This window comes from Undibacterium paludis (genome assembly GCF_022568815.1).
Lineage (GTDB): Bacteria > Pseudomonadota > Gammaproteobacteria > Burkholderiales > Burkholderiaceae_D > Undibacterium.
Window position 1 is genome coordinate 692,057 of sequence record NZ_JAKZHX010000001.1, and the last position, 347,056, is coordinate 1,039,112.

Consider the following 347,056-nt stretch of genomic DNA (forward strand, 5'->3'; position numbering starts at 1 on the left):
CTGTAATCACCAGTCAGGTCGTATTGCTCAAGATTGCAATCCCTGCCCTTTTGCAGAGGGCGCGGGTCCATGAAACGCCACCAGCCCTGGCCGGCACGGGCACAGGATTCATGATTGCCGCGCACGACCACCCAGGGGGCGGCTTTCAGCAATGCTGCAGCCGGTGCAAAAAAGTCAGCCTGCCAGGTGTCCCAGCCATAACCCCAGGGGCTGCCTGCGCATTCCTTGTTACCCTCTGGGCAGGCATTTTCCCTGTAGTGATAATCGCCTACGTGCACCACCAGGTCAGGGTTGAAGCTGGCAGCAGTGTTTGCCATGGTACGAAAAGCCCACTTCTCACTGTCGTTGCAAGACTGAAAATAATCATCGTTCGATTTCAGGCGACAACCGGTGTCACCAATGACCACGATTTTCCTGATGACCGGCTTGGGCACAGGCAGGTCATGACCGTCTATTGATGCCCGTTGTGTAGTTGCATGCAAGGTGGCGTCGCAGGTCAGCACAGGGAATACCGAAGCTTTTGACTTGTCTGCCGGACTGGCAGTCTTACGTTGTGGCATGGTTCCGGCAACAGCCCTCTGTTGCATGATGCTTGCCACGCCATCCTGCAACAGTGACGGGCATACGGTGTCCTCTGTGATCACCCTCGCAACAGTTTGCCCCTGTTCTGTTTTAACCAGCCAGGCAGTCTGTAGTTTCTGCTCTTGCAGCAAGGGTGCGGTGCTGCAGGCAGTAAGCATGGCCAGGCAAGGTAAAACCAATTGTCTTGCAATTGATGACAGGATGTTGAGTCGCATCTTTCCCTCGAAATATCAGCGTTAATCTGGGTGCAAGTATTTGCCAAAGTCGCTCAGGCTAGCGAAGATTCATGTCCGCATGATGAAATCATGGGCTTTCCTCCTTCACCTGCAATCACCCGTTCCGGAAATGAACGCATAAAGGTAAAAAATCTTGAATTCGCTCCCGACGCCAAACATTTTCCAGGCTTTCAAGGTATTGTCTGCGCTGAGCAGGTTGGCAATCGAAAATTGCCATGGGGAATTTTCCACATCTATAATAAGTAAAGCCCCTGTCTGCTACTAAGGCCCATGACACTGTGAGCCTGACTGCCCAGTGTGGTGGCACAAACTGGTGTTCGCTATCGTCCCTGGTTGTTGACCATGTCTGTTCATGGTTTTGGAGCACATTGATGAGCAGCATACGGATTGCAATACGGATTTCAGGCTTGACGCTGTGCTGCATGCTGAGCATGAGTCAGGCCATGGCGGATCAGAAAGCAGCAGAAAAATGGCTGGATCAGGAGTTTGCCATTTCCAGTCTGTCGCGCCCCCGGCAACTGGAAGAAATGGCATGGTTCATTGCTGCTGCCGAACAACTCAAGCGCAAGGGCGTCAGGGAAATCCGGGTGGTATCTGAAATCATCGATACGCATGTCTATGAATCAACGGTGCTGAGCAAGGCCTTCGAGGACATCACAGGCATCAAGGTGATCCATGAAACCATGCCAGAAGGCGAGCTCGTCGACCGCCTGCAAAAAGCCATCTACACTGACAACAGCAACTACGATGGGTGGATATCCGATTCTGACCTGATAGGCACACATTACCGCTATGGTGTGATAGAGCCCTTGTCAGATTACATGAAGGGCGCCGGCAAGGAGTACACCAATCCAGGCCTGGATATCAAGGACTTCATCGGCACCAGTTTCACCACCGCGCCGGACGGCAAGCTCTACCAGTTGCCTGACCAGCAGTTTGCCAACCTGTACTGGTTCCGCGCTGACCTGTTTGCCCGCAAGGACTTGCAGGAGCGTTTCAGGCAAAAATATGGCTATGAACTTGGCGTACCGCAAAACTGGTCTGCCTATGAGGACATAGCCGAATTCTTTAGCCTTGATGTCAAGTCCATCGATGGCAAACCCATCTACGGGCATATGGATTACGGCAAGCGCGATCCTTCACTCGGCTGGCGTTTTACTGACGCCTGGCTGTCAATGGCCGGTGCGGCAGACCGTGGCATACCAAATGGCCTGCCAGTGGATGAATGGGGTATACGGGTATCCAGCGACAAATGCACGGCCGTTGGCGCCAGCGTTGCCAGGGGTGGCGCAACCAATTCGCCTGCCGCCGTGTATGCGCTGACCAAATACCTGGAATGGCTGAACAAATACGCACCGCCACAGGCCAGGCAACTGAACTTCAGCGAAGCCGGTCCGGTACCGGCGCAAGGGCAGATTGCCCAGCAGATTTTCTGGTATACGGCATTCACGTCATCGATGATCAAACCAGAACTCAAGGTCATGAACCCCGATGGCACACCGAAGTGGCGCATGGCGCCCTCCCCTCATGGCGCCTACTGGAAAACCGGCATGCAGAATGGTTACCAGGATGTAGGGTCATGGACTTTCTTCAAATCCACACCGCCTGCACGCAAGGCAGCAGCCTGGTTATACGCACAATTTGTCACGGCAAAAACCGTTTCACTGAAAAAATCCATTGTTGGTCTGACCTTCATACGTGAATCAGACATACGACATGAATACTTTACAAAAAATGCGCCGCGCTACGGTGGCCTGATCGAGTTTTACCGCAGCCCGGCCCGCATCGCCTGGACACCAACCGGCAACAATGTACCTGACTATCCCAGACTGGCGAATTTATGGTGGAGCAACATCGCGCCAGCCATACAGGGCGAACTCAGCCCGCAGGCTGCCCTGGACAAGCTGGCTGACCAGATGGATAGCGTGATGGCCGAATTGCAAAGCAAGGGAATGAAAAACTGTGCGCCAAAACTCAATGCGCTGCAAGATCCGTCGAAATACCTGAGTGACAAAGGGGCTCCCTGGAAAAAACTGGCTCAGGAAAAACCGCGCGGCGAAACCATAGACTATGAAAAACTATTGCAGGCCTGGCGCGAAGGCAGGGTGAAATAAAGACAGCCATGGCAGCCGACAAAGATAAAAAGAGCATGTTTTTTCGCAGAAATATGAGTCTGCTGGCAGTCACTTTGCTAATCGTATTGGCGATACTGGCGCAATCCTACTGGAGCGTGCAGCAAGACAAGGCACTGACCCTGCAGGCAGAAAGCAATAATGCCCATGTCGCCGTGCGCCTGCTCGAAGAGCATGTTACCCAGACCATGCAGGACGGTGTACAGAAACTCGATGCCATCGCTGCAGCCGTGGCATCCTTCACCCATGACACTGCGGCTATCCACAGCCTGCTGGCATCGTATGATATCCAGGACAACCGCTATATCAAATCCTTACGCTATGTAGACCTGCAAGGCAATAGCTGGGTCAGCTCACCGGACTTTCCGGCGCACCAGATGCGTGTCGCAGATCGTGAAGACATACGCTTTTTGCTCAAGCACCCGGAACACAGGGAAGTCGTCATCGGCAACCCTTATGAAAGTCGCTACGACAGTCAGTTGGTACTGCCCATTGCCCGCAATATTTTCGACAAGAATGGCAAGCAGCTGGCCATGATCAGTACCGACATACGGATCGCCTATTTTGCTGACCTGTATGCCAACGTGGCGAAAGAAAACAATGCCATGCTGGCCCTGATCGCCAATGCAGGCTTCATCATCGTCCGCTCTCCTTTCGAAGCACGCTATGTGAACCGCGACATCAGCAAGGAAGCAGCTACCCGCAATCTGGAAAAACTCGACAATGAAGGCAGTTTTTCTGACCCGTCCTGGCTCGATGATGAAGTCGAACGACTGTATGTCTATCGCAAGGTGAACGGTTTCCCACTGACCGTGGTATATGGTCGTGACTATGAAAGCATGCTGGAACCATGGCAGCAGCGTCTGCAAACCAGGCTGGTGTTCACCCTGGCAGTCATCATATTTTTATTGTCCGTCATGGGCTTGCTGGCGATACAGGTACACAAGTTACGGGTTTCAGAAGCAACACTGAGAAATGCCGAATACAAGTTCTCTGAAATCTTTGAGCGTTCGCCATTGCCACTGTCTCTGGTGAATTTAAACACCCGCAAGATCGATGCGGTCAATGATGCCTGGATCAAACTGTTCGGTTACCGGCGTGAAGAAATACTGACAGACACTATCAATTATCAAAAAAAATTCTGGGCAGATAAAGAACAGTTAAAGCGATTCACCAACATGCTGCGTTCAGAATCGCAGGTAGATCTTTTCCAGGCCACGCTGATACATGCCGACGGTTCGCACAGAATTTGCCTGTTATCTTCGCGCACTTACCTGGCAGACGGTGAAGAGCGCTATATCATTACGCCGCAGGACGTTACCCGTCAGCTCGCCGCCGAACAGGATTTGCTGTTGCTCAATGCCTCTCTGGAAGAAAGGGTCGCCAGACGTACAGAGAACCTGGAACGCTCCAACGCCGACCTGGCGGCAGCGCTTGACTCCCTGCAAATGATGCAGGGAGAACTGATAAGACAAGAGAAACTGGCTTCGCTGGGTTCGCTGGTGGCAGGTGTCGCGCATGAACTCAATACGCCCATCGGCAACAGCGTCACCGTGGCCAGTACCTTGCAGGATGAAGCCCTGCGCCTGCAGGACGAAACCCGGCAGGGCATGATCAAGCGCAGCTCCTTCAATACCTTCCTCGATAATATCGTCTTCGGTTCGGATGTATTGATGCGCTCCCTGATACGCGCATCAGAATTGATACGCAGTTTCAAGCATGTTGCCGTCGATCAGTCCAGCGACATGCGCAGGGATTTTGACTTGCGCCAGGCCCTGGAAGAGATTTTGCTGACCAATTCTTCCCTGTATACCAAGACACCGTATGAAATGAAGACTGATTTGCAGGAAGGTATCAGCATGAACAGCTTTCCCGGCGCACTGGGTCAGATCATAGGCAACTTCGTGACGAATGCGATCAGGCATGGTTTTGAAGACCGGCAAACAGGTATCATGTGTTTAAGCTGTCACCTGATTGATGCGCAACATGTGGAAATACAATTCAGTGATGATGGCCGTGGCATCGCTGCCGAACATCTGGGTAAAGTGTTTGACCCTTTTTTCACCACCAAATTTGGCCAGGGAGGATCTGGCCTTGGTATGAATATCGCCTACAACCTGGTGACCACGGTACTCGGCGGCAAAATTCATTTATCCAGTGATGGTGGGCAGGGTAGTTGCTTCACCATGGTGCTGCCGCTGACAGCTCCAGAGACAGAAGCGAGCCAGGTCGGCAGCCATCTGGCTACCCACTCCTGACTCACCACTGGTTTATTTTGCAGCGGGCTTGCATTCCGTCTTCTTGCCATCTGTACGGCATTCTTCAATCATCTTGCCGTGCTTGTTCCATGCCTGGAATTTCCAGCCCGGTTGTTCGCGCTCTATGGTCATGAAGCCAACATCATTTGAATTGCTGAAGTGATCCAGCCTGGCCTCGTTGTAAGGTGTGGAATTGGCTGCCAGCGGTACTGGCAAAGGGGCGTCCAGCGAAGAGCCGCCGTTGCCCGAAACAAATTGCACTGGCTGGTCGGTGCTGAAAGTCAGCGCTTCAAACAAGTGCACATGACCGGCCAGGGTGGCCTGCACTTTGGCGGGAAATAACCGCGTACCGTTCAGGCCCTGCATGATGTCCTGCATGGGCAGGCTGCCCTGGTAGATTTTCAGGTCGCCATCCTTCTTGCGTTCCACCGCAAAGCCCAGTACCGGATGATGGCTGATGAAGAGGTTGAAGTCGGCTGCATCTGCCAGTTTGTTGACTGTCTTGAATTGTTCTGTATAAACCTGGTAGGCGGTATCTGTTTTGGCAAATGCCTTGATAGGCATTTTTGCGGAATCAAATATGATCAATTGTGCATGCTCGCCACCGATGCGGCCCAGCGGCACAGCATAGGGATCACTATAATCGCCAGTCATATCATTCTGCTCTTGCGCACAGTCACGCCCTTTTTGCAAAGGCCTGGGGTCCATCAGACGCCACCAGCCCTGACCGGCTCGCACACAGGTTTCATGATTGCCACGCACCACCACCCATGGCGCAGCTTGCAGCAAAGCACTTGCCGGTGAAAAAAAATCGGCTTGCCAGGTATCCCAGCCATAACCCCAGGGACTGCCTGCACATTCCTTGTTACCTGCGGGGCAGGCATTTTCGCGGTAATGATAATCACCGACATGCACAACCAGGTCAGGCTTGAAGCGCGCTGCAGTCTGCACCATTTCACGGAAAGCCCATTTTTCACTGTCATTGCAGGACTGGAAATAATCATCATTCGATTTCAGGCGGCAGCCGGTATCACCGATCACGATGATTTTTTGCGCCACCGGTTTTGGCAAGGGCAAATCGCGCCCGGCTATGCGGGCAGTCTTGACTGTCGCTGGCAGTGGTGCTTCACAGGTCAGTACAGGAAAAGCCGAAGGCTTGCTGTCTTCGGACTTGCTGGCTGTCTTGCGCAAGGCCAGGGTTTCCATCGGTGCACGTGTAGCCATGGTTTGCAGCATGCCATCCTGCACCAGTGTCGGGCAAACGGTATCCGTCGTAACAGCGCGGGCAATCGCCTGCCCCTGCTCACCGAGCACAACCCAGGCGGCCTGCAGCTTGTCGGCTTCTTCATTCTTCACCTGTACACTGGTACAGGCTGTCAATGCCGCCAATACACTGATGCAAGAAGCACCAAGTAGGGTACGCCGTATTTGCGCTGTCTTGAAACTCATGCTGCTCTCCTCATATTCATCACAATTATCTGCTTATCACACTGCGGCGCGATGGCCTACCGCCTCATAGGCCAACCGCTTGAAGTCGAAAGAAAACGGGTGCCAGAAGCTCATCAGCCTTTGCGTCATCAGAACACCGGCAATATGATGGCGCGGTGATATCCACCAGTGGGTACCGGCAATGCCACCCCATTCAAATTCACCAGCCGCCGCCGGCGGGTCGATGGAAGAAGGCTGCAAAGTGACAGCGCCACCCAGTCCAAAACCCTTGCCCGGTACGGCGCCCACACCGGGAAATGCGATACCGGTACCTGACGGCAAATGGTTTTGCATCATCAACCTGATCGTGTCCGGCCTCAACAAGGTGTCGCCATCCGGCATGAGGCTGCGCATCAGAGCCAGCATGTCCTGCATGCTCGACACCAGGCCACCACCACCGGACAGACGGGCGACCGGCGTCACAAAGGCGCCGGGGTACGGTGATTTGTCAAGCTTGCGCAAACCACGCTGCAAGATGTTTTGCGGATCAGCGCCGGAATAATACGATGCGAGCAGTTCACGCTTGTGTTCAGGCACGACAAACCCGGTGTCATGCATGGCCAGAGGATTGAGTATGCGCATTTGCAGGAAACGGTCAAAGCTCATGCCGCTGACCACTTCGACCAGTCTGGCCAGCACATCGGTGGCAATCGAATATTCCCAGGCTGTACCAGGATGAAAACTCAGCGGCAGCCCGGCCAGGACATCCATCATGTCTGCCAGGCTGCTGAAGGCATTCATCACCCGTCTTTCATTATAGGCCTTGTACATCAGCGTACCGTGGTCAAGCAGACCATAACTGAGGCCGGAGCTGTGATTGAGCAATTGCCGTATCGTGATAGGGGAACGGGCTGCTTCGGTATCGTCTATGCTGGCAGCACCTGGCCTGAGCACCCTGCGGTTTGCCAGTTGTGGCAAAAACTCTTCAGCTGGCTGATCCAGTTCCAGCTTGCCATCTTCCATCAGCAGCAGTACTGCCATGGATGTAATCAGCTTGGTATTGGAAAACACGCGAAACAGATGATCATCGCGCATCGGCGTCCGGCTTTCACGGTCTGCCCAACCTGTGCAATGGCTGTGCACCAGTTCGCGCCCGACCAGGACGGCGGTGGACACACCGGACAGGATTTCCCTGTCCACATATTTTTGCATGGCGGCGTTGACGGCGCTGAAATCGTAAGTCATGTCCTGCAGTCTGGAAAAATCAAAACCCACATATTACTACGCAGACAGCACGTCACCACCGCAGTCAGAGCAAGTTCTTGTAACACAAGATGTCGTCAACTCAATACAAATTGCCAGAAAAAAAAGACAACCAGGCCAGTGATAATGGTCAGCAACTGATGCCGGGTCACTGCACAAAGCAAGGCAGCCACGCTGGCCGCCACCAGCTGAGGGTTATGCCAGCTCAGTTCCAGCCCTTTACCATGCGGTGACAGTATCATCGGCACGATGATTGCGGTCAGCACCGTGACCGGTACAAAGTCGAGTGCCTTCTTCACATTGACAGAGAACGCCACGCGGTCACCCAGGATAAAGATCAGGGCCTTCACCAGAAAGGTGATAACAGCCATGCCAAGAATGGTCATTGTTATATCCATGGTCGTATTCATGCCTGCTCCAGCCTGACTTGTTTGTCGCCAAGAAATGGCGAGGCCAGCATGCCGACAGTGACACCACTGGCAATGGCGATCAGCAAACCCAGTTTATAGGGCAGGTCCTGCAACAGGTACGCCGCACCACCCGCCACAATCGCGGCAAACAAATGTGGCCGCTTGAACAACTGCGGCACCACAATGGCGATAAAGGTCGCCACCATCGCAAAGTCCAGGCCCAGCGTCTGCAACTTGGGGAAGATCGCACCAAACAGCAGGCCCACCAGGGTCCAGGCTTGCCAGTTGATATACATGGACAGGCCGGAACCAAGGAAATACCAGTGCCCCTGTGCAGCCTGCGGATGGTCACGGTAATAGCGGTCGACCACGGCAAAGGTCTCGTCAGTCAGTAAAAACCCCAAACCCCAGCGCCAGCGACGTGGTAAATGACGCACATGCGGCATCAGGGCGGCGGCATACAGCATGTGGCGCAGGTTGACGATGAAAGTCGCCAGCCAGATCACCAGCATGCCGGTGTGGCTGGCGATAAGACCGGTGGCAATGAACTGACTGGAGCCGGCAAACACTGCCAGTGACATTAACTGCCCCTGCCAGAGTTGCATTTGTGCCGTGGCAACTAGCGCGCCAAAGATCATGCCAAAGGGTGCAGCACCGACCAGCATGGGGACGGTATCACGGATACCGGCAGTAAAACTTGTCAATCGGGAAGTGGTGGGCATGGCTGTATCCAGGTATCAATATGCTTGAACTGGAATCTTGCACGGCAAAACCGGATTGCGCTTGTACAATCTTGCGCTAATACGGGTATCAACTCGGCAAACACCGCGTTAAATCAACTGCTTGTGGCCCTGAATATTGCCCGAATGTTGCGCTAAATCGAACAATGTCAGGATTTACAGCCGCCAGCGACCCGGGGCAACACCAAAAGCCCGCTTGAAGTGGCGATTGAAATGGCTTTGATCGGCAAAACCTGTCATTGTGGCAATCTCGGTTACCGACAGGTTTTGTCGTAACAGGCTTTGCGCCCGATTCAGTCTCAACTGATTGCGCCAGGCATGCGGCGGCATGCCCGTGGTACGCGAAAACAGGCGTGCCGCATAAAAAGGGGATAAACCTACCTGTTGCGCCAGTTCGGACAGACTCAGGGCCTCGCTCAGGTTTTCACTGAGTCTGGCTTTCATCAGCTCCACTCTGGCGGCATCTGGCAACACCGTCTGTGTCACGGGACGGTTACGGGCATAGCGCGACAATAACAGGGCAAAACCAGCCGTCAGGGCATTTTCTGCCGCCAGCGGGTCATTGCCGACTTCGAGCATGCGGTGCGCCAGTGCCAGTTGCGCGGCGACCTCGGCATCTTCTATCACACCATCAGGTAACCAGGGCACGCCGACAGGTGTCCCAGCCATGTCAGACGCCAGTTGCTGCATCCAGTCAACAGAGGGATAAAAGGCCCGGTAAGCCCAGCCGTGATCTGTCGCACGCTCACCGGTATGCACCTCGCCAGGGTTGATGGCGGCGATGCAACCGACTGAGGCCAGGCAACGTGTTCCGCGATAGCGATAAGTCTGCGCACCGGACTGGATGACGGGAATGGAAAACCCCTCATGCCAGTGCGGCGCAAATTCCTGGGCAAAATACTCTGCCGTCAACAGCTCGGCATCTGGCAGCAGAGGGCTGCGCCAGAAACGGGCATCATCACGAAAATTGGCAGGTCCGGGCATGGTGGCAAGAGTGCTGTCAGGTTCAGTCTATTGTATATGCTGTTCCGGCATGCTGCTGCCCGTACTGCCTGGACTGCCAAGCCTGTTGCCTGGTAACAAGCTGTTGTCTTCACAGAAAACCCTGATGCTGGAAAACAACGTCAATGACTATGCATGAAAAATTTAAATGATTTCGTTTAAATTTTCCCACGCATGGGCAAAACACCTGATTCACAAATGCGGCGGGGATGTTGAATTTGTGCTGTTCAAGCACACTGAGCCACTTATAATGTCAGGCAAATGTCCAACATGTCGCTGGCGTGATGTGCGCATGCTGGCTAACTCCCTACTCTTGAATCTCTTCGTCAGATGGAAAGCTCAACGTGAATTCTGCCGCTTCACCTGTATTGCCCCGCCTGGAATTGAGCAATATCAGCAAACGCTATCCTTCCGTGATAGCCAACGACGGTGTCAATCTGCAAGTGGCCCCTGGTGAAATCCACGCAGTGCTTGGTGAAAATGGCGCCGGCAAATCCACCCTGATGAAAATCATTTTTGGTGCCGTCAAACCTGACTCGGGTACGGTGCGCTGGAATGGCCAGGAAGTCAAAGTGGCCAATCCACAAGATGCGCGCAAGCTCGGCATTGCCATGGTATTCCAGCATTTCTCCCTGTTTGATACCCTGACCGTCACCGAGAACATCGCCCTGGGCCTGGGGCAAGACGTCAACATGCTGGAACTGGCAGAGCAAATCGCCCGCACCGGTGACAACTATGGGCTGGAACTGGAACCGCACCGCCATGTGCACACCCTGTCTGTGGGTGAGCGACAGCGTGTGGAAATCGTCCGTGCCCTGCTGACCAGGCCGCAATTGCTGATCCTTGATGAGCCGACTTCCGTGCTGACGCCGCAGGCTGTACAAAAACTGTTTGTCACCCTGCGCAAGATTGCCGATGAAGGCTGCAGCATACTGTATATCAGCCACAAGCTTGATGAAATCCGCGAACTCTGCCATAGCGCTACCGTGATGCGGGCAGGCAAGGTCACCGGTCATTGCGATCCGGCGCAGGAATCCGCCGCCAGCCTGTCACGCCTGATGATAGGCGAGGACTTGCCGCCTTCAAGCTATACCGAACCCGTCACACTCGGTGAATCACGCCTGCAGATCAGGCAATTAAGCCTGCCAAAAGCGCATGCCTTTGCCACTGCACTGGAAGACATACAACTGGAATTGTTTGGCGGCGAAATCGTCGGCATTGCCGGGGTATCGGGCAATGGCCAGCAAGAACTGCTGGCGGCCCTGTCCGGTGAAGACAGGCGCGCTGCTCCGCAGATGATACAGCTCAAAGGTAAACCTGTCGGCAATCGCGGTCCTGAAACCAGGCGCAGCCTGGGCCAGAGCCTGGTACCGGAAGAACGGCTGGGGCGCGGCGCCGTACCGGAACTAAGCCTGACTGACAACATGCTGCTGTCGCACCAGCACCAGCCCTTTGTGCGCACAGGCATGATCAATTTCCGCCATACCATACAGGCAGCAGCAGACATCATCAGCCGCTTCAAGGTCAAGGCTGGCGGGCCGGCAGCACTGGCGCGCAGCCTGTCAGGCGGCAATCTGCAAAAGTTTATCGTCGGCCGCGAAATCACACGCAGACCTGACGTCTTCATCGTCGCCCAGCCTACCTGGGGCGTGGATGTCGGGGCGGCAGCGCAAATCCATGAAGAAATACGTGCATTGAAACAGGCCGGTTGCGCGGTACTGGTTATTTCAGAAGAACTTGATGAATTATTTGAATTGTGTGATCGCATGCATGTCATTGCCAAGGGCCGTCTGTCACCCTCCATTGCAACGGCCAGCGCCACCAGGGAAAAAATAGGAATGTGGATGAGCGGCCTGTGGGAAGAATGGACAACAGCAGAAACCGTATCGCTGGGCAGGACACCCCGCCGTCGTGAAAGGGGTAACCATGCTTAAGCTGGAATTGCGCGCAGCCAGTTCGCGCAGCATGGCGTATTTTTCACCTGTGCTGGCACTGTTGCTGACCATATTCTTCGGCGCCCTGCTGTTCACGGCGCTGGGTAAAAACCCTTTGACCGGCTTGCAGGTCTTCCTGATCGAACCGGTACGCAGCAAGGCCGCCATTGCAGAACTGTTGCTCAAGACGACACCGCTGGTTTTATGCGCCCTGGGTTTGTCCGTCTGTTACCGCGCCAATGTCTGGAACATAGGCGCCGAGGGGCAGCTGATAGCCGGTGGCCTGGCGGCAGGCAGCACCATCCTGTATTTTGATAATGGCACACCCGGCTTGTCGGGCGGGATGGTGCTGATACTGGCGACTTGCGCCGGTGTCATCGGCGGTGCACTGTGGGCATCGATTACTGCCCTGCTGCGCGATCGCTTCAATGCCAATGAAATCCTGGTGTCGCTGATGCTGACTTATATCGCACAATTGCTGCTGATGTATGCGGTGAATGGCCCGTTGAAAGACCCGAATGGCATGAACTTCCCGCAGTCCAAGGTGTTTTCCAGTGACTACCTGTTGCCGCACCTGTTCCAGGGCAGCCGCATTCATGCCGGTTTTATCGTCATGCTGGTCGCCAGCGCCCTGATGGCGGTGTTTGTGTACCGCAGCTTTGCCGGTTACCGCTTGACAGTAGGCGGGCTGGCGCCGCTGGCGGCGCGCTATGCCGGTTTTTCCAGCCGCCGCGCCTTGTGGACTTCGTTGCTGATCTCCGGCGGCTTTGCCGGTATGGCTGGCGCGTTTGAAGTCGCAGGCCCCATAGGCCAGGTGCTGCCTTCCATTTCACCCGGTTATGGTTTTGCCGCCATCATTGTCGCCTTCATTGGTCGCTTGAATCCCATAGGCACCATCTTTGGCGGTCTGGTGCTGTCGCTGTTTTATCTTGGCGGTGAAATGGCGCAATCACGGCTGGGCCTGCCGTCTGCCATCACCGGCCTGTTCCAGGGCATGCTGCTGTTCTTGCTGCTGGCTTGCGATACCCTGATCAATTACCGCCTTCGTTGGCAGAAATAAGCGACTATGGAAAATTTTGCTGCGCTGATCGCCGCTTCCATCAACTCCGGCACGCCACTGCTGATTGCCGCGTTGGGCCTGTTGATCAATGAACGTGCAGGTGTGCTCAATCTTGGTGCCGAAGGCATGATGCTGGTGGCCGCCATCGTCGGTTTTGCCGTTGCCCATCAAACCCATTCACCGTGGCTGGGTTTTGCCGCCGGCGCCGTTGCCGGCATGCTGATGGCAAGTCTGTTTGCCTGGCTGGCGCTGGTGCTGGCCACCAACCAGGTAGCTACCGGCCTGGCCTTGTCTATCTTTGGCGGTGGTCTTTCCGCCTTCATCGGCCAGTCTTTTGTCGGACAGTCGCTGCCTGCCGGTGGCCATGGCATACCGTTGCTGGAAGATATCCCTTTTCTCGGCAAAGCCTTGTTTGACCAGCACCTGGCTGTGTATTTCAGCCTGCTGCTGTGTGGCGGCATCATCTGGTTTTTGTACCGCAGCCGCGCCGGTCTGGTCCTGCGCGCCATCGGCGAATCGCCGGAATCAGCCCATGCGCTCGGGTATCCGGTACGCAGGATACGTTATCTGTCACTGTTGTTCAGCGGTGCCTGCTGCGGCATCGCCGGTGCTTATCTATCCGTCGTCTATACGCCGATGTGGGTGGAAGGCCTGGTGGCAGGACGTGGCTGGATTGCCCTGGCGCTGACCACCTTTGCCACCTGGCGTCCGGCACGGGTCTTGCTGGGTTCCCTGCTATTTGGCAGCGTGACGATTTTGCAGTTCCATTTCCAGGCGATAGGCATAGCGATACCTTCACAGATACTGTCCATGCTGCCTTACCTGGCAACCATCGTCGTCCTGGTACTGATTTCACGGAACCCGGACTGGATACGCCTGAACATGCCGGCCTCGCTGGGCAAGCCTTTCCGCCCGGGTTCTGCATGAGCCTGCATAAAGATGTCGTTTTTTGCTGTACCTGTTTTTCAAGAAAATAAACTTAATCACCGGAGGGAAGCCCACCATGAAAATGTCTCGCAGAAAAACCCTTGCAGCCGCCTTGTCCCTGGCTGTCGTCGGCCTGGCTGGCTGCGGCCAGAAAGAAGAAAGCAAATCTGCCAGCGCGGCATCTGCGTCTGCACCGGCCCCGGCCAGCAGCGCAGCAGCACCAGCCGCCGCAGAACCGCTGAAGGTCGGCTTCATCTATGTAGGCCCGGTCGGTGATGCAGGCTGGACATTCGCTCATGACGCCGGCCGCAAGGCAGTCGAAGCCAAATTCGGCGACAAGGTCAAGACCAGCTTTGTTGAAAACGTACCCGAAAGCGCTGCCGATGCAGAACGCGTAATCCGCGACCTGGCCACACAGGGCAACAAGGTCATCTTCGGCACCACCTTTGGCTATATGGAAGCCATGCTCAAGGTCGCCAAGGACTTCCCGGACGTCAAGTTCGAGCATGCAACCGGTTACAAAACTGCCGAGAACCTGGCGCAGTACGATGTGCGCACCTATGAAGGCGCCTACCTGGCCGGTGTGGCCGCAGGCAAGATGAGCAAATCCGGCAAGCTGGGCGTAGTGGCGTCCATCCCTATCCCTGAAGTGCTGCGCAATATCAACTCCTTCACCCTGGGCGCACGCTCAATCAACCCCAAGGCCACGACCAAGGTCGTCTGGGTTAACAAATGGTTTGACCCGGGCAAGGAACGTGAAGCTGCTACCACCCTGATAGGCCAGGGCGTGGATGTGCTGATGCAGAATACCGACTCTGCCGCTGTCGTGCAAACTGCGGAAGAAAAAGGCGTCTACGCCTTTGGCTGGGACAGCGACATGAGCAAATTCGGCGCCAAGGCCCACCTGGCTGCATCCGTCATCGACTGGGGTGTGTACTACACCAAGCGCGTCGATGAAGCACTCAACAAAACATGGAAATCCGACACCACCTGGTGGGGCCTGAAAGAAAACATGATAGACCTGAAAGCCTTCAACGCCAGCCTGTCAGATGAAGTCAAGAAACTCATCGCCGACAAACGCCAGGGCGTCATCGACGGCACCGCCCCCATCTGGAAAGGCCCGATCAAGGACAATACCGGCAAGGAAGTGCTCGGCAAGGATGCCGTGGCTGATGACAAGTTCCTGCATGACATCAAGTTTTATGTGGAGGGTGTAGAGGGGAAAGTACCGGGTTAATTCAAGGAAAACCTCCCTCCGTTACGCAGGCGAGCGGCATGCCGCTCGAATTCCCTGCTACACCGCAGAAGAAAGCAGGAGATTTTGTCTCTTCAGAGAATGCGGCCCATTTGAACCGGGTCGTATTTTCGGGTCAGTAGAGGGTGCACATTTTTATGACATCGCCGTTGTTGATTATCCGCCGCGCCCAACCGCAAGAAGCTCGGGCATTAACGCTGATAGCGCGTCAATCCAAAGCCCATTGGAAATATCCTGCTTCCGCGCTGCAGGCATGGGAAGCGCAATTAACTGTCACCTCAGAGCACATTGAGAAAGAATCGGTCTGGCTTGCAGAACATGAGCACGCAATTCTAGGTTTTTATCATCTCAGCTTTGCCGGGACTCAGTGCGACCTGGCTGATCTATTTGTATTACCAGAGGCAATGGGACAAGGAATAGGCCGTAGTCTGTTGCAACACGCTATGGATAGTGCGCGTTACCTGGGTCAGGAAAAAATGACCATAGATGCTGATCCCTACGCAGAAAAATTCTACCTGTCCATGGGAGCTGTCAGAGTGGGCGAACTTACTGCTCCCATAGAAGGTGACCCGATGCGCGTGCGGCCCCAGCTCGTCCTGTTGCTGGACAATTTGACGAATGCCGAATAGGTTCGCCGGTTCTTACACCATCACCTTGGCCGACGCCTCCGCCACTATCCTTCTCAACCACTGTACTTCTGCCGCCGCATGAGCGCGCTCATGCCAGAGCATGAAGAACTTCATCCTGGGTACGGTGATCGGCATGGGCAGGACTTCTATCGGCCAGTCTTTGGCGCATTGCACGGCAAAACTGCGGCTGGTGGTGAAGATCAGGTCAGTGCGCGAGAGGACATAAGGCACCATGCCAAAATAGGGGATGGTCATCTGCACCTTGCGCTTCAGTCCTTGCTCGGCCAGGGCTGAGTCGATGATACTGCGATGTCCCATCATGTAAGGCGTGGGGGCCAGGTGGGCCATTTCCAGATAGTATTTGACCGACAGGCCCTTGCTGACCACCGGGTGCTTGCGGTTGACCATGCAGACGACTTCATCTTCGAATAATTGCGCCAGGTGCAGATGTGGTGGCAGGTCGGGCCAGTTGCCGATGACGCAATCAAGCTCGCCACTCTCCAGGCCCGCTGCATAGTCAAAACCGGCATTCAGGGCATGTACTGTCAGGCCGGCATTGGGCGCCTGTTCGCGCAGCTTTTCTATGATGAGGGGAATCAGCAAGGCGCTCAGGTAATCGGGTGCGCCCAGCTGGAAAACTCTCTGGGTCGAAGCTGGCATGAAGGCCGGCGCCGGGCTGGCGATGCTCTCAAGGACATTCAGTCCCTGACGGGCCAGCAGCAAGAGTTCTTCACCACGCTCGGTTGCCGTCATGCCGTTCTTGCCGCGTACCAGGATGGCGTCCCCGGTAATCTCGCGCAGGCGCTTGAGCATATTGCTGATGGCAGGTTGCGATTGCCCCAGTTTCATCGCGGTGCGGGTGACGCTGCGCTCGGTCAGCAGGGTGTGCAAGACGCGCAATAAATTGGTGTCAAGCTGATCGACCAGGCGCTGGTTCATACCTGCTCCTGCGTCAGATCCAGCACATCGCCATCGGCAAACACCAGCATTTCACCGGCGGCATATTGCGTCCATGTTTCGTTGGCCGTCAGAGGTGCGGTGACAATCACTGCAACCTTGTCATCGGGTGTGGTCACCTGGGAAAAATCAACAGCGACATCTTCATCGGTCAGCGCAGCGGTCGCAAACGGGTGCTTGCGCACGATGTAGTAAAGATTGGTCGAACAATGGGTGAACAAGACTTCGCCATGCGACAGCATCATGTTGAAGGTGCCATAGGCGGCGATCTCGGTCGTGATCTCGCGCATGAAGGCGGCCTGCTCGGTCAGCGAGGGCAAATTGTCACCAAAACGCTTGCGCATCTGCTGCAAAATATAACAGAAGGCCCGTTCGCTATCTGTATTGCCTACCGGCTGGAAGCTGCCATCGAGTACAGGGAAAAACTCTTTCAAGTCACCATTATGGGCAAACACCCAGTAGCGTCCCCAGCATTCACGTATGAAGGGATGACAGTTTTCCAGGCTAACCTGGCCCTGTGTCGCCTTGCGTATGTGCGCAATGACATATTTGGATTTGATGGGATAGCGTTTGATCAGCTCAGCCACCGGCGATTCGACCGCGGACTGGTGGTCCACAAAGGTACGCACCCCTCGTCCTTCAAAAAAAGCAATGCCCCAGCCGTCCTTGTGCTCGTCCGTCAAACCGCCGCGTGTTGCAAACCCGGTAAAACTGAACACGATGTCAGTCGGGGTATTGCAGTTCATTCCTAGTAATTGACACATGATGCAAATAGTGAAAACAGTTTGCCCATACCTTACCATAGGCAAACCCGCTCATTCTTTCCATGTGCACAAGATTTTGAAATTTCTTATGCAATTAGCCACTGAAGCAGGTCATTCCCTTGTCTGGCGTGGGCTTGAGCCCTTGCCCCTTATCAATGTCTTACAATTTGCCACTGGATATTGGGCAATCTGGAGCCGATAATCAAACCATAGTCAAGCCGTAGCCCTAACCCGGACATGTAAAGGACAGATCATCATGCAAAACTTCAGTACAGATATCTTATTGATGGCCGTACCAGAGTTGAAAGAAGTCGCCCCCAAGCACTATGCGACACTGGTGCAACAAGCCGAGCAGGCCACCTTCAAGACCAGCAAACCCTACTGGCGCGAGGTCCTGATTGTCTTGACCGCATTCATGAGTATTTACATTTTCGGCAAGATCGTTGCGCCAGACTCTCTGTGGATAAGTGGTGTGTTCACTGTCATCAGCCTGTTTGCATCGGCACTGCTGGTTGACTTGCTGTATTTCCGCAGGTTGAAAAAAGCCATCATCGCACGCCTGGCCCTGGTACAGGCCTGATCGCAATTCAGGTTTTCAGGGCAAACACTTTTTGAAATTCGCGCCTGCCCCTGGCCGTCAGCGCCAGGGCGCGGCTGTCCAGATCACGTTCCAGCCAGGCGCGGCTTAAAAACAGTTTGAGCAAGGCTGCCCCCAGTGCGCCTCCCAGGTGTGGTGTGCGTTCACTCCAGTCCAGGCAAGAGCAGGCAAAGCGCCGCCTGGCCTTGCGCGTAGCGGCTACATCCAGACCCATGTCCTGCAAGGCTGACTCACCTTTTTCTGTCAGTTCATAGTCGCTGGCATCCGTGCCAACCGGTGCGATCCAGGCTTGCTGCAATAAATAATCATGCATGCCGACTGCCACTTCCCCCGCCATATGGTCATAGCAGGTACGCGCCTTGCGCAGGCGATCCGGGGTATTCGGCACAAACTGCGGACGTGGCAAACCTGCCACCAGCAGCAGGGCTTCAAGCGCATTGGCCACTTCGCCACTGGCCAGCTGGTAATACCTGTGCTTGCCCTGCGCCATCACAATGACCAGATGCTGTTCCAGCAATTTGCTTAAGTGCACACTGGCGGTTGAGGGGCTGACCTCAGCCACGACAGCCAGTTCGGTACTGGTGCGTGCCCGACCATCCATCAGGCAGCACAGCATGCGGGCCCGCGCCGGTTCGGCGATGGCGCCTGCCAGCCTGGCCAGTCCGGTATCGGCGTAGTTGATATGATCTGCATCCATACTTTGATGGTAGACGAATTGTTCAATGCGGGCAAGTCCTATACTGGCCGCATTCTCTCGTTGCCAAGGACATCATGCAAACCGAAATTACCCTTAATGTACTGACCGCAGCCAGTCATGCCAATCCCTACCCTTACTATGCCAAGCTGCGTCAAGGCCCTGCCCTGACCTATGATGCTGAGCACAAATGCTGGCTGGCCAGTCGTGCTGATGTCGTGCAAAAAGTGCTGGAATCTTCTGCCTGTGCGGTCAGGCCTGCGACAGAACCTGTACCTGCAAATATCGCAGGCGGCAGCGCTGGTGAAGTCTTCTCTTACCTGATGCGCATGAATGAAGGTCTGGCTCACATCCAGCCAAAACAGCTCATGCAAACTTCATTACGATCACTGGATATGTCCGCCGTCGCTGAACTGGCTAGCAGGCATGCAGCACAACATGCTACAGGTCTGGCATTGAACCAGGGACAGGTGCTAACCCAATACCTGTTCGACCTGCCTGTTCATGTCATGGGTAGCATCCTTGGCCTGAGGCCAGAAGCATTGCCAGAACTGGCAAACTGGATGGCTGATTTCGTGCGTTGTCTGTCACCGCTGAGTACACCTGCGCAAATCGATGCCGCGCATCGTGCTGCACAATCCCTGCAAACCAGCTTCAGGCAACTACTGAAAGACAGCACATCACCGGCAGACAGTTTTCTGGCACACCTGCAAAAAGAAGCGCAACAAACCCACTGGACCAACACTGACGCACTGCTGGCAAACATCATTGGCCTGTTATCGCAAACCTATGAGGCAACAGCGGGCCTCACCGGCAACAGCATCGCTGCCCTGCATCAGCATTCGGAACTACTGCAAGGTTTGCAAGGAGAGAAAACAGATTTGCAAACGCACATAAAAAACCTGGTCGCAGAAGTAGCACGCTTCGATGCACCGGTGCAAAACACGCGCCGCTTCGTGACCCAGGCTTGCGAGATCAGCGGACTAAGCCTGCAGGCAGGCGATACGATCGTCGTTCTGCTGGCCGCCGCCAATCGCGACCCGGCTGCTAATCCAGACCCTGATCTTTTGCAACTGCAGCGTACAGACAGAAAAGTTTTCACCTTCGGCCATGGGCGCCACGCCTGCCCTGGCCAGGCTATTGCCGAACAGATCGCTGCCAAGGTCATCATGTATTTGCTCGACTCACCCGATTTCAATTGGCAACACCTGACATGGACTTACCGCCCTTCCCTCAATGGCCGCCTGCCACAATTTACACAATCCAGTCAGACCACCAACAAGGAGCAGTCATCATGATCGCCGTCATTTTTGAAGTCATACCACACGCAGAAAACAAGCAGGAATACCTGGGCATCGCCGCACAGTTGGCCCCTCTGCTCAAAGAGATGGATGGTTTCATTTCGATAGAACGCTTCCAGAGCCTGACCGATCCATCGAAGATTCTGTCCCTGTCTTTCTGGCGTGATGAAGCAGCCGTTGCGAACTGGCGCAATACTGAAGAACATCGCGCTGCCCAGTCACAGGGGCGCAAACACATCTTCGCAGACTATCGTTTGCGCATCGCTCACGTGGTACGTGACTACGGTTTGTCCGAGCGTGAGCAGGCTCCGGTTGATAGCCGTAAAATACACGTCTAATTTTTCAAGGAAAATCCAGCATGTCAGAACTTGATCTCTATCTCAAAAAACACTATCTGAACAAGGCGCAATTTGCCGCTGCCTGTCAGAGCAGTGAAGCAGAAATTGACACGCTAATGCAGGCGCAGATGCTGCCTGCACCTTCTTACGTCGTGACAGAAAATGCCAAAATATGCTCGGCTGTATTTGGTGAAATGGAGGCGACAGATACCAGCTCCGGTGATTATTTTCACCCGGCCAATACTGTCTGGTTTGACAGAGCAAAACAGATGATTGCAGCCCATGGCATAGACGCAGCCCCTGCGGCACTCAAACAGGAGTTCATTGTCAACTTCAGTGCCGCGTTATCTGCACTGAACATCTCTTTGTGGAATATCGCCGACAGTTTTGAGCCCGATGGCACGATCAAAACCACGGGTCTGACGGAGCGCGTGGAGTTTTCATGGAAACACTTTTTGCTCGGCACGTTTGGCCTGTGCGTTGCCAATCCGGTGTCGGAAGCGGCCATCGCCAACAAGGAAATCCTGCAGGAAAAACTCAGCGCCCTCAGTGAAAATGGCGCCAAAGCCAGTTTCAGTCAGGCAGAAGCGGCGGAACTCCTACCCCTGGTTGATGCCTTTGCCGCCGCTGCAATGTGGTTCTCACCGGCAGAATATCACCTGTGCAGCCGCAAACGCCTGGTCGATGATTTCCGCCCCAGGTTACAAGCCATCATGACATCTGCTGCAGGGTAGTTTTCTTCAATACACAAATGCCCGTGCAGGGTTTAATGCCGCATTGATCCATCAACTCTGCACAGGCATTATGAATAATCTCTATCTGTCGATGGCAGCCTTCGCACTGGCTGCCTCTGTTTCTCCCGGTCCGGTCAATATCATGGCTTTGCGTTCAGGCACGCAGTTTGGCTTTCGCGCCAGCCTGGCGCATGTCACAGGTGCGACCATAGGCTTTACGGTTTTGCTGCTGTTGACTGGCCTGGGCCTGCATGAATTACTGGCCGTTCTGCCTGGGTTCACGCGCATCATACAATGGGCTGGTGTGGCATTCTTGCTGTTTCTCGCCTACAAGCTGGCGATCGACAATGGTGTCATTGATGCAGCAGAAGGCAGCAAAGGGCCGTCTGCATGGTATGGAGCGATGATGCAATGGCTTAATCCCAAGGCCTGGCTGGCCTCCATCGCGGGCATGGGTGCTTACGCAGCCAATGGCGACACCACCATGATCTGGCATTTCACCGTGATCTATTTTGTGATTTGTTATCTGTCTATCGCCGCATGGGCCTATGCAGGCACCGCCTTGCGCCAGTTGTTCAAGAAACCGGCGCTGATGCGCGGCTTTAATCGCAGCCTGGCATTGCTGCTGTTTGCCAGTGCCATATATCTGCTGCTGGTTTGAAAAAACTCAGGCCTGGTATTGCCCCGGCGTTGCCGACAGCAGGCGCTTGAATACGCGCTGCAAATGCGCCTGGTCGGCAAAGCCAGCTTCGACTGCCGCATCGGCAATGCTGACACCACGCTTCAATTGCTCTTGTGCATACTGCACGCGGCGGTTGACCAGGTAAGCATGCGGCGTCATGCCATACTGCTTTTTAAAGGCACGGAACAGATAAGAGGCTGACAAACCCGCATGGGCAGCGATGTCGTCAAGATTGAGTTCTTGCGTACAATGCGCATGGATAAAATCAGCAGCCAGTTGCAACTTGTTATTTTCTGTCCGTAACTCCACAGGTGCAGGCTGCAAATGCCTGTGCATTTCAGAAAAATAATCGATCACGGCCCCTTGCCTGGCCATCAAATCCTGGTCAGGATCAACCAGCGTTTCGTAAAGCGCAAGCATGCCTTCAAACAAGGCTGGTTCCTCAGAGACCACCGTTGCATAGGCATGGAAACCGGTCTCACCCTGCTGTCCCAGTTCTTGTTGAAGCGCGCCTAACCATGCAGCATCCACATACAGCATGCAATAAGACCAGGGCAACTCATCAACCGGATTACAGGCATGCACCCGCCCGGGATTGATGATGACAACGCTGCCCGCCTGCACACGATGTTCCGCACTGTCGATGACAAAGCTGCTTTCACCGGTGATGATTGCACCTATGCTGAAAGTCTGGTGAGCATGCCTGTCATAACAGGCGCTGCGGCCGTCGGCCAGATAACGCGCCTCAATGAATGGCAACCTGTCGTCACGCCAGAAGCGCGGGACAAAATCTGCCAGTTTCTTGAGTTGCGCCATGTGATCAGTAAAACTTATTTGCCGATACAGAAGCGCGAGAAGATCACACCGAGCAAATCATCCGATGTGAATTCGCCGGTGATGCTGTTCAAGCGGTCCTGCGTCAGGCGCAGTTCTTCGGCAAACAGGTCCAGCGACTGATCATTTTGCGCGGCGTATTCTGCGGCATTCTGCAAATGCTCATGTGCATGCTTGAGGGCGATCAGGTGACGCTCGCGGGCCAGATAGAGTGACTCGCCCGTCTGCTCCCAGCCGGCGATGCGCAGCAACTCCTTGCGCAATAAATCGATGCCGATGTGTTCATGCGCCGACAGATAAATGTGCGTGGCATCCGACATTTCGTCGACGCTGGCATGGTGGCCAGACAGGTCTATCTTGTTCCAGATGCGTATCACCGGCACGCCTTCGGGGAAGCGCGCAACAATGGCTTCATCGGCACGGGTAGGGCCACGGCTGGCGTCCAACAGATGCAGTATAACATCAGCCTTGTCGACTTCTGCCCAGGTGCGCTCTATGCCTATGCGTTCCACCGTATCAATGGTATTGCTCTGGCCGTCTTCGACTTCATCATGCTCGTGACGTATGCCGGCCGTGTCGATGATGTTGAGCGGTATGCCTTCTATGTGTATGGTCTCTGTCACCTTGTCGCGGGTGGTACCGGCAATCGGCGTGACGATGGCGACATCGTCGCCCGCCAGCACATTCAACAACGATGATTTGCCGACATTCGGCTGGCCTGCCAGCACCACATTCAGGCCGGCGCGCAGCAAGGCGCCTTGCGCCGCCTGCTCGAACACTTTTTGCAGGGCTGTCTGTATCGCCTGCAACTGACCACGTGCATTCGATTTTTCCAGGAAGTCGATTTCCTCTTCGGGGAAATCCAGCGTCGCCTCGACCAGCATGCGCAAATGCACGACTTTTTCCACCAGTGCATGGATGACCTTGGAAAAAGCGCCCGACAGTGATTGCGACGCCGACTTGGCCGCTGCCTCGGTCGATGCCTCGATCAGGTCAGAGACGGCTTCTGCCTGTGCCAGATCAAGCTTGTCGTTCAGAAAGGCGCGTTGGGTAAACTCACCGGGCTCGGCCAGGCGCAGTCCGGCATCCTTGCCCGCTTCCAGACAACGGCTCAACAGCATCTGCATGACCACAGGGCCGCCATGGCCTTGCAACTCCAGCACGTCTTCACCGGTATAGGAATGCGGCCCCTTGAAGTAAATGGCGATGCCCTGGTCAATGACCGTGCCATCTGCCTGGGTGAATGGCAGGTAACTGGCATGGCGAGGCTTGAACTGGATATCGCCAAACAGGGAGCTGATAATGGGGGCAAGATTCTTGCCAGAAATGCGCACTACGCCTATGCCACCACGCCCGGGGGCGGTGGCGATGGCTGCAATCGGGATGGGATCGTAAATCATGGGTAAATTCTATCTGTGCTTGCACACTATGGGTGCAAATTAGTCTGTTAGTTTGTGACCGAAATGCGACAGGGAGCATGCCAGGATTATCTGCTCTTGTAAGTTGGGCTACGGGGTATCAGCCCAACACTCAACTTCGAAATAACCTAAACGTTTTTAAAACGTCCAGTGTTGGGCTGGTAAACCGTAGCCCAACCTACATATTGGGACGCAAATACAGCAAGGTTTTGCCCAACAAAATACCCCATAAAAAAAGCCCGCAAGCAAACTTGCGGGCTTTCTCATTTGCTCAATTTTCAAGCTCTACTTCAAGCCTTATGCTCAGGCGGAATCAATTTGTTATTGATCACCCACTGCTGTGCAATCGACAAGATGTTGTTAACTACCCAGTACAGCACCAGACCAGACGGGAAGAAGAAGAACATGACCGAGAACGCCAGCGGCATGAACATCATCATCTTCGCCTGCATAGGGTCAGCCGGAGCCGGGTTCAGCTTGGTAGTGATGTACATGGAAATCGCATACACCACAGGCAGGATATACCATGGATCAGGCGAAGTCAGGTCGGTGATCCAGCCCACCCATGGCGCGCCGCGCATTTCCACGCTGGCTTGCAAAACCCAGTACAGCGCCAAAAAGACCGGCATCTGGATCAGGATAGGGAAGCAGCCGCCGAGGGGGTTGATCTTCTCGGTCTTGTACAACTCCATCATGGCCTGGTTCATTTTTTGCGGATCGTTTTTGTAACGTTCACGCACAGCCTGCATTTTTGGCGTCACGACTTTCATTTTTGCCATGCTGCGATAACCGGCGGCAGACAACGGGAACAAGGCCAGTTTGATGGCGATGGTGAAGACCACGATAGTCCAGCCCCAGTTGCCCAGCATCTTGTGTATCAGTTCCATGACCCAGAACAGCGGCTTGGCGATGATGGTCAACACACCGTAGTCCTTGACCAGTTCAAAGCCTGGCGCAATTGCTTCCAGTTTGGCCGATTCTTGCGGGCCGGAATACAGGCGTGCATTCATGCTCACGGTTGCGCCTGGGGCGACGCTGCCCATAGGCAGGACATTGCCTACTGCATACAGATTGGTATCGACCTTCTTAGTGAAAATTTCACGCTTGGCCTTGTCTTGCGGGATGAAGGAAGACACAAAGAAGTGTTGCAGCATGGCTACCCAGCCATTGTCAGACTCTTTGGCATGGCTGTCCGTGCCTTTGGCGATTTTTTCAAAATCCAGTTTCTGGAATTTGTCTGCTTCTGTATAGACAGCCGGCGCATAGAATTCGCCGCTGCCAGAGAACATGCCGCCACTTTCGGGCTTGGTGCCATCATGCAGGAGTTGCAGGTACAGGGAAGGGGTAATCGCCGCAGTACCGGTATTGGTCACGTCATGGCGTACATCAATCAGGTATTCACCTTTCTTGAAGGTGAAAGTCTTGGTCAGCTTGACGCCACTCTGCTCTGATTCCAGCACCAGTTGCACCTGGTTGCCATCACCCAGGTCGCGCGCGCCTGGCTTGGCGACGAAGCCGGATTTGTGATTGGGGAAAGGGCCACCGAGCAAACCGGTCTGCGCCAGGTAAGTGCGTTTTGCAGAATGGTCAAACAGGACGATGTTTTTTGTGTGGTCGTTGCTGTCTTTATGCTTGAGCAGTTCCAGACGCTTGAGTTCGCCACCGATGGTATCAATATCGGCCTTGATCACGTCGGTAGTGATCGTGATGGTTTCACTCTTGATCACCGGCGCGGCCGCTACATCGGCACCGGGGGCAGCCGCTACAGTGCTTGCAGCGGCGCTGGCCGCGGCAGATGCTGAAGCGGATGCAGACGCACTGGCGCTGGCAACTTTTGGTGGTGGCGCGGCAAAAATAGATGGCTTGCCGTTATATTGTCCCCAACCATTCCAAAGCATGATCAGCGACATTGAGAAAATTACCCACAGGACGGTACGTTTGATATCCATTTGCGTGTATCAGGAAAGGGGTGAAGAATGACCAGTATGCTTGCCATCATGGCAGCACCGGGCAGATGTGGGGGCGATTTGCGATTTTTCACTAGCGGGCGGCACATGATCGACGCCGCCTGGGTGCCAGGGATGACATTTGCACAAGCGTTTGCCTGCCAGCAAGCTCCCCCTGGCAGCACCATGTATCTTGATGGCCTCGGCCGCATAGTTAGAACAACTGGGATAAAAACGACAGTTCTGCCCCAGCATCGGACTGATTGCCAGTTGATAAAACCTGAGCAGCAGGAGCAGCAGTTTTTTCATCTCAGTTTGCCTTTGCTGAACTTGCCGGTCCGGCAAACAGGCGTACGATTTCTGCCCTCAGCTCGCGCTTGAGCTGGGCAGTCCTGGCCGGCCCGTCCTTGCTGTTGACAGGACGGGACAAACGCACAATGCAATCGACATTCAGCAAGGCTGACTGCCGGAAAATCTCGCGGGTGACACGCTTGATGGTATTGCGCGTCACGGCACGGGGCGCAAAGCGCTTGGCCGCCACCACACCCAGGCGGGCATGCGGCAAATCATTGGTCCTGGCATACAGCACAAAGTGCGCAGTCTTTTGCACGGGGCGCAAACGAAAAACGGATGAAAACTCATCCGTTTTAACGATGCGCCTGACGCGTGCAAAATCTGCACCGCCTGCGCCTGCCTGAACTGATTCAGTTATAGGATTGATCATGCGAATTCAGCAAAGCTGCCGCAGACCAAAAACTGATCATTAAGCTGCCAGGCGTTTACGGCCTTTGGCGCGGCGTGCGTTCAGAACAGCGCGGCCACCACGGGTTGCCATGCGTGCGCGGAAACCGTGAGTGCGCTTGCGGCGAACGACGGAAGGTTGGTAAGTACGTTTCATGTTGGTCTCGCTATTTGAGCAATAAAAAAAATCGGAATTACGGATAAAGGCTGTCTTGGGTGCGACTCCGGCTTGCACATTTTCGTCAGGCCTTTCGCCTTTACTGCCCCAAAACCGCTGCTCATGGTGTGAAGCCAGGACCTATCATTAACTGATAATCAGAGCCGCACCAATAAAAGAGGGTAGGGAACCCTGAATTAGACACCATTTTTGCTTTGACTGTCAATCACTTAGCGCAAATTTTAATCAATGCACGCACATTTATTGGTGCAATGCAAAGAATAAATTTAAGGTCAAACCTGTGGATAACTCGGTCAAGCGGGGTTAAAATAGCGGATTAGCGCGGCACCGTTTTATGTCTTTAAGACAACTCACCCAGCGATAGAGGCGCAATCCTCAGGGTAATTAAACAGGGCTTACGTAAAATGTCCCAGCAAGACGTAGCGACGAAGACAGTACTTTAGTACCGAATCTTGCTAAATCTTGCCAAATGCAGGAGCTGCAACGCAGCTGGGGCGGTTTTGCGTAAGTCCTGTAGTAAGTCCTTTATATCCTATATATCGCACCGGTAGAATTTAATTCGGCACCGCGCATTTGCATTTAATAAATAAAGTCATACATGGAAAATTTCTGGCAGGCCTGTTCGTCCCAACTTGAGCAAGAGCTTCCACCGCAACAATATAGCGCCTGGATCAAACCGCTGGTACCGCTCGATTTTGAAGACGGCAAGCTGCGCATTGCTGCGCCTAACCGCTTCAAGCTCGACTGGGTCAAGGCCCAGTTTGCCGGCCGCATCACGGACCTGGCCAAACAGTTCTGGGATGACGAGGTTGAAGTGCAGTTCGTGCTAGACCCGCGCAGTAATAAAAAGCCTGCGCCGGCAGCGGCCGCACCACGCCCGCAAGGCGCTAACGCCGACCTCGATGCCCAGGGCAGCATGCCAGAAATGATGTCTGAACCGGCCGCACCAGAAGTATCGCCACGCCGGGAACAAAGCCGCATCAATTCCGACCTGACCTTTGACAGCTTCGTCACCGGTAAGGCCAACCAGCTGGCACGCGCTGCGGCCATACAGGTCGCCAACAACCCTGGCGTATCGTACAACCCGCTGTTCCTGTATGGCGGCGTTGGCCTCGGCAAGACGCACTTGATCCACGCCATCGGCAACCAGATACTGGTTGATAACCCGAATGCCAAGATACGTTACATCCACGCTGAACAATATGTGCGCGACGTAGTGACCGCTTACCAGCGCAAAGGTTTTGATGAGTTCAAGCGCTATTACCATTCGCTGGACCTGCTGCTGATCGATGATATTCAATTCTTTGGCGGCAAGAGCCGCACACAGGAAGAGTTCTTCTATGCCTTTGAAGCCCTGATCGCCGCCAAAAAGCAGATCATCATCACCAGTGATACTTACCCCAAAGAAATCACCGGCATGGATGACCGCCTGATCTCACGCTTTGACTCTGGCCTGACCGTTGCGATTGAACCGCCAGAACTCGAAATGCGCGTCGCCATTTTGCTGAAAAAAGCGCACTCAGAAGGCGTCAGTATCTCTGATGATGTCGCCTTCTTCGTCGCCAAGCATTTGCGCTCCAACGTCCGTGAGCTCGAAGGCGCGCTGCGCAAGATCCTCGCTTATTCCCGCTTCCACGGCAAAGAAATCACCATTGATGTGGTGAAAGAAGCGCTGAAGGACTTGCTATCGGTGCAGAACCGCCAGATATCGGTAGAAAACATACAGAAGACCGTTGCCGACTTTTTCAACATCAAGGTCGCCGACATGTACTCGAAAAAACGTCCGGCCAATATCGCCAGACCACGCCAGATTGCGATGTACCTGGCCAAGGAACTCACGCAAAAGAGCCTGCCAGAGATCGGCGAACTCTTCGGCGGCCGCGATCACACCACGGTCTTGCATGCAGTACGTAAGATCGCCGCGGACCGCACCAAAAACCCTGAATGCAACCATGAGCTGCACGTATTAGAGCAAACGCTCAAGGGGTGATGGCAGGGATGTTGTAGGATGTGCAATTGGATTTGTAATTAGCAGTTTCGTAGGGTGCGCCATGCGCACCAAGGCAGTAAAGCCAGCAAAAACGGTGCGCACGGCGCACCCTACGGTTGGCAAGAGTTTTGCTCTGGAATCAGCGGTACGCGTAAGCAACAAACGCCGCGGGATTCCAGCCTGCGCTGGAATGACGGTTTTGAGGGTACGGACCGTATTGAGGTATCAGATGTTTAAAGCAACAAGAAAAGTATTAACGTCATCCCAGCGCAGGCTGGGATCCATCTGCGCAAGAGCCGTTTGCGCAGAACGATAAAGAAATTTGGCAATATGCAGTGACTCCCTCCCCTTCAAGGGGAAGGTAGGGAATGAAAAATTTGTGAGGTGCGCAATATGCACCAAAGTAACAAGCATGACAGCAGTAAATATGTGAAGCAGTTTATAAAAAAACAGTAAGAGATAATTTAAGTTCCTTATCACCATCATTTAGTGAGGATATTCAAATGCAATTGGTTAAAACCCACCGGGACACCCTGCTCCGGCCTTTGCAAATTGTGAGTGGTATTGTCGAGCGTCGGCACACATTGCCGATTCTGGCCAATATCCTCATTCGCAAAGACGGTGAACAGGTGTCGTTCCTGTCCACGGACATCGAAGTGCAGATCACGACCAAGGCAGCCATAGGCTCGGGCGGCGACGTCACGGCCACTACCGTGGCTGCCCGCAAATTGCTCGATATCCTGCGCGCCCTGCCGGATGACAATGATGTTGTCCTGAAGCTCGACAACAAAAAAATGAGCGTGCAATCAGGCAAGTCGCGCTTCTCTCTGCAAACCCTGGCGGCGGAAGAATTCCCTACCGTGGCCCAGGCCGAGCATTTCAATGCCAGCGTCAACCTGCCACAAAAAACCCTGAAGCACCTGTTCAACATGGTGCATTTCTCGATGGCGCAGCAAGACATCCGCTATTACCTCAATGGCCTGTTGCTGGTCGTTGATGGCAAGAACGTCATTGCCGTGGCAACCGACGGCCACCGCCTGGCTTTCTGCCAGGTCGAAGTCGAGCAAGAGTTCCCGCGCCATGAAGTCATCATCCCGCGCAAGACCATCCTGGAATTGCAGCGCCTGCTCGAAGACAAAGAAGACCCGGTACAGATCGATATCGCCAACAACCAGGTCAAACTGACTTTTGCCGATATTGAACTGATCTCCAAACTCGTCGAAGGCAAGTTCCCTGACTTTAACCGCGTCATCCCCAAGGGTTACAAAAACAGCTTCACCCTGGGCCGCGAACAATTGCTGCGTTCCTTGCAGCGTGCCGCGATCATGACGTCTGACAAGTTCAAGGGCGTACGTTGCGTGATCACCCCTGGCAGCATGCAGATATTGTCGACCAATGCCGACCAGGAAGAAGCGATGGAAGAAATCGAAATCGACTACGGCGGCGACAGCGTCGACATCGGCTTCAACGTCAGCTACCTGCTCGATGTCTTGAACAACCTCAAGTGCGACCAGGTATCTGTGTCGCTGGGCGACTCCAACTCATCAGCCCTGATCACCATCCCTGACAACACCGACTTCAAATATGTCGTCATGCCGATGCGGATATAAGTTGTAGATATTGACAGATGCCGTGGGCCTGATTGTTCACGGCGATCGTCATACCGTCATTCCCGCGCAGGCGGGAATCCAGTGTCTTTTGTTATGCCGTAGCTCATCAACAGCGTCAACACTGAATCTCACCTGCACAGAAATGACAAAACAGTTTTTGAATGTGTTTCACATTGGGCGATTGACACAATTGTCCAAAACAGTTCGTTTTTTTAGAAGGTAGCCATGTCCGATAACACCCAAGACAACACGCCAGCGCAGCCAAGTCAATACGGCGCATCATCAATCCAGATTCTGGAAGGCCTGGAAGCCGTGCGTAAACGCCCCGGCATGTACATCGGTGACACCTCGGACGGCACCGGCCTGCACCACCTGGTATTTGAAGTGCTGGACAACTCCATTGACGAATCCCTGGCAGGACACTGCACCGAGATCAACGTCACCATCCACAGCGACAACTCCATCTCCATCACCGACAATGGCCGTGGTATCCCCACCGGCATCAAATGGGATGACAAGCACGACCCCAAACGCAGCGCCGCAGAAATCGTCATGACCGAGCTGCACGCAGGTGGCAAGTTTGACCAAAACTCCTACAAGGTATCCGGCGGCTTGCACGGCGTGGGTGTATCCTGCGTGAATGCCCTGTCCAAACTGCTCAAGCTGACCATACGCCGCGACGGCAAGGTCCACGCCATGGAATTTGCCAAGGGCGTGGCGCAAAACCGCGAGCTGGAAACTGTTGATGGCGTCGTCACCTCCCCCATCAAGGTCATTGGTGACACTGACAAGCGCGGCACTGAAGTACATTTCTGGGCAGATGAAGAAATCTTCACGCACGTAGAATTCCATTACGAAATTTTGGCCAAGCGCATACGCGAACTGTCCTTCTTGAATAATGGCGTACGCATCAAGCTCAACGACCACCGCACCGGCAAAGAAGAACTGTTTGCCTTTGAAGGCGGCACACGTGGCTTTGTGGAATACATCAACAAAAACAAGAGCGTCCTGCACCCCACCATTTTCCAGGCGACGGGCGAGCGCCAGTCTGACCAGAACACCACCATCAGCGTTGACGTCTCCATGCAATGGAACGACGCCTACAATGAACAGGTATTGTGCTTCACCAATAACATCCCGCAGCGTGACGGTGGCACCCACCTGACCGGCCTGCGCGCCGCGATGACGCGCGTCATCAACAAGTACATTGAAGAGCACGAATTCGCCAAAAAAGCCAAGGTAGAAGTCAGCGGCGACGACATGCGCGAAGGTCTGACCTGCGTCTTGTCCGTCAAAGTGCCAGAGCCAAAGTTCAGCTCCCAGACCAAGGACAAACTCGTTTCCAGCGAAGTGCGCGGCCCGGTAGAAGAAATCGTCGCCAAGACCCTGACCGACTTCTTGATGGAAAAACCCAACGACGCCAAGATCATCTGCGGCAAGATCGTTGAAGCAGCACGCGCCCGTGAAGCAGCCCGCAAAGCCCGCGAACTGACACGCCGCAAAGGCGTCATGGACGGCCTGGGCCTCTCATCCAAACTGGCAGACTGCCAGGAAAAAGACCCCGCCCTGTGCGAACTGTATATCGTCGAAGGTGACTCTGCGGGCGGTTCTGCCAAGCAGGGCCGCGACCGCAAGTTCCAGGCCATCTTGCCACTGCGCGGTAAAGTCTTGAACGTAGAAAAAGCCCGCTTTGAAAAAATGCTGTCCAGCGAACAGATCACCACCCTGATCGCCACCCTGGGCACCAGCATAGGCCCGGACGAATTCAATGCCGACAAACTGCGCTACCACCGCATCATCATCATGACCGATGCAGACGTTGACGGCGCCCACATCCGCACCCTGCTGCTGACCCTGTTCTATCGCCAGATGCCGCAACTGGTAGAACGCGGCCACATCTACATCGCCCAGCCGCCACTGTACAAGGTCAAGGCTGGCCGCGATGAACGCTACCTCAAGGATGATGCCGAAGAAGCCAGCTACATGATGACCGTGGCCCTGACCGGCGCATCCCTCGTGCCTGGCACAGACCGCGCGCCCATCAATGGCGAAGCCCTGGGCGAACTGGTGCGCCAGTACAACCTGGCCAACGCCGTCATGACCCGCCTGACCCGCGTCATCGACCGCGCCGCCCTCACCGCCATCATGACCGGCGTGACGCTGAAACTGGACACTGCAGAAAACGCAGAAGCATCTGCCACCGCCCTGACTGCCGCCATTGCCGACAATGCCGTCAAGGCAGTGGTACGCAGCGACGAACTCTCAGGCGCATTCAGCCTGCGTATAGAACGCCTGTACCACGGCAACATCAAGGTCAGCAGCATCGACGCAGACTTTGTTGACGGTGCCGATTACAAGGTACTCGAAAACGCCGCAGCCACCTTCAAGGGCCTCTTGACCGAAGGCGCCTTCATCCGCCGCGGCGAAGGCGAAAAAGCCAAGGAAATCGCCGTACAAGACTTCCACAGCGCCATGCTATGGCTGCGCGACGAAGCCGAACGCGGCGTCAGCAAACAACGCTACAAAGGTCTGGGCGAAATGAACCCCGAACAACTCTGGGAAACCACCATGGACCCCACAGTCCGCCGCCTGCTCAAAGTGCAGATCGAAGACGCGATTGCCGCAGATCAGATCTTCACGACACTGATGGGCGACGACGTAGAACCGCGCCGGGCGTTTATTGAAGGGAATGCGTTGCGGGCGGGGAATATTGATGTTTGATGTGCTGCGATAGCGGAGGCATTCAAAGTTAGTGCAATCAAGAGTAGATTTTTGCAATCAAAAAGTCGAAGTTATTGCAATCTGCCCTTCTTTATATAGAAATTCGTCAAACGTGTATTCCCATCGATACAATGCTTGAAAACTTTTTGTAACAGTGATTAGAGGACGTCTGAAGCGACCAATAATAGCGCAAAAAAAGGCCAACCTAAATAAGTTGGCCTTTTTGTTTCTGCAACGAAAAATCAATGAGTCCGGTCTATTTCCGAATTTTCATCTCGTGGTAATAGCATCGAGAAAATCGCCGTCAGACGGTGTGAACTTACACATACATGAAGCACTAACACCGAACCTACGAGCATCAGCGCTGCTACCCAGAACTCGTATAACCTCACTTAGGGAACCAAGAAATTAATAAGACTCTTGCGAAGAGAGCGGAACCGACACTAAAAATATTGAGTACTTTACTATGAGTCTGGACCCGCCCAAATTACACGCGCTATGTCAAACAGTTTTTCTCCTCGTTCAGCTATTGCATCTTCGTTCCACTGCTGACGAGTCATCAGATCGCGATTAAGCTGAAGATTTGAATGCTCAAATAAGGCTTGACGCTTCCGTCCATATGCATGATTTTGCAAAGACCGGTTGACCCCATAGTGCACGAGCGTCAAATTGCCAATTCGTGAAACCGCGCGCTCGCGCTCAATGATGAGTTTAGACCGCACATCTAAGCTGTCGGAGGCATATTGCAGGATACGAGCTTGACTTATATCGGTAGCAGTTGCACTGGTTTGATCTGGCAATGGCCAATACGCATGCCAAGTCTGTGGGAGAATATGATCGATATCCAATGTGTCGAAAGCCAGTGGTACACGCTCCTCACTTTTCTCAGATCGCATCGCAGTCTCCAGCCTATGAAAAATTGCACGCAATTTTGCTGGATCCAAACGTCCTGGATAAACTTCACCTTCCATCCAATGCCGTCGAAACTCTTCGTCGCGCGGCCATCGTGCGGCAGCACCACTTGATTCTGCCAGAGTCGCTCGAAAAGCAGCTGAGGTCAATTTTCCGGCCTGTAGTTTTTTCAGTTGCTGCGCAAATACCTTGTTGTAACTCTTTCGCGTAAGTCCACAAATTGCGCGACGCACAAGGTAAGATTCTATACATCGAAAAATCTCGTTCTGTTCGATGTGCGACAAAGACGATACCGCCACTCTCAAAGCGAGGGCATGTGCTGGAGAAGCGTCCCAAACACTGATACGGCGTCCAAATACACCCACTGGAGTTTCGCCAGTACCTGTAACCAATGCGCGATATTGCTCAGCATAACTATTAAGCATTTCAAGCTGCGCGTCTGCTGTATGCAACTGCGCAGAATGGTCAATGAAGCGGCGATATTCGGCATACAGCCGACCAATATCAATTTCCTCACCAGTTTCTGCTTGAACTGTTGTCTGGACAAACCATTCAAGTCTTGGCCGATTCAAGCGACCGCGTGACTGTGCCTCAGACCACAATGGCGACTCGAACTGCGACCAAAGTGTTGCATAAAGTTCGTCAGCATTACTCCCTGCCCGCATGAATATAAAATTCCGAATCAAATCAGTAGAATGTAACGCTGCCCCGTGTCCGTTGAGCGTCTCAAAAATCACTTGAGCATCATCGTCCTCACCAAGTGATATACAAACAACGGAAATATCGGTTAACACTGCGGTGGCAAGTGCCATCGTGGAAGTAGCAGGTGGAATATCAGACTGCTCCAGCATCCATTCCGTCATTGCTGCACGAAAGTATGCGATCGCCTCCAGCGCTGGCGGGTGTTCAACGCCAATCTTACGAACATTTCCAGTCTGTGTGAAACTAGAGGGGAAGCGATCCCGAAGGACATCCATAGAGTTGGCGGTCATAGCTTGAACATATTGATCGCGATCACGGAAAGTCGGCCAGAGCTTAAATGGCTCTACAGTCTTGTCGTCCATCGTTTCTGGATTCGTATTAACAAGACACGATTCTATAATGGGCAGGAAAGTTACCTGCTCGCATTCCCGCAATGTGTGCATTAGAGCTCTGAGCACGTATTGCAATGTAGTGAGCCGTTGCTGGCCATCAATGATGTGATGGCGCTCAACACCAAGCAGCCCCGCTTTTTTTTGCGGTTCTAATACGACGGCACCCATGAAGTGTGGAACTGCCTTGTCGCCAGTGATGCGGATGTCTGCCTTTTCACGAATATCCTCCCAAAGTCGACCCCATTGATCTTCTTTGTTCCAGACATAGGGACGTTGATAAAATGGTACGCGGTATTGACGACGGTCTTGAAATATTTGCTGAACGTTAAAGGTACGTGAATCCACGGTCTTAGATCCTTATTCGATGAAACAATTTGTCGATTACGAGGGAGACAATTAGGGCACTGTTATCCAAGATAAGCATTCTTGTTAGGTATCTTGACAGAATAGATAAAACTTGTCATGTCGTACCTCATTCTGAATTTCATTCGCGATCGACAATCAAACTCTACCGATCTGAATTGATGCTGTGCTCAATGGAGTTTAAGTAGCGTAGATGCGGTAGTGGTACTGTCGCGGCAACGGGTCAATGTTGAAAGTGCTAAAAGAAATCGGCCACCCATTATTATTAAAGTTAATAACTGTAAAGAACCGAAGATAAGCCAAATCATGATACGAAAAGTCAACTAATGGGGAGTCATATGAACCATATGCTCTCCTCTTTTTCATATTTTTCATATTTTTCAACGTGTTTAGTTGCTAAGTGAGCTCAATCCATCCAATCAAATAAGTCTCATACGCCTGTCCTTGTTTGACAATTCCTTTGTGAACAATATCTCGATGCAGCATGGGCTCGAGAATCAATGTAAGCCTCTCGGAAGCCTGTTTGCGACCTAATTTAGGTACGGACGGTTCCGAATCGAACAAATTATCAACGAACTTCTCCATTGTCGGCGATCGCCTTCCTTTCTCATCCACCGCTAGAGCAACGACTATAGATCGCTGTCGATGTTTTTCGTCTGTAGCGACTACATGCCACAAAGACAGTATACCTTCACGGCCATCCGCACTTTTTACAGACAAACCAAGATTCTCGGCTTCTGTGGACCTTAGAACATCGAGATATCCAGCAATCAATGGGTGATCGAGGCCAAGCAAGGATAGGTTTTCGTCGGCCAACGCTCGATCTCGGTCTGACACGAAATTGGCCTCAACCGTGGTGCCATCAACGCCGATAACTTGCCACACGCCATGACCGGCAGAGGCAAACTTCTTACCCTCAGATTCCACCGCCGCCTTGACAAAGCTTTCCAATGCACCCATCCCCGCCGAAGTGTCAGATAAAGGCTTATAGTCGTCGATGTTGAAGCCGCCGAGGTCTTGGAATAATTCGAAGACCACAGCTTGCGCTTGACTCGCATTGGTCATCGCCGCCTCCAACTCGACGCGCGTGCGTTTTAGCTCAGGGTCTCCCAACGCCTCGGCGTAGAGTTTCTCGTAGCTCAGCCGCTCGGAGAGTTGGCCTAAAATTTGAGAACGCAGGTCTTCTGCGACCTCGCCGTGTTCGTCGACTTTGCCAAGCGTCTTGGCGATCTCAGTGAGCTTCTCGTCGAGCAGCAAGAAAATCTTGCCTTCGATCGTGTCGGACAACACCAGGTTGTAGACCTGGGCCGTGTGCTTCTGGCCATAGCGGTGGATGCGTCCGATCCGCTGCTCCATATCCATCGGATTCCACGGCAGATCGAAGTTGAACAGCACGCGAGCATGCTGCATGTTGAGCCCCTCGCGCCCCGCCGCAGTGCAAATCATCACGCGCGGGCCATCTGCCTGCTTGAACCGCTTCTCTGCAGCGGCCTTGCTGCCATGGTCGCCGCCTTTGAGGACAACCACACCTTGCCCTGGATACTCGCGCTCGATCATCTGGCCTAGCATCTCGACGCTGCCCAGGTAAGTCGCGAAGATCACCACGCGCTCGCCCGCGTCCTGACGCCAGAGGGCTCCCAACGCCATCAGCAGTTTTTGGACTTTGGTCTCGGTCTCCCCGGGGAATCTGCGCAGCAAATCCTTGATGCGCAGGCGCTCCTCAGGCAAGGCGAGAGCAACAGACGCCACCGCCGAATCCTCGGCGGTGGCCAGCGCGACCTCATCGGACACGTTGGAAGCCATGTCCATGGCCTCCTCGTCGAGCTTCTTCAATATCTTGCGCTGGATGTCACCAAGGGCGCGATCGACCTCGATGTCGGCCAGGCGATCATCCCCAAGCCCGAGCTCCGAGCGGATCAGGTCTTTGGCCTCACGCAAGGATTCGTCGCGGCGGTCGATGTCGCGGTTTTCGTCATGCATCAGGGATTCGTGGACCGTCAACGCTATGAGGCGGCGGCGCAGCGTGCGCGCGACCGCAGCGAAGCTGGACGCGGCGATCTTCTGGAAGATCGTCATCACAAAGCCCAGAGCCATCCCCTTGTTTCCCTGACGTTTGGCCAGCGCGAAGCCGTCTTGCAGGTATTCGTTGAGCCCAGAGTAGAACAGCCGCTCTCGGTCATTCATCAAAAACGACTCGGTGTGGACCCAGCGCCTGGCAAACAAAGCGGTTCCATCCGGCTTGCACGCATCTGCCTTAGTTCGGCGCACCACGACCGAGTTGAGCCGGTGGCGCTCCTGCACCATCTCTTCGGGAGAATTGAACAAGGTCGAATCCAGTAACTGGATCAGCATCCAAAAACGGAAATGATCACCCTGGTGGGGAGTCGCGGACAGCAAAAGCAAATCTCGGCTGTGGTCACGAAGAGATTCGGCCAGCTTGTAATTCTCGGTCTTCTTGACCTTACCCCCCGACTTGAAGGCGGTCAGATGGTGAGCCTCGTCGAATACTACCAAGTCCCATTTCGGCGCTTCTTCAAGTTTCCTCACCCGCGCTTTGCGCTTCAGAGTGTCGATGCTGGCGATGAGGCGATCATGCTTGGCGAATGCATTGGATTTCCGGTCCGTCACGTCGCCCTCGGAGCCGAACACCTCGAAGTTGAGGTTAAACACCTCATTGAGCTCGCGGTGCCAGTTGTTGACCAGGCCGGCCGGAACCACCATCAAGGCGCGTTTCAGCTCGCCACGGCTGGCCAGCTCGCGCAGGATCAGCGCGGTCTCGATGGTTTTGCCTAGGCCCACCTCGTCGGCCACCAAGAAGCGGCGCGGCGCCGTGGTCGTCACGCGATGGGTCAAAACGACTTGATGGGGAAGCAGATCGATCTTGGCCGATGTGAGGGAGGCGGCACTCTCCATCAACGGCAGGACATGGGCCTGCCATGCGAGCCACGCCTTGCGAGCCCTTTCGCGGCCTTGGCCGACGTTGACGACCACGCGCTGAGTCCTGCCAAAAGCAGGCAGCAACGCATCAACCGCGACCTGGCGCTCGCCCCCCTGAAAGAACACGCGGACATAGCCATCGGACACCGCCGATACGACGACGCCCTCGCCGAACTGAACGTGCCTTACCCGTTGGCCGGGATGGATGATCTGCGCTGGAGCGCCCTCGACGGCCAACGCCATCAGGAAATCCGTTGAAGGTAATAACCCGATAAACGCGGCGGCATATTGTCCTTCATCCTGATTTCCTGGCTATTGGGCTCGGAGCCATTCCACAGGCAACGTCCAAGCGGAATTTCCTTTGAGCCTTGCGCGCTTCTGCAATGCCAATAGGCTGCCTGCTCGGCCTGTCGATATGTGAACCGGCGCGAATCGGCAAACCAAAAAATCAGAGCCGCCTCGCGACCGCCCGACGCCACCGATTTCTGGAACGACAAGATCACCGGATAGATCGACTGCTCAAGCCAATCTGTGGCTTTGTCGGGGTGCAATGCATCCAAGGCTCCATCGAGACCAGCCACAACCAGCGCCCGATCCCGAATCAACACATCGTCAACGCCGACCCACCCGGCCGCCTTGAATCTCAGGAGCTGTCGAAGGCTGATGGGATTCTTGGGGCCACACAAGGCCGCGAGCTTCGCTGCGTCCCAAAGGATCGAGTGCCCCTGGCGCCACCAAACATCGATTTCTATCGGACTGCTCATTACGCCTCCCCAAACATATCAAATTGCCGCTTGCCGTCTTCCTCTTTGCCCTTGTGATCGGCAAGCCACCTAGAAAACAACTGCTTGGCAAGATGCGACGCCCTGCGCATCTCTGCCAAGCCACCGCGAGATCCAAGCCATTCCAACAAATCCGCCACTGCCGGGTGCGGAATGAAGTTTGGGTTGCTCAGGGTTTCGTCGACGCGGATTCCGCTGTCGGGATAGCACGCGCCAATCAAGAAAAGGGCCTGATCAAGGTCGCCCGACATCCCCTTTCGCGGCTTGCCCCGCCATGCCTGCGCAAACTCCAAGGGGGAGACGAGGTGGAACGATTTCTTCTCCTCGACGCACCATCCAAGCTTTTCAAAAACATCAAGCTCGGTGCCAGTGCCTCGTAGGAACTTCATCATCTGGTCGCGAGGAACGACGGCAATCTGATCGAAGATGCGCAAGAACTGGCGCGTATAGGGCTCCGCCAACACTGGCGGCACGATGCCACCTTCGCTATCGTCGATGAGCTGGCGAATGCCAGACAAAGCCTCAGGCAAAGTAAATTCGCGACCACGCTCGACATAGACTTTGCCGTAGTGCTTGGAAAAATATTCCAACGCCTTGCCGCGCTTGATCACTTCCAAATCAGCCTTCGGCAATCCGTCATGCTGATGCTGTTCGAGCAAATCCTTGAGCTGCTGGATATCGTCGGAAATCTTGCGACGCAGCTTCGCCCAACTAATCATTTCAGGCTCATCAACGCGCTTGCGGCAGACATGGATGATGTCGTATTCTACCTTCATCGAGCCAAACTGCGAATCTCCCTTGGACTCATCCCCACGGATTGGATAGGTGGCCTCCAAGTAGAAACCCGCTGAGAACAGGCTCTCCAGAACCTGAACCCATGGGCCGTCTTCACTATGGTGGAAAGTGAATGCAAGCAGCCCGCCCGGCTTGATGATTCGATGCGCCTCTCGCCAGCACTCGGTCAAGATTCGCTGGTAGAAAGCCTTGGCGTCTTTTCCTTGGCGATATGGATTCTCCACCGCTTCCAAAGTCTTAGGCGTAAACGGATTCCCAAATATTTCCGGGTAGCGAGATCTTAGGACAGGCGCAAGCCAGACATAGAAAAAATCAGACAGCTCTGAATATTGGACCAGCTCGCTGAATGGCGGGTCCGTAATTACCATGTCGATACTTTCCGCACCAATGTGATGAAGGTCAGTTGATGAGCCACATGTGAGCACGACGTTATCCAGCACTGGATCGCCAACCTTGATCTTGATGCTTTTCCCTTGCTTGAGCTCTTTGGCAAGGTCTTTCGATTTGCGTTGAAGCTCCGTTTTAGTCACGCGTTCCCATGGATTAGCGCGCCATTCTAGCGATTCGATAAGGCCTTCGACACACGACTGCCAATTTCCACGTCCGAGCCTGGCGTCAAAATTGTTCTCGACCGGCTTTGATTTCAACGAGTAGTTGTTTCCTGAAAAATGTGGCACGAGCTTGTCGTAACCTTCATCCCAAAAACACAATAAATTCTGATTGCGTATGTATTGCTGGAATGCACCGAGCAGAGCTTCCTTTGCTTCCCATCTACCCACCGGGCTCTCGACTATCGCCTTCAAAAGTTGCGCCAATACGAGCAATTGCCGCGTATTGAACATTTTCCAGTAATGTGTGTAGCCGTGATCTGGAATGCCCCATTTATGGGTTTTCCATCCGACCGACAATTCATCGGTGGGCCAGTAGCCAGCGAGGTCAGCGTCCTTGCGACCAGCCCACTCCAATTCACTCGCGACTATGGCGGACACATCGTTTGCCGGCACAAATGAGCGGCCGGAATATGGTTCGCCAGCGGCATCGCACTGTGGGCAATGCACGTGATATGCAAAGGGCGACATTGGCCCGGTCTTATGGCTTGCACGCACAGCATCAAGGACATCCGATCCCCGGCCACATGTCGGGGCTTGACATGAGAACGAAGATTTGCGCGGTTGCATACCTAACGCCGTCTGTTTCATCTCAGCCGTGCCAACCACAGTCGAGATCGACCTTCCGGTGACAGGGTGAATCACGTTCGCTGGAAGAACCTCGCCACGAATTTCAATGAAACCTATAGTCTTGGCTCGTTCGCGATACCAACGAACATTGGCCTCAGCCGAATCTGTCGCACTCCCGCCCAATGGGGCTCCGCTTGCATCAACTGGCCCAGAACCCTTAAGCCAAAGCGGGTCAACCATGAGGCTCAGCAAAATCTTTTTATTTTCGCTCTTGCCAAGCACTGCGGATTCGCCCGTAAGAACGGCCATTTGATCTACGCATGCGCTTCCGCATTTCGGACACAAATATTGCCCGGTCTCGTCCATGACTGCATATGGCTTCTCACCTCCCGCCACCACATACGGCTCACTTGGAGCCATACGCGCGGGCCGTTGCTCGACATCAAAGATGGTGCCGCACGACCCGCAAGGTCTATCCTTCCACGCCTTAACCGTGAGCGTCTTCTTCGCGAATACGGGATTGCCCATCAACGGCGTTCGATGCCCACAGCCATCGGCCTGGCACGGCCCATGTTTTGCCCAAAAGGTGTAAATCAGCTCCGGCCCCTCATAGCCATACTGCGCCCTATCCGCCAATGGAATGGCGGTCGGATCAAAGCCCTCTGGCTGATCCAGTCCCGTGAGTTTCGAGAACCAGCGACCTTTGTGTCCTTTGGGGCAGGAATGCGCGTAATACGGTCGCAAAGAAGATCCAACCTTGTGGTCGATATCGGCCAGAAGAGCTTGGACCTCCTCCTTGGTTGTCTGCGCAAGCTCGCTCTTGACTACGAACCACGACATCGGATTGAGATCGTTGCCAACCACTTGCATTCCAAGTCTCGCGGCCTCTACCAACGTGGTGCCTCCGCCCATGAAAATGTCCGCCACCTTCAATTTCGAGAAATTAGGATTGCCCTGGTGATTACCATAAAAAGATTTCCATACCGCCGCGCCGACCTGTCGCTCCGATGTCGGAGCCTTTGATGCGGCCGCGATGAGCATCGCCCGGAACACGCTGGAAGATCTGCGCGCCCAATATTTGCTGACCTGGTAGATCGGCTTGTCTGCGTTGCCCTCAATGACCGCAACCTCATTGATCGGCAAAATCGGGAAGTCGACCTCGAGGCACGACTTCGGCCGATTTGGATTGGAGAAGTCGAGCCCCTCCAGCATCTGCAGCTTGCCCGCTTCCAACAACGCCGATACCGCGTCGAGGACTTGCTCTGCCTTGGGCTTGCTTGATTTTTTTTGAGTCGCCATGCGAGTCCTCAATTCTGCTTGACTATCTCAATGAAGGGGGACGCCACTTCAAGCAACGAAATCCCTCCATGAGCCAAATTTTTCCTGCCTCCCGCGACGCTCCATGAACGTCGCCCCAAGACAAAACGATAAGCACCACGCGTCGTCGTCATCGCAATATCCAACGGTGGAGCCCAAGCCGAGCCTACCTGATCCTGCGATGAAGCGAACCGTTCCGCTCCGTATGTCGAGGCCAAATAATCCTTCTGAACCAAGTCATGGACATCACCGAATTGACCCGAAGCGGCATAGCCGTGATCGGAAGTGATCACCAGCGTTCGTCCTGTTGCTAGACGGTCGATGAAAGACCAGAACTCATCGCCGCACAGCACTGCGCCTACTGCCTGGGCCAACGGCGCCAACCCTTTGCCTGGTGCCGCGTAGTCGTGCAGCAACGAATCTGGCCACTCGTGCCAAACGAAAAGAGACGGGCTGTTGGGTAACGTGTTAGCACACTCCTGCCAAGGCTGATCAAAGAGAGCTGTCGCAGCGCCTGCGAGTTTTAAAGAATTCACCGCGCCAGCCGTCAAAGCTGAGCGTTGAGGCAGCCCCAATAACTTTGCAAAACTTGTTGTGTCGCTAGGCAGGGCCGAGGCACAAGCTTTCGCTTGTTTGATCTTGTAGCCACGACTTTCAGCCCCCGCCAATAGCCACGGCACCTCCCGCAGCGATAGCGCATCAAGGACCAACACGGCTTTGCCGCCCTGTACCTGATTCCAAAATTCTTCAATCGCTTTGGCATTGCTTGGAGCAGCAGACTCGAAGTCGCGCCATAGCTCCCACGCAGAGCTGGAAAGGACCAGGTCGAGACCTTCGACCAACTTGTCGCGCCGAACCAATTCGGAAGCTGGATCGCCGACGATGGGGACAGACAATCGTTGCCATAGCTCATCGAATATCAGTCGCCATGCTATTTGCGACGGCTCGATCAAAAGCCGATCAAGCAATGTGGAATCGACACTCATTAGGATTCCTCCTTCTCGGCATCGAGCCCGTATGAAAGGCCATCAGGCAATGTCCTGATGATCTGTTGAAGTTGCGCGCCAGTGAGCTTTTCGATGCGCAGGGACACATTCCTTATGGTCGTGCCTGGTTGGATTCGCCATGAATCCGCGACACGGCTCAGGAGATTCAAGCCCGATGTCGGATCGGCGCTCAACTTTGTGGTCATGATTGCCGGCGCCGGCCACGCTCCACCACCGTCTCCTGGCGCGGGTGGCTGACCGAACGGATTTATTGGCGGTTGCCCCGTTTGGCCTGGCAGGCCTGGAATGCCCGGAAGCGGTTGCGTCCCGCTTGGAGCTTGTTCACCAGCACCAGGCTGCCCAGAACTCTGCGGTGGCGTGCCAGGCAATGTCAACAGCGTGTCCTCCAACTGTTTTCCAGCAACGTCAAAGTCGCGCTTCATGCGCCTCAAGGCGACATCGGCATCTTCGCCGGGCGCTCGTTGCAGCGACCGCAAGCCACGCACATTGATGGCAACCCGCCCATCGGCGCATACCGCGAGAACGGCATCCTTGGCCGCCGCTTCGCCTAGCCACGGTATGCATTCCTTGCCTCCGCGAGGCTCGCGCAATTCCGCCAGCAGTTTCGCAAGCGACAAGCTGCGCTGGGCGAACGAAACTACCATGTCGTCGAACTCCTCCGCGACAAAGAGGTTTTGCCTGATCTTGTCCTGGATCGCGACGGGAATCTTTTCTGCTTTGGAGCCGTGCGGTTCGGCATCAAAGACGCACTTCGGGGCATCCTCGCTATTCCACGTCCGCAAGATTGCAAAACGATCAAAGCGATCCGCAACTTTGGTCTTGATCTGATTGTTGAACTCGGTCGCCAAGGCACGATATGCCGCTTCCGTTTTCGCCCAGTCCTTGGCCAAAAACGCAGCGCGAGCCAGGATCATCAACTCTCGGTCTTGGTAAATGGTGCCTTCCTCGCCTTTTCGTGGAAGAAGGAACCTTGGCGTATTTCGACCCGAGACCAAGAATTTCTTCACCCATTGGCCCAATGTCGCATCTAAAGTGTCAGGGCTAATGGGCAACACGATGATCGGGATCATGCGCGTGTCCCATGATTGCGGCCGATCGCGCTCATCCAATTCTTCCCATGGCGAATTGCTCCATTCGCGTTTGAGCACAATGGTCCGATACATGCCCGACAACTGAGCGTCGCCGCCGATGACATGGCGAATCTCCGTAGCGAGATAGTCCACGTCCTCGCCGTTTTGGAAAAGTTTGTCGTTGCGGGCGTGCGCCAACAAACGGGTGCGAGCATTCTCTTCAAGCTTGAATACCAACCGCGAACCAAGCTTGTGGATGTTGTAGCTGTTGTTCTCGATCGTTCCCAATTCCGCTTGGAAAGCGTTGTCGTCGACCTTTGAGCCGCGAGTGACATCAATTTGCAGAGTTTCCGGCTCGGCTCCAACCCGATGATTGTCAAGCGAGAGCGAGCGCAACCAAAGCGCGCTGACGATTTCGCGAAGGTGGGGAACCTGAGAGAGATCGCCACCCAAGGCCTCCTGCACAGCGGTCAAATTGCGCAGGGCTTTGTCGCGAAGCTGCTTGTGATGCTCAATGCCGACGGTGTCGATGAGCGAGGCGGCGCTGCCACGGTCATCGCCTGACAGCTCGAAATCAGCGGATGTAATGACAGGAACCTTGTCGCCCGATGCCTTGAAAAGTTCGACCAAGATGCGAACCAGGTCCCGAGTGCCCTGCGCCTGCACAGCGAAAATGACCTCATCGTCAAGAAGCTGCAAAAGCTCAGGCGAGTATGGCCATGATTCGGAAAATCTGGCTTTGTGGCGTTCAAGTTCCGACCCTGGCTTGCTGGACAACCTCATGAACTCCGAAACGTGGGCCGCGATCAACGGCTCGATCTGCCCCGCAGGAATGTTGATCCGATTCTCGAAAATACGGTAGAGCAAAAGCTTGCGGCGATCGTGCTGCGCCTGCTCGCCTTTAAAGTCGACTCGAACAGGATTGACGCGGAAAAGCTGCTGGGCCGCATTGGAGTTACCCTCTCGGACGGATACGACCAGCGACAAAAGCTCAGGATTGTTCTCAGCGATTTCAGACAATAGCTGAATGAAATTGAAGGCCCAGACTTGTCGAGGCTCCCCGTTGGCATCGCTCAGGCCATCGAACCAGGTCTGAAACTCATCGAGCAAAAGCGCCGTAGGCTGTTCTTTGAACATCTCCATCAAGATGTCTTTTCCTGGAACCTCCGTTTTTCGTCCCTCCCACTTCCCCCTAGCGAATTCGCCCCTGGGATGACGCGCGAAGAGGATGTCCCAGAGGTAGGCGAATCGATGTTCGTGCAAAGGCTCCGCGATCACATGCAATTTCGATCGCAAGGACATGCCAGCCAATTCAGGTTGACCAACCCTGTCCGACCATGCCTTGAGCCAAGTCTCGCCGGCATCAGGATCGCTAAGCATGTGGCAAACCGCCGCCATCAAGTGGGATTTACCTTGCCCACGGTTGCCGACCATGACCACCGCTTTGTTCGATCCTGGCGCCACCGCTTTGATCGATTTAATCAGGTCGATCGATGGATACGTGATCGCCAAGAAGTCCTTGGCTTCCATGTCCAAGGCCCCCGTCTTCGCATCGTTATTGAAGTCGATGGTTGTTCCACGGAGCCTCGTTCCGCGAAACTCGTCGCGCAATTGCAATCCAAGCATGTTATTCCCTTCGGTATTCTTCTTTGTGTCTATGTTCTGTATTCAGTTCTCGGCCGCAGCCCCAAGCGCCAACACGGCGCTCTCCACCCCGTAGAGGGTGGGAGTGTTCCGAAGCCAAAGGTGATGCGATGCCGGATCAAGGCAGTGGTTTGGGGTCGCGTCGATCGACCAACGCCGCAGGACGTAGCCCGCCAAAGCCGCTCTCGTCTTCATCCGCAGCACGCCATCGCTCATGGCATAGTCCGCCTCCACCGCCTTGGGCCACTTGACGCCGGGATGCGGGACCAGCTCCATATCCACGATCCGCGACCATTGCTCGTCCGCCCCGAGAAGCTCCCGCTCCTCGGCCTCGCCATCGATCTCTTGCGCCTTGACGATTCTGGTCAGGACGAAGTCGCCGAACCGCTGCCGCTCCCGGTCGAACGCCCGAACGTGCCAACGCAAACCGTTGTCGGCCAACGCAACCGGCACGATCTCGCGCCGCTTCTGCCCTGACGACATCGACAGATAGCTGATCTTGACCGGGCGCTTGGCACACATAGCCCTGGTGATGACGCCTAGGGTCGCCATGTCCGGCTGCACCAATTGGCCAGGCCCCTCGCATGGCGTGGCCAGCTTGAGGCCGAGCTCCAACCCATCGCCGAACCCCAGCAACAGCCATGCGAGCACGCGCTCGCAATGGAACTTGAAGATAGGGTCGAATGACGCCGTGGGCCGGTAGCGCCTGCCCGCAAGGTCGTAATCGAGATTTCCCGGCGCCATCTCGCGGTAAATGCGCAAGTCGCGCGACGCTGCCGCCGGTTTAATCCCAAACCGAGTCTCGATGTCGCCGCGACTGAGCTTGCCTGTGAAAAAAGCGCGCAACTCTAGAAAGGCCAACCTCTCCCGTAGCGTTTGCGACAACAATTCTTCCCTAACTTTCAATGCATGCTCCCGGACTCCTGCCCCTCTCGCGTATACGGAACGAACGCGCCAAAAACGCAAAGAATAACATGCGAATCATTTTGATAGGGTATGCTATGTGCTATTAACGATAACGCGCAGCCAAAAATGAGCTCGACGACGCTAAAAATGCCAGAGGGAGGTGGGAGATGAGCGTGCCAATCCTCGATGCCTCCGCCTGGCGCGAATTCAGAGGGCAACCCGGCAATCCGGGCGTCAATTCGACCCACCTCGCGAAGATCGCAGACGAATCAGGCAAGGAGCGGATTTGTTATGTGAAGCTTGCGCCCGACCCGGACATCCCAGCCCTCCTTTGCGAAGCGTTAGGATGGGTGCTCGCCGGGTATGCGGGACTAAGCCGAGCTGAGTTTGTCGCCATCGTCTTGGTGGATGTGGCAACCCTACGTAAAAGCCAGCCCCTTCCACTTGAGTTCAATCACTTTGCCGCTCCGTTCTGCCCGGCTTGGTGTAGCCAGGCCGTGCCTGGGTCGGCAGTGCGCGACCACGCCAAACGAATGGATTTCATAGCCTCTCGCAAAGCTTTCCTGCGCTCGAAAGACTCTCGGAAATTCGCCGCATTCGACCATTGGAGCGACCTCAGGGACCGCAACTTCGGCAATGTCATCCGCTCAGACAAGGGCTACACCACGATCGATCACGAGACCTTGCTTTACGATACGCTATGGGTCGGCAAGACCAAGGGCTTTAACAAGCAGTGTCTCATGGAGCAGGCTCAACGCGCCCTCGACAGCAAGCAGTTCAAGCGCTTCCAGGTAGACATGGCCAAGGCTGCGACTGGGCATGCGGGTGCATTCTTGAACGCGCAATCCGATCTCGACGCCTTGATCGACCTGCTACTTCCAAACCAAACAGCCGCAAAAACAGGCATCGTCGCTACGTTGAATGCGCGATCGCAGCCAGGCTGGCTCGCTAACCAATTGGGAGTCATCGCATGAGCGAATCTAAACCAATCAGTATCAAGATAGACCATGGGAGCCTGAGCCAAGCAGCCAAAGCCACGCCCAAACCAGCCTTTGTGGGCGCATGGGCAACAATCGAACTGCAGCCTGACCTATTTGCCCCGCAACGCTTCACTGTGGGTGTGGCTGTGCAATCCGCTGACGAGCGTCTGCATTTCAAGTTGCTGGACGATTTCAAGAAGTTCGAATGCGTGTACCCGGACGTGTTCCCGCAAAAGTCGGCGCGCGAATTAATGGCATATGCCGCAGAGGCTCTGCAACAAGCCGTCAAAGCCAAGCTGCCTCTTGACGCTGTCCGCTTTGAATCGCATTGCCTGTCAATCTCGCCGCCCTTGTTCACATCGGGAGAAGACAGGGAGGACAAGGTCGAGCGCCTATTTGCCGAAGTCGTCACCATGGCCCCCTCTCCCAAGAAGCGAGGAGGCGACTTCGAAACGATCGACACACCAAACGCTCGGCGTTTGGTAAACCGTTACTTAAAAGAAATCGCAGGCATCGATTTCGAGCGCTTTGTTCAAGAGGCGCAAACAGGAATTCTTATAGACGGCGATGATGGTTCCAGGCATTTCTTGGACTTGAACTTGCTGACGTCGACCTCATGCGGCAGCGTTACCTCAGCTGTGTACAAAACATCGACTACTGTGGAGATAAATCTCCTCAAGGCAAGCCTGGATTTGAAAACCTGCTGCCGTAAGCGCCGCCTTGATTCCATGGGCTTGTTTCTATTGCTGCCTGATCCGCAAGCAATGGAGCAAAAAGAATACAAGCGAATCGAGGAGGTCATAGGCGACCATGAATGGAAACTTCAGCAGGATGGGTTTCGAGTAGTTAGCATGCCAGAGCCAGCGAGACTTGCATCTGAAATTTACGAATGGGTAAGGCCGGCGCTGACTTGAAACATTTAAATTAAATCAAGTAAGCAATCTAACCTGTTTCAAGATATCTGAGTATCCGGCCACGTCAATTTTGAAAGCATTACCACAGTGAGGGCATATGATTTCGTGCATGATTATTAGCTTTCACTTTAGTTAAAATCTTTGTCAACAGCTTCTGGAGCATCTCCGTTGGCAGTGAGTGTTGCTATTTGACAAACAATTGCTTGTTGATTTGCGAGAAAGTCAGATAACCCTCATTCAGAAATTAGCGTTTTGATCCCACTTTGCCATTTATACAAATGAATTTACTCTAACCAAAAGTGAATATTTCATCAACTTACGAAGTTCAATATTGACAATTGTTTTCAAAATTGAATCGTCAGCAACCAATTGCCAACATTAAGACCAACTTGTTGGCATATATTGTCAATTTTTGGATGGCGGGAATTGTTTGTCCTAATTCAGAAACAATCGTTATGATGATGTCATCATGCTTTAATCGACTTGTTTCGTGGTGACGAAGATATTCGTATTCAGGTTATGTATATTACACATCTTGACCGACATGCCTGAATGTGAACGACATCCTTTTTCAGCAACCTTGGGAAGCACATCGCCTAAGGCCATGATCGATTCATGCAGAAAATTGCTTCGCTGTTGCATAGCCTTGAAATAATTTTGCCAATCGGCGAGCCTTTCCGACAGTAGGAAACACCGACGCTCAATTGAATCTTTACGTCAAAATTGGTTCTGCATTCCGCGCAAGGATTCACCAAATACCGTCAATTGAAGGTGCATCTCGCATTAGCTTGGTCACTGGACTATAGCTGTGTGCCAGTGCCTCGGATTGTTCCTGTGGTTTACTATACAAAGTTACACAGGTATTTAAAAGTTGAAAAAAACGACTGGACTGGTTATCGATGAGTGACTCCGCTAAAGTCTCGTTATGACCTACGATGAATTCACCAAGGTGCCGAATCTCGCCAAGGCTGCTTTTGCTGTCATCTAAGTGCTTTTGTAGCATTCGAGGGGAGATAGACCAATCAATACCATCTTTGCGTAATGCAACGCCCATGATTGGAGCCATAAAGTCGATAAGCCAACCATCACATTCCACCCATGCGTGAAATGCCTTTTCATCGCTTACAAAGTAGCCGTTTTCGCTTCGGCCATACACAACAACGTTTGACTGTTGTTCGTCCACCATAAGCGCCATACTGCCAACACTGATCGTCGCAGAAAGATGATAGTGTTCACGTAGTATGCTTGCTCCGGCGACTGCAAAGAAAATGCAGGAGCGGTGCGTAACTGCGATTTTGGACGATTCAAGTGCGCTATAGATAACTTGATAGATTCTTTGGTAGTCAGGTAACGGTAATAACGGCTGTCGGATCATATCTTCGTAGCGCCATCTAGTTTTCGATGGACGTATGACAGGATTCCAAATACGTCGATTGCATCTTGCTCCGGCATTGCCCAGGTGGTTTTTGGTGCATGTGCCACAGGATTCCGTATCGCGCCAAAAATGCCGACAAGCATGTTAGAAATTCCCTTTTGTTCGCTCAGCTCGGTGTCTGTCTTGAGCGAGTTTATGGCTAAAATTGGAGACTTCACCGAAAACACAGAGTTTACGAGATCTGCACCATCTGATCCCAGTCCTGACATGATTCGTAGCCGTTCCGCGACACCCTTCACAGCTTCAAGCACTGCATGAAAGTAGTTCTCTTCGAGTAGCTCTGCTTTGCAATACTTGAGCACTTCGATATGTGTGCCTCGGCTTTCAAGCAGAGAGTGTAAACGGCCAGCGCGAGCACGAGCACCATCAACGGTTGACTCCCGTGTAGCATGTACGACAAGGCCATCATTCCGTACTCGATAACCCGAGAATGCAAGGGCTACGTTGAGACCATCTTGACGCCAGCGAAACAGATCCGGCATCGAAACATATTTGGCCGGGGCCATTGCTTTGTTGATGAACTGAATCAAGAAATTACCTGCTTGGACTTCATTTTGTTTGTGAACCATGGCGTTGTACAGACGTTTCCACTTGGTAAGTGTTGGGTCTGTGTCAGCCACACCTATTTCCAAGAGCAGATATGCGATCTCGGTTCCTGTGAGACCGTTCGTCGAGTCAGCTAACACTTTACAAACAGCTTCAAGCTCAGCTGAAGCAAAACAGGGGAGAGTTGCCATAGTTTATAGTTTTGATCGTACCTATTTAATCAACATCACTATTTTTACAGATTTTAGGCATTTTATGGAAATTCGATAAACTCTCTAGACTCCGCATATCTGTTATCAATCCAAATGTTCTTTGATAGCGGCGAACATCTCAGGATTGACAAGTTCGCTTAGTGATATGCCTAAGGCCTGGGCGAGAATGTCCATATTATCTATCGACACATTCCGTATGCCCCTCTCAACCTCACTCACATAAGTCCGACTCAACTCGGAGCGTAGAGCTAATTCTTCCTGCGAGATGTCTTTTAGTCTGCGCGCACGCCGCAGATTCTGGCCAAATATTTCCCGCATTGAGAGTTGTGTTTTAGATTTCTTCATAGCTGCAAGCATCTAATCCACACACTTTTCAGTCCACCAACTATCAGGAACTTATATGCAACTATGAGTGACAATTAGTCAAAGAAAGGCTATATTTCGTGCTGACGCTTTTTTACCGGCAATTATTTTTCTTTGGTCCAAGTATTAACCCCACTTCAACCGAAAGGGCATAGTAATGAGAATGAGTGCTCATCAAGGGCTAAGGCGTCTGTTCGCCGCTTTTCCTTTGGGTATTTTCGCGCTTACTGGATGTGTTACAGCGCCAACGTCACAGCAAGAGAGCAAAGATGGGCAGCCTGTCCAAGCAACTGGCCAGGCATTTGGCGAGCGACTGAACGCGTCCATTAATACGGTTGGTAATGCCATCATCGCCCCTGTCCAGAGCGGAAATAACAAAACCGGAGCTGCTGCTCAAGATGGCAGTCTGCGTCTCAGCAATTTGCCTGCCAAAGACATTATTGGATCGAGTAGCTCTCCTGACTGGCCCAGGGTTGCTGTCAACATCAATAAGCTGCCCAAGTGGTTTTACGGCATGCCACCAGGTGGCTTGCCTGGCCGCTATTCAGCCAATGACTGTATCAACGTGTCGCTCACGGTATGGAACGATGCAAAGCATTCAGTCAATTACGACAATCTCAATGTGTGCGGTGACGACATCGTGCGGAACACACCATTCAAGGATGTCGGCCTGATGTGGAAGAGCTTTGGTGTTGTCAGTGGGATGCAGCACACCGGCACACAGCGCACGCGTGGCCCATTACCGCCACAGTATCTGTTTCCCAATAAACCTGGTTACGACCTGTTTTTCAATCCCAATGGCAACTACTACATCGGCAGCATCATGATGACAGTGGGATATAACTGGAATGAAGCCCAGGATTCCCGCTTCTGGCTCGTGAATGTGCCAACCCAGGCAGAAGTGGCCAGGCAATAGTCGGTGATCAATCATTATTGCGTTTAAGACTGAATTTCTGGCCTTGGCACTTCCCACACATGTCACTTTTTATGAAACGACCCACTCCTTACGACATATCAACGTCTGCTGCTTCACATACGCTCGCCTCTCTATTTGGTACGGTCTACTTCTTGGTATGCGTTGTGACTGCCTTCGTCCTCCTGGTAGGCGGAATGGAGAAATGGACAGAAAAACTAGTCGCCATTCTGATCATTGGTGGCTTCATCGTCTGGATCAGGTATATCAGCAAACAAGGAAAGACTCGTGCGCTCTCTGTGCTGGCATCGGTCAATCAGGAATACGGCACGAAGTTCGAGTCCGGTAAGTCGATAGGATTTGCACGTGAGGAAGACTACACCCTGTTTGATCCTGATGCCAGGAAGATCCTGTTCATGAAATACAACGGGCATTGTGTATGGGTAGTAGATTTTGCAGAGATCAGCAACTGGGATATATTGTGGAATGAGCAGGTCAAGTTGCAGGGTGATACATTTAAGGTCAAAGACAATAACTATCGGTTCAGATTTTATCTGAATGATCTGGAATCTCCTTCAGTGACCATGAAGATAGGTAGCGGTACAGCGGCCAAGGAGTGGAGTCATCGCATCAATTTACTGCTGGCGGGCAAGAAACTGCCGGAAAAAAATAATACGTAAATCGCTCTACGACATTACCTTACTGATGATCCTCGTGCGCTTCTTGAAAAGCGGCTAAGTTCGCCCTGGCATCATAGAGAGCATGATGCGGAGGCAGGCCATGCTTCTTATAAAACTCATACTTCAGAACTTCATCGATATTGCTGGCAACCAGAAGCGGGCGGCACCAAGCTGGAACTTGATAATCGATAGCATCAATAAATAAGTCCCAATCGGTCTGGTAGTCGTAGCAAATCTCTATATCCGTGTTCTCAGGGCGAACGGCGGATAGCCAGGCAAGAAGCTGCTGGCATAAACTATCTCTTGTCATCGCTGCGCCAGGTATCCTGCCTAGCAGCGGAATGACTGCTTCACGCACAAAGGCGCTGCAGCTTGCATCTGGGTATGGAATCTCTGCGTAGAATTCCTCGTCTGTAGCACTCACCAAGCCTATGCTGATGAGGTGCAGGTCGAGGAAATCAGTGAATTCTGTGTCGATGAATATTTTTTTCATGAGCAGTTAATGACCAGCAGCGAAATTTATTTTCAAACATCCGAGTTCAGCACTTAAAGGTAGATTTATTTCCATCCGTTATACAAAGAGGATTTTATTTATTGAAAGTGATCATGCGTATCTTGCCTTTATCGGACCTTCATCATGAGCTGTGGCGTGAAGCAGCTCCCATCATTGATGCTACCATCAGTCGCCCGGATGTGGTGATCCTGGCGGGCGATATTGATACAGGTGCGAAGGCGGTCGAATGGGCTGCACAGGCATTTGCAGGTATTCCTGTGATCTATGTGCATGGCAATCATGAATCCTATGGAAAACATCTAGAGCATATGCAGGAAGATATTCAGACTGCCTGCGCAGCTTCCGGCAACGTGCATTTCTTGAGCTGTGGTGAATACTTCCTAGGAAACGTGCGGTTTCTCGGTGCAACGATGTGGACAGATTTCCGCCTATTTGGTGATAGTGAAAGGCAATTTGCCATGCGCGAGGCAGAAGCAGTCATGAACGATTACAAGCGCATTCGGCTAGCAAATGCTGGGTACCGCAAATTGCGATCTGCTGACACTGCCAAATTTCATTCACAGCACAAATCATGGCTCAAGCAAAAATTGACCGAGCCCTTCGCAGGACCGACCGTGGTTGTGACCCACATGGCTCCCTCAATGAAATCCATCTCGGAGCGCTACGCCAATGACATGGTATCGGCTGCCTATGCTTCCAATTTGGATGAAATCGCCTCTCTGTCCGATCTCTGGATTCATGGCCACATGCATGAATCGTTTGACTATCAGATCGGTGATTGCCGTGTGGTCTGCAATCCCTGTGGGTATAAGACCAGGGCAGGTGCACCGGAGAATGCTCACTTCGACCCAAACCTGATTATTGAGCTTCCGGGATAGTTTTCCAAGTAAACACAATGACGACAATTAATAGTGAGCATAGGGAGTTTTGCCATGACTAATAAAACGCAGAAACAGCTAATTGATGATTACCTCAAAGGCCCATCCAGCAATTCTTTAGGGGAAATTGATTCTTTCTGGGCCAATGTGGTACCTGTCGGGCGTGAATTTGGCAGCAAGGATTATGAGCGCTTAATGGAGCTCGATAATTTAGTGCGCACAGCCATGGCTTCACCCGATCCAGCTTCTCTGGCTCTGCGTGTGTTTCTGGACGACGAGCGCACCACACCAGAAGGCTGGGTACGCGTGTACTGGCCAGACGAAGCCATTAGTCTGCTGAAAACCAATGCCGTGGCAGAAATCAGCTTGGACCATGACCTAGGCGACGATCAGCGTGGCACAGGCTATGATGTGGTGCTGTGGATAGAGGAAGCTGTCGCACTGCATGGCTTCAAGCCGCCCAAGATGACCGTGCACTCGGCCAATTCTTCTGCCAGGCAAAAGATGGAGGCTGGTATCAAAGCTATAGAGCAAATTCAACTGTATTTAATGCAAGCAGCAACATCTACAGGTATATCTACAACTTAGTTGGATCTTTTTCGTAGCAATGCCACATCTATCTCATCTGGATAAGCAACACTTTTTATCTCTGGAAGTATGATTTCAAATACAACCTTACAGTCATCTACATTTTTTGCAGATATTCGCCCTCGCATTTTTGCTAAGTAACTTCTTGCTATCCATAATCCAACACCGTTCGTTTGTCCATCCACTTTCATTGAGGTCGAAACACCAAAATCAAATATTTTTTCAATGATCTCCATTGGAATTTGCGGGCCAGTATTTTTTATTTCTATTGAAATATCGTTCCCTCTGCGTTTCACTGAAATAATTATTGGAGTTTCTTTTTCTCTATGACGATCTGCATTTTGAATTACTTTGTCAATTACATCTTCAAAGGCCTCTGAATCAATCAGACATGTTGCGCTATCAGCGTCGCTGACAAAAATGACATTCGGTATATTGATAAGCGCCACATTCGCTGCAATTTCTGCCATGTAAACTACCATGTCAATCGCCTCCAAATTCAGTTTACGCGAATTAATGGCATCTTCTGGCGACAGCCCTTGTTGCAGATGAGGTAAAGCAGCAAGTATCCTATCAAGATGTCGGCGACTTTCTGTCGCGGGAGCATGAAGACTAATTAACGCCTGTAATGGCGAGCGAATTTCGTGCCCAATAATATTTAGATTTTCTTCCTTATTCCTTACAGCTATTTCTCTGCGCAAATTTTCATCTGCTTCGCGAGCAGATGCATCTCGAATTTCCCGTTCAACTTGTTCTTTGACTCGAGAAATTAGTTCGTTAAACGCTTTCGCGAGAATACCAATTTCATCTTTTCTGTTGTCGTATGGAAGAAACGTGTTGCGGGCGTTTGAGCGAGCGAGACGGCGAGCAAATCGTGATAAGTTAAAAACTGGTAACAATAACTTTACGCTAAAGTAGGCTACCGTAATAATTGCGCTTATCGCTAAAAATAGTAGCCAATTAAAAACACGCAAGGCGCTTTTTTCCACCACTAATCCTGGATGTCTAACCTCAAGAGATAAATTGGTATCTGGTATTGGCTGCTTGCGGACAAGTGGATTTTTCCGAATCAAGATATCTCCATCAATAAAACTCAAATATGAATCACCACTGTCGATTTGGTTCATTTGAGGAGGAAATATCCGATGTTGCGCCTTCAATATACCGTTTTCAGACGCGATGATGTCTATTGATGCCCGCGCTGAAAAAAAAGGGGTGGCAAGAGATGGGATAGAAAGAACCGTTTCTCCATTTTTTTCGTATTCTATTGTTTTTGATATCTGATTAGAATGTGAATAATCATATCGAGACAGTGAAAATTTCGCGCTCTCCCATCCAGTTGGAGGCCAAATAGCGTCTGCCTGAGCAGATGTTTTTTGATCAAGAAATTCTTTAATATCGAGGCGTGCTAATACATACATTTTCTGATGACCGTCATTTTGGTGCTTGACGTATCCCCAAGCCTCTAGCCTTCGATCACGTTCGACCACTCCATTAATTTTCTTTCGAAAAGCAGTCAGTTCATAACGCCCAAGTTTTTCTTGTCCAATAGATTGGACCAAAAGCCGCCATTTTGCTGACAGCTTATTAAAACTGAACTCGATCTCTAATGAATCGGCTGAAAGTGAAATATCTCCCTGCTTCAATGGTGTAATCGAATCATCGCTTAGTTCAATGTTTAAAAAAACATAATTACCAAGACCTTGATTTTCAACAAAATAAGAACAGAAACGATCTGGGTCCGAAAAATATTTTTCTGATGGTGCTTTTACTTTAAGGTTGACAAAGCAATTTCTGGGAGGTTGGCGCGGCAGTGTGCGAGAATTGCTTGAAGGAAGAGATATATAGTAAAGACGAGGAAGTAACAAGGGGCCCATGGCTCTATCAAGCAATAGGAAATTCGCCAAGTTCCGATCAAGCACAAATCGCTCATCAGTATCAAAGTGATTTACTAAGTCACGCAAATCGCGCTCAAATAATTCACTTTGTACATTTCTTGCTTTTGTAGCTGAATATTTTATGAATACGTATAAGCCCCAGGATGAAAGCCCTACCAGCGCCAGGAGAAAAAACGCTGTTTGTATAGTCAGACGATATGTATGAACCCAAGTATTGCATCGTATTGCCAATGAACGAAGCCTAGTTAGATTATTCATCTTCACGCCAACTGTATCCAATCATCGTAATCGTGCGAATTTTATTAAACGTAGGATCAACTGCCTTAAATGCTTCACGTATTGTCGCAACATGCACCCGTAGATTTTCTTTATTGCGACCAGTTTCGATATCTAAGAAGAAATGCTCGTATTTGACTTGTTGATTAAGATTCTCGATCATTTTTTGTAAAATGCGAATCTGAGTCATTGATAGAGTCACACGCTTTTTTTTCCATTTAACCATCTCTCTAGACGAGAGATCAATCTCTAGATCTGGAACGCCCTGAGTCAGTAGATCCCCGTGCAAAGATTCTTCTTTTTGCTCATTCCTAAAGGCAATAGCTCTTTTGACTTGTTTCGCAAAATCGGTAAAAGTTACGGGTTTTTGCAAATAGTCCCAGGCATCAAGTGCGGCAAATATTCCACGATGAATTTCTGGTTGCGGTAGACCAGACACCACCAAAAAGGGAGTTCGTTGAGAGTCTAGGGCTTTGATAATTTTTAAGCCTCCATATCTGTCCGTTCCATCGCCAAGATCTATGTCTGACACTATCAAGTCGAAATTTATTGTGCGGAGGCCTTCTAAAGCTGTATCAACAGTCAAATATTGCTTGACATCACAATCTTGCCAAATACTGAGCAAGAACGACTTAAATTTGTCATTTGTAGCGCAATTGTCCTCAATGACGGCAATTTTGTACATGGTATACCTCTGCATTCAATACGCTGAAGTATATAGAAAGGCCCATGTAAAGATATAAGTCTTCCTTTACATTGGGCCAAAGGAAAACTCCATAATATTACTGAGTTTTCCTTACTCTGAATTTACGCATATCGAATTAATTTCCACACTACCGCCTTTTGGTTATGAGGTGGCATTGTGTTGTGAATTGCGATAGGAGCGGTTGTAGAGGGCGAATCCTGAGACTGCCATACACCACTTTCAGGGCATTTTTCTCCAGTTTTGGCTGTAGTGCCAATTGGCTTTTTCATCTTTAATTTCCTTCCATTTTAGATTTTTACAAGAACTACCTCATTAGATCCATTAGTTCTCTATTCAACTCTTTTTACTTAGCTATAAAGTCTAGTGAATCTGAGAGAATGATCTCAATTTGGGCATAAAATTCATATATGAAAAGAAATAATTTACAGCTCATTTCGCGCACGATTTTCAGCCTATTTTGCTTATATTCTTATTGAAATATAAGTAACAGCTTATTTAAACAACGCCTTTCCGAAAATCTCCAGCCTTATCAACACATACAACAAACGTATCAGTCGCGTGGCAATCACGTAAAACTTCATCGCTCGAATTCGGCTAACACCAATGCTGTAATCAAGTTTCACCCGAATCCCCAACCCCGTATGCCTTTCAGACACCAGGAAAATCAAGCTGGCTCTGCACAAAGAGTCTGTCAGGCCTTCATACCTTATAGCCTGGAGTTTAATATCGCATGCCACCAAGGAGCGCTATATCTGCAACGCTGACGATCTCCTGATCAACCCCGCGACGGGCACATTGTTTGAATAGTGCGTGGACTGCGGGCTCGACCTCAATTGTTTGGTCCAGAAATGCAAACATCCGCGCCTGCCCTTCTTTGTCGTAAATCTCCGCATACGGGTGTGACTGCATCGGATCAAGTAAATGTCCTTCCATCGCTTTGTAGATCGCGCTAAGTTGGAGTGTGGGTATCGCTGATCGACAAGCCAAGAAGATCTTCAATGCCCCGATATCAAGATCGCCCCAGAAATACACCTGCGGGGCACCAAATAGTTCAGCGATGCTGCGCTTGCTACCACATCGCTGCAACACATGAAGTTCACCTTGCTGTTTATCTTCTAAGCTGCCAGGCCACACCTGACCTACATACGATAGGGCGAAGCCAAATGTACATACCAACGACATTCGATCAGCCAACCCTGAGGCGACAGCATTTTCAAAAGCCTGTGGGTTCTCAATGAGTAAGGTCGAGGTGGACTCCACATTCGCCGCCGGCCCCGCATGTAAGAGATACCTTGGCGAAGGGCTATGAAGGTGAGAATGCAGACCCAACAACGCCATTGCCTTAGGTGGAATTCTTGAGATGACCTTGGCACTACCCATCACCATTCGAGCACTTACATTTGGCCCAACATCGCTTAATTCATGAAACTTGTCAGAGCCCTTCAGTGTCGCCAGGCATTTCGCCAATATTTGAACATCACCCGTCGTCATACCCGTCAAACGAGATGCAAGCGGCATGAGTAAAGCCACCATAACCTCATTAAATCCTTGCATTTTGAGCGCATCACTCCAGCAGGTCTCTTCGTCCGAAATAACTTTCTCTTTTGGCACAAACTCGACATAGCCGGAAATAGGTTGTCCCCTTGCATTGGCTTGGAACATGAGCAGGCCGTGACGATGCAATTCCCGAATACCCTCATCCACCTCTATTGGCAGTAAACCAGTCTTATGACATAAGCGAGTCTTGAGTGTGTCAGAACGAAGTTTTTTTCCTCTGCCAAGGCTGCGCACTGCATCAAGTACTCGCTGCGCAAAGTCAGAATCGAACTGTATATCCATGGGCTGCACGTCCATTAACTTGCAAGTTGGCTAGCGGGTTTACTTGCATAGGAAGAAAATATGGCCATTGTCCCGTCAGCATGCTCTTCTGAAAAAGATATCAGTCTATGGCCGCTGCGGTTATGTAGTTTGCGGCCTACGAGATATACGGGGAATACTTGATAATCGTTGACCCAAGTGTCCGAATGCAGCAAACCGATGATCTGAAAGTTGCCACCCAGATCGCGTAGGCCACTCATAGCTTCTTTGATGAGTTCACGATTAGATAAGCTACTGAAGATACCATCGATGATGATCATGCGATTGGCTGCATTGCGCTCCTTCTTCGCTTTTGTGTGTCCCATGTCAAGCAGCCGACGCTCGATTTCAAACTCGGCCTGACGTACGATCCACATGAATTGCAGTGCAACTTTTTGACCGGTTGATAGACGCTCAGTCAACGCTTCTCGCCTACCACTCCAAATCGCCGCGTTGACGAATTCAACTGATGGATTCAAAAACACACGCTCTATAAGCGCACTTTTCAGGCTGGTTTTTATATTTCCCTCGTCCGAGCGGCTCACAATTCCACTTGCCGACGAACCAAATTGGCGAGCTACATGGTCTTTTAGGTCTGCCAAAATCTCCATGATCCGATCATCTGGCACAATATCAGCTCGTACAAAGAAACGCCCCTTTGGGTAACGGGACATCACTTTTTCTAGCGTTGTCAGATTGTTCTGGGCATTGCCAATGAGTCGCGACAGCGCTTCGATACCAGTGTCATGGGCGGCAATCGCAGTTGCTTTGGTTTTCTCCGCATCTTCTTTATCACGCTCTATAGAATGCTGAAGATTCGTAAACAACGTTGCCAATGCTTGTAGACGTGTCACGTCTGCTTGCGCAATTTCGGCTATTTCTAGAGAGTTCATCGCCGTTGCATCTCCTGCCGACTGATCCTGGGCCTTTGCACAATAGGTCTCCTTTGCTGCTTCGAATAATTTTAGTGCTTCCGTCAGATTTTTTCGAGCTTGGTGATACTCGCGCGCCGTATTGTCGGCATTGATTCCCTGAAGCACTGTTTTCAGTTCAGTGACCGTTTCGAGCAAGGCGTAGTCGAAATCACGCGAACGCAGCTTATGGCTCACTTGTTCTAAAGGCTGATATAGCGGATGGGCTTCAACAGGAAAATTAATCTCAGGAAAATCGGTATGCGTCGCTTCGTTGGCCAGGCGCATTGAAGACGCTAGCAAGACCAGCTCTACGGCAAGCTCATGAATTGCACGTGCGGCTCTTGCCAGCGCTGGTCTCTCGTCCTTGTCGATCGCTTCCAGCCTGCCATTCGCATTCTGCGCTTCCGTAACCAATTGTGAAAGCTTTGCCGCAATCTGTGTGCAACGAACTTCAATCTCGGCGTCTGAAACTCCCATATTATCGCGATAGATCTGGGCACGGTCAAAGTTGACCTGAAGTGCATCACGCACCTGGTTCTCATCTAGAGTACACCTTTTGACGGCTTCATCAAAGCCGCGCATGAACGCCTTACTTTCCTCGTCGCCATCCATCTCGACAGCTAAAGATAGTAACCTGATTTTTTCGTCTCCATGTTCTTCGTCGAAGCGGCGGCGCTGATTGGACATTTCTTCTAAGGCGAATTCTAGCTCCTGTTCTTGCTCCAACAGGTCTTCCCATTGCGCCAGGGCTGTGGCAAGTTTTCCACAGATTTCTATAAACATTGCTCGCAGGTGGTTGTGACTAGCCTCGCCTCCCAGCTTGAGGTAATCAATAGCATTAGCGCGCGCCAGTATATTTTCTGGCATAGCCCGGCGCTCTGCATTGTTTAGCCTAGGCTCAAGCTCTCCTTGCAAGCAGGCAGTTAACTCAACAGATTGCTCTTTTAATGCCACTAGTGCCGTATCTGCGCCGAACATAAGGTACTCTTTGGCCGCTTTTAGGATTTCTAATGCACCTGTTGTTGTTTGAGGCTTAATTGTTTCTATATGACGCATCGCTTCAGAGGCTTCGTCACTGTAATTTTTGAACCGTACTCGTGCGTTTTGATTAACCGCATCGCGTGCTGTCTGCGCGAGCCGATACGTGTCACTGTCCGGATGGATACTTGAACTTTCCGCCTTGTGGCTAATGACTTGTCGCTCGCAATCATTCAATGCACCTGCCAGTCGCTGTTTCTCCGACTGCGCATAGGCCGGTTCCAGCAGAATACGGGCTTGGCGCGAATACGGGCCTGCAACATAGCCCGCCATATAGACATCGTGACCGAGCGTAATGCGCTCCATCAAAGCTGCTTTCAGTTCATCAGCGGCAATCAGTGGAATCGTGATGTCCAAGCTCGCCAAATACTGTGCAGCTCGCACCATCGCATCATGGGTGGAAAAGACAGGTGCAGGCAATAATCCAGACATGGCGCTGATAGCAGCTTGCTTCACCGCTGGCTCATATTCCTCGTGCAAGAGCACATCGACGACCCGCTTACAAGGTATGTCAGCACGAATCAGTGCTTCCCAAGCCATGCCATAGTGACCATCGTCGACTACACTGAGTTTGTTGATCGCATCAATTTCTCGCTGTATCTGCACTATTTCGCCATCCAGCGCCTGTATCGCCTTGAACAATTCGCTACGCCGCGTATCTGCATTTGACAACCAATGATTCGGCGTCTGGTCGACATACAGACTCTCAAAGTTGTCGAGCGCTTCAACTTTTTCTAATAATCGAGCGGCACTTTGCTCTGCACCAACTTGGATATCACGCCATGCGCGCTCTTTCTCAATTGGGTTGTAGGTCATCGGATCGACCGTGCCGAACAGGTCACCAAACCTAGCAGCAGCACTTTGCAGTGCAGTTTTTTCAGCAATCTCGTTGAGCACTCTGTCTAAGTCTGCTCTGAGCTTCTCGCATGCTGCGCGTGCTGTGCGCAATTCCTTTTCTGGGTCAACATCACTTGGATTTATGGCACCAAATACCTGCCGAAAGTGCACATAACCCACGTGCAGGCGATCGAAGTTGCTCTGTTTTTGTTCGATTTCAAATTTTTTCATTTGAAGCGACTCACGTTCCTTCGTCGCCAATTGCATTTCTTGAGCAAGCGTCTTTCTTTTGGTTCCAAGGTTTTTTTCTTGTTGCAGCAGATCGCTTTTATGCTTTTGCCGTTCGAAGTGTTCCCTATGGATACCGGCGCTCCCTTCCAGACCAGCCTGTTCGAGCAGCTCTATATACACAGTCCATTTGCCAGCTAGCTTGGTATGGCGCACTAGGTTGGAGTTGTTTTCCTGACGCAGTGCTTCCTGTCTATCGCATAACCAATTCTTCGCAGCGTTCGGTTCATTACGCAACGACTCTGGCAGTAAACTGGCTTGCTTCTGAAATTCCTTCCAAGACGCTTGATTCTCCGTGCGCGAAGTCACCTGTTGGCGCAGAAATTTTTCTTCACGCTCCAAATTCTCTGCTTCACTCTTGATCACACTGATGCGTTGTTTGAGTTTATAGCTTGCGCGGTCAAGGCCCCGTAGCTCAATGGATGCCGGATTAGTATTTAATTGATCTTCAGCAATATCAAAGGCCAATTCCAAGGCACCCGCAAGTCCATCGGTTACTGCAGAATCATGATTTTTTACCAATTCCAAAACCTGCAACGCCTCGTCACGAGGATAGCCTTTTCTGCTAACGCCACCACCCCTCCCGCCAGCTCTGAGATTTACACTATCACATTTAAAATCAATGACTTGCGAACTAGCAATTATTGGGGAAATGCGCTTTCTTTCCGCAGCCTGATTCATCTTCCCGGTATCAACGTTGGCAATTTCTGCCAGCACATCCGCAAAAAGTAAGACTCTTCCGTCTGCCCCCAGGAACATGCCACGTATCACCTGCATCACGCGTGGATCTTGGTCTGGATCACGTACAAGACAATCAGGCGACTTGGGCACACCGGGCAGTACTCCTTTACTTGCTTGCCTGCCATATCGTTCTGCCAGTGCTACATCCTTACGAATACTTTCCAGGGTCTGTCTTGCAGTCTCTTGGGCCTCACTGGCTTTTTGACCAAGCACGAGCAACGGCTTTAAGTCATTGAGCTGTGCTTCTCGCTTTTTAAGAATATTGTCCTTCTTTAAAATTTCACTGTCAGTCTTAACGATTTGGCTCAAACTAAGGTATAGAGTATCTTCGATTGACTGTTCCCCTTCCTCTGCCCAGGTGCTCAGAATATTGGTCAACAAGTCAGGGGCCACCACTGCGCGGAAGAATGCTTCAGCGTACGTTTCACCGCCCCGCGTCTTAAACGCAAAGAATTGCGCATTTTTATCGTCAGACCCCTCACATTGGTATTTCACGTTTCGTCGCAATACATCTGTAGAAATGTGGAGTGAAATAACATCCTCCCAATGCGCCTTGTTCGTATGCTTGTTCCATTGGCAGCCACGTAGCGATCTGGTTTTTTCAATAAATCGCGCATCTGGCACTAGCTTAACAATACCATCTTTCACTTCATAGCACGGCGAGTCTTCAAGCGCACCGCTGTAGCAATAGAAAATGGGAATTTCGTCTGCCTTGTCGTACAAAACTACCCCAACAACGTAAGTCTGTCCGGGAACGTTCAATGGATCTGTCTCAAGCAAGTCCGGTTCCACATACGCATCATCACTAGTGTCTCTAAATTCGATTCTAGCGTGAGTGTAACCACGATCTTTCGGTGAGCATTTATCACGGATCTTCCCGAGCAGACGTTGGTCACGACTGAGCAAATACAGGCTCAAATCGGCCATGGACGTCTTCCCACCGCCGTTGGTGAGATTGAGCAATGCCGACTTCGAGTCCAAGCGTAGTGTCACGGCATTAATCAAAGGGTGCCAGTCGGCTATGCGCCGGTTGGCATTCAACCCTTCGGTCAAGTAGTTGCAAATCTCGATGCGCGCGATTAGGCTCATTACTCTTTCCGTTCGTTTGGATTATCAGTGGAGGTAGTCAACAATGGTTGGGCGATTTGCCCAAATACTGGCATTTGAGGTCCAAGGTCGACCATCAACGGTGCCAACACTCGATCGTAGTTAGTCTTCATTTCGACAGCCGCTAGTAATGATTGCCGGTAGCTATGTTGCGCAATTTCTTCCAGCATACCCGCGTCGACCATCAAGTTCAAAAAACGCTGCACATAGCGCGGCAACTCCGATCCTTTCTCTGCACTTAAAACGCTATAGACTTCGCTGGTGCTGGCAAATTCGGGGTTTAGCTTACGCACAAAGCCGTTGATATGAGAGCGTACAGCCTCTAACAATTGCTCCTTGGTGAAATTAGATTCAAGCCATTCATTACGTTCCTGCGGGCCGCGTCCTCTGGCGGAATAGATTAAATCCAAATGTAGAAGCCAGATCTGAGTAAACCAGATTTTGGCAACTGAATTTCTGGTCGAGCCGGTACCCATTGCATCAATAACTTTTGAGGTCTCCAGAAGCGGGCAAACTGCATTTGTCAGCCGCACAAGCATATAGGCTCGGGCACCCGGGGAAATGCCCTTGACGTCGAAGGCTGTCAACATGACAAGCTCAAAGCCATATCCTGTCATCATCTCTTCGAGCAGACGCATTTCGTCTACTCCAGCATCCCTAAGAATTTCGGCAAAATCGCGTTCCTCTTTGTGAATTGGCCGTCGCTGCGAGCGCTCTTCAATCCGGCGATGCACCAGGAGGAAGGCGCTGATCTTGCCCATCTCATATGGTGTCATTATTTCTCCTTCGCTGTGGCAAGAGCAGCAGATTGGTCTGCCGAAATCGACAGGCCGCTAAACATTAAGTCCATCTCTGGTAAGGAGAATTTCGTCAGTTGCTCACGCATGGAGAGCGCCAGGTCAGGTAAATCCGTCCAGGATTCTATTGCATTCATTGCCGTGACAAGACAGGCAAAAGCTTCGTCATCGCCACGTCCCGCCAACCCGTCCGCAATTGCTTCATCAAGCGCGAGCCCCCCGTTTAAGATCCTCGCTTCGATCGCCACACGATTCTCCTGAAGCCACCTAATGTATTCGTGCTCCAACGGTGGGACGTAGTCGTTCATGTCAACCTGCTGTTCTTCTTGCTCAATCTGAACACGCTGTTTTATCGCACCCACAAAATCTGTACCGACGGGCGCTATACCTGAGAGACGAGTTGGGCCAAGTGCGTCGAAAACTTGATTCAATCTGGCATCTGTCGGCGGGTTGGTGACCCATTTCTGCGCGTACGCTGCAAACGATGGAGCCTCGACGGACGAGGAGATGCCACGCGACGTTTCGGCAGATAATTGGGATAGTTGTCGGGAATAGCGTACAATTCCGCGCGATAACTCACGCACACGTTCGCGCACCAAACCGATCGGGACTTCGTCATCATCCAACTCGATGTCGGATCGAATGATCTCGTTGATTTTGTTGTCGGCGGAGCGTACCAATTCATTGGTACGTGTCATTATTGAAGTGTGTTCTTTTAGCTCATCTTGCACAGCACGCAAGGCACGTCCTCCTCGCTCCATCAAAGAAACGAGCGAACTATGCGCCACACGCAATTGCTCGTTCATTTGGTCGAGGAATCCCAAAGCCGCCTTTAGCCGTCCACGCTCCAGCGCGACGATCAACTTGGTAACATCGCCTTCAATGTAGAGAATATCTTGATGATCATCGTCAGAACTGGCCGCCATTCCAATAGCCATACGACCCATACGCGAAAGTCGGAATTCTGCAACATTGGATGCTTTGTCGGCCAGATTGGTGTCCTTCTCCGAGATAACATGCCCACTACCTTCCACACCTTGCAGCAAGAGTTTGAGTTCAGTTGGTCGCGATAGCACGTTCAGCACATATTCGATGTCCACCTCCTCCGCCCAAGGTAGCTCAGTACGTACCTGCTGCGAGATGAGAGCAAGCGGTGAATACTCGTCGCCGCTACGGCGGCCAAGCTCATGCAACCCTGCAAGACATGCTATTGCAAGTCCGACATATCGACCGTCGCCGTGACCGGTACGCGTGTCCTTTTGGTAAACAGGCGATTCAGCATAAGCGCGCCATGAATCGTGCAAATCGATCAGCCTGGCGGACGTCTTTAATAAATGTGAAAGATCTGGAAGCGGCATAGCGAGATTCGTGAATCAGTCTTGGTAAATTTACCTTCAGCCCACAACTTGCAATTCATTTAAGTTGCATATTATTGCAAGATGCAATTATTTGCAACATGATTTAGAATGCGTTATTTTAAAGTTTCAAAAGGAGGAGCCCATGCCGCGAACGTCAACCCAGGCTGATCAGCGGTTGCGGGACATCGAAATCCTTCTGCTGTGGGAAGGCCAAGTCGGAAACGCTCGCTTACGCGAGCTCTATGAAATTGGGCTAGGTGCTGCCAGCATACTGATCAAAGCATATCGTGAATCGTTTCCTGACTGTTGCCGATGGAATACGACTGAACGTCTATTTGAGGCCATCCCGAATACTGTGCGCCCAATATTGAGCACGGGCAACGTTGCGGATTATGCGGAGCTTCTACAGCGAGCACGTCAACAGGGAAGCGGCGTAATTTTTGATGGCCGAATTGATCTAACTTGTGTCAGCGCGCATATTTTCTCAGCTCTACATCGAGCTTGCAGTCGAGGCACTTCAGTAGAAATTGTATATGCGTCTATGACGACACCCGAACCACATCCCAGAGAATTGTTTCCCCATAAAATGATTCAGGCGGGGCGGCGGTGGCATGTCCGTGGCCTGGACTTAAAGTCCATGGAATATCGCGACTTTGCGCTCGGTCGGATCAAATCAGCCAAGTCAGGCAGCAGTAATCGACCAGCTGATGCGCCTTCTGACATTGCATGGGATACGGAAGTCTCGTTTGAAGTAATACCTCATCCACAACTAAGTGCAGCTCAGGCTAAGGTGATTCGAGACGAGTACATGGCAGGTGCCGATAATCGATTTATCCGCTGTCGTGCGTCTATGGTGCAATACGTAATACAGGACCTGCGCCTTGCCGTTAACATCGAATCTGAATTGCCACCGGCATTTCAACTAGCCTTGGTTCGCACCAAGCCAATTGAGCAATGGCTCTTTTCTTCTAAAGTTGCAAATTAATAACGCTAAAAAAACAGAACTATGCACAATTTTTTGGCAAATACGCAACATCATTGTTTGCCTAAAATTATCAGGGCTCGACTTAAGAATGCACATTCTGAAAGAGTGTGCCGAAATTAACCGTTGAAGTCGTTTCGGCACACGTAGTCACTTTTAAAAAAACAACTATCTAGACCGTAGAGAAAATTTAAGCATCCTTTCTTTGCTCATGCGCAATCGCTTCAATTGCCAACTCAAAGTCCCTCGTTCGACGCATGATTACCTGTCGACAGCCATCAATAGTCGGGCCAGCAACCGGGCAAATGCCAAATTTTTGCAACCGCGATATTAATCCTCTTGATGAACAATTCATTTTCTTTGCAATACCTGACAGAAATACATAGGTGTTCGAAAATTTTGCCAGCGCCTCCATGGTGATTCGACTCTGCTTAACACGATCTTCATCTGCAATAAAAGATTCCACGAAATGGTGACGCACTAAAAAGTATGCTACCTCTTGTTTCATCTGGAGACGAGACGCAAATTCTTGCACAGTTATGCTTGCTTCGTCGGATCTCTCCAGTGTCCCTATGTATGAACTGAGCTCATCTACAGGGAGCACCCAACTGCAAATCCCTTGCTTCTGCGAAGACACTGAAACTGGCTTGATTCTGCCAGAAGCCACAGCTTCAATTAGCTTCGCGATATTTTCACTACCCAGCTTCCAATATCGCATTACGTGTCCGAAGGTAATCAAACCACGCTCAACGTATTTGCACGGCAAAAGTGAATCTGACACAGCCAGTATACGGTCAACATAACTACGATGAATTGACCACTGAGATTTTTTTGAAGAAAATAATTTCTCAGCCAATGGAAAAAGCGTGGCGCGCAATTCGGCCATCCTTTTTTTACTCAAGCCAAGCAATTGAGTAGCTTCATGCAAATCTATCGTGCTGGCAAGGTCAATTTTCTTTTTATCGAAATCAGCTTTATTGACATAGGTTCTATTCCGCTGACTCTTCTTTGAAGTGTAAGTATAGCCGTCAATTTCACCATCGCTGATCATTTTATCCAAGCGTTTAGGTGAAATAGACAACTCTTTACAGGCCAGACTTCCTGGGAGCCAATTTCCAGCCCGCTTCCCAGATGCCAAGCGCGTATTTCTCTCTGCAATCGCACCGCGCCAACTTGACACAAGGTAGTTTTCAAATGCCTTTCTAATGAAGTCGTAGTCTGTACCTTCTAGGTCACGATACAACCTCGTATAAAAACTGCCGAAGCATTTTGTTAGCCGATTCTCGTTTGCATCGCTACGATATTCCTGTTCGATAAATGCCAAAGATGAGTAAAAGCTCTCAGGCCATGCGCCTAACACCTCGCCGCAAATTTCTGCCAGCACCTTTGATTTTTTCATATCATCTGGGCTGATAATAAACGTCTTTGTTGGACTTAGTCCCTTTTCTAAATGTTTGTTATAACCGAAAAGTTTGACGACACGTTGTATCTCATCAATCTGAAGATGAGTGATTACGGGCAAGTGAGGTACTCCACGACTTTCATTCAAGCTTCGCAATAATTCAGCAGAAATGGCTACAACGCTAGGTGGGCAAACTGTACTCTTTATTTCTGTCAATGGCTTACTGCAATCACATGAGAGAAGTTGCTGTCGCCCCCATGAAATATTTTTCCCACATTTACTGCATTCATCGACTAGCCAACATTGGTGTATAGGGCAAGCATCAAAATGTCTCAGTTCCCACTCGATCTTCCAGATTGGATCCAGCGATAGGCACAGTGGACAAAACCTTGCATGCTTCACATTCCAATTTCTTTTGCCCAAATTTTGATTTGGCTTTTTTGAGCATGAGCTAAAGTCTTGAACATCTTGGTTATTAAAAATAACCTGGTCGGCCATTGACCGCGTAAGATTGTTCTCAGAAAGAACTCGCTTCATATATCCCATCTTGCCCTCACTAGGCCGCCGACGCGGCCTTACAAGCAGTTCAGAAAATCGAACCGAGGCAAGCTCTGGTGAAGTACCATTAAGAGAATGACTATTCATTCAAACCATCCTTCCAACCATGATTGTCGCCGTCCAAATCAGATGGTTCATACAATTCGCCAGGAAGAGTTAGGCGTCTTTTTTCAAAGCTTTCTAAAAATGGGCTTGGATTAACCCCTTTGGCAAATCGCGACGCCACTCCAATCCAAGATTTAAAAGACGCATTGAGTATCCACATAGATAAGACATTAGAATTTTCTTTCTTGGCGATGTCTTCTGCTATTGAAAGCAGATCTGAGATATTTCGCAGGATGCCATCGGTGGCATAAAAGAAGCGCTGCAGTGATTCGTTCTCATCAAAAAAATTGATATTTTCAAATACTGAATTCTTGAGCATAGCCTTCATTAGTTTTTTGAATGAATGAGTAGATTCTTGAGTAAAAGTTGAAAACGGTAGAAATGCAGTAATCGATTTAAATCGACTGCGCAGCTGTGTATTAATTTTGAAGAGTTCGCCCGACCGTGGAGCACCCGCCAAAATCACAGAACAATCTATTGCATCAATCAAAGACTTGAGCGAGTCTGCGTGCGCAATATGGGTTTTCAACTTTCCGCGGTCTAAAAAATGTTGTATCTCATCCAGGATGAGCAATTCCACATGGCATTTCTTAAAGAATTCAATGATTCTGTGCCTTCGTTCAGTGACTGTGCCGGAATAGGGGAAAGGATCACCTAAGGCAAATAAAAATTCGCCGTACATCGCAGATTCACTTGGCCTGCTTGGTAGTGGCACATACAGAACAGGAATAACCGTTCTGTCTTCGCCTGCGTGCGGCAGATACAAATCTCTGTATGCTTTAAGCAGAGTCGTCTTGCCGACCCCACTCACGCCAACAAGGCGCAAATTCTTTGGCTTGCGCCCGGCCTTAAACGCATCGTGACAGCTTTTAATCAGATCAAAAGCTACTTTGTAATTAGCATGCTGGACGATATACGCATCAACACTCATTATCTACCTCCTGCATATTTGACATTGGGTACGCTGTCGTAGTCTTCATCTTGATCATCTTGGGTGTCTTCATTCTCATTTTGAAAGAAATTTTCTTTCGATTTTTCAGGAGCTGACGTTTGGAATATCTCACCAAATTTATAGTCTTCCCCAGCATCATCTCTGTGGTCTTTTTTGCTTGTCGACTGCCTAGATGTTTTTCCGTTAGTTTTTGCCGCTTTTGTTCTATCGGCCATTTTCATACTGGCAGCTAAGGAAGCGACATACTCGCGCATTCTCTCCTTGGCCTCAATCAGGATTTGATAGTCTTCAGATTCTTTGTACATTTTCTTAGCAAATTTTTGGATTATTTTATGCTGGTACAACGTGAGCCCACTCGCATACTCAGGACGAGTATTTGGTACTTTTAACCAAATTTTTTTGAACGTGTCTAGTACCCAGATATAGCCAATATCAAATTTAATTGACTTGATTTTCACATCGGCATTTGATTTTCCATTTTCATGAACTCCAATGCGTCGCCGCAAATCAGCAAGGTCAGGAGAATTGTATTTCTGCCCGCCATTCAGTTCGACCCCATATTCCCAAACCGGTCGAAAGACGGTTTCGTTACAAATAATCTCGATTTCCTGCACGGTGAAAGGAAGATAGCCTGCACTCATTTGTCACCTCTATCCCAAGCCTGCCTCGGCGAGCATCCTAGACCTCGATGCAGGTCACTCATATAGATATCTATCAACCATGTATGAATGATTCTGTTCAATTTGTTTAGATCAATGACTGCGCATTTTTCTGGATCATAACCCTTTCTTTTGTAGAATTTTGCGAATGTAGTACCAGGTAATTTATGCATAAGTTGATAATTGAGGGTCTTTAAATGAGACTCTATTGAGCCTTTCCAGTTTGGTTCTCTTCGGGGACAAAAAGCCAATTCAAAAGCAAGATCTGAGGCTGCGTTCTGAAGACCTTCACCGTGGAATTCCAGGCCATTGTCGCAACGCAATTCCACAGGAATACCGTATACCAACCATACTCCTTGGATCTCGGGAAAGTCGTCTTTTACATAAATTTTTGGCTTGATCCCATGTTCAATACATGCAAGTACAGCATCGGCACTACAGCCGTCAAAGCCGATATAAAAACCCCAAGGCATTTTTGTTTTACGACAAATCGCTAGAGTAAGTGTCGGTCGCCCGAGAGCAATGCCGCGATCCTCGTCAATTACGAAGAGGTCAAGAGGAGTGTGATCAATTTCAACGATTTCGAGCCGTCTGCGAGGGATTGGTACCGATCCATTTGACCTAAACTTTCTAGTTGCAAGTTCAATGCCTTCACGCGCAGCAGCAACTTCAAAGGGGTCATACTGCTTAATTCGCCTTCTAAAGCTGGACTCAGATCGAGGATGCAAATAATTCTTTGGCATTAGGAATTGATTATTTCTTCTGCAATCTAGCTCCATTTGTTGGTTCAATTCACGTAATGAGGAACCACGCTCCTTAAGATACATGTCTTCAATCAACTGATCTTCCATGGCAGCTTCTTTTTTAGAGCAGCGGCGCTGTCCTTTGCCACCTCGATTTTCAAATTGATAGATCAAAGAATGTTTGTCGTTACCAGAAGCAACGAATTTTTTATACCATCTGAAGACTGTTGTTCTATGTGGTGGATTCTCGTCACCAATTTCCTCTGCCGCAGCTGCAATTCTTTCGTCGATGATGCCAGCTCTATCAATATAGATTGGCGCTGCGTCAAGTAGTATATTCAGATACTGGCTAGCTCGAATTGAGTGCTTTTTCGTCGCTGGGGAAAAATCACTTAAGGTGCGGCGAGCAACGAATTTTCCTTTTGTATTCTTTTCTAAAACAATAGGATCTGCATTCAGATTGAATGTCAGGTTTCCGCTGCAGTATGCCGCGAGCAGAGAATCCATGTTTGTACTGGTAAAGTTGTTTGGTGTTGATTCCAGTACTACTTCTCCATCGTCGTTCATCATGCAAATCACATACTTTCTATCGTTCCACAGAAGTGATTTGTTAACTGAAAAGGAAGCTTGCTGCATCATGATTCTCCAGTGTCGGTTTGTAAAAAAGCTGTGTTTCTTCTTGAATTTCAGTTTGAAAGTCAAAGAAAAGGAGGCCGGAGGCCATCATCACCAAAACATCAGTTCCAGAGTTAAGGAAGTTGATTGCGCTCGAAAAACTCGGCTCAGAAAATTTATTTTTCAACGAATCTAGTTGATGAAGAATGCGCGCTACTTCTTCTTTTCGTTGCAAGGGGCGAATCCTATATGGCAATAAATGCCTGGCATTCACCAAGGCATATCCGTGGCGCAACAAGTCGTTGGTCGCAATAAAGTATCGGTATCCATCGCTTTCGAAATGCTGCTTGCCAATTTCCATGTGCGCTTGAACCTTGGGGTCATCAAGCCGGTCTTTTGGTTTGCATTCAACGATGATTTTTTCGTTGTTTGTTGTGACCAAGAAATCTGGGGTACGCGATGTTTTCTTTCCTCCATGCACGAATGTCGACTTAAATGGCTGGCTGCTGACATCCAAAATGTGATGAGAAAATTCAAACAGCACCACAGCATCTTTTTCAATGTTTCCTTCCCATGCAATTTGTTTGCAATACTTGGTTGACGCAAAAATTCCGCGCAATATCCCACCCGACCGTGTCACAATGCGACGCGGCTTAGAATAATTTGACATAAATACTCCTTCCATCGAAAAAGACGGAATAGTTTGTTTTTTTGCGTGCAGACGACCACTCCCCGTTTTGAAAATAATTTCCAAAAATAGGATGTAGATGGCAGCACCATGAACATTCAGACGTGTCTATCCCCAGCCAGGAAATGACCTGATTAAGTCATTTTTTAGCTAAAAAAAGATGTGCGAAATCCATAATTTGACCAAAAGAGGTCAAATCTGCGCGCGCTTAACAGCGATGAATACAGCGTGGGGGCTTGACGTTCGAGGAAGAAAAGAAGAGACTACATATCAGACCCATGTAATCTGTTTCCTCCGGCAAGAGGAAATCTTGTTCCAAGAAAATTGCTGTACGCCTCCCACGAGGTGTGCGGCTTTTTTTTTTACATACTCTCTCCTTGGCAGTTCTGTCTTTTTAATTGTTGAGCTTCAAATTTAAAATGTTCCAGCAATGTTTCCAGCACTTTATATTGTGTCTCACTGAACTCAGATATTTCGTCGGCCAAGTTTGACATGAGCTGATATGCACGCGGTGGTGCACCTATTGGCATCTTTATCGTATGCCGCGACATCCTTGCAAGTCTGAAAAATTTTTCCGCTTCCACATGTGACAGTTCGAGTGCCTTGACCAATTCCTCAAGGAACTTAATATTTCCTGGTGTTTTTTTTCCTGACTCCATACGGTTGACATAGCTTGGGTCTACCCCAAGCCTGTGAGCGAGCTGGCATTGATTTAGCCCGAGCTGCTCTCTTTTAAGTACAACGAATTCAACGATCGGCGTCATGATTTTGGTCTTGCGTAGAAATATTTTTCACTACTTTACTATGACCATTCGTTAATTTCTAGTTGATCAAATTTGACAAATCTTTCACAAGCAAAATTGGGGAAAAATTCACGTAATGATGAAAAATTAAATTTTTTTTTTAATTCGTTTGCATATGAATGTCTGTTATTCGATCTGCAACCTTCAAAAATTTTTGAAATTCACTCAAAAGCAGCGCAACAAAAAAAGATTTTTTGATAAATAATTCTTCTTTTTTGCGTTTGTTCTAAAAAACAACACCTTCAAAAAAATTTCTCAAGATTATTCAACGACCAAATTCTTTCTCCTGCACGAGTTCAATTTACCTATGCGTCGTGCAGTTGTTGGCAGTGTTCAATAAATGAAATGCTCCATCCAGAAAATTTGACAGCACAAAAATTTGCGCTAGCATCCCCCAAGACTTTCCAAAGTCTTGGGGTGTTTTTCTTTTTCATTTGGAGATATTCAATGTCAGTCATTAAATTAATCAAGCAGACTTTTCCTCGGCTACCATCCTGGGCTAAATTTGTTGTGGGCAATCTGCTAGCTATATATGTGATCATCGAATTGGTCACTGCAATTGGTACAGCCATTGCCAAACCCGGCTTTAAAAGAGTCCTTACCTTGCTAAAGAAATTCTTTATCACTATCTCAAAAATTTTCAACCGGTCGATGGAACCACCAGTCAGTCATCCAAGTCTCGAATTACTATCCGTATTTTCGAGAATGTCTATTCACTACATTTTTGCCTTTTTAATTTTTGCTTGGTTTGCAGTTTTCATTTGCATCGCATCTGTCGACGACATAGGCGCTATAAAGCGAACGCAAGCTGTGCTTGTAGGCTTTTTGTATCTTTTATTCGCACGCTGGTATTTCGTCTCTGGTGTGAAAGAACACCTGGCGTTTATAAAACAGTGGAGGGAGTGGGGAAGGAAATAGACAATTATCGAGAAGATGTAATGGGGCAAGAGCATCCTCCTATCTCAGGAAATTGATGCCCCATTTCAGCTCCAATTGAGCATTACATGTGCAATATGAATGTTCTGGTCGCAGATCGAATGATTGGACCTACTTGAGAGCTTCTATCAACTTGTTTCCAAGTATCCGGAGCAGATACCTTGATTCGAGATGCTTTAGTTGCGCCTGTCTGGCCTATCCCAATTTATCAGCTCACCAATTTTTCAATAAAGGGTTATGCAGAATAGAGTTCCGCCAGGCGGTGATTGGCCTTCGCCAAAACGAAATATTGAGGATCGAAGCTGCCTCCCAGCCACTCAACGAGATCGCGGCGATCCACGTTATTTTTTTCAGCTAGACGCAAGTGTGGCGGCTATTGAAAATGCAGTAAAAGAAGGTCGCACTGTGACACGCCAGCTTATCAATGGATTTGAAGCGTTTAAAGCCACGGCAATTGCTGGCAATGTAACGAACGCTCATTGATTGTGTGATTCACAGACATCATTTTAATTGAAACGATGACTATAAATCACACATATACCCTTCCAAGAAAATCTACAAATTTTCGTTCTTGTTACTGATTCTGCCAATCCAGGACATCTTGTTGATTTGCAAGATCATCAAGCCTTGTGCACAATCCATCGTATTCACCACCAAGCGCATTTAAAATCGAATCAAAGAGAATTTTTCGCCCAACCTGAGGGGTGTATCGCATGAAACCGTACCCGACTTCGATCATCCCATCATCATCGTCTTCATCATAGTCATCCTCAAAAACAAATAAATCCGACAACCCTGAGGCGTCATACAGAATGGTTGCGTTAATTTGGGATGCATACTGCGTAGCAATTCCATCGTAGCTATTGCCCAATACTATCAAACTATTTTTATTAACCTTGTTAGTTTGCGCATCTTCAATATAAATCCAGATTGATCCACTGTGGCGGATCAATCGAAATATTTCATCGTCGTCAAAGTTCTTAATAAAACTCGTCATTACTTTAAGTAAATGAGAAAAGCTGACCATGGCGGTCGCAGGTTTTTCTGCATTCTGCATGAGCAAAGACCAGTTCTTGAATCCCTTCTGCTCAGCTATGTCATCAAGAGCGCAAGCATTTTTAATTTTTTTTTCTTTACACGCTTTTCTGGCCTGACGTTTAAAAAATTTAATTTGTTCGAGGGAAAAAATTGTAGGCATGATTAAACTCCATCAAAATTTACCTGAGGTACTTTGCGCCCACACACATGTACCTCAATCGGTAATTATTCGGAATTTAATTTTAAGAACGTTGCTGATGCAGCTTTGCGTTGTGGGCGCGCAAGCCAACGTGGGTGGCTCTAATCAATGACTTTATTCGTTACCACTAAATATGTCAAGTTTGCACACGACTACCCAGCAGTGAGGCAAGTCAGCAAGTAATTCAAATGTACGCTGTCCTGCAAAGTCTGAGTGAGATCACCTACTGCTCTAACGTCACACTTTTCACAATCGATTCAAATTCAGAGAGTACATCAGGATATTGCTGCGACAAGCAGCGCGCCACAGACTTGTTTTCAAGCATCTTGACCAAGTAACCTCTCGCCAAAACAAGATTCAATACGTCGCGGCCATAAGACTGTTCAACCAGTTTGTACTGCGTCTGCAGGCTTCCCATTTCTCTCTCCATTTTTGCGACCTGTTCTTTGGTCACGCCTGTGAGTTTTTGAGGTTTCTTGCCATCGACCAGGAGATCAACTGGTGTGGCAACCAGCATTGCTTCTGCATATGAGGTTGTCACAACGTTCGCCGATATCATTAACTCCACGCATTCAATTTGTCGTGTGGGTTTCATCTTGCGCAGTATCCTGGAGATGTCAGCAGAAAACTGCCTGTCCTTTAATAGTTCTGCTGCCTCCGGGCAGATCCCTTTCAGCAGGCTCATCTTCTTGAGGATTTGGCTGATGTCCACATTCAGGACTTCTGCCAGGCGCTGAGTAGAAACGCCTCGCTCAATTGCCCGTCGTATCATGAAATGCTCTTGTATTGTGGACAGGCGGTTGATCCTGCTGTTGTAGGTATAGCCTTCATCGTCATTGGCCACCAGGCATGGCGCTACCTCATAACCGAGATCGCGCAGTGCGACCAGGCGGACATGCCCATCCAACAGCATGTGGTGTTCCGATTTTTTGATGACAGGCGTGACAGACAGCGGTTCTATCAGGCCGATCTCTTTGATGGATGATAGTATTTGCTTAAATTTTCTGGAACCATCGAGTTCTTTTGGGATATTGCGTGACGGCAGGATGTTGACCAACCCCACAGACAATGGCTCCATAGAAAATCCTAATGCGACACCGTCTGGCATGTTCAGCTCCCCGCACTCCAGACACGCTCAGCCAGATAGGTAGGTAAGGTGTCCAGCCCTTCGGCCCGCAGCAGGTTCGTGAAATTTTCATTTGAGAGCAATTGGCGTAATGCGCCGACTACGAACATGAGCCTGTGCTGCGTCATTTCAGCTTTCTTGACCATCATGCGCTGGCGCTCTACTTCTTTTTGGTAGGTGCGCACCAGGCTGGAGGTAGTCACATCACTGCGCTTGCGCGACATGCCACGCTCCAGGGTTCGGCCCAACGAATGACGACACTCAATGACTTTCTTGGCTTCAAATAGCTGTTTTCCTCTGAGCTTGCCCGATTCATAGGCATCCTGCAGCGCCTTTTGCACTGCTTTGTCATCATCTCCGCCACCGACAATGGCCAGTGCCGCCGTGAGTGGTATCTTGCCTCGCTCAACTGCCACCAATAATCGCTCTTCCCCACGCTCTAATAGAACAAGGATGCCGTTGACCCATTCTGGCGTGAGGCCGGTTTTGGCAGCGATGGCTTTCTTATCATAGCCTTGATTGCGCAGTGCCTCTATATTAGAGAGCAATTCTAGCGGGCGGTACTGCCGCCTGGCGATATTTTCAGCCAGACTCATGATGAAAGCGTCTTCATCACTGACAGACACGACCAATGCCGGGATATTGGCTTCGCCCAGGGAAATGAAGGCTTTCATGCGCCCCTCGCCGCAGACCAGCAGAAAACGTTCTTCACCGTCCTTGCCAGCGCGAGGTGTCACGGTGATAGGTTTCTTTAAGCCCAAGGCACGGATATTCTGGATAATGTCTTCAAATATCTTAGTATTGCGTTCTCGGGTATTGAGGATATCGATTTTATTGATGGGGATCATCCTCAGATCGCCTACAGGCAGGCTTTTACTCATGCGTACCTCCTTAGCCGAGTTCGCTCTGCCATGCCATAGAGATAATCAAGGGTATCAAAGCGATAGGTCTCAAATTCCATGGCATTTTGTTCTGCAAGGCTCAAATGCTGGGAACTGAAATCAATGCGCGGCAACAGAAAATAATCCAGAGACTCTTGATTGCTGCGGTCAAGACGAACGGCGACGGTGACATCAGGTAATAATGAGGCATCAAACCTGACTTTCCAGCGAGTCCGGCCAGAACCCAAATTGTGGCAGCGTGCCAGGACGATGGACACCGTGAATTCCCGGTTGACCATGAGCAGGTCTGTGGCAGGATCTCTTAATACCTGACCACCGAGCTGCAGTATCTTGGCTTCCGTTTCCATCACAACTTGGGGATGCATGCGGCGAATGAAGCGATTGACTTCCAGATACTGGTAGTCGCGGTCCGGTGTAAAGCCGACCATCTGGTAGGCGCGCAGCAAACTGCCAAAGCGATACATGTACACGGAAGAGGCTGGCATGCCTTCCATTTCATCAATGATCACGCCTGACAGCATGCCGCGTGTTTTGTAGAGTGATCGCAGCCTCTCTATTAATTCTTCATCGGAATAGCGGCGTGCTCTCGCACGCATGATGCCCTGGGCGGTATAGAAAATTTCCGTAGGCACGATAGGGGCAAAGGCATGTTCTTTCCTGATCCACATATCAGGTGTATTGATGACACGTGTTTTTTTGAGTTTGTAGGAAATGCGGTTGTAGACGTTATTGCCTATGTATTTTTCATTGGTGAGTACCTCGTGGATGGTGGCTCTGGTCCAGGGCCGGTTGATTTCAGAATAGGTTTGCATGGCGTTGAGGCGGCTGGCGATTTCTAACTCATTTACGCCTTCATCAATAAACCAGCGATAGATCTGATTGACGATGCGTATTTCGTCGTCAGGACCTGGCATCAAGATGACGCGATCGGTCTGCAGGCTTTTCTGTTCTCCGCGTTTGAGTTCTCCTTTTGTGGTTCCATGTTGATCGATCAGGATACGCCGCAGTCCATATCCTGCGGGCCCACCTTGCCTGTATCCCAGTTCTATCAGTCGACATTGTCCAGCAAATACCTTGGCAGAAAGTTCGCGGCTATATTCGCCTGCCATTGCCCGCTTCACGCCTTTGACGATGGTGGAAACAGGAGAGCCATCATTTTCAAATTGTTCTGCACAATAGGCGACCTGTATTCCGGCGCGACGGCAGATGTATTCATAATAGGCACTCTCGTCTGCGTCCTGGAAGCGTCCCCAGCGGCTGACGTCATAGACAAGGATGATGGTGAAGGCGGCATTGCCACTTTCTACATCTTGTATCAGCTGCTGCAGGGCGAGTCTGCCATCGATGCGCAGACCGCTTTTGCCTTCATCGGCATAGGTTTTAACGATATTGATCCTGCGGTGGGCGGCGTATTCGCGAATTTTTTCGCGTTGATTGTCTGTTGAATACTGTTGGTGCTCGGTAGACATGCGGACGTATTCTGCAGCTTGGAAGAGGACTGGCTGTACAAATGATCCGAAGCTTTCTTGATCTAGTTTCATTTGCTTTTTCACCCAATTCCATCTGAATTTCAAGGCTTTGCGACATTTACAACTGGCTGTGATGCAACAACCAAGTTAGCAGACGTATTGCGCCTTAGCCACGCGTCCTCTCTTTGCAATCATGAAGGAGGATCTTGATTTCTCGGCAGATAGGAGGGAGAGGTAGACAGTCCACGCGTTCTTCTTTGCAATCATCTGATTGGGTAACAGGATCAGCTGGTAGAAGCCGTTTAGCTCTGAATTGGCTGAATTTGACGCGTCCATCTTTGCAATCAGGCAGGAGCGGTTTTTATAATTGCGGACCAGTTGTTTGGCGCGATTGTCTTCTGCATATTGGGGATGAGCACTACGATACTGCTTCCAGTAGTCTGGATTACGCTCCAGCCAGGCCTGATGGGCACGCGCCTGATTGTCGACATAGTCAGGATCGGTGTCGCGCTTGATCTGCTGCCACAGCCTGCGGCGTTCTTGCTGGCAGGCCTTTTTAGTACAGTAGGTTTGGGCGGGGTTCTGCGGGCGGGGGCTGAAAAGTTGGCCGCATGCGAGGCAGGCTCGATTTTCCATAATACCCTCCCAACCAATTACGCCCTGGTTGAGAGTTTACCAATCTAAGCGGCTGAACGGCATCACTGGATCTTGGCCCTGCAGGGGTCAGATCATCAAAGATCAAATATTGCTTAATTGCAATTAATTTAAGGCAAAATACTGATTGCACTAACTCTGACTCGAAAAGAGGCGGATTGCAATAACTTCGACTACAATTAGCACCCTTTCAAAATTTTGCAATCAGCGCTGAGCCTTTATTTATCGAGTTCTGTGATTGCATTAATTATGAATGCCTCCGGATAGCTTGAAAAAAATGGGTCTCTTGTTGGGACCTATTTTTTTTGAAAATAAGAATTTGAAAATGAAAAATGCAAAAAAAAACAGGCAATTGGTGGGGATAGATTTATTTGCTGGTGCAGGCGGATTTTCCCTAGCCGCTGCAAATGTTGGAATCAAAATAAAAGCTGCTGTCGAAATGAATCAGCAAGCTTGTAGTACTTACACGCGTAATTTAATTAAAAAAAAACATAACCCTGCTAAATTATTTCCATGCGACATTAACGAAATAAAATTAAAAGATTTCTTAAAAGCTGCCGATTTAAAAAAAGAAGAGTGCGATGTACTTATGGGTGGGCCGCCGTGCCAGGGCTTCTCAACACATAGGATAAATGACGAGGGGGTAGATGATCCACGCAATTCCCTTCTTCTAAGATACTTTGAGTTTGTTCGCCATTTAAAACCAAAGTTTTTTGTCGTAGAAAATGTACCGGGTCTCTTGTGGAAGCGACATGAGAAGTATCTCAATAAATTTCTGATTGAAGCACGTAAATCAAAATACACAGTTTATGGACCAACCGTTTTAAATGCACAAGACTTTGGTGTTCCACAAAATAGAAAACGCGTTTTTATCATAGGTGTGAGAAATGACCTTAAATTAAATTTTGACTGGCCGCCAAAGCCAACTCATTTCTCACCAACTTCGAAAGAAGCTGTCACAGGATCACCTTTGTGGGTATGTACGTAATGGATCGTAAATTGGCATAAATTTTTAGACTTATGAAATAGACATTTGAACAACCAGTTGCGCTAATGCTGCGCTCCTCATGGTTGGGCTAACTGATTTTAGATTTATTTCATAGCCTATAGTAAGAATTTACTATTTTCATCTTCACTCTACACAGTATTTTTTCGACATCTGAATGCCGGACCAAGTCCGGTACGGTGTTTGTCAACGTATAGCACGCAAATACCAGCGGCACCATCTCTGCGCGATGCAAAGTAAAAATTCCACAATTCTCCCAAGCCAGCAGCGAGACGCTCAAGGCTGTTGCCTTGCAAAGAATTCCCAAATCATTTCCGCCCCATTCGGTGCCATCGGCGATGGGCCTAACAAACGGGCGCGGCGGTAGAAAGGTTGCGGCAAGCCATGTCCACCGCCGTGGATGGCGACAAGTTCAACTTCGGTTCTGGTATCTTTCTCCCAGCTTATGCGTTCCACATCGACACCTGATATGGTGCTTGTTTGTGCTGTGGGTATGGCTGTGATCTTGTTCAGGTCTGCGAAATATTGTGCTGATGCGTGTGTGTTGAGTACGTCGCCGCATTTGTAGAACAGGCCTAGCAGGTTCACTTCGCCACCGTTGTAGGGCACCAGCGGGTCTTTGGTGCCGTTCATGATCATGACGGATGCTGTGCCTGGGCCCGCGGGTTTGCAGCGGAAGTTTTGGGGGACTTGTACGCTGGCAGATACTGCTGCTACTGCGCGGAAGCGGGTTGGTGATTCCAGGGCGAGGCGTAGTGACATGAAGCCGCCTGCGGATACGCCGGTGGCGAATACGCGAGTTTTGTCTGTGCCCAGGTCGTTAATGAGTTTGTCTGTCAGGACATTGAGGAAGCCGACGTCGTCGATATCTTTGCCATTGACCTGATAGTCGCCGACCTTGCCGCAGTCGTTCCAGTCAAAGCTGTAGGATTCGGGGTAGGCGATGGCGAAGCCGTGCTGGTCGGCAAGGCGTTCGAAGCCATAGCCGGTTTCTACGCGTATGTCTTCTGCGCTTTGGCCTGAGCCGTGCATGACCAACACCAGGGGTGCGCCTTTGGGCAGGTCACGTGGCACATAGCTGATGTAGGTGCGCTTGATGCCGCCTGCTTGTATGCTGCCTTTTTGCAGAGCGCCGGACAAGGCGGGGCGAACGGGTGCTGGAGAGTAAATAAAGTAGGCGAACAATGCACCGCACAGTGCGATGAGGCCAAGCAAACCCAGCAGGCTCCAGGCAAACCAGCGAAGCACTCGTTTCATCACGCACCTTCTGTGATTGGGGCGTGCGAAAGGCCATCACTGTCATTGTGTCCAAACCAGTCATATACGCCTGGCTGAGCATGCGTCAGCGAAAAATCGTCATCGACGCGGCTACGTCCATACTCACATTGCAGTTGTGTGACGTTGATCATCAAAGTTCCCGTAGATATCCGTGATTGACGGCCCGCTGTTTTCAACAGTGGGCGTTCTGTATGCGGTATTCATCATTCATGCTTTGCAAGAAAAGATTCAATTGCAAGGTGTCAGAGTTTATTACTTTTCTGCAAATAAAGATAACTGAAAAATTCGATGGAAGACATCCAGGCAAACCCCGCTCACTGATGTTTGATACCCCACAAACAGCGCAATGGGTTTTGCGCATAATCTAAGCCATCTCTTACCTTCTCGCTCACCATATCACTATGACCTGGATTGTATGGGCACTACTTGCCCTGCTTGCCGTCACCGCCATCCTGGCTGGCCTTGCCGCCTATGGTGCAGCACGCTGGGCGGGTAAGACGCGGGGCTTGTTGGCGCGGCTGGAAAGTACGCGCCTGCCGTCCACTGCATCACACTATAGTGCACAGGAAGTTGCCCACCTGCCTGCCCCGGTGGCGCGGTATTTTCGTACTGTGTTGAAAGACGGCCAGCCCATCATTTCTGCTGTCAGTGTTGAGCACACTGGCAGCTTTAACCTGAGTGCCACTGGTGAGCAGTGGAAACCGTTTAGGTCGGTGCAGCGGGTCATCACCCGCAGGCCGGGGTTTGTCTGGGATGCGCGCATTGCCATGGCCCCTGGTGTGGGGGTGTATGTGCATGATGCTTATGTGGGTGGTGAGGGCATACTGGCCCCGGCCATCTTGGGTTTGTTGCCGCTGGCGGGCGGGGTTGGTGCGCATGATCTGGCGCGGGCTGAGTTCATGCGTTTTTTTGCCGAGGCGGCCTGGTACCCTACTGCGCTGCTGCCCAGCCAGGGGGTGTGCTGGCAGGCGGTTGATGCGCAGTCAGCCATTGCCACGCTTGTTGATGGGGCTGTCAGTGCAAGCATGCTGGTCAGTTTTAACCAGGCCGGGCTGATTGAATCTGTGCGTATTGAGGCGCGTGCTGCGGTGGTGGGTAAGACGGTTGTGTTTATGCCCTGGGAAGGGCGCTGGTTTAACTATCAGCGGCACAACGATATGTTGGTGCCTTTGAGTGGTGAAGCGGCATGGCTGCATGCTGACGGGCGCAGGCCTTACTGGCGTGGCAGTATCACCACCCTTGCCTATGAATTTTAGCCTGGCGGCCAGCATGTGCCTTGTCTTAGGTCTTTGATGACCGCTTGACCTGCGCCAGCCTCAACTTGCCGTTGGATGTAGCAGAGCAATCGCGGTTCAGGCTTCAGATGTGCCACTAGCCCGTCACTACTTTTTTGACCAATGGTGAGACCTTGATGGGTACAGACTGCTTCGCTCAAATAGCTGTATATTGTCATGCCAAGCAGCATTTTTGAGCATGTTACCCTCTACGGGCTGTACACCGCTGTCGTTGTGGCGACTGCCATGCAGCCATTTGGAGCATTTTATGAAGAACAGAGTCATCACTGCAATTTTGTACGCATTAAGTCTGAACGCTAATGCTGTCGACGCACAGCAGACCGCTGTTGCGCCGCTTGTGACGATACCTACCCTGGATGTGCCGCGTTACATGGGGACCTGGTATGAACTCGCGAAGTTTGAAAATCGATTCCAAAAGAGTTGCGCGGGCTTCACCTCGGCAACGTATTCTGCCCTGCCAGACGGTAAGGTGCAGGTCGCAAACCGTTGTCAGGGTGGTGCCGGTGAAGTCATTGAGGCGATTGGGGAAGCAAGGCAGGTGGGTAATACAAGTTCGCCAAAGTTGAAAGTGCGCTTTGCCCCGGCGTTTCTGTCTTTCTTACCTATGGTGTGGGGGGACTATTGGGTTATTGATCTGGACAAGGATTACCAATTGGCTGCCGTTAGCGAGGCCAAGCGGGAGTTCTTGTGGATATTATCGCGCACGAAGAAAGTTGATCAAGAGAAGTACAATGCCCTGATAGCACGTCTTGCGGCGCAGGGGCTCGATGTAGCCAAGTTGGTGCTCACAAAGCAGGAATAAGCAAAAGCGCCCACAGCTTGCAGCTTGCTGTACTGGCCAGTTCGTCATTGCCGCTCGGGCGGGTATCCATGTTTGATCAGCTTCGCCTGTTTTTCTGTTTGTGCGGTTGATCAACGATGGGTTCCCGCTAAAAGCTCGCGCTCATTGCGATCTATGGATAACCAACGCAAAAACCGTCTGGGTCAAATTTCTGCCATTTTTTTGATGGCCCATGCTGCATAATTTGCATGCAGCATGGGCTGGTGCCGTGCAGTGCCTTTGGCTTGAATCGCTCAGGGGCTGACTGGTTTCCAGTTGCCGCCCTGTATGGTCAGCATCACCCGCGCTTTTTCTTCGAGGCCGAAGTGGTCATTGGCTGTGTAGTGCAGCACGCCCTGGGTGATGGGGATGTCGATCTCTGATTCCATGGCGTCTTTTAATGCCGTGCGGAATTCTGGTGTGCCGGGCTTGGCTTTTTTGAGCGCCAGGGGGATGACGCGGTTCAGCAGCAGGTAGGCGTCGTAGCCATGGGCGGCGAACTGGTTGCGGGTGCCTTCGCCGTATTGTTTTTCATAGCGGTTGGTGAAGTCGGTGGCCAGTTGTTTTGAAGGGTGGCTCTCTGGCAATAGTTCTGGCAGGATGGCCAGGCCGGCGACGACGAAAGCGCCTTCTACGTCTTTGCCGCCCAGGCGCACCAGGTCGCGCGAGGCTGCGCCGTGGGTCTGGTAGATTTTGCCTTTGTAGCCGCGTTCTATCAGGGCTTTGTGCGGCATGGCTGCGCCACTGCCGGATGCGCCGATGAGGATGGCGTCTGGCCTGGCGGCGAGCAGCTTCAAGGTTTGTGCAGTGACGCTGGTGTCAGGGCGGTTGAAGCGTTCTGTGGCGACGGATTGCAGGCCATCTTTGCTGGCTGCAGCGGTCATGGCTTTGAGCCAGGTTTCACCATAGGCATCTGAATAGCCAAGGTAGGCATAGGTTTTGACGCCTGTTTTTTTCATATGGTCTGCCACGGCATGGGCCATGAGTGGGGTGGACTGCGCCACGCGAAAGGTCCACACCCCCTTGCCGGGTGCAACTTCAACCGGCGAGGTGGAGATTTGCGGCGTCTTGAGCTCTGACGCGACTTCTGCCAGGGCAACGGATGCGGGTGTAGCGGTGGAGCCGACAATGACGTCTACCTTGTCGTCAGTGATGAGCCTGCGGGCGTTCTTGCTGGACTGGGTGGTGTCGGAGGCGTCGTCGAGGATGATCAGTTTGACCTTTTCACCACCTATGGTGTCTGGCCACAGGCCTATGCCGTTTTTGGTGGGGATGCCCAGGCCGGATGCCGGGCCTGTCAGCGGCAGGCTGACACCTATGGTGATGTCGGCCTGGGCTGTGCCTGCGGCTGCGCTGATCAGCAGGGCCAGCAGGGTTGGTTTGAGTTTGATTTGCATTGCGGTCTCCTGAATTATTGTGGTGTTGCAAATGCGAGGTGCTGCGTTTTGTTGCTTATAGGACTTACGCGAAATTGGCACAGATGGTTTTTGCACCGGCCATGCACGGACACAATGAGCGCAATTTGCACAATGCCTCCCAAGCCGTCATTCCCGCGTGCTTTGAGCGGGAATCCATCGTTGATCAACCGTGCAGACAGTAAATTGGGCAAGGCTGATCAACGATGGATACCCGCCTGCGCGGGTATGACGAGTTGAGGAGTACGCTAAACGGCGAGCTTTTGGGGTGATTTTGCGTAAGTCCTAACTTATGGTTCTAACTTATAGTTATTTATCCTTGTTTGCTGGCTGGGCCTGAAGTTGCTAACGATTTTTTTGCAACACCTTATTGTTATGATGCATAACAGTTATTTAATATAATAATCTTTTTAGCCGAATGCAAGCGCAGGCTGATGTTTTTTGGATTTTGTGTTGGCAAGAGAGGGCGTCACTCGCACTTTGTCGCGTACTCATGCGATGTTCGGCCCAACCTGGTCCAAACAGTCACTGCTTTATTCAAGCCCCATACACAGCTTTCCCAGCAAGGCGCGTAACTGTTGCCTTTCTTTTGTCGTCAAGTGCTGGCTGACGCGGTCATCATGTTCTTTGACTGCCTGTTTATATTTTTCGAGCTGGCGCTGGCCTTCTTTGGTCAGGTGCAGCATGTAAGACCTGCGGTCGCCGGAGTCCTGGCGTTCCATCAGGCCTGTCTGTTCAAAATTGTCGATGATGGCGACGACGTTGGAGCGGGCGATGCCCATGACTTCTGCCAGGCGGGTTTGTGAAATGCCGGGATTGTTGCTGACAATCACAAGTGAAGAAAAACGTTGAGGTGTGATGTCGTAAACACCAAGGCTGGCGGTGAAATCGGCATAGATGGACAACTGGGCACGGCGCACGGCATAGCCGGTGAGTTCTTCGAGCACGTCGTAGTTGATGCCTTCTATGCGGGCATTGAAGGTGGGTGTTTGTGCCTGCCTGACCTGGCTCTTTGGGGCTGCTGACTTGGCTTGCACTTTGGTGGCGGCTGTTTTTTGTTTGGGCATGATCAGGCGATGGGTTTGTTCTTTGAAGTATTGTACATGCTGGGTTATTTATTTTTATCAAAACCGCATTACCGGACCGCAAGAATCTACCACTCAAATATTGCAACAAGCCTTGTGCTATACGAGATAATTGTTATACTACATAACAATTAAGACGTTTATTAACAACGCGCAACATCATCATTTGCAGGAGGAAGACATGAAAGTAGTAATCGCCGGCGCCGGCATAGGCGGCCTGACTCTTGCGCTGATGCTGCATGAGCGCGGGATAGATGTTGAAGTCTATGAAGCTGTCAATGAGATCAAGCCGCTGGGTGTGGGCATTAATTTATTGCCACATGCCAGCCAGCAATTGTGTCAGTTGGGGCTGGAGAGTTGTCTGGCCGAGCGTGGCATCGAGACTTCATCACTGTCTTATTTCAACAAGTTCGGGCAAAAAATCTGGCAAGAGCCGCGTGGCCGTGCTGCCGGTTATGACTGGCCGCAATATTCCATACACCGTGGTGAATTGCAGATGACCTTGTTGCAAAATGCGATAGAGCGGCTGGGCGCAGGGCGCATCCATCAAGGGCATGCATTCACGTCTTTTGAACAGGTAGCAGACAAGGTGATTTCTAGCTTCACCCGGCAGTCAGACAAGTCAGCAGTTCTGGTGGAGTCTGATTTGCTGATTGGTGCGGATGGCATACATTCGGCGGTGCGGCGCTTTTTGTACCCGCAGGGCGATCAGCCACGCTTCTCTGGCCGCATGCTGTGGCGCGGGGTGACAGAGGCTGCCCCTTACATGGATGGGCGCAGCATGTTCATGGCGGGGCATCAGGACCAGAAGTTTGTCTGCTACCCGATTTCTGAACCTTTGCGCCAGCAGGGGCGCTCGCTGATCAACTGGATTGCGGAGCTGCGAGTGCCGGGTGGTGAACTGCCAGCGTCGGACTGGAACCGCAAGGTCGATAAATCCACCTTCAGCAAGCCATTTGACAGCTGGGACTGGGGCTGGATTGATATCCCTGACCTGATAGAAGCAGCGGAGGTGGTGTATGAGTTCCCCCTGGTGGACCGCGACCCGCTGCCGCGCTGGACCTTTGAGCGTGTAACGCTGCTGGGGGATGCCGCCCACCCCATGTACCCGATAGGTTCAAACGGCAGTGCGCAGGCGATACTTGATGCGCGCTACCTGACAGATTGCCTGACGAATGAAGCGACTACCCTGTATGCCTTGCGTGAGTATGAGGCGGAACGTTTACCGCGCACCACGGGCATTGTGTTGCGCAACCGCATGAACGGGCCTGAGCAGGTGATGCAGATGGCGGAAGAACGTGCACCGCAGGGTTTTGCAGATGTGAATGAGGTCATTGCACAGGCAGAGCTTGAGGCGATTTCTTTGCGGTACAAGCGGCTGGCGGGGTTTGATAAGGATGCCTTGCGGGTAACAGGGAAAACTGCTTGAGATGAAAGCATGAACAGCGTCTTCCTCTTGATGAGGAAGACGCTAAGCACCATGCGATGCATTCAGGATATTAAGCGCTTACAATGAACGCTTACAATAAACGCTTACAACAAATCAAACCTGTCTGCATTCATGACCTTGCCCCAGGCTGCAACGAAGTCGTTCACGAACTTACCCTGCGAATCGCTGCTGGCATAAATCTCCGCGATGGCGCGCAGCTGTGAATTGGAGCCAAAGACAAGGTCGACTACGCTGGCTGTCCATTTGAGTTCACCGCTGTTGCGGTCACGGCCTTCGAGTGTGCCTTCGGTGGCAGACTTTTGCCATTTGGTGCGCATGTCGAGCAGGTTGACGAAGAAGTCGTTGTTCAACGTCTGCGGGGTCTTGGTCAGTGTGCCTTTGTTGTCGAGAGCACGCAGGCCGCCTGCCAGTACGGTCATTTCCGGAGCGCTCAGGTTCAGCAGTTGTGCCTTGTCGATAAACAGGGCAGCGGCTGAGCCTTCCAGCCCTTTGCGCAGGTAGTTACGGAAGCCGTCTGCGACGGGTTCAAGCACAGCGAAGGATTCCACGTCGGTCTGCTCTTGTGTAGCGTCCATGCGGCCTGGTGTGAATGGCACGCTGATGTCTTGCCCTGCTTTTTTGGCGGCGGCTTCGATGGCTGCGCTGCCTCCCAGGACGATCAAGTCAGCCAGTGAGATTTTTTTACCGCCGGTTTGTGCTGCATTGAAATCTGCCTGTATCGCTTCCAGCTTCGCCAGCACTTGCGCCAGTTCGGCTGGCTGGTTGGCTTCCCAGTCTTTTTGCGGGGCAAGGCGTATGCGCGCGCCGTTGGCGCCGCCGCGTTTGTCGCTGCCACGGAAGGTGGATGCAGACGCCCAGGCCGTATTGACCAGTTGCGCGATGGTGAGGCCCGATGCCAGCAATGTTGCCTTGAGGCTGGCGATATCCTTGTCATCAACCAGGGTGTGGTTAACGGCAGGGATGGGGTCTTGCCAGATCAGTTCTTCTTTTGGCACCAGCGGGCCGAGGTAACGGGTGATGGGCCCCATGTCGCGGTGGGTCAGTTTGAACCAGGCGCGGGCAAAGGCATCAGCCAGTTCCTGCGGGTTTTGCCAAAAGCGGCGCGAGATTTTTTCGTAAGCAGGGTCCATGCGCAGGGCCAGGTCTGCGGTGGTCATCATGGGTGCATGGCGCAATGCCGGATCATGCGCGTCGGGCACGGTGGTTTTGGCGGCGGGGTCTTTGGGTGTCCATTGATGGGCGCCGGCCGGGCTCTTGGTGAGTTCCCATTCGTAGCCGAACAGGGTTTCAAAGTAGGAGTTGTCCCAGGTCGTGGGCGTTGGCGTCCATGCGCCTTCTATGCCGCTGGTGATGGTATGCACGCCTTTGCCGCTGCCGAAGCTGTTTTTCCAGCCCAGGCCCTGTTCTTCTATGCCTGCGCCTTCTGGTTCTGCACCGACTTGTGCGGCGTCGCCTGCGCCATGGGCCTTGCCAAAGGTGTGGCCGCCTGCGACCAGGGCGACGGTTTCTTCGTCATTCATGGCCATGCGGGCAAAGGTTTCGCGGATGTCGCGTGCCGATGCAAGCGGGTCGGGTTTGCCGTTGGGGCCTTCGGGGTTGACATAGATCAGGCCCATTTGTACCGCTGCCAGTGGTTTTTGCAGTTCGCGGTCGCCACTGTAGCGCTGGTCGCCCAGCCATTTGCCTTCTGGCCCCCAGTAGATGTCTTCGCCTGGTTCCCAGGTATCGGCACGGCCACCGGCAAAACCAAAGGTCTTGAAGCCCATGGAATCGAGCGCGACATTACCGGCCAGTATCATCAAGTCTGCCCAGGACAGTTTGTTGCCGTATTTTTGCTTGACCGGCCAGAGCAGGCGGCGTGCCTTGTCGAGGTTGCCATTGTCGGGCCAGCTGTTCAGTGGGGCAAAGCGTTGCGCACCCGCACCGGCGCCGCCACGGCCATCATGGGTGCGGTAGGTGCCCGCACTATGCCATGCCATGCGGATGAAGAAGGGGCCGTAGTGACCATAGTCGGCCGGCCACCAGTCTTGCGAGTCTGTCATGAGGGTGTGCAGGTCTTTGATGACGGCATCCAGGTCGAGGCTCTTGAATGCTTCTGCATAATTGAAATCTTCACCCAGTGGATTGGATGCAGGGGAATGCTGGTGCAGGATGCTGAGGTTTAACTGATTGGGCCACCAGTCTGCGTTGGTGGTGGCGCCAGCCACGGCGGTGGTGCGGGCGCTACCTGAAAACGGACATTTTGCTTCGTTTGACATTGCGATCTCCTTTGATTGAGTGGCTACGTGCACTGACGACATGATCTGCGTGATACGACTGCGTGATATGGCCGTATGAGCTGACTGCTGAATCCATTGTAGAGATGGAAATACGATAGGTAAACTTGATTTAATTTATTGAATCAATTTGTTTTAACTATCAATCTTCAAGAAACCCTGCTTTTAATATGTAGCCCGCTGCTTATTTGGCAAGTGTTTAATGCGAGTTCCTATTGAACTGCCCCCAATGAAAGTTGAAAGCCCTGCGCTTCTCATGGATAATTGCGGGCATGAACGATACGACACAACTCCCCCCATTACCTGACCGCCTGTCGGTCGATCCGCGCAGCCCTTATCATGACGCCGCCGTGTTTCAGCACGATGTCGGTATCAGGCTCAATGGCAAAGAGCGCAATGACGTAGAAGAATATTGCATCAGCGAGGGCTGGGTCAGCGTTGCTGCCGGCAAGGCGCGTGACCGCAAGGGCAATCCGCTGATGATCAAGGTCAAGGGTGTGGTTGAGGCGTTTTACCGCTGATCGATTTGCCTGGGTGCAGCTGCCTGCTGCGCCCTTTGCTGTACCCTCTGCTACTGTTCACCATACTGTCTGCAGTATTCTCTTTGATTGACCAACGGCATGCTTGAGGCATGTTGCATGGCTGTATTGATGCCTCACTGATGAAGCCTTCTCCCCTGCCCCATGCTGTATCCCGCCTGCGTTCTGCCCGTCTGTTGCGCAGTACCACGCAGTTCATGGCGCGTGGCGGCCCCAAGGGCGAGCGTTGCAGCGGCTGCCGCCTGGTCCTCAGCCATTGCATCTGTGCCTTACGCCCGATTGTGCCCACCCGTGCCGGCATGTGTTTGCTGATGTCAGATATCGAGCCTTTGAAGCCCAGCAACACCGGCTGGCTGATCGCCGATGTCGTGCCGGACACGACAGCCTTTGCCTGGGCCCGTACCGAGGTGGACCCGGCCTTGCTGGCCCTGCTGGCTGATCCGCAATGGCAGCCGTATGTGGTATTCCCTGGTGAATTTGTAGCGCCTGAGCGAGTGGTCAACGACTTGCTGCCTGCGACAGGGGCAGGTACTGACCAAGCTCTGGCAGCCAGACGCCCCCTGTTCATCCTGCTTGACGCCACCTGGTCAGAAGCACGCAAGATTTTCAAGAAAAGTCCCTATCTGGCAGACTTGCCGGTACTGAGCCTGCAATCTGATCAGTTATCGCGCTATCGCCTGCGCCGCGCCATGCGCGACACCACGTTTTGCACTGCAGAAGTAGCGGTCATGTGCCTGGAACTGGCCGGTGAAACGCTGGCGGCGCAAAACCTGGAAGCTTATCTGGATGTGTTCATTGATCATTACCTGCGGGCAAAGCAACAGCAGAAGCTTGATCCGGAGGATGAATTGCACCAACGCCTGCTGGCTTTAGCACCAGGACACCCGTCAGCATAAACCCCTGCCTAAATACCGGGCATCTGCCCATGGTCCGAGCCGCTGGTACGGCTGACAGCAGCGAGGTAACGCTGTGCTTCTTCCCAGGTGATGGTGGTGTCCGTGGCACCGCTTACGTCCATCGCAGCAGCCACGGCTTCTTCTTGCCGGCGTCGCTGTTCCTGCGCTTCTTCACGGCGTTCTTTTTGCAGACGTAACTGTTCTTCTTTCTGGCGGCGCTGGGCATCTTCCATGTCGCGCAAGTAGTTTTGCCTGGCGATGAGTGCGTGCAGGGCGGCGCTGGCTTGCTGGCGTCTTTGTTTTTCCAGTTCCTTGCGTTGCCGTCTTTGTTCTGCGCGCTGGCGGGCGGCGGCTTCCAGTGGGGATTCTTTGATCTCTGGTATCTTGATGTCAGCAGCCATGTTGTTTGTTGCACCAACGCCGAGTGATCCCGCTGCTGCCTGCATGGCATCCAGCAAGGCACGTACGCTGGCTGGCCGTTGTTCTGGCTGCATGGCAAACCCGCTTTGCAATACCTGCCATTGCGCTGCATTGAGTGCAGCAGGTGGCAGAGGGTGGTGCTGCGGATGGCGGTATTCACCAAAGGGCATGGCGGCTTCCAGCATCTGGTAAATCATGATGGCGACGGCATACACATCAAGGCCAGGGTTGTGCTGCTGGCTGCCTGCCTCCGGCGCGCGATAACCTGCCGTACCGGCAAACGGGGATCGTGAAGGCGTCATGCCGCCCGGCGCGGTGCTTGTATTGAGCCCGGCCTGGGTATGGCTGCGCAGGCGGGCAGAGATGCCAAAATCAAGCAGCTTGATATCACCCGCCCTGGTCAGCAGCAGATTGCTCGGTTTTAAATCGCGATGAACAAGTTTGTGTTTGTTCCAGGCGTAATGCAGTGCGTCGGCCACAGGGCTGAGCATGTCCAGCACTTGTTGCCAGGTGCAGCGTTGGTGGGTGAACAGGTAGCTTTCCAGGTCCTGCCCATCCAGATATTCCATGATGATGAAATAACTGCCGGTGGCCGGGTCGCGTGCCCAGTCATAGACACGGACGATATGTTCATGCGCCAGCCGGCGTACCAGTGATGCCTCTTCCACCAGCAGGCGGGCGTGGATGCCACTTTGTGTCAGCTGTGGCGGCAGTATCTTGAGCGCGAGTGTTTCGCTATAGCCCAGTTCTGCCTGGGTTACCAGGTCACTGGCTTGCCACACCTGGCCCATGCCGCCCTGCCCCAGCAGTTTTTCCAGGCGATAGCGTTTGGAGACACCACCGACTTCCTGCCCGGCGAGAAAACCGAGGTCGGTACCGGTTGCGGTGTTGCCGTCTTTTTTTGGCGGCTTGCTGTCAGCAGGAGCCAGCTCCCGGTCAAGTATGGCGTTCTTGCGTTGTTTGAATTCGTCTTCTGTCAGCAGCCCTTCATCAAGCAACGCGCGCAATTCACGGATTTTTTGTAATGGCGTTTGCATTGTGGTGAAGGCTACTGTTGGTCTTGAGGGTAAGATGCGATGTCAATTTTTGTCCTGCTCTGACGCTTCTGCATCTGCGGTTACATTGTCATTTTCTGCCTGCGTGACCATGCTGTGTTGTGTGTCTGGACGTATTTTGCGCCATACTCAGGTCCAGTTCATGCCGTCTTTGCTGGTCGGCTTCTCTTTGTTCCCGCTCATCACTGATACGTTCTTGCAGCATCTTGACGGTCTGTTCCCAGCTCAGGCCTTGCTGCGTGGAGGCGATGGCGGCCATGGCCTGGGCTGCATGCTGTGAACTGCCGGCCTGCATGGCCAGGACTTGTTCAGCAGTCAGGCTCGCCTGCGCCTGGACTTTGACGATCTCGGCCAGCGCGATGGCATTGGCTGCATCGGCGGTAGCGATTTTGCCGGTTTCACTGAAGTTGGCGATGGCATTCATGCGTTCTATGGCGATACGGGCCAGCAGGGCGTCTTGGGCCAGTTCTGCCTGGCGTTGTTCGCGTTCCAGATTCAATCGTGCAAATTTGTCGGCGCGCTCTGCTTCTGCCTGCTGCAATTCTCTTTGCCAGCGGCGCTCATCGTCCTGGTGCCGGAGTTGTTGTCTCAGGGTTTCCACCTCTACCTGCGCCAGTGTCGCCGCATGGTTTTGCTGTTGTGTCTGTTGTTCAAACAAGGCATGGGCTTTGAGCGTGCCCAGCAATTTTTCATGCTGAGCCATGGCGTCGGCCTGGCTGTCACCGCGTTTGATGGCGTTGATTTTTTCCTGTACCTGGCTCAGCTTGAACTCGGTTTCAACATCGCTGATGCTGTCTTCACGTTGTAGTGCGCGCTGGCGCTGCTGGTACAGTTCTTCTTCCCAGGCCTGGATGCGGCGGAATTCGCGCGCTCTGGTTTCGGCCTCTATGCTGATCAGTATCAGACGGCCTTTTTGCTCTTCGTCTTCGAGCTCCTGTTCGCGACGCGCCAGCTGGTTTTTCTTGTGTCGCAGTATTTCTGTCTGTGCTTTTTGCTGTTCCTGGTCGGCGATCAGGGCAGTCTGTGCGACTTCATGTTCAAGCTGGAACTTTTGTAACTGATGCTGGATTTTTTGCTGCATCAATTGCGCCGCTTCTTTGGCTTGCAACTGGGTTATTTCTGATTCTGAACGCATCTTGATGCGCGCCAGGGTGCGTATGTGCAGCCACTGGTCGGCTTCGTTCTGGCGCTGCTCTGCCTTGCCTTGTAAACTGTGTTCGAGTTCCCTGACGGTTTCTGCTGCGCCGCGTTCCAGCGCCTGCTTGCGGGTAGTCGCGTCAACGACGCGGGCGTACAGTTCCAGCTCGCGGGCGCGGACGGCTTGCAGGCGTTCGTTTTCATCCTGGCGCAGCTTGGCGCGGCTCAGGCGTTTTTTTGCATTCTCAAGCTGACCTTGCAGATATAGCCAGCCCAGGTCCTTGCCGAATTGCTGGCGCATTTCTTCACGCCGGTAGCGCAGGCGGATCTGTTCTTCCTGTCTGGCGATTTTTTGCCATTCACTATTGGTGTATAGCGCATCGACCAGTTTGCTGTGTTCAAGCTGGGCGCGCTGACCATCTATCACCAGATGCAGGCTGCCTATCTTTTCACTGAGTTTTTCCCTGTCAGCGGTGAGTTTGTCATGACAGAGTTCACGGGTGACTGCCTGGGTTGCGGCAAAACCATATTCGGCAATAGAAAGATTCAGGGTGGATAGCAGGCGTTCATCGAGTTGCGGACGCAATTGCTGGTTGTCCTGCAACTCGCGCAGGGCTTGTGCACCTAAAAATTCAACGGCAATATTACGCACCATGGGTTCCAGCAATTGTTGCAATTGCTGACAGGTGATGATGCCGGGTGCTGTCATGAAGTGTCTGGCGAAGGCTGGCACATCGGTAATTTTGACACTGATCACGAACTTTGCAGCCAGGGCCAGAAATTCAGACGTATGCAAATCATCAAAACTGAATAACAGGGCAAAGGGGTTGAGGCGAGTCAGCAGGATTTCTGCCGGCTGCTCTGTCTGTAACCCGCTTAGCTGGCCGGCCATATCATCTCTGGCATAGTCGCCTGCATGTAATTCAGTCACCCGGCCATCTTGCAGCACATAGGCGCGAGCACTGACGGGAATATGCAAACCCTGCTTAACGATACTGGCAAGCGGGCGCACGCCAAAGAACATGGCAAGTTCGTTTTCTTTAGGCAGCCATTTATTCTGGCGCAGGATAGTATCGTGCCTGGGGCTGCTCAGCATCAGTCCACAATGCGTGCAATACACGGCATCATGGACATTATTGTGCTCGCAACGGGGGCATGTGAGTTTGGAATTACCGAAGATGCTAAACATGCGAGACTCCTTCTGTCGCTGCGCAAGGTGCGGGGTGCAGTCAATAAAATTTGCACCCGAGAAAAAATGGTAGCACCGGGGAGCGATTTGAAAAGGATGAATAGAAGGGGGATTCAGGTCCAGATTTTTATATGGACATTCTGCCAAGCCCATATGTCTTGATCTCGGCATATGGCAAACTGCTATAGCGGCAGGTCGGTGAAAATTCAGGTATCACTCTTAAATCTGCATTTTCATCGAGCCTGGTTTCTTGCTGCGTCGCCTTGTTCCTGTGCCAAAAACCGCCCTGGAAATGAAATAATACTGGCAATGCCGGGGATGATGGCCCTGGCAAATTTGCACTTGTTGACATTGGCTGGGTTTCAGGTGTTAGCAAGAACAGCAACTCTTTACTAATGCCTTTGGGTGTTTTATTAACAGCATGGCTGTCAATCGTTTGATCAATTTCTGCAAGCAGGATGACATGTGCTTGTATGTCCACCACTTCCAATATGGCGATGCCTCTGACGGTGGCGCAAAACTCGATTCGCATCCCCGTCCGCAAAGGATAAGCTCTATCTTTCTCAAGGCTGACGCCATCCAGCAAGACACCGTAGCGGGATACGTCAATGAGTTCTGCACTTGCTGCATTTCTGCGTATGATGGCATGGCGGGCACTGATGCGGCGGCTTAAGCGTGCGTTTTCTGCAGCGTTGCTGCCGCGGTGACTGAGCAGGATATCGGCCTGTGGCTGCTGTTCTTCCCAACGGCCCAGTACCCATTCATCAAGAGCAAATAACCGTATTCTGTTATATGACGGTGACCCCGGCTGGTCAACTATAAGACTGGCCCATTTTGTTGCCATGGCGGCGGTTTTGGCCGTGCCGGAAATTTGCCTGGTTTGCAAAGTCGTAGCAGGTGGCGCAGATGCGGCGTTGGTGGCCGCTACTTCAATCAACTCTTCATCCCAGGCGACGGCGCCAAGGGCGATTTCATATTTGCCTGTAGGTGGACGCATGTCGAGTTTCGCGATGGCGGCGTCTTTGGCGCTGATTTCTATATGCATATTGCCTTGTGCATAGCCGCCAGCCTGCCCCAGGCCACTCAGGCTGGCAATGGCGCCATCTTCTGCCATTACCCTGACATTCTTTTGCGTGGCCAGGAATACGCTATGGATTTCTGTCAGCGTGGCATTGGCGCGCGGGACAAAGATGACGCTGGTGCATAGCCATTTGCGTTTTACCATGCCGTCCTGCTGATGCAGGATAGTGACCTGGAGCGGGTATTGTCCGTGTTCTTTGTTTCTCGAAGAAAAACTCAGCAGCAAGGGTTGCCATTGGCCAGACATGGTGCGCAACAATCTTTGCTTTGTCATGCCAGCGGCGAGCAGTTCACAAGTCAGTTGTACTTCCAGCATATTGATACCCGGTGCAAACCTGACGGGCAGTTCCAGCTTGATGGTTTGCCGGCCACCTGCTGCACGCGGGTCGTAACCGCTGAAATGCAGATGTGCCTTGTCCGCTGCATGGGGGATAGCTTGCCTCAGGCCATCAGCAGAGGCGTTCAGCAATGCCTGCCTGTGCTGGCCTGCTGCCTGCAGGTGACCGGCAGCGCATGCAGCTTCGCCCTCGGCCACCCAATGCGTGCAGTGGGGGTGATCGGGAGCTTGGCATTTTTTCATGGCGAACTGAGGTCATTGTTACAGTTCACTAATATAGACCTGACAAGACCAGTTCAAACGATGGAATATGGCCGGTTTTTACCATCTGCTCAGATGAATACCGGTGCAGTCGCGTTGACCTTAATCTGGTGCTGCATTACAGTTGGCGGATATCATATGCATTATTTCCGGATACCGTAATGAAAAAAATCGTTGTCAAATTTGGTGGTTCCAACCTGCGCCAGCCTGAAGATATCAATCGGGTCGTCCAGGTCGTACAAGCTTACCAGCGCCCGCTGGTGCTGGTGGTGTCAGCCTTTTATGGCATCACCAATGCCCTGATTGCCTGCGTGCAGGCCGCCAGGGAAGGTGCGGGGACGGCAGCAGCACTGGCTGAAAGCCAGGATTACACACAGCATTTGCGCGCACTGAAAAAACAGATACTTGAGGCCAATATCAGCGATGCTGCTGACCGCTTGCGCATAGAGCAGGCACTGGCGACTCGCCTGGATCAGCTGGACCGCTACCTGACAGGCATACATTGCATAGGCGATGTGCCTACTTTTGTAAATGACGCCATCCTCAGTTATGGTGAACGCCTGTCCAGCCTGTTGCTGACCGAGGTCTTGCTGTGTCGCGGCATCAGGGCGCGCGAAGCCTTGCCGGAAGATATGGGCCTGGTCACCGATGGTGTATTTGGCAATGCGGCCTGTAATTTTGATCTCAGCGCTCCCTCTGTTTCCAAGGCTCTGGAAGGGGATGAAGTCATCGTCGTGCCTGGTTTTTATGGCGTTGACCGTGATGGCAAGGCAACCTTGTTCGGGCGTGGCGGTTCCGATTATTCAGCCGCTTCGATAGCCTGCTGCATAGGGGCAGAGTCGCTTGACGTCTGGAAGGATGTTGACGGCTTTCTCAGCGCCGACCCTGGCACAGTTGCCAGCCCGCATACCATCAGCCAGTTGAATTACCTGGAAGCAGCCGAGCTGTCTTACTTTGGCGCGAAGATTTTGCATCCACGCACGGTCGAGCCTTTGTTTGACCAGAATATCCCTATCCGCATTCTGAACATCACCCGGCCTGAACACGGCTTGCAACCTTACACCGTCATCAATGCCCAGCGCAAGGTGACGGCGGACGTGGTGAAGAGCGTTACCTCTACCGAGGATGTGGCAATCTTGAAATTGCACGGCCCCGGTGTCGGTTTCAAGTCCGGCATCCTGGCGCAGGTAACCAATACCCTTGATACCAATGGCATCAATATCAAGAGTGTGCTGACGGCACAGACAGCAATCAACATCCTGGTATCCCGCGACCACCTGGATGCAGCCTATGCAGCACTGGTAGAACACCACCTGGCCGGTGTAGTGGAAGTATCGCGCAACGATGCGGTGGCCATTGTCGCCGTCGTCGGAGATGGTGTGCTGGAGGCATCCGACGTCGGCGGGGCGATCGCCAGCCGGGCCTTATCCGCAGCGATTGCTGCTGGCGTGCATGTCTGCCTCGCGGCTGCCGGCGCCAGTGAAGTGGCGGCCTACATGCTGGTGCAGCAGGAGGACAGGAAACTGGCTTTGCAGGCAATACATGCGGAGTTTTTTGGGGCGTGAGGGTTCGGTAACAATGAGCTTGCATGGTTTTATCGTATATAAAATTCAAGATGTCCAGCGCCCGTACCCGGTTTGCTTGTTATGTTGATCGACGAACGCTGCTGGGCTCCAGCCTGCGCTGCGACGATGTTGAGATGGTCAGGAATATCAGGATTCACCCCACATTGATCACCAGGGCAAAATGCAAAACGGCTGGCCCTTCCAGATAAAACACTAGACGACTGGTCTAATTTAATCTATGATTCAAATCATGAACACTCCGCGCACCGATGTCAGGCAACATATCCTCGATACAGCCAAGCCCATTATCCTGGGCAAAGGTTTTTCTGTAGTCGGTCTCAATGAGGTATTGAAGGCAGCTGCGGTACCCAAGGGCTCGTTTTATCACTACTTCAAGTCCAAGGAATTATTCGGCGAAGCCTTGCTTGATGATTATTTTTCCGGCTACCTGGCCGCTGTTGATCTTGTACTGAAGGACAGCACTGTCCCGGCAGCCAGACGTCTGATGCGTTATTGGCAGGGCTGGTTACCTGAGCGCCCGGGCGAAAGCGTGCAATGCCAGTGCCTGGCGACGAAGCTGGGTGGTGAAGTGTCAGATTTATCTGAAGCCATGCGCCTGGCCTTGCAACATGGTACGGACAGTATTATTGCCAGGCTGGCAGATTGCATGCGTGAAGGTGTTGCCGATGGTTCGCTACCGGCAGACCTGGATGCTGACCATTGCGCCCAAACTCTGTACCAGATGTGGCTGGGTGCTGCCTTGCTGACCAAGATGCGGCGTGACATGAGTGCACTTGAGAGCGCCATGCTGGCGACCCGCAAGATGTTGAAGTTGTAAGTCTGGCGAAGTACTGCGACCATACCCGATTGGTTTTACAGCCCCTACCAGATAGCAAGTACTGACATACCTCTGTATTACTGAACACTTTAATGATGATGCAGGATGTTAAATTTTTATAGACGACCAGTCTAATTTTTACTTGAAGTATCCTGAGTTGGCCATACCTGAATTCTCAGGCCTTGCTTATCCAGGCTTAGCTGTAATGTGATTTGTACCTTGATTTTGCTGTTTTTTGCTACCCACACGCCCCGATAAAGGAAAAGAAATGCTATTCAACCCTCTGCAAACCGGTTCTGTATCCCTGGCCAATCGTATCCTGATGGCCCCTTTGACACGCGCACGCGCTGACGCCGGCCACATGCCTAACGCCCTGATGGCGGAATACTATAGCCAGCGCGCCAGTGCCGGCCTGATCGTGACAGAATGCACGATGGTGGCTGAAAACACATCGGCCTTTTATGCTGAGCCTGGCATTTACAATGATGCCCAGATCGCCGCATGGAAAGTCGTGACAGATGCCGTGCACGCCAAGGGCGGCAAGATTTTCATGCAGATATGGCACGCTGGTCGCGCTGCCGTACCAGCCTTCAATAATGGCGTGGAAAACGTCGGCCCCAGCGCCATCGCTATCGACTCTGAAGTACACACACCTAACGGCAATATCCCGAATGCCGTACCGCGCGAATTGCGTCTTGATGAAATCCCGGGCCTTGTTGCCGCTTATGCACAAGGTGCAAAAAATGCGATTGCTGCCGGCTTTGACGGTGTTGAAGTACATGGCGCCAATGGCTACCTGATTGATCAGTTCCTGCGCGATAGCGCCAACCAGCGCACTGACAGCTACGGGGGATCAATTGAAAACCGTGCACGCTTCCTGTTTGAAGTGCTGACTGCCGTATCCGCTGCAATTGGTGCGGACAAGGTTGGCCTGCGCCTGTCGCCTATCAATAGCTATAACAGCATGAAGGACAGTGATCCGCTGGCTTTGATTTCTTACCTGACTACACGCCTGAATGATTTCAAACTGGCTTATCTGCATGTCATGCGTTCTGACTTTTTCCAGGCGCAGACTGGTGATGTCTTGTCGATTGCCCGGGCAAACTACAAGGGTGTACTGGTCGGCAACATGGGCTACAACGCCGATGAAGCAAGCCAGGCCATCAGCAATGCCAAGCTCGACGCCGTGGCTTTTGGCACCAGCTTCCTTGCCAACCCTGACCTGCCTGCCCGTATCAAACAGGGCGCAGCCCTGAATGCACCTGATGCATCGACTTTCTATACACCCGGTGCAAAAGGCTATACGGATTACCCCAGCCTGGAAGCTGCATAAGATATTCCGTACAGAACGAAAAGCGTCGGCAAGAATATAAGCCAGCTCAATTCACGAAAAACAGAAGGTCAGCCAGATATGGCTGGCCTTTTGTTTTTCTCCAAATCCATCAGATCAATCACCCCGCGGTTTTTATACTGACGGGCCGTTCTTATTTTGCAAGCATTTGTAACCTCGTCTGATCTGGAAAAAAAATGCTTATATGGCACGAACTTGGTGCATCTGAGCTTTTCCCATGCATTGATCCGCCTGTGCAAGAGTGACGGCACCCACAAGTCGCTGCAAATTTCTTTTCGCCTGAGAATCCGCCCATGAAAAAGTCAATTGCTTTGTTAAACAACAATATCTTCAATTGCCTTTTTGATATGGCCGTATTTCATTATAATTAGACCAAATATAGTTATCATTTTTTAACATTTAGGCTTCACTATAGCATTCGTCGCATAAACAAAGTCGTTCTTGGAGTAAGACATGCTTGGTTCTTATTTAAATTCAGTCATGCATTTCCATAGGGAAACTAATTGCATGCAGGCAGGCTGATAACCAGCACTACCTTTATACATCTAGCCAAAGTCGCTGGCTCAGCACAATGTAGCTCCAGTATTGAGCAGCGATGATTAGTGAATGTTACAGGGCCGCCCACACCCTAGTCAGACTCAGCGATTTGGTTTTTCCCGCGCACTAACGGATGACATCGGCTGGCACATTTCCGCTTTAAGTGGAAATTTCCACAGATGCCAGGCTTCGTCATTACGCGGAAAAACCAGTCGTTTTGTCAGTTGTAAAAAGTCGGGGGGACTTTTTTTGGGGGCGCCGGGGTCACGCCCAGTTAAATTTCTACTAAACATTTAATCAAGGCTCATCATGGATAACCAAAGTACAGCATTCAACTTACGAAACCACGGGGATTGTCTCTCGCGTTACGCGCATATCATGGAGAGCAAGGATGAAACAGAAACACTTGCACAGCTGACCACGGAAGTGGCCAAGCTGGGTTTCGACCAGATCAACTTCACGCTCTTGCGTGGCATGAGCAAGTCTTACGAAAACGCCTATGTGTACAGCAATCATGCCAAAGAGTGGATGCACCGTTACGAATCCCAGTCCTATTGGGAAATAGATCCCATCTTCAACCATTCACTGCAACGCAAATCACCTTTGGTGTGGAATGCCGACACCTTTGAGACGCGACGGCAACGCCACTTATACGAAGAAGCAAACATCTATGGAATATACGCCGGTATTACCCTGCCACTTGGTTCTATGGGCGCTGCTGGTATGCTGACATGCGTGACCGATTCAGCGTCAGGAAAAACTATACTCAACGACGGTGTCGCCGCCTTGCCGCAGCTCACCTTATTGCGCGATGTGGCATTCGATTCCCTGTCCCGCTTCATTTTTCCGGACGCCACCAGCGAAGTACCCAAACTGAGCCGTCGGGAAAAAGAATGCCTGCAATGGCATGCACAAGGAAAAACGTCCTGGGAAATTGGCAGTATCCTGAGCATTTCTGAAGCTTGTGTTAACTATCACTTCAACAAAATACGTACCAAGTTCAATGTCACCCAAAGGCACCAGGCAGTCATCAAGGCGATCATGTTAGGTTTGATCTCCGCCTGATTCATCTTGTTTTTTCCTTAGCCTGGAAAAACCTCCAAACTACTTCGACGCCTGCTGGCGCCTTGGGCAACTGGTGCGAGTTGCCGCAACACCCAGCGCCTGCGTCATCATGCTGTCCTACAGTACCTGCATCCGCCCGTAGCGGACGGATGCAGAGATACATCAGCCATTCACGACCGGTATACCGCGCAGGAGGCGGCCATTGCTTGCTGCTTCCCGCATGTGCTTTACGACGATACTGCTGCGCACGGATTCAATGCCCAGTTTTGCAGAAAGTTCGCGTTCCCGTGCTTTCGCCAACACCATGTTCTTCAGTTTGACATGGCCGTAACCACGGATGCTGGCAGGCAGTTCAGCCAGGTTGACGGCATGGGGCAGCTTCTCTGCCGACAACTGCCCCAGGACAAGCTTCATGGTGGCTTCATAATCATTTGCCAGTTCCCGGTCCAGCTTGCGCTCGGCAGTATGGCGGAAAGGATCAAGCAGGCTTTCGCGCAAGGGTCTCGCCATGGAGAGCACTTTAAGCACCGGCCACATCCACTGACGAAACGTGAACTTCTTTGTTCCGCCACCCATGCTGTTGATAACCGGAGGGGCAAAATGGAAGTTGATCTGGTAATCCTTGCCAGGAACACCTTCAAATTGTTTTTCCAGCGCCTGGTGAAAACTGCCGTCCGAATACAAACGCGCCACTTCGTATTCATCTTTGACCATCAGCAGTTTTGCAAAATTAACGGCAACTGCACGTGTCAGGCGTGATTCTCCCGATATGTCCGCAGTGCCTTCAGCCAGACGTACTGCGTCAAGGAGTTTCAGGTAACGCTGGACATAAGATTCGCCACCATATGCCTGCAATAACTGTGCGCGCCCCCCTATCAGTGCATCCAGCTCCTGGGCGCTGTCATCGAGCTCTGCAAGTGATTCACCGGATTTACGTGACATGCCGTCGAGGCCAGCGGGGTCGGCTGCGGCCAGACGTCCTATCGAAAACGCCAGTTTGTTCATTTCCACGGCGACCCCGTTGAGTTCAATGGCTCGCATCAATGCTTCAAACGACACGGGAATCCAGCCTTGCTGCCAGGTCAATCCCAGCATGATGATGTTCGATGCGATGGTATCGCCGACAAAATACTCTGCCAGTGCCTGAGCGTCGCAACGCGAGAAATCCGAGTGTCCTGCGGCATAATGCAATTTATCGAGCAGCGCATTGAATTTCAGGTCAGCGTCCGGGTTGCGCACAAAGTCTGAATTCTCTATTGCGTGCAAGTTCACGGCGACCTGTGTCCAGCCATGTCGTATCGCCTGCAGTGCTTCTGCGGTCGCAGCCACGACAGCATCACAAGCCAGCAAGACGTCGGCCTGCTGTGTATCAATACGCACCTGATTGAGCATGCCGGCATGACGCGCCAGACGGACATGTGACAGCACAGCCCCACCCTTTTGCGAAAAGCCCATGAAGTCAAGCACAGACGCAGCATGGCCTTCCAGGTGAGCGGCCATGCAGATCAACGCCCCGACAGTCACGACGCCGCTACCACCAACACCGGTCACCAGGACATTGAACACCGTATCGGCAAGCTGTGGTGATGGCAACGGCAACATGGCAGCGCGCGCCCGCAGGAAATCCAGGTCAACCGCATTTGCTCTTGACTTGCGGGGGATGGCACCGTCCACGGTCACAAAACTGGGGCATGTTCCCGCCACGCAGGATAAATCCATATTGCATGAAGACTGATCTATCTTGCGCTTGCGGCCCAGCGCTGTTTCAGTCGTGGTAACCGACAGGCAATTGGATTGCACGCCACAGTCACCACAACCCTCACAAACAGCCTCATTGATGAAAACACGTTTGGCCGCAGCAGGCAATTGTCCTTTTTTTCTCAAGCGGCGCTTTTCAGCAGCACAGCCCTGGTCGTAAATGAGTGCTGTCACACCAGGCAGGTCACGCAATTCGGTTTGTACCTGATTGAGTTCATCACGATCATGAAAGCTGGCGCCTGCTGGGAATTCTTTCTCAATCTCCAGCAACCTGTCGATGTCATCGCTGATGACCGCGATACGATTGATACCCTCTGCCCTCAGTTGCCGCGCAAGTTTTGGTACGGTCAGATGACCATCCACAGGCTGCCCGCCAGTCATAGCTACCGCATGGTTATGCAATATTTTGTAGGTTATATTGGTCTTGGCAGCAATGGCCTGACGTATGGCCAGCAAACCGGAGTGGAAATAAGTACCGTCACCGAGATTCTGGAAAATGTGTGGGCGCTTTGTGAAGGGTGCCTGCGCCACCCAGTCAACACCTTCGCCACCCATTTGTATCAGCCCTGATGTTTTCCTGTCCATCCAGGATGCCATGAAATGGCAGCCAATACCGGCATAAGCAATCGAACCTTCCGGCAGTTTGGTAGAGGTATTGTGCGGACAGCCCGAACAGAAGTAAGGCACACGACGTACCGCGTCACTTTTGTTCGACAGAACCGGCATCGCAATCAGGCTTGGGACCAGCTCACATCTGTCCAGCTGTGGCTTGTGCTGAGCCAGCCAGGCAGCCAGCACGGGCAAGAGACGGGAACTGCGCATCTCTTCCACATCAGACAACAAGGGGCGTCCATGCTGGCAGGTTTTACCAAGCACCGCAGGCCGGTCAGCGGTTGGCCGGTTATACAGATAGTCTTTCAATTGCCCTTCGACGACAGGGCCTTTTTCTTCAATGACCAGGATTTCTGTCAAACCCTTTATCAGGGTATCAATGCGCGTGGTTTCCAGCGGGTAGATCAAGCCAATTTTATAGATGCGCACGCCGGCTTTTTCCAGATCATCGACTGAGAGTTTCAACCTGCGCAAAGACTCCATAAAATCGAAATGCGCCTTGCCGCTGGTGACGATGCCTATCGTTGCCTGTCTGCCATGTGCAATCCATTTGTCTATGCTGTTGACGCGGGCGAACTGGCGCACCGCATCAAATTTGGCAGCATGACGGCGTTCTATGGCCATACTGGGGAAATCGGGCCAGCGGTTATGCAGGCCACCTTCCGGGGGGACAAAATTGTCGACGTCTTTCCAGTCACTACGTATGTCATCCAGATTGACTGTACCGCCGGTTTCCACATTTTCCGAGACTGCCTTCAATCCTACCCAGGCGCCGGAAAAGCGTGACAGCGCCCAGCCATACAAGCCGAACTCAATGATTTCTGTCACATTGGCGGGACTGACTATGGGCATATGCCATGCCATCATGGAATAATCACTTTGATGTGACATTGATGAGGATGCACAACCGTGATCATCGCCGGCGACCACCAGTACACCGCCAAGTTTTGATGAACCATAGGCATTGCCATGCTTCAGGGAATCAGCCGCGCGGTCAACGCCAGGTCCCTTGCCATACCACATGGCGAACACACCATCGACCCTGCGTTCGGAATCTGATTCCAGCCTTTGCGTACCCAATACGGCAGTACTCGCCAGCTCTTCATTGACCGCTGGCAAAAAATGTATGTCATTTTCATCAAACAGTTTTTTGGCTTTCCAGACTTGCTGATCAACGGCGCCCAATGGCGATCCGCGATAGCCGCTGATAAAACCGGCAGTGTTATAACCACGTGCCTTGTCCAGGGAACGCTGCATCAAATGCAAACGTACCAGGGCTTGTGTGCCGGTTATAAAAATTTGTCCATCGCTTGCCTCAAAATTGTCGGCAAGACGATAGTTGTTGATATGGCGGGCAGGTGTTAAGGCCAACGCTCCTGCGTCTGTTTGTAAATCGTCCATGATTTCTTTCCTAGCTCAATAGGGGAACAGTGCGCAACTCGCACCGGTAATGGAGGGTGCACCTAAAAAACCGTAATATTTTTCATGTACGTGTACGGCTTCAACGTATAAGCCAGACTCAGTTTCTGCGTGCTGACCGACAAAGGAAAACCTGTGCGCTTCAGTTTTCCTTTGAAAAAAAATCAAAATCAGATCAGGCTCTTTCCTGGAAATCCAGTACACGTTTTTTAAACTCTTCAGGCACTACGACAGACTGGTTCTTTTCGTAGTCAAACATGACGTGTTTTGAAGTGCCTTTGGCAACCAGTTTTGCTTCGCCCTCACCTACAGCATTCTTGTACATCAGGTGTTCGATCTCGAAGCTTTTGGTACCGAACTTCGTAACACCGCTCTTGATGGTCAGCACATCGCCAAATTTGGCGGGCATCACATATTCGCATTCAGTCTTCACCATGATATGCGGCAGTTTTTCTTCACGCGGCAATTCGAGCAAGTCGAACATGTAGCGCAGATAGGCATGCTGGAGGTAATCGTAATACACAGTACTGCTCAGGTTGCCGACGGAATCCGTGTCGCGGTATTTAACCTCTATGGATGTGTCGTAGTAGTTCTTTTCCATTTCTCAATTCTCCAAGTGATATCAATGCCAGCCAATAATATTTGCGTGTCACAAACAAGAATCTTCATCTTGTTCAAGATCAATTGGTCTGCAAAAACAAATGCAAACTTGGCTGAAAGATACCCGCATTTCTTTGCAGTGGATACTAACAAAGCTATTAGAAATCAAGTCTCAAGAACGGAAATAAAAAACTGAAACGATGATGGATTCTCACTGCAAAAAGACGGGATGAAACTGGTTTTTTCTAACAGTTCTATCAGTTCCTATCGAACCCTTCAAGCCGTATCCTTGATGGTGAAAATAGACGTCTCATCGCCTCTTCAAGAATTGAATTGCCTGGATATTTCTCTTGGCGATCACCTTGACCACCATCCTGTTGTCCATTTTTATTTCCACATACATGTCCTGAATAACTCATCATCATGACGACAAAAAATTTACCCGTTCCAAAGAAAATACTCATTGTTCTCCATCGCGATATTTCAACACCTGGCCGTGTCGGCAGGCTGTTGTCGCAGCGTGGTTACGAGCTTGATATACGAAGGACACCTCTTGGAGATACGCTGCCACCCACCCTGGCATCGTATGCCGGCGCTATCGTGTTTGGAGGCCCCATGAGTGCCAACGACAATGATGAGTGGATGCGTCAGGAAACAGAATGGATAGGTGTGGCCTTGCGCGAGCAGGCGCCATTCCTCGGCATCTGCCTGGGCGCGCAATTGCTGGTGCGCCATCTCGGCGGCAAGGTAACAGCCAACAAAGACGGTTACGTGGAAATCGGCTATTGGCCCATCAAACCAACAGCCGCTGGTCGTGCGCTGTTCAACTGGCCGGGCAGTGTTTATCACTGGCATAGCGAAGGATTTGAATGTGTCAGTGGCATGGAACAATTGGCGGTGGGAACCTGCTTTGAAAATCAGGCAGTACGTTACGGAACATCCGCCTATGGTGTGCAGTTCCATCCTGAAATCAGTTATCAGATGATGCGACGCTGGTCCACCATGGGCGCACACAAACTCCATTGGCCTGGTGCGCAGAGTCGCGAGAACCAGCTGCAGGACGGCAAGACGCACGACCGCAACGGCCTGGTATGGCTGAACTGCTTTCTTGATCACTGGCTGGCAAACGACCAGCGTCTGATCTCTGCACCTCATATACATGAGGGCGTCAGCAACAAATCACTGATAGAGCTTGTATAGTCTCATCGTTCTGCCAGCTGGTGCTATTGCATCAGAGCTGCAAAGCGGTAGCCAGATATCTGGCTGCCGCTACTCTGTTTCAAGATCACACTTCAACCATCCGGGCGACCACGCAGGTTTTCATACGAGACCATGACATGCTCGCGATAGGCAGGTCGGTCCTTCAGGCGGGCATACCAGGCTTCCACATTGGGTATGACCGGTCTTTCTATATCCAGCGTGAAATAACGATACAAGGTAGCGCCGATGGAAATGTCGGCCAGGCTGATCGCATCACCAAGCAGGAAATCGCGATTTTCGAGGATGCGGTTCAACAGCTCGAAATGGGCTGTGCAGCGCGCCAGTTTTTCATTGATCGTATTCCAGTTTCTCTGCACTTCCGGGACTCGCACCATGCCCCAGAACACGCCTATCATCAGGTCCTGCTCCAGCACGGTTTGCGACCAATCCATCCAGCGATCAGACAGTGAACGCTGATAGGCATCATCAATCCAGAATGGTGCAAGCCTGGTATGCGCCGCCAGGAAACGCAAGATAGCGTGCGACTCCCAGACAATGTTGCTGCCGATCGCAATTGTGGGTATGCGACCATGCGGATTCATGGCCAGGAACTCAGGCGTATCACGTCCGCCAAACTCACCGCCAGTAGGAATGCGTTTGTGTTCTATGGCCAGTTCGCCAATCAGCCACATGACTTTTTGCACATTGAAGGAATCACGCCGCCCCCATATAGTCAGCATCTCCGGTGCTATATCAACTTGCTTTTCAAGTTGCGGCATGATGGCGTCCCGCTTCATGCGCGCCTCCGTACATCTGTCGCCATCAGGCGGTTCAGACCGGCTTCAAGATCGACAATCAAGTCCGCTACGCTCTCCAGCCCTATGTGGAAACGTATGCATGGACCAGTTGCCTGCCATCGCGTCGCTGTGCGAATTGCGCTGACATCAAATGGCAGGGCCAGGCTTTCGAAGCCGCCCCAGGAATAGCCGAGCCCGAACAGGCTGAGCCCGTCAAGAAAAGCCTCCACTGCCTCTTGTGAAAAATCATGTAATTCAATTGAAAATAGTCCGGAAGAACCCTTGAAATAGCGCTGCCAATTGACATGGCCAGGACAGTCGTCAAATGCAGGATGCAATACACGGCGCACTTCAGGACGGGATTTCAGCCAGCCGGCGACGGCGAGTGCGTTGTCCTGATGCGTCCGCATACGCATACCCAAAGTACGCAGGCCGCGTAGCGCCAGGTAAATGTCATCCGGGCCGACACACAGACCGAGATCACCGTGCAGAGCCTTGAGCGCAGGCCAGGCAGCAGCTGAAGCTGATACCGTACCGAGCATTGCATCAGAATGCCCCACCAGGTATTTGGTCCCGGCCTGTATGGACAGGTCGACACCATGTGCATGCGGCTGAAAAAACAAGGGGCTTGCCCAGGTATTGTCTGCCAGCACCATCATTCCATGCTGGTGCGCCACATCCGCGATCGCCCTGACATCCTGCACTTCAAAGGTATGTGAACTTGGCGCCTCGACATACACAGCCCTGGTATTGCTCTTGATCAGCAAGGCAATATCTGCACCTGCCATGGGGTCGTAATAAGTGACTTCCACACCAAAACGGCCACCCAGCACAGTGTCACAGGCATGGCGAACCGGTCCGAAGACACCGTCGCTCACCAGTAGATGATCGCCGCTCTTGAGGCACGAAAGCAGGGCTGTGGTACAGGCAGAAAGCCCGGATGGACAAAGCACTGCGCCGGCACCACCTTCCAGGCCACAAATAGCTTGTTCCAGCGCGGCACTGGTTGGCGTGCCCCGTCTGCCATAGATATATGGCTGGGTACGACCCAGCAGTTCTTTTACCGTTGAGCTAAGAACAGTAGACCCGTGATAGACAGGCGTATTGACAAAGCCATTAAATAATTCCGGACTGCGCCCCAGCGTTACAAGTTGCGTATCGATGCCGAAACCTTCGACGGGGTGCAGTGCCTGTGCCTCGAACTTGCTCATCATGCTTCATTCCGGATAGGGTGTTTGTGATTATTGAAGGGAAACTATATGGTGCAGACATTTTTCTTTACCCCCCAAAAAAGCGTGGATAAAGCTATTGATAAATGAAAATTATCTGCCGTCTTGCAGCGCGACAAGGCTACTATCGAGTTGACTGCTTGAGAACTAATAGAGTTGATAGCAAAGGGAAATTGCGCTGGTTTCAGCGCTGTAGAACTAACACGAATGATAGTTCTAATTTGATGGCGGCTAACCTTATCATCTGCGCTGATCATGGCAAGAGGACGGTCCATCCGTACTGTGCCGTGCATGGATTGCAGCGATCGTCATCACAACGGGGAACAGGAAGATGCAACTAGATTGGACAGAAGAACAGAAAGCATTGCGTGCACGCTATCAACATTTGGGGGAGCAATTCAATGCTCGCCGTGGGAATTCGCTGGATCAATTTGATGAAGCCGGATGGAAAACACTTTGCAGTGAAGGCCTGTGGAAATTAGTGATTCCGGAATCTTATGGTGGATCGGGTGCTGACTGGTGGTCGTTTACTGCTGCGCTGGAAGGATTGTCAACCACAATACGCGCCCCAGCCTTGCTGCTGTCCATCATTGCCCAGGCTGGGATGGTGCGTGCACTTAACCTGTATGGTAGTGAAGCGCAGAAAGACCGCTACTTTGCCGCCATCCTGCGTGGTGATCTGAGCGCCACGGCAATCGCCGAACCAACCACCGGTACGGATGTCAGAAGCATAGAAACCACCATCAGGAGTCATGGTGACGGCTATGAACTCAACGGCCAGAAATTCAATATCGCCCATGCACCCATTGCAGATTTCATTCTGGTGGTGACGCGTATTGCCGATCTTGAGAAAAAGAATACGACGCTTGTTTTATTGGATCGCGGCCAGCAAGGCGTAACTTACGGCCAGCCAGACAACAAACTGGGAATGAGAGATCTGCCGACGGGCAGCCTGGGCTTTGACTCGGTGAAAATAAAACCCAGTCAAGTACTCGGCGTACCAGGCGAAGGCCTGCACGATCTGATCGATATCATCTCACTTGGCCGTCTGTATTACGGACTGGTTGCCGCCAACGTGATTACCCCTTTTCTGACCGATGCTCTTGCCTATAGCCGCAGCCGACGCAGTTTCAAGCTGTCCATCGATACCAATCAATATGTTCAGAAACGACTGATAGATATCAAGATAGGTATGGAGCGCAGCAAATGGCTGGCATATGCAGCGCTGAGCCAGTTGCTCAATGGTCACCCCGATGCACTGATGACCTGTTCTATCGCCAAGCTGGTCGGTTCAGAAGACTTGATCAATAGCGCACTCAGCCTGATCAGGTTGCATGGCAGTGTCGGCTACCACGAAGGTGGTATCACTGCCCTGGCACGCGACGCACTGGGTTTTTCCAGCGTAGGTGGCACAGAAGAGATGCATAGAAAAAATATTTTCAATCAAATGTCACGCCAGTCTGCCTAGTGAACTTAACTGGGGTGATCAAAACCCGCTGCGCAGCAGTGGATATGATTCCTGATAATGCCGTCCGGCCAATGCCGGGGATTTGAAGGAATATGTCTTAACCAACCGGAGATACGCATGTCGAAAAGGCCTTTCCCTCTCAATATCGAGATCAAATATCGCGACACAGATTCCATGGGTCATGTCAGCAGCCCTGTTTATTATGAATACATGCAGCATGCCTATGTGAAGTACATGCATACTTTGCTGGAACTCCCCTACACTGAAAAAGTGCCGCAGATCATGGTGAAAAGTTCTTGTGAATACCTGGTTCCTGCCAAACTGGGCGAGCAACTGATCGTAGAAACCAGCGTAACAAAATTCGGTGGCAAGAGCTTTGAGATCGAATATGAGATCTACCGTGACGACAGCGCAAAGACCTTGATGGCAAAAGGCGCATCCACCCATGTTTCTTTCGACCATGGTTCCGGAAGAACCACCACTGTTCCTGAGTATTTTAAGTCCAGTGTAGAAGCATACCAGCACACCCTTTGAGTACAGAAACAGGTGAGGGTATCCGGGTGATCCCGCGCCTGCAGGTTTTACAGCAGACACGTTCAATTTATCAATAGCGAGCAGACAAATGAAATCAGCAGACAGGCTTCCTCCACAACTTCGTCGTTCCTGGTTGTTTCTTGCAGGTGCAGATCAACAGGCACTGTCGGACGGTTGCCGCAGCGGCGCAGACGTACTGGTTCAGGAACTGGAAACTTTTACTCCGCCTGAGAGGCGTCCACAAGCTTACCGCATCTGTAACGGTGTCATGGCAGAATGGCGCGCAGCCGGAATTACCACGTCCATACGCGTCAATCCATTGGAGAAGGGCGGCGTGGATGACCTGCAGGCCGTGATGAAAGCCAGGCCGGAAATTATCCAGATGTCCCTGGTCGCAACACCGCAACAGGTAATAGCCCTGGATGAAGTTGTCACTCGCCTGGAAAAAGAATATGGCATAGAGCCAGGTTCTACTGAACTGGTGCCGAATATAGAAACGACACTGGGATTGATCAATACCATGGCAATTGCCAAAGCCAGTCCACGTGTAACAGCCGTGCTGGTTGCCACCGAAGATATGGTGGCTGATATAGGCTCTCAGCGTACTCGCGCCGGCAGGGAGCTTGATTATGTACGTTCGCGTTTCATCGTCGAATGTGCAGCCGTAGGTGTGTCGGCAATTGACTGTCCCTATAGCTATGTTGACAATGAAGGTGCGGAACTCGATATGCAGATCACCCGCAATCTGGGCTACAAAGCCAAGGCCATTGTCAATGCACAGTTCGTTGATGTAGTTAACCGCACGCTGACGCCTACCCACGCAGAAGTCGTGCTGGCAAACAAGATCGTCAAGACCTTTGATGAAGCCCGTGTGGCGGCCGGTGAAAGAAGGATCCCTGGCGCCATCGTTGATGGCTTCCTGGTTGAAGTCCCAGATTACCTGGCGGCTCGACGCCTGCTTGCCAGGGCAAGCCAGTTCGGTATTTCATGATACAAATTTAATGCAAGGTAATTACCATGGAAAATGTGCATCAAACCCTGAAATCAATCAAGACACTGACAGGAAAACTGAGCAATTTCAATACAGAAAATGCACCTGCCACGCCACATTCCCTATTTTTGGACTGGATGCAAGCAGCCATCAATGAACAGGTTGCTGAGCCGAATGTCATGACACTGTCGACCGTTGACAGTGATGGCCTGCCTGATGCCCGTTCTGTCGTCGTGTTGAACGTCAACGAGCAAGGCTGGCATTTTGCTGCGAATTCAGACAGCCCCAAAGGCCGTCAAATGGCCAGACTCCCTCATGCAGCGATGACCTGTTATTGGCCTGCAACAGGGCAACAAATCCGCTTGCGTGGCAAGATAGGCAAACTTGATCATGCTGCTGGCGCCAGTGACTTCATGACACGCCCTGAAAAGTCCAGGGCTTCCATACTGGCTGCAAAACAAAGCCAGGTCATGGAAAATCCGGGCGATCTCGATGCAGCTATCGCCCATCAGCTTGCTCGCATGGCAAACGAGCCTGATCTTGTTTCGCCGAGCTGGTCTATCTATACATTGTCGCCGGATGTTGTCGAATTCTGGCAATCCAGTGAGCAACGCCGCTTCACACGTTTGCGCTATCAGAAAATTGGCGTCACATGGCAACAGAACATTTTGTGGCCATAAGATAGCCTGACATGGCTGTGAACCAGCCTGACCATGAAATGAAATGCCCGGCTCACAAGGCCGGGCATTTTTTTTCTTGTCGCACCTGTCTGCACTTCAAGACTTCAAGCTGCGGTTATTTGCGATTTTCCGCCACGGCCGGGAAGAGCAGGACTAGCGAACCGCAATATTCAAAACAGTGTGCCTGCGCCTGCTTCAATATTACCGTCCACCAGTCCTGAGACACTGCTATCCGGGACCAAACCGGCGGATCAAGCCGGGAACAATTTTTCAGAGCCTGCCAGGGAGGATTGAATGGATGCCGTACTTTGCGCACGCATCTTTTCTTCATAGCCTGCAATTGCTTCCAGCATGGACAATTTTCCAGACTGTACATCTGCCAGCTTGTCCGCCAGAACCGCTGCGTCATACAAGGTTGTATTTCCACCCAGACCGCCAATCAGGCTCATCAGGTGGACCGCATCACCAAGCGCGGTAACCCTGCTGCTGGCCCAGGGTTCTTGCGGTCTGGCGCTGCGCATTGGCGCAATCGCGAGGGCATTCATGTCAACGTTTGAGAAGAGAGCCTTGAGAGCAGGATTCCAGTTCTCTACCACATTGGCAACATGACGGCTAATGTCTTCGACACTCATCGTGATATTTTCGCTATCACCCAGACCAAAAGTCTTGCGCTTGCCCAATACAGCCCAGTAAATGTAGTCGTCAACAGGATTGACCACATAGTCCAGATCAAGCGCTGCCGCCAATACCGCAGGCGACTCCTTGAAATGGACATTTTCAGCTACTGCAACCAGATCATCATCCATGATCACTGATGTACCGCTTTGCAGTATTTTCGCAATAGACTCTTTGACTCGACCAACAGGATAGGTTTTCCCATATATACAAACGATCCCTGTATCATAAGTCTGCAATTGTGGGAATTTCTGTTTGCGAACAGCGGAATTTGCGCCATCAGCTGCAATCAAGACGTCCGAAACCACAGTGCTGCCGTCAGAGAAATGGGCAATTACCTTGCCATCATCCCTTTCTTCATACTGAACAAAAACTTTATCGAAATGGACGTGACGCTTGAGACCGCACAGCAAAACTTCCCTCATGGTGAGGCGGTTCGCGGCCAGATCTTCTTTTATCTGCTGATCTCTTTCTTCTGCGGGAGGTGTCCAGGATGCTATCCATTCGTCGACCGTGCTTTCCAGTTTTGAATTCAGGCGATGCATGCCCTGAAACTGTTCACCGCAGGTACTTTCAAACAGTTTGTAATGGTTTTCGGACAGACATTGCGCCAGCGCTTCTTGCCCGGTATGGTCTATCCTCAAGCGGAAACTCTGGCTTTTTGTGTACGATGTCGCATCTTTTTCATACACATCAAAACGCACACCTCTTTTTTTCAAGCCCTGTGCCAGACTGAGTCCCCCCAGCCCGGCCCCGATGATTACCACATGGATGTCTGTCAAATTCATTATTCCCTCTATCAAGTTTGGCTATGTCTATATTGACGCTATTATTGGTTTACTACATGGCTACTTCTTCAAGATTGCTACTACATGATTGCTACCGCACTGCGACTACATTTGCTTGCTCCCAGGTACCGCCAACTGCCTTGTACAGGTTGATTGATGCAGCCAGGTAAGCACGTTTGGTTGCTATCAGGCTGGCCTGGGTCTGCAACAAGTCACGCTGTGCATTCAATACTTCCAGGTAGCTGCTATATCCATTCGAATAACGAACCTCTGCCAGGCGCAGACTGTCTTTCAATGCCAGCAGACGACGTTCGCTTGAAGCAGCTACGTCCTGCTCTGCCGACAGATTGACGAGCACATCGTGTACATCCCGAAATGCTCCTTGCACACTTTGCACATAAAGCGCGACAGCCTGTCTTTCTTTTGCCTTCGCACCGGCGACCACGGCATCGATGGCACCGCCGCGAAAAATGGGTTGCGTCAGATTCCCGGCCAGGCTCCAGAACAGGGAAGCAGGCTTGAATAAATCCTGCAATACACTGGATTCATAGCCAAGGCCGCTGGTCAGTTTTACCTGAGGGAAGTACAGGCTCCTTGCCTGGTTCAGGTCAGCATGCGCGGCAATCAGGGCTTGCTCGGAGGCGATGATGTCAGGGCGGCGATTCAGCAGGTCAGATGGCAAGTCACCTGGCAACACCGTACGCTGATAAATTTCGTCAATTTTCTTGCCACGCAAGATAACCGGTCTGGCTATTGCCTCTGGAGAACGGCCCAATAAAATGGCCAACGCTGACTCTGAAATTGCCTGTGCTTGCCGGGCCTGGCTGAGTATGGCTTCGGCAGCGGACACCTCGGAATCAGCCACATGCAAATCCAGTTCACCGATGGAGCCAGCTGAAAAACGCTTGCGCTGCAAACGCAGATTTTCCTGTCTGGTTGCCAGCGCCGCTTTGGCCAGTTCAACCTGATCATCATTGGCCAGCATGGTGAAATACGCCTGTACAACACTGGCGTATAAGGTGTTCATTACGATATTCTTGCCAGCTTCCTGTGCCAGCAGTCTGGCTCTTGCCGCCTGGTTTGCATAGGCCAGCTTTCCCCAAAAATCGATTTCATAGGAAGCGCTCAATCCAAACTGTATATCTGTACCAAACTGGTTTGCACCGGAACTGCTTTTGCCGTTATTGCGGCTGGCGCGTGATCTGGTTGTCCCGGCAACGGCATCAACCGCCGGAAAGCTTGCAGCACGCGCGGCCACCTCATTGGCCCGGGCTTCTTCAACACGCCCCGCTGCAACCGCCAGGTCCTGATTGTTGGCATAGGCTTCTCTGAGCAGTGACTCAAGCACAGGTTCATCATAAGACAGCCACCAGTGCTGCCAGTCCACCGGACCGACCTTTCCTTGTGTCGAAAATCCCTTTGGCGTATCCAGAGCAGGAGCCTGATAAGGTGTACCAACTGAAGCACAGGCAGACAGCATGAGGCTGGCGACCAGGGTACACAATACGCTGTTATTCTTCATGGCAGGCATGGGCTATTCCTTTACGGTCAAAGATTGGGGATAGGGCAGCACAGGGCCTGCATCGCTCGCTGTCGCCACGGATCGCGAGCCTGCTTTCAAACGCCACTCCTGAATCAGTTTGAAGAACAAAGGTACGAAGAAGATCGCCAGGAAAGTGGCCGCCAGCATGCCCCCGAGCACACCAGTACCAAGGGACTGACGTGCTGCCGCACCGGCTCCATGTGAAAAAGCAAGTGGTGTCACACCAAGAATGAACGCCATGGATGTCATCAGGATAGGGCGGAAACGCAGGCGCGCGGCCTCCAGTGCTGCAGCAACAGGGGTATACCCTTCATGAACCTTGATCACGGCAAATTCCACAATCAGGATGGCGTTCTTTGCAGAAAGTCCCAGCAAGGTGACCAGACCGATCTGGAAGTAGACGTCATTATTGAAACTGCGGAAATACACTGCCAGCAAGGCGCCAAATATCCCGAACGGCATGACCAGCAGCACCGACAAAGGTAACGACCATTTCTCATACTGGGCAGCAAGGATCATGAAAATCATCAGCACGCCAGCCCCCAGAGCCAGGCTGCCGGCATTGGCGCTACGCTTTTCCTGGAAGGATGCCCCACCCCAGTCATAGCTGGTATCCGCCGGCAGGATTTTTGCGGCTACACGTTCCATGGCAGCGAGAGCCTGACCTGAGCTGTAACCTGGCTTGGCGGCTCCCAATATCTTGATCGCCGGCAGTGCATTGAAATGCAGGACAGAATCAGGACCAGCTTCATAGCTGATGCGCGTAAAGGCACGCACCGGTATCATCATCCCCTTCACTGAGCGCACATACATGCTGCCTATATCTTCCGGCCTGGCGCGATATTGCCCTTCTGCCTGCAGCAAGACATTGTAGGTACGGCCATTTTTATTGAAGTCGTTGACGTAATAGCTACCCAGCGTGGCCGCCAGCGTGTTGTAGACTTCCGACAGCGTGATGCCCATCGCCCTGGCCTTGTCGTTATCGACATCGACAAATATCTGTGGCGACCTGGCCTGGAACAGGCTTTTGACACCAGCCAGTTCAGGCTGCTTATTGGCCTCTGCCAGAAAAGCCGGCAATACTTCTGCCAGACGCCTGACCCCGCCCTCGCCACGGTTTTGCATATAAAATTCAAAACCACCGATCTGGCCCAGTCCCTGAATTGCCGGCGGGTTGAAGAACAGCGGCATGCCTTCCTTGACAGGCTTGGTCTTCTTCAGGTTTTCCAATACCAGCTGCTGTGCGGACTGGTCACGCTTGTCCCAGGGTTTGAGCGGTACGAACATGGTAGCTGCCGAAGACTTGATGGCACCACCGCCAAGAAAATCCAGGCCAACCATGGTCAGTGTCGTGTCTACATTTTTATTGGCGGTGACTATGCCCTCAACCTGTTTCATCATCGCGTTGGTGCGTTCAAGCGAAGCACCTTCCGGCAACATCGCAGCACTGATGAAGAAACCCTGGTCTTCATCAGGAACCAGTCCTCTGGGTACGGCATTCCACAGATAAACAGTCACGCCAACCATGCTGGCAAACAATACCAGTCCCAGTGCCGAACGCTTGATCAGAAAATTGACACCTCTGGTATAACGTGTCGTGAATCGCGCAAATGCTGCGTTGAACCAGATAAAGAAACGATGCGGCTGCTGGGCGGAAGGTTTGAGCAGGATGGCGCACAGCGCCGGTGTCAGTGTCAGTGCAACAAAGCCGGACAGTATCACCGCGATAGAAATCGTCACCGAGAACTGGCGATACAGTTCCCCGGCCAGGCCACCAAGAAAGGCCACCGGTGCAAACGCCGCAACCAGCACCAGCACGATGGCCACCACTGGCCCGGTCACCTCATGCATGGCTTCCAGCGCCGCATCTTTAGGTGACATACCATGTTCATTGATCAGCCTTTCGACATTTTCAAGGACAACGATGGCGTCATCAACAACAATGCCGATTGCCAGCACCATACCGAACAGGGTCAGGGTATTGATGCCATACCCGAGCAAATGCAGCGCAGCCAGTGTACCTATCAGAGAAACCGGCACCGCCAGTGTCGGGATGATGGTTGCACGCCAGCTCTGTAAAAACAGGTAGACGACTATAAAGACCAGCACCATCGCCTCACCCAGGGTCTTGATCACTTCTTTAATCGATTCAGTGACAAACGGGGTGGTGTCGTAAGGTGTGCTGTAGGTCATACCCTCAGGAAATTTAGCCTTCAGCTCCTGTAATGTTTTTTCTATGGCTTTGCGGGTTTCCAGTGCATTGGCGCCACTTTCCAGGAACATGCGTATGTTGGCAGAAGGGTGTCCGTTCACACGACCATAGACATTGTAATCTTGCGATCCCAGCTCTACGCGTGCAATGTCCTTGATCCTGATACTGGCTCCTTCTTCCGAACTTTTGACGATGATATTGGAAAACTGTTCCGGTTCCAGCATGCGGCCCTTGGCCGTGACTGTCATCGTCAATTCTTCGGTATTGTTGGGCGGCGCTCCCACTTTGCCCGCTGCATACAGCGAACTCTGTTCATTGATGGCGTTGGAAATGTCGGCCACCGTCACACCCAGCTGTGCCATGCGGTCCGGTCGCAGCCAGATGCGCATCGCATAATCCCGCGCACCGAGTACATGCACGTTGTTGGTTCCCGGCGTACGCTTCAGGGCGTCCAGCATATTACGGGTCACGTAGTTAGACAGATATAGCGCGTCATAGCGATCATCGGGTGAATACACGGCAGCAACCACCAGGAAGTTCGACGAGCTTTTACTGACCACCACACCCTGACGCCGCACCTCGGGCGGCAGTTTGGCTTCTGCCTGACGCACCCGGTTGTTCACATTGACGGCGGCAATATCAAGCGGTGTGCCGACTTCAAAGGTAACGTTGATGGAAACTCGCCCGTCTGAGGACGAAGTCGAATCCATATACAGCATTTTTTCCACACCATTGATCTGGTCTTCAATGGGCGCGGCAACTGTGCGCTCAAGCACCTCTGCGGAGGCGCCAGGATAATTGGCGACGACGTTGACCACCGGTGGAGAAACATCCGGATAGCGCGATATCGGCAGGGCCTTGAGCGCGAGCAGCCCTGCCAGCACGATCGCCAGCGACAGTACCGTCACGAAGATGGGACGGTCGATAAAAAATTTGGAGAACATTGGATTATCCCGTTATGGAAGGATTGGCATGAATCTGGCAAGGACGGATCATTAGCGAGCTGCCCCGGCTGCGGGCGCTGCCAATGACGGCGCTGATGAAGATGTCTTTGCTGTTGCTGTCGCCTCTACCGGATTGACCACCATGCCCGGCTTTGCCTTGAACAGGCCGTCGACGACGATACGATCACCTTCCTGCAGACCCTTGGTGACTATCCATGTACCATTTTTCAGGCCATCCAGTTCCACCGGACGCGGCACCAGCTTGTTCTCCGGGCCGACCGCCAGCACCATCTTGCCTTTAGGCGCATCGAGCACGGCGCGCTGCGGAATGGCTATCGCATTATTGAGGCTGGCGCCACTGAGCAGGACCCTGACAAATTGTCCAGGGCGCAGATTACCGTCTGGATTGGGGATTTGTGCACGCGCATCAAAACCACCGGTAGCCGGATTGATGCGTTCGCTGGAAAAATTCATTTTTCCGCTGACCGGATAAATGCTGCCGTCCGCAAGTTTGATGCTGACGTTAAAGCCCAGGCTGCCATTGGCGGCCCGTTTTCCCTCAAGACTGAGTGCGCCACTGTGCAAGTCCTTGTTCAGTTTCAGGAAATCAGATTCCGGGACGCTGAACCTGATATACATGGGGTCGGTCTGTACTATCGTCGTCAACAGACTGTCTGTCTGGGTGACCAGGCTCCCATTTGATTTTGCGGCCACACCGGTGACACCGCCGATAGGGGCCAGTACCTTGGTGTAACCCAGGTTCAATCTTGCCTCATTCACCTGTGCACGTGACTGCTTGACGCCAGCCTCGGCCGTTTCCAGTGTGGATCTGGCATCATCAAACTCTTTTTGACTGATGGCTTTTTCCGCCGCCAGAGGAGTCAGCCGTTCCAGCTCACGTCTGGCCTGATGCAATTTCGCTTCAGCGACTGCGGCATTCGCTTCGACCGAAGCCAGTTGTGTCTGGTAAGCACCGGGGTCAATCTGAAACAATGCCTGCCCTGCCTTGACGTTCACACCTTCTTCATACAGGCGGTTCTGCAGAATGCCGGAAATGCGTGCCCGTACCTCAGTCTCACGTGAGCCGGCTGTCTGGCCCACATATTCAAATTCAGCCGGCAGGGTCTTTGCATGTATGGTCATGCTGCTTACCTCGGGCGCTGGCTCATGTTCTGCTGCTACAGCAGTCCCCTGATGCTTGCTGCATGCGGACATGCCCAGTACGGGCAGGCTCAACACCAGTAGGGTACGCACTATACGGGATAATTGCGGGAACAACTGCGCATGCTCAGTGTGCGATATGTGATATGCCCTGACGACAGGGCGTAATTGTATGGATTCCATGATGCATTTTCTTTCTAACAAAAACAGTTCGTCAGCACTGGTCATGACAGACGCAGAGTGCTCTGGAATGGAAATTTTTTTAGCTGATGGCTCGAGGGTACATGTCGTCCTCCCTTGCTTTTTCCACGGTTCTTGATTTGCAGCGAAGATAAGCAAATCAGAAAGACGTGCGACAGCCTCCAGGCAAGGATGGTGTGGACAAGAGACATCCATCCCTGTCGGGCTGAGCAGCCCTCATCTCGCCGGCAGACGCCGGCATCTGATCAGGCTGCTTATTTTTATTTATTATTTTTATGGACCTGCTTAATTCTTTTCCAAAGGACGCAAGGTCAGTGAGGTCAAACCGGCGATCGCACTCAATATGGCGGTCGCCAGGAAGGCAGCGTGATACCCCTGCAACTGCGCCAGCAACGGCATGTCCAGATGAGCGGAGTCACGGGTAATCGTGTGCGCCAAAGTCGACAGGCAGGCAATACCAAGTGCTGCGCCCAACTGACGAGAGGTATTGAACAGGCCGGATGCGAGGCCTGCCTGTTTAGGCGGTATACCTGCCAGCGCAGTGTGGGCAGAAGTCATCAGCATCAGGCCCAGGCCCAGGCCGACCAGCAAGGTTGGACCAAGTACGTCAATAACATAATCTGGCGTTGCAGGCACCCTGGTCAGCCAGATCAGACCGGCCGCACTGACCAAACCGCCAAAGAATGGCAAGCGACGCACACCGCTGTCCATTAGCGGACGTGAGACTATCGCTGCAATGGCCAGTGTGATACCCATGGGCAGCAACGACAGACCGGTTTCCAGTGCGCTATAACCGGCGACCTGCTGGAGCACGATGGAAAGGAAAAAAGTGGAAGCCGTCAGTGAAGCACCAAGGCCCAGCACGACAATATTCCCCATGCGCACGCTATGCAGGGAGAAAATACTGAGTGGTATCAATGGTTGTTCCGTCTTGGCCTGAATGGTAAAAAAACTGACCAGCAACAGCGCTGCTGCACACAATGCTGCCAACACGATGCTTGAATTCCAGCCCATGCTCACGCTTTGCGAAATACCGAGTATCAATGCTCCCATGCCAAGGGTGATCGTTATCGCCCCCCAGACATCAAGTTTTGGACGTACCGTGCCTGGCTTGACTGGCGCCATGCAGGCAGCGACCCCAAGAATCAGCGCAAAGCCTATGGGAACATTGACAAACATCACCCAGCGCCAACCCGCCGAGGTAGTCAGCCAGCCGCCGATCACGACACCGAGTGCGGAGGCTATCGAGCTAGATGCTGCCCACATGGATATGGCCGTTGCCTTCGCCGAACCGGTGGGATAAACGGCGACAATCACGGCCAGGGTAGACGTTGCCAGAGCTGAGGCACCAAACCCCTGGATAGCACGCGAAACCAGCAGCATGGTACCGCTTTCAGCAAAGCCGCCTGCCAGGCTTGCCAGAGTAAATATCAGCAGGCCCGATTGCAGTACGATTTTACGACCAAACAAATCACTGGCGCGCGCAGCCAGCAGCATGAAGCCACCCAGACTCAACAGATAGGCATCAACCACCCATTGCAATTCCAGTTTGGACAGATGCAAATCGGTCTGCATGGCAGGCAAGGCAACGTTGACGATGGCGCCATCCATTACTACCATAAAAGAAGAAACACAGGCGATGACCACCGCTATCCACAAAGGAATATGCGGATGGATCAGCGAAGGAGCCGGCATGGCCGGCGCAGCAGAAGAAGCACTCATGATGAGCTCCTGAATATATTTGGTTGACGAAATTTGAGATGTAATATTTGCTTTATCACATGACACAGTATTGGACAGTTCATGTAAAAACTGATAACGTTGTTTAGACAAAAAATAGTGAGAACAGGCCATGTCTGAAAAAAAAATAGAAAATCCCACTTTTGATTTCAGTGAACGCAGTGATGGACCTGCCGTTGTCGCCGTCTGGGGTGACGACAGTGCAGAAAGCGGCTTCCGCCTGGGGACCCGTGAATATGACTGGCACAGCCACTTGCGTGGACAAATTTTTTGCGTGGAAAGCGGTCTGGTACACATGCGCACACCGCGAGGGTCCTGGTTGTCACCGCCAAACCGTGCAGGCTGGATACCGCCTGGCGAAGCACATCAGGTCACCATCAACAGTGCAATGAGCGGGTGGAGTGTCATGATCACGCCTGAGGCGGCTAAATACCTGCCCGACCAGCCCTGTGTGATGGGTGTGACCGAGTTGATGCGCTCGCTGGTGCGCCGCGCCGTGTCGTGGTCAGGGCAACTGGATCTGACACCGGAACAGGAACGCCTGATCGCCGTATTGCTTGACGAAATACGTCAGGCACCGCATGAGTCTTTGCATTTGCCCATGCCGCAAGACCGTCGTTTGCTAAGAGTCACTACCGCAATTTTTGAGCAGCCGGATATAGATCGTACGCTGGAAGAATGGGCAGCCTGGGCCGGTTTGTCAGCGCGCACTCTCACCAGGTTGTTTCGCGCAGAAACCGGAACCAGTTTCGCGCAATGGCGTCAGCAGGCCAGACTCACTCAGGCACTGGAGCGTCTGGCACAAGGCGAGCCGGTTGCCAATGTGGCCGAGTCCCTGGGATATGCAACCCCCAGCAATTTCATTGCCATGTTCCGGCGCAATTTTGGTGATTCACCGGCACACTATTTCGCGAGCAGAGGACTGTCTGTCTAGCCCTGTATCAGCCTGGCTCTGAAAAATCGCAATATTTCATCCCGCGCCGCCATGGTCGGCTGTCCCGCTTCATCAATCAGATGCGCCGTCACAACGCTATGCGGGGTTTTGACATAGCGCTGGAAAAAAGGAGCCGTGTCCTGGTTGGCGGCGTTGTCTGGCAACACCCTGGTGACGAAGCGCTCACCCAATGCTTCTGAAAATGCGGCAAAGCGCTGGGCGCGGCAGAAACTGTCGCCGTCAAACCGGTAAGCCATGACAGTCAGATCTTCACTTTCCAGCCGGCTGCGAACAGCCTGCAGATCAGCAGCATCCATTCCGGTGCCAGCAGGGTCGTCCAGCGGCAACGAAGGGTGGGCAACGACCGGGGCAAGTACGGTTTTGTCCAGCATCATGGAGAGAGCAAAATTACCGGTGAAGCACATGCCTATGGCGCCAACACCAGGGCCGCCGCATTCTTCATGCGCGAGCCTGGCAAGCGCTCGCAACCACAATGTGACCGGGCTACTACCCTTGTGCCCGGCAAAGGCGCGGAATTCTGCGCTGACACAGGCTTTCTGGAAAACGGCGGCTCCCTCTTCTGCACTGACCACGATACCGTCACGCCCGAACAACGAGGGCATGTACACTGTAAAACCAGCATCACGTACCCAGCGTGCAAAGCGCGCCACATGCGGGCTGATGCCGGGCATCTCTGTCATAACAATGACAGCCGGACCGCTGCCGCTGACATGGACAACTTTGTCCACATCATTGAGACTGATCTGGCGCTGTGTGAAATCGCTGATCGGATCATCTGCATGCATATCTGGTTTGCTGATATCTTTGATGGCGATGGACATGGTTGCTCCGTTTATTCCAGGGGCTTTTAGTGTAGGTTCGCCGCGACAGGTCTGGTAGCGGCGCTTTGGACATAATCAGGGTTGAATTGGACATGCATGTAGAATGCCTTCATGGAAGTTCCTTACTCCGCTTGATGCAGTCAGCTCAGGAGCAATCATTCATGCATTTCAGGATACGGATTCAACCCCTGTCAACTTTCTGGCTGGTTTTTCTGGCAGTCTGTCTCACGTCAGGAAAAGCCCATGCCGACACCAGTCTGAACGTTGGTTCCAAACGTTTTACTGAATCCTATATCCTCGGCGAAATCCTGACGCAGATAGCTGCACCTCATGGCCCGGCACATCACCTCCAGGGCCTTGGTAATACGGCTATCGTACTCAATGCTCTCAAGACCGGCAGTATTGACATCTACCCTGAATACCTGGGCACCATCCAGACCGAGATACTGAAACATGAAGGACCGGCCAGCCTGCCACAGTTACAGGCAGAACTGGCTTTGCAGGGGCTGGGCCTGGCAGTGCCACTGGGCTTCAACAATACCTATGCACTGGCGATGCGGCCAGATGCTGCTGACATGCCGGAATCACTGAGCGACCTGGCAAAAAAACCAGCTTTGCGCTTCGGCCTCTCGCATGAATTTTTGGGCCGCACCGATGGCTGGCCGGGTCTGGCCAGGCTCTACCAGTTGCCACAACGGCCTGCCGGACTGGATCACGGTATCGCCTATGATGCACTGGCTTCTGGCCAGGTCGATGTCATCGATATCTATTCCACCGATGCCAGGATCAAGCAGATGAACTTGCATGTGCTGCTTGACGACCGTCATTATTTCCCGCGCTATGACGCCGTATTGCTATACCGTCTTGATATGCCGGCACGTTTCCCCCAGGCCTGGGCAGCCATACAAAAGCTGGAAGGCAAGATAGACAATGCGCGAATGATTGCGATGAATGCTGCGGTGGAACTGGATGGCAAAAGCTTTGCACAGGTCGCGCAGCAGTTTTTATCCACCTCATCTCCCCCCGCTGCCGCAACAAGACGCGAAGGTCTGCTACAGAAACTGTTTGGCCCTGACTTCATGCGACTGACATGGCAACACCTGCTACTGGTACTGGCAGCCATCAGCCTGGCCTGCCTGCTGGGCATACCGCTGGGTATCATCGCCGCCTTTGCACCACGCCTGCGTCAGGCAGTAATGGCAGGTGTTGGCATTTTGCAGACCGTGCCCTCACTGGCCTTGCTGGCCATGCTGATCCCCCTGCTGGGCATGATAGGTTTTGTGCCGGCCCTGATTGCCCTGTCGCTGTATGCACTGCTGCCGGTAGTGCGCAATACCTGTGTCGGCATACTGCAAGTGCCTGATGGTTTGCGCATGGCAGCGCTGGCCCTGGGTTTGTCACACGGGCAAAGATTGCGGCATGTCGATTTGCCACTGGCCTTGCCCATGATACTGGCGGGCATCAAGACCGCTGCCGTCATGAGCGTGGGCACAGCAACGATCGCCGCCTTCATCGGAGCCGGTGGCTACGGCGAGCGCATCACCATAGGCCTGGCCCTCAACGACAACCAGATGCTGCTGGCCGGCGCCCTGCCCGCAGCCGCCCTGGCTTTGCTGACGCAATGGAGTTTTGACCTGCTTGAACGGCTGATTGTAAAGAAATACTAGGCGACACCCTTACCCCACATGCCTACCGGAATTTACAACGGTTTGGTAATATGCATCCGGACTTACTGCCTTTCGTGATTTCTCGCAACGGCAACAGCGGTACTTACCCCATTCCTCCCCCATTATTAGCAACACGACAACAGGCATATATAGCGAAGTGATGGCATACATTGAAAATCTGGCTCTATCCAGGCTGGCACGGCAGTGCGGCCTGGTGATTTCAATGGCGGCACTCACTGGCGCCCTCGCCGCTCCCGTCGCTTATGGCGGTACTACCCAGCCAGATACCACCTTGCAGGTACTGCATTGGTGGACTTCTGCCAGTGAGCGCAAGGCAGCAACGCTGCTGGCGGCCCGGCTGGCGGATGAGGGCGTGGTCTGGCGCGATGCCGGCATACCCGGCGGGGCTGGTATAGGCGCCGGCAAGGTCCTGAAAAGCCGGGTGCTGGCCAATGATGCGCCCGAAGTAACACAAATCATCGGGGTATCAATCAAAGAGTGGGCTGATCTTGGTTTTTTGCTGGAGCTCGACAAGGTCGCCAGCACCAACAAATGGAATACCGTTTTCTTCCCGACCATACAGAACCTGATACAGCACCGCAAACATGTGGTGGCTGCGCCGCTGGGCATACATCGCACCAATACCCTGTTTTACAACCGCAAGATTTTCACCAGCCTGAAACTGTCGCCCCCCGAAAGCTGGGATGAACTGGTTGTTGTCGCCGCCAGGCTGAAAGCAGCAGGCGTGATTCCACTGGCGCAGAGCAGCGAACCCTGGCAGGTTGCCACCCTGTTTGAAAATCTCATCCTGGCAGAGAGCGGACCAGACTATCATCGCGAACTGTTCGTCAAGCAGAATGCCCAGGCCGTGTCTGACAAACGCTTTGTCCAGGCGCTGGAGCGTTTGCGCCAGATGAAGGGCTGGATGAATAATCCTGTTGATGAACGGGTCTGGCCCGAAGTGGTACGGCAATTTGCCAGGAACGAAGCCGCGATGATGATCACCGGTGACTGGGTCAAAGGTGAGCTCAATGAAGGCGGTTTTGCCACGGACGAAGCCTTCTCTTGCACAGCCATGCCGGGTACGGCCAGGTACCATCTGTACAGCGTCGACACCTTCTCGATGTTTACCAATGACTATTCAAGGGTAGCGGCGCAGGAAAAACTGGCCAGGCTGGTCGCCACCCCGGCCGTACAGGCTGAATACAATGCGGTCAAAGGTTCTGTATCGGTACGGCGCGACGCTGATCCCGCCAAAATGGACAGTTGCGCCCGCGCGTCCTGGACGACTTTTGCACAAGGTGCAGCAGTACAGGCACCCAGTCTGGTACACCGGATGGCGACAGATGAAACCAGCAAGGATGCCATCATCGCCGTCATACATCGCTACTTTATAGATGGCAATGTCAGTATCGCAGAAACACAGGCAAAACTGGCAGCGATGTACCGGGCATTCAGCAGTAACCGCAAGACTAACCAATAAGAACATATCAGGCAGACAAAGATGACACGCAAAATACTCATCGTCGATGACGACCAGAAAACCCGGGTGCTGTTGAAAACCTATCTGGAAAAAAACCAGTATGAAGTCATCCTGTCCCATAATGGCGAGAGCTTCGTAACCGAATTCAACAGCCAGATGACACAGTTGTCACTGGTGATACTCGATGTAATGCTGCCTGATACTGACGGCTTTGCCCTATGCAAGATCGTGCGTCAGCGCTCCAATATTCCCATCATCATGCTGACCGCCAGCTCTGACGATACTGACCGCATCGTCGGACTGGAGCTAGGCGCAGATGATTACATCGCCAAGCCTTATAACCCGCGCGAACTGCTGGCACGTATCAAGGCCATCCTGCGTCGCTCGGGATCAGGCACTGCCGACGTGGCAGCTGCGCCGCGTTTTTACCGTTTCCTGGGGTTTACCCTGGATCTGGTAGAACGCAAGGTCACCGATGCCGCCGGTGAACTGGTGGCATTGACTGGCATGGATTACCAGTTGCTCAAATATTTTGTCGAACACCCTGGCGACGTACTCGATCGCAACGTTCTGTCAGAAGAAACCCGGGGCCGCGACGCCGGTCCCCTGGACAGATCGCTTGATGTACAGATCAGCCGTCTGCGCCTGTTGTTGAAGGACGACAGCAAGCAGCCAACCCTGATCAAGACGGTGCGCGGTGCCGGCTATGTGTTTTCTGCCGATGTGAGTGTCGCCAGTGTCTGAAGCTGTCAACGATGCCCAGCCCGACAAGGCCGTTGGCTACGACATGCGCTGGCACTGGTTGCCACAGTCGCTGCTGGGGCGTCTGTCACTGGTGATGGTGTTTGGCGTCTTGCTGACACAACTGGTCGGTAGCGCCATCTGGACCACGCAGCAAAGAGCCAAGGCAGAGATAGAGGCAACCACAGCGGCGCAATACCTGGCGCATAGCGCATCAAGTGCGATACGTTTCTTCCGCAGCCTGCCGCCAAGTTACCGTACCGTGCTGATACAGCAGTTTCGCGAAATGGGTGGCACACGTTTTTTTGTACAGACCAATACAGCCCCGGTACCCATCACGGAAATCGAGCCGCAGGCACTGGCGCAAGCCGTGGCCGCCAAGGTCAGCAATACCCTGAAGACTGACTTGCCGCAATACCCTGAATTCAAGGTCGCCTTTGCCTGGCCCGATCAGCTGATGACCTCGGTTGATGGTACCCGCATCAGCGATTTACCGGAAAGCTGGGTGCAGCATATCTTGCTGATCAAGCCTGAACCTGCCCCGGTACTGGTCATACAGACCGAACTGGAACCAGGTAACTGGCTATACCTGGCAGCCCTGATGCCCAACCCCTACTTCCTCAAAGGCAGTGACCCCCTGTCATTTGACCGGCTGGTCTTGCAAGGCTTGTCGCTGGCCGCGGTACTGCTGTTATCTATCATGGTGGTGCGCTGGATCACCCGCCCGCTTGCAGCCCTGTCCGATGCGGCAGCGGCCTTTGGCAAGGGTGAGCCGGTGCCCGACCTGCCGGAAGATGGCAGCAGGGAATTCATCAATACTGCGCGCGCCTTTGCCGCCATGCGCCAGCGCATACAAAGTTACCTGGAAGATCGCGAGCGCCTGTTCATCTCTATCTCGCATGATCTGCGCACGCCTATCACGCGCCTGAAACTGCGTTCAGAATTGCTCGATGATGATGTCTTGCGTGGTGAATTTGAAGAGGACCTTGATGATCTCGACATGATGGTCAAGGGCGCATTGCAATGCGTAAAAGATACCGACATCCATGAAAACCCGACCGAAGTCCGGCTCGATTTGCTGATACGCCGCCTGGTACGCAGCGCCCATCTGGCCAAACATGACGTCAGGTTTGAAGAATCAGGTATCAGCGTAGTTGGCAAGCCACTGGCCCTGAAACGCGCCATCGGTAATCTGCTCGACAACGCACTCTACTATGGAGAAAAGGCAGAGATCAGCGTACAGACGCTGGATGGCAAAGTAGTAATCACCGTGCGCGACCACGGCCCCGGCGTACCCGAAGACGCCCTGCCCAGCCTGTTCGACCCCTATGTGCGCCTGGTACACGGACGCAGCCAGAATGAAACCGGCCTGGGCCTGGGCCTGGGCATTGCCCGCAGTGTCATAGAAGCACATGGCGGCAGCCTGATGCTGGAAAATCACCCCGAAGGCGGCTTGAATGCCATTATCACCCTGCCGCAATAAGTGACCACAATAAGCAGTCATCATCAATAGTCGCGATCAGCAACCACAGTCAACATCGGCAACAGGTACTGTTGATGCACATCCGACTTGTTAGCGTCATTCCCGAAATGGTTCTGATCGGGAATCCACAAATGGCCACTCACCGTTCAGGCGGGATGACTCTGAGGACGCAGCCAAACCGACAGACATCCGTACAAAATCCTCCATCTGTGCAATTCACAACACTGGCATCCTGACTTTTGTAAAGTTTTGTAAGGAATTCTTAAGTAAGGTTTTGATACTTCATGAACCTGAAAACCCTGCTATCGGAACCAGCCCAGTGAACAGCAATACCAGTTGGCAAAGTGGGTAAGGAATTGTAAGCAAGTCTCATCAGTACACTAAAGAAAACTCAATAAAATCAAAGAGATAAGAAAACCACGCATCAGCAAATACGCAAGTGGCATTACATTGGGTGCGTTGCTAGTATCGGTTTCAGGAAATGAATGATTTATATCCATTCATCAGGTTGCGAATCAGGTAAAGGATTTTCCTTGAAACGTTTTTTCAACATAGCGATGTTGTACGCCACGACAGTGATGAGCGCCGCACATGCCGGCACACTCGTCATGGAAAGCTGGCGTGTCGACGACAAGGCTTTGTGGGAAACGGCTTTGATACCCGCCTTCAACAAACGTCACCCCGGCATAGAAGTCAGGTTTGCGCCAACCACGCCAACTGAATATGACAGTGCACTGCTGACACACTTCAGCAACGGCACAGCGGGTGACCTGGTCGCCTGCCGGCCTTTTGACGTGTCGCAGTCCTTGTATAACAAGGGTTACCTGGAAAGGCTCGATGGCAAACCCGGTATGGAGAATTTTGAAGCCACTGCCTTGCTGGCATGGCAAACCGACGATGCCAGAACGACGTTTTGTATGCCGGTGGCATCGGTCATCCACGGCTTTCTGTATAACAAGAAGATTTTCAAGAAGCTGGGTCTGCAAGCACCCAAAACCCAGGCTGAGTTTTTGAACGCACTTGATACAGTCAAGAGAAACGGTAGCTATGTGCCACTGGCGCTGGGCACGGCAGAAAAATGGGAAGCAGCGCAAACCCTGTTCACCAGCATAGGACCCAATTACTGGCGCGGTGAAGCCGGTCGCAAGGCACTGATCGCCGGTAAGGCCAGGTTCACTGACCCGCAATATGTAGCTGCCTTTGAATACGAAGCCACGCTGGCGGCGTATCTGCCCAACAATGCCAGCACACAAACCTATAGCGACAGTCAGCATCAGTTTGCATCTGGCCGGGCCGCGGTGTACCCGGTTGGGTCATGGGATATTTCTTATTTCAACCAGGTGGCAGGTCTTGAGTTTGGCGTGTTTGCACCACCTGTGCGTACGGCGGGTGACAAATGCTACATCCTTGACCATATGGACATAGGCATAGGTATCAACAAGAAATCCAGAAACAAGGATGAAGCCTACAAGTTTCTGGAGTGGCTGGGTTCGCAGGAATTTGCCGATCTGTATACCAATCGCGTCACCGGATTTTTTTCCCTGTCGAACCATTTGATCGCCGTGCGTGACCCCATAGGCAAGCAAATGATGGAATGGCGTACTGCCTGCGAATCAAGCATACGCTTTAATGCACAGATACTGAACCGTGGCCAGCCGAGCATGGAACAGGAGTTATGGAATGTCAATGCCGAAGTCTTGAATGGCACGATCGCCGCCAAAGAAGCGGCGGCGAGAATACAAAATAGTTTTGCAAGTGTGTACCGGTCCAAGCGTTAAGATCATACCTCCCCCAAGAAGTGTGATTTTTTACCGACGCCCAGCGTGGCGTCGGTTTTTTTAAACTTGTCCTGACACATCGTCAAGAAAGATTTTCAAATCAAGCTGTATTGAAAAAACTGGTAAGACAAAAAAAGAAGCGAAGAGAGAAGAAAACAAAGTGCTGCGCGAATTATTTTAATACCCAATAGCATGGAAAACCTGAGGAGATGTGAGATGAGCAAGCCTGTATTCAAGAAAAAGATTCTGCCGCAATTGATAGCCCTGGTGCTGAGCACTACAGCATGCCAAGTGGTCTATGCTGCCGATGAAGCACCGCCGGCAAATGCCACCAGCAAGGATGGCTCGCAAGTGATTGAAGTGCGCGGCATACGTGACACCCTGAAAAAGAACCTGGCCGGCAAGCGTGACTCACAAAACATCGTCGATACCGTCAACTCTGAAGACCTGGGTAAATTCCCTGACAAGAACGTGGCTGACTCCCTGCAACGTGTACCCGGCATTTCGGTAGACCGTACCTGGGGTGAAGGCCGCGACATATTTGTACGCGGCACAGACAAGAGTCTCAACATGACACAGTTAAATGGTCAATCGGTCGCATCGGCATACTGGTGGAAAAATGATTCACAAAGCCGTGGTTTTAACTACGACATCCTGCCATCCGAGCTGGTCGGCAGTCTGGATGTCTACAAGAGTCCGTCTGCTGATCTTGATGAAGGCAGTATAGGTGGCCTGGTCAATGTCAAGACCCGCAAACCGCTGCAGTTCAAGACACCGCTGACAGCACAATTCTCGCTCGAAGCCACGTACAGCGAATTGCCCAAGAAGACAGACCCGCAAATTTCCGGCCTGGTTAACTGGAAGAATGATGAAAACACCATGGGCATCCTGCTGTCTTTGAGCAAGCAGAAACGCACCATGCGCCGTGACGGTCTGGAAAACTTTACCGATTCGACCAAATACACCATCATCGACCAGAACAATGTCGCAACACCCAATGCCTATGCATCATGGGGTGGCGGCTCGGCAATATTCCGACAGGATCGTGAACGTACTACCGGCAACGTGACCCTGCAGATCAAACCTAATCGCGACAGCGACATATCTGTGAATTACATTAATTCAGATATGAACATGGATAACAATAACCAGAACTACCTGTGGCAGATAGGCGGTCTGGCAGATGGCAATAATGTTATCCGTATCACCAATCCGCGTTTCATCACGACTTCAGACGGCACCAAGGCAGTAGTCGGCGGCACCGTGGGCCCGACTACCGGTGTCTCGTTTGAACCTATCTACCGTGAAGCCTATATCAAATCCAAGGTACTCGATATCGAAGGCAATTATGAAGGCGATGGCTGGAAACTGCACGGCCAGGCCGGCAGTACCGCTGCCGAAGGCGGCAGCAAGCATGACCGCAATTTCTGGTTCACTGGCAATACCCGCGCCACCGTCAATATCGCGCCGGACACTTATGAAGTCTCTTACCTGGACATGAGTCCGCTGGACCCGACCAAGCTGACCTTGCAAAATGCGCGCGACTGGGTACGCAAGATGGAAAGCAAAGAGAACTATGTGCAGGGCGACCTGACCTGGGACCTGACGGGCTCCGCCATCAAGGATATCAAGGTTGGTTTGAAATATCGCGACAATACCGTACAGAATCACCGCACCATCGGTACGGTAGGCCCGGGCAGCACAGGCTGGCAATCCTTCAGCCTGGCGGACCTGTCCACCGGCGCCTCGCCACTGCTGAGCCAGGCTGCAGCCACATCCGGTTCACTGACCCAATATGCCTGGGTTGATGACGGCCTGGCCGCCAGCAAGGGCTTTGCCATGTATGACAAGGGCATGGTCTATAACGAAGCCAAGGGCGAGTATTACAAGATACAGGAAAAAATCACTGCAGCTTATGCCAAGGCCGATTTCGCCGTTGATAAATGGCGTGGTGATTTTGGTGTGCGCCTGGTCAAGACCGAGCAGACCTCAGAAGCTTATCAAGACCTGACCGGCAAAGGTAATTACGTGATCGGCAGCACGACACGTACGTATAACGATGTCTTGCCGAGCCTTAATGTCGTCTACGACTTCCGCAAAGACCTGATCATACGCGGCGCAGTGGCCCGCGTGATGGCACGCAATACCTATAGCGACCTGAGCGCCAGTACCGAAGTCAGCGGCACCACCAATGCAGCCACCGCCGGTAACCCTTTGCTCAAACCTTACCATGCTGACCAGGCAGAGATCGGTGCCGAATGGTATTTCGCCGATGCATCGATGCTGTCTGCCACCCTGTTCACCAAACGCCTCGATACCTTCATCTATACCTCGACTGCGCAAGAGAATGTCGGTGGTGTGATGCGCCCGGTAACACGTCCGCACAATGCTGACAATGGCGCGGTCATCAACGGTCTGGAACTGCAATGGCAACAGGCTTTTGGTAATGGCTTTGGCGCCATCGTCAACTACACCTTTACCGATGCGAAGGCAGGCTCCATCGCTGGCGGACAAAAACTGAACGTCATCGGCAATTCACGCAATCAGTTGAACGCCAGTGGCTACTATGAAAAGAACGGCATCAGCTTCCGCCTGTCGTATAACTACCGTTCCAAATCCTACGGTGGCCTGGATGAAGGTGGTCAGGATGTCACCAGCGCCTATGGCCAGTGGGATGCAACAGCCAACTGGGATATCACACCAAAGATCAGCCTGTTCGCCACTGCTGTCAACCTGACCAACTCTGTGATACGCACCAACACCACAGACGGCCTGCCAGTTGGCGTGTATGAAAACGGCGCACGTTACAGCGTAGGTGTCAGAGCCAAGTTCTGATGTGAACCATGATCTGGGTTATCCAGATCAGCTTGCCGGAAAAGCCTCCCCTGACGCATCTGTGGGGGAGGCTTTTTTCCGACGCATGACGCAGCCTGAAGCACAAACCGTTTACTGGCAGTCAACTTACCTTATTTCTGGAACCCCTCATGAATAACAATGATCAAGCAACAGGATCGACAAGAGATGTGGTGATAGCCATGCTATTCATCAGTCTTCTGTTTTTCATCCTGGGTTTTGCCACCTGGCTCAATGGTTCGCTGATTCCCTTCCTGAAGATAGTCTGCGACCTCAACAACTTCCAGGCACTGTGGGTCACCTTTGCCTTTTACATTGCCTATACCGTCATGGCCCTGCCCTCCGCCGCCATACTGAGCCGTACCGGCTATAAGAACGGCATGACACTGGGGCTGGGCATCATGGCGATAGGCGCACTGCTGTTCATCCCGGCGGCCAGGTCCAGTTATTACGGCTTTTTCCTGCTGGCCCTGTTCACACTGGCCACCGGCATGACACTGATGCAAACCGCCATCAACCCCTATATCGTCTGCATAGGTTCCCGTGACAGCGCCGCCATGCGCATCAGCATCATGGGCCTGTTCAACAAGGGGGCGGGCATTGTAGTGCCCTTGGTGTTTTCCGCACTCATCCTGTCGGGCATAGACAAGTATTCTGACGCAGCGCTGGCCGTACTCGACCAGGCCGGCAGGGAAGCCATGCGCTCGGAACTGTCGTCACGCCTGATCTTCCCCTATGCCATCATGGCGGGAGGTTTGCTGGTCTTCATGCTCATCATCCATTTTTCTTCACTGCCTGACCTGCCGCTGGAAAAAGAAGAAAATCAGCCAGCCGTCAAGAAACTTGGCGTGCTGCAATTCCCGCAACTGGTGCTAGGCGCCCTGTCCCTGTTTGCCTATGTCGGCGTGGAAGTCATCGCCGGCGACACCATAGGCCTGTATGGCCGTCACCTCGGTGTGAAAACCTATGCCGTGCTGACGTCATACACCATGGGCTTCATGGTGCTGGGCTACCTGATCGGTGCGACCATGATACCGAAACTGATGTCACAAAAAACCGCCCTGCTGCTGTCCGCCGTCAGCGGTGTGTTCTTTACCGCAGGTGTGGCACTGAGCTCCCCCATAGAAACCGGCATCTCGCAAACCCTGCTTGGCTGGGCAGGCGTACCTGCCGTGCCCAATACCGTCATGTTCCTGGCCATGCTGGGCCTGGCCAATGCCCTGGTCTGGCCAGCCATCTGGCCGCTGGCCCTGCAAGGCCTGGGCAAATACACGGCAGCCGGTTCCGCCCTGCTGATCATGGGCATAGCCGGCGGCGCCCTGCTGCCCATGCTGTACGGCCGCCTGTCTGACGCAGGCAATTCGCAGACTGCCTACTGGGTGATGCTGCCCTGCTATCTGATGATTTTTTTCTATGCAGTGAAGGGGTACAAATTAAGGAGCTGGGGTGCGGATACCGGCAGCCTGGAGCGAGTGGATCAGACAGGGTGAGCTACCCATTAGTTATTTGCAGTTATCATTTTCTTCATACTCACATCCCCGCCGCATAGAGGATGTGGGTAAATCACCGACTCTGCTTTTACCCCGCCGAAGACAATACATTTCTCCAAGATTGCCCTCCAGATTTCTGATCAGATCCATCTGTTCATGGCGACCCGCTGCCTGATTGACCAGCCAGATCCTCCCAAAATCACGAGCTGCTACTATAAGTATTTTTGATGCTTGAAAAGGAATAGCGTGAACAAAGAAGAACTTAAAAGTGTGTTTGATCAACAAGCTTCCAGTTACGATCAGCAGTGGGCAAGGATGGCTGCAATCAACAACGGCCTCTACTTTCTGCTGGAATCTGTTTTTTCCGAGTTACCGCCAGAGGCCAGGATTCTTTGCGTCGGAGTAGGCACAGGAAAAGAGTTGATTCACCTGGCAAAAGAAAATCCGGGCTGGCGTTTTACTGCAGTTGAGCCTTCGGGCGCCATGCTGGATGTCTGTCGCCAGCGTGCAACTGAAGAAGGGCTCGGCTCCCGATGCTATTTTCATGAAGGCTATCTTGACTCGTTGCCTGCAATGGAACTCCATGATGCGGCAACATGCTTCCTGGTTTCCCAATTCATGCTCGATAAAGAGACACGCTCCGGTTTCTTCCGGCAAATCGCCAGTCAACTTCAGCCGGGTGGCCTGCTCGCCAATTCGGATTTATCCTCAGGTACAGATTCAGATAACGGTGATGCCCTGCTCAAAGTATGGTGGAAAGTGATGGCGACATCCAATCTTTCCCCTGAAGGACTTAAGCGCATGAAGGCGGCCTATGCAAAAGATGTCGCTGTTTTACCGTCGGCTGAAGTGAAGTCCATTATTCAATCCGGCGGTTTTGCGGCACCGGTACAATTCTTTCAATCGGGCTTGATTCATGCGTGGTTTGCCAAACGTGTTTGAACCAATACGGGAAAGGAAAGTTAAAAGTGTGTTCCGATCAGCAAGAATAGGTTTCATCGACATATCATTGCCAATGAAACCACAGATTTTATTGCTCATAGATTAACAATATAACACCATCAAATTTCCCGGATTTACATCTGGAAACAAGCACCAATAAATACCGCCAGCCCCTTGTGATAATGTACCAATTCAGCAATACTTCGCCTACGCCGGATATACTGGTATCCGCCGAATAGCTGTTGGCTGCTATCACTACAATTGCCTGACAGCATCCTGCAAGAATTTTGTTTTTGGAGAACACTATGGGTCTGTGGAACAAGCTCAGTAATGAATTTATCGACATCGTCGAGTGGCTAGATGACAGTCCCGATGTGATGGTGCATCGCTTTGAGCGCTATCAGAATGAAATCAAGATGGGTGCCAAGCTGACGGTGCGTGAGGGCCAAATTGCTGTCATGGTCAATGAAGGCCAGATGGGCAAGGGGCAGGTGGCGGATGTGTTCATGCCTGGCATGTATGAGCTGTCAACCGAGAACATGCCTTTGCTGAGTACGCTCAAGGGCTGGAAGTATGGCTTTAACAGCCCCTTCAAGGCAGAAGTGTATTTCTTCAAGACCACGCGCTTTACCAACATGAAATGGGGCACGGCCGGGCCTGCCACCATGCGCGACCCGGAATTTGGCGTAGTGCGTGTGACGGCCTTTGGTATTTATGGCATACGCATCGTTGATGCCAAGGCCATGCTGACTGAACTGGTGGGCACCAAAGCCGACTTTACGACGGCGGATATAGAAGAGAACCTGCGCGGCAAGATAGGCATGCGCATCAAGGAAGTGATGCCTGAAATTGGCGTGCCTGTCATCGACCTGGAAGCCAAGGTCACTGAAGTGGGCAGGCGCATACAGGAGAAAATTGCTTCTGACTTTACCCAGTATGGTCTGGAACTGTGCGAAGTGCAGGTGCAAGACATAGGCTTGCCGGAAGAAGTCGAAAAAGCCATAGACCAGCAGGGTGCGATGCGCGTCATCGGCAATATGAACCAGTTTGCCCAATACCAGGGCGCACAGGCTTTGCGTGATGCGGCGCAAAACCCTGGCATGGCAGGGGCAATGATGGGCGTGGGTGTAGGTGGTATGTTAAGCCAGAGCATGGGCACCATGTTTGGTAATAATCCACAACCAGCGGCAGCGCCTGCTGCCAGCCCGGCACCTGCAGCAGGCGGCGGCATGCCGCCACCTTTGCCGACTGCAGTATCTTATTTTGTCGCGCAAAATGGCGCGCAGACCGGACCATTTGATCTGGTTGTGTTGCAATCACACGTGGGCAATGGCAGTTTGACGCGTGACAGCCTGGTATGGCGTCAGGGCATGGCAGCCTGGGGCAAGGCGGGTGAACAGGCTGATTTGTCCGGCTTGTTTGCAGCCATGCCACCACCACTGCCACCGCAATAAACTCCTACACTGATACGGCGTCACAACTAGTGGACTGTAACAGTGGAATCGAGAGTGAAGGGCATGTGCCCGACGCATCAGGGCAAGGCGCAAAACGCAAAACGCAGCCATGATCGTCGTGCACATGACAGGCACTCCGATTTCGCGTTACAGTTCCCTAGTGGTTGCGACGCTTTCTATTTTGTTCTGGAATCATCAACGTGACGACAAAAACCTACCCCTGCAAATCCTGCGGCGCCAAGCTCGAATACGCACCCGGTCAGCATGCCCTGCAATGCCCGTATTGTGGCGACAAAAATGAAATCCCTGAAGACAAGGAAGCCACGGTCGCCGCAGTAGAAGAGCTCGATTACCAGGCTTACCTGGCAGAACAGGCTGGCAATGAACCCATGCTCGCCAGCCAGCATGTGAAGTGCACGGGCTGCGGGGCAGAGTCGCAACTGGCAGCCAATCTGGTGTCTGACCGTTGCCCGTTTTGCGCGGTACCGTTGATCGCCGCCAATGCCTATTCTGCACGCAAGATCAAACCCAAGGCGATAGCGCCATTTGATATCAAGGAATCAGAAGCGCGCAGCAAGTTCGCCAACTGGATCACCGGCCTGTGGTTCGCACCGAATGCGCTAAAGCAGGCTTACCGGGCCGAGCGTGGCTTGAAGGGTATCTACACCCCTTACTGGACGTACGATGCCGACAGCGACACCACCTACCAGGGCCAGCGCGGCGTCGATTACACGGTAACAGAAAACTACACCGAAAACGGTGAGACCAAGAGCCGGCAGGTCACAAAAACCAACTGGTACCCGGCTGTCGGTGCAGTGCAGGTATCTTTTGATGATGTGCTGGTCGTCGGCTCAAAAACCCTGCCAACGTCGTATGCAGAAAACCTTGCACCATGGCGTCTGGAAAAACTGCAGGGCTACCGCGACGACTATGTATCCGGTTTCACGGTAGAGGCTTACCAAGTGGGCCTGGAGCCCGGCTTTGTCGATGCCCAGGGCAAGATGGAAAGTGAAATCCGCAATGCCATCTGCCGCGACATCGGCGGCGACCACCAGCGCATCATTGCGATGCAGCCGCGTTATTCGAATATCAGCTTCAAGCACATCTTGTTACCTATCTGGCTGTCGTCTTATAAGTATGGCGACAAGACTTACCGCTTCCTGGTCAATGGTCAGACTGGCCAGGTGCAGGGCGAGCGCCCGTATTCAGCGTGGAAGATTGCGGGGGCGGTGTTGCTGGCAGTGGTAGTGATAGGTGTAGTTATTATGCTTGGGCATAAATAAAAACTGGTCATGGTTTCAGATTTCAAGTGTCTGGATTGCGAGCTGCAATTTTCCGTTGGAGCATTTCACTATCACAATTTTTCGCATGGATATGGCGGTCGGGTTTTATCGGTATGCCGTCATTGTGGTACCCCTCACTCAATTGAGACTGCATTGCATGAGAGAGGAGATGAGTTCTGGGAAATTTATGAAATCATTGTTGATACGATTGCCGAGCATGGTCGTGTTCCTATGATGATCCGACTACGCCAAGTCAAAAAGATGAATGTAGAAGAGGCAAGAAGAACAATAGATGATCTGCCCTTCACATTTAAACAGGAGTTAACAGAAAGCACTGCAAAAGACATATCCAAGAAATTGGGTTTGCTTGGTATTGGAACGACAATACGTATTTATGAACGCCGCAAAAATCCAGGCTACGGGCCCCTGATGGCAGATAGATTAATGTCACCTGGGTTTCCTTGCTTCAATGAAGAAGGCAGCCAGAAACCAGAGCAACTAATTGAGACTAATGGTGATATTTTTCAAAAAAATGGAGATATCAATTCAGAAATAAAATGCGCTCACTGCCATAAAGATCATTCTTTAGCTAGATCATGGTCTCCCGAATGCAAATGTCCAAATTGCAAGGGCTCTCTGAAAATCATTTCTGAGTGGATCACATAGATTTTCTAACCGAAGCCCTACGCCAGAAGGTATCTACTCACAGGATGAATGGCGCAACCAAGTATTAAAATAGAAAATCCTGGATACTGAGTTGACCCATCGATAATCTATGTAAAATTAAAATCTATTGGTAACTGTATTCAAAGCTCAACGCCCCATTAACACCTCCATCATGCGTTTGGGGTTCGCCAGAAAATCTCGCGTCACTTTAAAGTGCTCGGTGTCTTCATAGGCAATTTCCGCAATACCGTCTTTGCCGCATTGATAAATGCAGGCATCAGGATAAGCCATGAGTATCGGTGAATGAGTGGCGATAATGAATTGCGAATTGTCTTCAATCAAATCATGGATGCGCGACAACACCGCGAGTTGCCTTTGTGGCGATAGAGCTGCCTCGGGCTCATCGAGTATATACAAACCCTGGCCGCTGAAGCGTTCTGTCATCAGTTTCAGGAAGGATTCGCCATGTGATTGTTCATGCAGAGAAATTCCACCATAGGATTTGATAATGGGTGGAGCTGGATAAGACCTGTCTTCGTCAAGCCTTTCAATTTCAGTAGCCACATTGAAAAAACTCTCGGCACGCAAGAAGAAGCCGTCACGCGGCCTGCGTATGCCTTTGGCAATACGCAGGTATTCATCCAGCACCGAGTGTGAACGCCGCGTACCAAAACTGAAGTTCTTGGTGCCACCTTCCGCATTGAAGCCCATGGCGACTGCGATCGCTTCCAGCAAGGTAGATTTACCCGAGCCATTTTCACCAACAAAGTAAGTGATCTTGGGATGCAGATCGACATAGTCGAAATTTTTTATCGAAGGTAAAGAGAAGGGATAGCGTTCAAAAGATTCGACGATATCCCTGCGCAGACTGACGCGGCTAACATATTGCTTAGAAATCATGGCGTTTAAGCAATGTAAGTTCCTGATTGCGCACTGCTATTCAAACTGCTTCCGGAAATCTGCAAACTGCGCACTCAAATCACTGACCTGCTGTTTGAGTTGCGCTACTTCTGCTTCCAGCAAGCCTACCCTGTCCCCCCTTGAGCCACCAGCACTGCCAGGGTGACTGGTTTCCGCCTGCTCCAGGTCAGCTTCGTCGCAGGACAGCAGGTGTGCATAACGTGGCTCCTTGGTGCCCGGTGTGAGTGCGAGTTTTGCCACCAGTGGCGGGTATTTGTCCATCAGGTATTCCAGGCATTTTTCCACCTCAGCGACCGTGGCAAACTCATGCAGGCGACCGGCGCGGCTGCGGATTTCGCCGGCAGTCTGGAAGCCGCGCAGCATCAGTATCGCCAGCACAGCGACCTTGGGCTGATCCAGCATCCACTTGATGCGCATTCGATGCTCATACTTGGCGACGCGGGCGCCGGCCTGGTGAATGGCGTTGGCCAGTTTTTTTGCGGCCAGCCTGTCTATGGCTTCGAGCACTTCGCTTTCTGTCAGGCTCATCACCGGGTCACGGCTGGTCAGTTGGTTACAGGCATTGACCAGGGCATTCAGGGACATGGGGTAATTGTCGGGGGTGGCAGCCTCTTTCTCTGCCAGCGCAGCCAATACGCGGACTTCGTTTGCATCAAGAAACTGATCGTTTGTTGCATCCTGCGCAACACCATCTGCGGGATTTTCTGTACTCATCACTCTACCTTTTTGATTGCAGCACTGTTAGAACCTTGCCAGAGTCTGGCTGGTAAAACATATCGGTTTTATATCATACAGGGATGCTGCATTTGCGCAAGAAGCCCCGCGAGTCCGGGATCAATTAATTTTTTTAAAAATTTAACCCCGCTTTATTCATCGCTCCGTTTAATGAGTAAGACCCTCATTTTTTGGAGCCATCATGAAAAAATATCTTTCCATCCTGCTACTTGCAGCAACTGTCTTTACCGGTACTGCCGTACATGCCGGGCAACTCGCCGGTGTCAGCATCATCAATCAAAGCACCGGTGAACGTCTGCCCATCTGGCGTCATCATGGCAGCAATTACGTCGCGGGAAGACCTGGTGACCGTTATGCCATAGAAATCACCAACAAGACAGGCGGGCGCATTTTGTCGGTCTTGTCAGTCGATGGCGTCAATGTATTGAATGGCGCAACAGCGTCACCATCACAGGCTGGCTATGTGCTGGGTGCCTGGCAACCCGTCGAAGTCAAGGGCTGGCGCAAGAATATGGATGAAGTGGCGGCTTTCTATTTCACCCAGTTGCCGGATTCATATGCAGCACGCACGGGTCGTCCTGATAATGTAGGCGTGATTGGCGTAGCACTGTTCCGAGAATATGTTGAACCTGTCGTCATCAACCGTTCTGAAGAAGAACGTTATGCGGCCGCCCCCAAAGCTTCGGCCGCTCCGGCAGAGGCCCCGCCCCCCATGGGCAGCATGGCGAAACGGTCTGCCGACAGCAGCATGGCCGAAAGCAAGATAGGCACAGGCCATGGTGAGCGCATCAGCAGCAGTGTGCGTAATACCGATTTCCGCCGTGCCAGCACGCTGCCAGATGAAATCATCAGCATACAGTATGACAGCTATGCCCGCCTGGTGGCGCGCGGCATCATCCCGCGTGGCCGCAATCCAGAACCGAATCCCTTCCCTGGCAGTTTCGTGCCTGATCCAAATTGAGCACGGCCTTGAACAAAAACAATTCCACCTACCGGAGATTATCAATAATGAAAAAATACACACGCCTGCCATCGTCACTGGCCTTGCCCCCGCTCCTGACCATGATGCTGAGCGCTTGTCAGCTAAGCAGTGTTGCGGACTTGCAGGCTGACGATTCTGCCGGACAACATGCCCAGGCCAGCGACATCAGTATGAAAACCCATAGTGGCAGTAGTGGTGGTGGCGGTATTGATGATGGGGCCAAGAAAGCCGTTGCGGCCGTGATGGCAGAAGCGGCGCCGCCTGCGAGTGCGCGTGAAAATACTGTGAATAACAAGGACTTGCCCGGGCTGCTTGCAAGCTATTTTGACGGCAATGTTGGTCACAACCAGTACATACAGGTGGACAAGCCTTTGTACAAGCCTGGTGAAACAATCTGGTTCAAGACCTGGGACCTGCGTTCACGCACGATGACGGGTGTGGACGACTATGAAACAACGGTAGAACTGATTTCACCCAAGGGCGCCAGCGTGATCAAAAAGCGCCTGCGAGTGAAAGCGGGCAGTGCAGAAAATGATTTTGAGATCCCGGCCGAAGCCCAGGGTGGTGAATACAAACTGCGCACCAGTGCAGCTTATGGTCAGCCGGTGGAACGCAGCATTATCGTTTCTGCCTATGAAGCACCACGCCTGAAAAAAACGCTGGAATTCGTCAAAAAATCTTATGGCGCTGGTGAACTGGTCAGCGCCACCATCGCCGTCAAGCGGCCAACCGGTGAAGTACTGGGCAACAAGCGTTTAAGCGCTGTCATCACGATCGATGGCAGGGAATTACCGCGCGTGTCTGTGACCACCAATGCAGAAGGTGAGGCACTGGTTAAATTTGATTTACCCAAACAGATAGAAACCGGTGAAGGCTTGCTGAGCATACTGGTAGAAGACGGCGGGATTACTGAATCGATATCCAAATCCATCCCTATTCTGCAAAACAGGATGGCGCTGTCTTTTTTCCCGGAAGGGGGCAAGATGGTAGCAGGCTTGCCTACCCGTCTGTATTTTGAAGCCAAGACCAGACTCGGCAAACCGGCTGATGTTGAAGGCCGTCTGGTCGATGACCTGGGCCATGCTGTTGCGACATTCAGCACCTATAAAAATGGCTTGGGGCGCATCGCCTTTACTCCGGCGACAGGGCGCAGCTATCATGCAGAAATCAGCAAACCAAGCGCCGTGACAGAACAATATGCACTGCCGCTGGCAGAAGAAAAAGGTTGTGTCATGCGCAGTTATGACGACCTGGATGGACAAGAAAAAGCTTTGCGCATTGCTGTGCAATGCACAGAAAAACAGAAAGTCGTGGTAGCTGCCACGGTACGCGAAAATGTGTTTGATACGGGAACCATAGAAGCAGGGCCGGGCAAGCCATCTGTGATCTACCTGTCGGCCAAAGATGCAGCTGTACAAAACGCCGCCGGCATTGCCAGGGTGACTGTGCTTGATCAATCATTGAACCCGCTGGCAGAAAGACTGGTGTTTCGCAATCGCCGCAACCGTCTCGATATCAAGGTAGAAACTGACAAGAAAAACTATACCCCGAGAGGGCAGGTAGCGCTGGCTATCACCACCAGAGATGCCAGCGGCAAGCCCGTACCGGCGGATATAGCGCTGGCCGTAGTGGACGATACGGTCCTGTCTTTTGCCGATGACAAGACCGCCACCATGCTGTCACGCCTGCTGCTGGAATCTGAATTGCCGGGCAAGATAGAAGAACCGAACTTTTATACTGACCTGAGCGAAGACAAGAGCGCACTGGCGCTCGACATGTTGATGGGTACGCGCGGTTACCGGCGCTTTGACTGGGTGCAGATACGGCAAGAGACCTACCAGGCTGGCGTCAAGGGGCTGGTGCATCCCATGCCCGTCATGGCTGCAGCAGCAATGCCAGCACCGGCGCCTGTGCCGGTGAGGGCACTTGCTGCACCAGTTGCCCCTGCTGCACCCATGGCGCCACCGATGCCTGCTGCCGATCTCAAGAAAAAAGAAATGGCCGTGGCCGATGCGGCGCCGCTGCCACCCATGCCGGTAGCCAAACCGATGGCAGACAGACGCCGAATTGATAAGAACGAACAGCCTGTCATGGCCGGGATGGAAGCCAGGCCTGCCGCTATTGCCGCCATCCCGCCTGTTGCACAGGATGTTGCAGTCATGGAGAAAGTCGTGGCGGATAAAGACTTTGAGTACGCCATGAGCAAAACCCAAATAGCCAGAAAAGATGCCTCCTTGCAGCAGCTGGCTCCGGTCAGGGTATTCCCTGTCCCGGCCTACACACCTGATTATGCCGGACCACGCGATGATTATCGCGAGACTGTGCTGTGGGTTCCATCCGTCAAAACCGATAGACAAGGCAAGGCAACAGTAAAGTTTGTCCTGTCTGACGCCGTGACTTCTTTCCGTGTCACCGCCGAAGGTGCAGGCAATGGTCAGCTTGGTCATCATGAGCGTGTCATCAAATCGTCTTTACCTTTTTCACTGTCAGCCAAATTACCGCTGGAAATTTCGGCCGGCGACAAACCCCTGATCCCTGTGACTTTGACGAATGAAAGCGAACAAGCCCTGCAAGTCAGGCTGAACAGCAATTTTGGCAGCCTTCTCAAAGTAACAGGCAATCAGGATCAGCAGGAGAATGGAGGCCAGTTGCCTGCCGGTCAGCGCAAGAGCCTGTTCATCCCGGTGGAAGTGAATGGCACACGCGGTCTGTCACAGGTGCAGTTGTCCGCTTCGGCATCAGGTCTGAAGGACGAAGTTTTGCGCAGCATACCGGTGGTTGCGCCGGGCTTTCCGCAATTGTTTGAAAAATCCGGACAGATCAAGGGCCAGGCCAGCCATGATATCGACCTGGGCAAAGCCAGCAAGGGCAGTGTGCAGGCCAGTATCAAGGTGTATACCTCGCCACTGTCGACCATGGTGTCTGGCCTGGAAGGCATGCTGCGTGAGCCCTCCGGTTGCTTTGAACAAACCTCATCGACCAACTACCCGAATGTAATGATCATGCAATACATGAAACAGCATGATGTCGCCGACAGCGCCTTGCTGGAACGCACCAATAAACTGCTGGACAATGGCTACAAGAAGCTGGCCGGTTTTGAATCGCCGAAAAAAGGCTATGAATGGTTTGGCGGTGATCCCGGCCATGAAGCCCTGACTGCCTATGGCCTGCTGGAATTCGCCGACATGAAAGGCATCTATGGCGCGGTCGACAAAGCCATGCTGGCGCGCACTGCCGCCTGGCTCAAAGCCAGACGCGACGGCAGTGGTGGTTACCAGCGTGACGGCAAGGCGCTTGATACTTTTGGCCGCGCCACGCCGGAAGTCACCGATGCCTACATCACCTGGGCGCTGGTGATGGCTGGCGAAACCGGCCTGGACAAGGAAGTCGCAAAATCAGTCAAACTGGCAGAAACCACGCAGGACGCCTATCAACTGGCCCTGGCAACGGCAAGCATGCTGGAACCTTCATCCAAAGCCATCGTCAGCGAAAAGAGCCGCCGTGCAGCCGTAGAAAAACTGGCGGCCATGCAGACAGCATCTGGCGCCTGGACCAATGCAGACCATTCCATCACCCGCAGCGGTGGCAGCAATCTGCACATAGAGACCACGGCACTGGCCATCATGGCCATGCTCAAGGCAGATGGTCACCTGGAGCAGGCACGCAAAGGCATCAACTGGTTGCAAGCCAACCGTAGCGGCTTTGGCCAATGGGGCGCTACCCAGGCGACCGTGCTGGCCCTGAAAGCGATGATCGCCTTTGATGAGGCGACCAAGGTTGCGCCTGCTGCCGGTACCGTCAGCCTGCTGGTCGACGGCGTGGTCGTGCGTGAGCTCAGCTATGAAGCAGGCAGGCGTGAACCCTTGCAGTTCCAGGATTTTGATGACTTGCTCAAACCAGGCAAGCACAACATCACCCTGAAGAGCAAGAATGGCAGTGCCCTGCCCTACTCTATTGCGATTGAATACCGCAGCAGTGAGCCAGCCTCGTCCGGCGCCGCTGTCGTGGACTTGCAGACCAGACTGGCAAAATCCGAATTGAAGATGGGTGAAACAGTCAGGCTTGATGCCACCATCAGCAACAAAACGCAAACTGGCCAGCCCATGAGCCTGGTACGTCTGGGCTTGCCTGGCGGCTTGACTTTCCAGAACTGGCAATTGAAGGAAATGCGTGAAAAAGGCCAGATAGCTTTCTTTGAAACCCGTGCCCGTGAAGTGATCTTGTATTTCCGCGACATGAAACCGGGGGAAGTGAAGAAACTGGCTATAGACCTGGTTGCCAGTGTACCTGGCACGTACACCGGACCGGCATCATCAGCCTATCTGTACTACAACGACACGGACAAAACGTGGACAAGCCCATTGGCGATACGCATCACGCCTTAGCAAGGCGCAGGCAGCAGATTCCGCGTTTTTCCGGGCAAGTCGTAATTGGTGGAAAAACGCGGAAAGGCATGATCGTGAGAGTCTGGTTATACCTGCTGGCAGGCAGAAATGATGCTGCCGGAGCCGGATTTTCCGGTAAACTAACCGGCATGACTACCGGACCCCAAACTGACGAGGCATTGATGCTGCTCTATTGCGATGGCGACCTGCTCGCTTTCACGGAGCTGTACCAGCGCCATCGTCTGGGTCTGTACCGCTTCATCAGCTGGCGTTCACCACGCCAGGAATGGGTAGATGAAATCGTACAGGACAGCTGGGCGGCCCTGCATGCAGCACGTGCCCAGTACCAGCCAATTGCCGGTTTTCGCACCTATCTGTACCAGATTGCCCGCAATCGCCTGATTGATCTGTTACGCCAGAAAGAGTCCTTGTACGAAAGCGATATCGGACAGGGCGTGGAGGCCGATGACCTGACCCTGGAAAGCACACAGGAATCGACACCGCTGACACGCTCCCCAGAAAGAAACATGGAAAAAAAGCAGCAGGCAGATCGCCTGCATGACGCCATCAAAAGTTTGCCAAGCGAGCAGAAAGAAGCCCTGGTCCTGCAACAGTTCAATGGCTTGAGCCTGGAAGAAATCGCTGTCATCACGGCCGTACCAGCGGAGACCGTCAAGAGCCGTTTGCGCTACGCCATGCAAAAACTGCGTGCCCAGCTACAAAACCAGACGCAAGGGGAGTTTGCATGACTTCCAGGGACGACAACATGCATAACAGCGAATACGATGCAGAATTCGAGGATTTCCTGCAAGGCCAGGGCGAACTCGCCAGTCTGTTGCAGAATCTGGAGCAGGAGCAACCATCAGCAGAACTTGATGCTGCCATCCTTTCTGATGCAGCGAGGGTATTGAACAACCCGGCCATCAATCCTGTTACTGCGATTGCGCCGGCGGCGCAACCTGCCAACGCAGCGAATGACGCCAAGGGACCGTCTGGTTCCGGCGCTATGCCAGGCTTCTTGTGGCGCTGGAAATTGCCACTTGGCCTGGCAGCCAGCGTCCTGTTTGCGATACCGGTCGTCATGGAATACCGCCAGCAGACTGAGCAGGACGTAATGGTTGCCGCAACCAGCCCGGCAAAAGATATTCAGCCGCAACCAGTCATGACGGATGCCGATAAAATTGCACCTGCAGCAGCACCTGACATACAGGCTGTACCAGAAACAGCCCGCGCCGAAGTGAAACGCAAAGCCGTGGCGCCTGAGCCAGCCGTTGACGCAGCTAATGACAAGTTTGCAGAGAAATCTGATAAAAAAAATGACCGGGCTGCGCCTGAATTGGAAAAATCCAGGCTGGCAGACAATCAGGTCGCAGATGCCAGACGCGCAGCCCATGTCGCGCCGGCTGCCGTCGTGCCACCTGTTGCCATGTCTGCCCCCCCTGCACCATCGCCAGCACCTGCTCCCGCTGCCCCAATGCCTGCACAGGTCATTGCTGAAGCCGCACCGGCCGCTACCACCGGGATGCAGTTAGCAGAACGTAAAGCCTATGCCAATGCTGCGCCCGCTGCAAAACCGGTATTTGATGCAACTGCGCGAGAAAGTTCAGGTATGGCAGCACCAGTTCCAGGCGCATCCAGGACACGTGTTGCAGACGCCAGCAACAGCAAGGAAGAAGCACTGCAGCAACTGGCAAAAAAAGCAGAAGCGGAGACTCGACCATTAACGGCCATGAGTAAAAGTGCGCCCCCCCCGGTTGAAGTTGCCACAAGACCAGCTCCTGTCATGGCAAGGGCTGACAACAAATCCGATGCCGCCGCGATTGGTCAGATCGCGCCCGCCAGGGTGTCAGCAGCACCACCCGCTCCGTCTGCCAGCATCGCACCAGAGACACCGCTGAGTCCTGACGAATGGCTGCAAAAGATAGAACGCCTGCTCAAAGCCGGCCAGGACAGGCTGGCGCTTGATGAATGGAAAAAATTCCGCCTGTCCTACCCTGGCTTTGCCGTCAGCAAACAGATTCAGACAAAAATGGAAGAATTGCAAAATAGCTTACCAAAGTGAGTGGGCTGGCCCTGCCGCAGTCCCCTTGAATGCAGGCAAGTCAGCCATGTGCTGAAAGCAAATGCATCTTCGGCGACGCCATCAAACCGGAACCCGATGACTTTCATCGAACTGCATAAACACATGTCAGGTACAGGTATTAAAAAAAGGGGCGATGATATGTTGATTAATCAACGCCCCTTCCTGCTACTTGCTACATGGCGACCTGGAACAATTTACTGACGAAAAGTACTGGCAGGAACAGTCACCGGTGCACTGCCGCAAGCGGGCACACTGATCGTGCGATTAGCCCCCACTTCCCACGCCAGCGGTTTGACACCATTGACGATGTACTTGTACTCATAAGTCGTATTGGCGTTGAGGTTGCGTGACACTGTCCATAGCGGCCAGAGACTGCCTGACATCTTGCTGGCGACTGCCGTATTCCAGTTACCGAGTTCTGCACCGCTGCCGGTCAGGTAAACATCCTGCCCGACAACGGTAGTGTTATTTGTCACCTGGAAGTTGACCTGCACCTGGCATGACGTGCTGTCACCCAGTTTTTGATTGATATGCAATGCCACAGCCGGCACACTGCCGCCGCCATTGGCGGCAATACTCAATGTCACCATGCCGTTTGCTGCCACCACCACGGCGTCGCCGCTACACGCCGTTCTGGCGGCATTGGCGAGACCGTGCACGACGTTGCAATAGGTGCCGGCAGGCAGCAAGGTCTGGAAACTCTGATTCCATACGCTGAAATCATTATTGATGGCGACGAAACCTTTATTGCCACGGTTAAAGGCAATCTGGTTGGCATTGCCTGTCGTGAAATTGTCGACCCCCTGGCCAGACGTGGTAGAGCGGAAGGCCACCATGCCCGCAATATCACCCCAGCGATGGATGAAGTCCCATTGCTGGTTGATCAGTGGATTGCCATTCGCATCAAACGGGTTGGCCGCTGGTGCATCGGCATCGTTATTCGTGAAGATGAAGCCTGAGTGCACTTGCGCTTCACCATAGGGCCAGGCCAGCATGAAGACATTGGCCAGGTCATAGCGCTTGCTTCCCTGGGTATCATTAACCGCACCGGTGCGATTGCTGGCGTTGAGGGAATCGCCATTGCGTTCTGTATCCCAGTTATTGACGAAGACCGTGGCCTTGCTGCTGTCACTGATAAATCCCCAGGTGCCACCCCAGTTACCCGGCGTACCCATGATATTACGCACTTGTGAAATACTGGCACCATTGAGATTGCGGAAGGTCTCTTTCATCGCCGTCACGTATTTGAATTCATTGATGGTGCCTATGCTGAGGTAAGAATTTCTGTCCACCGTGCCATCAGTAATGATTTCTTGCGTAATCCACAAAGGTTCACCCGCTGTGGTGGTGTGATTGATGCTGCCTGCGATGGTTTGCAGATCACTTTGGCGTATGTGCTTGGCCGCATCAAAACGGAAACCATCGACACCCATGGCGATCAGCGCATTCAGGTAATTCCTGATCTGTCCCTGCACATAGGCAGAACCTGTATCAAGATCAGGCAGACCAACCAGACGGCATTGTGTGACTGCATCACGATTATTATTGTAGTCACTGCCCTGGATGTCACAGGCCGGATGAAAGTCATTGGCACTGAAACGCGGATAGGAGGTGCCTGCAACCCAGGTCGCACCACCTGTTGAAGTACCGCTGCCTGCCGCCAGATGATTGGCCACGATGTCGGCGTAGACGCGCACACCGGCGGCATGACAGGTGTTAATCATGGCCTGCAACTCTGCGCCTGTACCCATTTTACTGTTCAGGTTGGTGTAATCGACAGGCTGGTAGATGTCCCACCAGTTGCTGCCACGATTGGCGGAACTGGGTGGCGATATCTGCACTGCGCCATAACCTTGCGGCCCCAGAAAGTTAGTACATTCCTTGGCGATGTCATTCCATTTCCAGTGGAACATCTGCACTGAGGTGTCTCGTGGATTGAAAGCTTGCGCCGGTGTGGAAAATACGCCTGCACTGCAAAGTATCAGGCTGCTGACCAGGGCTTTTTTCATCAGCCCCGGTACGGTGGTCTCTATCATGTTGTCCCCTAAATTTATTGATCATTGTTGATAACTGTTGATATGTGGCAGGGCTGCAGCGCAGCCCGTCACTACTGCATAGGGTGCAGCCTCTTGAGCCCCCAACAGCTCTTGAAGCTACGCTTCATGGCTTTCGCCATGCCCTTCTTTGCCGTCACGATGCACAGCAAATCTGGCAAGCCAAGGCAGAAGTGGCAAATAAGTTTGCAAACCATAGCTTGGCGATAATTTTTTAGTAGTTTTAATACATAAATCTACAAATAACAAAAATATTGATGCTGTCATGCAGCATGGAATGTAAGGCTAAAGCTTGGAATTTTTCAGTAATCAATAGAGAAAATAACAAAAATAGGTTCGCAGTTGCGATCACTTTTGCAGTTGTGCCATTACAACAAGTAATTGAGTATTTTAACTACATAATTCCATGTAACCCAACTGGCTCAGCCGTCACTTTCATGCGCAAGCCAGAACACAGCCACCTATATACTGCCGACGACATAAGCCACGCAGTCGCCTCGAATCGCTGAGGAAAACCATCTCGCCGCCCCGTGGAAATCTTTAGAATTTAGCGTCTGTTGCAAAAATAATGAAAATAAATGCATAAATTCGTCATCATATGCTTGTTTTATTCAAAAAGCTGTGGCAAGATACATCCATCGCTTCAACAAACAGATAAATTTTTAGGAATGATCGTGAAAACTACTTTGCTCAAACAACTGATACAAAACCTGCGCACCACAGCGCAAGCTTTGGCATCGGCCCGCAAAGCAGCCAGCGTCAAGCACACGCCATTCTTTGCACAGACCAGCATTCATGGCACGTCTACACAGAATGACCGTGAAATGCTCAATGATATTAGCCCCCTCAATTATTACGGGGACTGGCATACACACAAAAGCATACGAGGGGAAACCCTGAAGGTAGCAGGAGCAAGCTGACAACGCTCCCCTGCCCTAGCGCTGAAAAGCCCGGATGCCCTTAACAAGCTCCGGGCTTTTTGATTTTTTTGGCCCGCCTGAACGACAGGCCACAGTAATGAAATCCGCCAACGCGGTCGTGACCGGGCAACACCGGAACACGCAGGTTCTTTAACAATTTGGGAAATTTCATTCAAGCCCTGTTCCTCAGGGATAGTCGAATACTGAGGATGGGGATGAATACAGGATGCGGGCGTAGCTCAACGGCAGAGCGCAAGCCTTCCAAGCTTAGGATAAGGGTTCAATTCCCTTCACCCGCTCCATCATGAAAGCGAATTGCAGTGCTACGAACGCCAGCACCGAACCCAGTTCGCTTTCATGATGTCTTTGTCGTCTAAAGGTCAGGACAGCTGACTTTCTATCAGCGAATGGCGGTTCGATTCCGCTCAGAGACTCCACAGGATGGTTGCCCGAACGGTAAGGGGCGCGGCTGTAACCCGCGAGCATGCTAGACATAGGTGGTTCAATTCCATCACCATCCACCAGATTTTGTATCTCAAGCTAAACAGGTGAAAGCACCGGTCCGAAAAACCGGGGAGCGTGGATCGTTACCACGGGGATACACCATTTTATCGGAGTATGGCGCAGTCCGGGAGCGCAACTGCTTTGGGAGCAGAAGGTCCGAGGTTCAAATCCTCGTACTCCGACCAGCAACAAAGTGTTATCTCGACATAACACCGCAATACATGGGGGTGTAGCTCTTTGGTAGAGCACCTGCTTTGCATGCAGAATGTCGACGGTTCGATTCCGTCCGCCTCCACCATTTTTATACGCAGGAACAATCACAGGAGCAGCACATGAAACGAAAGAGCAGGCATCGCAAGATGCCAGATAAAGAAACCTGACGGGATGTAGCTCAAAGGTAGAGCATCCGGCTTTTAACCGGACGGCGAGAGTTCGATTCTCTCTATCCCGACCAGAAGAGAATAGCGATTAAAGCGAAATCACCGGTCATTTTAATCGATGTTTTCTTGATGTATTCCCCGATAACTCAGTTGGTAGAGTGATGCACTGTTACTGCATCTGTCCCTGGTTCGAATCCAGGTTGGGGAGCCAGTTTTTACAGGGGATTAGCCAAGAGGCCCAAGGCACCTGGTTTTGATCCAGGCATTTCCAAGGTTCGAATCCTTGATCCCCTTCCAGCTTTTTACCTTTTTGTCCCTTTGTCTCCGGAGTCGAGCATACGGCTCAAACCCGGCAAGGGGCACCAAGAATATTTTAGTGTGGCCATAACTTAACGGTCAAAGTCGTGGATTGTGATTCCGCTTATCTCGGTTCGATTCCGAGTGGTCACCCCAAAATACTCTTTACTTGCATAGTTCAACTGGCAAGAACGCTGCCTTGATAAGGCAGAGGCTGGTGGTTCAAATCCATCTGCAAGTACCAATTTTATATCTCGGTGGCTCAATTGGCAGAGCAACGGTCTCCAAAACCGAAGGTTACAGGTTCAAGTCCTGTCCGGGATGCCATGTTTTAACTCGCCTTAGCTCAGCTGGAAGAGCGCAACGATACGAATGTTGATGTCGCAGGTTCGATCCCTGCAGGCGGGTCCAGGTTGACCGCGTGGTCAAGTGATCGCTGTTCCCTCACGGACGGCATGCCCGCCCGGGCGTGCGCGGTATTTTTATCAAAGGAAGATTCGCATAATGGTATTGCACCGGATTGCTAATCCGGCGAGCTTGAAAAAAGCTTATGTGCGTTCGAGTCGCACATCTTCCGCCAGTTTTTTGCCTCATTAACTCAATGGTAGAGTGTCCGCCTGTCTAGCGGATTGCCAGCGGTTCGATTCCGCTATGGGGCGCCAGTTTCATCCCTTTGCCGGTTTAGCTCAGTTGGTAGAGCAACTGATTTGTAATCAGTAGGTCGCGGGTTCAAGCCCTGCAACCGGCTCCATTTTTTTAAGGCTTAGCTCAGAAAGCAGAGCGGCTGGTCCCTAGTCAGCAGGTCGCAGGTTCGAGTCCTGCAGCCCTTATCATTCACGGAAGTATGGCAGAGCGGTCTATTGCACTTGCTTGGAAAGCAAGGGGCCTTTCAGAGGCCCCGTGAGTTCGAATCTCACTACTTCCTCCAGACTCATTTCATTCTTCAGTATTTTGCGCGTGTGGTGGAATTGGCAGACACGCTGGTCTTAGAAACCAGAGCCTTACAGGCAGTGAGGGTTCAAGTCCCTCTGCGCGCACCATCTTTTTGATCGCCACACACAGACCCGTTTCTGTCTGGCCCTGCCTCGCAGATTCGTGGCGATCACCCTTTCCAGGACATATTGGACTGTTATAGTCCGCTAGTGCCCTCGATCCGGCAGCCTTGATACATCTTGTTGCCGCGGTCATGTTCAATTCAAGTCCCCAACACATAAAAACAATAAGGAGATCCACATGAGAGAATTAGTCACCATCAGGCAAGTCAGTTCCATCAAACCGATTGTCGGGGCTGATGCCATAGAATGCGCCAGCGTCGATGGCTGGTCCGTCGTCGTCAAGAAAAATGAATTCAAGCCGGGCGATGCCTGTGTGTATATCGAGATCGATTCTTTCCTGCCGCTGCAGGACGAGCGTTTTGCCTTCCTGGCCAAGAATAAAACCAGCTGTAACGACAGGGAAGGAACCAGGTTGCGCACGGTCAAACTGCGTGGACAGATTTCCCAAGTTTGATACTGCCGCTCAGCAGTTTCCCTGAGCTTGCTGCCCATCAAAACAAGGATAGCGATGCGGATCTGGCACAATTGCTTGGCATAGAAAAGTGGGAAGCACCCATCCCGGCCTCATTGTCCGGTGAAATAGAAGCTGCATTCCCCTCCTTCATCAGGAAGACGGATCAGGAGCGTATACAAAACATGCCGGAGCTGCTGACCAGCAACGTCAATGAAGAATTTGAAGTAACCGTCAAGCTCGATGGCTCCAGCATGACCATTTTCCACAATGACGGCGTCTGCGGCATTTGCACCAGGAACTGGTGGATCAAGGAAACCGCCAGCAACAGCCTGTGGCGCGTTGCCGCCAAAAACAAACTGCTGACGACGCTGGAGGCTTATGGCCGCAATCTGGCGTTGCAAGGTGAAATCATAGGCGAAGGCATACAGGGTAACCCTGAAAAACTACGCGGACAGGAATTTTATCTGTTCGACGTCTACGATATAGAACAGGGCCAGTATCTTGGTCAACAGGCGCGTGCGCAGGTCATTGAAGACCTGCGCACACTGGGTGCCGAACTGTCTGGTGTGCCTTGCCTGGGCACCATGACACTGGCACTGTTTGAACAGGACGTAGCGAAAATACTTGATTTTGCTGAAGGCCCTTCTTTGAACCCCATTACTTCACGCGAAGGCCTGGTTTTCAAACGGCTCGACGGTGGCGTATCATTCAAGGTTATTTCCAACAGTTACCTGTTGAAACACGGCGACAGATAAGGACGAATCATGGGTGGTAATGCATTACAGGCAGAATCAGTACGCCTGCCAGCTGCGCGCTATCATGCGCTGGAACTATCGGTGATGCAACGCTTGCAGGCGGCGTTCCCGCAAAGGCGTATGGAAGCTGTACTGGCCTATGCAAATAAACCGGATTTTGGTGATATGGATATCCTGGTGGAGGGTGGCGATGGCTATGACCCGGCGCAATTTGCCCATGTACTGCAAGCCACCGAAGTGGTGCACAATGGCGACGTCAGCAGCATGGGACTGGCCATTGAAGAAGGCGTGTTCCAGCTCGACCTGATCAGGACACCCGCTACCTCATTTGACTTTGCCGTACGCTATTTTGGCCTCAATGACTTTGGCAACCTGGTAGGTCGAATTGCACATAAATTCGGGGCAAAATTTGGTCATCTTGGTCTGCTGTATCCACTGCGTGATACCGAAACCGGCAGTCACCTGATCGCTGAACTCTGCATCACCAGTGATTTTTCTGAAGCACTGGATTTGCTCGGTTATGACGCCAATCGTTATGAACAGTTGCGCACCACGGCGCAGTTCAAGTCGCTGGAAGATATTTTTCATTACGTCGTATCGTCACCGTTTGCCAATCGCGAAATCTACCTGCTTGACAACCGCAATCACAAGGCTAGGATACGCGACGCCAAACGGGCGACCTATAATGCTTTTCTGGCCTGGCTCGATGAACAGGCTGAAGGCGTGATACCGGCTTACCCCTGGGCAGAAGCGGGTAGCAATGAACGAGATCGGCAAAAACAGGCTTTTTTAGAAAACTGTTTCACACGTTTCCCTTCTTTCAAACTGGCCTATGAGCAGGCCATGCAGAGACATGAAAGGACAGTGCAGGTCAAACGCAAGTTCAACGGCATACTGGTCACTGAATTGACCGGGTTGACTGGCAAGGCACTAGGGGAGTTAATGGCAGCGGTACGTCATTCATTTACCGATGAAGAGGCATTCATGAACTTCTTTCTGGAAGCAAACCCGGATGACATCAGGGCCAGACTGCTGCAACAGGCTGTCGCAGAAAACCTGGCCCTGGCGAATTAAACCGGTAACAGTTTTATGGTGTCACCAGGCCATCCATCCTGACCACCTCAAAGCTGCTGCCCTTGACGCTGCCCAGCTCTGACAGTAGTTTGTCATTATTCCAGCGTGCATCGGGCGCGCCGCTGACATACCAGTTGGAACCATTGTCAGCAACCAGCATGCCGTAGGTTTTCATGGCTTGCAGTATGGCCTTGCCTTCATTGGAAAAATTCGCCGGTATCTGATAACTGGCTTTCAGGCGCACACGCATGCCCATGGGAGGAACCGTGGCACCAGTGTTCGACGAAGCCCAGTGCGTGGCTGGCGGCACATAGGCGCGGCGGGTGCGACTGACAGTGAAGCGAAAAGCATGGCGTATCACGCCGCTGGCCGCTTCTTCGTAACGTACCAGGCCAGGGAAGATGGGCAGACCAGCCGCATCGGCACTGGTCCAGCCAGGCCTGCCACCTGGACGTACATTATTCGATGTCAGGTCAAAGATAGCGCCGCCACTGACTTTCCAGCTGCCGCCAGCCTGTGGATAGGCATTACCAACTTCATACAGACGGCCGGCATCGCGGTCTATTACCAGCACGTGACGATCGCCACCAAAAGCACTGCCATTGGCCTGCTGACCTTCTATCGGTGCATTGGCAGGTATGGGGTAAGGGCCGGGTTCACTCTCGTCACCATAATCCGTAAACACGACCGGCACCCTGGCCTGGCTACCCGCCACAACCACGTAGGGGATGCCTATGGGTGCGCCATCATACAGGCCTGATCCAAAGTCGGGATGCAGACCTGTGTTCAAACCTATGCTGGCAATCAGTGCATCGGATGCAGGGTCAACTGCGGCTTTGGAAACATCCGTGTTCCAGGCATTATTGGCAGGGAAAGGAATAGCGCCATTCAGGTTGGCGCCGGCACCCAGGTCGGCCTTGCGCAGGTCACCATAAATGGCATTGCTTGCCGTGCCTGAGCCACCGCTGTTGACGGTGACCGTCAGCGTGGCCGTCGTATTACAAGCCGGATTACAGGCAGAGTTACTGGCAACCAGGGTGTAGATCGTCGTTGATGACGGGCTGACGCTAAGGCTGCTACCGGTAACCGCACTGCCATTCAGGCTCAGGCTGGTAGCGCCGCTGGCTTGCCAGGTGAGCAGACTGCTCTGCCCCAGGGTAATACTGGTGGCAGTGGCAGAAAATGCACTGATCACCGGTGCAGTCGCTGTCGTGCTGCTGCCCGTTGTCCCGGAACCCGAAGTTGTGCCCGAACTTGTACCTGTATTTGTACCAGTCCCCGTCGTTGTCCCTGTGCCTGTCGTAACAGCCCCCGAGGTGGAACCGCCACCGCCACAGGCGCTCAGGCAAAGCAGCAGCATCAGGCCGGGGACAAAAGTAGTGCGATGCAACATGGTGTGTACTCCTGAAATATTGCTTATTACATAAGACATTCATGCCCGACTGGTCAGACTAAACCCGCTTTTTTGCAAGGGCAACGCGAATTGCAAACTCTTACATCTGGTGCGCCGTGAAATCAGGGTCCGATACTGATCTTTGCTGTACTGTCAGAAAAACTCATTAAGGTAAAATCCAGGTTCTGCCAATCAACAGGAAAACATCATGAAAGAGAGCCGCCGCATATTCTTCATGCAACTGCTAGGCGCGAGCCTGGCCATGCATATGGGCAAAGCCGCTGAAGCCGCCGATGTGCCCTTGAAAGAGGATGAACCGCAGGCAAAACAGCATGCCTATACCGAAGATTTCAAGAAGGTTGATGTCAAGCGCTTCCCGGAATTCCAGGATACCCAGAAATGCGGTAGCTGCCAGATCTATGAAGACAAGGGCAAGGGCTGGGGCGGTTGCGCCATTTTCCCCGGCAAACTGGTCAAGGAAACCGGCTGGTGTGATGCCTGGGGTTGATCTTTCACGAAACGACATCGGCAGCAACATATTTGTTTACCACGGCATCGCCATGTGAGGTAGCCGTAACTGCAGTTTCATTTCGTTTTTTCAACCACAAGCAAGATCTTTATCATGTACACACTTTACATCGCCAACAAAGTCTATTCATCCTGGTCACTGCGTCCCTGGATATTGATGCGTGAACTGGGCATACCCTTTGAAGAAAAACTGGTGCGCTTTTCCGGCCCGAATAATTGGGAAACCTTCCGCACCTTTTCACCTGCGGGCAAAGTCCCCTGCCTGCATGATGGCGACGCCATCGTCTGGGATTCCATGGGTATTACAGAATTTGTGGCCGACAGTCATCCTTATGTGTGGCCAGCAGATAAATATGCACGTGCCTGGGCGCGCTGCGCAGCTGCTGAAATGCATTCCGGCTTTACCGCCTTGCGCAATACCTGTCCCATGCATGTCGCCCTCAGAATACGCTTGAATGAAATCACTCCCGAATTGCAAAAGGACATCAATCGACTCAATGAACTCTGGACAGAGGGTCTGAACCGTTTTGGCGGTCCGTTTCTGGCTGGTGACAAATTCACTGCCGTTGATGCGTTTTTTGCACCAGTAGTATTTCGCATCCAGAGTTATCACGTACCGGTGAATGAGATAGCGCAAACCTATGTCAAACATATACTGGGATTGGCAGGCATGCAGGAATGGCAAGCTGCCGCCCTGAAAGAAACCGAGCGCGATGCCAGCCACGAAGAAGAATCGAAAGCAGCCGGTACTTTGCTGGAAGACAAACGTCATCCATAACAAACACTGGGGAACGCTGGCAGCACTGATGCTGCCAGCGTTTTTTATTTGAAAGCAACAACATGACACCAGAATCCATCCTGTTCCACCAGCAGGAACACCCCATAGACCCGGACATACGGGCACAGATACTCACGACCCTGCAAACGGTGGAACAGCAGCATGATGTCAAGGTCTTGTTTGCCTGTGAATCCGGCAGCCGTGGCTGGGGTTTTGCCTCGCCGGACAGCGACTATGATGTACGCTTCATCTATGTCAACAAACTGGACTGGTACCTGACTGTCTATCCTGAACGCGACGTCATAGAATTACCTGTCAATGCCATCTATGATGTCAGCGGCTGGGATGTGCGCAAGGCCCTGGGCTTGCTGCGCCAGGGTAATGCTACCCTGATAGAATGGCTGTCTTCACCGGTTGTGTATATGTGTGACCCTGTGTTTCACCAGGCCATGCTGGAAGCTGCCAGTGAAGTGCACAGGCCGGAACGGTCGTATTATCACTACCTGCATATGGCGACAAAGAATTACAGGGCGCATCTGCAGGGCGAAATCGTCAAACTGAAGAAATACCTGTATGTCCTGCGCCCCCTGCTGGCCAGTCTGTGGATAGAAAAACAGTTGGGCACGGTGCCCATGCGCTTCCAGGACCTGGTTGAGGCAACGATAAGTGATGCAACTCTAAAAACAGCCATAGCCGAACTGCTGGTCATCAAACGACGCGCAGGCGAAGCTGAAATGGCAAAGAGCATGCCAGTCATCAATCATTTCATCGAGACTGAATTGGCCAGGCTGGAAAAATTGCCGCAACATTCGACCAAAGACCATGATTTTTCAGTATTGGATCGCTTGTTGCGTGACACGATAATGGGGAAACCGGTTAGCTGATCGGGGAATGCACAGGTTTTGAATGCCTGCAAAACATGATTCTGCAATTTCGACCATAATGACTTTCTCGTTATACTCATGGCAGAATCATGTACCCGCTTTCCATACTTGATCTTTCCCCGATTGCCGAAGGCAGCGATGCTGCGCAATCCTTCCGTAACTCACTCAGTCTGGCGCAGCACGGCGAAAGCTGGGGCTACCGGCGCTACTGGCTGGCAGAACATCATGGCATGCCCGGCATTGCCAGCGCAGCCACTGCAGTCCTGATCGGACACATTGCGGGCGGTACCAACAAGATTCGAGTCGGCGCCGGTGGCATCATGCTGCCGAATCACGCACCTCTCGTCATCGCTGAACAATTTGGCACACTGGAATCACTCTACCCTGGCCGCATAGACCTGGGTCTGGGTCGTGCACCGGGTTCGGACCAGCGCACTGCACGCGCCCTGCGCCGCAACCTGGCCAGTGATGCCGATGAGTTCCCGCAGGATGTGGAAGAACTGATGGCTTACTTTGCCGGTGATACTCGCTTTGTGCGCGCCGTTCCAGGCGCAGGTTTGTCTGTCCCTGTCTGGATTCTGGGCTCCAGCCTGTTTGGTGCGCAACTGGCTGCCGCAATGGGCTTGCCGTATGCCTTTGCATCACATTTCGCCCCGCAGCAAATGATGCAGGCGATAGAAATCTACCGTGCCACCTTCCGTCCCTCTGCGCAGCTGGACAAACCTTATGTGATGCTGGGCTTCAATGTCTTTGCAGCGGATAGCGATGATGAAGCCTATTACCGGGCCAGTTCTGCCCAGCAGGCTTTCATTAATTTGCGCAGTGGCCGTCCGGCAAAACTGCCTTTGCCTGTACACGGTTTTTTGCAGAAAATCGGCCCGCAGGAACATACCTTGCTGGAACAGGTACTGTCCTGCTCGGCTATCGGTGCGCCGGATACCATTACAGAAAAGATGCAGGCATTCATAGAACGTACCGGTGCGGATGAGTTGATGATCACGGCACAAATTCATGATCATGCTGCGCGCCTGCATTCATATGAAATCGCGGCGAGTGTAGCCGGGACTTTGCATCCCAGAATCAATATGCCTGAATAAAAAAAAGCCTGCGCACACCTCGTTGCGCAGGCTGTCAAAATTGCTGACCAGAGAACAATGATCTATCAGCAAGAGGGAAGCGTTACTACTTCAATTCTTTACACTACTCTTCAGGCATTTTCCGGATTCATTTTCAATGCCGCCGTGGTCTTTGCTGCTTGACGATTTCGACCAGTCACTACATTAAAAAGTTTCACCAGCATGCGATAAATAAAGCGGACAAACAATAAGGTGAACAAGGCTTCCAGCATGGTCGTGCAAAAACCCAGCAATGCATTACCTTCTGTCATGCGCCTGTGCATCTTGGCCATCATGCGGTCACGGGCAATTTCTATACTGTCATAGAAAGTTGGCACAACCAGCAAGGTCAGTATTGTCGACGTGATGGTTCCCCCTATGATGGCAATCGCCAGGGGGCGGTAAAACTCACCACCTTCACCCAGGCCCAGCGCTACCGGCAGCATGCCGGCGATCAGGGCAAAGGTCGTCATCAGGATAGGACGCAAGCGTACACGACCAGCATGCATCAAGGCCTCTTCACGGTCTGAGCCTTCTGCCTCCTGTTTGCGTGCTGCATCCAGGAGGAGAATCGCATTCTTGGCAACCAGCCCCATGAGCATGATGATGCCGATAAAGCTCATCAGGTTCAGGGTGCTGCCCGTCACCAGCAAAGCCAGGACCACACCGATCAGTGACAAGGGCAGTGACAGCATCACACCCAGCGGCGCCGTGAAGGAGCCGAACTGTATCACAAGTATCAGATACATCAAACCTATGCCTGACAACAAAGCGATCAGCATCGCGCCAAATACTTCCTGCTGGTCCTGGCCGGAACCGCCAAGCGACAGGCCATAACCAGGCGGGTAATCAAAGGACTTGGCCAGTTTCATGGCGTCGTCAATCACCTCACCATTCGAGCGGCCCTGGGCATTGGCAGACACGGTGATGGTGCGCTTGCCATTGGAGTGCTCGATACCGGAAGGGCCTTTGCCCATGGTGATTGTGGCGATCTGGTCGAGCGGCACCATCTGGTTTGTACCTGATACAGCGATAGGCAGGCGTTCTATGTTTTCCTTGCTGACGCGATCATCGGGGTGCAGGCGTACTGCCACGTCGCGGGTTTCACCGGTGGGGTCTACCCAGTCACCGACTTCGATACCGGCAAAGGCAACACGCAAAGCCTGGGCTGCATCATTGGAAGAGATGCCCATGGAATTGGCAAGGCCGCGATTGAGTTCTATTTTCAGTTCTTTTTTCGGGTCCTGCTCAGACAAACCGACATCAACTGCACCTGGTACCTGACGCAGTTTATCCATGTAGGCACTGGTGATTTCAAGCAGCTTGCGTGAATCAGGGCCGGTAAATTCTATCTGCACCGGTTTTTGCGCACCATTGTTCAGGTCGTCCAGCACCACGTATTCAGCACCAACCAGAACGCGTACTTTTTCACGCAATTCAGCAGCGATCTCCTTGGCGCCACGCTTGCGTTCCGTGCGTTTGCCTATGTCCACATAAATACGGCCACCAGCCGGTGTGATATTGCTATTGGTGTCCTTGGTCTCTGGTATGGTGCGGGCAATTTCCGCCGCCCTTTCCATTTTCAGACGGGCATATTCGAGCGAAGAAGAAGCCGGCGTACGCACGGTAATCATCAGGTTGCCGGAATCGGAAGCGGGCAGGAAACTGGTGCCCCCCCATTTGATCTGCAAGCCCAGGGCGGCCACCAGGCTGACCAGCGCAATCGCACTCATCCAGCGACGGTGATGCAAAGCCCAGGCAATCACTTTGCCGTAACGGTCAGACTGATGATCAAACCAGTCATTGAAACGTGCCAGTACTTTGCTGATACCTTTCTTTGGCGCCGTATGGTGATCGGGCGGATCGCCCCAGTAAGCCGACAGCATCGGGTCCAGCGTGAACGAAATACCCAGACTGACCAGCACCGAACAGGCCACGGTCAGGGCAAACGGGCGGAACCATTCGCCGGGCATGCCCGGCATGAAAGCCACCGGAATGAACACAGCAATGATGGAAAAGGTCGTGGCAGCAACAGCCAAACCGATTTCTGCCGTGCCTTCGAGCGCCGCAGTACGGCGGTCTGAGCCGTTCTGCATGTGACGCACGATATTTTCACGCACCACGATCGCGTCATCAATGAGCACACCTATCGCCAGCGACAAGCCCAGCAGGGTCATGAAGTTGAGCGTGAAGCCGCACAACCAGACGGCGATGAAGGCCGCAATGACCGACGTCGGCAGGCTCAGGGCCGTGATCAGGGTGGAACGCCAGGAGTTCAAAAAGGCGTACACAACAAAGATGGTCAGACCAGCGCCAAGTATCAGTGATTCAATGACGTTGTTGAGGCTGCGCTGGGCGTCCTTGCCACCATCGCGAGTAATTTCCAGCTTGGTGCCTGGCTGTGTTTTTTCAAACTCCTTGTTGATTTCATCGACCTTGTCACGCACAGCCTTGGCCACACTAACTGTACTGGCATCACGGGCGCGGGTCACAAAAATACCGACATTCGGCTTACCACTACGTATGCTGAGGCCGTCTTTATCGGCAAAACTGTCTTCTATGGTTGCCACCTGTGACAGACGAACGATCTGGTCGCCAGTACGTTTGATAACGATGGCCTGGAATTCTTCCGGCGATTCTATACGGCCGACCAGGCGTATGCTTTCTTCATCAAGGCTGCCGCGTATCTTGCCAACCGGGGCATTGGTGTTCTGGTTGCGCAGGGCAGTCACGACTTCGCCCACCGACACATTGAATTCACGCAGCTTTTCTGCACGCAAAAGCACGGAGAGCTCACGTTTCAGGGAACCACTGACTTCCACCGTGGCCACGCCACTAATACTACGTAATTTGTCAGCCAGGGTGTCTTCAGCCAGACGCGATATTTCGGCATGGGTCTGCTTGTTGGATGACAGCGCCATGTTGATGATGGGCTGCGCGCCCGGATCCCAGCGGCGTATCATGGGTTCACGCATTTCTGTCGGCATCTTGTAGCGCAGGCCGGAAATGACATTGCGAACCTCATCCGAAGCTTCGATCATGTTTTTCTTGAAGCTAAAGCGCATGTCGAAGCGGCCGCTGTTTTCTGATGCCGTGGCCCATACTTCTTCTACGCCGGCCACGGCTTGCAGGGACTTCTCCAGCCGGTTGATGATTTCGCGTTCTACCGTATCTGGCGAAGCACCGGGGTAAGTGATCACGACGGACAAACCCGGCACTTCCACGTCAGGATTCTGGTTTACCCGCAGTTTGCTGAGTGCCAGCAAACCCAGGGCCATCAGCGCCACAATCAGGACGATGGTCGCTGTCGGCTTTTTGATACTGAAATCGGATAGGAACATGATTATTTTCCTTGCGCTGGAGTAGCGTCAGCAACTGCGACCTTGGCCGTTGCCATTTCTATGTTCTGACCATCCTTGAAGCTGGAACTGGGGCTGCGCATCACAACATCACCTGCTGTCAGGCCGCTGCGGATTTCATAATTGCCAGTACGCTGGTCACGCTTGCCAACCTGCAGGTCAACCTTGGCCAGGGTTTTTCCGGCGACTTTCCAGGCATAGGCCTTGTCACCACTCTTGACAACGGCAGCCTCGGGCAGCATCAGGGCGCTGATGGTGGCAGCCTCAATATTGCCTTCTGCATACAGGCCAGATACGCTGGGTTGCTTGCTGTCGGCAAAAGCGACCAGCACTTCAACCTGGCGAGTAACATCATTGGCGGAAGGATCAACACGAGTGACCTTGCCACGGAACTCTTGACCGGCATAGCCATTGATACGGAAACTTACAGGCTGACCGACCTTCACCATGGCGATCTTGTCGGTGGAAACACGGCCGGCAAAACGCATGCTGGTCGGGTCGATGACTTTCACTAATTCCTTGCCTATGGCGGCAGTATCACCGGCCGATACCTTGCGTTCGCTGACCACACCGTCAAATGGCGCGCGTACAACAGTGCGCTGCAATTGCTGACGTGCCGTCACGGCCCTGGCTTTGGCTGCCGACAACTCACTCTGTGCACTGTTGCGACGCACTTCGGCATCATCGAGTGCCTGCAAGGAGGTCATGCCGGAAGCACGCAGGGTTTTCAGCCTTTGCAGGGCGCGGTCAGCCTGGTCCAGTGCCAGTGCAGCATTACGGGACGCGTCTTCGGCAGAATTGAGGTTGTCACGGATGGAGGTTTCATCCAGTTTGACCAGGATATCGCCACGTTTGACGACGTCACCGTTTTCCTTCAATACCTGTAAGACTATCGCGGACACTTCAGCCCGCAAATCAGCCTTGCGCTCTGGCTGTATGGAACCGGTGACGACCGGACCGGATGCCAGTGCATTGCTTTGTACGGTCATGACGTCTTCCGGTGCGATAACCAGCTTGACAGGCGGTTTGTCCTTCTTGTCCTTGGCATCACTCTTGTCCGCAGTTGCGCTGGCACTAGCACTGGCCTCGGAACTGGCACTGGCTTTTTCCGTGGCTTTGTCTTTGCTGCATGCCGCCAGGGCAGAAGCAATGGCAAGAACAAGTAGAGTTTTACGTAACATGATGGGCCCTGTCGCTATTGGTTTGGGGGAAATTCGGATGAGAAAGTATTCCCTGCCTGCCTGTCCATTTCAATGGCCAAGGTTTTGAAGTGCATTTTTCCGGGGATGAAATGCCGATTTTGCTGCCTGAAATGCAATCGGGCTGGCCTGAAAACTGCAGACTAGGACTCTTGCATTGGAGATAAGTTCAGAAATAGCTGTTTTTCAGCAAGCGCATCGCCGATTCCTGGCGCATGTTTCAGTGACGGTCACTGCCCTGGATATTTCTCAGGCAAACGCGGCAATAAGCTGGGCTGACGCTGCAAGAACAGGTTCAACTCTACCTGCGATTCATGGTGCTGATCTGGCGGCAGGCTGAAATCACTGGCAGAGACTTTCAAGACCAGTTCAAGACGTGAAGCCGCTGTTGCATGCCAGTACGCCAACGCAATGGCATGCAACAACCTTGACGCTTACTGCATATGCCAGCCATGGCTGACGGTAATCGACTGTCCGGTCAGGGCATTCGAGCCAAAAGCTGCCAGGAACAGCGCCGTCTGCGCCACGTCCTGCACCGTGGTGAATTCACCATCGACGGTTTCCTTAAGCATGACGTTCTTGATGACATCTGCTTCTGAAATGCCGAGTTCCTTGGCCTGTTCAGGGATTTGCTTGTCCACCAACGGCGTGCGCACAAAACCGGGGCAAATCACATTGGCGCGTATGCCGTCTTTGGCGCCTTCTTTGGCAACCACCTTGGCCAGGCCGATCAGGCCATGCTTGGCGGTCACATAGGGCGCTTTCAGCGGCGAAGCCTCATGCGAATGGACTGATCCCATGTAAATCACGGTGCCCCCCTTGCCACCGGCTATCATGGCGCGCATGGCTGCCCGTGTAGTCAGGAAAGCGCCATCGAGATGAATCGCGGTCAGTTTCTTCCAGTTGTCGAGGCTGAGATCAACGATGGGACTGATGATCTGGATACCGGCATTGCTGATCAGTATATCGACGCCGCCATACGCTGCCACGGCATCGGCCACGCCTTTATCCACCTGGGCTTCATCAGTCACATTCATGGCAACCGCCATGGCTGTACCACCTGTGGCCTCAATTTCTTTTGCTGTCGCCGTCGCGGCTTCCAGGGCCATGTCGGCGATGACTATTTTTGCGCCCTGTCTGGCATATTCTATGGCGATTTCCTTGCCTATGCCGCTGGCTGCGCCGGTAATGATGGCGACTTTGTCTTTCAGTAACATGGGATATCCTTTACTTTTTGTGAGTGAGGTAGTCGTAGGCAACCGTGCCATAGGGCAAGGTCAGGTCTGCGAGTATGTGGACGGCGGATAAAACTTCCAGCACGGGCAAGGCTGCCACCGGCGCCAGCGCATGGGCATGCAGGGCCAGTGCGCCAGGGCCACTCCAGGCGCCCTTGATATGGATGTCAGTCAGGCTGTATTGCACCAGCTCGCAAATGCGCGGGCTGCCATCAACATGGGGAATGATCTTCAGCAGAAAGCTTGGCGTTGCCATCGCAGCCTTGATTGCTTCGGCCTCAAGCGTGCTGTGCTTGAAGCCCATGGTGCCGGTCGCCACCCGTGTATCGCTATAGTCCAGCGTACCGACCAGGGTGTCCTTATGCACCCTCAGTTCGGGTTCACCGAGTTTTTTCGGGAAACCCCATAATTCACGACCGGCCGCAATTGGCGGGTGATCATTCAGGTACATGCTGTGTACGTAACCACCGGCAACACCATCAAGCGTCACCGGTATCACCTGACCTGATTCGCAATAATGACCAAAGCCGGTCGAGTCGGGCATGTTGATGAATTCAAACTTGACGACAGGCTCCGTCATCTGCAAAGGAGCTGGGATGACTTTCGCCAGCAGGTCCGGATCAGTACGATAGCTAATGATCAGGTATTCACGGTCAGTGAAACGGTAGGGGCCGGGCGGGAACGCTGAATTGCTATACGGCATGGCGAATGCATGCCGGCGAATCTCATCTTCTGTCATGGTCGTTTCTTCCCTGTATTGGCAAGCCGTAAAACCTTGGGCACGTCACACCAGGCCCGAGCCTGTTGGCGGATTGCCATAAGAACCATACAGATAATAACCGAGTGCAGATTTTCAAGTGTTACGAACTTGTTACAGTGCTGGCCAGGCATTCAATACTGGGTATCGGATATCAGACGCCTCCTGACAAAGCTTGCCTGACAGCATCGACATAGCTCTTGCTGACCTGCACTTCATCACCGCAGCGCAGACGCAGTTGATAACTGCCATTACCCAGGGCCAGAAGGTGGGCGCATTGTTCGGTCCTGACAATGACGCTGCGATGCACCCGCAGGAACTGTTGCGGGTCCAGGTATTCTTCCAGCTTGCTCAGGGGCACGCGATGCAATACCACGCGCTTGTCCAGATGCAGCTCCACATAATTGCCCGCTGCCGCCATCCAGTACACCTGGTCAAGCAGGATGCTTTCCATTTCACCGATGGAGCGCACCACGACCTGCCGCACATAGACCGGCGCCTGCCCCTCCGGTTTTCTGGCGTCGATAAACTGATTCAGCACCTGGCCATAGCCAGCCTGGCGGGTATAGGCCAGCATTTCCCTGGCGCGCTCCAGGGTCTGTGCAAACCTGTCCGCCTTGAAGGGCTTGAGCAGGTAATCGAGGGCATGCAGTTCAAAGGCATCAACAGCATGGGCATTGAAGGCTGTCACAAAAATGACCAGTGGCGGCCTGGCTTGTGCCGCCAGTGTACGCGCCAGCTCCAGACCACTTTCTTTGGGCATCTGTATATCAAGGAACACGACATCAACGGCATGCGCTGCCAGGAATTCGCGGGCGCTGGCGGCGTTCCTGAATTCGGCCAGCACCTGCCAGTCGCTATGTTTGCCGAGCGCATAGCGCAAGGTAACGCGGGCATGCTCTTCATCATCGACGATGATGCAACTTGGTTTATCCAGTTTGGCCATATCCATGCTATTGGCCGCCTGTCTGATTCATGGGATGCCCCGTGGGCAAACGTATGCAAACCTGGAAGCGACCGGCATCAAGCCCTGTCTGCAAGGATGCCGCATCCCCGTAAGCCAGTTGCAGACGCGCCGCCGTATTGCGCAAACCCAGGCCTGCACCAGGGTTGGCTGCGGCTTCGGCATGGACTGGGTTGCTGATACAGATCAGCAATTGCCCGCCCTCCCGGGTAAAACGGCACAGGATATCGCTGGCTTCTTCATGGCAATCAAGATCATGGCGCAAGGCATTTTCTATCAGGGGTTGCAGCAGCAGTGGCGGACACTCACATTGTCCCAGTCCATCATCGACACCTTCCAGGCTGATGTGCAGGCGCTCACCATAGCGCAGTCTTTGCAGGGCCAGGTAGTCTTGCACAAAAGCCAGTTCTTCCCCCAGCCTCACCCATTGCTTGTCACCGGCTGCCAGGGCGTAGCGCAACAGATCGCTGAGCCCGTGTATGCCATTGAGGGCGACATCCTTGTTGTCAGAAATAACCAGGGCGCTGATGGCATTGAGGGCATTGAACATGAAATGCGGCTCAAGTTGTGCACGCAGGGCCAGGCTCTTCTGCTGTTCCAGTTCAAGACGCAGGGCCAGCGCATCTGCCCTTTCCTGCGCCCAGGCGCGGTTTCTTTCCTGGCTTTGTTGCCAGACCTTGACAGTCACCACGGCAAAATACACGGCGCTGATGGATGACAGGCGCAACAGGGCCGCCAGCTTGTCGAAGACCTGCAATTGTGCAGTGACGGCCCCCCAGTTCAGGTCATACGGGCCATCAAGGCTGACCAGGCTGCCCACATACAATAACTGCAGCGGCAAGACGATCAGCAACAGCAAGGCATAGCCAAGAGCGATATGTTTCTTGCTATTGATGAACCAGGGCCAGCGCGCAAAGCAAAGCATCAGGACAAAGCCCAATATGGCAAGTGCAATCGAGCTGCGGCCCCAGCTAAGGAAGATCAGCCAGAAATCACCCTGCACACCTTCGCGCAAATCATCGTTGAGTGAAGTCAGTGCGCCAACCAGACTCAAGCTGGTCCAGATAACCAGGTTGAGCAACAATATCTGCGCCACCGCCTGCCAGGACTGGCGTGTCGGTTGCTGTTTGCCCGGAAGATTGCTGGTGGTATCCATGGCATCCAGTATATCAGCGCCAGCACGGCCAGCATCCCCGTGCGGCCGTTTTCATCACGGCATCAATCATTTTCATCACTCAGCGCAACCAGACTGCTTACAGCCAGCACAAAATCCGCCCTCATCAAGCTTATGAACGAGCGGTAGCGGAGGATTCAATGACATCAGCAATGACATCAGAAACAGGGTTCACTTGCCGGGTTTTAACCGGCAGGTATGTCTTCATGGTTTTGCTTCTGGCCTTTTCCGGCATCACCAGAGCAGCAGACACTTTGCACATTCCGCGTGCAGTTAAACCACCGGTACTGGCCGATTATGTCACGGGAGTACCAGCAAATGCCGGTGTGGAAATCACTGACTTTCGTCAAAGAAAGCCTGGCGACGGCATTCCTGCATCACAGGCAACAAGAGCTTACCTGTCCTATGACGACACCCATTTTTATGCCGTGTTTGTGGCCAGGGATGACCCCGCCCTGGTCAAGGCCAGGGTAGGCAAGCGCCAGGATTTTCTCGGTGATGATTATGTCATACTGGAACTTGATACCTTCAACGACAAGCAGAGGGCTTTTGAATTCTTCGTCAATCCTTACGGCGTGCAGCTCGACGCCAAACGTACCGAAGGCCAGGAAACCGATTATGACTTTGAGACCCAATGGCAGTCTGATGGTCAGTTGACCAGCGATGGCTATGTCGCCATGCTGGCTATTCCATTCAAGAGTCTGCGATTTCGCAATCAGCCTGTACAGACCTGGGGAATCGCCGTCGGTCGCCTGATTGCCAGATTGAATGAAGCCTCTTACTGGCCGGCCATCACTCAGAGAGAGGCGGCGTTTATCCCGCAGTTTGCGACAGCAGAAATCCCTGAACAGATCACACCCGGCCGTAACCTGCAACTGATGCCATATACCTATATGGGCAAGAGCCGCATCCTGAACAAGGATGGCAATCCCGCCCCGTATTGGGAAAAACAAAGCAAAATCCGGGGCGGGCTGGACGCAAAATGGGTGTTCTCGGAAGCGATGGCAATCGATATGACGATCAACCCCGATTTCAGTGAAGTTGAGTCGGATGAACCACAGGTCATCATAGACAAGCGGTATGAAGTCCTGTTCCCTGAAAAGCGCCCCTTCTTCCTGGAAAACTCGGGTTTTTTCCAGACTGCGCAACCGCTGTTCTTTTCACGCCGTATCGCTGATCCCAAATACGGTGCACGCCTGACCGGACGCGAAGGCAGCTGGGCGTTTGGCAGCCTGCTCATCAATGATGATGCACCTGGCCAACAGCTACCGGCCGGACATGCTGCATTTGGCAAAACTGCCAATATCAGTGTATTACGGGTGCAGAATGATATTGCCGACGGTTCCAATCTTGGCGCCATCCTGACCCAGCGCAAGCTCGGCAATATGTCATCCCAGGTTGCAGGGCTGGATTTACAGTATCAATGGGACCAGAACTGGCTGATCACAACCCAGGTTTCTGCCAGCAAAACCGTTGATGCCGACAACCGGCAATCGCAAGGCAGGCTTGCGTATGCAGAATTCAAGCGTACGGACAAGAACCTCAATTACTCCGGCAAGTGGTTGAGCATCTCCCCCGAGTTTGATACCAGACTGGGATTCATCCCGAGAGCCGACTTGCGGCAAACGACACAGACCCTGACTTATCTGTGGGATGTGGATGAGCATCCCTGGATACAGAATCATGGCCCGCAAATCACCGCGATTGCCAGCAAAGATCATCAGAACACCTTGCAGGACTGGTCTGCAGACAGTGCCTACATCGTCAACGGCACAGGCAGCACTGTGCTGGAAGCACATCTGCTCAATGCCTATGAACGTTATGATCAATTTGGCCCCGGACGTTATCATAAAAATGGCTATTTGCTGGCGGCCAGTTCTGATCGCATCAACTGGCTGAGCTTTGACCTTAAGGCGGGGAAAAACGAAGTCATTAATTACCTGCCTGCGACCGGGCAAGCCTCGCAGCTGGGCGATTCCAGGAGCCTGGCGGCCATACTGACAGCCAAGCTCAATGCGCATTTCAGGGTGGAACAAACCCTGTTATGGAATGACTTGCGCCTGCAAAAAGCCGTAGCGGACCAGCGTAGCGGCAGCATGATTTATCGTGACCTGCTGTCACGCACACGCTTCAGTTACCAGCATGACCGCTACTGGGGCTTGCGCCTGGTACTCGATTATGATTTCCTCAAGGTCAATCCCGGTCTGACCAGCCTGGCGGGCGGCAAGCGCCTCAATTCTGACATACAGGTCAGCTATGTATTGAGCCCGGGCACCAGCTTTTATGCCGGCTTTGCTGATCGCCAGGAAAACCTGCGTTTGCTCGGCAACCCGCTGTACCTGCAAGCAACGGATAAACTGGATTTGCACACAGGCAGACAGGTCTTTGTAAAATTCAATTACCTGTTCCAGTTATAGGCGAGTTATAGGCAGATTATGGGCCGATTATGGGCCAGTCATGAGGCGGACAGACAACGTATCACAGCCGCATCAATGACCTTGCTGGCCGGCAGGCATTCACGCATGTCTTTTCTGGTCTTGAGCTTGCCGGCCACATCGACTGCCGTGTCCGGTATCAGCCAGCTTTGATAGCGGGGTACGAACACGCCATCGTGGGTATTATGGAATTGGAAGGGCAGTGACACGATGGTGTCGTTCTGGTTGATCTGCACATGAAAATGCAGGTGCGGTGTCGTCGAGTAACCGCTATTGCCAGACAGGCCCAGGACTTCGCCGGCACTGACCTGCTGGCCAACTTCTACCCTGACAGAGTTTTGCATGAGATGGAAGTAGTCTGCCCAGCTGCCATCGTTATGCAAAACCCGCACGTAATTGGCCTTGTCCATGAATTCAGGGCTGGCCTTGCCATCATCAGCGAAATGACTGACGACCTCGACCACATAACCGGCACGTGCAGCGACCACGGTAGTGCCCATAGGCATCCTGATATCGACCGCATAGCGGCTGGCCACTGACTGATGCGAGAATATCGGCCCGTCTGCCGCCTGCAATATCTGATACCCTTGCGCCGCCACAAAGGGGATGCGATAGCTGACATTGGCATCATGCCTGGCCTTGGGATCACCCTGGATGAATTGACTGGTGTAGTTGATGGTGTAACCGAACTGCTTATTGGCGGCAGCTACTTCTGCCACCTCCATGCTTTGTCCCCCTGCCAGTCGTACCTGTATGGGCCAGTTGCGGTTGCTGCTCAGATTGCTGAAGCTGCTCAATTTCAGGGTGACGACAACCGGCATACGGCTGGTATTGCTGGCGACGATAACGCGTGATCCGTCTTTTTCAACAGTTTCCACCTTGACCATTTCACTGCCGGCACGAGCAAACGGACCTGGCAATAGCAGGCATACCCAGCAAGTGGCAATGACCGCATATTTTTTCATGTTGCAGATGACGCCGAGCGCCAGATGACACGCTGGTGAATGTGCAGGCTCTGCAATTCACCGATCTGCTGCATGAATTCCAGAGCTGCCAGCGTCACCTGAGGAGATGGTGGAAAACCAGGCCAGCGTATCCAGAACTGATGAATGCCTTCCAGCGTATCGGCGCTGTGCGGTCGTAGTTGCAGATAAGCCCGGATGGCCTCAATGGCAAACTGCTTTTCGTGATCATGCATGTGAGACCCCAGAGGATGACAAAGTAAATTCAAAGAAACCTGTGCTCAGGGCCTTGACATCATATCGCGCCGCAAAGCAGCGAGCAGGCCTTCAGAAGCATCAGTGAGATAGTCAAGCACCCTGTCAAAACCATCGGGGCCACCGTAATAAGGGTCAGGCACGATATCGCTGTCACTGTGGCTGGCATAGTCCATCATCAGTTTCAGCTTGTGCTGGTGCACCTTAGGGCAGGCTGCCTGCATTCTTGCCAGATTATCCTTGTCCATGGCCAGCAGCAAATCAAATTCTGTAAAATCTTCGACACATAGCTTGCGCGCCCTTTGCTGCGACAGATCTATGCCGCGCCTGGCGGCAAATTCCTGCGAGCGGGGATCAGGAGCTTCGCCGATATGATAGGCATGGGTACCGGCAGAGTCTATATGCAGGCTGGCCGCCAGACCCGCCGCCTCTGCCTGGGAACGAAATACCCCCTCTGCAGTCGGTGAACGGCAAATATTGCCCATGCAGACAAAAAGAATGGCTGTTTTGGCCTTTTTTTTCATGGTAAAACTTAAAACTTAATTAAAAGAAAACATCTATGGCCCGCAATGGACATTGAAGCAAAATGCTAACATGTGATGTGGTGCCACAGCCAGAGCCGCAAAGCCCTGCTTCAGGACAGCATGCTATTATTTCTGCCAGAATTCAGTCCCCCCTCATCGCTGCCGCATCAATAAAAATTATGTCAGAGACCAAACAATATCAAAACACCCATATTCAATTTCGCCTGGCTGTCGACGCCGATGCCGAAACCATCGCCGCACTGGTCAACAGCGCCTACCGTGGCGACAGCAGCCGCCAGGGCTGGACCACAGAAGATGACCTGCTTCAGGGCCCGCGCATCCATGCACAGGAAGTCAGTGATATGCTTGCGGCCAAAGATTCTGTCATCCTGCTCTGCCTGCAAGACCAGGACATCATCGGTTGTGTCCACCTGGAAAAAACTGAACGTGCCGCTTACCTGGGTATGTTCGTCGTGCGCCCCGTATTGCAGGGAAATGGCATAGGCAAGTACTTCATGCAAACAGCAGAGCAGCATGCGCAAAAAATGTGGGGAATATCCAAAATCTGGATGACGGTCATCACAGTCAGGCATGAACTGATTGCTTACTACGAACGTCGTGGTTATGTACGCACTGGACGCTTCAAACCTTTTCCCGCCGACAATGGCAAAGAAAAGGTCCTGGTAGAAAATCTGCAGTATGAAGAAATGGAAAAGACCTTACCCCCTGCCTGAGCAGATCGCTGCCTGTCAACCCTGGTTGCGTGGAAGACGCATGCTCACCACTGTGGCAATGCATAGTGCAATACCTGCCCCATACAGCAGCCAGGTGTCAGTCCCTATCAGGTAAGGATAAAACATCAGGGCAATACCCAGCCATTTGACGCGTGGCTGTTTCTTTTTCCTGCCATAATAAAACGCCAGCATGCCGAATATGCCGAAAATTATGGTGCCTATGATATAGGCTGGGGATGGCAGCAAGCTCAACAATAGCTGCATCAGTTCCCTCTCATCCATGACGAGTATGCTTTGTAAAATGTCTTGCACCTTTGCCGCACCTTATTGAGTCTTGTTTCGCCACGTTTGATACTACAGCAAAATGTCCATCACAAAAATAAACACCATGCTGGAACAGGCTCTGGCCCTGCACAAGCAAGGGCAATATGCAACAGCAGAAGATTTGTATCAGCGTGTATTGCTGTTGCAGCCACAACATTTTGACGCTCTGCACCTGCTCGGTGTCGCCGCCCGGCAAAGAGGAGATGCTGACATGGCCATCACCTGGTTGCGTCAGGCTATTGCTGTCGACCCGCTGCAAGCCATCGCCCACAGCAATCTTGGTGCGGCCTTGCAGGACAAGGGATTGTCGCAGCAAGCACTCGACAGCTATGACCGCGCGCTACAGTTGCGGCCGACCTATGCCATGGCCTGGAACAACCGCGGCAATGCCCTGCGCAGCCTCGGCAGGATGACCGCCGCCCTGCACAGTTATGACCAGGCCCTGCAAATCCAGCCCGACTATACCGAAGCCATGCTCAATCGCGGCATCGCCCTGCAAGACACAGGTGAACATGAACAGGCGCTTGACGACTTTGCTGATGCGCTAAGCCTCCGGAGTAATGATGCCGCCATTCATTTTGCCCGTGCCGTCAGCCTGCAATTCCTGCAGCGATTTGAAGCTGCAATAGCTGCCTATGAACTGAGCTTGCGACTGCCAGGACAAAGGTCACAGCAAGCAGATGCCTGGCTCAATCTCGGCATCTGCCTGCAAAAAAACGGGCAACCAGAAGCCGCACTGGACAGCTTTACCCAGGCCATCAGCTGCAGGGGGGATTTTGTCCGCGCCCACCAGCAGTGTGGTCATGTCTTGCACTTGCTAGGGCGTCATCAGGAAGCCATACATGCTTACCAGCAGGCCGCAAAACATAGCCGTAGCCAGCAAGAGCAAGACCATATTGCCTATGCCCTGGCCTCCCTGGGTGCTGCAGCAATGCCGGCAGCGTCACCGGCCGCCTATGTGGAAGACCTGTTTGACCAGTATGCCAGTCGTTTTGACCAGCATCTGCTGGAAGTGCTGGGCTATCAGGTGCCACGACTGATTGCCGAAGCCATCAACCGACACCGGCAAAAAGAATCTGCCATTACCCTCGACCTGGGTTGCGGCACAGGTTTGTGCGCCCCCTTGCTGCGCCCCTACTCTGCCCAGCTGACAGGGATCGACCTGTCAGAAAAAATGCTGGACAAAGCCCGCCTGACCGGTCTGTACGATGCATTACATCATCAGGAATTGAGCACTTACCTGAGACAGCAGCCAGCAGGCGTCGACCTGGTCGTCGCGGCGGATGTATTTGTCTACATCGGTGATCTGAATGAAATCTTCGCCGAAGTGAGCCGTATCCTCAACCGCAACGGTCTGTTTGTATTTTCAGTCGAAGCCGGTCACGATGGGCAAGCCAGCTACACACTGGCGCCATCACAACGCTATACCCACAGCCTGCCATATTTGCAAAAACTTGCGCAACAACATGGCTTTGACATAGCCGAGACCAGTCAGCAAGCTGCACGCCAGGACAAAGGCGAAGATATCCTTATCCATATTCTGGTGCTGATACGAGGCTGACAGCAAGCGCGGCAGGGTAACATCAACCCAGCATGAAAATGGCGATGGAAGTAGCCAAACCACAGGCCCAGACCAGCGTACGCAAGGTCCCCTGCCCCATCACATAGGTAATGATGTAGATAATACGAAAAGCAATAAACAACAGGGCCAGTTGATCGATACGTGCCTGGTCTGCATGCGCCTGTTGCGCCAGCAATACTGCTGCGATAAACAGTGGCAGAGCCTCAAACCCGTTTTGCTGTGCCGCGTGCGCCCGCTGCCGCCACCCTGACAGGGCCTGGGCCCATTCCCTGGGGTTCTCATTGTCATATCGCCCGGCGTCACGCTTCAACCGGGCTGAGCCCCCCTTGGCCAGACCAACAGTAACAATGGGCAGCAGACATGCTGCCAGGACGCACCAGTTTGCTATACTCATCAAACGCTCCTTGAATTGTTAACAGTTCAGAATCACATCCAATGGAACGATAACAGCAAAATGCACCGGGATCATGAAATTTTCACTCCATCTGCATGAGCAGCAAGCTGAATCAGACTGAATTAAGCTGAAACCAGCTCCCATCCAGCCGTGTTCAAAGGCAGCCTCCTGACCACCTTTCCACTGGCCGCCAGCAAGGCATTCGCCAGCGCTGGCGCTATCGATGGCGGCCCTTCTTCACCGACGCCTTCCGGCTCGTCCGCGCTGCTCATGACCATCACGTCAACCGGTGGTGTCTGGGCCAGTTTAAGTAATGGATAAGTATCAAAATTACCCTGCTCAACCTGGCCATCCTTGAAACTGATCTCTCCAAACAAGGCTGCCGTCAAACCAAACAAGGTGCCACCCATCATCTGCGCTTCGACAGTCCTGGGATTGGCTACTGCACCAGGATTGATACCTGCGGTAATTTTAACCAGACGGAACTGACCCGGCCTGGGCACTGCAATCTCAACGATGTGGGCGCTGAACAGCTTGTCCCTGCTGCCATTCATGGCAAAACCGCGATAATGGTCTTTTGCCAGAGGGGTATTCCAGCCGGCGCGTTCAGCCAAGGCATCGACAAAGGCCAGGGCTTTGGGATTTTTTGCCAGCAGGCGTCGCCGATACGCCAGGCTGTCCATGCCGGCCGCTCGCGCCGCCTGCTCCAGGGTATGTTCAAGAAAAAAACAATTTTGTGAATTACCGACTGAACGCCAATAACCACAGGGAACGCCAAAATCCACCCTGGTCCAGCGCGTGTCAAATTTCGGCAAGTTGTAGCTGCTGCTCAGCCAGCCCATGGTGAAGCTCCAGTCAAAGCCATCAATGGCCGGGCTATTGGTGACCATGGAATAGTCAAGCAGTGAGGGGCCTGCTGTGTCATGTCGTAAGGCCATGGGTAAAAAATTCTGATCCAGCGCCAGTTGCACCCGCGATGCAGTGACAGGCCGGTAATAGCCGGCGCGCATATCATTTTCGCGTGACCAGATCGTTTTCACCGGCACACCGGCCGCTTTGGCGATCAGGGCTGCTTCCAGGACAAAGTCATGTTCAAGCCTGCGGCCAAAGCCACCACCGACATGTTGCGTATGTATCTGCACCTGCTCGGGCAGCAAGCCCAGTGCCTTGGCTACACCTTTCTGGGTATCGCTCTGGCTTTGTGTGGACAGCCAGACTTGCACGCCCTGTCCATGCACCTCTACTGTGGCATTCAATGGCTCCATCGCTGCGTGGGCCAGAAACGGTACATCAAACGTCGTATCAATGACGAGGTGGGCTGTGTCCAGCGCCTGTTGTGTTGCCACCGCGTCCTGCACACGTGGACGGGGAAACGACATGCCCTGGCCAGCCGTCACTGCGTCGAGCAGGGTCTTGCGCATGTCATCGCTGTTTATTGCTGCATGTACACCGTCACGCCATTGAGCTTGCAATAACTTCAGCGCCTTTTGTGCTATCCAGTAACGATCTGCCACGACGGCAACGGCATTGGCCAGCCTGACCACCTGACGCACCCCCTTGACGGCCCTGGCTGCACTATCATCAACGGCCTGCAAGCTGCTGCCAAACCTCGGTGCATGCATGACTGCAGCCACCAGCATGCCGGGGATTTGCACATCGATGCCAAACACGGTACTGCCGTCGACCCGCGCCGGGATATCGGCGCGCGGTACGGATTGCCCCAGTATCTTCCAGTCCTTTGGCGATTTGATGGCAGGTTTTTCCGGTGGCGTCAGGAAAGCAGCCATCTCCAGCAAGTCGACATAAGCCAGGCTGCGGCGACTGGCTGTATGCACTACGCTGGCATGCTCCGTTTTGCAGCTTGTCACATCAACCTGCCATGCTGTTGCCGCAGCACGCAGCAGCATATCCCTGGCGGCGGCACAGGCTGGTGCAATGCTCGCTTGTGCAGAAGCGAAACCGGCACTGGCAAACGTGGTGATGCCGGGTGGCCATTCACGAAAGAATTGTTTTACCACCGGAGCGTGTTCTATGCTTATCCTGTCCAGCGGCATATCCAGTTCTTCCGCCACAATCTGCGCTATCGCCATATGCGTGCCCTGACCGAGATTGGTCACCGTGGTATACGCCGTCAACTTGCCATCACTGCCTATACGCAGCCAGAAATCAAACGGTGACGGTAATTTGACATCCGCCGCCAAACTGACGGGCGGCGACATGGAACTACCTAATACCCAGGCGCCAGCCAGCAGTGTTGATTTTAAAAATATCCTGCGCGCAGGGGCATGTGCGGCCTTCATGCCTTGCCTGCTTTCTTGCCTGCCTTATTATTTTTAAGCATATTTGCCGCAGCATGGATGGCCGTCCTGACACGCGGATAGGTGCCGCAGCGGCACAGATTGGTGATGGCAGCGTCAATTTGCTGGTCGCTCGGTTGTGGTGTGGTCTTCAGCAATGCCGCAGCAGCCATCAGCATGCCGGACTGGCAATAGCCACATTGCGGTACCTGGTGCGCTATCCAGGCTTGTTGCAAGACGTGGCTGCGATCAGCAGACAGCCCTTCTATGGTCGTGATGCTGCGCCCCGTCAAAGCTTCGACCGGCATGACGCAACTGCGCAGGGCCTGGCCATCCAGGTGAACGGTACAGGCGCCGCACAATCCCGCGCCGCAGCCAAACTTGGTACCGGTCAGGCCCAGGTCTTCACGCAAGACCCACAATAAGGGGGTATCTGCATCGGTCTTGATATGGCGTACCTGGCCATTCACTTTTAGATTGACGTCCATGCAATATCTCCTTATCCATTGACAACTCCATTAACAACTCCATTATTCCGCCTGAGTTTTCCCTCCACACCCGGTTTGTGATGAAACCCCGAAATGCCGTTACCGCAAAGACTGGCTGCCGGTTATACGCTGACGCAGGCTGATATACTGACCGCATGGAAATAACACCCGCCACCGCTGCACCCTTAGCACATTCCCCGCCCAGTCGAGCGAGAGAATTAGGCAGGATATTGCTGATCAATATGGTGGTCTGGACCAGCCTGTGCGGCGTAGGGTCACTGGGCAATTATGGCGACATGCTGCAACAGGGAACGACGCGCAGTTATCAGGACGTTTTCTGGGCCTGGTTGAGTAGTCACGGATTGATGATGGTGTACAGCAGCCTGCTATACCTGGCTTTCAAACAATGGGGGCACCTGCTCAGCAAGGCACTGGGCATCGCTCGGTCTTATCTGCTGATGCTGGTTTTATTCCTGCCACTGGAACTGCTGTACGTTAACCTGCTCAACCTGAGCAAGAAAAATATCTCCATTGATCCATCGTCAATCTGGCAGGGCATGCGCCATCTTGGTGGTTTCACTGTCTTCCTGGAATTTGCCTGGTCCACCGGCACCTTCATCGCTGTCATTGCCATCTGTGCCTGGCAACAGGCGCGCCAGCGCGAACAAGCCTTGCAGCAATCGATGAATGATGTACTGCGCTTGAAGCTTGACCTGGAAGAGCAAAGACTTGATGCCCTGCGCGGCCAACTGGAACCACATTTCATCTTCAATTGTCTTAACGCCATCAGTGCACTGGTGCGCGCTGACGACAAGCGTGTTGCCCTCACCGGCCTTAACCGTCTGAGTGATCTATTGCGTTATGCCCTGACTGCCAGCAGCCGTGACTGGGTAAGCTTTGCGGATGAAATCAGCTTCATCCGCGACTACCTGGAGCTGCAAAGACTGCGTTACGGCAGCAGGCTGAAAGTCAGTATCAGCGGTGTTGACGACAAAATACTGACTGGTGATTGCCCACCCCTGCTCTTGCAGCCGTTGCTGGAAAATGCCCTGCGTCATGATCTGGACTGCCATGAAGGCAGCAGCGATATACGCATGGATTTCAAACTTGCAGACGAAGTTGTTACCGTTATTGTCAGCAATCCTGTTGTCGATGGCGTCGCCAGCAATCCTGGCCTGGGCCTGGGCTTGCCGCAAACCCGGGCCAGGCTGGAACTGGTTTATGGCGAGGCTGCCAGCATGCGTAGCGGCCCTGTCGCAACAGATGAGACATCAAGATCAGTACAGCGCTTTGAAGTTGAGATACGCATGCCCCTGCACATGCCGGAAAGTGCCTCTACATGAACAACAAGATACACGCCCTGATCGTCGATGATGAAGAACCAGGTCGGGCTAATCTGCGTTATGCCCTGCAAGACCACGCAGACTGGACTGTCGTCGCTGAATGCGCGAGCGTGGCTGCTGCACGTGCCGCAATGGGGCAATCAGTCATCGATGTCATTTTTCTTGATATACAGATGCCAAGAGAAACCGGACTGACAATGGCCCGCGACCTCAGCACACTGGCCGAGCCACCTTTGGTGATTTTTGTCACGGCTTACAATGCTCATGCGATAGAAGCTTTTGAGCTCCATGCGCTTGATTACTTATTGAAGCCTTTTGACGATCAACGTCTGGCTGCGGCGCTGGAACGGGCAGCAGCCATGTTGAAGCAGCGTCAGCAAGCCGCCTACGCGTTGGCACTGCGTCAGTATGCCAAGGCAGATTCCGATGACACTCCCGCCTATTGGCAGCAGGTCAGCGTGCGCTCGGTGGGTCGCCTGGAATGCATACAGCTCGACGATGTTTTGTGGATAGAAGCAGCGGGCAACTACATGCAATTGCACCTGGCAAGCCGCACCGTCATGCACAGGGTGTCGTTGAGCCAGCTGGAAAAACACCTGGACCCGACGCGCTTCATTCGTGTACACCGCAGCGCCATCGTGCGCCAGGATCAGTTGCAGCAACTGGAAGTGATAGGTGACGGCGTGTACCAGCTGTTGATCAACCAAAAAGACAAGGTGGCCGTCAGTGAACGCTATGTGGCAGAAATCAGGCGGCGCATGCGCGATGGCTAGCGCACCTGATTTCTCTTTAAAGCCAGATTACCAGACCTTTACCCTGTCCTTGGGCGCCAGGTAGAGCTTCTGACCAGCCCGCACATCAAATGCGTCATACCAGGCATCCAGGTTACGCACAGTCAGGACACGGTATTGTCCGGGCGCATGTTCATTAGTGACGATCACCGAGCGCAAATACTCGTCACGCATCTTGCCACGCCAGCTGTTGGCATAGGCGAGAAAGAATTCCTGATCCGTTTCCTTGCTCACCGGCTGGCCTTTCTGTTTCATGGAGCTGCGATAGGCATCAAACGCTGCCATCAGACCGGCCAGGTCGGCGATGTTTTCACCAAGTGTTTGCGCGCCATTGACGGCCAGATCAGGGAAAGGCTTGTAAGTATTGAACTGGGCGATCAGGGCCTTGGATGAAGCCTTGAAATGTGCCAGGTCGGACTTCGTCCACCAGTTGCGCAACTCGCCTTTTGCATCAAACATGGCGCCGGAGTTATCGAAACTATGACTGATCTCATGGCCTATGGTTGCACCCAATGCGCCATAATTGGTCGCGTCGCTGGCATTCAAATCAAAATTCGGTGCCTGCAAATATGCTGCCGGGAAGTTGATGGCGTTTTGCAGCGGCATGTTGACCGCATTGACCAGTTGCGCATTCATGCACCATTCTGTTACATCCACCGGCTGACCAAATTTTGCCAGGGCGCGGCTATAGTCAAAATCTTCCGAGCGCTGACGATTGCCGTAAGCATCATTGACATCAATCGTCAAGCCGGAATAATCACGCCATTTGTCAGGATAGCCGACACCGACATAAGTTGATTTGATCTTGGCCAGAGCCTCCTGCTTGGTAGCAGGTGACATCCATTTCAAGGCCTGGACACGTTCGCCAAAAGCAGCCAGGATATTGCTGACCATCCCATTGATGCGTGCCTTGGCTTCTGGTGAGAAATTTTCTGCCACATAGAGTTTGCCGATTTCTTCACCGATGGCATTATTGGTTGCACCAACGGCATATTTCCAGCGTGGTTCCGGTGTTTTAGCGCCGCTCATCAGGCTGTTAAGCTTGAATTTCTGCTCAAAGAAAGCTTGCGGCAATACCAGGACACGCTGGTTCACGGTATGGAAACGCAGATAGTCTTGCCAGGTCGCCAGCGGAGTCGCCGCGACCAGTGCAGATGAGGCCTTCAAGGCAGTCGGATGCCAGATGATGAAACTGGCTTGCCCATCCAGTTGAGCTGCACTGAAATAGGCATCCCAGTCCATGCCTTTGGCTTTTTTATTGAAATCAGTCTTGCTCCAGGTATTGTCCGCCTTCATGACATCTGAAGTGGCTTCACGATTGGCGTGGCCCTTGGCGATCTTCAATTCCAGGTCAAAGATGCGCTTTGCAGCCTGTTCAGCATCTGCAACATTGGCCAGCTTCAGCATGGCTGCGATATGTTCAAGATAGTTTTTGCGGATTTCAGCCATCTTGGGATTGCTGGACAAATAGTATTCACGGTCAGGCAGGCCCAGGCCACCTTGCAACAGGTAAGGCATGTATTTGCTATGGTCATGCAAGCCTTGCGATACCCATAAGCCGAACAGGTTTTCTGTGAAGACATTGGTGGCGTTGATAGGGTCAACATCAGCCCGCAGGTGCTTGCCCAGATATGCTGACAAGGCAGATTTGTCTTTGAGTGCCGCGATGCTCTCGAATTCGGCTTGCAAAGGCGCCAGTCCGCGCTGGTTGATTTGTTCAATATTCAGGTAGGACTGGTAAAAATCACCGACCTTGCGCGCTGCGCTGCCAGCTTCAGCCTTCGTCGATTGTTCTATGATCTTGAGGACTTTGGCGTCAGATTCTTCCGTCAGGACATCAAATATGCCGACGGCGATCTTGCTGTCGGGAATAACCGCCGTTTTTTCCCAACCACCGTTGGCATAACGGTTGAAGTCGTCACCTGGCGCGACGCTCTTGTCCATGCCATTGCCAGCCACTGCCGTGCTTGTCGCCGCCGGGGCATCGGCAGCTTGCGCACTGCCATGTATGCCGTATATCGCAGGGACACTCAGCATGACTTGCAGGCACACGCGCACCAGGGGTTTCAAACGGAATGATGTTGTACGCATTTTTCTCTCTTGTGATGTTGATTTTTATAAAACAATTGGTCCCGGATAATTTTTCTGTCATGGCCATCCGGTTTCGTCAATTTTTTGCACTGATGATGCTGGCTGATCTAGCGCTTCACTTTGCCAAATGGATCATTTTCCTTCCATCTTGGCATGTGCGATGCATTGGCAACTTCGCGACCAAGATTCAGGGTGAACTGGGCCTGTTCTGCCATGCCGGACAAATCCCAGGCGGGATCATATTCATCTGTCACCTGGTGATAACGTTTGCCATAGCCCCGTGCTTTCTCTTGCGACACCTCCGGGTCCTTGATGTAATCACGTCCGCTGCCTATGGAAAACGCCGGTACGCCAGCCTTGGCAAAGCTGAAATGGTCGCTGCGGAAGTAGCCGCCAGCGACATCTATGCGCGGTGGCGCCACCACCATATTCATGTCCCTGGCCACCTTGCCGGCAGCCAGGATAAGGTCACTGCGTTCTGCGCCAAAGGCACTGATGTCTTTGGTGCGGCCAACAAAATTCAGGGTATCGAGGTTCAAGGCTGCGGCTGTCCTGTTCAGTGGCCATAAAGGGTGGCTGGCATACCAGGCGCTGCCCAGCAGGCCCTGCTCTTCTGCCGCCACCCACAAAAACAACTGGCTTCGTCTGGCTGGCTGTACTACTGCCACCTTTGCCATGGCCAGCAGGGCAGCCGTACCCGAGCCATTGTCAATTGCACCGTTGTAAATAAGGTCACCGGCGCTGCCTTCATGCTTGCCCAGATGGTCCCAGTGGGCACTGTATATCACCAGTTCATTCTTCAGATCAGGGTCGGTGCCAGGCACCAGGCCGGCAATATTATATTGTTCAAGCTGACGCACGGCAGACCTTGCTTCGCCCTTGATTTTTGCCGCCAGTGCTACCGGTTTGAAATCCTGTTTTTCTGCTGCTGCACGCAAGGTATCCAGGTCCAGCCCGGCATTCTTGAACAGGGCCTGTGCTGCAGCATCACTGATCCATGCCTGCATGGGCAGGCCCTTGCTGTCGCCGGCCAGCTGGAATTGTTCACCGGCGCCATTCTTGAGCACTTCCCAACTGATATTGGCCGAAACATCGGTATGAATCAGCAGAACGCCTGCAGCTCCGCGACGCAAGGCCTCTTCTGCCTTGTACGAGCGACGGCCATAATAAGTCAGGGCCTTGCCACCAAAACGTTCCGGCTGTTCTGCCGTCGGTTGCGGATCATTGACCATGACAACCAGGATTTTGCCCTTGCAGTCCACACCCTTGAAGTCGTCCCATTGTTCTTCAGGAGCCTTGATACCATAGCCGACAAACAGCAATTCATGATCAAAATGCTGACTGACAGACGCGTCACCACTGCCCCATATCCAGTCATTGCCAAAGTTCCAGTCCAGTTTTTTGCCACCCGCCTCAACATGCACAGTACTGGCATCGGGCAGGGATTTCACGCCGCGTATGCTGACAGCCTGGCGAAAACTTTTACCATTGGCTGGCTGCAAACCCAGCACCTGTGCCTGCGTCTCCAGATAGGCTACTGTCAGGTCACCGCCACGCTGCCCTGTGCCACGACCTTCAAACAGGTCAGATGAGATCAGTGCCAGATGAGCGCGCAAGGCATTCTCGTCTACCTTGGCAGTTTGTGCACAGGCATGACCGGCAACCGCCAGGCACAGGCCCGCACAGATTGCCAGACGGGCAGCAAGGGGCTTGACTATCATTTTTATCATGGTGAGGAGTCAGGATTAATGAGTGAATTTAAGGTGATTAGAGTACAGATACAGGAATATGTTCAAAAAATATCTAAAAAATCGGTCAAAATCTAAGAATGGCGACTGATTTGCCAATGACATCAGATATAGTTGAGCCCGGTAGAAAGTATAACCATGACATCAACAAACCCCATGCTCCTCAAGACATCTTTATCGGCCCTGCTATCCTTCCTGTTTTTAAGTCCGGTATATGCAGGCAATTGCATACTGGAAAATCTTCCGATCAAACCACTGGTACAGGGTAAATATGACGCCTTCCAGGGCAAGACTGCTCATCTTGACCTGCGTTTTTCCAACGATGCGAATACCGGTGACGTTGACGCTTTTCCCGAACCGCCGCTGCAGGTTTTCCATACCGACACCAAGACGCAATGCGATATCAATGGCGGCATCTGGGTCAGAAAGGACATCTTTGTCAGCCAGGGTGAGCAAATGCTGGTGACCCACGAATACAGTGGTTCAAATGACTACCTGGTGTTCTACAGGACCGCTGATTGCAGCAAGGTGCAGGAGATAGATGTCTCTTACGCACACTGGAAAATCCACAAGCAGGCCCTGCACGTGCAGCCGGTAAAAAGCAATGGCAAGAAAAAGGCGATGCAAAACTATACACTTGACGCCTTCTGCAAGGCAGTGCCTGCTGGTAAAGAATAATGCAATTCAAAGACTACCTGGCGCAACTCACAGCCTTGTATGTGCAAGCTGAGGTGAATCTGCAATTGCAGGCGCCTGCCAGTCCTGAAGAAATTGCGGCACTGGAAAGCAGCTATGGCTACCGCCTGCCCGTAGAATTGAAAAACGCCTGGCTGCACGGCAATGGCGGCGCCACTTATCAAAGCCTGTTTGCCAGACCTGGTTACCTGACCGGTTTTGATTTTTTATCACTTGATGAGGCATTGAAAGAACGCGCAGGCATGCTAAGGAGCAGTCCGCAATACGCCAACTACCGGTATGAGCAAAGCAGCCCTCGCGATGCGCGCATCAGCCCCGGCTGGTATGAGCCAGGCTGGCTGCCATTTGCCAATTATGGTGGCGCAACACTATTGCTGATACTCGATTTTTCACCAACAGCGCAGGGCCAGGCAGGACAGATCATTACGTTCACACATGACCCTGACTGCATTGATTACGTAGCGCCTTCGTTCGATGCATTTCTGAGCGCCTCTCTCGATATGCTCAGGGAATACAGCGAAGAATTCATCCGAGATGAATAGAAGAGCCCGCCTGCATGAACAGGCGAGCTCTTATCGGATTGCGCTTGCAACAGCGGCTTCAAAAACCTCAGGCCAGATGCCTTAACTCGCGCAAAGCTACCGACACTGGCGCCAGGTCCGGCCCCTGCGCGCTGATCGTGCTGAGCAAGCTGGTCAACCTGTCTATGGCTGCGCCATGCTGGGCGCGCCAGTTGCCGATTTCTTCCTGGCGTGACAGGAGGCCACGGGTGATCTGGCTGGCGATGGAATACACGTCATCACGTGCACTGCCACGCGCCTGGGTCTGCCACAGGGTATCTGTCGGCAGGCGATTGATCTGGTTGCGCCAGCCGGTCAGACCGAGCTCGTCATCAATGCCAAAGTAAGCGCGGGCCACCTGTTCCAGCGCACTATTGGTGCTTTGCGCCAGATCCACCAGATCAAGCGCCGGGAAGATGTATTCCAGTGCCGTCAGGTTTTGTGCCAGGGTCGCCTCTACGCCGGCCTGTGACAATGCCTCTGCTTCTTTTTGCCAGCTGGCACGGGCGTTGGCTGGCAACCAGTCATCGAGTTGCCAGCGCAGCTCGCGAGCAGCCGGTTGATAGCGTTGTATCAGTGTAGGCAAGTCAGTGCTTTGCGAGCGTATGCGCAACATCCAGCGTGACGCCCGTTGGGCAATCGCGATCAGCTTGGACAGGAGATCGAGCTGTAATTTGGAATCGACCACATAATCAAGCGCATCGATCTGATCCCACAAGGCTTCCAGGTCAAAAATCTCGCGCGCCAGGGTGAAGGCACGTATGACGTCAGCCGCCGTGGCGCCCGCTTCGGATGCAATGAAATTGACGAAGGTTGCACCGGCACGATTGACCACCGTATTGGTGATGAAGGTGGCGATAATTTCACGCTTAAGAGGGTGATGGGCAATTGCTTCAGCAAAACGCTCGGACAGTACCTGCGGGAAATACGCCTTGAGTGCACGGCTGAAGAAAGGATCATCAGGCAGATTGCTGGCAACCAGTTCATCGAACACCGACATCTTGGCATAAGCCAGCACCACCGCACCTTCTGGTGCAGTCAGACCCTGCTTCAAGGCTTTGCGGTGGAAAATTTCATCATCGCTGGGCAGATATTCAATGGCGCGGTTCAACCGGCCCTGCTTTTCCAGTGACTGCATCAGGCGCTGCTGGCCATCAAGTACGTACAAGGGTCTGTGGGCGGCAATATCTAGCGCCTGACTCTGGTAGTAATTATCGGTTAGCACCAGGTGACCAACCTCATCGGTCATCGACGCCAGCAGGTCATTGCGCTGTTTAAGTGTCAGGTCACCAGCTTCAACGATGCCGCCAAGCAGGATTTTGATATTGACTTCATGGTCAGAACAATCAACACCGGCAGAATTATCAATCGCGTCGGTATAGATGCGGCCGCCTTTTTGCGCAAACTCTATGCGGCCATTCTGGGTACAGCCAAGATTACCGCCTTCAGCCAGCACCTTGCAACGCAATTCATTGCCATTGACGCGGAAGGCGTCACCAGCCTTGTCACCGACCTGGGCATGGGTTTCAAAGGTAGCCTTGACGTAGGTGCCTATGCCACCGTTATAGAGCAGATCAACCGGTGCCTGCAATACGGCGCGCAATAATTCCACCGGTGTCAGTTCGGCGGTTTCTATGCCGAGTACAGCGCGTGCTTCAGGGCTCAGGCTGATGGATTTTGCACTGCGCGGGTAGACACCGCCGCCGGCAGAAATCAGGCTCTTGTCATAATCATCCCAGCTTGAGCGCGGCAGATTGAACAGGCGCTGGCGTTCGGCAAATGAAGTGGCGACATCGGGGGACGGATCAATGAAGATATGCCTGTGGTCAAATGCGGCGACCAGTTTGATATGCTGCGACAGCAGCATGCCATTGCCAAATACGTCACCCGACATGTCGCCAATGCCGGCTACCGTGAATGCGGTATTTTGCGTATTCACTCCCAGCGAACGGAAGTTACGTTTGACAGACTCCCACGCACCACGGGCAGTAATGCCCATTTTCTTGTGGTCGTAACCGACCGAGCCGCCAGAAGCAAAGGCATCACCAAGCCAGAAGCCATAGTCTGCAGAAACGCCATTGGCAATATCAGAAAAAGTCGCAGTGCCCTTGTCCGCTGCCACCACCAGATAAGGATCGTCGGCATCATGACGTATCACTTTTTGCGGTGGCACCACAACACCTTTGACGATGTTATCGGTGATATCAAGCAAGCCGGACAGGAATATCTTGTAGCAGGCCACACCTTCGGCCTGATAGGCTTCGCGTTCGGTGGCTGGCGGTGCATTTTTCAACACAAAACCACCTTTGGAGCCGACCGGTACGATGACGGTATTCTTGACCTGCTGGGCTTTCACCAGGCCAAGGATTTCCGTACGGAAGTCTTCGCGCCTGTCTGACCAGCGCAAGCCGCCACGGGCCACCTTGCCACCGCGCAGATGCACGCCCTCTACCCTCGGTGAATACACCCAGATTTCGAACAAAGGCTTGGGTTCTGGCACGCCCGGTACTTCACGCGGATTGAGCTTGAAGCTCATGTAAGGCTTGAACGCACCACTGGCCGTGGTTTGCCACAGATTCGTGCGCAGCGTTGCGACGATGGTGGCGATGAACTGGCGCAGGATGCGGTCTTCATCCAGGCTGGCCACCTGACTCATCTGCGTTTCCAGCTGTTCGCGTATATGCTTTTGGGCAGCATCGCGATCACCGACATAGTCGGGCTTGAAGCGGGCGCCGAACAGTTCCGCAATCAGCTGGGTGATGGCAGCATTCTTGTTCAGGGCCGCTTCTATGTAGTTCTGGCTATAGGCAAACCCAAGTTGCTTGAAGTAACGCGAACAGGCACGCAACACGGCAATGGAACGTGCATCGAGGGTTGTACTCAGGACCAGGCGATTCAGGTCATCGCTTTCGACTTCACCACCCCAGGCTTGCGAGAACAGTGCTTCAAAGCGCAATTTGACGGCAGACAGATCGGTCGCGACCGGCAATTGCAAACCAAGATCATGTATCCACAAGGTGTCTGCACCACTGACGATCTGGTAAGGATGCTCGTCCAGCACCCTGGCACCCATGTGTTCCAGGACCGGCAAGGAGTCTGACAGTGCCACCTTGGCAGTATTGTAAATCTTGAAGCGCAACATGCCGGGGCCGGCATCAAGCGGACGATACAGCTTGACCATCATCGGCGCTGCCGCATTGAGACCCGACAGCATCTCGGCATCTTCAGCGCCAACCAGGGCAGAAAAATCTTCGCGATATGCAGTTGGGAAGGCAGAGGCAAAACGGTTGGCCAGGCTCAGGCCAATACCTTCGCCGTGAGAGCGCAGCAATTCTGTGGTGCAGTCATCTTCCCAGCGTTGCGACAGCTTGGCGATACGCGCTTCCAGCAAAGTCAGGTTAACATTTTGTGGCGTCAGGTCTTTTGCCCTGACCAGGTAGTGAATGCGCGCCAGCGGACTGTCAGTCAGCATGGGCGTAAATTCTATCGACTGCCCATTCAGGGCTATCATCAATTCATTGCCGATCTTGATGCGCAACTCGGTGTTGTAGCGGTCACGCGGTACGAATATCTGCGCCGAAGTAAAGCGGCCAAAAGGATCGCGACGCAGGAACACACGGGTGCGCTGACGCTCCTGCAGACGCAGGATGCCGATGGCATGATCCATCAGGGTGGCGGTATCAATCTGGAATAATTCGTCACGCGGGTAATCATCAAGGATGGCTTGCAGGGACTTGGCTGCATGACTCTCTGGCACCACGCCGGAATTGTTCATGACATCCGCGACACGCTGGCGCACCTGCGGGATATTGCCGACAGGCTCGGAATAGGCTGTCGAAGTGTAGAGACCCAAAAAGCGCGATTCACCGATCACATTGCCAGCATCATCAAAACGCTTGACAGCGATATAGTCGAGCCAGGCCGGTCTGTGCACGGTAGCACGCGTCATGGCCTTGGTGACCATCACCATCTCGGTCGAGTCCATCAGGGCAACGACTTCCGGTGGCAGATGGGTCTCTGCAGTCTTGACCGGGCCGCGCAAGATCCCCAGACCTGACTCGGGCAGGGCAACCAGGCTGACATTGTCGCCATCACGCTTGAGGTCATAGTCACGCGCACCAAGGAAGGTGAAATGCCGGTCTTCCAGCCATTGCAGAAAAGCACCGGCTTCGTCACGTTTTTCCGGTGCCCGTGCATATTTTTCACAGGCGTTGCGTACTTCCCTGACCCTGGTCAGCATGGGTTGCCAGTCAACGACTGCACCACGCACATCGGACAAGACACTCTTTAAATCTTCAACCAGTGCCTGCTGCGCCGCCTGGTCAACGATGCGGTCACATTCCACCAGGATTAATGACTCGACCGGGTCGCCGCGACCAGCAGCCTTCGCAGCGGCGACCGTACTGACCGAGGTGACACCGCCGTCGGCGTCACGCGCCACGCTCATCAGCGGATGGACTATCCAGTGTGCGGTACGGCCACTGCGGTTGATCGCCATCGTTACCGAATCCACCAGGAAAGGCATATTGTCATTGACGATCTGCACGACGGTATGGTCGCTCACGAAGCCGTCTTCTGACAGGGTAGGGTTGAAAACCCTGATCTTGGGTGTATTCGCAGCGCGTGGAGCATCCAGCAAACGCCAGTGCGCATTAGCCTGGGCGAACAGGGTTGCCGGACCACGGGCGCTGATTTCGTCCGGGTCAGTATTTTCAAAATAGGCAGTGATGAATGAACCCTGGCGCTCGCTTGCCGGGCCGGTATGCGCTTGCGCGTAAGCAATCAGCTCAGCGAAGTGGGAAATGGTCATACGTTCTCCTTCTGATGTGAAGATAACGAGAGATAAAGGTGCAGTAGAAACGCACTGATTTAGTAAGTATCCTCTATTATGCAAGAGGAAACAAATGGCTTTTCTGTGACAAAGGAAGAGAATATTTGCTGGCGATCATGCCGGATATGGCAAACAGCTGCCGGGCAACCCCAAGTAAGGCGTATTTGCACAAACTTGCGCAAACATGCTGGCAAAATGCAGGAATCATTGCGTCCCCCCTCAATAACGGTTTTTTGCTTTTCCACAAACAAAACCACACAACTCATAGGAACAGGCAGCAACAGTTTTTTATCGCTGCGCCGCAACAATCTATCGGTGCATGCGATCAAAACGCACCGGCTGCATGAACCAGGCGACTATTGATGCCAGCAACAGGAGCGCCGCCAGCCAGGCCAGGTTGCGCCACAAATGGCTGGTTTTTTTTATAATCTCAAAGCTGTCAATGAACACGGTTTCGCAAGCGCCGTTACCGGTATCGGTACGTGTTATGCTGGTGCCCCGCTTGAAGGCAAAACCGTGATTATGTGAATATTCGGACAAGCGACCACGGAAATGAATCTGGTCACCGATTTCCACCTTTTTCATGATTTTTGCCAGCTCTGCCTTGTCTGTCAGCAAATGGTTGTTCGACAGCGCCGTCGGGTCAAATGCCGCATAGGCTTGGGCCGAATTTGCCTGCACATAGCAGGTAAACTGACCGCTGGAATAAGTCAGGTCGAGATAAGCGGAATTGCGCACATTGCTCCCCCAGACCACACAAAGATCGACAACGTTGAGGTGGTCATTAGCTTCACGATGCAGGTAATCAAGCCAGCTATCGGCATTGTGTTTGCTGACGACCAGTCCCACCAGGTCATAGTCATACAAGGGCTGGACTTTGTAATTGACGCCACCAACAATGGTTGCAAATGCTGACTGGCTGATCTGGGTCTGTACAGGTTCATTCAATAGTTCGCTGGCAAGTTCACCGGGCTGTGGTAAGGCATCACGCCGCCAGAATGCCAGCAACAACAGGCAAAGACTGGACAGCATGAGCAGTTTGATGAAAGTGCGCATCAATCCAGCTTGAGCAGACTGGCGTCATGCAGGGAACAGGCTTGCACTTTGGCGCCAAAGAAGTCGGCCTGCAATTGAAAGGCACGCAAGATTCTTTGTCGGCCAACTTCATCTTCAGGCAGGGAAAACACCACTTTAAGCAAGGGTGTTGCGGTTTTGCCATGTGAGACCGGTATTGTCACTATGTCGTCCGGCAGTGGTGTTGCCACGTCCGCCGGGATCTGCCTGCGCATTTCAGCCAGGATATCGGCTTCGCGAATGATGACGGTATCGTGGGCGCCCTGGAACTTTCTGGCGCTACCGGACGAAGTTTGTACGGCGATGCCACCGGTGATTTCAAACTCCGTGGCCGAGATTCTTTCATAGTGGAAGGCTTGCCAGCCATCCTGGCCAAATTGGCGTTGTGCCACCGTGGCCATGGCAGCCGCAGCCAGGCCACCGGCAGAAATCATCCCCACGGGCAACATTTCAGCCAGGCTGTCCGGCAGGTTTTCAGGGCCACTCAGGTTTGCTTCGGTCATACACCATCTCTAGGTAAAAGGGCCAGTCCTGCATTGTATTCCTGTTCGGGAATATTCTGCAAAACCGGCCCCACCAGGCAAAAGACATTCCGCCCGCTTGCTTTACTTGGCTGTCGCTTCAGCCTCTTTCTTCTCTTCTTCCTTCTTCTCTTCCGGGGTCGGGTCTTTGGGCAAAGGTTTGCGTGGCAGCATGTCGTTGCGATTGGCTGTATGGGCAACAAAGCTGGCCAGAATCATAGACGCCTGCATCAAGTCGTTTTTTTGTACTTTGTCATACACGTCCATACTGGAATGGTGCGTGCGGGTAAAGTAGTCCATGTCATCCTGAATGAACTGGAAACCGGGCACACCGACACGGTCAAAGCTGACATGGTCGGTACTGTCCGTCTTGCGCAAGGTGGTCGTAGTCGCACCTACATCCTGGAAAGGCGCCAGCCAGGCGTCAAAAATCGGTTTCACGGTGGCATTGTTCTCTGCATAGACGCCACGGATTTTGCCGCCGCCATTGTCAAGATTGAAGTAGGCAGAGATTTTGCCGTGCATGGGCTTGATGCTCATAGGACCGGTCTGTTTGCGGGCAAAGACCGGCAATTCCAGTTCCTTGGGGTCAGTCGGTTCGGGCCGCGACGCTATCCATTTGTTGACATAGGCTCGGGAGCCGAGCAGCCCCTGCTCTTCCCCACCCCACAGGGCAATACGTATGGTGCGGCGCGGCTTGAAGCCGGTTACCTTCAGCAGGCGTACCGCTTCCATCACCATGGCGACACCGGCTGCATTGTCGGTTGCACCTGTGCCGCCATGCCATGAATCGAGATGGGCGCCGAGCATGACGATTTCGTCTTTCTTGTCCGTGCCGGGGATTTCTGCCAGGACGTTGACGGCCGCTTCCGGGTCTTCGTCATTGAAGCGGGCTTTCACATCAATTTCCAGTTCCACCGGTTTTTTCTTTTCCACCAGACGGTACAGGCGGTTATAGGTTTCGCTGGCAACGACCAGATTGGGCGGCCCTGTCACTTCATCTTTCTTGTAAGACCCACCTTCCTGCACGAAAATCGTGCCGTCTTCGCCACGCGTCACATTGAGGGCTGCCAGCACTTTTTCTTCCGCCAGAAAAGCACGCAGCTTCTTGCCGAAAGCCAGTTTTTTCAGGTAAGTCTGCAAGTCGCCGCGACGATTCGGTGCTGCTTCAAAATCGATCTTGCTCAATTCATCAAGTTCTTCATGCGAGTAACGATGCGCGTCGGCTTTCATGTGCGGCTTGATGGGCAATGGTTCATCAAGCAGGACGATTGTACCGGCCAGCTTGCCCTTCCATTTGACCAGGTCTTCATCTGCCGTCATCCTGGCAATCACCAGTTTGCCGCGTTGCAGCCCGTCCGTGCCCGGTGTCCAGGCTTTGGGGATCGCGTACAGGTCAACCTGGGCAGGTGTAATCATGCGCAAAGTCGTTTTTTCCAGCGTCCAGCCACGGCCAAACGGGGCAAAGCTTTCGCTGTGGATATTTTGCATGCCCCACTCACTAAATTTGCTTCGACTCCACTCGCCGGCTTTGCGTAGTGCAGGCGAGCCGGTCAGGCGCGGACCAATTTCATCGGTCAGAACAGCAAAAATTTCCTGCGCCTTGGAACGGTTCATGGCTTCATCACGGAGTTTGGTGATGATGTCGAGGTCGACTTTTTCTTCGCCCGTCGTTGCTGAGTAAGCAAGGGGGCCGGTAAAGCTGCCTGTGATAAAGGCAGTACCCAGTAAAACGTGAAGCAAACGCATTAGGTGTCTCCTGTGGGGTCGTCAACGATGGTGGATACGGTTTTTATTGCTGTTTTTGCCAGTTTGGCAGCATTGCTTTGAGTTAAGCATTTATATTTTGTTCCACAGCTTTGCCCCAAGTTACAAATTTTTCCTGAAAGTAAAAGGAAATACATCGAAAAAAATGCAGTAATTACATTTGACTTCAACAAGCATCTGTCTTATTTTACCCATTGGTTAAATAAAAAAGAGCGCATATGTCTCAAGACCCCCTCAGCATGACTTTTGCAGCACTGGCCGACCCTACCCGTCGCGCCATACTGGCCAGACTGGCAACGGGTGAAAGCTCAGTCTTGGAACTGGCTGCGCCATTTGATATCAGTCTGCCAGCCGTCACCAAGCATCTGAAAGTGTTGGAAAAAGCCGGCCTGATCAGCCGCAGCCGCAATGCCCAGTGGCGCCCCTGCCAGTTGCAGGCAAGCCCGCTGAAAGAAGCATCGAACTGGGTAGAGCAGTATCGCCAATTCTGGGAACAAAGCCTGGACAGGCTGGAAATTTACCTTCAAGACTTACAACAGGAGAACAAACATGAGTCCAAATAATCATGCTGACCGTGAAATACTGATCAGCCGTTTGCTCAATGCCCCGCGCGAACTGGTATGGAATACGTTCACCAATCCTGAACACATCGGTCAATGGTGGGGGCCGGATGGTTTCACCACAACCACTGAGGTCATGGATGTACGCCCTGGCGGTATCTGGAAACATGTCATGCACGGGCCAGATGGCACGGATTACCCGAATTACAGTGTGTTTACCGAAGTCACCCGTCCCGAGCGCATCGTCTTCCGGCATGGCGATCATGCCGACAATGTCGACCAGTTCACGGCTACCTGGACCTTTACCGAAGAAAACGGGCAAACCCGCGTGACCATACGCATGCTTTTCCCTACGGCAGATGCCAGAAACATGGTGGTCAGGCAGTATGGGGCAATACAGGGGGGGCACCAGACCCTGGCGCGCCTGGGCGCCCATCTGGCAGACTCAAATACACCAATGGAAGCGACAGGCAGCAAGGATTTTGTCATTTCACGCGTACTGAAAGCACCGCGCAGCCTGGTCTATGCCGCCTTTACCGAGCAGGAGCACATGGCCAGGTGGTGGGGTCCGGCGGGCTGCCAGCTGTTTGGCACCAGCATGGAATTGCGCCCGGGCGGCAGCTACCACTTTGGCATGCGCATGCCTGGCGGTTTCACCATGTGGGGTAAATTCGCTTACCAGCATATCGTTCCCGCAGAGAAACTGATTTTCCTGCACAGCTTTGCCGATGAAGCAGGTAACCTGGCTCGCAATCCCATGGACCCGGACTGGCCACTGGAACTTTCATCGACTTTCAGCTTCGAAGACCATGCCGAAGGTTGTTTGCTGACCATACGCTGGGCTTTGCTGGACAATGCGACAGAAAAAGAAATTGCCACCTTCAATGCAGCACATGCTGACATGAATCAGGGCTGGGCTGGCACCATTGATAAACTGGACATTTATCTGTCAGAAATGCAGGCAGGCTGACTCACCAAAAAGAGTCCAGCCACGCGTTGCAACAGGTGTCGGGACAGATTTTTGTCAGCAATATACCCATCAAGCTGTAGGGAAATTGGTAAGTAAAAGTGAATAACTAGCTAAGCAGGTGGATTCGCGAGTAGAATTCAGCGTCATTTTTTAAATCCTTGTATGCTCTGCATGCACTTTTAATGGTACTTGCTGCACAGTCAGCTCAATATTGAAGGAACTTGTATGTCAATGAAATCCCGTGCAGTTTTGGGTAGTGCGCTTGCCCTGTTGGTACTTAGCGCCTGTAATGATAAAAATGCTGACAAAGCTGCTTCGGCAAGCGCATCCGCATCTGCTTCCGCCACGGCCAGCAGCAGCGAAGTCGCAGCAACCGTGAATGGTACGGCAATCAGCAAGAAGCAACTGGACCAGATCATGCAGCAGCAGGCCGGCCAGGGCATGCCTGACACGCCAGAAACACGCAAGATGGTGATCGACAATCTGGCCATGCAAATCATGGTTGCCAAAGAAGCCGAAACCAAGGGTCTGGATAAAAAACCAGACGTAGTAGACCAGTTGGAAATGTCGCGTCAATCCATATTGGCCAATGCTTACGTCAAGGATTACATCAAGACAGCAACCGTCACTGACGAGGCACTGAAGGCAGAATACGAAGACTTCAAGTCCAAAAACGGCGGCACAGAATACAAGGCACGCCATATCCTGGTGGAAAAAGAAAGCGACGCCAAGGACATCATCGCCAAGATCAAGAAAGATATCAAATCCTTTGAAGGCCTGGCTAAAGCCAAATCCATGGACCCAGGCTCCAAAGCCAATGGCGGCGACCTGGGCTGGTTCAATCCCAAAGGCATGGTGGCAGAATTTGGTGACGCCGTTGCCAAGCTGGAAAAAGGCAAGTTCACTGAAGAACCGGTGAAATCCAACTACGGTTATCATGTCATCCTGCTCGAAGATTCCCGCCCTATGGTCATCCCGCCACTGGAAGAAATCAAGGCCGGCCTGACTCAGCAACTGCAACAGAAAAACCTGAAGAAGATGCTCGATGACATGAAAGCCAAAGCCAAGATAGAAATCAAGGCTGCACCTGCCCCGGCATCTGCCCCTGCAGCCAACGGCACGCCATTGACTCTCACGCCTATTAATCCTGCATCTGCTTCCGCATCTGCATCTGCTTCTGCTGACGCTGCCAAGAAGTAATCACTCCCCCTCAGATAGTCATGCCTGACCTGACTATCTTCCCTGGTCCATGCCATCTGGCATGGACCATACCTGACCTCTCCTGCCACAAATATCCCCGAAAATCATTGCCAAATGATACATTTTCTGGGACACTACTATTGCAAATAAGTTAACCAAAGACCACCGACATTCAGGCGATTCTGCCAGGAAATTTTTTTACTGGAGGCAAGCATGCCCACTCAGACCTTTCCCTTCAATGGCAGTGAACTGGCGCTCGATGCCAGGCCGGACCGGCTTGATATTCGCGATCGCCCATACAACCCCAGGGTGTGCAATATCTTGCCCAGTTTCCCCGATGCCGCATTCATCGACAAATATTTCAGCAAATATTTCAAGGCTGGCATGGTCCTGAATCAAGGTTCGGACGGTGCCTGTACCGGGTTTGGCCTGGCAGCACTGATCAATTACCTGTTCTGGTTGCGTGATGGCAGCGACAAGGAAAGCAGTCCACGCATGATTTACCACCTGGCGCAAATTTATGATGAGTGGCCGGGTGAAGACTATCTGGGTTCCAGTTGTCGCGGCGCCCTGAAAGGCTGGCACAAACACGGCGTGTGCAGCCGCGCGTTATGGCCCTATACCGTCGATAAAAATGACCAGGCCCTGCCATTTGAGGCGCCCAAGCCAGGTTGGCAAACCGACGCGCTGAGCCGTATTCTCGGCACTTACTACCGCATAGACAAAGACTCGGTCACCGACATGCAGGCTGCCATACTGGAAATTGGCGGCATCTATGTATCTTGCAAGATACATCAGGGCTGGGCGCTCAGTGTCAATGATAAAACGAAAAAAACTGCAAACCTGAGCAATCTCGAACAATTGCCTGTAATCCCCTGGACGACCGATATCACCGGCGGACATGCCTTTGCCCTGGTCGGCTATACGGACCAGGGCTTTATCGTGCAAAACTCCTGGGGCAAGGAGTGGGGACTGCAAGGCTTTGCCGTGCTGACCTACGACGACTGGCTGATCAACGGCAGTGATGCCTGGACCGTGTCACTGGGTGCACCAGTTCGTTATGACGATGCACTCAGGCATACGCGCAACCAGAACCAGCTAGCCCCCCAGGCAGACATACCCGGAGCAGGCGCAGTCAAGGTCAGTGGCTCCGCCTTGACACCAGACGCTACCCAGACCCGGGTGAAGACAGGACAACCCAGCCTGAACATGAATCAGGCGTATGGCCTGACGGTCGTCATGGGCAATGACGGCGGCCTGATACAGAGACTGGTGGAGGTTGCCGATGCCGAAGCAACAGTGGAAAAAGTCTTGCTGCAGGCGCCACAAGCCTGGCTGAAGCAGCATGACAAAAACGGCGTGCTGAAACTGGCCCTGTACGCGCATGGTGGCTTGAACAGCGAAGATGCCTCACTCAAGCGTATTGCCGCTTTAGCGCCATATTTCCTGGCAAATGGCATTTACCCTGTATTTATCACCTGGAAGACCGGCCTTGCTGAAACTCTGGGCGATATCCTGAAAGACAAGCTCAGCACCTACCTGCCTGGCGCCGGCTTGTCTGGCGACTGGCTGGACAAGCTCAAGAACCAGACGATGGACGCACTGGACCGCACGGTAGAGAATCTAGCTGAAGCCTTAGGCGGCAAGGCGCAGTGGGTGCAGATGAAGCAGAACGCCGCCATGGCGACAGAAGAGGGGGATCCTGCGCGTGGCTTGTTGACAATAGCAGACCGCCTGCAGGATTTGCAGCAGGCACTTGGCAACAGACTGGAAATTCACCTGATAGGGCATTCTGCCGGTTCCATCGTACATGGGCATTTGCTGAACCTCCTGCGCGAACGAAGCCTGGCCGTCGCCAGTTGCAGCCTGTATGCCCCGGCCTGCACCATTGAGTTTGCTGAAAGCAGTTACCGCCCGGCCATGGAGCAAAACATACTGAAACGAGAAAACTTCCACATCCACCTGATGTCGGATGCGCGCGAACGTGATGACAATGTCGCCGGCATTTATCACAAGTCCCTGCTCTATCTGGTTGCCCGTGCCTTTGAGACTCGCCACAAAACTCCTTTGCTGGGCATGGCAAAAAGCCTTGATGCAGCCAGCTTTAGTGCAGAAGGCAGCCAGGACGATGCCTGGAATCAGGCCTGCATCGCCCGCCTGCAAAGCTGGAACAAGTTTTACTGGGGCAGCAAACAGCCCAGGGATTTTGCTGCAACAGGCGAAGGGCTGAGCGATCAGCAAAAGACCACGCTGCACATCATCAACGACAGCCATGTCAGCACCGGCCCGCGCATGATACCGACAGCCCATGGTTCCTTTGACAATGACGTCAAGGTGGTGTCAGACACACTGGCAAGAATACTAGGGCATGCCAATGCAGATGCACTACAGGTCAAGATAGAAAATCTCGACTATTGAAGCACTCAGGCAAGCAACTGGTACGCATGAAGCGCCAGTGACATGGCGCTTTTTTTGCAAGACTTGTGAAAAAATTCCAGCTCGGCTATTTGAATAATAATTTGTATTCCCAAGGTCGCAATGCGATTTGCTGAGCAGCCTTGATGGTCTTCTTGTCGCCGGTAAGCAATGTAGTTTACAGGCATTTCTTTACTCTCCTGGACAACAAAAAGCCCCGTTTCCAGTACGGGGCTTTTTGTTGTTTCTTCTGATCAGCTATTCACTGATGACTGACAAGATTGTCAAGCCCTGGGGCCTTTACGATGCGGCTTGGCCTTGTCGTCCTTGCCGGGGCGTTTGCCTGCGGCCTTTTCCTGCACACGCCTGTCGCCACCGGCTTTTTTGGGGCCGAAAGGCGGGGGCGTGGCTGGTGCCGGTTTGCGTACATGGCCCTCTTCCACCGGACTGATCTGTATCTGCCTGTTGGCGACCCAGACATTCTTCAATTGCTTGAGCAACTCCTTGGGCATGCCATCGGGCAGGTCCAGGGTACTGTAGCTGTCGAAGATATCAATACGGCCTATATATCTGGCTTCCAGACCGGCTTCATTGGCAATCGCACCGACAATCTGGCTGGGCGTAACTGCATGTTCCTTGCCAACCTCTATGCGGTAAGTCTGCATGGGGATGCTGACCTTGCCCTTGCCGTCTGCCTTGTCTTTTTTGGGTTTAGCCGGACGTTCATCTTCCAGCGGGGCACGTGCAGCGCGGTCAACCACCTGGTTCAGCTTGCTGGCCGGGGCAACATCCGCAATCCGTGGCGCGCGCTCGCGCGGCGTTTCTTCACGTACCGCACGAGCAGCCGGTTTGGCTAGGGCGACGCTACCACCCTGGCCTTTTTCTGCAGTGATGCGCAATGCCTGGCCAGCCACCCTGACAGACTTCAGGTGATCGAGCATATCACCCGGCAAATCGTCAGGCAGGTCAAGTATGGTGTAGTCATCATAGATGTCGATACGGCCTATGTATTTCGATTCTATGTTGGCTTCATTGGCTATCGCGCCGACGATATTGCCAGGCTTGACACCATGGTCGTGACCAACGGCAATACGGAAGGTCTGCATGCCAGGTTCAGCTGTACGCGGACTATGCTCACGACGCGGACCGCGCTCTGACCTCTCACCGCGGTCACCGCGCTCAAAGCGCTCACCACGATCAGCGCGCGCAGGCCGTTCATCGCGCCAGCTGTCATCGGTACGGCTTTCCTTGCGGTTCTTGTCGAGCAGCAAGGGCTCATCACCGCGCGCCATCTTGGCCAGTGCGGCAGCAATCTCGACGGCGGGGATATTTTGCTCGCGTTCAAAATCTTCGATGAGAGAGGTAAATTCTTCCAGGCCGCCTTGCGCCAGCGTCGCTGATATCTGGTCCTTGAAGCGGGCAATACGGACATTGTTGACTGTCTGTATGCTGGGCAATTCCAGCGGTGACACCGGCTGACGTGTGGCTCTTTCTATCGCCTTGAGCAAATTCTTTTCGCGTGGCGTGATGAACAGGATCGCTTCACCGCTGCGGCCAGCACGGCCGGTACGGCCTATGCGATGAGTATAACTCTCCGGATCATAAGGCACGTCGTAATTGATGACGTGGCTGATGCGCTCCACGTCCAGGCCACGGGCAGCCACATCGGTCGCGACCAGGATATCGATCTTGCCATCCTTTAATTGCTGGATAGTGCGCTCACGCTGCTGCTGGTTGATGTCGCCATTGATGGCGGCCACCGAAAAGCCTCTGGCGTCAAGCTTGGCAGCCAGCTCTTCGGTACCGAGCTTGGTGCGGGCAAAGATGATCATGCCGTCAAACGCTTCCGCCTCCAGTATGCGGGTCAGAGCGTCAAGCTTGTGCATGCCGCTGACCAGCCAGTAACGCTGGCGGATATTGTCAGCAGTACCGGTCTTGGCGGCAATCGTGACTTCAGCCGGTTTGTTCAGGTAAGTCTGGGCGATGCGCTTGATGGCCGATGGCATGGTGGCCGAGAACAGGGCCGTCTGGCGACTCTCTGGTGTCTCCTGCAATATCCGTTCTACGTCGTCGATAAAACCCATGCGCAGCATTTCATCGGCCTCATCAAGCACCAGGGTCTTGAGTTCGGACAAGTCGAGTGAACCCTTGTCCAGGTGATCAATGACACGGCCAGGCGTGCCTACAACCACATGCACTCCCCGGCGCAAGGCCGAGAGCTGTGGCCCGTAGCTTTGGCCACCATAAATAGGTAGCACATGAAAACCAGGAATATGCCGGGCATAAGTCTGGAAAGCTTCAGCGACCTGTATCGCCAGTTCACGCGTTGGCGCCAGCACCAGGGCTTGCGGCGTGGTCTGGCGTATGTCCAGGCGCGACAGTATCGGCAAGGCAAAGGAGGCTGTCTTGCCGGTACCGGTCTGGGCCTGGCCCAGCACGTCACGGCCAGACTGCAAAATAGGGATGGTTGCCGCCTGTATCGGTGACGGGGTTTCATAGCCGACATCCTGCAAGGCACGCATGATAGGTGCACTCAATTGCAGGTCTTCAAAGGAAATCGGGGGTTTGTTTTCTGACATGGCGATGCTCGCTCGTTCGCTCGTATCGCAGGATGCGACAGGATGGTTATCCCTCTAGTTTACTCTTCTGAGGGTAAGTCAGGGGAAATTCCTGCCATCAGGCATCATATTGCCCGTATAAACCCGTCAACTATTGCGTTGTATTGCGTTGTTTTGCGTTGTTTTGCTTTGCCGTTGTCAGTATATTTATAAATAATTTCCATTAATGCAAGCAGCCACCGTAACAATAAAACAGGCTCTTATTTTAAAAAATCAATCAGGGCCCGCAAGGCAGCCGACTGATGTCGCCTGCTGGAGTAATACAGGTAAGAGCGTTCTGGTGCAGGCCACCAGTCATCCAGCACATATTGCAGACGCCCCTGTCGCACCAGCTCTTCGGCATAACCACAGTAGGTATAACAGATACCGGCACCATCAGCTGCAGCCCTGGTGGCGACATAAAAATCATCAAAAACCAGTGTGCCCGTCGTGGCAACCTGCAATTTTTCCTGACCACGTTGATATTCCCAGCGATACCTGAGACCACTGGGGAAACGGAACTGTATGCATTGATGCTGCAATAAATCATGCGGCGTCTGCGGCAGGCCATGCGCAGCCAGGTAAGCGGGGCTGGCGCAGGTCACGAAACGCACTTCCGGTCCCACCGGCACGGCAACCATATCCTGTTGCAGGCTTTCGCCAAAACGCAGGCCGGCATCAAAACCTTGCTCGACGATATCGATCAAGGCATCGCTGCTGACAATTTCAAGTTCCACCTCCGGGTAGGTAGCCTGCCAGGCTGCCATCATCGGGGCCAGCAGCAGTTGTGCTGCCGGACGCGGCACATTCAGACGCAGGCGTCCAACGGGTTTATCCCTGAGTTCGTTCAGGCTTTCCAGCGCAGACTCGATTTCATGCAGGGCCGGTTGCAGGCTTTGCAGCAATTTTTCTCCGGCAGGGCTGGGACTGACGCTGCGTGTCGTACGTTGCAGCAGGCGCATGCCCAGAGCCTGCTCCATCTTGCTGATCGTATGGCTGAGCGCAGATGCAGTTACCTGCAATTCCTGCGCAGCACGGCGAAAACTGCGGTAATGGGCAACCTTGGAAAAAGCCAGCAAGTCATTGAGGTCTGTAGCCATTAATGAAAAATTCTCAATAAATCAGAAACACTATATTGCCACATACCTGTATCGAGTCAATCAGCAGAAACTTGCCACAGGCAAACATGCCCGGTAAACATGATCAGAAAGTCCTGAACCATGATTTATAATCCTGTCGCCGCCAGTACGCATTCCATGTTTCTGCACACTAAAAAATTATCGCAAAATCAAGGTGCCTAGCTGATCATGGCAATGCCAGCTTGTTTTCGAGCGACTTCGCGGTATGCCGGAACTGGCAATTATTATTTCAGTACCAATTTCAGTGCCAATATCAACAAGGAAGCGATGGACTCCAGCGCGTTTGCAACAAGCAATTATTCATGTCATGCCTTCCATGCGTCCTTGCCGGGCGGCAGGGACGCCGGTGAACTGAGCCTGGCACAATCCGGTCTCAGCTATCGCGTTGGCCCCCTTGTCGGCACCCTGCCATTTGCCCGCCTGGAACTGAGTCTTGGTGGCGCGGCAAACAAACTGGTCTTCATCCGGCATCCGCATCATCCTGATCTGGCCTTGTATACCAGCGACCTGAGCATACTGAAAAACCCGGTCTTGCGGGCTCACCCGGAATGTGCGCAACAAATTTCCAAAGCGCATGGCAAGCGCAGGATGGGGTGGGCAGTACTGACAGGCATGACATTGTTGCTGGTCGCCCTGCCTCTGGGAATGATCTGGAACATGGATCATCTGTCCGTCTATGCAGCGCGCCAGGTGCCGGTATCATGGGAAACCAAACTCGGCGCCAGCGTGGCGGCACAACAGGACCTGACTGACAAAAAAATGCCCCAGGCTGAAGCAGAAGCCTTGCTCAAGCCTCTGACCACCCCACTGCTGCAGGCGATCCCCGATTCACCTTATCGCTACACCATCAGCATCGTCAATGACAGCACGACGAATGCCTTTGCCCTGCCGGGCGGCTATGTCACCATCAATTCCGGCCTCATCCTGAAGGCGGGCAGCGCCGAAGAATTGCTCGGTGTACTCGCGCATGAATGCAGCCATGTGGAACAAAGACATGGTGTGCGCAGCATCATCAGCAACACCGGTATTTACCTGGTGGCCAGCGCGGTATTCGGTGACGTCAGCGGCTTGCTGGCAACGATAGGCAGCGCCGGCCCCATGCTCCTGAGCCAGCAATATTCAAGACATTTCGAAAGCGACGCCGATGAAAAGGCGGTGGTGCTGCTACAGCGTGCAAAAATCAATCCTGAAGGCTTGCCACATTTCTTTGAGCGCATGATTGCCGAAGAAAAAGCCGTGCTGGAAAAGATAGAGAACAAACAGGCACGAGAAGCCTACAAGAACGCCATGGGCTTGCTCAGTACGCATCCGGCCAGTGAAAAACGCATGGCGAATTTACGCCATCTGATAGCCAGATCCCAGGGACCATACATCGATCAGGACGCGGCTTTCAAGACTTTGCAGGAAGCCGTGAAGAAATTTGTCGCCACTGTGCCAAAATCGTCCCCAAAATCTGAAACCTCATCTGAAGTACCACCTGCATCAGCAGTCACATCGTCGCAACAATAAAAAGGAGAATCGTAGTGAAAGCAAACATTAAAGGTGGACATGCTTTTTCCTATGTCGAGCTTGAGCTCGAACCGGGCGAAAGCTTATTGACCGAACCTGACGCCATGTCCAGCATGGACGCCAACCTGGATTTGACAGCCCACTTCAATGGCGGCCTGATCAGCGGTCTCTTGCGCAAATATCTCGGTGGCGAATCGCTGTTCATCAGCCGCTTCAAGAACGCCACATCGGCACCACGCCGCATCACCATCGTGCAACCTACGCCAGGTGAAATCCTCTGCAAGGAATTGCGTGATGAAGTCTATTACATGCAGCCCGGCGCCTTCCTGGCCTGTGAAGAAGGCGTCAAGATCGGCCTGGGCTTTGCCGGTTTTGCCTCATGGATAGCGCGGGAAGGCCTGTTCCGCATCAAGGTCAGCGGTAACGGCAAGGTCTGGTTTGGTGCCTACGGCGCCTTGCTGGAAAAAGAAGTGAATGGTGAATACATCGTCGACACCAGCCACCTGGTTGCTTATGATCCTTCCCTGCGTCTGAACCTGCAACTGGCCGGCGGCCTGTTTTCCAGCTTTTTTGGTGGTGAGGGACTGGTGACGCGCATCAGTGGCAAGGGCAAGATCGTCATACAGACGCGCAGCATCTCCAGCCTGGCCGACTGGCTCAATCCCAAACTGTAACAGGACGCAATCATGCACGTAGAATTAGTCAATCAGCCCGGCAATACCGCTGCCAAGGTCAGCCTGCGTCCCGGCGAAGTATGCACAGCCGAATCCGGCGCCATGCTGGCCATGAGCAGCAATATGCAAATCACGACCACCACCCATAAAAAACAGAGCGGCTCCCTGTTCAAGGCTGCCAAACGCCTGCTCGGTGGTGAGTCCCTGTTCCTTAATCACTTTGAGCCGCAGGATACACCCGGTGAAGTCTGGCTCGGTACCGACCTGGCCGGTGACATGGTGGTGCTGCCACTCAACAACGATAACCTGATCGTCCAGGGCGGTTCTTTCCTGGCTTGCGACGAAGGTATAGAAGTCGATCTGGGCTGGCAGGGTTTCAAATCCATCCTATCCGGCGAAAGCATATTCTGGCTCAAACTCAAAGGCCGGGGTACGGCTGTGCTGTCCTCTTTTGGCGCCATATATCCCATAGAGATTGATGGCGACTACATCGTCGATACCGGCCATATCGTCGCCTTCAGCGAAACCCTGAACTTCTCGATTACCAAGGCAGGCAAGAGCTGGTTGCAATCGATACTGGGCGGCGAAGGCCTGGTGTGCAAATTCTCTGGCAAGGGAACTGTCTGGTGCCAGTCGCACAATGAAAGCAGTTTCGGCAGCCTGCTGGGGCCGAATCTCAAGGCCGGCAGCAAATAATAAGGACAGACATGAATAATCCTACAATAGACGTCGTTCTCACTGGCGAGCTCAGCGACAGCATCAATTTCGAACAGGCCTGTGCAGCGATAGAAAAAATGTTCAAGCTGTCGAATGAACAGGCACAGCAATTGCTGAACACGGCACCGCGTATCATCAAGCGCGGCCTGGACGCAGCAACTGCAGAGAAATACCAGCAAACCATAGAAAAAGCCGGCCTGAAAGTGCAGTTGAAAAACAACGAAGCCGCCGCCCAGCCACTTGAAAATACGGTCGCGCCGCCACCGGTGCCGGCAACTGCAGCCCCTGCTGTTGCAACCGCGCCAGTCACTGTCAAAGCGACAACCCCGGTCGTAGCAGATACCGATATGCCCAAGACATCAAGCAGTAAAATCCTGGCTGTCACGACTGCACCGGACAAGTTTGACGGCCTGGAATTCAAGGTCGACGGCCGCCCGGACTTTGCCTTTCTGACCGTCAAACTGCCAGCCGGACAAATGCTGAAAGTGGAAGCCAGCGCCATGGCAACCATGGATACCAACCTGGTCATGAAAACCAAGATGAAGGGCGGCATCTCGCGCATGCTGTCAGGTGAAAACCTCTTCCTCAACGAATTTACGGCAGAAGGCGGCCCAGGCGAAATCGGCATCGCCCCGGCCACACCTGGCGACCTGATCCATCGTCACCTGCGTGGCGAAGTCCTGTACCTGCAAAGCGGTGCTTTTGTGGCCAGCACACCTGACATCACCATAGAAACCAAATGGCAAGGCTTTACCAAGGGTTTCTTCTCAGGTGAAAGCCTGTTCCTGATCCGTGCATCCGGCGAAGGCGACCTGTGGCTCAACAGTTACGGCGCCATCATAGAAATTGACGTCAAGGATGGTTATGTCGTCGATACCGGCAATATCGTTGCCTTTACCGAAGGGTTGGAATACAGCATCAGCAAGGTAGGCGGCTACAAATCATTATTCTTCTCCGGCGAAGGTTTTGTCTGCCGCTTCAAGGGCGAAGGCAAGCTGTGGATACAAACCCGCAGCGTTGGCGCATTTGCTGGTTGGGCAAGACAATATCGTCCGGCCAAGGAATAGCGACACCTGCGCAGCCGCCACCGGCGTATGGAAGCCAGGTGGCGGTCTCGCCTCATTACTGAAATCTATTCAGCAATATCATGAGCATTAACCGGATTGTTGCAGCAATCCGATTTCGCCATACTGACCTTTCCAACACTACCAAGGAAAGACCATGTCAGTACCTGCACATCAATTCAATGACCAGATCATCCTGATTACCGGCGGATCATCCGGCATAGGCCTGGCCAGCGCCCGTGCCTTTATTGCCGCCGGTGCAAAGCGCGTCTACATCACCGGACGCTCTGCGGCCAAACTCGATCAGGCACGCGAAGAACTCGGCAATAAAGCTGTCGCCATCGTCGCCGACGTGGCAAACCAGGCAGACCTGAACAGACTGCACAATGACATACAGGTCCGTGGCGACAAGCTCGATGTCCTGTTCGCCAATGCCGGTATTGCCATTCGCAACCAGTTTGGCCACACCGCCGACAATGAATATGGCAATATTTTCGACACCAATGTCAAAGGCCTGTTCTTCACTGTGCAAACCCTGCTGCCCCTGTTGAACGATGGTGCAAGCGTGGTGCTGAATGCCTCCATCGCTGCCAGCCTGGGGATGGCCAATCTCAGTCTGTACAATGCTTCCAAGGCAGCAGTGCGCTCTTTTGCACGTAGCTGGGCAACCGATTTGAAAGACCGCAAGATCCGCGTGAATGCCGTCAGTCCCGGCGTCACCCGTACCCCCATCATGGAAAACGGTCTGGGCATGAGCGAGCAGGATATCGCCAATTTTTCAGCCTACCTGGCAGGTGCTGCACCTATTGGCCGCATGGCGCATCCCGATGAAATTGCCGCACCGGTGCTCTTTCTCGCGTCAAAAGCAGCCAGCTACATCAATGGCGTTGAACTCAGTGTCGATGGTGGCCTGACCCAGGTGTAATCCCAATCCTGCAGGTAGTTCACCGGGCGTGTAAGATGAGCACTCCTGATCATCTTACACTCTGAGGCATAGAAACAATATGGTTACCTGCTACCTGCGCTACATCATCGACGCCAGCAAGCTCAAAGAGTTTGAGCATTACGGCAAACTCTGGATACCCTTGGTCAACAAATTCGGTGGTCAGCATCATGGTTATTTTCTGCCATCGGAAGGCGCCAACAATGTAGCGCTGGCCATGTTCAGCTTCCCCAGCCTGGCAGCGTATGAGCAATACCGTATCCAGATGATGGACGATGCCGATTGCCAGGCGGCCTTCAAGTTTGCCGAAGACACCAAATGCATCATCAGTTATGAACGAAGTTTTTTCAGGCCGGTATTCAGTTGAAATCCGTTGAAGTCAGTTGAAATGCAGCCCTGTTTCAACTGACAGTCTGACACCGGCATGCGCAACGCACACCGGTGCCAGCACTTACTTGCCCTTTTCCACATCAAGAAAACGCCAGTCGCCGCGCATGATGGGATGGGTCTTGTAACCCTTGACCCAGGGCTGTATCAGCCAATTGCGTATGCGCCACAGTTCCAGGCTGTGAACGGTATCGGCTTCCATGATTCTTTCCATGGTATTGAACAGCTTTTGCCTTTCAGGTCCGTTTTCCATCAGGCGCGCCTTGTCAAAGGCAGCGTCGAAGGCGGCTGATTTATAGCAACCATTATTGCCCCGATAAGCATTGCTGCTGTAATAGGCTTCCAGAAAATCCATGCCATCCGGGATATCTGCCGTATAGCCCATGCCAAACATCATGAGCTTGCACTGGTAAGCTGATTTCAGGTTATCCGCAAAACCAGCCACCGGAAATTCTGCACGTACACCTATCTTGTCGAGCGAACGCTTCCAGATTTCCATGCGTGCATAATCGCGTGACTTCGGCGCCGAATGGATGCGCAGTTTCAGCGGCGAGCCATCAGGCATGCTGCGAAAACCATCTGCGCCACGCTTGTAGCCGAATTTGTCGAGCAGCTTGTTTGCCAGTACCGGGTCATAGGCATTGCTGTTACGGTAGGCGGCATCATGCCCGATCACATCGGGTGGCACCATGCCTTGCGCCTTGATAGCCTGGCCAAACCAGACCTGGTCAATTTCTTCCTGATGGTTGAAGGACAGGGCGATGGCGCGCCGCAAGGCGATTTTTTCCTTGCCGTAGCCGCCCACGGTCGGGTCTTCAAAATTAAAATAAGTGCGGGTCACGCCAGGGTCGACAAAGCGGTAAAGACGCAAACCCTTGTTGGCGAATTCAGGTTTCAACTTGCCTTTCTCCAGCAGTTTCACCGAAGCGGCAGGTACCAGCATTTCAAAATCAAGCTGACCAGAATCAAAGGCCAGCCAGCGTGACTGCTCTTCTTCTATGATGGCAATTTCCACCCTGCCGATTTGCGGCATCTGCTTGCCCTGCATGTCCTTGACGATCTGCTTGTCCCAGTCGCTGCCCGTGCCCTTGAAGTCCCAGACGAAACCACGGTACTCAGGATTGGCCTCCAGGATGATCTTGCTGCGCGGTACATATTGCCTGAGCATATAGGCGCCGGTGCCCACAGGATGCTGGTTGACGGCTTCGCCATAGTGCTCAACCACTTCACGCGCGACTGCACCGCCCAGGGGTTTGGCCAGGTAGTAAATCAGGCTGGGATCGACCACCTTCATGCGCAGTATCAGGGTATAGGGATCGGGGGTCTCCAGCCCGGCTATTGGTTTATCATAATCAAACTTGCCGGACTTTTTTGCCTCGGCTACCAGTTCATCCAGACCGATGACCTTGCCCTCCAGAACACGCGACTGCACCGAGCGGTTATTCGGGTCCAGCAAACGCTTGAACGTATAGGCATAGTCGCTGGCCAGCAATTCCCTGCGCTGTCCCTTGAAGGCGGGGTCTGGTGCAAAATAAATCCCTTTCTTCAAACGGAATGTCATGGTCTTGCCGCCATCGCTGATTTCCGGCATGGCGACGATGGTGTTTGGTACCAGCCTTGCCGGGCGGGCCAGGTAGTCATACGTGACCAGTCCTTCAAAAATGGCGTCTGTCACCCAGTTTGAATAAGTGCTGTTGGTACGCATGGCGTCAAAACCATCGTCGGCAGCCTCAAAGGACAAGTGCAGGACTTTATTGGGGTCTGCTTTCGCCGCTGCTATTACGGGCAGGGGCAGGCTCGAGCCACAGGCCAGCATCACCAGCACGACAGCCAATGTAGACTTCATCCTGAAAATCATGTTTGCGGAGGAGGAATAAATAAAGCCTCGATGGTAGCGCCAAATACTGCCTAACGCATGGATAAACCATACTTGCGCATCATTTTCTCTATCTCGCCACTGTCTTGCAAAGACTGTATGGCTGCATTGATCTGGTCCAGTTTCCAAACGGATTTCTGTGACAGGGCACATTGGGTCTGCACCACTGAGAATGCAATTTTTGACACTTTGTACAACGAGCGCTTTTCAGGGAAATTCTTGAAATAGCCTTCAATCTCGCTTTCTGAACTGACCATGGCATCGGCACCGCCCAAGGCAAGCAGACGGAACATGCTGGGCACATCCGTGAGGTCTATGCGCCTGATCTTGCCTTCATTTAATTGATTGGCAATTTGCGGGTAATGGTAACCAAGCTGCAATACCAGTCTCTTGCCTTCAAGCTGGGTCGTAAAATTTTCAACACCAGGCTTGTCGTTCATGACGACCACCCTTTCCACCTGGGGAAAGGTGGGGATGGTCCAATGCAGGTCTTTGGGCTGATCCGACCAGGCCGGGCTGGAATAGCACAGGATGTCGGCTTCCCCCTGCAGGACGACCAATTCTATGCGGCGGCGTGAATACAGGGCATAAACGGCAGGGACTGCCAGTTTTTTGGCAATCTGGTCGCCAAAGTCCTTGAGCAAACCACCGGTCAGGACATGGTTCTTATCGAAAATATTGATGGGATAATCAAGATTTTCGTAGATGGCGAAACGTAAAAGCGGCTCCGTTGCCGCGGAGGGACCAGTCCACAACAAACAGCAGCACAGCAACAGACCCTGCAGGCTGGTCCATTTGTTAGCATGTAGATGTCGCATTTTGATCACAGATACCCTTGGTCATACCTGGCCGCCAGCTATCGCTGCATCTGGGTAAATCCACGTGCACCTTGCAGACCACCGGTATGCACGGCGACTACCCTGACGTTTTTCGCCAGATAGCCATCATGCCACAACTGGCGCAAGGCAAACAGCATTTTGCCAGTGTAAACCGGCTCCAGTGGAATACCCGTCTCAAGCTGAAACTGGCAACAGAAATCAACCAGCTCAGCACTGACCTTGCCATAACCACCATGATGAAAATCTGTTAACAACTCATAATTACGATAGTCTGGATAGCCTGCCGCCTGCAACAGCCGCCGGATTTCTTCGCGCAAATAATCACCCTTGCTGATTGCGGCAATTCCCGTCACTCTGGCCTGTCCTTGCAGGCCAGCCAGCAAGCCTGCCATTGTTGCACCGGTGCCGCAAGCCACGACCAGCTGATCGGGAACAAATGGCAATTCAGCAATCAGCTCTGCCACGCCGCGCAAGGCCAGCGGTGCACTGCCACCTTCCGGCAGCCAGACGCCGTGATCAATACTGCAATGATTGCGCCATGCCAGTTCATCTGCGCGCAGCTGACGGTAGGCCTCACGGTCAACAAAGCGCACCCCCATGCCCAGGGCCGATACATCGTCAAGCATGGCGCTATGCATGCCTTCGGCCCCGCGTATCAACGCCGTTGACCGCAAACCCAGCGTATGGGCCGCATGGGCCAGGGCGTGGATATGATTGGACCAGATGCCACCCATTGATACCAGATGCGCTGCCTTGTCAGGCAAAGCCAGCAGGGGATATTTCAATTTGCGGAACTTGTTGCCCGATACCTGGGGATGCAGCAGGTCATCACGTTTGATCCACATGTCGAGGCCGGCGAACAGTTTGCTATGGACAGGCTGACAAGGCGAGGCTTGGCTGGTAAGTAACATGCTTGGCAAAAGTGCGGAGGACAATGGTAACATTGTAGTGCCTGTGGCCTTATCCGCGTCTGACACAGCACCAATTGCCGGAGTATACATGCCCACAGATTTTAGTCAGCCCCTTTCAAATGCAAGACAACAGCTCGACCAGCTGATCAAGCAGATCAAAACCGAAGGCCACCAGGAAAACCTGCTGCCAACCCTGGAAACCGTATTGACGCAACTCGACAGCATGGCCAGGCATGATCACCTGACCGGCGCGCTCAACCGCCGCTCACTGGTTGCCATGCTGGACGGCGAACTGGCGCGTTCTTTCCGTACCGGCCATACCTTCACCCTGGCGGCAATCGCGGTTGACGGCCTGGAACAGATACTCGAACAGCACGGCCAGGCTGCCGCCCGCCTGGTCTTGCAAAAGGTGGCGAAAGAAGCCCTGACCATGTTGCGCACCCTCGATTCTTTTGGCCGGGTTGCCGCCAATGAATTTGCCATTGTCATGCCGACCACCTGGCTGGAAGCCAGTCGCAAGGCCATTGCCCGTCTCAAGCTGCGTATGGAAGAAGCCGACTGGAACAGCATTTCCCCCGGCCTGAAGGTGACTTTCTCTACTGGTCTGACCACCAATGCCCACAAGGACAGTGCCGACAGCATGCTGAAACGTGCCAGCGCGGCTCTGCAAACCGCTCGCAGTCAGGGGGCAGACAGAATCGCCGAAATCGAGCCGCCCCTGCCCGACTACGACCCCAATGCAGAAGAATGAGGGAACTTGTCTGGCTTTCTGCACACCAAGCCATTCCAGCTGTCTCATAAAAAATATCAAGAGGGAAACATGAAAGCACTTCCTGTACGGAGATTGCTGCCTGTCGTGCTGGCCGCCCTGGCCAGCATCACGGCGGCGCCAGTCCTTGCCAGCAACAATACCGCCACTACCGCCACATCCGGCAACGCAGTCACTGAAGAAAAAATAGATCAGCAAAAACAGCGTGCTGAATACATCCGAAAGAATTACGCCAAGTTTGAATACCGCATCCCCATGCGTGACGGCAAGCTGCTGTTCACCTCTGTCTATGTACCCAACGATGCCAGCGCCAGCAAGCGCTACCCCATCCTGCTGGTCCGCACGCCCTACTCCGTAGCTCCCTATGGCAGCGATCAATATAAAGGCATGCTGGGACCGACCGCCGAGTATGAAAAAGAAGGCTTCATCTTTGCCTTCCAGGACGTACGTGGTACCTATATGTCCGAGGGTGAATTCGTCAACATGCGTCCGCATATCGACCATAAAAAAAGCACGACAGACATTGATGAAAGCTCGGACACCTATGACAGCATAGAGTGGATGACCAAGCATCTGCCGTACAACAATGGCAAAGTCGGGCAATGGGGTAATTCTTACCCTGGCTTTTATACTTCCGCCGGCGCCATAGACAGTCACCCTGCCCTCAAGGCAGTCTCACCACAGGCACCGATAGCCGACTGGTTCCGTGGTGACGACATGCACAGGAATGGCGCACTGAACCTGCAGATGGCTTTTGGTTTTTTCCACAGCTTTGGTCAGCCCCGCCCGCAACCGACTACAGGCAATGGCTGGAAGACGTTCAATTTCGGCACACCTGACGGCTACCAGTTCTTCCTCGATCTTGGTTCTGTGGCAAATGTGAATACCAGGCATTTCAAGAATGGCGTACCGTTCTGGAACGACATCGTGGCACACCCCAATTACGACGAATTCTGGCAAAGCCGCAATATCCTGCCCCACCTGAAAAACATCAAGGCAGCCGTGCTGACTGTGGGTGGCTGGTATGACACTGAAGACCTGTATGGCCCGCTCAATACCTATAAGGCCATAGAAAAACAGAATCCCGGCATACAGAATACGGTGGTGATCGGTCCCTGGACGCATGGTGGCTGGTTCCGTACCGATGGCGACAAGGTAGGCGATGCCAGCTTCGGCTACAAGACCGTGCAGACCTATCAGCCGGTAGAGTTGGCTTTCTTCAAACATCACCTCAAATCAGGCGAGAAACCTGTGCTGGCTGACGCCTGGATGTTTGAAACCGGGGCCAACCGCTGGCGTGGCTTTGATGCCTGGCCCCCAAAAGAAAGCAAAGACCAGGCACTGTACTTCCAGGCCAACGGCAAGCTCAGCTTCAAACCACCTGCCAACCAGGATGCCCAGTTTGCCGAATACATCAGCGACCCGGCCAAGCCAGTCCCTTACACCACGGAAGTCCTGACACGCTGGAGCAATCAATACGTGGCTGCCGACCAGCGCTTTGCCACCAGCCGCCCCGATGTGCTGACCTGGCAGACCGAGGTGCTGGAAAAAGATGTGACCCTGGCCGGCCCCCTGGCCGCTGACCTGTTCGTCAGCGTCACCGGCACCGATGCCGATTTTGTCGTCAAGCTCATTGATGTCAATCCACCCAACCTGGAAGCAGAAGGCCAACCCAACCGTGGCAACCAGCAAACCCTGGTGCGCGGTGAACCCTTCCGCGCCCGTTTCCGCGATGGCTTTGAAACACCGAAGCCGCTGGTGGCCAATGAAGTCACCAAGGTCAAGTTTGCCATCAATGATGTTTTCCACACCTTCCAGCGTGGTCACCGCATCATGGTGCAGGTGCAGTCAAGCTGGTTCCCTTTCATTGACCGCAATCCGCAAAGCTTTGTACCAAATATTTACGAAGCCAAAGAGAGCGACTTCATCAAGGCTACGCACAAGGTGTATTACGGCGCAAGACAGCCCAGTGCCTTGCATGTGAAAGTTTTACCTTCATTGGATGAATAAAAAATGCCGGTCACCCCAATCAGGTGACCGGCATTTTTTTCGTCAGCAATCTTCAGGTCGTTTTGGGCGCTGGCTGGAACACCACCAGCCAGGTCGCCAGCACCACACCTGCGCAGCCTATGGCCGTGTTCACGGTAATATGTTCATGCAGGAACAGATAACCCCACAACAGGGCAAACAGGGGGATCAGAAAAGTCACTGTCAGCGCCTTGGTCGGCCCCAGGTCAGCCATCAGGCGGAAGTAAATCAGGTAAGCAACCGCGCTACAAAGCAAAGCCAGCGCCACGCCTACCATCGCTATGGTTGCCGTAATCTCGCCCTGCACCGGCGCCAGCGGCAGGAAGGGTAACAATACAAATGCCGCACCCACCTGCGACCCTGTCGCCATTTGCATGGGTGTGATACCTGTCAGTTTTTTCTTGGTATAGATACCGACGATGGCATAACACAGAGTCGCCCCTACGCAGGCCAACACTGCCAACACCAGCTTGCTATTGAATTCCACCGGGCCCAGGCGCACCAGGAAGGCGACGCCGAGCACACCTGTCGCCATGCCCGCCATCTTGCGCAGGGTCAGGCGCTCACCCAGAAATGCCGCCCCCATCACCGCACCCCACAAGGGGCTGGTGGCATTCACGATCGCCGAATAACCGGCCGGTATGCTGAGCGCTGCATACGAATACAGGGCAAACGGCAGAGCTGAATTAATTGTGCCCAGTATCAAAAAAGATTTCCAGTTGTCACGAAAATTCATGGCCCGGCCTGTGGCATACATCATTGCCAGTAAGGCCACGCCAGCCAGCCCCACCCTGACTTCGGCACTCCACAATACCCCGACCACCGGCGCCAGCACCCGCATGAACAGAAAAGAAGCCCCCCAGATGGCGGCCAGGGAAATCAAACGTAACAAATCAGCACTGCGCATAAGCACTCCGTCAAAATCAGGACATCAGCTTAACAAACTAAGGGAAAAACTGCTGGCAGCTTTCGGACATGGAAGGGATGGGTAGCGAAAAATGGATAACAGGCTGTGATGCTTCAGGAACAGGATTGATTGACCCGTCACCTGTAAAGGGGAGCACACTCCAAAAAATCGATGATCATGACAGGAATCGAGGAGCGATTGCAAATGATTTCTCCAGACGTCAATGGCGTGTTCCTGTTACATTCCGGTACAGGCTTTTTTTTCCACATGATAGACTCTGGCATCTTTTCTACATGCGATACAGGAAGTTCTTCATGGCGACTGCAAACCCTGGTTCCCTGTTGATTGGCGCTGCCGTTGGTGCATTCGTCGTCTGGCGTATCGTCTCTCGCATACGGCGCATGGTGGGCAGGCAGAAATATTCCGGCGTGCGTGCCATGATCACTATCTGTATCTTCCCCATATTGATTGCACTGGTAGCATTTGGCGCACTGAACCATGAAGGCAATGTGCTATTCATGCTGGGTGGGTTGATCATTGGTTGCGGCCTGGGCGTGTATGGTCTGCGACTGACCAAATTTGAAAGCCATGCCGGGAAATTCTATACGCCCAACGCCCATCTCGGCATTGCCTTGTCATTGTTGATGATAGGCCGGATAGCCTGGCGCATGGGTACGCTGTATTTCACAACGCAATCCTTTGCCGCCCCGCCTGGGGATTTTTCCAGCAGCCCGCTTACCCTGTTCCTGTTTGGCATGCTGGCGGCCTATTACATCAGTTATGCAATTGGTCTGCTGCGCTGGTCTCGCAGCTTGCAAAAACCGGCAAAAGTTACGCCGTCAATTGCAGCAGATGTGATTGAAAATCCAAATCAGGAAGTGTGAACAGGATTTCAAATTAGCTTGCTGTGGTCACACCAAAAAACTGCTCTGTATTTTGCCGTACCTGCTGTGCCAGTGTCACAGGTGATATCCGTAAAATGCTGGCGATTGCCTCCAGCACGACGGGCAGATGCATGGGTTCATTGCGACCATCCTGCGGACGTACAGGCAGATTGCGCGGCAATAAAAACGGTGCGTCGGTTTCTATCATCAATTTATCTCTGGACAGGTACCTAACTGCCTTGCGCAAATCGTCACCGCGTCTTTCATCACATATCCAGCCGGTGATGCCGATGTGGCAGTCAAGGTCGAGATAGGCGCGCAATTCTTCCGTATTGCCGGTAAAGCAGTGCACCACCGCGCCTTTCAGTTGCGGGCGGTATTGCCTGAGCAAGGCAAAGAAGTCTTCATGTGCATCGCGTTCATGCAGGAACACCGTTTTTTGCAAGCGTACTGCCAATTGCAATTGTGCTTCAAAACAGGCACGTTGCTGTGCTTCGCTTGAGAACATGCGGTTATAGTCAAGGCCGCATTCACCGACGGCAAGCACGGTATCACTGGCCGCCAGCTTTTCTATCGCCCTGGCGCACTGCACATTCCAGTTCTTCGCCTCATGCGGATGTACTCCTGCGGTACAGCTCAGATAGCCCGGATAGGTTTGTGTCAGTGCATGGGCTTCATGGCTGGCACGCTCAGAGGTGCCGGTAACGATGATATGTTCCACACCCGCCTGTTTTGCACGTGAAATCACGGCATCAAGGTCAGTATGAAAACGGTGGTTGGTCAGGTTCGCACCGATATCGATCAGTGCAGGTTTTTTCAACATAAGATAATCCTGTTATTGTTATTATCTGGACTTACAGGCGCGCTCAGTTGCAATGGAACTGAGGGTATTCAGAGGCAGGGACTGCGAGAGAAAATCGTCTGGATTAATCCAAATCTTGTTTTAAAATGATGACGCTGCTTGCGATATTTTATCTCAGTCGTCCGCGTCATCATAATGCGCTTTATGGAAAAGTATCAAGCCTTTATTCTTATCTGTGTGTTTTACACCATGGCTCACATGGGTTTAAAACGCCAGGCATAGGCCTGACTGACCTTGAGTTTTTCTGAAGTGCCACGTAATTCCACGGTGTATTTACCCATTTCATCACGATGTGCTTTGGCAATTGCATCTGCCCGCACGACGGTGCCACGGTGGACTTGCCAGAACTGCTCAGGGTCGAGTCCATCCATGATTTCTTTCAGGGGCTTGCGTACGTGGGCCTCGTCATCAGTGCATACTACCCTGGTGTATTTTTCATCTGAACTGAAGAACAGTATTTTCTCTATGGAGAACATCTTGATGGTGTCGCCGACACTGGCGCTGATCCAGCGTATGCGCTCAGTCGCTGCGCTCTTGAGTCGCTTGTCGAGCTCCTGCATCAACTGGCTGACGTCCGCCACTGGTTGCTTGCTGCTCAATCTTTCTTTCAGACGCGTCACGGCTTCCTGCAAACGGATTTCCGAAACCGGCTTGAGCAGGTAATCAATGGCGCCGGCAGAAAAAGCATCAATCGCATAACTGTCATACGCCGTGGTAAACACTGCATGGCAGCGTCCCTTGACAGCATGAGCGACATCAAGGCCCGTCATGCCTGGCATGCGTATGTCAAGGAAGGCGATATCAGGTTCTTCCTGGTGTATTGCCTCCAGCGCTTGGGCGCCGTGCTCACATTCGGCCAGTATCTCCAGTTCCGGCCAGATTTTATTGAGCATGCGGCGCAATTCCTTACGGGGCAAGTCTTCATCATCGGCAATGATCGCTGTCGTCATTTTACGTAATCCTTATTTTTATCATGCTTCCAGAGGCAATAATATCGTGGCGGCGACACCGCCCTCTGCCCTTGCTTTCAAGACCAGGCTGGCGCGCTTGCCATACATGGAAGCCAGCCTTTCATGGATATTGGACAGACCTATACCTGAACCTGAACTGCTGCCGGAAAAACCGACACCATTGTCAGCCACGGTCAATTCCAGCATGACCCCATCTGCCTGCTGTACTTGTTTGGCAAACACGGCGATATGTACCGGACCTATCTTGGGTTCAACCCCATGTTTGACGGCATTTTCCACCAGCGAAATCAGCATCAGCGGCGGTAGTGCTGCATCGGCAACTTCACTGTCCACGCTATAACTGAGGCGCGGTATGCGTGCCTGCATCAATGCCAGATAGGCTGTTGCAGCGTCGAGCTGCTGCTTCAGCCGGCCCTGCGCCGTGCTGCCATCGTTACGCATCTGCGGTATGGTGGCGCGCAGGTAATCGACGAGGTGGTCAACGATGGCGGTCGCTCTTTGTGGTTCGGTCAGGATGGCCGAACGCACACCAGCCAGGGTATTGAACAAAAAATGCGGCTCCACCTGGGCAGCCAATACCGACAGGCGCAATTCGGCTTCACGCCGGGCATCCTGTGCCAGTTTTAATTCCTGTTGCTGCAAGACTTCCAGCAAGCGTTTCTTCTGACGGAAAAAATACCAGAGATCTATAGCGCCACCGGTATAGGTAATCAATCCGGACAAGATCAGAAAAGACAGGGTTTGCATCACCAGTTTCAGGGCGGGATTGGGCTCGGTCCTGTTCTTTTCCGTCTGCGTCTCAACACTGCTGGCCGGACCGACTGATACGGGTTTCGCATCCTTAGTAGTCGCAGCAATTGCTTTGTCCTTGCTGCTGTCGGTTTTCGTTGCACCAAAAGAACCCGTTACGGCAAATTCCACCTTGTCTGTGCCGAACATCAGGTACTTGGTGACATACTTGCTGCCTGTCAGCACGATATAGCTGCACAATGCCCCGAGCAACAATGCAGCAATCAGGGCAATCGCTTCTTTTCTTTGAGGGTATGCACGGTTCCTGACCCAGACCGCAATTCCCGGGCCCAGCAGGTGCAGGGCCGTACTACCCAGCGTCAGGGGGACTAGTACTGAAACCGCATTGCGCATGTCCGCATCCACGACCCAGTTGAACAGCATGATCAACACATCAAGAATGATGAACAGACCTATCCATGCCTGTGCACGGTAGCGAAACCAGGTGCGAGAAAACACCGGGTAATTACGGGCGCGGGTCAGCCAGGTTTCGCTTTTTGCCGTTACTTCAGATGGCAACAGTTGTTCAGAAGTGTGCAAAGGTGTATGCATAGGGGCAGTGGCAGACATGGCAATTCCTTGTGAATTTTTACCTAGTCTGGGGCGTAAATCAATGAAATGGGGAAAATGCGATAAAACTGCCGGGGCAGGGATGAAACAGGAATTTACCGTGACGAACCTGGCATGCGCCTATACAGCTTCGGCATCACCTGTACCGACATCGCCATTATCTTCGACAGCAGGGCCGGCAGACCTTTGCTGTTTGGCAATACGCAGGATGGTGTTGCGTATGGACATCAGGACCGCAACAGAGTTGAAAGGCTTGACGATAAAGCCATGGACACCACGCTGCTGGGCAGCCTGCAAGGTGCTTGCATCTATCTTGGCTGACACCAAAAACAGCAGGGCTTTTGGCAATTCAGTCTTGATCTTGTCCAGCAGGGCCAGCCCTTCTTCATTGGTTTCACCGATATCAACACAGACCACCTGGGGCTTGAGCTTGATGACACGGGCCAGGCTGGCAGGGCTCAGGTTGGCATCCCCCACTACTTGATGGCCGCCGTTCACCAGAACAGAGGTCAGCAAATTGCGGGCAACGGCATTGGCATCCAGGATGACGGCTTTTAGCATGGGATATCATGTAAGAAGTATCACTGCATATTAATGCAAAACGTTAAGTTCATGTAAAAAAGGCGGCAGACTGTCGTATCTGCCGCCTTTATATCAACCGATTTCCAACCGATTTCCAACTGATTTGAACTCCCTTCAGATCACTCCTATTCTCTGGAAGGGTCCGGTTTGGCGTTCTTGACATGTGTTTCCAGCCAACGGTCCTGCTCCCACAACATGTGCAGGATGGATTCGCGTGCCCGGTAACTATGGCTTTCATTGGGCAGCATGGCCAGGCGGGCCACCCCGCCCAGGCCCTGTATGGCCTGGTACATACGCTCGCTCTGCATAGGGAAAGTGCCAGGATTGCTGTCCTGCTCACCATGAATGAACAGGATAGGATCCTTGAACTGGTTGGCAAAATTAAAAGGTGACATGTCCTGATAGACCTTGTTGGCTTTCCAGTAATTCCTGTCCTCGGACTGGAAACCGAAGGGTGTCAGGCTGCGGTTATAGGCCCCGGACCTGGCAATGCCGGCGCGGAACAGGCGGGTATGGGCCAGCAGATTGGCGGTCATGAAAGCGCCATAGCTGTGTCCGCCTATAGCGATGCGGTTGCGGTCGGCCACACCCAGGCGCACGACTTCTTCCACCGCTGCCTCGGCATCCATCTTCAACTGCTCGAGATAGGTGTCGTTCGGTTCTTTCTTGCCTTCGCCTATGATGGGCATGGTGGGCGCATCGAGTACGGCATAGCCACGGGCCAGCATGGCGTGCGGGCCATTATATGAGATACGGTTGAACTTGTAAGGTGAGCCTACGGTCTGGCCGGCCGCTTCTGCCGACTTGAATTCACGCGGATAAGCCCACATCAGCATGGGACGCGGGCCATCGCGCTTGGGATCATAGCCCGGTGGCAGGTAAAGGGTGGCGGTCAGATCAACACCGTCTTCGCGCTCGTAGCGCAGTTGCTGCTTTTTGACTCCCTTGAATTGCGGCATGGGATGCGGGAACTGCGTCAGGGCACGCGATGGTGCACTGGCACTGATATCATGCAGGTAAAAATTCGGTCTTTCTTCATTGGATTCGCGACTGGTGACAAAGCAACTGGCCTTGTCGTTCAGCACCGCTACCACTTCTTCATAATACGGTGCCTGCGAGCGCCACAGGCGGTTTGCCTGTTTGCTGACCAGGTCAAACTTGTCCAGAAAAGGCCTGTCACCCTCAGGGCTGGCGCCATTGCCAGTCAGGAAGATGGCCTTGCCATCAGGACTGGTACGCAAGACCAGACGGCCCTGAGCATTGTACATGGTGACAGGCTGGCCAGGGTTATTGTACTGGTCCTCCGACTTGCGACTGAACAAGAGCTCGGGCTTGCTGTCAGCCACACCGGGCTGTATGCGCCAGGTGCGGGTATCCTTGGTCTTGACCCAGTTTTCCGTCACCAGCGCCAGGTTGTCGCTGCCCCATTGGACGTTGCCAAAGCGCCAGCCCATTTCCATCAGTTTCTGGGCCGGTGCGTCAAAAGGCGCAGCCTGCTGGAACAGGGCATCATGGACTTTGCTGTTGACTTCCGGATCGCCCCCTGCCTGTGCTTCGAGCCAGTACAGGGTGGCCGGTTTGTCCGCACGCCAGCCAAAGTCACGTGGCCCGGCCTGTACGGCATCACTGCCTGTGGGCAGGCGTTCACGCATGGGGCGCTCGGCAACGGTTTTCACTTTCTTGCCCTGGTTGTCCCAGAGTTCGATCAATTGTGCAAACCGGTCGACCGGCAGTATGGTCGAATACGGACGGCGTATCTGGGTTGTCAATATCAGTTTGCCGTCAGGTGAAGCCAGTGATCTGGTCAGGGTCATGGGGTGGCCTATGCGACGCACTTCGCCCCTCAGGTTGACAATGCCCAGCTGGGTCTGCAAATGCCAGTCCAGCACATCACTGTCACGTGCGGTTCTGAGCATGTCGGGATAGGTGCGAACCTGCATGGTTTTGCCGCCCTTGCTTTCCTGCATGTTTGGCCCGGTCGGGGTCACACTGGCGGGTGGCAATTCTTTTTGACGCAGGGGCACCAGTCGTACCAGCAGTTTTTCTGACCCCTCTATCCAGGAGAAGCCTGGGCCAGTAATCGCATTGAGTTTGTCTGCCATCAGGCGTCTGGCGCTAGCTTTTTTGACATCCAGCAACCATAGTTCCACACCATTATCCACCCACATGCTGAAGGCCAGCCATTGTTCATCAGGTGACCAGGCAGTTTCGGCAATCTTTAGCCTGGCAGGCAGGCCGGTAATTTCGCGCGCCTTGCCCGTAGCGATATCCAGCAGGCTCATACCATTGCCAAAATCAAAATGACTGGTGGCACGCGTGCGCGGATTGATGCGCAAGCCAGCCAGTCTGATTTCTGGCTGGGACACGTCAGCAATACCAGGCAAGCCAGGCAGTGTCAGCAGCAAGGCTGTTTTGCGCTGCGGCCCCAGGCGAAATATGGGTCCCCTGGGCGCGTCAACCACAGCTTGCAGTTCTGCCGGTGGAAGTTGATAACCTGATTCAGGAACATTGCCGGCCAGAGCCGTCGCGGAGGTGAATGCCAGCCATACTGTTGTCGCCGTGGTGGCGAGCAAGAACTTGGGTTTGATACGTATCATGTAAAAACATCCAGAGCTTTTATTTGTTTTTCAGGGCTATTTTGATAATTCTTTGCAACCCCCAAAAAACTACCGCCCCGGTAAGGGGGCGGTAGTTTGTCCTGCCAGGTCATCTGCATTGCCGTGACCCTTATTGCCGGATTTGCCAGCTTGCTTATTTTTCTTCAGGCTTATTTTGCCACAGGCGCAAAACCATTGGCTGTAATGTCCAGTTCGGTCACCTCACCATACTTGGCAGCGATGCCGCGTATTGCCTCGGCCTTACCGATCAATAACATTTGTAGTTTATCGCGTGGGAAATGTTTGTCCACTAATTGTTTCGCCTTTTCCGGCGTCAGGCCATCGACATCACGCATGAAATTATCAATTTGTTCACGGCCAACTTTAGAGACGAACATATCCCCCAGCAGTCCAGCCAACTGCTGGTTGGTTTCAAAGCGCGGTGGATACTGACCCTTGACATAGGCTTTGGCAGATTCCAGCGTCGTCGCATCAATCCCCTTGTCCCACAGGCGCTGGTATGTCTTGTTGGCCAGTTCCAGTGCAGCCTCGGTCTTGGGTGCGGCAGTGAAGCTTGAGACAGCAAAGCTGCCGGTGTCTGACAAGGTGGCAAAAGTACTGCTGGCGCCATAGGTCAGACCGGAATTGACACGCAACTCATCATTGAGCCACGACGTAAAACGCCCGCCCAGGATGGTGTTGATGACTTGCAGCGGCACATAGTCAGGATCATTACGGGCAATGCCGGCACCACCGAACAGGAAGGTGGTTTCCACCGCGTCCGACTTGTTCACCAGCCAGACCCTGGCCTTGTCAGCCTGTACCTTGCCCTTGGCTGCCGCTGGTGGCAGACTGCCGGTTGCATGCCATTTGCCGAACAGCGATTCGAGCTGGGCCCGCATGGTGCCGGGCTTGAAATCACCAACAACGACCAGGGCGGCATTGTCAGGCCGGTAGTAGGTATGATGAAAAGCCTGGGCATCCTTGCTCTGCAAGGCAGCCACGCTGGCGACAGTACCTTCTACCGGATTGGCATAAGCGCCATGACCAAACAGCATGCTGCGGTAATAAACCTGGGCGACATTGCGCGGACTCTCCTTGCTTTGCTTGAGTTCATCAACAGTACGCGCACGCAGCTTGTCGAATTCTCCCGCATTGAAGTTCGGGTGCAGCAATGCATCAGCGAATATGGGCAGCAGTGTGCCGACATCGGCACTGGCAAAATCGGCATTGAGCGAAGTTGCTTCGGCCGATGTAGCGCTGGCTATACGACCACCACGAAAATCGAAACTCTGGTCCAGGGTCTTTTTGTCGAATTTGCTGCTGCCCAGCAGCAGGGCGTCTCCAGTCAGATTGGATAAGCCGGAATTACCGCCATCACTGACCGCGCCGGCCTTGACAACTGCACGCACCGCAATCAGGGGAACGTCATGTCTTTCCATCAGGTAGACCGTCAGGCCATTGGAGAGTTTGCTGGTTTCAAAGGCAGGCAGACGGAATTCAGCAGCTTGCACTTGCGTCGTCAGCATGCTTAATCCGGCCAGACCTGCGGCCAATATTTTTTTCCCCTTTGTATAATGCATCATCTTTTTATTCCTCCGCAGCGGCAAGTACGCCTACAGTTCTCTGTGATTTTCTAAAATATTTGGCGGCAACGGCCTGGATATCTGCGGCCGTCAGTTTGCGATAGGCGTCTGGCGCATCGAACAGTTTTTTATAGTCACCAAAATAGACTTCATATTCACCCAATTGGGCCGCCTTGCCATTGATGGTTTCCTGTGTTCGATAAAAGTTCAGCAGTTTTTGATTTTTGACTTTTTGCAGCTCATCTGCTGTCACACCATCCTTGATCAGCTTGTCAATTTCTGCCAGCAGTGCTGCTTCCAGTTTGGCAGCCGGTACCTTGTTGGCTGCCACGGCAAAGAAATTGAACAGACCCGGGTCAAAAGCCTTGCCATGGTCAGCACCAACCTGGGTAGCCAGGCGCTGGTCAACCAGGGCCTGGTACAGGCGTGAAGTCTTGCCATCTGTCAGGATGCTGGCAATCACGTTCAACGCATAGTAGTCAGGGTGGCTGGTCGGTGGCATCTTGTAAGAGACCATAAGATTGACAGCTGTAGCAGATTCCTTGCGTACAAAAACCCGGCGCTCGCCTTTTTGCTCAGGTTCGACCGTGCGCACCACCGGTGGCAGGGCGCGTTGCGGGATGGCGGCAAAATACTGTTCTGCCAGACGCTTGACTTCATCGGCCTTGACGTCACCGACGATCACTGCGACCGCATTATTGGGTGAATAGTAGATATTGAAGTAGCGCTGCAGATCGTCCTGGGTCCAGGCCTTGATGTCGGATTCATGACCTATGGTAGGGATGGCATAGGTGTGGGCGCGAAAGGCCGAGGCATAGACTTCACCCCAGAGTGCGCGCAGGTTGGAGTTTTCCAGGCCTGTGCTGCGTTCGGACAGGACGACGCCGCGCTCGCTTTCTACCATCTTGGGGTCGATGCTGAGATTGGCGATACGGTCGCTTTCAAGATCAAAGATGGTCGGCAAGGCAGTCGCCGGGAACCAGTCCTGGTACACCGTCAGGTCGTTATTGGTATACGCATTATTGGCGCCGCCTTTGGCTTCCATGGTGCGGTCAAACTGCTTGGGGCCGAATTTTTTCGAACCATTGAACATCATGTGTTCAAAAAAATGCGAAAGCCCGGTAATTCCCGATACTTCATTACGCGAGCCAACTTTCCAGTAGGTGTACATGTTGGCATTGGGGATAGTACTGTTTTCCAGCACCAGGAACTTCATGCCATTGGGCAAGGTGAAGGTTTTCACCTGCTCGGCGGTGACAGCATGGGCTGTCCCGCTCAAGCCACCTGTCAGACCGCACAACAGACCGCAAGCAGCGGCCAGGGTTTTCCACTTCATCGACGATTTCTCCCTGATAAATTTATTTTTTGTAGTTCATATTAAGAATCAACTGCCTGGCTTCGACTCGTAAAATGCTTTTAAGTTCTTGGCAAGCCTATTCAAGACCCGGCCCCGCATTTCAAATACGGCACTTCACAATGCGCACTGTCATTGAAAAAGTTACAAAATGTCAAGCGAGTGTCGCGAAAAACAGGTGCGACCTTAAAGAAAGCGGGAATTCATCATATGATGTCCATCAGTGCAGAAGTTTCTGCCCAGAAAATACGCAAGACTCATATCGATATGACACACACCACTATTGCCCGCTCTATTACCAGTTCGCGCTTCGGTTTACGCGCAAAGATCCTGTTTGCCGTGATCGTCATGGTACTGACCGGGTTTACCGTCACGATCAGTCTGTTGACCCGGCAAGCCAGCAGCATGCAACAGGAGTCAGCCCAGCAATACGCCAGGCAGTTGGCGGTAAACAATGCCGGCAAGGTGGCCGAACGCATCAACCTGGCCCTGCATGCGGCACGCAGCCTGGCGTTTGAGCTGACAGCCATGCAGACCGGTGGCAAGGCCGATCGCGCCAATGCCGACCTGCTGCTGAAAAGTGTGCTGGAAGGCCATCCCGAATTTACCGGTGTCGGCACTATATGGGAAGCCAATGCCTTTGACGGCAAGGATAGCGAATATGCCGGCAAGGAAGGGCATGACGCCACCGGCCGTTACCTGCCTTACTGGAATCGCGGCAGTGGCAAGACCCAGGTCGAAGCCCTGACCGACTATGAAAAAGAAGGCGCCGGCGACTACTATCTGCTGGCCAGGAAGAGCGGCAGCGAAGTCTTGCTGGAACCGTATATGTACAAGATTGCCGGCAAGGACGTCTTCATGACGACCGTGACTGTTCCCATCAAACTGGCCGGAAAATTTGCCGGCGCCGTCACCGTCGATCTGCCGGTATCAAGCTTCCAGGACGACGTCAGCAAGATTCATCCCTATGACACCGGTTATGCCAGCCTGATATCGAATAACGGCATCTACATCGGTGATGCCGATGCCCGAAATGTTGGCCAGGGCATAGGTGATACCGACGCCGCCAGGGCAGCCAAAGCGGCCATCAAGGCAGGCCAGACATATAGTGACAGCTTTGAGCATGCCGGCATGCAGACCACGGTGAAACGTATCTTCGTCCCCATACAGATAGGCGCAACAACGACGCCATGGTCGTTTGCCATTGGCGTGCCGGAAGACAAAATACTGGCCGACGTGCACCAGTTGCGCAATATTGCCATCCTGGTTGGCATACTCAGCGTGCTGGTCGTGTCAGCCATACTCAGCCTGGTTATCAACCGGCTGGTGATCATCCCACTGGGCGGCGAGCCTGATGTCGCCGTCCATATCGCCAGAAGCGTAGCCGAAGGCAACCTGACCACCAGCGTGACACTCAAACCTGGTGACCGCAGCAGCATGCTGTTTGCCCTGCATGGCATGCAGGAGCAGCTGACCAGCATGGTCAGTCATATTCGTGACAGCAGTGAATTCGTCTCGCATGCTTCGGGCGAAATCGCCATGGGCAACATCGACCTGTCGCAAAGGACAGAGGACCAGGCCGCTTCGCTGGCGCAAACCGCCAATAGCGTAGAAACACTGAACCAGACCGTCAGGCAAAATGCCGGCAATGCAGAGCAGGCGCGGCAACTGGCCATGTCAGCCGCCCAGACCGCCCAGCGTGGCAGTACCCAGGTGGACAAGGTGGTGCACACCATGGCCGAGATTTCGACAGAGTCCAACAAGATGTTTGACATCATTGCAGCGATAGAGGGTATCGCCTTCCAGACCAATATCCTGGCCCTGAACGCTGCCGTCGAAGCAGCGCGCGCCGGTGAGCAGGGCCGTGGTTTTGCCGTAGTAGCTTCAGAAGTACGCAACCTGGCGCAACGCAGTGCTGTGGCATCGAAAGAAATCAAGGCGCTGATAGAAACCTCAATTGCCAAGGTCGGCACAGGGTCGGAAGTGGTCGGTCATGCCGGCAAGACCATGACGGAAGTGCTGGCGGCGGTAGAAGGCCTGTCGACCATACTCAATGAGATATCGGGCGCATCCGCAGCGCAGAGCCAGGACATCGCCCAGATCACGACTGAAATCGGCCTGATGGACCAGACCACCCAGCAAAATGCCGCCCTGGTCGAAGAATCTGCCGCTGCTGCCGCCTCGTTGAAAGAAGAAGCAGAAAAGCTCTGGCAAGCCTTGCTGGTATTCAAGGTCAAATAAAAAAGACCAGCGAACAGCCCAGACAAAACGGACGTCCCGGTGGCAAAGCCAGACCCGGGACCTTATTTCAGTTTAGCCGTGGCCAGGGCCAGCAGGGCTTTTTCAAATGCCTCAGGCTGGTAACCGCGTATCATGCGGTTGCCGATGATGATGACCGGCACGGCTTCACTGCCAAGCGCCGCATGCATGGCGGCGGCAGGTGCAGAGTGCTGCACGTCAAGGTCAGCAAAATCTATCTTCTTGTCAGCCAGCCAGGCGCGGGTTTTCTGGCAATAGCTGCAACTGGCCGTGCCATACAGCACCACTCTGGTTTTGCTGTCCTGGAAGTGTGCTGAATAATCGCCTTCCTGGTAAGCCGGTTTCAGTAGCATGGGCAGACGTGGCAGAACATAGCCTATCAACAAGCCTGCTGCAATGATGAGGATGTAGCTCACAACGGTTTTTGAAACTTTCATACTGCCTCATGAACGGGATGAATGAGATGCCGGAGTTGACAGGCCAGAGCGAACTTTGAACGAACAATTCGTCTGGCTTCGTGCAAATGACCGTCAACAGCAATGCTGACGGTCACGGTATGCAGCAGGCAACCTGCCTCAGTTGCCGCCGGACGCCAACTTACTCTGGATACCCGTCCAGGCAGTCAGCCATGCATTCCTGCCAGGCTGCAGAACCACGCGGAGCCACTTTTATGCATTCTTTGTTGCAAAAATAAAACGGTGGCGGATAGGCAAAAGCCGCGCTGCAGGTGATGGCCAGTATCAATGCAGCGATCTTTTTGCTTGTCGATGTCAACATAGTGAGTCTCCAGATTGTTATGAGAGTGGACATGAAAAAACCGCACATTTGCCACTCTTTCAAATGCACGGTATCCCTGATCCTGACCAGACCGCCACACCTCCAGCGTGGCCTGACCTGGTAATTCACCTATGCGTTCAGTATAAGAAGAATATATTTAGGGTCGCAAAAATGCCAATAAGTATAGATAATTTATTACTCATTTTAAACAATAATAAAGAAATAATATTTTCATTTTTTACATTCATTTTGTAAGCAAATGTAAGCGATTTTCAAACTACCTAATTTCCATTAGCTGCCAGATTTGCCCAAAAACTGGGCAACAAAATTTGTTGCGATGCAGCATATGTCTTTCAATATGATTTTTTTGTCGTGGTAAGCTACGCGCCGAAATGACTCAATTTGAGTCATTCCAGGGTACGCATTGAAAAAAATTTTGCGACCACGCTGCGACTTTTTATACAAAAAATATTGAATGGAGAGCACTTTGAACAAAATTCAAACACCAGGTGCACACACTATCCTGGGGCACCCGGATAGCCTGTTTGTCCTGTTCTTTACAGAAATGTGGGAACGGTTTTCTTATTACGGCATGCGTGCCCTGCTTGTGCTGTTCCTGACCAGCAGCCTGGTCAAGGGCGGCTGGGGTTGGAGTCGCGCTGATGCGACCTCGCTGTATGGCTGGTATACCGGCCTGGTTTACCTGACCCCTATCCTTGGCGGCTATATCGCTGACAAGATCCTGGGCAGCCGTCGTTCCGTCGTGCTCGGTGGTTTCATCATCGCCGCCGGTCATGCCTGCCTGCTGTTTGATACCCCGACCATGTTCTACATCGGCCTGGGTCTGGTGGTTGCCGGTACCGGTTTGTTCAAACCAAATATCTCGGCCATCGTTGGTCAGTTGTACACCAAGGAAAATGAAGGCGGCCGTGACGGCGGCTATACCCTGTTCTACATGGGTGTCAATTCCGGTGCTTTCTTCGGTATCCTGCTGTGCGGCTATATCGGTGAAAAAATCTCCTGGCCCATGGGCTTTGGCCTGGCTGGCGCCTTCATGATCCTGGGTGCAATCCAGTTCTATTTCGGTCAGGGCATTTTTGGGGACATCGGCCTGGCCAAGTCCCAGCAAAACAATGAAGTTGCCGTCGTAGAAGAAGCAGAACCACATATCGTCGCTGACCGCCTCAAGGCAATTTGCGTATTCTCTTTCTTCACCATCTTCTTCTGGTTCGCATTTGAACAGGCTGGTGGTTCCATGACGATTTTTGCGGCTGACTATACCGACCGTACTCTGGTCGGCACCAGCGGCATGCTGTTCAAGATCGTCAATAGCCTGATGACTGTCATCCCCACCCTGATCCTGTCCTGGCTGCTGATCAAGTTATTTGCCGGCACAGCCAAGCGCTATCTGCTATCGAATGCCTTACTGATCACCTGTATAGGCGCGATCTGGCTGCTGGTGATCTGGATGTTGAAACGCGAATTTGCACTCGACCAGTCTGATGTTCCTGCCACCTGGTTTGGTGTTTTGAACTCTTTCTTCCTGGTTATCCTGGCGCCGATGTTTTCCAAGATGTGGGAAAAATACTGGAATCCAAGCGGCCCCGTCAAATTTGGTCTTGGCCTGGTCTTGCTGGGTCTGGGTTTTGCCGCCTTGTCGTATGGCTCTGCCAGCATCCCTGCCGGTGCCAAAACTGCCGGTGTCAGCATGGTCTTTTTGATCGCCGCCTACTTCTTCCATACCATGGGTGAACTGTGCCTGTCACCGGTAGGCCTGTCCTACATCAGCAAACTGGCGCCACCACGTTTGCTGGGCCTGATGTTCGGTGTCTGGTTCCTCAACACGGCCATCGCCAATAAGCTGGCTGGTTTCAGCGGCAGCTACATTGATGAGATTTCTAAGGAATATTCGCTGTCCATCTTCTTCCTGATCTTTACCGTTATCCCTATCGGTGCAGGTCTGATACTGATGATGTTGAACAAGTGGATGGCCAAGAAAATGCACGGCATCCACTAAGCTGCCAGGTATTTTTTAAGGCACTATAGCCCCCCCAGTTTAATGACTGGCGGGGGTTTTTTATGGAATTTTTTATTTTATACAGCGGTCAGCAAACGATAGCCTACTGCCGTCTCCGTCAATAAATACACGGGCAAATTTGGCTCGTCTTCGAGTTTTTGCCGCAAGCGCCCCATGAAGATACGCAGGTAATGGCCGTTTTCTGCATTCGATGGCCCCCACACTTCACGCAACAGTTGCGGATTGCTGACTACGCGGCCCGCATTGGCAGCCAGTACGGCCAGCAGACGGTATTCAGTCGGTGTCAGATGCACGATTTGCCCGGCCTTGCTGACCAGCTTGGCTTTCAGGTCTATCTTGATATCGCCAAAATAGATCAAACCATCCCCCTCGCTGGGACGCTGGCGGCGCAACGCCACCCGCACCCTGGCCATCAGTTCGGCAACGCCAAAAGGTTTGGTCAGGTAATCATCGGCACCAGCATCGAGTGCCTTGACCTTGATGTTTTCTTCTTCACGGGCAGACAGCACGATAATCGGTACCTGCGACCATTTGCGCACATCGCGAATGAAATCGAGCCCGTCACCGTCAGGCAAACCCAGGTCAAGCACGATCAGGGTGGGCTTGCGGGTACCTGCATCGATCAGGCCACGCATCATGGTCTCAGCGGTGAAAACCTGCCAGCCCTCGGCTTCCAGCGACATACGTACGAAACGGCGTATCTGTGGCTCGTCTTCCACCAGCAGGGCAACATTGCAAGGTTCACTCATGATGATTCACATCCTGTTTTTGCAGCTTTCATTCCACTTCCATCTCATCCAGCGCGTCCATGTCCTGCGGGCTACCCAATGGTAGCTGGAACTCGAAGCAGGCACCACCTTCACTGGCCTGGCGGGCTAATATCTTACCACCATGTGCTTCAATGACAGCACGGCAGATAGACAGGCCCAGACCCATGCCGGGCTGGGACGACTCACGCTCGCCGCGGGCAAATTTTTCAAAAATCGCCTCTTCTTTCCCGACTGGCAAGCCCGGACCATTATCCGATACACTGACCAGCAACAGGGCATCCCTGCTGTCTGCCGTGATCGTGATAAGACTACCAGGGGGCGTATATTTACCGGCATTTTCGAGCAGATTGCACAGCACCCGCTCCAGCAGCAGGGCATCATAGCGCACCAGCGGGATGGCATCATCAATGCAGACTTCCAGCTGGTGTCTGTTCAAGGAAAACTGACAGGCCCGCACCGCGCTTCCTATCAGTTCAGATATCGCCTGCCACTGAAGATTCAGCCTGACCTGGCCGCTTTCTATTCTTGCCATGTCGAGCAGGTTGTTGACCAGCTTGTTCATGCGCATGGCCTCGTCGCGCAAGGCCACGGCCAGTTCATGCTGTTGCGCACTCAGCGCCGGTCTGGTCAGTGACAGGGTTTCAGACAAGCCGACCAGTGAAGTCAGGGGCGTGCGCAAATCATGTGACAGCGCCGACAGCAAAGAGTTACGCAACCGCTCAGACTCCATGCTGACCAGGGCATCCTGTGCCACTTCTACATAATGCACACGTTCCAGTGCAATTGCCACCAGGGTTGCAAAGGTGTCGAGATACTTGCGCTGTTCAGCAATACGCGTCCAGCTGCTGTCATCCGTCTGCACAATCAACACGCCACGTGTGCGCATGGGGGCAATCAGGGGTAGATATAAAAGGCTGTTGCCACTGGCAGCATGGCCTTCGCTGATGCCGATATCAGCAGGAGCAGCCTGGTCAAACACGGTCTGCGCCTGTAACATGTCAAGCGCACTCATATTGAGGGCATTGTCATAATCCGGCCCGAACATGGCCGGATACTGCAGATGCCCCTGGTCATCAGGCAACAACAGACTGGTCCTGGCATGAAATGCATCTTCAATGAAATTGCGACAAATTTCAGCGATCTGTTCTGTCTGCAAGGCAGCCGACAGGGCCCGGGCAAATTCATTAATGGCACTCGCGCGCACGGCCCGGTATTCAGCCACCCTGGTCTGCGTATTGACATCGGCGATCAGTTTTGCGGCCATGGCGCCCACGATCAGGACCAGCAACATGGTCAGCACATATTGACCATCACTGATCCAGAATGAATAACGTGGTTCCACAAAAAAATAATCAAAGCACAGTGCCATCAGCACGCTCGACAACAGGGCTGGCCCGCGCCCCAGACGCATAGCCACAGCTATCACAAAGAACAGCAATATCAGCGCCATATTGGCTGGCTCTATATATGCCTGCCATGGCCAGACCACCAGCACCGCCAGACTGCTGATACCAGCTGCCCGCCAATACGGCTGGCGCGCCATGGCCCGGGCAACCGGCATGAAATATTCCACTTTTTGCCTTGCCGTCTTATCTGTGTTCCCACGCTTGCGAGCCTGCACTCTGGTGACCTGTCCTTCCCCCTTGATACGATCGGCATTACGACGTATTGCCAGATTGCGCAAGGCCAGCAAATGCCCCTTGCGGTATAGCGGTTCGGCCATTTCGTCACCACTGCGGCGCAACTGGCCATTCTGGAAACGGGCAATCAGTTCATCGACAGGAATATCAAGCAGGATGACTTCATCGGCATTGTCAAAAACACTGTCAGGCAGAGTCTGCGTCACAGCAACACCAGTGATGGCGCTGACGGCGCTATGCAAACCTTCCAGGTCTTGCAGATTGGCGGTTGTATAAACATCCACCCCTGCCATCAGCATGTCATTGACGTCTTGCCAGCGTGCGCTATTTTCACCCCGGCCACGGATGGCATTCGCATGCGCGAGTTCATCAATCAGCAATAATCCGGGCTGCATGCCCAGTGCCGCAGCAAGCTCGAATTCGCCGCTGCTGACATGCAATAAACCTGGCTCTGCATTTGATTGCAACTCAGCCAGCAATGCCAGCACGTCAGCCGGTTGCGACGCCGACAGATGGATTAACAGTTTGCGGCCAGTCGCCAATTGCTGGCGTGCTGCATTGAGCATGGCGTAGGTTTTTCCGACACCATTCACTGCGGCAAAATAGATACGCAGTTTGCCTTGTGTCTTGCCGTCCGGCGAATTTATGTGTGCATTCATCGAAATCAGTATAAACCAAGTTTGCCCGATGTCATGACCTGCTGTCACCAGGTGTGAGAAACACACACTACAACGGTAATTGCACATAGAGATTACCGCCTCATGTTTACTTTATGTTTACGTCTGTTTACAAACTCGTTACGCAGCATTTACGCCCAAATTGCTAAGCTGTCTTCATCACAAAAAATCGATGGAGCAAGCAATGAGCGATAACAAGACCAGCCTGACAGCACGCCTTTTGCATAGTGCAAGAGACCTGGTCTGGCAGGATGAAACACCGGTACGCATGAGCAGGCCTGAGGCAATGCCAATGCCTGAAAATGTTCCTGCGACACCGGTCAATCCAGAAAGTACCCAGGAGATACCTGAGACAGGCATGGGCAGGGATTTATTCCAGCTCGTGATGGAAAGACCTACTGCCTATTCTGCCCTGACTGAAGCCATCGATGCCCTGGCAGAACTGCCCATGGATGAAGCCACCCGATATCGATCAGCCTTTGCCGTGTTGAAAAAAACCCAGCAGCGCACCGTGGAACAGATCGTGCAGGCTATTACTACCCACCTGGATGTGCTGGCGGCAGAACAAAGCCGCTTTGCCAATCAGTCACGTGCTGCAGAAGACGATGAAATCAATGCGCGCCTGGAGGAAGTCAAGGCGCTGCATAACGCCATCACTCTGGGCAGGCAGCAGATGGACAGCCTGCGCAGCGAGACCGAGCAACGCATACGCAAGATACAGGAAGACCTGGAACACAAGCGTGCCCGCGCCACAGAGCTGGAACTCGCGGCAGACATGAGAAAAAAAGCCATAGAGAAAACCATACAGGACTTCAGCAGTGCGGCAAACAGTGTCAAAGCGAGGCTGGATGCTGATCAAGAACGTGTAAAGCGACATCTCACAGTGACTGCAACAGCCTGAACAGACGATGAAACATCGTCTTTGACAAGAACCAATAGAGAAAGATCATGAGCGAACATATCCCTGGCGTTCCCGCCAGTTTCAAACCCAAATCCTTCTGGGAAAAACCCGAAGGCGTGACCGGTCAGATTGTTGCCGTCAGCGCGATAGGCGGTGCAGGCTACCTGCTGTACCAGGCTCTGCCAAAAATCATCACCCTGCTGGAAAACACTTTATATGCAGGCGCACTTGGTGTGGCAACCATCGCCTTTGCCTATGTGGCGACGGACCGCCGCTTCTGGCGTCTTGGCTCTTACCTGTATCAGAATTCCATGCGCGCCATCACCCGTCTGTTTGTCGAGATAGATCCCATAGGCATCATGCAGACCTATGTGTCCGAACTGGAAAAGAAACTGGGCAACATGAACAGCCGCATTGCCAGCCTGGGCGGCATGATACGCGCCTGCCAGGAAGAAATACGCAGCAATGAAAATATCCGTAACAAATCCTTGCTGATGGTGAAAGAAGCCAGCAAGACCGGCAAGACCATCGTGATTGCCGAAGAATCGCGTCAGGCCGGCCGCATGCAGGAAGCCAATATCACTTACCAGGACCTGCTGACCAAGATGCAGTTGTTGTATTCCGTGCTGGTGAAATACCAGGAAATTTCATTATTCCTGATCAAGGACATACGTCGTGAAATTGACGTCAAGCAGCGCCGCAAAAAAATGACGGATGCAGCCTATTCTGCCATCAAATCTGCCCGCAGCATCATCAACGGCGACCCGGATGCCCGTGCCATGTTTGACATGGCCAATGAATACCTGGCCAATGATTATGCAATGAAGATCGGCGAGATTGAAGACTTTGTCCGCATGTCCGATACTTTTGTCAGCACCATCGATTTGCAGAACGGCATGTATGAAGCCAGCGCCATGAAGATGATAGAAGAATGGGAAAAACGTGGTGACTCCATCCTGCTCGGCGCTGACCAGAAACGCCTGATCATAGAAGGCAGTTATGCCGGAAAACCGGTTGCAGAGACAGAACAAAAACCTGCCAGACCAGGGACAGGTGCCAGCGAAACCAATGGCAATAAGCCACCCAGGAACTGGTTTGACCATCAATGATGATGTACGCGTCACTCGCAATGTAGACGCAGTTTCATGAACACAAGCATACACAAGGAGAAAAACATGCTTAAACCTTTACCACGCCTGTTGCTGATTGCCACCGTTGTCGGTGCCGGCATCTATGGCCTGAATACCTATGTCAAAAACAATGGCAGCCTGAAATTCTGGACAGCAAAGACTGCCGTCCCTGCTGCGATAGAAATCCCCACCCAGGCCAGCATGCCGAATGAGACCAGCAGCAGCGCTGCCTTCAACCTGGCGCCGGCCACGGGTAATTACCAGGCCCGCATGCTGGTGCTGCCATGGAATGCAGAAACATCCATCCACTATGCCAATGGCGACACGACGACAGCACCTGGCAGCCTGATGGACAAGCATGGCGTACACCTGCAACTGGAACGTCAGGATGACTATGCACAAATGATTGCCGAACAAGCGATTTTTGCCGGTGAAGTCGCCAAGGGTGTCGCTTACCCTGACAAAGGTGCAGCCTTTGTCGTCATCATGGGCGATGGCGGCCCCGGCTATTTTGCTGCTGCCCGGGAAAGCATGAGCAAACTCGGCCAGCAGATTGAGGTGGTCGGCTCGCTAGGGTATTCACGCGGAGAAGATAAATGCATGTTACCAGCAGCAGTAGCCGCTGACCCGCAAAAAGCCCGTGGCTCCCTGATCGGCGCAGTATTACGCGACGGTGACTGGAATATCTGCATGAAATATGCAGCCGACAATAAAATCCCGGTCAATCCTGACATCAAGACTTATGACCCCGATGCCATGAACTTTGTCGGCGTGGGTTCGTTTGCCGAATCCGATGAAAAACTGATCGCTGCAAACAACCAGGGTGCCTGCGAAACCAGGCCTGTCGTACGCAATGGCAAATCCACCGGTGAACGCCGCAAGGTCTGTCAGAACGGCACGGCCACCTGGACACCCGGCGACGTCAAGGTGGCGCGCGAAGTCGGCGGCCTGGCTGCGGTGGCCTCCACCCGTGAATACATGTGGCAAATGCCTGCCACCATCATCGGTAACCGCCAATGGATGGCGCAAAACCCTGAGTATGTGAAGAACATGCTGGCTGCCGCTTTTGAAGCAACAGACGCCATCCGCGCCAGCGACACGGAGCTGTTGAAGGCCAGTGCCGTCGTCGCGAAAGTGGCGAAGGAAGAGAATGCCCAATGGTGGATGAAATACTACAAGGGTGTCATTGAAAAAGACCGCAAGGGCCTGGATATACGTCTCGGTGGTTCAACCTCGAGCAACCTGGCGGACAACCTGTTCCTGTTCGGCCTGAATGGCAACGACAATCTTTACCAGCGTGTCTATAACGTCTTTGGCGGCATCGCCAAACAGTATTATCCAGGTGAAATGCCAGAAATTGTCAGCTACGAGAAAGTGGTCAATACCACGTATTTGCAGGCGGTGGCAGCCAGCGCAAAGAGCAGTACAGCACGTACCGATGCACCGCGTTTTGATCAGAATGCACCGGCAGTGGCCACCTTTGCCAAACGTAACTGGGCCATAGAATTTGAAACCGGTAAAGCCAGCTTCAAACCGGAAGCCACAGCCACACTGGAAGAATTGCTGAACCAGATGGCGGTGTCGGGGCTGCCGATACAGATCAACGGCCACACCGACAAGATAGGTAACCCTGACGCCAATTTGCTCTTGTCCAGAAAACGCGCCGACGCTGTACGCAATTGGCTGCAAGCCAATGCTGCATCAGGCTTCCCCGAAGGTCGCGTGCGGGTACGCGCCTTTGGTGACAGCCAGCCAATAGCTGACAACAGCAGCGCCGAAGGACGCGCTCATAACCGTCGGGTGGAAGTAGCCTTGATCAAGACCAGCAATGAATGATGGCTCTTGAAATATGCCAGCGTACCAGCTCATCCTTACTGTATTGAAAGGCAGGCTGGCATCAGGGCACAAAGAGAGAATGGAAATAAATCCCTCTTCATGATTTTCACCAATCTCCCTCTGTGCTCTTTCCGTGCCGCTGTAGTGATACTTTTAGTTTCGAAACAAACACATCATGTCCCTGCGCATACACACTGGCTTAAAAAATGCCTTCCTGCCGTACTCGCCTTTTCAGGCAACGCGAGCCTTGTTGCTGGTTCAACTGGTGACTGCCTTTGTGTTGTGGTCATGCAGCAGCGCCAAAGCCTTGCCCACTCCCCAAGAAATAGGCCAGTCCTGGATCATGCTGTTCCATGAACAGGGCCTGCTGACAGAACTGTGGTCCAGCATCACAGTGCTGTTGTTATCCCTGCTGTTGTCAACCGCAATTGCCCTGGTGATTGCGGCCGCTGCTACGGCCCCGGTCTTCCTGCCGATTGCCCGTTTTGCATCGGTATTGCGCTTTCTTGGTTTTGCCGGGCTCAGTTACCTGTTCATGTTGCTGACCGCTGACGCCTATCAACTGAAACTGGCTTTGCTGACCTTTGGCACCAGCGTCATGATGGTGACTGCCCTGATGGCTGAAGTACAGGCCATACCGCAACAGGCAATAGACCATTGCAAGACCCTGGGCATGCGTAACTGGCGCATCACCTATGAACTGGTGATACTGGGCAAGGCGGATACCCTGCTTGACCTGGTCAGGCAAAACGCTGCCATAGGCTGGACCCTGCTGACCATGGTCGAGGGACTGACCCGTTCCGAAGGCGGTATCGGTGCCTTGCTGCTAAATCAGAACCGTTACTTCCAGCTCAGCGGTGTGTTCGCCATACAGCTCACCATCCTGCTGTATGGCGTAGGACAGGATTATCTGCTGGCCAGGCTCAGGGAAACTGTCTGCCCCTATGTCAAATTCAATGAAACCGGAAATCCATGATGAACGCAGTTTTAAGCCCCGTATCAACGACACCCTTGCCCTATCAGCTCGGCGAACGCCTGCTCAGCATAGAGCAGCTCTGTGTCGGCTATGACCAGCCCGTTCTCGGCGATGTCACCGCCCATATCGACAACATCACCCGTGATGGCGTCGAACAAGGCCAGGTCGTCTGCCTGCTTGGTCCCTCAGGCATAGGCAAGACACAATTGTTCCGCTGCATTGCCGGCTTGCAGAAACCCAGTGCAGGTGGTGTCTACCTGAACGGTAAAAAAACCCCGGTGACACCGGGCGAAGTCGGCGTGGTCGCACAGGACTATCCTTTGCTGGCACACCGTACCATACTCGGTAATCTGCTGGTTGCGGCCAGCCGCAAAATCACCAACCAGGCAGAAGCCAAGGCCAGGGCCATTGAGCTGCTGAACAATTTTGGGCTGGCCGACAAGGCATTTTGCTACCCGGCAGCCTTGTCCGGTGGGCAGCGCCAGCGCGTCGCCATCGCCCAGCAAACTCTTTGCAGCGACCACTTCCTGCTGATGGACGAACCTTTTTCCGGTCTTGACCCGATTGCCAAGGCAACAGTCTGCGACATGATCCTGCAAATCTCGACACAGGATGAACTCAACACCATCATCGTTGTCAGCCACGATATTGACGCATCCATCAGCATCGCCGACACCATCTGGCTGCTGGGCCGCGATTACGACAAGGCCGGCAATCCTGTCTCTGGCGCCCGTATCAAATACCGCTATGACCTGATAGAACGCGGTCTCGCCTGGCGCCGGAATATGGAAAACACGGCAGAATTCCAGGCGCTCAGCAGGGAGATCAGATACCGGTTTAAAGAATTATGAAAACAATCCCGCCTGGAATACACCAGCAAGAACTTGCGCGAACCTTGTTGCTAAGCCTTGAACGTCACCCACGGTCGTAATCTGACTGCGGCCTTGATCAGGCCTGCCTCTTCCTGCGCCGTTATCACCGGCCCTATCGGCTTATAGGCCTGCGGTGCTTCTTCTATGCGTCGCTCTTCGCGCAAGGTCACACATTGCCACTCACCCCTGTCATGTTGATGGCGCATGCGCCTGACATCTTGTCGCCGCATCCGTCGTCCTGCACCGTGGCTACAGGACCAGAGCCAGTCGGGATGACCAAGGCCCTGCACCAGATAGCTGGCATCCCCCATGGACCCCGGTATCAGCGCCAGGTCGCCATGACGCGCAGGGGTTGCCCCCTTCCTGTGTATGTTCATGCCATGCTCGCGCAAAATGACGTTATGAGGTACATCGACAATCAGGGCAGAATGACTTGTTCCAAGAAGGTTCTGAAATTGTTGCCTGACCAGTTCTGCCAGCACCATGCGGTTAGCCCAGGCATAGCGGGCTGCAACACCCATGGCGGTCAGGTATGCATGCGCCAGATCGCCGCTGAGTCCAAACAAACCACTGACGGGATGCTTTTGCCCGGCTGGCCATTCTGTACGTGCCCTGTCCATCCAGCGTTGCCCGACAAAGAAACCAACATCGCGTGAACCGCTATGTATCATCACAACGATGTCGTCTTTCGCCAATCCGGCCTGATAGGCCAGATGTCTGTCAAAGACGGCGTCAACAATTTGCAGTTCGACGAAATGATTGCCACCTCCCGTAGTACCAAGGCTGGGATCGCGTATCATACCGTCCCTGCTGAACCAGGCATCAGGCGCATAAGCACGGGCGCCACCAAATTCATGCAGGCCTACGCATGATGCCAGTTCCCGCTGCAAGCGGTCTTTGTCTGCCGTCGCCCAGATACCAGTGTCCGGCAAACTGTCGAGAAATGCTGAAGGCCCGACATCACAGAGTGCTGCAAAAGCTTTCGCATGTGCCGGTACATCCCTGGCATTTTCCAGCAAAACTTTTTGCAGATGACTGATCAAGGCATCTTTATGCAAAGCTGCCTGCGAAAGTTTGACACCGGTAGTCAGCAAGCGCATACCGCAATTGATGTCTGTACCGATGGCTGCGGGGATCACGAAATCGGCATCGGTAGCCACAATGGAGCCGACCGGCGCAATACTGCCGGGATGAAAGTCTGGCGTGGCGCAAGCCTTGCAGACTGCGTGATGACCGGCGGCAGATTTGACTGCGGCAAAAGCCATCAATTGTTTTACTGCTTTTTCTTCCAGAGGAAGACTGTCAGGCAACAAGACCGTCGCCTGCGCATGTTCGTGGTGAAGCCGGAATATGCCTTTGGCATGTTCCACATGTATACCCTGTCTTTGCAGAGCCGTTTGTAAGCGTGAAATAGAAGTCATAGCTGCTACCAGAATTTGAAGTACAGGTGAGCCTCCGGCGATTCGGGGGCATGTGTACCTCTAGCAGCAGCGCCAAGAGGAGGACTACAAGTATAAACAAATTTGCTGCAAGCGCAAATAAGTTTATTGCGACGATCAGCTAGCCGTGGCTAGCGCAGAATTGTCTCGGGAAAATATAGCGACGGAGACAGCACGTGAATACTGCAGGAAGCAAGGGGACTCCCCCCGCTCCAGAAAATGAGTACGTTCGATGGAGACATAATGACGGGCATGACCTGAGTCCTTTGTCTCCTTCGCTCCCTGGTGTTTACTGTGTCTGTGTCACAGAGTAAATAATGACCGGATTTACAGGCACATCTTCCATGGGAAGTACTTGCTTGGTTGGAACCTGACGTATCTTGTCCATGACATCCAGGCCACTGACGAGCTTGCCAAATACTGCGTAACCCTGCTGGGGCATGCAAAATGATTGAATGCAAGAATCGAGCGTCAGATTGTCGGCAACATTGATGAAAAATTGCGAAGTCGCACTATCCGCAGCACTGGCGCGTGCCATGGCAATGGTGCCGCGCAGATTGCTCAAATCATTTGTTTCCAGCTTGATCGGTGCAAGCGTCGCAGCCTGCTTCAAATCAGCATCATAGCCACCGCCCTGGATCACAAAATTATTGATGACACGATGAAATATTTTGTTCGTATAGAAGCCATTCTCTGTATAGCTGAGGAAGTTATCCACCGTAACGGGTGCTTTGGCGGGATTTAATTCGATCACCATATCACCCAGACTGGTCTTCATCGTCACTTGCGGTGGACGCGCCAGGCTGACCACCGTGGGCATGGAATACAGCTTGCCTCCCTTGTCAGAGAGTACCGTCAATTCAGGATTGCCTACACCTACGATTTTGCAGGAAAAATTCCTTTGTGTGGATGTGCCATTGCCAACCTCAGTCAAATTCAGGCAAAGCGGCATCTTCACGACGGCAAAGCCCAGGTTTTCACCGGTAACAGTAATCTTGGATATTTTACGGTACACCAGTTGATCTACACTGACTTTGCTAATGCTAGATAGTGCTTTGACTTCTATATGGTAGGGCAATTTCCAGGGTGAGCCTGGATGCGGTTGACTGCAGACGCTAGGGGTATCCTGGCATAAACGCACCTCCAGAGTGCCGTCATAGACACCTGCGGGTAATTTCCCCGAAACCTGCAAAGTAACATCGTAGGCAGAAGATGAAACCGAACTCATATTGACTGCGCCTGTAGTCACTCCTTTGCTATCTACGATGGCGACATTCACCGTCCCTGAAAAAACCTTGTTGGCGCTCGCTCTGATGACCGCTGATTTGTTTTGCCCTTCGTTGACGACGACATTTAATGACTCCGGGCTGAAGCTCAGACCAGGATCATTGACTACAGGATTGGACGGTGCAGAGCCACCACCGCCGCCACATGCCGTCAGCAGCATTCCCAGAGCACTCAAACAAATTAGTTTTTTCATCTTGCAACCTTTTTTATAAAGGCTACATTTTACTTGGCTTTGCAAGGAGTTCCGAAATTGATCTCTGTGGGTGGAGCTTCGCCGTTGCTACCAGTGGTAACAAGACCAGATAATCAGGCTTGTCCGTTTTTTTTCAGACGAACTAAACCCTGTCAAAGTTGCAGGGAAAGTCAACAGACTTCCCGAATAAGGGGAGGCTCAGGGCAAAATACAACCAGGATTTCATATACCTTGATCAAGGCGTAAGCTTCAAATTGACTTTCATTCAGACCAAGGGCATAGCGTCATTCTTTGCCTTCTATACGTCTCAGCATTCCATGCCCTGATGCGTCAAGCAATCCAGCCAGACTGGCTGAAAATTCCCCTGTCAGGGCATGTGCTGCATGACGAGAAAATAGACCGCCAATGTTTGTTCCCCGCAATGAGATGCTCACCCGGCCCCTTGATCAACTCCACTACCCTGGCAAGCAGTTCATAACCGTCATAATACAGGCCCTGCTACTCTACATCTATTGCCTTATCAAGTTCGGTCTGCATCTATGTTTCTTTATGCTGGAGAAGTAAATCCATAAAATCAAAGCCCCTCTTCAACATGCCAGAGGGGCTTTGACAATTAAGCCTGTATCTCTTCAGGCGTGCAATGCTAAAACTGGTTCAACGCTCTATCGCCAGCGCCACGCCCATGCCGCCACCGATACACAAGCTTGCCAAACCTTTTTTGGCATCACGACGTATCATTTCATGGATCAGGCTGACCAGGATGCGAGCGCCTGACGCACCGATAGGGTGACCAATCGCAATCGCACCGCCATTGACGTTGATCTTGCTGGTGTCCCAGCCCATTTCTTTATTGACGCCGATGGCCTGCGCAGCAAAGGCTTCGTTGATTTCCATCAAATCCAGGTCTTGATGTGACCAGCCAGCTTTCTTCAGGCATAGCTGGGCAGCAGGTACTGGCCCCATGCCCATGATAGTCGGGTCGACACCGGCAGAAGAATAAGCCTTGATACGCGCAAGCACCGGCAAACCCAGGGCTTCGGCTTTTTGCGCTGTCATCATGATGACGGCAGCAGCGCCGTCATTGAGGCCGGATGCATTGCCAGCTGTAACGGTGCCATTCTTGTCAAAGGCCGGACGCAGTGCAGCCAGCGATTCCAGCGTCGTGCCATGCTTGATGAATTCATCGCTGTCGAATACGACTGTGCCTTTTTTGCTGACCAGCTCGACCGGGATGATTTCATCCTTGAACTTGCCGGCTTTTTGCGCAGCCTCTGCCTTGTTTTGTGAGGCCAGGGCAAACAGGTCTTGCTCTTCACGTGTCACGCCGTATTTTTTTGCGACGTTTTCTGCGGTAATGCCCATGTGGTACTGGTTGTACACATCCCACAGGCCGTCGACGATCATGGTATCGACCAGCTTGGCGTCGCCCATGCGGAAACCATCGCGTGAACCATTCAATACATGCGGCGAAGCACTCATGTTTTCCTGACCACCGGCGATGATGATGTCTGCATCACCGGCCTTGATGGCCTGCGCTGCCAGATGGGTCGCCTTGAGGCCGCTGCCGCATACCTTGTTGAGTGTGAAAGCCGGCACCATGTCAGGCAAGCCAGCCTTGATGACGGCCTGGCGGGCCGGGTTCTGGCCCACGCCTGCGGTCAGCACCTGGCCCAGGATCACTTCATTGATCAGGTCGCCACTCAAACCAGTTTTCGCGAGCAGGGCTTTGATGACGGTCGCGCCAAGTTCGGAAGCAGCCGTTTTTGCCAAAGAGCCACCAAATTTGCCTACTGCAGTACGGCCTGCAGCTACGATTACCACGTCTTGCATGTGAATTCTCCTGTTGGTACCCGGATGGGTGTGAAATGGTCGAATGAAGAATGAAGCCAGAGTTCAGCCTCTAGCTTACCACTGCTGGCAGCAATCAGAGGCTGAGCTCAAAAAAATTACTTTTTTAACATGCACGTCATCTGCCTCATGTGTATCACCCGGAGTTGGGAAGCGTCGTGATATGTCCGGCGATTTTGCACAGTACCAGCTCTGCCAAGGGCGACAGGCTGCGGCGCTCAAGGCTGACGATACCGATTTCAGCATACATCGCCTGCCAGCCGTCGATCTTGAGCTCAAGCAACTCACCAGAACTGAGTTCATTGACCACTGCCGGTCTGGTGCAGAGCAGGATGGCATCGCTATGCATGACGACATGTTTCAGGACATAGATATTGTCACAAGTCGTGATCAGGGGCAGGTCTTGCCCGGCTGCCAGGCCCAGGGCCTTGCGCAGCGGGGGCAGGAAACGGTCGGACAAATGCACGCTGGCAAATTTTGCCGTTTGCAGGTCTGCAATAGTCAGCATTGCCTTTGCCAGTAGTGGGTGCTCACGGCGGCAATACAGGCCACCATACTGCCTCCCCAGGTGTCTGATGCTGACATGTTTATTGGGATTGATGGTACGGGTGTCGGCGACAAAAAACTCCAGGCGCTCGGCAATCAGGTGCTCCATCAGGATATCGCTGTGACTGACTTCCACCTCGGTATGCATGCGCGGGTATGCCCTGGCCAGTTCAGCCAGCACTGCTGGCAAGAAACTGGCTGCCGGGAAAGGGCCGGCGCCAAAGGCCAGTTGACCGCTTTCGCCATCGCGCAATTGCGTCATTTCTTGCCTGAGATTACCTGCCGCATACAGGAGATCACGCGCACGGCTGACCAGCTGCCTGCCTGCGGCCGTAGCAGCAGCGCCGGCCTGGTCACGGTCAAACAGGCGCACACCGAGTTCTTCTTCCAGGCCAGAAATACTGCGGCTTAATGCCGGCTGGCTGATATGGAGTTTCTCGGCAGCACGGGCAAAATTAGCTTGTTCGGCCAGCACCACTGCATGCTTAAGCTTGTTGAGATTCATCATCAGACATACCCATAAAGTATGATGTTGATGATTATAATGCATTGGACGCATTGCGCCATTCACCCCACACTGCCCTTATTGACAACATAGGGGCAGCAACCCGCGGGGACAAAATGGAAGATTACGAAGACAGAGTCAGCCGCAGGAAGATATTGACCGCGATGGCGGCAGTCGGTCTGACAGGCGTGGTAGGTGACCTGGCAGATAAAAAGCAACGCCCACGCAAAATACCCAAGGTCGCGCCAGCCATGACAGCCGCCGCCATGCGTGCGCGCCGCCCGAATATCTTGCTGATCGTGAATGACCAACTGCGTCACTGGCAAGATTTGCCGACCGGGCTGGGCTTGTCGGCGCATGAACTGCTACTGGAGCAAGGCACCGGCTTCACCCGGTTTTACGCGAACACCACACCATGCTCCCCCTCGCGCTCGAACATGTATTTTGGTCAGCATACCCAGCACACGCTGATGACAGCCAATGTGGATGCACCCCCCTCTTTCCCGGAACTGGCCGATGGCTTGCCCAGCCTGGGGCATTTATTGCGGGCCCAGGGCTACTACACTGCCTATAAGGGCAAATGGCATTTGAGTCATCTGCGTGCCGACCCTGGCCTGGTCTATGGCCCCTACCCCAGCACGGCAGCTGCGCTGGAGCCGTTTGGATTTTCCGACTATAACGCCGATGGCGACCCGCATGGGGCAACCTGGACCGGCTATCGTTACGACGGACAGATCGCCAGCAATGCGGTGCAATGGCTGGCGACCAAAGGAGCTGGCATGCGTGGCAAGCAACCCTGGTTCCTGGCGGTCAATTTTGTCAATCCGCACGACGTGATGTATGTCAGTACCGGTGCCAGACAGGAAGCGACTCGCCTGCAAGCCAATATGCTGTCGCCCTTGTCATCGCCACCTGCCGGCGGCGTTTATGACAAGGTATGGGACCTGCCCTTGCCCGATAGTTATTATCGCGACGATTTGCGCGACAAGCCCTGGGCCACCAGGTCTTATGTAGACACCTGCAACTGGCTGTATGGGCATATCGACCCCAAGGATGAAACAGCCTGGCGTACCTATCAAAGCTATTACTTCAATTGCGTGCGGGATGTGGATAGCCATGCGCTGACCGTTTTGCAGGCACTGAAAAGACTGGACATGGACCGGGACACGATCGTCATCTACACCGCCGATCATGGCGAAATGGCCGGAGCACACGGGCTGCGCCAGAAAGGCCCTTTCATGTACAAGGAAAACATGCGTGTGCCATTCATCGTGCGGCACCCGGATGTCACGGGTGGCAGGACCAGTCATGCCCTGGCATCCCATATAGACCTGGTGCCAACCATACTGGGTATGGCTGGCGTTGATCCCAAAGCAAGGACTGAACATTACCCTTACCTGAAAGGCATCGATGTCAGTGTAGCCATCGCCTCGCCCACTGCGACTACGCTGCGCGACCAGAGCGGGATTTTGCTCAATTATGGTGTGCCCCTGTATATGGACCCGGATTTCACACGCAAGGGCGCTTTGACCGGCAAGATATACAGCAAGCTGAGCTCCCTGTTCATCGGCTTTGAGAGCGGCCAGTTTTTACCCAGTTTGGACAATCCTGCGCTGTTCCGAGGCATTTATGATGGGCGTTACAAGTTTGCCCGTTATTTCAAGCCATCCGACCACCATAAACCACAGGACTGGCAGAATTTGAGCACACGTAACGAACTTGAGCTTTATGATACCCAAGAAGACCCCAACGAAATCACCAACCTGGCGGCGCAAGCCGGGCAGCATAAAGACTTGCTGCTGGCCTTGAACAGCAAGCTCAATAAACTGCTCGATACGGAAGTTGGCGCGGACCTGGGCAAAGAATTACCAGGACCCTCGTTTGTCTATCATCAGGGCCCCGGAAACCCGGTTTGAACAAGTTAAAAAAGGGAGGAGAACATGCAGGAAAAAACCATACGTACCATCCTGTACGTCAGTGGTATCGTAACCATGCTGGCTGGCTTGCAGTTTGTGGCGCCTACCCTGTTCCTGCAGGCGTCCGGCATGCAGGTTGGCGACGTCACGGGTTTGTTCTTTGCCCGTCACTGGGGTTTGATGGCCTTTGTCGTGGGGGCACTGATCGTCTATGCGGTAAAGGAGGTCGCGGCACGATCCGCTATCTTGCTGGCTGCCGCTGCTGAAAAGCTGGGACTAGTGGTCATGTTGGTCCTCAACTGGGCAGAACCGGCCTTGCAGGGTTTGCATATTGCCGCCTTTTTTGATGGCAGTTGTGTGCTTTTGTACCTGGTCTATTTGCTGGGCAAACGACCATCAGTGTAAAAACAGTGCACCATGAAGAAATCCCCTTGCCAAGGCAAGGGGATTTTCAGTTTCTGTCGCTGTCCAATTCAAGTCGCTTCAACCATCAGAAGCAGACCTTGATTCAGATTACTTCTATTACTTCTTCTTCGCAGTTGCTTTTTCAGCAGCTTGTGTGAATTGCTGGGTAGCCTTGTTCAGGTTTTCTTCCAGGGTTTGCACAGCCTGCTTGGTTGTTTTGGACAGTTGCTCGTAACCTGCGTTGATGTTGCCAACAACAGTTTTCAATGCAGTAACTGCCTGTTCGGAACCGGCTGGAGCATTTTTTGTCACTTCATCGATCAGGGAAATCACTTTAGTATTTGTTTCAGCGATATGCGCTTCAACAGCTTTAGTGAATTCTTGCTGGGTTGCTGTCGTGATGCTTGCCAGGTGGCGGCCATATGCCAAAGCCTTTTCTGCATTTGGCTGAGCTTGAGCTGCAGTCAGTGTGAAAAATTCTTGTGGGTCTTTGGCAGCCAGCAATTGCTTGGCAGCAGCGGTATTTTCTTCAAAGCTGGCTTTTGCAGCATTGATGTTCAGGGCAAACAATTGCTCCAGGCCGTCAAATGCTTTTTTGTTCAGCGATGTCAGTGAAGCAAACTGGGCTTCCAGGCTGGCTTTGGTGGAAGCGATGAATTGTTCTGGTGTATTGGTAGTCATGTCATTCTCCGGTAAATGGAAATACTTGAAATTAAGTGGATCTGGTTTTGGCAGCGTCCATTAATTCTTGAATGGTGCACCGCAACAAATACGATTTTACACGGAGAATCCAAAAGGTCAAGCACTTTTTGTGCGACGCACCAAAATTATCTAAATGATATTTTCATATAAGCAAATGCACTTGCCTGAAAACAGCAATTACGCGGGCTGGGACACCACCATAGTTACTCTCAAGCAAATTTCTTTTCCAGCGCCAGCAAGCTCTCCTTGTTCTTCAGGCCACCGGCATAACCAGTGAGCGCGCCATTACTGGCAATGACCCTGTGGCAGGGGACGATTATTGATAAAGGGTTGCGGCCATTGGCGGCCCCGACTGCCCTGACTGCCTTTGGTCTCTGTATTTCCTGGGCCAGTGCGGCATAACTGCTGGTTTTGGCAAAGGGTATCTGGCGCAGGGCGGTCCAGACTTCTTGCTGGAAGCTGGTGCCGGAAGACAAATCCAGCGGCAGGTCAAAATCCTGGCGCTGACCGGCAAAATACTCCTGCAATTGCTGGCGTGCCAGTTGCAACACCGGGTGTTGCTCATGCTCTTGCCAGCCGGCACTGCCTTTGAAGTGCTTATGGTGCTCAAAATAGACACCGGACAGGCCTTGATCACTGGCGGCCAATAACAACGGGCCTATCGGACTTTGATAATTCATGTAGTACATGATGACTCCTTCAATACAAATGATTCTTTACTTCAGCGACTGCCAGAGCAGCAGGGCTGCATAGGCGCGCCAGGGAGCCCATGGCTGGGCCAATTGCAATAACTGTTTTTCTGTCAGACGCTCTGCTGGCGGTATGGCCAGTTGTGCTGCGGCTTTTTGCAGGCCGAGGTCTCCAGCCGGGAAAGCGTCGGAAAAACGCAGGGCGCGCATGGCTATATATTGAGCCGTCCACTCTCCTATGCCATGCACGGTTTTGAGTTTGGCCACCATCTCGTCCGAGCTGGCTGCCAGCTCCCTTTTCAGCCCGCCATCCATGGCAAACCGGGAGATATGCTGGAGCGTGGCGGCGCGGGCGCCGGGTATGCCTATGCCTGCCAGTTGGTCTATGCTCAGGCCAACGATGGTTTGCGGGCTGGGGAAATGGTGGCTGACGGCAGCAAAGGGAGTGCTGACAGCCAGACCAAAACGCTGCACCAGCCGACCTGCCACGGTAGTCGCTCCGGCCACACTGACCTGCTGGCCCAGCACGGCACGGATTGCCAGTTCAAAGCTGTCAAAGGCGCCGGGTACCCGCATGCCCGGCGTGTGCCGGATTTGCATTGCCAACAGGGGATCAGCCTCAAGATGGCTTTGTATCACGGCAGGATTGGCTTCCAGGTCGAACTGTTGCCGGACCCTGGCCATCAGGGGCATGAGCACTGGTGTCAGCGAAGGTGAGACTTGCAGGCTGAGCTGCTGTTTCGCTGGCAGATGCGCCACTTTCAACCAGCCTTCCAGACCGTCCATCTGCACACTGCGCACATAGGCTTTGCCCTCTTTCTCATCGATCACCGCCTCCAGCCCTGGCATGGCACGCCCTGCCAGATAGGCAATCACGGCATCCCAGGCATAGGGCGGGCGATAGGCAAGCTTCAGGCTGACACCCTCACCACCATGATCAGCAGCGCGGCGGATTGATCCCGGCGCCATCTGGTAACGCTCTGAAAACAGGGCATTAAAGCGCCTGACACTGCCAAAGCCGGCTGCAAAGGCGACTTCAGCCATGCCCAGGCCGGTTTCCTGCAAGAGCTTTTTTGCAAACAGCAGGCGCTGGGTCTGGGCCAGCTCTACCGGCGTGACGCCAAACTCCTGCAACATGACGCGACGCAATTGGCGCGACGACAAACCCACCTGATGGGAAAAGTTTTCTATGTCCGTCTCATTCAAAGCGCCATCGGCAATTCTTTGCCAGATGGCATGTGCCAGGTTTTGCTGCAGGGCATACGGCGCCAGCTCGGGGCGGCAACGCAGACAAGGACGAAAACCGGCTGCCTCGGCCGCAGCGGCACTGCTGAAAAATTCGCAAGAAGATTCACGCGGCGTCTTCACGCCGCAAACCGGCCGGCAATATACGCCTGTGGTTTTGACGCCGGTAAAAAATACGCCATCGAAACGGCTGTCCTTGGCTGCCAGAGCCCGGTAATAACATTGCTTTTGCGTCAAGCCATCGGTCGCAGCAAACAGGGATGGCGCCAGCGGGGAATGCTGGCTCCTGCCCGCTTCATTGATTTGTCCGGTGTGTGTATCCTGTTTCATTGCTGTCTTCTCTGGTAAGAGATAGTTAAATGTGCACTAAGTAACTGCAAACTGCTTTACTATCTTCAGGTGTATAAGTGTATTTATACGCCTCTGCGAATAACTCTTCTAGCCGTTTTCGGACAAACGACTCGTGCAACATGTGCCAGGTACTGAATTTGAACCGCAGTTTGCATTGCATCCCTATTACCGGGTGTGGGTATTTGCACTCACTGACTTGTCAGTTTTCTTCTGTTCAAGAAAGAGCGGGTCATGGATAAGGATGTGCCTCCCCCTCTGAAACCAGCAGAAATCCTGCTCGACTTGTCCTGCAATCGCTTGCTGGAAGAGGGGCAACCGGCCGAAGTCCTGCAACTGATCGCCGACACGGGCTTAAGTATCCTCAAGACAGAATGCGCCAGTATTCATTTGTTTGACGGTCCTGAATCTGATACAGCGGTTTTGCATTGCCATGCCCACTCCGGCCAACACCAGACAGCGCCGCCAGACGTGCCTGTCACACATCTCCCTTTGCTGACGCAGGCACTGCAACAGGACACCCCGCCTTTGCTGGCACATGATCTGCGGGCGCATGCACATGGCGCAGATCTCGGTCTCCTGTTGCAACGGACAGATGCACTTTCTGTCCTCGGCATTCCCTTGCGTCTGCATGGAAGAAGCATGGGGATCATCTGCTTTGCACAAATCAGCTGCATCAAAAACTGGTCAGGTGAAGATGTGCTGTTCGGTCGCCATCTGGCCAACCTGATACAGCAGGTACTGAGCCATGCCGAACATGCAAAGACCCAGAAACAGCTTGAAACCAGGGTCAGTGAACGCACCGCTGCCTTGCAGGCACAAACCGAGCAGTTGCAACAGGCACACCGGCATATCTACCAGTTAAGTGAAATCGGCAAGGAAATCACTTCCACCCTGGACCGCGATGCCATCATGGAAATCGTCTACCGCCATGTGCATGAGCTGATGGGTGCCGAAGTATTTGCCGTAGGCCTGTACCGACCAGAACAGGAAACCATAGAATTCCCCTGCAATATACTACGTGGGAAAAGGATGTTGCCATATATCCGCGACAGCAGGGACAGGGATTTGCTGTCAGTCTGGTGCGTACAGCATCAGCAGGCTATCTTCATCAGCGACATCCATGCCGAATACCAGGCGTATATCGGCAAAACCGGTCTCAACAAGCTGACGGTGGACAGTGCCTATATTGCCGGACTCGAAAAAATCATCCCGGTATCTCACATCTATGTGCCACTGATGATCAAGGGTCGTACCATCGGTTTGATCGCCATACAGAGTACGCAAAAAAATGCCTTTAAACGCATGCATCTGGACATCGCCATGATGCTGGCCGCCTACACTGCCATTGCTGTCGAAAATGCCGAGACTTATCAACAGTTGCTGAAGGCCCAGCAAATCCTGATTTCGCAAGAGAAGCTGGCCGCTCTTGGTTCACTGGTCGCCGGCATCGCCCATGAATTGAATACTCCGATAGGCAATAGCCTGCTGACTGCCACCACCTTGCAGGAAGAGTCAGCATTATTTTTGCGCAAGCTGACAGAGAACAGCCTGAAACGTTCTGACCTGAACCAGTTCACCGCCATCATCAATAATGCGAATGAGCTGTTGCTGCGCAACCTGAAAAATGCCAGCGACCTGATCAGCAGCTTCAAGCAGGTATCGGTCGACCAGACCAGTCAGAAATGCCGTCATTTCAATCTGCACAAGACGACACTCGAAGTCATACGCACCTTGCACAACCTCATCCATAAACATGGTCACACCCTGACCATGGATATCCCCGACGACATCGATTTGCACAGCTTCCCTGGCCCGTATGGCCAGGTACTGACGAATTTAATCAACAATGCCCTGATCCATGCATTTGAACATCGTGATAATGGCAACATGCATCTACGCGCCTTCAAGGCACCTGATGAGCAGGTGCAGATCATCTTCTCGGACAATGGCAGAGGTATACCGGCACAGGACCTGCGCCGTATTTTTGATCCGTTCTACACGACCAGGCTGGGTCACGGCGGCAGCGGACTGGGCCTGAGTATCGTCCACAATCTGGTGAGCACCATCATGCACGGCAAGATCGATGTTGACAGCACTCCAGGCATGGGTACGCGTTTCACCGTCACTATCCCTCTCAATATCGTCAGTGCCCAGCCAGACAACGAAGACGATTGACTGTAAAAATCAGCCATACCGTCATGGTCAAAGCAGCAGTCCACATGGATTTTAAGTTTGTCATACACTTATACGTAACTTAAAGCCAAGCCAACCGCCATGACTGCCAAAACCACCCCCGACCTGAAAACCGTACTGATCGCCAGCGGCTTTGTGCTGACACTGTCCATGGGGGTCAGGCATGGCTTTGGTTTCTGGATGCAACCCATTTCCCAGCAACATGGCTGGACCAGGGAAACCTTTTCCATGGCCATGGCCATGCAAAACCTGATGTGGGGCGTGTTCGGTCCATTTGCCGGAATGGCAATAGACAAATTTGGCACGACCAGGATGGTGGTACTTGGTGCATTCCTGTATGCCGCCGGTTTGCTGTGGATGGCGGTCATTGATCAACCCACTGTATTCATACTGGGAACCGGCATACTGATTGGCGCGGCACTGGCCTGTACTTCATTTGGCGCGGTCAGCGGCATCATAGGCCGTACCGCACCAATGGAAAAACGCTCATGGGCCTTTGGCATTTCGTCGGCCTCCAGTTCCTTTGGTCAGTTCATCATGATGCCGATAGAACAACGCCTGATTGACCAGGCTGGCTGGCAAACTGCGTTTTACCTGTTGGCCGCCCTGGTTGTACTGGTCATGCTGCCGATGGCCTGGCGCTTGCGCGAACCGGCACTGGAACAGGCTGATGGTCCACAGCAAAGCATCTCCGAGGCAATACGCGAAGCCTTTGCCTACAAGCCATTTTTACTATTGATTGCCGGTTATTTTGTGTGCGGATTCCAGCTGGTGTTTATCGGTGTACACATGCCTGCCTACCTGAAAGACAAGGGTATTCTCGACCCTGGTGTTGCCGTATTTGCCCTGGCGCTGATCGGTCTGTTCAATATCTTCGGTTCTTACTATGCAGGCAAACTGGGCGGCATTTTTTCCAAACCCTATTTACTGTCATCGATCTACTTTGCCCGCAGCATAGCGATAGGCCTGTTCCTGCTTGCGCCGCTGACTGCTTATTCCGTCTACCTGTTTTCGGCTGCGCTAGGGGTTTTGTGGTTATCAACAGTGCCACTGACAAATGGTGTGATTGCCAATATTTTTGGTGTCAAATACCTGTCCATGCTGTCAGGCTTCGTGTTTTTTTCACACCAGGTTGGCAGCTTCCTTGGTGTCTGGCTGGGCGGGTTCATCTATACCAGGATGGGGAACTATAATATGGTCTGGGGCATCGTCCTGGCCCTGGGCATTTTTGCCGCCCTAGTCAATCTGCCCATCAATGACAAGCCCATCGCCAGGGGTGCAGCCATCGCTGCCTGAGTTGAGTGCCGAGTCGAGTGTGAATGATGATAAGCCTGTCTATACCTCTACAGAAAAAACTGGCCCGACTGCTATGGTGGCTGTTGATGGCCTCGGTACTGGCCCTGGTATTTCTTGCCTATTTACGTCCTTCCTTCATCCTCGATCTGGCTAATCGCTTTGTATTGTGCTGAAAGAATAAGAGCCAACAAAGCTTGGTCACCCGGCTCAAACGCAAACACACTTGTAAATGAACCAGCAAACATGCATACAGCACCATCAGGTGCTGTTTTTGTATGCAGAGTGAACGAATTGGCTACGTCACTGTCTGCTACACTGTCCTCCCTTTTGATCAAAAAATGTCATCCACTTTTGGGTAAAACAATATGAACAAACACCTCATGCTCATTCTGTTGGGTTCGGCACTGGCGACACCATTTGCCCATGCGGCCCCGCTGACACCTGTTACAGTTGATGCCGGCAGCCATGTCGCTGCAAAAAAACCGGCTGGCAAGCTCGCTGACAACCCGTTTTTTGCGGCCAGCACACTGCAATATGAATACCCGGCTTTCGACAAGATCAAGAATGCCCATTACGCCCCCGCCTTTGCCGAAGGCATGCGTCAGCATAGTGCAGAAATCATGGCCATTGCCAATAATCGCGCTGAACCGACTTTTGACAATACCATTATCGCCATGGAGCGGGCAGGCCAGATGCTCAACCGCGTATCCATCGTCTTTTCCAGTCTGACTGGCGCCCATACCAACCCAACGATGGAAGCCCTGTCGCGTGAGCTGGCGCCAAAACAGTCTGCCCATCAGGATCAGGTGTTTTTGAACGCCAAACTGTTCCAGCGCATCAGCAAACTATATGAAGCCCGCCAGACTTTGAACCTGGATGCCGAATCACTGCGCCTGCTCGAGCGTTACTACACCGACTTCGTCCGGGCTGGCGCCAAATTGTCCGACAAGGACAAGCAAAAACTCAAGAGCCTGAATGCCCAGCTGGCCAGCCTGGCAACGACGTTCAGCCAGAATGTGTTGAAAGAGACCAATGCCAGCGCTATCGTGGTCGACAGCAAAGAAGAATTGCAGGGTCTGTCAGCAGAAGAAATTGCCAGCGCAGCAGAAGCCGCCAAGGCACGCGGCCTGAAGGACAAGTATGTGATCCCCCTGATGAATACCACCGGTCAGCCGTTCGAAGCCAGTCTGGCCAACCGCGCCCTGCGCCAGCGCCTGCATGAAGCATCGGTCAATCGCGGCAGTCATGGCGGTACATTCGACAACCGCCAGGTGGCAATCGACCTGGCGCGCCTGCGTGCAGAACGCGCCAGCCTGCTTGGTTATGCCAACCACGCAGCCTATGGCCTGGAAGACGAGACTGCAAAAAATACCACCGCAGTCAATAAGATGCTGGCCGACCTGGCACCGGCAGCGGTCAATAATGCCAGGGCTGAGGCCGCGGAATTACAAAAAATCATCGATGCCCAGCAAGGCGGCTTCAAACTGGCAGCCTGGGACTGGGCTTACTATACCGAACAGTTGCGCAAGGCAAAATACAGCTTTGATGACAGTCAGTTACGCCCGTATTTTGAATTGAAGAATGTGCTGGAAAATGGGGTGTTCTTTGCAGCGACCCAGTTATACGGCATCACTTTCAAAGAGCGCAAGGACTTGCCGGTCTACCACCCCAGCGTCAAGGTATATGAAATCTTTGATACTGATGGCAAAAGCATGGCGCTGTTTATTGCCGACATGTATGCACGTGACACCAAGCGCGGCGGCGCCTGGATGAATGCCTATGTGGAGCAGGCCAGCCTGTTTGGCAGCCACCCTGTGATTGCCAACCATCTCAACATTCCACAACCGCCTGCTGGCCAGCCTACCCTGCTGACTTTTGATGAAGTACGTACGGCTTTTCATGAGTTTGGTCATGCCTTGCATGGTTTGTTCTCCCAGGTGAAATATCCGCGCTTCTCCGGCACCAATGTACCGCGCGACTTCGTGGAATACCCTTCCCAGGTCAATGAAATGTGGGCGACCTGGCCAGAAGTACTGAAGAATTACGCCAGACATTACCAGAGCGGTGAAGCAATACCGCAAACCCTGGTCGACAAGATCAGTGCCGCCAACAAGTTCAACCAGGGTTTTGCGACAACAGAGTACATTGCCGCATCCTTGCTTGACCAGCGCTGGCACCAGTTGACGCCGACACAAGTCCCCAAGGATGCACTGGCCTTTGAAGCAGAAGCACTGAAACAGGCCGGTGTCGACTTTGCGCCTGTGCCACCACGTTATCGCAGTACCTATTTCTCCCACATTTTCGGCGGCGGTTATTCAGCTGGCTATTATGCCTACCTGTGGAGCGAAGTCCTTGATGCCGAAAGCGTGGAGTGGTTCAAGGAAAACGGTGGCCTCAATCGCAAGAATGGCGACTGGTTCCGTCAACAACTCCTGTCCAAGGGGGGTAGTATTGATCCGCTGGAGTCTTTCCGTAACTTCCGGGGACGTGAGCCCAGGATAGAGCCGCTGTTGATACGTCGGGGCTTGAAAGCTCAGTAAACAGCAGAAAAACAGGGTAAGAAAAAAATAGAAAGGGGACATTGTCCCCTTTCTATTTTTTGATGAGCAACCACGCGTGGCTACTCGATTTATCCTAATTTTCCCGCGTCAGCTCATTCCAGCTTCCAGACAAATTCCACTTTTGCCCACACCTGGTCAGGCTTACCATCCTTGGTACCAGGCTTGAACTTGCATTGTGCAAGCGCCGTCAACGCTGCCTTATCCAGACTCTTGGAACCACTTGATTTTTCAACCTTGGACTCAACCACCTTGCCATCGGTGCCGACCAGAAAACCCATGGATACCGTACCGGTCTCTTCATTCATCAGGGCCGCTTTGGGATACTTGGGTGGGTCGCAGGATTTGCTATCCATGACTGGTGCAGTTTCTGCTGCCATGACGGATGCACTCAGGGCCAGCAACAGGGATGAAACGAGGATTGATATTTGAGGTTTCATAGAGATCTTCTTATGTATTTTCTATTCAGTATAAAAAACTTCCAACAGATTTCAAGGCAGAAGCATCATTGGTAAAGCCGACCGGTTTCGTCTGTGCGGCATGACAACATGCCGCACTTTATTTTACATAAGCCTGAACAGGTGGAGCTTAAAACTCTTCCCACTCATCAGCACTGCTGTTTGCGGCAGCAGCTTTTTTTGGGGCAGCTTTGGCAGCAGGCAGAGATTTGATCTGGGTAGCCCTGCCTTTAGTTTTGATGGCTACGACGGGCTCCACACGACGCACTGGTGCTGCAGGCGCGGAAACAGGTGCAGCGATTTGCTGGGCACGTTCGCCAACATGCAGCTTGAAAACGCTGACCACTTTGGCCAGCTCAGATGCCTGGTCCTGCAGACTCTGTGCGGCTGCGGCAGCCTGCTCGACCAGCGCAGCATTCTGCTGGGTGACGCCGTCCATTTCTATGATGGCGTGGTTGACATGTTCGATGCCTACGCTTTGTTCCTGGCTGGCAGCGCTGATTTCTGCAATGATGTCGGTCACATGCTTGACGCTGGAAACCACCTGGTCAATGGTGACACCAGCCTGACCGACCAGCTTGGTGCCAATCTCGACCTTCTCGACAGAAGTACCGATCAGGGTCTTGATTTCTTTTGCAGCAGCGGCACTGCGTTGTGCCAGATTGCGTACTTCAGCCGCCACCACGGCAAAGCCACGTCCCTGTTCACCGGCACGGGCAGCTTCAACCGCAGCATTCAGAGCCAGAATATTGGTCTGGAAAGCGATACCGTCAATCACACTGATGATGTCGACGATTTTCTTCGATGACTCGTTGATGGAGCCCATGGTATCAACCACCTGGGCCACCACCACACCACCCTGGCGGGCCACTTCAGATGCCGATGCGGCAAGCTGGTTGGCTTCACGGGCATTGTCGGCATTCTGTTTCACTGTCGTCGTCAGTTCCTTCATCGAAGACGTGGTTTTTTCCAGTGAACTGGCTTGTTGTTCAGTGCGGGAAGACAAATCCAGGTTGCCCGTCGCAATTTCACTTGACGCAGTAGCAATGGTGTCCGTGCCGTTACGAACTTGGGCAACAATATTGACCAGGCTGTCGCGCATGTTTTTCATTTCAAATAACAGGCTGGCACGATCCCCGGACTTAAGATCAATAGGTGAAGTCAGGTCACCGGCGGCAATCTGTCCGGCAATGGATGCAGCGTAGTCAGGTTCACCACCGAGTTGCTTCAACAGACTGCGGCTGATGTACCAGGCTGCGCCCAGGCCCGCCAGCAATGCCAGCCCGCCAAGTACCAGCATCAATGTCGTGGCCGCCTTGAAAGCCCCGCTTGCTTCATCAGCAGTCTGGGTATTGAGTTTATCTTCGAGTGTTACCAGCTCATCGAGCGTATCAAGCCATTTTTTTTGGACCGGACGCAGTTTCTTGATGAGGGTGATGGTGGCAGCTTCGGCATTGTTGGCCAGCCCCAGTTCCTGCGCTTTCGCCGGCAGGGCCGCCGCAGCGCTTTCTGCTTCTTTCAGCTTGCCCAGCAAGGCTTTCTTTTCGGCGGACACACTGCCGTCTTCAGTCGCCATCTTGTTGAGCTTTTCATCAGCCGCTGCGTACTTTTTCGTTTGCTCAGCAATCTTCGCCAGTTCCGGTTCCATGTCCGCAGCATCATTGAGCAAGGTCAGGTTACGCAATGAAACCAGGCGGTCATAAACAATGGCGCGCATGTCCAGCGCCAGACGGGTCTCGGCGTTGCTGACATTGACTATCTTTTCCAATCGCCCCTGTATCTGCGACATTCTTGAAATGCCGACGGCAGTTACCGCAATTAACAAGGCCAAAACCAGAGCAAAACCCAGCCCCAGACGTTTACTTACTGTCATATTTGATAAATTCATTTGCTTGACTGGTTGGAAAAGAGGTTGAAGATACTATTCGCTTGTTGGCGAAAATTTTTTATCAAACTTCCATGCTACCTATTAAAGAGCGCCCTGAATTGGTGCAAAATTTCAGGTTTTCATCCCAGTTTCATCACAACAAAGTGAAGGCTGATATGTCAGCTAAAGCGCTCAAAATACCGAAAAATAGCCGATAAAGTTAGAAATATACTCGAATTTTTCTCAGTAGCAAGAAGTTTTTACTCTCGGTGTTAGCACGAAATTACATGTTATTTACCGATATGAAAAGAAAATATTTTCATTTCTGCAGGTTTACAAATTTGCCTAATTTTTTTGCAGGTTAACTATCCTTGCCTGATAGATGCTTTTACTAAATTTTCTACAATGAATTCCGGCTTTTCCATTCGCTCGTGGCATTTCTTGATCAAATTTGTATATATTTTGCTTGCACTCCTGAAGCCGTTCTGACCTTTCCCGTTGATCAGTTTTTGTTTAAAAAATTTTTTACGTCTGCATGTCGTATCAACAATAATTCACAATCCCGGTACCGGATTCCGTCCTCAACCTTGACATACCCAGGCACCATTCCTGAGCGCGCCATCAAAAATACGAGCTCCGTCCTATGCGAGAATGGTAGTAACGTCAGATGATCTGGTTATTTCCTGGCATGTGCATGCACCAAAAAAAACCCGCAAGCGCATGCTTGCGGGCTTTTTCAATTGCTATCCTGACTGGACTAGATCAGAACTTGTGGTTGTACTGCACGGACAAACGGATGGAGCGCGGCGCTGTGTAAGATGTTTCCTGGCCAGCAGTCGGGCTGACTGCATCGCCAGCACGGCTGGTGTTGTAGCCTTCATCAATACGGTCAGCAACTTGAGAGTTGAACACATTCAGGATATCTGCCTTCAACAGCAAGCCCTTGACCTGACGTGGCTTGTACATGAAGTTGAGATCCAGGCGTTTATCCCAAGGCAGTTTGCCCAGTGCGCCACGACCATTTGGAATACCAGTGCTGGCTGGGCACAGGTAGAAAATGGAGCCGTACTGGAACAGACCCAGGCCTTCCTGATCCATTGCGGAAGGGATGTTGCAAGTCAGTGATTTTGGGCGGCCGGATGCGACCAGGACATTGGCACCAACAGCAAGTTCTGGTGTGAACTCATACATACCATATGCCTTGAACTGATGGGTACGATCATTTGGCAACAGACCACTACCATTGATCATGGTTTCCGGGAAGTCCCACAGAGAGCTGAAACCTACGTCAGACTGACCATTATCAGACTTGGTCTGACCTTCCTGGTTACCTTCGCTACGTGACCAGGTGTAGTTGAACTTACCATACCAGCTGTTGCGCAGCGGATGTTCCAGCATGAATTCCAGCGCTGTGTAAGTACGTTTCGCTGCTTCAGGGAAACCTGCCTGGGCTGCTGTCACAGTAATCGCGCGCTGACCGCCATTGGCATTGACCGGAACAATGAAAGTGTTGTCCTGGCCAGGATTGAACAGGGCACCATGCCAGCCCAGGTTATCCAGATAAGCACGTTCAGCGCCTGACAGTTGTTTCAGGATAGGACGCACATCAGAATAATCGTCGATGGTGTTTTTCAGCTTACGATAAGTAAACTTCACGCCACCATTGAATTCTGGCGTCAGTGCTTTTTCGAAACCGATATTGATTTCATCCTGATAGTGGGCCTTCAGGTTGACGGCTGCCAGTTCATTGGCTGTCTGTTCATTACCAAATTCATTATTGGCAGAAACAACATTACTGATAGCATTCAAACCTGTCGGTGCGCCGGTTTTTGGATCAACGCCGGTATAGGTATAGAACTTGTCAGTATTCACGGAAACACCGGCAAAACGCACAGCCAGGTTGGCTGGCAATTGCAAGTGGTAACGGCCGGCAGTACCGAATACTTTCAGGGAGCCATCGCCATTGACATCCCAGGCTGCGGCGAAACGTGGAGCGAGCATGCTCTTCTGCTCAACGAAAACTTCACCTTTACCATTCATGTTGGAAAAGGATTCATTACGCAGACCGAAGGTCAGCAGGATGTCTTTCGTCACCTGGTAGCGATCTTCTATGTACTGCGCGGATTGCTTGACGGATGGTGTAGAACCAACAGAGGTGATGTTTTCCTGGACGTAGTAACCATCTTTACCGTAACCGCCGCCAGCTGCCGGGGAAATGTTATGACCAGACAGGACCGCGTTTGGATTGGTTGCGCGCAGATAAATCCAGTTACCGCCACCAGCTGCAACAGTACCGGCTACCGCTGTGATTTTGTTGTAATCAAGACCGGCGCGAACTGTGTGTTCTTTGTTCAGCTTGTATTCGACGTCGAGACGATAACCCTTGTTGGTATCGTTGGCGCCATCACGCAACAAGGCAGCAGTAAAGCCTTGCGGATCTGTTGGCGTGTAGTTGATGCCTGGTACGCGGTTCGCTTCAGCCGCAGTGATCGGGCGTACGCCTGGTATGTAACCAAACGGGTCTTGTTTGCGCTCAGTCTTTGCCTGGCCGATCAAAGCCAGCAAAGTCAGGTCATTGGTCAGATAGCCTGTGTACTTCAGGATATCAACATTGGAACCTTGTGCAGCAGCCAGCGCAGCACCGTTGGCGTTCAGGCCCAAGATGCCAGATGCATAGTTCTTGAAGGTCGCGCCACCAAACTGGGTATAACCGCGCTGCTTGGTTGCGTAGTCAAAGCCGAAGTATTTGTCATCGACCTTGGATTCATCACCAATGCGGGTGTACTCAAGGCGGTGATCATCAGTGATATTCCAGTCCAGCTTGGCGATGTAGCGTGGCACTTCAGATTTCTGTTCCAGCCAACCCAGCTTGTTATTGGTTGTATTGCTCGATGCCAGGCGGGCAGTCTGACGGTCAGTCTGGTTCAGTTCACCACCAAAGTACAAGAACAGTTTGTCCTTGATGATAGGGCCGCTGATGTAAGCGTTATAGATTTTTTCATTCTGTACGTCACCAGCCTTGTAGTTCCAGATCGTACCGTCAGTGCCTTTGTTGGCAGGTGCTCCCGTATTCGGGTACATGATGTTCTTGGGCGTGGCACGCAGGGAATTCGGTGCGTAAGTGAAACCGGCGCCGACTTCCCAGGTATTGGTACCGCTCTTGGTCGTGATATTGATCACGCCACCGGTAGAACGGCCGAACTCTGCACCATAACCGCCAGTGATGACCTGGGCTTCAGCAATGGAGCCGAAAGGCAGGGAAGAATAACCGATCTGGTACAGGCTGCTGGTGACAGGGAAACCATTGATGTAAGCCGCATTTTCAGAGGAGCTGGAGCCACCGAAGCTGGCGGCATTATTACCATAACGGCTATCGCCGCGAGTCGTACCACCGGCCAACTGAACGATGTTGGCAACTTGTGGCGCTACTGGCAATACAGCCAATTCCTTGGCGGTGAAAGAAGAGCCTGAATTGGAACTCTTGACATCAATTGCCTTGGCGCGCTGGGTGATCTGCACAACCTGGGTGCCGAAAGTCGCTTCGCTGTCCTGGCCGATACGGACTTCGAGGTCCTGGGTACCGACAACACTCGCGCCTTCGAGCAGGGAAACTTTATAGTTACCAACCGGTACAGACGTTGCGCGGAAAGTACCGTTGGCGTCTGGTGTGATGGTGCGCTTCACACCATTATCCACACCAACGATGGAAATGCTGGTGTTCGCTTTGACCGCGACCTTGCCAGAAATCGTACCGGTGGTATTCGATTGCGCCATGACGACAGGGTTGATACCCACTGTCATTACACCGGCTCCAAACGCAAGCATTAACGCGCGGGCAACCAGTGTCTTTTTAAATACTAGACTATTTTTAGACATGTGTTTTTCCTAAGTATTTGTATCATTAACACGTAACACGAAATGACCTTCAACTCACTAAATTCGTGTAACTTCTCCCTCCTGCTTGCAAAAACAAGAAAAACCCCCAGATGCACGCCTTAACCGGATGTAATTTCCCCTCCATGGCATTGTGCAGCTTTCATGTATTTCTGCAATTTATTGCAATTCAGAACAAATATTCTTAACAGTTAAAAAATGGTCCACATTCCATATCCACAAGAAACTTGCTCAATTTTCTTTAAATAGGAAAAGTGGAAATGTAAATTTTTCTGTCAAAAAATACTTATATGGCATGGAACCATTTGACTGTTTCAGTGTCAAGATTGATTTTTTATTATTAAAATAACCACCCTGCCAGAAAAGCAGGTATCAAAAATCATTCGGTTACCTCAGGATTTTTTGGTGCATTGCGCACCATTTGTTTTCATCGTTATTACCGACGGCAACATAATTCGCTTTAATTCACCCTAGGGATGCTGGAACAAAATTTTATTATCAGCTATGAGAATTGAATGAATAAAAATTCGTGGTGTTTTTGATATTTTTTCTGTAAAGATTTGAACCAACTCAAGAATATTTTCAAAAGAGCAACTCTGCTTGCTGATAAATTGTGCATTTTATTGCTGTAATAATGAGCAGCAAGCGATGTTGACAGGTGTTGATATATTTAAATACATGTCTTTTTCTGTATCTTTAATGAGACAAAATTCATGTATTGGTAATCAGGCAATGATTGCCCTGGCTTTGGACGTAAAAAAACCCGCAAGCACGCTTGCGGGTTTTTTCTTGCTACTAAGCTATCAGAACTTGTGGTTGTATTGTACTGACAAGCGGACAGAGCGTGGTGCTGTGTAAGCTGTTTCCTGACCTGCAGTCGGGCTGATCGCATTACCAGCAGCAGCGACGTTGTAACCTTCGTCGATACGTTCAGCAACTTGAGAGTTGAATACATTCAGGACATCTACCTTCAACAACATGCCTTTGACTTGAGTTGGCTTGTACATGAAGTTCAGATCCAGACGTTTGTCCCATGGCAATCTACCAGCAGCACCACGGCCATTAGGCACACCGGCCGGGCACAGGTAGAACACGGAACCGTATTGTGACAGGCCCAGACCTTCCTGATCCATTGAGGAAGGAATGTTGCAAGTCAGTGATTTTGGACGGCCAGATGCGACCAGCAAGTTGGCGCCAACAGCGAATTCTGGTGTGAATTCATACATGCCGTATGCCTTGAACTGATGAGTACGATCATTTGGCAGCAAACCGCTACTGTTGATCATCGCTTCCGGGAAATCCCACAAAGAGCTGTTACCGACGTCGGATTGACCATTGTCAGACTTGGTCAGACCTTCCTGGTTACCTTCTGTACGTGACCAGGTATAGTTAAATTTACCATACCAGCTGTTACGCATAGGGTGTTCCAGCATGAATTCCAGCGCTGTGTATTCACGTTTCGCTGCTTCCGGGAAACCTGCTTCTGCCGCCGTCACTGTGACAGCACGTTGCTTGCCACCACCGATAGGCACGATGAAAGTATTGTCCTGACCTGGATTGAACAGAGCACCGTTCCAGCCATTGTCTTGCAGATACTTGGCATCTGCTCCAAGTTTCCTCCAGATTACACGAGGATCAGAATAATCATCGATGGTGTTTTTCAGCTTACGGTAAGTAAACTTCGCACCGCCGTTGAATTCTGGTGTCAGCGCTTTCTCGAAACCGAAATTGATTTCATCCTGATGATGAGCCTTCAGATTGGTCGCGGCCAATTCGTTGGCAACTTTGTCCTGGCCAAATTCAGCATTGGCAGACAAAACGCCACTGATCGCGTTCAAGCCCAATGGAGCACCAGTTTTAGGATCTACGCCAGTATAGGTATAGAACTTGTCGGTATTGAGGGAAGCACCGGCAAAACGCACAGCCAGATTGGTTGGCAGTTGCAGATGATAACGGCCAGCAGTACCGAATACTTTCAGCGAACCGTCGCCGTTGACATCCCACGCAGCAGCCAGACGTGGCGCCCACATGTTTTTCTGTTCAACGAAAACTTCGCCAATACCGTTCATGTTGGAGAAGGATTCATTACGCAGACCCATTGTGATCAGTACGTCTTTAGTTATCTGATAACGGTCTTCGATGTAGAACGCGGATTGCTTGACAGACGGTGTCAAACCGCCGGAAGTGATGTTTTCACGTACATAGTAACCGTTGGTACCAAGACCGCCACCTGCTGCAGGGGAGATATTGTGACCTGACAGAACAGCGTTAGGATCGGTGGCACGCAAGTAAATCCATTGTCCACCACCTGCTGCCTGGGTACCCATGACTGCTGTGATCTTGTTGTAATCGAGACCACCACGGATTGTGTGCTCTTTATTCAACTTGTATTCAAGGTCAAGGCGGTAACCTTTGTTCTGATCGCCAGCACCGTCACGCAGGAGCGCGCCGGTGAAGTTTTGTGGATCAGTTGGCGTGTAGTTGACGCCAGGTGCACGGTTGGCATCAGCTGCAGTAATAGGACGCAGACCCGGTGTATAGCCGAAAGGATCTTGTTTGCGGTCTGTCTTGGCCTGGCCGATCAAAGCCAGCACGGTCAAATCATTGGTCAGATAGCCTGTGTACTTCAGAATATCGATGTTGGAACCTTGTGCAGCCGACAGCGCAGCGCCGTTGGCGTTCAGGCCCAGGATACCGGATGCATAGTTCTTGAAGGTTGCGCCGCCAAACTGAGTATAGCCACGCTGTTTAGTTGCATAATCAAAGCCGAAATATTTGTCATCAACCTTGGATTCATCGCCGATGCGGGTGTACTCGAGGCGGTGATCGTCATTGATATTCCAGTCCAGCTTGACGATGTAACGTGGCACTTCAGATTTTTCTTCCAGCCAGCCAGTTTTTGCATTGGCTGTGCTGCTTGACGCCAGACGGGCAGTCTGACGGTCAGTCTGGTTCAGCTCGGCACCAACATAAATAAACAGCTTGTCCTTGATGATAGGACCGCTGACAGAAGCGTTATAGATTTTTTCATTCTGTACGTCGCCTGCCTTGTAGTTCCAGATCGTGCCATCAGTAGCGGCATTGACCGGCGCACCTGTTTTTGGGAACAGGATATTTTTTGGCGTTGCGCGCAGGGAATTAGGGGCGTAGGTAAAGCCAGCGCCGACTTCCCAATTGTTAGTACCGCTCTTGGTTGTGATGTTTACCACACCGCCAGTGGAGCGACCGAATTCTGCACCGTAACCACCAGTGATCACCTGGGCTTCAGCAATGGAGCCGAAAGGCAGGGAAGAATAACCGATCTGGTACAGGCTACTGGTGACAGGGAAACCGTTGATGTAAGCCGCATTTTCTGCTGAGCTTGAGCCACCAAAGCTGGCTGCATTGTTACCAAAGCGTGAGTCACCGCGGGTCGTGCCGCCAGCCAGCTGAACGATGTTGGCGATTTGTGGCGCCACTGGCAATACGGCCAATTCTTTGGCGGTGAAAGAAGACCCGGAATTCGAAGTTTTAACGTCAATTGTTTTGGCGCGCTGAGTGATCTGCACGACCTGGGTGCCGAAGGTCGCTTCGCTGTCCTGGCCGATACGGACTTCGAGGTCCTGGGTACCGACAACATTCGCGCCTTCGAGCAGGGAAACTTTATAGTTACCAACTGGTACAGACGTTGCACGGAAAGTACCGCTTGCATCTGGCGTGATGCTACGCTTCACACCATTATCCACACCAACGATGGAAATGCTGGTGTTCGCTTTGACCGCGACCTTGCCAGAAATCGTACCCGTGGTATTCGATTGCGCCATGGCGACAGGGTTGATACCCACTGTCATTACACCAGCCCCAAACGCAAGCATTAACGCGCGGGCAACCAGTGTCTTTTTGAATACAAGACTATTTTTAGACATGTAATTTCCTAAGTTTGCATTGACATTAAATTACACAGAATCACCTGGATAAGGCCCTCCCTGTGCAACTTACTCAAATAAAACAAGGTACGCTTGCAACCTGATCCCTATCTGATCAGAACGCCGGACTGGCTGATCCCGGTGCTCCGTAGTTCATCAGGCAACGCCACTCTTGCCTTATTCAACTCCTCCACAAATTGATTTATCGAATCGTGCAGTTTTTGTCTGTCCACCTGCAAGGAAGTCTGGGACGATCACCGCAAAATATGGGATGAAGATACCTGTACAAACCTTGAAGCCTATTCAATAAAAAAATTTGTAACGCATAGAAACATTCTCAAGAAACGATGTCAATCTACCCATTTTGTCTGATTCGCTAAAAAACAACGTCCAAAATGCAGCATTCGTTTGTGATTTGCTGACTACTCTTAACTGAAATAGAAAAGCTCAAAAAATATCTGAAAATAACTGGATTTCGCTGATTTCGCATATACATCTAGCACACGTCAAAAAAGCTGAATAAAAATCAGAAAATACAAAAAATACCCAAATGAAAACCATAAATCGTATGCTTTTATGGATACTTCCATATATTTGTTCTAAAGCAAATTCAAGCAAAAACTGAGGAAACAGTTATGTGTCTTGCACATGTATAGTGCAAATTAAAAAAGTTCCGTAAAAAAAAATATTTTTTCCTTGCTCAATTCTGAAAAATAATTTTTACCTGCAAATCAGGTCAAAAGCATGACAAACTATTCGCATCTCCCTTCAAAGCCTGGAATCATCTGCATTTCAGATGCCACTTGTTGTGAACTGGGTCGTATTACTGCCCGATGAGGGCGAAAAAAAAGCCAGTCTGAGACTGGCTTTTTTATATCTGAGAAAAATCAGCTTATTTTGCTGAAGCCTCGGCAGAAGCTGCTGCAGCAGCTTTTACTTCTGGCTCCTTGAATTTTGCACCGCCGGCATTGGCCATATGGACCACAGCACGCGCAACTTCAACATCATCCAGGTCAGGATTGCCGCCTTTGGCTGGCATGGCGCGCAGACCGCCGATTGCATTTGCAACAACCTTGTCATAGCCTTGGGCAATACGTGGACCCCAGGCGCTGGCATCGCCGAATTTAGGAGAACCGGCAGCACCGCTATCATGACAGGCGGCGCAAATTGTTTTGTATACAGATTCACCAGACTGCAATACTTTAGGTCCATTGGCATCTTTGAAGGTAAAGCCCTGATCTGCAACCGGACTGATACGGGCAGCGATTGCTTCCTGTGTCTGCGCGGAAGAACCTGCACCAACTTTTTTGTCATTCGATACAAACTGTACCAGCAAAACAATGGCAATAATGGGGACCAGGAATCCGGCGAGAACAGCAACGATAAGTTGCTTAGGGGTCTTGATCGCTGATTCGTGTTCGTCGTGCGCGTCGCTCATGGTTTCCTCAATGCAAATAAATTAGGTACAGAAAATCTTTAGTTTATGCAGCCTGGCAAATACCTTGGCAAGTGCCAAAGCTTGGAATTATAGTGCGAAAGCGCCACGTTTGGAACGAAAAGCGGCTACTTCAGACGAAGATTCAGGAAAATCAACCAGGATTAACGACAATTTCCCTGGTTTTATGCTGAAGGCAAAGCACAAATTAGGGTAGAATGTTGTCCTTGCATTATGAGTACTTCACGATGCATGCCCACGCGCCAGTAGCTCAGTTGGATAGAGTACAGCCCTCCGAAGGCTGGGGTCGCACGTTCGATTCGTGTCTGGCGCGCCAACCTCCTCCCATGCTCCTCAATCATCAAATAAACCGGACAGTCAAGACAGCACTTGTCGAACTTGCCATGCATGTACTATGCTTGCCCGCTTTACAAGTATTTCCTGATTTGAACTGAAGCCTCCCTGCCGCGGTCTTACGCCATGCTTAAACCGGATGCAGGGTACAGGCCTGTATCAACAATCGTTTCCATCTGCTTTACAGATAAAGGTCGCCCCATGAAATCTTCACGTTTGCGCCTCAGCCATATCAGCCTGTCACTGGCGATGGCTTTCACTACCCTGGTCCACCTGCCGGCAGCCCTGGCGGCAGATACGGCTACGGCACAGGCCAGAGCCGCTTTACCCGCTGGCGTACAATTCGTCCGCCAGGTCGAGGGCATCGATGAATATCAACTGGCCAATGGCTTGCGCATCTTGCTGGTACCGGATGCCAGCAAACCGACCACGACAGTCAATATCACTTACAAGGTCGGTTCACGCCATGAAAACTATGGTGAAACCGGTATGGCGCATCTGCTCGAGCACCTGATGTTCAAGGGCAGCAAGTCGCATCCACGCCTGTGGGAAGAAATGTCACAACGCGGCGTGCAGTTCAATGGCACGACCTGGCTGGACCGCACCAATTACTATGAAACCTTTGCCGCCAAGCCCGAGACCCTGGCGTGGGCACTCAGTATGGAAGCCGACCGCATGGTCAATTCGCGTATTTCTGGTGAGGACCTGAAAACCGAATTCTCGGTGGTGCGCAATGAAATGGAAAAGAATGAGAATTCTGGCGTAGGCATGCTGATGCAACGTATCATTGCCAGCGCCCACCAATGGCACAACTATGGCAAGGACACCATCGGTGCGCGTACCGATGTGGAAAACGTCAATATCCCTCACTTGCAGGCGTTCTGGCGCAGATACTATCAACCTGACAACGCCACCCTGATCGTCGCTGGCGCGTTTGATGCAAAGCAGGCCTTGCAATGGATCGCCACCCAGTTTGGCAAGATACCCAAACCAAAACGTGCGCTGGAAACCACCTATACCCTGGACCCAGCGCAGGATGGCGAACGTGATGTCACGGTACGCCGCGTCGGCGAATCGCAAGCCATAGCTGCGCTCTACCACACGGTACCGGCCGCCCACCCTGACTATGCCGCGACCGAAGCACTGGCCCTGATCCTTGGTGATACGCCGAATGGCCGCCTGTACAAGGCGCTGGTCGAAACCAAGAAAACATCCGATGTCTTCCCCTGGGCAGCCAATCTGGAAGAGCCGGGCTTTTTGCTGCTGGGCGCCAATTTGCGTGCTGAGCAAAACCTGCCCGAAGCCAAGAAGATCCTGCTCGATGTCATAGAAAGCTTTGACAAGTCCCCGGTGACAGAGGCCGAATTAACACGAGCCAAGGCCAAGCTCGACTCTGACCTCGCACAGATTTTCAATGACCCTGAGAAATTTGGTGTAGCCCTGTCCGAAAGCATCGCATCGGGTGACTGGCGCCTGTTCTTCCTGTTCCGGGACCGCGCCAGGGCGCTCAAGGTTGACGATGTACAAAGGGTAGCCACCACCTGGCTGAAAGCCAGCAACCGTACTTCCGGCAGCTTTATCCCGACTGAAAAACCTGATCGCGTACCCGCACCGGCCAAAGTCGCCGTGGATGAACAGATCAAACAGTTCAAACCCGGCACTGCCGTGGCCCAGGCAGAAAACTTTATAGCTTCTGCCGACAACATCGACAAGCGTACACAGACTGGCACACTGGGCAATGGCATGAAATACGCTTTCCTGCCCAAGACCACCAGAGGTAATACCGTAGTCATGTCCTTGCGCCTGAACTTTGGCGATGAAAATAATCTCAAGGGCAAGTCTGGAGCTGCGGCACTGGTACCTGGCATGCTGAGCCGGGGAACAGAAAAACTCAGTCACCAGCAATTCACCGAAGAGCTTGATAAACTCAAGACCAAGCTGCAGATCAATGGCGACGCCAGTTCTGCCACGATTGACGTGGAAACAGTACGTGACAACCTGCCGCGTGTCATCGAATTGCTCAGCGATGCCCTGCGTCGGCCCGCTTTCAGCGAAGCTGAATTTACACAACTGGTCAATGTACAACTGACGCAACTCGAAGAATCACGTAAGGACCCGCAGGCAGTTGCTATCGACGCAGCCAGAAAAGCCGGTAACGTCTACGCCAGCGATGATCCGCGCTACAACCGCAGCATCGATGAAAAAATTGCTCAGCTAAAAGCGGCCAGGCTCAGTGATGTACGCGCATTCTGGAAAGAGTTCTATGGTGCAAGCCAGACCAATCAGGTGCAGCTTGCCGTCGTTGGTGAATTTGATGCAGCCAGGGTAAAAACTGATATGCAATCTGCCTTCGGTGACTGGAGCGCAACCCAAAAATTCACCCGCCTCCCTCGACCATTTCATGAGACTAAAGCCGATGAAAAACAGATTATTACCCCTGACAAGGCCAACGCTTTCTTCATGGCTAACCAACAAATTCCTGTCGGTAACAAACACCCGGATTATCCGGCGTTGGTACTCGCCAATTATCTGTTCGGTGGCAGCGCCAATTCGCGCATACTGAACCGCATTCGTCAGAAAGATGGGGTCAGTTATGGTGGTGGTTCCAGTCTGGTTGCTTCAAATTTTGAAGATGTGAGCAGCTTTTCCATGGGGGCAATTTATGCACCGCAAAATCGCGTCAAGCTGGAAACCGGCATGCGTGAGGAATTGACGCGTGTCATCAAGGAAGGTTTTACGACAGCAGAGCTTGAAGACGGCAAGAAGAGCCTGATCCAGCAATATCAGTTGGAACGCAGCCAGGACGGCATGCTGGCATCCAATCTGGCGATCAATCTTTACCTTGGCCGCAACATGCAATTCCAGGCAGAACTTGAGAAAAAAATCCAGGCACTGACGCTGACACAAGTGAAGGACGTCATGGCCAAGTATCTCGGCTATGAAAAAACCTTGCGGGTATTTGCCGGCGATTTCAAATAATTCTTCATTGATCTTTCAATTCATATTTCAATTTTGCCCGGGAAACCGGGCAATTTTTTTACGGACCTGCCATGCTCAGTACACCTGAAGATGCCTATGATTTATTAAGCGAACTCGGCGCGCCGCAACGATTACTCACGCATGTCAAACTGGAAGACGAAGCCGCTGAGATATTGATAAACAAGTACGAATAAATGCACTTGCCATTCGATGCCAACCTGATACGCTTGGGTGTCGCCATGCATGACGCAGGAAAAATCCTGCACCCACAAGAACTGGAAGGGCCTGGTTCCCTACACGAGCCTGCCGACGAAAAAATGCTGCTGGCGCGTGGCGTCGACAGCGCCATCGCCAGATGTCGCGTAACCCACGCGCAGTGGCGGCAAAGCGGCTTGAGCCTCGAAGAATTGTCGATTGCCCTGGCTGACAAGTTATGGAAAGGCAAGCGTGAAGAACAGCTGGAAATGCTGGTCATCCATGCCATTGCGCAGAAATTGCAAGTCGATCAATGGGATTTGTTTACCGGACTGGACGACCTGTTTGAGCGCATCGCTGCAGGTGGCAGTGACAGGTTACAGCGCAGCAGGTATCCGGGCAGCTCTTAAAACCAGGGCGGGATATTTGAGCAAAGCTCAGTTCAGCCTCACCAAGTTGGGCTACACTGAGCTTTTGCAAACGCAAATCCTGCGCCATGAGTGTCCGGTTTTTTCGCTATATTTTTATCATGCTGTTATGCCTGCCAGGCGTATCGCTGCTGGCCGCCGACAAGCCAGTCATGAACCTGGCTTCACTGGAATGGTCGCCCTATGTCGGCTCGCACCTGCCAGATGAAGGCTTGACATCCGTCATCGTCAAGTCAGCGGCCATACAGGCAGGGATCGATACCCATATCAGCTATACCCCCTGGAGCCGTGCCGTCCAGCTCGGACTCAACGACCCTGGCTATGCTGGCTACTTCCCGGCCTTCTATTTGAAAGAGCGCGAGAAGACCTGTTATTTTTCTGCGCCGCTGGGCAACAGCATCGTCGGCTTTGCCTATTTAAAAGACAGGCATTTTGACTGGAAAAACTATACGGACCTGAAAGGCCTGACGATCGGTGTCGTACAAGACTATGCCAATGGCGAAGAATTTGATGCCGAAGTCAGGAAAGAACAGCTAAGACTTGATGTCGCACCGTCAGACATCAGCAATTTGCGCAAACTGATGGCCGGGCGGGTCGACCTGGCAATAGTCGGCAAGGATGTATTGCGTCAGTTACTGATCACCGAACCCAGTCTGAAACCAGGCCGTGACAGCATCGTTTTTCATCCCAGGGAAGTCACTAATTTTTCCATGCACATCTGCTTCCAGCGTAACAGGCAAGGATTAAAGTACAAACAAATGCTTGACCCCTACCTGGAAAAACTCAATCTCAGGAAAATTGAAAACCTGTATTTTCAGCAGATGCAGAATAGTCAACCCTAACACAGGTCTATCCGATACAAACTGCGTCCAGTCTAAGCACCAAACAAATCAAGCTGATGATCGACTTTTTCATCCGCCAGCCTGGTACCCAGACCGAGCAGGCGTACTGGCAGTTGCTTTCTTGCGTAACCGGTTGCCAGTAATTGCGCATAGATGTCCTGGTCAAGTACTTTGCTGCCGCATTCAACGGTCGTGATGCGAAAATCAGAGAACCTGATTTTGACATAAAGCTTTTGTATGCAGTCCTCTGCATCGACCCTTTGCATGCGCTGCTGCAAAGAGGCATACAAGGCGGGTAATTCAGCCTGACAAGCCGTCAGGTCAGGCAGGTCATTGGTATAGGTTTCTTCAACACTGACGGATTTGCGTTCTGAGTAGGCGCTTACCTCTCGCCTGTCTGTACCACGGCAAAGCAAGTACAGGTTGTTGCCGAACTTGCCGAAATGCTGCATCAGGTCAGGCAAGGACCATTTCAACAAATCACGACATTCCTGTATGCCCATGGAATGCAATTTGGCCGCGGTCACTTTGCCAACACCATGCAGGCGCGCTACGGGCAAGGCAGCAACAAAGTCTTCTACCTCATGAGGCAGGATCACGAACATGCCATCAGGTTTGTTCCAGTCACTGGCTATCTTGGCCAGAAACTTGTTGGGGGCGACACCTGCCGAAGCCGTAATACCCACCGTCGCTGCGATCCTTGCGCGAATTTCTTGCGCAATCAGGGTGGCGCTGCCTTTATGCTGGCTGGCATGACTGACATCAAGATAAGCCTCGTCGAGCGATAAAGGCTCTACCGCCTCGGTATAGTCGCGATAGATGGCCAGGATCTGGCGCGAAGCCACCCGGTATTTTTCCATGTTGGGCGGCATGATGACGAGGTCGGGGCAGCGCCTTACTGCCTGCGACATCGGCATGGCGGAGCGCACGCCATAGCGACGCGCCTCATAATTACAGGTTGCCACTACACCGCGCTGGTCAGGCTTGCCACCCACCGCCAGCGGTTTGCCGCGCAGCGCAGGATTATCGCGCATTTCTATCGCGGCATAAAAACAGTCGCAGTCGCAATGGATAATCTTTTTCACAGCCAGGGTCCGAATAAGTATTTGCGCTATTGTTATTGTATATCCATTCAGCACAACAACTGAACATGCATACAGTAAAAATATAGCACATGTTAACTAGGGATAACAGCACCTACCTGTTTAAGCTAAGATAAGCTTATTGCCGATTTCTTTCTTTTTTCTGGTGTTGAATATGAAAAAAATACTCTCCTTGCTGCTTGCGCTTGCCCTGGCCTTCAGCGTCACCCTCGTCAACGCTGTCCCACCACAACCTTATGATGAAAACGCCGATGCCAAGGCAGCAATAGACAAGGCCCTGGCTGAAGCAAAAAAACTTGATAAAAAAGTACTGGTTATCTTTGGCGCGAACTGGTGCAAGGACTGCCTGGAACTGGACAAGTCCATGCATGGCAAAAACGAAGCCCTGCTTGCCAGCAAATTCATCACCGTCAAAGTGAATGTGGGCCAGTTCGACAAGAACAAGGAACTCGCCGATTTTTATGGTAACCCTATCAAGAAGGGTATCCCGGCTGCGGTTTTGCTGAGACCAGACAACAGTGTGCTGTTTGCTTCCAAGGGCGGTGAACTGTCGAATGCCCGCAAAATGAGTGAGCAAGGCGTATACGATTTCTTTGACGAGATCACCGCCCTCTACAAATAAGACAAGCGAAATAAACAGGATTTCCAGGCATGTCCGAGCTTCCCGTCATGCAAGACAGCCATCCAGTCAACCAGGATGAGCTGACCTTATTGCGGCGTAGCCATACCCTGCTATCCAATTTTTCACGTTGCCTCAACGGTATGTTCTATCAATACCGGCGTTATCCTGACGGACGTTTTTGCCTGCCGTATGCCAGCGATGCCGTTGAAGAATTTTTTGGCGTCAAGGCAGACAGTTTGCGTGAGGACGCCAGCATCCTGTTTTCCAGGATACATCCGGACGACTTGCCAAAGATGATCGCCGGCGTGCGCCTGTCTTTCGCTGACCTCACCCCCTGGCACCAGGAATACCGCATCATCTCGCCCGATAAAGCTGACCGCTGGGTGGTTGGTGATGCCACACCGGAACGGCTGCCCGATGGCAGTGTGCTCTGGCATGGTTTTCTCAGTGACAATACAGAACGCAAACTGACCGAACAAAGATTGCTGGCGGCCGAACGCCAGCGCCGCCTGGTCCTGAAAGCCTCGAACCAGGGTTTGTACGACATCAATCTGCAAACCGGGGTAGGTAATTTCAGTCCTGAATATACGCGCATGATAGGTTATCTGCAGACTGATTTCGCCAGCCCGCAACAATTCTGGGATTATTTCTGGGGTAGTGCAGTTCATCCCGACGATGTTCAGAATCTCAAGCAGGCTTACAAGGCGCACGCCAAAAGCCTGGGCAACAGCGATTACCATGCGGAATTCCGGCAAAAGAACAGGGCTGGTGAATGGCGCTGGATCATGTCCATCGGCAGCATCGTCGAATGGGATGGCAGGGGCAAACCCCTGCGCATGGTCGGCACCCACATCGACATCACCGAACGCAAGCAGACCGAGGAGATGCTCAGACAGAACCAGGAACTGCTGGAAACCAACAAAAACCGTTACAAAGAGCTGGCGCGTGAACTGGAAATCCTGATCACCAATGCACCGGTCGGCATTATGTTCGTCAGTAACGGCGTGATCGTCAGGGCCAATAAGGCACTGGCCGAACTATGCCGCTTCCCCGACCCGAAATCCATGATAGGTGTGGAAACCACATTCCTGTATCAGGGACAAGAGGATTACCAGGCCTTTGGTGAACGAGTAACGCCTGGTCTGCTGGCAGATGAACCTGTAGAACTCGAATGGGAATTGCGCCGTTTCAATGGTGAGCGTTTCATTGGCCGGGTTGCCGGCCGCGCCTTGCCGACCGAAAGCTACGTGCGCGGCGCCGTCTGGATGATAGAAGATGTCACCGAACAAAGGATGACACTTGACGCCTTGCGCACCAGCGAGCAGCGACTGCAGCGACTGATGAATTCCAGCCTGATCGGCATCATACAGGGCAATGACACGGGCCAGATACTTGACGTCAATGATGTCTTCATCCAGTTCAGCGGGTACGACCGTGATTTTCTGCTGACGGAAGAAAAGAACGCCTGGGACACTCTGCTGTCACAGCAGGATTTGAAGATATGCCAGCAGGCTTACCGCGAACTGATCAACACAGGCACCACGGCACCGTTTGAAATCATGCTGCAGCAGGGTGAAAACATCGGCCTGCCCATTCTGGTTGGCCTCAGCCACCTTGAAAATTCCGAGCGTGAATGGGTGGCTTTTGCCATGGACATCAGCGACCGCTTGCGCATGAATCGTCTGAAGACCGAATTCATTTCCGTCGTCAGCCATGAACTGCGTACGCCACTGACTTCGATACGCGGTTCACTGAGCCTGCTCGAATCCGGTGTCAGCGGTACCCTGCCCAAACAGGCTGAACACCTGATACGCATCGCCCACAACAACAGCAAACGCCTGATTACCCTGGTCAATGACATCCTCGACATGGACAAGCTGGCCAGTGGCAAGATGATCTTCAAATCAGAACCCCTGGACCTGGTGGCCCTGGTGCAGACCGCCATAGAATCGAACATGTCTTACGCTGCCTCGCTGAAGGTCAGCCTGGTGCTGGACAATCATCCGCAGCAGGCCTGGATACTGGCGGACCATGACAGGCTGATGCAAGTCATGGCCAACCTGATTTCGAACGCAGCAAAATTTTCGCGCGAAGGTCAGGTCGTGCTATTGCGCGTGATGGGCAAGGGACCACGCTACCGGGTTGAGGTGCGCGACAAGGGAGCCGGTATCGCACCGGAATTCCAGGAACACCTGTTTGAACCTTTCACCCAGGCCGACGGTACTGACACCCGCCAGAAGGGCGGCACTGGCCTGGGTCTGTCCATCACCAAGGCCATGCTGGAAAAAATGCATGGACAAATCGGCTTTGCCAGCGCACTCGGTGAAGGCACGACGTTCTGGTTTGAGTTTGACGTTTACCGTTGAGCCGGCAAGCCGGGACATGGCTCAGTTTGCCTGTTGCCTGAATTCAGAAGGTGTCAGGTTCACCGCCCGTTTGAAGGCACGGCGGAAACTGCGGCTGTCCGAGTAGTGCAGTTGTTCGGCAATGTCATCAAGACTCAGGCTGGTGTTGCGCAGATAATGACGGGCTTTTTCCATGCGCAGGCTTTCGGCCAACTGAAAATACGAACAGCCTTCGCGTACCAGCAGGCGATGCAAAGAGCGCGGGCTGATGCCCAGTACACTGGCGAGTTCAGGCACGCTCTGGTTTTCACATTGCAGACTGACCAGCTTGCGCAGCAGGCTTTGCTTGCCGCTCAAGCCTATGGCAGCCAGTTCGGCGTCGCAAATTTCTTTGCTGGTTTGCGCCAGTGCCGGATCGGGCGCTGGCAAGATGGTGTCAAACACGCTGTTACTGACGATGATGCGACTGACATCAGCCCCATAGCTGACCGGGCACCCAAAGAAATCTTCGCCCACCGAGCGGCTCGCCTGGCGATTACCGCGCAACTCTACTTTTTCCAGTTGCAGGGCTGAGCCGCACAGGGCGCGACTGACATTGATGGCAGTGGCCAGATGATCAGCATCCAGAAAATCCTGTAATTCCACATCATCAAACAGGGGACGTGCGCTCAGCACGGAAGTCTTTTCACCCGGCTCCAGCACCAGTTCCACCATGGCGCCGGCAATCAGCTGATATTCCAGCCCGAACTGCATGGCCTGGGACAGCGATTCCTGCGCCCGCATGCCGCTGGCCATGGCACCAAGTTGTGGCAACGACTTACGTGCGCCTGACAGGATACCCAGGTCTGCCCCACCCTGACGGCGGGCCTGCAAGAAAGCTTCCCTGGCCTGGATATAACTCAAACGCAGGTTCTGCGCCGGAAAACCATCCGCATTCAGCGCCAGCGCCGGGAACAGGCTATGCAAATGCCAGTCGCGCTCACGACCTATCGCCAGCAAACCCGAAAACGGGTGCGCCGGGAACACGGCGTCCTGCACCGACAATACTGGTGCAACCTGTTTTTGCAAAGTCTTGTTCATCGCTCATCGCCTCAAAGTCTCAGCCTGCAAGATGGCAGTAAATGTCCTTACTTTCGGTTTAACTGAGGATTATTATCTGCATAACCGTACACTGTAGCCAGTGTTTCGGCAATATCATAAAAATCAGACATAACATTGAGACAACATGACAACAACTGACTTTATTGTGGTCGGCGGCGGCTCCGGTGGCTGTGCCGTGGCCGGACGTCTTAGCGAAGACCCGAATCTGAACGTCACCATACTGGAATCTGGCGGCAAGGGCGACAGTTGGGTAGTGAATACCCCCGCCGGCGTAGTTGCCATGTTGCCGACAAAACTCAATAACTGGGCTTTTGAAACGGTACCGCAACCAGGTCTGAACGGCAGGCGCGGCTATCAGCCGCGCGGCAAGATGCTCGGCGGCTCGTCCGGCATCAATGCCATGGTGTACATACGCGGCCACAAGCAGGACTATGACCAGTGGGCAGCCCTGGGCAACCAGGGCTGGTCCTTTGATGAGGTCTTGCCGTATTTCAAACGTTCTGAAAACAATGAAACCCATGGCGGGCATTATCATGGGCAGAATGGTCCGCTGCATGTCAGTGAATTGCGCAGTGACAACCCTTTCCAGCAAATTTACCTGGAGGCGGCACGCCAGGCCGGTTTCAATATCAATACTGACTTCAATGGCGAAGAACAGGAAGGTGTAGGCATTTACCAGGTCACCCAGCACAACGGCGAACGCTGGACAGCAGCCCGCGCCTACCTGCATCCGCACTTGGGCAAACGGCAGAATCTGCAGGTGGAAACCGGCTGCCACGTGACACGTATATTGTTTGAAGGCAAGCGCGCCGTTGGTGTCGAATATCGCCAGGGCGACCAGATCAAGACCTTGAAAGCCAGACGTGAAGTCCTGCTGGCAGCCGGCGCCTTCCAGACACCACAACTGCTGATGTTGTCTGGCGTTGGTGACGGCAAGGCATTGCAGGCCATGGGCATACCTGTGGTGCATGCGCTGCCTGGTGTAGGCCAGAATTTGCAGGATCACCCGGACTTTGTTTTCAAGTACCGCGCCAAAAGTCTGGACCTGCTTGGCATTTCTGCCGGTGGCAGCCTGCGCATGATAAGGGAGTTCCGCCGTTACCAGACACAGCGGCGCGGACTCTTGACATCAAATGGCGCAGAAGGCGGCGGCTTTCTGAAAACCGACCCGAACCTGTCCGCACCTGACATACAACTGCATTTTGTGCTGGCCATGCTCGATGACCATGCGCGCAAACTGCATCTGGGCCATGGCTATTCCTGCCATGTCTGCCTGCTACGCCCCAAGAGTGTTGGTGAACTGACTCTGGCAAGCAAAGATCCCATGGCGGCGCCGCTGATCAACCCGCGTTTTCTGGAACACCCGGATGACATCGAAGCCATGGTCAAAGGCTTCAGGCTGACCCGCAAGCTGATGGATGCACCAGCCCTGGCGGCAGCACGCACCAGCGATTTCCAGACTGCTAATGTGCATACTGACGACGAGATACGTGCAATCTTGCGTCAGACTTGCGATACTGTCTACCACCCCATCGGCACCTGCAAGATGGGTGTCGATGATATGGCTGTGGTTGACCCCAGCCTGCTGGTGCACGGCATGCAGGGGCTGCGCATTGTCGACGCCTCTGTCATGCCGACACTGATCGGCGGCAATACCAATGCGCCGACCATGATGATAGGTGAAAAGGCGGCCGACATGATCAGAATGGCCCGGTAAGCCCCCTTGATCTTGCAGTTTATTTACTGACCATGACTGACAAAGAAGGTGCAGGCAAGGCTGGTCTTGCCTGTTCAAAGGCATAGCCCATGTTGAGCAGTTTGGCCTCGCTCCACGCGCCGGCAAACAGGGACAGTCCCACCGGCAAACCGCGCACCTGCCCCATGGGCACAGTCAGGTGCGGGTAACCGGCAACGGCTGCCGGACTGCTGGCGCTGCCTTCCACCACGTCGCCAGCCTTGTAATCGATGGGCCAAGCTGTACCGGTGGTGGGCGCAATGAGCGCATCCAGCCGGTATTTTTTCAGCACCGCATCGATGCCCTGTTTGCCTGCACGCTGTCTGACACGGGCACTGGCCTGTTTGTAGGCAGCATCTTTCAGGCCGCCGGTCGCTTCTGCCTGTTCCATCAAGTCCTGGCCAAAATAGGGCATGACAGTATCTGCATGCTGTTTGTTGAAGGCGATCACCTCGGCCATGCTGCGGGTCTTGACCACAGCCGGCGTTGCCGCCAGATAGGTATTGAGATCAGCCTTGAATTCATACAGCAGGACCGTCAGCTCATCCTTGTCGAGGTCTTCGAGATGCGGCAACTCTATCTGGTCTACTACGGTAGCACCCTGGGCAACCAGGATGGACAGGCTCTTGTCAAACAAGGCTTTGGTGTCGGCGTCATAGCCATCGACGAGCTTGCGTACCACACCCAGACGCATGCCTTTTAATGCCGTCGTCTGCAAACCCCTGGTGTAATCTTTGGCACGACGCTTGTCAGCCTGGCGTGTAGCCGGGTCCTGCTTGTCGCTACCGGCAATGGCGTTGAGCAGCATGGCAGCGTCACGCACTGTCAGCGTCATCGGCCCGGCCGTGTCCTGGCTGTGACTGAGTGGGACAATGCCGGTACGGCTGACCAAGCCTATGGTGGGCTTTAAGCCGACCAGGCCATTCACGGATGCCGGGCAGACGATGGAGCCATCGGTCTCAGTGCCTATTGCTGCGGGTATGAGGCGTGCCGCCACCGCCGCACCGGAACCCGAACTGGAACCGCAGGGGCTACGGTCTGCCGCATACGGGTTACGGACCTGCCCGCCGACGCTGCTCCAGCCACTGGTGGACTGCGATGAGCGCAGGTTCGCCCACTCACTGAGGTTGGCCTTGCCCATGATGATGGCGCCTGCTGCCCGCAAGCGGGCGACCAGGGGGGCATCTTCCTGCGCCCGGTTATCTGCCAGCGCCAGCGAACCGGCCGTTGTTACCATGCCGCGTGCAGCGATATTATCTTTCAGCAGGATGGGCAAGCCAGCCAGGCTGCCCTGCTTGACCTGTTGCTGGTCGATTGCCATGGCGTCTGCCTTTGCCTGCGGATTTTGCAGCATTACCGCCTGTATCGCCGGGTTCTGTGCCTGTATGCGGGCTTCGTACAGTTCAACGATCTGCTGCGCTGTCAGTTTGCCGTTCTTTAAGTCCTGCTCCAGTTCATGCAATTCGTCACTGGCACACGCAGAATGCGGCAATATCAAAGGAAAGGCTGTGATCAGGGCCAGGCCAAGCAGGCGTAACTTCATGGTGTGGTTTCTTTCTTCTATCAGAATGGGACAACCTGACGCGTCAGGGCGACACTGATGATGTAGGCAAATGTTAGCAGCGCCGCAAAAAAAGCCAGCTGCCTGATTGCCGGGGTTTTACCGCGCTTGATGGCAATCGTACCCAGGGCAATATACAGCAGCAGGGCCAGCAGTTTGGCCGTCAGCCAGTTTTGCTGGAAGGGATATTGTCCGCTGATGAAAGCCAGACTCAGTGCAGAAGCCAGCAAGACAGTATCAATCACATGCGGCAGGACTTTTACCCAACGCTGGTTCATCAGGGCTGAGTCACGCATCTTCCAGATACCGCGCAAGACAAAGAGACTGCCGCTGAGGGCTGCGCAAGTCATATGCAGGTGTTTGATGGCAAGATAATTGATGGACATGGTGTTAAATAAAGGGGGTATTGACATGAGTAGCAGAATTTTCTGTGTCTGTAATACTACCCGAAAGTCATGTAAAAGAGCCAAGCATGCTGTGCAGACAATTTATTGTGAGGGTTTCAGAGGCCGTTGACTTAAATCCATTACACTTTCATGTATCGACATCTTTTGAAAGTCAGCCTGCATGAATTTTCTCAGCATTCAATCCAAAGACGGCGCCAGCGCCCGCATTGCCAGTCAAGGGGCGCATTTGTGTTCATGGGTACCTGCCGGTGGAACAGAACAGTTATTCATGAGCAGTGCCAGCGCATTTCAGGATGGCGTGGCCATACGTGGCGGCGTGCCCGTGGTGTTCCCGCAATTTTCCAACCAGGGCACTCTGCCCAAGCATGGTTTTGCCCGCACTTCTGAATGGAAGCTGCTACATTCTGGCCAAACCCTTAATGGTGCGGCAGAAGCAGTGTATGAACTGAAAGAAAACATTGCCCGCCTCAGCATCTGGCCCCATGTCTTCCGCGCGCAATTGCGCATCAGTGTGGCTGGTAACTCATTGCAACTGGAGCTCGATATCGACAATACCGGCGACACCAATTTCAGTTTCTCGGCCGCGCTGCATACCTACCTGGCTGTCAACAACATTGCCGATGCCAGCCTGCACGGCCTGCAAGGGCTGTATTACCGCGACACCGTCAGCGGCGCCGATCATTGTCTGGAAAGCGATGCTGCTTTGCGCATCCATGGCGAAACAGACCGTATCTATGGCGCAGTACCGGCAACACTGGAACTGCACCAGCCACACCAGACTACCCGCATACACAGCACCGGCTTTGCCGATGCCGTGGTGTGGAACCCCGGTGCCGGGGCCGCCAAAATCAGCGACCTGGAAAGCGGCGGCGAACAGCGCATGCTGTGCGTGGAAGCTGCAACTATCCTGCGCCCCGTCAGTCTGATACCAGGTGAAAGCTGGGGTGGCAGCCAGCGTCTGGAAGTCATTGCCACAGGCAATTGACAATTTTATACATTTAACACATAGTCACAATCCTGCCTGGACAGTCTCACTCTCCAGGCTTTGGTTTTTTGCACTTGCTGTACTTATTTATTGCACCTTGTTTACTCTTCAAGACTGAAAGAATTTATGCAACAACTACGCTCTGGCCTGACACTGGCACCGGTATTGCGCGCCCTGGTGCTGGGTGGCGTCTTCCTGTTTACCGCACCGGCAGCGCTGGCTGATACCTTGCCCAAAGGCATCAGCCAGGTAAGCAGTGTTGAGGGTATTACCGAATACCGGCTGCCGAATGGCCTGCGCGTCTTGCTGATGCCCGATGCTTCCAAGCCTACCGTCACTGTCAACATTACCTATCTGGTCGGCTCACGTCATGAAAACTATGGTGAAACCGGGATGGCGCATCTGCTTGAGCACCTGCTGTTCAAGGGTACGCCCACCCATGCCAAGGTCGATGAAGAATTCAACAAACGCGGCATGCGCTTCAATGGCACGACTTCACTGGACCGTACCAATTACTATGAGCTGTTCCAGGCCAGTGACGACAACCTGAAATGGGCACTGGAGATGGAAGCTGACCGTATGGTCAACTCTAATATTGCCAAGAGTGATCTGGATACCGAGATGACCGTGGTCCGCAATGAGTATGAGCGTGGTGAAAATTCACCGTTTGCCGTCCTGCTCAAGCGCATGCAGAGCGTGGCTTTTGACTGGCATAACTATGGCAACTCCACCATCGGTAACCGCAGCGACATAGAAAACGTCAAGATTGAGAACCTGCAAGCTTTTTACCACCAGTACTACCAGCCCGACAATGCCGTGCTGCTGGTTGCCGGCAAATTTGAACAGGACAAGGTCTTGCAATGGATTAATGCTTCGTTCGGCAAGATTGCCAAACCAAAACGCACGCTACCGCAATTCTGGACCACAGAGCCGACCCAGGACGGCGAGCGCAGTTTCACCGTGCGCCGCACAGGTGATATACAGATCGTCATGGTTGCCTACAAGGTACCTGCCGGTTTGCACCCGGACCGTGACGCTCTCGGCTTTGTCGGCAGCGTACTGACCAACGCCCCGCATGGGCGTCTGCACAAGCAGCTGGTAGAAACAGGCAAGGTCGTACAGGTATTTTCCAGCAGCGTAGGCTATGTGGAGCCGGGCCTGACCATTATCGGCGCCGTCGTGAAAAAGGGTGATTCGGTGGAAGCCGCTAAAGAAGCCCTGCTGGCTGGCATAGAAGAGTTCAAGAGCAAGCCGCCGACGGCAGAAGAAATGGAGCGTATCAAACGCGACAATGACAATTCCTATGAAAAACTGCTCAACAACCATGAATCCATCGGCATCAGCATGTCGGAATACATCGCCATGGGGGACTGGCGCTACCTGTTCAAGGACAGGGATGACAATAAAAACGTCAGTGCTGAAGCCGTCAACGCAGCGACCAGGCGTTACCTGGTGCGTGATAACCGCACCATAGGCATGTTCATACCGGAAGACCAGCCACAACGCACCGACATCCCGGTGGCACCTGGCATTGCCGAGGCGATGAAGGATTTCAAACCCAAAACTGCCACACTCAGTGCAGAAGTGTTTGATTCTTCCCCGGCAAACATAGACAAGCGTACGCAGGTCAGCACCATAGGCAATCTGCAACTGGCCCTGCTGCCGAAAAAAACCCGCGGAGAAACCGTCAATGTGTCACTGAACCTGCACTGGGGTGATGAAAAAACCCTGGCTGGCAAAGCCAGCGCCATGGGTTTTGCCAGCGGCTTGCTGGGAACCGGAACCAGCAAATACACGCGTGCCCAGCTGGCCGATGAAATGTCCAAGCTGAAGATGAGCGGCGGCCTGTATTCCTTCCAGACCACGAGGGCAAACCTGCCGGCAGCACTGGAACTGGTGGCCCACGTTTTAAAGGAGGCCAACTATCCTGAAAGCGAATTCAAGCAAATGCAGGAAAAAGCCCTGGTCGGTCTGGAAGCGACCCGCAATGAACCATCTGCCGTCGCCAGCCGCGCCATGGCATTGCACTTCAGCTCTTACTCCAAGGATGATATCCGTGCTGCATTGACACTTGATGAAATGCTGGATGCCATGCGCTCGGTCAAACTGGAAGACGTCAAGGCCTTCCACAAGGATTTTTATGGTGTTTCCAAAGGGGAACTGTCCATCGTCGGCGATTTTGATGTGGATACCGCCAAAAAAACTGTCGCCAGGGTCTTTGAAGGCTGGACCAGCAAAAAGCCTTATTCACGCCTGGTTGCCAAGCGCGCTGAGGTGCCTGTGGTACGCAAAACCTTTAATACGCCGGACAAGGAAAATGCCGTATTCCTCAGTCGCATGAATCTGAGCCTGCGTGAAGATGATGCCGACTTCCCGGCCCTGCGGGTAGCCAACTATATTTTTGGCGGTGGTGCCGGTATGAATTCACGTGTGATGGAGCGCATACGCCAAAAAGACGGCCTGTCCTATGGCGGCGGTTCCAGCCTGACCGCCGGTGAAATTGATCCTGTCGGCAGCTTCAGCATCAATGCAACTGCTGCACCACAGAATATGGAGAAACTTGAAATCGCCATCAGGGAAGAACTGGCCCACGCACTGAAAGACGGCTTTACCGCAGATGAGTTGAGCAAGGCCAAATCCGGCCTGTTGCAGCAACGAGCACAAGGCCGTACCAGTGACGGCGCCGTCGCCAGCGGCTGGAACAACAATCTGTACCTCAAACGCAACTGGGCCTGGTCACAAGCCATGGATGACAAGATACAGGCGCTGACATTGGGGCAGGTAAATGATGCCTTCCGGCGTTATATCGATCCGGCAAAAATGAGCACTTTCATTGCCGGGGATGAGGCCAAGGCAAAATCGGGTGCAGGCAAATAGCTTCATGCAGTAAGAGCACACGGTAATTTCATATAGCACAAGGCCGGAAATCCTGGATTTCCGGCTTTTTCATTTGTTACCGTGATGACATGTCCGGGTTGTTGCCGGCCTGGCCAGGTGTTCAACCTTTCCAGCTTCTCTGCAAGCCGGTATCCGTATGTATCCATCCCCCCTGCGCGGACTGACGGTAGTAAAAACCGACACCACCCTGGCGGAAGCTTTGTATCAGTTCACCAAGCACTTCTTCATGCAGATGGGGGATGCGTATGTCAGCAGCCTTGCCCTCCATATGCAGGGATTTGCGGGCTGCCGGCACGCCCTCTTCTATCAGGCGCTGGTTCGATGCCTGGGTGCGGTAACCGGACAGGATCTCCAGCGGGCGAGTCATGCCAAACCTGGCCACATAGGCCTGGGTGGCCCACAGGGTTTCGAGCAGCTTGGGGTCCATGGGAGCAGTCTGTTTGCCGTTAACGTCACGCAACATATGGCATAACTGCTGATAGGCCGGCTCCAGGACTTCGCCGTCTTTCCAGTACAGGAGCTTGCTACGCTCACCGGTAGCCGGGCGTATCAGATCCAGGGTCCTGGGTTTGACCCAGAATTCTATATCCAGGGCTTGGGAATCAAACAACTCTGGCGGCGGGGTCGGTGCTGCAGATTTGCTGCCGTCACTGGCATGTGCGGCCCGCAACATCCCGTGCTGGGCGGCAAGGCCAGCGGTACCGAGCAAGAGCCCCTTCTTCAACAACTGTCGGCGTGTAATGATCATGTTCTGATTTTGCTTCTCAAAAAACCAGCTTAGTGTACATCTGATCGCTTATCGTATTGCAAATACTTAGTGGACTGTAACAGCCACTTACATTTCATCCGGCAATTTTGCGTTTGATGACAAGGATTGCGCATTCTGTCTTTTTCCATGAGGTATTCCAATCAGAACACCAGTAAACTAGAATCGTTAACCCTTTTTTACATTCAATATCATGTTCAAATCATTCGGATGCCTGGCGCTCATGAGCGTTTTGCTGACTGGCTGTGAGGTCAGAGTCAATGGTAACACCATCAAGGGTAGTGGCAAGCTCGTCAGCGAGCAACGTAGCGTGACGGAATTCAACGCCATACAAAATTCCAGCTTCTTCGATGTCATTGTCACGAATGGCTCAAAACCCGCCGTCGAAGTCAGTGGTGACGATAATCTGGTGCCGGAAATTGAAACTGTCGTCGAAAACCAGGTCCTGATCATACGCAGCAAACGCAAAGCCTACAGCTTTAGCTGGAGCAGCAAACCGGGCACCGTCAGAATCACCGCCAGCGGCCTGAACAAGATCAGCAATGGTGGCAGTGGTGACGTCGATGTACGTGACATACAGACAGAAAAATTGACGGTAGAACAAAATGGCTCGGGTGATGCCAGGGTCAGCGGCAAAACCGCGAACCTGAAGTTAACGAGCAGTGGTAGCGGCGACCTTGACCTGCAACAGTTACAGATTAGCCAGCTGGAACTGGAAATGCGTGGCTCCGGTGATGCCCATCTCAGTAACATCGTGCAATCCCTCGATGCTGCAGTACACGGCAGTGGGGACCTGAAAGTCGACAACCTGCAAAATGCCGCCGTCAAGCTGGCAGTACATGGTTCCTCTGACGTGAAATTAACGGGCAGTATCAAGGCATTACAAGTCGAGATGTATGGTTCTGGTGATGTCGTCGTGCAAGGGCTCAGGGCTGAACAGGCAAACATAAAGAGCAATGGTCCCGGTGAACTGCAGCTGTCAGGTGAAGTCGGGCAACTGGTCTTGGCCAGCAATGGCTCCGGCGACGTCAATGCCAACGATTTACAGGTCAAGGATTTGCAGATTAGCAATAATGGGTCGGCCAATCATAGTTTCCGCCGCATCCAGGGCGCACTGAAAGCCGACCTGTCAGGCTCTGGCGACTTTGAGGCAGAACTGCAATCCGATGCAGCCCTGGAAATCAATATGCAAGGCCCTGGCCATGTCAGTCTCAAAGGCAGGGCAAAAAGCCTGAACGCAAAATTAAGCGGCAGTGATGATCTGAAAGCAAGCGATTTGCTGCTCGACAGCGCCAGCATCAAGGTCACCGGTCCCGGCATGGCCGAAGTCAATGTGAAACAGGCAGGGGGTTCCAGGATAGTCAAGATAGACCGTAACGGCGTTGTCAATGAGTGACAACTGGCAAAGCAGGTAGCACAAAATCCAGCTATTCCATGGAGAACAGCTGGATTTTTTGTATAGGTGACGAATCAATTTCCGGCAGCTCTTGCCGGGCACTCGTACACCCACACGTTTGCCAGATGCAATTGTTAGTAATGTATGCAAGCACTACCCCGGTACAGCCAAAGCAGGGAAATTACGCTAAGATGATTTGAGTCAATTCAGCGACCGGGATCACAATGCCAAGACTTTCTCGCTTACTAGGCTGCCTATTGCTGGCGGGCAGTTGCTGGGGCAGCGCAATAGCGGCACAAGTCAGTAAGAGTGTCGTCTTGTTGATGAGTGAAGAACTGGACGGCAAAGGCCAGGTCATCCCCATACGGACCGAGATCATGGAAGTGCTGCATGCACTTGAACAACGTGCCGGACTGAAGTTTGAAATCCGCCGTTATCCCTGGAAACGGGCACTGGAAAATGCAGCGAATGGTGAAGGCCTGATCTTCGGGATTTCAAAAACCAGGGAACGCCTGCATAACTTTACATTCTCAACCCCGATTTTTGCCGATCAGTCACTACTGGTGACGCTGTGCAATGCAAAATTCCAGTTCAACTCCCTCAACGATCTCAAGGGCAAGACCATAGGCATCGTACGCGGCACCAGCTATGGCGAAGAATTTGACCGCCTGAGCAACGTGCTGTTCAAGGTGGAAGACGATACCGGCAACATACCTGGCCGCTTCCAAAAGCTGGTGATGGGACGCATGGACGCTTTTCTTTATTACAGCTCGGCTACCAACATCAGACAGCTGGAAAACCGCCTCAACCAGCAATATGCTGCCGAATTTACCGGCAAGCAGACAAATGCCGCCCTGTTCTGTATTCTGCCCAAACCCGTATCATCGGTAGATATACATATTGCGATACGGCCAGACCTTGACAGGGGTTTGATGGAAAAACTGGACCGCGCCATCGTACGCAGCCGCGAAGATGGCGTGCTGGCCAGAATCTACAATCCCAGATGAACTTGCAATATGAACGTATCGCCACGCAATAGTCCTTGCTCAGCGCGCACCCTTGTAGTGATGCTGCAATACCAGCCTGCTGCTGGCGATGAGGGTATTGAGACCCAGAATCAGTTGTATCAGCACATGACCAGGCAGACACCAAACTTGTCCGCGCGGTGCAGGATTGCCGGTAACTGCCATCAATACCGGCGCAACCCAGGCAGCTTCAGGCGTCAGATCCATCAATACGTCACCGTCAGAGTTGGTGTGCATGTACAGCTCGCCGCCATGCAGCAAAGTCAGGCATATACCCTGCCCTGTCGTGGGTTTGTTGCCCAGGGCCTGTTGCAATTCCCGGTGCTGCAAGTCCATCCAGGCTTCTACATCCGGGCCGCTTTCCAGCGAAATCCAGGGGTGTTCGGTCAAAACCGTGGTGCTTGTATCCTGCATGTCATTTAACATCTTGTATATTTGCCAGACTGGTTTTTAGCGCATGGTAATCTAAAATTCACGCTGATATTCAGTATTGTGACACGAACAGGGATATTTCCTGGCGACCAGAGCCGGGAACCATGATATTGCCAAAAACATTCTCTCTTACGAAGCACTTACGTTATTTTATTACAATCTCTATTTTAGCTTGCACATCCTGAGACTTGGCAATGCCGGTTTGTCACAGACAGTGGTTTATTCCATTCATTGCCCGGGGCTCGCACGAGAATACACCCAACCTTCTTCTATCCAGACTGGGAATTAATATCATGACTACTGTCTCTACACAAAAAGAAACTGTCATCGTCACACCTTATAGTGGTGACTACAGAATAGATGTACTGCTGCCATCTGCAACGGCACGCTGGAACAACGGTAGCCCGGTTGGTACCGCCGTAGAGGTGAGCTTCAGCTTCATGAATGCGGCACCCGGCTATGCTCAAGACTCTGACAAGAAGGGATTCAGCGTCTTTACCGATGAGCAAAAAGTAGCAACGCGCAAGATACTCGACCAGATTTCTCAGCAATTCGGTATCAGTTTCAAAGAGGTGTCCGACACCGCCGACAGCTACGGCTATATCCGTTTTGGCAATAATGCCCAGGGAAGCACCAGTGCCGGTTATGCGACTTATCCCGATACCTCAGACACCAAAACCAGCGGCGATGTTTACATTAACAATGAAGCCAGTGACAACCTGAGCAATATTGTGCCCGGTAGTGGCGCCTGGTCCACCCTGGTCCACGAAATTGGCCATGCGCTGGGCCTGAAACATCCTGGTAACTACAATGCAGGGGAACCGGCATCAAGCGCACCCGATAATTTTCTGGCCGCGGCAGAAGACAACGCCATCAATACCGTCATGTCTTATATTTCAGCCCCACAGGGACAGGAAAGAGACTTCTTCGGCAAATATGACTATCTTGCGCTGCAATACCTGTATGGAAGCAAAACCTACAATGCTGGCGACACCACCTACAATTTCACCGATGCGGATGGACGTGTACTGAAGGTCATCAATGACACAGGCGGTGTTGACACACTCAACATGTCTGCATTGACAATGGCAGCAAATATCAACCTGAACCCAGGTGCGAACAGTTCTGTCGGCAGGCTGGCGAGTGATACTGCCTCAATCAATAATGTTTCCATCGCTTACGGGACAGTGATCGAAAACGTGATCGGCACACGCTTTAGCGATGTCATGACAGGCAATAATGCCAACAACCGCTTTGAAAGCAACGGTGGTGGCGACACGGTGGACGGTGGCGCAGGTTTTGATGTATTGCTGATCAAGGAAAACCGTGCGGCATTCACAATAAAAAAAGGGAGCAGCGACGTTAAATTCATCAACAATTCAACCAATGATGTCACCTCAGTCATCAATGTGGAGCGCGTGCAACTCAACGACAAAGTAGTGGCATTCGATTTTGACGGAGTCGCTGGTCAGGCTTACCGCCTTTACCAGGCGGCATTTGACCGCAAACCTGATGCCGCCGGCCTGGGTTACTGGATTGCTGACATGGATAAGGGTTCCAGCCTGAGTACGGTCGCAGCCGGTTTTTTTCAATCTGCCGAATTCCAGAAACTCTACGGCGCCAATCCTTCGACGACCACTTTAATCACTAACTTTTACCAGAATGTCTTGCACCGTGCGCCTGACCAGGCTGGCTTCGACTACTGGAACAAGGAACTGAGCAGTGGTGTCAGCACACCTCAAACGGCACTGGCAAGTTTTTGTGAAAGTGTGGAAAACAAGGCACAGGTCCTGGCTGCCATACAGGACGGTATTGAATATACGATGTGGCTGGGATGATCATCCCGGTGAGATGGTCTATGCATGATTGCCTGGGCGCAGCGGCCGCGCTCAGGCAGTCATCATCATGTATCTGAATTACTTGATTTGCCTGACCTGCAAACCCTGCTTTTCGAGCATATCAAGAATGCTGTTGGGGCCGGAAAAATGTCCGGCGCCGACTACGATAAACAACTTCTTCTCCTTGTTCAGCATGTCGACAATTTTTTCTGTCATGCCTGGATTACGGTCATCGAGCAAGATTTTCATCAGTTTCTTGGAACCGGCATCCTTGTTGGCTGCATGCAGCAGGATTTTTGCGAGGTTTTCGGCATCGCCGTTTTTCCAGGCTTCTATCATGTCGGCAGTTTCACGCAGGATGTCACCGTTTTTCAAGCCATCCAGGGTCTGGGCCAGCATGGCGTCGGCATCTTCATCATTGAGGCTGCCAAGCATACTCGCCTGAAACGCCAGGCTTTCCAGTTCTACGATGTCTTTCTTGTCTTGTTTGGCGCGCAAGAGATAATGTAAGTCCACCCCTTTCGATGCATCATAACCCTGCTGCCTGAACAGGCTGAGAGTCAGCGCGGTGGCAGCGATGGTAGGCTTGAGGCTCTGGAATTGCACAACAGAAGACCCTACCATCGCTTGCAGGTTTTCCCAGGTTTTTTTACTGATGTGATTTTCCAGTTTGTCCGGAGCCGCATAGGTAAACAAGGGCATGGTTTTTTCTGCGGCCTTGGCGTCCGTCGTATCGACTTCAACTACCAGGGTGTCAGCCTGTTTGTAGGCCTGCTCTACCGCCTCGGGCATGGGGTAAAAACTGGCCTTGGCCAGGTGAAAGGACCCAAACAGGTAAGCGGTATTTTTTTCCGACTTGACTTCCCACATCACACCTTTGGCCGGCGTTTCTTTTTCAGCCTGGGCGTATGCCGTACCTAATGTCAGGGCCAGCCCCAGTACCGTCACGTACTTGAACATCAGTTGAGAAAATGCACTCTTCAATTTCATTATCGTTTTTCCATGTAAATTTTTCCTGGCGGCACAGAATACCAGAAAGCCCGGACTGTCATGTGTAAAACAACGCACTGTTACTGTCCACTAATACAAGGTAGCACGCTGTCTGACGGGTAATTCGCTATCGTACTTTTCGCCATCGACTTCAGCATTGCTCAAGGCAGCCAGAATAGTGCCTGGACTGGGCAAGTCCGGCTTGCCATCAAGGGCACGTTGCCACAAACGCGAGCGCAGGATGGCGCGGGCACACTGGAAATAGACAGCATCGACCTGTATGCGCAATACGCATTTGGGTGGTTTACCGTCAACGGCAAGTCTTTCCAGCAGTGCCGGTTCAATGGAAATACTGGCGCGACCGTTGACGCGCAGGGTTTCACCTGCGCCAGGTATCAGGAACAGCAGAGCAACATGCGGGTCGGACAAGATATTGCGCAAACTGTCAATACGGTTATTGCCACGCCGTTCGGGCAAGAGCAGGGTCTGCTCATCTTCCACCACGATAAAACCGGGGGCATCGCCACGGGGTGAGGCATCCATGCCCTCTGGTCCATGGCTGGCCAGTACAGCAAATGGTGAGGCTTCTATCATGGCACGGTAATGCGGATGCAGGTAAGTCACCTCTTTCGTGATCGAGGCAGTACCAACTTCATCAAATAGATGGCTGAGCTGTTCAGGTGTAGTAATCAGATGGGGATGGATCTGGGGTTGGGTCTGGGTTTGGACTGGTGTAACCATAGTGCTTCATCTTTCAAAAATACAAAAACTTGGGTCTGGCAAAGCGACTGTATTTTGCGGACGCATCAATTCTTGCCAATCACCGGGGATGCGCGCCATTCTGCCCTGGCCTGCATCAAAGCCTGTTCTATATAGGCTTCTTTATGCAGTTTTTCCAGCTGCCTGTTAATCAGCGGCAGATAACTGACACAGGGGCTTTGTGCAACCATGCCAAACAGATTCTGTGAATCGATCAAAAACGGGCGCACGGCCATCAGTTTGTCTTCCAGATTGGCAGAAGCCAGGTAAGCCTGACCGGAATGATAGCCTGTTATCACATAATCAAAACGGTTTGCCTGCAACATCCTGAACGCGGTTTCCAGGTTGTCTGTCTCCTTGATATTGAGGTGCTTGTCCATGAAATCATCAAATGGCAGGCCAAAACGGTTGCCGCGTGCAATCCCCCCGTTCAAGGCAGACAAGTCTTCCCACTTTGAAAAGCTGATGGGTTTGTCTTTTCTGGCAAAGGCGGCCACAGGATTATTCAGGACCAGCTCACTGAATAACAGAAAGCTGCGTCGCTCAGGCGTCGATTTCAAGGTGGTAATCATATCGATACCACCACTTTGTGCAGCACTGAGGACTCGCTTCCACGGTCCCAGATAGCGCACTTCATAAGGCAGACCAAGGTCATTCAGTATGCGGGTCAGGATCAGGATGCTGGCACCGTGAAACTGCTGCCCGTCATGCCAATGCAAAGGGGGGTAGGCAGGGTCTGCGGAAATGACGATGCGCTCGCAGCTGCCGACTGCCTGTGCAGGAGGAGAAAGCGTGACAAGAAAACCAAAGATGATCAAAACAATAGAGCGACACATAGTTCACTTATAGCTTACTTCTTGCAGGTTTGATCCTGGCACAACAGCCCTGGTTCCATCCAGCCATCAGCCAGCACTTTATCAGCAGCATTCGATTTTACTCTTTTATCATCCTAACATCGTTTTCGCCAAACTTGCTGATCTGTCTGAACACCAAAAAATGGACATGAACGTCATATTATTCTCTCGGCTTATTCAGCAGGGCCTTCAAACCCGCCAGTCTCTCTTTGGGCGTCAGGACTTCGGTTTCGGCAGGTACAGCGTCGCCTTCATCGAGCTTCATTTCTTTCAGGAACCTTGAAGGGTCACAATGCACCGCGACACCGGCGCGTTTGCGCTTCTTGCACCAGGTGATGTGCAGGCTGCGCTGTGCACGGGTAATGCCGACATACATCAGACGGCGCTCTTCTTCTATGCGCGCTGCGATGGTTTCCACCGGCGCATCCGGGTCGCCCTTGTGTGGCAAGATGCCTTCTTCCACCCCTACCAGGAAGACATGCGGATATTCCAGTCCCTTGGAAGCATGCAGAGTGGACATGCGTACTGCATCGGGGACTTCATCCTTACCTTCCATCATGGTCATCAGGGCCACCATCTGGGTCAGGTCAAGCAGGCTGCGGTGGTCATCAGTACCATCCTTGCCGCCACTGCCCTTGGTTTTCAGCCATTGGGTGAAGTCCAGGACATTCTGCCATTTATTCTGTGCAGCCCGGTCTTCAAAATTGTCATAAAGATAGCCTTCGTAATTGATTTCCTTCATCAGGTCGTCGAGCAACTCGGCTGCATGCCCTTCCCTGTGGGCATGCGCTTCGACCTGGTTGATGAAGTTGCAGAAATGCCGCAAAGGCCGTAATTGCTTCTCACTGAGTTTCGCTTCTATGCCGCCTTTGAAGACAGCAGCAAACAGCGAGCACTGCCATTGTCCGGCAAATGCACCAAGCACTTCCAGCGTCGCCTGACCGACACCACGTTTGGGTGTGGTGATGGCGCGGATGAAGGCCGGATCATCATCTTCATTGGCGATCAGGCGCAGGTAAGAAATGATGTCCTTGATTTCTGCCCGGTCAAAAAAACTCTGTCCTCCGGATATCGTATACGGTATGCGCTCACGCCTGAGCGCCTGCTCTATCACCCTGGCCTGGTGGTTGCCACGGTATAAAATCGCATAGTCCGAATAGTTGGCCTGTCGCTCAAAGCGGTGGGCAGAAATCATGATGGCGACCTGCTCAGCCTCTTGTTCATCATCGAGCATGCCCATGACCTTGACCGGGTCACCGAGACCATGCTCGGACCACAGTGACTTTTCAAACAGCTTGGGATTGTTGCCAATGACTGCATTCGCAGCCTGCAGGATGCGGGTACTGGAGCGATAATTCTGTTCCAGCTTGATGATTTCCAGGTTGGGAAAATCAACCTGCAGGGTCTTCAGGTTTTCTATCGTCGCACCACGCCAGGCATAGATGGCCTGGTCATCATCGCCAACGGCGGTGAACATGGGTTTTTTGCCTATGCCGGTGACCAGCAACTTGACCAGTTCATACTGGCAGGTATTGGTGTCCTGATATTCATCGACCAGCAGATAACGCAAACGGCGTTGCCATTTGTCACGCACCTGTTCATTGTTGCGGAATAACTCCACCGGCAGGCGTATCAGGTCATCAAAATCGACGGCCTGGTAGGCCGACAAGGTGGCCACATAACTGCGATAGATGCGGGCGGCCGTTGCCTCTTCTTCGTCCTGGGCCTGCCTGAATGCCTGGTCCGGGTCAACCAGGCCGTTTTTCCATAAGGACATGGCGGTCTGTATGCGCCGTATCAGTTGCTTGTCGGTGGTAATGGCCAGGTCCTGCACCAGGGAAAAACAGTCATCGCTGTCCATGATGGAAAACCTGTCTTTCAAACCCAGGGCCTGCGCCTCTTGCCGCAGTATCTTCACCCCCAAGGAATGAAAGGTGGAAACTGTTAACTGCTTGGCTTGACGTGGTTCAGCCAGCAGCTTGCCTATACGTTCCTGCATTTCCAGTGCAGCCTTGTTGGTAAAGGTCAGTGCGGCAATATGTCTGGGATCATAGCCATGCAATTCGATCAGGTTGACGATTTTCTGGGTAATGACCCGTGTTTTGCCGGAACCGGCACCAGCCAGCACCAGGCAGGGGCCTTCCATATAGTTAACGGCATTGCGTTGCGGGGCATTCAGACCATGGGACATAAGGGAAACATAGGGGAAACATAGGGGAAAAAACGGCGGCATCCGGAAAAGCTTGCAGGTGCCATTGTAAGGCCAACGCGCCTGAAAAGCCTGTTCATGATTGCAAGTGGTTCAGACCTGGCCAGATATTGACGTCATCACTAGTCGCACACCCAGAATAATTATCATGAAAACATTAAATATGAAAGAAAATTCAACAATTTTACGCACCCGATGCTGGAATTAAAGGCTAGACAATTATATAAGCTAAGACTATTCTTCAAGTCAGGAGGATGCATTTTATGAAAGATTTAAAATCCGCTCGTATCCTGCTGGTTGACGATGAAGAAAGAAACATCAGGCTGCTGGAAGTCCTGCTGCAGGCAGAAGGATATTCCACTCTCTACGCCAAGAATGGCCGCGATGCCTTGAAAATGACCGCTATCGCACAGCCAGACCTGATTTTGCTGGACATCATGATGCCGGACATGGATGGCTACCAGACGGTTGCTGAATTGAAAGCCAATCCTCTGACCCAGCCGATTCCTGTCATCATGCTGACTGCGCTTGATGACCGCGCCTCCAAATTGCGCGCGCTGGAAGCCGGCGCCGAAGAATTCCTGAGCAAACCGATAGATCGTGCTGACCTGATCATACGGGTACGCAACTTATTGCGACTCAAGGAATATGGCGATTTTCTGACTGACCATAACCGCATACTCGAAAACCAGGTGGAACAACGCACCAGGCAACTGGAAAGTGCCTACCGGGATACCGTATTCACCCTGGTGAGGGCGGCCGAACACAAGGATGAAGAAACCGGCCATCACGTAAAACGTATCAGCTACTATTGCCGGGTCCTGGCGCAAGCCCTGAATTTGCCTCTGGAGTTCCATGATGCGATCTTTCAGGCCAGCCCCATGCATGACATAGGCAAGATAGGCATACCTGACCATGTCCTCCTGAAACCGGGCAGCTTCAACCAGGATGAATGGAATATCATGCGGACCCATTGTGCGCTGGGCGCCAGCATCCTCGCCAGCGGAACTTCGCCTTACACGGAAATGGGCGCAGAAATCGCCCTCAATCATCATGAGCACTGGGACGGCAGTGGTTATCCCAATGGTCTCAAGGGTGAAGCCATACCAATTGCAGCAAGAGTCATGCAAATCTGCGATGTATATGATGCCCTGCGCAGTCGTCGCCCGTATAAACCGGCGATGGACCATGATGCCTCCCTGCAGATCATCACCGATGGCGACGGCCGTACCGAACCGGAACATTTTGATCCGGCTGTACTGTCCTGCTTCATTGCCCAGGCCGATCGCTTCGCCGCCATCTACGATCTGCATGCCGATGCCTGATGCCCTACACCCCGGTATTTTGCTGATCGACGATGATGTCGACCTGCTGCAATCGCTGATGCGTTTGTTACGACCACTGCAATGTGAACTGTTTGCAGCACAAGATGCCGGCGACGCAAGCAATATATTGGCACGCCAACAAATTGGCATAATGATTTGTGAACCACGTGACGAGAGGCTGGCCACATTTTTGATCGATACAAAAAATCGGCACCCTGACATCGTGCGCCTGATCCTGACCGGCTATCCGGATCTTGACAGTGTACTGAGAGCGGTCAACCGGGCCCATCCTTTCAAGCTGTTGATCAAACCCTGGCATAACGAAGAGTTGACTGCAACAGTCCGTCTGGCAATGGAACAGTACGCAGAGAACCGCGATCGTGAAACCTTGCTCAGGGATTACAAGGGCCTGCTGCAAAATGCCGAAGCCGCCCATGCCTTTCGCGCCATTGGTGCGCTCATGCATTCCATACACAGGGACATAGCCATCGAATCCCTGTACAAATTGCCGGTCGGAGTCTGCCTGCTGGCTGACGGTATGGTCAAGTTTTGCAATCAGCAGGCCCAGCATACGCTGAAAGACATGGATCCATCACCCCTCATCAGTGGTGTCGCAATTGGACAACTACCCGCCATACTGCGCGATGCACTCAAGGCTGATCGCAGCAAGCGCATACAAATACGCCTGAACGAACAGCAGAGACTGGATTACTTTGTACTTGACCTCAATGTCGGGACCCTGATTGCATTTGCTCCCGAACCGGGGTTGGGCAGACCGCAGCAGGCTTGATCACGCCAATGGAAAAAACGCTTCAGATATGAACTAGCCCTATCAGGAAAGACGCATCATGAAAAAAATCAGTTCCGAATTCAGGCTGGCAGGAGGACTTCTATTTGGGCTAATTTTACTGTTATCTGCCGGCTGGCAGCTTTACCGTGTCTTGCAGGAGTACCGGAGCAATTCCTTATGGGTTACCCATACCTACCAGGTGCTTGATCAGTTAAATGAAGTCAAAGCCGGTGTACTTGAGCTCGAAAGCATACAGCGCCTGTATTTCATCACCGGCGACGATGTATTTACCAATCAGCGTGACACCAGATTCAAGCAGGCACGCCAGGCTGCCAAAAATGTAGAATTGCTGACCGCCGATAATCCACGCCAGCAATTGCTGCACCGTGGACTGACACAGAAACTGGAAGAAAGACTGGGCGCTCTCGAAAAAACCCTGCACGTCTACCAGACCGAGGGTTTTGATGCCACACGCAAACACCTGATCAACGGCGCCCCACGCATCATCATGGAAACCCTGCTGGAACAAATCAATTCCATGGAACAGGAAGAACGGGTATTGCTGGAACAACGCAAGATCCAGATTGAAAGCAATTTCGTGCAAGCCCGCGGCATAGGCATACTGGTTCTGATCATTACTTTGGGTGGCGGTGTTCTGCTGTGGCAGCAATTCAGGCGCGACCTCATGCAAAGGGTGGAAGCAGAAACTGCTGTACGCGAAAGCGAATCGATGTTGAAGCAGGTGCTTGATATCTTGCCGGTAGGCGTGGTTATTTGTGATCGCGATGGCTTACTGACCCAGATCAATCCGTGCAGCAAGGAAATCTGGGGTGGTTCACGCCATGTAAGCCCGGATCAATATGGCGAATATGCCGGCTGGTGGCCCGATACCGGCAAGCGCATCGCCGCAGAAGAATGGGCCATGGCGCGCACCATGAAAACCGGTGAAACCATACTCAATGAACTGGCCGACATACGCTGCTTTGATGGCAGTCGCAAAACCATTTCCAACAGTACTGCCCCTTTGCGCGATGAAAGCGGCCGCCTCATCGGCGGCTTGTCGGTCAATGTTGATGTCACCGAATTCACCCGCACCGAGCGCAAGCTCAGGGCCGCGGCCCACTATGACGACACCCAGGTACAGGCACAAAACCTGTTTGCCTCCAGCTTTGAAAGACACGCCCTGTTTAATGGTTTGCTTTCCCTGCTGGCCGAGCGCCACGGCTACCTGATGTCAGCACTGTACAGTTATGACGAATGGTACGCCCGTTTTCGCTGCGAAGCCACGTATGGCCTGGGCCGCGATGTTCCACGCGAATTCGAAATGGGTGAAGGCTTGCTGGGGCAGGCGGCATTGACAGGGAAAAGCAATCTGCTCGATGCCAGCCGTCTTAGCCTGCAGACCGGCCTGGCCAGTTTCAGTCCCAAGTATGTGCTGATGATACCGGTGAATTATCAGGAACGTCGCCAGGCCATCATGGTGCTGGCAACCACCAATGCCGAAATCAGCGGCGAACAGGCTTTTCTTGAGAAACTCGCTGGTCAGCTGGCGGTCACGCTACATAATTTGCGCCAGTACAGTGACCTGAAACTGCTGGCAGATCAATTGCGCACCAGCAGCGAAGAAATCGCTGCCAAGAACCAGCAGCTTGAACAGGCCAGTCGCATGAAATCCGAGTTCCTGGCGAATATGTCTCATGAATTGCGCACACCATTGAATGCCATCGTCGGTTTTTCAGAAATACTCAAGGATGGCCTGATGGGCCCCTTGTCTGCTCAGCAAAAAGACGCAGCCGTCGACATCTTCGGCAGCGGTAAACATTTGCTGGCCCTGATCAACGACATCCTCGACCTGTCCAAGATTGAGGCAGGCAAGATGCAAATCAATCTTGAATCGACAGATATCGCCACACTGATACAGTCCAGCATGCAAGTGATACGTGAGCAGGCCACCCTGCAAAGCCTGCAAGTGTCCGCCAAAGTGCAGGATGAGCTGGGTGAAATCTGGCTTGATGAAGTCAAGGTCAAGCAAATTATCTATAACCTGCTGTCGAATGCAGTGAAATTCACGCCTGAGGGTGGCCGTATCCATCTTTCTGCACGGCGTGTCGATGGTCACGCAGTACCTGGCGGGCGCTATGAGCACTATCTGGAAATCATGGTCAGCGACAGCGGCATAGGCATACCCGAAGATGCCCAGTCCCAGCTATTCAAACCGTTCACCCAGATAGACAATAGCCTGTCACGCCGCTACCAGGGCACCGGTCTTGGTCTGGCCATGGTCAAACGTATGGCCGAACTGCACGATGGCAGCGTGGCCGTCAGCAGCATCGCCGGCAAGGGCTCAACATTTACCGTCTTGCTGCCTTGGCGTACAGCCAACCTGCCAGGCCGGCAATTTGACAGTGCACCGGTCACCAGTCATGCTGCCCATGGCCATGACAAAGCGATCAGGGATTTGCTCGCCCTGATTGTGGAAGATGACGACCAGGCGTCAGAAGTTTTGCGGGTACAACTGGAAAGCGTGGGATTTCGCGCAATGCGCGCAAAATCAGCCGAAGTTGCACTGAAAATAGCGGAACAGGAACATCCCGACCTGATCACACTTGATATCCTGCTGCCGGGTATGGATGGCTGGGAGTTCCTGGAAAGATTCAAACAACAACCGCTGTTCGCATCAACGCCCGTGGTTATCATCTCCATCGTCGCTGATCTTGGTCGTGGCCTGTCACTGGGTGCTGCCCATGTCATGCAAAAGCCTATCGCCAGGGAAGAATTGACTACCGCCCTGACCGTGCTCGGCTTTTGCCGTGATACTGAAGCAAAGCATAAAACGGCACTGGTCGTCGACGACGACCCCAAGGCGGTCAAACTGGTTTGTACCCAGCTGGAATCATTCGGCTATAAAACCTTATCTGCACTCGGTGGCCAGGAAGGGATAGACAGCGCCAGACAGCACGAGCCCGATCTCATCATATTGGACTTGATGATGCCCGAAATCAATGGCTTCGATGTGGTGGAAGCCCTGAAAAGTGATACAGTCACAGCAAGTATTCCAATTATCGTGTTGACAGCCAAGCAAGTCACTGTGGAAGACAGGTTACGCTTGAGTAACGATGTCAAAAAAGTAATGGAAAAATCCGAATTCAATCATGGCCGTTTCCTCGGTGAAGTCAAGCGCGCCATGATGGGCAGGGGTAAGTAAAATGGCACGCATACTGATCATAGAAGATAATCCAGTTAATATGAAACTGGCGGCCTTTTTATTGCAAAACGCCGGTCATGAAGTCTTGCAGGCCGTTGATGCCGAACAGGGCATGCAGGTCGCGCACGACATGCTGCCTGATTTGATCTTGATGGATATGCAACTGCCGGGCATTGATGGTATTACCGCCACCAGGCAATTGAAAACAGATGCCGCCACTGCCCAGATCAAGATCATTGCCCTGACCGCCTTTGCCATGAGCGGTGACGAAGAGCGCTTTCGCGCTGCGGGATGTGATGCCTATATGGCAAAACCCATACGTTACCAGGCGTTTTTGTCACTGGTGGACGCCATGTTGAAAGCCTGAATGCTGCGTCTGGCCAGACCATTTGCCTGTCTGGCTGCTTACAAGCAACGCCAGGCAGAGTAAACTGGCGGCATCAGAACAAAGGTGCCTTATGAAATTTGAACATTTAGTTGAAATCAATGACCTGAGCAATCCCATGATTGCTGTCATCAATCGCGAACAGCTCTGGCGCGGCCTGGTCTTGCGAGCAGAATTGCCCAAGATGTTTGTCTCCTACATCGACGATGTCAGTATCAGCGATCATAGCGAAGCCGGCATGACACGCACCCTGCGTTATGGTGAACTGCTCGTCACGGACCATGTCCGCTTTACCCAGTTTGAGCACATAGATTACGAAGTCCCGGCGCAAAATGAAATCCCCAGGTCTTCTTTACGCATGAGCATAGAGGAACCTCAACCCCAGGCACTGTTTGTCCGCTTTAGCTACGATGCCGGGCAAACGGCCCAGGAAGATGTCGAGAATGAAATGTATGACGAATACCGCAAATCTGCCTATCAGGAAGCAGACGTCGATACCATACGCATCATCCGTGAACTGGCAGAAAGCGGGCGCCTGGACGCCCTGCCATCCTGAAAATCGCCCGTTGCATTGCTGAGCACCGGCAAATTCGGGGATAATGCGCATCTGTTATCCGCTTAATCCCCATATTCCCCATCCTAATTGCAAGGTTACCCATGTCCAAGCGCACCACAACTGCCAATGGCAAATCCGTCAACGCTGTTGCTCCACCGTTACCGGTCCAGACCACCCGCCTGAAACGCAAACAGTTTGCCACCGATGGCGATGTGCATATCCAGGGCGATGCCGTGATCGCCACCCAGTTCATCGTGGGTGGCGATTGCCTGATCGATGGTGACCTGCAGGCTGAAGAGGTATTTTGCCTGGGCAAGCTGACCGTGACCGGTGATATCCGCGTGCAATCGCTGTATGTAGGCCAGGCGCTCGACGCCGGTGGCAATATTGACGTGGAATACCTGTTGAAGACTGGCTGCAATGCCGAATGGATGGCGCGCATGCTGGAACTGGATCAGGGCAAACCGGCCGCCGATGGCAGCGGCTTCATGGACAAGCTGGTCCATCCTGCCATTCTGGCGCGCTATGCCCACCATGATCCCTTTGGCGGCTTTGGCGATATCCAGGCACTCGGATATGTCGCCTGTGCCGACCTCGACTGTCATGGCAATGTGCAGCTCGATGACGTGCTTGAAGTTGGTGAAATCCAGTTTGTCGGCGGCCATCTGTCCGCTGCCGCCATCCATGTCGCTGGAGACTGCAATTGCCAGGGTGAACTGTTCAGTGAAACCGATATACAGGTGGAAGGTCATCTGTTCGCCGCCACCGTGATTTGCCAGGGCAATCTTGAAGTCGCCAGCATACACAGCCAGGGCGACATCAGTACCTGGGGTTATCTGCGCGCCAGCGGTGAAATCAGCAGCCTGCGCGGTGAAATCCATTGCGGACGCTGGATTGCCACCAAGGCTAGCATCTATGCCGCCAAATACATCAAGGCTGGAGAATCTGTCATTGGTGAAAAAGGTATCAGTTGCGGCAGCGATTACGGCATCCTGGCAGCGACCAATCTGCCACGCTCGCGCTGGGCCACACACGGCATGGTGTCAGCAGCGACCAAACCACGCCTGTTATTGTCCGGCCAGTTCGTCGAAGGCAAGAAAATCAAGCATATCGATGCACTGGAAAAAAAGCGTGAAACTGAACTCGACTGGGAAGTGCCGCGCCGCCTCAAACGCGAAATGCTGCAGGCCTGATATCTCGTATCCGGTATTGATGAATGATAAAAAAATCCGGCCCGGTGGCCGGATTTTTCAATTCAGAGGATATCCCGGCAAGACTATTCATTGATTCGCTGATGTCCGCCCGGGCAACAGCAAACGACGCAGCAGCCATATCCCTGCCATGGCCAGCATCAGCACCAGTAACAGCAGGAGCCAGTCAGACGCTTCCCAATCAGTCTGCACTTCCCTGTTGCTCATGCTCTGGTAAAGATACAGGACAAACATGTTTGAACTCATATGCAGGAAGATGCCCGGCCACAAAGACCGCGTCCGGTCATACAGCCAGGCACACACCACACCAATAATGCCAGCACTGACAAACTGATAGATATTCATATGTGCCAACCCAAACAACATGGACGAACCCAGGATTGCCCGCCAGCGTGAATACTGATTCAGGAAACTGCGCAGGATAATTCCACGGAACAGCATTTCTTCGAGCACGGGTGCAATCAGGCAGGCGGTGATGACAGAGCCGCCGCTACCGCCCATCATTTCGTCAAATTCACGCTGTTGCGTGGCGGAGACCGGTATCCAGTTTTCAATGAAGTTGGTGATCAGTCCCATCGATAATTCCAATGCAGGCAAGACCAGCAATAAAGGCAGGGCCAGCAGACAAATGGTCACGCTGACCCGGTTGCCTGAGGCGTGGAACAGCTTGCCATAGCTGAGGCGCTTGTACTGCAGCAGTACCGTAAACAACACCGCGTTCGCCAGTACCGTGACGACCCCATCGAGCTGTGCCGCCTCCATGCCGGTCACTGACTGCATGCTGTCAATCAGCGAACTGAATAACAGCTCCAGCCCCATCAGGAGAATGATGAGAAAACAGGCTTCCAGCGCACTGGGGAAATTTTCATTTTCTTGTTGCATAAAGGCAGGAGCGAACGTATCGACTGAAGGCCCGTTGCTGACAAGTCAGCAGCAACTACGAGTTAGGCAGATCTATATCCTGCGAGAATTCGCCGTCCACTTCTTTGATAATGGCCTGACCGGCCACCATGTGCTGTCCATTAAAACTCAAGGTCGGCCCGCCATACAGCGTCCAGCCCTGGTTCAGGGCTGTCGATACGCGCATGCAAAACGCCTTGTCATCGGGTCCGGTCAGGTAACGGTATAGTTTCATGTTGACTTATTCACATCCAGTTAATATCCAAAAATCAAACCGACAAACTGGCGGACATTATATGCCATCGTGCCCGGCTAATACTCAGGCAACTGGTAACAACAAGTGCGGCATATTTGCAGCAAATTAATTTTTCCCCTTGGCAATAGGCATCTTCAGGTTAAAATTGAAAAGGTTTTCATAAAGCCAATCATTCTCACTTCCCTCGAACGCCTCACTTCACTGAAATTTATTAAATTTGTGAAAACATTGCAAAAATTTTTACAGCGTTGGCAGCAGCGGAATATTTATACCCGCTTGTTCATACCAATACTTGTCCTGATTTTTGTTGTGAGCGGATTTCGTTATTACATGATGATAGAAAGTGAAACCCGGGACGCCAGGCACAGACTGCAAACCGAATTACGCCATGCAAATCACTACCTGACACCCGCCCTGATCAACCTTTCCTTGCAGGACAACCAGCAAGCCATGCACAGCCTGCTCTTGCGGGAAGCGATATCAAGCCCGCTGATACAGAGTATCAGCTGGGACTACCAGCGCCAGCACGTCACGGGGCAGGATACAGATCAGGAAAGGCCGGGTGTGCCGGACTGGTTTTCCGCCATCCTGCATCTGACCGAAGAAACTTCGCGACAAGAAGTTCGGCTGCCGAATGGCGACACCGGCTTGCTCAGTATACAAACCACTGTGGAAGGAGAAAAAGCACATATCTGGCAGAAAGTGATGACCCAGGCAAAGATTTCGTTGCTCATCGTCGTCACCATCTTCTTTCTGCTGGGCCTGATATTGCGCTCGAACACCAGAACCATGCACAGGCTGGCAGAAGCAACCGACAAATTCAAAAAGGGGCAACACGCCGTGCGCATGTCTGTCACCGGTACGGCGGAGGCCCGGGCACTGGCGAATACCTTCAATGCCATGGCCAGTGAAGTACAGGCTTTGCTGCTGACCCTGCAACGCAGCCAGCGCGAAAACAGTGAGCAACTGCACTTCACCTGGCAATTGCTCAATGCCCTGCCGATACCAATTTTTTTTCAGGACCAGCATGGTATCTGCCAACGCATCAACCACGCCTGGGAAGAGATGTTTGGTGTCAGCGCCAGAGATATCACAGGCAGAACCATGCCGCTGCTGGCAGTCGATGCCCAAGGGCAGGCAATGGTATTGGCGCACGACGCTGCCGACCCGTTGAAACTGGTCATGGAAACACGGGTACAGGCTGCCGGCAAAATACTTGATGTCCTTTACTTCCAGGCTAGTTTCACCAATGTCGATGGCCTTACCATAGGCAGCATAGGAGCCCTGATCGACATCAGCGAACGCAAGCAGGCGCAAGCGACGCTGGCGGCTGAAAATGAGCGCGTAGAAACCACACTGGCCTCTATCGGCGATGCCGTCATCAGTACCGATGTCGATGGCCGCATATTGACACTGAACCGTGTTGCACAACAGTTATGCGGCTGGAAAAGAAGTGAAGCGCACAACCACACGCTGCAGGAAGTATTCGCCCTCAGTGATGGCGGTCACCGCGCCAGATTGGCTGAGTTCCTGGGGCAAATTTCACAGCGTGAGGATATCTTGCAATCCGATACCCAGGTTTTGATTTCACGCAGCGGCCAGCAGTTTGAAATCGACTATACGGCAGCACCGATCAGGCAAAAGAATGGCAAGGTCATGGGTTGTGTGCTGGTGTTTCGCGACGTTAGTGAGAAACGCCGCCTGATGCAGGAGATTTCATGGCGGGCCGGTCACGATGTATTGACCGGACTGGAAAACCGCAATGCCCTGGCAGAGCGTTTCAATACCGCCATCGCCACTGCACATGCGCAGCAGACATGGCTGGCAGTTTGCCTGATCGATCTCGATCATTTCCAGAAAATCAATGAGAGCCATGGCCAGGACTTCGCCAACAAATTGCTGCAGCAAGTGGCCAGACGGCTGGAAAGCAATGCCGGCAACGAACATCACATTGCCCGCCTGGGTGGTGATGAATTCGTCATACTGCTGCAAAACCAGCATGATGTCGCTGGTGTGGAACTGAACCTGGCGCTGTTGCTGGCAGAGCTGGCGCAGACCTATGAAATAGAACAACAAAGCATCAAGCTCTCCGCCAGCATAGGTGTGGCCATTTACCCGCGTGACGATATCAATGCTGATACCTTGCTGCGTTGTGCGGACCAGGCCATGTACCAGGCCAAATTGAAAGGTCGCAATCAATTCCATTTATTCGATGCCGAGCATGACCAGCAATTACGTACCCACCATAATCAGCGTGCGCGTATAAGGCTGGCCCTGCAACAGGATGAAATGCGCCTGTATTTCCAGCCCAAGGTGAATATGCGCCTGGGCCGCATCGTGGGCCTGGAAGCACTGCTGCGCTGGCAACATCCCGACCAGGGCATCATCGGTCCCCTGCATTTTTTACCATTAATAGAACATACCGACCTGATCATTGATGTCGGTGACTGGGTGTTACAGCAGGCCATGGAACAATTGCGCTCCTGGACATCGACACACCCGGATTGGGTGATCAGCGTCAACATCGCCGCAAGACATTTTCAATGCATGGATTTTGTTGAGCGACTGAGCAGGATACTGGCCGACTATCCCGATGTACGGGCAGAACGGCTGGAGATAGAAATACTCGAATCCGCAGCCATACAGGACATACAGCATGTACGCGAAGTCATGCTGGCCTGCCAGAAAATGGGAGTCAGTTTTGCGCTCGATGATTTTGGTACCGGATACTCCTCACTATCCTACCTCAAGCGCCTGCCCGCCAATACCCTTAAAATTGACCAGAGCTTTGTACGCGATATGCTGGCAGACAAGGACGATCTGGCTGTCATCAGCGCCGTCATCGGCCTGGCCAGGGCCTTCAATCGCGAAGTCATCGCCGAAGGAGTGGAAAGTACAGAACACGGCGTCGCCCTGCTGCATCTTGGCTGCGAACTGGTACAAGGCTATGGCGTAGCCCGCCCCATGCCGGCAGCACAGATCAACGACTGGGCCAAGGCCTATGTCATCCCCGGCAGCTGGCAGCAAGGAAAGGGTTTGGAATGGGAGGGTGCCTGAGCCTGAACGCAAATGACATGGAGACAAAAGATGCAGGCAATTGACGGACGCTGCAGCTGTGGCAGCATACAGTATCACTACCCGGCCCCGGCCTTGCAGGTGGTTGCCTGCCATTGCGGCCTGTGTCGGCGCATGACAGGTGCCGCCTTGTCGGTCTATGTCGTGGTGAAAGCCAGGGCCTTGAATTTTACCAGGGGCCAGGACAGACTCAAACCCTATGCCGTCACCAACGATACGACACGCCATTTTTGCGCTGACTGCGGCACACCCATATTCAACCAGAATGCACAAAAATATGCGGGACTGGCCATGCTTTATTTAGGTACGGTAACCGGTCACGAGCAGTTGTCACCGGCGATGGCCTTGTATTGTGAAAGCCGCCTGCCCTGGTTGCAGTTGCCAGAATCCTGCCAGCAGTTCCAGCAAGCGCCGGAACGTCCTGCCAAATGAAAAAGGCTGACGATAGCCTGTCGTCAGCCCTATTATCTATTGCAAATTCCCTCGCTTATTTTGCTGGATATTTGATCGTCATTTCTTTCAACAGATTATCGGCATGATCGACTTCTTTCATGACCCATAGCATATAACGGATATCGACGTGGATGGCGCGGGTGATGGCCGTGTCAAAATACCAGTCCTTGGTGATGGATTCATAGGTTGAATCAAAATTCAAACCTACCAGTTCACCGTTTTTATTCAGGACGGCAGAACCGGAGTTGCCACCGGTTGTATCCGCACTGGAGAGAAAATTAACGGGGACGGTTTGCAGGGCATTATCCTTGAACACGCCATAGCGTTTTTCTTTCACTGCCGTAAGCAGGCTCTCCTGCATATTGAAAGGTGATTTGCCAGTGTGTTTTTCGACTATACCTTCAACGGTCGTGAACGGACCCTTGCTGACGCCATCACGCGGCGAGTAAGGCGCCACCGTGCCATACGTCACGCGCAGGGTAGAATTGGCATCCGGATAAACTGGCTTGCCCTGGGATTTTTTCCATTCTATGACGGCTTGCATATACTGTGGAATGACACGTTCAAGATTGCCATCGAGCTCTTTGCGACGGTCCTCCAGCGACATGGCGACATCATGCAGCTTCACCGCCAGGCGGATGAAGGCATCATCGGATTGCTCGAAAACCTTGCGGTCCTTGCCCATCCAGGCCAGACGTTTGGAGGTTTCACTCATGCTGCTTTGCTGGTACAGGCTGGCGACACTTTCCGGTGCCGGCAACAAAACATCCAGTCCCCGGGGATGGGATTTGGCCGGCAATTGACCATATCTTTGCAGTGCTGCCGTGAACCTGGCCTGGTCTACATTTTGCTGATAGGATTGTTCCAGGCGGCTCAGCTTGCCTGCAATGATATTCATGTCACGTTGCTGATAGCCCGGTTCGCGCAGCTCGTCCGGTTTCGTGCTTTCAATTGCGAGGCGATACAGGGTGCGTGCGCTCTTCAACATTTCGCTCGTGCTGGCAACCGACCAGGCAAATTCTTCTTCTGACATCGCCATATCGGCTGCGATGACAGCATCAAGCTCCTTGAGCAGGTTTTTATCACTGCCATGCTGAGCATACCAGCGGCGGAATTCTGCATCTTGACTGTCCTTGATGGCAGCGATGTCTTTACGCATAAAGCCGTCGAGCAGACCCTGGGTCTTCTTGAGACCATTTTGGAGACCCTTGACGACGCTGGCATAGCGCACAGCGGCGGCGGCGTTGCCAGACGTTGCCGCAGCGATCACAGACAGATCGGCCTGGGTTTCTGCCACTTTGGCAGGATAGCTGACATCACGCGCAAAACGTATTTCCGATGGCAATTTGTAACGGCTGGTGCGACCAGGATAACCCGCCAGCAAGATGGGATCGCCATTTTTCAAACCCTGGGCAGATACGACAAGGAAGTCTTTTGACTGATACGGAACATTGTCGGCAGACAGATCAGCAGGGCGACCATCCCTGCCCACGTAGGCGCGCAGAAAGGCATAGTCACCAGTATGGCGCGGCCATTCAAAATTATCGACCTCACCGCCAAAATTGCCTATCTTGTCTGAGGGTGCGTACACCAGGCGCACATCCCGTATCATGATCTGACGTATGCGGTAGTATTCCAGGCCACGATGGAAGCTCGGTACTGAACAACGGTAAGCCTTGTCCTGTTCACATTCGGCGATCAGGGCCTTGATGCGGTTTTGTACATGCTCAGCCCTGGCACGGCCAGACATGGTGGCAGTCAAACCCTTGTTGACCTGCTCAGTCACGTTTTCTACCTTGTCGGTAATGTACATGCGCGCATCGGGGCCTGCTGGCAATTCATCCGCCAGTGTCTTCGCCAGAAAACCGTTGGCGATATAGTTTTTTTCTGCCGTCGAATTTCTTTGCACAGCCCCGTAGGCGCAGTGGTGGTTGGTCACCACCAGGCCGGTACTCGATACAAAAGACGCCGAACAGCCCCCCAGGGACACCATGGCTGACATAGGATGTTTTTGCAAATCCGCCAATTTCTCTGCCGGTATATTGATGCCGGTGCGTTTCAGCTCAGACTTCAGTTGCGGCAACTGATAGGGTTGCCACTGGCCTTCGTCAGCGTGGGCAGATGAAAAAACACCAGCGAGTGCCAGCGGAAGAGCAAGGGATTTCAACAAAATACACTCCAAAATAAATTTTGAGGGCATGCACACGAATCAAGGCTTGCGGTTTCGCTGCGCCTGTTAGCGGCTGGCGGTTTCAACAACGGGACCGATTCTTTCACTTTAACTCGCGCACACAAATTGATTAATTGCCATGAAATAGAAGCAATTAGGCACAAATAGAGACATATCTTAGCTGAAATAGTTCCTGCATTTCTCCTGAGGAAGGCTGTAACTTCATCATTATTCCATTTAATGAAATAAATAATTAATTATATAGTCTATTCCTATATTTCAATGAAACGTACAAACTGTGGTCCATGCAATTGCATACCCGTTCCAAACATTCCAACCTCTATCGAATGGAAATATCATGAGCCGTATCAATCTCGTCACCAAAGAAACTGCCAATGCTGAACAACTGGCCTTGCTGGAAGCGATACAAATCAAACTGGGCATGGTCCCGAACTTTTTGAAAGCCTTTGCCAATTCCCCTGCCGCTCTGCGCGCATTCCTGGGCCTGCACGGTATCGCTGGTGAGGGCAGTCTGGACCCGCAAACCCGCGAGCGCATCGCCCTGGCAGTCGCGCAAAAAAATTCGTGTGAATACTGCGTTTCCGCCCATACCGCCATAGGCCGCGGTACTGGCTTGAACAATGAAGAGATGGTTGCCAATCGCGCAGGCAGCAGCCAGGATGCGAAAGCCGCCGTCGCCGTGAAATTCGCCCGCTCGCTGGTCGAACATGCCGGTGAAGTCACGGCAACGGAAGTTCTTGAAATGCGCGACCACGGTTATAGCGATGCTGACATTATCGAAGTCATCACCCACGTGGGCATGAACATCCTGACGAATATCCTGGGCAAGGCTGCTCGTCTGGATATCGACTTCCCGAAAGTCAGCCTGTAAATCCGCAAAAAGCCCTATCCCGTCACAGCGAGGAAATCATCATGTCACGTGCATTTGCCGATATCAGCTTTACCCCCAGCGTAAAAGCGGCGCAAAGCCTGTATGGCAGTCGCGAAGCCAATCGCGGTTTTGAACTGGTGGAAGAAAAACGTGATCACTTGCTGGAACGGGATATGGAATTCATCGGTGACCGCGATAGCTTTTACCAGGCAACGATATCTCAAAACGGCTGGCCCTATGTACAGCATCGTGGTGGGCCAGCCGGCTTCCTCAAAATACTCGATGCCAAGACCATCGCTTATGCAGATTTTTCCGGCAATGCCCAATACCTGAGCGTAGGCAATCTGTTTGCCAGTGACAAGATCTCTTTGATACTCATGGATTACGCCACCCGCCGCCGCATGAAGATATGGGGTCATGCCAACATCATTCATGAAGAGGAGGATGCGCGCCTTATCGCCAGATTGGAAATGCCCGGTTATCGCGCCCGTGTCGAGCGAGCCGTCGTGATTACGGTAGAAGCAGTTGAGTGGAATTGCCCGCAACATATCACACCCAGGTTTACGGAGAAAGAAGTGCAGGACATGCTGGCCAGACTGCTGGCTGAGAAGAGTCAATTGGGAGAACAACTAAAACAAAAGCTTGCATCAGTAAAACCCGCCAGCCTTGGCAATGGCCCGCTGGAACTGGTCATCACCGCAGTGCGTCAACTCAGTCCGCGCATACGCGCTTATGAATTGCGTGACCCGGCTGGCAAAGATTTGCCTGCAGTGAGCGCAGGCGCACATTTACGCGTACCTGTCCTGCTTGCAGATGGACAGGTGGCCACACGTCACTACTCTATCAGTTCGGCAGGTGAACAAGCTGACAGCTACGAAATTGCCGTGCTGGCCGAGCCAGAAGGTCGTGGTGGCTCCATGGCAGTCCATGATCATTATGCGCTGGGCATGCACCTGCATTGCGACCTGCCGCACAATGACTTTGCTTTGCATGCACATGCCGCACCCGCCGTGCTGATCGCGGGAGGCATAGGCATCACCGCCATCAGGCCCATGGCCAAGCAGTTGGCAGCGCAGAGGAAACCATACACTTTGCATTATGCAGGTCGTGTGCTCAGTGCCATGGCCTATAGCGCAGAGTTGCAAACAAAACTGGGTACTCCTTTGCACCTGTATGCGGCAGATCGGCAGCAGCGCCTGGATATACGACAGATCATGGAAGAGGCGGGTAAGGATAGCCTGTTCTATGTCTGCGGACCGGCCGGCATGATCACCGCCGTGTTGAATGCCGCTGAAGCTTTGGGGATAGACCCGCAACGAGTACGCTGCGAAAAATTTACAGTACAAAAATCCAGCCATGACGAAGAGATACGGGTAGAGCTGGCACGCAGTAAAAAAGTCATCCATGTCCGCGCTGATCAGACTGTTCTGCATGCCGTACGCGCCCATGGCGTCGCAGTGCAAGCGGAATGTGAAACCGGCAATTGCGGCACTTGCGCCGTAACACTGCTTGGCGGACAAGCGGAGCACAGGGATACAGTGTTGACAGAAGCAGAGCAAAAAAACCGCATCTGCATCTGTGTCTCACGCGCACAAGCTGGTGAACTGGTGCTTGATCTGTAAACCTATTTCTGCAAGGGCAGGAAGATGTCAGTGACCATCAGGTGCTCGGGCACATCAGGGAAAAAGCTGATACGCTGGAAGAATAGAGGAAAATCGCGCAGGCTCTCGGCACTTTGTGGCAGCCATTCGTTATATAAAAACCGCACGGTCTGGCCAAGCAGGGCATCTGAACCGGTGTGCCGGATGACAGCACACGCACCGGCCGGTATGACTTTGTTGACGATGCCGTATTCATTGGCAGCAACGGCTGCCGACACGGCGGCACAGAGATCGAAACGATATTCATCTGGAGCTGTCGTTTCTATATCGTCATACACAAGATTAAAGGTTGCGCTGACCGCAGGCGGTAATCTGTTGAGCTTGCGCCAGGCGATAAATTGCTGGATGCTTTTGCCAAGCAGACCGGGGGCACCGCGATGTTCCAGTACGGCGATACGGGTTTCGGGAAATTGTGTGATACGAACATCGGATAACTGGTAAGTGGTCGACATATGCTGTTCTCTCAAATGATGGATGGCGAGTTGTGTGTTATGCCAGACATCCCACTGAGGCTGTTTTCTGAATTGGGCAGGGCTCAGGCCCAGGCTTTTTTTGAAAGCACGCGAAAATGCCTCGCTGCTGTCATAGCCATTGTCGAGTGCAATGCTGATTACCTGCTTGTGATTGCGAAAAGCCAGTTCATGCATGGCTTTTCTCAACCTCAGCAATTGCACATAGCGAATGACGGCAAGACCAAAGAATTCGGAAAACTGCCTGTGGAAATGAAACCTGGAGAAAGCGGCAACTTCACTCAAACGATCAATCGACAGATCTTCATCGAGATGGGCATCGATGTACTGCAAGACCTTCAACATCCTGGCTTGATAACTGACTGCGCGCTCACTCACTGGTTTCCTCCTGGCAGATCACAGCGTAGTGAAACCCTGCCTTGCAGGCATGACAGTTCTTGCTCATTTGCTGGCAACCCTGTTTACTCCTGCCGATGGCGCAGACGTTCCAGCAGGGCCTGTTCGCATAATTTGAAGAGCATATAAAAAACCATGGCTGCGCAGGCCGTCAGTATCAATTCCAGGAATTGCTGCAAGCCGCCTTCGACCAAACCTATCCAGCCGTTGTCCAGTATGTATTCGGCATTCGCGCTGAACAGGTGCACCAGGTCGAAAGATAATTTGCCAAAAGCGACAAAGCTGAAAGTCAGCAGCACAAAACATGGGGCAGGATGCCCGCACATCCAGGTATACCATTTGCGCTGCCTTGACATGAATGCTCCTGTGAATAAAACCTCATCATTGCGCGGCACTGGCCTTTTCGGCAATTTCTTTTATGCTTTGCAAACCCTCTTCAAACTTCGTCCCTACCATGTTATCCATGCTGAAAAACACACCCATCAATTTGGACATGAAATTGCAGGGGCCAAACATGGCATGGCTGAGAACTGTGGTATCACCCTTTTCTTCCAGGCGAAATTCTATGGTATTTTGCGCTGCAAAGGGTTTGATGAAGTTGATTTGCAGACGCAGGTAGTCACAGGGCCGTGTTTCGAGAATTTCCATCCTGCCCTCGCCCAGATCCCGGTTGCCTTTCCAGGCATAGATCGCCCCTTTTCCCTGTGCCATACCACTGTAGGTACGCTGGACCGCCGGATCCGCTTTCTCCCAGGGCGACCAGGCCTCCCATTCATGAAAGTCATTCAGCAGGGAAAAAATCTGCAATGGTGTGGCGCGCATGCTTAAAGAACGCTCTATGCGGAACTCGCCGGGCCGTGAAGCAATGAACAGCAGGAAAGCCAGTACTAGAAACACGATTATTGCCGTTAGCATCATGATGTAACTCCATTCAAAAAGACATCGTGGAAAACATATTGCGTGCCTGTACCTGTTCATGTCTGCCAATCAAGAATAAACAAGCAATAAGCAAGCAGTACGCTCTGCTACCGTGAAGCATACATGGCATTTTTTACATCATGTAAGAATTTGTATGGCGAATAGAATGGCTTAGGATGCTCTGCTACCATCCATTTCACAGTCTGGGGAATAAACTGAACGTCAGGCAAGTAAATATGCCAAAATAATGCTGTTATTACAATACAATGCTATTAGCACATGTCATTCCACAAGACAATTTTCACCGCCAAAACGAAACTCCATAAAATTGCCTCAAGAATTCAATCACTTTTTATCCAGATTTTATGTCCACACCTAAAGGCACATCACCCACCACCACCCTGCGTCTGCCCGGTGTCACCTTTATAGACGCCCTGATACACGGCATCAAATGGGGGGCGTTGAATGGCACGGCCACGATCACTTACAGTTTCCCATGGACAACGGGTGAGTCTTCTTTTTATGGCTACGCTGGGTCCAGCGACTACTCCGACGCCAAAGAGCCCACCGCAGGTACCCATACCGCACTCAGTGTTGAACAGCAGAATGCCACCAAGGCAGCCTTGCAAGCCTGGGCGAATGTCGCCGATGTCCAGTTCATCCAGGTGGCTGACAATAGCAGCAGTGCCGGCGATATCCGTGTTGCCTGGACTTCGGCAACGGATAAAACCAGTGTAGGCAGCACAGCCTGGGGCTGGGCTTATCGCCCCAGCGACAGCTATCCTGTTGGTGGTGATATCTGGATCTCCGGTACCGGGCAAAAAAGCAACCCGGCCTGGAATGTAGGTTCATACAACTATGAATCACTGATGCATGAGATCGGCCATGCGCTCGGGCTCAAGCATACCTTTGAAGGTAACGTGGTCCTGCCCACAGCCTTAGACAATAACCAGTATTCCATCATGTCCTATACAGGGATCACCAATGACCTGTTCAGGACCATCACGTATGACAGTGGTGGAAAACCCACATTCTCTTTCCAGCACATCGTGCCGGAAACACCGATGGTATTTGATATCGCGGCCATGCAATATCTGTACGGTGCCAACAACAGTTACCACACCGGGGATGACGTCTATACCTTCGACCCCAGTACACCTTTCCTGAAAACCATCTGGGATGCAGGTGGCAACGACACCATCTCGGTCGCCAATTTCACCATGGCCTGCGTGATTGACCTGACACCAGGCAATTATTCCGACATACGTATGGTTTCAGCCCCCAATCCGCCGGGTTATACCGGTGGCACCGTGCCGACATATGACGGCAGGGACAATCTGGGTATCGCTTTCGGGACCTATATAGAAAACGCCATAGGCGGTGCTGGCGATGATCTCCTGTATGGCAACAAAATCAATAATACCTTCACTGGTAACGGTGGCAACGACAGGATAGATGGCGACCAGGGGCTGGACACGGCCATGTACAACGGTATCCACAATAACTACACCGTGACTACCAGCGGTGTCACCACCACAGTCAAGGCCAAAGTCGGCAGTGAAGGTACGGACAGCCTGATCAATGTCGAGCGCCTGCATTTCAGTGATGAAAACATTGCTCTTGATATCAGCGGTGTCGCCGGGCAGGCCTATCGCCTGTACCAGGCTGCCTTTGACCGCAAACCCGACTTGAAGGGTCTGGGTTACTGGATTGCCGACATGGACAAGGGTTCCAGCCTGACGACGGTGGCGGCAGGCTTCATGCAATCAGCAGAATTCCAGGCGCTGTATGGCAACAAGCCGTCAAATACCGTGCTGGTGACCAATTTTTACCAGAATGTCTTGCACAGGACGCCGGACAAGGCTGGCTTTGACTATTGGCTTGACCAGCTCAACACCAATAAAATCACTGCTGCCGGGGCACTCGCCAGTTTCTGCGAGAGCACAGAAAACCAGGCCCTGGTCATAGGCAGCATACAAAACGGTATCGAATACCTGGTCTGGGGCGCATAAACAGCACCCTGCACTGCAAAGCCTCCCCATCCGGGGTGGCTTCCCCTACAATGACGACATATCCTGCATTGCCGCCCGCTACCCGGGCGGCATGTTGTCGTTTTCACTTTAAGAACACCCCATGTCAGAAGCCACCGCATTCAATACCCTGCCCCTGTCCCCCGCCCTGCTGGCCAATCTGGACAGTCTGGGCTACAAGGAGATGACCGCCATACAGGCAGCCAGCCTGCCCGTCATCCTGCAACAGCAAGACCTGATCGCCCAGGCCAAGACCGGCAGCGGCAAGACGGCGGCATTTGGCCTGGGCATACTGGCCAAACTCAATCCTACATATTTTGCCGTACAGGGACTGGTGATCTGCCCCACCCGCGAACTGGCCGACCAGGTCGCCAATGAACTGCGTCGCCTGGCCAGGGCCATACAGAATGTCAAGATCGTCACTCTGTGCGGTGGCACGGCCATGCGCCCCCAGATTGCCTCACTCGAATTTGGTGCCCATATCGTCGTCGGCACACCGGGGCGGCTGATTGATCACATCAGCCGCGGCACCATCAACCTGAAAACCGTACAAACCCTGGTACTCGATGAAGCCGACCGCATGGTCGACATGGGGTTTTATGACGATATCTATGACATCGTTGCCGCCACACCAGCCCGCAGGCAAACCCTGTTGTTCTCTGCCACCTACCCGGACGATATCCGCCAGGCCAGCGAACAGTTGTTGCGTGACCCGGTGGAGATCAAGGTTGAATCCCAGCATGCCGCCAACCACATAGAACAATTGTTTTACCTGGTCACACCGGAAGAGCGCAATGCCGCTGTCGCCACCCTGCTGCATCATTACCAACCCACATCCACCATCGCCTTTTGCAATACCAAGATACACTGCCGTGAACTGACAGAAGAATTGCACGCCCAGGGCATCAGCGCCCTGGCCCTGCATGGCGACCTGGAACAACGCGATCGCGATGAAGTGCTGATACGCTTCGCCAACCAGAGTTGCTCAGTCCTCGTCGCCACCGACGTCGCCGCCCGTGGCCTGGACATACAAACGCTTGGCGCCGTCATCAATGTCGATGTATCAAAAGACACCGAAGTCCACATCCACCGCATAGGCCGCACCGGCCGTGCCGGTGAAAAAGGCCTGGCACTGAGCCTGTCCACGCCGGGTGAAAAGAAATGGGTGAAACTGATCGAAGAATACCAGGGCGAGCCCGCCAACTGGGGCGATATCCACGCCCTTGAAGCTGGCCCGGTAAAAGACTTGCAGGCCCCGATGATGACAATCTGCATCATGGGCGGCAAAAAAGACAAACTGCGTCCCGGTGACCTGCTGGGCGCCCTGACCGCCGACCTCGGCCTGAAAAAAGAACAGGTAGGCAAAATCAATGTCTCCGAATTCGTCACCTACGTGGCAATCGACAGGCACGTCGCGGAAAAGACCGTAGACAGACTGAGCCGTACCAATATCAAGGGCAGGCAATTCAGGATGCGGATTGTTGATTGATGGCGTCACCAGTAAGCTGAAAGCGAGCAGGAAATCAGCCTGACGATGAGCAGGTCACCAGCAACAAGTGGTGACCTGTACATTCTCTCATACCAGTATTACATCAAGCTCACACCAGTAAATCCGCCAGACTGCGTGCAATCACCTTGGTCGCCTTGCGCAAGTCTTCCAGGTCCAGACGCTCGTCAGCCCGCTTGGCATGGGACTCCAGCACCGTCCTTGGCCCCGCACCATAGATGACCCCAGGGATGCCCGCTTCCGAGAACAGCCGCACATCGGTGTAGAGCGGCGTACCCAGGGCCGGAATCGCTTCCCCAAACACGGTCTCACCATGCTGTTGTATCGCGGCTACCAGCGGTGTATTGCCCGGCAGCGGACGCATGGAGTTCGCCAGCAGGATGCGTTTGACCTCAACACGGATGCCGGGCAGCTCTGCCGCGGTATCGCTGATCAACTGGCGCAGCGTCGCTTCAACCTCTGCCGGGTTTTCTTCCGGTATCATGCGGCGGTCCAGCTTGAAGCTGACCCGGCCAGGGATGACATTGGTATTGGTGCCACCCTCTATCACCCCCACATTCAAATAAGGATGGGTAATGCCTTCGACTTTTGATGTGACCTGCTTGTACAGGGTGTTCTGTGCATACAGGACATTCAGGATTTTGACTGTTGCCTGCAAGGCATCAATGCCGGAATCCGGTATCGCTGCATGGGCCATCTTGCCATGGACCGTCACTTCCATCTGCAAACAGCCATTATGGGCGGTGATGACCTGGTAAGAGAAACCGGCAGCAATCATCAGGTCAGGCTTGATCAAGTTATGTTTCAACATCCAGCCCGGGCCGACTTCACCACCGAATTCTTCATCATAGGTAAATAACAATTCCAGCGTACCGGCGGTCGGTCTGGCAACCGCTTCCAGGGCACGCAGGGCAAAGGTATAGGTCGAGAAATCGCATTTGCTGACGGCGGTGGCGCGGCCATAGATCTTGCCATCGACGATCTCGCCGCCATAGGGGTCTTTGGTCCAGCCCTCACCGGGTGGTACCACGTCGCCATGGGCATTGAGCAGCACGGTCCTGCCGGGGCCATAAGTCCGGCGCACCAGCAGGTTGGTGATGCTTTGCAGGCCGGCGGCCTTGACTTCACTGTCGGGGACGGCATGTTTTGTTGCAACAATCCCCATGTCCTGCAGCAGGTCAGCGGTGCGTTCTGCGTGCGGGGCATTATTACCGGGCGGTGTATCTGTCGGCACGCGCACCAGTTCTTGCAGGAACTTGACCTGCTCGTCAAAGTGGGCGTCTATCCAGGCGTCGAGTTGTTGGTAGTGATTCATTGTTCTCTTTCTTGAATGTGGCTGGTTTATTTCGCACCGGACTGGAACCAGGCGCCGACGACTGCACGTTCTTCTTCTGTCATTTGCGTCATATTCCCTATGGGCATGGCCTTGAGTTGCACGGCCTGCATATTCACCTTGACGGCGTTTTGCCTGATCAGTTCTGGCGTATCGAGCTTGATACCGGCAGGTGCAGCGGCAAAACCAGGTTGTGTCGGCGCTGCGGCATGGCAGGACACACAACGCTGATTGATGATGCCCTGCACCTTGCTGAACTGTGCAGCCTCTGCTTCTGCCGCTGACAATGCCGGGTCAGGAGCTGCTGCTTTGGCTGGCGGCTTGGGTGCAATGGCGACGGCCACCGCCAGCAGCAAGGCGACACCGGCGGCAGGATAAGCCCAGTTGGTAATGCCTTTGTGACGCAGGTTGAAGAAATGGCGTATCAATACACCCGCCGCCATGATGAAGGCCAGTACCAGCCAGTTATAGGCATGGTTATAAGTCATTCCATAGTGATTGCTGATCATGATGAACAGCACAGGCAGGGTAAAATAATTATTGTGCACGCTGCGCTGCTTGGCTTTCTGGCCGTGGATGGGATCAGGCGACTTGCCCTGCAACATGGCATCAACCAGTTTGCGCTGGCCGGGGATGATCAGCATGAGCACATTACCGACCATCATCGTGCCTATCATGGCGCCGACATGGATATAGGCGGCACGGCCGCTGAGCAATTTCGACAATACATAGGCAGCAGCAACGATGAAGACAAACATGATGATACCGAGCAGTCCGTCGCGTTTGCCCAGCGGTGAACGGCACAGCAGGTCATACACGGTCCAGCCCACCAGCAGCGTACCGAGGCCTATGCCTATGGCTTGCCAGCTCGATAGATCAGCCACGGACTTGTCTATCATCATGGCCGAGGCATTGAAATAATAGACGATGAACAAGAGGCTGAAGCCCGACAGCCAGGTGGCGTAGGCTTCCCATTTGAACCAATGCAGTTCTTCGGGCAATTCCTTGGGGGCGACCAGGTATTTTTGCGGGTTATAAAAACCACCGCCATGCACGGCCCACAACTCGCCGGACACACCCTTGTTGGCCAGTTCAGAACCCGGCTTGGGCGGGCGTATATTATTGTCGAGCCAGACGAAGTAAAAAGACGCACCGATCCAGGCAATACCAGTAATCAGGTGCAGCCAGCGTACGATCAGGTTGAGCCACTCGGTGCCATAGGCAAGTAAAAAAGCTTCCATGTTTTCTCTCATGTTTGAAGCTCGTCTGCCTCCGCGGGCTCTTCAGACGAGAGGGATAAACATCCCAAAGTGGTCGCGAACCGTATAGCTCCGCTGCGACCAGGTGTTTCTGGCAGCTTGCGCCGCCATGACTCACGGTTTTAGTGCCGAAAAACCACACGCTATATCTATTTGCGGCAAATGTCTCCTGTTACCGCGAATAGACCAAGGGCAGGTAATGCTGATAGCAAAAAACTTGGTGAAGTCTGGCAACGATAAACTTTTTCCTTACAAACTTCATTGAAAACGAAGTATATTAAAAATACAGATTTCGATATAGGCAAAGCTGATCATCATCATGGCGCAACTCCCCAATCACCTGGACCTGCATTTGATACGCATACTTTATCTTTTGCTCAGTGAAAGAAATGTATCGCGCGTTGCCCTCAAACTCAACCAGCCCCAGCCTTCGATTTCTGCCTCGCTGCGCAAGCTGCGCGAACTGACCGGTGACCAGTTGCTGGTACGTGGCGGCCGCGGCATGGTGCCGACACCGCATGGTGAAAGCCTGTTGAAGCCTGCCAAGCGCATACTGGATGAAACCGAATTATTGTTTGAGCGCAAAGTCCCCTTTGTTGCCCAGCAAGAAAGCAAGACTTTCCATATTGCCGCGCCGGATTCCCTGCATGTACAGTTCCTGCCCAGCGTCGTCGAACGTCTGCGCCGTGAATCCCCCAAAAGCCGCATTGTCATCCATGGCCTGGGGGCGGAAGTCGATTATGTGCGCCACCTGTCTGATGGCGACATGGACCTGGTCATCGCCAACTGGGATGAGCCGCCGCAACACCTGCATCTGTCCAAGCTGTTTGAAGACCCCATCGTCTGCGCCATGCGTGCCGACAGCCCCTATGCCAAGCGCACCGACAGCGAAGCCATGACGCTGGAAGACTACCTGAGCCTGCCCCATGTCGCGCCTTCACAATTGTTGTCCGGCTACCACGGTGTCATCGATGCTCATCTGGAAAGACACAACCTGCGTCGCAACGTGGTGGTGGAATCAGCTTATTTTGGCCTGATGCCGCATATGCTGACGCAATCCGACATAGTGCTGACCACCGGCAGGCAATACCTGAGTTTTTATGAAAAAAGCCTGCAACTGAAGACTTTTTCCATCCCCATCAAATTCCCGCCGCTGCGCTTTTACCAGCTCTGGCATGAGCGTGTTCATCACTCACCAGAGCACAAATGGCTGCGTGAGCAGATTGCCCAGGCAGCCAAATCCCTGATGTCCAAATAAATTGCAAGACTTCCGCAAAATTGTCCCAGCAAGGCTAACGCTTTAGGAAGCAGCCCTTACAAGGGCTGCTCGTTACGTTGGCAGACCCCATGGTGCCTGAAACCCCGACTACACCACAGCGACGAAGACAGTACTTTAGTACCGAATCTTGCTAAATACAGGAGCTACAACGCAGCTGTGGCGATTTTACGGGAGTCTTTGCTTAGCTACCCCGGTAGGTGGAGTAGGCCCAGGGCGATACCACCAGCGGCACATGGTAATTCTGGCTGGCGTCGGCTACGCCAAAGGCCAGGGTCACACGATCGATGAATTTCGGGCTGGGCAGCTCCACGCCCTGTCTGTCGAAATAATCACCGGCGGCAAAGACCAGCTCATATTGCCCGGTCTTCAGGCTGTCACCCTCCAGTAGCGGAGTATTACAGCGGCCATCATGATTGGTGACCTCGGTTTTCAGCAAGGTCTTCTGCCCTTCTTCAACTGCATACAATTCTACCTGCACGCCCGCGCCAGGCTTACCCAGGCTGATATCAAGCACATGTGTGCTGAGCTTTCCCATCTTGATCTCCTATATTGACGTCTTGAAATGCGCTATCAGCCAAATCTTATACCGCCAGCGGTCTGTCAATATACTATCAGCCATATACAGATCATGAAGTCAGCAGCACATTGCAGCCAGAGAATGGGCTTAAGCTTGCAGCCAGCAATACATGCCAGCTTTTGCCTGGGCACTATATAAACCTGAAGATGACAAAACGGCGGCGACGACCGACGCATTTATGACAACGACCCTGGACCACCTGAACCACTGTACGGCGGCAGAATTTGTACAAATCCTGCACGGTATCTATGAACATTCACCCTGGATACCAGAAAGAGCCGCTGCGCAAAGACCTTTTGCCAGCATCCACGCCCTGAAGCTGGCGCTGCAAACCGTGGTCAGCAGCGCGACGGAAGCAGAACAACTGGGCCTGATCCGTGCCCACCCCGAGCTGGCAGGCAAGGCCGCGATTGCCGGTGAGCTGACCAGGGAATCGACCGGCGAACAAGCCAAGGCCGGCCTGATCAATTGCAGCCCGGAAGAATTCGCCACCCTGCACCAGTTGAATGCCGATTACAACAGCAAGTTCGGTTTCCCGTTCATCCTCGCCGTTAAAGGACCTGACGGCAAGGGTTTTACCCGCCAGGCCATCATTGCCACCTTCCAGCGTCGCTTTAAAAACCAGCGCGCAGACGAACTGGCCGAATGCCTGCGCCAGATCGGCCGTATCGCCGAACTGCGCCTCAATGACTTGCTCGAACACAGCCTGCAGTTTGGCAACACCATCATGGCCTGGTCAGAAACCCTGGCCGCCTGGAGCGATGATGAAGATGGCCTGACCTGCGCCTATATGACCGATGCGCACCAAAAAACAGCAGCGCAACTCGCCAGCTGGATGCGTGAAGCGGGCATGCAAGTGCATATTGACGCCGTTGGCAATGTGGTTGGTCGCTATCTGTCGGACCAGGCTGATGCAAAAACCCTGCTGACCGGCTCGCATTACGACACCGTCTGCAATGGCGGCAAATACGATGGCCGCGAAGGGATACTGCTGCCGATAGCCATCGTCAGACATCTGCATGAAAGAAATGAAAAACTGCCTTTCCATGTCGAAATTATCGGCTTCTCGGAAGAAGAAGGTGTGCGCTTCAAGAGTACCTTCCTCGGCAGCAATGCCATTACCGGTCAGTTTGACCTGAGCTTGCTGGACAAGACTGATGCCGATGGCGTCAGCATGCGTGCCGCCCTGCAGGCAGCAGGCCACGATGTGAGCCAGATACCGGCAATAGCACGCGACCCCGCACAGATACTGGGTTATGTAGAAGTGCATATAGAGCAGGGCCCGGTCTTGCTGGGCCGTGACCTGCCAGCCGGCATCGTCACCTCCATTGCTGGCAGTTGCCGCTATCAGGTACAGCTCAGGGGCGTCGCCAGCCATGCCGGCACCACACCGATGAGCATGCGCAAGGACGCAGCGGCGGCGGCAGCCGAAATCATCCTGTATGTAGAACAACGTTGCGACAATGGCACCTCCCTGGTAGGGACAGTGGGCCAGTTGCAGGTGCCGCATGGTTCGGTCAATGTGATACCTGGCTCCTGCAATCTGTCGCTTGATATCCGCGCCGCTGATGATGCCACGCGCGATGCCGCCGTCAGCGACATCCTGGCGAAGATAGAGACCATCTGCCAGCGCCGCAACATCGAAGTCAAAGTCATCAAGGCCGTATCTGCCCCCGCTGCACCCTGCGCACCATGGCTGATGCAGCAACTGGCCGCAGCAACGCAAAGAGCGGGCCTGCCAGCGTTTGAATTGCCATCAGGTGCAGGGCATGACGCCATGGCGATAGCAAAAATGACCGACGTAGCCATGCTGTTTACCCGTTGTGGCAACGGCGGTATCAGCCACAACCCGCTGGAAACCATGACAGCCGACGACGCAGAAATCTCGGCACAGATATTGCTCGATTTTTTAAGGAATTTTAAGAGGAAACCTTAAGACCGAAAGGCTCACCACAGAGTCACAGAGAACAGCATGAGAAAACCTTATTCTGTTTTTTTTCTCTGTGCACCTCTGCGCACCTCTGTGGTGTAGCAGGGAATTCATGCGGCATGCCGCATGCCTGCGGAACGAAGACTTCTTGCAAGAAGTCTTTCCTTCCTCTGTGTTGAGAGGTTTTCCAAGCTTTACCAGGATTTCTGGCGCCACTTTCAGTATTGCCTGCATCAGCTTTGCAATGAAGACCTGATGCGGGACCAGGACTGAGCTTGAGCCTGCTGCCATGTGCGATGCTTACCACAGCATGGTATGAGGCGACGCAAGAATATGCCTTCACCGGCATTTTTTTACGACGCAGATCAATCCTGACGTGATGTGTTCCCAGTTACTGGGAGATACATCGCGTCAGGCAGCAGTGAAAAGCGCAGTCGGATTCATTACCCCGGCTGTATTTGCAGCCGTCCTTCCTGACGACACTATCGTCGCGGAGGCAAACCAGGAGTCTTGCGCACAATGCATTCTTCCGTCATCCCGATTACCAGTCGTTTTTATTTCCAGTAATTCAGTATGTGCATTTCCCGCCATCACTGAACAACAGTTCCGTCAGAGAACCCGGCAGTGATGTGGCAAAAAACCAAACCATCCAAGCAAGGAAGAGACGATGCAAACGACGATACACCCGGTAGATGAAAAGCTACCAGCAGCAAAATTATTTACTCTGGGCATACAGCACGTGCTGGTGATGTATGCCGGGGCGATAGCCGTGCCTCTCATCATCGGCGGTGCTCTGCATTTACCCAAGGACCAGATCGCCTTTCTGATCAATGCTGATCTGTTCTGCTGTGGCCTGGTCACCCTGATACAGGCACTCGGCATAGGGAAATTCGGCATACGCATGCCCGTCATGATGGGCGTGACCTTTGCCGCCGTCGGCCCCATGGTGGCGATGGCGGGCAACCCCAGCCTGGGCATACTCAGCATTTATGGGGCGGTGATTGCATCAGGTATTTTTGGCCTGGTCATCACGCCTTTCATGAGTCGTGCCGTGCGGTTTTTCCCGCCTGTCGTCACCGGCACCATCATCACCGTTATCGGCATCACCCTGATGCGCGTCGGCATCAACTGGGCGGCTGGCGGACAACCGATGATCTTTGATGCGGTCAGCAAAAGCATGCAAGCCAATCCCAACTATGGTGCACCGCTGCATCTGGCGATCGCCTTTTTTGTGCTGGCGTCCATCATGGTGATGGCGCGCTACCTGCGCGGCTTTCTCGGTAATATATCGGTCTTGCTGGGCATGGTGCTGGGTTTTCTGGTGTCACTGGCCCTGGGCAAAGTCAGCTTCGATGGCCTTGGTGAAGCGGGCTGGTTTGCCTTCATTACGCCCTTTCAATATGGTATGCCGACTTTTGACCTGGGGGCCATCGTCGGTATGTGCCTGGTGATGATCGTCACCATGGTGGAATCGACCGGCATGTTCCTGGCCCTGTCTGAACTGACCAATAAGCGCATCAGCAATGAAGAGCTGGCCAATGGCCTGCGCGCCGACGCCCTGGGTACGGTAATAGGCGGTGTCTTCAATACCTTTCCGTATACCTCATTCTCGCAAAACATCGGCCTGGTTGGCGTGACTGGCGTGCGCAGCCGTTATGTCTGCGCGGCTGCCGGTTTGATATTGCTGGCATTTGGCATGTTCCCCAAGATGGCCCATGTGGCAGCGTCCATACCCGTGTATGTGCTTGGCGGCGCCGGCATCGTCATGTTTGGCATGGTGGCGGCGACCGGTATCAAGATACTCGGTAACGCCGGGCTCAATCACAACCGCCACAACCTGTTTGTGGTTGCCGTCAGCATAGGAGCAGGCATGATACCGCTGGTCGCACCGCAGTTTTTCTCTCACCTGCCTCACTGGTTATCTACCGTGGTTGACAGCGGCATTTTGCTGGCGACCATCACGGCAGTGACGCTTAACCTGTTTTTCAATGGCCCGGGGGCAGAATCCGATGCCAAGACTTATGCCATGGCCGCAGCACACAGTTCAGACCATTAATTTTTTATGACTACCTTACTTATCAAGAATGCCCGTGTCCTCGTCACCATGGATGACGAGCGCCGTGAAATCAGCAATGGCGCCGTGTTTATCCGCGATCACATCGTAGAGCAGGTCGGTGCAAGCGCAGACTTGCCACAGACTGCCGATGAAGTGATTGATGCCAGCAATCATGTGGTCCTGCCTGGCCTCATCAATACGCATCACCATATGTACCAGAGCCTGACGCGCGTGATACCGGCGGCACAAAACGGTGAACTGTTCAACTGGCTGACCAATCTGTACCCCATTTGGGCCAACCTGACACCAGAGATGGTGCAGGTTTCTACCCAGGTGGCGATGGCCGAACTGATACTGTCAGGCTGCACCACCAGCAGCGACCATTTGTATATCTACCCGAATGGCTGCAAGCTCGATCACAGTCTGGAAGCCGCGCAAGAGATAGGCATGCGCTTTCACGCGGCGCGCGGTTCCATGAGTGTCGGGCAAAGCAAGGGCGGCCTGCCGCCTGACCGTGTGGTGGAAGAGGAGGCAGATATCCTGCGTGATACCCGCCGCCTGATCGAGACTTACCATGATGCCAGCCGTCACGCCATGCAACGCATTGTCGTTGCACCGTGCTCACCATTCTCGGTCTCACGCGATCTCATGCGCGAGTCCGCAAAATTGGCGCGCAGCTATGGCGTGTCACTGCATACCCACCTGGCAGAAAACGCCAATGACATTGCCTATAGCCGCGAAAAATTCAATATGACACCGGCGCAGTATGCCGAAGATTGCGGCTGGGTGGGCCACGACGTCTGGCATGCGCACTGTGTACAGCTTGACGACGACGGTATCTATATGTTTGCCCGCACCGGTACTGGCATTGCGCACTGCCCCTGCTCCAATATGCGCCTGGCTTCCGGCATAGCACCGATACGCAAGATGCTTGATGCCGGCGTCAGCGTGGGCCTGGGTGTGGATGGCTGTGCCTCGAATGATTCCGGTCATATGCTGGGTGAAGTTCGTCAGGCCATGCTCCTGCAAAGAGTGGGGCTTGGTCCGGACGCCATGACAGCCAGGCAGGCATTGGAAGTAGCTACCCTGGGTGGCGCCAAAGTGCTGAACCGTGATGATATAGGCGCCATCAAGCCTGGTATGTCTGCCGATATTGTCATGTTCAATGTGCAGCAGATAGGTTTTGCCGGTGCCCTGCACGACCCGGTCGCCGCCCTGGTATTCTGTACGCCAGTCAATGTCGCTTACAGCATCATCCATGGCCGCGTGGTCGTGCGCGAAGGGCAGATCACCAGCATAGATTTACCACGTGTGATGGAAAGACATAATCATCTGGCATATCAGTTGACCGAAGCGGCAGCCTGACAAACAAAAAAGCACATGCTGTCGGACAGCATGTGCTTCTTGATCTGCCAGAAACCAACAGGCATCAGACAGTCATTGCATTCCTGAGCGCAGTCTTTTCCTGTTCGGTGAAATCCAGCGAAGTCAGGTCTTCATTCATCAGTATCACATGCTTGCTACCCTTGACTGCAACAGCGAGCACCATGTCTGCGCGGTTTGGCAAAAACAGCGGGCCTTCCTTTTTGCGCATGATATGACTGCGTTTTTTGGTGACGCCGTCTATCGTGGTTTCAAACCGTACGACACGTTCATTCTGTATATGCGTGACCTTGGCCAGCACAGGCTGCAATTCAGGCTTTTCTTTCGCGATGCGGTTGAAAGCATAAGTCTGCCTGGCAGAGAACAGTGAGCCGACGAACAGGCCGCCAAAGAGGACGGCGAATGACAGTATCATGAAAAAGCGGTTGGTCATATGTTCAACTGCAATCGTGGTCGTGATCATGCCCGGGTCTGTTCTTGACCTGATCGCATCAGTGGACAATGATGGTTCAAAACTGACGAACCAGAAACTGTGCTTGATCTCTTTCGCGACAGTCTCCTGCGGCGTGGGCAGGTACTTGATCTTGACGTCACAATCGACAAAAATCACTTTGCGCGTCTTGCAGGAACCATGGATTTCCGCCTGTGTGTCAAGAACCGGGTCTTTTGATACCTTATAATCGTAGATCAGATCTGGTACTGTCATATACAGCAAACCCAGCAGCATGAGCAGGCAGGCAAAGCCCAGCCCGAGAGCCACCAGTACACCTTGCTTGCCAGAAGCCAGGATAGTCATACGGCGCTTGGGGAAAGCACGTGTAATCGCCGCAAACTGGTCAGCCGCCGGTGTATGGGTGTACTGGGGTAACGAGGACATATTTTGTTCCCTCAATAGGGTGAATAATTGAGCTTGTACTTTTTTGACAGGCTGAAAGTATCGTGGAATCAAAATTGTCAGGCCAAGATTATTTCAATTTTTTACAAATTACCAACTTTATTACGTATTGGCACTCATCCCGTACAAAGCAGCTTTACTACTGAAAAAGCTAAAAAACATTTCCCTATTGCATGAAAAAAGAGCTTTCATTGAGCGCCGATCAACACAAATCCTTACAAGAATATTTCTTTCATAGCCTGACGTTGGGTACAGGCAAAGCGATGTTGCTGATGAGAGAACATCCACAAACCGATTTTTCAAGACAAATCCTCGCGGCTGCGTTAAAAAACCTAGCTTATGATAAGCAATGTGAAGGTAGCCGCGCAGCGTATCTGTACCGCTTGATCAAAAAGTCGCGGCACAAAGACTGGCTGATCAAAACCATACTGGAGAAACTTTTACTTAAAAAGCCTGATGACTATGGCACAGACCAGTTGTGTGAACTTGCTCTTTGTTTTTATCACGATGGCATCCTGGCGGCCAAGGACACCTTGCTGGAAAGATTCGACAAATCCTTCACAGATGGCTACGAGTTATGCGGCAAAGACGAATTATTGAGCATGACAGGTATCGCTGGCCTGCTCAGGATTGCCGAAAAAATCGGTCAGCTACCCGAGGATGTCAGGTCAGATTATGCAGACCGCTGGCGTGTCGATGATTTTCAGAAAGCACACCCAGCCATCGATGTCTATGGCGAACTGAAGAAAGCAGGCAACACTAATATCGCCATACATAACTACCTCGATCTGATACTGGCGGAAGAGCAGCGGAAACGCTATCGACGCTCAAAAATAACTCCATATTCCATTCAGGATATTGAAGATGTCATCAGTGAAGATACTCGCTTCTGTCATTTCTGGCGCTCCCGCGTCGAACTGATGAACGAGGCAGATATTGCGCATGTCGCACATCGTTTTCTTGAAGAAAAGGATAGCATCCGGCAAACGAAGTACCTGCGCTTTTTCAGCCAGACAAAATACCCCTTTGATTACTCAGCGATATTAAGACTTGCCGGAAAAAGAAAGATCAGGGACTCACGTCTTATCTCCAATGCCGTCAAGGCTTTGGGTTATTTCAAGGGTGACGATATCCGAGCGCTGGCCCTGAAGAAATTTTCCTCGGTCAAAACACCCAGCGAGTATCTGGAACTGCTGATCAGCAATTACCAGGCTGGCGATGCGGATATGCTGACCGAACTCATCTTGCGCTCAGATGACTTCCATCATGTGCATGACCTGGCCTATGGCGTCATCGCTATTTACCGTGCCAATCCCGGACCTGACTGCAAAGCTCCTCTGGAGGCGCTGTACCATCACATGAATTGCAGTATCCACAGACTGGACCTGGTGGAAATGCTGGAAGAAAACGATGTGCTTTCTGATGAAATCCTCAAAGAAATGGCTTTTGACTCGGAGGAGCGCATACGGGCAATTTCTCGGCGGATAAACAAAGCAAAGAAACAGGCTGTATCCTGAATATGAACCAGCAATGGATACAACCTGTTCGTGCTCACATCTGCTGAAACAGATGTGTATGGTTACGGCTGACTTCGAGTTTTTCGGTATGGCCTTTCAGTGCAACCAGCTGGCGACCACGGAAATCGCGGCTGACTTCGGCGATGGCGGATACGCGCACCAGGGTAGAGCGGTGTATGCGCCAGAATTCTTTGGGGTCGAGTTCATCTTCGAGCTCCTTGAGTGATTTGCGTATCAGGTATTCAGCCTGCTCAGTCTGCACCAGCGTGTACTTTTCATCCGAACGGAAAAACAGGATTTCCTTGGTACTGACCATGCGCAGGCTGCTGCCAACGCTGGCCTGTATCCAGCGCAGGTATTCACGGTTCTGCCCCTGGTGTTGCATCAGCTGGGTCAGCAATTGTTCGACCTGGTTTGCCTGGCTGGTTTGTGGCGGTGCGCTGGCCTTTTTTTCCGCCTGTTGCAGGCTCAGTCTTTGTTGCAGGCGCTGGCAGGTAGCTGTCAGTCTTTCGAGGTCGACGGGCTTGAGCAGGTAATCCATGGCGCCACGCTCGAAAGCCTGTATCGCGTATTCATCATAGGCTGTGACAAATACCAGCAAGGCGTTTTTTGCCAGCGTGCTGGCAGCTTCTATGCCGTTTTTGCCCGGCATGCGTATGTCGAGAAAGATGATGTCGGGCTGGCGGTTTTCAGCCTCTTCGATGGCGGCGATGCCATTGGCAGCTTCGGCGATGATTTCCAGTTCTGGCCAGGCCTGCTTCAGGCGTGATTTTAATTGTTCGCGTAAAGGTGCTTCATCATCCACTACCATTGCTGTAGCCTTCATCGACGTCTCTTCCCTGTTTTCAATTGTTATGATCTGCTGGTATCTGTATGCGCAAGGTCGCACCACCGTCTTGCGGTGCTTCTATGATCAATTGCGCCTTGCCGCCATATAATACTTTAAGTCGTTCACGAATATTACTAAGACCTATGCCATCATCAGCATGCATGTTGAAGCCGACGCCGGTATCGCTGACTTCTACCTGTATATCGCTGCCAACCTGACGGGCGGCAATATGGATATGCCCACCCGTGGTCTTGGGTTCCAGACCATGCTTGATGGAATTCTCGACCAGGGTCTGTATCATCATTGATGGAAAAGATACGTGCTCCAGCGCTGAAGGCAAGTCTATGTCATAGCTGAGCCTGTCCCCCATACGCGCCTGCATGATGTTGAGATAGGCCCGCGACATGTCCATTTGCTGGCCCAGCTTACCGCCGCCTGGCTGGCGTATCTGCGGCAGGGCAGAACGCAGGTATTTGATCAGGTGATTCTGTACGATGCTGGCCTGTGCCGGATTGGTCTCTATCAATTGCCCTATCAGGGCCAGAGTATTGAACAGGAAGTGTGGTTCTATCTGCGCCTGCAGGGCAGCCATTTCTGCTTCGAGCAGACGTCTCTCCAGGGCTTCGACATCAGCACGGGTGGCGGCAGCAGTGGCGGCAATCTCGGCGCGACGTTTGCCGCCTGCCAGTATCTTGATCAGGATGGAAGAAAACACCAGGGCCGGTACAAAGCCTTCCAGCCCCAGGGCACCGCCTATCATCATGGCGATCAGTGATGCGATCAGCAGATAACCCCAGGACACCACGGCCAGCCAGTCAAAAAACTTCCACCAGGCGACCCGCACTGTTTCAGCAATGTCGGACAGCAGGTTCAGTAAATTATTATCTTCGCGGCGTTGCATGATGTTCCCAGCTTATGCAGTAAAAAATGGTTTCAGTTTTCTGTGACTTCTACGACGTGCTGATGCTCTTTCCCGCCAAAGAATTTGATGATCAGTGCACCGAATACCAAAAATTTTGCCAACCCGGAAAGTTCAATGATGCCACCGATGATCAGGCCCAGCAAAGAAACCAGCAGGAATTTTTTCCAGGACACGCTGACTACCCAGTCAAAGCTGGTGTGCCAGAGATAGACCAGAGTCTCGCCAAGGTTTTTTGCAAAGTCGAGTACTGGGTTATTGTTGATGGTTTTCATGGTATCTGCTCCCTCGTTATTGGTTGTTTTACTGGTTTGTCCATTGGTCTGGTCTGTTTGACCGGATGCCTCATTGTTTTCTGGCTGGGTATCCATTCTTTGCTCCCTTTCCATGTTAGCGGAGCGGTTTTGTGCTCCCATGTCTGCACAATAGCAAGCCCGCCTGCCCGATCATAGTTGCCTGAGACTAACAGTGGATTGAGCAGGTTTAACGGTTGTTTGGAACGACGAATGGATGCCCGGGCATGCCTTGCTGCCCAGGCTTTCTCTATTTGCACAGCATCAAACGGTCAAAGCCTATGGCAAACCCCATGCCCTGTCGGTAGCTACCGCCACCGACCACCTGTTTTTGTGCACCCAGACCGGGTACAGCGATTTCAAAGCCGTCTTCCGTGTAGTAATCAAGGCCACGCTTGACGGACCTGGCGACTCCAAATGCACTGGTTTTCAGGGCAACCATCTGCTCTGCCAGAGCGAGTAATTCATCACGACAGGAAGGGTTGTCGGGATTGATGACTTCCAGGCCGAACTGGAAAAATTCCCTGTAACGCCCCTCTTGTGGCTTTTCATAACGCCAGCATCGTTCGAAATACCAGAGTTTGACATTCTTCCTTTGTTTGTAGTGTTTGTCGGCGATCAATTGTATGGTGGCCGTGCCTTCCGGGCGCAGGCACAGGGGCCGGGCCTTTTTATCAGGGAAAACATACATTTGCCCCAGTATCTCTGGCCCTGCCTTGTTGACATAGACACTGGCCGGCTCCAGCGAAGGCAGGATGATTTCATTAAAACCATTTGCCTCGGCAATAGCGATAAGCTGATTCAACAACAGGCGGCGCTGCCTGGTTTCTTCGCCAGTGATGATGCGTACACCCCTGGCTTGTTCTTCTATTCTTAATTCCATAAAAACTCCATCAAATGAAAAAGCCCTCTGAGTCTGGCTGAGAGGGCTTTCCTGATGGCGGGCTTCATTCACCCAGGCAATAGCTCTCCCAGCCGCAGATGTGGCAGATGATGGACAGCGTGCAAAGTGTAATTGGAGAAAGAAATCATGGCTATGATCTTAAGTTTTGCTGTGATTTCTGTCAATTATGGATATTTCCTTATCCTGCTGAATTTTTAATCGAAGCCAACAAAAATTCTGTCTGTTACGGTTTATTACATTTAAACGGAACTTTATATTTAATTCTTCAAAATACAGAACTGCAAATTTCGTCAGAATTATTAATTACCCAATTTTGTGGTTTTGTTATTTTTGGTATAGATATTTATAAAATATATTACTAATATATTTCCGTTGAGTGCTTATGCATTCAGCAAATAAGATGCACCAAATCCTCAAGATTTCTGGGTTGGCAGCATCTGAAACGCAAGAGTGGCGGCATGGTAAACCATGTCGCCACTCTTGCCTATATAGGGAGTGCAAACAATTTCTTTAGCGCGGCCAGGCTCTATGCCGCTGCAGGTACTGCTCATGTCAGTCACCTGCCAAAGTAGCTAAGGGGGATGTTTTGCCTTAAAAACCATCAGGGAGACGTATTACATGTTATATCCAACCAAAAAAGTAGTGAGCGCAGGCGGCTTGCTGGCCGTGCTGTTGTCCAACCTGGCCTTTGCCGTGGATGCTGAAGACCACGGCAACAGACTCAAGCAGGCGCCCATGCCACATCAAAGGCTGAGCCTGCCACCATCAGCAGAGCAGAAGAAATTCAACCTGCCGCCAACCAATGCTCCGCGCCTGGACCTGGGCATAGCCAACAAGGCACAAAAGTCCATGATGGCGCCGCCACCGTCGGCTGATTGCAGCAATATGACAACACTGGGCAGTTACAGCGGCGATGCACTGGCGACTTATATCGTCAATCTGCCAAGCTACGAATGTCACTATGGCCTGTTCTCGCTGAACGCCACTGACGCAGCAAAAATTTATTCACCAGCTAATTTCAGCGCTGTCGTCAACCGCTTTGCACAAGAGGCTGCCAACTACAACGCCAGCAATATGGCGCTGGTGAATTTGATCATTTACCTGCGTGCCGGTTATTACCTGGCCGATGGCGGCACTATGCCTGCACCGGCAGCCAGCCTGATAACGGCCATGCGCGGCCCTATCAAGCAACTGCTGGATGGCAATCAGTTGTTCAAACAAAATGCGCAGGGACCAAGCACTGCCTCAGAAACACTGAAACTGGTAACCAACCTGCATGATGAAGCTTACTACCTGTCCAGTGTCAAAGACATTATCACCCGCTATACCAATACGGCAGCCAATCCCAACGCGACTGACGCGCTGAAATCTTCCTCTGCAGCAGACGGCTATACATCGGCACTGACAGTGCTGTTCTACGGCCATTCACGTGCGGATGCCGGTCCCATATTGAGAAATGATATTTCCTATGCGACGGCACTGAACAACTTCATCGTTAACAACCGCACAGCCCTGCTGGGCACCAGCCTGGAATACCAGCTTGGTGATACCGAGAATGAGGCTTTCCGCTTCATGCAGTATCCCAACCTGCTGCCTGCAGTCAAACCCATGGTCAAGTACCAGCTCAGCCATGCCAGCATGACTGGCAGCGACAGCCTGCTATGGCTCAATGCGGCATCCGCTGTCAAATACTATGACAACGCCAATTGCTCAGAATATGGCACTTGCAACTTTGAGACCACGCTGGCCAATAACGTGCTGAAAAACAGTTATACCTGCAGCCCCAGTATCAAGATCCGTGCACAGGACATGACAACGGCACAGATGCAGGACTCTTGCGCGATGCTGGCAACGGAAGAAAATTACTTCCACACCATGCTGCAAAGCAAGCGCCAGCCTGTCGCCGGTGACAACAACACTTCACTCGAAGTGGTGGTGTTTGATGACTATACCAACTACAGCAAATATGCCTCACTGATCTACGGTATAGATACCAATAACGGCGGCATGTATCTGGAAGGTGACCCAAGTTCAACCACCAACCAGGCCCGCTTCATCGCACATGAAGCATCGTGGCTGCGCCCTACCTTCCAGGTCTGGAACCTGCAGCATGAATTTGTCCATTACCTTGATGGCCGGTTCGACATGAAGGGCGACTTTAGCGCCGGCACGGCCAAGCCCACAGTCTGGTGGATAGAGGGTATTGCTGAATACCTGTCATTGAAAAACAATGACCAGAAAGCCATAGACGCAGCAAAAACCGGTACCTACAAGCTGAGCCAGATATTTGGCAACACCTATTCCATGGCTGACTATGTCAATCGTGCGTATAGCTGGGGCTATATGGCTACCCGCTTCATGATGGAAAAACATCGTAGCGATGTGGATGCGGTCATCGCCAAGTTCCGCGTTGGTGATTATGACGGCTACCAGACCTATATGAACAATATAGGTACACGTTATGACAATGAGTTTACGTCCTGGGTAGCGGCCGCCACGACTGCTGGTGAACCACCATTGCCAGTTGATAACAGCCTGCCTGAATGTGCTGCCGGTAGTTACCTCGGTAAAAACTGTGTGAAACGTAATTTTGCTTCCAGCACACAAGCCTACACCTACATCATGGTGCCAGCCGGTGCGAAAAACCTCAAGCTGACCACCAGCGGCGGTACTGGCGATGTAGACCTGTATGTATCCATGGACAAATACCCAAGCACAGGTATCTATGACTACGCATCGGTGAAGAGCGGCAATGATGAAAGTGTCACCATCGCCAACCCAACGGCCAATCGCTGGTACTACATCATGCTCAATGCCAGACAGAGTTTCTCTGGTGTGAGTGTGTCGGCGACTTACGACTGATAGCAGCAGACTGAAGGCTTGCAAACAGCTGCAGGCCACCTATAAAAAGTATTCGAGTGTTGGGGCAGGCATGCAAGGTGCCTGCCCTTTTTTTATCTGCACCAGAAAGTACATGGACCATGCTTAATCAATATGCTGCTTTTTTGCTATCCTGTCTGTATACCTGAACTTGCTCAGGCATACAGAATCAACAACTCACAGGAGATCAAGATGCATAAAAGCCGATTAGCATGTTTTGTAATTGATTGCCAGGTGGATGATATTACCCCGGGGGCCGATTTCTGGGCTGGAGCACTGGGCTACCCTGCCGGAGATGCCGATGAAAAATACGTCGTTCTTGACGCCACACCCACCGGTCCGAAAATGCTGTTGCAGAAGGTCGAGCACCCCAGCCGCATCCACCTCGATATAGAAACCGATAACAAGGAAGCAGAGGTACAACGCCTGGAAAAACTCGGTGCAAAAGTCGTCAAAGTCATGGAGCGCTGGATCGTCATGGAAGCACCGACGGGACACCGGTTTTGCGTCGTCAACCCGCAGCGCCCCGATTTCCACGAGGCCGCTGATGTCAATATCTGGGAGTGATCGCCGTTTGTGTCAGGACTGTGGCCAGATTTCGGCTATCCGCAGCAGATTTGTGGAACCGGGCTGACCAAAAGGGACACCGGCAGTAATCGCTATCTGTTCGCCGACTTGCGCCAGGCCTTCCTGCCAGGCAGTATTGCAGGCAGTGGCGACCAGCATATTTTCATTCGGTACGGCATCGCTGAAGGTGGAATGCACGCCCCAGACCAGGGCCAGGCGACGTGCCGTTGCCGGCCTGGGGGTAATGCTCAGTATCGGCGCCATCGGCCTTTCGCGGGCGGCGCGCAGGCTGGTATGGCCGGAGCTGGTGTAAGTCACCGTGGTAACTGCACCGACTATCTGCGTGACTTCGCGCAGGGCAGCACAGATGGCATCACCCTTATTGTTCTGCGGCGTCTCATGCTGGGCGGCGATCATGTTTTTGTACAACGGGTCGCGTTCAACTTCGGTGATGATGCGGTCCATGATCTGCACTGCCGCTACCGGGTAGGCACCACTGGCCGACTCTGCCGACAGCATGACGGCATCAGCACCGTCGTAAATCGCGCTGGCGACATCAGACGCTTCAGCCCGTGTCGGCACCGGTGCGGTGATCATCGATTCCAGCATTTGCGTGGCAATGACGATGGGCTTGCCGTGACTGCGGCAAACACGCAGTATGCGCTTTTGTACGCCAGGTACACGTTCCGGCGGCAACTCTACGCCGAGGTCGCCACGCGCCACCATGATGGCGTCTGACACGCTGACGATTTCTTCCAGCCTGTCGAGCGCCGCCGGTTTTTCCAGCTTGGCCAGTACCCCGGCGCGGCCATCGACCAGGGCCCTGGCTTCAAGCACATCTTCAGGTCTTTGCACGAAGGACAGGGCTATCCAGTCTGCCCCCATGTCAAGCGCAAATGCCAGGTCACGTCTGTCTTTTTCTGTCAGTGCCGGTATCGGCAAAACAGCATCGGGCACATTGACACCCTTGCGGTCAGACAACACACCGCCATTGATGACGCGGGTGCGTATGCTGGTGCCATCGCTGTCTGTCACTTGCAGACGCAGCTTGCCGTCATCGAGCAATAGCGACTGGCCGGCAGTGATGACGGCAAATAACTCGGGGTGCGGCAGATGCACGCGCCTTGCATCTCCCGGCGTTGCGCGGTTATCGAGGACAAATTCCTGCCCGGCAATCAGGGTGACCTTGCCATCGCTGAACTGGCCGACACGCAGCTTGGGACCCTGCAGGTCTGCGAGGATAGCGATGGGCCGTCCCAGCTCACGCTCGATCTCGCGCACGATATGGCAGCGCAGTTGATGATCGGCATGCGAGCCATGACTGAAATTGAAACGGAAGACATCAGCACCAGCTTCAAACAATGCCTGTATGCTGGCTTTGTCATTACTGGCAGGCCCCAGTGTGGCCAGGATTTTTGCTTTGCGGTTACGACGCATGAGAGTCTTTCAATAATTTTGGGCGACAGCCTGCCCTGTGCTGTATGCACTGATAGTGGACTACTGTCGTATGGAGATTTTTTAAAGGATCAGGATGGCCCTGAAGTCATTGACATTGGTGCGCGTCGGCCCGCTGACAACCAGGTCATCCAGCGCACTGAAGAAACCATAGCCATCGTTATTGTCAAGCAGGCTGCGTGCGCGCAATTGCCTTGCTGCTGCGCGCGCAATGGAATCCGGAGCATACAACGCACCGGCATTGTCTTCCGAACCATCTATGCCGTCGGTATCACAGGCGATGGCATGGATGTCTGGGTGACCATCCAGTGCCACCGCCAGGCTCAGCAAAAATTCTGCATTGCGGCCACCGCGTCCCTTGCCGCGCACAGTCACCGTGGTTTCACCGCCAGAAATCAGCACGCAGGGCTTTTGAAACGGCTGGCCGTGTCTGGCCACCTGCTTTGCCAGTGCCGCATGGACCAGGGCAACATCGCGTGCTTCCCCTTCTATGCCATCCGACAGGATATAGGGCGTGATACCGGCAGCACGCGCAGTGGCGGCAGCGGCTTCCAAAGCTTCTTGCGCAGTTGCGATCACATGATGGGTGTGCCCAATGAAGCGTGCGTCCTCAGGTTTAGGGGTTTCCCCCTGGCCGCTTTCCAGGTGCTGCAATATTTCTGCCGGTATGGTGATATCGTACTTGCGCAAGATCGCCAGGGCCTCTGCGCAAGTTGTTGCATCGGGCAAGGTGGGGCCGCTGGCAATGATGCCGGGTTCATCACCGGGCACATCGGATATCAGCAAGGTCACGACACGGGCCGGTGCACAGGCCAGTGCAAGACGACCACCCTTGATAGCAGACAGGTGCTTACGCACACAATTCATTTCAGAAATTGCTGCGCCACTTTTCAGCAAAGCCTTGTTGATGGCCTGTTTCTGTTCCAGGCTGATGCCTTCGGCAGGCAGGGCCAGCAAGGCAGAGCCGCCACCAGAAATCAGGCACAGCACCAGATCATCCTGGCTCAGTCCTTGCACCATGTCTAGTATGCGTGCAGCGGCTTGTTTACCTGCTTCGTCGGGCACGGGGTGTGCCGCCTCCACCACTTCTATCTTGCGGCAGTCTGCCCCATGACCATAACGTGTCACCACCAGGCCAGAAAGTTCGCCCTGCCAGTGATCTTCAAGCACCTTGGCCATTGCAGCTGCACCTTTACCGGCGCCGATGACCAGGGTACGGCCTTTTTCTGGAGGTGCCGGCAGGAAAGCGGGCAGGCATTTCTCTGCACTGACGGCGGCGACTGCGCTGTTGTAAAGATCAAGCAGGAACTGGCGTGGGGCTAGGGTGCTCATTTGGGGCTTTCGTTAAAACGGGTGATGCTTATACAAAAACTGATCGCGTATTCCTTCCACTTGAAGGGGAAGGAGTCAAAATCAAGTATGCCTGCAAACAGCTTGCCTCCAGGTGAATTTTTTTCGTGCATCCACTTTTGAAGGCTAACAACTTATCCAGCCTGGGCAATCTCGTGATTCGACATGATCTCTATCGCCCGGCACAGGGCCGAGTGATCAAGGCCGCGCATACCGTTGGCTGAGCAGGCATTCATCAATTCCTGTGCCGTTGCGGTATTGGGCAAAGATACACCCAAAGCCTTTGCGCCTTGCAAGGCAAGATTCAAATCTTTTTGATGCAGCTCTATCCTGAAGCCGGGATTGAACGTGCGTTTGACCATGCGCTCACCATGCACTTCCAGTATACGGGATGCGGCAAAGCCGCCCATCAGCGCCTGGCGGACCCTGGCCGGGTCGGCACCGGCCTTGGAGGCAAACAGCAAGGCCTCGGCCACAGCCTGGATGTTCAGCGCAACGATGATCTGGTTGGCCACCTTGGTGGTCTGACCATCACCATTGCCACCCACCAGGGTAATGTTCTTGCCCATCAGTTCAAACAGGGGTTTGACCTTGTCAAAGGCGACTTCCGAGCCACCAACCATGATGGTCAGGCTGGCCGCTTTGGCGCCGACCTCTCCACCGGATACCGGAGCATCCAGGTATTCGCATTTCAATGCATTGATTTTTTTGGCGAAGTCCTTGGTGGCAATTGGCGAGATGGAGCTCATATCGACCACGATCTTGCCTGCTTCCAGACCGCCTGCCACACCATTTTCGCCAAACAGCGCCGCTTCCACATGCGGTGTGTCCGGCACCATGATGATGATGATGTCGGCACGTCTGGCGACTTCTTCACCGGAAGTACATACCGTTGCACCGCGTTCTATCAGTTCAAACGGCGGGTTCTTGATGTCGTGCAGGTAGAGCTTGTGACCACCTGCCTGCAAATGCCCTGCCATAGGGGCGCCCATGATACCCAAACCTATAAATCCAATTTTAGCCATGATAGTTCCTGATAATGTTAGTAGTCTGCTTAAGACCTCTGTGGTAAATGGTCTTGATTAATTAAAGACCATGCGACTTGATCCAGCCCAGGCCCGCGGCAGTGCCGCTACGTGGTTTGTATTCGCAGCCCACCCAGCCCTGGTAGCCCATGTCGGTCAGCGCTGCAAAAATGTTGCGGTAATTGATTTCACCCGTACCTGGTTCAAAACGGCCAGGGTTGTCGGCCAATTGTATATGCCTGATCTTGCCCAGATTGGTCTTGATGGTGTTGATCAGTTCACCTTCCATTCTTTGCATGTGATAGATGTCATATTGCGCAAAGATATTGTCCGACCCTGTCGCCTGTATCAATTCCAGCGCCTGTTGCATACCAGATAGAAAGAAGCCAGGAATGTCGAAGGTATTGATGGGTTCTATCAACAGGGCTATACCTTGTGCCTGCAATTTGTCAGCGGCATAACGCAGGTTGCTGACCAGCGTTGCCTGCGCTGTAGTGATGCTGAGATCAGCAGGACGTATGCCGACCAGGCAATTGACCTGCCTGACATCCAGAGCCCTGGCATAGGCGATGGCCAGATCAACGCCCTGGCGGAATTCTTCCACACGCTCTGGCAGGCAGGCGATGCCGCGTTCGCCCGCTTCCCAGTTACCGGCGGGCAGGTTATGCAAAACCAGTTGCAGCTTGTTGTCTTGCAATTGCTGTTTGATCTGATTGACTTCAAAGGCATACGGGAACAGAAATTCCACAGCCTTAAAGCCTGCATCTGCTGCAGCCTTGAAGCGCTCAAGAAAAGCATGTTCAGTAAACAGCATGCTCAGATTGGCGGCCAGTTTTGTCATGGTGACTCCTTGAAATGATTAGAACCATAAGCGCCCCGCAGCATTTGCTTCGCTGGCCGCAGGAGCTTATGGAGAGACTGGCGGGGAGGCCAGCCTCAGGAAAATGGAAATGCTTCAGTCCAGCAGGGCAATCGCCGTCGGTGCATGCCCGGCTTCTGTCGCCAGCTCTTCAAATTCATTGATATTGCTGATCTCGGTACCCATGGCGATATTGGTGACACGCTCAAGAATGATTTCAACGACGACAGGCACGCGGTATTCGCCCATCCAGCGTTTGGCCTGGGCAAAGGCATCAGCAATGGCGCTGGGCTCAGTCACCCGTATCGCCTTGCAACCCAGGCCCTCGACCACGGCAATGTGGTCGACACCATAGCCATTGAGTTCAGGTGCATTGATGTTTTCAAAGGCCAGTTGCACGCAGTAATCCATGTCAAAGCCGCGCTGCGCCTGGCGTATCAGACCCAGGTAAGAGTTATTGACGACCACATGCAGGTAAGGCAGCTTGAACTGGGCACCGACGGCCAGTTCTTCTATCATGAACTGGAAATCATAATCGCCTGAGATGGCAACGACCTGGCGTTGCGGGTCGGCCGCGCAAACACCGAGTGCAGCCGGTATGGTCCAGCCCAGCGGGCCCGCCTGGCCACAGTTGATCCAGTGGCGCGGGTAATACACATGCAGGAATTGCGCGGCCGCGATCTGCGACAAACCTATGGTGCTGACATAACAGGTTTCACGCCCCAGTGCCTTGTTCATTTCTTCATACACACGCTGCGGCTTGACCGGCACATTATCAAAATGCGTACGACGCAGCATGGTGCGCTTGCGTTCCTGGCACTCGGCCAGCCAGACAGAACGGTCCTTGAGCCTGCCCGCTTTCTTCCATTCCCTGGCGACATCGATGAACAGTTTCAGGGCCGCGCCTGCGTCCGAGACAATACCAAAATCGGGGCCGAAGACGCGACCGATCTGGGTCGGTTCGATATCAACGTGAACAAATTTTCTGTCCTTGGTAAATACATCGACAGAGCCGGTATGACGGTTGGCCCAGCGGTTACCTATGCCAAGTACAAAATCAGATGCCAGCATGGTCGCATTGCCATAACGGTGACTGGTTTGCAGACCGACCATGCCAGCCATTTGCGGATGGTCATCGGCAATGGCACCCCAGGCCATCAGCGTGGGAATGACAGGCACACCAGTCAGCTCGGCAAATTCAACCAGCAAGGCAGAAGCATCGGCATTGATGACACCGCCACCGGCAGTCAGCAAAGGGCGTTCTGCCTCATTGAGCATGGCCAGGGCTTTTTCTATCTGGGCGCGGCTGGCCCTGGGTTTGTAGACTTCCAGCGGCTGGTAAGTATCGGCATCAAATTCTATCTCTGCCATCTGTACATCAAAGGGCAGGTCGATCAGGACCGGGCCGGGACGACCAGAGCGCATCAGGTGAAAGGCCTGCTGGAATACCTGCGGCACCAGCGCCGGTTCGCGCACGGTGACCGCCCATTTGGTAACCGGTTTGGCAATCGACTCAATATCGACTGCCTGGAAGTCTTCTTTGTACAGACGCGCACGTGGCGCCTGGCCGGTAATACAAAGTATGGGTATGGAATCAGCCTGGGCAGAATACAAACCAGTAATCATATCGGTTCCCGCCGGGCCGGACGTACCTATGCAGACGCCGATATTGCCAGCCCTGGCGCGGGTATAACCTTCTGCCATGTGTGAAGCGCCTTCGACATGGCGCGCCAGGATATGCCTGATCGTGCCCTGCTTCTTCAACGCCGCATAGAACGGGTTGATGGCGGCGCCAGGTACGCCAAACGCCTGGCTGATACCTTCTTTTTCCAATACATAGGCGGCTGCCTGCGCAGCTGTCATCTTTGCCATGTTGTTCTCCGGTTTTCTTTGATTGGTTTGTGAATTGTT

272 protein-coding genes and 19 tRNA genes (1 of these 291 only partly in view) are annotated in these 347,056 nt (G+C 52.8%); 146 read left to right on the forward strand and 145 right to left on the reverse strand.

What is annotated here, in order from left to right:
* Positions 1-797, reverse strand: partial view of a metallophosphoesterase gene (locus LZ463_RS03095; RefSeq protein ID WP_241453736.1) — the 5' portion only. 625 nt of this gene lie to the left of the window's left edge; the window shows 797 of its 1,422 coding nt (coding positions 1-797); the start codon lies at positions 795-797; the stop codon falls past the left edge of the window.
* Between the two features lie 443 nt (positions 798-1,240).
* Here LZ463_RS03095 and LZ463_RS03100 point away from each other — a divergent pair, with 443 nt between their 5' ends.
* Together LZ463_RS03100 and LZ463_RS03105 are read left to right on the forward strand one after the other, a co-directional pair.
* Positions 1,241-2,932, forward strand: a complete 1,692-nt coding sequence (locus LZ463_RS03100) for an ABC transporter substrate-binding protein (protein WP_241454283.1) — start codon at positions 1,241-1,243, stop codon at positions 2,930-2,932.
* A gap of 8 nt (positions 2,933-2,940) precedes the next feature.
* Complete coding sequence (locus LZ463_RS03105) at positions 2,941-5,208, forward strand: ATP-binding protein (protein WP_241453738.1); 2,268 nt, start codon at positions 2,941-2,943, stop codon at positions 5,206-5,208.
* Between the two features lie 12 nt (positions 5,209-5,220).
* Here LZ463_RS03105 and LZ463_RS03110 read toward each other — a convergent pair whose 3' ends face one another.
* The 5 genes from LZ463_RS03110 to LZ463_RS03130 all read right to left on the reverse strand — a co-directional run bounded on the left by LZ463_RS03110 (position 5,221) and on the right by LZ463_RS03130 (position 10,033).
* Positions 5,221-6,657, reverse strand: a complete 1,437-nt coding sequence (locus LZ463_RS03110; protein ID WP_241453739.1) for a metallophosphoesterase family protein — start codon at positions 6,655-6,657, stop codon at positions 5,221-5,223.
* A 36-nt stretch (positions 6,658-6,693) separates the two neighbouring features.
* Entirely contained in the window at positions 6,694-7,881 is a 1,188-nt protein-coding gene (locus tag LZ463_RS03115) for a serine hydrolase domain-containing protein (RefSeq protein WP_241453742.1), read from the reverse strand.
* 95 nt (positions 7,882-7,976) lie between these two features.
* Positions 7,977-8,297 (reverse strand): AzlD domain-containing protein, encoded by a 321-nt coding sequence (locus tag LZ463_RS03120; protein WP_241454284.1) that lies wholly within the window; start codon positions 8,295-8,297, stop codon positions 7,977-7,979.
* An 8-nt stretch (positions 8,298-8,305) separates the two neighbouring features.
* Complete coding sequence (locus tag LZ463_RS03125; RefSeq protein ID WP_241453744.1) at positions 8,306-9,031, reverse strand: AzlC family ABC transporter permease; 726 nt, start codon at positions 9,029-9,031, stop codon at positions 8,306-8,308.
* Positions 9,032-9,205: 174 nt separating this feature from the next.
* The gene (locus tag LZ463_RS03130) at positions 9,206-10,033 is read right to left on the reverse strand and encodes an AraC family transcriptional regulator (RefSeq protein WP_241453746.1); all 828 of its coding nucleotides are present in this window, start codon (positions 10,031-10,033) and stop codon (positions 9,206-9,208) included.
* A gap of 362 nt (positions 10,034-10,395) precedes the next feature.
* Here LZ463_RS03130 and LZ463_RS03135 point away from each other — a divergent pair, with 362 nt between their 5' ends.
* The 5 genes from LZ463_RS03135 (at position 10,396) to LZ463_RS03155 (ending at position 15,856) form a co-directional block, all read left to right on the forward strand.
* A complete protein-coding gene (locus LZ463_RS03135; RefSeq protein ID WP_241453747.1) occupies positions 10,396-11,985 on the forward strand; it encodes an ABC transporter ATP-binding protein in 1,590 nt (529 codons plus the stop codon).
* A complete protein-coding gene (locus LZ463_RS03140; protein ID WP_241453749.1) occupies positions 11,978-13,045 on the forward strand; it encodes an ABC transporter permease in 1,068 nt (355 codons plus the stop codon). Before LZ463_RS03135 ends, LZ463_RS03140 begins: the two co-directional genes overlap by 8 nt.
* A gap of 6 nt (positions 13,046-13,051) precedes the next feature.
* Complete coding sequence (locus LZ463_RS03145) at positions 13,052-13,972, forward strand: ABC transporter permease (protein ID WP_241453750.1); 921 nt, start codon at positions 13,052-13,054, stop codon at positions 13,970-13,972.
* A gap of 76 nt (positions 13,973-14,048) precedes the next feature.
* A complete protein-coding gene (locus LZ463_RS03150) occupies positions 14,049-15,209 on the forward strand; it encodes a BMP family ABC transporter substrate-binding protein (RefSeq protein ID WP_241453752.1) in 1,161 nt (386 codons plus the stop codon).
* A 155-nt stretch (positions 15,210-15,364) separates the two neighbouring features.
* Positions 15,365-15,856 carry a GNAT family N-acetyltransferase gene (locus LZ463_RS03155; protein WP_241453753.1) on the forward strand — a complete coding sequence of 164 codons (492 nt, stop codon included), beginning with the start codon at positions 15,365-15,367 and terminating at the stop codon, positions 15,854-15,856.
* Between the two features lie 12 nt (positions 15,857-15,868).
* Here LZ463_RS03155 and LZ463_RS03160 read toward each other — a convergent pair whose 3' ends face one another.
* Both LZ463_RS03160 and LZ463_RS03165 read right to left on the reverse strand, forming a co-directional pair.
* Positions 15,869-16,795, reverse strand: a complete 927-nt coding sequence (locus tag LZ463_RS03160; protein WP_241453756.1) for a LysR family transcriptional regulator — start codon at positions 16,793-16,795, stop codon at positions 15,869-15,871.
* Entirely contained in the window at positions 16,792-17,577 is a 786-nt protein-coding gene (locus LZ463_RS03165) for a class II glutamine amidotransferase (RefSeq protein ID WP_241453758.1), read from the reverse strand. Before LZ463_RS03165 ends, LZ463_RS03160 begins: the two co-directional genes overlap by 4 nt.
* A 256-nt stretch (positions 17,578-17,833) precedes the next feature.
* Here LZ463_RS03165 and LZ463_RS03170 point away from each other — a divergent pair, with 256 nt between their 5' ends.
* Positions 17,834-18,157 carry a hypothetical protein gene (locus tag LZ463_RS03170; protein ID WP_241453760.1) on the forward strand — a complete coding sequence of 108 codons (324 nt, stop codon included), beginning with the start codon at positions 17,834-17,836 and terminating at the stop codon, positions 18,155-18,157.
* A gap of 7 nt (positions 18,158-18,164) precedes the next feature.
* On the opposite strand, the gene LZ463_RS03175 is transcribed toward LZ463_RS03170, so the two are convergent.
* Positions 18,165-18,872 (reverse strand): ArsR/SmtB family transcription factor, encoded by a 708-nt coding sequence (locus tag LZ463_RS03175; protein ID WP_241453762.1) that lies wholly within the window; start codon positions 18,870-18,872, stop codon positions 18,165-18,167.
* 74 nt (positions 18,873-18,946) lie between these two features.
* On the opposite strand from LZ463_RS03175, the gene LZ463_RS03180 reads away from it, so the two are divergent.
* The 4 genes from LZ463_RS03180 (at position 18,947) to LZ463_RS03195 (ending at position 21,903) form a co-directional block, all read left to right on the forward strand.
* A complete protein-coding gene (locus tag LZ463_RS03180; RefSeq protein WP_241453765.1) occupies positions 18,947-20,167 on the forward strand; it encodes a cytochrome P450 in 1,221 nt (406 codons plus the stop codon).
* Positions 20,164-20,508, forward strand: coding sequence for an antibiotic biosynthesis monooxygenase family protein (locus LZ463_RS03185; RefSeq protein ID WP_241453769.1), 345 nt, complete (start codon positions 20,164-20,166; stop codon positions 20,506-20,508). Before LZ463_RS03180 ends, LZ463_RS03185 begins: the two co-directional genes overlap by 4 nt.
* A gap of 20 nt (positions 20,509-20,528) precedes the next feature.
* Positions 20,529-21,242, forward strand: a complete 714-nt coding sequence (locus LZ463_RS03190; protein WP_241453771.1) for a DUF6058 family natural product biosynthesis protein — start codon at positions 20,529-20,531, stop codon at positions 21,240-21,242.
* Positions 21,243-21,312: 70 nt separating this feature from the next.
* Entirely contained in the window at positions 21,313-21,903 is a 591-nt protein-coding gene (locus LZ463_RS03195; protein WP_241453773.1) for a LysE family translocator, read from the forward strand.
* 6 nt (positions 21,904-21,909) lie between these two features.
* On the opposite strand, the gene LZ463_RS03200 is transcribed toward LZ463_RS03195, so the two are convergent.
* From LZ463_RS03200 to rpmH, 6 genes are all read right to left on the reverse strand, one after another.
* Positions 21,910-22,740, reverse strand: a complete 831-nt coding sequence (locus LZ463_RS03200; RefSeq protein WP_241453775.1) for an AraC family transcriptional regulator — start codon at positions 22,738-22,740, stop codon at positions 21,910-21,912.
* Positions 22,741-22,754: 14 nt separating this feature from the next.
* The gene (gene mnmE, locus LZ463_RS03205) at positions 22,755-24,158 is read right to left on the reverse strand and encodes a tRNA uridine-5-carboxymethylaminomethyl(34) synthesis GTPase MnmE (RefSeq protein WP_241453776.1); all 1,404 of its coding nucleotides are present in this window, start codon (positions 24,156-24,158) and stop codon (positions 22,755-22,757) included.
* 308 nt (positions 24,159-24,466) lie between these two features.
* The gene (gene yidC, locus LZ463_RS03210; RefSeq protein ID WP_241453779.1) at positions 24,467-26,125 is read right to left on the reverse strand and encodes a membrane protein insertase YidC; all 1,659 of its coding nucleotides are present in this window, start codon (positions 26,123-26,125) and stop codon (positions 24,467-24,469) included.
* Positions 26,126-26,134: 9 nt separating this feature from the next.
* On the reverse strand, positions 26,135-26,431 hold the full coding sequence (gene yidD / locus LZ463_RS03215) for a membrane protein insertion efficiency factor YidD (RefSeq protein ID WP_241453781.1): 297 nt from the start codon (positions 26,429-26,431) through the stop codon (positions 26,135-26,137).
* Between the two features lies 1 nt (position 26,432).
* Positions 26,433-26,846 (reverse strand): ribonuclease P protein component, encoded by a 414-nt coding sequence (gene rnpA / locus LZ463_RS03220; RefSeq protein WP_241453783.1) that lies wholly within the window; start codon positions 26,844-26,846, stop codon positions 26,433-26,435.
* Between the two features lie 39 nt (positions 26,847-26,885).
* Entirely contained in the window at positions 26,886-27,020 is a 135-nt protein-coding gene (rpmH, locus tag LZ463_RS03225) for a 50S ribosomal protein L34 (RefSeq protein WP_061535510.1), read from the reverse strand.
* Positions 27,021-27,639: 619 nt separating this feature from the next.
* Between rpmH and dnaA the strand changes: the two genes are divergently transcribed.
* The 3 genes from dnaA (at position 27,640) to gyrB (ending at position 33,362) form a co-directional block, all read left to right on the forward strand.
* Complete coding sequence (dnaA, locus tag LZ463_RS03230) at positions 27,640-29,031, forward strand: chromosomal replication initiator protein DnaA (RefSeq protein ID WP_241453785.1); 1,392 nt, start codon at positions 27,640-27,642, stop codon at positions 29,029-29,031.
* Between the two features lie 503 nt (positions 29,032-29,534).
* Positions 29,535-30,641 (forward strand): DNA polymerase III subunit beta, encoded by a 1,107-nt coding sequence (gene dnaN / locus LZ463_RS03235; protein WP_241453786.1) that lies wholly within the window; start codon positions 29,535-29,537, stop codon positions 30,639-30,641.
* 225 nt (positions 30,642-30,866) lie between these two features.
* On the forward strand, positions 30,867-33,362 hold the full coding sequence (gyrB, locus tag LZ463_RS03240) for a DNA topoisomerase (ATP-hydrolyzing) subunit B (protein WP_241453787.1): 2,496 nt from the start codon (positions 30,867-30,869) through the stop codon (positions 33,360-33,362).
* A 464-nt stretch (positions 33,363-33,826) separates the two neighbouring features.
* Here the strand turns inward: gyrB and LZ463_RS29195 are convergent, their stop codons facing one another.
* The 7 genes from LZ463_RS29195 to LZ463_RS03275 all read right to left on the reverse strand — a co-directional run bounded on the left by LZ463_RS29195 (position 33,827) and on the right by LZ463_RS03275 (position 47,367).
* Entirely contained in the window at positions 33,827-35,713 is a 1,887-nt protein-coding gene (locus tag LZ463_RS29195; protein ID WP_241453788.1) for a DUF262 domain-containing protein, read from the reverse strand.
* 414 nt (positions 35,714-36,127) lie between these two features.
* Positions 36,128-38,911, reverse strand: a complete 2,784-nt coding sequence (locus LZ463_RS03250) for a DEAD/DEAH box helicase (protein WP_241453791.1) — start codon at positions 38,909-38,911, stop codon at positions 36,128-36,130.
* A complete protein-coding gene (locus tag LZ463_RS03255) occupies positions 38,911-39,432 on the reverse strand; it encodes a hypothetical protein (protein WP_241453793.1) in 522 nt (173 codons plus the stop codon). Before LZ463_RS03255 ends, LZ463_RS03250 begins: the two co-directional genes overlap by 1 nt.
* A complete protein-coding gene (locus tag LZ463_RS03260; protein WP_241453799.1) occupies positions 39,432-42,722 on the reverse strand; it encodes a DUF1156 domain-containing protein in 3,291 nt (1,096 codons plus the stop codon). Before LZ463_RS03260 ends, LZ463_RS03255 begins: the two co-directional genes overlap by 1 nt.
* 8 nt (positions 42,723-42,730) lie before the next feature.
* Complete coding sequence (locus LZ463_RS03265; protein WP_241453800.1) at positions 42,731-43,726, reverse strand: hypothetical protein; 996 nt, start codon at positions 43,724-43,726, stop codon at positions 42,731-42,733.
* Entirely contained in the window at positions 43,726-46,443 is a 2,718-nt protein-coding gene (locus LZ463_RS03270; protein WP_241453801.1) for a DUF499 domain-containing protein, read from the reverse strand. Before LZ463_RS03270 ends, LZ463_RS03265 begins: the two co-directional genes overlap by 1 nt.
* Before the next feature lie 42 nt (positions 46,444-46,485).
* The gene (locus tag LZ463_RS03275; protein ID WP_241453804.1) at positions 46,486-47,367 is read right to left on the reverse strand and encodes a WYL domain-containing protein; all 882 of its coding nucleotides are present in this window, start codon (positions 47,365-47,367) and stop codon (positions 46,486-46,488) included.
* 167 nt (positions 47,368-47,534) lie between these two features.
* On the opposite strand from LZ463_RS03275, the gene LZ463_RS03280 reads away from it, so the two are divergent.
* Complete coding sequence (locus tag LZ463_RS03280) at positions 47,535-48,341, forward strand: hypothetical protein (protein WP_241453805.1); 807 nt, start codon at positions 47,535-47,537, stop codon at positions 48,339-48,341.
* Positions 48,338-49,261, forward strand: a complete 924-nt coding sequence (locus LZ463_RS03285) for a hypothetical protein (RefSeq protein WP_241453810.1) — start codon at positions 48,338-48,340, stop codon at positions 49,259-49,261. The genes LZ463_RS03280 and LZ463_RS03285 overlap by 4 nt, the downstream gene beginning before the upstream one ends.
* Before the next feature lie 748 nt (positions 49,262-50,009).
* On the opposite strand, the gene LZ463_RS03295 is transcribed toward LZ463_RS03285, so the two are convergent.
* The 3 genes from LZ463_RS03295 to LZ463_RS03305 all read right to left on the reverse strand — a co-directional run bounded on the left by LZ463_RS03295 (position 50,010) and on the right by LZ463_RS03305 (position 51,799).
* Entirely contained in the window at positions 50,010-50,636 is a 627-nt protein-coding gene (locus LZ463_RS03295; RefSeq protein WP_241453811.1) for a DUF2026 family protein, read from the reverse strand.
* The gene (locus LZ463_RS03300; RefSeq protein ID WP_241453812.1) at positions 50,633-51,433 is read right to left on the reverse strand and encodes a TIGR02391 family protein; all 801 of its coding nucleotides are present in this window, start codon (positions 51,431-51,433) and stop codon (positions 50,633-50,635) included. The genes LZ463_RS03295 and LZ463_RS03300 overlap by 4 nt, the downstream gene beginning before the upstream one ends.
* Positions 51,434-51,538: 105 nt before the next feature.
* Positions 51,539-51,799 (reverse strand): helix-turn-helix domain-containing protein, encoded by a 261-nt coding sequence (locus LZ463_RS03305; RefSeq protein WP_241453813.1) that lies wholly within the window; start codon positions 51,797-51,799, stop codon positions 51,539-51,541.
* Between the two features lie 181 nt (positions 51,800-51,980).
* Here LZ463_RS03305 and LZ463_RS03310 point away from each other — a divergent pair, with 181 nt between their 5' ends.
* Complete coding sequence (locus tag LZ463_RS03310) at positions 51,981-52,733, forward strand: hypothetical protein (RefSeq protein WP_241453814.1); 753 nt, start codon at positions 51,981-51,983, stop codon at positions 52,731-52,733.
* A 71-nt stretch (positions 52,734-52,804) separates the two neighbouring features.
* Positions 52,805-53,410 (forward strand): hypothetical protein, encoded by a 606-nt coding sequence (locus tag LZ463_RS03315; protein WP_241453816.1) that lies wholly within the window; start codon positions 52,805-52,807, stop codon positions 53,408-53,410.
* A 19-nt stretch (positions 53,411-53,429) separates the two neighbouring features.
* On the opposite strand, the gene LZ463_RS03320 is transcribed toward LZ463_RS03315, so the two are convergent.
* The gene (locus tag LZ463_RS03320) at positions 53,430-53,903 is read right to left on the reverse strand and encodes a 3'-5' exoribonuclease (RefSeq protein ID WP_241453817.1); all 474 of its coding nucleotides are present in this window, start codon (positions 53,901-53,903) and stop codon (positions 53,430-53,432) included.
* A gap of 113 nt (positions 53,904-54,016) precedes the next feature.
* Between LZ463_RS03320 and LZ463_RS03325 the strand changes: the two genes are divergently transcribed.
* Positions 54,017-54,802 (forward strand): metallophosphoesterase, encoded by a 786-nt coding sequence (locus tag LZ463_RS03325; RefSeq protein ID WP_241453820.1) that lies wholly within the window; start codon positions 54,017-54,019, stop codon positions 54,800-54,802.
* Positions 54,803-54,856: 54 nt separating this feature from the next.
* The gene (locus LZ463_RS29200; protein WP_347176238.1) at positions 54,857-55,390 is read left to right on the forward strand and encodes a cyclic-phosphate processing receiver domain-containing protein; all 534 of its coding nucleotides are present in this window, start codon (positions 54,857-54,859) and stop codon (positions 55,388-55,390) included.
* Here LZ463_RS29200 and LZ463_RS03335 read toward each other — a convergent pair.
* From LZ463_RS03335 to LZ463_RS03360, 6 genes are all read right to left on the reverse strand, one after another.
* Positions 55,387-57,546, reverse strand: a complete 2,160-nt coding sequence (locus tag LZ463_RS03335; RefSeq protein WP_241453823.1) for a sensor histidine kinase — start codon at positions 57,544-57,546, stop codon at positions 55,387-55,389. The genes LZ463_RS29200 and LZ463_RS03335 overlap by 4 nt on opposite strands.
* Complete coding sequence (locus LZ463_RS03340; protein WP_241453824.1) at positions 57,539-58,249, reverse strand: response regulator; 711 nt, start codon at positions 58,247-58,249, stop codon at positions 57,539-57,541. The genes LZ463_RS03335 and LZ463_RS03340 overlap by 8 nt, the downstream gene beginning before the upstream one ends.
* A gap of 741 nt (positions 58,250-58,990) precedes the next feature.
* Complete coding sequence (locus LZ463_RS03345) at positions 58,991-60,109, reverse strand: hypothetical protein (protein WP_241453825.1); 1,119 nt, start codon at positions 60,107-60,109, stop codon at positions 58,991-58,993.
* A gap of 14 nt (positions 60,110-60,123) precedes the next feature.
* On the reverse strand, positions 60,124-65,034 hold the full coding sequence (locus tag LZ463_RS03350) for a coiled-coil domain-containing protein (RefSeq protein ID WP_241453826.1): 4,911 nt from the start codon (positions 65,032-65,034) through the stop codon (positions 60,124-60,126).
* Complete coding sequence (locus LZ463_RS03355) at positions 65,034-65,828, reverse strand: hypothetical protein (RefSeq protein ID WP_241453827.1); 795 nt, start codon at positions 65,826-65,828, stop codon at positions 65,034-65,036. Before LZ463_RS03355 ends, LZ463_RS03350 begins: the two co-directional genes overlap by 1 nt.
* Complete coding sequence (locus tag LZ463_RS03360) at positions 65,828-67,207, reverse strand: hypothetical protein (protein WP_241453828.1); 1,380 nt, start codon at positions 67,205-67,207, stop codon at positions 65,828-65,830. The genes LZ463_RS03355 and LZ463_RS03360 overlap by 1 nt, the downstream gene beginning before the upstream one ends.
* A 142-nt stretch (positions 67,208-67,349) precedes the next feature.
* On the opposite strand from LZ463_RS03360, the gene LZ463_RS03365 reads away from it, so the two are divergent.
* Entirely contained in the window at positions 67,350-68,192 is an 843-nt protein-coding gene (locus tag LZ463_RS03365; protein WP_241453829.1) for a BrxR family transcriptional regulator, read from the forward strand.
* Between the two features lie 187 nt (positions 68,193-68,379).
* Here the strand turns inward: LZ463_RS03365 and LZ463_RS03370 are convergent, their stop codons facing one another.
* The 6 genes from LZ463_RS03370 to LZ463_RS03395 form a co-directional block, all read right to left on the reverse strand.
* Entirely contained in the window at positions 68,380-70,236 is a 1,857-nt protein-coding gene (locus tag LZ463_RS03370) for a TniQ family protein (protein ID WP_241453831.1), read from the reverse strand.
* On the reverse strand, positions 70,229-71,185 hold the full coding sequence (locus LZ463_RS03375; protein ID WP_241453832.1) for a TniB family NTP-binding protein: 957 nt from the start codon (positions 71,183-71,185) through the stop codon (positions 70,229-70,231). Before LZ463_RS03375 ends, LZ463_RS03370 begins: the two co-directional genes overlap by 8 nt.
* The gene (locus LZ463_RS03380) at positions 71,185-71,847 is read right to left on the reverse strand and encodes a hypothetical protein (protein WP_241453833.1); all 663 of its coding nucleotides are present in this window, start codon (positions 71,845-71,847) and stop codon (positions 71,185-71,187) included. Before LZ463_RS03380 ends, LZ463_RS03375 begins: the two co-directional genes overlap by 1 nt.
* On the reverse strand, positions 71,844-73,247 hold the full coding sequence (locus tag LZ463_RS03385; protein ID WP_241453834.1) for a RasGAP domain-containing protein: 1,404 nt from the start codon (positions 73,245-73,247) through the stop codon (positions 71,844-71,846). Before LZ463_RS03385 ends, LZ463_RS03380 begins: the two co-directional genes overlap by 4 nt.
* On the reverse strand, positions 73,219-73,893 hold the full coding sequence (locus tag LZ463_RS03390) for a TnsA endonuclease N-terminal domain-containing protein (protein ID WP_241453836.1): 675 nt from the start codon (positions 73,891-73,893) through the stop codon (positions 73,219-73,221). Before LZ463_RS03390 ends, LZ463_RS03385 begins: the two co-directional genes overlap by 29 nt.
* 380 nt (positions 73,894-74,273) lie before the next feature.
* Positions 74,274-74,675 carry a helix-turn-helix domain-containing protein gene (locus LZ463_RS03395; protein WP_241453840.1) on the reverse strand — a complete coding sequence of 134 codons (402 nt, stop codon included), beginning with the start codon at positions 74,673-74,675 and terminating at the stop codon, positions 74,274-74,276.
* A gap of 486 nt (positions 74,676-75,161) precedes the next feature.
* On the opposite strand from LZ463_RS03395, the gene LZ463_RS03400 reads away from it, so the two are divergent.
* Positions 75,162-75,632: a hypothetical protein gene (locus LZ463_RS03400; RefSeq protein ID WP_241453842.1), complete on the forward strand. Its 471-nt coding sequence runs from the start codon at positions 75,162-75,164 to the stop codon at positions 75,630-75,632.
* 592 nt (positions 75,633-76,224) lie between these two features.
* Here LZ463_RS03400 and LZ463_RS03405 read toward each other — a convergent pair.
* From LZ463_RS03405 to LZ463_RS03425, 5 genes are all read right to left on the reverse strand, one after another.
* Positions 76,225-76,848 carry a P-loop NTPase family protein gene (locus LZ463_RS03405; protein WP_241453844.1) on the reverse strand — a complete coding sequence of 208 codons (624 nt, stop codon included), beginning with the start codon at positions 76,846-76,848 and terminating at the stop codon, positions 76,225-76,227.
* A gap of 262 nt (positions 76,849-77,110) precedes the next feature.
* The gene (locus tag LZ463_RS03410) at positions 77,111-77,965 is read right to left on the reverse strand and encodes a plasmid partitioning protein RepB C-terminal domain-containing protein (protein WP_241453846.1); all 855 of its coding nucleotides are present in this window, start codon (positions 77,963-77,965) and stop codon (positions 77,111-77,113) included.
* A 32-nt stretch (positions 77,966-77,997) separates the two neighbouring features.
* Positions 77,998-78,894 carry a plasmid partitioning protein RepB C-terminal domain-containing protein gene (locus tag LZ463_RS03415; protein WP_241453848.1) on the reverse strand — a complete coding sequence of 299 codons (897 nt, stop codon included), beginning with the start codon at positions 78,892-78,894 and terminating at the stop codon, positions 77,998-78,000.
* The gene (locus LZ463_RS03420; RefSeq protein ID WP_241453850.1) at positions 78,891-80,456 is read right to left on the reverse strand and encodes a recombinase family protein; all 1,566 of its coding nucleotides are present in this window, start codon (positions 80,454-80,456) and stop codon (positions 78,891-78,893) included. The genes LZ463_RS03415 and LZ463_RS03420 overlap by 4 nt, the downstream gene beginning before the upstream one ends.
* 75 nt (positions 80,457-80,531) lie before the next feature.
* The gene (locus LZ463_RS03425; RefSeq protein ID WP_241453853.1) at positions 80,532-81,020 is read right to left on the reverse strand and encodes a hypothetical protein; all 489 of its coding nucleotides are present in this window, start codon (positions 81,018-81,020) and stop codon (positions 80,532-80,534) included.
* A gap of 295 nt (positions 81,021-81,315) precedes the next feature.
* On the opposite strand from LZ463_RS03425, the gene LZ463_RS03430 reads away from it, so the two are divergent.
* The gene (locus LZ463_RS03430; protein ID WP_241454288.1) at positions 81,316-82,026 is read left to right on the forward strand and encodes a DNA cytosine methyltransferase; all 711 of its coding nucleotides are present in this window, start codon (positions 81,316-81,318) and stop codon (positions 82,024-82,026) included.
* Between the two features lie 294 nt (positions 82,027-82,320).
* On the opposite strand, the gene LZ463_RS03435 is transcribed toward LZ463_RS03430, so the two are convergent.
* Both LZ463_RS03435 and LZ463_RS03440 read right to left on the reverse strand, forming a co-directional pair.
* Positions 82,321-83,301 (reverse strand): CE1 family esterase, encoded by a 981-nt coding sequence (locus LZ463_RS03435; RefSeq protein WP_241453855.1) that lies wholly within the window; start codon positions 83,299-83,301, stop codon positions 82,321-82,323.
* A complete protein-coding gene (locus LZ463_RS03440) occupies positions 83,301-83,453 on the reverse strand; it encodes a hypothetical protein (RefSeq protein WP_241453857.1) in 153 nt (50 codons plus the stop codon). The genes LZ463_RS03435 and LZ463_RS03440 overlap by 1 nt, the downstream gene beginning before the upstream one ends.
* Positions 83,454-83,723: 270 nt before the next feature.
* Here LZ463_RS03440 and LZ463_RS03445 point away from each other — a divergent pair, with 270 nt between their 5' ends.
* The gene (locus LZ463_RS03445) at positions 83,724-84,578 is read left to right on the forward strand and encodes a DUF6920 family protein (RefSeq protein WP_241453859.1); all 855 of its coding nucleotides are present in this window, start codon (positions 83,724-83,726) and stop codon (positions 84,576-84,578) included.
* 286 nt (positions 84,579-84,864) lie between these two features.
* Complete coding sequence (locus LZ463_RS03450) at positions 84,865-85,419, forward strand: lipocalin family protein (RefSeq protein ID WP_241453860.1); 555 nt, start codon at positions 84,865-84,867, stop codon at positions 85,417-85,419.
* A 272-nt stretch (positions 85,420-85,691) separates the two neighbouring features.
* On the opposite strand, the gene LZ463_RS03455 is transcribed toward LZ463_RS03450, so the two are convergent.
* Together LZ463_RS03455 and LZ463_RS03460 are read right to left on the reverse strand one after the other, a co-directional pair.
* Entirely contained in the window at positions 85,692-86,834 is a 1,143-nt protein-coding gene (locus LZ463_RS03455; RefSeq protein WP_241453862.1) for an ABC transporter substrate-binding protein, read from the reverse strand.
* Between the two features lie 551 nt (positions 86,835-87,385).
* A complete protein-coding gene (locus LZ463_RS03460) occupies positions 87,386-87,919 on the reverse strand; it encodes a MarR family winged helix-turn-helix transcriptional regulator (protein WP_241453863.1) in 534 nt (177 codons plus the stop codon).
* Between the two features lie 199 nt (positions 87,920-88,118).
* On the opposite strand from LZ463_RS03460, the gene LZ463_RS03465 reads away from it, so the two are divergent.
* Positions 88,119-89,366: a flavin-dependent oxidoreductase gene (locus LZ463_RS03465; RefSeq protein WP_241453864.1), complete on the forward strand. Its 1,248-nt coding sequence runs from the start codon at positions 88,119-88,121 to the stop codon at positions 89,364-89,366.
* Between the two features lie 104 nt (positions 89,367-89,470).
* On the opposite strand, the gene katG is transcribed toward LZ463_RS03465, so the two are convergent.
* Positions 89,471-91,645: a catalase/peroxidase HPI gene (gene katG, locus LZ463_RS03470; RefSeq protein WP_241453868.1), complete on the reverse strand. Its 2,175-nt coding sequence runs from the start codon at positions 91,643-91,645 to the stop codon at positions 89,471-89,473.
* A 290-nt stretch (positions 91,646-91,935) separates the two neighbouring features.
* Between katG and LZ463_RS03475 the strand changes: the two genes are divergently transcribed.
* Positions 91,936-92,184, forward strand: a complete 249-nt coding sequence (locus LZ463_RS03475) for a DUF3297 family protein (protein WP_241453870.1) — start codon at positions 91,936-91,938, stop codon at positions 92,182-92,184.
* A gap of 140 nt (positions 92,185-92,324) precedes the next feature.
* Positions 92,325-93,098: a tRNA-uridine aminocarboxypropyltransferase gene (locus LZ463_RS03480; protein WP_241453871.1), complete on the forward strand. Its 774-nt coding sequence runs from the start codon at positions 92,325-92,327 to the stop codon at positions 93,096-93,098.
* Between the two features lie 8 nt (positions 93,099-93,106).
* Here the strand turns inward: LZ463_RS03480 and LZ463_RS03485 are convergent, their stop codons facing one another.
* From LZ463_RS03485 to LZ463_RS03495, 3 genes are all read right to left on the reverse strand, one after another.
* Entirely contained in the window at positions 93,107-94,555 is a 1,449-nt protein-coding gene (locus LZ463_RS03485) for a protein kinase domain-containing protein (protein WP_241453874.1), read from the reverse strand.
* Between the two features lie 88 nt (positions 94,556-94,643).
* On the reverse strand, positions 94,644-96,899 hold the full coding sequence (locus tag LZ463_RS03490; protein ID WP_241453876.1) for a zinc ribbon domain-containing protein: 2,256 nt from the start codon (positions 96,897-96,899) through the stop codon (positions 94,644-94,646).
* 127 nt (positions 96,900-97,026) lie between these two features.
* Positions 97,027-98,559, reverse strand: coding sequence for an FHA domain-containing protein (locus LZ463_RS03495; protein ID WP_241453877.1), 1,533 nt, complete (start codon positions 98,557-98,559; stop codon positions 97,027-97,029).
* Between the two features lie 179 nt (positions 98,560-98,738).
* Between LZ463_RS03495 and LZ463_RS03500 the strand changes: the two genes are divergently transcribed.
* The 4 genes from LZ463_RS03500 to LZ463_RS03515 all read left to right on the forward strand — a co-directional run bounded on the left by LZ463_RS03500 (position 98,739) and on the right by LZ463_RS03515 (position 103,933).
* Positions 98,739-100,142, forward strand: coding sequence for an aspartate kinase (locus LZ463_RS03500; RefSeq protein ID WP_241453878.1), 1,404 nt, complete (start codon positions 98,739-98,741; stop codon positions 100,140-100,142).
* 250 nt (positions 100,143-100,392) lie between these two features.
* Positions 100,393-100,980: a TetR/AcrR family transcriptional regulator gene (locus LZ463_RS03505; protein ID WP_241453880.1), complete on the forward strand. Its 588-nt coding sequence runs from the start codon at positions 100,393-100,395 to the stop codon at positions 100,978-100,980.
* 268 nt (positions 100,981-101,248) lie between these two features.
* Complete coding sequence (locus tag LZ463_RS03510) at positions 101,249-102,313, forward strand: alkene reductase (RefSeq protein ID WP_277623923.1); 1,065 nt, start codon at positions 101,249-101,251, stop codon at positions 102,311-102,313.
* A 933-nt stretch (positions 102,314-103,246) separates the two neighbouring features.
* The gene (locus LZ463_RS03515; RefSeq protein ID WP_241453882.1) at positions 103,247-103,933 is read left to right on the forward strand and encodes an autoinducer binding domain-containing protein; all 687 of its coding nucleotides are present in this window, start codon (positions 103,247-103,249) and stop codon (positions 103,931-103,933) included.
* 162 nt (positions 103,934-104,095) lie between these two features.
* On the opposite strand, the gene LZ463_RS03520 is transcribed toward LZ463_RS03515, so the two are convergent.
* A complete protein-coding gene (locus LZ463_RS03520) occupies positions 104,096-107,704 on the reverse strand; it encodes an indolepyruvate ferredoxin oxidoreductase family protein (RefSeq protein ID WP_241453883.1) in 3,609 nt (1,202 codons plus the stop codon).
* Between the two features lie 193 nt (positions 107,705-107,897).
* Entirely contained in the window at positions 107,898-108,323 is a 426-nt protein-coding gene (locus LZ463_RS03525; RefSeq protein ID WP_241453885.1) for an acyl-CoA thioesterase, read from the reverse strand.
* 422 nt (positions 108,324-108,745) lie between these two features.
* Here LZ463_RS03525 and LZ463_RS03530 point away from each other — a divergent pair, with 422 nt between their 5' ends.
* Entirely contained in the window at positions 108,746-109,522 is a 777-nt protein-coding gene (locus LZ463_RS03530) for a glutamine amidotransferase (protein WP_241453886.1), read from the forward strand.
* 92 nt (positions 109,523-109,614) lie between these two features.
* Here the strand turns inward: LZ463_RS03530 and LZ463_RS03535 are convergent, their stop codons facing one another.
* Positions 109,615-110,319: a glutathione S-transferase family protein gene (locus tag LZ463_RS03535; protein WP_347176239.1), complete on the reverse strand. Its 705-nt coding sequence runs from the start codon at positions 110,317-110,319 to the stop codon at positions 109,615-109,617.
* On the reverse strand, positions 110,316-111,533 hold the full coding sequence (gene metC, locus LZ463_RS03540; RefSeq protein WP_241453891.1) for a cystathionine beta-lyase: 1,218 nt from the start codon (positions 111,531-111,533) through the stop codon (positions 110,316-110,318). Before metC ends, LZ463_RS03535 begins: the two co-directional genes overlap by 4 nt.
* Before the next feature lie 346 nt (positions 111,534-111,879).
* Between metC and LZ463_RS03545 the strand changes: the two genes are divergently transcribed.
* The 4 genes from LZ463_RS03545 (at position 111,880) to LZ463_RS03560 (ending at position 115,221) form a co-directional block, all read left to right on the forward strand.
* Positions 111,880-113,016, forward strand: coding sequence for an acyl-CoA dehydrogenase family protein (locus tag LZ463_RS03545; protein ID WP_241453892.1), 1,137 nt, complete (start codon positions 111,880-111,882; stop codon positions 113,014-113,016).
* A 117-nt stretch (positions 113,017-113,133) separates the two neighbouring features.
* Complete coding sequence (locus tag LZ463_RS03550) at positions 113,134-113,550, forward strand: acyl-CoA thioesterase (protein WP_241453893.1); 417 nt, start codon at positions 113,134-113,136, stop codon at positions 113,548-113,550.
* An 88-nt stretch (positions 113,551-113,638) separates the two neighbouring features.
* Positions 113,639-114,541 carry an HpcH/HpaI aldolase/citrate lyase family protein gene (locus LZ463_RS03555; RefSeq protein WP_241453896.1) on the forward strand — a complete coding sequence of 301 codons (903 nt, stop codon included), beginning with the start codon at positions 113,639-113,641 and terminating at the stop codon, positions 114,539-114,541.
* Between the two features lie 26 nt (positions 114,542-114,567).
* A complete protein-coding gene (locus LZ463_RS03560; protein ID WP_241453897.1) occupies positions 114,568-115,221 on the forward strand; it encodes a pyridoxine/pyridoxamine 5'-phosphate oxidase in 654 nt (217 codons plus the stop codon).
* A 251-nt stretch (positions 115,222-115,472) separates the two neighbouring features.
* Here LZ463_RS03560 and LZ463_RS03565 read toward each other — a convergent pair whose 3' ends face one another.
* The 5 genes from LZ463_RS03565 to LZ463_RS03585 all read right to left on the reverse strand — a co-directional run bounded on the left by LZ463_RS03565 (position 115,473) and on the right by LZ463_RS03585 (position 124,467).
* Positions 115,473-116,684 (reverse strand): FAD-dependent oxidoreductase, encoded by a 1,212-nt coding sequence (locus LZ463_RS03565; protein ID WP_241453898.1) that lies wholly within the window; start codon positions 116,682-116,684, stop codon positions 115,473-115,475.
* A 91-nt stretch (positions 116,685-116,775) separates the two neighbouring features.
* On the reverse strand, positions 116,776-118,215 hold the full coding sequence (locus tag LZ463_RS03570) for an efflux transporter outer membrane subunit (RefSeq protein WP_241453899.1): 1,440 nt from the start codon (positions 118,213-118,215) through the stop codon (positions 116,776-116,778).
* A gap of 3 nt (positions 118,216-118,218) precedes the next feature.
* Entirely contained in the window at positions 118,219-121,383 is a 3,165-nt protein-coding gene (locus LZ463_RS03575) for an efflux RND transporter permease subunit (protein WP_241453901.1), read from the reverse strand.
* A gap of 51 nt (positions 121,384-121,434) precedes the next feature.
* A complete protein-coding gene (locus LZ463_RS03580; RefSeq protein ID WP_241453903.1) occupies positions 121,435-122,727 on the reverse strand; it encodes an efflux RND transporter periplasmic adaptor subunit in 1,293 nt (430 codons plus the stop codon).
* Between the two features lie 303 nt (positions 122,728-123,030).
* Positions 123,031-124,467 (reverse strand): MFS transporter, encoded by a 1,437-nt coding sequence (locus tag LZ463_RS03585; protein WP_241453905.1) that lies wholly within the window; start codon positions 124,465-124,467, stop codon positions 123,031-123,033.
* A 130-nt stretch (positions 124,468-124,597) separates the two neighbouring features.
* Between LZ463_RS03585 and LZ463_RS03590 the strand changes: the two genes are divergently transcribed.
* Positions 124,598-125,419, forward strand: a complete 822-nt coding sequence (locus LZ463_RS03590; protein WP_241453906.1) for an AraC family transcriptional regulator — start codon at positions 124,598-124,600, stop codon at positions 125,417-125,419.
* On the opposite strand, the gene LZ463_RS03595 is transcribed toward LZ463_RS03590, so the two are convergent.
* Positions 125,416-126,261 (reverse strand): dienelactone hydrolase family protein, encoded by an 846-nt coding sequence (locus tag LZ463_RS03595; protein WP_241453910.1) that lies wholly within the window; start codon positions 126,259-126,261, stop codon positions 125,416-125,418. The genes LZ463_RS03590 and LZ463_RS03595 overlap by 4 nt on opposite strands.
* Positions 126,262-126,422: 161 nt before the next feature.
* Between LZ463_RS03595 and LZ463_RS03600 the strand changes: the two genes are divergently transcribed.
* The 11 genes from LZ463_RS03600 (at position 126,423) to LZ463_RS03650 (ending at position 142,101) form a co-directional block, all read left to right on the forward strand.
* Positions 126,423-127,928: an ABC transporter permease/substrate-binding protein gene (locus LZ463_RS03600; protein WP_241453913.1), complete on the forward strand. Its 1,506-nt coding sequence runs from the start codon at positions 126,423-126,425 to the stop codon at positions 127,926-127,928.
* A 160-nt stretch (positions 127,929-128,088) separates the two neighbouring features.
* Positions 128,089-129,411 carry an ABC transporter substrate-binding protein gene (locus LZ463_RS03605; protein WP_241453914.1) on the forward strand — a complete coding sequence of 441 codons (1,323 nt, stop codon included), beginning with the start codon at positions 128,089-128,091 and terminating at the stop codon, positions 129,409-129,411.
* A gap of 21 nt (positions 129,412-129,432) precedes the next feature.
* Complete coding sequence (locus tag LZ463_RS03610) at positions 129,433-130,155, forward strand: response regulator (protein WP_241453916.1); 723 nt, start codon at positions 129,433-129,435, stop codon at positions 130,153-130,155.
* 43 nt (positions 130,156-130,198) lie between these two features.
* Positions 130,199-131,635: an ATP-binding protein gene (locus LZ463_RS03615; RefSeq protein WP_241454293.1), complete on the forward strand. Its 1,437-nt coding sequence runs from the start codon at positions 130,199-130,201 to the stop codon at positions 131,633-131,635.
* A gap of 557 nt (positions 131,636-132,192) precedes the next feature.
* Positions 132,193-133,413: an ABC transporter substrate-binding protein gene (locus tag LZ463_RS03620; RefSeq protein ID WP_241454295.1), complete on the forward strand. Its 1,221-nt coding sequence runs from the start codon at positions 132,193-132,195 to the stop codon at positions 133,411-133,413.
* Between the two features lie 216 nt (positions 133,414-133,629).
* Positions 133,630-136,248 (forward strand): TonB-dependent receptor, encoded by a 2,619-nt coding sequence (locus LZ463_RS03625; protein WP_241453918.1) that lies wholly within the window; start codon positions 133,630-133,632, stop codon positions 136,246-136,248.
* A gap of 149 nt (positions 136,249-136,397) precedes the next feature.
* Positions 136,398-137,756 carry a sugar MFS transporter gene (locus LZ463_RS03630; protein WP_241453919.1) on the forward strand — a complete coding sequence of 453 codons (1,359 nt, stop codon included), beginning with the start codon at positions 136,398-136,400 and terminating at the stop codon, positions 137,754-137,756.
* 246 nt (positions 137,757-138,002) lie between these two features.
* Positions 138,003-138,698 (forward strand): class I SAM-dependent methyltransferase, encoded by a 696-nt coding sequence (locus tag LZ463_RS03635; RefSeq protein WP_241453920.1) that lies wholly within the window; start codon positions 138,003-138,005, stop codon positions 138,696-138,698.
* 305 nt (positions 138,699-139,003) lie between these two features.
* Complete coding sequence (locus LZ463_RS03640) at positions 139,004-140,152, forward strand: SPFH domain-containing protein (RefSeq protein ID WP_241453922.1); 1,149 nt, start codon at positions 139,004-139,006, stop codon at positions 140,150-140,152.
* Positions 140,153-140,352: 200 nt separating this feature from the next.
* Positions 140,353-141,435 carry a TFIIB-type zinc ribbon-containing protein gene (locus LZ463_RS03645; protein WP_241453924.1) on the forward strand — a complete coding sequence of 361 codons (1,083 nt, stop codon included), beginning with the start codon at positions 140,353-140,355 and terminating at the stop codon, positions 141,433-141,435.
* Between the two features lie 9 nt (positions 141,436-141,444).
* Positions 141,445-142,101: a hypothetical protein gene (locus tag LZ463_RS03650; RefSeq protein WP_241453926.1), complete on the forward strand. Its 657-nt coding sequence runs from the start codon at positions 141,445-141,447 to the stop codon at positions 142,099-142,101.
* Between the two features lie 147 nt (positions 142,102-142,248).
* On the opposite strand, the gene LZ463_RS03655 is transcribed toward LZ463_RS03650, so the two are convergent.
* Complete coding sequence (locus tag LZ463_RS03655; RefSeq protein ID WP_241453928.1) at positions 142,249-143,001, reverse strand: AAA family ATPase; 753 nt, start codon at positions 142,999-143,001, stop codon at positions 142,249-142,251.
* A gap of 36 nt (positions 143,002-143,037) precedes the next feature.
* Complete coding sequence (locus LZ463_RS03660; protein WP_241453929.1) at positions 143,038-143,736, reverse strand: YceH family protein; 699 nt, start codon at positions 143,734-143,736, stop codon at positions 143,038-143,040.
* 202 nt (positions 143,737-143,938) lie between these two features.
* On the opposite strand from LZ463_RS03660, the gene LZ463_RS03665 reads away from it, so the two are divergent.
* From LZ463_RS03665 to LZ463_RS03680, 4 genes are all read left to right on the forward strand, one after another.
* The gene (locus tag LZ463_RS03665) at positions 143,939-144,718 is read left to right on the forward strand and encodes a hypothetical protein (protein WP_241453930.1); all 780 of its coding nucleotides are present in this window, start codon (positions 143,939-143,941) and stop codon (positions 144,716-144,718) included.
* 47 nt (positions 144,719-144,765) lie between these two features.
* Positions 144,766-149,124, forward strand: coding sequence for an MG2 domain-containing protein (locus LZ463_RS03670; protein ID WP_241453939.1), 4,359 nt, complete (start codon positions 144,766-144,768; stop codon positions 149,122-149,124).
* Between the two features lie 74 nt (positions 149,125-149,198).
* A complete protein-coding gene (locus LZ463_RS03675) occupies positions 149,199-149,873 on the forward strand; it encodes a sigma-70 family RNA polymerase sigma factor (RefSeq protein ID WP_241453941.1) in 675 nt (224 codons plus the stop codon).
* On the forward strand, positions 149,870-151,186 hold the full coding sequence (locus tag LZ463_RS03680) for a hypothetical protein (RefSeq protein WP_241453943.1): 1,317 nt from the start codon (positions 149,870-149,872) through the stop codon (positions 151,184-151,186). Before LZ463_RS03675 ends, LZ463_RS03680 begins: the two co-directional genes overlap by 4 nt.
* A 215-nt stretch (positions 151,187-151,401) precedes the next feature.
* Here the strand turns inward: LZ463_RS03680 and LZ463_RS03685 are convergent, their stop codons facing one another.
* A complete protein-coding gene (locus LZ463_RS03685; protein WP_241453950.1) occupies positions 151,402-153,243 on the reverse strand; it encodes a carbohydrate-binding module family 20 domain-containing protein in 1,842 nt (613 codons plus the stop codon).
* 692 nt (positions 153,244-153,935) lie between these two features.
* On the opposite strand from LZ463_RS03685, the gene LZ463_RS03690 reads away from it, so the two are divergent.
* The 22 genes from LZ463_RS03690 (at position 153,936) to LZ463_RS03795 (ending at position 158,700) form a co-directional block, all read left to right on the forward strand.
* Positions 153,936-154,181, forward strand: a complete 246-nt coding sequence (locus tag LZ463_RS03690) for a hypothetical protein (protein ID WP_241453952.1) — start codon at positions 153,936-153,938, stop codon at positions 154,179-154,181.
* A 228-nt stretch (positions 154,182-154,409) separates the two neighbouring features.
* Positions 154,410-154,483 (forward strand) — tRNA-Gly (locus tag LZ463_RS03695).
* A 60-nt stretch (positions 154,484-154,543) separates the two neighbouring features.
* Positions 154,544-154,618: transfer RNA gene (locus LZ463_RS03700), tRNA-Glu, on the forward strand.
* Between the two features lie 2 nt (positions 154,619-154,620).
* Positions 154,621-154,705, forward strand: a tRNA-Tyr gene (locus LZ463_RS03705).
* 88 nt (positions 154,706-154,793) lie between these two features.
* Positions 154,794-154,870 (forward strand) — tRNA-Pro (locus LZ463_RS03710).
* Positions 154,871-154,908: 38 nt separating this feature from the next.
* Positions 154,909-154,983 (forward strand) — tRNA-Ala (locus tag LZ463_RS03715).
* Positions 154,984-155,065: 82 nt separating this feature from the next.
* A tRNA-Lys gene (locus LZ463_RS03720) sits at positions 155,066-155,139 on the forward strand.
* Positions 155,140-155,200: 61 nt separating this feature from the next.
* Positions 155,201-155,276: transfer RNA gene (locus tag LZ463_RS03725), tRNA-Asn, on the forward strand.
* A gap of 8 nt (positions 155,277-155,284) precedes the next feature.
* Positions 155,285-155,362: transfer RNA gene (locus tag LZ463_RS03730), tRNA-Gln, on the forward strand.
* Positions 155,363-155,443: 81 nt separating this feature from the next.
* A tRNA-His gene (locus LZ463_RS03735) sits at positions 155,444-155,518 on the forward strand.
* Between the two features lie 11 nt (positions 155,519-155,529).
* Positions 155,530-155,606, forward strand: a tRNA-Ile gene (locus LZ463_RS03740).
* Between the two features lie 7 nt (positions 155,607-155,613).
* A tRNA-Trp gene (locus LZ463_RS03745) sits at positions 155,614-155,689 on the forward strand.
* An 8-nt stretch (positions 155,690-155,697) separates the two neighbouring features.
* A tRNA-Arg gene (locus tag LZ463_RS03750) sits at positions 155,698-155,773 on the forward strand.
* A 79-nt stretch (positions 155,774-155,852) separates the two neighbouring features.
* Positions 155,853-155,942 (forward strand) — tRNA-Ser (locus LZ463_RS03755).
* Between the two features lie 7 nt (positions 155,943-155,949).
* Positions 155,950-156,024 (forward strand) — tRNA-Asp (locus LZ463_RS03760).
* A gap of 13 nt (positions 156,025-156,037) precedes the next feature.
* Positions 156,038-156,113, forward strand: a tRNA-Thr gene (locus LZ463_RS03765).
* Between the two features lie 6 nt (positions 156,114-156,119).
* A tRNA-Arg gene (locus LZ463_RS03770) sits at positions 156,120-156,193 on the forward strand.
* Between the two features lie 7 nt (positions 156,194-156,200).
* A tRNA-Ser gene (locus LZ463_RS03775) sits at positions 156,201-156,290 on the forward strand.
* Positions 156,291-156,315: 25 nt separating this feature from the next.
* A tRNA-Leu gene (locus tag LZ463_RS03780) sits at positions 156,316-156,402 on the forward strand.
* A gap of 193 nt (positions 156,403-156,595) precedes the next feature.
* Positions 156,596-156,871: a hypothetical protein gene (locus LZ463_RS03785; RefSeq protein ID WP_241453955.1), complete on the forward strand. Its 276-nt coding sequence runs from the start codon at positions 156,596-156,598 to the stop codon at positions 156,869-156,871.
* A complete protein-coding gene (locus LZ463_RS03790) occupies positions 156,868-157,626 on the forward strand; it encodes an RNA ligase family protein (protein ID WP_241453958.1) in 759 nt (252 codons plus the stop codon). The genes LZ463_RS03785 and LZ463_RS03790 overlap by 4 nt, the downstream gene beginning before the upstream one ends.
* A gap of 9 nt (positions 157,627-157,635) precedes the next feature.
* A complete protein-coding gene (locus LZ463_RS03795; protein WP_241453960.1) occupies positions 157,636-158,700 on the forward strand; it encodes a nucleotidyltransferase family protein in 1,065 nt (354 codons plus the stop codon).
* 13 nt (positions 158,701-158,713) lie between these two features.
* Here the strand turns inward: LZ463_RS03795 and LZ463_RS03800 are convergent, their stop codons facing one another.
* Positions 158,714-160,093: a hypothetical protein gene (locus tag LZ463_RS03800; RefSeq protein WP_241453961.1), complete on the reverse strand. Its 1,380-nt coding sequence runs from the start codon at positions 160,091-160,093 to the stop codon at positions 158,714-158,716.
* Between the two features lie 208 nt (positions 160,094-160,301).
* Between LZ463_RS03800 and LZ463_RS03805 the strand changes: the two genes are divergently transcribed.
* The 4 genes from LZ463_RS03805 to LZ463_RS03820 all read left to right on the forward strand — a co-directional run bounded on the left by LZ463_RS03805 (position 160,302) and on the right by LZ463_RS03820 (position 163,380).
* The gene (locus tag LZ463_RS03805; protein WP_241453962.1) at positions 160,302-160,601 is read left to right on the forward strand and encodes a high-potential iron-sulfur protein; all 300 of its coding nucleotides are present in this window, start codon (positions 160,302-160,304) and stop codon (positions 160,599-160,601) included.
* A 114-nt stretch (positions 160,602-160,715) separates the two neighbouring features.
* Entirely contained in the window at positions 160,716-161,399 is a 684-nt protein-coding gene (locus tag LZ463_RS03810) for a glutathione S-transferase family protein (protein WP_241453963.1), read from the forward strand.
* Between the two features lie 62 nt (positions 161,400-161,461).
* A complete protein-coding gene (locus tag LZ463_RS03815) occupies positions 161,462-162,283 on the forward strand; it encodes a nucleotidyltransferase domain-containing protein (protein ID WP_241453970.1) in 822 nt (273 codons plus the stop codon).
* Positions 162,284-162,372: 89 nt separating this feature from the next.
* Positions 162,373-163,380, forward strand: a complete 1,008-nt coding sequence (locus LZ463_RS03820) for an LLM class flavin-dependent oxidoreductase (protein ID WP_241453972.1) — start codon at positions 162,373-162,375, stop codon at positions 163,378-163,380.
* A 110-nt stretch (positions 163,381-163,490) separates the two neighbouring features.
* Here LZ463_RS03820 and LZ463_RS03825 read toward each other — a convergent pair whose 3' ends face one another.
* From LZ463_RS03825 to LZ463_RS03855, 7 genes are all read right to left on the reverse strand, one after another.
* Complete coding sequence (locus LZ463_RS03825; RefSeq protein ID WP_241453975.1) at positions 163,491-166,739, reverse strand: efflux RND transporter permease subunit; 3,249 nt, start codon at positions 166,737-166,739, stop codon at positions 163,491-163,493.
* 2 nt (positions 166,740-166,741) lie between these two features.
* Positions 166,742-167,938: an efflux RND transporter periplasmic adaptor subunit gene (locus LZ463_RS03830; protein ID WP_241453978.1), complete on the reverse strand. Its 1,197-nt coding sequence runs from the start codon at positions 167,936-167,938 to the stop codon at positions 166,742-166,744.
* A 248-nt stretch (positions 167,939-168,186) separates the two neighbouring features.
* Entirely contained in the window at positions 168,187-168,381 is a 195-nt protein-coding gene (locus LZ463_RS03835) for a hypothetical protein (protein ID WP_241453979.1), read from the reverse strand.
* 9 nt (positions 168,382-168,390) lie between these two features.
* Positions 168,391-169,173 carry a 3-hydroxybutyrate dehydrogenase gene (locus LZ463_RS03840; protein ID WP_241453982.1) on the reverse strand — a complete coding sequence of 261 codons (783 nt, stop codon included), beginning with the start codon at positions 169,171-169,173 and terminating at the stop codon, positions 168,391-168,393.
* Positions 169,174-169,183: 10 nt separating this feature from the next.
* Positions 169,184-169,930: an acetoacetate decarboxylase gene (locus LZ463_RS03845; protein WP_241453984.1), complete on the reverse strand. Its 747-nt coding sequence runs from the start codon at positions 169,928-169,930 to the stop codon at positions 169,184-169,186.
* Between the two features lie 172 nt (positions 169,931-170,102).
* Positions 170,103-170,900: a LytR/AlgR family response regulator transcription factor gene (locus LZ463_RS03850; protein WP_241453987.1), complete on the reverse strand. Its 798-nt coding sequence runs from the start codon at positions 170,898-170,900 to the stop codon at positions 170,103-170,105.
* Position 170,901: 1 nt separating this feature from the next.
* Positions 170,902-172,068 (reverse strand): sensor histidine kinase, encoded by a 1,167-nt coding sequence (locus LZ463_RS03855; protein ID WP_241453990.1) that lies wholly within the window; start codon positions 172,066-172,068, stop codon positions 170,902-170,904.
* A 224-nt stretch (positions 172,069-172,292) separates the two neighbouring features.
* Between LZ463_RS03855 and LZ463_RS03860 the strand changes: the two genes are divergently transcribed.
* Positions 172,293-174,503, forward strand: a complete 2,211-nt coding sequence (locus LZ463_RS03860) for a carbohydrate binding family 9 domain-containing protein (protein WP_241453993.1) — start codon at positions 172,293-172,295, stop codon at positions 174,501-174,503.
* 38 nt (positions 174,504-174,541) lie between these two features.
* Here the strand turns inward: LZ463_RS03860 and LZ463_RS03865 are convergent, their stop codons facing one another.
* From LZ463_RS03865 to LZ463_RS03875, 3 genes are read right to left on the reverse strand one after another with little or no spacing between them, the layout of a single operon-like run.
* Positions 174,542-175,486, reverse strand: a complete 945-nt coding sequence (locus LZ463_RS03865) for a M23 family metallopeptidase (protein WP_241453995.1) — start codon at positions 175,484-175,486, stop codon at positions 174,542-174,544.
* On the reverse strand, positions 175,483-175,719 hold the full coding sequence (locus LZ463_RS03870; protein ID WP_241453996.1) for a hypothetical protein: 237 nt from the start codon (positions 175,717-175,719) through the stop codon (positions 175,483-175,485). Before LZ463_RS03870 ends, LZ463_RS03865 begins: the two co-directional genes overlap by 4 nt.
* Before the next feature lie 45 nt (positions 175,720-175,764).
* Positions 175,765-176,262, reverse strand: a complete 498-nt coding sequence (locus LZ463_RS03875; RefSeq protein ID WP_241453998.1) for a low molecular weight protein-tyrosine-phosphatase — start codon at positions 176,260-176,262, stop codon at positions 175,765-175,767.
* Positions 176,263-176,441: 179 nt separating this feature from the next.
* Between LZ463_RS03875 and LZ463_RS03880 the strand changes: the two genes are divergently transcribed.
* Positions 176,442-176,996, forward strand: coding sequence for a GNAT family N-acetyltransferase (locus LZ463_RS03880; protein WP_241454005.1), 555 nt, complete (start codon positions 176,442-176,444; stop codon positions 176,994-176,996).
* Positions 176,997-177,011: 15 nt separating this feature from the next.
* On the opposite strand, the gene LZ463_RS03885 is transcribed toward LZ463_RS03880, so the two are convergent.
* On the reverse strand, positions 177,012-177,278 hold the full coding sequence (locus tag LZ463_RS03885) for a hypothetical protein (RefSeq protein WP_241454008.1): 267 nt from the start codon (positions 177,276-177,278) through the stop codon (positions 177,012-177,014).
* A gap of 82 nt (positions 177,279-177,360) precedes the next feature.
* Between LZ463_RS03885 and LZ463_RS03890 the strand changes: the two genes are divergently transcribed.
* On the forward strand, positions 177,361-178,881 hold the full coding sequence (locus LZ463_RS03890) for a tetratricopeptide repeat protein (RefSeq protein WP_241454013.1): 1,521 nt from the start codon (positions 177,361-177,363) through the stop codon (positions 178,879-178,881).
* Positions 178,882-178,903: 22 nt separating this feature from the next.
* Here LZ463_RS03890 and LZ463_RS03895 read toward each other — a convergent pair whose 3' ends face one another.
* The 3 genes from LZ463_RS03895 to LZ463_RS03905 form a co-directional block, all read right to left on the reverse strand.
* A complete protein-coding gene (locus LZ463_RS03895; RefSeq protein WP_241454016.1) occupies positions 178,904-179,296 on the reverse strand; it encodes an MAPEG family protein in 393 nt (130 codons plus the stop codon).
* 122 nt (positions 179,297-179,418) lie between these two features.
* Positions 179,419-181,596, reverse strand: a complete 2,178-nt coding sequence (locus tag LZ463_RS03900) for a xanthine dehydrogenase family protein molybdopterin-binding subunit (protein WP_241454019.1) — start codon at positions 181,594-181,596, stop codon at positions 179,419-179,421.
* Positions 181,593-182,081, reverse strand: coding sequence for a (2Fe-2S)-binding protein (locus LZ463_RS03905; protein WP_241454022.1), 489 nt, complete (start codon positions 182,079-182,081; stop codon positions 181,593-181,595). The genes LZ463_RS03900 and LZ463_RS03905 overlap by 4 nt, the downstream gene beginning before the upstream one ends.
* A 155-nt stretch (positions 182,082-182,236) precedes the next feature.
* On the opposite strand from LZ463_RS03905, the gene LZ463_RS03910 reads away from it, so the two are divergent.
* The gene (locus tag LZ463_RS03910; protein ID WP_241454023.1) at positions 182,237-183,424 is read left to right on the forward strand and encodes a sensor histidine kinase; all 1,188 of its coding nucleotides are present in this window, start codon (positions 182,237-182,239) and stop codon (positions 183,422-183,424) included.
* Positions 183,421-184,197, forward strand: a complete 777-nt coding sequence (locus LZ463_RS03915; RefSeq protein ID WP_241454029.1) for a LytR/AlgR family response regulator transcription factor — start codon at positions 183,421-183,423, stop codon at positions 184,195-184,197. Before LZ463_RS03910 ends, LZ463_RS03915 begins: the two co-directional genes overlap by 4 nt.
* A 27-nt stretch (positions 184,198-184,224) precedes the next feature.
* Here LZ463_RS03915 and LZ463_RS03920 read toward each other — a convergent pair whose 3' ends face one another.
* Positions 184,225-186,306 carry a M13 family metallopeptidase gene (locus tag LZ463_RS03920; RefSeq protein ID WP_241454030.1) on the reverse strand — a complete coding sequence of 694 codons (2,082 nt, stop codon included), beginning with the start codon at positions 186,304-186,306 and terminating at the stop codon, positions 184,225-184,227.
* A 107-nt stretch (positions 186,307-186,413) separates the two neighbouring features.
* Positions 186,414-188,036 (reverse strand): M28 family peptidase, encoded by a 1,623-nt coding sequence (locus tag LZ463_RS03925; RefSeq protein ID WP_241454036.1) that lies wholly within the window; start codon positions 188,034-188,036, stop codon positions 186,414-186,416.
* A gap of 156 nt (positions 188,037-188,192) precedes the next feature.
* Here LZ463_RS03925 and LZ463_RS03930 point away from each other — a divergent pair, with 156 nt between their 5' ends.
* A complete protein-coding gene (locus LZ463_RS03930; RefSeq protein ID WP_241454037.1) occupies positions 188,193-188,732 on the forward strand; it encodes a hypothetical protein in 540 nt (179 codons plus the stop codon).
* Positions 188,732-189,292, forward strand: a complete 561-nt coding sequence (locus LZ463_RS03935; RefSeq protein ID WP_241454038.1) for an SMI1/KNR4 family protein — start codon at positions 188,732-188,734, stop codon at positions 189,290-189,292. The genes LZ463_RS03930 and LZ463_RS03935 overlap by 1 nt, the downstream gene beginning before the upstream one ends.
* A 67-nt stretch (positions 189,293-189,359) precedes the next feature.
* On the opposite strand, the gene LZ463_RS03940 is transcribed toward LZ463_RS03935, so the two are convergent.
* The 4 genes from LZ463_RS03940 to LZ463_RS03955 form a co-directional block, all read right to left on the reverse strand.
* Entirely contained in the window at positions 189,360-194,120 is a 4,761-nt protein-coding gene (locus LZ463_RS03940) for an NAD-glutamate dehydrogenase (RefSeq protein WP_241454040.1), read from the reverse strand.
* Between the two features lie 330 nt (positions 194,121-194,450).
* The gene (locus tag LZ463_RS03945; RefSeq protein WP_241454041.1) at positions 194,451-195,197 is read right to left on the reverse strand and encodes a hypothetical protein; all 747 of its coding nucleotides are present in this window, start codon (positions 195,195-195,197) and stop codon (positions 194,451-194,453) included.
* Positions 195,197-195,718 carry a hypothetical protein gene (locus LZ463_RS03950; RefSeq protein WP_241454042.1) on the reverse strand — a complete coding sequence of 174 codons (522 nt, stop codon included), beginning with the start codon at positions 195,716-195,718 and terminating at the stop codon, positions 195,197-195,199. Before LZ463_RS03950 ends, LZ463_RS03945 begins: the two co-directional genes overlap by 1 nt.
* A gap of 102 nt (positions 195,719-195,820) precedes the next feature.
* Positions 195,821-197,485 (reverse strand): M20/M25/M40 family metallo-hydrolase, encoded by a 1,665-nt coding sequence (locus LZ463_RS03955; RefSeq protein WP_241454043.1) that lies wholly within the window; start codon positions 197,483-197,485, stop codon positions 195,821-195,823.
* Positions 197,486-197,721: 236 nt separating this feature from the next.
* On the opposite strand from LZ463_RS03955, the gene LZ463_RS03960 reads away from it, so the two are divergent.
* The 4 genes from LZ463_RS03960 to LZ463_RS03975 all read left to right on the forward strand — a co-directional run bounded on the left by LZ463_RS03960 (position 197,722) and on the right by LZ463_RS03975 (position 202,651).
* Positions 197,722-198,066, forward strand: a complete 345-nt coding sequence (locus LZ463_RS03960) for an ArsR/SmtB family transcription factor (protein ID WP_241454044.1) — start codon at positions 197,722-197,724, stop codon at positions 198,064-198,066.
* Positions 198,053-199,033, forward strand: a complete 981-nt coding sequence (locus LZ463_RS03965; protein WP_241454048.1) for an SRPBCC family protein — start codon at positions 198,053-198,055, stop codon at positions 199,031-199,033. Before LZ463_RS03960 ends, LZ463_RS03965 begins: the two co-directional genes overlap by 14 nt.
* Positions 199,034-199,258: 225 nt before the next feature.
* Positions 199,259-200,233, forward strand: coding sequence for a foldase protein PrsA (locus tag LZ463_RS03970; protein WP_241454051.1), 975 nt, complete (start codon positions 199,259-199,261; stop codon positions 200,231-200,233).
* A 213-nt stretch (positions 200,234-200,446) separates the two neighbouring features.
* On the forward strand, positions 200,447-202,651 hold the full coding sequence (locus LZ463_RS03975) for a C1 family peptidase (protein ID WP_241454053.1): 2,205 nt from the start codon (positions 200,447-200,449) through the stop codon (positions 202,649-202,651).
* Positions 202,652-202,656: 5 nt separating this feature from the next.
* Here the strand turns inward: LZ463_RS03975 and LZ463_RS03980 are convergent, their stop codons facing one another.
* The 3 genes from LZ463_RS03980 to LZ463_RS03990 form a co-directional block, all read right to left on the reverse strand.
* Positions 202,657-202,836, reverse strand: coding sequence for a hypothetical protein (locus tag LZ463_RS03980; RefSeq protein WP_241454056.1), 180 nt, complete (start codon positions 202,834-202,836; stop codon positions 202,657-202,659).
* Between the two features lie 96 nt (positions 202,837-202,932).
* Positions 202,933-205,227: a DEAD/DEAH box helicase gene (locus tag LZ463_RS03985; RefSeq protein ID WP_241454057.1), complete on the reverse strand. Its 2,295-nt coding sequence runs from the start codon at positions 205,225-205,227 to the stop codon at positions 202,933-202,935.
* Positions 205,228-205,466: 239 nt separating this feature from the next.
* Positions 205,467-206,345, reverse strand: coding sequence for a LysR family transcriptional regulator (locus LZ463_RS03990; protein ID WP_241454061.1), 879 nt, complete (start codon positions 206,343-206,345; stop codon positions 205,467-205,469).
* A 207-nt stretch (positions 206,346-206,552) separates the two neighbouring features.
* Here LZ463_RS03990 and LZ463_RS03995 point away from each other — a divergent pair, with 207 nt between their 5' ends.
* The 6 genes from LZ463_RS03995 to LZ463_RS04020 all read left to right on the forward strand — a co-directional run bounded on the left by LZ463_RS03995 (position 206,553) and on the right by LZ463_RS04020 (position 211,658).
* Positions 206,553-207,893 carry a M48 family metallopeptidase gene (locus LZ463_RS03995; RefSeq protein WP_241454067.1) on the forward strand — a complete coding sequence of 447 codons (1,341 nt, stop codon included), beginning with the start codon at positions 206,553-206,555 and terminating at the stop codon, positions 207,891-207,893.
* A gap of 14 nt (positions 207,894-207,907) precedes the next feature.
* Positions 207,908-208,567 (forward strand): TIGR00266 family protein, encoded by a 660-nt coding sequence (locus tag LZ463_RS04000; protein WP_241454068.1) that lies wholly within the window; start codon positions 207,908-207,910, stop codon positions 208,565-208,567.
* Positions 208,568-208,579: 12 nt separating this feature from the next.
* Positions 208,580-209,263, forward strand: a complete 684-nt coding sequence (locus LZ463_RS04005) for a TIGR00266 family protein (RefSeq protein ID WP_241454072.1) — start codon at positions 208,580-208,582, stop codon at positions 209,261-209,263.
* A gap of 11 nt (positions 209,264-209,274) precedes the next feature.
* The gene (locus LZ463_RS04010; RefSeq protein WP_241454075.1) at positions 209,275-210,351 is read left to right on the forward strand and encodes a TIGR00266 family protein; all 1,077 of its coding nucleotides are present in this window, start codon (positions 209,275-209,277) and stop codon (positions 210,349-210,351) included.
* A 154-nt stretch (positions 210,352-210,505) separates the two neighbouring features.
* Entirely contained in the window at positions 210,506-211,273 is a 768-nt protein-coding gene (locus LZ463_RS04015) for an SDR family oxidoreductase (protein WP_241454077.1), read from the forward strand.
* A gap of 79 nt (positions 211,274-211,352) precedes the next feature.
* Positions 211,353-211,658, forward strand: coding sequence for an NIPSNAP family protein (locus LZ463_RS04020; RefSeq protein WP_241454079.1), 306 nt, complete (start codon positions 211,353-211,355; stop codon positions 211,656-211,658).
* Between the two features lie 84 nt (positions 211,659-211,742).
* Here LZ463_RS04020 and LZ463_RS04025 read toward each other — a convergent pair whose 3' ends face one another.
* The 3 genes from LZ463_RS04025 to LZ463_RS04035 form a co-directional block, all read right to left on the reverse strand.
* A complete protein-coding gene (locus LZ463_RS04025) occupies positions 211,743-213,524 on the reverse strand; it encodes an ABC transporter substrate-binding protein (protein WP_241454082.1) in 1,782 nt (593 codons plus the stop codon).
* A gap of 62 nt (positions 213,525-213,586) precedes the next feature.
* Positions 213,587-214,372, reverse strand: coding sequence for a substrate-binding periplasmic protein (locus tag LZ463_RS04030; RefSeq protein WP_241454083.1), 786 nt, complete (start codon positions 214,370-214,372; stop codon positions 213,587-213,589).
* Positions 214,373-214,410: 38 nt separating this feature from the next.
* Positions 214,411-215,304: a 1-aminocyclopropane-1-carboxylate deaminase/D-cysteine desulfhydrase gene (locus LZ463_RS04035; RefSeq protein ID WP_241454085.1), complete on the reverse strand. Its 894-nt coding sequence runs from the start codon at positions 215,302-215,304 to the stop codon at positions 214,411-214,413.
* A gap of 88 nt (positions 215,305-215,392) precedes the next feature.
* Here LZ463_RS04035 and LZ463_RS04040 point away from each other — a divergent pair, with 88 nt between their 5' ends.
* The gene (locus LZ463_RS04040) at positions 215,393-216,055 is read left to right on the forward strand and encodes a GGDEF domain-containing protein (RefSeq protein ID WP_241454086.1); all 663 of its coding nucleotides are present in this window, start codon (positions 215,393-215,395) and stop codon (positions 216,053-216,055) included.
* A gap of 69 nt (positions 216,056-216,124) precedes the next feature.
* Complete coding sequence (locus LZ463_RS04045; RefSeq protein ID WP_241454088.1) at positions 216,125-218,083, forward strand: CocE/NonD family hydrolase; 1,959 nt, start codon at positions 216,125-216,127, stop codon at positions 218,081-218,083.
* 52 nt (positions 218,084-218,135) lie between these two features.
* Here the strand turns inward: LZ463_RS04045 and LZ463_RS04050 are convergent, their stop codons facing one another.
* Complete coding sequence (locus LZ463_RS04050) at positions 218,136-219,008, reverse strand: DMT family transporter (protein ID WP_241454090.1); 873 nt, start codon at positions 219,006-219,008, stop codon at positions 218,136-218,138.
* 314 nt (positions 219,009-219,322) lie between these two features.
* Here LZ463_RS04050 and LZ463_RS04055 point away from each other — a divergent pair, with 314 nt between their 5' ends.
* Positions 219,323-219,892, forward strand: coding sequence for a CcdC protein domain-containing protein (locus LZ463_RS04055; protein WP_241454093.1), 570 nt, complete (start codon positions 219,323-219,325; stop codon positions 219,890-219,892).
* Positions 219,893-219,905: 13 nt separating this feature from the next.
* Here the strand turns inward: LZ463_RS04055 and LZ463_RS04060 are convergent, their stop codons facing one another.
* The 7 genes from LZ463_RS04060 to LZ463_RS04090 form a co-directional block, all read right to left on the reverse strand.
* Complete coding sequence (locus tag LZ463_RS04060) at positions 219,906-220,715, reverse strand: TatD family hydrolase (RefSeq protein ID WP_241454096.1); 810 nt, start codon at positions 220,713-220,715, stop codon at positions 219,906-219,908.
* 233 nt (positions 220,716-220,948) lie between these two features.
* Positions 220,949-221,704 carry a LytR/AlgR family response regulator transcription factor gene (locus tag LZ463_RS04065; protein WP_241454097.1) on the reverse strand — a complete coding sequence of 252 codons (756 nt, stop codon included), beginning with the start codon at positions 221,702-221,704 and terminating at the stop codon, positions 220,949-220,951.
* A 21-nt stretch (positions 221,705-221,725) separates the two neighbouring features.
* Entirely contained in the window at positions 221,726-223,084 is a 1,359-nt protein-coding gene (locus tag LZ463_RS04070) for a sensor histidine kinase (RefSeq protein ID WP_241454098.1), read from the reverse strand.
* 120 nt (positions 223,085-223,204) lie between these two features.
* The gene (locus LZ463_RS04075; RefSeq protein WP_241454099.1) at positions 223,205-223,645 is read right to left on the reverse strand and encodes an ANTAR domain-containing response regulator; all 441 of its coding nucleotides are present in this window, start codon (positions 223,643-223,645) and stop codon (positions 223,205-223,207) included.
* Positions 223,646-223,791: 146 nt separating this feature from the next.
* On the reverse strand, positions 223,792-226,263 hold the full coding sequence (locus LZ463_RS04080) for an alpha/beta hydrolase family protein (protein WP_241454101.1): 2,472 nt from the start codon (positions 226,261-226,263) through the stop codon (positions 223,792-223,794).
* A 170-nt stretch (positions 226,264-226,433) separates the two neighbouring features.
* Complete coding sequence (locus LZ463_RS04085) at positions 226,434-227,849, reverse strand: M16 family metallopeptidase (RefSeq protein ID WP_241454102.1); 1,416 nt, start codon at positions 227,847-227,849, stop codon at positions 226,434-226,436.
* Between the two features lie 4 nt (positions 227,850-227,853).
* Positions 227,854-229,185 carry a M16 family metallopeptidase gene (locus tag LZ463_RS04090; protein ID WP_241454103.1) on the reverse strand — a complete coding sequence of 444 codons (1,332 nt, stop codon included), beginning with the start codon at positions 229,183-229,185 and terminating at the stop codon, positions 227,854-227,856.
* Between the two features lie 228 nt (positions 229,186-229,413).
* On the opposite strand from LZ463_RS04090, the gene LZ463_RS04095 reads away from it, so the two are divergent.
* Positions 229,414-231,444 carry a methyl-accepting chemotaxis protein gene (locus LZ463_RS04095; protein ID WP_241454105.1) on the forward strand — a complete coding sequence of 677 codons (2,031 nt, stop codon included), beginning with the start codon at positions 229,414-229,416 and terminating at the stop codon, positions 231,442-231,444.
* A 62-nt stretch (positions 231,445-231,506) separates the two neighbouring features.
* Here the strand turns inward: LZ463_RS04095 and LZ463_RS04100 are convergent, their stop codons facing one another.
* Complete coding sequence (locus LZ463_RS04100) at positions 231,507-231,899, reverse strand: glutaredoxin family protein (RefSeq protein WP_241454107.1); 393 nt, start codon at positions 231,897-231,899, stop codon at positions 231,507-231,509.
* A gap of 160 nt (positions 231,900-232,059) precedes the next feature.
* Entirely contained in the window at positions 232,060-232,239 is a 180-nt protein-coding gene (locus LZ463_RS04105) for a hypothetical protein (RefSeq protein ID WP_241454109.1), read from the reverse strand.
* Positions 232,240-232,726: 487 nt separating this feature from the next.
* Between LZ463_RS04105 and LZ463_RS04110 the strand changes: the two genes are divergently transcribed.
* The gene (locus tag LZ463_RS04110; protein WP_241454113.1) at positions 232,727-234,256 is read left to right on the forward strand and encodes a peptide MFS transporter; all 1,530 of its coding nucleotides are present in this window, start codon (positions 232,727-232,729) and stop codon (positions 234,254-234,256) included.
* A gap of 77 nt (positions 234,257-234,333) precedes the next feature.
* On the opposite strand, the gene kdpE is transcribed toward LZ463_RS04110, so the two are convergent.
* Both kdpE and LZ463_RS04120 read right to left on the reverse strand, forming a co-directional pair.
* A complete protein-coding gene (gene kdpE / locus LZ463_RS04115; RefSeq protein ID WP_241454114.1) occupies positions 234,334-235,026 on the reverse strand; it encodes a two-component system response regulator KdpE in 693 nt (230 codons plus the stop codon).
* A gap of 28 nt (positions 235,027-235,054) precedes the next feature.
* Entirely contained in the window at positions 235,055-237,346 is a 2,292-nt protein-coding gene (locus tag LZ463_RS04120; protein ID WP_241454116.1) for an ATP-binding protein, read from the reverse strand.
* A 202-nt stretch (positions 237,347-237,548) separates the two neighbouring features.
* On the opposite strand from LZ463_RS04120, the gene LZ463_RS04125 reads away from it, so the two are divergent.
* The 5 genes from LZ463_RS04125 to LZ463_RS04145 all read left to right on the forward strand — a co-directional run bounded on the left by LZ463_RS04125 (position 237,549) and on the right by LZ463_RS04145 (position 243,058).
* Positions 237,549-238,265 (forward strand): hypothetical protein, encoded by a 717-nt coding sequence (locus tag LZ463_RS04125; protein WP_241454117.1) that lies wholly within the window; start codon positions 237,549-237,551, stop codon positions 238,263-238,265.
* Between the two features lie 47 nt (positions 238,266-238,312).
* A complete protein-coding gene (locus LZ463_RS04130; RefSeq protein ID WP_241454119.1) occupies positions 238,313-239,374 on the forward strand; it encodes a hypothetical protein in 1,062 nt (353 codons plus the stop codon).
* A gap of 66 nt (positions 239,375-239,440) precedes the next feature.
* Complete coding sequence (locus tag LZ463_RS04135) at positions 239,441-241,231, forward strand: OmpA family protein (protein WP_241454121.1); 1,791 nt, start codon at positions 239,441-239,443, stop codon at positions 241,229-241,231.
* A 175-nt stretch (positions 241,232-241,406) separates the two neighbouring features.
* A complete protein-coding gene (locus LZ463_RS04140; RefSeq protein ID WP_241454123.1) occupies positions 241,407-242,207 on the forward strand; it encodes a hypothetical protein in 801 nt (266 codons plus the stop codon).
* Positions 242,204-243,058, forward strand: a complete 855-nt coding sequence (locus LZ463_RS04145; protein WP_241454127.1) for an ABC transporter ATP-binding protein — start codon at positions 242,204-242,206, stop codon at positions 243,056-243,058. Before LZ463_RS04140 ends, LZ463_RS04145 begins: the two co-directional genes overlap by 4 nt.
* A 50-nt stretch (positions 243,059-243,108) precedes the next feature.
* On the opposite strand, the gene LZ463_RS04150 is transcribed toward LZ463_RS04145, so the two are convergent.
* The 4 genes from LZ463_RS04150 to LZ463_RS04165 form a co-directional block, all read right to left on the reverse strand.
* Positions 243,109-244,500, reverse strand: coding sequence for an RtcB family protein (locus tag LZ463_RS04150; protein WP_241454128.1), 1,392 nt, complete (start codon positions 244,498-244,500; stop codon positions 243,109-243,111).
* Between the two features lie 307 nt (positions 244,501-244,807).
* A complete protein-coding gene (locus tag LZ463_RS04155) occupies positions 244,808-245,998 on the reverse strand; it encodes a peptidylprolyl isomerase (RefSeq protein ID WP_241454130.1) in 1,191 nt (396 codons plus the stop codon).
* 654 nt (positions 245,999-246,652) lie between these two features.
* Positions 246,653-247,828, reverse strand: a complete 1,176-nt coding sequence (locus LZ463_RS04160) for an acetyl-CoA C-acetyltransferase (protein ID WP_241454132.1) — start codon at positions 247,826-247,828, stop codon at positions 246,653-246,655.
* A 154-nt stretch (positions 247,829-247,982) separates the two neighbouring features.
* Entirely contained in the window at positions 247,983-248,900 is a 918-nt protein-coding gene (locus LZ463_RS04165; protein WP_241454138.1) for a LysR family transcriptional regulator, read from the reverse strand.
* A 113-nt stretch (positions 248,901-249,013) separates the two neighbouring features.
* On the opposite strand from LZ463_RS04165, the gene LZ463_RS04170 reads away from it, so the two are divergent.
* Entirely contained in the window at positions 249,014-250,813 is a 1,800-nt protein-coding gene (locus tag LZ463_RS04170; protein WP_241454140.1) for a sulfatase family protein, read from the forward strand.
* A 24-nt stretch (positions 250,814-250,837) separates the two neighbouring features.
* Positions 250,838-251,218: a hypothetical protein gene (locus LZ463_RS04175; RefSeq protein WP_241454142.1), complete on the forward strand. Its 381-nt coding sequence runs from the start codon at positions 250,838-250,840 to the stop codon at positions 251,216-251,218.
* A gap of 117 nt (positions 251,219-251,335) precedes the next feature.
* Here the strand turns inward: LZ463_RS04175 and LZ463_RS04180 are convergent, their stop codons facing one another.
* From LZ463_RS04180 to LZ463_RS04190, 3 genes are all read right to left on the reverse strand, one after another.
* Positions 251,336-251,899 (reverse strand): phasin family protein, encoded by a 564-nt coding sequence (locus tag LZ463_RS04180; RefSeq protein ID WP_241454144.1) that lies wholly within the window; start codon positions 251,897-251,899, stop codon positions 251,336-251,338.
* A gap of 230 nt (positions 251,900-252,129) precedes the next feature.
* On the reverse strand, positions 252,130-252,609 hold the full coding sequence (locus LZ463_RS04185; RefSeq protein ID WP_241454145.1) for a methylated-DNA--[protein]-cysteine S-methyltransferase: 480 nt from the start codon (positions 252,607-252,609) through the stop codon (positions 252,130-252,132).
* Between the two features lie 27 nt (positions 252,610-252,636).
* Positions 252,637-254,184, reverse strand: a complete 1,548-nt coding sequence (locus LZ463_RS04190) for a DNA-3-methyladenine glycosylase 2 family protein (RefSeq protein WP_241454146.1) — start codon at positions 254,182-254,184, stop codon at positions 252,637-252,639.
* Positions 254,185-254,436: 252 nt separating this feature from the next.
* Between LZ463_RS04190 and LZ463_RS04195 the strand changes: the two genes are divergently transcribed.
* From LZ463_RS04195 to LZ463_RS04210, 4 genes are all read left to right on the forward strand, one after another.
* A complete protein-coding gene (locus tag LZ463_RS04195; protein WP_241454147.1) occupies positions 254,437-256,380 on the forward strand; it encodes an ATP-binding protein in 1,944 nt (647 codons plus the stop codon).
* Between the two features lie 99 nt (positions 256,381-256,479).
* Positions 256,480-257,694, forward strand: a complete 1,215-nt coding sequence (locus LZ463_RS04200; protein WP_241454148.1) for an MFS transporter — start codon at positions 256,480-256,482, stop codon at positions 257,692-257,694.
* A gap of 23 nt (positions 257,695-257,717) precedes the next feature.
* Entirely contained in the window at positions 257,718-257,867 is a 150-nt protein-coding gene (locus tag LZ463_RS04205) for a hypothetical protein (RefSeq protein ID WP_241454149.1), read from the forward strand.
* 192 nt (positions 257,868-258,059) lie between these two features.
* Entirely contained in the window at positions 258,060-260,234 is a 2,175-nt protein-coding gene (locus LZ463_RS04210) for a M3 family metallopeptidase (RefSeq protein ID WP_241454150.1), read from the forward strand.
* A gap of 113 nt (positions 260,235-260,347) precedes the next feature.
* On the opposite strand, the gene LZ463_RS04215 is transcribed toward LZ463_RS04210, so the two are convergent.
* From LZ463_RS04215 to LZ463_RS04235, 5 genes are all read right to left on the reverse strand, one after another.
* On the reverse strand, positions 260,348-260,632 hold the full coding sequence (locus tag LZ463_RS04215; RefSeq protein WP_489686080.1) for an energy transducer TonB: 285 nt from the start codon (positions 260,630-260,632) through the stop codon (positions 260,348-260,350).
* Between the two features lie 208 nt (positions 260,633-260,840).
* Positions 260,841-262,583: a methyl-accepting chemotaxis protein gene (locus LZ463_RS04220; protein WP_241454152.1), complete on the reverse strand. Its 1,743-nt coding sequence runs from the start codon at positions 262,581-262,583 to the stop codon at positions 260,841-260,843.
* 756 nt (positions 262,584-263,339) lie between these two features.
* The gene (locus LZ463_RS04225; protein ID WP_241454153.1) at positions 263,340-266,453 is read right to left on the reverse strand and encodes a TonB-dependent receptor; all 3,114 of its coding nucleotides are present in this window, start codon (positions 266,451-266,453) and stop codon (positions 263,340-263,342) included.
* An 821-nt stretch (positions 266,454-267,274) separates the two neighbouring features.
* Positions 267,275-270,376, reverse strand: coding sequence for a TonB-dependent receptor (locus LZ463_RS04230; RefSeq protein ID WP_241454154.1), 3,102 nt, complete (start codon positions 270,374-270,376; stop codon positions 267,275-267,277).
* 892 nt (positions 270,377-271,268) lie between these two features.
* Positions 271,269-271,814, reverse strand: a complete 546-nt coding sequence (locus tag LZ463_RS04235) for a c-type cytochrome (RefSeq protein ID WP_241454156.1) — start codon at positions 271,812-271,814, stop codon at positions 271,269-271,271.
* A 257-nt stretch (positions 271,815-272,071) separates the two neighbouring features.
* Here LZ463_RS04235 and LZ463_RS04240 point away from each other — a divergent pair.
* The 5 genes from LZ463_RS04240 (at position 272,072) to LZ463_RS04255 (ending at position 276,609) form a co-directional block, all read left to right on the forward strand.
* Positions 272,072-272,148, forward strand: a tRNA-Arg gene (locus LZ463_RS04240).
* Between the two features lie 218 nt (positions 272,149-272,366).
* Complete coding sequence (locus LZ463_RS04245; RefSeq protein ID WP_241454159.1) at positions 272,367-275,144, forward strand: M16 family metallopeptidase; 2,778 nt, start codon at positions 272,367-272,369, stop codon at positions 275,142-275,144.
* Positions 275,145-275,215: 71 nt separating this feature from the next.
* On the forward strand, positions 275,216-275,338 hold the full coding sequence (locus tag LZ463_RS29020) for a hypothetical protein (protein WP_277623924.1): 123 nt from the start codon (positions 275,216-275,218) through the stop codon (positions 275,336-275,338).
* The gene (locus LZ463_RS04250) at positions 275,339-275,749 is read left to right on the forward strand and encodes a hypothetical protein (protein ID WP_241454161.1); all 411 of its coding nucleotides are present in this window, start codon (positions 275,339-275,341) and stop codon (positions 275,747-275,749) included. It begins immediately after the preceding gene.
* A gap of 86 nt (positions 275,750-275,835) precedes the next feature.
* Positions 275,836-276,609: a substrate-binding periplasmic protein gene (locus LZ463_RS04255; protein ID WP_241454162.1), complete on the forward strand. Its 774-nt coding sequence runs from the start codon at positions 275,836-275,838 to the stop codon at positions 276,607-276,609.
* A gap of 32 nt (positions 276,610-276,641) precedes the next feature.
* Here LZ463_RS04255 and dinB read toward each other — a convergent pair whose 3' ends face one another.
* Positions 276,642-277,694: a DNA polymerase IV gene (gene dinB, locus LZ463_RS04260; RefSeq protein ID WP_347176240.1), complete on the reverse strand. Its 1,053-nt coding sequence runs from the start codon at positions 277,692-277,694 to the stop codon at positions 276,642-276,644.
* A gap of 172 nt (positions 277,695-277,866) precedes the next feature.
* Here dinB and LZ463_RS04265 point away from each other — a divergent pair, with 172 nt between their 5' ends.
* Entirely contained in the window at positions 277,867-278,334 is a 468-nt protein-coding gene (locus tag LZ463_RS04265) for a thioredoxin family protein (RefSeq protein ID WP_241454163.1), read from the forward strand.
* A gap of 29 nt (positions 278,335-278,363) precedes the next feature.
* Positions 278,364-280,700: a PAS domain-containing sensor histidine kinase gene (locus LZ463_RS04270; RefSeq protein WP_241454164.1), complete on the forward strand. Its 2,337-nt coding sequence runs from the start codon at positions 278,364-278,366 to the stop codon at positions 280,698-280,700.
* A 21-nt stretch (positions 280,701-280,721) separates the two neighbouring features.
* Here LZ463_RS04270 and LZ463_RS04275 read toward each other — a convergent pair whose 3' ends face one another.
* On the reverse strand, positions 280,722-281,759 hold the full coding sequence (locus tag LZ463_RS04275; protein WP_241454165.1) for a helix-turn-helix transcriptional regulator: 1,038 nt from the start codon (positions 281,757-281,759) through the stop codon (positions 280,722-280,724).
* A 145-nt stretch (positions 281,760-281,904) separates the two neighbouring features.
* Between LZ463_RS04275 and LZ463_RS04280 the strand changes: the two genes are divergently transcribed.
* Positions 281,905-283,497, forward strand: a complete 1,593-nt coding sequence (locus LZ463_RS04280) for a GMC family oxidoreductase (RefSeq protein WP_241454166.1) — start codon at positions 281,905-281,907, stop codon at positions 283,495-283,497.
* A gap of 19 nt (positions 283,498-283,516) precedes the next feature.
* Here the strand turns inward: LZ463_RS04280 and LZ463_RS04285 are convergent, their stop codons facing one another.
* Together LZ463_RS04285 and LZ463_RS04290 are read right to left on the reverse strand one after the other, a co-directional pair.
* Positions 283,517-285,058 carry an amidase gene (locus LZ463_RS04285; RefSeq protein WP_241454167.1) on the reverse strand — a complete coding sequence of 514 codons (1,542 nt, stop codon included), beginning with the start codon at positions 285,056-285,058 and terminating at the stop codon, positions 283,517-283,519.
* A 20-nt stretch (positions 285,059-285,078) separates the two neighbouring features.
* A complete protein-coding gene (locus LZ463_RS04290; RefSeq protein WP_277623925.1) occupies positions 285,079-285,489 on the reverse strand; it encodes a SirB2 family protein in 411 nt (136 codons plus the stop codon).
* A 154-nt stretch (positions 285,490-285,643) separates the two neighbouring features.
* Between LZ463_RS04290 and LZ463_RS04295 the strand changes: the two genes are divergently transcribed.
* Positions 285,644-286,468 (forward strand): D-hexose-6-phosphate mutarotase, encoded by an 825-nt coding sequence (locus LZ463_RS04295; RefSeq protein ID WP_241454168.1) that lies wholly within the window; start codon positions 285,644-285,646, stop codon positions 286,466-286,468.
* A gap of 126 nt (positions 286,469-286,594) precedes the next feature.
* Positions 286,595-289,345, forward strand: coding sequence for a M16 family metallopeptidase (locus LZ463_RS04300; RefSeq protein ID WP_241454171.1), 2,751 nt, complete (start codon positions 286,595-286,597; stop codon positions 289,343-289,345).
* 121 nt (positions 289,346-289,466) lie between these two features.
* Here LZ463_RS04300 and LZ463_RS04305 read toward each other — a convergent pair whose 3' ends face one another.
* Entirely contained in the window at positions 289,467-290,114 is a 648-nt protein-coding gene (locus LZ463_RS04305; RefSeq protein ID WP_489686075.1) for a YcbK family protein, read from the reverse strand.
* Between the two features lie 241 nt (positions 290,115-290,355).
* Between LZ463_RS04305 and LZ463_RS04310 the strand changes: the two genes are divergently transcribed.
* Positions 290,356-291,528, forward strand: a complete 1,173-nt coding sequence (locus LZ463_RS04310) for a head GIN domain-containing protein (protein ID WP_241454173.1) — start codon at positions 290,356-290,358, stop codon at positions 291,526-291,528.
* A 224-nt stretch (positions 291,529-291,752) separates the two neighbouring features.
* Entirely contained in the window at positions 291,753-292,535 is a 783-nt protein-coding gene (locus LZ463_RS04315) for a substrate-binding periplasmic protein (protein WP_241454175.1), read from the forward strand.
* A gap of 39 nt (positions 292,536-292,574) precedes the next feature.
* Here the strand turns inward: LZ463_RS04315 and LZ463_RS04320 are convergent, their stop codons facing one another.
* Positions 292,575-292,967, reverse strand: a complete 393-nt coding sequence (locus LZ463_RS04320; protein ID WP_241454176.1) for a hypothetical protein — start codon at positions 292,965-292,967, stop codon at positions 292,575-292,577.
* A 311-nt stretch (positions 292,968-293,278) separates the two neighbouring features.
* Between LZ463_RS04320 and LZ463_RS04325 the strand changes: the two genes are divergently transcribed.
* Complete coding sequence (locus tag LZ463_RS04325; protein WP_241454178.1) at positions 293,279-294,823, forward strand: DUF4214 domain-containing protein; 1,545 nt, start codon at positions 293,279-293,281, stop codon at positions 294,821-294,823.
* A gap of 78 nt (positions 294,824-294,901) precedes the next feature.
* On the opposite strand, the gene LZ463_RS04330 is transcribed toward LZ463_RS04325, so the two are convergent.
* The 4 genes from LZ463_RS04330 to LZ463_RS04345 form a co-directional block, all read right to left on the reverse strand.
* Positions 294,902-295,813: a TraB/GumN family protein gene (locus tag LZ463_RS04330; RefSeq protein WP_241454180.1), complete on the reverse strand. Its 912-nt coding sequence runs from the start codon at positions 295,811-295,813 to the stop codon at positions 294,902-294,904.
* Positions 295,814-295,903: 90 nt separating this feature from the next.
* Positions 295,904-296,554 carry a pyridoxamine 5'-phosphate oxidase family protein gene (locus LZ463_RS04335; RefSeq protein WP_241454181.1) on the reverse strand — a complete coding sequence of 217 codons (651 nt, stop codon included), beginning with the start codon at positions 296,552-296,554 and terminating at the stop codon, positions 295,904-295,906.
* 65 nt (positions 296,555-296,619) lie between these two features.
* Entirely contained in the window at positions 296,620-297,408 is a 789-nt protein-coding gene (locus LZ463_RS04340) for a substrate-binding periplasmic protein (RefSeq protein ID WP_241454183.1), read from the reverse strand.
* Between the two features lie 178 nt (positions 297,409-297,586).
* Entirely contained in the window at positions 297,587-299,617 is a 2,031-nt protein-coding gene (locus tag LZ463_RS04345; protein ID WP_241454185.1) for a UvrD-helicase domain-containing protein, read from the reverse strand.
* A gap of 281 nt (positions 299,618-299,898) precedes the next feature.
* On the opposite strand from LZ463_RS04345, the gene LZ463_RS04350 reads away from it, so the two are divergent.
* The 6 genes from LZ463_RS04350 (at position 299,899) to LZ463_RS04375 (ending at position 307,089) form a co-directional block, all read left to right on the forward strand.
* Positions 299,899-300,960, forward strand: a complete 1,062-nt coding sequence (locus LZ463_RS04350; RefSeq protein ID WP_241454187.1) for a response regulator — start codon at positions 299,899-299,901, stop codon at positions 300,958-300,960.
* Positions 300,953-301,750, forward strand: a complete 798-nt coding sequence (locus LZ463_RS04355) for a response regulator (RefSeq protein ID WP_241454189.1) — start codon at positions 300,953-300,955, stop codon at positions 301,748-301,750. The genes LZ463_RS04350 and LZ463_RS04355 overlap by 8 nt, the downstream gene beginning before the upstream one ends.
* A gap of 58 nt (positions 301,751-301,808) precedes the next feature.
* Entirely contained in the window at positions 301,809-304,955 is a 3,147-nt protein-coding gene (locus tag LZ463_RS04360; RefSeq protein WP_241454191.1) for a response regulator, read from the forward strand.
* A gap of 1 nt (position 304,956) precedes the next feature.
* Positions 304,957-305,322 carry a response regulator gene (locus LZ463_RS04365; protein ID WP_241454194.1) on the forward strand — a complete coding sequence of 122 codons (366 nt, stop codon included), beginning with the start codon at positions 304,957-304,959 and terminating at the stop codon, positions 305,320-305,322.
* A gap of 91 nt (positions 305,323-305,413) precedes the next feature.
* Complete coding sequence (locus LZ463_RS04370; RefSeq protein ID WP_241454196.1) at positions 305,414-305,896, forward strand: AtaL-like protein; 483 nt, start codon at positions 305,414-305,416, stop codon at positions 305,894-305,896.
* Positions 305,897-305,997: 101 nt separating this feature from the next.
* Complete coding sequence (locus LZ463_RS04375) at positions 305,998-307,089, forward strand: hypothetical protein (RefSeq protein WP_241454198.1); 1,092 nt, start codon at positions 305,998-306,000, stop codon at positions 307,087-307,089.
* Positions 307,090-307,176: 87 nt separating this feature from the next.
* Here LZ463_RS04375 and LZ463_RS04380 read toward each other — a convergent pair whose 3' ends face one another.
* Together LZ463_RS04380 and LZ463_RS04385 are read right to left on the reverse strand one after the other, a co-directional pair.
* Positions 307,177-307,989 carry a CPBP family intramembrane glutamic endopeptidase gene (locus LZ463_RS04380; protein WP_241454200.1) on the reverse strand — a complete coding sequence of 271 codons (813 nt, stop codon included), beginning with the start codon at positions 307,987-307,989 and terminating at the stop codon, positions 307,177-307,179.
* A 55-nt stretch (positions 307,990-308,044) separates the two neighbouring features.
* Positions 308,045-308,242 (reverse strand): DUF1737 domain-containing protein, encoded by a 198-nt coding sequence (locus LZ463_RS04385; RefSeq protein ID WP_241454201.1) that lies wholly within the window; start codon positions 308,240-308,242, stop codon positions 308,045-308,047.
* A gap of 351 nt (positions 308,243-308,593) precedes the next feature.
* On the opposite strand from LZ463_RS04385, the gene LZ463_RS04390 reads away from it, so the two are divergent.
* A complete protein-coding gene (locus LZ463_RS04390; protein ID WP_241454202.1) occupies positions 308,594-311,320 on the forward strand; it encodes a bifunctional diguanylate cyclase/phosphodiesterase in 2,727 nt (908 codons plus the stop codon).
* A gap of 30 nt (positions 311,321-311,350) precedes the next feature.
* Positions 311,351-311,770, forward strand: coding sequence for a GFA family protein (locus tag LZ463_RS04395; protein ID WP_241454204.1), 420 nt, complete (start codon positions 311,351-311,353; stop codon positions 311,768-311,770).
* Between the two features lie 55 nt (positions 311,771-311,825).
* Here the strand turns inward: LZ463_RS04395 and LZ463_RS04400 are convergent, their stop codons facing one another.
* Positions 311,826-313,961 (reverse strand): S46 family peptidase, encoded by a 2,136-nt coding sequence (locus tag LZ463_RS04400; protein WP_489686076.1) that lies wholly within the window; start codon positions 313,959-313,961, stop codon positions 311,826-311,828.
* 358 nt (positions 313,962-314,319) lie between these two features.
* Here LZ463_RS04400 and LZ463_RS04405 point away from each other — a divergent pair, with 358 nt between their 5' ends.
* Entirely contained in the window at positions 314,320-314,853 is a 534-nt protein-coding gene (locus LZ463_RS04405; protein ID WP_241454206.1) for a carboxymuconolactone decarboxylase family protein, read from the forward strand.
* Between the two features lie 41 nt (positions 314,854-314,894).
* Positions 314,895-316,475, forward strand: coding sequence for a 2Fe-2S iron-sulfur cluster-binding protein (locus LZ463_RS04410; protein WP_241454208.1), 1,581 nt, complete (start codon positions 314,895-314,897; stop codon positions 316,473-316,475).
* 2 nt (positions 316,476-316,477) lie between these two features.
* On the opposite strand, the gene LZ463_RS04415 is transcribed toward LZ463_RS04410, so the two are convergent.
* The 3 genes from LZ463_RS04415 to LZ463_RS04425 all read right to left on the reverse strand — a co-directional run bounded on the left by LZ463_RS04415 (position 316,478) and on the right by LZ463_RS04425 (position 318,298).
* The gene (locus LZ463_RS04415) at positions 316,478-317,362 is read right to left on the reverse strand and encodes an AraC family transcriptional regulator (protein ID WP_241454210.1); all 885 of its coding nucleotides are present in this window, start codon (positions 317,360-317,362) and stop codon (positions 316,478-316,480) included.
* An 83-nt stretch (positions 317,363-317,445) separates the two neighbouring features.
* Entirely contained in the window at positions 317,446-317,736 is a 291-nt protein-coding gene (locus LZ463_RS04420; RefSeq protein WP_241454213.1) for a hypothetical protein, read from the reverse strand.
* A 25-nt stretch (positions 317,737-317,761) separates the two neighbouring features.
* Positions 317,762-318,298, reverse strand: coding sequence for an SRPBCC family protein (locus LZ463_RS04425; RefSeq protein WP_241454215.1), 537 nt, complete (start codon positions 318,296-318,298; stop codon positions 317,762-317,764).
* A 365-nt stretch (positions 318,299-318,663) separates the two neighbouring features.
* Here LZ463_RS04425 and LZ463_RS04430 point away from each other — a divergent pair, with 365 nt between their 5' ends.
* Both LZ463_RS04430 and dbpA read left to right on the forward strand, forming a co-directional pair.
* Positions 318,664-320,310, forward strand: coding sequence for a DUF4214 domain-containing protein (locus tag LZ463_RS04430; protein ID WP_241454218.1), 1,647 nt, complete (start codon positions 318,664-318,666; stop codon positions 320,308-320,310).
* A 121-nt stretch (positions 320,311-320,431) separates the two neighbouring features.
* Positions 320,432-321,817, forward strand: coding sequence for an ATP-dependent RNA helicase DbpA (gene dbpA / locus LZ463_RS04435; RefSeq protein WP_241454220.1), 1,386 nt, complete (start codon positions 320,432-320,434; stop codon positions 321,815-321,817).
* A gap of 109 nt (positions 321,818-321,926) precedes the next feature.
* Here the strand turns inward: dbpA and LZ463_RS04440 are convergent, their stop codons facing one another.
* Both LZ463_RS04440 and LZ463_RS04445 read right to left on the reverse strand, forming a co-directional pair.
* A complete protein-coding gene (locus LZ463_RS04440; RefSeq protein WP_241454222.1) occupies positions 321,927-323,150 on the reverse strand; it encodes a M20 family metallopeptidase in 1,224 nt (407 codons plus the stop codon).
* A 26-nt stretch (positions 323,151-323,176) separates the two neighbouring features.
* Positions 323,177-324,409: a urate hydroxylase PuuD gene (locus tag LZ463_RS04445; protein ID WP_241454223.1), complete on the reverse strand. Its 1,233-nt coding sequence runs from the start codon at positions 324,407-324,409 to the stop codon at positions 323,177-323,179.
* Between the two features lie 337 nt (positions 324,410-324,746).
* On the opposite strand from LZ463_RS04445, the gene LZ463_RS04450 reads away from it, so the two are divergent.
* Positions 324,747-325,685, forward strand: coding sequence for a LysR family transcriptional regulator (locus LZ463_RS04450; RefSeq protein ID WP_241454224.1), 939 nt, complete (start codon positions 324,747-324,749; stop codon positions 325,683-325,685).
* Positions 325,686-325,887: 202 nt separating this feature from the next.
* On the opposite strand, the gene uraH is transcribed toward LZ463_RS04450, so the two are convergent.
* Positions 325,888-326,241, reverse strand: coding sequence for a hydroxyisourate hydrolase (uraH, locus tag LZ463_RS04455; RefSeq protein WP_241454226.1), 354 nt, complete (start codon positions 326,239-326,241; stop codon positions 325,888-325,890).
* A 220-nt stretch (positions 326,242-326,461) separates the two neighbouring features.
* Here uraH and LZ463_RS04460 point away from each other — a divergent pair, with 220 nt between their 5' ends.
* From LZ463_RS04460 to LZ463_RS04470, 3 genes are all read left to right on the forward strand, one after another.
* Positions 326,462-328,219 carry an allantoate amidohydrolase gene (locus LZ463_RS04460; protein WP_241454301.1) on the forward strand — a complete coding sequence of 586 codons (1,758 nt, stop codon included), beginning with the start codon at positions 326,462-326,464 and terminating at the stop codon, positions 328,217-328,219.
* Between the two features lie 661 nt (positions 328,220-328,880).
* Positions 328,881-330,269 (forward strand): nucleobase:cation symporter-2 family protein, encoded by a 1,389-nt coding sequence (locus tag LZ463_RS04465; protein WP_241454228.1) that lies wholly within the window; start codon positions 328,881-328,883, stop codon positions 330,267-330,269.
* Positions 330,270-330,275: 6 nt separating this feature from the next.
* Positions 330,276-331,634: an 8-oxoguanine deaminase gene (locus LZ463_RS04470; RefSeq protein ID WP_241454229.1), complete on the forward strand. Its 1,359-nt coding sequence runs from the start codon at positions 330,276-330,278 to the stop codon at positions 331,632-331,634.
* 64 nt (positions 331,635-331,698) lie between these two features.
* On the opposite strand, the gene LZ463_RS04475 is transcribed toward LZ463_RS04470, so the two are convergent.
* Positions 331,699-332,529: a hypothetical protein gene (locus LZ463_RS04475; RefSeq protein ID WP_241454230.1), complete on the reverse strand. Its 831-nt coding sequence runs from the start codon at positions 332,527-332,529 to the stop codon at positions 331,699-331,701.
* Between the two features lie 209 nt (positions 332,530-332,738).
* Here LZ463_RS04475 and LZ463_RS04480 point away from each other — a divergent pair, with 209 nt between their 5' ends.
* The gene (locus tag LZ463_RS04480; RefSeq protein ID WP_241454232.1) at positions 332,739-334,064 is read left to right on the forward strand and encodes a hypothetical protein; all 1,326 of its coding nucleotides are present in this window, start codon (positions 332,739-332,741) and stop codon (positions 334,062-334,064) included.
* Between the two features lie 34 nt (positions 334,065-334,098).
* Here LZ463_RS04480 and LZ463_RS04485 read toward each other — a convergent pair whose 3' ends face one another.
* The 4 genes from LZ463_RS04485 to LZ463_RS04500 all read right to left on the reverse strand — a co-directional run bounded on the left by LZ463_RS04485 (position 334,099) and on the right by LZ463_RS04500 (position 336,988).
* Entirely contained in the window at positions 334,099-334,890 is a 792-nt protein-coding gene (locus LZ463_RS04485) for a LytR/AlgR family response regulator transcription factor (protein WP_241454235.1), read from the reverse strand.
* Between the two features lie 19 nt (positions 334,891-334,909).
* A complete protein-coding gene (locus tag LZ463_RS04490) occupies positions 334,910-335,794 on the reverse strand; it encodes a sensor histidine kinase (protein ID WP_241454236.1) in 885 nt (294 codons plus the stop codon).
* A 32-nt stretch (positions 335,795-335,826) separates the two neighbouring features.
* A complete protein-coding gene (locus LZ463_RS04495; RefSeq protein WP_241454238.1) occupies positions 335,827-336,228 on the reverse strand; it encodes a hypothetical protein in 402 nt (133 codons plus the stop codon).
* A 127-nt stretch (positions 336,229-336,355) separates the two neighbouring features.
* Complete coding sequence (locus tag LZ463_RS04500; protein WP_241454240.1) at positions 336,356-336,988, reverse strand: ATP phosphoribosyltransferase regulatory subunit; 633 nt, start codon at positions 336,986-336,988, stop codon at positions 336,356-336,358.
* A gap of 107 nt (positions 336,989-337,095) precedes the next feature.
* On the opposite strand from LZ463_RS04500, the gene LZ463_RS04505 reads away from it, so the two are divergent.
* Positions 337,096-337,371 carry a hypothetical protein gene (locus tag LZ463_RS04505; RefSeq protein ID WP_241454242.1) on the forward strand — a complete coding sequence of 92 codons (276 nt, stop codon included), beginning with the start codon at positions 337,096-337,098 and terminating at the stop codon, positions 337,369-337,371.
* Between the two features lie 51 nt (positions 337,372-337,422).
* Here the strand turns inward: LZ463_RS04505 and LZ463_RS04510 are convergent, their stop codons facing one another.
* Positions 337,423-337,560: a hypothetical protein gene (locus LZ463_RS04510; protein ID WP_241454244.1), complete on the reverse strand. Its 138-nt coding sequence runs from the start codon at positions 337,558-337,560 to the stop codon at positions 337,423-337,425.
* A 67-nt stretch (positions 337,561-337,627) separates the two neighbouring features.
* Here LZ463_RS04510 and LZ463_RS04515 point away from each other — a divergent pair, with 67 nt between their 5' ends.
* Positions 337,628-339,871, forward strand: a complete 2,244-nt coding sequence (locus tag LZ463_RS04515; protein WP_241454245.1) for a M9 family metallopeptidase — start codon at positions 337,628-337,630, stop codon at positions 339,869-339,871.
* A gap of 210 nt (positions 339,872-340,081) precedes the next feature.
* Entirely contained in the window at positions 340,082-340,456 is a 375-nt protein-coding gene (locus tag LZ463_RS04520; protein WP_277623926.1) for a VOC family protein, read from the forward strand.
* A 12-nt stretch (positions 340,457-340,468) separates the two neighbouring features.
* Here the strand turns inward: LZ463_RS04520 and pyk are convergent, their stop codons facing one another.
* From pyk to gcl, 5 genes are all read right to left on the reverse strand, one after another.
* Positions 340,469-341,893, reverse strand: coding sequence for a pyruvate kinase (pyk, locus tag LZ463_RS04525; RefSeq protein ID WP_241454248.1), 1,425 nt, complete (start codon positions 341,891-341,893; stop codon positions 340,469-340,471).
* Between the two features lie 81 nt (positions 341,894-341,974).
* A complete protein-coding gene (locus LZ463_RS04530; RefSeq protein ID WP_241454250.1) occupies positions 341,975-343,243 on the reverse strand; it encodes a glycerate kinase type-2 family protein in 1,269 nt (422 codons plus the stop codon).
* 152 nt (positions 343,244-343,395) lie between these two features.
* Entirely contained in the window at positions 343,396-344,286 is an 891-nt protein-coding gene (glxR, locus tag LZ463_RS04535; RefSeq protein ID WP_241454252.1) for a 2-hydroxy-3-oxopropionate reductase, read from the reverse strand.
* A gap of 61 nt (positions 344,287-344,347) precedes the next feature.
* On the reverse strand, positions 344,348-345,127 hold the full coding sequence (hyi, locus tag LZ463_RS04540; RefSeq protein ID WP_241454253.1) for a hydroxypyruvate isomerase: 780 nt from the start codon (positions 345,125-345,127) through the stop codon (positions 344,348-344,350).
* 114 nt (positions 345,128-345,241) lie between these two features.
* Entirely contained in the window at positions 345,242-347,017 is a 1,776-nt protein-coding gene (gene gcl / locus LZ463_RS04545; protein WP_241454302.1) for a glyoxylate carboligase, read from the reverse strand.
* Positions 347,018-347,056 lie beyond the last annotated feature (39 nt).

Excerpts from the sequence above, each read along its gene's own strand:
- LZ463_RS03100 (WP_241454283.1), top strand. The coding sequence starts at position 1,241 with ATGCTGAGCATGAGTCAGGCCATGGCGGATCAGAAAGCAGCAGAAAAA.
- LZ463_RS03105 (WP_241453738.1), top strand. The coding sequence starts at position 2,941 with ATGGCAGCCGACAAAGATAAAAAGAGCATGTTTTTTCGCAGAAATATG.
- LZ463_RS03110 (WP_241453739.1), bottom strand. The coding sequence starts at position 6,657 with ATGAGTTTCAAGACAGCGCAAATACGGCGTACCCTACTTGGTGCTTCT.
- LZ463_RS03115 (WP_241453742.1), bottom strand. The coding sequence starts at position 7,881 with ATGACTTACGATTTCAGCGCCGTCAACGCCGCCATGCAAAAATATGTG.
- LZ463_RS03120 (WP_241454284.1), bottom strand. The coding sequence starts at position 8,297 with ATGGATATAACAATGACCATTCTTGGCATGGCTGTTATCACCTTTCTG.
- LZ463_RS03125 (WP_241453744.1), bottom strand. The coding sequence starts at position 9,031 with ATGCCCACCACTTCCCGATTGACAAGTTTTACTGCCGGTATCCGTGAT.
- LZ463_RS03130 (WP_241453746.1), bottom strand. The coding sequence starts at position 10,033 with ATGCCCGGACCTGCCAATTTTCGTGATGATGCCCGTTTCTGGCGCAGC.
- LZ463_RS03140 (WP_241453749.1), top strand. The coding sequence starts at position 11,978 with ATGCTTAAGCTGGAATTGCGCGCAGCCAGTTCGCGCAGCATGGCGTAT.
- LZ463_RS03145 (WP_241453750.1), top strand. The coding sequence starts at position 13,052 with ATGGAAAATTTTGCTGCGCTGATCGCCGCTTCCATCAACTCCGGCACG.
- LZ463_RS03150 (WP_241453752.1), top strand. The coding sequence starts at position 14,049 with ATGAAAATGTCTCGCAGAAAAACCCTTGCAGCCGCCTTGTCCCTGGCT.
- LZ463_RS03155 (WP_241453753.1), top strand. The coding sequence starts at position 15,365 with ATGACATCGCCGTTGTTGATTATCCGCCGCGCCCAACCGCAAGAAGCT.
- LZ463_RS03160 (WP_241453756.1), bottom strand. The coding sequence starts at position 16,795 with ATGAACCAGCGCCTGGTCGATCAGCTTGACACCAATTTATTGCGCGTC.
- LZ463_RS03165 (WP_241453758.1), bottom strand. The coding sequence starts at position 17,577 with ATGTGTCAATTACTAGGAATGAACTGCAATACCCCGACTGACATCGTG.
- LZ463_RS03170 (WP_241453760.1), top strand. The coding sequence starts at position 17,834 with ATGCAAAACTTCAGTACAGATATCTTATTGATGGCCGTACCAGAGTTG.
- LZ463_RS03175 (WP_241453762.1), bottom strand. The coding sequence starts at position 18,872 with ATGGATGCAGATCATATCAACTACGCCGATACCGGACTGGCCAGGCTG.
- LZ463_RS03180 (WP_241453765.1), top strand. The coding sequence starts at position 18,947 with ATGCAAACCGAAATTACCCTTAATGTACTGACCGCAGCCAGTCATGCC.
- LZ463_RS03185 (WP_241453769.1), top strand. The coding sequence starts at position 20,164 with ATGATCGCCGTCATTTTTGAAGTCATACCACACGCAGAAAACAAGCAG.
- LZ463_RS03190 (WP_241453771.1), top strand. The coding sequence starts at position 20,529 with ATGTCAGAACTTGATCTCTATCTCAAAAAACACTATCTGAACAAGGCG.
- LZ463_RS03195 (WP_241453773.1), top strand. The coding sequence starts at position 21,313 with ATGAATAATCTCTATCTGTCGATGGCAGCCTTCGCACTGGCTGCCTCT.
- LZ463_RS03200 (WP_241453775.1), bottom strand. The coding sequence starts at position 22,740 with ATGGCGCAACTCAAGAAACTGGCAGATTTTGTCCCGCGCTTCTGGCGT.
- mnmE (WP_241453776.1), bottom strand. The coding sequence starts at position 24,158 with ATGATTTACGATCCCATCCCGATTGCAGCCATCGCCACCGCCCCCGGG.
- yidC (WP_241453779.1), bottom strand. The coding sequence starts at position 26,125 with ATGGATATCAAACGTACCGTCCTGTGGGTAATTTTCTCAATGTCGCTG.
- yidD (WP_241453781.1), bottom strand. The coding sequence starts at position 26,431 with ATGAAAAAACTGCTGCTCCTGCTGCTCAGGTTTTATCAACTGGCAATC.
- rnpA (WP_241453783.1), bottom strand. The coding sequence starts at position 26,846 with ATGATCAATCCTATAACTGAATCAGTTCAGGCAGGCGCAGGCGGTGCA.
- rpmH (WP_061535510.1), bottom strand. The coding sequence starts at position 27,020 with ATGAAACGTACTTACCAACCTTCCGTCGTTCGCCGCAAGCGCACTCAC.
- dnaA (WP_241453785.1), top strand. The coding sequence starts at position 27,640 with ATGGAAAATTTCTGGCAGGCCTGTTCGTCCCAACTTGAGCAAGAGCTT.
- dnaN (WP_241453786.1), top strand. The coding sequence starts at position 29,535 with ATGCAATTGGTTAAAACCCACCGGGACACCCTGCTCCGGCCTTTGCAA.
- gyrB (WP_241453787.1), top strand. The coding sequence starts at position 30,867 with ATGTCCGATAACACCCAAGACAACACGCCAGCGCAGCCAAGTCAATAC.
- LZ463_RS03250 (WP_241453791.1), bottom strand. The coding sequence starts at position 38,911 with ATGGCGTTGGCCGTCGAGGGCGCTCCAGCGCAGATCATCCATCCCGGC.
- LZ463_RS03255 (WP_241453793.1), bottom strand. The coding sequence starts at position 39,432 with ATGAGCAGTCCGATAGAAATCGATGTTTGGTGGCGCCAGGGGCACTCG.
- LZ463_RS03260 (WP_241453799.1), bottom strand. The coding sequence starts at position 42,722 with ATGGCGACTCAAAAAAAATCAAGCAAGCCCAAGGCAGAGCAAGTCCTC.
- LZ463_RS03265 (WP_241453800.1), bottom strand. The coding sequence starts at position 43,726 with ATGAGTGTCGATTCCACATTGCTTGATCGGCTTTTGATCGAGCCGTCG.
- LZ463_RS03270 (WP_241453801.1), bottom strand. The coding sequence starts at position 46,443 with ATGCTTGGATTGCAATTGCGCGACGAGTTTCGCGGAACGAGGCTCCGT.
- LZ463_RS03280 (WP_241453805.1), top strand. The coding sequence starts at position 47,535 with ATGAGCGTGCCAATCCTCGATGCCTCCGCCTGGCGCGAATTCAGAGGG.
- LZ463_RS03285 (WP_241453810.1), top strand. The coding sequence starts at position 48,338 with ATGAGCGAATCTAAACCAATCAGTATCAAGATAGACCATGGGAGCCTG.
- LZ463_RS03295 (WP_241453811.1), bottom strand. The coding sequence starts at position 50,636 with ATGATCCGACAGCCGTTATTACCGTTACCTGACTACCAAAGAATCTAT.
- LZ463_RS03300 (WP_241453812.1), bottom strand. The coding sequence starts at position 51,433 with ATGGCAACTCTCCCCTGTTTTGCTTCAGCTGAGCTTGAAGCTGTTTGT.
- LZ463_RS03305 (WP_241453813.1), bottom strand. The coding sequence starts at position 51,799 with ATGAAGAAATCTAAAACACAACTCTCAATGCGGGAAATATTTGGCCAG.
- LZ463_RS03310 (WP_241453814.1), top strand. The coding sequence starts at position 51,981 with ATGAGTGCTCATCAAGGGCTAAGGCGTCTGTTCGCCGCTTTTCCTTTG.
- LZ463_RS03315 (WP_241453816.1), top strand. The coding sequence starts at position 52,805 with ATGAAACGACCCACTCCTTACGACATATCAACGTCTGCTGCTTCACAT.
- LZ463_RS03320 (WP_241453817.1), bottom strand. The coding sequence starts at position 53,903 with ATGAAAAAAATATTCATCGACACAGAATTCACTGATTTCCTCGACCTG.
- LZ463_RS03325 (WP_241453820.1), top strand. The coding sequence starts at position 54,017 with ATGCGTATCTTGCCTTTATCGGACCTTCATCATGAGCTGTGGCGTGAA.
- LZ463_RS29200 (WP_347176238.1), top strand. The coding sequence starts at position 54,857 with ATGACTAATAAAACGCAGAAACAGCTAATTGATGATTACCTCAAAGGC.
- LZ463_RS03335 (WP_241453823.1), bottom strand. The coding sequence starts at position 57,546 with ATGAATAATCTAACTAGGCTTCGTTCATTGGCAATACGATGCAATACT.
- LZ463_RS03340 (WP_241453824.1), bottom strand. The coding sequence starts at position 58,249 with ATGTACAAAATTGCCGTCATTGAGGACAATTGCGCTACAAATGACAAA.
- LZ463_RS03345 (WP_241453825.1), bottom strand. The coding sequence starts at position 60,109 with ATGGATATACAGTTCGATTCTGACTTTGCGCAGCGAGTACTTGATGCA.
- LZ463_RS03350 (WP_241453826.1), bottom strand. The coding sequence starts at position 65,034 with ATGAGCCTAATCGCGCGCATCGAGATTTGCAACTACTTGACCGAAGGG.
- LZ463_RS03355 (WP_241453827.1), bottom strand. The coding sequence starts at position 65,828 with ATGACACCATATGAGATGGGCAAGATCAGCGCCTTCCTCCTGGTGCAT.
- LZ463_RS03360 (WP_241453828.1), bottom strand. The coding sequence starts at position 67,207 with ATGCCGCTTCCAGATCTTTCACATTTATTAAAGACGTCCGCCAGGCTG.
- LZ463_RS03365 (WP_241453829.1), top strand. The coding sequence starts at position 67,350 with ATGCCGCGAACGTCAACCCAGGCTGATCAGCGGTTGCGGGACATCGAA.
- LZ463_RS03370 (WP_241453831.1), bottom strand. The coding sequence starts at position 70,236 with ATGAATAGTCATTCTCTTAATGGTACTTCACCAGAGCTTGCCTCGGTT.
- LZ463_RS03375 (WP_241453832.1), bottom strand. The coding sequence starts at position 71,185 with ATGAGTGTTGATGCGTATATCGTCCAGCATGCTAATTACAAAGTAGCT.
- LZ463_RS03380 (WP_241453833.1), bottom strand. The coding sequence starts at position 71,847 with ATGAGTGCAGGCTATCTTCCTTTCACCGTGCAGGAAATCGAGATTATT.
- LZ463_RS03385 (WP_241453834.1), bottom strand. The coding sequence starts at position 73,247 with ATGATGCAGCAAGCTTCCTTTTCAGTTAACAAATCACTTCTGTGGAAC.
- LZ463_RS03390 (WP_241453836.1), bottom strand. The coding sequence starts at position 73,893 with ATGTCAAATTATTCTAAGCCGCGTCGCATTGTGACACGGTCGGGTGGG.
- LZ463_RS03395 (WP_241453840.1), bottom strand. The coding sequence starts at position 74,675 with ATGACGCCGATCGTTGAATTCGTTGTACTTAAAAGAGAGCAGCTCGGG.
- LZ463_RS03400 (WP_241453842.1), top strand. The coding sequence starts at position 75,162 with ATGTCAGTCATTAAATTAATCAAGCAGACTTTTCCTCGGCTACCATCC.
- LZ463_RS03405 (WP_241453844.1), bottom strand. The coding sequence starts at position 76,848 with ATGCCTACAATTTTTTCCCTCGAACAAATTAAATTTTTTAAACGTCAG.
- LZ463_RS03410 (WP_241453846.1), bottom strand. The coding sequence starts at position 77,965 with ATGGAGCCATTGTCTGTGGGGTTGGTCAACATCCTGCCGTCACGCAAT.
- LZ463_RS03415 (WP_241453848.1), bottom strand. The coding sequence starts at position 78,894 with ATGAGTAAAAGCCTGCCTGTAGGCGATCTGAGGATGATCCCCATCAAT.
- LZ463_RS03420 (WP_241453850.1), bottom strand. The coding sequence starts at position 80,456 with ATGAAACTAGATCAAGAAAGCTTCGGATCATTTGTACAGCCAGTCCTC.
- LZ463_RS03425 (WP_241453853.1), bottom strand. The coding sequence starts at position 81,020 with ATGGAAAATCGAGCCTGCCTCGCATGCGGCCAACTTTTCAGCCCCCGC.
- LZ463_RS03430 (WP_241454288.1), top strand. The coding sequence starts at position 81,316 with ATGGGTCTCTTGTTGGGACCTATTTTTTTTGAAAATAAGAATTTGAAA.
- LZ463_RS03435 (WP_241453855.1), bottom strand. The coding sequence starts at position 83,301 with ATGAAACGAGTGCTTCGCTGGTTTGCCTGGAGCCTGCTGGGTTTGCTT.
- LZ463_RS03440 (WP_241453857.1), bottom strand. The coding sequence starts at position 83,453 with ATGATCAACGTCACACAACTGCAATGTGAGTATGGACGTAGCCGCGTC.
- LZ463_RS03445 (WP_241453859.1), top strand. The coding sequence starts at position 83,724 with ATGACCTGGATTGTATGGGCACTACTTGCCCTGCTTGCCGTCACCGCC.
- LZ463_RS03450 (WP_241453860.1), top strand. The coding sequence starts at position 84,865 with ATGAAGAACAGAGTCATCACTGCAATTTTGTACGCATTAAGTCTGAAC.
- LZ463_RS03455 (WP_241453862.1), bottom strand. The coding sequence starts at position 86,834 with ATGCAAATCAAACTCAAACCAACCCTGCTGGCCCTGCTGATCAGCGCA.
- LZ463_RS03460 (WP_241453863.1), bottom strand. The coding sequence starts at position 87,919 with ATGCCCAAACAAAAAACAGCCGCCACCAAAGTGCAAGCCAAGTCAGCA.
- LZ463_RS03465 (WP_241453864.1), top strand. The coding sequence starts at position 88,119 with ATGAAAGTAGTAATCGCCGGCGCCGGCATAGGCGGCCTGACTCTTGCG.
- katG (WP_241453868.1), bottom strand. The coding sequence starts at position 91,645 with ATGTCAAACGAAGCAAAATGTCCGTTTTCAGGTAGCGCCCGCACCACC.
- LZ463_RS03475 (WP_241453870.1), top strand. The coding sequence starts at position 91,936 with ATGAACGATACGACACAACTCCCCCCATTACCTGACCGCCTGTCGGTC.
- LZ463_RS03480 (WP_241453871.1), top strand. The coding sequence starts at position 92,325 with ATGAAGCCTTCTCCCCTGCCCCATGCTGTATCCCGCCTGCGTTCTGCC.
- LZ463_RS03485 (WP_241453874.1), bottom strand. The coding sequence starts at position 94,555 with ATGCAAACGCCATTACAAAAAATCCGTGAATTGCGCGCGTTGCTTGAT.
- LZ463_RS03490 (WP_241453876.1), bottom strand. The coding sequence starts at position 96,899 with ATGTTTAGCATCTTCGGTAATTCCAAACTCACATGCCCCCGTTGCGAG.
- LZ463_RS03495 (WP_241453877.1), bottom strand. The coding sequence starts at position 98,559 with ATGAAAAAATGCCAAGCTCCCGATCACCCCCACTGCACGCATTGGGTG.
- LZ463_RS03500 (WP_241453878.1), top strand. The coding sequence starts at position 98,739 with ATGAAAAAAATCGTTGTCAAATTTGGTGGTTCCAACCTGCGCCAGCCT.
- LZ463_RS03505 (WP_241453880.1), top strand. The coding sequence starts at position 100,393 with ATGAACACTCCGCGCACCGATGTCAGGCAACATATCCTCGATACAGCC.
- LZ463_RS03510 (WP_277623923.1), top strand. The coding sequence starts at position 101,249 with ATGCTATTCAACCCTCTGCAAACCGGTTCTGTATCCCTGGCCAATCGT.
- LZ463_RS03515 (WP_241453882.1), top strand. The coding sequence starts at position 103,247 with ATGGAGAGCAAGGATGAAACAGAAACACTTGCACAGCTGACCACGGAA.
- LZ463_RS03520 (WP_241453883.1), bottom strand. The coding sequence starts at position 107,704 with ATGGACGATTTACAAACAGACGCAGGAGCGTTGGCCTTAACACCTGCC.
- LZ463_RS03525 (WP_241453885.1), bottom strand. The coding sequence starts at position 108,323 with ATGGAAAAGAACTACTACGACACATCCATAGAGGTTAAATACCGCGAC.
- LZ463_RS03530 (WP_241453886.1), top strand. The coding sequence starts at position 108,746 with ATGACGACAAAAAATTTACCCGTTCCAAAGAAAATACTCATTGTTCTC.
- LZ463_RS03535 (WP_347176239.1), bottom strand. The coding sequence starts at position 110,319 with ATGAAGCGGGACGCCATCATGCCGCAACTTGAAAAGCAAGTTGATATA.
- metC (WP_241453891.1), bottom strand. The coding sequence starts at position 111,533 with ATGATGAGCAAGTTCGAGGCACAGGCACTGCACCCCGTCGAAGGTTTC.
- LZ463_RS03545 (WP_241453892.1), top strand. The coding sequence starts at position 111,880 with ATGCAACTAGATTGGACAGAAGAACAGAAAGCATTGCGTGCACGCTAT.
- LZ463_RS03550 (WP_241453893.1), top strand. The coding sequence starts at position 113,134 with ATGTCGAAAAGGCCTTTCCCTCTCAATATCGAGATCAAATATCGCGAC.
- LZ463_RS03555 (WP_241453896.1), top strand. The coding sequence starts at position 113,639 with ATGAAATCAGCAGACAGGCTTCCTCCACAACTTCGTCGTTCCTGGTTG.
- LZ463_RS03560 (WP_241453897.1), top strand. The coding sequence starts at position 114,568 with ATGGAAAATGTGCATCAAACCCTGAAATCAATCAAGACACTGACAGGA.
- LZ463_RS03565 (WP_241453898.1), bottom strand. The coding sequence starts at position 116,684 with ATGAATTTGACAGACATCCATGTGGTAATCATCGGGGCCGGGCTGGGG.
- LZ463_RS03570 (WP_241453899.1), bottom strand. The coding sequence starts at position 118,215 with ATGCCTGCCATGAAGAATAACAGCGTATTGTGTACCCTGGTCGCCAGC.
- LZ463_RS03575 (WP_241453901.1), bottom strand. The coding sequence starts at position 121,383 with ATGTTCTCCAAATTTTTTATCGACCGTCCCATCTTCGTGACGGTACTG.
- LZ463_RS03580 (WP_241453903.1), bottom strand. The coding sequence starts at position 122,727 with ATGGAATCCATACAATTACGCCCTGTCGTCAGGGCATATCACATATCG.
- LZ463_RS03585 (WP_241453905.1), bottom strand. The coding sequence starts at position 124,467 with ATGAGTGCTTCTTCTGCTGCGCCGGCCATGCCGGCTCCTTCGCTGATC.
- LZ463_RS03590 (WP_241453906.1), top strand. The coding sequence starts at position 124,598 with ATGTCTGAAAAAAAAATAGAAAATCCCACTTTTGATTTCAGTGAACGC.
- LZ463_RS03595 (WP_241453910.1), bottom strand. The coding sequence starts at position 126,261 with ATGTCCATCGCCATCAAAGATATCAGCAAACCAGATATGCATGCAGAT.
- LZ463_RS03600 (WP_241453913.1), top strand. The coding sequence starts at position 126,423 with ATGCATTTCAGGATACGGATTCAACCCCTGTCAACTTTCTGGCTGGTT.
- LZ463_RS03605 (WP_241453914.1), top strand. The coding sequence starts at position 128,089 with ATGGCATACATTGAAAATCTGGCTCTATCCAGGCTGGCACGGCAGTGC.
- LZ463_RS03610 (WP_241453916.1), top strand. The coding sequence starts at position 129,433 with ATGACACGCAAAATACTCATCGTCGATGACGACCAGAAAACCCGGGTG.
- LZ463_RS03615 (WP_241454293.1), top strand. The coding sequence starts at position 130,199 with ATGCGCTGGCACTGGTTGCCACAGTCGCTGCTGGGGCGTCTGTCACTG.
- LZ463_RS03620 (WP_241454295.1), top strand. The coding sequence starts at position 132,193 with ATGTTGTACGCCACGACAGTGATGAGCGCCGCACATGCCGGCACACTC.
- LZ463_RS03625 (WP_241453918.1), top strand. The coding sequence starts at position 133,630 with ATGAGCAAGCCTGTATTCAAGAAAAAGATTCTGCCGCAATTGATAGCC.
- LZ463_RS03630 (WP_241453919.1), top strand. The coding sequence starts at position 136,398 with ATGAATAACAATGATCAAGCAACAGGATCGACAAGAGATGTGGTGATA.
- LZ463_RS03640 (WP_241453922.1), top strand. The coding sequence starts at position 139,004 with ATGGGTCTGTGGAACAAGCTCAGTAATGAATTTATCGACATCGTCGAG.
- LZ463_RS03650 (WP_241453926.1), top strand. The coding sequence starts at position 141,445 with ATGGTTTCAGATTTCAAGTGTCTGGATTGCGAGCTGCAATTTTCCGTT.
- LZ463_RS03655 (WP_241453928.1), bottom strand. The coding sequence starts at position 143,001 with ATGATTTCTAAGCAATATGTTAGCCGCGTCAGTCTGCGCAGGGATATC.
- LZ463_RS03660 (WP_241453929.1), bottom strand. The coding sequence starts at position 143,736 with ATGAGTACAGAAAATCCCGCAGATGGTGTTGCGCAGGATGCAACAAAC.
- LZ463_RS03665 (WP_241453930.1), top strand. The coding sequence starts at position 143,939 with ATGAAAAAATATCTTTCCATCCTGCTACTTGCAGCAACTGTCTTTACC.
- LZ463_RS03670 (WP_241453939.1), top strand. The coding sequence starts at position 144,766 with ATGAAAAAATACACACGCCTGCCATCGTCACTGGCCTTGCCCCCGCTC.
- LZ463_RS03680 (WP_241453943.1), top strand. The coding sequence starts at position 149,870 with ATGACTTCCAGGGACGACAACATGCATAACAGCGAATACGATGCAGAA.
- LZ463_RS03685 (WP_241453950.1), bottom strand. The coding sequence starts at position 153,243 with ATGATAGAGACCACCGTACCGGGGCTGATGAAAAAAGCCCTGGTCAGC.
- LZ463_RS03785 (WP_241453955.1), top strand. The coding sequence starts at position 156,596 with ATGAGAGAATTAGTCACCATCAGGCAAGTCAGTTCCATCAAACCGATT.
- LZ463_RS03795 (WP_241453960.1), top strand. The coding sequence starts at position 157,636 with ATGGGTGGTAATGCATTACAGGCAGAATCAGTACGCCTGCCAGCTGCG.
- LZ463_RS03800 (WP_241453961.1), bottom strand. The coding sequence starts at position 160,093 with ATGTTGCATCGCACTACTTTTGTCCCCGGCCTGATGCTGCTGCTTTGC.
- LZ463_RS03805 (WP_241453962.1), top strand. The coding sequence starts at position 160,302 with ATGAAAGAGAGCCGCCGCATATTCTTCATGCAACTGCTAGGCGCGAGC.
- LZ463_RS03810 (WP_241453963.1), top strand. The coding sequence starts at position 160,716 with ATGTACACACTTTACATCGCCAACAAAGTCTATTCATCCTGGTCACTG.
- LZ463_RS03815 (WP_241453970.1), top strand. The coding sequence starts at position 161,462 with ATGACACCAGAATCCATCCTGTTCCACCAGCAGGAACACCCCATAGAC.
- LZ463_RS03820 (WP_241453972.1), top strand. The coding sequence starts at position 162,373 with ATGTACCCGCTTTCCATACTTGATCTTTCCCCGATTGCCGAAGGCAGC.
- LZ463_RS03825 (WP_241453975.1), bottom strand. The coding sequence starts at position 166,739 with ATGTTCCTATCCGATTTCAGTATCAAAAAGCCGACAGCGACCATCGTC.
- LZ463_RS03830 (WP_241453978.1), bottom strand. The coding sequence starts at position 167,938 with ATGTTACGTAAAACTCTACTTGTTCTTGCCATTGCTTCTGCCCTGGCG.
- LZ463_RS03840 (WP_241453982.1), bottom strand. The coding sequence starts at position 169,173 with ATGTTACTGAAAGACAAAGTCGCCATCATTACCGGCGCAGCCAGCGGC.
- LZ463_RS03845 (WP_241453984.1), bottom strand. The coding sequence starts at position 169,930 with ATGACAGAAGATGAGATTCGCCGGCATGCATTCGCCATGCCGTATAGC.
- LZ463_RS03850 (WP_241453987.1), bottom strand. The coding sequence starts at position 170,900 with ATGGATATGGCCAAACTGGATAAACCAAGTTGCATCATCGTCGATGAT.
- LZ463_RS03855 (WP_241453990.1), bottom strand. The coding sequence starts at position 172,068 with ATGGATACCACCAGCAATCTTCCGGGCAAACAGCAACCGACACGCCAG.
- LZ463_RS03860 (WP_241453993.1), top strand. The coding sequence starts at position 172,293 with ATGGTTTTGCTTCTGGCCTTTTCCGGCATCACCAGAGCAGCAGACACT.
- LZ463_RS03865 (WP_241453995.1), bottom strand. The coding sequence starts at position 175,486 with ATGAAAAAATATGCGGTCATTGCCACTTGCTGGGTATGCCTGCTATTG.
- LZ463_RS03870 (WP_241453996.1), bottom strand. The coding sequence starts at position 175,719 with ATGCATGATCACGAAAAGCAGTTTGCCATTGAGGCCATCCGGGCTTAT.
- LZ463_RS03875 (WP_241453998.1), bottom strand. The coding sequence starts at position 176,262 with ATGAAAAAAAAGGCCAAAACAGCCATTCTTTTTGTCTGCATGGGCAAT.
- LZ463_RS03880 (WP_241454005.1), top strand. The coding sequence starts at position 176,442 with ATGTCAGAGACCAAACAATATCAAAACACCCATATTCAATTTCGCCTG.
- LZ463_RS03885 (WP_241454008.1), bottom strand. The coding sequence starts at position 177,278 with ATGGATGAGAGGGAACTGATGCAGCTATTGTTGAGCTTGCTGCCATCC.
- LZ463_RS03890 (WP_241454013.1), top strand. The coding sequence starts at position 177,361 with ATGTCCATCACAAAAATAAACACCATGCTGGAACAGGCTCTGGCCCTG.
- LZ463_RS03895 (WP_241454016.1), bottom strand. The coding sequence starts at position 179,296 with ATGAGTATAGCAAACTGGTGCGTCCTGGCAGCATGTCTGCTGCCCATT.
- LZ463_RS03900 (WP_241454019.1), bottom strand. The coding sequence starts at position 181,596 with ATGAAGGCCGCACATGCCCCTGCGCGCAGGATATTTTTAAAATCAACA.
- LZ463_RS03905 (WP_241454022.1), bottom strand. The coding sequence starts at position 182,081 with ATGGACGTCAATCTAAAAGTGAATGGCCAGGTACGCCATATCAAGACC.
- LZ463_RS03910 (WP_241454023.1), top strand. The coding sequence starts at position 182,237 with ATGGAAATAACACCCGCCACCGCTGCACCCTTAGCACATTCCCCGCCC.
- LZ463_RS03915 (WP_241454029.1), top strand. The coding sequence starts at position 183,421 with ATGAACAACAAGATACACGCCCTGATCGTCGATGATGAAGAACCAGGT.
- LZ463_RS03920 (WP_241454030.1), bottom strand. The coding sequence starts at position 186,306 with ATGCGTACAACATCATTCCGTTTGAAACCCCTGGTGCGCGTGTGCCTG.
- LZ463_RS03925 (WP_241454036.1), bottom strand. The coding sequence starts at position 188,036 with ATGATAAAAATGATAGTCAAGCCCCTTGCTGCCCGTCTGGCAATCTGT.
- LZ463_RS03930 (WP_241454037.1), top strand. The coding sequence starts at position 188,193 with ATGACATCAACAAACCCCATGCTCCTCAAGACATCTTTATCGGCCCTG.
- LZ463_RS03935 (WP_241454038.1), top strand. The coding sequence starts at position 188,732 with ATGCAATTCAAAGACTACCTGGCGCAACTCACAGCCTTGTATGTGCAA.
- LZ463_RS03940 (WP_241454040.1), bottom strand. The coding sequence starts at position 194,120 with ATGACCATTTCCCACTTCGCTGAGCTGATTGCTTACGCGCAAGCGCAT.
- LZ463_RS03945 (WP_241454041.1), bottom strand. The coding sequence starts at position 195,197 with ATGCGCACTTTCATCAAACTGCTCATGCTGTCCAGTCTTTGCCTGTTG.
- LZ463_RS03950 (WP_241454042.1), bottom strand. The coding sequence starts at position 195,718 with ATGACCGAAGCAAACCTGAGTGGCCCTGAAAACCTGCCGGACAGCCTG.
- LZ463_RS03955 (WP_241454043.1), bottom strand. The coding sequence starts at position 197,485 with ATGCGTTTGCTTCACGTTTTACTGGGTACTGCCTTTATCACAGGCAGC.
- LZ463_RS03960 (WP_241454044.1), top strand. The coding sequence starts at position 197,722 with ATGTCTCAAGACCCCCTCAGCATGACTTTTGCAGCACTGGCCGACCCT.
- LZ463_RS03965 (WP_241454048.1), top strand. The coding sequence starts at position 198,053 with ATGAGTCCAAATAATCATGCTGACCGTGAAATACTGATCAGCCGTTTG.
- LZ463_RS03970 (WP_241454051.1), top strand. The coding sequence starts at position 199,259 with ATGTCAATGAAATCCCGTGCAGTTTTGGGTAGTGCGCTTGCCCTGTTG.
- LZ463_RS03975 (WP_241454053.1), top strand. The coding sequence starts at position 200,447 with ATGCCCACTCAGACCTTTCCCTTCAATGGCAGTGAACTGGCGCTCGAT.
- LZ463_RS03980 (WP_241454056.1), bottom strand. The coding sequence starts at position 202,836 with ATGCCTGTAAACTACATTGCTTACCGGCGACAAGAAGACCATCAAGGC.
- LZ463_RS03985 (WP_241454057.1), bottom strand. The coding sequence starts at position 205,227 with ATGTCAGAAAACAAACCCCCGATTTCCTTTGAAGACCTGCAATTGAGT.
- LZ463_RS03990 (WP_241454061.1), bottom strand. The coding sequence starts at position 206,345 with ATGGCTACAGACCTCAATGACTTGCTGGCTTTTTCCAAGGTTGCCCAT.
- LZ463_RS03995 (WP_241454067.1), top strand. The coding sequence starts at position 206,553 with ATGGCAATGCCAGCTTGTTTTCGAGCGACTTCGCGGTATGCCGGAACT.
- LZ463_RS04005 (WP_241454072.1), top strand. The coding sequence starts at position 208,580 with ATGCACGTAGAATTAGTCAATCAGCCCGGCAATACCGCTGCCAAGGTC.
- LZ463_RS04010 (WP_241454075.1), top strand. The coding sequence starts at position 209,275 with ATGAATAATCCTACAATAGACGTCGTTCTCACTGGCGAGCTCAGCGAC.
- LZ463_RS04015 (WP_241454077.1), top strand. The coding sequence starts at position 210,506 with ATGTCAGTACCTGCACATCAATTCAATGACCAGATCATCCTGATTACC.
- LZ463_RS04020 (WP_241454079.1), top strand. The coding sequence starts at position 211,353 with ATGGTTACCTGCTACCTGCGCTACATCATCGACGCCAGCAAGCTCAAA.
- LZ463_RS04025 (WP_241454082.1), bottom strand. The coding sequence starts at position 213,524 with ATGAAGTCTACATTGGCTGTCGTGCTGGTGATGCTGGCCTGTGGCTCG.
- LZ463_RS04030 (WP_241454083.1), bottom strand. The coding sequence starts at position 214,372 with ATGCGACATCTACATGCTAACAAATGGACCAGCCTGCAGGGTCTGTTG.
- LZ463_RS04035 (WP_241454085.1), bottom strand. The coding sequence starts at position 215,304 with ATGTTACTTACCAGCCAAGCCTCGCCTTGTCAGCCTGTCCATAGCAAA.
- LZ463_RS04040 (WP_241454086.1), top strand. The coding sequence starts at position 215,393 with ATGCCCACAGATTTTAGTCAGCCCCTTTCAAATGCAAGACAACAGCTC.
- LZ463_RS04045 (WP_241454088.1), top strand. The coding sequence starts at position 216,125 with ATGAAAGCACTTCCTGTACGGAGATTGCTGCCTGTCGTGCTGGCCGCC.
- LZ463_RS04050 (WP_241454090.1), bottom strand. The coding sequence starts at position 219,008 with ATGCGCAGTGCTGATTTGTTACGTTTGATTTCCCTGGCCGCCATCTGG.
- LZ463_RS04055 (WP_241454093.1), top strand. The coding sequence starts at position 219,323 with ATGGCGACTGCAAACCCTGGTTCCCTGTTGATTGGCGCTGCCGTTGGT.
- LZ463_RS04060 (WP_241454096.1), bottom strand. The coding sequence starts at position 220,715 with ATGTTGAAAAAACCTGCACTGATCGATATCGGTGCGAACCTGACCAAC.
- LZ463_RS04065 (WP_241454097.1), bottom strand. The coding sequence starts at position 221,704 with ATGACGACAGCGATCATTGCCGATGATGAAGACTTGCCCCGTAAGGAA.
- LZ463_RS04070 (WP_241454098.1), bottom strand. The coding sequence starts at position 223,084 with ATGTCTGCCACTGCCCCTATGCATACACCTTTGCACACTTCTGAACAA.
- LZ463_RS04075 (WP_241454099.1), bottom strand. The coding sequence starts at position 223,645 with ATGCTAAAAGCCGTCATCCTGGATGCCAATGCCGTTGCCCGCAATTTG.
- LZ463_RS04080 (WP_241454101.1), bottom strand. The coding sequence starts at position 226,263 with ATGATACGTATCAAACCCAAGTTCTTGCTCGCCACCACGGCGACAACA.
- LZ463_RS04085 (WP_241454102.1), bottom strand. The coding sequence starts at position 227,849 with ATGATGCATTATACAAAGGGGAAAAAAATATTGGCCGCAGGTCTGGCC.
- LZ463_RS04090 (WP_241454103.1), bottom strand. The coding sequence starts at position 229,185 with ATGAAGTGGAAAACCCTGGCCGCTGCTTGCGGTCTGTTGTGCGGTCTG.
- LZ463_RS04095 (WP_241454105.1), top strand. The coding sequence starts at position 229,414 with ATGATGTCCATCAGTGCAGAAGTTTCTGCCCAGAAAATACGCAAGACT.
- LZ463_RS04100 (WP_241454107.1), bottom strand. The coding sequence starts at position 231,899 with ATGAAAGTTTCAAAAACCGTTGTGAGCTACATCCTCATCATTGCAGCA.
- LZ463_RS04105 (WP_241454109.1), bottom strand. The coding sequence starts at position 232,239 with ATGTTGACATCGACAAGCAAAAAGATCGCTGCATTGATACTGGCCATC.
- kdpE (WP_241454114.1), bottom strand. The coding sequence starts at position 235,026 with ATGAGTGAACCTTGCAATGTTGCCCTGCTGGTGGAAGACGAGCCACAG.
- LZ463_RS04120 (WP_241454116.1), bottom strand. The coding sequence starts at position 237,346 with ATGAATGCACACATAAATTCGCCGGACGGCAAGACACAAGGCAAACTG.
- LZ463_RS04125 (WP_241454117.1), top strand. The coding sequence starts at position 237,549 with ATGAGCGATAACAAGACCAGCCTGACAGCACGCCTTTTGCATAGTGCA.
- LZ463_RS04130 (WP_241454119.1), top strand. The coding sequence starts at position 238,313 with ATGAGCGAACATATCCCTGGCGTTCCCGCCAGTTTCAAACCCAAATCC.
- LZ463_RS04135 (WP_241454121.1), top strand. The coding sequence starts at position 239,441 with ATGCTTAAACCTTTACCACGCCTGTTGCTGATTGCCACCGTTGTCGGT.
- LZ463_RS04140 (WP_241454123.1), top strand. The coding sequence starts at position 241,407 with ATGTCCCTGCGCATACACACTGGCTTAAAAAATGCCTTCCTGCCGTAC.
- LZ463_RS04145 (WP_241454127.1), top strand. The coding sequence starts at position 242,204 with ATGATGAACGCAGTTTTAAGCCCCGTATCAACGACACCCTTGCCCTAT.
- LZ463_RS04150 (WP_241454128.1), bottom strand. The coding sequence starts at position 244,500 with ATGACTTCTATTTCACGCTTACAAACGGCTCTGCAAAGACAGGGTATA.
- LZ463_RS04155 (WP_241454130.1), bottom strand. The coding sequence starts at position 245,998 with ATGAAAAAACTAATTTGTTTGAGTGCTCTGGGAATGCTGCTGACGGCA.
- LZ463_RS04160 (WP_241454132.1), bottom strand. The coding sequence starts at position 247,828 with ATGCAAGACGTGGTAATCGTAGCTGCAGGCCGTACTGCAGTAGGCAAA.
- LZ463_RS04165 (WP_241454138.1), bottom strand. The coding sequence starts at position 248,900 with ATGATGAATCTCAACAAGCTTAAGCATGCAGTGGTGCTGGCCGAACAA.
- LZ463_RS04170 (WP_241454140.1), top strand. The coding sequence starts at position 249,014 with ATGGAAGATTACGAAGACAGAGTCAGCCGCAGGAAGATATTGACCGCG.
- LZ463_RS04175 (WP_241454142.1), top strand. The coding sequence starts at position 250,838 with ATGCAGGAAAAAACCATACGTACCATCCTGTACGTCAGTGGTATCGTA.
- LZ463_RS04180 (WP_241454144.1), bottom strand. The coding sequence starts at position 251,899 with ATGACTACCAATACACCAGAACAATTCATCGCTTCCACCAAAGCCAGC.
- LZ463_RS04185 (WP_241454145.1), bottom strand. The coding sequence starts at position 252,609 with ATGTACTACATGAATTATCAAAGTCCGATAGGCCCGTTGTTATTGGCC.
- LZ463_RS04190 (WP_241454146.1), bottom strand. The coding sequence starts at position 254,184 with ATGAAACAGGATACACACACCGGACAAATCAATGAAGCGGGCAGGAGC.
- LZ463_RS04195 (WP_241454147.1), top strand. The coding sequence starts at position 254,437 with ATGGATAAGGATGTGCCTCCCCCTCTGAAACCAGCAGAAATCCTGCTC.
- LZ463_RS04200 (WP_241454148.1), top strand. The coding sequence starts at position 256,480 with ATGACTGCCAAAACCACCCCCGACCTGAAAACCGTACTGATCGCCAGC.
- LZ463_RS04205 (WP_241454149.1), top strand. The coding sequence starts at position 257,718 with ATGATGATAAGCCTGTCTATACCTCTACAGAAAAAACTGGCCCGACTG.
- LZ463_RS04210 (WP_241454150.1), top strand. The coding sequence starts at position 258,060 with ATGAACAAACACCTCATGCTCATTCTGTTGGGTTCGGCACTGGCGACA.
- LZ463_RS04215 (WP_489686080.1), bottom strand. The coding sequence starts at position 260,632 with ATGGCAGCAGAAACTGCACCAGTCATGGATAGCAAATCCTGCGACCCA.
- LZ463_RS04220 (WP_241454152.1), bottom strand. The coding sequence starts at position 262,583 with ATGACAGTAAGTAAACGTCTGGGGCTGGGTTTTGCTCTGGTTTTGGCC.
- LZ463_RS04225 (WP_241454153.1), bottom strand. The coding sequence starts at position 266,453 with ATGTCTAAAAATAGTCTAGTATTTAAAAAGACACTGGTTGCCCGCGCG.
- LZ463_RS04230 (WP_241454154.1), bottom strand. The coding sequence starts at position 270,376 with ATGTCTAAAAATAGTCTTGTATTCAAAAAGACACTGGTTGCCCGCGCG.
- LZ463_RS04235 (WP_241454156.1), bottom strand. The coding sequence starts at position 271,814 with ATGAGCGACGCGCACGACGAACACGAATCAGCGATCAAGACCCCTAAG.
- LZ463_RS04245 (WP_241454159.1), top strand. The coding sequence starts at position 272,367 with ATGAAATCTTCACGTTTGCGCCTCAGCCATATCAGCCTGTCACTGGCG.
- LZ463_RS29020 (WP_277623924.1), top strand. The coding sequence starts at position 275,216 with ATGCTCAGTACACCTGAAGATGCCTATGATTTATTAAGCGAACTCGGC.
- LZ463_RS04250 (WP_241454161.1), top strand. The coding sequence starts at position 275,339 with ATGCACTTGCCATTCGATGCCAACCTGATACGCTTGGGTGTCGCCATG.
- LZ463_RS04255 (WP_241454162.1), top strand. The coding sequence starts at position 275,836 with ATGAGTGTCCGGTTTTTTCGCTATATTTTTATCATGCTGTTATGCCTG.
- LZ463_RS04265 (WP_241454163.1), top strand. The coding sequence starts at position 277,867 with ATGAAAAAAATACTCTCCTTGCTGCTTGCGCTTGCCCTGGCCTTCAGC.
- LZ463_RS04270 (WP_241454164.1), top strand. The coding sequence starts at position 278,364 with ATGTCCGAGCTTCCCGTCATGCAAGACAGCCATCCAGTCAACCAGGAT.
- LZ463_RS04275 (WP_241454165.1), bottom strand. The coding sequence starts at position 281,759 with ATGAACAAGACTTTGCAAAAACAGGTTGCACCAGTATTGTCGGTGCAG.
- LZ463_RS04280 (WP_241454166.1), top strand. The coding sequence starts at position 281,905 with ATGACAACAACTGACTTTATTGTGGTCGGCGGCGGCTCCGGTGGCTGT.
- LZ463_RS04285 (WP_241454167.1), bottom strand. The coding sequence starts at position 285,058 with ATGAAGTTACGCCTGCTTGGCCTGGCCCTGATCACAGCCTTTCCTTTG.
- LZ463_RS04290 (WP_277623925.1), bottom strand. The coding sequence starts at position 285,489 with ATGTCAATACCCCCTTTATTTAACACCATGTCCATCAATTATCTTGCC.
- LZ463_RS04295 (WP_241454168.1), top strand. The coding sequence starts at position 285,644 with ATGAATTTTCTCAGCATTCAATCCAAAGACGGCGCCAGCGCCCGCATT.
- LZ463_RS04300 (WP_241454171.1), top strand. The coding sequence starts at position 286,595 with ATGCAACAACTACGCTCTGGCCTGACACTGGCACCGGTATTGCGCGCC.
- LZ463_RS04305 (WP_489686075.1), bottom strand. The coding sequence starts at position 290,114 with ATGATCATTACACGCCGACAGTTGTTGAAGAAGGGGCTCTTGCTCGGT.
- LZ463_RS04310 (WP_241454173.1), top strand. The coding sequence starts at position 290,356 with ATGAGCGTTTTGCTGACTGGCTGTGAGGTCAGAGTCAATGGTAACACC.
- LZ463_RS04315 (WP_241454175.1), top strand. The coding sequence starts at position 291,753 with ATGCCAAGACTTTCTCGCTTACTAGGCTGCCTATTGCTGGCGGGCAGT.
- LZ463_RS04320 (WP_241454176.1), bottom strand. The coding sequence starts at position 292,967 with ATGCAGGATACAAGCACCACGGTTTTGACCGAACACCCCTGGATTTCG.
- LZ463_RS04325 (WP_241454178.1), top strand. The coding sequence starts at position 293,279 with ATGACTACTGTCTCTACACAAAAAGAAACTGTCATCGTCACACCTTAT.
- LZ463_RS04330 (WP_241454180.1), bottom strand. The coding sequence starts at position 295,813 with ATGAAATTGAAGAGTGCATTTTCTCAACTGATGTTCAAGTACGTGACG.
- LZ463_RS04335 (WP_241454181.1), bottom strand. The coding sequence starts at position 296,554 with ATGGTTACACCAGTCCAAACCCAGACCCAACCCCAGATCCATCCCCAT.
- LZ463_RS04340 (WP_241454183.1), bottom strand. The coding sequence starts at position 297,408 with ATGTGTCGCTCTATTGTTTTGATCATCTTTGGTTTTCTTGTCACGCTT.
- LZ463_RS04345 (WP_241454185.1), bottom strand. The coding sequence starts at position 299,617 with ATGTCCCATGGTCTGAATGCCCCGCAACGCAATGCCGTTAACTATATG.
- LZ463_RS04350 (WP_241454187.1), top strand. The coding sequence starts at position 299,899 with ATGAAAGATTTAAAATCCGCTCGTATCCTGCTGGTTGACGATGAAGAA.
- LZ463_RS04355 (WP_241454189.1), top strand. The coding sequence starts at position 300,953 with ATGCCTGATGCCCTACACCCCGGTATTTTGCTGATCGACGATGATGTC.
- LZ463_RS04360 (WP_241454191.1), top strand. The coding sequence starts at position 301,809 with ATGAAAAAAATCAGTTCCGAATTCAGGCTGGCAGGAGGACTTCTATTT.
- LZ463_RS04365 (WP_241454194.1), top strand. The coding sequence starts at position 304,957 with ATGGCACGCATACTGATCATAGAAGATAATCCAGTTAATATGAAACTG.
- LZ463_RS04370 (WP_241454196.1), top strand. The coding sequence starts at position 305,414 with ATGAAATTTGAACATTTAGTTGAAATCAATGACCTGAGCAATCCCATG.
- LZ463_RS04375 (WP_241454198.1), top strand. The coding sequence starts at position 305,998 with ATGTCCAAGCGCACCACAACTGCCAATGGCAAATCCGTCAACGCTGTT.
- LZ463_RS04380 (WP_241454200.1), bottom strand. The coding sequence starts at position 307,989 with ATGCAACAAGAAAATGAAAATTTCCCCAGTGCGCTGGAAGCCTGTTTT.
- LZ463_RS04385 (WP_241454201.1), bottom strand. The coding sequence starts at position 308,242 with ATGAAACTATACCGTTACCTGACCGGACCCGATGACAAGGCGTTTTGC.
- LZ463_RS04390 (WP_241454202.1), top strand. The coding sequence starts at position 308,594 with ATGATGATAGAAAGTGAAACCCGGGACGCCAGGCACAGACTGCAAACC.
- LZ463_RS04395 (WP_241454204.1), top strand. The coding sequence starts at position 311,351 with ATGCAGGCAATTGACGGACGCTGCAGCTGTGGCAGCATACAGTATCAC.
- LZ463_RS04405 (WP_241454206.1), top strand. The coding sequence starts at position 314,320 with ATGAGCCGTATCAATCTCGTCACCAAAGAAACTGCCAATGCTGAACAA.
- LZ463_RS04410 (WP_241454208.1), top strand. The coding sequence starts at position 314,895 with ATGTCACGTGCATTTGCCGATATCAGCTTTACCCCCAGCGTAAAAGCG.
- LZ463_RS04420 (WP_241454213.1), bottom strand. The coding sequence starts at position 317,736 with ATGTCAAGGCAGCGCAAATGGTATACCTGGATGTGCGGGCATCCTGCC.
- LZ463_RS04425 (WP_241454215.1), bottom strand. The coding sequence starts at position 318,298 with ATGATGCTAACGGCAATAATCGTGTTTCTAGTACTGGCTTTCCTGCTG.
- LZ463_RS04430 (WP_241454218.1), top strand. The coding sequence starts at position 318,664 with ATGTCCACACCTAAAGGCACATCACCCACCACCACCCTGCGTCTGCCC.
- dbpA (WP_241454220.1), top strand. The coding sequence starts at position 320,432 with ATGTCAGAAGCCACCGCATTCAATACCCTGCCCCTGTCCCCCGCCCTG.
- LZ463_RS04440 (WP_241454222.1), bottom strand. The coding sequence starts at position 323,150 with ATGAATCACTACCAACAACTCGACGCCTGGATAGACGCCCACTTTGAC.
- LZ463_RS04445 (WP_241454223.1), bottom strand. The coding sequence starts at position 324,409 with ATGGAAGCTTTTTTACTTGCCTATGGCACCGAGTGGCTCAACCTGATC.
- LZ463_RS04450 (WP_241454224.1), top strand. The coding sequence starts at position 324,747 with ATGGCGCAACTCCCCAATCACCTGGACCTGCATTTGATACGCATACTT.
- uraH (WP_241454226.1), bottom strand. The coding sequence starts at position 326,241 with ATGGGAAAGCTCAGCACACATGTGCTTGATATCAGCCTGGGTAAGCCT.
- LZ463_RS04460 (WP_241454301.1), top strand. The coding sequence starts at position 326,462 with ATGACAACGACCCTGGACCACCTGAACCACTGTACGGCGGCAGAATTT.
- LZ463_RS04465 (WP_241454228.1), top strand. The coding sequence starts at position 328,881 with ATGCAAACGACGATACACCCGGTAGATGAAAAGCTACCAGCAGCAAAA.
- LZ463_RS04470 (WP_241454229.1), top strand. The coding sequence starts at position 330,276 with ATGACTACCTTACTTATCAAGAATGCCCGTGTCCTCGTCACCATGGAT.
- LZ463_RS04475 (WP_241454230.1), bottom strand. The coding sequence starts at position 332,529 with ATGTCCTCGTTACCCCAGTACACCCATACACCGGCGGCTGACCAGTTT.
- LZ463_RS04485 (WP_241454235.1), bottom strand. The coding sequence starts at position 334,890 with ATGAAGGCTACAGCAATGGTAGTGGATGATGAAGCACCTTTACGCGAA.
- LZ463_RS04490 (WP_241454236.1), bottom strand. The coding sequence starts at position 335,794 with ATGCAACGCCGCGAAGATAATAATTTACTGAACCTGCTGTCCGACATT.
- LZ463_RS04495 (WP_241454238.1), bottom strand. The coding sequence starts at position 336,228 with ATGGGAGCACAAAACCGCTCCGCTAACATGGAAAGGGAGCAAAGAATG.
- LZ463_RS04500 (WP_241454240.1), bottom strand. The coding sequence starts at position 336,988 with ATGGAATTAAGAATAGAAGAACAAGCCAGGGGTGTACGCATCATCACT.
- LZ463_RS04505 (WP_241454242.1), top strand. The coding sequence starts at position 337,096 with ATGATGGACAGCGTGCAAAGTGTAATTGGAGAAAGAAATCATGGCTAT.
- LZ463_RS04510 (WP_241454244.1), bottom strand. The coding sequence starts at position 337,560 with ATGAGCAGTACCTGCAGCGGCATAGAGCCTGGCCGCGCTAAAGAAATT.
- LZ463_RS04515 (WP_241454245.1), top strand. The coding sequence starts at position 337,628 with ATGTTATATCCAACCAAAAAAGTAGTGAGCGCAGGCGGCTTGCTGGCC.
- LZ463_RS04520 (WP_277623926.1), top strand. The coding sequence starts at position 340,082 with ATGCATAAAAGCCGATTAGCATGTTTTGTAATTGATTGCCAGGTGGAT.
- pyk (WP_241454248.1), bottom strand. The coding sequence starts at position 341,893 with ATGCGTCGTAACCGCAAAGCAAAAATCCTGGCCACACTGGGGCCTGCC.
- LZ463_RS04530 (WP_241454250.1), bottom strand. The coding sequence starts at position 343,243 with ATGAGCACCCTAGCCCCACGCCAGTTCCTGCTTGATCTTTACAACAGC.
- glxR (WP_241454252.1), bottom strand. The coding sequence starts at position 344,286 with ATGGCTAAAATTGGATTTATAGGTTTGGGTATCATGGGCGCCCCTATG.
- hyi (WP_241454253.1), bottom strand. The coding sequence starts at position 345,127 with ATGACAAAACTGGCCGCCAATCTGAGCATGCTGTTTACTGAACATGCT.
- gcl (WP_241454302.1), bottom strand. The coding sequence starts at position 347,017 with ATGGCAAAGATGACAGCTGCGCAGGCAGCCGCCTATGTATTGGAAAAA.